The organism is Leifsonia sp. EB34 (assembly GCF_041260585.1).
Taxonomy (GTDB): domain Bacteria; phylum Actinomycetota; class Actinomycetes; order Actinomycetales; family Microbacteriaceae; genus Leifsonia.
This window is the reverse complement of record NZ_JBGCCV010000002.1, coordinates 220,769-671,148: the sequence shown is the minus strand read 5'-3', so window position 1 is coordinate 671,148 and position 450,380 is coordinate 220,769. Positions and strand designations below refer to the sequence as shown.

The following is a 450,380-nucleotide window of genomic DNA, read 5'->3' as shown; positions in this document are numbered from 1 at the left end:
GCATCCAGATCGCCAACACGTCGGGCGCGGCGATCGGCCCGGTGCTGGGCGGCGCGCTGGTCACCTTCCTCGGCTGGCAGGCGATCTTCTGGGTCAACGTGCCGCTCGCGCTGCTCGCCTTCGTCGGCGTCCGGTTCTTCGCACCCCGGGACGCGCCGCGCGAGCGCGTGCCGCTGCGCCGGGTGGTGGCGGAGTCGGACGTGCCCGGCATCCTCCTCTTCATCACGACGCTGACCGCACTGCTGGTGTTCCTGCTGGACCTGCGGCCGCAGCCGCTCTGGTGGCTGCTGCCGGTCGTGCCGATCGCGGGTGCCCTGTTCGTCTGGCGGGAACTGCGCACAGCGCACCCCTTCCTCGACCTGCGGCTGCTCGGCGCGAACCACCGGCTGCTGATGGTCTACCTGTGCTTCGCGGTGTTCAACACGGTCTACTACTCGGCGTTCTTCGGCCTCCCGCAGTACCTCCAGGAGCACGGCGGCTACTCGGCGGGCGTAACCGGGCTGCTGATGTTCCCGCTGGCGGCGGTGACGATCGCGGTCACGCCCCTGGCCGCGCGTGCGATCGAGGGCGTGGGGCTGCGGCCGACGCTGCTCACCGGCGCCGCGGCGCTGATCGTCGGGGCGGTGCTGCTCGGCTTCGCGGCCGCGACCACGGCACCGTGGGTGGTGCTGCTGATCACCGCGGCCCTCGGTATCCCGTACTGCGTGGTGAGCATCGGGATGAATCAGGCGCTCTACGCCGCGGCCAGGCCGCAGGACGCGGGCGTGGCCGCGGGCATCTTCCAGACCTCGCGCTACGTCGGCGCGATCGTGGCGACGACGGTGCTCGGGCTGCTGTTCAGCACGGGGACGACCCCGGCGAGCTGGCTGGCGGCCGTGGGGGTGGCGAGCGCGCTGGCGGTCGTGCACCTGTGCCTGCTGGTGTTCGCGCGGCGGTCGCGGCCGGGAGGGGCGCCCGGGGGTGCCCCGGAGGCCGCGACCTCCTAGGCTCGGCTCATCACTGGGCGGGCAGCTCCTCGTCCTCCCCTCCTTCCTCGTGCTGCGCCTTCGGGTAGTTCCCGCTCCGCTGATGGGTGCTTCGCACGAGGGGCGGGGTGCTCTCGCGCTCGGAGCCGACGTAGACTCCGATGACCTCCGTGTCGGGGCCGAGGTGCCCCTCTCCTTCGGTGTACTGACCGTGTACGACGCGCTCTTCGGCCGTCTCGGGCTCGGCCTGGGTGTACCGGCCTTCGACCCCGTCGCGCTCCTTCGCTTCGACCATGACGATCGCCTCCTTGGTTGCGACAACGCAATTATCCCTCGTTCGCCGCGCGCGCGGTAGTGGCCGCGGGGCACTCGGAGCGTGTTCGCGCGTCGGGCTCGGAACCCACGGCGCCCGTCCCGGGACCGGCGCTGGTGCGCGAGCCCGGGGATGCACGGTACAACTGGAGAGTGGACCACGAAGAACAGCACGCCGACGACGTCGACGCCGCCCTCCAGGCGGCCGACGTGATGATGCGGGTCGCCGCCCGCTCGGTGTCCGAAGTCGAGGACATCGTCACCTCGCCTCAGCTCCGGGTGCTCGTGATGGTCGCCACCCGCGGACCGCAGACCCTCGGCGGTGTGGCCGCCGAGCTCGGCGTGCACGCGTCCAACGCCACCCGCACCTGCGAGAAGCTCGTGCGGCTGGGACTGGTCGAGCGGACGGAGGACCCGGCCGACCGCCGCTTCGTCCGCGTCACCCTCACCCCGGAGGGCAGCGCGCTCGTCGAGCGCGTGATCGGCCACCGGCGCTCGGCCCTGGCCGAGGTGCTCGCGGAGATGGAGCCGGCCGAGCGGCACGCGGCCGCGGCGTCGTTCCGTGCGTTCGCTAGCGCGGCGGGCGACCTCCCGAGCGCGGACGGGCGGTTCACCCTGCTGCTTCCCGGGGCTGCAGGGATCTAGGGTCCGCCGGGGAGCTAGGGATCAGTCGGGCGCGTCCGCCCGTCAGCGCGGGCACGGACCATCGCGGTCGCGCGGCTCAGCGTGCGTCGTCGGGAACCCCGGCGGCGAGCTCGGCGAAGACGTCCGCGGCATCCTCGATCCGGGAGAGCCCGGCGCTCTGCCCCATCCACAGCGACAGCAGCTCGGGCTGCCCTGCGGCCGACGCGGCACGGCGGAAGACGCCGGTGAGGATGTTCTGCAGCGGGAAGGTCGCCCCGGCCCCGCTGCTCTCGATCGCGCGGACGGCGTGGTTCGGCAGGCCGCGCGCGAGCCGGCCGCTCATCGCCCGCGTCAGCACGGTGTCGCTCGCGAGCGCCCCGCGGATCCGCTGGCGGTGGATCGCGGGGGCCGCGGACTGCGCGGTCGCGAGGAACGCCGTCCCCACCTGCACACCCGACGCGCCGAGCGCGAACGCGGCCGCGACGCCGCGCCGGTCGGCGATGCCGCCTGCAGCGATCACGGGCACGCTGACCGCGTCCACCACCTGCGGGATCAGCGACAGGCCGCCGACGAGGCTGCGTTCGGACTGCAGGAGGAACGACGGCCGGTGCCCCGCGGCCTCGGCGCCGGACGCGACGATCGCGTCGACGCCGCCGGCCTCCAGTGCCCGGGCCTCGGCGACGGTGGTTGCCGCACCGATCACGCGGATGCCACGCGCGTGCGCCGCCTCGATCACGTCGGGCGCCGGCACGCCGAACACGAAGCTCAGGGCGGCGGGGCGCGCGTCGAGCGCGGCCTCGAGCTGCTCCTCGAAGTCCGGCAGCGGCGCGACCGGCCACTCGGGAGGCCGCACACCGGCCTGCGCGAAGAGCCCGGCCATCCCCTCCACGGCGCGATCGAACTCGGCGCGGTCGAAGTCGGCCGGGGCTGACTCGCCGGGCTCTCGGTGCGGCAACCACAGATTGAGGGCGACCGGACGGCCGGTGGCCTCCCGCAACTCGGCGGCGACCGCGCGGATGCGGTCACCGTCGTACCCGTACAGTCCGTACGAGCCGAGGCCTCCCGCGTCGCTCACCGCCGCCGTCAGCGCGACGGATGACATCCCGCCGAACGGGCCGAGGACGACCGGCACCTCGACGCCCATCATGCTGGTCAGACTCATCCGCGGACTCCAGTCTCAGAAGTGACGACACAGCCGAATACATTTGCGTACTCGCAAGTGTCGACCCAAGACTGATTATATCGACGCGCGACGCCGCCCCGCCGGGCAGCGCCGGTTCGAGGATGCGGCGGACCACCGCACCCGCTAGCGTTCGAGTCGTGGATGTGGACGTTCCGACCGCCGCCGGACCAGGCCGGCTCGTCGTCGCGCCCGCGGAGCATCCCCGCGCCCTGCTCTGGCTCGGCCACGGCGCAGGCGGCGGCATCGGCGCCGCCGACCTCGCTGCACTCGCGGCCGAGCTGCCCGCGCTCGGCGTCACCGTCGCGCGCTTCGAGCAGCCGTGGCGGGTCGCCGGCATGAAGGTCGCCTCCCGGCCGCCCGCGCTGGACGCCGCCTGGCTGGAGGCCGCACCCGTCGTCGCGGAGCTCGCGGCCGGCGTTCCTGTGATCGCCGGCGGCCGGAGCGCCGGAGCGCGCGTCGCGTGCCGCACCGCCGCCGAGACGGGGGCCGCCGCGGTGGTGTGCCTCGCCTTCCCGCTCCATCCGCCGGGCCGTCCCGACGTCACGCGGCTGGACGAGCTGCTGACGCCGACGGTCCCCGTGCTCGTGCTCCAAGGCGACCGCGACACCTTCGGCGGCGCGGAGCTGCTGCGCACCGAGCTGGCCGCCATGCCCGGCGACCACGGGAACGTGCGGATCGTCCCCGTCGCGGGCGCCGACCACGGGATGAAGACCCTGAAGGCGTCCCCCCTCACCGCGCACGACGTGCGCGAGCTGGTGGTGGCGACGACGGCGGCCTTCGTGGATGAGGTGCTCGGCTCCTCGGGGCGCTGACCATCCACAGGAGTTCTGCTCCAAATCTCCTTTCCAATGGCACTGGGAAGGAGATTCCGCCCGTGTCGGCGCGCTTTCTCCCCTGCGAAAGAAAATCACTATTCAGTGTTGCTATCTACCGGTACTCGGCGTTACTATCTAGTGGTAGTCAACAGCACTGAGTAGTTAGGAGGGCGTCGTGGGAAAACAGACCACGGAGATGCTCAAGGGCACGCTCGAGGGCATCGTCCTCGCCATCCTGTCGAGCCGGGCCGCGTACGGGTACGAGATCACCTCGTGGCTGCGCGACCAGGGCTTCGAGGACATCGCCGAGGGCACCGTGTACGCCCTGCTCGTCCGGGTGGAGCAGCGGGGCCTCGTGGATGTCGAGAAGGTCCCGTCGGAGAAGGGGCCGCCGCGCAAGGTGTACTCGCTCAACGCAGCGGGACGCGAATACCTGGACGAGTTCTGGAGGACGTGGAGCTTCCTCGCAGAACGACTGGAACAGCTCCGAGACGGAGGAAACTGACATGGCACCGAAGTGGATCGAGCTGGTCACCGGATCGCTCGAGCAGAAGAAGCAGTACCGGCAGATCAAGAGCCGGCTGGACGCCCTCCCCGACCCGTACAACGGCGTCGCGAAAGCGCTCAACCGCTACCTCATGTACAACGGCGGGATCGTCGACGGCGACACCATCCTCACGATGATGACCGACTTCGTCGAGCTGTGGGAGCGCGCCGCCGCCGACGGCAGCCCGGTCCGCGACATCGTCGGGGACGACCCGGTCGAGTTCGCCGAGGCCTTCGCCGCGGCGTACGTCGGCACCCGCTGGATCGACAAGGAGCGCGCTCGCCTCACCGAAGCGGTCGAGGCGGCCGAACGCGAGCAGGAGGAGAACTCATGAGCACGACCACGGCCCCCGCCATCCAGGTGCGCGGCCTCGAGAAGTCCTACAAGGACGTGCATGTGCTGCGCGGCGTCGACTTCGACGTCCAGCCCGGCAGCATCTTCGCCCTCCTCGGCTCGAATGGGGCAGGCAAGACCACGGCGGTGAAGATCCTCTCCACCCTGCTGCAGAGCGACAAGGGTACGGCGACGGTGAACGGTTTCGACGTGGCCCGCAAGCCGGATGACGTGCGCGACTCGATCAGCCTCACCGGTCAGTTCGCCGCTGTGGACGAGATCCTGAGCGGCCGGGAGAACCTCATCCTGGTCGCCCGGCTCCGCCACCTGAAGAACCCGGGCGGCATCGCGGACGAGCTCCTGGCGCGCTTCTCGCTCACCGACGCGGGAGGCCGCAAGGTCGGCACCTACTCGGGCGGCATGCGCCGCCGGCTCGACATCGCGATGAGCCTCATCGGCAACCCACCGGTGGTCTTCCTCGACGAGCCGACCACCGGCCTCGACCCCCAGGCCCGCCTGGAGGTGTGGGACACGGTCAAGCGCCTCGCCGGCCGCGGCACCACGGTGCTGCTCACCACGCAGTACCTGGACGAGGCGGAGCAGCTCGCCGACCGCATCGCGATCCTCCACGAGGGCCGCATCATCGCCAACGGCACGCTCGCCGAACTCAAGCAGCTCCTCCCGCCAACGCAGGTCGAGTACGTGGAGAAGCAGCCCAGCCTCGAGGACGTGTTCCTCGCAATCGTCGGACCGCCGGCCTCGGCCGCCGCGCCCTCCTCATCCTCCACCGAACCCGCGGCCGCGGAGACGCAGCCGTCGAAGGAGTCCTGATGTCCACCGCGAACTTCGTCTCGGACACCACCGTCCTCACCGGGCGGTCCATGAAGCACATCACGCGCAGCCTGGACACGATCATCACGGTGACCATCGTGCCGATCGCCCTCATGCTGCTGTTCGTGTTCGTCCTCGGCGGGGCCATCAACACCGGCCCCGACTCGGGCTCGTATGTGAACTACCTGCTCCCCGGGATCATGCTGATCACGATCGCGTCGGGCATCTCGTACACCTCGTACCGGCTGTTCATGGACCTCCAGGGCGGCATCTTCGAGCGCTTCCAGTCCATGCCGATCGCCCGGTCGAGCGTGCTCTGGGCGCATGTGCTCACCTCGCTGGTCGCCAACATGATCTCGGTCGTGCTGGTGGTGCTGGTGGCGCTGCTGATCGGTTTCCGCACCGGAGCGAGCGTGCTCGCCTGGCTGGGAGTCGCGGGCATCCTGGTGCTGTTCACCCTGGCGCTGACCTGGGTGGCGGTGATCGCCGGACTGTCGGCGAAGAGCGTGGACGGCGCGGGCGCGTTCGCCTACCCGCTGATCTTCCTCCCGTTCATCAGCTCGGCGTTCGTCCCCACCAGCACCATGCCGGCCCCGGTCGCCTGGTTCGCCGAGCACCAGCCGGTGACACCCATCGTGGACACCATCCGGGCGCTGTTCGCCCAGCAGCCGGTCACCGGCGACATCTGGATCGCCCTCGCCTGGTGCGTCGGCATCCTGGTGGTCGCGTACGGGTTCGCCACCGCGATCTACCGGCGGCGGATCAGCCGGGGGTGACGCCTCCGTCCTCTCTCGGCGCACACGGCCGCCGGCCCCTCCGGGTCGGCGGCCGTCGCGCGTGTTGCGGGGGTTCACCCCACCTCCCGCCGCATCACCCACCGCACAGCCCCGCCCGAGTGCGCATCCGTCTCCCGCACCCGCGCGAACCCGTGCTTCTCGAACAGCTCGACCGTGCCGACATACCCGCTGATCACGTCCACCCGCTCGCCGCGCGTCTCGACCGGATACCCCTCCACCAGCCGCGCCCCCGACGCCCGTGCGTGCTCGACCGCCCCGTCGAGGAGGTCGTGCATCAGCCCGCGTTTGCGGAACCCGCCGCGCACCACGAAGCAGACGATCGACCACGGGTCGAGCTCCTCGTCCAGATGCGGGATGGTGCGCGAGTTCATCAGCCGCCGGTACGTGGACTTCGGCGCGACCGAGCACCAGCCGGCGACCTCCCCGTCCGCGTAGACCAGCACCCCCGGTCCGGGCTCGGTCGAGCACTCGTGGCGCATGTAGTCGACGCGCTCCGGCATGGACAGGCGGGCGTCCCGGTACGACATGCACACGCAGCCGCCGGCGCCGGCCTTCCGCGGCACCATGAACGCGGCGAAATCGTCCCAGCGGCCCGTCGCGGGGAGCACCTCGATGGCCATGCGGGCAGCGTACCGTCCGGCGCCGACATCGCGGGCGTGTCCGGCCCGCCCCGCGCGGGATGCGGAGGGAGGATCGTGGGATGCCGAGCGACCTCCTGATGCGCATCCACTCCCCCGAGTTCCAGGCCATGTCGGAGCGCGTGCTGCGGGCGACCGAGCTGACCTCCCGGCTGAACGTCCTGCCGTTCGACGACGAGGCGGGCAAGGCGGCGCTGTTCGCGGAGATCCTGGGCCGCCCGCTGCCGGAGAGGGTGACGATCTACCCGCCGTTCTTCACCGACCACGGGTTGAACCTCGAACTGTCGGAGCGGGTGTTCATCAACCAGAACTGCACGTTCCTCGACTACGCCGGCATCCGCCTCGCGCCGCGCGTCATGGTGGCGCCGCGGGTCACCTTCATCACCGTCGGCCATCCGGTGGATGTGGAGGACCGCCGCGTCTGGCTGACCGGAGGCCCGATCGACGTCGCCGAGAACGTGTGGATCGGGGCGGGGGCGACCATCCTCCCCGGCGTCAGCATCGGCCGGGACGCGGTGATCGCGGCGGGGGCGGTCGTCGCGGAGGATGTGCCCGCGGGGACGCTGGTGGCGGGGCCGAAGGCGACGGTGCTTCGGGAGTTCTGAGCGCCGCGTTTTTGGTCCCGCCCGCCTATCCCCGCGGGCGCCGCGGCGGCGTATGGTGCGGCACCATGAACAGCATCCCTTCCTCATCGGGCGCGACCCGGCGCCCCGGCCGCGCCGAACTGGCCGACTTCGCCGACCGCCTCCGCGGCCAGCTCGGCGGGCTCCCCGGCTTCGGCCACTACCCCGGCACGATCGCCGCCCTCGACGCCGGCCATGCCGCCCGCACCCTCGGCACGGGCGTCGACCTCACCCTGCCGTCGGCCGTCGCGACCGGCGACGTCCTCTTCGCGCCGGACCTGAACCCGGCCTTCTTCTACTCGTGGGATGTGCACCCCAGCCAGTCGCCGGACTGGTTCCGCGTCTCGGTGCGCTTCACACCGGCCGACTTCGGGATCACGGAGACGCGCTCCTACGACCTCGCCTGGGCGGTGACGCCGTTCTTCCTCGACCTTGATGCCGTGCTGACCGTGGAGGCGTCGGCGAACGCGGGGGTCGTGGCGCAGACGTGGACGCTGGACACACCGCAGGCGCGGGCGTTGCACGTCGGGGTGGGGCCGATCGCCCCGGACGAGACGGTGCACGTCGACCTGGTGCGCGGAAGCGCGAACGGGAGCTGGATCTGGCTGCACACGGTGATCGGGGATCCGCCACTGACGACGGAGCCGTAGCCGACGCCGGAAGGAAAGTCGGCCGCGGATCTCCTTCCCGAGGGTGTTTGGAAGGAGGTCTGCGCCGTGTCGCACCCGGATCTCCTTCGGGCGGGGCGCGCGGTGCCGCCCTAGAGCTCCGGCCGCTGGCTGCGCAGGATCCTCCAGAGAGTCCCGAGGACACCGAACAACACTGCCATGAGAAGCGGGAACGCGAACGATCGACCGCCGACGACGTCGTAGATGGCCGACGCAAGCCAGAGCGCCGCCACCACATAGAGCAGCCATGACAAGGCCGTCGACCAGTCGCGTTTCACTCGCGCCACTCTCTACTCATCATCAGCGCCCGCTGTCCGGTTCGAGGCCCGACGTCGCACGAGCGCCAACACGATCGTGGCCACGCCGACGAGGAAGAACACGACGAACGCCGCACCGAGCACCCAATCGAGGACCTGCCTCCCTCCGGTGTGCGACCGCAGCGACAGCACGCTCGCTACGATCTCCATGGCCCCGATCACGCAATAGAGGATGCCGAAGGTGAGCAGGGTCCGCCACGACCGGCTCGGCACGCGCACCTTCATGGCCCGAACTGTACGCCCGAAGCCTCAGAGGGCGTCGCCCGTCACATCGGGTCGTTGACGTGCAGGTGGTTGCAGGTGTCGTAGAAGTCCTGGAAGTGGCGCAGTCCCGGTTCGTCGCCGGCGTTCTGGCGGCACTGCCGCTGCCCCAGCCCTGAGCCGTACGGCATGAAGTTGTCGAGCGTCCGGATGAGGGCGAGCGCGTTGCTGTCGGCCCCGTCGGTGCCTTGGCCGCCGAGGCTGTAGAAGTCGACGGCGTGGCCGCCGCCGTTCATGTAGTGCTGGGAGTAGATCCCGGCTCCCTCGATCTGGCCGGTGCAGCGCCGGTTGATGTCGCTGACGCCGACGCTCGAGAACATGTGCTCGGCGATCACCATCGCCTGGAGCACCGAGGTGTCGATGCCGCAGTTCGGAACGGAGCGCCCCTCGGCGATCCAGCGGATCTCGAAGATGTGGTCGGGATAGGAACCCACGAGCTGTCCCGAGTCGACGTAGCCCATCAGCTCCTGCGCGAGGGCCTGGGCGTCGGACGAGATCGGCCCCGCGTCGCCGGACCGGGCGCGCGCGCGGGCTGCCGCGGCTGCTGCGGCGGCGGCAGCAGCCCGGGCGGCGACCCCCGCCTGATACTGCTGCTCGGTGATCGCCGTGGCGCTCGTGAGCGACGTGAGCTGCGCCTGGAGCTCGCCCTCGTGAGCGGTCTCCGCCTGCAGCGCCGCGATCATCTGCTTCTGGGCCGCGGCGGCCTTCTCGGCCTCCGCCTGGGCCTTGGCCGCGAGCACGGTGAGCTCGTTCTTGGCGGCGGTGGCCTGGTCGCTCGCGGCCTTCGCCAGGTTGTCGTCCTGCGCCGCCTTGGAGTAGATGCCGTTGATGGTGGCGGTCAGCTTGCCCATGCTGCTGAGGCGGGAGAGCAGCGCACTCGCATCCCTGGAGTTGCTGGTGAGCAGCGTCCCCGTGAGGTCCGTAGTACCGGAGCGGGCCAGCTTCGCGGCGACCACCGCGGCTTCGTGGTGCGACGCCTGCGCCGTGGCCTTCAGTGCCGTCGACCGGGCGGCGAGGCGGTCGGCCTTGTCCTTGCCGACGGCGAGCGCGGCCTGCGCGGCCTCGTTCTCCTTCCCGCGCTGGATGGCGAGATCCTCGGCCGCCTTGACCTGCGTCTTGAGGGTCTGGACCAGGTTCGTGATCGCCGTGACCTCGGCCTGCTTGGCCGCTTCGTTGGAGCGGGCCGCCTGCACGTCGGCCCAGGACGGATAGTTGTCCGCGTACGCCCTCGGGGCGGCCAGCCCGCCCCAGGCGGCGATGACAGCGACGACGACGCAGATCGCGACCAGCCTCCAGCCGCGAACGGCGGAGGGCGACAGTGCCGGGCGGCCTGGAAGCATTCGGTATCCGAATCGTGGTCGAGCGGGGGTGTGCGGAGGCGCCGACGGCGACCCCGTTCATCGACGCTAACCTGCGAGACGACGGCCCACGCCGCAACACGCCGCTGCCACCGGCGCGACCTGTCGTCGCTCTCATGGGGGTGGGGCGGGAACACCGAAGAATCCCGGAGAACGTCTCAATCACTTGACGTCGAGCACGGACAGGTTGATTCTTGAGCGTACGCATGAGCTCTCGCGAGGACACTCACATGAATTTCATGATCAACCTGCGACGAAGTGCAGCACTCGCCGGAGCGACCTCACTCCTGGCGGCCCTGGTCGGGTGCAGTGTCGTAGCGACCACCCCGAAACCGACGCCGAAACACACATCGGTTCCGGTGGCTGCCGCACCACTCCCGGTCGCGGTATCCATCGCCCTCCCGGCGCAGCCTCCTGCCCCGGCAGTCTCTCCGGCCTGCGCGGGAAACCAGCCCGGAGTCAAGCACATCATCGTCAGCATCAGCCAGCAGCACCTGTATGCGTGCGACGGTCAAGCGCTGTTCACAGACGGGCCCGTCACCACCGGCGCATCAGCGATCGCGAACGTGGACGACTCGACTCCGACCGGCACCTTCCACATCCTGGACAAGGCCCAGAACACGGTGCTCTCCGGCGGCGATGTGAACGGCCAGTGGAATGACCCGGTCCAGTATTGGATGCCCTTCACCGTCGGCGGTTGCGGCTTCCACGACGCGTCATGGCAGACCTTCCCCCTCGGCAGCCCGCTCTACACGACGCAGGGCTCCCACTGTTGTGTCCACGTCGGCCTCGACGTGGTCTCAACGATGTTCTATTGGGCACAGGTAGACACCCTCGTCACCGTCGAAAACTAAGAGCTGACGCTCCAGAAGTGGCCGCCGGCGCCGGGGTGACCACCTTGAGCTGCGTCTTGAGCTGTCCGCGGACGCCCTCGGTGCAACCAGCCCGGCCAGGCAGCGACGACCGCGACCACGACGCAGACCTCACCCAGCAGCCCAGAGCTCCTCGGCCTCCAGCGTCAGATCGATCAGCTGACGCAGGAGACCGCCCATCGATGTCGACCTCAACAGGGTGTACCTGTCGTACTCGCCCAGCGGGGCGATCGCCGCCAGTTGCCAGACGGCTGCGACGGGATCGTCCGCAAGCTCGACGCCGGCATCCGACTCCGGCTCCGCGACGCGGGCGATCACGCGGCGGACGACCGCTTCGGCCTCGGTCCGCAGGGGTGCGAGCGCCTCGGACCACTCCAGCTCCGGCAGAATCGAGAGCTCGGCCCGGGGATACGGGTCCTCGTCGACCCAGCGCTCGACCGTGAACCGCCGGGTCCCCACGCCGACGATGAGCAGGTCCTCGGCACCCGCGGCAGCGCTCACAAGCCGCGCCATCGTCCCGACCGAAGCGCGCTGGTCGCCACCCCCGGCTTCGGATCCCCGCTCGATGAGGACGACGCCGAACTCGAACCCCGGTTCGACCTCGTCGAGCAAACGCCCGACCAACGTGAGATACCGCGGCTCGAACACCCGCAGCGGGACGAGCACGCTCGGGAACAGCACTGATCCGAGCGGGAACATCGGCGATGCGGCCATACTCCAGTGAAGCACCGCGGACGTAGAGTGAACAGGTGCCCCGACCGCGCCCCGAGATCCCCGGACCCGGACAGGAGTCCGTGTGGGACTACCCGAGGCCGCCGCGCATCGAGCGCGTCGCCGCGCCTGTCACGATCCGTCTGGGCGGCCAGCTCATCGTCGAAACCCGAGACGTCGTCCGGGTGCTGGAGACCAGCCATCCGCCGGTCTACTACCTCCCGATAGCGGACTTCGCAGCCGGCGCGCTGGCCGACGCCGACGGTTCGTCGTTCTGCGAGTTCAAGGGCACCGCACGATATCTCGACGTGCGCGGCGGAGGCGAGGTGCGGTCCGCGAGCGCGTGGAACTACCCCCATCCCTCGCCCGGGTTCGAGCCGCTCCGAGACCGCGTCGCCGTCTACGCGCAACAGATGGACGAGTGCACGGTCGACGGCGAGGTCGTGAGGCCGCAGCCGGGAGGGTTTTACGGGGGCTGGATCACGAGTGGCGTCGTCGGGCCGTTCAAGGGGGTGCCTGGGTCACTGGGGTGGTGAGCGGCGGGGATGCCTAGACGTCGACGCCGAGTTCCGCCACGCCGCTCAATGGGCCCCACTGTGACGGAACTGCACCGCGTCGCGATTGGAGGTCCCTATGGCCTCGATCGCAATTCCGCCAAAGCATGTGACCTACCCGATGATATGTTGCAGGGACGCCCCGCCGGTCAGCGACGCAGGAGACTTTATGAAGAGTATCGCCATGTTCAACAACAAAGGCGGGGTTTCTAAGACCACCACCGCGTTCAACCTGGGGTGGATTCTCGCAGAACGCGGACGCCGCGTGCTGCTGGTGGACGCTGATCCACAATGCAACCTGACGGGAATGGTGATGGGCTTCAACAGCCACACCGATCTCGAGGAGTTCTACAGCGCAGAGCCGACACGAAACCTCAAGGCCGCATTGAGGCCCGCGTTCGAGTCCCAACCTGTGCCCCTGGCTCCCGTTGACTGTGTCGAGGTCGACGGCAGGGACGGCCTGTTCCTTCTCCCGGGACACGTTGGACTAGCAGAGTACGAGGTTCAGATGGGACTCGCTCAGGAGTTGAGCGGCAGCATCCAAGCCCTTCAAAACCTCCCTGGTTCCATTCGCAAACTGTATGAGATCACTGCGGCGAAGCTTGATGTCGAGTATGTGATCCTTGATCTAAGTCCAGGGCTCGGGGCGATCAACCAGAACATCGTGATGACGGCGGACTACCTCATCATCCCGACAACGCCCGACGTTTTCAGTGTGATGGCGTTGGACTCGCTTTCACGAGTCTTGCCACGCTGGCACAGCTGGCTCACTCGCGCCTCAGCCATGGAAATTTTCCAGGAGGCTGCTTATCCGCTCGACCCGCCCAAGCTGAAGTTTCTGGGGACGATCGTGCAGAGGTATCGCACGCGTGCGGGCACGCCAGCTAGGGCCTTCCGCGCATATTTTGAAAAGATCGACGCCATAATGAGTGACGCGCTCATTCCTCAGCTCGAGAAGATGAACGCGCTTCTCGAAAAGGATCAGTATGCGCAGAATTCCGACGAAGACGCACTGTACCGAATCGCTAGCATCTCTGACTTCAACGCCCTGATTGCCAGTAGCCAGGCAACGCAGACTCCCGTCTTCTCGCTAACGCAGGAACAAGTGCAACGCGGTGGGGCGGCGTGGGATATCACTGAAGAGAATATCGAGAGCTTTCGCGTCGTTTTCGAAGAACTAGCCGAGCGAATCGTCGCGCTAACAAGCGAAGATGCGGCCTGAATTCGCGCAAGTCTCGGCCGTTTTCGTGTCCGAGATTGCCGGTTGTCGGGACATGGTCGGCATCGCCGATAGCCTCGCGCCTCGGGCACCCGCCCTCGACTTGCGGGACCTATATCGTCACAGCCTCTTAGCGGCTGTGTCGGCGCTCGATACTTGCGTTCACTCAGTCGTTCGTACTGGCATTCTCTTGCACTTACAGGGGCTGGGCCCGACAGTCGAGGCGCAGCTACCTGTCTCGGCCGACCTCTATCGCCGGTGGTACGGCGGCGACATATCAGCGCTCAACGAGATCGAACTGGCGCTGCGACTGGCGCATGGCCGGTGGACAATGCAATTTTCGAAGGACATTGCCGACGCTGTGCGACTGATATCAGCACGCCCGTTATGGCTATCAGCTGCCGCGGGCGACACCGGCCAGGCGGCACATCTGAAGACATCGCTGGACGTGATTGTTCGTCGCCGCAACCAAATCGCGCATGAATCGGATTTCGATCCGTCGACGGGAACAAAATGGCCGATCGATTCCGCTCTTGCAGTCGCCGCGATATCGCTGCTCGAGGAGCGCGGCAAGGCAGTCGTGGCCCACGTCGCTGCCGAGTATTAGGACCCAGGGGTCCGCGCTTCGACTCAAAAATCTAACCGTTGTCGAGCGCACACGGTCAACTGCCAATCCGCCGCGGCTTCGGCGCTTCGCCGAGACATCAACTGCGTCGGCTCTCCATGCCATTCGACCGCCGATAGGCTTCAGCTTCGACGCCGCGGAAAGCGGCTCTCTGCCTGCCCACTCACCCTAGTCAGTCGCGAATTCGCTCCTCGGGAACGGGCGAAACCCTCAGCGCATGCTGGCAGTATCTGGTCGCCGCCGGGACGACGCCAGATAGCGCCCCATTTGGTTGCCGACAGCGCGAGTGGCGCGAGGGTCCTTCGCAAGCTTGTCGAAGAGAATTTCCCTGGTCTCTCTCGCGGTGATCGCGAAAGCTTGTTTAACGAGTTCCATCAGCTCGGCAAGCAGCTCATGGGAGGGCACCTCATCAATCGAGGCGAGGTCCCGAGCACTAGGCTCTCGCTTTCGAGTTATCGCAATGGTGGCCGCCATCGAGAGGTGGAAAACGTAATCATCCACCTGACCCTGAGTGTTCCGGTTCTCTCTCAGGAATCGTTCGCATGCCCGCACGATAGAGATCGACGAGTAGTACGCCGCCATTGGGTTGAAGCCGCCAAAAACTACGTTATATATTTCATCCTGAAAAATTCTCGAGATCTCGCCTCGAGAAACATGCGGCGCCTGAACTAGCGTCGAGAGAACCGCCTGCCCCATCTGATCAATCGAAACTAGGTCTTTCAGCGGAATCTGGCGGTTGTAGTAGTAATTCTTTCGCCGTTCGTAATACAGCCCCTTGATCCTGAGGTATTCCTCAATCTCTCTCTGCACGCGATCAGTCGCGCGCAAAGAGCTCAGACCCAGAATGGTCTGGCTATTCGTTGCACGAATAATCCGATCCTTGACAAGGTCGTCATCCGCTTGAATTACCTTGACCAATACGCCGCGATCTTCCGGATACTCACGAGACGAACCTTGCTTGTAGATCTCATGGGATGTCTGGAGCCCATTCACAATTTGCGGCGAGTCCAGGTGCAAGAGCTTCCCTGCGGGCTGGACCCGATCGGCAACTATGGTGACACCATTGTTCAGCCACCAAAAGTCGACATCGCGATCCTGCGTGCTCAGAGTCTCTTGGATGCTCTTATTCACGCCGGATTCACTGTCGTAGTCGCGTACATTCGCATCAAAGAGCGAAGCGTCGAGCTTCCCCGTCTCATCCGTAATGAATTTCTGGTAGTCGTAGAGTTTTACGAGCCCAACATAGCCACCGGACATATCCGTGGAGATGGGATTTTCGGCCAGTGTTAGCTCCGCCGTCACAGGCGGCTTCTCGCGAGCAAGGTTCGCAATGCTCGCTGCGTCAAGTAGATGGACAGCCGGCTCGCAATTTCCAAAGCAGGTTTTAAGCGTCTCTTCGAGTTGTTGAGCCTTCAACTCGACGTTTGCATGAATTTGCTCCGCCTTCAGAGCTGCGAACGCTACTGAGATCCGGAGTCTTGGCATGTCCATTGCACGATAGGTGTCAAGAAAGCGACGCGTAATCTCAATGATCCGTGGATTGAATTGTCTCGCCAGGGCCTGCTCGTCGCGCGCGAAATCGAGGAGTTTCGGCAGGTGAACGATCAACTTATCGACCGCGCCCTCCCCGAAGCCGCGCGTATTCTTCACTTGTATTAGCACCAGATCCAATTGAGGATTTCTCCCAAGTGCACCAACATTTACGCCGTCACGAAGGTAATAGCCGTTGGCGAATAGGTGAATTGAGTCCACGCCACCATCACGTGTGCCGTCAACAATTCCAGACAGGACGTCGTCGTGACTGGGCCGATATTTGCTCAAGTAGTGCCAGGAAACAAAGTACGCCTCCTGTTCGGCAGCATTGAAACCCTCGGTCTCCCGGCGCGATCGTTCGACCATGTCTTCCAGCAAGACAACGTCGTTTGCTCCCATTACAGCCCTCTCTGCCCGGAATGCAATTCGGCGAACCCGCCTCGGCGGTCGCCATCGGGATCGCTAGGTTTAGATGCTCTTCACGTAACGGCCACGCTCGGCAACCCTACAAGCAGCCAGACTCGAGCGAAGAATCACCTTCGCGAAACACCCGAAAGAACGACGTTGTCCAAGGTTCAAAAACCCGAATGTCCGGCACGGAGAGCGGCTGGCCCCACGAGTTGCCCCATCGCCGGACGCCAGTGCGCTTCGCACCTCCGCCCCCGAGACTCGCAAGGAAGTCCTATTCTCGGTCGGACATCGAGCTACACGTTGAACCGGAACTCCACCACATCCCCGTCCTGCATCACATACTCTTTCCCCTCCATGCGCGCCTTCCCGCGCGCCCGCGCCTCGGCGACGCTGCCCGCGTCGACGAGGTCGTCGAAGGAGATGACTTCGGCCTTGATGAAGCCCTTCTCGAAGTCGGTGTGGATGACGCCGGCCGCCTGGGGGGCCTTCCAGCCCTTGTGGATGGTCCAGGCGCGGGACTCTTTCGGGCCGGCCGTCAGGTAGGTCTGCAGGCCCAGGGTGTCGAAGCCGATGCGGGCGAGCTGGTCGAGGCCGCTCTCGGTCTGGCCGGTGGAGGCCAGCAGCTCGGCGGCGTCGGCGGCGTCGAGGTCGATCAGCTCGGACTCCAGTTTGGCGTCGAGGAACACCGCCTGGGCGGGAGCGACGAGGGCGGCCAGTTCGGCGCGGCGGGCGTCGTCGGTGAGCACGTCCTCGTCCACGTTGAACACGTAGATGAACGGCTTCGCGGTGAGCAGTCCGAGCTCGCGGATGGGCTCCAGGTCGATGGTGGAGGCCGACAGCGGCTTGCCCTCGTTCAGGAAGGCCATCGCCTCGCGGGCGGTCTCGAGCACGAACGGCTCCAGCTTGCGGCCCTTGACCTCCTTCTCGTAGCGCTGCTCCGCCTTCTCGAGGGTCTGCAGGTCGGCGAGGATGAGCTCGGTGTTGATGGTCTCCATGTCGCCGGCGGCGTCTACCTTGCCGGCGACGTGCACGACGTCGGGGTCGGAGAAACCACGGACGACCTGGGCGATGGCGTCGGCCTCGCGGATGTTCGCGAGGAACTTGTTGCCGAGGCCCTCGCCCTCGCTCGCGCCCTTCACAATGCCGGCGATGTCGAGGAACGACACGGGCGCCGGGAGGATGCGCTCGCTGCCGAAGAGCTCGGCCAGCTTGTCCAGACGCGGGTCGGGGAGGTTGACGACACCGACGTTCGGCTCGATGGTCGCGAACGGGTAGTTCGCCGCGAGGGCGTCGTTCTTGGTCAGCGCGTTGAAGAGGGTCGACTTGCCGACGTTCGGGAGTCCGACGATACCGATAGTGAGAGCCACGGTCGTCCATTCTACGGGCGGGAACGGCGACCGGCCGCCGGAGCTCAGCCGAGGGTCGCCCGGTAGCAGCGCGTGACGTACGGCAGCTCGATGCGCTCGGCCCCCGCCAGCTCCGGATGCTCGCGGTGGAGGCGGCGCAGCGACGCGATGACCGCGGCCTGGGCGTCCGGGTCCTCGGTGATGAAGTAGCTGCGCGAGCGCGCCAGGTCCAGGAGGCCGTCCAGCGTGAGCGCCTGCACCCAGTGCACGTCGTGCCGCTCCAGGTCGCCGAACGGTGCGCCCACCTCCGGTTCCTCCTCCTCGCCGAAGGTCGCCTCCCCTGCGCCCATCAGCTCGCCGAGCTCGCGCACCCAGTCGACGCTCTCGTCCCGGTCGTTCCAGACCAGGCCGATCCTGCCGCCGGGCCGCAGCACGCGCGCCACCTCCGGCACGGCGCGCTCGCGGTCCACCCAGTGCCACGCCTGCGCGGCGACGACGAGGCCGGCGCTCGCGTCGGGGACGGGGATGCTCTCGCCCGACCCGATGCGGGCGTCCGCCTCCGGAACACGCGAGGTCAGCACGCCGAGCATCTGCGGCGACGGGTCCACGGCGATCACATCGAAACCGCTCCCGATCAGGGCTTGCGTCAGCTTGCCTGTGCCCGCGCCCAGGTCGATGACCGGGCCGGTCACGCCCTCCGTCAGCCAGGCGACCGCGTCCGCCGGATAGTCCGGCCGCGCCAGATCGTACAGTTCCGCCGCCCGGTCGAACGCCCGCGCGTGCGCCTCCCGCTCCCGTCGCTCCCGCATGCCAGCGACCCTACCCCGCACGTCACGCCTGACGCCGCCGAGTACGCAGAGAGTTCGCGTAGTCGGCGGTTTTCGGTCGATTTCGCGCGTACTCGGCGGTGCGCAGCGGGTGACGTCGGTGGGCCGTGCGAGAGTTCGGGCGTGCCACTGGACTTCACCGCCATCGACTTCGAGACCGCGAACTCCTCTGCGGCGTCCGCCTGTTCGGTCGGGCTGGTGAAGGTGCGAGACGGCCGGGTGGTCGACCGCGCGAGCTGGTTCATCCGGCCGCCGCTCGGGCACGACGTGTTCCAGGAGTGGAACGTCCGCATCCACGGCATCCGGCCGGAGGAGGTCGCCGACGCCGCGGGCTGGGTCGACCAGCTCGCCGACCTGGTGGAGTTCGCGGAGGACGACCACCTGGTCGCCCACAACGCCGGCTTCGACATGGGCGTCATCCGTGCCGCGTGCGCCGCGACGCTCGTCGCCTGCCCCGAGTACCGCTACCTGTGCAGCCTCCAGGTCGCCCGCCGCACCTACCACCTGGAGTCGTACCGGCTGCCGGTCGCGGCGATGGCGGCCGGGTTCGAGGACTTCCGCCACCACGACGCCCTCGCCGACGCGGAGGCCTGCGCGGCGATCGTCGTGCACGCGGCGCGCCGCCACGACGCGGCGACGATCGACGACCTCGCCGCGCTCACCGGCGCCCGCGTCGGGCGCATCGGCGTCCCCGTCGCGGCGTAGCCCGGCCGCGCCCCGCGCATCCACCTGACAGGACACGCCGCGTGCCCGCGCGTCGGGACGGCATGTCCTGCCAGGTGGATGCGGACGCCTCGATCAGGCATAAACACCTCAAGAATGAAAGCATTGCAACTTCTCGCGTCACGTTCTAATGTCCAGACATAGCAACAAGACGCGAAGGAGCGACCATGACTGCATCCCCCCACCCGGAGGCCGCCGCGGCGGCGGCCGGAACCCGCGCCCCCGCGGGCGCGACACCACCGCTCCCCGACGACCCCCGCGCGCGCCGCTTCCTGCGGCGGGTCGCCGTGCTCGCCACCTTCGGCGGCCTCCTCTTCGGCTATGACACCGGCGTCATCAGCGGAGCGCTGCCCTTCATGCAGTTCGACCAGCGGCCGCTCACCCCGCTCGAGGAGGGCACGATCGTCTCGTCGCTCCTCTTCGGCGCGGCGCTCGGCTCGTTCCTCGGCGGTCGGATCGCCGACCGCCGCGGACGCCGCGGCCTCATCGGGGCCCTCGCGGTCGTGTTCTTCATCGCGGCCGTCGCGTGCGCGTTCGCTCCGACGATCGGCGTCATGATCGCCGCCCGCTTCGTGCTCGGCCTCGCGGTCGGCGGCGCGTCCGTCGTGGTCCCGATGTACCTGGCGGAGCTGTCCCCCGCCGCGCGCCGCGGCCGCATCGTCACCCAGAACGAGTTGATGATCGTCTCCGGCCAGCTCGCCGCCTTCGTCGTGAACGCGGTGCTCGCCTCCGTCGTCCCCGAGCAGGCCGCGGTTTGGCGCTGGATGCTCGTCGTCGCCTCCCTGCCGGCTGTCGTCCTGTTCTTCGGGATGCTCGTTGTGCCGGAGAGCCCGCGCTGGCTCATCCTGCACGGGCGCTTCGCGGAGGGCCTCGCGGTGCTGCGCCGCATCCGCACCGAGCAGCAGGCCGAGCGGGAGGCCGAGGAGATCCGCCGCCACGAGGAGCGCGCCGTGCGCACGCCCCTGCTGAAGGAGCTGGGCGTGCCGTGGATCCGCCGCGTCTTCGTCATCGGCCTCGGGATCGCGATGGTGCAGCAGCTCACCGGGGTGAACTCGATCATGTACTACGGCGTCCAGATCCTCCAGAAGTCGGGCTTCGACCAGCAGGGCGCGCTCGTCGGCCAGATCGCCAACGGCGTCATCTCGGTGCTCGCCACGTTCGTCGGCATCGCGCTGCTCGGCAAGGTCGGCCGGCGACCGCTGCTGATCACCGGCCTGATCGGGACGACGACCTCGCTGCTGCTGGTCGGCGGCGCCTCCGCCCTCCTCGCCGGCACGCCCGCGCTGCCGTTCGTGGTGCTGTCGCTGACGGTGACGTTCCTCGCGTTCCAGCAGGGCGCGGTCTCGCCGGTGACCTGGCTGATGCTCGCGGAGATCTTCCCGGCCCGCATCCGCGGCGCCGCCTTCGGGCTCGCGGCGCTCATCCTGTGGCTGACGAACTTCCTGGTCGGGTTCCTGTTCCCGCAGCTCGTGGACGGGCTCGGGATCTCGCCCACGTTCTTCCTGTTCGCCATCGTGGGCGTCGGCGCGGTCGTGTTCGTCGCGCGCAGCCTCCCCGAGACGCGCGGCCGCAGCCTGGAGTCGTTGGAGGCCGAGCTGCGCGAGCGGTTCACCCGCTGAGCCATCGCACAGCGGCACGCCACGCGGGCGGGGCGGGAACGATTTCCCGCCCCGCCCTCCGTCGTTCGCGGCGGTTGTCGGCGGCCCCTGCGACACTGAGCCCATGGACTTCCCTGCTCTGCTCCTCGGCCTCCTGCTCGGTCTCCTCGTCGGCGCGGCCGGGGCCGGTTTCGCCGTCGCGCGGCTGCTCCGGCGCCGCGACGCCGCGGCGCCCGCGGTGGAGGACCCGGCGATCGTCGCCGCCCGCCACGAGAAGGAGCTCCTCCAGGTGCGGGCGGAGGAGGCCGCCGCCCAGGCGGCCCTCCGCGCCGAGCTCGCCGCCGCCGACACCCGGGTCGACGCGCTGCAGGAGCAGCTCCGTGGAGCGCACGAGCAGTTCCGCGAGGCCGAGGAGCGGCACCGCGCCGAAGCCCTCGCCCAGACCGAGCGCGAGCGCGCCGAGAGCAAGGTGCTGCAGGCGCTGGCGCCGGTGCGCGAGAGCCTCAGCGACATGCAGCGCAAGGTGATCGAGCTGGAGACCCAGCGCAACCAGCAGCACGGCCAGCTCGCCCAGCAGCTCCGGTCCGCGGCCGAGTCGGAGGAACGCCTGCGGAGCACCGCCGAGTCCCTGGCCTCCGCCCTGCGCTCCAACAGCACGCGCGGGGTCTGGGGCGAGACCCAGCTCCGCAGCGTCGTGGAGGCCGCCGGGCTGATCGAGCGGGTGGACTTCGACGTGCAGTCCAGCATCCACTCGGAGTCCGGCGCCGGCCGTCCCGACATGATCATCCGGCTCCCCGGCGGCAAGAGCATCGCGCTCGACGCCAAGGTGCCGTTCAACGCCTACCTCGAGGCCAGCCAGATCCCCGCGACGGCGACCGGCGTCGAGGGCGCCCAGCGCGAGGCCCTGCTCAAGCAGCACGTGAAGGCCGTGCGCGACCACATCACCACGCTCGGCAGCAAGGCGTACTGGACGGGGCTGGAGGCCTCCCCCGAGCTGGTCATCGCGTTCATCCCCAGCGAGTCACTGGTGTCGTCGGCGATGGAGGCGGACCCGTCGATCATGGAGTTCGCCTTCGGCAAGCGCGTGGCGCTGGCCTCACCGGTGACGCTGTGGTCGGTGCTGAAGACGGTCGCGTTCAGTTGGCAGCAGGACGTGCTGACCCAGGAGGCCAAGCAGCTCTTCGACCTCAGCCGCACGCTCTACAGCCGCCTCGGCACCACCGCGGGCCACATCGAGAAGCTGGGCCGCTCCATCGAGCGCACGGTCAAGGACTACAACGGCTTCGTCGGCTCCTTCGAGCGCCAGGTGTTCCCAGCCGCCCGCAAGCTCGGCGCCCTCGACGAGTCCAAGGTGATCGGCGTCCTGGAGGGCATCGAGGAAGCGCCGCGAGAGCTCACGGCGTTCGAGCTCGTGGACGAGTTGGACGCCCTGGCCGAGGCCCGCCTCCGTGTGGAGGCGCCGGCCGCCGACGAGGTCCGCGACATGCACGGCATCGACAAGCTCGCCCTTGAGGAGCGGGCCCGCGCCGCCGACCGCGACGAGTCCTCCGGCGCCGCCTGACCCCCACACGAAGGTCGGCCGTGGCTCCTACAACTCGTCGGCCGACAGCCACTTCTCCGCGAGGTGGTCGGCGACCACGCGGCGGATGGTGCCCGACTTGGAGCGCAGCACGATCGACTCGGTGCGGATGATCGGGCCCTTGCGGCGCACGCCCTCCACCAGCCCGCCGTCGGTGACGCCGGTCGCGACGAAGAAGGTGTTGTCGCCCTTCACGAGGTCGTCGGCGCCGTAGATGCGATCCATGTCGAGGCCCGCCGCGATCCCCTGCGCGCGCTCGGCGTCGTCCTTCGGCGCCAGCTTGCCCTGCATGAAGCCGCCGATCGCCTTGATCGCGCACGCGGTGGTGATGCCCTCCGGGCTGCCACCGATGCCGACGCACAGGTCGATCCGCGATTCGTAGCGGGCCGCGTTGATGCCGCCCGCGACGTCGCCGTCGAGCATCAGACGGGTGCCTGCGCCCGCCGCGCGGATCTCCTCGATCAGGCCCTCGTGGCGCGGCCGGTCCAGCACGGCCACGCGGATCTCGCCCACCGGCTTGCCCTTGGCCTTCGCCAGCTCGCGGATGTTGTCGCCGATCGGCTGCGACAGGTCGACGACCCCGCGGCCCTCCGGCCCGGTGACGATCTTGTCCATGTAGAACACGCTGGAGGCGTCCAGCATCGTGCCGCGGTCGGACACCGCGATCACCGACAGCGCGTTCTGGCGTCCGGCGGCGGTCAGCGAGGTGCCGTCGATCGGGTCGACCGCGATGTCGCAGGCGGGGCCGCGGCCGTTGCCGACGTGCTCGCCGTTGAACAGCATCGGGGCGTTGTCCTTCTCGCCCTCGCCGATCACGATCAGTCCGTCGAAGTTCACCGTGCCGAGGAACTTGCGCATCGCGTCCACGGCCGCGCCGTCCGCCGCGTTCTTGTCGCCGCGGCCGATCCACGGGGTGGCCCGGATCGCCGCCGCTTCGGTGGCCCGCACCAACTCCATGGCCAGGTTCCGGTCGGGGTGAAGGAAGAGGGACGCGGTGTCGGTGCTGGTCATGATGGGTCCTCCCGGACGAATCGATCGAGCCGCCTGAACCATCGGCGGTTCTCGGCCGCCGGACGACGGCGAAGCCAGTGTATCGAGGGGAGGTCGCCACGCGCCCGCGCGTCGGCGAACGTTCGGCTCCGGCGGCGGGCCGCCACGCCCGCGTCGGTATGATGAGTCCCGTTCGACACCCCGATTCCCAAGGAGCCGCAATGCCCATCGCCACGCCGGACCAGTACGCAGAGATGCTCGACAAGGCGAAGGCGGGCGGCTTCGCGTATCCCGCGTTCAACGTCTCGTCGTCGCAGACGATCAACGCGGTGCTCCAGGGGCTCACCGAGGCGGGCAGCGACGGCATCATCCAGGTGACCACCGGCGGCGCCGACTACTTCGCCGGCCAGACCGTGAAGGCCCGCGCCACCGGCGCGCTCGCGTTCGCGAAGTTCGCCACCGAGGTCGCCAAGAACTACCCCATCACGGTCGCGCTGCACACCGACCACTGCCCGAAGGGCGCCCTCGACGACTTCGTGCTGCCGCTGATCGCCGCCTCCGAAGAGGAGGTCCGAGCGGGCCGCAACCCGATCTTCCAGTCGCACATGTGGGACGGCTCGGCCATCCCGCTGGACGAGAACCTGGAGATCGCGCAGGAGATGCTCAAGCGCACCAAGGCCATCAACGCCATCCTCGAGGTCGAGATCGGCGTCGTCGGCGGCGAGGAGGACGGCGTGCGTCACGAGGGCTCCAACGAGGCCCTCTACACGACCCTCGCCGACGTCGAGAAGGCCGTGGAGGCCCTGGGCCTCGGCGAGAACGGCCGCTACATGGCCGCCCTCACCTTCGGCAACGTCCACGGCGTCTACAAGCCGGGCAACGTCAAGCTGCGCCCGGAGCTCCTCAAGGAGATCCAGGACGGCCTCGCCGCCAAGTACGGCACCGGCCCGAAGCCGCTCGACCTCGTCTTCCACGGCGGCTCCGGCTCGACCGACGAGGAGATCGCGGAGGCGGTCCGCAACGGCGTCGTGAAGATGAACATCGACACCGACACCCAGTACGCGTTCACCCGCACGATCGCCGGCTACATGTTCGAGAACTACGACGGCGTGCTCAAGATCGACGGCGAGGTGGGCAACAAGAAGGTCTACGACCCGCGCGCCTGGGGCAAGGTCGCCGAGACCGGGATGGCCGCCCGCGTCGTGGAGGCCACGCAGCAGCTCGGCAGCGCCGGTCACTCCGGCAAGTAGGCGCCGCACGCAGGCGCGGACACGTAGGCTGGGGGGATGAGCGAGCACGACCCGAAGAAGGCGCAGGACGAACGTCCGCGCCCGAAATACGGCGAGCTCGCCCCTCCCGGCTGGGTGTGGAAGCCCCCGCAGGACGCGGACCGGCTGGAGACCGCGCACCACAGCCCGGCGGCGTCGGAGGTCGAGCATCCTCCCGCGGCTCCGTCCCGTCCGGGGTACGACGACGTGCAGCACGAGGGTCGGCACGTCGGCGAACAGCACGGCGATCAGCACGCCGACGGCCGTCCGTACCCGCCCGGCCCCCAGCTCCGCGCCGAAGCGCCCCGCTGGAACGTCACGACCACGATCGTGCTGCTGGTCGTCGGCTTCTTCGGGATGTCCTACACGATCGGCACGCTGCAGAGCTGGCCCTCCGCGATGAAGCTCATGCACACCTCGCTGAACCTCGGCCCGTACGTCCAGGATCCGTCCGTCGCCCCGCTGATCACCGCCGGCACGATCGCGATGGCCGGTATCTGGGCGATCTCGCTCGGGCTGTCGGTGTGGCTGCTCGTGCAGAAACGGCTGGCGTTCTACGTGCCGCTCATCGCCGGGATCGTGGCGTTCATCACGCTCTTCGTCATCCTGGGCCTGATGATCTCGACGGACGCAGTGCTGCTCAACTACTACAACGGGGTCGGCCCGGCGACCCCCGCCCCTGGCACCCCGGGCCCGAGCGCGCCGCCCCCGACGCGGCCGCTGTCCACACCGGGGGCGTCCACCTCCGCCTGAGCGGTCAGGCCGCGCGCGACTCCGCGAGTCCGGCGGCGAGCGGCGTCGTCGGCCGGCCGATCAGCTCGCTGAGCGTCCCGGTCGCGTCGGCGAGCGCGCCGTCGCGGATGTTGCCGTCGAGCGCGACCACGAAGCCCGCGGTCCCCTCGTCCAGGCCCGCCTCGCGCAGTGCGGCGCCGTGCTCCTCCGGCGTCACCGACCGGTAGGCGACCGGGCGGCCGACCAGCTCGCCGATGGCCGCGGCGAGGTCGTCGAACGTCCACGCGACGTCCCCGGCCAGCTCGTACACTGCGCCGTCGTGGCCGTCGGTCGTGAGCACGACGGCGGCGGCCTCCGCGTAGTCCTTGCGGGAGGCGCTGGCGACGCGTCCGGTCGCGGCGCTGCCGACGAGCTCGCCGGTCGCGGCTGCGATGTCGACCTGGCCGACGTAGTTCTCGGTGTACCAGTTGTTGCGCAGCACCGTCACCGGGAGGCCGGACGCCGCGAGCAGCCGCTCGGTCTCGGCGTGCTCCGGCGCGAGCACCAGATCGGTGTCGTCGGCGTGCGGCGCGCTGGTGTAGACGAGCCGGCCCACGCCCGCGCGCACGGCGGCGTCGATGGCGTTGCGGTGCTGCGGGATGCGCTGACCGACCTCCGAGCCCGACACGAGCAGGAGGGCGTCGGCGCCGGCGAACGCCGCGTCCAGGGTCTCCGGCTTCTCGAAGTCGATCACGGCGGTCTGCACGCCGCGGGCCGCGAGCGGGGCGAGCCGCTCGGCGCTGCGTCCGAGTGCGCGGATGTCGGCGGCGGGCACGCCGCGGTCGAGGAGGGCGTCCACGGTGAGGCGTCCGAGGTGTCCGGTGGCTCCGGTGACGACGATGGTCATGGTGTTTCCTTTCGGTCGGTCGTGGTTCGCAACCGCGGTCCCGCGCGAAAACTTCCCTGTCGGAGGTACCCACTTTTCGGTAAGTTACTGACGTGGACACCAGATTCGAGTCGTTCGAGGCCCTCGGCTTCACCGACGGGGTACTGCCCTCGGAGTGCCCGTCGCGCATCGTGCTCAACCACGTCACCAGCACCTGGGGCGTGCTCGTGCTGGTTGCGCTCGCGCGCAGCGACCTGCGTTGGGGCGAACTGCGCCGCACCGTCCAGGGCATCAGCGAGAAGATGCTCGCCCAGACCCTCCGCACCCTGGAGAAGGACGGCTTCGTCCTGCGCACCGCCCAGCCCACGGTCCCGCCGCGCGTCGACTACAGCCTCACCACGCGCGGCCGGGAGGTCACCGGGCACCTGCTGCCGCTCATGGGCTGGATCGCCGACAACGCCGACGACATCCTGTCGGGAGCACCGCCCGTCACTCCCCCGCCGCTCGGCTTCGAGACCGGGCACGGCTCGGTCAGCGGCGACTACCGCGAGGGCAACGAGGACTCGCTCTACGCGTCGGCCTGGTCGGCGTTCGTCGCGGACGGGGTGGGAGGCCACGCGGCCGGCGAGATCGCGTCCGCGACGGTGGCGATCCGGTTGGCCTCGATGCTGGACGCGACGGAGGGCCGCGTGCCCGGCGAGGAGCGGCTGCGCGAGCTGGTCTCGATCGCGAACTCCGACCTCGCCCTCCGCGTCCGCATGGACCCGGAGCTCGCGGGGATGGCGACGACCCTGGTGGGAGTCTTCTCCGACGGCGAGCGCATCGCCGTCGCGCACACCGGCGACTCCCGCGCCTACCGGTTGCGGGACGGCGCCCTCGTGCAGGTCACCGAGGACGACTCCCTGGTGCGCGAACTGGTCGCCACCGGCGCGATCGGAGAGGGCGACGTCGCCTCGCATCCGCTGCGCTCGGTGGTCACGCACGTGCTCGGCGGCGACGCGGAGGACGCGGCGGCCCTGCACGTGGCGTCGGAGCCGGCCCGCCGCGGCGACCGCTGGCTGCTCACCAGCGACGGGCTGACCGACTACGTGCCGATCCTCGACGTGACCGAAACGCTGGCGGCCGCGGCGACTCCCCAGGAGGCTGCGGACGCCCTCGTCACGCTGGCGCTGCTGCACCAGGCGCGCGACAACATCTCGGTCGTGGTGGCGGACGTGGTGGAGCTCGCCGAGGCGCCAGCGTACCGGCCGATGTTCGGCGGATCGGCCGCGGCCGACCCGGCCTCGGCGCGGACGCTCTAGCGAACGGAGCGGGTGAGCGTCAGCTCCCCGGCCGGCTCAGCTCCCCGTCCGGCCGCCCAGCGCCCGGGCGTCCTGCTTGCCGCTGATGTCCTTGCGGAGCTCCTTCGGCAGCGAGAACATCAGGTCCTCCTCCGCCGTCTTGACCTCCTGCACCTCAGCGTAGCCCGCGCCGGAGAGGTCGGCGAGGACCTCCTGCACCAGCACCTCCGGCACCGACGCGCCGCTCGTGACGCCCACCGTCGCCACGCCCTCGAGCCACTCCTGGCGGATCTCGCTGGCGTAGTCGACGCGGTAGGCGGCCTTCGCGCCGTACTCGAGCGCGACCTCCACGAGGCGCACCGAGTTGGAGGAGTTGGCCGAGCCGACCACGATCACCAGGTCGGCGTCCTCCGCGACCTTCTTGATCGCGACCTGGCGGTTCTGCGTCGCGTAGCAGATGTCGTCGCTCGGCGGATCCTGGAGGTTCGGGAAGCGCTCGCGGAGGCGGCGGACCGTCTCCATCGTCTCGTCCACGGACAGCGTGGTCTGCGACAGCCACACCACCTTGTCCGGGTCCTTGACCTCGATGCGGTCGACGTCCTCCGGGCCGTTCACGAGCGTGACATGCTCGGGAGCCTCGCCGGCGGTGCCCTCGACCTCCTCGTGGCCCTCGTGGCCGATCAGCAGGATCTCGAAGTCGTCGCGGGCGAAGCGCACGGCCTCGCGGTGCACCTTGGTGACCAGCGGGCAGGTGGCGTCGATCGCGAGCAGGCCGCGATCCGCCGCCGCGTTCACGACCGCGGGCGAGACGCCGTGCGCCGAGAACACGACGTGGGCGCCCGTGGGCACCTCGTCGACCTCGTCCACGAAGATCGCGCCCTGCTGCTCCAGCTCGGACACCACGTGCACGTTGTGCACGATCTGCTTGCGCACGTAGACCGGCGCGCCGTAGTGCTCCAGTGCCTTCTCGACCGCGATCACGGCGCGGTCGACGCCGGCGCAGTAGCCGCGCGGGGCGGCCAGCAGCACACGCTTGTGTCCCTGGACCGGGATATCCTGAAGCCGCCCGCGCTCGCCGGTGTCCCGTCTGACGGGGATCCGGGGCATGGGGAGGCTGATGGTCGCATCGCTCACCCCTCGATCGTACGCGGTGGGCGCTGATCAACGGATGGGAGGCCGGGTGGCACAGGTCGCTGGCGGTACGTCGAGCAGTTCAGTTGCGACTGGCACGCCGACGATGAACGCAGGACCGCCGACCCTCGACTCCCCGTGGCCGGTGGCGCTGCTCGCCGACCGCATCCGCGGCTGGATCGACCGGCTCGGCACCGCCTGGGTCGAAGGCGAGATCACCCAGTGGGGGGTCTCCGGCGGCAACGTCTACGGCAAGCTGAAGGATCTCCGCGAGGACGCGACGATCAGCTTCAGCATCTGGTCGTCGGTGAAGGCGCGCATCCCCGCCGACCTCAAGCAGGGCGACCGGGTGATCGCGGCGGTGAAGCCCAACTACTGGGTCAAGGGCGGCAGCCTCACCATGCAGGTGAGCGACATGCGCCATGTCGGCCTCGGCGACCTCCTGGAGCGGCTGGAGCGGCTGCGCGCCCAGCTCACGGCGGAGGGACTGTTCGCGGCGGAGCGGAAGAAGCGGCTGCCGTTCCTCCCGCACACCATCGGGCTGGTCACCGGCAAGGACTCGGACGCCGAGAAGGACGTCCTCCGCAACGCGCAGCTCCGCTGGCCGCAGGTGCGGTTCCGCGTCGTGCACGCGGCCGTGCAGGGCGACCGGACGGTGCCGGAGGTCGTCTCGGCCATCCGCACGCTCGACGCCGACCCCGAGGTGGAGGTCATCATCGTGGCGCGCGGCGGCGGCGACTTCCAGAACCTGCTCGGCTTCAGCGACGAGCGCGTGGTGCGCGCCGCCGCGGAGGCCGCCACCCCGATCGTGAGCGCCATCGGCCACGAGGCCGACCGGCCGCTGCTCGACGATGTCGCGGACCTCCGCGCCTCGACGCCGACCGACGCCGCCAAGCGCGTCGTGCCCGACGTCGCGGAGGAGCTGACACGCGTGCAGCAGGCCCGTTTGCGCATCGGCGCCCGGCTCACGCACATGATCACCCACGAGATCGACCGGATCGGCCACCTCCGCACCCGCCCGGCGCTGGCCTCCTCGACCTGGATCGTCGACTCCCGGGCGCAGGAGCTCACCCGCTACGTCGCCCGCGGCGTGGAGCTGGTGGAGCGCCGCGCCGACCGCGAGCGGACGCGCATCGCGGAGCTGCGCGGCCAGCTCCGCGCGCTCTCGCCGCAGGCGACACTCGACCGGGGCTACGCGATCGTGCAGAACGACGCGGGGCACGTCGTGACGTCGCCCTCGGAGGCGCCCGCGGGATCGGTCGTGCGGGTGACCGTGGCGGGAGGCGCGTTCGCGGCCACGGCGGGCGATCCGCTGCCCTCCCCCGCGGGCGACGGCCCCGACCGCGATCCAGCGGCCGCCCAGCGAGACAAATAGAATGGACACCATGCCCACCTCGGAGATCAGCGCACTCAGCTACGAGGAGGCGCGCGACGAGCTCGTCCGCGTCGTCACCGAGCTCGAGCAGGGCTCCGCCACGCTGGAGGAGTCCATCGCACTGTGGGAGCGCGGCGAGGCGCTCGCCGGCCACTGCGAGGAATGGCTGATCGGCGCGAAGGCCCGGCTCGACGCCGCCCGCGCCGGGGCCGCGGCAGGCGCACGGAGCGTGTCAGAAACCGAATGAGCCCCAAGTCCCGCACCAGCGCTGCGAAGCCGCCTGCCGTCGTCGCCGAGCTCGGCCGCCCGGAGACGCCGGAGGAGACGGCCGCGCGCAAGGCGCAGAACTCCGCGAACCACCGCAACCGGCAGACGGTCAACAATCTCGTCTACTCGCTGATCGCGACGGTCGCACTGGTCGCCGTCATCGTGCTGATCGTCCCGCGCGGAAACCCGACCTCCTCGGCGCCGGCCGTCGACTACGCCGCCGTCGCCCAGCAGGCGCAGGGCAGCGAGCCCGACCGGCTCGTCGTTCCCACGCTCCCTTCTGGCTGGTCCTCCAACAGCGCCGAGCTGCGCACCAAGACCTCCGACGGCGTGGACGCCTGGTACATCGGGCTGCTGACCCCGAAAGGCCAGTACATCGGCATCACGCAGGGCTTCAACGCCAACGACAGCTGGGTCGCCGACCAGGTGAACCGCACCCGGATCGCCGGCACCCGCGAGATCGGCGGCGTGAAGTGGGACGTCTACGACAACCGCGCCTCCTCCGACGCCGGCAACGTGAAGTACGCCCTCGTGACGAGCGCCGGCAAGAGCACCGTCGTCGTGTTCGGCACCGCCGACGACGCGGAGTTCACGACCGTCGCCTCGTCCCTCACCGACCAGCTCCACTCCCTCGGCTCACCCACCCCAGGAGGCAAGTAGATGCCCACGACCCGTCCCGGCCGCGTCTGGAAAGAACTGCTGGCAGGCAACGAGCGCTTCGTCAGCGGAACGCCGCAGCACCCCCGTCAGGACGTCGAGCGCCGGGAGTCGGTCGCGCAGGGCCAGCACCCGGTCGCCGCGATCTTCGGCTGCGCCGACTCGCGCCTCGCGGCCGAGATCATCTTCGACCTGGGCCTCGGCGACGCGTTCGTCGTCCGCAACGCCGGGCAGGTCGCCTCGGACTCCGCGATCGCCTCGCTGGAGTACGCGGTCGCCGTGCTGAACGTGCCGCTCATCCTCGTGCTCGGCCACGACGCGTGCGGGGCGGTCGCGTCCGCCATCGACTCCCAGGCCGCCGACGCCGACCCGCTGCCGCCGCACATCGCGCAGCTCATCGCGCCGATCGTGCCCGCGGTGCACCGGGTCGCCGGCACCGCCCCCGGCCAGGCCGTCGCGCCGGCCGAGGTCGACGCGGCCGAGGTCGGCCGCCTGCACCTGCGCGACACCGTCGCAGAGATTCTCGCGCGATCGGAGATCATCAGCGACGCCGTCGCCGCCAATCTCCTCGCCATCGTCGGAGCGAACTACGTGCTCCAGGAAGGTCGGGTCGTCCCCGACGCCGTCGTCGGTCTGGCCGAACCGGCCGCCGAACCAACACCCGGACGCTGACGCGGCCGGGCCCAGAAAGGAAGAACACACCGTGGTGGACACGCAGGCGGGCACCGAGTACCGCATCGAGCACGACACGATGGGCGAGGTGCGGGTTCCCGCAGCCGCCCTGTACGGCGCGCAGACGCAGCGCGCGGTCGAGAACTTCCCGATCTCGGGATCGGTTCTCGAGCCGGCTCAGATCGCCGCGCTCGCCCGCATCAAGAAGTCGGCGGCGCTCGCGAACGCGCGCCTCGGCGTCCTGGACGCGGACGTGGCCGAGGCCATCGCCGCCGCCGCGGACGAAGTGGTCTCCGGCGCGCACAACGCGGACTTCCCGATCGACGTCTACCAGACGGGCTCGGGCACCTCCTCGAACATGAACATGAACGAGGTGCTGGCGACGCTCGCCTCCCGCCGCCTCGGCCGCGCGGTGCACCCGAACGACCACGTCAACGCGTCGCAGTCGTCCAACGACGTCTTCCCGACCTCGGTGCACATCGCCGTCACCGGCGCGCTCATCGACGACCTCATCCCCGCGCTCGACCACCTCGCAGTGGCGCTGGAGGAGAAGGCGGAGCTGTGGGCGACCGCGGTCAAGTCCGGCCGCACGCACCTCATGGACGCCACCCCGGTCACGCTCGGCCAGGAGTTCGGCGGCTACGCCGCGCAGATCCGCTACGGCATCGAGCGCGTCCAGGCCGCGCTGACGCGCGTCGCGGAGGTCCCGCTCGGCGGCACCGCCGTCGGCACCGGCATCAACACCCCGCTCGGCTTCCCGCAGCTCGTGATCGAGCTGCTCACCGCCGAGACCGAGCTGCCGATCACCGAGGCACGCAACCACTTCGAGGCCCAGGCCAACCGCGACGGCCTGGTGGAGGCCTCCGGCGCGCTCCGCACCATCGCCGTCAGCCTCACCAAGATCTGCAACGACCTGCGCTGGATGGGCTCCGGCCCGAACACCGGCCTCGGCGAGCTGCACATCCCCGACCTGCAGCCGGGCTCCTCGATCATGCCGGGCAAGGTGAACCCGGTCATCCCGGAGGCCGTGCTCATGGTCGCCGCCCGGGTCATCGGCAACGACGCCACCATCGCGTGGAGCGGCGCGTCCGGCCTGTTCGAGCTGAACGTCGCCATCCCGGTGATGGGCACCGCGCTGCTGGAGTCGATCCGCCTGCTCACCCAGGCCAGCCGCGTCCTCGCGGACAAGACCATCACGGGCCTCGAGGCCAACCTGGAGCGCGCCCGCGCGTTCGCCGAGTCGAGCCCGTCGATCGTGACGCCGCTCAACCGCGTGATCGGCTACGAGGCCGCCGCCAAGGTCGCCAAGCACGCCGTCGCCCAGGGCATGACCGTGCGGGAGGCCGTGATCGACCTCGGCTTCGTCGAGCGCGGCGAGGTCACCGAGGAGCAGCTCGACACGGCACTCGACGTCCTGAGCATGACCCACCCGGGCTGACCCGCCCCCGGACCGCTCGCGAGCCGTTCGATCGAGGCGCCCCTCCTGTACCGCTGGGAGGGGCGCCTCGCCGTTTTCCTGGCGTCACCCCAGCAGCGGGTCACCACAGCGGCGGCGTCCCCACTGCAGCGCGAACCGTCCAGCGGCGGCATCACCCTGCAGCGGCGTCCCCACAGCAGCGGCGTCCCCACAGCAGCGGCGTCACCCCAGCAGCGGAGTCACCCCAGCAGCGGAGTCACCCCAGCGGCGACGTCACCCCAGCAACACGAACCCCCAGAACGTCCCCAGCAGCACCGGACCGAACGGCAGCTCCGCGCGCAGCACCCCCGTCCGCACCCGGCGCGGGTACCCCAGCGTCGCCACCACCGCTCCCGCCACCAGCGACCCGACCGCCCAGCACCCGACGACCGCGACGACCTCCCCCAGCGGCGGCCCGCGCTCGGCCACCACCGCCGCGAGCGCGCCGGCGAGCACCGCCGCCAGTTTCACGTCGCCCATCCCAAGCCCGCCGCCGGACGCCAGCACAGCAAATCCGACGAGGGCAGCGACCCCGCACCCGATGGCCGCGACCACCACCGGCCAGCCTCCGGGACCGAGCGCGCTCCACACCGCACCCACGACCACGAACACCGCCCCGGGCAGCACCAACGCGTCCGGCAGCCGCAGGTCGCGCACGTCCTGCTGCACGAGCGCCGCCGTCACGGCCGCGACATAGAGCGCGCCGACCGCGGCCGGCCCGGCGCCGCCCGCCCCCAGCAGGGCGACGCTCAGACCGGCCGCGACAGCGATCCGGATCGTCTTCTCAACCATGCCCTCACGCTAGGTGCGACGGCACGGCCTCCTCACGATTCCACAGTGAATGCAGAAATCCCGGCGCTATCCCCAGGCCGCCGGCTCACCTCAGGCCAGCTCGTTGCCCTCCAGCATCTCGGTGACGAGCGCCGCGATGGCCGACCGCTCCGAGCGCGTCAGCGTCACATGCGCGAACAGCGGGTGCCCCTTCAGCGTCTCGATCACCGACGCGACGCCGTCGTGACGGCCGACCCGCAGGTTGTCGCGCTGCGCCACGTCGTGGGTGAGCACCACCCGCGAGTTCTGCCCGACGCGGCTGAGCACGGTCAGCAGCACGTTCCGCTCCAGCGACTGCGCCTCGTCCACGATCACGAACGCGTCGTGCAGGGAACGGCCGCGGATGTGGGTGAGCGGCAACACCTCGAGGATCCCGCGGTCCAGCACCTCGTCCAGCACGTTCTGCGACACCAGCGCGCCGAGGGTGTCGAACACCGCCTGGCCCCAGGGGTTCATCTTCTCGCCCTGGTCGCCGGGCAGGTAGCCGAGCTCCTGGCCCCCGACCGCGTACAGCGGGCGGAACACCATGATCTTCTTGTGCTGCCGGCGCTCCAGCACGGCCTCCAGGCCCGCGCAGAGCGCGAGCGCCGACTTGCCGGTGCCGGCCCGTCCGCCGAGCGACAGGATGCCGACCTCCGGGTCGAGCAGGAGGTCGATCGCCAGTCGCTGCTCCGCCGAGCGCCCGTGCAGCCCGAAGACGTCGCGGTCGCCGCGCACCAGCTTGACCTCGCCGTCGGCGACCACGCGCCCGAGCGCCGAGCCGCGGTCGGAGTGCACGATGAGGCCGGTGTTGACCGGGAGGCCGTCGACCAGCGGCGTGCGCATCCACTCCTCCTCGTAGAGCGCGCTCATCTGGTCGCTGCCGAGCGATATCTCCGCGAGGCCCGTCCAGCCGCTGTCGACGACCTGCTCGTGCCGGTACTCCTCCGCCGCCAGACCGATCGAGGACGCCTTGACGCGCATCGGGAGGTCCTTGGAGACGACCGTGACCGCCAGGCCGTCGTTGGCGAGGTTCATCGCCACAGCGAGGATGCGCGAGTCGTTGTCGCCGAGCTGCATGCCGCTCGGCAGCACCGACATGTTTGAGTGGTTCAGCTCCACGCGCAGCGAGCCGCCCTCCCCGACCGGGATCGGGAAGTCGAGCCGTTCGTGCTTCACCCGCAGGTCGTCCAGATTGCGCAGCGCCTGCCGCGCGAAGTACCCGATCTCGGGATCGTTGCGTTTCCCCTCCAACTCGCTCACGACGACGACAGGGATGACGACAGCGTGTTCGGCGAACCGGAAGATCGCCTTGGGGTCGGACAGCAGCACCGAAGTGTCGAGCACGTACGTCCGCTCGCTCTGCCGGATGGTGCTGGATGCCGACTCGAACTGCCGGGTTCCTGATTCAGCCACGACCACTCCCACCCCGCCGCTCCGCTTGCGCTGGAGCCGGCGGATCAATGGCGAGCCGGCCAGTTGGGTCTCGAAACGAACTTATGTGGCCGTCTCGATCGGGCGCCGTGCCCGATGAGTCGAAAGTACGCCGAGCCGCCGACACCGCGCGCTCAGACGGGGGCGTGTCGTGTTTCGTTCAGCCGATCTTCACCCCCAGTTATGGGAGGCGCGGGATCAGGCGGCCGAGGCGTAGGAGGTGAACGCGGCGCGCAGCATGTCCAACGTCTCTTCCGTGGTGCCGGCGTGCACGCTCAGGCGGACGTTCGTGCTCCGCACCTTGGCCGACACCCCGTGGTTGAACAGGGAGGCCGCCAGCACGGTGAGCTGCTCGGGCAGCGGCTCCAGCACGACGATCCCGGCCCGCTCCGCGGGGTTGCGCGACGACACCACCGGCACCGCGAACTCGTCCGCGAGGTCGATCACGCGATCCACGAGGTCGGAGATCGCCGCGGAGATCTCCGCGACGCCCACGGCGGCGACCTCCTCCAGCGCCGCGGCGAAACGCGCCTCGGCGACGAGGTCGGGGTTGGAGACGGTGAAGGCCGCCGCGCCCTTCACCGGTTCGAGCACCTCGTCCCACTGCTCGCCCGCGCCGGCACCGACCCAGCCGCTGAACACGGGCGTCAGGTGCTCGATCGCCCGCTCGCTGAGCGCGACGAAGCCGGTCCCCCAGCCCGCCCTGGTCCATTTCTGGCCACCCGAGACGACGACGTCCGCGACCTCGTAGGGGGCGTCGACCACGCCGAAGCCCTGGATGGCGTCGACGATGAGGAGGCGGTCCCCGATCACCTGACGGATTCCGTCGATGTCCGCGAGGTAGCCGGTGCGCGAGTCGACCAGGCTGACCATCACCGCGCTGGTGGAATCGGTGAGCTGCTCCTTGAGCTGAGCGGGCGTGACCCGGCCGTGGTCGGTCTCCAGCCACACCGGCGTCACCACGCGCATCGCCTGCGCGGCACGCACGGCCGCGTAGGTCACGCTCGGGAACTCCGCCCGCGACAGCAGCACATCGCCGCCGGTGAGCCCGAACGCGGCGTGCATCAGCCCGGTGGAGGCGTTCGGCTGGAACGCGAGCTGCTCGGCCGGGAAGCCGGTCAGCGCGGAGATCGCATCGTGGACGCGGTCGGTCTCGACGTTCATCCGGTCGACGGTTCCGAAGCGCGCCTTGGCGAGCGCCGCGTACTGTCCCAGCGCCTCGGCGTGCACCGTCGCCGACAGCGGCCCCACCCGCCCGTAGTCCAGGTACCCGGGCTCCTCGCCGAACCCCGCCGCGAACTCCTCGATCGTCGTCATCGTGACCTCCGGGGACCATCCTGCCGTCGCACCCGCCGACTACGCGAATTATCTGCGTACTCGGGGGTTTTCAGCGGATTTCGCGCGTACTCGACGGCCTTGGACGGCGGCGGTCAGGAGCCGTAGCGACGGTGGCGGCGCGAGAAGTCGCGCATCGCGCGCAGGAAGTCGACCTCGCGCAGGTCCGGGCCGAGCGCCTCCACGAAGTAGAACTCGCTGTGGGCGCTCTGCCAGAGCATGAAGTCGCTCAGCCGCTGCTCGCCAGAGGTGCGGATGACCAGGTCGGGATCGGGCTGGCCTCCCGTGTAGAGGTGCTCGCCGATGAGGTCGGGCGTGAGGAGGTCGGCCAGCGTCTCCAGGCTGCCGCCCTCGGCGGAGTGCGCGGCGACGATGCTGCGCATGGCGTCCGTGATCTCCTTGCGGCCGCCGTAGCCGACCGCGAGGTTGATGTGCAGCCCGGTGTTGCCCGCCGTGCGCTTCTCGGCGTCGGCCAGCGCGGCGACCAGGGGTTCCGGGAGGCCGGTCGAGGAGCCGACGTGCTTGACCCGCCAGTCGCGGTAGCGGGAGAGGTCGTCGGCGAGCTCGGCGATGATCTCGATCAGGTCGGAGAGCTCGGAGCTCGGCCGGTTGGTGAGGTTGTCCGACGACAGCAGGTAGAGCGTCACCACTTCGATGCCGAGGTCGTCGCACCACTCCAGGAACTCGCGCATCTTCGCCGCGCCGGCGCGGTGGCCGTGCGCGACCGTCGTCATCCCCACCTGACGCGCCCAGCGCCGGTTGCCGTCGATGATCATCGCGACGTGCCGTGGCAGCGACTCCGGGCCGAGGCCGGCGATGTCCCGGCGCAGCCGCTTCTGGTACAGGCCGTAGAGCAACCCGTTGGCCGTCTCGGAACTGCGTCTGCTCACGCAGCTACGTTAGCGCCCCCGGCCCGCGCGGTTCTCAGCATCCGACCACCCGTCTCCCCTACTCTTGCTCCATGACTGCGCGAAACGCCCCCGAACCCGAGGACGTCGCTGAGATGCTCGCCGAGCCGGTCGCCGACCTCCCGGCCGCCGACGCCGCCGTCAAGGAGGACGAGTCGCGCGGGCCGCTCCTGCCGAACATCCCGCTCCTGGACGCCTCCCCCGCCAACCCGGCCGAGGTCAAGCCCACCTGGCGCGGCTGGATCCACGCCGGCACGTTCCCGGTGACCATCGCCGCGGGCATCGTGCTGATCTCCCTCGCGCACGGCGGCCCCGCCAAGTGGGCGTCGGCCGTGTTCATGCTGACCTCGATGCTGCTGTTCGGGAACTCGGCGCTCTACCACCGCTTCAACTGGCGGCCGCGCACCAAGATCGTGCTCAAGCGCATCGACCACACCAACATCTTCCTGCTGATCGCCGGCACTTACACGCCGCTCGCCGTGCTCGCCCTCCCATCGCAGAAAGGCATCCTGCTGCTCTGCATCGTGTGGGGCGGCGCGCTGCTCGGCATCGGCTTCCGGGTGTTCTGGATCAACGCGCCGCGCTGGCTGTACGTGCCGATCTACCTGCTGCTCGGCTGGGCGGCGATGATGTACATCGTCGACCTGCTGAACGCCAACGTGGCGATGATGGTGCTGGTCTGCGTCGGCGGGGTGTTCTACACGATCGGCGCGGTCATCTACGGCATGAAGAAGCCGAACCCGTTCCCCGGGGTGTTCGGGTTCCACGAGATCTTCCACACGCTGACGGTGCTGGCGTTCCTCTGCCACTGGACCGCGACGCTGCTGATCGCGATGCACCCCGCTTACAACGGCTGACGCCGGGGCCTTCAGCGGCTGACGCCGCAGCCCGCCGCAGCCGGAGGTCAGGGCCGGGAGTCGCCGTCCGCGTCGTCCTGGCGCTCGCCGTTCTCCGCGTCCAGCTTCTCCGCGATCTCCGCGCGGTACCGCACCCGGCGGATGCGCCGCGTCATGTCGAGGATCAGCAGCACCGCCGCGACCGCGATCAGGAAGGTGACGGTGAAGCCGACGACGCCGGGCGTGACGGAGTCGTCGCTCGGGCCGGAGGTCGGCGACGGCGTCGGAGTCGCGGCCAGCCACACGCCCGCCTTCAGCAGCAGCTCCCCCATCACACGGCCTCCGCGGACACGGTGGACAGGTCGTTGTGGCGCATGGCGGACTTCGCTTTCGGATCGCGTTGTTCAGGAGTCGCGAAGCGCGATTCACAGCTTCGTCTCCTAGTCTTGTCCCAGCCTACCGTCGCCCCGACGGCGGGCCTGAACCAAGCCCTCGAGAGGCGGACGGCGAGTACATGGCACGCGTGACCGAGGCGCCGTCCGAGACCCTCGAATCCCGCTACGGCCGCACCCCGAGCCGCCGCCGCCGCGACCGGTGGCTGCTGATCGGCGGCGCCGTCGCCGTCCTCGCGGTGGTGACCGCCTGGGTGTTCTGGGCCGGCTGGGACAACAACCAGGCCGACCTGCAGGCCACGGACACCGCGTACGTGATCCCCGACGCCCACCACGTGCGGATCACCTTCACCATCAACGCCCAGCCCGGCACCGGCGTCACCTGTGCGATCCAGGCCCTCAATGACGACTACGCGATCGTGGGCTGGCGGATCGTGAGCTACCCCGGCTCGGATTCCCGCGTCACGACGCACACCGAGACGATCCGGACCATCACCCAGAGCAACACCGGTTTGATTAACACCTGCTGGCTGACCTAACATTCTCTGGATACGCCCCGGCCGAGGCCGGGGCGTCTACTTTACCCACCGGTACCAGCCGGCCATCAGCCGAAGCGGCGAATGCCGCCCAGGCGCGAAGGAGTTCATCATGTCCCAGGAGTCTCAGGTCACGTTTCTGACCCAGGACGCGTACGACCGTCTCTCGGCCGAACTCGAGGAGCTCAGCGTCAACGGCCGTAACGAGATCGCGAAGCGCATCGAGGCGGCCCGCGAGGAGGGCGACCTCAAGGAGAACGGCGGCTACCACGCCGCCAAGGACGAGCAGGGCAAGATCGAGGCCCGCATCGTGCAGCTCACCAACCTGCTGCGCAGCGCCACGGTCGGCGAGGCGCCGGAGAGCCACGGCGTCGTGGAGCCGGGAACCGTCATCACCGCGACCATCGCCGGCGACGAGAGCGTCTTCCTGATCGGCAACCGCGAGATCGCGGCCGGCACCGACCTCCCCGTCTACAGCGAGCAGAGCCCGCTCGGCGCCGCCATCCTCGGCCTCAAGGTCGGCGACAAGACGGAGTACACCGCCCCGAACGGCCGTCAGATCCCCGTCGCCATCACCAACGTCGAGACCTACACCGGGCACTGAGCGGCCAGTACGCCCGAATTCAGACCCGAACCCCCAGCGAATAACCTGGCCGCCGAGTACGCAGACAATCTGCGTACTCGGCGGTTTTTTCATTCCTCTTCGAGCACCGGGTCGTACCCGGCGGAGCGGAGCACCTGGATGACCTGCTGACGGTGCTCCCTGCCGCGGGTCTCCACGGAGACATCCAGCTCGACCTGGCTGAGCTGGAGCCCGCTGCCGTGCCGCGTGTGCAGCACCTCCACCACGTTGGCGTTGACGCCGGCGAGGATCTCGGCGATGCGCGCCAGCTGCCCGGGCCGGTCGGGGAGCATGATCGAGAGCCGCAGGTAGCGGTCGGAGGCCGCCAGGCCGTGGGCGATGACGCGCTGCATCAGCAGCGGGTCGATGTTGCCGCCGGAGAGGATCGCGACGACCGGCCCGGCCGCGTCGTCCACCGGGACGAGGCCCGCGAGGATCGCGGCCACGCCGACCGCGCCGGCCGGCTCGACCACGAGCTTCGCGCGCTCCAGCAGCACCAGCAGTGCGCGGGCGATGTCGTCCTCGGTGACGGTGACCACGGCGTCCACCGCCTCGCGGATGATCTCGAAGTTCAGGATGCCCGGCTTGCTGACCGCGATGCCGTCGGCGATGGTCGCCACGAGGCCGATCTCGGTCGGCTCGCCCGCGGCGAGCGAGGCCGGGTAGGCGGCGGCGTTGGCCGCCTGCACGCCGATCACCCGGACGGTGCGCCCCTCTCGGGCCGCTCGCTGCTTGACCGCGCTCGCCACACCCGAGATGAGGCCGCCACCGCCGATCGGCACGACGATCGTGTCGACGTCGGGCACCTCGTCGAAAATCTCGAGCCCCAGGGTCCCCTGACCGGCGATCACGTCCGGGTGGTCGAACGGCGGGATGAGCACCGCTCCCGTCTCGGCGGCGAAGTCGGCGGCCGCGCGCAGCGTCTCGTCCACGATGCTGCCGCTGAGCACGACGTCCGCGCCGTACGCGCGGGTCGCCTGGAACTTGGGGATGGCCACGCCCACCGGCATGAAGATCGTGGCGTGGATGCCGAGCTCGCGGGCGGCGAAGGCGACGCCCTGCGCGTGGTTGCCCGCGGAGGCGGCGACGACGCCGCGTGCCCGCTCCGCGGCGGTCAGCTTGGAGAGCCGGTTGTACGCGCCGCGGATCTTGTACGACCCGGTGCGCTGCAGGTTCTCGCACTTGAGGATGACCGGGGCGCCGAGCACATCGGTCAGGTAGCGGGAGGTCTCCAGCGGCGTGGGCTGCGCGACCCGGGCCACGATCGCGCGCGCCGCCTGAATCTCGTCCAGGGCGGGGCCGGCGAACGGGGTGCGCGTCGGATCGGTCGCGGTATCCACTCGCACAGCCTACTCGTGGTCGTATACCGCTGACTGTATGCGACGGCTGCGCCCACGCGTCCGCCGGGGCCGGGGAACGGTCTCCCAGATCGCACCCTCAGGAGCCGCGGTGGCCTCCGGAGGCCGCGACCGCCAGGCTCCCGACGACACGTAGTGCACCATCACGTTGAGCACCGCGACGAACGGGACCGCGAAGAGCGCGCCGGGGATCCCGGCCAGCAGCGAGCCCGCGGCGACCGCCAGGACGACCGCGAGCGGGTGCACCTTCACCGCCGTCCCCATGATCAGCGGCTGGAGGACGTGCCCCTCGACCTGCTGCACGACCAGCACGACGGCGAGCATGATGAGCGCGAAGACCCAGCCCTTGAAGACGAGCGCGACGAACACGGCGATCGCACCGGTGAGCACCGCGCCGACGATCGGGATGAACGACCCGAGGAAGACCAGCACGGCGATCGGCAGCACCAGCGGCAGGCCGAGGAAGAACGCGCCGAGGCCGATGCCGAGCGCGTCGATGGAGGCGACGAGCACCTGCACCTTGGCGAAGTTCCGGAGGGTCAGCCAGCCGGCCTGTCCCGCGCCGTCGACCGCGGCCCGGGCGTTCTTCGGGAAGATCCGCACGATCCAGCCCCAGATGCTGCGGCCGTCGATGAGGATGAACAGCACGCTGAACACCGTCAGCAGAGCGCCGGTCAGCACGTGGCCCAGCGTGGAGCCGATCGAGAGCGCCCCGGAGATGTAGACCTGGCTGTCCTTCTGCAACGACGACCAGAGCGACTGGAACGCCTCGTCGAGCTGGACCGTGGTGAGACCGAGCGGGCCGGTGGTCAGCCAGCTCCGGAACTGGTCGAACGCCGCCACCGATTGGGCCTGGAGGTCGTGGCTCTCGCGCGTGACCTGCCAGATCGCGACGGAGAACAGGCCGCCGACGACCACGATCAGCGTCAGCAGCGTGGTGAGGATCGCCAGCCAGCGCGGCCAGCGGTGACGGACCAGGAGGTCCTTGAACGGGACGAGCAGGGCGCCGAGGAGCACTGCGATCAGGACCGGGACGACGATCAGACTGAGCTGGACGACGAGGAAGACCACGACCGCGATGACGGCGCCGATGACCAGCAGCCGCCACGACCAGGCCCCGGCCAGGCGGACGCCGCGCGGGAGGGAGGCGTCGATCGGGGCGGTGTCGCCGGCCCTCGGCCCGGTGCTCGACGCCACGCTCGACTCCGCGCCCGACTCGATGTCGCGGCGACGCCTCAGAAAGCGCGCCCGGGCCCGCGGGGCGGACGGACTCTGCGGAGCGTCGCTCTCTGCCATGCCCGCCAGTCTAGGTGGGCGTCGGCGCCGTTCCTGTGGAAACGCTCAGGGAATCCGGGAGGCCGGTGCGGCCCGCCCTCCCGCGTCGCCACGCCGCCCTAGTCTGTGGCCGATCCCTCATGACTGCACCACCGCTCCACCCCGCCACGCCTGCCACCACCACCACCGGACGCCGGCTCCTGCTCCGCCTCCCTCCGAACTGGCGGCCGCCGTCGCGGCTCGGGACGGCGCTGATCGCCGTCGTCTTGTTCCTGGTCGTGTTCGGCCTCCTGATGGTGCTCTCGTCGTCGTCGATCGAGTCGCACGCCGACGGCAACGGGTTCTTCGGGCGGTTCTGGTCGCAGTGGGTCTTCTGCGGCGTCGGGATCGGCCTGCTGCTGCTCGTCCCCGCCCTGTCGCGGCGCACCATCCAGCGGGCGGCGACCGTGCTGCTGCTCGTGGCGTGTGTCCTCCAGCTCCTGGCGATCACGACTCCGCTCGGTGTGCAGATCGGCGACAACACGAACTGGATCCGGCTCGGCCCGGTCACCGGTCAGCCGTCGGAGGGGATCAAGCTCGGTCTGGCCGTCTGGCTCGGCACGGCGCTGGGCGCGCGCGGCGTCGACCCCGCGGACGGCCGCACCCTGGCCCGGCGGACGCTGCCCGTCGTCCTCCCCGCGCTGCTCCTGGTGCAGCTCGGCGGCGACCTCGGCACGACCGTCGTCATGGCCGCCTTCACCCTCGGCGCCTGCTACTTCGCGGGCGCGCGCCTGCGGCACATCGGCCTCGCGCTCGGCGTCGTCGCGATCGCCGCGCTGCTCCTGGCACTGTCGAGCGAGACCCGCCGGGGCCGCGTCTTCGCGTTCTTCGGCGGCACGAGCTCGGTCAACCCGGACGTGGACTGGCAGGTGAACAACGCGCACTACGCGCTGGCGACGGGCCGGCTCTGGGGCGTCGGCCTCGGCAACTCGCACGCGAAGTGGTCGTGGCTGCCCTCCGCCGACACCGACTTCATCTTCGCGGTGATCGGCGAGGAGCTGGGCCTGCTCGGCGCCGCCCTCGTCCTCGCGCTGTTCGCGGCGCTCGGCCTGATCATGGTGGCGATCGTGCGCACCACGCCTGACCCGGTGGCCCGCGTCACCACCGGCACCGTGCTGGTCTGGCTCGTCTTCCAGGCGTTCGTGAACATCGCCGTCGTGCTCGGGCTGCTGCCGGTGCTCGGCGTGCCGCTGCCGTTCATCTCGGCCGGCGGCACCGCGATGGTCGCTTCCCTCGCCGCGACGGGGGTGGTGCTCTCGTTCACGCGCGCGGAACGGCCGGAGCGCGCGATCACCGGACCGCGCGCTCCGCTCGTGGGATAGCCGTCAGGGTTCGAACACCAGCGGCGGATACTCGATGGAGGTCGAGAACCACTGCCAGCCCGGCCCCGCGGATGTCTGCTGGATCGAGGCGTAGGTCACCTGGCCCGGCGGGACGTTGCTGAGGCCGACCGAGACCGAGACGTTGCCGTTGACGGTCTTCACGCCCGCGCCGGTCACGGTGCCCGCTCCCGCGTAGCCTCCCACCGAGAGCGACACCGGGCCGCTGGTGGCGATGAGGAACTCGATGACATAGCTCGCGACCGCCGTCGCTCCGTAGGCTCCGGGGTCGAAGTGCACGGAGACGCCCGGTCCGCCGGACGGCACCTGCCGGAAGCTGAACGACGCGTACGGCGTGCCGGTGGTGTCGGTCTGCAGGATGTCGGACGCGATCAGCGTCAGGTTGGTGCGGCCCTTCCCGACCGTGTGGGTCGGACTGATGGTGTCGATGGGGAAGAAGAAGGGCGGCCAGTGCAGGATGTCGCCCGGTCGGATCCGAGTGAGCACGTCGCTCGGCGAGAGGGTCTTCACGAAGGATGAGGGGTCGATGGCGTCTGTGTACTCGGCGTCCGCCCCCGGGACGATGCCAGACATGAGGATTACTCTACTGACGCCGCCCCGGGTGTGCGACCGTGCCTGCACGGACCCCGGAGAGGAGGAGCACCGGACACCCCTCCCCTCCGCCGAGCGGTCAGCGGCTCGTCGGCCGACGCCGGAGAATGGCGACGATGACCACGCCCGCCACCGCGAGGAACCCCGCAGTGCCCGCGAGCACACCGGTCCAGGCGCCGTCCGAACCGGTCGCGGCGAGCCGGCCGCCAGTCGCCTTCACAGTGCTGTCGGTCACCGTCACGGTGGGCTGCTTCACTCCGTCCGATCCGTTCGGCTCGGGGGCGGGAGTCACGATGTCGCCCTCTTCCTCGTCGGGCTCGAGTCCCTCATCCGCCATCGGCACGACGTGCACGATGATCGAGCGCTGGACGGCCTGCAGCCCGCTTTGATCCTGCGCGGTGAGGATCAGGATGTAGTCGCCCAGCGCGGTCGGGGTCCAGTCGAACGTGGCGGTCGCCGGATTGCCCGCTACCGGATTGAGAACCGCGCCCGTCGGCAGCTGAAGGATGGCGAGGGTCACGATGTCGCCGACATCCGGATCCGACGCCTGGATCCCGAAGGAGACGGGGAAGCCGATGGCGACCGAGATCTCGGTGCCGTCCGCCGGTGTGGGGGCGTCGAAGACCGGTGCGGCATTGCTCACATCGTCGGACAGGCGAATGAAGAAGTCGATCGGCAGAGTCGCCACCAGAACCCCACCCACGTACTCTTCGACGACGACCTGCGTGGAGTAGAACGAGAAACCGGTGGCATTCACGCGCGCTCCCGTGGTGTCCCAGGTGTAGACACCGGTGACGGGGTCGATCTCCGCCGCCGACAGCGCGTGGGGAGGGCCCGGCTGCGATACGACGCCCGACTCTGCGGACGTCGCCATCCGATAGCGGAGCTCTGACCCGGGCGTACCACCGATCGCGGGGATGCGGAACGCACACACAGCTCCGATCGGGCAGTCGACGATGGGCGAGATCGCACTGCTGGGACTGGCCTGCGCCTTGACGAGATCGACCGTGGTCGTGAGGATGCTGGAACCGTCGCCGTTGTTGATGTGCGCAGGGACGAAAGTCGACAGCAATCGCTGAATCTCACGGAGAATGGGCCCTCGGTCGCGTACTCATGCGTGAGCGTGGTTTCCGCCGTCAGCACATCGTTGACGCTGTCCAGGGTGCTGACGGTGAATCGGACGAGCCCCACGGTCGCCCCATCGCCGTAGCTGAGGCTTCCCGCGGAGATCGTGGCCCCGGGCGCTGCGGAGATGAAGGCGCTCGCGCGGGTCGAGAGGGTGAGATGGAACATCACAGTGTTCCCGGTCGTGACGTGCCACTCGATCTGGTCGGCTCGGTAGTGCGTGGCCTGGGCCGTTTCGTTCGACGCCGCGAGGCCGCCTGCGGCGAGGAGCAGGCCGGTGAACGTGCCCACGGCGGCGAGGGCGATGGCGCGAAGGCGCCGCCCTCTCGTTTTGGTGCTGGTGATCATGCACCAAATTGTATGGCGTCAGACCGACATTTCAATTTCTATCGTGAGATTCCAGTGTCTTTCGCGACGGTGACCGGGGTACCCGAGAGCACGAGGTGCACGCGCTCTCCGGGTGTGGGCAGGTCGCGCGCGCTGTGCTGGACGGCCAGCTCCGATCCGTCCACCAGCCGAACGCGCGTGCGCCGCAGCGCGCCGAGGAAGCTGGTCGTGAGCACCTCCGCCGGCACCCCCTCCGGAGCGAGCAGCACGTCCTCCGGCCGCACGAAGGCGGTCACCTGGCCGTCGGCGACCGGCGCGGCGAGCGGGACGGTCTGCCCGAGCACCCGCAGCGCACCGCCGGAGACGACACCGGGAACCCGGTTGGTCAGCCCCACGAACTCCGCCACGAACGCGGTCGCCGGCCGGTGGTACAGCTCCTCCGGCGTGCCGATCTGCTCGATCGCGCCCGCGCGCATGACCGCGACCCGGTCGGCGACGGCGAGCGCCTCCTCCTGGTCGTGCGTCACGAAGAAGGTCGTGATCCCGAGCTCGGTCTGGAGGCGGCGGATCTCCTCGCGGAGCTGCACGCGCACCTTCGCGTCCAGTGCCGACAGCGGCTCGTCGAGCAGCAGCACCCGCGGTTCGGTGACCAGTGCGCGGGCGAGCGCCACGCGCTGCTGCTGGCCGCCGGAGAGCTGGTGGGCGTAGCGGTCGGCATGGTGGTCGAGCCCCACGAGCTCCAGCGCCTCCGCCGCGCGACGCCGCCGTTCACCGGCGGCGACCTTGCGCATCCGGAGCCCGAACTCGACGTTCTGGCCGGAGGTCAGGTGCGGGAACAGCGAGTACGACTGGAACACCATCCCCAGGTCGCGCCGGTTGGTCGGCTCGTCGGTGACGTCGCGGCCGTCGATGACGACGCGGCCGGAGTCGACGCGCTCCAGCCCGGCGAGCGCCCGCAACGCGGTGGTCTTGCCGCAGCCGGAGGGCCCAAGCAGGGCGATGAACTCCCCCGGGCGCGCCGCCAGCGAGAACCCGGCGAGGCCGGCGCCGCCGCCGAAGTCGCGCACGACCCCGTCCAGTTCGACGGTAGAGCCGACCCGGGAGCCGGCGACAGTGGATTCGAGGACGGTCATGGGGTGCCTTTCACGGGACGCCGCGCACGGCGGCGGGCGCCGACGACACGGTCGACGACGACGAGGAGGACGAACGCGAACACCAGCGCCAGCAGCGCGAAGATGACCGCGACGAACGGATCGGACTGGGAGACCAGCAGCAGCGAGGTCTGCAGGTTCACCCGGCTGAGCAGGGACGCGATCGTGAATTCGCCGAGAACGACGGCGACGGAGAGCGCGGAGGCGGCGAGGATGCCGCGGCGCAGGTTCGGCGTCAGCACCCGCCAGAACACCGCGCCCCAGCCGGCGCCGAGGGAGCGGGCGGCCTCGCTCAGCGTCACCAGGTCGACCGCCGCGACGTTGCTCTGGATGGCGCGGTAGGCGAACGGGAGCACGGTGATGCCGTAGGCGAACGCCAGCGTCCACGCCCCCGATCCGAAGATCGAGGTCACGACCGCGTAGGTCGGCGCCAGGCCCACCACCATCACGATCGCCGGGATCATGATCGGCAGCAGGCAGACGGCCTCCAGCAGGCGTCGCAGCTGGGGAAAGCGCAGCTCGACCAGCACGATGGTCGGCAGCAGCACCAGCAGGACGATCGCCACCGTGACGACGGCGAGCACGAGCGAGTTGCCGAGCCCCTGGTACACGCGGTCGTAGAGCGTGGTCCCGCCGCTGAACACGCCGGCCCAGCGGTCGAAGCTGTACACCCCGGGCTTCGCCGTGCGCAGCGTGAACTCCAGCATCGAGAACAGCGGGATGAGGAAGAACGCGCCGAGGACCACCCAGATCACCGTGCGCACGACCGGGCCCGGCCCGAGCCGGAGCGGAGCGCCGCCGCTCACCGCTGCCACCGCGCGGTCCGGCGCACGAGCGCCGAGTAGGCGAGCATCACGAGGATCATCACCACGAGCATCCCGAGCGCCATCGAGCCGGCCAGGTTCGCGCGGCCGAGCACGGTCTCGGAGATGAGGGCCTGGCGGATCTGCAGCGACACGATGTTGTTGGCCTGGCCGACGAGGGCGGCGGCCGTCGCGTACGACGAGAAGGCGTTGGCGAACAGCAGGAGCAGGCTGCCGAGGAACGACGGCAGCAGGATCGGGCCGCCGACCCGGGTCCAGTAGGTCCAGCGCGTGCCGCCGAGCGTGGCGGTCGCCTCCAGCCACTGCGGGCGCAGGCCCTCCAGCGCCGGGAGGAAGGTGATGACCATGAGCGGGATCTGGAAGTACAGGTACGGGAGGATGAGGCCAGGCACCGTGTAGAGCCAGACGCCGTTCGCGTAGATGTTCACGTGGAAGGCGTTGCGCAGCAGCACGGTCACCAGGCCCTGCGCGCCGATGGTGGCGATGAAGGCGAACGCCAGCATCACGCCGCCGAACTGGGCGAGCACGCTGCTGGCGGAGTCGACGAGCGAGCGTCCGACGCCGCCCGGCCGGGAGCCCAGCATGGCGAAGCAGAGCGCGGCTCCGGCGACCGCGCCGACGACGGCGGTCACCGCGGAGAGCCAGAAGGCGCCGAAGAACGACCCGGCGATGGCGGGCTCCGCGAGGCCGGTGATGTTGGACCAGGTGAAGCGGCCATCGCCGTCCACGAAGCCGCTCCCCACCGCGACCAGCGTGGGCACGGCGAGGAAGACGACGACGTAGAGGGCGAACGGGGTCAGGCCGAGCGCGGCGGCGAGGCCGCGGCGCCGGCGGCCGGAACCAGGTGCGGGCGCCGACGACGGCTGCCGCCGGGAGTCGCTCGAGACGATCCCGGCGGCAGCGTCGGCCAGCGGTGTGGCGATGGTCTCCGTCATCAACCGACCGCGTTGGCCCACTTGGCGTTGAGGAGCGTGCCGGCGTCGGTGGCCTGCTTGTCCGTCATCACGGCCGTCTTGTCGAGCTTGCCCGGGAAGTCCTTGGTGTCGAGCGTTCCGGCCTTCTCCATGGCGTCGACGCGGACCGGGTAGGCGCCGCCCTTCAGCCAGGCGTTCTGGGCGGCGTCGCTGTAGAGGTACTCCTCCCAGAGGCGCGCGGCCGCGGGGTGCGGCGCGTCCTTGTTAATGGCCTGGTTGTAGTAGCCGACGTACGCGGTGCCCGGGAGGACGACGTACTTCCAGTTCACGCCGCCCGACTTGATGGTGGCGGAGGTGGTGTAGCCCTTCTGGTTGAACGACCAGTCGAGCAGCACAGGGGTCTCGCCGGAGGCGATGGTGTTCGGCTTGCCGTCGGCGGCGTTCCAGTTGCCCGCGGCCTTCAGCTTGGTGAACCAGTCGATGCCCGGGGTCAGGTCGTCCAGCGTTCCGCCGTTCTGGAGGTCGGCGTAGGCGACCGCGCCGGCCGCGGCTGCGGCCTGGGTCGGGTTGCCGTTGAGCGCGACGGCGCCCTTGAACTCGGGCTTCAGCAGGTCGGAGAACTTCTTCGGCGCGGTCTTGATCTTGTTCGCGTCGTAGCCGACGGACATGACGCCGTAGTAGCCGACCTTCCAGAGGCCGTCCTTGTCCTTCTGCGCGGCCGGGATGTCATCGAAGCCGGTCGGCTTGTAGGGGGCGAAGTACTGCGTGTTCGCCAGCGCCACCGACGAGCCGATGTCGAAGGTGTCCGGAGCGGTGTCCTGGCCCTTCAGCTTCTTGGCGGCGTCGATCTCCTCCTGGCTGGAGGCGCTGTCCTGGCTCGGGTTGATCGTGATGCCGTACTTCTTGGTGAAGCCGTCGAAGATCTCCTGGTAGTTGGCCCAGTCGCCGGGCGTGGCGATGATGTTGAGGCTGCCCTCCTTCTTCGCGGCGGCGACCAGGGCCGACATGCCGCCGGCGGAGGCGACGTCGGTGGCCGAGGCGGCCGAGGTGGCGGCGGCGGTGGTGCTGGCGCCGGCGCCGCCGGAGCAGGCGGCGAGCGAGAGGGCGACGACGGTCGCCGCTGCGGCGAGTCCGGCGACGCGGGCGCGCGTGGTGATCACGGAATGTCCTCCAGGTCGGGTTGAGGGCCGGGCTGTGCGACCCGGCTCCTCGCCACGGTATGGAGGCTGGGATACGAGTGGCCCAGCGGGGAGTGACCATCGGGTGAACGAGGGGTGTCGGACGTTGCCGCTAAGGTCGATCCGTGGTCGAACAGCTCTCCCCCGCCCTCGCGCGCCGCATCGCGCTCGCCGCCCAGGGCTTCGGGCGCCCGCGCCCGGCCTTGGTGGGAACGCGGCAGCTCAACGGGCTGATCGACCGGCTCAACCTGCTGCAGATCGACTCGGTCAACGTGTTCGAGCGCAGCCACTACCTCCCGGCGTTCGCGCGGCTGGGAGCGTATGACCGCAGCCTGCTCGACCGGCTGACGTTCGACGCGCGCGGCCCGCACACCGAGTACTGGGCGCACGAGGCCGCCTTCGTGCGCAAGGAGGACTGGTCGCTGTTCGGGTGGCGCATGCGCCGGTACCGGGAGCGCTACGCCACGGGCAACGCCTGGTTCGCCGCCCACGAGACCACCCTGTCCTGGCTGCGCAGCGAGCTCGCCGCCAAGGGCCCGCTCGCCGCGAGCGAGATCGAGCACGACGCCAACCGGCGTTCCGGGCCGTGGTGGGGCTGGTCGGAGGTCAAGCGCGCCCTGGAGCGGATGTTCCTGTTCGGGGAGGTCGCCATCGCCGGCCGCACGCGCTTCCAGCGCCGCTACGGACTGGTGGAGGACGTCCTCCCGGCGAGCGTGCTCGACCGCACGGTGGACGACGCCGACGCCATCCGCGAGCTGCTGCGCCGTTCGGTCGTCGCCCACGGCATCGGCACGCTCCGCGACTTCGCGGACTACTACCGGCTGAAAGGCCCGGCCGTCGCGGTGGCGATGGAGGAGCTGGCCGACGCCGGCGAGGTCATCCCGGTGCAGGTGAAGGGCTGGACCGGGGCGGGCGACCGGCCCGTGAAGGCCTGGATCCACCGCGACGCCCGGAAACCCCGGAGCATCGACGCCACCGCGCTGCTGTCGCCGTTCGACCCGGTGGTCTGGTTCCGCGACCGGGCGCTGCGGATGTTCGGCTTCCACTACCGCATCGAGATCTATACGCCCGCCCCGCAGCGGGTCTACGGCTATTACTCGCTGCCCATTCTGCTGGACGACGAGCTGGTCGGCCGCATCGACCTGAAGAGCGACCGGCAGGCCGGGGTGCTGCGGGTGCAGTCCGCGTGGACGGAGGCCGGCGACGGCGGCCGGGTGGCCGAGCGCCTGGTCCCCCTGCTCGGAGAGACGGCGGCCTGGCAGGGCCTCGGCGGTGTGGAGGTCGCAGCCGGCGCGCGCGGCGACCTCGCGCCCATGGTCGCCGCGGAGCTGCCCCGGCTCGGGCGCGCCGGCATCTGAGGACCGTCTCTCGCGGGGAGACCCGGTGCGGGGGTAAGGTGCGGGGCATGAGTTCACCGCTGGAGTACCTGGACGCCGACGACGCCGACGAGGCCGACTTCGAACAGCCCATGCGCGAGCTCTTCGCCTACCGCGACGGCGAACGCTGGCTCGACGGCATCGTGACCGGGGTCAAACGGGGCGCGGACGGCCGCGCGCACGTCCAGTTCGACAACCGGATGTGGGTGACGACCGACGACGTGCGCGAGTCCAGCCACTACATCGCGGTGCTGCTGAACCCCGACTCCTCGGTCTACGCGGAGGTCATCGCCGGCTACCGCGACGGTGCCCCCGCCGAGCTCATCCGCGACATCGACGTGATCGACGGCGCGAACAACGCCGGCACCGAGTGGCGCCCCCTCGACGAGCCCGCCGTCGGCACCCGCGTCCGCTACCGTTACACCGGCACAGCCGAACTCGAGGCCGCCGAGGCCTGACCCCGCGCGCCCACGCACGCAGCCAGCCAGCTCTTCCTCACTTTCTCCCGCAACACGCCGTGCGCGGGCGGGAGAAAGTGAGGAAGCGATGGCTGCTTAGAAGGTGGAGCCCATCTTCTCGAGGCGGTCGACGCGCTCGGGGATGGGCGGGTGCGTCGAGAACAGCCGGCTCGTCAGGCTGGGCTTGAGCGGCTCCGCGATCCACAGGTGCGCCATGCTGCTGTTCTGGCGGCGCATCGGCCGGCCGTAGTCCTGCAGCTTCAGCAGCGCGCTGGCGAGCGCGTCCGGGTGGCGCGTCGTCATCGCCCCGGTGGCGTCGGCGAGGTACTCGCGCTGGCGGGAGACCGCGAGCTGCACGAGCGTCGCCACCAGCGGCGCGATGATCGCCGCGACCAGCCCGAACACCAGCACGATCGGGTTGCCGCCCCCGCCGTTGTTGTTGTTGCGGTTGTTGCCGCCGAAGAAGGCCATCCGCAGGAAGATGTCGGCGATGAGGCCGATCGCGACCGTGAGGCCGAAGACGATCATCGACAGCCGGATGTCGTAGTTGCGCACGTGCCCGAGCTCGTGGGCCATGACGCCCTCCAGCTCGGCGTCGTTCATGATGTCGAGCAGGCCGGTGGTCGCGGCGACCGACGCGTGCTGCGGGTCACGGCCGGTGGCGAAGGCGTTCGGCGCCGGGTCGTCGATGATGTAGACCGCCGGCATGGGCGTCCCGGTCGTGATCGAGAGGTTCTCGACCACGTTCCAGAGCCGCGGATTGTCGGCCTTGGTGATCGGAACCGCTCCGGACATGCTGAGCGCCTGGCTGGAGGCCATGAAGTACTGGAACACGGCGTAGACGACGGCGCCGATCCCGACCCAGGCCAGGATCGCCCAGCTGTTGTAGATGACCGAGAACAGCCAGCCGAGCGCACCGATGAGGATCAGGAACAGCAGGATGATGAAGACGGTGTTGCGCTTGTTCCTGGCGATAGCCCTGTACATCGACGCCCTAGAACTGAACGCGCGGCGGCTCGGCGATCGCCGCCAGGTTGTCGACCTCGAAGAAGTCGCGCTCGCTGAAGCCGAGACGGCGCGCGAACAGGCTGTTCGGGAAGACCTTGATCTTGGTGTTGAACTCGCGCACGCCACCGTTGTAGAACCGGCGCGAGGCCTGGATCTTGTCCTCGGTGTCGACCAGGTCGGCCTGCAGGCGCAGGAAGTTCTGGCTCGCCTGGAGCTGCGGGTAGGCCTCCGCCACGGCGAAGATGCTCTTCAGCGCGGTCTGCATGTGCCCCTCGGCCGCGGACGCCTCACCCGGCGTCTGCGCCGACAGCGTCTCTGCGCGCGCCTTGGTCACCGACTCGAAGACCCCGCGCTCGTGCGCGGCATAGCCCTTGACCGTCTCGATCAGGTTCGGGATGAGGTCGGCACGACGCTTGAGCTGCACCGTGATGTCGCTCCACGCCTCGTCGACCCGCACCTTGAGCGTGACGAGCGAGTTGTACGTGGCCCAGAAGTAGATTCCGATGATCGCGACGAGCACGACGACGATGATGACCGGAATGAGCCATTCCATTGCGGGAACTCCTAAGCGTGTATGCGCCGATCGACTGCGCTGAACAGCATCCTAACCGGGACCGATGCGGCTCCCACGGGCTTCCCATCACACTCGAAGCAACCGCAATGCGGATGGACAGGGCACCCGGTCCGGGGTGCACAATGGCACACGTGAGTGAGCTCGCCGAACGCCGCAGGCGGGGCCGGCCGCGCAAGGAGCGCGGGGCGGCCTCCACCCGTTCGGCCATCGTGCGGGCGGCCGCCGAGGAGTTCACCGAGCGCGGCTACGAGGCGGCCTCGCTGCGCGCCGTCGCCCGGCGGGCGGGTGTCGACTCCGCGCTCGTCCACCACTACTTCGAGGACAAAGCCGACCTGTTCGCCGCCACGCTGGAGGCGCCGATCCGCCCGGACCGGGTGCTGACCGTCCTGCTCGCCGCCCCGCGGCAGCAGGTCGGCGAGACACTGGTGCGCTACCTGCTCACCCAGCTGGAGGACGAACGCGCCGCCGGGCGGATCGTGCTCATCCTGCGCACGGCGCTCAGCAGCGGCCCGGGCACGCGGATGCTGCGCGAGTTCCTGACCCGCGAGGTGTTCGCGCGGCTCGCGGCGCTGACGCACACCGACGACGCCGAGCTGCGCGCCGACCTGGCCGCCGCGCAGATCGCCGGGCTGCTGATGACCCGTTACGTGCTGAAGCTGGAGCCGATCGCGAGCGCCGGGCCCGACGAGCTCGCCAGGCGGGTGGGGCCGGTGATCCAGTGGCATCTGTTCGGGGATGTTGACGGCGGGGATATTGACGGCGGGCACGGTCCGGGCGAATAATTCATCACATGATGAATTCATCGTCGGGCGCCGGGGACGGCCTCGTCGCGGACTCCGCCGTCGTCATCGACGGCCTGCGCGTCAAGCGCGGCCGGACGACCGTGCTGGACGGCCTCGACCTGCACATCCCGCGCGGCCAGGTCGTGGGCCTGCTCGGGCCGAGCGGCTGCGGCAAGACGACGCTGATGCGCTCGATCGTCGGCGTGCAGCGCGTGGCGGGCGGCCGCGTGGAGGTCCTCGGCCAGCCGGCCGGCTCGGCCGTCCTCCGGCACCGCGTCGGCTACGTGACGCAGGCCGCGAGCGTCTACGACGACCTGACGGTGCGACAGAACCTGGCCTACTTCCGCAGCGTGCTCGGCGCCGGCAAGGAGGACGTCGAGCGCGCCATCGAGGCCACCGACCTCGGTCCGAACGCCGGGCAGCTCGTCTCGACGCTTTCGGGTGGCCAGCGCAGCCGGGTGTCGCTCGCCGCGGCGCTCCTCGGCTCCCCCGACCTCCTGGTGCTGGACGAGCCGACGGTCGGCCTCGACCCGCTCCTGCGCGTGGAGCTGTGGGGCCTGTTCCACCGGCTGGCGGACGGCGGCACCAGCCTCCTGATCTCCAGCCACGTCATGGACGAGGCGACCCGCTGCGACCGGCTGCTGCTGATGCGGGAGGGCGCCATCCTCGCCGACACGACCCCCGAGGAGCTGCTGACGGAGACCGGCGCGGCGGACGCGGAGGGCGCGTTCCTGACGCTGCTGCGGCGGCGCCATCCACGCCACGCGCTGGGCGAGGGCGCGGAAGACGCCGATCCCGAGGAGACCGAGCCCGAAGAGACCGAACACGGGGAGGCCGCGCGATGAACCCCACCCGCACCCTCGCCACGGCCGGCCGCGTGCTCACGCAGATCCGGCACGACCCGCGCACGATCGGTCTGCTGATCGTCGTCCCGAGCCTCCTGATCGGCCTGGTGGCCTGGATCTTCACGAACACGCCGGTGTTCGCCACGATCGGTCCGGCCATCGTGGCGCTGTTCCCGTTCATCGTCATGTTCCTGGTGACCAGCATCACGACGCTGCGGGAGCGCCGCACCGGCACGCTCGAACGGCTGCTGTCGATGCCGCTCGGCCGGGGCGACTTCATCCTCGGCTACACCCTCGCCTTCGGGCTGCTCGCGATCGTCCAGTCGCTGGTCGCGGTCGGCTACGCCGTCTGGGTGTGCGGTCTGGAGATCAAGGGCGACCCGTGGCTGATGGTGGCGGTCGCCGTCACCGACGCCGTGCTCGGCAGCACCCTCGGCCTGTTCGCGAGCGCGTTCGCGCGCACCGAGTTCCAGGTCGTGCAGTTCATGCCGGTGATCGTGTTCCCGCAGATCCTGCTCGGCGGCATCTTCATCCCGCGCGACCAGCTCCCGGACGGCCTCCGCCAGATCAGCGACTGGCTGCCGCTCTCGCACGCCGTCGACGCGCTGAACGCCGTCTCCACGAACTCGCACGACGCCGCCTACATCGGAGGCCAGCTCCTCATCATCGGCGCGTTCGCCGTCGCCGCCGTCATCGTCGGCGCCCTCACCCTCCAGCGCCGCACCCCCTGAGCAATCCGTTCCGGAGTTGTGCACGCCGGAGCACGGCGTGTCGCGTACAGAAGTCCGGAATGGATCGCTGGGGTCAGGGGCCGAGGACGCGGCGGAGGTAGGCGTTCTCGAAGCGGCGGTCGGGGTCGAGGCGGTCGCGTGCGGCGAGGAAGTCGTCGAAGCGCGGGTACGACTCATGCAGCGAGTCGGCGTCCCGGTTGTGGAGCTTGCCCCAGTGCGGGCGGCCCGCGTACGCCGTCATGATGTCCTCGACGGCGGTGAAGTACTCGGTCGGGTCCTCCCGGTAGTAACGGTGCACCGCGATGTAGCCGCTCTCGCGTCCGTACGCCGTCGACAGCCAGTTGTCGTCGGCCGCGGCCGAGCGCACCTCCACCGGGAAGGAGATGCGCCAGCCTTTCCGCTCGATGAGCGCCTTCACCTCGGCGAGCGCGCCCGGCACGGCCTCCCGCGGGAGCGCGTACTCCATCTCCCGGAAGCGCACGGTGCGGTTGGTGACGAACACCCGCGGGGAGTGGTCGGTGAAGTCGCGGTTGCCGGTGAGCTTCTGGGCCAGCCGGCTGAACGGCGGGATGATGCCCGGCGCTAACGTCCCGACCGCGCAGACGCCGCGGTAGACCCCGTTGGCGAGCAGTTCGTCGTCCACCCAGCGGCCGGCGACAGACAGCGGGGCGCGCGGCTCGGTGAGGGGCAGCCGGGTGTTGGTCTTGGTCAGGCCGGTCTCGGTGTGCGGGAACCAGTAGAACTCGAAGTGGTCCTCCCGGGCCGAGCGCTCCAGGTAGCTGTCGAGCACCTGCTGCAGCGGCTCGGGACGCTCGACCGCGTGGAGCAGGTAGCCCGGCACACACTGGATCGTCACGTCCACGATCACCGCGAGCGCGCCGAGTCCGAGGCGGACGGCCGGCAGCAGCTCGGCGTTCTCGTCCTCGCTGACCGTGAGCAGCTCGCCGGTGCCGGTGACGAGGGTGACCGCGACGATCTGGGTCGCCAGGCCGCCGAAGGAGCCTCCGGTGCCGTGGGTGCCGGTGGACGTCGCGCCCGCGATGGTCTGCCGGTCGATGTCGCCCATGTTCTGCAACGCCAGCCCGTACGGGCGCAGCAGACGCGGGAGCTGGTGGAGGTGCGTGCCCGCGGCGAGGCGCACCCGGCCGCGTTCGAGGTCGACGTCGAGGACGCCGCTGACGTCCTCCAGGTCGAGCAGCACGCCGGGCGCCGCCGCGATCCCGGTGAAGCTGTGCCCGGCGCCGACGGCTTTGACGCGCATCCCCTGTCTCGCCGCCGCCACGACCGCGCGCTGCACGGCCTCGGCGTCGCGCGGCCGCTCGACGCGCTGCGGTCGGATGGACTCGGTGCGACCCCAATTGCGCCACACGCCGCCGTTGGCCGTCACAGGAAGACCTTCCCCTCGCCGCGGTAGCTCGGCACGGCTCCGACGACGGCGGCCCGACCCTTCACCGTGTCGACCAGGTGGAAGTCGTTCACATGCTCGCTCAACTCCCCCGACTTGGTGTGCCGCAGCCACACCCGGTCCCCGACGCGGAGGATGCCCGCCGCCGCGCCCGTGACCGGAGTCTGCACCTCCCCCGCCATCTCGCGGTCGACCATCGACAGCCCCGTCGGCCATTCGATCGTCGGGAGCCGATCGGGTCCGGGAGGGCCGGAGGCGATCCAGCCGCCGCCGAGCAGGGTCGCAGTGCGCTCGTCGGGCCGGCGCACCACCGAGAGGGCGAACGACGCCGCGGGGGCGGGCCGGAAGCCACGGTAGGTGTCGAACAGGTGGCCGCCGAACAGGCCGCTGCCCGCGGCGATCTCCGTCACCGCGGGGTCGGAGGCCGTGAACTCCAGCGAGCCGGTGCCGCCGCCGTTCACGAACGCCAGGTCCGCGAGCGCGCGCACCGCGGCCACGGCCTCCCCGCGGCGGGCGATCAGCTCCTCGCGCGAGTTCTTCTGCATCCAGCGCAGGGTCGCGCCCCACGCCGGGCGCCCGGTCGGGTTGTCGCCCTGGCCGGCGATCTGCGCCTCGTAGCCCATCATCCCGACCAGCGCGAAGCCGGGACGCCGCACGACCGCCTCCGCCACCGCGCGCACCGCCTCGACCGAATGCAGCGGCGAGCGGTAGACGCCGACATGGCCGAGCACCGGGGCGTCCCAGGACGAGTCCAGCTCCAGGCAGAGCCGGATGGTCTCCCGCTCCGCCGGCGGCACGACCGCGTCGATGAGGTCGAGCTGCGCGACGGAGTCGACCATGAGCGCGACCCGGGAGGCCAGCTCGGGCGAGGCGCCCAGGCGGGCGATCGCGGCCCGGTCGGCGGTCGGATAGCCCACGACCACATCCTCGATCGGCGCGTGCTCGGCGTCGCCCGCGGCCAGCCACAGCGCCTCGGGCAGCGTGTAGGCGAGCACCCCGGCGTAGCCCGGGAGGGCGAGGACGGCGTCCAGCACGGCGCGCACGCGCACCGATTTGGAGGCCACCCGGATCGGCTTTCCCGCGGCGCGCCGGAGCATGTCGTGGGCGTTGTGCCGCAACGCCGGCAGGTGCAGCACACCGAACGCGGGGTCGAGGCGGGCGGTCGCGGCGCTCAGCGCCGGCCAGAACACGTCGGGCGTGGTCCAGGTGCGTTCGGCCGCGGCCGGCTTGCCGGTCAGGTCGATCGTGGTCATCAGCGCACCGCCTTCACCCGGGCGACCGCCAGCGCACCGGCGAACGCGAACACTCCCGAGAGCACGAACAACCCGACGAAGCCGCCCAGCGCCGCGACGATCGCCGCTCCGAACAAGGGCGCCATCGCCTGCGGCACCGCCGTCGCGATGTTCATGATGCCGAGGTCCTTCCCGCGGTTCTCGGGGTCCGGCAGCACCTGGGTCGCGAGCGCCTGGTCCACCGACAGGAAGCAGCCGTAGCCGAGGCCGAGCAGTCCCGCCGCGACCATCGCCACCGACAGCTCCGGCACGAACGCCAGCAGGAGGGCCGCGACGCCCTGGAGCGCGGAGGACACGAAGACGAAGGCCTTCCGCCTCCCGAGCCGGTCGGAGAGCCGACCGAGCGCGAGCGACGCGATGATGACGAACATCATGTAGATGAGGATCAGCACCAGGAGGTCGTCGTCGGCGTGCCGGTCGTGCAGCCCGAACTCCAGGAAGTACAGCAGAAGCGACGTCCCGAACGCGTTGCCGAAGTTCACCAGCACGCGGCTCAGCAGCGTCCAGCCGAAGTCCGGATGCTCGCGCGGGCTGATCCAGAGCCCCTCGATCACCCCGCGGAACGTCATCCGCTCGCGCAGGTGCGGCGGCAGCACCGTGTCGGGGAGGAACAGGAACGGCAGCACGAGCAGCACCAGCAGTACCGCCATCGCGGTGTAGCCGAGCAGGGCGCCGACGAACACGTAGGTGACCAGCGCGACGCCGAGGATGATGCCGATGGCCTGCGGCGCGCTGATCCAGCCGGAGACGTAGCCGCGCTGGCCGACCGGCACCTGGTCGGAGATCGTCGCGGTCAGCGCCGCGGTGAGGACGCAGAAGCCGGTGAGCGCGAGCGACCAGAACACGCCGATCCCGACCATCGTGGTCTGCAGGCCGAGCAGCACGAGGGACACCGCGAACAGCGCGGCGCCGCCGGCGATCCACGGGCGACGCCGGCCGTACCGGCTCGTCGTGCGGTCGGAGAGGGCGCCGGTCAGCGGGTAGGCGACGATCGCGCAGACGCCGGAGATGCCGGAGATGATGCCGAAGGCGACGACGTTGTCGACCCAGTAGGTGGTGTGGAGCTGCGCCTGCACCTGGTCGGGCAGCAGCTTCTGGATGGGCGCGAGCTGCGCCATCCAGACGCCCAGCCAGGCGACGGCGAAGGCGGCGATCCAGCGGCCGGGGACCCGGCGGGTGGGTTCGGCGAAGACGGCCGGCGTCGAGGTGTGGGTCATCGGGCACCTGCGTTCGGGTCGAGGGCGGAGGGGACGGGGTGGGCGAGGATGGGGTGCTGAGCGACGGGGTCCGTGGCGATGGGGTCCGGAGTGACGGCGAGCGCCGCGAGCGCGTCCGCCGCGAAGTCCAGCGCGCGTCCGGCTGCGGCGTCGTCGCGGGTCACCAGCCAGGCGATGGTGAGCCCGTCGGTGAGCGTCACCAGCAGCCGGGCGACCTCGGCGACGGGCAGTCGCCAGGCACGGCCGGTGAGCTCCGCGGCGTCGCGCGCGGCACGTTCGGCGAGCTCGTAGTACCGGTCGTACTGGCGGCGGGCGAGCGGCGCGAACCCGGGCTCGCGGAGCGCCCACTGGGTCAGCTCGAACATCGCCTTCTCGCGGTCGGGGTCGGCGCGCACGCCGTCGAAGTAGTGCTGGAGGCCGGAGCGGATCGCGGCGCGCAGGTCCAGCGGCGCCGTCGCCGGGTCGAGCGCGGGCTCCAGATCGGTCTGCTCCTCCGCCACGACGGTGTTCACCAGCTCGGCCATCAGCTCGTCGCGGGAGTCGAAGACGTAGTGGAAGCTGGCCAGCGGCATCCCGGCCTCGGCGACGATGCGCCGGGTGGTGGCGGCGGCCACACCGTCCCTTGCGATCACCCGCAGGGCCGCCTGCACCAGCGCGGCGCGCCGTTCGGCAGGGGCGATGCGCGTCATCGAAGCTCCTCACGGTGCCGTCGCGCGTCGTCGCGCGAAGTGGGACAGTTGACCCACTTGTCAGTATGCCGCAAATCCGGCCCGGCGGTTTGACAGGAAGCGTGTCCTGCCCCTCAAATGGGGTGGAATGCGGGTTTTTGCGTCAGACGTGTCTCCACCAGTCCGGCCCCGGGGGGCGACCAGGCCGGTCGTCGCCGTGCTGTCCGGATTCGTGCTCGCCGCGCTCGCGTTCGCCGCCGGCTCCGTCGCCGGGCTCGCGCCGCCGGCGTCCGCACAGGCCGCCTCCGGTTCCGCCTCGTCCGCACCCGCGTCGTCCCGCACCATCCCGACTCGCACAGCACTCGCAGACACTTCCGGTCCGTCGCTCGCAGACGAGACCGCACCCGCCGACAACTCGGCGCCGCCCGACACCTCGACCCCGACACCGACGCCGGGGCCGCCGACACTAGACCCGCTGCCGAGCGGCCTGGTAACGGCCTTCCCGCTGACCGTCTCCGGTACCGCCGACCCCGGCGACGTCCTCGACGTCTCCGGCGGGTCCTCGACGAGCGCGGCCACCTCCTGCACCGCGACCGCCGCGGCCGACGGGACGTTCCGCTGCGCCCTCCAGCGTCTCCCGGACGGCCCGGGCGTGCCGGTCCGCGCGGTCTCGCGCTCGAGCGGTCTCGCGGACAGCGGACGCGTCGATGTCCTCTCCCCGCCGATCATCGCCTCCGCGCCGGGCGGCCCCACCGGTGGCGGCATCGGGGGCACCGCCTATCCGGGCGCCTCGGTGACCGTGACCGCGGAGACCGGCGCCTCCTGCACGTTCCCGGCGGACAGCGCAGGCAACTGGGGCTGCGTCCTGCCGGGGCTCGGCGACGGCCGGCACACGGTCACCGCAACTCAGGTGGCCCCGTTCTCGTCCACGCGCTCGGCGCCGAGCCCGGCGGTGACCGTCGTGGTCGACACCGTCGCGCCGCCCGCGCCGACCATCAGCTCGCCCGCGCCCGGCACCACGGTCGCCGCGGGCGCGTCGATCGGGTTCGGCGGCGCCGGGGAGACCGGGGGCGCGGTCACCGTCTACGCGAGCACCCCGAAGGGCACGACCGTCGCCTGCACCGCGACGGTGTCCGGCGGCGCCTGGTCGTGCAGCGCGACGCTCCCTGCGGGCGACTACGTGGCCTCCGCTCTGCAGCGGGATGCCGCGGGGAACGTGAGCGCGGGCAGCAACCCCGTCGCGGTCTCCGTGCAGGCCGCCGCCGGCGCGACGTCGCCGCCGCAGAACCGGCGCACTCCCAGCGCGACTCCGGCCCCGGCGCCCGCGGTGCCGCCGACGACCACGGCCCCGGCCCTCCCGGCCGGACCGACGCATCCCGACACCAGAGGCTGGACGTCCACCCCGTTCACGACCGCCTCGGCGCCGGTCGTCAGCGCCGCCTCCGTGCCCGGCTGGCTGCGCTCGGTCGGGCTGGCGGTCGCCGCGCTGCTGCTCCTCGTGCTCCCGGGACGGCTGCTGGTCGCGTCGCTGACCGGCCCGCGGGAGTCGCGGCCGGAGCGGACAGCGCGCACCACGATCTTCGGCCGCAACCGGGCCCTCGCCGAGCTCGGCGAAGCGGACGCGCTGCTCGGCGGGCGCTCCCACGGCGACGCGCTGGAGCCCGGCGGGGCCCCCGAAGCCCCGGACGGGCACGCGGTCGGCGCCCAGCCGGTGTGGCTCGCGCCGCTCGTCGGCGTCTCCGCCGCGGCCCTCGTGACCCTGTCCACCTCCGTGCACGACGCCTCCGCATACGTCCGCCTGCTCGTCGCGCTGGCTCTCGCGATCATCGGGGTCAACGCGATCTGGGTGCTCGCGGCCCGCGGCATGACCCGGCACCTCGGGGTGGCGACGGCGCGGACGGTGGTCCGGCCCGCCCTCCTCGCGATCGTCGCAGCAGCCGCGATCGGCTCACGGCTCTTCGGCCTGGAGCCCGCCCTCCTGTTCGGCCTGGTGCTGGGGGCGGTGCTCCCCGAGGGGCTGGGGCGCGTCGAGCGCGGCCGGACCGCCGCCGTCCAGCTCTCGGCGGTCGCCGCCTTCGGCGTGCTCGCGTGGCTCGCCGTCGGCGTCCTCCCGACGCCGTCCGGCGCGCCGTCGGCGTTCCTGATGGAACTGGTGAACGCCGTCGCCCTCGTCGCGATCGGCTCCGCCGCCATCGCGCTGCTCCCGTTCGGCGGACTCGCCGGGCGCGCGGTGCTGCAGTGGTCGCGACCGCTCTGGCTGGGGATGGCGCTCGTCGTCTACACCGTGCTCTTCGCGCTGCTGCTGCCGGTGGCGTCGCTGGCGGAGACCGGGGCCGGCGTCGTCGTCATCGTCATCGCCGCCGTCGTGTTCGCGGTGGTCGGGCTGTCGGTGTGGCTGTGGGAGCGGTACGTGGAGCCCGCGCGCTGACGCGCTGCCCGCCCGTCGCCGGTCAGAGCGCGTCGACGTAGAACCAGTCGCCGCCCTCCCGGACGAACCGGGACACCTCGTGCACGCTGCCGCGCTCGGCGCCCTTGTAGTACGCCGTGAACGCCACGACGCCGTCCCGGTCGAATGGGCCGCCCCGCTCGGTGGACTCGACGTCGAGCCGGTACCAGCGCATCCCGTCGTCCAGGTCGAGCGCCTCCGGCCGTGTCGAACGGTGCCAGCTCCGCAGCAGGTAGGCGGCGTCCCCGAGCGCGAACGCGCTGAACCGCGACCGCATCAACCGCTCGGCCGTCGGGGCCGGGGCTCCGTCGTGCAGCGGCCCGCAGCAGTTCGCGTACGTCTCACCGCTCCCGCAGGGGCATCGTGTGTCGCTCACCCGGCGAGCCTAGCCGACGCGCTCCGGCCAAAAAGGACCCGCACAAAAGGACCCGGACAGAAGGGGACCCGGCTGGAGCCTTACGTCGGGGGATCTCGGGCTCCAGCCGGGTCGGAGGACACCTCACCAGAAAGGGTGTCGGGCCCCAGTCTGCACGGCCCGGGTGGGTGCCTCCTTGGGGAGACCTGAAGGACCTCTCAGTGCGGCCGGTCTCCGGAGGGCCCACTTACGACGCGGGCGACGCCGCGGCCTCCCCCGCGGCGACGACGCAGAAGCGGTTGCCGTCCGGGTCGGCGAGCACCACGTAGTCGGCGCCCTCCTCGTACTGCCACTCGACGTCGGCCGCCCCCAGCCCCCGCAGCCGCGTCGCCTCGGCTTCCGCGTCGTCGGCGTACAGGTCGAGGTGGTGCCGCGGTGACGCGTTCGCCTCGCTGCCGACGAGCTTGAGGGCGAGTTGCGGCCCCGCACCGGCGACGGGGACGAGGATCGCCCAATCGACGTCCGGCTCGCGCGGCGGCCGATAGCCGAGCGCCGCCGACCAGAACCCGACGGCGCGCGGCAGGTCGCGCACACCCCACACGATGGAACCGATCCGGATCATGCTCCCACCCTCCGCCGTGGCGGGAAGCGCGACAAGGGGCCACGGCGGCCCGGTCACCGTATAGTGTGGGACGCATGGAAGGCGTGCTCATCGGACTCATCTGGACGGTCATCATCGTCGGCGGCGCACTCGCGTTAGGCGCCATGATCCAGATGGTGAAGTCGCCCTACCGCGACCGCTGACGTCGAGCCGCCCCACGGACGGATCGCCCCTATAGCCCAATTGGCAGAGGCAGGCGACTTAAAATCGCCCGAGTGTGGGTTCGAGTCCCACTGGGGGCACGAGCGAGCGATCGTCGGGCGACGCGCTTCCGCAGGAAGACACGTCTGAATCTCCTGTGGGAGGACCTTCGGAAGGAGTTTGCGCGGCGCGTCGGGGCGGATCTCCTGAGTGGAGGAACGCGGAAGGCCCGGTCCCCGCGGGACCGGGCCTTCGGCGTTCGGCTACTTGGCCGCTGCGGGCTCCTTGGCGCGGACAGCCTTCTTCGGCGCCTCCGTCGGCGCGGCCTCGACGGCCGGCTTCGGGCGGGCGGCGAACTCCTCGAACGCGGCGCGCGGGGCCCGGAGGGCCTCCAGCGACACGATGTCGCGGCCGAGCCAGAAGTTGTTCCACCAGCCCCACAGCACGCGCCACTTGCGCTCCCAGCTCGGCATCGCCAGGCCGTGGTAGCCGCGGTGCGCGAACCAGCCGAGGAGGCCCTTGATCGCGATCTTGCCGGACTGCAGCACACCGATGCCGAGGCCGAGGCCCGCGACGGCGCCGAGGCTCTTGTGGTAGTACTGGCGCGGCAGCTCGCCGCGCAGGTCCGCGATGATGTTCTTCGCGAGCAGCTTGCCCTGGCGGACAGCGTGCTGGGCGTTCGGCACGCAGTAGCCGCCGACGCCCGCGCCGGTCAGGTCGGGGACGGCCGAGACGTCGCCGGCGCCCCAGGCGCCCTCGATGATCTCCTCGTCGGTGCCCACGCGGAGGTCGGCGCGCACGCGCAGCCGGCCGCGCTCCTCGATCGGGAGGTCGGTGTGGCGGACCACGGTCGGGTTGGCCATGACGCCGGCCGTCCAGACGATGAGGTCGGTCTCGAAGCTCTCGCCGGTGGACAGCTCGATGCGGCCGTCGACGGCGCTGGTGAGCTGGGTCTCCAGGTGGATCTCCGCGCCGCGCTCGGCGAGGTTCTTGATGACCCAGTGGCTGGTCGGGAGGGAGACCTCCGGCATGATCCGGCCCATGGCCTCGATCAGGTGGAAGTGCGTGTCCTCGAACGACAGCTCCGGGTACTTCTTGAGCAGCGCGCTCGCGAAGGAGCGGAGCTCGGCGAAGATCTCGATGCCCGCGAAGCCGCCGCCGATCACGGTGACGGTCAGGAGGCGGTCGCGCTCCGGGCCGGGCGGGAGGGTCGCGGCCTTGTCGAAGTTGGTGAGCAGGGTGTCGCGGATGTACACGGCCTCCTCGATCGTCTTGAGGCCGACGGCCTGGTCGGCGACGCCCGGGATCGGGAAGGTGCGCGACACGGCGCCCGCGGTGACCACGACGATGTCGTACTCGAACTCGTACGGCTCGCCCGCGGCCGGCGCGATGGTCGCCGTCTTGTTGGCGTGGTCGATGTAGGTGACCTTGCCGCTGACGATGTTCGTGGTCTTGAGGTGGCGGCGGTGCGAGACGACCGCGTGCCGGGGCTCGATGGAGCCGACGGCCACCTCGGGGAGGAACGGCTGGTACGTCATGTACGGCAGCGGGTCGACCATGGTGACCTCGGCTTCGCCCGAGCGGAGCTGCTTCTCGAGCTTCCACGCGGTGTAGAAACCGGCGTAGCCTCCGCCGACGATCAGGATTTTGGGCACAGTAATGCGTCTCCTCAACACGAAAGTATGGGTGTTAATCTACCCCCTGCCGTGCGCTCGTCTGAAATGCAGCCACGCACCGACCCCGCCGAGGGCGAGGAGTGTGACGAAACCGGAGATCAGGCCGAACGGTAGCCAGAAGGTGGTGAGGACGCTCCATTGCGGCCAGAAGAACGATCTCCATGCTACAGGTCGTTCGGGGCTGAGCTTCGCGGGCGCGGGCGCGGCCTGGGCGTCCGGCGCTTTCGGGACGGCCGTCGCCGCCGTGTCGGCCCGGCGGTGGATGTGGACCCATTGCGTCAGGTCTCCCATCGGGTTCGCGCTCACGTGCGGCACGGTCGCGGTCACCGCGGCCGCCGCGTCCAGCAGCCCGTACCCGTAGACCGGGCTCGGGACGGCCGTCACACCGGCGGGCTTGCGCGCGGTGCGGATGATCCGGTTGATGACGTCCGGCGCCTTCAGTTCGGGATGCGCGGCCCGCACCAGCGCGACCGCCCCGGCGACCAGCGGGGCCGCCCCGCTGGTCCCCGCCCACTGCACGTAGCCTCCGCCCGGGTTGGCGCCGACCAGCTCCTCGCTCGGCGCGGACACGCCGATCGTGATGCCCTGCGACGACGCGTCGAACGAGGCCTGCCCGGCCCGGTCCACGCCGGCGACCGTGAGGACGCCGGGGATGGTCGCTGGAGCGCCGACCTCGGTCGTCCCGCTCCCCCGGTTGCCGGCCGCCGCGACCACGACCACGTCGTGCGAGAACGCGTACTGGAACGCGTCGTCCCAGCTCGGCGGCCAGTCGAGGGTGTTCCGGGTGAGCGAGATGTTGATGACGGAGGCGCCACTGTCGACCGCCCAGCGCACCGCCTTCGCGATCTGGTCGTCGTTGTCGACGCTCCCCGTCGCCTTGCCGAGTGCCACGGAGGCGCTGAGGATGCTCGCCTTCGGGGCCGCGCCGAGGACTCCCGTGCCGGGGCCGGTGCCGCGCCCGGCGAGCAGGGAGGCCACCCAGGTGGCGTGGTCGGCTGCGGCGCCGTCGCCCAGCGGCTTCTCGCCGTTCGGCGCCCCGACGCCGGAGACGTCCGTGCCTCCGGTCACCGCGCCGGCCAGGTCCGGGACCGTCCCGTCCACGCCGGTGTCGATCACCGCGACCTTCACCCCCGCGCCCTCGGTGGTCTGCCAAGCCTGGGCGAAGCCGTACTCGGTGAGCCAGTACTCCAGGTCGCGCACCTGGTCGGCGTGCGCGACGGTCGCAGGCGCGATCCCGACGGCGGGCGCGAGGACGAGGGCCGCGGCGAGCGCGGTCGCGGCCGCCGCCAGGGCGCGGCGAAACCGGGTCAGCCGGCCTGGATGCGGCACTCGCACACCTCGGGCGACCACCCGCCCCGCGCGAGCGCCAGGTCACCGATCGGGTTGACGCCGGGGCCGGCGGCGAGCGCGTGCGCGGCGAGGGCGTGCAGGCACTTGACCCGGGTCGGCATCCCACCGGCCGAGACGCCGGCGAGCTCCGGCACCACGCCGATCGACTCGCGGTCGGCGAGGTACTGCTCGTGGGCGGCGCGGTACTGGTCGCGCAGGTCTTCGTCCTCGGCCAGGAGGTCGTTGTACTCGTTCATCACCTGGGTGGCCTCGAGCTGCGACATCGCGGCCGTGGCGGCGGGGTGGGACAGGTAGTAGAACGTCGGGAACGGCGTGCCGTCGTCCAGCCGCGGGGCGGTGGACACGACCGTCGGGCGGCCGCACACGCAGCGCGCGGCGATCCCGACGACGTTGCGCGCGGGGCGGCCGAGCTGCTCGCTCACGGCGGCGATGTCGGCGTCGGTCACGGGGTCGAACGGGGGTCTGGTCATGGCGTGCCTTGCGTTTGCGGGACTACTTGCTGGGTGCGGGAGTCGGAGTCGGGGTGGGCGCCGGCGTGCTGCCGAGCTGCGCCGGGGTGGCGTCGGTGAGCCCGGCCCCCATCAGCGAGCCGAACAGGGAGCCGACCCAGTCGGTGCGGGTCTTCTGGAGCTTGGAGCTCACCGGGGTGGTGTCGCCCTTCGCAGCGGGCGGACGGTCGTCGATGACGAGGTAGCTGGTCTCCCCCGGCATGACGTAGTACAGCCGGTCCCTGGCCTGGGCGCGGATGTAGCTGGGGTCGTTCCAGCGGGCGCGCTGCTCCTTGAGCGCGTCCACCTGCGCCGAGAGCTCCTGGACGGCCTTCTGCTGGTCGGCGATCTGCTGCCGCTGCGCGAGGTAGCCCTGCAGCGACGGCGCCAGGATGAGGACGGCGAGCACGACGGCCCCCATCATCACGAGCGAGAAGGCGGAGAAGTGCAGGCCGCGCAGCCAGCGCCCGGTGGCGGACGGCTGCTCGAAGGAGGCGGCGACGCGCTGCGTGCGCGGCTTCGGCATGGCCCCTCCTGCGGTATTCGGCGGACGTGGAGGACCGGGCGTCCCCGTTCTCAATCGTAGGCGATCCGCCCTGAGCGGCGGCCGCGCGGCCGGGGTGTCGGAGCCTGCGGAGCCGCCGCTCAGCGCGCTGTCAGCAGAACGACGAGCCGGACGGCGCCGACGACCACCAGCCCGAGGCCGCCGAGCGTGAACACCAGCCCGATCGCGCGGGCGTCGCGCGGCCGGAAGCGCTCCCGCGCGTCCCGGTCGGCGAACAGCGCCGCCGCCCGCTCGGGCCGCCGCAGCAGGTACCCGCCGAACACGACGAACAGGGCGGCGAGCAGTAGGAACACTCCGAGCGGGACGAGCTCGGCCGGGACCCCCGCTGCGGTGCGCATGGGTGCGATTCTCGCAGAGTCGCCTCACGCGCGCCGAGGGGCACGTCGTGGCCCCTCTTCACACGGAATACGGGCGTCGACGTGCCCCTCGACGAGAGAGCGGAGTCCGCTCAGCCCTGGAAGCGCGGGAAGGCGCTGCGGCCGGCGTACACCGCCGCGTCGCCCAGCTCCTCCTCGATGCGGAGCAGCTGGTTGTACTTGGCGACGCGCTCGGAGCGGGCCGGGGCGCCGGTCTTGATCTGGCCGGCGTCGGTCGCGACGGCGAGGTCGGCGATCGTGGTGTCCTCGGTCTCGCCGGAGCGGTGCGAGAGCACGGCGGTCATGCCGCTGCGCTGGGCGAGCGACACGGCGTCGAGCGTCTCGGTGAGGGTGCCGATCTGGTTGACCTTCACGAGGATGCTGTTCGCGGCCTTGACCTGGATGCCCTTGGCGAGGCGCTTCGGGTTGGTGACGAACAGGTCGTCGCCGACGAGCTGCAGCTTGCCGCCGAGCTCGGAGTTCAGGTGGGCCCAGCCCTCCCAGTCGTCCTCGGCCAGCGGGTCCTCGATCGAGACCAGCGGGTAGTTGGCGGCGAGCTCGGCGTAGTAGGCGCTCATCTCGGCCGCGCTGCGGTCCTGGCCCTCGAAGCGGTAGACGCCGTTCTCGAAGAACTCGGTGGAGGCCACGTCGAGGCCGAGGGCGATCTGCGAGCCGACCGCGTAGCCGGCCTTCTCGATGGCCTCGGAGATGAGGTCGAGCGCCGCGCGGTTGTGCTCCAGCTCGGGGGCGAAGCCGCCCTCGTCGCCCAGGCCCGTGTTGAGGCCCTTCGACTTCAGCAGCGCCTTGAGCGCGTGGTAGGTCTCCACGCCCCAGCGCAGGCCCTCGGAGAAGGTCTCGGCGCCGATCGGCAGGATCATGAACTCCTGGATGTCGACGCCGGTGTCGGCGTGCGCGCCGCCGTTGATGATGTTCATCATCGGCACCGGGAGGACGTGCGCGTTCGGGCCGCCGACGTAGCGGAACAGCGGCAGGTCGGCGGAGTCGGCCGCGGCCTTGGCGACGGCGAGGCTGACGCCGAGGATCGCGTTGGCGCCCAGGCGCTTCTTGTTGTCGGTGCCGTCGAGCTCGATCATGGCCTCGTCCACGAGGCGCTGGTCGCTGGCCTCGAAGCCCTCGATCGCCGGGCCGATCTCGTCCAGGACCGCGTCGACGGCCTTCTCGACGCCCTTGCCCAGGTAGCGGTCGGTGTCGCCGTCGCGAAGCTCGTAGGCCTCGAAAGCACCGGTGGACGCACCGGACGGGACGGCGGCACGGCTGACCGTGCCGTCCTCGAGGAGCACCTCGACCTCGACGGTCGGGTTGCCGCGGGAGTCGAGAATCTCGCGAGCGCCTACAGCTTCGATCTGAGCCACAACAGTCTCCTTGGTGGTTTTTCGTGGGTGTGAGGTCAGTCTAGTGACGCCGCGCAAACGGCCGGAACGGTGTGGCTCGATGCTTGCGGTGAATGGCGCGACTGCCCGCCGGGCCGCCAGCGCGGAGGTGCGCTCCGGCGTCGCCGCCCGTTCACCTCGTGGCCACCGGACGGCCGCCTCCCGGTCGCCGGGCCTCCGTAGCTTGCCAGTCATTATGGCAAACGCTTCATTTCACACTCGTCATTTGTTCAGCTCCATCGTCGCCGCCGCCGCCCTCGCCGGCGCCGTTGCGACCACGGGGTGCACCGCCGCCGGGACCGCGGCCGGCGACTCCACGCCGGTCGCGCACGTCCAGCCCGCGACGACTCCCCGACTGGAGGGCGCCGACAACTTCCGCGACCTCGGCGGCCTCGGGGAGGGCTACCCGACGACGGACGGCGGCCACGTCGCCCGCGGCGTCGTCTACCGCTCCAATGCGCTCGCGCTGACCGGCGCCGACCTGGCCGCGCTGGCGAAACTCGACGTCTCCGACGTCATCGACCTGCGCACCACGGCCGAGATCGAGGCCAAGCCGGACACCGAGATCCCCGGTGCGACCTGGGTGCACGACGATGTGCTCGGCAGCGTCGCCTCGCTGTCGGCCCCGACGTTCACGACCGCGGCAGAGGCCGAGGCGCTGATGGACGGCGCCTACGAGGCCATGGTCACCTCGCCCGACGCCCGGAAGGCCATCGGCGCCGCCCTGACCACCATCGCCGACGCGAAGGGCGCCGTCATCGTCCACTGCACGCGGGCAAGGACCGCACGGGCTGGACCAGCGCCCTCCTGCTGCACATCGCGAGGGCCGACCAGGAGACGATCGACCAGAACTACCTGCTGAGCAACCAATACTCGCGGGCGAGCATCTCGGCCTCACTGAGGGGGATGGCGGAGCACAGCGGAGAGGCCGCAGCCGCCGCGTACGCTCCCCTGCTGGGCGTGCAGCGGTCGTTCCTCGACGCGTCGTACTCCGCGGTGGCCGAACACTACGGCTCGGTCGACGCGTACCTGACGGAGGGCCTGGGACTCTCCGCGCAGACGATCGCGACGCTCCGGACCAAGCTCACCGCCTGATCGCCGGCGGCGCCGTGTCACGGATGCCTTAGCACGGCGCCGCAGGCCCCCGCATCGGCGGGACGAATGAGCCGGCCGGTTCGGAAACCGGAGACCGGAGCAGTCCGGAGAGGGATTCGCGCCGAGACCCGCCGGGCAAGGATAGAAATGCAATATTTGCACGCATTCCGTCATCCGAGCCCGCTCAAGGAGCCATCCAGTGATCGAACCCTCCAGCCCCTCCCGCACGACCGTCCCCACCGCGACCAGGCCCTCGCGCCGCGCGGTGGCGGCGACCGCGGCCTGGTCCCTTCCGGCGATCGTCCTCACCGTCGCGTCGCCGTCCCACGCCGCGAGCCCGTCCCCCGTGCTCGACATCGCGGGGATCCCGGCGTCCGTCGCGTCGGGCTCGGTGGTGACCGGGGCCCAGGTGGTCGCGCACGGCAACGACAGAGCCACCGTCACGGTGGAGCTCTCGGCGGGCTTCACGTGGTCCGACGGCACGGCGTCGCCCGGCCGCGTCATCGGGATCGGGCCGGGCGTCCACCCGATCCCGCCGTTCGTCGCGACGGCGGCCGATCCGGGGACGCCGAGCGGTGTGCGCGCGGAGAGCGCCGGGGTCCACGCCTGGGCGCCGATCGGGATCGGCGCGGGACTCTACGAGCTGACCGTGCTGGGCGCGATGGGCATCATCTGCCGTGGGCCGGACGAGTTCCGGGCGGACCTCGCCGTCACGGTTCCGCGCGGGGTGCGACCGGCCAGGCTGGAGTACCGCTTCTATCCGACGTCGGAGGAGAGGATCGGCATGGCCATGAGCCTGGTCTCCGACGACATCCGCAGATACATCGATCAGAACTACGCGATCGTCCACGTTCAGGACCTCGGGGCCGGCCTGGAGCGTCTGTATCTGAGCTGCCGGGGCAACGCGAACACCCAGAACGTCGCCACCGCCCGGTACGACTGGCCGATCCGCGCGACCTGGCCGGATGGCACGCAGACGGTCGTCGCGTTCCCGATCCTTCAGCAGCACCGCGGCAGCGACGGACGGCCTGTCGCCATCAACGCGTGGGATCGGATGACGATGACGCTGCCCGGTTACGACGCCACGCTTTCGTCGCAGGCGGCCTGGGGGAATGTCGTGGCCGAGAACACACCGGGGACGCTCGACGGCAACCACTTCCACGTCGACGCGCTCGCCTCGGGACGGAGCGCCGCGGAGGGCAACGACGAGACGACCGCGCTCTACTTCCAGTTCCGGCACGAGGACGGCACTCCGGCGTCCGTCACCCCGACGCCGCGGCACGTCGTCATCCCCAGCCACTCGGGCACGCTGAGCGTTCAGGGTCTGCTCCTCGGGGCTCCCGAGCAGTTGGGACGCTCCTTCACCCTCGACAAGCCGGGGTACTGGAGGCTGCTGATCTGGCCGCAGTCGAGCAACTCGAGAGCCGGCCTCGACGTCTCCCCGGACGGTGTCGCCTGGGATCCCGAGACCGACCCGGGGCACCAGGTCGGCTCGGTGTTCTGGAAGCTGCCGGCGACGGCGCAGGGGGATGCGGGTCTGGGCGAGCCGACTACGCCAGCGGCTTGAACTCCAGTGCGGCAGCGTTCGCGGTCTCCGGGCCGACGAACGCGAACGACCGGTAGCCGGCCGCCGCCGCGCGGTCCAGCACGGCCTTGAGGTTCTTCGCCCGCCGGTCGAGGCGCACCCGGCGCCCGGAGGCGACCAGCTCGGACTTGATCGCCATCAGCCGGTCGAGCGGGACGCTCGGGTCGTGCACGAGCACCACGGTGTCGGCCGCAGAGTCCTCCGGCACCTCGATCAGGTCGACCACGCGCTCGAAGCCGATCGAGAACCCGCACGCCGGCACGTCGGTGCCGAGGAAGCGCCCGATCATCCCGTCGTAGCGGCCGCCGCCGCCGACCGAGCTGCCCGAGCCGGGGTGCGCGATCTCGAAGATCGTGCCGGTGTAGTAGCCCATGCCGCGCACCAGGGTGGGGTCGAACCGGAGCGCGACGCCCTCGGGGAGGGTGTCGAGCGCGTGCGCGAGCGCCTCCAGGTCGGCGACGGCGTCGGTGTCGATGCCCTCGGGGAGGATGCCGGTGATCGCCTCGACGGTGAGCTCGACGCCGCCGTCGGCGAGGTGCGGCTCCAGCGCGGCGAGGATGCCGCCGAGCACGGCCGCGGAGTCCGCCCCGCCCTCGCTCAGCTCGGCCACGACACCCTCGGCGCCGATCTTGTCGAGCTTGTCGATCGAGATCAGCACCTGCGGCCAGCGCGACTCGGCGAAGCCGCAGTACTCGAGCAGGCCGTTCAGGATGCGGCGGTCGTTGATCCGGATGGTGCAGCCGGCCAGGCCCAGGGCCTCCAGCGCCGCGGCTGTCGCGGTGATGAGCTCGACCTCCGCGAGCTGCGAGCCCTCGCCGATGATGTCGATGTCGCACTGCACGAACTGGCGGTAGCGGCCCTTCTGCGGCCGCTCGGCCCGCCAGACCGGTGCGATCTGGATGCTGCGGAACACAGGGGGCAGCTCGGCGCGGTGGGTGGCGTAGAAGCGGGCCAGCGGCACGGTGAGGTCGAAGCGGAGGCCGAGGTCGCAGAGCGCGAGGGTGTCCCCCGACTCGATCGCGGCGCGCAGGTCGTCGCCGCCGAGGCCGCGCTTGAGCACGCTGAAGGCGAGCTTCTCGTTGTCGCCGCCGAGGCCCGAGTGCAGGCGAGCGACGTCCTCGACGACCGGGGTCTCGATCTCGTCGAAGCCGTGCGCGGCGAAGCTCCGCCGGATCACACCCAGCGCATGCTCGCGGCGAGCCTTCTCGGCGGGGAGGAAGTCGCGCATGCCGCGGGGCGGGGTGATCGGGGAAGCCATGCGACGATTCTTCCAGATGGTGGGCTATCAATGCCGCCCCGGGGGATCGCGGTCACCGTGGTGGGAGTCGTAAACTGCTGCCGTTGCCACCCTGATGTCGTGCCGACCCCGCGCGATGCGGTGGTGTCCCAGTGAGGACCTGGCATGAGCCGCAACCGTCCGACCACGTCGGCTGCGTTGCCAGACACACGACAACGCGTCCGCCCAGGGCCGGGATGATTGCGCCGCCGCAGGCGCCCGTCACCCGTTCGGCGGCCCGGGTCCCCCGGCGGGCGCGCTGCCGGCCTCTCGATTGCGCTACGCGCGCCGCCGCCCCCGCAGGACATTCCGCGCGGCGCGCCGCCCGGCCTCCTTCCGAACACCGCCCGGCAGGAGATCCAGACGTGTCCTCCTTACCGCGGGCGGGAACGCTCGTGGTGCCGCCCCAGCGGCACCACGAGCGGGGTCCCGGCGACCGGGTCGGGCGCGATCACCGACTCGACGCCGAAGACGTCGCGGACGAGATCCGCGGTGACGACCTCCGCGGGCGCGCCGGCGGCGACGACGGCGCCCGCCCGCATCGCCACCAGGTGGTCGGCGTAGCGCGCCGCCAGGTTGAGGTCGTGCAGGACCATGACCACCGTCGTGCCGCGCGCGGCGTTCAGGTCGAGCAGCACGTCGAGCACGTCGAGTTGGTGGCTGATGTCGAGGAAGGTCGTCGGCTCGTCCAGGAGCAGGATGCCGGTCTGCTGCGCGAGCGCCATCGCGATCCAGACGCGCTGGCGCTGGCCGCCGGAGAGCTCGTCGATCGCTCGGTCGGACAGCTCGGCGACGCCGGTCGCCATCATCGCCTCCTGCACGGCGGCGTCGTCCTCCCCTGTCCAGCGCCGGAACCAGCCCTGGTGCGGGTAGCGGCCGCGCGAGACGAGGTCGGCCACGGTGATCCCGTCGGGCGCGGTCGGCGTCTGCGGCAGCAGGCCGAGCCGGGTGGCGACCTCCTTGGTCGGCAGCGAGCGGAGGTCCGCGCCGTCGAGCAGCACGCTGCCGGAGGCGGGGGCGAGCAGCCGGGACAGGCCGCGCAGCAGGGTGGACTTGCCGCAGGCGTTGGGACCGACGATCGCGGTCACGCGACCCGGCGGGATGTCCAGGTCGAGGCCGTCGACCACGACCCTGCCGTCGTAGGCGAGGGTCAGGTCGCGGGCGGTCAGGGTGGGCTCGGTCACGCGGGCCTGCACTTTCTGCGTCTTCATGGCTTTCTCTGTCGTCATGGCTCAGCCTCCCCGGCCGACGCGGTTGGTCCGGGTGAGCTGCCAGAGCAGGTAGGGCGCCCCGACGATCCCGGTGACGACGCCGACCGGGAAGACGACGCCGGGCACGGCGAACTGGGCGACGATGTCGGAGACCACGAGGACGAGCGCGCCGCCGAGCGCCGCGGGCACGAGCGCGAGCGAGCCGCGACCGACGAGCCGGCGCGCGACCGGTGCGGCCAGCAGCGCGACGAACGCGATCGGCCCGGCCACGGACACGGCGACCGCGGCGAGCGCCACCCCCACGCCGACGCTGAGGATGCGGGTCTGTTCGGGCCGTACGCCGATGCCCGCGGCCAGGTCGTCGCCGAGTCCGAGCGCGGCGAGCGGCCTCCCGACCAGCAGCGCAGCGGGCACGAGCACGACCGCGGAGACGGCCAGCACGGCCAGGGATGTGCCGTCCACACTGTTCAGGCTGCCGGTGATCCAGACCAACGCCTGCTGCACGTCGCGCAGGTCGGCCCGGGTGAGCACGTACGAGACGATTCCGGCGCAGATCGCGGCGAACCCGATCCCGACCAGGACGAAGCGGTAGCCGCTGACGCCGTTCCGCCAGGCGAGCAGGTAGATGAGCACCGCGGCGACCAGCGTGCCCACGAGCTCGATGCCCGAGAGCGCGAGGCCGGTGATCCCGAACCAGACCAGGGCGATGGCGCCGGTGGCGCTGGCGCTGGTCGTGATCCCGATGATGTCCGGGCTCGCGAGCGGGTTGCGGGCGACCGACTGGAAGAGCGCGCCGGACAGGCCGAGGCACCCGCCGACCAGCACGGCGGCGAGGAGGCGTGGCAGCCGGAGGTCGAGGATGACGAACGAGGTGAGCCGGTCGGCGCGTCCCACCAGGGCGGCGAGCACGTCCGAGGGTGCGACGCCCGCGTCCCCGAGGGTGAGCGACACCGCCGACACCACCGCGACGAGCACGGCGAGCACCAGGGAGACCCGGATCGCCCGGGCGTTGCGGCGGCGCCGGTCGACGGCGACGCTCGACGCCTCCCGGGCGGCCGCAGCCGCGGCGGTCTGCGGGCTCACAGCCCCACCGGCTTCCTGCGCCGCACGAGCGCGATGAACAGCGGCGCCCCGACGAACGCCATGACGATCCCGACCTGTAACTCCCCCGGCGGCGCCACGACACGGCCGATCACGTCGCAGGCGATGAGCAGCGCGGGCGCGATCACTGCGGAGAACGCCAGGATGCGGCGGTAGTCCGCGCCGACCACCCAGCGGGCGGCGTGCGGCACGACCAGCCCGACGAACGCGATCGGGCCGACCGCGGCTGTGGCCGAGCCGCACAGCAGCACGACGGCGACAGCCGACAGCGCCCGCGCGAGCCCGACCCGCTGACCGAGGCCGCGGGCGACGTTGTCGCCCAGCGCGAGACCGTTGAGCAGCCTCCCGAGTGCCAGGGCGAGGACCGCACCGACAGCGAGGGTGGGCAGCACCTGCCAGAGCACGTCGAAGCCGCGCCCGGCCAGCGAGCCGACCTGCCAGAACCGCATCTGGTCGAGCGAGACCCGGCTGGTCAGCATCACCGCGGTGATGACGGAGCCGAGCGCGGCGGAGACCGCGGCTCCGGCGAGCGCCAGCTTGACCGGCGTCGCGCCCTCCCGGCCCACCGCGGAGACCGCGTAGACCAGGCCCGCGGCGAGCGCTGCCCCGGCGAAGGCAAACCACACGTAGCCCGAGGCGGTCGTCACCCCGAGGAACGCGATGGCGACCACGACGGCGAGCGACGCGCCGAAGTTGACACCGAGGATGCCGGGATCGGCCAGCGGGTTACGCGACAGCCCCTGCATCACGGTGCCGGCCAGTCCCAGCGCGAGCCCGGCGGAGAGGCCGAGCAGGGTGCGCGGGAGGCGGCTGCCGACGACCACCAGGGAGTCGGGGTCGCTCGCCGCGTAGTGCGTGAGCGCGTGGAGGACGTCGGCCGGCGCGATCGTCCGCGCCCCGACCATGAGGCTGAGCACGCACACCGCCAGCAGCACGGCGACCGCGACCAGGAAGCCCGTGAGCGTACGCCGGCGCCGCCGGACGTGCGCGAGGACCTCCCCGGCACGCCCGGCGGGCGCGGCGACGACACCGGTGGGCACGGCGCGCTACTTGACCTTCTCGGCCGCGGCGGCGAGCTGCGGCACGTAGCGGTCGAGCATCCACGGGATGCTGAGCACGCTGGGCGCGCTGGTGGCGATCACGAAGGACTCGCCGACGATCGGAGCGAACCGGCCCTCCTTGATCGTCGGCATCGCGGCGACCAGAGGGTCGGCCGTGAACGCGTCGACCGACGACTGCTTGTCGAAGTACATGACGAGCAGGTCGGTGTCGATCTTCGACAGGTTCTCGTAGCTGAGCTGGTAGAAGAAGCTGCCGTCGCCCTTCGAGGAGTCGAGGGAGGCGATGCTCGGCGCGTTCTTCATCCCGAGGTCGTTCAGGAGCTGCACCCGCGGGTCCTCCGCCCGGTAGACGTTGAGCACGCCGGGCTGGTTGGCGGCGGCGTAGAAGAACGTCTTGCCCGTGATCGACGGGTAGTTGTCGGCCAGCGCGGCGACGGACGACTCGGTCTTCTTCACGAGCGCATCCGCCTGCGAGGACATCCCGAGCGCCTTCCCGACGATCGCGGTCTGGTCGCGCCAGCTCGTCGCCCACGGCTTCTCCGGGTACGCGACGACGGGCGCGATCTTGCTGAGCGTGGTGAACCCGGTCTTCGTGAGGCCGGAGTACGGGGCCAGGATGACGTCCGGCTTGGCCTTCACGAACTGCTCGAACGGCACCTCGCCCGAGTCGGCGTCGAGGAGCTGCGGGGTGCTGCCCTTGAGCTGCGTGATCCTGTCGGCGTCCCAGGGGAGGATGCCCTTCGCGTCGCCGCCGTACGTGAACTTCGGCATGGCGACCGGGACGATCCCCAGCGCGAGCGCGATGTCCTGCGCGCCCCAGCCCCAGGTGGCGACGCGCTTGGGCGCGGAGTCGACGGTGGTCTTTCCGAGCGCGCTGTCGATCGTCACCGGGAAGCTGCCGGCCGCCGGCGAGGACGCGGGTTCTTCGGCCTGGCTGCCGGCGGAACAGCCGGTGAGGACCAGAGCGGCCGCGGAGGCGACGGCGGCGAACGACAGGACCAGGCGTGAACGAGCGGAGCGCGACCGGCGGGCGCCGGGGCGTGCGGAAACAGGCATGACTCTCCTCGGGAGGGTGCCACGGGCACGGTGTGGGAAGCGTGCCGACGTGGCACGTTAGGTAAGCCTAACCTAAACCGATGCTTCCTGCTCGCGGATCTCGCCCTGCAGCTCGCGCAGCGTCGAGCGCAGCGCGCGCTCGGCGTCCAGGCCCTGCGCCTTCGCCGACGCGACGATGGCCAGCAGCAGCGGCCCCAGCTCGTCCTCGCTCTCCACCTGCACGCCGCCCGACTCGCTCAGGTCGATGAGCCCGACCTTCTCGGCCCTCCCGAGCAGCTTGTCGGCGAGCGCGAGGGAGGGCATGGCCTGCGGGATGCCGTCCAGCACGCTGGTGCGACCCGGCTTCTCCGCCTTCTTGAGGTCGTCCCAGAACCCGACCACGTCATCCGCGGTCTCGGCGGTGCGGTCGCCGCCGAAGACGTGCGGGTGCCGGCCGACCATCTTGCGGGTCATCTGCTCGGCGACGTCCTGGATGTCGAAGTCCTCGCCCGGGGTGTGCGCTGCGATGTCGGCGTGGAACAGCACCTGGTAGAGCACGTCGCCGAGCTCCTCCAGCATCTCGTCGCGGTTGCCCGTCTCGATCGCCTCGATCAGCTCGTAAGTCTCCTCGATGAGGTACTGAACCAGCGACTCGTGCGTCTGGGCGGCGTCCCACGGACAGCCGCCGGGAGCGCGAAGCTGCGCCATCACGGCGACGAGCTCGTCGAGTCTGGTGGGCGCCGCGTCGGTCATGGGATGCTCCTCCCGTCGGGATGCCCTCATCCTCTCACCGAAGGCGCCCGGTAGACTGAAGCACTGGTGTGCCGGGAAGTCTGGTCGGCGAATTCGTTCTGCGTCTCCCGTTTCCCGTGCGCGCGTCCGCGCGAGATTGGCCACCGATGAGCATCATCCGCTCCGAGCGCACCGCCGCCGGACTCCTGGTGGGCGCCGCCGCACTCGGCCTCCTCCTGGCGAACACCGCGGTCGGGCCCGCGCTGCTCGACCTCCAGCATGCCCACCTCGGCGGCGGCCTCGTGGACCTGAGCGTCGGGCACTGGATCGGCGACGGGCTGCTCGCGGTGTTCTTCTTCATCGTGGCGGTCGAGCTGAAGCACGAGCTGGTCGCCGGCGAGCTGAACTCCTTCGCGAAGGCCGTGCATCCGGCGATCGCGGCGGCGTGCGGGGTGGCGGTGCCGGCACTCATCTACCTCGCCGTCTCGGCCGGCTCCGGCCTGTCGGACGGCTGGCCGATCCCGACCGCGACCGACATCGCCTTCGCGCTCGGCGTGCTCGCGGTGTTCGGGCGCGGGCTGCCGAACCGGCTCCGGGTGTTCCTGCTGGCGCTCGCGGTGCTGGACGACCTGGTCGCCATCCTCATCATCGCCGTGTTCTTCACGTCCAACCCGAACCTGCTGGAGCTCGGCGCGGCAGCGGTCGTGGTCGTCGCGTTCGGCCTGCTCAGCCGGATGCTGCGCGGCAGGCTGCGCTGGCCCATCGGGATTCTCATGGCGCTGCTCGCGGTGCTGACCTGGTGGCTCGTCTACGACTCGGGCGTGCACGCCACCATCGCCGGAGTGGCGCTCGGGCTGGTGATGTCGCGCGCGCCCGGCCGCCGCACCGCCCACGCCCTGGAGCCGTGGTCGAACGGGCTGATCCTGCCGCTGTTCGCGTTCTCGGCCGCGCTGGTCGTCATCCCGTCGGTGTCCCCCGCCGAGCTGTCGCCGGCGTTCTGGGGCGTCCTCGTCGCCCTCCCGGTCGGCAAGCTCGTCGGGATCACGCTCGGCGGCTGGCTCGGGTCGTTCACCCGGCCCAGGGCCGAGCGCTCGCGCATCTCCGTGCTCGGTCTCGTGACGGTCGGAGCGCTGGGGGGCATCGGCTTCACGGTGTCGCTGCTGATGAACGAGCTGGCCTTCGCCGGCTCGGCCACCGTGCGTGCGGAGGGCACGCTCGCGGTGCTGCTGGGCTCGGCGGTGTCGATCGTGCTCTCCGGCGTGCTCGTGACGACGCTCGCGCGCCGCAACCGCCGCCAGCACCCGCGCGCGCTTCGTGCCGAATCGTGACGACCCGCCGCGGGCGACATTCGTGATGAATCGCGCGAGAGCGAGCCGCATTCCCGCGATTCGTGACGAATCGCCGGCGCGATTCGCCGCGGGCGGCGCGGGCGACATTCGTGACGAATCGCGCTAAAGCGCGCCGCATTCGCAACATTCGGCACGAATCGCGGTGGACGCTGGTGTCGGCATTCGTCACGAATCGCGTCAAAGCGCGCGCCATTCGCGACATTCGGGGCGAATGACCGCTGGCGCGAAGCGCGACATTCGGCGCGAACGCGTGGGCGCGTCAGCGCAGCAGCGCGGGGAGCGCGATCGCGGCGACCAGGAGCAGCAGCGTGACGACTCCGATCGCCATGCCTCCCGGGTGGCCGAGGTTGATCGTCACGCCCACGCCGAACCGTTTCGGGACGAAGAGGGCCGGGTCGGCGGAGTTGACGTAGATCAGTCCGCCCTTCCAGTGCCGGTCGTCGTCGCGCGGATCGACGGCGTCGCGGGCTGCGGCCGGGACGGTCGCCGCCCCTCCCCCGGCAGGTACGGCGGATCGGGCGGCGCGCGTGCCGCTGACGAGGCGCGCGGCGTAGACGCCGATCACCACGAAGATCACCACGAGCAGCGCCACGGTGACGATGCCGATCCCGGCGCTCGGCTGGTCCGAGCCGTCGTGCAGCCAGCCGATCACGGACAGCGCGGCGATCGCGGCCGACACGACGAACGCCATCCAGCCGAGCAGCGACTGGGTCAGCTCGGCCTGCAGGGCGGCGATCCGCTCGGCGACTTCCGGAGCGTCTCCGCCGCCGCGCCGCCACGGGACGGTGCGGACGGCGAACGCGATCCCGATCATCAGGGCGAGCACGCCGAACGCGATCAGGAGCGGGCCGAACACGGAGAAGACCGCCTTGTCCTCGAAACGGTTCGGCTGCCCGCTCGCGTCCCAGTGCACCGCGATGGAGGCCGGGAGGCTGTCGTACAGCGCGATGCCGACCGCGGCGGCCGCGAGCAGCAGCACGAGGGCGGCGGCGAACCAGCCGAAGGCGGGCTGCGACCGGGCGCCGGAGTCCGGCGTGACGCTGCCCGAGATCCGCACCGGTACCTCGTCCAGCCAGCCTCCCGCACGCTTGGCCGCCTGGATGCTGCGGCGCGTCAGCACGTAACCGGCGATGGAGCCGACCAGCAGGACCAGCGTCGCCACGAGAGCGGGCGCGGCGGGACCGACCGGGACGACGAGCGCGGCCGCGACCAGCGCGACGACGTACGACACCACGACGACGACGCGGAAGCGCCGGACCGCCGTGACCACGACCGGATCGGTCACCCGGCTGCGCGGCACCAGCACCCCGAGCGGCAGGGTGGTGCGGCTCATCGCCGGCAGCATCAGGAGGATCGCGGCGGTCAGCGTCGTCACGGCGAAGGTGCTCAACAGGACGGCGGTCATGGGGTGTTTCCTTTCTGGTCCCCGGCGGGAGGGGCAGCGGCGGGAGGGGCAGCGGCGGGAGGCGCAGCCGCCTCCTGCTGCTCGCGGGCCTGGTCGAACAACCAGGCGATGGCGGCCGTGCGGGCCTCCAGCTCGGACCGCTCGACCCCGTGCGCGATGCCTTCGGCGATCAGCGAGCTCAGCCGCGCCGACCAGTCCGCGAGGAACCGCTCGTCGGGCGGCCCGCTCCCGGCGTCGCGCGCGATCACCGACCCGGAACGGCGGCTGGTGCGCACGATGCCCTCGTTGCGGAGCGCGTCGTAGGCCTTCACGACCGTGGCGGCGTTGATCCCGAACCGCACGGCGAGCTGCCGCACGGAGACGAGCGCGTCGCCCTCCCGCAGTTCACCGCGGGCCACGGCGTCGATCACGCGGTCGTGGAGTTGCTGGTAGAGCGGCGTCTCCGCCGTGGGATCGAGCTCGATGCGCACGCGACGCCCTCCCATCTGTATCGGTACCCATAGTACAGCCGATACAGCGCTCGGTCCCCACCCCGGACGCCGGACGAGCGGCGACCGTACATCCGGACATGCGGCGCGATCGGGCGCGGGTCTCCGGAGTTACGGACGTCCGCGCGGCGTGTCGGGGGAAGGCTCCGGAGTTGGCGACGACGTCGGCAACTCCGGAGAACCACCCGCGAAACGCCGGAAATCGACCGTAACTCCGGAGATCGCGGCCCGAAGGGACGGGATCTCCGGAGTTACGGTCGAGCAGGATCGACGGGCCGAGTCTCCGGAGTTACGGTCGAGCAGGATCGACGGGCCGAGTCTCCGGAGTTACGGGGGGGGCGGCCCGGCCGGTCAGGCCGCCGGTTCCGAGGCCGGCTCCGGCGCCGGGAACAGGGCGCCGAGCAGCGTCCCCACCCACTCGATCAGGCCGGCGTCGTCGAGCGCCTCCCCGTTCACCCGCGGCAGCGGGACGGTCGCGACCTTGGGCGCCGCGTGGTACTTCGACCCCGGGTACATCCGCTGCAGGCGCACCTGCTTGGAGTCCGGGAGCAGCGCGGGCGCCAGCCGGAGGTTGGAGCCCATCGCGACGACCTCCCCCAGCCCGGCCTTCTGAGCCGCCCGGCGCAGGCGCGAGACCGCGATCAGGTTCACCACCGGCTGCGGAGGCTCGCCGTAGCGGTCGGCCAGCTCCTCCAGCACCAGGTCGATCTGGCCGTCCTTCGCGGCCGGCGAGCTCGCGGTGGACAGCTTCTGGTAGGCCTCCAGCCGGAGCCGCTCACTGTCGACGTACTCCTCGGGGATGTGCGCGTCGACCGGCAGCTCCAGTCGCAGCTCGGTCTGACCTTCGGCGACCTCCCCGCGGAAGGTCGAGACGGCCTCGCCGATCATCCGGAGGTAGAGGTCGAAGCCGACGCCGGCGATGTGGCCGGACTGCTCGCCACCGAGGAGGTTGCCCGCTCCGCGGATCTCCAGGTCCTTGAGCGCGACCTGCATGCCGCTGCCGAGGTCGTTGTTCGCCGCGATCGTGGACAGCCGGTCGTGCGCGGTCTCGCTGAGCGGCTTGTCCTCGTCCCAGAGGAAGTAGGCGTACGCGCGCTCGCGGCCACGTCCGACCCGGCCGCGGAGCTGGTGGAGCTGGCTGAGCCCGTACTTGTCCGCCCGGTCGATGATGATCGTGTTGGCGTTGGAGATGTCGAGGCCCGTCTCGATGATCGTGGTGGAGACCAGCACGTCGAACTTGCGCTCCCAGAAGTCGACCACGACCTGCTCCAGGGCGTGCTCGTTCATCCGGCCGTGCGCGACGGCGATGCGGGCCTCCGGCACGAGCTCGGCCAGCTTGGCCGCGGTCGCGGAGATGGAGCCGACGCGGTTGTGCACGAAGAACACCTGGCCCTCGCGCAGCAGCTCGCGGCGGATCGCCGCGGCGACCTGCCGCTCGGAGTACGGCCCCACAAAGGTGAGGATCGGGTGCCGGTCCTCCGGCGGCGTGGCGAGCGTCGACATCTCGCGGATGCCGGTGACCGCCATCTCCAGCGTGCGCGGGATCGGCGTGGCGCTCATCGCGAGGATGTCGACGTTGGTCTTCAGCTTCTTGAGCTGGTCCTTGTGCTCGACACCGAAGCGCTGCTCCTCGTCGATGATCACCAGGCCGAGGTCTTTGAAGACGACGCCGTCGGCGAGGATGCGGTGGGTGCCGATGACGATGTCCACGGTGCCGTCGGCGAGGCCGCGCAGGGTCTCGCGCGCCTCCTTGTCGGTCTGGAACCGGCTGAGCTGGCGCAGGTGGATGGGGAACCCGGCGAACCGCTCCTGGAACGTCTCGGCGTGCTGCTTCACCAGCAGCGTCGTCGGCACCAGCATGGCGACCTGCTTGCCGTCCTGGATGGCCTTGAACGCCGCGCGGACGGCGATCTCGGTCTTGCCGAAGCCGACGTCGCCCGAGATGAGCCGGTCCATCGGGATCGGCCGCTCCATGTCGGCCTTCACCTCGTCGATGGTCTGGAGCTGGTCGTGCGTCTCCGCGAACGGGAACGCCTCCTCCAGCTCGCGCTGCCACGGAGTGTCGGGCCCGAACGCGTGGCCCTTGCTGGCCATGCGCGCCGAGTAGAGCTTGACCAGCTCCACCGCGATGTCGCGCACCGCCCGGCGGGCACGCCCCTTGGCCGCCGACCAGTCGCTGCCGCCCATCTTGGAGAGCTGCGGAGCCTCGCCGCCGACGTATCGGGTGAGGAGGTCGAGTTGGTCGGTCGGGACGAACAGCTTGTCGCCGGGGTAGCCGCGCTTGGCCGGCGCGTACTCCAGCACCAGGTACTCGCGCTTGGACTTCACCGCGTTGCGGCCGCCGCTGGAGACCTCCCGCTGGGTGAGCTCCACGAACCTCCCGATGCCGTGCGTCTCGTGCACGACGTAGTCGCCGGGCTTCAGCGCCAGCGGGTCGACCACGTTCTTGCGCCGGGTGGCCAGCTTCTTGACCTGGCGCGACTCGTAGCCGACCGAGCGACCGTAGAACTCGCTCTCGCCGATCAGCGCGAGCTTCTCCCCCGGGAACTCGAAGCCGTGCTCGACGTTCGCCCGCAGCAGGTAGGCGATGCCGGGCTCCGGGTCCTCCGGGTACGCGTCGACATGACGCGCGGGGAGCTCCGCGTCGGAGAGCACCTGCGCGGCGCGCTCGACCAGGCCGGCGCCCTCGGCGACGATGGCGACCCGCCAGCCCTCGCGCAGGCGCTGGGCCACGTGCTCGACGGCGCCGGTGACGTTGCCCGCGAAGCTCGGCACGGCCTCCGCGTCGATCCGCACCTGGAGGTACTCCTCGACCTCGCGCTCCAGCACCGGCTCATCGGCCACGTCGGACTGGAAGCCGGAGAACGTCCACCAGGGATGGTCGGGGGCGGTCTGCCCTGGACGGCTGAACTTCACCGAGTCCTTGAGCCGCTGCAGGGTGAGGAAGTCGCCGGCGGCGAGGTCGATCGGGGCGGCGGCGCCCACGGTGGCGGCGCTCCACGCCGCCGAGAGGAACTCGCGGTTCGTCTCGGCGAGGCTGACCGCGCGGGAGGCGACGCGCTCGGGCGAGAGCACGGCGACGGCCGCGCCGGCCGGGAGGTAGTGGGTGAGCGGCACCAGCCGGTCCACGAGGGCGGGAGCGAGCGACTCCATGCCCTCCACCGGGATGCCCTCGGCGATCTTCGCGAGCATCGCGGACAGGCTCGGGAACTCGTGCTCCATCTCGCGCGCGCGCTGTCGCACCGGCTCGCTGAGCAGCAGCTCGCGGCTCGGCGGGAGGGTCACCGCGGGGATCGGTTCGGGCAGCGAGCGCTGGTCGGCGACCGAGAACGCACGGATCTGCTCGACCTCGTCGCCGAAGAAGTCGACGCGGTACGGGTGCTCGGCCGTGGGCGGGAAGACGTCGAGGATGCCGCCGCGCACGGCGAACTCGCCACGCCGGGTGACCATGTCGACGCGGGCGTAGGCCAGGTCCACGAGCTGGAGGGCGAGGCCGCCGAGGTCGAAGCCGCGGCCTCCCGCGTTCAGGTCGATGGTGGCGTAGTCGGTGAGGTTGTCGGCCAGCGGTTGCAGGGCGGCGCGCACCGAGGCGACGAGCACGAACGGATGCGTGGCCTCCCCCGCCTCCTTCGCCGCCGCCCAGTCGGCGAGCCGGCGGAGGGCGAGGAGCCGCTTGCCGACGATCTCGGGGCTGGGGCTGAGCCGTTCGTGCGGCAGCGTCTCCCAGGCCGGGAACTCGACGATCTCCGCGTCCGGGAGAACGCACGGGAGCGCGGCGCGCACCGATTCGGACTCACGACCGGTCGCCGTGATGACGAGCACCGCGTCCGAGGCGCCCGCAGCGGCGCGCTTGCCCACGAGGCCGGCGAGGAGCGGCACCCGGAGGCCGTCGGTGAGGGAGAAATCGGCGTCACGACCCGCATAGGCCAGAGCGTCGGCGAACGTGGAGGCGCGCTGAAGCGCCGCGATCAAGCCCTGCAGTATCACTCGCCAAAGTCTACGCGGGGGTACCGACAGGTCTACGCGCGGCCGCCGACAGCCCGGCGGGGGTCGGGGGCGGAGGCTGCGACGGGGACGAGCTCGCCGCCGTCGCCGAGGGCCGACCAGCGCGCCGGCTCGACGGTCGCGGCGGCCGCCGTCGCGCCGCGGAGGACGCGACTGCTCAGCAGGAAACCGCCGTGCGACGGGCGCAGCGCATCCGACGCCGCGAGGACGTCCAGTTCGGCGAAGTCCCCCAGCCGAGCGACCCCCGCCTTCACGCACGCCTCCTTGGCCGTCCATGCCAGCCGGAATGCGCACGCAGGGTCCTCCGCCGAGGCCAGCAGCGCGCGCTCGGCGCCGGTGAGCACCCCGGGCAGGTTCACCTCGCGCTCCGCCTCGACGTCCACACCGAGGCGCGCCTGCGACACCGCCGCCGCGACCCAGCCGTGCGCGTGCGACCAGCTCACGTGCAGGCCGCCGACCGGCCGCGGGAGGCCGTGCGCGCCGCCGCAGACCTCGCAGCGCTGCCGGAGGTCGGCGGCCACGACCTCCTCCGCGCCCGCGGCACGGAGCACGTGCGCGGCGAGCAGGCGCGCGGCTGTGAAGTCGTCCCGGTCCGCGGGCCGCCGCAGCGCGTCCCGCCGAGACTCGGCGGAACGACCCAGTGGGCCGGGCGGCAGAACGGCCAGCGCGTGCCGCGTCGTGGCGACGACGACGATGCTCTGCTCCATCCGCTCAGGCTAGCGGCGTCAGATCCAGCCTTCGAGGGCCTCCATGAAGCCGTCGTGGTCGTCGCGGTTGATGACGTGGCCGCTGCCCTTCACCACGCGCACGTCGAACCCGGTGTCGCGCAGACGCTCGGCGATCTCCGGCTTCACCAGGTAGGAGTTGTCGGCGAGCATGACCATCGACGGCACCGACATGCGCTCGGGCGCGCGCATCACGCTCGGCGCCAGCACCGCGGGGATGGCCGCGCGGTCGAACGACTTGAACGTCTCGACCTCGATCGCGACGTCCGCCGGGTCCCAGCGCGGGTTCCGCTTGGCGATGCGCGCGGCGGACTGCCGCGCCAGCGTCTTCAGGAAGGCCGGCGCGAGCATGAGCTGGAACCAGTTGGCCGCCGGGCAGGAGAACGCCGGGTCGACGTAGACGGCGCGCTCGGGGTGCAGCCGGTCGACGGCGAGGCTCACGGTGAGGCCGCCGAGCGAGTGGCCCATCACGAGCTCGGGGGCGTACGGGACGGTGTCGACGATGTCCTCCGCCATCAGCTCGGCGGTGTACTCCTCGGTGCGCGGGCTGTGGCCGTGGCCGCGGAGGTCGACGGCGACCACGTGGTAACCGCGCTCGGCGAGCACGGGGCCGACGCGTCGCCAATTGCGCGAGTCCGACATGACGCCGTGGACGAGGACCGCGTACCGGTCTCCTGCGCCCCACTCGCGCGTAAACAACTTCATGATCCGGGACGGTACCGTGTCGCCCTGGGGCGGCGCCGCACGTCAGCTACGCTCTGGCTGAACGTCCGGCGTGAGTCGCCGGAGAGGGGACACCAGATGAGCTTCCAGCCGCAGCCGGTCTACGGGCCGCCTCCTGGCTACTACGCCGCGCCGCCCGCCGAGCCCCGTCCGCGCACGCTCGGCGCCTTCTCGATGGGGATCGCACTCGGCGTCTTCGTGCTGTCGGTGGTCGCCTCGACCTACGTCGGCATGAGCGCGGGGTCGCTGACGCACGGCATGGCGAGCTCCTCCGCGAGCGGCTCGCACCTCTCGTCCGCGCAGCTCGCGGCGTTCGGGCCGGTCGGCATCGTGACGGCGGCGCAGGTGATCTTCGGGACGATTCTCGGCATCCTCGCGCTCGTGCTGGGGATCGTGGCGGTCGCGACCAAGCGCGGTCGCGCGTTCGGCGTCGTCGGGATCGCCGCGGCGGCCGCGGCGCCGGTCGTGTCGTTCATCGTCTACACCACCACGCTGGCCGCGTCCGTCCCGCACGCCTGACACCACCGCCGGGTGCGGGGCGCTCAGCGCTCGGTGTGGAAGCGGTTCTGCGCGGCTGTGAGGCCCTCCGCGGCGATCTTCTCGACGGCGTCGGCCGCGTCGGAGACCAGGATCGGGAGGTTCTTGCGCTCCTCCGCGCTGAACCCGGCCAGCACGTGGTCGGCCGCGGCGCGCGATCCGGGCGGCCGGCCGACGCCGACGCGCACCCGGGTGAAGTCGCCGGTGCCGGTGGCGGCGATGACGTCGCGGACGCCGTTGTGGCCGCCGTGACCGCCGCCGAACTTCAGCTTGAGGGTGTCGAACGGGATGTCGAGCTCGTCCTGCACCACGATCAGGTGCGACGGGTCGAGCGAGTAGAAGCGCAGGAGCTGCGACACCGGGCCACCGGACACGTTCATGAACGTGTTCGGCTTGGCCAGGATGAACCGCGGGCCGCCGGGGGCGAGGCGCCCCTCGGCGACCGTGGCGTTCGTCTTGTGGGTCTTGAAGGTGAGACGGCCGCGCGAGGCGAGCTCGTCCAGCACCATCTGGCCCACGTTGTGACGCGTGGCGGCGTAGCCGGGCCCGGGGTTACCGAGCCCGACCACGAGCCAGGGGCCCTCTGAAGAGAGAGGACTGGGCATCGGGAGTGATTACTCCGCGGACTCTTCGGCGGCCTCTTCTGCAGCGGCGGCCTCCTCGGCGGCGGCCTCCTCGGCCTCCACCTCCTCGTCCGAGCGCACGGCGGCCGGGACGACGATGTTGAGGATCAGCAGGTCCTCGTCCTCGGCGAGCACGGCGCCCGTCGGGAGGGCGAAGTCCTTGGCGTGGTACTGGGTACCCTCCTCGGCGTCGGTCACGTCGATGACGATGCGCTCCGGGATGTGGGTGGCCTCGACCTCGAGCTTGATGGTCGGGATGTCGAGCACCGCGATGGTGCCGGAGAACGGCTCGCCCTCGACGTGCACGGGGACCTCGACCTGGACCTTCTCGCCACGGCGGACGATGAGGAGGTCGAGGTGCTCGATGATCTGCAGCACCGGGTCCTTCTGGACGTCCTTCACGAGGGTGAGCTGGCTCTTCCCGTCGATGTCGAGGTCGAGCACCGCGTTGGCCTTGCGCAGCAGCAGGCCGACCTGGTGGGCCGGGACGGTGATGTGCACGGGCTCGGTGCCGTGGCCGTAGATGACCGCGGGGATCTTGCCCGCGGCGCGGATCTTGCGGGCAGCGCCCTTGCCGAAGCTGTCGCGGACCTCCGCGACGACCTTGTTGGACTCGTCAGCCATGATGTCTCCTTGCCGGCGGTGCCGGCTGTCAGGCGAGCCGGGGGCTCGCAGTATGGGGTGTTCGACTCGAGCGCATCGAAGTGCGCGAGGAAAGACTGCGTAGCCTGCTCCACCGCGTCGATTACGGACGCATGACGCGTCCCTCGCCGAAGTTCAGTGACCCATACTACCGGACGGCGGCGCGCACGTCCTCTACGATGGCCGCCACGAGCTCGGCGGGCGGCGCGGCGACGTCGAGCCGCACGCCCTCCTCGTCCAGCTGGAGGGGCTCCAGCGTCGCGAGCTGCGAGTCGAGCAGGGAGGCCGGCATGAAGTGGCCGGGGCGGATCATCCGCTCGGCGAGCAGGTCGTGGCCGCCGTCCAGCTCGGCGAAGAACACGCCGGGCGCCTCCGCCCGGATCAGGTCGCGGTACGCCCGCTTCAGCGCCGAGCACGCCACGACCATCCCGGCCGGCCCCGCCTCGGCGAGGGTGCGCCCGACCGCACGGAGCCAGGGCTCGCGGTCGTCGTCGGTGAGCGGGATGCCCTGTCGCATCTTCTCGACGTTCGCGGCCGGATGGAGGTCGTCGCCGTCCACGAACCCGGCCCCGAGCGCCTCGGCGACGAGCGCGCCCACGGTCGACTTGCCCGAGCCGGACACGCCCATCACGACGACCCTGACTGCCAATGCCACTCCCCTGTTCTTCCTCTCCCATTCTCCAGCCGCTGCGCTCACCAGTCGTGCATGGAGCCGTCGAGGAGGCGGTTCACCGGGAGATAGGCGGCCTCGTAGGGGAAGGACTGCGCGACGACGTCGTCGTAGTCGACGCCGAGGCCGGGCTGGTCGCCGGGCTTCAGCATGCCCTCCTCGAACGTGTACGTCGTCCGGAACACCTCGTGGGTGTCCGGGCTGTGCTTCATGTACTCCTGGATGCCGAAGTTCGGGATGGCGATGCCGAGGTGGATGGCCGCCGCGAGCCCGACCGGGGAGACGTCCGTCGGGCCGTGCACACCGGACTTGATCTGATAGACGGCCGCGTAGTCGAAGATTCGGCGCAGGCCGGTGATCCCGCCGGCGTGCGTGACGGGGCTGCGGACGTAGTCGATGAGCTGCTCCTCGAACAGCTCGCGGTAGTCCCAGATCGTGTTGAACACCTCGCCGATCGCCAACGGCGTGGTCGTGTGCTCACGCACCCGCCGCAGCACCGCCTGGTTCTCGGCCGGGGTCACGTCCTCCAGCCAGAACAGGTCGTACGGCTCCAGCGACTTGCCCAGCTTCGCCGCCTGGATCGGCGTCAGCCGGTGGTGCGCGTCGTGCAACAGCGGCAGCTCCGGACCGAACTCGTTCCGCACCGCCTCGAACACCGTGGGCGCGTGCCGGAGGTAGGCGCGGGTGTCCCAGCTCTCCTCCACCGGCACGGCGCTGCGGCGGGCGGGCTCGTAGTCGTAACGGGCGTCGGAACCGGTGCCGGCTCCCGCGGCGGCGTTCTTGCTCGACGCGACGCCGTACACCGACGGCAGGCCCGGGATGCCGGTCTGCACGCGCACGGCGCGGTAGCCCTCCTCCAGGTGCTCGTTGATCGAGTCGAACAGCTCGGGGAGCTCCGCGCCCGAGGCGTGGCCGTAGACCAGGAGGCCGTCGCGGCTGCGCCCGCCGAGGAGCTGGTAGAGCGGCAGGCCCGCGACCTTGGCCTTGATGTCCCAGAGCGCGGTGTCCACGGCGGCGATGGAGGCCATCGTCACCGGCCCACGTCGCCAGTAGGCGCCGCGGTACAGGTACTGCCAGGTGTCCTCGATGCGGTGCGCGTCCCGGCCGATCAGCAGCGGGACGACGTGCTCGCTCAGGTAGGCGGCGACCGCGAGCTCCCGGCCGTTCAGGGTCGCGTCGCCGAGGCCGGTCACGCCGTCCTCCGTCGTGATCCGCAGGGTCACGAAGTTGCGACCCGGGCTGGAGACCAGGACCTCTGCTGCGGTGATTCTCATGCGTGTGCTCCTTGGTGCGTGGCGGGCTCGCTCGCGGCGATGCGTTCGGCGAGCGGGTCGATCAGGTCGGTGAGGTCGGGGGCGAGCGCGGCCAGCACGGCGGCGGCCCGCTCGCGCGGGGTGTGCGCGTCGCGCAGCGCCGCGACGACGGCCTCGGCGCCCGGGTCGCGGACGTCGGGCCCGGCGAGGTGACGGCTCCAGGCCGCGAGCACGCCGAGCTGCGCGGCGCCGGGCTCCCGCCCCGAGGCGAGCCGTGCCCGCAGCGGGTCGAGGATGCGCGGGCCGAGCTTCTGCGAGCCGTCCGACGCGATCTGCGCCAGGCGGTGCTCGATGCGCGCGTTGCCGAAGCGCGAGCGCAGGGCGGCGAGCGCGTCGTCCACGGTGGCGGCGTCGAAGGGCAGCTCGGTGCGCTGCTCGCTCCAGAGCCGCTCCAGCTCGGCCGACAGCGCCGGGTCGGCGACGGCGTCCGCGACCGTGCGGTGGCCCGCGGCGAGGCCGTGATAGGCGAGCAGGGAGTGTCCGGCGTTGAGGAGCCAGAGCTTGCGGCGCTCGTACGGGGCGATGTCGTCCACGAACTGCGCACCCGCGGCCTCCCAGGCCGGCCGGCCCGCGGGGAAGTTGCCCGCGAGCACCCACTCCGCGAACGGCTCGGTCACCACCGGGGCCGCATCCGCGAGGCCGGTGAGACGCAGGGCGGCCTCCCGGTCGGCGTCGGTCGTCGCCGGCGTGATGCGGTCGACCATCGAGGAGACGAAGGAGACCTCGCTGCGGATCCACGCGTCCAGCTCCGAACCGGGCTCGGTGAGCGCCAGCACGGCGTCGCGGATCACGGCGCCGTTGTCCGGGAGGTTGTCGCAGCTGACGACGGCGATGCCGCCCGCGCCCCCCTCGAACCGCGCCCGCAGGCCGTCGAGCACGCGCGCCGGGGCGGCCGACCCCGGCCGGTAGCCGGCCTCCGTCACGGTGAGCGTCAGCACGCCCACCTCCGGATCGGCGAGCACTCGCCGCCAGGCGGCCGTGTCGGCGCCGTCGTGGACGCTGCTCAGCGCCTCCACCACGGTCGCACTGTCGCCGTTCGGCCCGCGCTCGATGAGGGTGTAGACCGCGTCCTGTGCGGCGAGCACGCGCGCGGCGTCGGGACTCCGGCCGGTGAAGGCCGCGATCCCCCAGCCGGCGGCGTCGATGTCCGTGGCGTGAGTCGCCTCGTTGGCCCGCTGCGTGTACCAGGCCTGGTGCGCGCGGTGGAACGCGCCCAGCCCCAGGTGCGCCACCCGGACGGGGTGGCGCACCTGACGGGCCGAGGCGATGGAGGGGGCGTCGGTCATGCCGGCACCGCGTCGCGCGTGCGCGCCGCCACGTCGCGGAGGTAGGCCAGGTTCTCGCGGGTGCGCTGCTCCAGCGGAACCGCGGTGGAGAAGTCCTCGCAGGTCACCCACCCGTCATAGCCGAACTCGTGCAGCGCGCGGAAGTAGGCGTCCACGTCTCCGGAGCCCTCGCGCAGCGGCGCCCAGTCGTGCCGCCAGCGCACCGTGCCGTCGGCCTCCGGCTCGCCCGGCAGCCACGCGACGTTCTTGACGTGCACGTGCGCGAGGTAGGGGCCGAGGAGCTGGAGGGCGGAGAGCGTGCGCTCCTGGCCCTCGATCAGCAGGTTGCCGAGGTCGTGGATGACGCCGACCGCCTCCGGGTCGAGGCCGTCGAGCAGCCGGAACGCGGCGGAGGCCGACGGCGTGATGGTCTCGTGGTGCAGCTCCACCAGCGCCTTCACGCCGAGCGAGGCGGCGACGGAGGCGGCACGCTCCATGTCGGCGCGGGCTGCGGTGAACAGCTCGCGGTAGTCGCCGAGGTCGGAGCGCGGCATCGTGACGCGCACCTGGCGCGCGCCGAGCTCAGCGGTGGCCGCGAGCATCCGGTCGACGTTCGCGTGGTCGCCGCAACCGGCGTAGCCGCCGATGCCGGAGAACTCCAGCCCGGCCTCCCGGGTCAGCCGGGCGATCTCGGGGAGGGACTCCTCGAGCCCGGTCAGCGGCCAGGTCGCGCGGTTTCCCGCCCAGAAGCCCGGCTCGTCCGCCGGCTGCTGGTCGACCACGCGCCACTCGATGCCGTCCCAGCCCTGGGCCGCGATGGTGCGCGCGGCCTCCTCGGGCGTCCAGTCCGGGGTGGAGGCGGTGAACACGGAGAACTTCATGCGCGCACCCCCGTCGTGACCTCGACGTCGTCGAGCGAGCCGTCGAGCACGTCGTCCAGCAGCACCGGGCGGCCGAGCGTGGCCGACAGGTACACGGCGCGGACGACCGCGAGGGAGAGGAACGCGTCCGCGACGGTCACGCCGGGGGCACGGTGCTCGCGGATGGCGTCCACGATGTCCTCGTACTGCCGGAAGTGCCCGATGACGAACTGCTCCGGGCCGCGGTCCCCGCCGCGCAGGTCGCTCGCCGGCACCAGGTCGGCGGCGCGGTTGCCCTCGGCGTCGGCCGTGCCGAAGTACTCGAGCTGGTCGTCGTCGATGATCGCCGAGCCGCGGTCGCCGTGCACCTGCAGGCGCACGGACAGGCCGGGGTAGGCGGCGGTCGTCGCGTGCAGCACGGCGAGCGCGCCGGACTCGAAGCGGATGGTCGCCACGGCGATGTCCTCGACCTCCACGCGCTCGTGGGCGAGCAGGGCGGTGCGGGCGTCGATCTCGACGGGACGGCCGAGGAACCAGACCAGCAGGTCGACGGTGTGGACGCCCTGGTTCATCACCGCTCCCCCGCCGTCGAGCTCCCAGGTGCCGCGCCACTGCCCGGAGTCGTAGTACTCCTGGCTGCGCCACCAGGCGACGGAGGCGAGCCCGCTGGTCAGCCGGCCGAAGGCGCCGGAGTGCGCGGCGTCGGCGACGACGACGGACGCCGGGTCGAAGCGGTGCTGGCTGATCACCGAGACGACGAGACCGTTCTGCTCGGCACGACGCGAGAGCTCGAGGATCTCCCGGGCGCGGGGCAGCGAGACGTCGAGCGGCTTCTCGATGACGACGTGCTTCCCGGCGGCCAGGGCCTCCTCGGCGAGCACGACGTGGAGGCCGCTCGGCGTGCAGATGACGACGACGTCGATGTCGGCTCCGGCGAGCGCCGCGTTCAGCGACGCGAACTCCGGGATGCGGGCGGCGCCGTACTCGGAGACGAGCTGGTCGGCGAGCGCCGTCGCGGCCGCCGGGATCGCGTCGACCAGCGCCGACAGCGCCAGTCCGGGATGCCGGAGGATCGCGCGGGCGTGGTTGAGGCCGATGATGCCGCAGCCGACGATGGCGACGTTCAGGGTGGTGGGTTCGGTGTTCATGCGAGGGTGACTCCGATCTGGTCGGTGAGGCGGCGGAGGGCGCGGCCGGCGACGCCGAACGCCGCTGGCCCCGAGAAGCCGCCGAGGGCGTTGACGTCGGTGAGGTGGGGTTCGAGGGAGGCGAAGCCGGTGTAGCCGTCGTCGCGGAGCGCGGTGAGGGTCTCCAGCAGCTGGCCGTTGCCCTCCCCCGCCGGCGTGACCTCGGAGGTCGCCGCGCGGGCGTCCTTCACCTGCAGGTACTCCAGGTGCGGCCGCAGCAGGGCGTAGCCGTCGTCGAACGGCTGCGCGACGCCGACCTGGACGAAGTTGGCGCTGTCCCAGGCGAGCTTCAGCGCCGGCGACCCGACCGACTCCACGATGTCGAGGCAGCGCTCGGGGGTGTCGCCGTAGATGTCTTTCTCGTTCTCGTGCAGCAGCACGACCCCGGCGGCCTCCGCGGCGTCGGCGAGGGCGCGCATGCGCTCCAGCACGTCGTCGCGGATGTCCTCCGCCGGCACGCCCTCGGCGCGATAGAACGAGAACAGCCGGATGTAGCCGGCGTCGAGGCGCTTCGCCGCGGCGATCGCACGCCCCAGCCGCTCCACCTCGTGCTCCACCGGCAGCGAGATGTCGACCTTGCCGATCGGCGAGGCGATCGCCGACACGCGCATCCCGCGCTCGGCGAGGATGCCGGCGAGCCGGTCGAGCTGTTCGTCGTCGAGGTCCACGATGTTGACGCCCCACGCGCTGCGCACCTCGATGTGGTTGGCGCCCAGCGCTTGCAGGACCGCGATCTGCACGACCGGGTCGGGGTCGATCTCGTCGCCGAACCCGGACAGCGCCCAGGTGGGTTGCGTGGAATCAGTCACTCTCAGTCACTCTCTCTCGCTTCTTCTTTTTGTCACTTAACGCCGCCGGCGGTCAGCCCGCCGACGAGGTAGCGCTGGAACACCAGGTAGAGGGCCACGACCGGCACGGCGCAGATCAGCGACGCCGCCATCATCTGCCCGTAGAGCGGCAACGCTCCACCCTCCTGCGCCACGGTGAACACCTGGAGCGCGACCGCGGCGGTGCGCGTGTCGGGGTTCGTCATCACCGAAGCGAACAGCACGTCGTTCCAGCCGAGCAGGAAGGCGAAGATGCCGGCGACGACCACGCCGGGCCAGCTCAGCGGGAGGACGATCCTGGTCAGGATGCGCCACGACGAGGCTCCGTCGATGCGGGCCGCCTCCTCCAGCTCGCGCGGGAGTCCGCGCAGATAGGTGACCATGACCCAGGTCGAGAACGGCAGCGCGAACGTCAGATAGGTGACGAACAGCGACCACCGGGTGCCGATGATCGGGATGCCGAGGGCGCTGGAGGCCGACGAGAACAGCACGAACACCGGCAGCAGCATGAGCGTCCCCGGGATCGACTGCAGTCCCAGCAGCCCGCGCAGGAACGTGAGCCGCCCGCGGAACGCGAACCGCACCAGCACGTACGCGGTGGCCACCGAGAGGAAGGCGCAGACGATCGCGACGCCGCCGGCGACGATCACGCTGTTCATCAGGCCGTTGCCGAGCGCGACCGTCGACCATACCTTGACGTAGTTGTCGAGGTTGAACGAGCTCGGGAAGAACTCGCCGCTCGCGACGCCGATGTCGGAGTTCACCGACGCCAGCAGCACGTACACGATGGGCAGCAGCGCGACGCAGAGCAGGAGGGCGATGATGACCGCCTGCAGCGGACGCGGCAGCAGCCGGTAGACATCTCCCGTGCCGCGGCGGCCTACGGGGCGGACGGTGGGGGCGGAGGCGGTCATGCCGTCTTCTCCTTCCGGTCGTCGCCGGTGTCGAGCCGGACGGCACGCAGGTAGACGAACAGCGGGATCGCGATGAGGATCAGCGAGAACACCGCCATCGCGGCGCTCAGCCCGAAGCGGAAGCTCTGGAAGCTGGTCACGTACGTCAGCACCGGCAGCACGTTGACCGCCTGCGGCGCCGGAACCCCGAAGAGCACGAACGGCAGTGTGAAGCCGTTGATGTTGTGCAGCAGCGAGATGATGAGCGCCAGCGCGATCGGCCCGCGCAGGTGCGGCAGGATGACGTAGCGCAGCTTCGCCCACCAGCCCGCACCGTCGATGGCGGCGGCCTCGTGGACCTCGTTCTCGATCGACTGGAGGCCGGCGAGCACCAGCAGGTAGAAGAACGGCCAGGACGACCAGATCTGCACGCCGACGAGCGTCCAGTAGCTGAGCGGCCCGTTGAGCCAGAGCCCGGTGTGGATGCCGAGGTTGGTGAGGACGGTGTCCACGATCCCGTGCGGCTGCAGCATGGTGTGCCAGAAGGTGCCGACGACGAAGCCGGGGAGCACGTACGGCACGAGGAACAGCGAGCGCACCAGTGCGCGGCCGCGGAAGGCGTTCTGCGTCGCGAGTGCGGCCGCGACGCCGATCGGCAGGGTCACGACGGCCGCGATCACGGCGAACGAGACGCTGATCCAGATCGACTGCAGCAGCGAGGAGGAGGTGATCGCCTCGATGTAGTTCCCGAGGCCGATGAACGGCGCCGAGACCCAGTCGCGCAGCGTGTACATGTCGAGGTCGAGCGTCGAGATGACGAGCGCGAACACGAACGGGACGATGATGACCAGCAGCATGAGGATGCCGCCGGGTAGCAGCAGCCAGAGCGGCCGGTTGCGCTGTTGCACGGTGCGGCGGCCTCGGCGGGGCGCCCCGCCCGTCCGCGGAGGGGTCGCCTCCGCGGACGGGCGGGCGCTCGCGGGCGGAGCCGCGGTGTCGGTGGACATGACGATCGGCCCGCTACTTCTTGGCCTTGTCCAGCGAGCTCTGAGCCGTCGACTGCGCGGTCTTCAGCAACTGCGACAGCTCGGAGCTGCTGACCGACCCGTTCGACAGGTTCGGGATCGACTGCACGACCACGTTGGTCAGGGCGAGCTGGGTGTCTCCCCAGGCGCCGCTGAACGGAGTGGCCACCGACTTGTTGATCGCGTCGACGACCGGGGCGATGATCGGCTTCGACTTCTGCAGGTCGGCCGCGGCCTGGGCGTTCGACGGCAGATCGCCCAGGAGCGAGAACTCCTTGGTCTGCATGTCGGCGCGGGTGACCATGTTGATGTAGGCGAAGGCCAGGTCCTGGTTCTTCGAGTACGAGGCGACCACGAGGTTGTCACCGGAAACGATGCTCGCCGCGGGCTTGCCGCTGGACGGGTTGGACGTCTTGCCCGGCGCCACGGTCGGCATCAGCGCGTAGGCGTACTTGCCGGCCACGGCGGACTTGTCCAGTGTCTCCATCGAGCTGGCCGACACCATCGGCAGGTACGCGGCCTTGCCCGCCGCGAACGCGGCGACGGCCTGCGGGTTCTTCCAGCCGACCGCGGCCGGGTCGACCGCCTTCTGCTCGGTGAGCCAGCCGAAGTAGGTCTGGTAGGCCTTCTCGGTGGTGGGGTCGTCGAGCCGCGCCTTGCCGGACTTCAGGTCGAGGATCGGGTTGCCCGCCTGGACGGACATCGCCCAGATGAACTTCCACGGGTCGTAGTTGTCGGCGTAGCCGGCCGCGACGCCGTAGACGCCTCCAGTCGTGAGCTTCTTGGCCTGGCTGGCGAAGTCGTCCCAGGTGGTGGCGGGCTTGTCGATGCCGGCGGCCTTCAGCAGGTCCTTGTTGTACGCCATCACGAACGGGCGCTGCGCGAGCGGCACCGCGATCTGGTTCTTCGCGTCCGGACCGGACATGCCGAGTGCCGCGGGGACGAAGCGGTCGCGGCCGCCGACCTTGGTCCAGTCGGCGTCGGTGAGCTTGACGAACGCGCCGGTGGCGTAAGCGGTCGGCGTGAACGTGGTGCCGAGGGCGTAGACGTCCGGGCCCTGCCCGGAGACGACCGAGGTCTGGATCTTGGTGAGCTCGTCGTTGCTGCTGGCGAAGGTGTCGAACGCCAGGGTCGCCCCGGTCTCCTTCTTGAACTGGGCGCTGAGCTCCGAGAACCACTCCTTCTGCTGCTGCGGATAGAGCCCGCTGGTCCCGGTGTAGACGGTGAGGGTACGGCCCTTGCCGTCGACGGCCGTGGACGTGGAACTGGCGTTCGAACCGCTGCCGGAGGACGAGCATCCGGTCAGGGCGAGGCCGAGGGCGGCCAGGCCGGCGATCGCGCCGAGCGCGAAACGTGATCTCATTCGTGACTCTCCTTTGAGGACGGGATCCGGTGGATCGTGTCCCCCGAACACGGTGCGAGCCGGAGGACTGCCGCCGAGCCTAGGCACTCCGGCAACACGACTGCAACCGATTGCCAAAAATTGCCATCGTGTGCTGTGATGGGCGCATGAGCCCTCAGCTTCGCGGGTATCCCGACGGTACGGACCGCCCGGCCACCCTCGCCGACGTGGCCGCCGCCAGCGGCGTCGCCACCTCCACGGCCTCCCGTGCCCTCGCCAACCCCGGCCGCGTGAACGCGATCACGCGCGAGCGCATCGAGCGGGCCGCCCGCGAGCTCAACTACATCCCCAACTCCCAGGCCAGGGCGCTCACCAGCGGCCGGACCCGGTGCATCGCGGTGCTGGTCTCCGACGTCACGAACCCGTTCTACTTCGGCATCATCCGGGGCACGCAGCAGCAGCTCAAAGCCGCCGGCTACACGCAGCTCCTGGTCGACACCGAGGAGTCCGACGAGCTGGAGGACGGGATGCTGCACAAGCTCCGGCCCTCGTTCGACGGCGCCATCCTGGCCGCCTCCCGCCTCACCGACCGGCGGCTGACGGCGCTCGCCGCGGACGTGCCGCTCGTCGCGATCAACCGGCAGACCCGCGGGGTCGCCAACGTCTTCATCGACACCCCCAACGGTGTCGAGCAGGCGGTCGGGCACCTGGCCTCGCTCGGGCACCGTTCGATCGTCTACGCCTCGGGACCGGAGACCTCCTGGTCGAACGAGCGCCGCTGGCGCGCCCTGGTCCGCACCGCGGAGCGCTACGACGTCCAAGCCCTCCGGCTCGGCCCGTTCTCCCCGCGCCAGTACGCGGGCGCGGCCGCCGCCGACGCCGTGCTGCACGCGGGCGCGACCGCGTGCATCGCGTTCAACGACCTCCTCGCGATCGGGATGCTGGCCCGGTTCCGCGAGCGCGGCGTCGACGTCCCCGGCGACGTCTCGCTGGTCGGCTGCGACGACATCTTCGGCGCCGACTTCTGCAACCCGCCCCTGACCACGCTCACCGCGCCGATCGAGCAGGCCGGCCGCACCGCGGTCGCCATGCTGCTCGCCCGGCTGGACGACAGCGGCGCGCCGGTCAGCCGCCAGGGGGCGACGCTCCCCACGCACCTGACGGTCAGGGCCTCCACGGGGCCCGCGGCCGTCGCTTCGCACCCCACCGCACCGAACGCACCGACGAAAGGACGCGGATGACCGCGCTCGCCCCGCACCCCGACCGGCTGTTCCCCGCCGACCCCGCCGAGCGCGACCTGGCCAGGCGGCTGCACGCCGCCGTGGCCGACGCGCCCATCTACTCTCCGCACGGCCACGTGCCGGCGGCGATGCTGGCCGAAGACCAGCCGTTCCCCGACCCGGCGGCGCTGCTGATCACGCCGGACCACTACGTGACACGGATGCTGCACGCGGTGGGCGTACCGCTCGGCGAGCTCGGCCTCGCCCGCGACGGCGTGCCCTCCCCTGCCACCGGTCGCTCGATCTGGCGCCGGCTGTGCGAGCACTGGGACGTCTTCCTCGGCACGCCGGTGCGGTTCTGGTTCGAGTCGGAGTTCAGCGAGGTGTTCGGGCTGACCGAGCAGCCGTCGGCGCAGAACGCCGACGCGCTCTATGACCAGCTCTCCGCCACCCTCGCGTCGCCGGAGTTCCGTCCGCGCGCGTTGTTCGACCGGTTCCGCATCGCGGTCCTTGCGACCACCGACGACCCGGCCGACGATCTGGAGGCGCACGCCCGCCTGGCGGCGGACCCGACCTTCACCGGCCGGGTAGTCCCGACCTTCCGCGCCGACCGGTACATGCACCCCGACGAGGCGGGCTGGACCGGCCGGCTCGACCGCCTGGCCGCCCGCGCCGACGTCGACACGACGAGCTACGCGGGGCTCCTGGAGGCCCTCCGCGTCCGCCGCGCCGCGTTCGCCGCGGCCGGTGGCACCGCGACCGACACGGGCGTGATCGACACGGGCAGCGAGCCGCTGGAGGAGGCGGAGGCCTCCCGCATCCACCGCGCCGCGCTCAACGGCTCGGTGACCGCCGCCGAGGCAGTCGCCTACCGGCGCAACATGCTCTACCGGCTGGCGGAGATGGCGGCCGACGACGGCCTGGTCATGCAGCTCCACCCCGGCGTGCACCGCAACCACCACCGGCCGACCTTCGAGGCTTACGGCCCCGACACCGGACACGACCTGCCCGCCGTCGGGTCGTTCACCGAGCCGCTCACACCGATCCTGCGCGACTTCGGTACGAACCCGACCTTCCGGATCGTGCTCTTCACCGTGGACGAGACCACCTTCTCGCGTGAGATCGCCCCGCTCGCCGGCTTCTACCCATCGGTCTACGCGGGCGCGCCGTGGTGGTTCCTCGACACCCCAGCGGCGATCCTCCGCTACCGCCGGGCGATCACGGACAGCGCCGGCTTCACCAAGACCAGCGGCTTCATCGACGACACCCGAGCGTTCTGCTCGATCCCGGCCCGGCACGACATGTCGCGCCGCGTGGACGCGTCGTTCCTGGCCTCCCTCGTCGTCACGCACCAGCTCGCCGAGGAGGACGCGTTCGCCGTCGCGCACCGGCTGGTGGACGAGATCCCCCGCACCACGTTCCGGCTCGGCTGAGCGGAACGTCACACAACCGATCACAGCGCGGCCGTGCGGCTACGCTGGACGCAAACCGTCTCAACGAAGGAGTCCTCCGTGCCCGAGAACCACGCAACGGCCAACATCGGAGTCGTCGGTCTGGCTGTGATGGGGTCGAACCTGGCCCGCAACCTCGCCTCGCGCGAGGGCAACACCGTCGCCGTCTACAACCGGACCTACGCACGCACGGAGGAACTGGTGAAGGCCCACCCGGAGGCCGGCTTCGTCGCCGCGTCCGACATCGACGACTTCGTGGCCTCGCTGGCGAAGCCGCGCACCGCGATCATCATGGTCCAGGCCGGCAAGGGCACCGACGCCGTGATCGAGCAGCTCGCCGAGCGCTTCGAGCCGGGCGACATCATCGTGGACGGCGGCAACGCCAACTTCCTCGACACGATCGAGCGCGAGAAGCGTGTCTCGGCATCCGGCATCCACTTCGTCGGCACCGGCATCTCCGGCGGCGAGGAGGGCGCGCTCAAGGGCCCGTCGATCATGCCGGGCGGCACCGAGGAGTCGTACAAGACCCTCGGCCCGATCCTGGCCTCCATCGCCGCGGTCGCCGAGGGCGAGCCCTGCGTGACCCACGTCGGCACCGACGGCGCAGGCCACTTCGTGAAGATGATCCACAACGGCATCGAGTACGCCGACATGCAGCTCATCGCCGAGGCCTACGACCTGCTCCGCACGGTCGGCGGCCTCGAGCCGGCCGCGATCGCAGACGTGTTCACCGAGTGGAACAAGGGCTACCTGGAGTCGTACCTGATCGAGATCACCGCCGAGGTGCTGCGCCACGTGGACGCGGAGACCGGCAAGCCGTTCGTGGACATCGTCCTCGACCAGGCCGGCTCGAAGGGCACCGGCGTCTGGACCGTGCAGAACGCGCTCGACCTGGGCATCCCGGTCGGCGGCATCGCGGAGGCCGTCTTCGCCCGCGCCGTGTCGTCCAAGCCGGCGCAGCGTGCGGCCGTGCAGGCGACCGTGACGTCGCGTCCCGAGGTGCAGAAGGCCGCCGATGTCGCCGCGTTCGCCGACGACGTCTCGAAGGCGCTCTACGCCTCCAAGGTCGTCGCCTACGCCCAGGGCTTCGACGCGATCGTCGCGGGTGCCGAGAAGTACGGCTGGGACATCCACAAGGACAAGATCGCCAAGATCTGGCGCGGCGGCTGCATCATCCGCGCCCAGTTCCTCAACCGCATCGCCGACGCCTACGACGAGAACCCGGACATCGCGACCCTGCTGGAGGCGCCGTACTTCGCCGACGCCGTCCGCGAGGGCGAGGCCGCCTGGCGCCGCATCGTCGCCACCGCCGCCCTCTCGGGTGTGCCGGTCCCCGGCTTCGGCTCGGCGCTGTCGTACTACGACTCGCTGGCGTCCAAGCGCCTCCCCGCCGCGCTCGTGCAGGGCCAGCGCGACTTCTTCGGCGCGCACACCTACAAGCGCGTCGACAAGGAGGGCACCTTCCACACGCTGTGGTCGGGCGACCGCACCGAGATCGAGACCGAGGGCTCCTCGCACTAGCCCGCCGACCGCGCTCAGGAAGTGCTCCGAATCATCACGATTCGGAGCACTTTTCTGTACTCGGCGGCTGCGGCGATGCAGACTCGTAGGCGTGACGTTCGAGGACCACCCGGAGCTGACGGAGTACGACCCGTCGGACCGTCCGCTGCGCGGGCGGAGGCGGACCATCGCTGCGCGCGTGTTCGTGGTCGTGGCCCTCACGGCGCTGCTGCTGCCCGGGATCATGCTGACGATCAGCATCCAGACCGACACCGCGAACTACACCTGCCAGGTCTACGCCCGGCACTACCAGCCCGACTCGGTGGGCTCGTCCGCCCGCTTCGAGCTGTTCGCGCCGGCGGGCCCCGGATGGCAGTGCTACGCGCTGAACACGGAGGGCGACCCGACGTTCGTCGCGCCGCTGGGGCTCATCCCCTCAGCGCCGCACAGCCTCCCGTAAAGGATCGTCCGCGGGGTCAGGCGGCGCCGTCGAACATGGAGGTCACCGAGCCGTCGGTGAAGACCTCGCGGATCGCGTTCGCCAGCAGCGGCGCGATCGACAGCACGGTGAGACCGTCCCAGCGCTTGTGCGCCGGCAGCGGGAGCGTGTCGGTGACGACGACCGAGTCGATGGCCTCCGACTGCAGCAGCTCGACGGCCGGGTCGCTGAACACGGCGTGCGTCGCGGCCACGACGACGCCGATCGCGCCGGCGGCCTTCAGCGCCTCCGCGGCCTTCACGATCGTGCGGCCGGTGTCGATCAGGTCGTCGACCAGGAGGCAGACGCGGCCGTTCACCTCGCCGACGATCTCGTGCACCGAGACCTGGTTGGGCACCAGCGGGTCGCGGCGCTTGTGGATGATCGCCAGCGGCGCGCCGAGCTTGTCGCTCCAGATGTCGGCGACGCGCACCCGGCCCATGTCGGGCGAGACGACGGTCAGCGTCGAGGGGTCGAGCTCGCGCTGCATGTGCTCCAGGAGCACCGGCATGGCGAAGAGGTGGTCGACCGGGCCGTCGAAGAAGCCCTGGATCTGCGCGGCGTGCAGGTCGACCGACATGATGCGGTCGGCGCCGGCGGCCTTGAACAGGTCGGCGACCAGGCGGGCCGAGATCGGCTCGCGGCCGCGGCCCTTCTTGTCCTGCCGCGCGTACGGGTAGAACGGCGCGACGACGGTGATGCGCTTGGCGGAGGCACGCTTGAGGGCGTCCACCATGATGAGCTGCTCCATGAGCCACTCGTTGATCGGGGAGGTGTGCGACTGGATCACGAACGCGTCCGACCCGCGCACGCTCTCGTCGAACCGGGCGTAGATCTCACCGTTCGCGAAGGTGCGGGAGTCGGTGGGCACCAGCTCGCTGCCGAGGTGCTCGGCGATCTGCTCGGCGAGCGCGGGATGGGCCCGCCCCGAGATCAGAACGAGTCGTTTCTGGCCGGTGGCAGTGATCCCTGACACTTACTCTCCGCTCTCTTGCGCCGCCCCGCTCTGTTCGGCGGCGCGCGCGGCTTCGGTGCCCGGCCGCTTCTCGGCGACCCAGCCTTCGATGTTGCGCTGCGGCGCGACGGTGATGGCGAGCGCCCCAGGTGGAACGTCCTTCCGGACGACCGTTCCCGCCCCGGTGTACGCTCCGTCACCCATCCTAACGGGCGCGACGAGCACCGTGTTCGTGCTGATCCGCACGTGCGAGCCGATGACGGTGCGGTGCTTGTTCACCCCGTCGTAGTTGGCGGTGATGACGCCCGCGCCGAGGTTGCCCTTCTCGCCCACCTCGGCGTCGCCGACGTAGTTGAAGTGGGCGAGCTTGGTGCCGGCGCCGATGACCGCGTTCTTGGTCTCGGAGAACGTGCCGATCTTGCCGTTCGCGCCGAGGACGGTGCCGGGGCGCAGGTAGGAGAACGGGCCGACCGTCGCGCCGTCGCCGATCACGGCGAGGGTCGCGTCGGTGCGCTTGACGGTCGCGCCGGCGCCGACCTCGGTGTCGACCAGCGTGGTGTCCGGGCCGATCTCTGCGCCGGTGCGCACGACGGTCGCCCCGCGGAGCTGGGTGCCGGGGAGGATCGTGACATCGGGCTCGAGGACGACCTTCACGTCGATCCAGGTGGTCGCCGGGTCCTGCACGGTGACGCCGGCGAGCTGCCAGGTGCGCACGACGAGCGCGTTCAGCCGGGCCGCGGCCTCGCTGAGCTGGGCGCGGTCGTTGATGCCCTCCACGAGCCACGACTCGGACACCGGGAGGGCGTCGACGTCGAAGCCGGCCTCCCGCAGCAGCCCGATGACGTCGGTGAGGTACTTCTCGCCCTGGGCGTTGTCGGTGGTCACGTTGGCGAGCATGTCGCGCAGCGCCGCGGCGCCGAAGACGTAGATGCCGGCGTTGATCTCGCCGATCGCGCGCTCGGCCTCGGTGGCGTCCTTGTGCTCCACGATGCGGTCGAGGTGGCCCTCCGGGGTGCGCACGATGCGGCCGTAGCCGGTGGCGTCGGCCGGGAACGACGACAGGATGGTGGCGGCGGCCCCGCCCGCGCGGTGCGCCGCGACCAGCTCGCGCAGCGTCGCCGCGTCGAGCAGCGGCACGTCGCCGTTGACCACGAGCACGTCGCCCGCGAAGCCCTCCGGGAGCGCCGCGACGGCCTGCTCGACCGCGCGGCCGGTCCCCGGCACCTCGTCCTGGTCGACGATGACCGCCTCCGGCAGGTCCGCCTCGATCACCTCGGCGAGCCGGTCGCGCTCGTGCCGCACGACCGCGATCACGCGGGCCGCGTCCAGCTCGCGGGCGGTCGCCAGCACGTGGCCGACGATCGGAATGCCGCCGAGCGGGTGCAGCAGCTTGGGGGTGGCGGACTTCATCCGGGTGCCCTGGCCCGCCGCGAGGACGACGATGGCGAGATTCTGATCGGTCATGATGCTCCCGGCAGGTTGGCGACGGAGGTCGGGTCGGAGACGGAGTCGGGTCGGAGACGTCGCTCCGCCTCCAGGACTCGAACCTAGACCTAACAGCTCCAAAGGCTGTCGTGCTGCCATTACACCAAGGCGGACCGCGCAACGCGCACACACAGTCTGCCAGACCCGGCCGGTGCTGCCGCCGAGCGCAGGCCGCAGCCCAATAGCATGGAGGGATGGCGGAGGCACAGGACCCGGGAGTCCGCACCGGCGCGCGCGACGAGGTCGACCGCATCGTCGGCGCCTGGCTGCGCGAGCGCCCCGACCTCGACTTCGCACCACTGCAGGTGCTCTCCCGCGTCGACCGGCTCTCCCGGCACCTCGACCGCGCCCGCCGCGGCGCGTTCGAGCGCTCCGACCTGGATTCGTGGGAGTTCGACGTGCTCTCGGCGCTGCGCCGGGCCGGGTCGCCGTTCCAGCTCAGCCCCAAGTCGCTCCTCCAGCAGACCCTGGTGTCGTCGGGCACGATGACCAACCGCATCGACCGCCTCGTCGCCCGCGGCCTGGTGGAGCGCCGCACCGACCCGAACGACGGCCGCGGCATCCTCGTGCAGATGACAACCCAGGGACTGGCCCGCGTGGACGCGGCGATCACCCGCCTGGTGGACGCGGAGGCCGACCTGCTGGAGGCCCTCTCCCCCGTGGAGCAGGAGCGGCTGGCCGCCCTGCTGCGCAAGCTCAGCCTCGGGTTCGACGCCGGGGCGTGACCGCCCGCGATCCCGGCGCAGGCTTCGCACCCTCTCAGGTGTCTGTTATCCCGCTCTCATAAACTCGTCGGCGATGAGACTTTCCCTGAAGCGCCTCCCCTCGCGAGTGAAGCGCGCCGCACGCTTCGAGATCCACGCGCACTGGCGTCGGCAGCCGCTCGTCCTCGGCTCCGTGTTCTACGAGTCGTTCTCGGGCAACGGGATGCTCGACAACCCGGAGGCGCTGTTCCGTCAGCTCCTGGCCGCGCCCGACCTGAAGCACCTCACCCACGTCTGGGCACTGTCCGACCTCCACCGGTACCGCGCGGCGGTCGAGGAGTTCGCCGACGACCCCCGCGTCAGCTTCGTCCGCTACGGGTCGGCCGCCTACTACCGCGCGCTCGCGACCAGCCAGTACCTGGTCAACAACGCGACCTTCCCGTACGACTTCTCCAAGCGGCCGGGGCAGGTCTACCTCAACACCTGGCACGGCACCCCGCTGAAGCGGATGGGCTACGACATCGACGGCGGAGCGCTCGCGACGGCGAACATCGTGCGCAACTTCGTCCAGGCCGACTACCTGCTGGCGGCCAACGAGTTCATGACCGACCAGATGTACCGCACCGGGTACAAGCTCGACGGCATCTACCGCGGCAGCATCATCGAGGAGGGCTACCCGCGCCTCGACCGGCAGTTCCTGGACGAGGCCCAGCGCGAGGAGGTGCGCCGCCGGCTGATCGCGTCCGGCATCCCGCTCGGCGACCGCAAGGTCATCCTGTACGCGCCGACCTGGAAGGGGCAGGTCTTCGGCCGCCCGGAGGACGACCTCGACGCCCTGCTCGCCCACATCGCCCAGGTGGAGGAGCGCATCGACACCAGCCGGTACGCCGTGCTGGTGAAGACGCACCAGAGCGTGCACGCGCTGGCCGCCGACCGGCCGGAGCTGGCGCGAATGCTCGTCCCCAACGAGATCCCGACCAACCTCGTGCTCGGCGCCACCGACATCCTGGTGTCCGACTACTCGAGCATCTTCTTCGACTTCCTCCGCACCGGGCGGCCGATCCTGTTCTTCACCCCCGACCTCGCCGACTACGCCGGCACCCGCGGCCTCTACTTCGAGCCGGAGGAGTGGCCCGGTCCGGTGCTGATGTCGGCGGCCGAGCTCGGCGACGCCCTCGCGGCGGTGGCCGAGGATGGCGACCGGGTGCCCGCCGACTCGCGGGAGAAGTACCTGGCGATGCAGCGCCGGTTCACCCCGTACGACGACGGCTCGGCCGCCGAGCGCGTCGTCGACATCGTGTTCCGCGGCGTGCGCGAGGGCTACCGGCTGCGCACCTCGCTGGACGACGACGGCCGCGAGAAGATCCTGCTGTACCTCGGCGGGATGCGCCCGAACGGGATCACGACCTCCGCGCTCAACCTGCTCAACAACCTCGACCACGACCGCTTCGACGTGTCCGCGTTCTTCGCCCAGAGCGGCTCGCAGGCGGCGATCGGCAAGCAGCAGCAGATCCACCCGGCGGTCCGCCAGTTCCCGCGCGTCGGCGGGATGAACGGCGCGAAGCTGCGGCACCTGGCCCGACACCTGGAGTTCCGCCGCGGCCGCACCGCGCAGCACGCCGAGACCGCGGCCCAGAACCAGCTCTGGGACGACGAGTGGTACCGCTGCTTCGGCGACAGCCGCTTCGACTACGTGGTCGACTTCTCCGGCTACGGGCCGTTCTGGGCGATCCTGCTGCTGCACTCACCCGACGCGCAGCGCGCGATCTGGCTGCACAACGACCTGGCCTCCGACGCGCACCGCGAGGTCAACGGCGAGAAGCGGATGCTGCACTCGCTCACCCAGCTCTTCACCCTGTACGCGCAGTATGACCACCTGGTGTCGGTCTCCCCCACCCTGTCGGAGGTGAACCGCCGGTCCCTGGCGGAATTCGCTCCGCCGGAGAAGTTCCTTTCGGCCCTGAACACCGTGGACGCCGAGCACATCCTGAAGAACGCGCAGGACGACCTCCGCCGGGTGGCCTTCGACGAGGAGGCCGGCAGCGTCCCCGACTGGGCGGAGGCGCTCCTCGCGCCCGCTGACGGCGTCACCACATTCGTCACGGTGGGACGGCTGTCGCCGGAGAAGAACCAGGAACGGCTCATCCGCGCGTTCGCGCAGGTGCACGCCGACAACCCGAAGACCCGGCTGGTCATCGTCGGCGCCGGCCCGCTGCAGGAGCACCTGGAGGGTGTCATCGCCCGGCTCGGCCTGCAGGGCTCGGTGTACCTGACCGGCATGCAGCGCAACCCGCACGCGATCATGGCCAAGGCGGACTGTTTCGTGCTGTCGAGCGACTACGAGGGCCAGCCGATGGTCATCCTGGAGGCGCTCGTCCTGGACCTCCCGATCGTGACGGTGGAGTTCGCGTCGGCGAAGAACGCCCTCCCCGCGGGCAGCGGCCTGGTCGTCCCGCAGTCGGTCGATGGCGTCGCGGACGGCATGCGTGCGTTCCTGCGCGGCGAGGTGCCGGCCAGCGTGTTCGACTGGGCGGCGTACAACCGCAAGGCCGTCGGCGAGTTCTACCGGGCGATCGGGGCGGAGCCGGTCGTGGCGGCGGCGCCCGAGGTGCAGGCGGCTGCGGCCTCGGCTGTGCCGCTGGACGCGCCGGGGCCGGCGGGTTCGGGTGCTCACCCGCCCGCGTCGGATGCGCCCGCTCGCGTGTCGGATGCCACGTCGGGCCCCGATGCGTCGCCGACCGAGGCCGCGCCCGCGGAGGCTGTGGCGTCGGAGGCCGCAGCCGAGTAGCCGCTCAGGCCCGCGCGACGATCCCCGCCGCGTCCACCCCGGGCGGCAGCTCCCCGTAGAGCGACCCGCGGTCCGCTCCGAGCCGGGCCGCGACGAACGCGTCAGCGACGGCCGGCGGCGCGTGCCGGATGAGCAGCGACGCCTGCAGCGCCACCGCCAGCGCGGCGACCAGGCTGCGCGCCGAGGACTCGTACGCCGCTGCGTCCGCCTCCGACGCGTCCGCCTCCGCCGCGTCCGCCTCCGCCACCGCGCGGCGCAGCCGGTCGTGGTGCGCGTCGTACGCGGCGTGCACGCCCCGGGCCGCGGCGAGCTCGGCGTCGAACGCCGCCACGCTGGCCGGCTCGCGGCGGAGGGCGCGCAGCACGTCCAGCGCGATGACGTTGCCGGAGCCCTCCCAGATCGCCATCACCGGCTGCTCCCGGTAGCGCCGGGCCAGCGGGAACGCCTCGGTGTAGCCGTTGCCGCCCAGGCACTCCATCGCCTCGTAGGCGTGGCCGGGCCCGCGCTTGCAGACCCAGTACTTGCTCACCGCGGTGGCCAGCCGGCGGAACGCGACCTCGCCCTCCGTGGCGTCGTCGTCGTGCGCGCGGGCCAGCCGGAGCGCCACCGCCGTCGCCGCCTCCGACTCCAGCGCCAGATCGGCGAGCACCGCCGTCATCGCGGGCTGCTCGACCAGCCGACGGCCGAACGCCGCGCGATGCCGGGCGTGCCACGCCGCCTCCGCGACCGCCTGCCGCATCCCCGCCGCGCTGCCGAGCACGCAGTCCAGCCGGGTGCGGTTCACCATCTCCAGGATGGTGCGCACCCCGCGACCCTCCTCGCCCAGGAGGTAGCCGACCGTGTCGGCGAACTCGACCTCGCTGGAGGCGTTGGACCGGTTGCCGAGCTTGTTCTTCAGCCGCTGGATGAGGAAGACGTTGCGCGCGCCGTCCTCCAGCACCCGCGGCACGACGAAGCAGCTCAGCCCGCCGGCGGTCTGCGCGAGCACGAGGAACGCGTCCGACATCGGCGCCGAGCAGAACCACTTGTGGCCGGTCAGCAGCCAGCGCCCGTCGCCGTCGGCGAGCGCGCGCGTGGTGTTGGCGCGGACGTCCGAGCCGCCCTGCTTCTCGGTCATCGCCATCCCGAACAGCGCCGAGGTCTTGCTCTGCCCGAGCCGCCCGTCGTAGTCGCGCGACAGCAGCCGCGGCACCCACTCGGCCGCGAGCTCCGGGGAGGCGGCGAGCGCCGCAACGGCCGCGTGCGACATGGAGATCGGGCAGGCGTGCCCCGGCTCCACCTGCGCGAACAGCATGAACGTCGCGGCGCGCGCGACGTTCGCCCCCGCGCGCGGCTCGGCCCAGGCGGAGGTGTGCGCCCCCGCGGCGACGGCCTGCCGGATCACCCGGTGGTAGCTCTCGTCGTAGTCGACCTCGTCGATGCGCGCACCCCACCGGTCGAAGGCCCGAAGCTGCGGCTCGCGCACGTTCGCCCGCTCAGCGTCGGCCTGGAATCCGGCCGACCCGACCAGCCGCCCGACCGCGCCGAGGTCGGAGACAGCCCAGTCGGCGTCGTAACGCTCGACGGCCTCCCGCAGCGGAAGGTTCGCAGCGAACTCGTCCAGGTCGACGCGCGGGGGCGCCTGGTTGAGGACGGGGTCGGCGTGCTGAGTCACAACGGTGTGCGTCGGCATGGGGGGAGTCTAATCCGGGGTGGGGTGGCGTGGGCTGGTCGCTCGGTGGAGGGCCGGTGAGATCGGGACTCCCTCAGAGCATCCATTCGACGATGGCGCGCGCGAGTCCGTCGTCGCCGCGGACCCAGGAGAAGTGGGGATCCTTCCCGCCGAGCGGCCGCGGTCGGCGGAGGGCGGTCGCGCGCGCGCGTGGCATCTTCTTCCGCAACTCGTGGATGGCGCCTTCCGGAGCGAGCGTGTCCCCATCCACGCCGACCAGGAGGAGCGGCTGCTCCCAACGGTGCAGGTCGTCGTCGTACTCCCGTCCCGTGTCGCCCGAACGATAGCGGCCGGTGCGCACCAGGTACGCCCAATCGAGAAGAAGCCGACGAGGCTGGCGCCCGCCGAAGCCCACCCGGTCGCCCGGCCAATACCCGAGGACGATGGTCATGGCCGCGAAACACGGCGCAAGGAGCCGATTGCGGAGTCCGCGCCACGACGGGAAACCGCGATGGTGCGCTGATCCGGCGGCGATGAGAACCAGACCCTCGACCGGCAGCGCATTGTGCGCGGCGCTGACCGCGGAGAGCTGGCCGCCGAGACTGTGCCCCATCAGCCACACCGGATGACCGGGCCAGCGCGACCGTGCCTCGGCCACGATCGCCGGGATGTCGACCTCGACGATTTCGCGGAACCCGGAGTCGGAGCCGCGTCCCCGAACGTCGTGACCTCGAAGATCGTGGGCGACGACGATCGCACCAAGACCGCGCAGCCGGTCGAACAGCGGACGGTAGTACGACCAGCCGACGCCCATCGCCGGATGGAACACGATCACCGGGGTCCCGGGATTCACGACATCGGGAATCGCAGCATGGCCCGAGGTGTGGGAGTGAGGTGTTGCGGTGGAGATGTCGAGGAGCCCTTTCCCTTTCCGGTCGCTCCACTCTATGTGCCCCGATCCGCGTCAGGGGCTTGTCCCGATTACGCTGAACCGGGTGCGCATCCCCACCACCCTCACCACCGACCGGCTCGCCCTGCGCCCGTGGCGCGACGACGACGCCGCCTTCGCCTTCGACCTCTACTCCCGGTGGGAGGTCGCGCGGTTCCTCGGCCGCACCCCCACGGTCATGACCGAGCCGGTGGAGGCCGAGCGTCGCATCGCGCGCTTACGGGCGCTCGAAGACGACCTGCGCGTGTTCCGCGTAGTGGAGCTCGCGGATGGGACGCCGGTCGGCACGGTGATGCTGCAGCCCATCCCGGCCTCCGGACCCGAACCGCTGCGGCCGTCCGGCGACACCGAGATCGGCTGGCACTTCCACCCGGGGCACTGGGGGCACGGCTACGCGGCGGAGGCGGCGCGCGCCCTCCTCGTGGCGGCGCTCGCGGACCTCCCGCGGGTGGTCGCGGTAACCTACCCCGACAACGCCGCGTCGCAGCGCGTCTGCGAGCGGATCGGGATGCGGCGGATCGGCTCCAGCGACGCGTACTACAACGTGCCGATGGAGCTGTTCGAGGCGTTGCGCTCCTAGCCCTCGAGCTGCTCCGAGAGCTCCAACCAGCGGGTCTCCTGGTCGGCGATCTCGCCCTCCAGGGCGCGCAACTCCTCGGTGAGGCGACCGAGGCCGACGTAGTCGCTCTGGTCGTGGCGGGCGATGGACTCGTGGTGGGCGGCGACCTGGGCGGCCAGCTTCGCCAGGCGGCGGTCGATGGAGGTCAGCTCCTTCTCGGCCGTGCGCAGCGCCGCACCCGACAGGGCCGGGGTCGCCGGGCCGGGGGCCGTAGCCGCCACCGACGTACCGGCCGGCGCCGCGCTCCGCTCCCGCCGCAACCGCAGGTATTCGTCCACCCCGCCCGGCAGGTGCCGGAACGCCCCGTCTAGCACCGCATACTGCTGGTCGGTCACCCGCTCCACGAGATACCGGTCGTGCGACACCACCAGCAGCGTGCCGGGCCAGCCGTCGAGGAGGTCCTCCATCGCGGCCAGCATGTCGGTGTCGAGGTCGTTGGTCGGCTCGTCCAGGATGAGCACGTTCGGCTCGTCCAGCAGGATCAGCAGGAGCTGGAGGCGGCGCTTCTGGCCGCCGGAGAGGTCCTTGACCGGCGTGGAGAGCTGCGCGTTGGTGAAACCGAGCCGCTCCAGCATCTGGCCGGGCGAGACCTCCTTGCCGCCGGCCAGATACGTCGTGCGCTTGTCGGCGACGACGGCGCTCACCCGGAGGTCGAGCACGTCCTCCAGCTCGTCGAGCTGCTGGGTGAGGGTCGCGATCTTGACGGTCTTGCCGCGCTTGACCCGGCCGGCGGTCGGCTGGACGGTGCCGGCGACGAGACCCAGCAGCGTGGACTTGCCCGCGCCGTTGACGCCGAGGATGCCGGTGCGCTCGCCGGGGGCGATCCGCCATTCGACATCGCGCAGCACGGTCTTCGGCGGGAACTCGACGGTAACGTCGATGAGGTCGACCACGTCCTTGCCGAGCCGGGAGGTGGCGAGCTTGGTCAGCTCGACGGTGTCGCGCGGCGCCGGCTCGTCGGCGATGAGGGTCGCGGCGGCGTCCATCCGGAACTTCGGCTTGGAGGTGCGCGCGGGAGCGCCGCGCCGCAGCCAGGCGAGCTCCTTGCGCATCAGGTTCTGCCGTTTGGTCTCGGCGACCGCCGACATCCGGTCGCGTTCGACGCGCTGCAGGATGTAGGCCGCGTAGCCGCCCTCGAACGGTTCCACGATGCCGTCGTGGACCTCCCAGGTCGCGGTCGACACCTCGTCCAGGAACCAGCGGTCGTGCGTCACGACCACGAGCGCGCCCGAACCGGACGGCCAGCGCCGCTTCAGGTGGGCGGCGAGCCAGGCGACGCCCTCGATGTCGAGGTGGTTGGTCGGCTCGTCGAGGAAGACGATGTCGTGGTCGTGCACGAGGAGGGCGGCGAGCGCCACGCGCCGGCGCTGGCCTCCCGAGAGCTCGCCGATCGTGGCGTCCCACGGCACGTCGGCGACCAGCCCGGCCAGGACGTCCCGCACCTTCGGGTCGCCCGCCCAGGTGTGCTCGTCGCGGTCTCCGACGATGGCGCGGCCGACAGTGAGCGCGTCGGGCAGCTCGTCGCGCTGGTCGAGCATCCCGACCGTGACGTCGCGGCGCCGGGTGACGCGGCCGGAGTCGGGTTCGAGCCGGCCGGCGAGCAGCGCGAGGAGGGTGGACTTGCCGTCGCCGTTGCGGCCGACGACGCCGATGCGGTCGCCTTCGGAGACGCCGAGGGTCACCGAGTCGAGGACGACCCGCGTCGGGTATTCGAGGTGCAGCGATTCGGCGCCGAGGAGATGAGCCATACGGTCCCCCAGCCTACCGTCGCGGGCGGTGCGGCCCCTGCGGGATGACGCCAGCTCCCCCACCTTGGGGGAAACCGACCGGATGCCCCGGTGTGCGATGATCGGGAAACCGGACCGCGCGTCTCCCGACCCGTGCGGTCGATGGGGGCTGACCGTGACCGACGCTCTGGCGACCGTACGCCCACTCTTCGGGCGCGACCGGGCCCGCGAGACCATCCTCCTGGTCGCCCACCGCGCGATCGACCGCGGGGGCGCCGTGCTCGTCACCGGGGAGGCGGGGCTCGGCAAGACCTCCCTGCTGGCCGACATCGCCGAGCGGCTGGGCGACTGGACCGTCCTGCGGGTGAGCGCCGACTCGTTCGAATCCGACCTCGCCTACGCGACGGTCGAGACCCTCGTGCGCGCGCTGACCGCGCTGCGCGGCGCGGACGGCGGGGCCCGCTCGCCCATCCGCTCGCCCGCTCCGGAGGACGACGCCCTCACGGTCGGGAGGCTGCTGCTCGACGCGATCGACGGCCTGGCGGGCCCGGTGTGCCTCATCGTCGACGACGCGCAGTGGGTGGACGAGCCCTCGGCGCGCGCGCTGCGGTTCGTGGTGCGGCGGCTGTCCGAGCGCGGCTTCCTGTTCACCGCGGCCTCGCGCCCGCAGCCGAACAGTCTCACCACCCTGTTCGACGACCTCGCCGCGACCTCCGTCAACCACGCCCGAATCGCGCTCACCCCGCTGACCGTCCCCGACACGCAGGAGCTCGCCGAGCACCTCCTCGGCCACGCCATCTCGCGCCGCACGGCGACCCGCCTCACCGAGGCGACCCAGGGCTCCCCGCTGCTGCTGAGCGTGCTGCTGGGCCGCCTCCGCGACACCTTCGAGCAGGCGCTGCACCCCGCGGGCTGGGACCTCCCCGACACCGCGATCCTGCCGCTCGCGTCCGCCGTCTCGGCTGCGCTGGAGGGCGCCGACCCGTCCGTCCGCACCGCCGCCGAGTTCGTGGCCGTGCTGCGCGACCCGCTGCCCGCGCCCGTCGTCGGCAGCATCGCCGCCCGGCTCGACGCCACGCTCGACCTTCCCGGCGCCGTGACCCGCGGGCTTGTCCTCGGCCGCGCCCGCGACGGCGTGCTCTGGGTGGAGCCGGCGCACGCGCTGCTCGCCGACGCGCTCGCCGCCGAGTTGAGCGTGGAGCGCCGGGTCGCCATCCACCGGGTCGCCGCCGAGGTGCTCGACGGGCACCGCGCGCTCCGCCACCGGGTGGAGGCCGCCGACACCGCCGACCCGCTGCTGGTCGACGAGCTGCTCGCCGCCGCACGGGCCGCCGCCGACCAGGGTCACGCCGAGCAGGCGATGAGCTACGCGCGCTCGGCTGTGCACCTGGCCACCGACGGCGAGCGGGAGCGCGCGCTGATCGAGCTGGGGCTGGTCGCGATGCGGTTCCGGCTGCACGAGCAGATCCTGGAACTGCGCCCCGCGATCGAGGCCCTGGCGCCGTCGCCCGCACGCGACGCCGTGCTGCTGGAGCTGCGCACCCTCTCCCGCGACGTTCCGGGCGCCCTGGAGCTCGCGCTGAAGCTGGAGGCCGCGCCCGCGGTCACCCCCGACGAGCGGGCCATCCGCACCCACGTCGCCGAGGCCATCCCGAAGGTGCTGATGGCGATGGGCGACTTCGCCGGCGTCCTCGACCACCTGGAGACCGCCCGCGCGCACATCGCGGAGTGCCCGCGCCCGGAGGAGGTCGCCGACCCGGCGCTCCGCTGGCTGGCGGAGCCCGACGAGCACCTGGTCCGGCTGCTCGGCTGGGCGCTCAACTCGGCCGCGCACGCGCGCCGACCCGACCTGTTCGAGCCGCTCACCGCCGAGCTGGACGAGCTGCTCGCGCAGCACGAGTCGCCGGCGGCCGTGGACGCGCTGGTGGCACGATCCCGGGTGTTCATCCTCGGCGGCGACGTCGAGCGCGCCCGCGCCGACCTGGCCCGCGCCAACGAGCTCGTCCGCCGTTTCCCGTCGAGCTGGACCGCCGGTTTCGTCCGCACCATCTACGCGCACATCCTCTTCCTCGTCGGCGAGTGGGAGGAGTCCGTCACGCTCGCCGACACGGCCGTGGCGCTCGCCCTGGACGAGACCGACCTGTCCTGCTGGCCGATCGCCCTGTGGACCTCCGCCCTGGTGCGCGCCGGCCGCGGCGAGGCCGACTCGGTGGGCGAGCGGCTGCGCTCGGCCGCGCGCGCCGACCCGCGGTTCACCGGCTCCTACGACGGCGACCTGCCGTTCCTCGCCCGGGCCGAGCTCGCCCGCGCGCTCGGCCGGCCGGAGGAGCAGCTCCAGGCGACACTCGACGCGGAGGCCGCCGCGACGCGCGCCTCCACCCTCGGCTGGCTCAGCTACCGCGTCGACGCGCTCGCGACACTCGGCCGTGCGGCCGAGGCGCGCGCCGCGTACGAGCGCTGCACGGCTCCCGGCCTCTGGCGTCCCTACTACGGCTCGCTGCGCTGGCTCGAAGGCCGGGTGCTGGAGGCCGAGGGCAGAATCGCGGACGCGATGACCGCCTACCGGGAGGCGGCACAGGAGCCCCGCTTCGCCTTCGCCCAGGCGGTCGCGGCGCTGGACGCCGGCCGCCTGCTCGCCACGGACGGCGCCGGCGGGCCGCGCGACGCGGAGGCCCTCCTCGAGGCCGCCGCCACGACCTTCCGCCGCCTCGGCGCCGCCGGTTACCTCGCCCGGACCGTGCAGCACCTCGACGCACTGCGCTCGGCCGAGTGCGCCGCGGCCGACGGCGAGCGCGTGGAGGACCCCCTCGCGTCGCTCACGACGCGCGAGCGGCAGGTGGCCCACGCCCTGGCCGCTGGCATGACCAACAAGGAGATCGCGGAGCGGCTGTACGTCTCCGTGACGACCGTCAACTTCCACGTGCGCAACATCCTCGCCAAGCTCGGGATGCGCTCCCGCCGGGAGCTGCGCTCGCTCGCGCTCCCCCGCCGCCGGCCCGTCAGAAGCGACCGACCCGTCAAGAGTTGACGGTTTTCCTGTCCCCCACTAGGAGGACACGCCGCACCGTAGCTAACGTGGTGATCACCCGGGATGCCCGACCCGCACCCGCACGGAAACGACTTGCGAATCTGACGAATCGTCTCAACCCGACGTGCGCTGCGGATCGGGCGTCCTCGGGCTCAGGCGTCCGCCCGCACGCACGCCTGGCGCACCTCACCAGCGCCGAGTGCACCGGGAGCGCCGGGATGTGGCCCGACACGGCCCGGTTCCCGGGGCACTCGGCGGGCAGCCCTCGCGGCGCCTCAGTCGCCGACGACGCGCGCCCCGTGCACCGGCCCGGTCGCCCGCACCGCGCGGATCCGGGAGGCGCTGAGCGCGATCTGCAGGTCGAGCGCGTTGTCGAGGTCCGCCGTCAGGAACGCCACGGTCGGACCGGAGCCCGACACGATGCCCGCGAGCGCGCCGTTCAGCTCGCCCAGCTCCAGCACCTCCGCGATGCTCGGGGCCAGGTGGATGGCCGGCGCCTGGAGGTCGTTCGTGAGCGCCTCGGCCAGCATCGCGGGGTCGCCCGCGCGCAGGGCGTGCAGGATCGCCGCGTCCACGCTCGGGCTGCGCTCGGCCGGCGCGATCTCGCCGATGTGCCGCTGGCGGTGCCGGTCGAGCTCGCTGTAGACGGCGGGCGTGCTGAGCTCGCCCTCCGGCAGCGCCAGCACCCACTGGAACTGCCCGGTCGCCAGCGCCGGGCTGAGCCGGTCGCCGCGGCCGGTGCCGATCGCGGTGCCGCCGATCAGCGCGAACGGCACGTCCGCACCGAGCCGGGCGGCCAGCGCGAGCAGCTCTTCGCGGCCGAGCTCGGTGCCCCACAGCGCGTCGCAGGCGACCAAGGTCGCCGCGGCGTCGGCCGAGCCTCCGCCCATACCGCCCGCGATGGGGACGCGCTTGTCGATCTCCAGCCGGACGCCGCCGGTGTGGCCGGTCTTCTTGGCCAGCAGCTTGGCGGCCTTGATGGCCAGGTTCGTGCCGTCGGTCGGGAGGGCGCTCGTGTCGACGCTGCCCGTGAAGCTGACCGAGAAGTCGTCGGCCCGGTACGCCCGGACGTCCTCGTAGAGCGAGACGGCCTGGTAGGCGGTCGCGACGTCGTGGTAGCCGTCGTCGCGGACGGCGCCGACGCGCATGAACACGTTGATCTTGCCCGGCGCACGCACATGCACAGCATCCACGTCCCACCCCGTACCAGCCTCGACCATGCCTCAAACCTACACACCGCGGGGCCGCCGCGAGGACCACCCGATCAGGCGCAGGCGGCGAGTCTCACGAAGTCGTCGAGCTGGAGCTGCTCGCCCCGCAGCGACGGGCTGATCCCGGCGGCCTCCAGCGCGGTCGCGGCGGAGGTGGGGTCGCCGAAGACGACGGACAGCGCCTGCCGGAGAGTCTTCCTGCGCTGCTGGAAGGCGGCGTCGACCAGCGCGAACGTGCGGCGGCGGAGGGCCTCGTCGCCGCGCGGCTCATCGCGGCGTTCGAAGGCGACGAGCACCGAGTCCACGTTGGGCACCGGCCAGAAGATCTGCCGGCTGACGTTGCCCGCCGTGCGCCAGTCGCCGTACCACGCGGCCTTCACGCTGGGGGCGCCGTAGACCTTGGAGCCGGGGCCGGCCGCGATGCGGTGACCGACCTCCGCCTGCACCATCACCACGCCGGAGCGGAGGGTCGGGAAGGTCTCCAGGAAGTGCAGCAGCACCGGCACCGAGACGTTGTACGGGAGGTTGGCGACCAGCCTCGTCGGCTGCTCGGGCAGCTCCGTCACCGTGAGCGCGTCCTGGTGGACGACGGTCAGCCGCTCCGCCGCGGACGGCGCGAGCTGGCCGACCGTGACCGGGAGCTGCGCGGCGAGCCTGCGGTCGATCTCGACGGCGACGACACGCGCCCCGGTCTCCAGGAGGCCGAGCGTGAGGGAGCCGAGACCGGGTCCGACTTCCACCACCACGTCACCCGCCGCCACCTCCGCGACCCGCACGATGCGGCGCACGGTGTTGCCGTCGATCACGAAGTTCTGACCGAGCTTCTTGGTCGGGGTGACGTCGAGCAGCTCCGCGAGGTCGCGGATCTCGGCCGGCCCGAGCAGGCGCAGCTCGCTCACGCGATCGTCCCGATCGGGCCCGACGGCGGCGGCCCGACGGGCTCGCTGTCCCAGCGGCCGTAGACCAGCTCGGTGTTGGAGTTGACCTGCGCCGCGAGCGTGGAGGCATCGGTGCCGAGGTACTCGGCCATCGCCCGGAGGGTGTGCGGGATGAGGTACGGCGCGTTCGGCCGGCCGCGGAACGGCGCCGGGGTGAGGAACGGCGCGTCGGTCTCGACCATGATCAGGTGGCGCGGCGCGGACTGGAGCGCGGCCCGCAGGTTCGGCGCGTTCTTGAACGTGACGTTGCCCGCGAACGACATGTACCAGCCGTTGTCCGCGCAGATCTCCGCCAGCTCGACGTCGCCGGAGAAGCAGTGGAAGACCGTCCGCTCGGGAGCGCCGACGCGCTTCAGCGTCGCGACGACGGCGGCGTGCGCGTCCCGGTCGTGGATCTGCAGCGCGATCCCGTTCTGCTTCGCGATCTCGATGTGCGCCTCGAAGGAGGCGAACTGCGCGTCGCGCCGCGGCCCGGCCTCGGTGCGGAAGAAGTCGAGCCCGGTCTCCCCCACGGCCCGCACCCGGGGCCGCCCGGCCAGCTCGGCGATCACCGCGAGGGCGTCTTCCAGCTCGCCGCGCTCGGCGTAGTCCGGTGCGTCGTTGGGGTGGAGGGCGACGGCGGCCAGCATCCGCGGCTCGATCGCCGCCATCTGGGCCGACCAGCGCGAGGTCTCCACGTCGTTGCCGACCTGGACCACCCCGCGCACGCCCACGCTGGACGCCCGGTCGAGCTGCTCGCGGTAGTCGAGCGGGTCGTGCCCGTCGGCAATCTCCAGGTGGGTGTGGTTGTCGTAGACAGGGACGACGAGCGCCTCCGGCAGCGGCGGGTACGCGAGGTCGCGACCGTCGGTGACGTGTCGCTGCCGGATGAACGCGGGGTCGGTCATGCCCCCTGCACCACGTCCGCCTCGATGCGCGGGAACAGCGCCTCGAGCCCGTTCACCTCGGTGCCCGCCGGGAGCTGCCCCCAGTCGCCGGCCTTCCGGAGCGGCTGCGCGTCCAGCGGACCGAGCTCCGCGGTCACGCCGAGCGCCGTCCACAGCTTCGCCGTCGCCTTCGGGACGACCGGGGAGAGCAGCACGGCGAGCGCGCGCAGCCCCTCGGCCGCCGTGTAGAGCACGGTCTGCAGGCGCTCGCGCTTGGCGTCGTCCTTCGCCAGCGACCACGGCTCCTGGATCGTGATGTAGCCGTTGAGCTCGTCCACGATCGTCCACACCGCGGCGAGCGCGTCGTGGATGGCGAGCGTGCTCATCGCGGCGTCCGCGTCGGCCGTGGCCTTCGCGACGACCTGCTGCACGTGGAGGTCGGCCTCCTCGTACGCACCGGCCGGCGGCACGACGCCCTCGAAGTAGCGGGTGACCATCGCGATCACGCGCGACGCCAGGTTGCCGAAACCGTTGGCCAGCTCCGCCTGGTAGCGCGCGGCGAGGTCCTCCCAGCTGAACGAGCCGTCCTGGCCGAAGTTGATCGCGCGCAGGAAGTAGTAGCGGAACGCGTCGGAGCCGAACGTGTCGGTGATCTGCGTCGGCGCGATGCCGGTCAGCTTGGACTTGGACATCTTCTCGCCGCCGACCAGCAGCCAGCCGTGCCCGAACACCCGGTGAGGCACCTCGAGCCCGGCGGCCATCAGCATGGCGGGCCAGATCACGGCGTGGAAGCGCAGGATGTCCTTGCCGACCAGGTGCGTCGCCGGCCAGCGCCGCTCGAAGGTCTCCTCGTCCTGCCCGTAACCGACCGCGGTCACATAGTTGAGCAGCGCGTCGAACCAGACATAGACGACGTGCGACTCGTCCCACGGCACCTTGATGCCCCAGTCAAAGCTGGACCGCGAGATGGACAGGTCGCTGAGCCCTTGACGCACGAAGGAGACGACCTCGTTGCGCGCCGACTCCGGCTGCACGAACTCCGGCCGCTCCTCGTAGAGCGCCAGCAGCCGGTCGGCGAAGTCGCTCATCCGGAAGAAGTAGTTCTTCTCCTGCAGCAGCTCCAGCGGCTTGGAGTGGATGGCGCAGACCTTCTGCCCCTCGTACTCCCCCGTGCCGTCGACGATCTCGCTCTGCGGCTTGAACTCCTCGCAGCCGACGCAGTACAGCGCCTCGTACTCACCCGCGTAGATGAAGCCGTCGTCGTACAGCTTCTGCAGGAACTTCTGCACGTTCTTCTCGTGCCGCTCGTCGGTGGTGCGGATGAAGTCGTCGTTGGCGATGTCGATGGTCTTCAGCAGCGGCAGCCACTCATTCGTCACCAGCCGGTCGGCCCACTCCTTCGGGGTGGTGCCGTTGGCGGTCGCGGTGCGCAGGATCTTCTGCCCGTGCTCGTCGGTGCCGGTCAGCAGCCAGGTGTCGTCCCCGGCCTGACGGTGCCAGCGCGCGAGCACGTCCGCGGCGACCTCCGTATAGGCGTGCCCGATGTGCGGGACGTCGTTGACGTAGAAGATCGGCGTGGTGATGTAGAACGCGGAGCCGTCGGACATGGTGACTATCCTACGGGCGCGCGCGGGGGTGGACGGGCGTGTTACCGACGGTCGGAGGCCGGCGCGGCGGCCGCAGAGTCGACGCCACGTTCGCGCTCGGTGAGGACTCTCCCCAGGAGCTCTAGCTCGCGCGGCGAATGGCTGGGCGAAAAAGATAGCCGACACCCGCCAGTGCTGCGAACACGCCAGACAGGATCATCGCCCATCCGAAGAGATCTCGCGCAATGAGTGCGCCGTAGGCCAACGAGCCAAGTGCACTTCCGAGGTAGATTCCCATCCGCTGCGTGCCATTGAAGATCGTTCGCCCGGTTGCCGGCGTGTCGAGATTGGCGGCGTGGTCGAGCACGGGCATCTGCGAATAGTGAAGTCCCTGTCGACTCAGGTACCAGATGGCGTAAACGGCCGCGATGGAAGCGCCGGCGCTCAGAATCTGCAGGATGAGAGCGACAATCATGACAACTCCCGCTACCCGGAAGGGGTCGCGTCGTTTCATGAGGGGCGCCAGCACGAAAAGGCCGAAGAAGCTGGCGATCCGATCTCCGACGAGTAGCCAGCCGAGGCCTTCCTCGTCCATACCGAAGTACTCGACCGCGACGATACTCAGGAACCGTATCGCCAGGACACCGGCGCCACCGACGAACAGAGCGACCATCATCAGATGCCCAAGCCGCACACGATTCTCACGCACAAGTCGCGGCCACCCCCGGCCGCCGCGCACATCGTCTGCGAGGCCCCCAGGCTCGTCGGGCCTATCGCGCATCAGCACACGTGAGGCACCGACGCCGAGCGCCAAAAGGCCCGCAGCAACGAGCGCTGTACGCTCGAGAGCTCCGCCACCGCCCCAACGCGCGAGTGCGACACCCAGCAGGTTGCCCACAGCGGAGGCCGCCAGGAATGCGAGAAAGCCGGCGGTGAAAGTGGAGAATCGCTGCCCGTCATCCCGAATCGCTCGGCCGACGACAGAGTTGACCGCGACAAGCATGACCGCTGCACACACGCTGTTGACCGCGAAAACCACGAGGTGCGACGTAAGGCCGACCAGAAAGGGGACCAGCAGCATGGTGAGACCGAAGCCGAAGCTGCTCACCAGCATAAAACGCTGGACCCCGACTCTCGCCGCCGCCAAGCTCATGGGCATTACAGCCAAGGCCATGACGGCGAAACCGACAGAGAAGACTAGGCCTGCCCCTTCCGCGTTAACGCCCACGGAGCCGAGATACAACGGATAGAACATGTCGAACAAGCTCGTGGCCAAACCAAAGAACACCTGGCTGAGAACAAATCCGACGCGAACGCGGCGGTGGGCGAACGTCTCGGCCGGCCGCGCCGACTTGTCACGGTGCGGCATGAGCCTTCGTCGCCAGTGGCCGGTGTGACGGGTGCTCGTCGGGGAGCGCTCTGTCCACCTTCGACACCAGCACACCGTCCAACCAGAGATAGTCCAGCTCGGTTCGAACGAACGTGCACAGCGCGTCCCACGGTGTCTCGACGATCGGCTCTCCAGCGTCGTTGTATGACGTATTCAGCACAATCGGCACCCCAGTGAGGGCGCGAAAGGCCGATATCAGGGAGTGATACTCCGGGGAATCGTCGGCATTCACCGTCTGAAGACGAGCCGTTCCATCGACGTGCGTAATGCTGGGGACCGTTTCCCGGCGCTCCTGTCGCACCGAAGGGACGAGGAGCATGAACGGACTCTCACCCGAGAACTCGAACCACGCGGAGGCCTCTTCAGCCAAGGCTGACGGCGCGAAGGGCCGGAACGGTTCACGGTGCTTGACGACGTTGTTCAGATAGTCGCGCATTTCAGGGTGGCGCGCATCCGCGACAAGACTACGGTGACCAAGGGCGCGCGGGCCCATTTCAGAGCCCCCGCTGAACCAGCCGACCACGAAGTGGTCAGCCACCAAGGCTGCGACCTCCGCCGGCGCCGCCGGCCGATGGGCCAGAACGACGTCCGTGTGATCGGCGACTGCGCGGAGGGCTTCGAGCACACTGTCTCGGCTGTACGAACGTCCGAAATCGGCACCTCTCATCGGTATGGGACGGTCCTCGCCTAGGACCTCGACACTGCCGTACAGAGCGCAGCCGATCGCGACGCCCGAGTCTCCTGCCGGGCCCGGGATGAAGACATCGGTAAACGCCGACTCCTCACGAATCCGTTGGTTCGTGACGGAGTTGAGCGTGACACCGCCCGCCAGGCACAGCTTGGACAATCCAGTGACATCGTGGGCATGCGCTGCGAGATGCAGCATCGCGGATTCAAGCTCGTCCTGGACTTTTCGGGCGACATCCCGAGCGAACTGAGTCTGCCACCGAAGAGGATCCCGAACGTCGAAGTCTCGTCCTTCCGCTTCGACGATTTCCTGCCACCGACTCTCGAGCTCACGCTGAGACGATCGGATATCGAAGCCGTCGTAAGTGAGCCAGCTTCCCCATTCATCGCGCGGACTGCCGTACGGGGCCAGGCCCATCGTCTTGCCCGCCTCTGGATATCCGCCGCAGTTGAAGATGCCCCAGTCGGGTGTGCCGTATCGGGTGACAAAGCCGAGCTTGGTGGTGAAGAAGTCGTAGAACAGGCCGAGGCTGAGGTCGGAGTAGTCGCGCGGGTACGTGGTCTCTGCGACTCGCGTGAGCGAGCGGCCATTGCCGCGAAACAGGGTGTGCTTCTCGATTCGACCCGAGGCCTTGTCGCGCGCACCGGCCTGATCGACGACGAGTACGGCGGCCTCCTCGAATCCTGACGGGTAGTAGGCGACGCTGGCATGTCCCAGGTGGTGGCCAGGATGAGGCAGCGCCCGCACCTTGCCTTTGTCACGAATCGGCAGCTCACGCAGAATCCTTCCGACGGCTCCATCACCGAGGGGACGGTTGCCGATGACCAAATCGAGCTCGTCGATGCTTGCACCCGCAGCGTCGAGACAATATGCGATCGACTTCATCGGAATGGTCTTCGTGATCTTCTCGAAGTGCCCCTGCACGAGGAATCCCTCGGAATGCTTGATCCGGTCGAGGCGCTCCTCTTCGATAGCGACGACGATCTTCCCATCGCGCACCAGAGCGGCGGAACGGTCGTGGCTCAGATTGAGCCCGAGAACTAGAGACATCGGATTCGGCCTTTCTTCAATCAATGTGTTTATCAAGGGCAAGCGACCTTCTCGCTGCCTTCATGAGCGACTCTTCCAACCCGTCGAGGATCCGATAGCAGTCGTCCCGCAGGGTGAGTGCGTCCGCAGCCCGCACGAACAGGAGGCCGCCATAACCGAGGACGCCGGAGTTCGGGTGATATAGCGGCATTGGAACTCCGTGATCGAGGGACTGACCCTCGACGACCTCGACCGTGGTGCCGGGTGAGACCAGCTCGGACCAGTCGACATCCCGCGGAACGAAGGGCGGGCTGGTCTTCCACGGGTTGCCGTACGCGTCAGCGGCGATGACAGACAGGGACGCGGCCGCCCCGTTGGCGTCCGAGGACGTGAGCATCTTCTCCGCGAGGATCACCGGTCGGCGAAGCGCTGCATCCTGTTGCAAACGGATGATGTCCACCCCGTACACTTCGAGAATCTCTCGAGCCACCATGGCGCCGCCGGCTCGAGCGGCGGATTCCAGTAGGCAGACGGTACCGTCGGCTTTGAGCTTCAGTTCGGTGTGCGTAGCACAGGTGTCGAGGCCCAAGGCGTCGACGGCTCGGCGAGCGACCTCGAGGATCAGGTGTTGCTTGTGCACTGGCAGGACCGTGGGTGCGTGGTTGCTCAGCTCGACAAACACGGGGATCGTCGGCAGCCTCGCCGTGATCGCGATCGGATGGTAGATCCCTCCGACGACGAGGCCCTCGACGCTCAGGTAGTCGCCGTACCCGGGTTCGTCGTACCAGCCATCCGTCGAAGACGTGATGAGCTCTTCGAGGATGAACGCTGGGCCGCTCCATTGCCCGCTGTCAACCATCCCTGCCGATAAGGCGCTCGATTGAGCTTCGATTAGTTGGGCCCAGGCTTCCTCGACATCATCGGTGATGTCCACGACCACCTGGCTGATCGAGCCGGCGCCAAGCGCCGACTTCACGATCACGGGCCCGGGCACATCAGATCGCGCGGCTTGCAAGTCGTAGAGCGAATCGACCGCGCGGAACAAGGGATTCGGCACACCTGCGGCTTCCCAAGCCTCTCGCATGAGGAGCTTGTTGCGGGAGCGGGCCGCGCCGTCGCCTGGACCCGGCAAACCGAGCGCGGTGCACGCCTGCGCCGTGGGTACGACGCAGAACTCAGAAAAGGTGAGCACACCGTCGCTTCCGAGTCGACGGGCGACCGCGATGATCTCGTCCACGAGCGGGACGTCCTCCGCTGCGGTGTGTACGGTGCGGCACAGGCGCTGGAGGAGTTCACGCTGCCACGGCCGGGGCTCGCCGACGAGCAGAACGTCCACCAAGCTGCCGGTGACGAGTCTCGGCAGCATGTATTCGAGCGCGGATCCGCCCTTGCCATAAACCAGCAGGATCGCTTGTTGCATCACACCCTCCCTTACTTTGTGTCCGGTCGGCCACGCCGGGGCGCCCAGCGGTCCTCGAGCACCGCGATAGCGCTGTTCAACTTCATGAGGGCTTGTGACCACACGAGACTCCGATCACCGTCCAAGACGTCGCCCGCGACCTCTTCTCCTCGATTAGCGGGCAGATCATGCAGGAATACCGCGTCGTCCCATCGCGCCATGAAGTCCGCGTCGATGTGGAAGGGCCGAAAAGTCTCGCGCCAATACGGGTCCGCCTTCGTCGTGCCCGTCGTCTGCCAACGCGTCGTGTAGACAGCGTGCAGGTCGTCAGGCAATTCATCCGCCGCGGACGTCTCCCGAACGTTCGCCCCGTACTTCGAGGCCGCGTTGGAGGCCGCCTCCAGCCAGGCCGGGAGCACCCCGTAGCCCGGCGGAACGTAGAGAGTCAGTTCCGCCCCCGGCACGCGCGCCAACGCTAACGCCAACGCCGAGGCTGTGTTGTTGCCCTCACCGACATACAGCACTCGGATTCCGCGTAGTTCACCGAAGTGTGCGCGCAGTGTCGCGAGATCGCACACCGCCTGCGTCGGGTGCTCCTCAACGGCCATGGCGTTGATCACGGGAAGCCCGCTCTCGGTGGCAATGCCGCGGATCTCGCCCACGGTCCGAGTGGAGCGGATGATGATCCCGTCGAGCATCTGCCCCAGCACGCGGCCGGTGTCCGCGAAAGACTCGCCCGTGTTCGTCTGGAGGGCATCGGGCCCATACTGAAGGACGGATGCGCCCAATCGCTGAGCGGCGACACTGAATGCAGTGCGGGTACGGGTCGATGTACGCTCGAACAGCGTCGCGACACACTGCCCAGCCAAGAGCGGCGACACCGAGGCCGGTTGTCCGTCAACCTCGACCGCGCGATCTACGATCGTAGTCAGCTCGGCGGACGTCAGATCCGAGATGCTGACCAAGCTCTTCTTGAGAGCGTCCGTTCCGGCCACTAGAGAGTCACCCACTCGCCCATTCCTTTCTCGCGCGCCACGCGGCGGACCGCATCGAATAGTCCGACATCGAGGATGCTCATGCCGAATGGATTCAAAACCGCATAGTCACCGACATCGCGATACCGATCGCGCCCCGAGAGCAGCCCTCCGAGCGTCATCATGCGCGGGCCATCCGTCGACTCGTCCACGGGGTGGACCCGGCCGTCTGCGAGTAGGCGGCCAAGCGGGCGGCGGGGGTTCTCCCGGATTAGGTCGAGGTCATCGCAGACGATCGTGCCAGCCTCGAGAAGGGCTTCATCCGTCAAGTCCCCGAGCGACACGTTGGCGATGAGACTTCCCCGTGGAAGCCACGATCGAGCCACATATCCCTCGTCCGCTGTGGTCAGAAGCAGCGTGACCGTACCTTCCTCGATCGCCTCCCGCGCAGAGGCAGCGGCAGCTACAGAGAGCGCTGGACGCCAACCTCGAACCACTGACGCGAGCGAATTCGCTCGCGAAGGGTCCGCGTCGTACAGTGTTACGCCCGAGATGGAGGGGTGCCGGTCGAGCAACAACGCAAGATGCATGCGCGCTTGGGAGCCGCACCCGACGACGCTGAGCCGTTTGAACTCGCTCCGATTCATCGCCAGAATGCCCAACGCCGTCACCGAGGCCGTCCGCACTCCGCTGAGCACCGCTGCTTCCATGACCGTGTCGACACGGGCTGTCAGAGGGTCAAAGGTGAAGCCGATGCCGGCGGCGCGTGCCAGCCCTCTGCTGGGATTGCTGATGCTGGCGTTTATCAGCTTCATCCCATGTACGGTGCTGCCGTCGAAGCGAGTCACCGAGCCAGGCATGGCGATCGATCGCGAGTACGCACCCAGCGTGTTAGTCCACGCGAGGTAGCCCTCGCCTGGCAGGGTGCACTGCCCAGCGTCGTGTTGCTCGAGTACCTCGCGCACCACCCCGACCGGGTCGATGAACCCGAGGCTGGTGATCACGTCCGCGCGGCGCAGAAGCAGGACTCGGGAGTCGTGAGTGTCCGCAGGTACTGCGTTCGCCAGCCAATCGTCCGCCGAGTTCCGTACGGCAATCGGAGACCCGGTCACAGGATCAGTCCCTCGGCTTGAAAGGCATCGCGACCTTCCACCAGGTCCACCACACCCACTTCTCGGAACAACCGCACGGACGCACGAGCTTGCTGTCGAGCCAGTTCTCGCATCGAATCGGGGCGATACACATCCGCTATCACGTCTTCCACCTGGTCGCGGGAGAGGCCGGCAGCGTGAAGATTCCTTCGGACAGGATCGAGATCAGGTATCAGGCTCTGGGTGATGAGTCGCGGGAGAGCCGATGCGGTGGCCACGCGGTCCGCCGACGACAGACCTGACCAGAGTTGCTTGAAGTAGCCCGCGAAGAAAGCGTGGTGTCGCCCCTCGTCACGCGCATGATCGGCCACCGTCTCCCGCACCAGTCGCACGACATCACGGTCCCTCGGCACATCGTTGAGGATTGCTGTCACCAACGTCTCGAACACCACGACCTGGAGCATCTGCGAGAGCGGACGACGATCGCCCATCGCATCGCCCGCGATTCGGTCGAGTTGATCGAGGAACGGCTGGAAGTCGTAATCGATGGACTGCGTACCGGACGCGGCCTCCAGTTGGCGGATCACGTCGTAGGAGTAGAGCGAGTGGTAAGCCTCGTCGCAGTAGATCTTGTACGCGTCGAACCGCGTCTGCGGCGTAACCGGGATACCCATGCGATCGTTCGCAAGGCGTTCGGTGGCCCTGTTGACCACCCGCGTCTCGAATTGCGCTGTGAATGCGAAGTACTGGAAAGTGTGCCGTGCGACCAACTGCGCCCTCGCCTGCGGGCCCAGAGACACGACGAGCGGATGGTCAAGATACGGAATAAGACGAAGCGGGAAAAGCGTGCTGCCATCTTCCAACTCATCGTGAAGCACGCGCCGCGGATCCCGCCGCACGCCCGCCTTCTCGTGCCACCCTTCGAGCGGCGTCATCTCTCGTCCTCCCAATCGACTCGGAGAACCTCCGCGTGAGGCAGAACGAGATCGATCCCTTCGCGTGCTCGCCACGTTTCGGAGTACACGGTGTCGAGGTAGTTCGATGCTCCGTCCGGACAGACACAGGTCACTTCGTCCGCCTCACCCTGAGCAAGCATGTCCAGCGCTGCCACGATCAAGGCACCCGAGCTCGCGCCAACACCGATCCCGGAGCGTTCGACAAGCCAGAGGCACGCCGACAATGCGGCGATGGAATCGACAAGCCGAGTAGGGCCGTCTTCGGCAGAGATGAAACTCGAGGCGCGGCTTGATCCGATCCCAGGGAGGATTCTGCGTCCGGACTCGTGTCGAAGCGCTCGCGAGCCGAACACGTCCACCCCGACGACCGACCACGAGGTTTCACGCGCTGCATACGCTCGGAGACCGGCCAACGTTCCTCCCGTCGACACGGGCACGGCGACGAATCCATCACGGCCGATCTGCTCGGCGAGTTCTGGGCCCGTGCTGCGCTCGTGTGCGAGCGGGTTCGCAGGGTTCTCGTATTGATTCGTCCAGACGAGCCTGGGATCAGCCTCTACTGCAGCTCGAACCGCTTGCAGCCTCGAGAGCAGATATCCACCCTCCCCATCGGGCTCTCTGACCAGGTGAATTCGGGCACCGAACCTCCTCATTGCATGGATGGCGGGTCGCGGAGTACGCGGGTCGATGACCGCCGTGAAGGGAACCCTGTGAGCTTCCGCGATCGCTGCGAGTGCGACCCCGAGATTGCCAGAGGTCGACTCTATGAACCCGACGTCCGTGTCCAGGGACTCTTTCACCGAGTCGAAGAGACTTTCCGCGGCACGATCTTTGATGGATCCGCACGGGTTGAACGACTCGAGCTTGAGCCGCAACCGGACCTCGCGCCCCCGCAGGGCCAACGTCAGCGTGACAACAGGCGTGGCACCGAGGAGCAAACGGGAGTAGCGAACAGGGCGAGCAAGCTGAACGGGATTATCCGAGGCCATGAACTTCCCCACTTCGTCTATCGGTTGGGCGTTCGACCATCATAGCCACAATGCTCAGGTTTAAGCACTTACATTTGGAACCTATACATGCATTTTTTACTTTACGTCGCGACCGCCTTCTTTTCGGGAGGGAGGCCGTCGCTGGGCACACGACGGCATGGCCCTGTAGCGACCACGACGCAGTCGCCCCCGGGTCGCAGCAACCGAAACCGGCGTGAGAACCAAGGCGCGAGCGGATCAACGGGCTCTTCGCTGAAATCTCCAGGCGGTGGATCTGCAAAAAGGCGATGGACACATACCCGATCAGACGGGCGTGTTCGCATGGTCCAGAGGACGGCGTACCGCGCAGCAGCGCTAACCCCGCCGCGCCTCCAGCGCCGCCTGGTACAGCTCCCGCCGCGACAGCCCGGTCGCCTCCGCGACCTCCGCCGCCGCGTCCTTCAGCCGCGCCCCGTCGCCGACGAGCGCGAGCACCTGCTCGAGCGCGGTGGCCGGGTCGGCCTCCCGGGCGGGCGCCCCGGCGACCACCACGACGATCTCGCCGCGGACGCCCTCCGCCGCCCACTCGGCCAGCTCTTGCAGCGTCCCGCGCCGGGTCTCCTCGTGCAGCTTCGTCAGCTCCCGGCACACCACCGCGCGGCGGTCCGCCCCGAACACCGACGCCAGGTCGGCGAGGGAGGTCGCGAGCCGGTTCGGCGACTCGAAGAAGACCATCGTGCGCTGTTCGGCGCCGAGCGCCCGCAGAGAGGACGTGCGCTCGCCGTGCTTGCGCGGCAGGAAGCCCTCGAACGTGAACCGGTCGGTCGGCAGGCCGGACACGGCGAGCGCCGACAGCACCGCGCTCGGGCCGGGCACCACCGTCACGCCGACACCCGCGGCTGCGGCGGCCTCCACGAGCGGGAAGCCGGGGTCGGAGACCGTGGGCATCCCGGCGTCGGAGAGCACCACCACGTCCTGGTCGCGGGCGAGCTCCACCAGCTCGGCGGCGCGGTCGCGCTCGTTGTGCTCGTGCAGGGCGATCAGTCGCGGCCGGTTCTGGACGCCGAGGCCCGCGAGGAGCCGCTGTGTGACGCGGGTGTCCTCGGCGGCGACGACGGTCGCCGAGCCGAGCAGCTCGACCAGTCGGGCGGAGGCGTCGCCCAGGTTTCCGATCGGCGTCGCGGCGAGGATGATCATGGGTCCAGTCTGTCAGGATGTCCTGGTGACCTCCCCCTCACCCCTCGCGGGCGACACTGCGGCAGCAGCCGCGGACGCCCACCCGGCCGCGCACGTCGCGTCGCCGCGCACCGGCAGCCGGCTGGACGACTGGTGGGCGCGCGTGCTGCGGACGCCGCTGCGGCAGACGCTCTGGTACTGGGGCGCGCCGATCGGGGTCACGCTGCTCGCCGCGATCCTGCGACTGTGGGACCTCGGCTCCCCGCACGTGCTCGTCTTCGACGAGACCTTCTACGTCAAGGACGCCTGGAGCCTGTTCCACCTCGGCTACGAGGGGAGCTGGCCCGACAAGGCCGACCAGTCGTTCGCGGCGGGGAACACGAACATCTTCGAGTCCTCCCCGTCGTTCGTCGCGCATCCGCCGCTCGGGAAGTGGATCATCGCGCTCGGGATGGCGGCGACCGGCGCAGGCAACTCGTTCGGCTGGCGGCTGTCGACCGCGGTCGTCGGCATCCTGGCCGTGCTGATCGTGTTCCTCATCGCCCGTGCACTGTTCTCCTCCACGATCGTCGCCACGATCGCGGGCTTCCTGTTCGCGATCGACGGGCACGCCATCGTGATGAGCCGCGTCGCGCTGCTGGACGACATCGTGATGTTCTTCGCTCTGCTCGCGTTCGGCTGCATCCTGCTGGACCGTCGCTGGCACGCCAACCGGCTCGCCGCGAAGCTCCTCGCCGCGCGGAGGGCGGGACGCGACCCCTCCTGGGGGCCGGTGCTCTGGTGGCGGCCGTGGCTGATCGCCGCGGGCGTCCTCACCGGCCTGTGCGCGGGCGTGAAGTGGAGCGGCTTCTACTTCCTCGCGTTCTTCGCCGTGTACGTCGTCATCGTGGACATCGTCGCCCGGCGCCGGGAGGGCGTCCCCTTCTACGTCACCGGCGGCCTGCTCAAGCAGGCGCCCGCGACCTTCGTGCTGATGGTCCCGGTCGCGCTCCTCTCCTACATCGCCACCTGGACCGGCTGGCTGGTGACGAGCGGCGGCTACTACCGCCACTGGGCGCAGTCGCTGCACATGCAGTGGACCGGCGGGCTCTCCTGGGTGCCGCTCTGGTTCCAGAACCTCTGGCACTACCAGACGGAGATGTACAACTACAGCATCAACCTGCACGTGCCGCACCCGTACCAGTCCAACCCGCTGACCTGGCTGTTCATGATCCGGCCGACGAGCATGTACTACACCGGCGACCCGTACGGGCAGGCCGGCTGCACGGCGCCGGGAGGCTGCTCGGCGGCGATCACCTCCCTCGGCAACCCGATCATCTGGTGGGCGGCCGCCGCCGCGGTCTTCTACCTGGTCTACCGGCTCGCCCGCTACCGCGAGTGGCAGGTCGGCCTCATCCTCACCGGACTCGCGGCCGGCTACCTGCCGTGGCTGCTCTACATCAACCGCACGATCTTCCAGTTCTACGCGATCGCCTTCGAGCCGTACCTGATCCTCGCGCTCACGGCCGTCATCGCGCTCGTGCTCGGCAAACGCACCGACCCGGAGCGGCGCCGCCGCCGCGGGATCGCTTGGACGGCGGTGTTCCTCGGCCTCGCGACGGTCGTCTCGGCGTTCTTCTGGCCGATCTGGACGGCGCAGCAGGTGCCGTTCTGGTTCTGGCAGATCCACATGTGGCTGCCGAGCTGGGTCTGAGCCGCGCCGTCCACCGCCGCCGAAGAGACCTCTTCCCCTGTCGGCCCCGGGTGGTAGACCGTGGAGTATGGATGCCGAACAGCCGCTGAACCTCGTCCCCCTCCCCGGAAGCGAACGCCCCGAACGCGCGGGCTTCCAGGCCCACGGAGCCCTCCCCGCCGACACGCCCGTCGAGGCGACGCTGGTCCTGCGCCGCCGGGCACCGCTCCCCGACGACGCCTTCACGTCGCACCTGACGACGCAGGAGCTCGGCGAGCGCTACGGCGCCTCGCCGGAGGACCTCCAGCTCGTCACATCCACCCTCAAACGCCTCGGCGTGACCATCGACGAGGAGAACGCCGCCGAGCGCCGCGTGCGGGTGTCCGGTCCGGTCGCGGTCCTCGCGCGCGTGTTCGGCACCGACCTCGCCGCGTCCCGGCCGGCCGACGCCGCGGAGGACGCCCCGAGCTACCGGCAGCGCTCCGGCGGCCTGAGCATCCCGGCGGAGCTCGACGGGGTCGTGACCGCGGTGCTCGGCCTCGACGACCGCCCGCAGGCGCGCGCCCAGTTCCGGTTCACCCCGGCCGCAGCGGTGAGCACCAGCTACACCCCGCCCCAGCTCGGCAAGGTCTACGACTTCCCCGCGGGCACGGACGGCAGCGGCCAGACCATCGCCATCATCGAGCTCGGCGGCGGCTACGTGCAGTCCGACCTCGACGCCTACTTCGCCGGCCTCGGCATCCCGTCGCCGTCGGTGACCGCCGTGGGCGTGGACGGCGCCTCGAACGTCCCGGGCCAGGATCCCAATGGAGCGGACGGGGAGGTCATGCTCGACATCGAGGTGGCCGGGGCCCTCGCCCCCGGCGCGGCGTTGCTCGTCTACTTCGCGCCCAACACCGACGCGGGCTTCCTGGACGCCGTGAACACCGCCGCGCACGCCACGCCCACCCCCGCCGTGATCAGCATCAGTTGGGGCCAGTCGGAGGACCAGTGGACCGCGCAGGCGCGCAACGCCTTCGACCAGGCCCTCCAGGACGCCGCCGCCCTCGGCGTGACCACGACCGTGGCGGCCGGCGACGACGGCAGCACCGACCGGGTCAGCGACGGCAAGGCGCACGTCGACTTCCCGGCCTCCTCCCCGCACGCCCTCGCCTGCGGCGGCACCCGCCTCGAGGCGAACACCACCACCGGCGCCGTGCAGTCGGAGACGGTCTGGAACAATGGCGCCGGCAACGGCGCGACCGGCGGCGGCGTCAGCGCAGTGTTCGCACTGCCGACGTGGCAGAAGAACGTCGGAGTGCCGTCGGGCCCCGGCGGGACGGACGCGGGAGGCGCCGCCAACGGCCCCGGGGGCCGCGGAGTCCCCGACGTCTCGGCCGTCGCCGACCCCCAGACCGGCTACCAGGTGCGCGTCGACGGCAAGGACATGGTCATCGGCGGCACCAGCGCGGTCGCGCCGCTGTGGGCCGCGCTCATCGCCCGACTGGCGCAGTCCGCCGGGTCGCGCTTCGGGCTGGTGCAGCCGAAACTGTACGACTCCATCCGCGCGGGCCAGGTCGCCGCGGGATTCCGGGACATCACGTCGGGGAACAACGGGGCGTACGCCGCTGGGAGCGGCTGGGACGCGTGCACCGGCCTCGGCGTGCCGGACGGGACGCAGCTGAAGTCGGTGCTCTGAGCACGCCGCCCGGACCGGGGTCGCGACTCGCCGTTATGCGACCGCGGCCCCGGCCGCCGGCACGACGACGAGGGTTCGCAACACGCCGTTATGCGCGCGGGGTAACGGCGTGTTGCGACCCCTGAGGGCACCGCGCGCGCACCGCGACCATGGCGCCGAGAGCCACTGCAGCGACGCGGGGACACAACACGCCGCCATGCGCGTCGGATAGCAGCGTGTTGCGACCCGTGGAGCGTCAGCCGGGCGCACCGGGGGCGGCGCAGCCCGGCCGGCGTCGGGGCGCAGTGTGCGTTGACGCAAGAATGGGTGGGTGACCTCACCCGCGACTCCGCCCCCACCGTCACGCGCCCGCTCGTCCCTCGCGTGGCTGCCGGGCGTGGCCGTCGCCGCCCTCGCCGCGGCCGCTGCCTGGGGCATCCACTGGCTCGTGCCGGCGGTGCCGTTGCTCACGGCGGCGGTCGTGCTCGGCATCGTCGTCGGGCAGCTCACGGCCGCGCGCGGCGCACTCGGCGGGGTGCTGGCACCGGGGCTCACGGTGAGCGCGAAGCGGCTGATGCGGATCGGCGTCGTGCTGCTCGGCCTCAAGCTCAGCCTCGGCGACATCGCCGGGCTCGGCTGGGTCGCCATCCTGACCACCGTCGGGATCGTGGCGTTCAGTTTCGCCGGGACCTTCCTGATCGGCCGGCTCTTCCGCCTCCCCGGCCATCAGCCGTTGCTGATCGCGACCGGTTTCTCGATCTGCGGGGCGTCCGCGATCGGTGCGATGAGCGGTGTGGTGAAGCCGAAGGACGAGGAGGCCGCCACCCCGGTCGCGCTGGTGACTCTCTGCGGGACCCTCGCGATCTTCGTGCTCCCGCTGCTCTGGCATCCGCTCGGCCTCTCGAACGTGCAGTTCGGCCACTGGGTCGGCGGCGGCGTCCACGACGTCGGCCAGGTGGTCGCGACCGCGCAGATCGCCGGCCCGGCCGCGCTGGCGGTGGCGATCGTCGTCAAGCTCACCCGCGTGCTCATGCTCGCACCGACCGTCGCGATCGCGGCGATCGTCGAGCGCCGCCGGCAGGTGGAGGGCGACCCGAGCGTGAAGCGCCCGCCGGTCATCCCGCTGTTCGTCGCGGGCTTCATCCTGGCTGTGCTGATCCGCTCGTTCGTGCCCCTCCCGGCCGCCGTGACCGACGGCGCCGACACACTGCAGACGATCCTGCTCGCGATGGCCCTCTTCGGTCTCGGAACCGCAGTCCGGCTGCGCACCCTCGTCGGCACGGGCTGGCGGGCGCTCGCCACCGGGCTGCTCTCGTGGGCGCTGATCGCCGTGCTGGCACTCGGGGCGGTGTGGGTGTCGGCCGCCTGAGCGGCGAGAATCGCCCGGTTTGCGGTCGCCACGACGATGACGTCTCGCCCTAGTGCACGAGTTTCAGCCCCACGACGCAGCCGACCAGGCCGAGGATGAGCAGGAGCTTCACGGCCGAGAAGCCGTCGCCCCCGAAGGCCATTCCGTAGAGCACGGTGAGGGCCGCGCCGATCCCGACCCAGACCGCATAGGCCGTGCCGGTGGGGATCTCGCGCATCGCGTACGCGAGTCCGCCCATCGAGGCGAGCAGGGCGGCGACGAACACGACGGTCGGCCAGGGGCGGGTGAATCCGGCCGACTTTCCGAGGGCCGTCGCCCAGACGGCTTCGAGCACGCCGGAGAGGATGAGGACAAGCCACGACACGATGACGACTCCTTGGCCAGTCTTGTCGCGTGCCGGGTACTGAACCGTCGTCCGGGATCGCGGTCAGGCGATCTCCGTCCAGCCTAAGGGCGCGGGCTGTGCAGGCGCCGTGCACGCGCAGCGGGGTGTGCAGCCGCCGTGCACGCGCAGCGGGCCGTGCAGCCGCCGTGCACGCGCAGACAGGGCAGCCCGCGTGCACGCGGGAACAGCCCGGCCGACCGCAGCGCACGCCGACCGGGCAGCCCCGTGCACGCGAGTGCAGACCGGCTGCCGCCCGCGCACCGGGCGTCTAGCTCGGTGGCGGCAGCGGATGACCGCGTGTTACGGTTCCCGCCCGCGTGGCTCTTGGGGGCTCGGGTAGCGTGGCCGCATGGCTGATCGCGAATATGGCTTCCGGACGCGTGCGATCCACGCGGGCAACATCCCCGACCCCGTGACCGGAGCGCGCGCACTTCCCATCTACCAGACCAGCGCTTTCGTCTTCGACGACACCGCGGACGCCGCCGCGCGGTTCGCCCTGCAGAAGTACGGCAACATCTACTCGCGGCTGGAGAACCCCACGGTCGCCGCGTTCGAGGAGCGCGTCGCGAGCCTCGAGGGCGGCATCGGCGCCGTCGCGACCGCGAGCGGGCTGAGCGCGCAGTACATCACCTTCGCGTCGCTCGCCGGCGCGGGCGACCACATCGTGGCGTCCGCGAACCTCTACGGCGGCTCGATCACGCAGCTCGACGTGACGTTGCGCCGCTTCGGCGTGGACACGACGTTCGTGCAGAGCTCCGACCCGGCCGACTACGCGGCGGCGATCACCGACCGCACCAAGCTCGTGTTCGCCGAGACGATCGCCAACCCGTCCGGCGAGATCGCCGACATCGAGGGCCTGGCCGAGGTCGCCCACGCCGCCGGCGTCCCGCTGATCATCGACTCGACCATCGCCACGCCCTACCTGAACCGCCCGATCGAGTGGGGCGCCGACATCGTCATCCACTCGGCCACGAAGTTCCTCGGCGGCCACGGCACGACCCTCGGCGGCGTCGTCGTGGAGAGCGGCCGCTTTGACTGGCACACGGAGAAGTTCCCGCTGTTCGGCCAGCCGGTGCCGTCGTACGGCGGGCTGCAGTGGTCCGGCAACTTCGGCGAGTACGCCTTCCTCACCCGGCTCCGCGCCGAGCAGCTCCGCGACATCGGCCCCTCGCTCGCCCCGCACTCGGCGTTCCTGCTGGCTCAAGGCGTCGAGACGCTGCCCTACCGGATCCAGGCGCACGTCGACAACGCCCGCGCGGTCGCCCAGTGGCTCGACGCGGACCCCCGGATCGAGAAGGTGTTCTGGGCCGGCCTGCCCGAGCACCCGCACCACGACCGGGCGCAGAAGTACCTCCCGAAGGGACCCGGCAGCGTGTTCTCGTTCGTCGTCGCGGGCGGCCGCGAGGTCGGCCAGCGCTTCATCGAATCGCTGAACCTCGCCAGCCACCTGGCGAACATCGGCGACGCGAAGACGCTCGTCATCCACCCCGCCTCCACGACGCACGCTCAGCTCACCGAGCAGCAGCTCCTCGACGCCGGCGTGCTCCCCGGTGTCGTGCGCATCAGCGTCGGCATCGAGGATGTCGACGACATCATCTACGATCTGGACCAGGCACTCAGTGCAGCGGTGAAGGAGGCGGCAGCATGACGATCGCGAACGCGACCACCGACGACGCGACCACCCACGACTCGACCACGACCGAGGTCCAGCTCGTCAACGGCCTGAGCTGCTCCCTTCCCGCCGACTCGCCCCTGGCCAAGCTCCTGAAGTCGCAGCGCACCTGGACCGGACCGGACGCCAAGGAGCGTCTCCGCATCCTGCGCGCCGCGAAGTCGGTCGCGATCGTCGGCGCGTCCGCCAACCCGGCCCGCTCCAGCTACTTCGTCGGCACGTACCTGCAGCAGTCGAGCGACTTCCGCGTGTACTTCGTCAACCCGAACGCCGACACCATCCTGGGTCAGAAGGCCTACCCGGATCTTGCCTCCCTTCCCGAGGTGCCGGACATCGTGGACGTGTTCCGCCGGGCGAGCGACATCCCGAGCGTGATCGATGAAGCCGTCGCCGTCGGCGCGCCGACCGTGTGGGTGCAGCTCGGCATCTGGAACCAGGAGGCCGCCGAGTACGGCGAGTCCCTCGGCCTCACGGTCGTGATGGACCGTTGCATCAAGATCGAGCACGCTCGCTTCCATGGCGGACTCCATCTGCTCGGCTTCGACACCGGCCAGATCACCGCCCGCAAGACGCTTCGCTGACCTAGTTCTCGACAGCCTCCAGCCCGCGCCTCTTCACCGCGGGCAGCGACTCCATCGCCCGCGCGAGCCGTTTGTCGGTCGTCACGAGCGGGGCGGTGAGCAGCTCGGACAGCGCCACGAACGTCGCGTCGAACCCGCTCATGCTGCCCCGCAGATCCCACACGCGCTGCTCGACCGCCTCGAACGGCCACGGCTCGATCGGGAGCTCCAGGAGCTCGGCGTAGGCCATCGAGGCCTCGGCGTCGCTCAGCTTTCCGCGCCCGTGAAGCTTGCGCAGGACATTGGCCGCCTCCGCGAACATCAGATCGGGCGCGGCCAGGTCGCGGCCGCGCAGACGCTCGGCCACGGCCCGGCCGTTCTCGCCGGGGTCGACGAGGAGGTCGATGACGGCGCACGTGTCGATGATGACCGTCTCCGGCAGGCCGACATCGTGCGGGAACGGGTCGGCGGACGCCGCCGAGGGATGCCCGGAGTGGACCGCCGTGCGACGCACGGCGGCCCCCACCACGCTCATTCGCGGCTCCGGGCGATCATGTCGGACACGGCCTCCCGGTCGAGGGGCGGAAAGTGCTCGGCGCGGCGCCGGATGCTGTCGAGGACGTCATCGACCGTGCGCTTTCCGGCGAGACGGGTGAGTTCATGCACGAGGTACTCCTGAAGTGATCGGCCCGAACGCGCCGCACGCGCCGCGAGCTCGTCGCGCACCTCGTCCGGAACGGAACGGATTGTGATTGAAATGGGCATGCTTGCAGTTTAGCAGCGGTGGATGCATTTTGCAGCTTTCTGTTGGTGTGGAGAACCCCGCGGGGCGGGATCGGCTGATGGATCCATCCTGGATGGGGCGACGGGGCCCGGATCGGCTCGGCCGAGATCAGTGGAGAACTCGCTATCGTCCGGGGCTGTGGAGGAACACCGTCCGCGCCGCCCCGGAGGTCACGCCCGCGCCACGATGTGGAACACGTGCCAGTGCTTCGGCCCCTCGAACGACATCCCGCGCCGGTCGTCCTCGACCAGTCGCAGCACCTCCAGCCCGGTGAGCATGGCCTCCACCCCCGCGCGGTCGTGGAAGTTCATCCCCGGCCGCCCGAACCACTCGTCGTGCGGCCCGAACAGCTCCCCCGCGAACAGCCCGCCCGGCTCGATCGCGTCCCGGATGTCCGCCCACAGGTAGGGGAACCGCGTCGGCTCGCAGAACGGAAGCGCGAACCCGGCGTAGACGAACTCGGCGCGCGGCAGCTCACCGAGCGCCTCGAAGGTGGCGCAGCGCGTCGAAACCCGCTCGGACAGCGACGGGTCCAGCCCGGCACGCACCCGATCGTCGACCGCGGGGTCGGAGTCGATCGCGAGCACCTGCCAGCCGCGTTCGGCGAGGTCGCGCGTCTCCACCCCGTCGCCGCAGCCGAGGTCGATAGCCGTCCCGGCCGGTCCGTCCCACGCCGCGAGCGCCGACTCGTACGTCGGCCGGACGCCGCGTCCGCCCTGCTTCTCGTAGAAGTGCGACCAGTCGAACGCCATGCCCAGAGCCTACGCGCGGCGCCGCACGCACGTCCCGACCCTGGCTAAAATCGGCGAGTGGAATCCACGCCCTCCGGCCCCCGCGTCGCTGTGCTCGGCCCGGTGCTCGTCGAGGACCGCACCGGTGCGCTCGCCGAGCCGTCCGGCACCCGCGGCAAGAGCCTCATCGTCGCGCTGGCGCTCGCCCGGGGCGGCCGCTCGGTCCCGGCCCTCGTCGAGGACCTCTGGGACGACGCACCCCCGCGGCAGGAGCGCGCGGCCCTGCAGACGCTGGTCTCGCGCGTGCGCACGTCCAGCGCCGACGGCATCTTGGAGTCCACGCCGAGCGGCTATGCGCTGACCGTCGGCGCGCACGGCACGGACCTGGACCTCGCCGCGCACCGCCTGGAGCTGGCCCGGAGCGCCCTGGCTGCCGGCGCCCCCGCCGACGCGCTCCGCGAGGCGGCCTCCGGCCTCGCGCTCTGGCGGGGTGAGCCAGGGCTGGAGCTCGCGGGCTCCCGCCTCGGCGAGGAGCTCGCGCGCACCGCCGCCGAATTGCGGACGGAGCTGCTCGTCGTCCGCGCCCGCGCCGCCCGCGAGAGCGGAGACACCGCGACCGCACTCGCCGACCTCCGGGAGCTGCTGCGTCTGCGACCGTTGGACGAGTCCCTGCACGCCGAACAGATCCGCGCGCTCGCCGACGCCGGCCGCCGCAGCGACGCCCTGCTCGCGTTCGCCGACCTCAAGGACGCCCTCCGGGACCGGCTGGGCACGCGTCCCGGCGCGGAACTGGTCGCCCTGAACGCCCGCCTGCTCGCCGAGGAAGACCAGCGCGAGGAGGACCAGCGCGACAACGAGCGCGAGACGGCCGACCAGGAGCCCGCCTCCCCGCGCAGGGTCCGGATCGGGCTCCGCACCGCACCGAACGCCTGCTCGGCCGCGAGTACGACCTGGAGGCCGTGGAGGACCTGGTGGCCACCTCCCGCCTGACGACCATCCTCGGCGGCGGCGGCCTCGGCAAGACGCGGTTGGCGCACGAGGTCGGCCATCGCGCCATCCACACGCCCGCCGTCGTCCTGGTGGAGCTCGCCGGCGTGCGCACCGGCGCCGACGTCGAGCTGGCCTTCGCCACCACCCTCGGCATCCGGGAGGCCAGGACCGCCCGCCTGCCGGAGCCGGGAGCCCAGCTCGACCTGCGCTCGCGCATCCTCGGCCTGCTCTCCGAGCGCGAAACGCTGCTGATCGTCGACAACTGCGAGCACATCATCGACGCGGCCGCCGCCTACGTCGAAGACATCCTCGCGGCCACCCCGACGGTGCGGGTGCTGGCGACGAGCCGTGCGCCGCTGGCCATCGGCGCCGAGCGCGTCTACGCACTCGGCCCGCTGCCCTCCGACGACGACGGCCCGGCGGTCGAACTGTTCGCCGAGCGCGCGAAGGCCGCCCGTCCGGGCGTGGTGCTGCCGCCGGAGGCCGTGGCCCGGCTCTGCGCGAGGCTCGACGGCCTCCCGCTCGCGATCGAGCTCGCCGCCGCTCGAACGCGTTCCCTCTCGGTGGAGGAGATCGAGCGGCGCCTCGGCAACCGCTTCGCACTGCTGACCGGCGGCGAGCGCACGGCGCCGGAGCGGCACCGCACGCTGTTCGCGGTGATCGACTGGAGCTGGAACCTGCTGGCGGCGTCGGAGCAGGCCCTGATGCGCCGGCTCTCGACCTTCCCCGACGGGTTCAGCGCCGAGGCGGCGGAGGCTGTTGCGGGCGCCGGAGCGGCCTCCGTGCTGGACGACCTCGACGCGCTCGTCACTCAGTCGCTCGTGACCGTCTCGGAGGACCCGGAGACCGGCATCCTGCGCTACCGGATGCTGGAGACGGTCCGCGAGTTCGGCGACCTGGAGCTGACCGCGGCCGGGGAGGCCGCCGAGGTGCAGGCCGGCGTGGACGCCTGGGCGGTCGCGTTCGCGCGCGAGGCGTTGGCCCACCTGCACGGCCCGGATCAGGTGCCCACCTTCGCGCGCGTGACCGCTGAGCAGGACAACCTGGTCGCCGTGCTGCGCTCGGCGATCGACGGCGACCGGCCGGCGACCACGGCCGCGGTGTTCGCGGCGCTGGCCTACTACTGGTCGCTGCGCAGCACGCACACCGAGGTTCTGGGCTTCGGACAGGCCGTGCTCGACGCGCTGGCCGGCTGGGAGCCGGAGGGCGACGAGCGCGAAGCCGCCGCCGCCTGCTACGCGCTGATCGGCGGCACCTTCCTCTACGCCGGCCTCCGCACCGCGGTCCGCGCGATCTCACGCCTGCGCCGGCTCCGCCGCGCCGCGCCGTTCGCCGACCCGCGGCTCGGCGCGATCGCGAGCCTGGTCCTCGCCGCCGGGCACGTGGAGCCCGGGATGCGGCTGCTCGCCGAGTTCAGCCGCTCGGCCGATCCCGGGCTCGCCGCGATGGGCGGCCTCCTCACCGCGCAACTTCAGGAGAACGCGGGCGAGCTGGACGACGCGCTCGCGACCGCGACCCGGGCGCACGAGAAGGCGATCGAGGCGCAGGACACCTGGTCGCGGGCGTCGGCCGCGCAGACCCTCGCGCAGCTCCACAGCCAGCTCGCGCACCCGCACGAGGCGCTCGCCTGGGCGGCGACCGCCCACGAAGGCCTCGCGACGCTGCGGGCGGCGGGCGACCTCCGCCAGCTCGACTGGCTGATCGCCGTCAACTCGATCTCCGCGGGCGACGTGGACCGCGGTCGCGAACTGCTGGAGGACTACCTGCACGAGGAGGTCGACCGCACCGGCTTCGACTACGTCGACTACGTCGGAATCGGTTTCGCCGGGATGGCGGAGATCGCGCTGGCCGAGGGCGACTACGCGCGCGGCATCCGCCTCTACGACGAGGCGATCGGCGCGTATTCGGACGACACCGCCGCCGAGCGCGACGCGGTCGCCAACCCGTGGCTGACGATCCTCGGGGCCGCGCTCATCGTCGCCCGGCTGCGCGCGCACGAGGTGGAGGCCGCGGCCGTACCTCCCGTCGACGACCCGCTCGGTCGCGAGGAGACGGCGGAGGCTGCCCGTCGGCTGCGTACGCGGGTCCTGGTGAGCGCGCGGCTGAGCCCCGCCTACCTCGACAAGCCGGTGGTCGGCACCGGCCTCCTCGGCGTCGCGATCTGGATGCTCGACCCGGAGGTCGGCGCGTCCCGAGGGGACGCCTGGGTCGACGCGGGGCTCGAGCTGTTCGCGCTGGCGGGGCGGGCGAACTCGCGGCAGGACATCGTGAGCCTCCACCGGCCGGCGCTCGCGGAGCGGGTGCGGCGGGCCTGGGGCGAGGAGCGGCTGGCGGCGGCGCAGGCCGCTGCGGCCGCGATCGGGCGGGACGCTGCGGCGGTGCGGGGGCTCGAGCTGCTGGGGAGCGTTCAGGTCTGAGGCCTGGGCGGCGACACGGGCGCGATACTCGGACGCCTCACGCCATGTGCGAGAATCGTCCACCGTGACCATTTTCGATCCCCGCCGGAACAGCATCGGCTTCATGCGCCTTGCGATGGCGACCACTGTCATCGTGTCGCACGCGTGGCCGCTCGGCGGTTTCGGTCCGGACCCGGGACGCACGTCGAACAACCTCGGGTTCTTGGCGGTCGAGGGCTTCTTCGCGCTCTCCGGCTTCCTCATCACCCGAAGCGGCGAGCGCCTGTCCTCCGGCCGCTTCCTGTGGCACCGCCTGCTTCGGATCATGCCGGCGTATTGGGTTGCCCTCCTGCTCATCGTGCTGGTCTTCGCGCCGATCGTCTGGCACGCGTCCCACGGGCTCACTGAATACCCCTGGGCGACGCCGAATCCGATCGGTTTCGTCGTCAACAACTTCCTGCTGGCGAACAACCAGCAGCAGATCGGCGACACGCTCGCCTCGAACCCCTATGCGACGCTCTGGGACGGCCCGCTCTACACGTTGACGTACGAGTTCGCCTGCTACCTGATCATCCTGGCCCTTGCGGCGATGCGCGTGCTCAACCGGCGGGTCGTGACGGTGCTCTTCGTCGCGGCCTGGGTGTGGCAGCAGATCGTGCTGTTCAACCTCCTCGGGATGACCGAGCCCCGCCAGCCCACGCTCACCGTCTGCTTCCTGCTGGGCTCGCTGATCTACCTCTGGCGCGACGTGCTGCTCTCGCGCCGGCTGTCGTGGTGGCTCTTCGGCGCCTGCCTCCTGGTCGCCGGTGTGACCTACGCGACCGCCGGCTTCCGCCAGATCGGCGTCCTCGCGTTCGCCTATGTCATCATCTGGGCCGGTGCGCGGCTCCCCTTCACCGCTGTCGGCGTCAAGCGGGACCTCTCGTATGGGCTCTACGTCTACGGCTGGCCGGTGCTCCAGCTCGCCTCCTTCTTCGGACTGAACGCCCTCGGCCTCCCGCTGTACCTGTCGATCGTCCTGGTGGTGACGGCGGGCCTGGCCACGGCGTCCTGGTATCTGGTGGAGTCGAGGGCGCTTCGGCTCAAGAACATCTCCGTGCCGTCGTGGCTCCGCAGCCGGTCCACGCCCGAGCCGGCACCCGAGTCCGACGAGGCACGGGTCTAGCCGACGAGGCACCGCGGCCGCAGCGGCGCACGAAGCGGCCGCCGCACCCCTCCACGGGATGCGACGGCCGCTGTCCGGCGACGAAGGCTATGCCTTCCGCATGTACGCCCGCACGGTGAGCGGGGCGAAGATCGCGACGATCACGCCGGCGCCGAGGAGCGCGAGCCACCCGTCGACGCCGAAGGTGCCGTTGTTGGCGAGGTCGCGGACCGCCGTCACCAGATGCGAGACCGGGTTGATGTTGACGAACGTCTGCAGCCAATCCGGCAGCGTCTTCACCGGCACGAACGCGTTCGAGAAGAACGTCAGGGGGAACAGCACCAGGAACGAGATGCCCTGCACCGATCCCGCCGTGCGCGCGATCACCCCGAAGAAGGCGAAGATCCAGCTGATCGCCCACGCGCACACGATGACGAGCAGGCCGGCGAGGACGACGAAGCCCAGGCCCGCCGCCGGCCGGTAGCCCATGAAGAAGCCGGTGACAAAGGTGATGGTGGTCGCGATCGCGTAGCGCAGCGTGTCCGCGAGCAACGCGCCGGACAGTGGAGCGATACGCGCGATCGGCATGGACTTGAAGCGGTCGAAGACGCCCTTGTCCATGTCCTCGCGGAGCTGGACGCCGGTCACGACCGAGGTGGTGATGACCGTCTGGGCGAGGATGCCGGGGATGAGGTAGGGCAGATAGCCGGACACGCTGCCGGTGATCGCGCCGCCGAACAGCAGCGCGAACATGATCGTGAAGATGATCGGCTGCAGGGTCACGTCGAAGAGCTGCTCCGGGGTCCGCTTGATCTTCAGGAGGCCGCGGTGGGCCATCGTGATCGTGTTGGCCAGGGTCTGGCGGAGGCTGACGTGGTTCTTGAGGTTCCGCTCGGACGGCGGGGTGATGGTGGCGATGGCGGTCATGCCCGCACTCCTTCTGCTGTGGCGGCTCCTTCTGAGGTGGCGGCCTCGTCGGTCTCAGCGGACTCCTCGTCCGTGTCCTTCTCCTCCTCGACCCCGTGACCGGTCAGCGTGAGGAACACCTCGTCGAGGGTCGGCTTCTGCACCGACATCTCCTGGAGGTGGATCCCGGCCTCGCGGAACGTGACGAACAGGTCGGTGACGGCGTCGGCGTCGCGCATGGGCGCGGTGAGCCGCGATCCCTCCGGCGAGACGACGGCCTCCACGCCCAGCACGCCGGCGATGGCGCGGCGCGCGTCCTCGATGTCGGCCGGGTCGGCCAGGCGGAGCTGCAGGGAGGACTCCCCCACCGACGCCTTGAGCTCGTCGGCGGTGCCCTCGGCGACGACGCGGCCGTGGTCGATGACGGCGATGCGGTCGGCGAGCTGGTCGGCCTCGTCCAGGTACTGCGTGGTCAGCAGCACGGTGGACCCGGTGGCGACCAGGCGGCGGATGGTGTCCCACATCTGGGCGCGGGTCCGCGGGTCGAGGCCCGTGGTCGGCTCGTCGAGGAAGATCAGCGGCGGCTGCGCGATGAGGCTGGCCGCGAGGTCGAGGCGCCGGCGCATGCCGCCGGAGAACTTCTTCAGGGGGCGCTTGGCCGCGTCGGACAGGCCGAACTCCTCGAGCAGCTCGGTGGTCTTGGCCTTCGCCTCCCGGCCGCTGAGACCGAGCAGGCGGGCGAAGATCATCAGGTTCTCGTTGGCGGAGAGCGTCTCGTCGACGGAGGCGAACTGCGCGGTCACGCCGAGGAGCTGCCGGACGATCTGCTGCTCACTGCGGATGTCGTGGCCGAAGACGAAGGCGTCGCCGCCGTCCGGGCGGAGCAGGGTGGCGAGCATGGAGATGGTGGTGGTCTTCCCGGCGCCGTTGGGGCCGAGGACGCCGTAGACGGTGCCGGCGCGGACGTTCAGGTCGACGCCGTCGACCGCCCGGTTGTCGCCGAAGACCTTGACGAGCCCGTGGGCCTCGACGGCCCACTCGGTGCTGCGAGTCATGGTGGTCCTTTCCAGGTGAGGTGGATGACTCGATGGTCGCGGGAGGCGCTTGCACAGCGCTTACCGCGCGCTTACGCGACGCTTACAGGCGCGTGGAACCGTTGTAAGAGCTCGGGAGAAGCGGGGGTCGGGGAGATGAGAGGGGTGGCGAGTGGGGGTCGTGGGGGCGGGGAAATGAGAGTGGTGGCGAGTGGGAGTCGTGGGGTGGGCCAAATGAGAGTCGTGGCGACTGGGAGTCGTGGGGCGGGGGAAATGAGAGTGGTGGCGAGTGCGAGTCGTGGGGTCGCGACGAGTACGGGAGTTCGGCTCCCGCTCAGGTCGTGCCACGGAGCGCCGCGACGACCGCGGGCCGGTCCACCCCCGCCAGAGTCAGCGCCCGCGGGACGGTGCCGAGCTCGAGACCGAAGATCGCGGTGACGAGGTCGGCCTCGGCGGAGCGCTGGCGGCGGTGCGCGGACGCGACGCGGTGGGCGCGGGTGAGTGCCTCTTTGGCGGATGCGCCCCAGCGGGGGCGGGCGACGCGTGGCGATGCGACCAGCCGCTCCTCCCGGGGAGGCGTGACGCCGGCGACGCGGAGGCTGGCCTCGCGTTCGGCGAGCAGGGCGGCCTCCAGGCCGGCAGGGTCGAGCCCGGCCGAGGCGAGCACGTCGCGGATCGTGCCGCTGCCGTCGCGGGAGAGCGCGAGCAGCAGGTGCTCGGCTTCCACGAGGGTCGCGTTTCGGCGCTGGGCTTCGGTGACCGAGGCCGTCACGACCGAGCGCAGGGCCTTGGAGAGCGGCTGGCCCGGGGCGTTGTTGGCGGTTCCGGGAGGGATGTCAGACATTTCGTCTCCTCAGGGCTACGCCTGCGGCGGCGACGCGGCGCAGGTGCTTCTTGTGCACGGCCTGACGGGTGACGCCGAGCGCGTCGGCGATCTGCGTCCAGCTCCAGCCGTCGCGGAGGGCGTGCTCGACCTCCGCGTCTTCGAGCCGGTCGGCGAGCTCACGGAGGGCGACGACGGCGGCGAGACCGTCGGCGACCCCGCCGAGCGGGTCCGGAGCCGTGGTGGGAGGGTTCATGGGAGCAACTTTAGTTGCTTAATTGAATTTGTCAACTTAAGTTGCTCCGCTCCCGCGCCGGAGCGACGCGAGCGTAGTGTGACCCGCATGGACATCGGCGTCGGAACGACCGTCTGGCTCGGGGACCGCCCGGGCGTCGTGGTGGAGGGACCGGACGAAGGCGGTCAGTTCCTCATCGAGTACAGGTCCCTGGAGGGCGGCCTGGACACCCTCTGGTGTCCACCGGGTGACGCCCGGGTGAAGGTTCGCGAAACCTGAGTTCCGCGCGGGATTTCTGCGCCAATGCGCACGTTCACGCGGGAATACGGCACAATCGGCGACGTACACTGGAGAAGTGACAGCGTACGTCTCCGCCTTCGACCTGTTCTCGATCGGCATCGGTCCCTCGAGCTCGCACACCGTCGGACCCCTGCGGGCGGCCAAGGCGTTCGCCGACCGCCTCGTTGCGGACGGACTCGTCGACCACGTCGACCAGGTCACCTGCACGCTCTACGGCTCCCTCGGCTCGACGGGGATCGGGCACGGCACACCCGATGCCGTCGTCGCAGGCCTCCGCGGCAACGAGCCGGAGAACTGCCACCCCGACGACGTCCGCGGAGCATGGTCCGGGATCGGCGACGGCGCGACGCTGCGGCTCGCGGGCGTGCGCGACATCCCGCTCAGCAAGGACGACATCGACTTCGAGCCGCGCACCCGCCTCCCCGGTCACCCCAACGCGCTCACCCTGCGCGCGTGGGGCAGCAGCGCCGACGGCACGCGCCAGCCGCTCCCCCTGTTGGAGGAGACCTACTACTCGATCGGCGGCGGCTTCATCCGGCGCGACGGCGAAGAGGCGGAGCTCGCCGCGCGTTCGGCCCATCCGCTGCCCTACGACTCGGCCGCGGAGCTGCTCGCGATCTGCGCGCGGCTCGACATCCCGATCTGCGAGGTCGCCCGGCGCAACGAGGTGGCCCTGCACGGCGAGGACGCCACCGACGCACGCCTCGACCTGATCTGGGAGGCCATGGCCGAGTGCGTCGCACGCGGCCTCGCCGGCGACGGCACCCTCCCGGGCGGACTCGGCGTCAAGCGCCGCGCCGCCGCGATGCGCGAGCACCTGGAGAGCGTCCAGGACGACCCGGGACGCGCCACCTCGCTGGAATGGCTGCACGCCTTCGCGCTGGCCGTGAACGAGGAGAACGCCTCGGGAGGCCGCGTCGTCACCGCGCCGACGAATGGCGCCGCCGGGATCGTGCCGGCGGTCGCCCACTACTACCTGCGGTTCGTGCCGGGTGCGACGCTCGACGGTATCCGCAAGTACCTCCTCACCGCGACCGCGATCGGCTCGCTGTTCAAGGCGAACGCGTCCATCTCGGGCGCCGAGGGCGGCTGCCAGGCGGAGGTCGGCTCGGCCTGCGCGATGGCCGCGGGCGCGCTCTGCGCAGTGCTGGGCGGCACCCCGACCCAGGTCGAGAACGCGGCCGAGATCGCGATGGAGCATCACCTCGGTCTCACCTGCGACCCGGTCGGCGGCCTCGTGCAGATCCCCTGCATCGAGCGCAACGCGATCGCCTCCTCCACCGCCGTCTCCGCCGCCCGGCTGGCCCTGCACGGCGACGGCTCGCACCTGGTGTCGCTGGACACGGTGATCGAGACGATGCGCCAGACCGGGCTCGACATGTCGACCAAGTACAAGGAGACCAGCGAGGGCGGCCTCGCCGTCAACGTCATCGAGTGCTGAGGGGATGCGTCGCCGACCCCGCGTTACGCACGGTCGCACGTCCCGTAGGCGACGTCACCGGGAAGCACAGCCCCCGCTCAGCCTGACCCCCCGCATTACGCACGGTTGCGCGTCCTGTAGGCGACGTCGGAGGCCCCCGTTAGCGTGGTGCGCATGACTTTCACGACCGCGCGTTCCGGCGAGCAGACCGTCCCCGATCCCGCGAGCCTCGCCGAGCTCCGCGGTGACCTCGACGACGCGGGAGCGACCGGCGGAGGCGACGTACGGGCCGCGGCGGTCGGTGCCGCGCTCGCCGGGCCACTGGTGTCGACGCAGTGGCTCTGCGATCACCTCGGGTCGGACGGGCTCGTCGTCATCGACGCCTCGGTCGTCGTGGCCAGCGGCGCGGACGGGCGCACAGAGTACGTGAGCGGTGTCGCACGGCACGGCGAGGGCCACATCCCCGGTGCGGTGTTCGCCGACCTGCTCGAGCGGTTCAGCGACCCGGCCGCGCCGTTCCCGTTCACGCGCCCGGACGCCGACGCGTTCGCAGCGGCGGCGACGGAGCTGGGCGTGGACGCCGACACCACGGTGGTCGTCTACGACGGCGCTGTCGGGCAGTGGGCTTCCCGGCTGTGGTGGCTGTTCCGCTCGTTCGGCCACGACCGCGTCGCGGTGCTCGACGGCGGCGTGACGAAGTGGCGGGAGGAGGGCCGACCGCTCGAGTCGGGCACGGTGGCGCCCGGGCCGTCCGGCGGTTTCGTCGCGGGGGAGCTGCCGGGGTTCTGGAGCGACCGCGGCGACGTCGAGGCCCTCCTCGCCGGCGACCGGCCGGGGACGCTCGTCTGCGGCACCCCACCCAAGGACTTCGCCGCCCGGCACATCCCGGGCAGCGTGAGCGCGCCGGCCGTGCGGCTGGTGGACCGGGAGAGCAACGCGTTCCTGCCCGCCGCGGGCCTGCGCGCCCTCTTCTCGGACGTGCTCGCCTCCCCCGACCCGATCGTCGCGTACTGCGGCGGCGGGATCGCGGCGGCGGCCGACGCCCTCGCCCTGGCGCTGCTCGGTCGGGACGACGTGACCGTGTACGACGGGTCGCTGAACGAGTGGGTATCCGATCCGGAGGCGCCGCTGGCGAGCGTGTGACGGGGCCGGCGCCAGCATTCCTGGGTTTTCGCCGCAACCGCGCATACAGCTCCGTATCGGGACGTAGGCTCGAAGGCATGACCCTGATGGATATCCCGTTCCACACCATCGATGGAGCTCCGACCAGCCTCGCCGCCTACTCGGGCAAGGTCATCCTCGTCGTCAACGTCGCCTCCCGCTGCGGCCTCAGCCCCCAGTACGAGAAGCTGGAGAAGCTGCAGGAGACCTACGGCGACCGCGGTTTCACCGTGATCGGCTTCCCGAGCAACCAGTTCCTCCAGGAGCTCAGCTCGACTGAGGCCATCAAGGAGTACTGCTCGACCACCTGGGGCGTCACGTTCCCGATGATGGAGAAGGTGCGGCTTAACGGCCGCAACGCCCACCCGCTCTACGACGAGCTGACCACGCACCCGGACGCCGACGGCAAGGCCGGCAAGGTGAAGTGGAACTTCGAGAAGTTCGTCATCACGCCGGAGGGCGCGGTGCACCGGTTCCGCCCGCAGATGGAGCCGGACGACCCGCGGATCGTCGGACTCATCGAGGCGTCGCTGCCTGCGGCGGTGTGAGCCGCGCGCTCACGCCCTGCGGAACCACCGGCCGCCGACCCGCTCGGTGAGCCGCCAGTCGCCCGCGTCCGCGAGCGAGCCCACGACGGCCACCGCGTGCTCGGCGACGCGCTCCGCGTCGTCGACGCCGTCCGCGGTGAAACGCACGGTGATCCGCGCCTCCCGGCTGACGACGTCGACGCTCGTCGCCTCGACGGTCGTCAGCTCGGCCACCGCCGCCGCGGCCGCCGGCTCGATGTCGGTCGGGGCCACGTCGGGCCGCAGGCGGCCGACCGGAATGATCACACGAAACGAAGGCACGCGCCGAGCCTACGTCGGATACCAGAACCCCGGCGTACGCTGACCGGCGGGGAATCGGAAGGGGGTGCGCGGATGCACACCGAATCACCGGACACACGAGAGCTCAACATCATCCAGGACGTCGGACTGACCGTCGACGAGCTGGAGGGCTTCGACAAGATGCTGGAGGCGCGACGCCAGGGCGACGTCGCGGAAGCACAGCGACTCGCGGAGACACTGGGGTCGCTGCTGTCGTCGCGGTCGGAGTCGACCGCCGACGACGAGCACGACCCGGAGGGCCCGACGCTGAGCTCCGAGTGGAGCAGACTGCATGCCCTCCGCGGCGAGATCGCGGCGGACATCGCGGCCGTCGACGCGGCACGCGAGCGCATCCGGCGGGGACGCTACGGCACCTGTGTGTCGTGCGGGCGGGCGATCGGCGTACCACGGCTGGAGGCCCGGCCGACGACGGAGCTGTGCATCGTCTGCGCGGTGGCGGCCGAGCGGTAGCGCGTCAGCGGGCGGTCCGCGATGCGCGGTAGACCGCCTCCGTGCGGCTGGCGGCGCCGACCTTGCGGAGGATGCTCGAGACGTGGACGCTCGCGGTCTTCGCCGAGATGAAGAGCACCTCGCCGATCTGCTTGTTGCTCAGGCCCTGCTCGATGAGGGCGAGGACCTGCTCCTCGCGTTCCGTGAGCGGGGCGCCGGGACCGAGCGCGGCCGGGCCTCCGCCCGCGCGCACGCCTCGGGACGACATGAGCGCCGCAGCGGCGTCGGCTACGAGTCCGAAGCCTGAACGCTTGGCCTCGTCCCGGCCGGCGGCGGCCAGGCGCTCGGCGGCAGTGCGGTCCCCCGCGGCGCGGGCGACCCGCGCGGCGCGGACGAGGGCATACGGGTGCAGGTGCGCGGGCGCGAGCGGCGACGCGGTGGCCTCGACGGCGGCCTCCCAGGCCGCGCGGGCGTCCTCGAAGCGGTCGGCGGCGGACGCTTCCGATCCCGTCTCTTCGCTCGACGCGGCGAGCGCGGTCGCGAGTTCGGCGCGGATCACCGGACCCCAGACGACAGCGGTCGGCCAGGCCTGGATGGCGGCGAGGGCCGCGTCCAGCCGGGCGGCCTCCACGGCCACATCGACCGGAGTGTCGCGCTCGGCGCGCTCCAGCGCAGACCGGAACGCCACGTCCGCCAGCGCGCGGGCGGCCGCCGCGAGTACGGGGAGGTCGTAGGCGGGCAACGGCCGGTGGGTGGACGCGCGCACCGGAGCGGTGTGCTCCCAGGCGTCGAACGCGTCGCCGCGGGCGATCGCGATCTCCGCGGCCAGCCGGGCGACGCCGAGCTCGGACTGCATCTCCATGTCGCCGAGCGTGCGGAGGCCGGCGTGCCAGCGGCGCAGGAGCGTCTCCGTCGTCTCGACGTCGCCGCGCCACAGCGTGATCCACAGCTTCATCCGCTGCAGGTGCGCACGGAAGGTCGGCGGCGGGTCGAGGGCGAGCGCCGGTTCGAGCAGTGCCTCAGCCCGGTCGAGCTCGCCGAGCGCCAGCAGCGGCTCGACGGTGTTGGAGGAGAGGATGACGCCGGTGGAGCGCTCGATGCCGCGCGCGCGAGCCTCGCGGACGCCGGCCTCGGCGAGCCGCACCGCGTCGGCATAGTGGCCGAGGTTGTTCATCGCGTCGGAGGCGTTGACGGCGTAGCGCAGCTCGGCCGCGGAGTCGTGCTCGGCAAGCCGGCCCGCCTCGTCCAGCTCCGCCAGTCCGCGCTCCACCGAGCCCTGGGACACCAGGGAGCTGCCGAGGATGTTGTGCGCCACCGACCGGAGGGCCGGCCATCCGTCGCCCGCCTCCTCGATGGCCTGCGTCGCGACGGTGACCGCGTCGTCGAACCGGGCCGCGAGCATGTACCGGGCGGCCAGCTCGGCGAGGAGTTGCAGGCGGAGGCCGTCGTCCTCCGCCAGCATGCCGGGCGGGACCTCGGCGAGCGCGCTCTGCAACAGCTCCTGGATACCCGGCCGGTTGAGGTTCTGGACGTACTGCGCCTTGTCGCGCAGCAGTCGCGCACGCCGGGCGGGCGGCAGGGCGTCGGCCGTCTCGAGTGCGATGTTCACCAGGGCAAGAGCGCGCTCGTTGTCGCCCGCGTTGCGCAGCGCCGAGGCGGTGCGCGCCAGCAGCTCCGTGCGGCCCCCGCCCTTCAGCCACGACGCGCTCAGCTCGTCGGCGTCGGGCACGCTGTCCCACAGGTCCAGAGCGCGGTCCCCCATCGCCGCGGCCGTCGCGTAGGCGTACGACATCCGCGCCTCGCTCAGGGCCTCCAGCGACGCGATGAAGGCGCGCCGCAGGTCGTGCGCGGCGAGCCAGTGCGTGGAGAGCTGGGCGGCCGAGCGCTGCGGGCTGGCGTCCAGCGCCTCCGCGAACCGCATGTGGAACCGGCTGCGCTCACCGGGCAGCAGGTCGGCGTGGATGGCCTCGCGCACGAGCGCGTGCCGGAAGGTGTACTCGGTGGAGTCGGCGACCAGGACGTTGGCGACCACGGCCTCCCGCGCCGCCGCGTCGAGCTGGTCGGCCGTGCCGTCGTAGACCGCGCTGAGCAGCTCGTGGTCGACGCAGACCCCGCCGGCCGACACCAGCCGCAGCAGCCGCTGGGCCGGATCGCTGAGCTTCTCGAACCGGGCGAGCAACAGCTCGCGCAGTGTCTCTGGCAGGTCTTCGCCGGTCATGAGGCCGTCGATGCCGATCAGCTCTTCGACGAAGAACGGGACGCCTTCGCTCATCTCGTAGACGCGGTCGACCGTCGCGGCGTCCGGCTCGCAGCCGAGCAGCCGGGCGATCAGCGCCTCCACCTGGGCTCGTCCGAGCCGGGACAGCTCCCAGCGCGTGACGCGGCGGGTGCGCTCCAGTTCGGCGAGGTAGGCCCGCAACGGGTGGCCGCGCGTGATCTCGTCGGTGCGGTAGCTCAGCAGGACGAGGATGTGCCCGCGCTCGGCCATCCGGACGATGAAGCGCAGCAGTTCGAGGGTCGCCATGTCGGCCCAGTGGAGGTCCTCCACGGCCAGGACGAGCGGACGGTCGGCCGAGAGCGTCTCGAAAAGCACCGTGACCAGCTCGTAGAGCCGCTCGGCCCCGGTGCGCGCCGGCACCGCGGAGTCGTCGGCCAGCTCCGGCAGCAGGACGGGAAGCACCCCCGCGCCGTGGCCAGCGGCCTCCAGCACCGCGTCGAGCCCGCGCAGCTCGATGAGCCGGCGCAGGATCGCGGCGAACGGCGCGTACGGAGCGCCCTCGTTGCCGAGGTCGACGCACCGGCCGAGCAACACCGTGGCCGAGTCCTCGGCCTCCGCCAGGAACTCGGCGAGCAGCCGGGACTTGCCGATCCCGGCCTCGCCACCGATCACGACGGCGCGCAGACCGCCCTCGCGACGGACGGCGCCGAGCTCGTCCCGCAGCGCCTCGAGATCGGACTCGCGCCCGATCATCGTGGGGCTGGACGCCGGTGATCGCATGGCCTCATCGTGCCACGGACCACCGACATCCGAACCCCCTGTCCGCCCTGCTTCGCCCAGGGCAGAACCTCGGTCAGCGGCCGGCGTGAGCGAGCTCCTTCCGCTCGTTCCGGGTGGTCTCCCCGACCGGCTCGAGCCCGGCCGCCGGCGTCGCCGCGACCGGCGCCGCGACGGCCTCCGGGGTCGCCTGCGGGATCGCCTCCGGGACCGCCCCCGGCACGCGCCGCACTCGGCGCCCGGCCGCCCGCTCCGCCCGGCGCTCGGCGCGCTCCTCGCGGAGCCGACGCAGCAGCTCCCGCTCGTGCTCGGCCCGCTGGACGTCCCCCGCGTACACCCGCGAGGCCACGAACTCGTCGGACAGCATCATGATTCACACCCTTCGCTCCACTGCTTTTCTTTCGATGACCTCAGATTCGTCGCTAAGGACCCCCTCCCACATCGGGAAGATGCCCTATTCCGGCGTCCGCAGGTCTCAGATGCGGAAGCGGGATGCCTAGACGCGGTACTCGACACCGCGCGAGGCCGGGGGCAAGCTGGCGGCATGGCACAGGTCAATGAGCTCCAACCGCCGTACCGGGTCGGCTACATCGTCGGCAGCATCTCGACAGGCTCCATCAACCGCAGGCTCTCGAAGGCGCTCTTGAAACTGGCGCCGCAGGAGCTGGTCTTCACCGAGGTCGGGATCGGGGACCTCCCCCTCTACAGCCGCGACTACGACGGGGACTTCCCCCAGGTCGCCCGTGACTTCAAGGCGTCCATCGCCGCCCAGCAGGCGCTGCTGTTCATCACGCCCGAGTACAACCGCTCCGTCCCCGGCGCGCTGAAGAACGCGCTCGACTGGGCGAGCCGGCCGTACGGGGAGAACGTGATCGCCCGCAAGGCCACGGCCGTCATCGGCGCCTCCCCCGGGCCGATCGGCACGGCGGTCGCGCAGCAGCAGCTTCGCAGCATGCTGAGCTTCCTGCAGGCGCCGCAGATGAACGCCCCGGAGGCCTACATCCAGCTCACGCCCGGCCTGATCGAGGACGACGGGAGCGTCACGAACGAGTCGACGGAGGCCTTCCTGCGCGGCTTCATGGTGTCGTTCTTCGAGTACATCGAGCGGGTGCTGACGGTCGTGCCGGCCCCGCGGTGACGGGCGTGCTCCTCTCGGACGACGCGGCATCGCGGAGCCTGGCGCTCCGCCCGCTGTCGCGCGACGGCGACCTGCTCATCCTGGAGGCCGTCGCGACCGACGGCGACCGGCGGTGGCTGCTGGCCGGGCCGCTGCTGAGCCTCGACGAGGCCGCGGAACTCGGCGCGTGGCTGGCCGGGCTCCCCGGCGACCTCACGCTGGGAGCGGACGAGTGGACGACGCTGACGTTCGCGTCGCCGGGGCTCTCCCTCGCGGGCCGGCGCGTGCCGGGCGGCGTGGTGGAGTTGCGGGTGTCCCTGCTCGGGATGGCGGCGCTCGGGATGGCGGCGGCGGACGGAGCGCCGCCCGCGACCGGGAGCGAGGGGGCGGCCACCGCCCCGCTCCCCCGCACCACGGATGTCGTGCTCGGCCTCAGCCTCCCGCCGGCCGCGGTGGAGCGGGCGGCCGTGGCGCTCGTGTCCGAGACGGCCCCGCTCCGCGCGTGAGCATCGCAGAGGGGGTCGCAACACGCCGCTACCACGTGGTGGTGACGGCGTGTTGCGACCCCGCTGTGTTACGACCTTGCTGTGCTGCCCGGAGGGGTCAGCGGCCGCCTTCGCGCTTGCGGTGCCGCTGCGCGACGGCCTGCGGACCGTACGGATAGACCTCGGTGCGCGGCGTGCTCACCTCGTCCAGCCGGGAGCGCTGCTCGTCGCTGAGTTCCAGGTCGGCCGCCGCCAGGTTGTCGTCGAGCTGCTCGATCGTGCGGGCGCCGAGGATCACGCTCGACACCGCGGGACGGTCGACCAGCCAGGCGAGCGCCACCTGCGACATGCTCGCGCCGGTCTCCTCCGCGACCGTCTGCACCGCGTCGATGACCTCCCAGGTGCGCGGGTCGGCGTTGCGGGCGTCGAAGGCCTCCATGCCGCGCTTCGGGTTCTCGCCCAGCCGGGTCGCGCCGGTGGGCGCCTCGTCGCGGCGGTACTTGCCGCTCAGCCAGCCGCCGGCCAGCGGCGACCAGGGCAGCAGGCCGATCCCGGAGTCCAGCGCGGCCGGGACGATCTCGTGCTCGATGCCGCGGACCAGGAGGCTGTACTGGGGCTGCAGGGTGACCGGCGCCACGAAGCCGTAGCCGTCCGCGACCGCGACGGCCTTGGTGAGCTGCCAACCGAGGTAGTTGGAGAAGCCGTAGTAGCCGATCTTGCCCGCCGTCACCGCGTCGTCGAGGAAGCGCAAGGTCTCCTCCAGCGGCGTCAGGGCGTCCCAGGCGTGCATCTGGTAGAGGTCGATCTGGTCGACGCCGAGGCGGCGCAGCGAGTCGTCCAGCGCCTTCCGCAGGTGCGTGCGGGACAGGCCGAGGTCGTTGGAGCCCTCCCCCATCGGGAAGCGCGCTTTCGTCGCGACGACCAGCCGGTCGCGCGCGCCGTGGTTGCGGGCCAGCCAGCGTCCGATGATCGACTCCGACGCGCCGGCGCTGTACACGTCGGCCGTGTCGATGAGGGTGCCACCGGCGTCGACGTACCGATCGAGGATGGCGTGGGAGGTCGATTCGTCGGCCTCCGCGCCGAACGTCATCGTGCCGAGGGCGAAGGCGGACACGATAGTGCCGCTGTTTCCGAGGGTCCTGAGGTCCATGCCCTCGACGCTATCCTTGCCGGGCTGGATCGCCTACCGTTTGCCAACGTGAAGCTGCTGATGATCTCCGACACGCACATCCCCGCCCGTGCGAAGGCGCTGCCACCGCAGGTGCTGGCCGAGGTGGAGGCCGCCGACGTCGTCCTGCACGCCGGCGACTGGGTGGACGAGGCGACGCTCGACGTCCTGGAGGAGCGGTCGCGGCGGCTGATCGGGGTGTGGGGCAACAACGACGGCCCCGGGTTGCGCCGCCGGCTGCCGGAGGTCGCGCGGTTCGAGCTGGACGGCCTGCGGTTCGCGATGGTCCACGAGACCGGCCCGGCGAAGGGACGCGAGGAGCGCTGCGAGCGCGACTTCCCCGACACGGACGTGCTGGTGTTCGGGCACTCGCACATCCCCTGGGACACCGTGTCGCCCGGCGGTCTGCGCCTGCTGAACTCGGGCTCCCCCACCGACCGCCGCCGCCAGCCCGCGTGCACGTACCTCACCGCGACCGTCGCGGACGGCGCCCTCACCGACGTCCGCCTCGTCCCCCTCCCCCCGCGCTAGCACCCGTCGAGTACGCGAATAATCTGCGTACTCGACGGTTTCGGCCTGATTATTCGCGTACTCGACGGGTTGTCAGGGGAGGTGAAGGAGGCCGTCGGTGAGGAGGGCGCGGACGGTGGGGAGGAGGTCGGCGCGCAGGGCGTCCTCGTCCACCTCGAAGATCTGGGCGAGGGCCCCGACGATCGCCGCGACGCTCAGGTCGCCGTCGCACGCGCCGACCAGCGCCGCCAGGCCGGTGTCGGCCCCGACCACGCGGCCGAACCCGCCGCCCTGGCGCAGCAGGATGGCCGTGGGCGAGTCGGCGCCCGGCCACAGGTGCCGCTCCTCGGTCACGTCCCCCGCGACGGTGAGCTGCAGTGCACCGAACGCGGCGTCGTCCAGCGCGGACTGCGCGTCATGCGCGGCCAGGCACTCCCCGAGGTGGACGCCGAGTCCGGCCCCGTTGTCGCCGAGCGGCCCGTGGATGCGCTCGAACCGGCGCAGCGTCGGCACGCCCTCCGCCCGGCGCAGCAGCACGTAGCCGAAACCGACCTCCCGGACGCCGCGCGCCTCGAAGTCGTCCAGCCACGCGCCCAGCAGCGTGTCGAACATCGGCGTGCCCGCCCGGGTGCCGCCGTCCCGGATCCAGGTCTCGGCGTACTGCGCGGCGTCTTCGGTGTCGCGCTCGATCACCCACGCGTCGAGCGGCTGGGCCGAGGCGTCCACCCAGCCGCGCACGCGCTCCAGGGCATCCGCTGTGTCGTGGTACTCCCAGTTGCCGAGGAGCTGCGCGACACCGCCGGGGTTCAGGTGCGCGCCGCAGCCGGCGATGAAGGCCGCGACCAGCCCGTCGCCGACCATCCCGCCGTCCCGGTACTCGTAGGCGGGCACGCCCTCCGTCCGTGGCGTGATGACGAACGGCGGGTTGGAGACGATGTGGTCGAAGGCCTCCCCCGCGACGGGCTCGAACATGCTCCCGAGCCGGAACTCGATGCCGTCGACCCCGTTGAGCTCGGCGTTCAGCGCGGCCAGCCGCAGGGCGCGCTCGGAGATGTCGGTCGCGACGACGCGGTCGGCATGCCGGGAGGCGTGCAGGGCCTGGATGCCGCACCCGGTCCCGAGGTCCAGCGCGGAGCGCACGGGCCGCTGGAGCATGAGGCCGCTCAGCGTCATGGAGGCGCCGCCGACGCCGAGCACGTGGTCTTCGGGGAGCGCGCCGCCGAGCGCCAGTTCGCCGAGGTCGGAGACGATCCACCACTCCGCGGGGCCGAGTGCGTCCACGAACGCGTAAGGGCGGAGGTCGACGGCGGGCGCGATGACGTCCGCTTCCGCGTGGACCAGTCCCAGCTCGATCGCACCGTCCAGCCCGAGCGTGGGGAGGGCCGCCGCCGCAGCGTCCCGGCCGACCGGTCGCCCGAGGACGAACAAGGCGGCGAGCGTCCCCAGTGGATCCGCGTCGCGCCGCGCGAGCGCCCGCTCGGCCGGGACCCGCTGCCCGCGGTGCAGGGCCTCGGCGGCCTCCTCGCCCCAGAGGGCGGTCAGGCGGTCGACGGTGAATCCGGCGGCGGCGAGGTCAGTGCGGAGTGCGGCGGTGGAGGTCACGCTGCAATTCAATCAGGAGCACAATGGGCGGCGTGAGCAGCGAGGAGACGACGATCCGCCGCCGAGCGGTCGTGACCGGGATGGTGCAGGGCGTCGGCTTCCGCTGGAGCGCCCGCGAGGAGGCACGCCGGCTCGGCGTGGCCGGCTGGGCTCGCAACCGCTCCGACGGCAGCGTGGAGGTCGAGGTGGAGGGCGCGGCGGCGGACGTCGAGCGCATGATCGACTGGTTGCGCGCCGGGCCGCCCGGGAGCGCGGTCGATGACGTGCGAGTGTCGGACGCGGCGCCCGACGGCGACGACGCATTCCGCATCCGGCAGACGGACTGAGCGCGGCGCCGGCCCGCGAACCCCGGACACCCGCAAGCACTGCCGCCCGCAAGCACTGCCGCCCGCGAGCCCTGACTCCCGCAAGCCCTGACTTCTGGCCCGCGCCCGGGCACAATAGGCACATGACCCGCGCAACGCTGCTGACCATCACCGTGCCCACCGGGGAGCCGGCGTCCGGCGACCCCGGTTTCGCCCTCGCCGACTTCGACGCCGCGCAGGTGCGGATCACCGACCTCGGCATCACCCGCGGCGACGGCGTGTTCGAGACCATCGCCGTCATTGACGGGCACCCGCAGGCGCTCGGCCCGCACCTCCTGAGGCTCGCGCACTCCGCAGAGCTCCTCGACCTCCCGGCGCCGGCCGAGCACGTCTGGCACGAGGCCGTCCTCGCCGGCATCGCGGACTACCGCTCGCGCAACGGCGACGGCGGCGAGCTGTTCGCGAAGCTGATCTACACCCGCGGCGTCGAAGGCGCCGGGTACCCCAGCGGCTGGATCTTCGTCGACGAGGGCGAGGACTTCACCCAGCAGCGCCTCGGCATCAAGGTGGTCGCGCTCGACCGCGGCCTGCGGCACGACGTGGCCGAGACCTCCCCGTGGCTGCTCGCGGGCGCCAAGACCCTCTCGTACGCCGTCAACCGCGCGGCCCAGCGGGAGGCCGCGCGCCGCGGCGCGGACGACGTGATCTTCATCAGCTCCGACGGCTACGCGCTGGAGGGGCCGACCTCCAACGTCATCCTGCTCGCCGACGGCGTCGTCCGCACCCCGCAGACCGACCAGGGCATCCTCGCCGGCACCACGCAGGCCGCGGTCTTCGCGTTCTTCGAGGAGCGCGGCCACGCGACCGAGTACCGGCGGATCACCGCCGCCGAGCTGGAGTCCGCCGACGCCCTCTGGCTGGTCTCCAGCGTCCGGCAGGCCGCCCCGATCACGCACCTCGACGGCCGCGAGTACCCGGTGGACGCCGAGCTGACCGCGGAGCTGAACCGGTATCTGCTGTCGCGGACGCACTGAGCGCGCACTGCGCACGCGGTGCTCAGCCGCCCGTGGACTCTCCGTTACACCCCGATTCGCGGTGCACGCCGGCGCCGCCTAGGCTGTACGCACCGTACCGGCGCCGACGCCGGGACCACCGCCAGGGGATAAGGAGGTCGACGTGGACGAGCAGGTCCCGAGGAGCATCGAAGTGCTGCGCCAGCAGGCGCGCGACGAGCTCGCTGCCCTCATCGAGCACCGCTGCCGCGCCGGCGAGGACCCCTGGCATTTCATCCCCGACCTGCCGAGCGTCGACGAGCAGGTGGTCATCTCGCTGCGCGCAGGAGCCATCGAGGACTTCGACCTCGCCGAGGAGCGGTCCCGCGCGCACCACCCGTCGGCCGGGCGCGACATCTACACGCGCTTCGAGTACGGCGTGCTGCGCCGGATCGCCCTGGAGCACCCCGAACTGAGCGAAGCGGTCTGGGGGATGCTCGACAAGGTCGAGCGCGCGTAGTAAACCAGGCGGCATGGGGATCGTGACCGCCGATATCGCCGTCTCGCTCGACGGGTTCGCCGCCGGGCCCAACCAGTCGCTGGAGAACCCGCTCGGCGAGCGCGGGGTGGAGCGACTGCATACCTGGATGTTCGAGTACGCCGACGCGCACGCGGAGGAGATCGCCGCCATCACCGCGGCGGGCGCCTACGTGATGGGCCGCAACATGTTCGGCCCGGTGCGCGGCGAGTGGCCCGCCGAGGGCGACACGTTCGGCGACTGGCGCGGCTGGTGGGGCGAGGAGCCGCCGTACCACGCGCCGGTCTTCGTGCTGACGCACTACGAGCGCGAGCCGCTGACGATGGCGGGCGGCACCCGGTTCGAGTTCGTGACCGACGGCATCCACTCGGCCACCGACCGGGCGCGAGCGGCAGCCGGGGACGCGGATGTCGCGATCGCGGGCGGTGCCGAGACGCTGAACCAGGCGCTCTGGGCCGGGATCGTGGACGAGCTGCGCCTGCACGTGGCGCCGATCACGCTCGGCGCGGGCGAGCGGGTGTTCGACCGGGTGCCGTCGCTGCAGTTGGAGCTGCTGCGCTCGCGCGTGACGCCGGAGGTCGCCCACCTGACCTACCGGGTGCTGCGCTGACGCGGCTCAGAGCCCGGCGGGCGAGGTGACCGGGAGCCGGCAGACGAAGTCGCGGCAGAGGTAGGCGGTCGGGAGGCCGTCGCGCGTGCCGCGGCCGGCGAACAGCTCGAACCCCGCCGCCGCCAGCGCGTCGCCCCGCGGTGCGTCCACGAGCGCGACCAGGGCGGCCGGATGCCGGCGGGCGGCCGCGATCAGCCCCTCCGGGTCGCCGGCGCCAGCGCCCTCCGCAGGCTCGCTCACGACGACGAGCTGCTGCGGCTCGCCCTCCAGCCGCGACATCAGGGCCAGCGCCGCGCCGAACGCGCTCGGCACGCTCGCCGCCGGGCCTGCGACGAGGCGCATCGCCTCCCGCGCGGCACGCTCGTAGCGCCGGCTCGCCGTCATCAGGAACAGGGTGTGCGCGGCGGAGGCCACTGCGGTGAGGCCGGACGGGTACGCGCCCTCCGACGGGTCGACGCGCACCGCGAGGCCGGTCGACTGCAGCAGCGGGTCGCCGCCGCCCGGCACGCCGAACGGGCAGTCGCCGCCGTCGTGTCCCTGGAGAACTCCGGCCGCCTCCAGGCACAGGTCGACCAGCTCCCGCGCGGTGGTCGCAGCCTCCACGTCGCCGCTCGCGAGCGCCAGCTCCAGCAGGCCGCCGGCGAGTCCGCCATAGTCCTCCAGCGTCGCGACGGCCTCCGACACGGCGCCGTCGACCGACGTGCGCGCGAGCGTTCCGTCGGGCCGGCGGTGCGTCCCGAGCACAGAGCGTGCCGCCTCCCCCGCCGCGACGATCCAGGCCGGCCGGTCCAGGATGCGGCCCGCGCGGGCCAGCGCGCCGATTGCGAACCCGTTCCAGCCGGTGAGCACCTTCTCGTCGATGGCCGGGGGCGCGAGCCGGGCGCGCTCGACCGGATCCGCGCGGTAGTAGCCGCCCTCCACGCGGGCGCCGTCGATCACGCTCTCGGAGTCCTGCGCCGAGGCGAACGCGCCGCCCGGCCGGCGCAGCACCCCGAGCAGGAAGGCGGCGACCCCGTCGGCCGTCCGCGCCGCCCACTCCTCGCCGGTCTGCGCCCACGCCGTGGCGTACGCGTCGAGGAGCTGCGCGTTGTCGTAGAGCATCCGCTCGTAGTGCGGGTCGCTCCAGTCGCGGCGGGTGGCGTAGCGGAAGAAGCCGCCGTCGACCGGGTCGCGCAGCGGGGAGTCCGCCATCCGGCGCAAAGTCCGATGCGCGAGTTCGCGCGCCGCCGGGCGGTCGAGCAGGAAGCCGAGCACCGGCGCGACCGGGAACTTGGGGGCGCCGCCGAACCCGCCGTACTGCGGGTCCTCGGTCTCCGCCAGCGCGCCGACCGCCGCGTCGAGGGCGCGGCCGTCCGGGAGCTCCGACACCGTCGTGGCTCGCGCGGCGGCCGCGGCGAGCGCCTCCCGCACCTTGCCGGCGTCGGCCTCCACCTCGGCACGGCGCTCGGCCCAGGCGTCGGCGACCGCGCCGAGGATCTGCGTGAACGACGGCCGGCCGCCGGTCGCGACGGGCGGGAAGTAGGTGCCTGCGAAGAACGCCCGTCCCGACGAGGTCGCGAAGACGGTCAGCGGCCAGCCCAGGCCCTCCGTGAACGCGCTCGCGGCCGACAGGTAGGCGGCGTCGACGTCCGGATGCTCCTCCCGGTCGACTTTGATGGAGACGAACCGCTCGTTCATCAGCGCCGCGACGGCCGGGTCGCTGAAGCTCTCCCGCGCCATCACATGGCACCAGTGGCAGGTCGCGTAGCCGATGGAGACGATGACCGGCACGTCGCGGCGGCGCGCCTCGGCGAAGGCCTCCGGCCCCCACGGGAACCAGTCGACCGGGTTCTCCGCATGCGCGCGCAGGTAGGGACTGATCGCGCCCGCCAGCCGGTTCGTCATGCGCTCACCCTACGACCGCATTGCTATCGTGGAGGACATGGTTGCACACGCAAATACCCCGCTTCTCACCCTGAACAACGGCACCACCATCCCGCAGCTCGGCTTCGGCGTCTTCAAGGTCGACCCGGCCGAGACGACGCGCATCGTCACCGACGCGCTCGAGGTCGGCTACCGCCACATCGACACCGCCGCCATCTACGGCAACGAGGAGGGCGTGGGCGCCGCGATCGCCTCCTCCGGCATCCCGCGCGACGAGCTGTTCGTTACGACCAAGCTCTGGAACGACCGCCAGACCGACGCGGAGGCCGCTTTCGACGAGTCCCTCGCCAAGCTCGGCCTCGACTACGTGGACCTCTACCTCATCCACTGGCCGACCCCGCAGAAGGACACCTTCGTCGAGGCATGGCGCTCGCTGGAGAAGATCTACGCCACGGGCCGCACCAAGGCCATCGGCGTCTCCAACTTCCTCGTCCCGCACCTGGAGAAGCTGCACGCGAACACCGACATCGTGCCGGCCGTCAACCAGATCGAGCTGCACCCGGCGCACCAGCAGCCGGAGGTGACCGCGTACTCCCGCGAGCACGGCATCCAGATCGAGGCCTGGGGACCGCTCGGCCAGGGCAAGTACCCGCTGTTCGAGGCTCCGGAGGTCGCCGGCCCGGCGGCGGCGCACGGCAAGACCCCCGCGCAGGTCGTCATCCGCTGGCACCTGCAGACCGGCAACATCGTCTTCCCCAAGTCGAACCGCCGTGAGCGCATGGCGGAGAACTTCGACGTCTTCGACTTCGAGCTGACCGACGCCGAGGTCGCCGCGATCACGGCGATGGAGCGCGAAGGGCGTGTGAGCGCGCACCCGGACGAGGTCAACTGAACCTGGAGTACCCCTGGCGCCGTGGCGGCGGGGGCGGAGGCCGGTCCTCCACCCCCGCCCCTTCCCGGCTAGGCTCGCAGGGTGAGAATCACCACGATCACGGGGAAGGTCATCTACATCGTCGGCGTCTTCGGACTGGTCCTGGCGCTGAACTTCTTCGTGATCGACCGGCTCGTCAACGCGTCGCTGGATGTGCTGATCGTCGCCATCCTCAATGTCGCGTACGTCATCGTCGGCACCCGCACGTTCCGCGGCGCGGGCGAGAACCGCGAGGACCCGCGGCCCTGGTGGCGGGCGACCGGCCGACCGGCCGCCGGGTTCTGGCTGGGCGGCGCGCTCGCGATCCTGGCGTTCATCTCGTGCGTCGGCGCGCTGGCGAGCAAGCCGGAGAACTCGTTCGTCCCCGCGGTCGCCTGCATCAGCTACGCGCTGCTGGCCGCGTACTACCTCAACTCCTCCTACCGCCTGCGCACCCTCGACACCGCCCCGTAACCCCCGCCGAGGGATGCGCGCGGCAACGGCCTACGCGACCGGGGTCTGCGACTCGAAGCGGGCGACCAGTTCGCGCTTGAGCACCTTGCCGCTCGGGCCGAGCGGGAGGACCTCCAGGATCTCCACCCGCCGCGGGTACTTGTAGGCCGCCACGCGCTCCTGCGCGAATACGATCAGCTCCTCGCCCGTCGCCTCGGCGCCCGGCATCAGCGTGACAGCCGCCATGATCTCCTGGCCGTGCGTGTCGTGTGCGACGCCGAACACCGCGACCAGGGCGACGGCGGGATGCGTCGACAGCGCCTCCTCAACCTCGCGCGGGTACACGTTGTAGCCGTTGCGCACGATCATGTCCTTCTTGCGGTCCACGATTGTGATGTAGTCGTCGTCGCTCTTCGTGCCGAGGTCGCCGGTGCGGAACCAGCCGTCCACGACCGCCTCCGCGTTCGCCTCCGGGAGGTTGAGGTAGCCCTTCATCAGGTTGTGGCCGCGGACGACGATCTCACCGAGCTCGCCGCGCGGCAGCAGGTGGATGGCGTCGTCCACCTCGGGGTCGGCGATCTCGACGTCCACGCCCCAGATCGGCTGGCCGACGGTGCCGACCCTGGTCGGCTTGCCGCGGTGGTTGAAGGAGGCGACCGGCGACGTCTCGGTGAGGCCGTAGCCCTCGTGGATGTCGATGCCGTAGACCTCCTTCATCCGCTCGATGACGGCCACGGGGAGGGCGGCCCCGCCGCTCAGGCCGTAGCGCAGCGGCGGCCGTTCCGGGTTGGTCTTGGCGGCCTCCAGCAGCGCGATGTACATGGTCGGCACGCCGGTCATGATCGTGCAGGCGTGCGCGTTGAGGAGCTGCAGTGCGGTCGCGCCGTCGAACTTCGGCACGAGCACGATGGCCGCCCCGGCGCGGAAGCCCATGTTCATCACGCAGGTCTGGCCGAAGGTGTGGAAGAGCGGGAGGCAGCCGAGCACGCGGTCAGTCGGCAAGAAGTCGAAAGTACCGGAGAGCAGGACGTTCACCTGCTCCACGAGGGCGAAGTGGCAGCCCTCCGCGCCCTTCGGCTTGCCGGTCGTTCCGCTCGTGTAGAGGATGGTCGCGGTGTCCACCGGGTCGCGCGGCACGAACGTGTCGATCGGCTCGGCGTCGGCCGCAGCGTCCTCCAGCCGCGGGAACGGGAGCTGCTCGACCATCTCATCCGGCACCAGCACCGAGAGGGTGCCGACCCCGGCGAGCGCCGCGCCCTTCGCCCCCTCCGCCAGGAGCGGCGCCGCGCAGATCAGCAGCGTCGACCCGGAGTCGCGCAGGACGTACTCGATCTCGGCCGCCTTGAGCAGCGCGTGGATGGGGACGACCACCGCGCCGAGGGCAAGCACCGCGTAGTAGGCGCGCGGGAAGTCCGGCACGTTCGGGATCATCAGCGCCACCCGGTCCCCCGGCCCGACGCCGAGGTCGCGCAGCGCTCCCGCGTAGCGGCGGGTCTGGTTCCACAGGTCGCGGTAGGCGATCTCCTGGCCGTTGAAGATCAGCGCCACGTTGTCGGGCATCCGGTGCGCGGTCTCGGCCAGGATGCTGGCGACGGACATGGTGGCGTAGCCGTGAGGCATGGCGGGGCTCCTTCGTCGACGGTGACGTGACCCGATCGGGTTGAGGGAAACCTACGTCACGGTGCGGATTGTCACAATGCCCCGTTTGCGGTGGGGCTCGCGGGCGAGGGAGGTGCGGGACCCTGGGTGCGCACCGGCCGGATAGACTGGAGGGCTCATGTCCGCACCGGTCGCCCTCCCCCGCATCGTCTTCCCGCCCGAGCTGCCCGTCAGCCAGAAGCGGGACGACATCGCGCGCGCCATCCGCGACAACCAGGTCGTGATCGTGGCGGGCGAGACCGGCTCGGGCAAGACCACGCAGCTCCCCAAGATCTGCCTGGAGCTCGGCCGGGAGAGCATCGGCCACACCCAGCCGCGGCGGCTCGCCGCCCGGACGATCGCCGAGCGGATCGCGGAGGAGCTGGGCCAGAGCGTCGGCGAGCTGGTCGGCTACCAGGTGCGCTTCACCGATCGCGTCTCGGCGGAGACCCGCATCAAGCTGATGACCGACGGCATCCTGCTCAACGAGATGCACCGCGACCGGCTGCTGCGCAAGTACGACACGATCATCATCGACGAGGCGCACGAGCGCAGCCTCAACATCGACTTCCTGCTCGGCTACCTCCGCGAGCTGCTTCCGAAGCGGCCCGACCTCAAGGTGATCATCACCTCCGCCACCATCGACCCGGAGAGCTTCGCCGCGCACTTCGCCGCCGCGGACGGCACTCCCGCGCCCATCGTGGAGGTCTCCGGCCGCACCTACCCGGTCGAGCTGCGCTACCGTCCCCTGGTCGCCGAGGCGCTGGAGGCCGACGAGGACGACCCGGATCCGCTCCCCGCCGTCGACCGCGACTACGTCCAGGGCATCAACGATGCCCTGGACGAGCTCGCCCGCGAGGCGCCCGGCGACGTGCTGGTCTTCCTCTCCGGCGAGAACGAGATCCGCGACGCCGCCGACGCGATCCGGGGCCGCAACCTCCCCGGCACCGAGGTGCTGCCGCTGTACGGGCGGCTGTCATCGGCCGAGCAGCACCGCGTCTTCCAGCCGTCCACGATGCCGGGCGTCCGGCGGCGGGTCGTGCTCGCCACCAACGTGGCCGAGACCAGCCTCACCGTGCCGGGCATCAAGTACGTCATCGACGCCGGAACCGCCCGTATCAGCCGCTACTCGACCCGCGCGAAGGTGCAGCGGCTCCCGATCGAGGCGATCTCGCAGGCGAGCGCCAACCAGCGCTCCGGACGCTCGGGCCGCACCAGCGACGGCATCGCGATCCGGCTGTACTCGCAGGAGGACTTCGAGAAGCGGCCGGAGTTCACCGAGCCGGAGATCCTGCGCACCAACCTCGCGGCCGTCATCCTGCAGATGATCTCGCTCGGGCTCGGCGACATCGCCGCGTTCCCGTTCCTGACGCCGCCGGACTCGCGCGGCATCAAGGACGGGCTGGACCTGTTGGCCGAGCTGGGAGCGACCAAGGCGTCCACGCGCTCCGGCGGCATCGAGCTCACCCGGATCGGCAGCCAGCTCTCCCGGCTCCCCATCGACCCGCGATTCGCCCGCATGGTCGTGGAGTCCAAGCGGCACAACACCTCCCGGGAGGTCATGGCGATCGTCGCCGGCCTCACCATCCAGGACGTGCGAGAGCGCCCGGTCGAGAAGCGCGGGAGCGCCGACGAGAAGCACGCCAGGTTCATCGACCCGACCAGCGACTTCCTCACCCTGCTGAACCTCTGGAACTACCTGGAGGAGCAGCAGCGCGAGCTGTCGTCCAGTGCGTTCCGGAGGCTGTGCAAGGCCGAGTACCTGAACTTCCTGCGGGTGCGCGAGTGGCAGGACGTCTACCGGCAGCTCCGCCAGCTCGCCCGGCCGCTGGAGCTCACCATCGGCGAGCCGAGCGTGAACCCGGACGGCATCCACCGCTCGCTGCTGGCGGGCCTGCTGTCGCACATCGGGCTCAAGGACGCACGCGAGTCGGGCAACAAGGGTTCGGCGCGCGGCCAGCGGCAGTCCGAGTACCTCGGCGCACGCCAGACCCGATTCGTGATCTTCCCCGGCTCTGCGCTCGCCAAGAAGCAGCCGAACGCGATCATGTCCGCCGAGCTCGTGGAGACCTCCCGGCTGTTCGCGCGGATGAACGCCGCGATCGACCCGGCCTGGGCGGAGCCGATCGCCGGCGATCTGTGCAAGCGGCAGTACAGCGAGCCGCACTGGGAGAAGAGCCAGGGCGCGGTCGTCGCCTACGAGCGGGTCACCCTGTTCGGCGTCCCGATCATCCCGCGCCGCCGCGTGCAGTTCGCCCGGATCGACCCCGAGCTCGCGCGGGAGCTGTTCATCCGGCACGCGCTGGTGGACGGGGAGTGGGACTCCCGACAGGCGTTCGACCGGGCTAACCGAAAGCTGCTGGCCGAGCTGCGCGAGCTGGAGGAGCGCACCCGCCGCCGCGACATCCTCAACGACGACGAGGCGGTGTTCGAGTTCTACGACGCGCGCATTCCGGCGGACGTGTTCTCCACGCGCTCGTTCGAGGGCTGGTGGAAGAAGGCGCGGAACGAGACGCCCGACCTCCTGACGATGACCCCGGAGGCGCTGCTCGAGGACGACGCGGCCGGCATCGACGAGGAGGCCTTCCCGCCGGTGTGGCGGCAGGGCGACCAGCGGCTCACCCTCCGCTACCGCTTCGAGCCGGGGGCGGAGGACGACGGCGTCACCGTGCAGGTGCCGCTTCCGCTGCTCGCCGGGCTGGTGCCGGACGGCTTCGACTGGCAGGTGCCGGGCCTCCGCCAGGACCTCGTGACGGCCATGATCAAGTCGCTGCCGAAGGCGATCCGCCGGCAGGTCGTCCCCGCGGCCGACTGGGCGAAGCGGCTGCTCGGCGAGCTGTCCAGCGCCGCCGGGATGGGCGCGCACGACGGCCGCCGCCCCGCGGCCTCCCTCGCAGAGACGCTCGCCGCGACCATTTCTCGGCAGACCGGCTCGCGGGTCACCGGCGCGGACTTCGACCTGGAGCGGCTGCCCGCCCACCTGCGGCCGACGTTCCAGGTGATCGGCGAGCGCGGCCGGCCGCTCGCGAGCGGCAAGGACCTGATGGCGCTGCAGGAGCGGCTGCGCTCGCGCGCCCGCGACTCGGTCGCCCGCGTCGCGGAAGCGCGCCAGCCCGACGCGATCGAGCGCTCGGGGCTGACGACCTGGGACCTGGACGAGCTGCCTCGCCACCTCGACACCACCCAGAAGGGTCCGGGCGGCACGGTCAACACCATCCGCGCGTACCCCGCGCTGGTGGACGACGGCGCGAGCGTCAGCATCCGGCTCATGTCGACGCCCGCCGAGCAGGCACGCGCGCTGCCCGGCGGCGTCCGGAGGCTGCTGCTGCTGAGCATCCCGTCGCCCGTGGCGTACGTGCAGCAGCACCTGACGTCGAACGAGAAGCTGACGCTGGCCGCGAGCCCGTACCCGAACACGAAGGCGCTGTTCGACGACAGCCTGCTCGCGGTGATCGACTCGGTGCTGTACCGGATGAAGCCGGACGGCCAGCTCTTCATGCGCGCCGAATTCGAAGCCGTGCGGGACCGGGTGTCCGGCGTGGTGATGGACTCGATGTTCGAAACCGTCGCGCTGGTCACGCGCATCCTGACCGCGGCGCGGGCGGCCGAGAAGGCGATCGGCGCCGTGACATCACTGACCTACCTGTCGGCGCTCAACGACGCGAAGACGCAGCTCGGCGGTCTGGTCTACCCCGGATTCGTCTCGGCGACCGGGCTCGAACAGCTCAAGCACCTCCCCCGCTACCTCAACGGGATCACCCAGCGCATGCAAGCGCTCCCGACGAACCCCGGCCGCGACCGCGCCTGGCAGACCCAGGTGGAGACGGCGGTCGCGCTCTACACGGAGGCCGGCGGCCGCATCCCGCCCGCGCCGCACGCGCCGGAGAACCTGGTGCACGCCCGCTGGATGCTGGAGGAGTTCCGCGTCTCCCTCTTCGCCCAGTCCCTCGGCACCGCTGAAACCGTCTCCCTCCAGCGCATCCGCAAAGTCCTCACCGGCTGACCCGCCATCGCTTCCTCACTTTCTCCCGCAACACGCCGGTCGAGAGCGGGAGAAAGTGAGGAACTGATGGCTGCGGGCGGGCGACGTTCAGACGCGGAGGTGGAAGCCGCCGTTGGAGTGCAGGAGCTGGCCGTTGATCCAGCCGCCGGACGGGGAGAGCAGGAAGGCGACGAGGTCGGCGGTGTCCTGGGGGCGGCCGAGGCGGCCGAGGGCGGTTTCGGCCGCGAGCGCTTCGGCGAGGTCGGGCGTCATCCAGCCGGTGTCGATCGGGCCGGGGTTGATGAGGTTGGCGGTGATGCCGAGGTGGGCCAGCTCGACGGCGGCAGCGATGACGATGCGGTCGAGCGCGCCCTTGCTGGCGCCGTAGGGCAGGTTGTGCGCGGTGTGGTCGCTGGTCAAGGCGACGATTCGGCCGGTGGCTGGGCCGTCGGGCGAGGGCGCCGCCTCGAACTGCTCGGCGAACGCCTTGATGAGGAGCCACGTGCCGCGGGTGTTCACCGCGAAGTGCCGGTCGAAGGCCTCCAGGCTCGTGTCGAGGAGCCCGCTGTCGACGGAGTACGCGTGGCTGGCGACCAGCGCGTGGATCGGGCCGAGCGCAGCACGGACGCGGGCGACGAGGTCCGCCGCACCGGTGTCCGTCGACAGGTCCGCCTCGAACCCGGAGACCCGCGCACCTGACGCCGACGTCTCCGCGGCGAGCGCCTCCGGGAAGCCCGGCGCGGGGCGCAGGTCCGCGAACGCGACGTCCCAGCCGTCGGCCGCCAGACGCCGCACGATGCCGGCGCCGATCGCGTTCGGCCGGCCCACGCCGGTCACCAGGACAAGGGGACGACTGCTCTCGGTCATCCCCCCATCCTGGCAGACGGGCTACGCGGCCGAGGTCACAGCACCTTCGACAGGAACGCCTGCGTGCGCTGGTGCTGCGGGTTGGAGAGCACCTCGCGCGGGTCGCCGGACTCCACCACGACGCCGCCGTCCATGAAGACCAGCTCGTCCGCGACCTCGCGGGCGAAGCCCATCTCGTGGGTGACGACGACCATCGTCATGCCGGAGGCCGCCAGGCCCTTCATGACGTCGAGCACCTCGCCGACCAGCTCCGGGTCGAGCGCGGAGGTCGGCTCGTCGAAGAGCATCAGCTTCGGGTCCATCGCGAGCGCGCGGGCGATCGCCACGCGCTGCTGCTGGCCGCCGGAGAGCTGCGACGGGTAGTGGTCGCCCTTGTCGGCCAGGCCGACGCGCACGAGCAGCTCGTTCGCCCGCTCGACGGCGCGCGCCTTCGACAGGCCCTTGACCCGGATCGGCGCCTCGATGATGTTCTCGAGGGCCGTCATGTGCGGGAACAGGTTGAAGCGCTGGAACACCATGCCGATCTCGCGGCGCTGGCGGGAGGCCTCCTTCGGCTTCAGCTCGTAGAGCTTGTCGCCGTGCTGGCGGTAGCCGACCACCTGTCCGTCGACCGACAGCCGGCCGGCGTCCACGCGCTCCAGGTGGTTGATGCAGCGCAGGAAGGTGGACTTGCCCGAGCCGGACGGCCCGATGATGCAGAGCACCTCGCCCGGGCGGACGGACAGCGAGATGGACTTGAGCACCTCGTTGGAGCCGAAGCTCTTGGAGACGCCCTCGGCCAGGACCATCGGCGTCACGCCGGCCCGTGCGGCCGAGTCGCGTGCGGTGGTGTCGGTCATCCCTTGCCTCCCAGGTTGTTGCCGTCGGGAGCGCCCGCGGCGGGAAGGGCGCCCGTGGCGAGCGCCGGCTCCTTGTTGTCCGGGCGGCGCATGTTGACGCCGCGCGAGAACCGCTTCTCCAGGAAGTACTGGCCCACCATCAGGATCGAGGTGAACAACAGGTACCAGAGCGACGCGACGATCAGCAGCGGGATCGGCGTGTACGTGACCGCGGAGATGTCGCGCGCGACACCGTAGAGGTCGGTGGTGAGCGGGATCGCCGCGACCAGCGAAGTGGTCTTCAGCATCGAGATGACCTCGTTGCCGGTCGGCGGGATGATCACGCGCATGGCCTGCGGGATGACGATGCGGGTCATCGTCTGCCACCACGACATGCCGAGCGCGGTCGCCGCCTCCTCCTGGCCGCTGTCGACGGAGAGGAGGCCGGCGCGCACGATCTCCGCCATGTACGCGGCCTCGTTGAGCGCCAGGCCGACGATCGCGATGATGAACGCGTTCTGCATGAAGCCGAGGTCGAAGTTGACGCCGAAGTGCGTCCACGGCACGCCGAGGAAGACGTGCGGGTAGATCAGCGAGAACAGGCCCCAGAACACGAGCTGCACGTACACCGGGGTGCCGCGGAAGACCCAGAGGTAGAGCCACGCGACGGACTTGACGACCGGGTTGGGCGAGAGCCGCATGACGGCCAGGACCAGGCCCAGGATGACGCCGATGACCATCGAGTAGACCGTGAGCTGGAGGGTCACGAGCGCAGCAGCACTGATGCGCCGGTCGAAGACGTACTTGCCGACGTACTGCCAGCCGTAGGCGGAGCGCTGCGAGGCGTCGATGACGAACCAGGCGAACAGCAGGATGAGCACGACCGCGAACACGATCCGCCACGGGTGGCGGAGCTTGACCGCCTTGATCGGCTCGGACGGCGGGGCGCCGGCCGGCGACGGGGCTGCCCCCGTCGCCGGACCGGCCGGATTGCCCTGGGACATGGTCAGCTCTTCGACGCGGCGTTGAGGTCGGCCTTGGTCACGCCGCCGTCGGCGACGCCCCACTTGTCGAGGATCTTCTTGTACGTGCCGTCGTCGATCAGCGCCTGGACGGTCTTCTGCAGCACCGGGGTCAGGCTGGAGTTCTTGGCGACCGGGATGCCGTAGGGCGCGACATCGAAGGTCTTGCCCGCGGCCTGGAGCTTGCCACTGGACTTGGACACCGCGTACAGGGTGACCGGCGAGTCGGCGCTGAGGGCGTCGGCCTTGCCGAGGATGACCGCGTTGGTGGCGTCGTCCTGGTTGTCGTAGCGGAGGGCCTGGATGGCCGGCTTGCCCTTGTCGGTGCAGGCCTTCGACTTGGCGGGAACCTCGTCGGTGTCCTCGTACGTGGTCGACTGGACGGCGACCTTCATTCCGCAGGCGTTGTCCGGGTCGACGTTCTTGCCCTTGGCGGACGCCCACAGGATGCCGGCGTTGTAGTAGTTGACGAAGTCGACCTGCTTCTCGCGCTCGACGGTGTCGGTGAACGAGGACATCCCGAAGTCGTCCTTGCCTCCGGTGATGCTGGGGATGATGTTGTCGAACTTGGCGATCGCGTAGTTGATCTTGAGGCCGAGCTTCTGCCCGATGGCGTTGGTGAAGTCGACTTCCCAGCCGGCGGGGTTGCCGTTGTCGTCCTTGTACTCGTTGGGCGGGTACGTGTCGTCCATGCCGACGGTGAGAACACCCGCCGACTTGATCTTCGAGGGGAGGCTGTTGGCGAGCGAGTCGTCCTTCTTCACGTCGAACGCGGCGCTCGACGCTGAGCCGCTCGACGAGGGGGTGGAGTTGTCGACACAGCCGGACAGCGCGAGCGCTGCCACGGCGGCGAGGGCGGCCACGGGGGCCACGGAACGGATGCGCATGATGGTAGTTGTCCTTCTTCCTGGTGCAGGGTGTGCAGGAGGGGTAAGGGGAGAATACCCTAGGCCCCAGGCATTACATGCATACTAAATCGCGCGCGAAACGCCAGTTTTCCTGCAAGTTTCGCGGAGATTTCGTGTTTCCTTGCGCGGAATCCGTCGTCTGGGCCGTGTGACGTCATCGAATGCGCGCGCCGCGCCGTGCCGCGCTAGGGTCGGGTCGTGATCCAACCGCAATCCGGCCTCGCCGCGACGGCCCGCGTGGTCGTCACCCGCCCCGACGACGCGCTCGCCGCACCGCTGGTCGAGGAGCTCTCCCGCGAGTACGACGAACGCTACGGATTCAACGACGGCATCCCCTCGTCGGCGGAGCTGTCGCGCTACCCCGCAGAGCGGTTCACGGCCGAGGAGGGCGGTACCTTCCTGCTCCTCGTGGACCAGGACGGCACCCCGGTCGCGGGCGGCGCCTTCATGCGGGAGGACGACTCCACGGTCGAGGTCAAGCGGGTCTGGACGCACTCCGGGTTCCGCCGCCAGGGCCTCGCCCGCCGGGTGATGGCCGAGCTGGAGGCCGAGGCCGCCCGCCGCGGGGTGCGCACGATCGTGCTCACCACCGGCGCGCGCCAGCCCGAGGCGGTCGCGCTGTACATCTCGCTCGGCTACTCGCCGCTGTTCGACCTCGACGACGACTGGGAGCGCGTCTCGTACCTCGGCTTCCGCAAAGACCTCTAGGGCGGTTCGGCGCGGCGTGATTCGGCGGGAGTTCAGCCGAGGAGGAGGTGCCGGGTCTCGGCGACGAGGACGTCGGCGGGAGCCGCATCCGCTGCCGGCTCAGCGGTGAGCGCGGACGCGAGCGGCCGGGTCCCCGCGCCGGTCGGCGTCGTGTCCAGGACACCGAGGAGGTCGGCGGCGTGCAGGGCCTCGATCGCGAGCACGTCCGCGGTCAGCGCGATTGAGCGCTGCACCAGGCGGAGCGCCAGGGGCGCGTAGGTCGCGTGGTCCTCCACGCCGGACAGCGTCGAGCTGCCGAGCGTCGCCGGCGCGGCGAGCTGGCGCACCTCGGCCACAGCGTCGGCCGCGGCGTACAGCAGGAGGCCGGGGACGCGGGTGCGGCCGTCCCGGCGCGCGGGCGCGAGCGCGAGCGAGAGGGCTGCGCTGCGGCGCTCGGAGGCCTCCGCGACGTGGGCCAGAGCGACGCGCAGGTTCTCCAGCGCGAGGGCCAGCGGGAGGGCCTGGAAGTTGCCGCCCGAGATCAAGCGGCCGCTCGGGAGGTCGACCACCGGGTTCTCCGAGCGCGCGGCGAGCTCCACCTCCAGCTCGAAGCGGAGGCGGGCCACGGCCTCCCGCAGCGCGCCGTGAAGCTGCGGCGCCGTGCGGAACGCGAGCGGGTCCTGGACGGTGACGGCTCGCTCCGGCGATTCCAGGTCGCTTCCGGCCAAGGCGGTACGGATCGCGTGCGCGGACGCGCGCTGGCCCTCGCCTCCGCGCGCCTCGGCCACGGCCGCCGAGTACGGGCTGAGGTTGCCCGCGGGCCCGTGGGCGCCGACCGCCTCCAGCGACAGCGCGACGACCAGGTCGGCGGCCTCGGCGACCTGACGGGCGGCGAAGGAGGCGAGCGAACCCACGCCGACGCTCAGCGCGTTGGCGCTCAGGGCGGCGAGCGCCTCGTGCGGTGCGAGTTCGATCGGGTGGAGGCCGGCGTCGGCCAGCGCGACGTCGGCCGGCACGTCCTCGCCGTCGCGCAGCACCGTCCCGGCGCCCATGACGACGGCGGCGACCTCCGCGAGCGCGGTCAGGTCCGCCGCACCCACCGAACCGCGCGACGGGATGCGCGGCGTCACGCGCGCGTTCAGCAGCGCCGCGTAGGCGTCGGCGAGCTCGGGCCGGACGCCCGCTCCCCCGCGCGTGAAGCCGGCGAGGCGGGCGGCGACGACAGCGCGCGCCTCCGGCTCGGTGAGCGGTTCGCCGATGCCGCCGCGGTGGTTCGCGATGGTGCGACGCTGGAAGGCGGCCAGCTCGTCCGCCTCCACCGCGTCGTCGCGCCCGGCGCCGAGGCGGCGGTTCAGGCCGTAGACCGGCTCCCCCGACTCGATGGCGCGGTCGACCACCGCGCGGGAGGCCGCGATCGTCGCCCGCGCGTCGTCGTCGAGCTGGACGGGAGCGCCCTCCGCGACCGCCACGATGTCGGAGACCGACGGCGCCGCCGCGCCGAACCGGACGGCACGCATGTCAGAAGTCGGCCAGGTTCTGCCGGAGGCCCCGGTCGCCGAGCTCGGTGCGCAGCAGGCCGCGCCTGCGCAGGGCGGGGACCAGCGGGTCGAGCGTGCGGTGCACATTGGCCGGGTGCACCTGGCCGGTGAAGAGGAACCCGTCGCCGCCGACGGCCTCCCCCAGCTCGCCCAGGTGATCGGCGACCTCGTCGGCGGTGCCGATGATCGCCAGGCCGTCCTTCTTCGCGCGGGTCTGCAGGATCTCGCGCAGCGTGGCGCCCGCGGGCGCGGAGGAGACGAAGTTGTCGAGCGTTCCGCGGTTGCTGTTGGTGGTGACCTCCGGCAGCGGCGCGTCGAGGTCGAAGGTCTTGAAGTCGACCCCGGTCAGGTAGCTGATCGACTGGAGCTGCTCGTCGATCGCGGCCTGGGTCAGCTCGGCACGCGCCGCCCGCACGCTCGCGGTCTCCTCGGCGTTCGCGGTCAGGATCGGCTGCACGACGAACAGCACCTTCACGGCGTCGGCGGGCCGGCCGTGCTGCACGGCGACCTCGCGGATGCTCTCGCGGTACTCGCGCATCCGCTCGGGGGTGGAGGCCAGCGCCAGCACCACGTCCGAGTTCTTGCCGGCGAAGTCGCGCCCGCGGCCGGAGGCGCCCGCCTGCACCATCACCGGGTCCTCGGGCGCCGGCGCGGTGTTGAGCGGCCCGCGGACCCGGAAGAACCGGCCCTCGTGGTCGATGGTGTGCACCTTGCGGTAGTCGGCGAAGACGCCGCCCTCGACGTCCTCGACGATCGCGTCGGGCTCCCAGCTCCGCCAGAGCTTGCGGACGACCTCCACCCACTCGTCGGCGCGGTCGTAGCGGAGGTCGTGCTCGACCTGCTTGTCGAGGCCGTAGTTCTGCGCGGCGAGGTCGGAGCCGCTGGTCACCACGTTGAAGCCGAGCCGGCCGCCGGCGAAGTGCTGCAGCGTGCTGAGCAGGCGGGCGGCGGTGAACGGCTCGTAGAAGCTCGCGCTGAGCGTCGGCACGATGCCGAGCCGGGAGGTCGCGCCGAGCAGGTACGGCACCAGCGGCAGCGGGTCGTGCTTCGGGACGAAGCGCGCCGCGGCCAGGTTCACTTCGGCCGAGCCGCCATAGGTGTCGGGCACGGCCACGCCGTCCTCGATGATGAAGAGGTCGAAGCCGGCGCCCTCGAAGGCACGGGCGGCGTCCTGGTAGATCTGCGGCTGCTTCCAGTCGTAGCCGACGCCGTAGGTCGGGTCGCCCCAGCCCTGCACGCCGAAGCCCGCGCCGAGGAACCAGCCGAAGTGGAGGAGTGCCATGCGTTCCCTGCTGTCCGTGGCCGCATGAGCGGCCGTCGTGTCGTGTCGAGTCGTACTGCGGTGCGTGCCGCGGTGTCAGTCGACGCTGACGCCCGTGGCGCTCAGCCAGTCCGCGTCGTACGCCTTCGTCAGGTAGTTGGTGCCGCCGTCCGGGGCGATCGCCACGATGACCGACCCGGGCCGCGCCTCCCGCGCCACCCGCAGAGCCGCCGCGACGGCCAGAGCCGACGACGGTCCGAGCAGCAGCGCCTCCTCGGCGGCGAGCCGGCGGAGCGTGCGGTAGACCACCCCATCCTCGACCGTGTGCACCTCGTCCACCACCCCCGGGTCGAAGGTCTGCGGCCAGAAGGCGCGCGGCCACGCGGTCCCGACGCCGTCGACCAGGATGCGGCCGGCTGCGCCGCCGTCGTAGGTCGAGCCGGCCGGGTTGGCGCCGTGCACCTCGACCGCGCCGCCGCTGACCTCTTTGAGGTACCGGCCGGTGCCGCTCACGGTGCCGCCGGTGCCGATGGCGGCGACGAAGTGGGTGACCTTTCCGGCGGTCTGCCGCCAGATCTCCGGGCCGGTGCCGCGGTAGTGGGCCTCCGGGTTCGCGGTGTTCGCGAACTGGGCGGGGCGCCAGGAGTTCGGGGTCTCGGCGGCGATCCGGTCGGCGACCGCGCGCGGGTTGGCTGGGTCGTCGGGCCCGGCCTCCCAGTCGGCCTCCACGAGGCGGGCGCCGTAGGCCGCGAGGACCTTGCGCTTCTCGTCGGAGATGTCGGAGGCGTGGACGATCACGACCGGGTGGCCGGTGAGCCGGCCGATCAGGGCAAGGCCGATGCCCGTGTTGCCGCTGGTGGCCTCCACGATGGTGCCGCCGGGGGCGAGCACACCGGCCGCCTCCGCGGTGCGGATCATGTTGAGGGCGATGCGGTCCTTCGACGAGCCGCCGGGGTTGCGGCCCTCCAGCTTGACCAGGACCCGCACGTCGAGCCCGGACGGGAGCGAGTGCAGCTCGACGATGGGGGTGTTGCCGATGAGCGCCGCCGCCGAGTCGCACACCTCGCCCAGCGGGAGGTTCCCGGGGGCGGAGGCGGGGATGAGATCGAGCGCGGTCATGCAGGAACGATAGGCCCGTGCGCTGGGAAGCGCACGGGCTGTTTCGACGTGTTACACGGGCCGGAGAGCGCCCGCGGTCCATGATGGAACCTTTCGAGCCGATCGGACAGTAAGGGATATGAACAACGCTGGATCGGACGAGGCCGATGCCTGGTCCCGGGCGCGGGATGGGGATCCTGACGCGTTCACGTCCCTCTTCGACACGCATCGCGACCGTGTGTTCGGGCACGCGTTGCGACTCGTCCGCCAGCCGCATGACGCCGAGGACATCACCGCCATCGTCTTCCTGGAAGCCTGGCGCCGTCGCGACGCCGTGCGCGTAGTCGACGGCTCGATCATCGCCTGGCTACTGGTCACGGCGAACAACACCGTCCACAATCTCGAACGCGGTAAACGCCGCTACCGCCGGGCGCTCGCCCGGATGTCCGAGCCCGATCACGAGCCCGACCACGCCGACCATGTCGCCGACGACCTCGACAACCGGGAACGGGACCGTCGCGTCCGCGACGCGTTCGCCACCCTGTCGACCGCCGATCAGAACGTGATCACGCTCTGCGTGCTCGAGGAGCTTCCACTCGCCGAAGCGGCACGCACGCTCGGTGTCCCCGTCGGGACGGTCAAGTCCCGGCTCTCCCGCGCCAAGCGCCGATTGGGCGATCTCGCGCTCGTCTCCGAACCGCCCCACCCCGCCTTCGAAGGAGGTGCAGAATGACCGCCACCGGCCCCGCTTTCGACCCGGCGCGCAGCGCCATCCTCCGCGACATCCTGCACGAGACCGTCGCCCACGCTCCAACGAAACCCTCACGCACGCGCTTCGCCATCGTGGGCGCCCTCGTCGGAGCCGCCGTCCTCCTCGCTGGGGGAACCGCCGCCCTCGCGCTCAGCGGGGCGCTGCACTTCGGGTCTCAGGAGCCTGCGCCGCTACCGGCTCCGACACCGAGCACGACATCCACGCCGACGCCCACACCGACACCGACACCGACGTCGTCCACTCGCCCCATCGCCGTCCAGACCACGCCGATCGAGTGGCACGACGTCGCCGAGCCCGCGGCAGCTCCCTGGTCGCTGGACCTCCCGGGGACGGGACGGAAATGCGAGCAGCACCACGTCTACGACATCGCCGACGGCCTCGCACTCGTTCAGCTAGGCGCACATGTCGTGGGCGACGGCAGCCCCGATTGCGTGGACGACCTGCAGCACGTGTCGCTGTCCCTCGTAGACACCCAACGGGGACGGGCGCTCTGGACGCGGGAGTGGACGTGGCACGCTCAGCCGGAGTACGACGTCGACGTCATCGTGCTCGGCACCTCGGGGCGGGTCCTCGTCGCGGACCAGGTACTCGGGGGCGGACCTCACGACGTCCTCGACCTGGCGACCGGCCGGACCCTGGCCGATTTCGCCGGCCAGAAGAACGACGTGACGCTCAACGCTGTGGCGGTCCCGGGTGATTCGGGCGATGTCATCATGACCACACCGAACGCGATCGTCCGAGCCGACCCCCGCGACATGCGCTCGCCGCGCTGGTCGACGACCATTCCCGGCAAGAGTGCGTGGGTGTATCCGCTCTCAGGAGCCACCGACTTCCTTCCGGTCAGCATCCTGCTGAACACGCCTGGCCCCGACGGTGGGCCGTACGGGGCCGACCGCGTCGACCTCCAGACCGGTCGGTTGGATCCCGGATGGAGCAACAATGCCCTCGTCCGCACGGCGCCCCACCTGGCGGTCGTGACCGCCTACGACTCGGGACGACCCACCGTGCTCAGCGGACTCGACGCCTCTGGTGGGACGACCTGGACTCGGCAGCTCCCGCCCGACGCCGATGTCCGCGCCGTCCATTCACTGGCCGGGGTCCCCGGCGGTGACGTGAACAATCCCGCTGTCACCGACCTCATCGCTGTCATAACCTCGTCCGAACTGACCCTCCTCGACGCCGGCTCGGGCGAGGCCCGCTGGTCAGCACCCGCGACTCGATGCGGTCTGACCGGGAGCCCGGGTCTCGGCTGGGTCGTCACCGATGCCTTCCTGGACCCCGCTCACGACACATTCACCCTCGTGCACGACAGCGCCAAAACCTGCACCTTCGCGGCGTCGACGGGCGCACCTCATCCCGTTCCTGATGTGCCGAGTGGGACGATCATGTTCTTCGGACCCGCGAACACGTACGTGACCTCGCTCCTCCCCCCGAATCTCGTGCTCACCGCGTACGACCGCCAGTCAGGCTCGAAGCTGTGGAGCACGACCACCAGGGACTCCGGTCGATTCGCCGTGTGGAGCTTCGCAGGTGGCTACCTGGTGCGGCTGGACGGCGACCGGTTGGAGGGGCTGGGCTGATGCGCGCGGTTCACGCGCCGACGGCGACAGGGCGTGCGGGGTCGTTCGACCAGGCGGAGAACGAGCCAGGGTACAGCGCGGGCACGGGCAGCCCGGCGGCCTCCATCGCGAGGGCGGCGTGCGCGGCGGTCACCCCGGAGCCGCAGTAGACGCCCGTGGGGGTGTCCGCGGTCACGCCGAGCTCGGCGAACCGGGCGGCGAGCCGCTCGGGGCTCAGCATCCGGCCGTCCGGCCCGATGGTGTCGGCGGTCGGAGCGCTGACCGCGCCCGGGATGTGCCCGGCGCGCGGGTCGACCGGCTCCACCTCGCCGCGGAACCGCTCACCGGCCCGCGCGTCGAGCAGCACGCCGCTCGCCGCGAGCGCTGCGGCGGCGTCCGCGTCGAGCGTCGGGAGCGAACCGTAGGCGAGGTGCACCGTCCCGGGAACGGGAGCGGAGCTCTCCGTGTCGAGACCGCCGCCGAACGCGATCCAGGCGGCGAGGCCGCCGTCGAGCACGCGCACGTCCTCGAAGCCGGCATAGCGCAGCAGCCACCAGAGCCGGGCCGCGGACGTGCCGGAGACGTCGTCGTAGACGACCACGCTGTCCCCGTCGTTCACGCCCCAGCGACGGGCGGACGCCTGGAACGCCTCGATGGCCGGCAGCGGGTGGCGGCCGTCCGTCGGCAGGCCATGCCCGGCGAGCTCGGTGTCCAAGTCGACGTATACCGCCCCAGGAATGTGCCCCTTCGCGAACTCCTCGACCCCGGGAGGGCCGCCGAGCTTCCAGCGCACATCGAGCACCCGCAGCGTCGACGGCCGCCGGCCGGCGCTGCTCCACAGGGACTCGGTCCCGGAAGCGGCGTCCAGCGCGGCGGCCGTGATCAGCGGAGAGTTCCGCATCGTCATGTCAGTGACCGCTCGACGCCTTCGCGTTCGACTCGTACGAGGTGTTGGTCGACTCGAAGAAGTTGACCAGCTCGAGCGTGTCGTTGGCGGTCGCCATCCACTTGGCCGGGTTGGAGACCTTGTACTCGGCCTCGAAGCCCAGCTCCTCCAGCCGGCGGTCGGCCAGGTAGCGGACGTACTGGTTGATGTAGTTGGCGTTCAGGCCCAGGATGCCGCCGGGCAGGAGGTCGCGGTTGTACTGCTCCTCCATCTCCACGGCGTCCAGGATCATCTGACGGATCTCGTTCGCGAACTCCGGCGTCTGCAGGTCGGGGTTCTCCTCCAGCACCGTCAGGATGAGGTTGATGCCGAACTTGAGGTGCAGCGACTCGTCGCGCACCACCCAGTCGATCAGCGAGCCGAAGTTGCGCAGCAGGTTCCGCTGACGGAACGACAGCGCCACCATGAAGCCCGAGTAGAACCAGATGCCCTCGAGGATCACGTTGTAGGCCACGAGGTTGCGGATGAAGTCCTGCTTGCCCTCGGTCGTCGTGATGTCGAGCGTCTGCTCGGTCATCCGCTTGATGAAGCCGACCTCGAACTCCTCCTTGCGCGCCATCGACGGGATGTCGACGTGCGAGTTGTAGGCCTGCTCGCGGTCGATCGGGAACGTCTCCAGGACGTACTCGAACGACATGCAGTGGTTGGCCTCCTCCCACATCTGCTTGGCGAGGTAGAGGTGCGCCTCGGCCGCGTTGATGTAGGGGTAGACGCCGAAGGCCAGCGCCTTGTTCACCAGGAGCTCGTTCGGGTTGAAGTAGCTCATCAGGAAGGTGACCGCGTGACGCTCCTCGTCGGTCATCCGCTTGAAGTCGGCGATGTCCTCGCCGAGCTGGATCTCGTTGGGGAACCAGGTGTTCGCGACGGCCTGGTCGTAGAGGTCCATCGCCCACTGGTACTTCACCGGCTTGAGGAGGAGGCCTTCCTCGATTCCCGTTCCCAGGATGCCCATGTGTGTCTCTCTTCTTCTTCTTCTACGCGGCTACGGGCTTACTGGCAGGACTCGCACTGCAGGTCGTCCATGGGGTCGACCGGCACGTAGTACTCCTCGATCTTGGTGCTGTTCATTACTTGTCACCCCCAGCGGTGCTGTTGGAGGCCGGAGCGTTGGAGGTCAGGCCGCCGAAGCCGAACCCGCGGCGGGCGGGAGCGGCCGCCGGAGCGGTCTCGGTGACGGCCGGAGCCGCTGCCGGAGCGCCGGCGCCCACCGTGGCGAAGCCGGCACGGCCTCCCGAGATCTCCTCGGCCTTGTTGACCTTGACGGTCGACTGCTCGGCCTGGTGACGCGGCTTCATGTGCAGGTAGTAGGTCGTCTTGACGCCCTTCTCCCATGCGGCGTAGTAGATGTCCATCATGTCGCCGAGGTCGCGCGTCTCGAGGTACATGTTGCGGCTGATCGCCTGGTCGATCCACTTCTGGGCGCGGGCCGCCACCTCGATGAAGGCGTACGGCGAGAGCTGGAAGCTGGTCTTGAACGTGGCCTTGACCTCGTCCGGGATCGCCGCGATGCCCTGGATGTCGCCCTGCGAGCGCAGGATCGCCTCGCGGACGTCCTGCCAGATGCCGCGCTCCTGCAGCGTCTCGACCAGGTTGCGGTTGACCTCGAGGAACTTGCCCGAGGAGGTCGACCGGCTGAAGATCTGCGAGAACTGCGGGTCGAAGCCCGGCGTGGTGCCGGCGACGAGGCCGATGGAGGCCGTGGGCGCGATGGCCATCAGGGTGGCGTTGCGCATGCCGCCCTTGACCTTCTCGCGCAGGCGGTCCCAGTCGAGGCGGATGGTGCGGTCGACCGTGATCGGGAGGCCGCGGTCGGCCTCCGTCAGCGCGATCGAGTCGTAGGGCACCAGGCCCTTCGACCAGCGCGAGCCCTCGAAGTTCGGGTACGCGCCGCGCTCCTGCGCCAGGTCGGCGCTCTCGTCGATGGCCGCGTACGAGACGTGCTCCATGATCTCGTCGATCAGGGCGTACGCCTCTTCGCTCTCGTAGCTGAAGCCGAGGCGCTCGACGATGTCGGTGAAGCCCATGACGCCGAGGCCGATCGCGCGGTTCTGCTGGTTGGAGAAGTCGGCCTCGTCGACACTGGAGACCGTGATGTCGATCAGGTTGTCGAGCTGGCGGACGGCCTGGCGGGCGCTCGCCTCGATGCGCTCCCAGTCCATCTTGCCGTCGATCAGGTGACGCGACAGGTTGATGGAGGCCAGGTTGCAGACCGACACGTTGTCGCGGTCCTGCGGCAGCGTGATCTCGGTGCAGAGGTTGGAGAGGTGGATCGTGCCCGTGTTGTTGTTGAGGGCGCGGTTGTTGATGGTGTCCTTCCAGGTCAGCCACGGGTGGCTGGTGGTCTGGAGGCTCATCAGGATGTCCTTGAACTGCGAGCGGGCGCTGATCTTCTTGAACATGCGCAGCTCGCCGCGCTCGGCCATCGCGACGTACTCGGCGTAGCGCTCGGAGAACGCCTTGCCGTACAGCTCGTTGAGGTCGGCGACCTCCAGCGGGTCGAAGAGGTACCAGTCCTCGTCGTTCTGGACGCGCTTCATGAACTCGTCGCTGATCCACACCGCGGTGTTGGCGGTGCGGGTGCGGCGGTAGGGGTCGCCCGAGTTCTGGCGGAGGTCCAGGAACTCCGGGAAGTCCATGTGCCAGTTCTCCATGTAGAAGCAGAGGGCGCCGAACTTCTTGCCGCCCCGGCTGACCGCGCGCAGCACCGAGTCGATCGTGTGCATGAACGGGATCGGGCCGGTGGAGGTGGTGTTGTTGGAGCGGATGGGCGAGCCCTGGGCGCGGAGCTTGGTGACGGCGAGGCCGATGCCGCCGGTGCCCTTGGTGAGCCACATGACGTCGCGGACCGACTTGGCGATGTGCTCGATGTCGTCCTGCATCTCCATGACGAAGCAGTTGGAGAGCTGCGGGTAGGCGGTGCCGGCGTTGACGAGGGTGGAGCCCGCCGCCAGGTACTCCAGGCGCGACATCTTGTCGTAGAACGCGAGCGCGTGCGCGGTCGGGTCGGCCTCGTTGAGCGAGAGGCCCATCGCGATGCGCATCCAGAAGTACTGCGGCACCTCGAGGGAGTCGCCGTTGCGCGCCTTGATGCCGTAGCGGTTGTTGAGGGTGACGACGCCGATGTACTTGAGCAGCTCGTCGCGCGAGGGGTCGAGGTGGGCGGCCAGGCGGTCGAGGTCGAAGAGGGTGGTGAAGCGGGAGTCGAGGAGGGTCTCGGCGACGCCGCGCTCGACGTAGCCGCGGAAGTGGGAGGTGTGCAGCTCGGTGAGCTCGTCGAGGGTCTCGTAGTCGCCGAGGACGCGCTTGTAGATCGTCTTGAGGAGGAGGCGTGCGGCGACGGTGTCGAACGCCGGGTCGTCCTTGACGTTCTGGAGGGCGACCTGGATGACCGCCTCGTCGAGCTGCTGGGTCGTGATGCCGTCGAACAGGGTCAGCTCCAGCTCGCTCGCGATCTGGGTCACCCACGTGATGTTCTCGTCCAGACCGGCGGCCGCGTGCTCGATGGCCAGATTGATCTTGTTCGCGTCGTACGGCTCGCGCTCGCCGTTCCGCTTCACAACCGTGATAGCCACTGTCTCTCCCTCATTGTTTACCTCAACGGTGCCGCTCCGGTGAGCGGCGAAGTCCCATGCGGCCGGGCCTCGTGAACACCCGGGGAACGGCTTCCGGCCGCCCTCGGGAGCAGCTCGGCCCCCTGTCGCGTGAACCACTATATAGCCGGGTACCGACATTTCCATGCCCCCATATCTAGTGGGCGTGTCATCCACAGATGTGCAGAAGTTATGCACATTTCCACACCCCCTCGAATGGGTTTCATCGCCCTTTCGCGGCCGCCTCGGACCGATAGAGTGAGAAGACTGTGAGCAGCTACTCGAGCCTTCTGAAGACGCCCGGCGTCGCGCGGATCATCGCCGCGCAGCTCACCGCGCGCTTCCCGTTCGGGATGCTCTCTCTGGCGTTCCTGCTGCACATCGAACGCATCCACCACTCCTACGGCGCGGCCGGTCTCGTGCTCGGCGCGATGAGCATCGGGCAGGCCATCGCCGGTCCGATGACCAGCCGGCTGATGGGCGTGCTCGGGATGCGCACGGTGCTCTGGACGACCCTGGCGCTGTGCTCGGCCGCGGTGGCCGCGATCGGCCTGTTCGTGATGCCCATCCCGCTCACCATGACCGTCGCGTTCGTCGCCGGGCTCTGCATGCCGCCCATCCAGCCCGCCGTGCGCACGATCTACCCGAAGATGGTCAACTCCCGGCAGCTCACGCCCCTGTTCTCGCTCGACGCGTCGGCCCAGGAGATCATCTGGATCGCCGGCCCGGTCGCGATCACCTTCGTCTCCACCCAGATCGGCACCGTCGAGGGCATCCTGATGTCGGTGGCGATCATGCTGCTGGGCGGCGCCTGGTTCATCTCGTCGCCGGAAGTCGGCCGGGTGCGCATCCCGCGCAGCAAGCGCCGGTTCGGGGTGGTGCTGACGCGGCCGCCCGTGCTGCTGGCGACCGTGGTCGGCTTCCTGCTGATCGGCTCGTGCGCCGCGGTGGAGGCCGGTGTCGTCGCGAACTTCGGCGACGGCTCGCCGTTCGCCGGCATCGTCTTGGCGATCTGGTCGCTCGGCTCGCTGGTCGGCGGTCTCGCGTTCGGGCACATCCCGATCGGGCCGTGGGCGACCGCGCGCCGGATGCTGATCGTGTTCGTCGGCGTCGTGATCTCCAGCTTCATGCTGTGGTCGTGGTGGGGGCTCTCGCTGGCGCTGATCGTCGCGGGCCTCGGCATCGCACCGGCCCTGGCCGTGCTGTTCGCGATCGTGTCGGCGAGCGTCAAGTTCTCCGACACCGCCGAAGCCTACGGCTGGGTCGGCACCGGCCAGCTCATCGGCGCCGCGCTGGGCTCCGCTCTCGCCGGCTTCCTGATCGACTCCCAGGGCGCCGTGGGCGCGTTCTGGGTGGCGGCCGCTTTCGCGCTCGTCGGCTTCCTCGTCCCCGCGCTGGCCTGGCGCGTGCACCCCGACCTCCGCGGCCGCGACGCCTCCCCCATCCCCGACACCGAGCCCGTCCCCGTCCAGCCCTCTTAGCCGCCGAAACGTGACTAATCGCGGAAATCGTCCACAGCTTTTCCGCGTTTAGTCACGTCTCGGTCGCCGGCTGTGGAGAACGGGAGCGGGGATCGGGACAGTCCGGCAGGGTGGCGGGATGGGGAGACGGGCAGCGGAGTTAGGACGGGATTTCAGTTCGGGCACGTTCCGGACACGGGATGCCTTGGAGAGCGGCGTGTCGGCGGGACGGCTCCGGGCGAGCGACCTGCATACCCCGATCAGGGGCGTGCGGGTCGCCGGCGGGGACGCGGGACTGGAGACGCGCTGCCGCGCCTTCCTCCTGCACAGGCAGGAGCGGGTCGCGTTCAGCCACACGACAGCGGCGGAGCTGTTGGGAGCGCCCCTCCCGGCGGCAGCCCGCGCAGATGACCGGCTCCACGTGAGCGTCCCCGCCGGTGGGCGCGCCGTGCAGGCGGCATCCGTCGTCGGCCACACGCTCTCCGCCTGGAGGACGACCTCTTTTCGCGGCCTGCCGCTGACCACTCCCGAACAGATGTGGCTGGACCTGGCCGCCGTCCTCGGCCGCGACGCCCTCGTCGCCGTCGGGGACTGGCTGCTGAGCTACCGACACCCGCTGACGACGGCCGAAGCGCTGACGGAGATCGTCGGTACCGCATCCGGGAGGCGCGGTATCGCGACCGCGCGGGCTGCGCTGCCGCTCGTCCGAACGAGGTCGGAGTCGCCCGCCGAGACGCGGCTGCGGTTGATCCTCGTCGATGCGGGACTCGCGGAGCCGTGGCTGAACTATCTGATCCACCGTCCCGATGGGAGCTTCCTCGCGCGCGTCGATATGGCGTACCCGTTGGAGCGCGTGATCCTCGAATACGAGGGTGACGGCCACCGTGTCGACAGAGAGGTCTGGTTCCGCGACATCCACCGGCGCGAGCACCTCGAGGACCTCGGCTGGCGCGTCGTCCGCGTCACCGCCGCCGACCTCCGCACCCCGCTCCTTCTCCTCACCCGCCTCACCCGCCTCCTGGCGACGAGACGTGAATAGTCGCGGAAACCCGACGACGGATATCCGCGACTACTCACGTTTCACCAGCGGGGGTGCGTGGTGGCGCGGAAGGTGCGGTCGTAGAGGTCGCGGATTGCGTCGGCGAAGCCGGGCGGCAGCGCGACGTCCGCGGCGGCGGCGTTCGCGCGCGCCTGCTCGGGCGAGCGGGCGCCGGGGATGACGCTGCTCACGCCCTCCTGGGCGACGATCCACGCCAGGGCCGCCTGTGCTGGGGTCGCGCCCTCCGGCGCGAGGGCCGCGAACTCGCGTGCCGCGCGGACGCCCTCCGCGTAGTCGACGCCCGAGAAGGTCTCCCCCACGTCGAACGCCTCGCCGTGCCGGTTGTAGTTGCGGTGGTCGTCGGCGGCGAACTCCGTCGTCTCCGAGTAGCGCCCGCTGAGCAGCCCGGACGCCAGCGGCACCCGCGCGATGATGCCGACCCCGGCCTCCCGCGCCGCCGGCAGCACCTCGTCGAGCGGCTTCAGCCGGAATGCGTTGAGGATGATCTGCACGGTCGCCGTCCCCGGGCGCGCGATGGCCTCCAGCGCCTCGGCGCAGGTCTCGACGCTGACGCCGTAGTTGGCGATCGCGCCCTCCTCCACCAGGGTGTCGAGCGCGTCGTAGACGGCCGCGTTCGAGAACACCGGGGTGGGCGGACAGTGGAGCTGGACGAGGTCGAGCGTGTCCATCCCGAGGTTGCGGCGGGAGCGGTCCGTCCACTCCCGGAATTTCGCGAGCGTGAAGTTGGCCGGGTCCTGCGCCTCGCGGCGGCCCATCTTGGTCGCGACCGTCAGCGGCAGATCCGGGCGGGAGGCGCGGTACCGCCCGATGAGCTGCTCGCTGCGGCCGTCGCCGTAGACGTCGGCGGTGTCGAAGAAGGTGACCCCGGCCTCGGTCGCCGCGTCGAGGACGGCGAGCGCGTCGGCCTCGGTGACGTCGCCCCAGTCGGCGCCGAGCTGCCAGGTGCCGAGACCGATGACCGACACGTCGCGTCCGGTCCGTCCGAGTGTGCGATTCTGCATGCGGCCCAGCCTACGTGGACGGGCCTAGGCCGCGGCGACCGTGACCTCCTGGTCGCGGAAGTGCCCGGCCAGCATCCCCACCACTCCCACGGCGGCCCAGCCGACCAGCACCAGCCACGGGAACAGCGCGTCCGCCGACGGGAAGTACGACAGGTCGCGCAGCAGCGTGACGGACGCTCCGGGCACGAACCACTGCCCGATCGCGCCCCACGGCCCGACCAGGAACTGCAGCGGCTGCGCCGCGGCCGACAGCGGGTTGCCGACCAGCACAGTCAGCACCGCGCCGATGGCGATGCCGACGCGCCCGAACAGGGCGTTCATCCCGACCACGAAGGCCGCGGTCGCGAACATCGCCAGCCCGACGGCGAGCGCGTTCAGCCAGTAGTCGCCCTGCAGGATGCCGAACCAGCCCTGCAGGATGCCGGTGACCGCCAGCCCGCCGGCCACCCCGTAGAGCGCGACCGCACCCAGGCGCCGCCAGCTCCCGGCGACCAGCAGCGAGATGAGCACGCCGCCGAGCATCCCGCCGAGCACCAGCGGGAACGACGACGCCGCCAGCCCGAGCCCACGGGAGTCGGTGGAGGCGAGCGCAACGACATCGGTCACCCTCACCGTGATGGTCGGCGCCTTCGTGCCGGAGGGCGCGTGCCCCGAGGCGATCGCCTGCTGCACGGCCGCCTGCGCCTGCGCGTTCGCCGCGGTCTGGAGGGTGCCCGCGACCTGGTTCATGATCTGCGTGACCGCGGCGCCGTCGGCGGAGGCGGTCAGCACCTCCGGGTGGTCGCCCAGGACGATCGCCCCGTAGACATCCCGCTTCTCGATCGCGTCGACGGCCGCCTGCCGGTCGCTCAGGCTCGTGACCGCGAACGCGCCGCTCGCCGCTTTGTCGAGCTGTTTCTCCACGGCGCTCACCTGCGCAGTCGGGCCGGCGATCCCGATCGGGAGGTCCTTGACCGTGGAGGTGACGGTCGGCCAGAGGAAGGCGAGCAGGATGACGACGACGATGGCCGCCGCTCCCACGGCGAGCGCGAGGGCGCGCGCCCAGGGCGTGTGGACGACGGGACCCGCGGCGCGCTCCGGCCGCGCCGCGACGTGCTCGTGGTGCGCGGCGCCGTGCCGTTCTGCGTCGGGACGGCCCACGTCCCGGTCGGTGCTGGTGCTCATGACGGCCTCCACTCAAGAAAAACGAATGCTCGTTCTTTATAATCGACACCGCGGACGCTATTGTCAAGAACGAACGTTCTTTTTCCCGTCGCCAGGAGGGCCGGATGCCGAAGGTCACCGAGGAGTACCGCAGCGCTCGGCGTCACGAGATCGCCCAGGCCGCCCTCCGCTGCTTCGCACGCAACGGCTTCGCCGCCACCTCGATGGCCGACATCATCGCCGAGTCCGGGCTCTCCGCCGGGGCGATCTACGGGCACTTCAGCAGCAAGGACGAGCTGATGGAGTTGACCGCGTCGGAGATCCTCGACGCCCGGTTCCAGGAGGTCGAGGAGGCCCGCGCCCAACAGCCCCTCCCCACGCCCGGCGAGATCGTCCGCCTGCTCGTCACCGGCCTGATGACGCACCTGCCGGACATCCAGCTCCTCGTGCAGGTCTGGGGGCAGGTGCCGATCAATCCGCGGCTGAAGCAGATCTCGTCCGAGATCGGCAGCCGGATCCGCGCCATGTTCGCCGGCTACCTCACGGACTGGCACACCCAGACGCTGCCCGTCGAGGAGGCGCGCGCCCTCGCCGAGCGGCAGGCGCCCGTCTACATGGGGTTGGTGCAGGGCTACGTCACCCAGACCGTCCTGTTCGACGGCTTCGACGGGGAGGCCTACCTCGCGGTGGTCGCCTCGATGTCCCTGGCCGACTGACCGGCGTCGCAGGCCGCCGCGACCACCCGCGCGAGCCGCTTGCGGATGAGGTGGTCGTTGGCCTCCACCCGGTGCATCGTCACGTGCCGCATGGCCTCGATCACCGCGAGGCTGCCGGGCGCGATGAAGGCGTCCATCGTGCCGTAGACGACCTCCACTGGACAGCTCTTGCCATCAAGACCGCGCACCCGCGCCAGGTCCCCGATCACGGTCTGTCGTTCGACGCAGTTCTCGAGTGACAGCACGAACGGGCGCCAGCTCTTCTCGGTGATCTCGAAGACGTTCTTGATCGGCAGCAGCTTGCCCAGGACGGCGGCGTTGCGGAGCGTGAACTCCTTGTTGGTGCGCAGGAACTCGTACGCGCGCAGGTAGGCACTGACCCGGGTGCGCACGCGGCGGTCGCCGATCTCGGAGGGCGTCCCGTACACGGGAGGCCCGACCAGCACGAGCCGGCTGAGGGCTCCGGGATGCTCGGCGGCGTACCGCGTGACGATGAGGCTGCCGAGCGAGTGGCCGACGAGCACGAAGGGCGCCCGCAGTCGCAGTGAGCGCAGTGTCCGGTCGAGCGCGGCCACGTGCTCCTCGATGGTGTACTGCGCGTCCTCGGGCGCCGGCGAGCGCCCGAAGCCGAGGATGTCGATCGAGATGGCGCGATGCCGCGGCTCGAGCAACGGCACCAGGTTCTGGAACGTCACCGACGACGACGCGATGCCGTGCACGAGCACGACGACCGGCCCCTCCCCCACATCCGAGGCGACGTGCAGCAGCGGAGCGCGGCGGCGGCCGAGCCGGCGGCGCCACCGGTCGAGGAGGCCGCGAAGACCGCCTCCCGACGGGTCCGCGCCGATGCCCGCGCCGCCGCCCGCGTCGCCGCCCGTCACGCCGGCCACCACGACGGGGTGAGCCGGTCGAGCAGCGCGAGCAGCGCCTCCACATCCCGCGGCCGCGGCCGGCCGAGCCAGACCTCAATCGCGCCGATGATGCCGTCGGCGAGGTAGCGCTCGATCGTGCGCCGCTGCAGGTCGTCGTCCGCGGGCACGCTGACGCTGTGCTGGTCGAGCAGCAGTTCGATGGAGGCCTGGAAGTGCTCGCTGAGCATCGCGTGGAGGCCGGCCTCCGAGCCCTCGGCGCCGAGGCCGCGCCGGTACACGGCGTCGTGCTCGTCCACGTGCTGGAGGACGGCCCGGGTGACGCCACGGATCGCCGCCGCGGCGTCGTCGGGCGCGACGTCCACGAGGTACGCGGCGCGCAGCTCGTCGAGCTCGGCGCGCAGCACGCGCTGCAGCAGGGCGGCGGGCGAGGCCGCGTACTCGTAGACGGTCGACCTGTGAACGCCCGCGGCGGCGGCGAGGCCGGAGACCGTCACCTCGCCGATCGGCTGCTCGCCGGCGAGCGCGAGCACGGCGGTGCTCAGCCGCGCCAGCGTCTTCTCCTGGCGGGCGTCGAGGTGCGCCCGGTCGGGCGCAGGCGACGGGCCGGCGCCGGTGTTCGCTCGGAGCGCAGCCGGCCGCGGGCCGTTCGGCCTCCCTGTGTTCACCTTCCGATCGTACAATGGACTTATCCGACAGGTGTCGGATATCTGGAAGGAGAACATTCATGGCTCAGTACGATGTCGCCGGCCGGTCCGCGATCGTCACCGGAGGCGGCTCGGGCATCGGACGCGCAGTGGCGCTGACCCTCGCGGCCAGCGGTGCCGCCGTCCTGGTCACCGACCTGAACGCGGAGCACGCCCAGGCCGTCGTCGCCGAGATCGAGGCCGCGGGCGGAACCGCCGCAGCCCTCGCCGGCGACGTGACCGACCCCGCGTTCGCCACGGCGAGCGTCGAGGCCGCCAACGCCCTCGCGCCCCTGAAGATCGCGGTCAACAACGCCGGCATCGGCGGGGAGGCCGCCCCGGTCGCCGACTATTCGCTGGAGAGCTGGCGGAAGGTCATCGAGGTCAACCTCAACGCGGTGCTGTACTCGATGCAGCCGCAGCTCACCGCGATGGCGGAGAACGGCGGCGGTGCGATCGTCAACATGGCGTCCATCCTCGGCAGCGTGGGCTTCGCCAACTCGTCCGCCTACGTCACCGCCAAGCACGGCCTCCTCGGTCTCACCCAGAACGCGGCTTTGGAGTACGCCGACAAGGGCGTGCGCGTCGTCGCCGTCGGCCCCGGCTTCATCAAGACGCCCCTGGTGGAGGCCAACCTGAGCCCCGAGGCGCTGCAGTTCCTAGCGGGCAAGCACGCGCTCGGCCGGCTGGGCGAGCCGGAGGAGGTGGCGTCCCTCGTCGCCTTCCTCGCCTCCGACGCCGCATCGTTCATCACCGGCAGCTACCACCTGGTGGACGGCGGCTACACCGCCTCCTGAGTCGCTCGAGGGGCACGGAGACGTTTTGCAGGCGTTAACGTGCCCCTCGGCGGTGGGAGACCTAGGGTGGGGAGCGTGAGCGTCGAGAGCGAGCTGTTGAGCGATGAGCGACTGGAGCGGTTCCGCTCCCGGGCCGCCGAGTACGACGCGGAGAACCGGTTCTTCACCGAGGACTTCGCCGAACTGGCCGACGCCGGCTACCTGAAAGCCCTGGTGCCGGCCGAGTTCGGCGGCCTGGGACTCTCGCTGGAGCAGACCGCGCGCCTGCAGGTCCGGCTCGCGGGCGCGGCACCCGCCACGGCCCTCGCGGTGAACATGCACCTGGTCTGGACCGGCGTCGCCAAGACGCTTCGCGACCGCGGCGACGACTCCCTGGAGTTCCTGCTCCGGGAGGCCGGCGCCGGCGAAGTCTTCGCGTTCGGGCTGAGCGAGGCGGGCAACGACCTCGTGCTGTTCGGGTCGACCACCGAGGCCCGGCCGGAACCCGACGGCTCCTACCGCTACTACGGCACCAAGATCTTCACCTCCCTCTCCCCGGCATGGACCCGGCTCGGCACGATGGGCCTCGACACGACGAGCGCCGACGCCCCGAAGATCGTCTACGGCTTCGTGGAGCGCACCGGCGGCGGCTTCGAGATCCGCCAGGACTGGGACACCCTCGGGATGCGCGCGACCCAGAGCAACACGACCGTGCTCGACGGCGCGCCGGCTCGCGCGGACCGCGTGGTGCGCCGCCTCGACCCCGGACCCAACCCGGACCCGCTCGTGTTCGCGATCTTCGCGAACTTCGAGCTGCTGCTCGCCGCGGTCTACACCGGGATCGGCGCCCGGGCACTGGAACTCGCCGTCGGCTCCGCCCACCGCAGGAAGAGCCTCAAGAACGACGGCCGCAGCTACGCCAACGACCCGGACATCCGCTGGCGCGTCGCCTCGGCGGCGATCGACCAGGACGCCCTCCTCCCCCAGCTCGACGCGATCACCCGCGATATCGACACCCTCGCCGACCACGGAGCGCAGTGGTTCCCCAAGCTGGTGGGGATGAAGATCCGTGCCACCGAGACCGCCCGCCGGGTCGTGGACCAGGCCATCCGAGTCTCGGGAGGATCGACCTTCTTCACCGGCAACGAGCTCGGGAGGCTGTACCGCGACGTCCTGGCGGGCCTCTTCCACCCGTCCGACGCCGAGTCCGCGCACGGCACCGTCGCGAACGCCTGGCTCGGCCCGATCGAGGAGTGACCGCCATGCAGCAGCTCACCGCCCAGCACTTCGCCGACCGGCTGGCCCGCGGGGCCGCGCAGGCGAAGGAGGCCGGACTGGACGCCCTCCTGGTCGCCCCGGGGCCCGACCTGGCCTACTTCGCCGACTACCTCCCGCCGGCGACCGAGCGGCTGACAATGCTGGTGATCCCGACCGAGGGCGAGCCGACGATGGTGGTGCCCGTCCTGGAGCACGACAGCGCCGCCGCCACCCGTGCCGCCGGCGCGATCCGCCTGGTCACCTGGGCGGACGGCGAGGACGAGCACGCGCCCCTGGTCGACCAGCTCTGGTCGGGCGGCCGGTACGCCGTCTCGGACTCGGCCTGGGCGCTGCACCTGCTGGCGCTCCAGCACGAACTCCCGGATGTGCGGTTCGCCCCGTTCTCGGCCGCACTGCCGATGCTGCGCGCGGTGAAGGGGCCGGACGAGATCGACCGGCTGGCCGCCGCCGGGGCCGCCGCCGACGCGACCTTCGAGGACATCCTGACCGTCGCCTTCGCCGGCCGCCGGGAGAACGAGGTCGCCGCCGACCTCGACCGGCTGCTGCGCGAGCACGGCCACTCCCAGGTGGACTTCACCATCGTCGGCTCCGGCCCGAACGGCGCCAACCCGCACCACGAGGCCGGCGACCGCGTCATCCAGCAGGGCGACATGGTGGTGCTCGACTTCGGCGGCCTGATGGACGGCTACGGATCCGACACCACCCGCACCGTCCACGTGGGCGAGCCCACCGACGAGGAGCACGAGGTCTTCGAGGTGGTCAAGCGCGCCCAGCAGGCCGCGTTCGAGGCGGTCGCGGTCGGCGTGCCGCTGCAGGAGATCGACCGCACCGCCCGCGCCGTCATCCGGGATGCCGGCTACGGCGACTACTTCGTCCACCGGGTCGGCCACGGCATCGGCACCACCACGCACGAGCCGCCCTACCTGGTGGAGGGCGAGGAGCAGCCGATCGTCGCCGGGATGTGCTTCTCCATCGAGCCGGGAATCTACCTGCCGGGGAGGTTCGGCGTGCGCATCGAGGACATCGTGGTCGCCGACGACGACGGCGGCCACCGGCTGAACAACACCAGCCACGAGCTCCACCTCGTGCAGTGACCGCGTCGACGGCCCGCACGGGCGACCCGCAGAGCGCCGACGGGGGGCGCCCCGAAGCTGACCGCGCGCAGGCCGAGCGCGACCGGACCGAGCGAGTCCGGGCCGAGCGCGCCCAGGCCGAGCGCCGCGACGCCGAGCGCCGCCGGGCGCTCCGCAGCATGAAGGCGCTGGCGACCAGCCTGCTCGCCGTCGCGGCCGTGATCTTCGCCGTCTCGTTCGCGCTGCAGGACCGCTACCCGTGGCTCGGCTTCGTGCGCGCCGCCGCGGAGGGTGCGATGGTCGGCGCGCTCGCGGACTGGTTCGCCGTGACGGCGCTGTTCAAGCACCCGCTGGGCCTGCGCATCCCGCACACCGCGATCATCCCGACCCGCAAGGACGAGATCGGCGAGACGCTGGGCGAGTTCGTGGAGACGGAGTTCCTGTCCGACGACGTGGTCGCGACCCGGCTGGCCGCCTACGACGTGGCCGGCGCCGCCGCGCGCTGGCTGACCGAGCCGGGCAACGCGCGCCGGGTCGTGGACGAGGCCTCCGGCGCCGTGGTCGGCTTCTTCGGGCTGCTGGACGACGACCGGATGCGGGAGGCCGTGGAGGCGGTCGTGCGCACCCACGTGATCGAGCCGGAGTGGGCGCCCCCGATCGGGCGCCTCGGCGTGCGCGTCCTCAGCTCCGGTGGCCATCACGCCGCCGTCGACCTGCTGCTGGACCGTTTCGACGACTGGCTGGTAATCCATCCCGACGCCCTGAGCAACCTGGTCTCCGGCCGCCTGCCGTCCTGGCTGCCCTCCTTCGTGGACCGGCTGGTGGACGAGCGCGTGTACCAGGAGCTGCGCCACTTCATCGCCGACGTGCGCCGCGACCCCGCGCACCGCGCCCGCCGGGCGTTCGACGGCTACCTCGCCGAGCTCGCCGACCGCCTCCAGCACGACCCGGAGACGATCGCGGGGCTGGAGGCCGCGAAGGAGCGCGCGTTCGACGACCCGCGCATCCGCGAGCTCGCCGGGCAGGCCTGGGCGGCCGCGCGCACGGCTGCTGTGGACGCTCTCAGCGACCCGGACAGCGAGTTCCGCAACCGGGTGTCCGCCGCCCTCGCCGACGCCGCCGGACGGGTCGCCGCGGACCCGGAGCTGCGGGCCTCCCTCAACCAGCGCATCTCCGGCGCGGCCGGCCACCTGGTGTCGACGTACCGGCACGACATCGCGAGCGTCATCACGGAGACCGTGCGGGCGTGGGACCCGGCGGAGACCACCGACAAGATCGAGGTGCAGGTCGGGCGAGACCTGCAGTTCATCCGGATCAACGGGACGGTGGTCGGTGCTTTGGCGGGCCTGGCGATCTACACGATCGCGACGCTGATCGCGGCCGCGTTCTGACTCCGACGGGAAACGCTAGGCGCGGCGGAGTGCGCGGCGGCGCGCGAACGGGATGGCGGCGACGCGCCAGCCGACCAGGAACACCCCGAGCACCACGAACGCCACGGCGATGAACGCGGGCTCCACGCCCTGCCCCGCGGAGGTGCGGATGAGCATCCCCAGCGCGACCGTCATCAGCCAGACCGGGATGCCCGCCCAGAGCAGCGCGAGCGGGCGGCGCCAGGCCCAGGTGACCAGCCAGCCGGCGATCAGGCCGATGAAGAACGGCCAGTAGGTGGTGAGCACCCCGGAGGCGCTCGCCGCCTCGCCGTGACTGCGGCGGCCGACGAGGACGAACACGAGGATCAGGGCGGCGTCGATCACGAACGCCACGGTCGCTGTCCTCCAGGATTTCACGCGTTGATGTTATGTTGCCGCGCCCGTGCGTTCGCTGGGTGCGACCCGGGCGAGAGCTTCAATAGACTGGCCGCGTCCCGCCCCGCGCCCGAGGAGCAGCCGTGCCCAATTCCGACTTCCTGGCCCAGCCGTCCCTGCCCCGCCCGGAGGTCGGGGCCGACGACGCCGCGGCCGTGGCCGAGAGCGCGTTCGGGCTCACCGGGCGGGTCACCGAGCTGGGCAGCAACCAGGACCGCAACTTCCTCATCGACACCGGAACGCGGCGCTACGTGCTCAAGATCGCCAACCCGGTCTTCGCGGTCGAGGAGCTGCACGCCCAGAACGCCGCGCTCGCGCTGCTCGCCGGTGGCGACGCGCGTATCCCGGCTGTCGTGGCGGCCCGCGACGGGGGCGACGTCGTCGCCGTGGACGTGCGCGGAAGGACGCTTCACGCCCGCGTCCTGAGCTTCCTCGACGGGGAGCCGCTGACCGAGGTCGCGCGGCTGAGCACCGAGCAGCTCCGCACCCTCGGCCGGCTCTCCGGGAGCATCGCCGCGGGCCTCGCCGGGCTGCGGCATCCCGGGCTCGCCCACACCACCCAGTGGGACGCGCGGGTCGGCGGCGACGTCGTCGCGCTGCTCGCCGGGCACGTCCCCCAGCCGGCCAAGCGGCAGGCCGTGGTGGCGGCAGCGGAGGCGGCGCTCGCCGCCCTGGAGCCGCTGCGGCGGCGGCTGCGGGTGCAGGCCATCCACGGCGACGTGACCGACGACAACATCGTGCTGGGCGACGACGGCCCCGGCGTGATCGACTTCGGCGACGTCGCGGACGGCTGGCTGGTCGCCGAGCTCGCGGCCACCGTGACCAGCGCCCTGCACCACCAGCCGGAGGACCCGCTGGCGGTGCTGGAGGTCATCGACGCGTTCCACGCGGAGGCGCCGCTCGACGACGCCGACCTCGCGGCGCTCTGGCCGCTGGTCGTCCTGCGCGGCGCGGTGCTCGTGGTCAGCGGCGAGCAGCAGGTCGCCCTCGACGGGGACAACGCCTACGCCGACGAGAACCGGGCGCACGAGTGGGTCGCGCTCGACGCGGCGCGGCGGCTGCCGTTCGCGGAGGTGGAGGCGGCGATCCGGGCGCGGCTGGCGGCGAGCGACGGCACGCCGGACGCGCCGGCGCTCGGCCGGCTCATCGCGCTCGAGAGCGCCGACGCCCACCTCGCCGACTTCTCCGTCACCGGCCACGACCTGGACGAGGGCCGCTGGCAGCGCGCCGACGCCGAGGACGCCGTGCTCGGACGGATCTGCCGCGAGCACGGCCACGCGCTCACCCGCTACGCCGAGGCCCGGCTCACCCGCGCACGGCTCGATCGCACCGAGCCGTCGCCGACGATCGCGCTCGGCGTCACGCTCGACGCCCCGGCCGGGACCGTCGTCCACGCACCGTTCGCCGGCGAGCTGCGGCTGGTGGAGGGCGCCTGGCTGCTGCAGGGCGACACAGTCGGCCTCTGGCTGGACGGACTGTCCCGCCCGCTGACCACGGCCTCCGTCGAGCGCGGGGAGGCCATCGGCAGCGCCGTGCGGCTCACGGCGCAGCTCAGCCGGGTGCCCGGCTGGCGGCCTCCCGCGTTCGTGACTCCCGCGCTGCCGCCGGCGATGTGGAGCACGGTCTCCCCCGACCCGTCCGACCTCTTCGGCCTCGACCTGGCAGCGCCCTCCGCCGATCCGGCCGGGGTGCTGTCGCGCCGGGACTCGTCGTTCGCGCGCGTGCAGGAGCACTACTTCGCCGAGCCTCCGCTGATCGAGCGCGGCTGGCGGCACCACCTGTTCGACACCGGCGCGCAGAGCTACCTGGACATGGTCAACAACGTGACCCAGATCGGGCACGCGCACCCGCGGCTCGTGCGTGCCGTCCACGACCAGTGGGCGCTGCTCAACACGAACTCCCGCTTCCACTACGAGGAGCTCTCCCGGTTCACCGAGCGGCTGGCGGACGTCGCGCCCGACGGGCTGGACACCGTCTTCCTCGTCAACAGCGGCAGCGAGGCGGTCGACCTCGCCCTCCGGCTCGCGCAGGTGCACACCGGCCGGCGGACCATCCTGGCGGTGACGGAGGCCTACCACGGCTGGACAGTCGGCGCCGACGCCGTCTCGTCGTCGCTGGGCGACAACCCGCGCGCGCTGGAGACCCGGCCGGACTGGGTGGAGCTGATCGCCTCGCCGAACGTCTTCCACGGCCGGCACCGCGGGCTCGGCTCCGGGCCTGCTTACCTTGAGGAACTGGACGAGCAGCTCGCCGCCCTCGACGCTGCCGGTAGCGGCCTCGCGGGCTTCATCGCGGAGCCGGTCTTCGGCAACGCCGGCGGCCTGATGCTGCCCGACGGCTACCTCGCCGGAGTGTACGAGCGGGTGCGCGCCCGCGGCGGCGTCTGCATCGCCGACGAGGTGCAGGTCGGCTACGGCCGGCTCGGGCATTACTTCTGGGGCTCCGCGCAGCAGGGCGTCGTCCCGGACGTGATCACGGTGGCGAAGGCGATGGGCAACGGGCATCCGCTCGGCGCGGTCATCACCCGCCGGGAGATCGCCGAGTCGTTCGCGGCGGAGGGGTCGTTCTTCTCCTCCGCCGGCGGCAGCCCGGTCAGCTCGGTCGTCGGGCTGACGGTGCTCGACGTGATGCGCGACGAGCGGCTGCAGGAGAACGCGGCCGAGGTGGGCGACCACCTGGCCGCGCGGCTGCGGGCGCTCGGGGAGCCGCATCCGCTCGTCGGCGCGGTGCATGGGATGGGCCTGTACCTCGGCGTGGAGCTGGTGCGCGACCGGGAGACGCTGGAGCCGGCGACGGCCGAGGCCGCGCTGGTGTGCGAGCGGATGCTGCGGGAGGGCGCGATCGTGCAGCCCACCGGCGACGGCAAGAACGTGCTGAAGATCAAGCCGCCGCTCTGCATCACGCGCGAGAGCGCCGACCGGTTCGTGGACGCACTGGACCTGGTGCTGGCGACGATCTAGGCGCGCTCCGCTGCCTTCACGCTCGCCTTGACTGGTACCCCTAGTGGGTATAAAGTCGTCTTTATCGCCATACCCCCTCTGGGTATGCTCGCGGCGGAAGGATGAGACATGACGACCACGACGTTCCAGGTGACCGGGATGACCTGCGAGCACTGCGAGCGCGCGGTGACCGAAGAGGTGACCGCGATCGCCGCGGTGACCGGCGTCGACGTCTCGGCCGCGACGGGAGTCCTCACGGTCGAGTCCGCCTCCGCTGTCGACGACGCCGCCGTGCTCGCGGCCGTCGAGGAGGCCGGGTACAGCGCGGTCCGCTCCTGATGTCCTCCCCCGACGCCGCACACGCCCAGCCGCGGCTGGAGCTGCTGATCGGCGGAATGACCTGTGCGTCCTGCGCGGCCCGGGTGGAGAAGAAGCTCAACAAGCTGGACGGCGTGGAGGCGAGCGTCAACTACGCGACCGAGAAGGCGACGGTGTTCGCGCCCGCGGGATACGACACCGCGGCGCTGGTCGCGCAGGTGGAGAGCGCCGGGTACACGGCGGCTCTTCCGGCGCCTCCCGCAGCGGCCGACGGGGCGGACGGCGCACGCCCGGGCGATCCCGAACTCGCGTCGCTCCGCCGCCGCCTGATCGCGAGCACGGTCCTCGCCCTCCCCGTCGTGCTGCTCTCGATGATCCCGGCGCTGCAGTTCCCGGGGTGGCAGTGGGTCGCGCTCACGCTGGCGACGCCCGTGGTCGTGTGGGGCGCGTGGCCGTTCCACCGCGCCGCCGCCGTCAACCTGCGGCACGGGGCGGCGACGATGGACACGCTGGTCTCGCTCGGCGTCACCGCGGCGTTCGTGTGGTCGGTGTACGCGCTGCTCTTCGGCGGCGCGGGCGCGCCCGGCATGGCCGGCGCGGACCTGTACCTGGAGGTCGCCGCGGGCGTCACGGTCTTCGTGCTCGCCGGGCGATACCTCGAGAAACGCTCGAAGCGGCAGGCGGGGGCGGCGCTGCGCGCGCTGCTGGAGTCGGGCGCCAAGGAGGCGTCGGTGCTGCGCGACGGCGACGGTGCGGACGCGCCCCGCGAGGAGCGCATTCCGGTCGAGCGTCTGGTCGTCGGCGACGTCTTCGTCGTCCGCCCCGGCGAGCGGATCGCCACCGACGGCGTCGTGACCGACGGCTCCGGCGCGGTCGACGCGTCCATGCTGACCGGAGAGTCGGTCCCGGTGGAGGTCGGCCCCGGCGACGGCGTCGCGGGCGGCACGGTCAACGCCGGCGGCCGCCTGGTCGTGCGGGCGACGACGGTCGGCGCGGACACGAAGCTCGCGCAGATCGCACACCTGGTCGAGGACGCGCAGTCCGGCAAGGCCGCCGCGCAGCGCCTGGCCGACCGGATCAGCGGCGTCTTCGTCCCCGTGGTGATCGGGATCGCGCTCGTCACGCTGGTGGCGTGGCTGCTGCTCGGCGCGCCCGTGGAGGCCGCGTTCACCGCGGCGGTGGCCGTCCTCATCATCGCGTGCCCGTGCGCGCTGGGGCTTGCGACGCCCACAGCGCTGCTGGTCGGCACCGGGCGCGGGGCGCAGCTCGGCATCCTGATCACCGGGCCGGAGGTGCTGGAGGCGACGCGGCGCGTGGACACGGTGCTGCTGGACAAGACCGGGACGGTGACCACCGGTCGGATGACGCTGCTGGAGGTCACGGTGGCGGACACGGCGGCGGACGGCGACCGTGCCGAGGTGCTCCGCCGCGCGGGCGCCGTCGAGGACGCCTCCGAGCACCCGATCGCCCGTGCGATCGCCGACGCCGCCCGCGAAGCCGGTCCGGTGCCCGCCGCGACGGCCTTCCGCACCGACGGCGGCCTCGGCGTCTCGGGAACGGTCGAAGGTGAGCGCGTCGTGGTCGGGCGCGCGTCGTTCGTGGCGGCGGCCGGGATGCCGCTCGGCCCCGGCCTCCAGCGTGCGGTCGCCGACGCGGAGGCCTCCGGCGCGACCGCAGTGCTGGTCGGCTGGGGCGACCGCGCCCGGGCCGTGCTCGCGGTGGCCGACGCCGTGGCGCCGCACAGCGCGGAGGCCGTCCGCCGGCTGGCGCGGCTCGGGCTCTCGCCGGTGCTGCTGACCGGCGACAACGAGACCGTCGCGCGCCGGGTCGCTCAGGAGGTCGGGATCCGCGAAGTGATCGCGGGCGTCCTCCCGGCGGAGAAGGCGGAGGTGGTCCGGCGCCTCCAGTCCGAGGGGCGGCGCGTGGCGATGGTCGGCGACGGCGTCAACGACGCGGCGGCGCTCGCCGCGGCCGACCTGGGACTGGCGATGGGCACCGGCACGGACGCCGCCATCCAGGCCGCCGACCTCACGCTGGTGCGCGGCGACCTGAGAGCCGCGGCCGACGCCGTGCGGCTCTCCCGGCGTACGCTGGCAACCATCCGCGGGAACCTCTTCTGGGCGTTCGCGTACAACCTCGCGGCGCTGCCGCTGGCGGCGTTCGGCCTGCTGAACCCGATGATCGCCGGCGCCGCGATGGCGTTCTCGAGCGTCTTCGTCGTGACCAACAGCCTGCGGCTGCGCACCTTCCAGCCGGAGGGCGGCGCCGGGGAGCGGAGGAGCTCGTGAGCCACACCGAACACGGCTCGATGTCGCACGACCACGCCGCCTCGGCAGGCCAGGCCGACCACTCCGGGCACGACCATTCGGCCCACGAGCACGCCGCCCACGAGCACGCCGCCCACGACCACTCCGCTCACGACCACTCCGGCCACGTCGCCGCCTTCCGCCGGCTCTTCTGGATCAACCTGGTCCTCGCGATCCCCGTCGTCGCCTTCTCGCCGATGTTCGCCATGATCCTCGGCTACCCCCTCCCCGACACCGCCTGGCTGTCCTGGGTCTCGCCCGTGCTCGGCACCGTCATGTTCGTCTGGGGCGGGCGGCCGTTCCTGACCGGCGCCGTGTCCGAGCTGCGTGCACGGCAGCCCGGGATGATGCTGCTCATCGCCCTCGCCATCACCGTCGCGTTCGCCGCGTCGTGGGGCGCGACCCTCGGCCTCCTGGATCACCGGCTCGACTTCTGGTGGGAGCTCGCCCTCCTCATCGTCATCATGCTGCTCGGTCACTGGATCGAGATGCGCTCGCTCGCCCAGACCACCTCCGCCCTCGACTCGCTCGCCGCCCTCCTGCCCGACGAGGCGGAGAGGCTGGAGGGCGAGAGCGCCGTCGTCGTCTCCCCCGCCGACCTCGCCGTGGGCGACGTCGTACTGGTGCGGCCGGGTGGCCGTGTCCCGGCCGACGGGCGCGTGGTGTCCGGCGCCGCACAGGTGGACGAGTCCATGATCACCGGCGAGTCGCGTCCCGTCTCCCGGGCCGAGGGCGACCCGGTCGTCGCGGGGACGGTCGCGACCGACTCCGCCCTCCGCGTGCGGGTGACCGCCGTGGGGGACGACACCGCGCTGGCGGGGATCCGGCGGCTCGTCGCCGACGCCCAGAACTCGTCCTCGCGCGCCCAGCGGATCGCCGACCGCGCCGCCGGCTGGCTGTTCTGGTTCGCTCTCGGCTCCGCGGCGATCACCGCGGTGGTCTGGACCGCGATCGGCCTCCCCGACGACGCGGTCGTGCGCGCCATCACGGTGCTCGTGATCGCCTGCCCGCACGCGCTCGGCCTCGCCATTCCGCTCGTCGTCTCGATCGCGACGGAACGGGCGGCGCGCGGCGGCGTCCTGGTGAAGGACCGCCTGGCGCTGGAGACCATGCGCACGGTCGACACGGTGCTGTACGACAAGACCGGAACGCTGACGAAGGGCGAGCCGGCCGTCACGGGCGTGGACGCGGACGGCGACGACGACCGCGTGCTCGCCCTCGCTGCCGCCGCGGAGTCGGACTCCGAGCACCCGCTCGCCCGGGCGATCGTGGCCGCCGCGTCGGCCCGCGGCCTGGTGGTGCCCGCGGCGAGCGATTTCCTGTCCTCCCCCGCGGTCGGCGTGGCGGCCACGGTCGACGGGCAGCGGGTGGAGGTCGGCGGGCCGGCGTTGCTGGAGGTGCGCGGCGCCGCCGAGCGGCCGATCGCCGCGACCTGGCGGAGCGAAGGCGCGATCATCCTGCACGTGCTGGTCGACGGGCGCACGGCCGGGGCGCTGCGGCTCGCCGACGAGGTCCGGCCGGAGTCGCGGCAGGCCGTGGCGGCGCTTCGGGAGCGGGGCATCCAGGTCGTCATGATCACCGGCGACGCGGAGGCCGTGGCCGCGTCGGTCGCCGGCGAGCTGGGGATCGACCGCTGGTTCGCGGGCGTCCGGCCGGAGGACAAGGAATCGACCGTCGCCGCCCTCCAGGCCGAGGGCCGCACCGTCGCGATGGTCGGCGACGGCGTGAACGACGCCCCCGCGCTGGCGCGAGCGGACGTCGGCATCGCGATCGGCGCCGGCACGGACGTCGCCATCGCCTCGGCCGGGGTCATCCTGGCCAGCGACGACCCGCGCTCGGTGCTGTCGGTGATCCGGCTGTCGCAGGCGAGCTACCGCAAGATGCGACAGAACCTGTGGTGGGCAGCGGGCTACAACCTGCTCTCGGTCCCGCTCGCGGCCGGCGTGCTGGCGGCGATCGGGTTCGTGCTGCCGATGTCGGTTGGCGCGATCCTGATGTCGCTGTCGACCATCGTCGTGGCGCTCAACGCGCAGCTCCTCCGCCGACTCGACCTCCGCCCCGAGTCCCTCTGAGAGCACCCGCGCCGACGCTCAGGGGCGGCGGAGCGCGTTGGCCGCGGCGCGCGCGATCGCGGCGGCGACCGCGTCGAGCGCCGCCGAGTGCAGCGACCACTGCTGCCAGTAGAGCGGGACATCCACCGCACCGGCCGGATCCAGCACCACGAGCCGGCCGTCGGCCACGAGCGGGTCGGCCTGGAGGTCGGGCACCATCCCCCACCCCAGCCCGAGCACCGCGGCTCCGGCGAACTCCGTGGACGCCGGGACGAAGTGCTGCGGAGGCCGCGCTCCCGGCGCGAGCGCGTCGAGGTACCGGTCCTGGAGGGCGTCCTTGCGGTTGTAGATCAGCATCGGCGCGAGCGCCGCGTGCTCGGCCGTCCAGCCGTCCGGGCACCACCGCGCGACGAACCCCGGGCTCGCCAGCGGGCGGTAGCGCATCGTCCCCAGGGCGGTGACCGTGCAGCCCTGCACCGGCTCCGCGTCGGAGCCGATCGCCGCCATCGCCGTCCCGTCGCGCAGGCGGTCGATGGTGTGCTCCTGGTCGTCGAGCGTGATGTCGAAGACCGCACCGGGGACCGTCGCCAGCGCGGGCAGCACCCAGGTCGCGAGGGAGTCCGCGTTGACCACCAGCGGGATCGCGGTCGCGGCCGCACCGTCGCCGCCCTCCAACTCTGCCGCCGCCTCCGCCTCCAGCAGCGCCACCTGGCGGGCGAGCCGTAGCAGCACGGCGCCGGCCTCCGTCGCCTGGACGGGCTTGCTGCGCCGCACCAGCACGCGGCCGCTCTGCTCTTCCAGCGCCTTGATCCGCTGGCTCACGGCCGAGGGCGTGATGTGGAGGGCCGCGGCGGCACGGTCGAACGTGCCGTGGTCGATCACCGCGGCCAGGGTGCGGAGCTGGTCGGTCGAAGCATCCATCGACAGCAATGCTAATGGTCCATAAGAAAATCAAGCTGTACTGAATGGCCGCTGGTGCCTATCGTCGAATGGTGCTCTCCGTCTACCTCACCGGCCTCGGCTCCGCCGCCGCCCTCATCGTCGCCATCGGCGCGCAGAACGCGTTCGTCCTCCGCCAGGGGCTCCGCCGCGAGCACGTCCCGGCGGTCGTCGCGATCTGCGTCGCGAGCGACGCGATCCTGATCGCGGCGGGCGTCGCCGGCATCGGCACGCTGGTGAAGGCGGCCCCGCTCGCGCTCACCATCGTGCGCTGGGCCGGGTTCGCGTTCCTGGTCGGCTACGCGGTGTTCGCCGCCGTGCGCGCTGTCCGGCCGAGCACGCTGACGGCCGCGACCTCGGGAGGCGGTACGCTCGCCGCCGCGATCGGCACCTGCCTGGCGATCACCTGGCTCAACCCGCACGTGTACCTCGACACGGTGCTCCTGCTGGGCTCGCTGTCGGCGACGCACGGCGACCCCGGGCGCTGGGTTTTCGGCGCGGGGGCGGCGACGGCGAGCCTGCTCTGGTTCGTGCTGCTCGGGTTCGGCGCGCGGGTGGCCGCTCCGGTGTTCGCCCGGCCGGCGGCGTGGCGCGTGCTGGACGCGGGGATCGCGGTGCTGATGCTGGTGCTCGCGGTGATGCTGGTGGTGTGAGTGCCCGACAACGAAAAAGGACCGCCATTCCTGGCGGTCCTTTTTCCGTGTGGTGGAGCTAAGGAGATTCGAACTCCTGACCTCTTCGATGCGAACGAAGCGCGCTACCAACTGCGCCATAGCCCCGGGGGATTGCTTAGAAACAATAGCACCCTCGCCGTGCCGAGTCGAAATCGAGCCGGGCTCAGCTCGCGGCGCGGCGGCGGCGGAGGACGGCGTCCAAGTCGAGCGCGCCGTCGTCGACCGAGCCGACGATCCCCATGCTCGAGTACACGCTCGGGACGGCCTCCACGACCGCAGCCGGGCGCGACGCGACGGAGGCCGCCACGGTCTCCTGCGCCACCGCCACCGGGCGCAGCAGGACCGGCGCGGGCACCGCGGGAGCGGCCTCGGCGACGGCGGTCGCCTTCCGCTCGAACTCGGCTCGGGCGGACGCGCGGCGCAGCTCGGCGGCGGCGTCCACCGACGCCATCGCCGCGGCGGCGACGGTTCCGGGCGACAGGTGCAGCGGCTTCGGCAGCGGCTGCGGGGTCCAGCTCTGGCGCAGGGCCTCCTGCACCGGGAGGTCGTGCTTGGCGTCGTCGTACAGCGCGGGCGACGCCGGCGCTGCCGGGATGAACGGCACGGGCGCGGGCATGGCGTTAGCCGCGCGGGACAGCCGGCTCAGCATCCCGAGGGCGGCCACCGTGACGGCGGCGGACGCGGCGGGCAGCAGCCAGGCGCCGGTCGCGACCAGGAGTGCGGCGCCGGAGGCGACACCCACCAGCCCGGCGACCAGCGCAAGGGTGCAGATGGCGCGGGAACGGCGCAGCCGGCGGCGGCGCTGCGGCGAGAGCACCGGGCGGGCGTTCCGCGCCGAGAGGACGCTGGCCCGCTGGGCCGCTGCCGCGCGGGAGGCGCGCTCCAGGGCGATGGCCTCGGCGGCGGCGCGCTCGGCCTCCTCCGCGGCCTGCCGGCGCTCCTCGGCGACGGCCAGCTCGCGACGGGCGTGCGCCGCGGCCTCCGCGCGCGCGGTGGCCAGCCGTCTCTCCTCCGCCTTGCGGAGGATCCGCTGCTGCTCCGCGACCGTCTTGGCGGTCGCCTCCATGCGGACCTCGTCCGGAAGCTCACTCGTCTCGGCGAGGATGCGGAGCGTCTGCTGCAGCCGCACCGCGTTGCGCTCCGTCGCCAGGTACTCGCGGCGACGCAGCCACACCGGGACGAGGTAGGCCAGCCAGAGGGCGGCCGCGATGGCGACGACGACCCCTCCGCCCATCACATCCCCAGTCATGCCTCTACGGTAGGGGTCGGCAGGGCGGCGCCCCGGTCAGCGCCGGGGTGTGTCTTCGATGGAGAGGACTCTCAGCGGGCTTACGACCGGCGTGCAGCGCGCTCAGGAGCAGGCAGCGCTCAGTGCCGCCGGGCCACCGGCAGCGGGATGGCCGCCGCCGCCCGATCCTCCGCGGTCACCGTGGCGGCCTCCTCCGGCGCCTCGCCGTCCATCCAGCGCCGCAGCACGCCCTGCTGCAGTTCCTCGGACACCAGCCCGAAGCAGTAGTGGTCGCGCCAGTCGCCGTTGATGTGGATGTAGCGCCGGCGCAGCCCCTCATAGCGGAAGCCGAGCTTCTCGACCACGCGGAGGCTCGGGGCGTTCTCCGGGCGGATGCAGATCTCCATGCGGTGCAGGCCGAGCTGGAAGAAGCAGTAGTCGGTCGCCAGTGCCACCGCGGTCGGCGTGATGTTGCGGCCGGCGAACTCCTCCGCGATCCAGTATCCGATCGTGGCGCTGGAGAGCGAGCCGTAGGTGACCGACGAGACGTTGAGCTGCCCGGCGAGCCGGCCGTCGTACTCCACGACGAACGGGAGGCCGTGCCCGGCCCTGGCGTTCGCGAGCAGGGAGCGGATGCTCGCGCGGGTGTCGAACGCGCCGGGCGCGTACGGGCTGGTGGCCTCCCACTGCCGCAGCCAGGACCGGTTGTCGAGCAGCGAGCGCTCCAGGTTGCGGGCGTCCCGCAGGCGGATCGGTCGCAGCACGATGCGTCCCTCGCTCAGCGTGGGGATGACGAACGCCACGGCGTCCTCCTTCTGCGGCGACCTCGCGCCGCAGATACGACGTTAGCGGTTGACGTCCTCCGGCGCGTCAGCCGCGTCGGTCGGCATCTCCTCGATGATCTCGCGCGGCGCGTCGTGGAGGCCGTCGGCGAACTCCTTCAGCCACGGCCGCAGCTCCGGGCCGAGGTCCTCGCGGTCGACCGCGAGCTGCACGATCGCCTTGATGTAGTCGAGCCGGTCGCCGGTGTCGTAGCGGCGGCCGCGGAACACGACGCCGTACACGCCGCCCGTCCAGTCCGGCGCCTCGGCCATCGACTGGAGGGCGTCGGTGAGCTGGATCTCGCCGCCGCGGCCCGGCTCGGTGCGCTCGAGCACGTCGAAGACCTCCGGGCGCAGCACGTAGCGGCCGATGATCGCGTAGTTGGAGGGTGCCTTGTCGGCGTCGGGCTTCTCGACCAGGCCGGTGATGCGCACCACGTCGTCGTCGCCGGTCTCCTCGATCGCGGCAGCGCCGTAGAGGTGGATGGACTCGCTCGGCACCTCCATCAGCGCGATGACGGTGGCGTTGTAGCGCTGCTGGACCTCCAGCATGTGCTGCAGGAGGTCGTCGCGGGAGTCGATGATGTCGTCGCCGAGCAGCACCGCGAACGGCTCGCGCCCCACGTGCATCTTGGCCCGCAGCACCGCGTGGCCGAGGCCCTTCGGGTCGCCCTGGCGGACGTAGTGGAGGTCGGCGAGCGAGGTCGAGTAGTTGACCTTCTCGAGCCGGTCGGTGTCGCCCTTCTTCTCGAGCGTGTCCTCCAGCTCGGCGTTGCGGTCGAAGTGGTTCTCGAGCGCGTTCTTGTTGCGCCCGGTCACCATCAGCACGTCGTGCAGCCCGGCGGCGACGGCCTCCTCGACCACGTACTGGATGGCCGGCTTGTCGACGACCGGCAGCATCTCTTTCGGCATCGCCTTGGTGGCCGGGAGGAACCGGGTGCCGAGGCCTGCTGCTGGGATCACTGCTTTCGTCACGTGAGTAGCCATACCGAGCACACTATCCGCATTTCGATCGGGCTCCCGGGGGGATCTTCTAGGATTGCGCTATGGAGACCGACACCGCAGCCCATCGCAAGCGCGCACTGCGCGCCGAGCTGCGCGAGCGCCGGCAGAACCTCACGAGCACCGAAAGACAGGCCGCGACGGCCGGAATCACCCGGAACTTGGTCGACCTGACGACGGACCTCTCGGCCCGTTCCGTGGCCTGCTACCTGTCGACCACGATCGAGCCGGACACCCGCCCGTTCGTCAACTGGGCGGTCGCGCAAGGGCTGCGCGTGCTGCTCCCGATCTCCCGCGAGGACGGCCTCCTCGACTGGACCACCGGCGACGGTGAGACCGAGACCGAGGGCCTCTACGGGATGCCGGAAGCCGTCGGCGAGCTGCTCGGGCCGATCGCGATCAACGACGTCGACCTCATCCTCGTCCCCGCGGCCGCGGTGGACGCGACCGGGATGCGGATGGGCTGGGGTCGCGGCTATTTCGACAAGACGCTCGGCAGCATGGAAAAATGTCCCCCGGTGTACGCCGTCGTCTTCGACGGCGAGCTCGTGGACGAAGTCCCGCGCGAGCGGCACGACCAGCCGGTCGACGGCGCTGTCACCCCGACCCGCATCGTCCAGTTCTCCTGACAACACGACACGGAAGCTCATGCCCACCTACTCCTACTCGTGCCGCGACTGCGGCCACGCCTTCGACATCCACCAGGCGTTCACCGACGACGCGCTCACGGTCTGCCCGAATTGCGGCGGAACGCTGCGCAAGGTGTTCGGCACGGTCGGAGTGACGTTCAACGGGTCCGGGTTCTACCGGACGGACTCGCGCGGTGGGACGAAGACGGCGGGAGGGTCGTCGACGTCGTCCTCGTCGGGCGCGTCGTCCTCGTCAGCCTCGGGGTCGTCGTCCTCGTCGTCGGGTTCGTCGGGTTCGTCGGGCTCTTCCTCCGGTTCGTCGGGCTCCGGCTCGTCGGCCGCCTCGGGCTCCGCTGCCTGATCCCGCGCCCACCCGGGCGCACAGCACCACCAGTTCCATCCACCTGGCGAAAGGACCGGTCTTGCTCAAAGGCTTCCGAGAGTTCATCCTCCGTGGGAACGTGCTCGACCTGGCGGTCGCGGTCGTCATCGGCGCCGCGTTCACCGCGGTCGTCACTGCGATCGTGACGAACCTGATCAACCCCGTGATCAGCGCGTTCTTCAAGCAGAGCGACCTCAGCCACGCGATGGTGGTGACCATCAACGGGTCGAGCATCAAGTTCGGCGCGATCCTCGGCGCGCTCATCAACTTCCTGATCGTCGCCGTGGTGGTCTACTTCGTCTTCGTCTTCCCGATCAACAAGATCAAGGAACGGGCGGACCGCCTGCGCAAGAAGGGCGTCGTGCAGCCGGACGCCCCGGTCACCGACCTCGACCTGCTCACCGAGATCCGCGACCTCCTGAAGGCGCAGCAGGCGCCGCCGTCGGCGAACACGGGCCGGCACGCCGACCCGCTGCCCTAAGGCGCGCCCGGTCAGTAGTGCGGCGGCACGTCCCGCCGGAGCTGCTCGTCGTTCGGCGACCACGAGCCCTCCTCGCGGTCCCGCTCCGGGACGCGCGGCTCAGGGTCGGCGCCGGGCGCGCCGGCGCGCTGCACGCGGCGGGAGCGGCGCGCGGGGCGTTCGGGGTCGGGCTTGTCGCTCACCCCTCCAGCGTAACCGCGCCTACCCCGGGCATTCCCCAACGCCACATTCGTGACGAATGTCGCGTATCGCGCCGTCATTCCCGACATTCATCACAAATGTCTCGAAGTTATGAAACGCACATTCAGCGCAAATGGCGCGAATGAGGGCGCCAAACGCGACATTCGGCGCGAATCGGGGCGGCGCTGGGCGACGGTCAGAGCGACGGCAGCACGATCGGCGCCGTCTCCGTGCTCGCCTCGTCGTCGGCACCGATGAGGCGGGCGATGCGGGAGGAGACGGCCTCCGGGTCGGCGAAGAGCTCGAAGCTGTGCACGCGGAGGTAGTGCCAGCCGAGGCGGCGCAGCACGTCCGGGCGCAGCCGGAGCGACTCGCGGAGGCTGCCGCGGTTCACGTCGTCGTCCGTCTCGACCACGACGGCGCGGCCCTCGTTCGACGCCACCAGCGTGAGCTTGCCGCGGTAGCCGATCTGCACGTCCAGGCCACGGCGCGCCAGGCGCTTGGCGAGGTCCACGACCATCGGGTCGGCGTCCGGGCTCAGGTACTCGGGCGCGGCGGCCTGGAGCTGGTCGGCCTCCCCCAGCACCTGGGCGAGCGCGGCGATGCCGTGGCGCATACGGGACTCGTCGATGTCGTCGGGGCGGAAGCAGGAGACGATGTCCATGCCGCGGCGGGCGCGGGTCATCCCCACCGCGAGCAGGCGGTCGCCGCCCGGCTCGGCGAGGGCGCCGAAGTTGGACAGCAGGCGGCCGTGCGGGGTGCGGCCGTAGCCGATCGAGAAGATCACCCGGTCACGGCTCTGGGCGACCGACTGTTCCAGCGTGACGACCGAGAACGGCTCCGGCCGGTCGCCGAGGATGAAGTCGGCCAGCTCGGTCCGCTTGGCGAACGCGGACAGCACGGCCTGGTTGACGCGGACCGCGTGGCGTTCGCTCGCGGTGATGACCATGAGGGACTCGCGCGGCCGCTCGGTCGCGTGCCGAAGCACGAGCTCGACCACCTTCGCCACCTCGGCGTCGGTGCTCTCCACGGCTCCGGTGTCGGTGTCGGGCATGCCCTGACCGCCGGTGACGTAGTGGAGGGCGAGGCTGCCGTGCCCGAGGTAGGTGCCGGCCCACGGCAGGGAGTCGATGTTGCCGCCGTAGAACCGGCGGTTGACCAGTTCGGCCAGGTCTTCGCCGCCGGCCCGGTAGCTGCGCGCCAGCGTGTAGACGGGCAGCAGCTCGGAGAGCCGGGCGAGGGCGGAGTCTGCGTGCAGGGAGTCCACGTCGGCGGCCTCCACCGTCGTGCCGTACTCGTGCACGCCCACATCGAAGCGCGAGGGCGTCTGAGTCACGGGGTCGCCGAAGGCGACCACCTGGCGGGCCCGGCGGAGCGCGGGGATGTTCTCGGCGAGGGTGGAGGCGCCGGCGTCGATGAGCACGACGGTGTCGAACGCGACCTCCTTGTCGATGGCGGGGACCTCGTACGGCGAGACCAGCCAGACCGGGGCGAGCGGGCGGGCGAGGTGCGGTGCGGCCGCGTTGAGCGTCGCCGCGGTGGGCGCGCTCGTGGTCAGCAGCTTCTTGAGCGCCTTGGCCTCCTCGGGCCAGTCGACGATGCCGATCTTCCAGGTCTCGGCGAGCATCCACGCGAGCTGCTTGCCGGTGGCGGAGGCGTGGGCCTCGTCCACCAGGCGGAAGTCGGCCTCCAGCCGGTCGAGCACGCTCGTGTTGCCGCTGAGCAGGGCGCGGTCGGCGGAGAGCAGCGCCTCCAGCACCGACTGCCACCAGGCGAGTTCGAGTTCGGCGCTGACCTGCGACTCCGGCACGTGCCGGACCGACAGGTCGGACAGCAGCGGGTCCAGCCCGCGGTCGCGGAGCTGGCCGAGCAGCGCGGTGCGCTCCTGCAGGTTGGCGAGCACCTCGGACTCGGCCGCGAGGCCGGCGACCTGGCGGGTGAGCTCCTCGATCGGCAGCACCGAGAGGGACTGCGGGGTGCCGGTGCGGCGCAACGGGATGTCGAGGCGCGCCAGGTCCTCCGCGACGCGCTGGTAGGCGACCTGCACGTCCGCGATGCCGACCGGCACCTCGGGCACGACGCCGGCGACGGCGAAGCGGTTCCAGAGGATGCGCTGCTGCTGGATGCGCCGCAGGGCCTCGTTCAGGTCGGTGACGTGCACGCCGGGGCGCACGTACTCCAGGGCGAGCTTGCGCAGCCGGCGGCGGTTCGCGCCGGACATCGCGGGCGCCTCGCGGCGGGAGGAGGTGGCGGCGATCAGCTCGGCGATCGACCGGTCGAACACGTTCGGCGTGAAGCGGTCGAGGGTCTCCCGGATATCGAGCAGCAGGCGCAGGTAGACGCCGAGCTCGGAGATCGACTCGAACGGCCGCATCCGGGTCTGCCCGATCAGCGCCTTGGCGCGGTCGAGCAGGCGGGGCAGCTCGGCGCGGCTGAGCTTCTTGGCGAGGTCGTGGGCGGCCTTGCCCTCCTCGGTGGTGCCGAAGGAGGCGCCGTACCAGGGCGAGTCGTTGGGGCCGTAGCGGAACTCCCCGAGCCGGGCGGCGCGGATCAGCGCGTCTGCCGCGGCGTCGCGTCCGGTGGCGAGCGCTTCGATGGAGGCCCGGCTGAGGCGCGCGGTCGTGGCCGGCGGCGTGGGCAGCAGGGCGAGCCGGGACAGCTCGCGCAGCGCGTCGAGCACCGAGACGTGCAGCACCGGGTCGCGGCGGGCGAGCGCCGCGCGGTAGTCCAACAGCACCTTGCGCAGGCGCACGAGCGCGTCGTCCACGTCGGTGACGCGCGGCTGCTCGGCCTTCTCGTTGCGGCCGATGGACTGGATGAGGTCGCGGCGGAGGCTCCGCGGCGTGACCGCGACGCCGGGCAGGCCGACCTTCGCGAAGCGCTGGGCGATGTCCTCCAGGCTGGAGCGCCGAGGTCCGACGACCAGGACGCGCTTGTGCTGGGCGACCAGGGCGCCGACCGCGTTCACGACCGTCTGGGTGCCGCCGGTGCCCGGCAGGGTCTTCACGACGAGGGAGTTGCCCGCGGCGATCTGCGCGACGACGTTCTCCTGCGCCTCGTCGGCGTCGAGCAGGAGGGAGTCGGTGGCCGGCGGTCGCTCGTCCTGGCGGACGGGCTGGGCCGGGCTGAAGGCGCTCTCGATCGTGCTGCGCGCGGTCGGGTTGCCGGCCAGGGCGTCCAGCAGCGTGGTGTCCAGGTCGTCGGCCTCGGCGCGGAGCGCGGGCGCGACGTCCACGAACGACGACACCACCAGGCGCGGCTGGACGTTGAACCAGGGCAGGTGCGAGGTGAGGCCGCGCAGGCGGTCGATCACCGGCTGCGGCTTGAACGCTCCGTTGTCGAGGGCGAGGGCCACGAACGCGCTCGCGTCGAGCGTGATCTGGAACTGCTCGGCCAGGGCACGGGACAGCTCGGGGTTGAGGAACGGCTGGCCCTTGAGCTTCAGCTCGAAGTCCCGGCCGTAGCGGCGGATGGCCATCGGGCGCAGCAGGATCGGCGCCATGAACTCGTCGGTGCCGTGCCGCCACTGGGCGAGCCCGATCGCAAGATGTACGGATTCGATTCCGCGCACCGAGCGCAGCTCGATCCCTTTCGCCGTGATCGCGTTGGCCGCCGCCCGCGCGGTGCGCAGGGCGAGCTCGTCGCGGATCAGGCTGGAGAGCAGCGTGGACTGCCCGGTGATGAACTGCGGGAGGCCGCCCGGATGCGTGGTGCTCAACTCGATGCGCGTCCGCGGGCTGTCCTCGAAGTGCAGCAACGGCGAGTCGCCGCCGATCGCAGCGATCTCCTCGCGCCAGCGCGCCCACACGTGGTCGGCGATGTTGCCGGCCGTGAGACCGGCCTCGCCGAGGCTGAGCGAGTGCGGCGACGTGGCGTTGGCGGCCGGGCGCAGGGCATCGCCCTCGGGCACGTCGGACGTCATGTCGTCGTCGTCCTCGCTTTTCCTATCCAGTCGCCACACACGGACACCCTACGTGCCGATCCGCGAAACGTCTGGCATTCGGCCGGGTTTCGCGTCAAGTCGCAGGTCGGGAGGAGGTTGCCTGAGAGGTTGCACGGGAGGCGGCGCCCTCGGGCACGGCCTCCCGCCCACCGCGGCCGCCGCCGAGGAACACCAGCCCGATCACGCCGCAGAGGAGATAGAGGGAGGCCTGCGCGTCGAGCACGTGCACCGCCCCGACCGACGACGCGATGAGGCCGGCCACCAGCAGCCCGACCCCCTGCGCGGCGCCGGAGATCGTCCGCACGGCCGCGATCACCCGGCCGAGCGCGGCCCGTGGCGTCACCGTCTGCACGAGCGTGATCTCGCCGGTCTCGGTCGCGACGGCCGGCAGCCCCATCGCGATGAACAGGCCCGCGTAGACCCAGACGGCGGTGGTGACGGGCGCCAGGTTCCAGGTCAGCAGCGAGAGCGCGCCGAACACCAGGTAGCCGACGCCGATCAGCCACCGGGGCGCGACCCGGCGCACGAGGAGCCCGGTGAGCAGACCTCCGAGCACGCCGCCGATCGCCTGCACGCCGCGCAGGATGCCGACCTCGGTGTCACCGGCGTGCAGGTTCCCTGTCACATAGACGATGAAGAGGACGAGGAAGACACCTTGGGCGACGCTGCCGATCACGGCGATCACGGCGACGGTCGCCAGCTCGCGGCTGCGGACGATGGTGGCCATCCCCTCCACCCACTCCCGCAGCAGCCGCCGCTCGACCGCGGGGGCGGACTCCTCCCCCGGCTCCGGGACCCGCGGCGCCAGCGGACGTGTGAGGGCGACGAGCAGGGCGGTCACGCCGAACGACACCGCGTCCACGATCACGACGCCCGGGAGGCCGGACACGGCGAACGCGAGACCGCCGAGCGGCGAGCCGACCAGCCGGGCCAGGTTGTCGCTGATCGCCAGCAGCGCGTTGCCGCGGCCGAGCTCGTTCGGTTGCAGCAGGCGCGGCACCATCGACTGGCGCGCCGGGTTCATCACGGCCCCGAGGCAGGCCTGAACCGCCGCGACGGCGTAGACGATGCCCATCCGGTCGGGCCCGGCGGCGAGCAGCGGCAGCAGTGCGAGCCCCTGGATCAACGCGATGACGATCATGGTGCGCCGCGGGTCCCAGCGGTCGACCAGCACGCCGAGGAAGGTGCCGGCGAGCAGCATCGGGATCAGCTCGGCCAGGAACACGGTGGAGGCGCCGAGCGCCGAGCCGGTCGCCGAGAATGCGAACAGCGGCAGGGCGATCATCAGCAGCCAGTCGCCGGTGTCGGAAACGAGGCCGGCCGACCAGATCAGGCCGTAGTCGCGGCGGAGGAGCGGCGAGCGGGTCATGACTCGTCCTTCCCGGGTGAGGCGAGCGGTTCGTCCGGGTGCCGGAAGGCGTTGAGGCCCAGCACGACCACCGCACTGTCGTCGGGCGCGTCCGAGCGGGTGAGCGCGATGAACGGGCGGATGAGCGCGTCCAGCCGCTCCCCCAGCTCGCGGAGCTCGTCGGGCGCGATCCGCAGCGCGTAGCCGGAGAGGATGCTCGCCTCCCGCCACTCGGGCGGCACGCTGTCGCGCTGCGCGATCGAGCGGTGCAGGCGGGCGGCGTCCTCGTCGATCTGATGGTCGGCGAAGAACCGCTCGACGGTGTCGACGCCGAACTGCATGGCCGGGTCCTCGGTGCGGCCGAGCGTAAGGCCGGTGGCGGTCGACTGCCACGGGCGCTCGCGGCCGTCCTCGGCCTCCACGCGCTCCACGAGCCCGAACTTGGCGAGGGCGCGCAGGTGATAGCTGCAGTTGGAGGGCGTGGAGCCGACCGCCTCGGCGCACTCGCTCGCCGTGCTCGCGCCGAACGACATCAGGTGGTCGAGCAGCGCGAGCCGCAGCGGGTGCGCGAGCGCCCGGAGCGCCCGCGGATCGGTGACCGTGCGGCGATCCTCGCGCCGGCCTCCGCCGGTTCGTCCGTCCGATGTGAAAGACATGTTTCAGATTGTGCGCGCTCGGTTCTTTCACGTCAAGTCGGGTCGATCGGCGTGGCGCGGGAATGATGGCGGTGACCGGCTGTTGTTCACAGGGATGAACGAAATCTCCCGGGCAAGCGTCGGCTTCCGTTCCGAGCGCGGACCGATCCTGATCGCACTCATGCTCACGACCGGACTGGTCGCCATCGACGCGACCATCCTCGCCACCGCTGTCCCCTCGATCGTCCGCGACCTGGGCGGCTTCGCTTCGTTCCCGTGGCTGTTCTCCATCTACCTGCTGGCGCAGGCGGTCTCGGTGCCGGTCTACGCCAAGCTGTCCGACACGCTCGGGCGCAAGCCGATCGTCCTGGCCGGCATCGGCCTGTTCTTCCTCGGCTCGGTGCTCTGCGGATTCGCGTGGAGCATGCCGGCGCTCATCGCCTTCCGCGCGCTGCAGGGCCTCGGCGCCGGCGCCATCCAGCCGATGTCGATGACCATCGCCGGAGACATCTACACGGTGGCCGAGCGCGCCAAGACGCAGGGCTACCTCGCGAGCGTGTGGGCGATCTCCTCGGTCGTCGGCCCGACCCTCGGCGGCCTGTTCTCGCAGTTCTTGTCGTGGCGGTGGATCTTCTTCGTCAACGTGCCGCTCTGCATCCTGGCGGCGTGGATGCTGATCCGCAGCTTCCACGAGAGCATCGAGCCGAAGAAGCACCGCATCGACTACGCGGGCTCCGTGCTGCTGACCGCCGGGATGTCGCTGCTCATCCTCGCCGTACTGGAGGGCGGCCAGGCCTGGGCGTGGGACTCGGTGTGGAGCATCGGCGCCTTCGCCCTCGGCGCCCTGCTGCTGGTCGCGTTCGCCCTCGCGGAGCGCCGCGCGGCCGAGCCCGTGATGCCGCTCTGGGTGCTGTCCCGGCGGCTGCTGCTCACGACCACGCTCATCTCGCTGGGCATCGGTGCCATCCTGATCGGCCTCACCTCCTACGTGCCGACGTACCTGGAGTCCACGGTCGGCGCGCCGCCGTTGGTGGCCGGTCTCGCGGTCGCGGCGCTGACGCTCGGCTGGCCGATCGCGGCGAGCATCTCCGGACGGTTCTACCTCCGGATCGGTTTCCGCAGCACCGCCCTGCTCGGCACGAGCATCGCGATTGTGGGGACCATCATCCTGGCGGCGACGAGCGTGCACCCGAGCGTGCTGTTCGTGGCGGTGAGCTGCTTCGTCGTGGGGCTCGGGATGGGCCTGGTCGCGACACCGACGCTGATCGCGGCGCAGTCCAGCGTCGCCTGGAGCGAGCGCGGCGTGGTCACCGGCACCAATATGTTCGCGCGGTCGATCGGCAGCGCGGTGGGCGTGGCGGTCTTCGGCGCGATCGCGAACGCGATCATCCTCTCGAGCGCGGGCGGGGCGCACTCGCCCGTGGCCGTGCAGGGGGCGTCGACCGCGGTGTTCACGGCCGTGGCCGTGGTCGCCGCGCTGACCATCGTGGCGGGCATCGCGATGCCGCGCTCGCGCGTCGAGGACGTGGAGCTCGGCCGGACGCCGGCCGCCGCCGACTGAGAGCGCCATCCAGAGGGGTCGCAACATGCCGTCATCCCCGTGACGTGACGGCGTGTTGCGACCCCTGTTGTGTGCGGTGGTACTGTGTGGTCTGACCATATGGTCTGACCACAGGAGGGGCCGACGCGATGACGACCGAGCCGAAGGCGTGGGAGAGCGTCCTCTCCCGCATCGAGGAGCGCCTCGTCGACGGCCGGCTCCGGCCCGGCGACCACCTGCCTCCCGAGCGCGCGCTGGCCGCGGAGTTCGGAGTCGCCCGCTCGAGCGTGCGCGAGGCGGTCCGCGTGCTGGAGGCCATGGGGCTGATCCGCACGCAGACCGGCTCCGGGCCGACCTCCGGGGCGATCATCGTCGCGCGGCCGCTCGGCGGGATGCAGGCGCTCATGCGCCTCCAGGTCGCCGCGAGCGGCTTCCCCGTTGCCGACGTGGTGAGCACGCGACTGCTGCTGGAGTCGGCGGTCGCGGGCGAGCTCGCCGAGCGCTCCCCCGGCAGCGCACCCGACCTCGCCGACGCGCGCCAGCTCCTCGACGCGATGGACGACGACGCCCTCACCGCGCCGGAGTTCCTCGCGCTCGACGCGCAGTTCCACCTCGCCCTCGCGGAGGCCGCGGGCAACACCGTCGTCGCCACCACCATGGCGGGCCTCCGCAGCTCGATCGAGGGCTACGTCCTCGCCGGCGCCGAGCGCATCCCCGACTGGGAGGCGATGGCCGCGCGGCTCCGCGCCGAGCACCGCGGCGTGATCGACGCCATCGACGCCGGCGATCCGGCGGCCGCCCGCATCCGCATCCACGACCACATCAGCGGCTACTACCACGACGCGACGCCCTCGCGCACCCTGTCCCCGTCCACCGACGCACGTTAGGCACACGAACATGGTCACCCGCCAACTCCCTAAGCCCGCCGAGCTGCTCGAGCTGATGTCGTTCAAGAAGCCGGAGTTCGACGCGAAGAAGCGCCGGCTGAGCGCCGCGCTCACGATCGAGGACCTCCGCGCGATCGCGAAGCGCCGCACGCCGAAGGCCGCCTTCGACTACACCGAGGGCGCCGCGGAGGGCGAGTTGTCGCTGGCCCGGGCGCGGCAGGCGTTCCAGGACATCGAGTTCCACCCGTCGATCCTGCGCGACGTGGCCACGGTCGACACCTCCTGCGAGATCTGGGGCGGACCGTCGGCGATGCCGTTCGGGATCGCGCCGACCGGCTTCACCCGCCTGATGCAGACGGAGGGCGAGGTCGCCGGAGCCGGGGCGGCGGGCGCCGCGGGCATCCCGTTCACCCTCTCGACGCTCGGCACGACCTCCATCGAGGGTGTGAAGGCCGCCAACCCGGCCGGGCGCAATTGGTTCCAGCTCTACGTGATGCGTAACAGGGAGATCTCCTACGAGCTCGTCCGCCGTGCCGCCGCCAACGGTTTCGACACCCTGTTCTTCACCGTCGACACCCCGGTCGCCGGTGCGCGGCTGCGCGACAAGCGCAACGGGTTCTCCATCCCGCCGCAGCTCACCCTCGGCACCATCGTCAACGCCATCCCGCGGCCGTGGTGGTGGTACGACTTCCTGACCACGCCGAAGCTGGAGTTCGCGTCGCTGTCGTCCACCGGCGGCACCGTCGGCGAACTGCTCGACTCAGCGATGGACCCGTCCATCAGCTTCGCCGACCTCGACATCATCCGCAGCATGTGGCCGGGCAAGATCGTCGTCAAGGGCGTCCAGAATGTGGAGGACTCGGTCAAGCTCGTCGACCTCGGCGTGGACGGGATCGTGCTCTCCAACCACGGCGGCCGCCAGCTCGACCGCGCGCCGATCCCCTTCCACCTGCTGCCGAAGGTGGTGGCGGCCGTCGGCGACCGAACCGAGGTCGCCATCGACACCGGAATCATGAACGGCGCCGACATCGTCGCCGCCTACGCGCTCGGCGCGAAGTTCACGCTGATCGGCCGCGCCTACCTGTACGGACTGATGGCGGGCGGCCGCGCGGGCGTCGACCGCACCATCCAGATCCTCGGCGACCAGGTCGTGCGCACCATGAAGCTGCTGGAGGTGCCGACGCTGGCGGACCTCACTCCCGCGCACGTGACGCAGCTTCAGCGGCTGCTGCCGATCCCATCGCCCGGCGCGACGGCGCGCGTCTGACCCGGACTCCAGCGGGTGCTCGGCGCATCCAAAGCTTTTGCCCATACGCTTGCTTCTCGGATACCGTCCCACTTTCTCGAATGGAATGACCTGAATGGCTGCTACGGGCAGAGGCGCGACGACCCCGACGAAGAACGATCGCCGAGCCGAGGCACGCGAGACCGCTCGCCGGATGCGCGAGGAGGCCGCGAAGAAGGCCAAGCGGCGCAAGGTCGTCGTGCAGAGCTCGGTGATCGTCGGCATCATCGCGGTGCTCGCGATCATCGGCGTGGTCATCTTCACGAGCGTCGGGGGGACCAGCAGCGTCGCGAACCCGAAGAACATGCTCAGCGGCGGCATCCTGCTGACCCAGGCCGACAAGGCGGTCACGACGCCGGCTATCGCGCCGGGCGCCAAGCCCACGCCGACGACTCAGACCCTCGACGGCAAGACCGCGCACATCCAGATCTGGCTCGACTACCAGTGCCCCTATTGCGACCAGTTCGAGACCACGAACTCCCCGCAGATGAAGCAGATGATGGCGGACGGCTCTGCGACGCTCGAGATCCATCCGATCGCGATCCTCGACTCCAGCACGAACAACCAGTACTCGACGCGCGCCGCGGCAGCGATGTCGTGCGTGGCGAACTACGAGCCCGACAAGTACTTCGCCCTCAACAGCGTGCTGTTCGCCAACCAGCCGGACGAACAGACCGGCTCGGGCCTGACGAACGCCAAGATGCTGTCCCTCTTCAAGAGCAACGGGGTCAGCTCGTCGGACATCACGAAGTGCGTGAACCAGCAGACGTTCTCGAAGTTCGTCACCGACCGCACGAACGAGGCGGTCGCGAACTCGCAGCTCAAGAACCCGTCGACCGGCAGCTTCGGCACCCCGACCGTGTTCGTGAACGGCGAGCGCTACCAGGGCGGCTTCACCGACGCGTCCCAGTTCGCGGCGTTCGTCAAGGCGGCGGTCAAGGACGCCGGCTCGAGCGGCACGTACAGCTTCCCGAAGTCCTGACCTTCCCCCTCCTGCGGCGCCCGTCGGCGGGTGTACGTTCGGCGCGAACAGGCACGACAGCCGCCGTGCGACGGCCGCCGCAGGAGAGGAGCCGATCATGGACGACCGCATTCCGGAGGACGGCGCCGACGAGCCGGAGATCGGCGACTCCGACGCCGGTGACACCGCGGGCTGGGTGGACCCCCGCGACGGCGAGGTCGACTACGCGCTGGACGACCCGATCGCCGAGGCGGACTTCGCCGACGAGCTGGTCACCAACGACGGCAGCGCCGGCGAGACGGTGTGGCCCGGCCCGGGTGGCGAGCACTTCGGACCGACCGGCGGACAGCCGCGGGAGGCCGAGCCCTACTACGACGAGCACGACCCCGAAAGAAACCCCGACGACGGTGTGCTGACCCAGGAGGACGTGGACGAGGAGGGCATCTAGCCCGGAACGGCCTCCACCACCCCGTTCGCGCTGCGCTCCAGGAAGGCGACGATGTCGCCGGAGGGCAGTTCGGTGCCGATCGCGCTGGCGACCAACACATCCTCCGCGAACGCGATCCAGGAGCGCAGTCCGATCCGCAGCAGCGGGGTGTCCGTCGCGCCGAGCTCCAGGAACACGGCGAGGACGCGTTCGGCCTGCTCGGCCCTGGCCTCCTCGATCACGACGCGCACCTCCTCGTCGCCGCTGGCGACACCGCGGACCAGCGAGTAGAACGTGCCGCTGTACTCCCGCACGAACGCGACGATGCGCGTCAGGGTGTCGTGCAGGCGCTCGCGCGGCGGCAGCGCCGGGACGGGCTCCGTGGCGTGCAGCATGCTGTCGCGTGCGGTGCGGACGACCTCCCGGTGCAGGCCCTGCTTCGACCCGAAGTAGTGGAACAGGAGCGCACGCGACACCCCCGCCCGCGCCGAGAGCTCCTCGATGGTGAGGGTGTCGAGCGGGTGGTCGGCGAGGTGCGCGACCCCGAGGGCGACGAGCTGCGCACGCCGCTCGTCCGGGGTCAGCCGGGTGCGCCGATCGGTGTCCATGCGTCGAGCCTAGGCGCTGCGGAGCCGGTCGAGACATACGCCACGAGGACCGGAACGGTCTTTCGGTCCTCCATTCGGCCGACTATTGACAACCGGTCAATAGCGTCTATTCTCGTCCTGGGAACGACCGCACAGTCGCTGTCAAGCCCCCGAACAGGAGGATCGATGAAGTTCCGCAAGCTCGCCGGCTCCCACGCCGGACGCATCGTGCTCGCCGCCGTGCCCGTCGCGCTGGTCTCCACCGTGCTGATGACCGGCGTCGCCCAGGGGGCCGTCCCCGTCTCGTTCGCCGTCTCCGGCAGCCAGTTCCAGATCAGCGCCTCGAAGCTCGACGGCACCGGCTTCTCGCAGTACGCCGGCGTCGCAGCCGACACCGCGGGCAAGCAGCACCAGGTCGCGATCGCCAACATCAAGTCGGCCACGCTCGCCGACCTGTGCCAGTCGGTCGTCACCGACACCCCGCTCGGCAAGGCGGGCATCCTGATCACCGCGGGCGGCGGCGGGAACCCCGCCAGCGCGTCCGACCTGCAGATCGGGATGACGGACCTCGCCGGCGACGCCGAGTTCCACAACATCCGCATCGGCGTCGACGCCTCGACGGTCAACACGGCCGCCAAGGGCTCCGCCGGCGACTTCGCCCAGGACTCCGACACGGTCACCATCTCGCACCTGCAGCAGACCGCGTGGAGCACGCAGGCCTCGGTCTTCACGCTCACGGGCATGCACGTGCAGCTCACGGACGGGTCGAAGGGATGCTTCTGAGCCCCCACGGGACGAGGCACGCGATGGTCGAGCAGGAGACGGGGATGCCCGAGGACGAGTCCGCCACGTCGGAGGTGTCGGCACTGTTGACGCCGCACGACGATGACGTGGAGCCGGCCGAGTCCGACGACCGCACCGTCCGGCAGCGCTTCCGCGCCTGGCGCCGCCAGCGCCCGTTCGTCGGCGGGGTCCTGACGGCACTCGGCGGGATCGAGATGTTCTTCTCCGGACAGCTCGACATCGGCCGCATCCACATCCAGCTCGGCATCGAGGGGCTGCAGGCGACGATCATCCCGGTCCTGCTCCTGCTGCTCGGCATCCTCGCCATCGCGATGCCCGCGCACCGGATCTTCTACGGCGTGATCGCGCTCGCCATCGCGGTGTACTCGCTCGTCGGCGTCAACCTCGGCGGCTTCTTCATCGGGATGCTGCTGAGCACCGTCGGCGGCGTCCTCACCGTGGCGTGGATGCCGCCGGAGCAGCGCGGCGAGCGCCGTCGCCGTGGCGGTCGTCGCCGGGCGAGCGCAGCCGACGCCGACGAGACCACCCAGGAGAGCACGGAGGAGACCGCGTGAGGGCGCGCAGAGGCCCCGCCGGCAGCCTGCTGGCGGCCGGTCTGGCGCTGGCCGGCGCGCTGGCCGGGATCGGCGCGGCCCCGCTGCCCGCCGACTCGGCGCGGACGGCTGCGCCGGCCTCGCTCTGCATTCCGATCTTCACCTCGTGCGACTCGCCGTCCCCCGCGCCGTCGCCGTCCTCCGGAGCCCCCTCCCCCGTGTCGCCGCTGCCCGGCCTCCCCGGCGCGCCCGGAACGCCCGGCACGCCGTTGACCGGGAGCCCGACACCGACCCCCGCGCCGACGCCTGCTTCGCCGGACGGCGCCGCACCGGTCTTCACCGAGCCTCCGGCGCAGCTCGGCAGCAACTCGCTGTCGTTCACCGGCCTCAAGGGCGTCACCGTCGTGACCGTCCCGCTCGCGGACGGCAGCCATGTGCCGGTGCTCAAGATCTCGGCGGACTCCATCACCATCCAGGGCTTCAGCCTCAACGTCCGCAAGCAGACCGGCCCGGTCCTGCTGACGACCGCGGACACCATGACGCTGAGCGGCAACGTGCAGGTCTACCTCGACTCCGCGACCGCGACCCTCCCGGACGGCACGCCGCTCACGCTCGGCGCCTCGACGCCGCCGCCGAACAACGCCATGCCGGGGCAGCTCCTGCGTGCGACGCTCGGCCTCGTCGGGGCCACCGCCGACTCGATCGTCTACACGAACACCAAGCAGCACCTTTCGGAGTAGGCCCTCAGCGCGCTCTGCGCAGGCGGCGGCGTTCGCGCCGGCTGAGCGCCGCCAGCGCCTCCGCCTCCGCACGCCGGTTCGCCTCGGCCTCGCGCAGGCGGGCGTTGCGGCGCTCGGCCCAGCGCGCGACCGCCTCGTCCGCGTCCCTGGTCGGCGTGACGACGGGAGGGCCGCCCTGGAGCTGCCGCCGGGCGTTCACCACCCGGCGGTTGAAGTCGGCAACGTGCTCGCGCACGGCCCGCTCGGATCCGAGCCGGTCGAGCGTGGCGTCGAACTCGGCGTGCTCGGTGCGCAGCGTGAGCGCGGGCGGCCCGAGCCCGGTGAGCTGCTCGCGCTCGATCTTGCGGCGGATCCACCAGTCGGGGTCATGGGTGCCGGTGAGCCCGGGCAGCGGCTTGCCCGCGCCGGGGAGGTCGTCGAAGTCGCCGCGGCGGATCGCCTGCTGGATCGCGTTCTCGATGACGTGCGCGCGCTGATCCATCGTCGGCTGGCCGACGTTGGCCTCCTCGACCTCCTCGCCGCGCGCCTCGGCCTCGCGACGCAGGCGGTAGCGCGCGGCTTCCACCCGGGCGTCGGGCTCGGAGCGCGGGCTGTCGTCGGCCATGTCGCCAGCCTACGCCGCAGGCCGTGGTCGGACCGCGCCGGGTCGGGTGGCCGGGATCCGCGGCAATCTGCGCAACCCGGTTGACAATCGATAGGGCCCGCATAGTGTGTGCACTAAGCAACCGGATGGCAGGCCGAACCGCATGGGGACGGGCGGCAGTACTGCATTCCCGGTGGGCGATGGCCCGGCCTGTGGCAGGCCGGGCCATCTCCCCGCTTCCCACTCTCGGCGGGAATCCGCTGTTTCAGTGAGGGGTGTCAGAGCGGGCGGATGTTGGAGGCCTGCATCCCCTTCGGACCCTGGGTCAGGTCGTACTCGACCTTCTGGTTCTCCTCGAGCGTCCGGTAGCCCTGCGAGGAGATCTCGCTGAAGTGGGCGAAGACGTCGGCACTGCCGTCATCCGGGGCGATGAACCCGTACCCCTTCTCCGCGTTGAACCATTTGACGGTGCCTGTAGCCATCGTTTCTTCCTTCGTCGTCTTCTCCGAACGCACGAGCGAGCGCACGGCACTGCCAGGCTACTCTCCGACGGCTTGTTAGCATTCATCGCGTGCACTCGGAAATCAACGCTGTCGGCAGCCGGATCGGCGAGAACATCCGTGGACGGCGGGAGGGGCTGCTGTTCACGCTGGAGGAACTGTCCCGGCTGGCGGACCTCCAGGAGCACACGCTCTGGCGGATCGAACGGGGCACGACGATGCCCACGGTGCTGAATCTCGTGCACCTGGCGGCTGTGCTGAAGTGCCGGCCGGGCGACCTGCTGGACGGGGTGTCCGCGGTGCTGGGCGACGAAGCGCGGTAGGCGGTCCGCTCAGTCGTAGCCGAGGATGACGACGTCGGCGTCGCGGCTGCCCGCGCCGAACCCGCCGGTGCCGAACCCACCGGTGCCGAGGGCGCCGCCGAGCCCGAGGGGCGCCCCGGTGTGCGCTCCCTCAGCGGGGTGTACCCGGGCCCGGTCTTCCTCGACGATGGCGGTCATGTCAAGGATGGTAGGCGGGCGGCGGCCCCGCCAGAATCGACACCGCGTCCAATGTTCGGGCGCGGATCGACACGACGTCCATCCGGCCCGGGCTTTCCCACGGGCAGCCTGGAGACCTCGCAGACAGCGACTGTTCCTCCAGAATTTGCCGAAATCGGGTGTTTGCCCCCTTCCTGGGGGTGGTCCCGGCGTGCCACAATCACGGGACCCGCCGCCCGTCGGCGGTGCACCACGGCCCGATCACGTTGACAACGACGCCACGAAGGAGAGCCTCATGACGGATATCATCGCCCCCGCGGCCGTGCGCGCCGCCCTCGACCACGCGGTCGCCGCCGCCGGCGAACGGCATCGCTACGCCTTTCCCGCGGACGGGCTCGTGCGGTTCACCTGGGACGCCGAGGGCACCGAGCGCGGCGACCTGATCGGCGAGGCGCTGCGGGAACTGGCGCCGGACGTCTACCAGCACCTCGCCACCGTCGAGACGGACGACCCCGGCCAGCCGGTCGAGTCGGTGCTCGACCTGGCCGAGCACGGTCTGGCCGTCCCGCTCGCCACCGTGGCCGCGCTCGACGAGGCGCGGGCCATCGAGGACGCGGGTGGCACCTGGGGCGAGGCGCTCGCGTGCTTCCACGAGAGCTACTTCGACTCGGAGGCGCTGGCGGGCTGAGACGCGCCCGCGCCTAGACCCCCGCGCCTACACGAGCGGGTCGTACTGGAACTCGCGGACCTCCTGAGGGCAGCGGCACGCGGTCGCGATCTTCGCCGCCCACTCCAGCGCGGCGTCGCGGGTCGGGAGGTCGAGGATCGTGAAGCCGCCGTCCATCAGCCGGGTCTCGGGGTAGGTCCCGGTCGTCACCGTGCCGTCGGCCGACACCATCACGGTGCCGACGCCCTCGTCGATGCCGCCGCCGAAGACGAACACGCCCGCCTCCTGCGCATCGCGGATGACCGAGTGCGCGGCGTCGGCCACCGCCGGCAACTCCTCCTCGGTGACGTGCATGGCGCCGCTGGGGAACGAGATCATGAATTTCGTCATCGCGGGACTCCCTCGCGGTCGGGGCTACGGCCGCGACTCTACTCGGGGCGCTGTCAGGCGCGCGACTCCCGGGACGCGCGGCGCAGGGTGGTGAAGCAGCCGAGCACGGCGAACAGCAGGGCCAGCAGCACCGAGGGCAGGTAGGACTGCCACATGTCGCCGTTGGTGAAGAGGTTGTCCCCGAACAGTCCCCACACCCGGTCGTCGGTGAGGGCGTCGCCGAGCGGGACCTTCAGGGCGTCCACGAGGTCGATGAAGATGCCGGCGAGCAGCGACAGCACGACGGTCACGGCGACGATCGCGATGATGCCCCAGAAGGCGCCGCGGGTGACGCGCGCCTTCGATCCCGCCCGGTAGAGCCAGACTGCGCCGACCGCCACACCCCAGGTGACGATCGAGGCGATGAAGCCGATGTTCCAGAGCACGGTCCAGACGATGACGCCGGCCGGGATGATGAGGAGCGCGAGTGCGAGGCCGCGGCCGACGCGCTCCGATTGGGTGAACGGTCCCGGTACGGCAACGCCGTCGGGCCAGGCGAAGCCCTCGGGCGTGGTGTAGCCCTCGGGCGCCGTGACGGGCGGGGGTCCGGCCGGAGCGGTCGCGGACGGGTCGGCGCCCTCCGGCGCGGGCTGGATTCGGTCGTCGGTCGCGTCGGTCACGCTGGTCTCCCCCTTCGCACGCCACCGTGGCGCGCGCTGGACAGCCTGGCACAGCGGGCCCGCGGAAGACGATCGCGGGGCGTCCCCCACTTCGGGGTGCGGGACCTCACATCGTCGGCCGCATCCCGCCGTCGATCACCACGTCCGCCCCGGTCAGGTTGCCGAGCACCGGGCTGGCGAGCATCGCCACCAGCGCGCCGACCTCCTCCGGCGTGGTGAACCGGCCGGTGACCATCGCCTGCTCGGCGCCGTGCCGCACCTCCTCCGGGGTGCCACCGCCGGCCGCCGAGACGGTCTGGGCGACGCCGCCGGCGCCCAGCCAGAGCGCGGTGGCGACGGGACCCGGGCTGACGGAGTTCACGCGGATGCCGCGCGGACCGAGCTCCTTCGAGAGCGACTTGGTGAAGCTCAGCAGCGCCGCCTTCGCCGCGCTGTAGTCCATCACCAGCGGGTCGGCGAGGATCGCGTTCTCGCTCACGACGTTGACGACCGCTCCGCCGTCCGGGATCAGGCCGAGCAGCGCCCGGGTGACGCGCACGGCGGCGAGCGCGTTGAGCTCGTAGGTGCGCAGCCAGTCGTCGTCCGTGATGGAGGCGAACCCGCCCGGCCGCGGCGGCGCGGAGCCGACGTTGTTGACCAGGACGTCGATCCGCCCTCCCGGGCTGTCCGCGAGCTGTTCGCTGAAGCGGGCGATCCCGTCCGGGTCGGAGAGGTCGGCGGGGTGGAAGCGGAAGCCGGCCGACGTCTCCAGCGCCCGCGACTCGTCGGTAGGGGTGCGCGCCACGCCGATCACGGTGGCGCCCTCGTCGAGGAGGGCGCGGGCGGCCGCCAGGCCGATGCCGCGACTGGCGCCGGTACGACGGCGAGGGTGTCGTTCAGTCGGAGGTCCACGAGCGAAACGTAGTGGGTTGATGGCGAGCTCGGCCAGGGGTGATGGGAGCAGGGGTGATGAGAGCGGTCACGCTCGACCCGTCGCTCAGCTCGGCGGCATCTCCAGCGTCACCGAGGTGGTCTTCGTCGCGCCGCCGCGCACGTAGGTGACGTCGACCTTCTGCCCGGCCTTCGTCGTCATCACCGTCTGGACGAGGGTGTCCGCGTCGGTGGCCGGCTTGCCGTCGATCTCGGTGATGACGTCGCCCTCCTGCAACCCCGCGGCCGCGGACGGGCCGCCCGGGACGACGGAGATCACGTACAGCCCGTCGCTGACCTTCAGCTTCTCGGCGGCCGCCGGCGGGATCGGCGCGACCGAGATGCCGAAGTACGGGTAGGTCACGTGCCCGGTCGCGATGAGCTGGTCGACGATGCTGTGCGCGAAGTCGGACGGGATGGCGAAGCCGATGCCGACGCTTCCGCCTCCGGACTGGCCCGCCGAGTTGGGGACGGTCGCGATGGCCGAGTTGATGCCGATCAGGTCGCCGGTGCAATCCACCAGGGCGCCCCCGGAGTTGCCGGGGTTGATCGACGCGTCCGTCTGGATGGAGTTCGCCAGGATGGCGGTCTGGCCGTTGTCGCCCGGGACCGGGACGGTGCGCCCGAGCGCGCTGACGATGCCGGAGGTCACCGTCCCGGACAGCCCGAGCGGCGCGCCGAGGGCGACCACCGGCTGGCCGACGACCACCTTCGCCGAGTCTCCCCACGGCACGGTCGGCAGCGACGAGGAGGCGGTGACCTTCAGCACGGCGAGGTCCGACCGCGGATCGCGGCCGACGAGCTGGGCCGGGGAGTCCACCCCGCCGGAGGTGAGGACGGCGATCTTCCCGCCGTTCGCCGCGGCCGCGATCACGTGGTTGTTGGTGACGATGTAGCCGTCGGAGCTGATGATCTCGCCGGTGCCCGTTCCGCCGCCCGCCGAGCCGGCCGCGGAGACCGTGACGACGGCCGGGAGCACCTCGTTGGACACGGTGACGGCGTCGCAGGCACCGGCCTCCTGGGTGCCGGCGCCCGTGCTGTTCGGGGTGGAGGCGGTCGTCGTCGCGGACGAACGCCCGAAGCCCCAGCCCAGGAAGACGCCGGCGGCGAGGGCGACCACGACGGCCAGCACCGCCCACACCCAGCCGAGCCGGCGGCGCGGCCGGGGCGTGCCCGGCGCCGGAGCCGGGGAGGGCGCCGACGGCGCCGGAACGTTCTCAGTCATGTCCTACCCCCAGGTGACGAGGAGCGAGCAGCCCCGTTCTGAGGGTCGGTCTACCACCGGCCGCGCCGGGGTGGCAACACCGCCTGGGAGCTCGGTCAGCGGTCCGGTGACGGCCGCCGGCCGCGCTCTCCCCAGAACTCCGCGAGCCGTTCGGCCGCCGCCGTGCCCTGGTCGTAGCCGGCCTGCGCCGACGCCGGACGACGCGAGAGGTCCATCATGCTGTCGCCGAAGGCGTCGAGGGACGCCTGGTCGGGCACGATCGTCTCGACCGCGCTGCCGGCGGCGCGCAGCTCCTCGATCTGAGCCGAGAGCTGCATCCTCCACTCCAGCGGGTGCCGGGTGCGGCCGCCGAAGGGCGACAGCACCAGGACGCGGTCGAAGCCGGCCGCGAGGTCGGCGTTCTCGTTGCGCCGGTAGCCACCGTCGATGTAGTGCTCGTCGCCGAGGGCGTAGGCGAAGCCGCTGGAGCAGCTCGCCGCCACGGCGTCGGCCAGGGCGACGCCGCTGTCCCGGTCGAAGGTCGCGCCCTCGCCGGTGCGCGCGTCCACGGCGGTGATCACGATGCGCTGCGCCGGCCAGTCCTGGCTGGGCAGGCGGGAGGCCACGGTCGCGCGCCACTGCGCCTGACGCCCGGGGTCGGCGCCGTCGGCGAGCTCGATGGCCCAGGCGCCCATCCGGCGGCGCATGTCGGCGGCGTCGGAGGACTCGGCGATGATGCGGCCCGTGACCTCCAGCTGACCGCCGACGGAGCCGGCGACGCCGCGGGAGACGCCGACGCCGGGCCCAGCGGGAGCGCCGGGTGCGCCGCCGCCGGGCCGCTGCGCAGGCGGCACATCGAGGATGGCGGCGAACAGCTCGCCGGGCGGCGCGCCCGTGATCTGGGCGGCGGCCGTCGATCCGGCCGAGGTGCCGACGATCAGGTCGGCGCGGGTGACGTCCACCCCGCCGTCGAGGAGGCCGGCGATCACGCCGAGCTCCCAGGCGTTGCCGGAGGATCCGCCGCCGTGCAGGACGAGCGCGCGGGAGGGAGAAGTGTGTGCGTCCATGGGAGTCGCCTTTCGCGAAGATGCCTTCGGGCGCTCCCGGCGCCGGCTACCGGCGGCGCGCGATCGTGTACTGCAGGGGAGCACCCACTACGGATACTGCGTTCATGGGTCTCACCTCCTGCGTCCGGATCACGATCGGGAGAACGTTAGCACGAGGGTGGTACTCCCCGGGCCTGGTTCCGCGGCGGCGGCCGACGCAGGATGGAGGGCGTGAACGCCACCACTGCCAGCACCCCACTCGTCCCGGCCACCGCTCTCGTGACGGGAGCCACCAGCGGAATCGGGAAGGAGATCGCCCGCCGGCTCGCCGCGCAGGGCTGGAACGTCCTGCTCGGCGCCCGCGACCGCGAGCGCGGCGAGCAGGCCGCCGCCGAGGTCGGCGGCGCCGTCCTCCCCCTCGACGTCACCGACGCCGACAGCGTCGCCGCGGCCGCCGCGGCCGTGCCGACCCTGGACGGGCTGATCAACAACGCCGGCATCTCACTCGACATCGCGGACGTCGTCACCGAGGTGGACGTGGACGTCTTCCGGCGCACCTACGAGACGAACGTGTTCGGCGTGGTCGCCGTCACGAACGCGTTCCTCCCCGCGCTGCGGACCTCCGCGCATCCCCGGATCGTCAACATCTCCAGCGGCACCGGCTCGCTCACCTGGAGCACCGGGCCGAACCCGCAGTTCGACCACGTCGCCGCCTCGTCCGGCCGCGGCGCCGCCTACCGGTCCTCGAAAGCCGCGCTCGACGGTCTGACCATCTTCTACGCGCACGCCCTGGCGGAGGACGGCGTGAAGGTCAACGCGCTGGCGCCGGGCCTGCGCGCCACCAACCTGAATCCGCGCGCCGCCGCCGCGGGCGGGGATCCGGCCGAGGCGGCCGAGGCCGCCGTCCGGCTCGCGACGCTGCCCGACGACGGGCCGAGCGGTCTGCTGTTCTCGTGGGACGGCACCGTCGCGCCCTGGTGAGAGCGCCTCGCGCCCGCGTCCTCAGCGCACGTCGTACTGGGACCGCCCGAACAGCGCCACCCATTCCGCGTACGTGTGGTCGTGGCCGATCGGGCACCAGCACCGGACGCTGATCGTGCGGCTGTCGCCGGAGCCTTCGATCGTCTCGACGTGCGCGACGGGCGCGGGCCTCCTGATGGGGGTAATCGTTGCACCCATGATCGTTTTCCTGTCTCGTTCGGCTTCCCCCACCTCACGAAAAAGCGTAGGTCGGCGACCTGTGACGGACGCCCGGGATCAGCGAACTCGAAGCCTGACCGCCGCCCCAATTCTCGGGTAGACGGAGGGGCATAGCCTCGGGCGGGCGACGTCCCGTAGCATCCACACCATCACCCGTCCGCCGACCGAGACGAGTCCGTCATGGAAACGCGCACCATCCGCACACCCGGAGCCGAGATCGTCTACGACGTCGCCGACGCGGAGGCCGGCGAGGGAGGGCATCCGCCGCTCGTCATGATCGGCCAGCCGATGGACGCGAGCGGATTCCGCGCCCTGGCGTCCCACCTCCCCGACCGCGTCGTGGTCACCTACGACCCGCGCGGCCTCGGCCGGAGCACCCGCAGCGACGGCGAGGTGACCAACACGCCCACCACCCAGGCCGAGGACGTCCACGCGGTCATCGAGGCGCTCGGCGCCGGGCCGGTCGACCTGTTCGCGAGCAGCGGGGGTGCCGTGACCGCACTCGCACTGGTGGCCGCCCATCCGGAGGACGTGCGCACCCTCGTCGCCCACGAGCCGCCGCTGCCGGGCGTGCTGCCGGACGCGGAGGCCGCCGAGCGCGGTCTCGACGCGGTGCACGCCGCCTACGACGCCCACGGCTTCGGGGCGGGCATGGCCGCGTTCATCATGATGACGTCGTGGCGCGGGGAGTTCACCGACGACTACTTCGCCCTCCCCGCACCGGACCCCGCGATGTTCGGGATGCCCGCCGCCGACGACGGCTCCCGCGACGACCCCCTCCTCTCGCAACGCTCGGTGGCGATCACCGGCTACCGCCCCGACATCGAGGCGCTGAAGGCCGCGCCCACCCGCATCGTCGTCGCCGTCGGCGAGGAGTCGGAGGGCATCTTCACCGGCCGCACCTCCGCCGCCGTCGCATCGCTGCTGGGCACGGAGCCGGTCGTCTTCCCGAGCCACCACGGCGGCTTCGCGGCCGAGGACTCCGGCTACCCGGGCAAGCCCCGGGAGTTCGCCGCTCGGCTCCGCGAGGTCCTCGACGCGTCCTGAGGAGGCAGATCGGCATGAGCACCCTCATCCTGTTGCGCCACGCCAAGTCGGACTGGTCGGGGACCGTCCCGGACATCGACCGCCCGCTGGCCGACCGCGGACGGAGGCAGGCTCCCCTCGCCGGACGCTGGCTCGCCGCCCACGCCGATCCGATCGGGCTGGCCCTGGTCTCCCCCGCGCGACGCGCACGCGAGACCTGGGAACTCGTCTCCGCCCAGCTCGCGGCGGCGCCTCCCGCGCGGTTCGACGACCGGGTGTACGCGGCGTCCGCCGACGCGCTCCTCGATGTCGTGCGCGACGTGCCGGACGACGTCGGCACGGTGATCCTGGTCGGCCACAATCCCGGGATGGAGGAGCTGGCCTCGCTTCTCGCCGAGACGACCTGGTGATGGGGACCGCCGGCCTGGCCGTGCTGGGCGTGCAGGGACCGTGGTCCGAGCTCGACGCGACTTCCGCGACCCTCCGCGACGCGGGGCGCTCGGACGGCCGCCACCTGAAATGAGGCGCCCCTGGACTGATCAGCATTGACCGGGCGGTCAATCAATTCTAAAATCGAACATGACCCCCAGATCGGGAGCCGACTGACGAAAGGATGTTGGTGTCGATGAAGAAGTGGACTCGCTGGCAGGACTGGGTGGCCGTCGCCGCCGGTCTCTACGTCGCACTGTCGACGATCTGGACCGCCCACACGGGCGCGTCCCTGCCGATCATGCTCGTCCTGGGTGTGCTGCTGGTCGCGGCCGGAGTGTGGAGCCTGGCGATGCCGGGCCTCGTCTCCATGGAGTGGATCCACGTCGCTCTCGGCGCCCTGCTCATCATCTCGCCGTGGGTGGGGAACTACGCCACCAACGCCGCAGCGGCCTGGACCTCCTGGATCGCGGGGATCGTCGCGCTGGCCGTCGGCCTCCTGGCCGTCCAGCCGGCGATGAAGATGCACCACCCGCAGGCGACGCACTAGAACGAACCACCCGCGAGGGGCCGGTCACCGGCCCCTCGCACCGTATCGAAAGGGCATGGAATGGTGGAAGAGGCGACGGAGGCTCGGACCCGAATCCTCGACGCGGCCGAGACCCTCTTCGCCGAACGCGGTTTCGACGCGACCCCGACCTCCGCCATCGCCGCGGCGGCGGCCGTCCCCAAGGGCCTGCTGTTCTACTACTTCCCCACCAAGAAGGACATCCTCGGCTCGCTGGTCGACGAACGCCTCGGGCCGGGCACCATCGACCCGGACCCGCTGATCGTGCCGGGCAACCCGGTCCGCTCCCTGTTGAATCTGAGCCAGAAGCTGTTCCGGGTGCAGGCGGACTCCGCCGTGCTGCGCGTGATCGTCTGGCGCGAGCAGCACTCGCACCCGGAGGTGAAGGCCAACCTGGCCGAGCACCGGCGCGCGCTGTACGCGACGATCGAGAAGGTTCTCGCCGGGAGCCTGCACATCCCCGTCGGCGGCAGGCGACTCCGCGCCGCGGCGCTCGCGTGGGGTGCGATCGTCACGACGCCCCCGCTCACGGACGGGCCGGGAGAGGGCGGGGCGGCCGAGGGCGATACCGCGGACCTCGTCGTGGACCCTCGTCAAGACCTCGCCGCCCTCGCCGAGCTGGTGTGCGCGGGGTTGCAGCACGGGTCCGACTGAGATGAGACCGCTTCGCTACGCCATCAACGTCACGCTCGACGGCTGTGTCCACCACGAGGCGGGCCTCCCTCCCGACGAGGAGTCGATGCGGTTCTGGACCGCCGAGCTGGAGCGGGCCGACGCCCTCCTCTTCGGCCGGGTCACCTACGGGATGATGGAGGCCGCGTGGCGCCGGCCTGCCACCGGCGTCTGGCCCGAGTGGATGGACGCTTCTCAGCTCCCGTTCGCGGAAGCCATCGACACCGCGAAGAAGCACGTCGTGTCGAGCACCCTGAGCGGGGTCGACTGGAACGCCGAGCTGCTGCGCGGAGACCTCCGCCAGGCGGTCGAACGGCTCAGGAAGGAGCCGGGCGAGGGCCTGTTCGTCGGCGGGGTGACGCTCCCGCTCGCCCTGGCGGACCTGGGCCTGATCGACGAATACGTCTTCGTGGTGCAGCCGGTGCTCGCCGGACACGGCCCGACGCTGCTCGCCGGGCTGCGCGAGCGGATCCGGCTCGAGCTCGTGGAACGCGCGGAGTTCCGGTCGGGGGTGATGGCGCTACGATTCCGGCCGACGGCTGAGCATCATGCTGTCGTGGGCGGGGCGTCTCCCTCCTGATCGGGATCGGGCTGGAAGCGGTACCCCATCCCCGGCTCGGTGAGGATGAACCGCGGCCGAGCCGGATCCGGTTCGAGCTTCTTCCGGAGCTGGGCGATGTAGAAGCGGATGTAGCCGGAGTCGCTGATGTGCTGCGGGCCGCGGATCTCGGTCAGGATCGTGCGCTGGGTGACCAGCTTGCGCGGGTTGCGCAGCAGCAGCTCCAGCACCTGCCACTCCGTGGGAGTCAGTCGCACCGGTCTGTCCTGGTCGCCGTCGCGGGTGAGGACGATCTTGTTGCCGAGATCGACGGTGACCCTCCCGAACTGCACCACCGGGGTCTCGACCGCACCGGCCACCCGGCGGGTGAGCGCCCGGATCCGCGCCAGCAGCTCGTCGGCCGAGAACGGCTTCGCGACGTAGTCGTCGGCGCCGGCGTCCAGCGCGCCCACCTTGTCCGCCGCGTCGGTCCGCCCGGACACGACGAGGATGGGCACGGTGTTCCAGCCGCGGATCGCCTTGATGACCTCAACGCCGCTGAGTTGGGGCATGCCGAGGTCGAGGATCAGCAGGTCGGGGTGCTCGTTGACGACGAGGCTCAGGGCCGCCTTGCCGTTCGGGGCCAGGGCGACCTCGTACCCGTGGGCTCCCAGCATGATCCGGAGCGCTCCGAGCATCTGCGGGTCGTCGTCCGCCACGACGATCTTCATCGTCACACGTCCTTCACGGGCTCAGCCGCCGAGCCGTCGTCGGCGGGACTCTGCGAGCGGTCCACCAGGTTCTCCTGGTCGACGGGGAGGGCGAGCACCATGGTGAGGCCGCCGGCCGGCGTGTCATCCGCGACGAGCGTTCCGCCCATTCCTTCGACGAACCCTTTCGTCAGAGCGAGGCCGAGACCGATGCCGGCGCTGTTGTCCGTGTCCCCCATCCGCTGGAACGGGTGGAAGATCTCCTCCTTGCGGTCGTCCGGCACGCCGGGACCGTGGTCGGCGATGCGCACTTCGACCTGTCCGCCGAACGTGCTCGCGCTGAGCCGCGGCGGCTGCCCGACGGGGGAATAGCGCAGCGCGTTGCTGAGCAGGTTGACGATGGCACGGCGCAGCAGCACGGGATCGGCGGTGACCGACGGCAGGTCCTCCGGCAGGTCGATCGTGACCTCGCCCGGCCCGACCAGCAGTTCGTCGAGGACCGGCGGCAGCAGGTCCTCGAGGTCGACCGGTTGCAACGAGACGGCGAGGACGCCGGCCTGCACGCGGCTGACATCGAGGAGGTTGGTCAGCAGGTCGGCGAGGTTGCGCAGGCTGACCTCCGCGGTGTCCAGGAGCTCGACTTTGTCCCGGCTGGAGAGCCGGCTGCCGGCCGTCCGCAGGCTCGTCACCGCGGCCGTCGCGGCCGCCAGCGGGCGCCGCAGGTCATGGCCGACGGCGGCGAGCAGCGCGGTGCGGACGCGGTCGGTGGCCTCCAGAGGCCCGACCTCCTGGGCCGCGGTGCTGAGGTCGGCGTGTTCCAGTGCCGCGTCGAGCTGAGCCACGATGACCGAGAGCAGCCGCCGGTCACCGGCCTGCAGGTCGTCGCCGAACAGCTCCAGGCTTCCGCGCTCCCCCACCGGGACACGGGTCGGGACGGCGTCGGCGGGGATCTCGCCGTCGACGTTCATGACGGTGCCGTCGTCCGCGATGAACCGGACCGCCTTCAGCCCGAACGCTTCGCGCGTCCGCGAGACCAGGGACTGCACGGCGTCTCCCCCGCGGATGACGCTGCCCGCGATGGTGACGAGCAACTCGGACTCCGCCGACGCTCGGGCGGCGCTGCGGGTTCGTCGCGCCGACTGATCCACGACCACGCTCACCAGCACCGCGATGACGATGTAGAGGGCGAGTGCGAGCAGGTGGGTCGGCTGGCCGATCGTCAGCGTGTTGTAGGGGCTGACGAAGACGAAGTCGAGAGTGAGCCCGGACAGCACGGCGGCGAACAGGGCCGGCCAGATGCCACCGACCAGGGCGACGACGACCACCAGCAGCTGGTAACTCAGCGTCTCGGCGGTGAGCGAGTCGGGGCTGCGGATCGGCAGCAGAGCCAGGGTCAGCAGGGGGCCGGCGATCAATGCCAGCGCGAACCCGTAGACCCGCCGCCGGATGCTGAGGGCACCCGTGCGCCGGAACTTGGGCAGGTTGCGCCCGCCGGCGGCGGCATGCGAGACGATGTGCACATCGATGTCACCGGACGCCCGGATCACCGTGGAGCCCACTCCCGAACCGGTCAGGAACGCGGTGAGCCGGTTGCGCCGGGAGACGCCGATCACGAGCTGCGTCGCGTTGCTGGCCTTCGCGAAGGCGACGAGCGCCTCCGGGATGTCGGTGCCGACGACCTGGTGATACGTGCCGCCGAGCTCTTCGACCAGTTTGCGCTGGGCGGCCAGGGCGGCCGGGTCGGTCTCGCGGAGGCCGTCCTGGCTCGCGACGTGCACGGCCAGCAGCTCGCCGCTCCCCGAGCGCGCCGCCACCCGGGCGCCGCGACGGAGGAGAGTTTCGCCCTCGGGGCCGCCCGTGAGGGCGACGACGACGCGCTCGCGCGCCTCCCACTTCTCCTGGATGCCGTGCTCGGCGCGGTACCGCTGCAGCGCCTGGTCGACCTCGTCGGCCAGCCAGACCAGCGTCAGCTCGCGCAGCGCGGTGAGGTTGCCGAGCCGGAAGTAGTTGGAGAGCGCGGCGTCGATGCGGGCGGCCGGATACACCTGGCCCTCGGCGAGGCGGTCGCGCAGGGACTGCGGGGTGAGGTCGACCACCTCGATCTGGTCGGCGCTGCGGACGATGGAGTCCGGGATCGTCTCGCGTTGCGGGACGCCGGTGATCTGCTCCACCACATCGTTGAGCGACTCGATGTGCTGGACGTTGACCGTCGAGATGACGTCGATCCCGGCCGCGAGGAGCTGCTCGACGTCCTGCCATCGTTTCGCGTTCGCGGAGCCGGGGGCGTTGGTGTGCGCGAGCTCGTCGACCAGAGCGAGGGCCGGCTTGCGGGCGATGACGGCGTCCACATCCATCTCGGTCAGGGTGATGCCGCGATGCTCTACCGTGCGGCGCGGCACCACCTCGAGGCCGTCCAGCAGCGCGGCCGTCGCCTCGCGTTCGTGGGTCTCCACCACGGCGACGACGACATCCTTGCCCAGATCGTGCAGGCGATGCCCTTCCTCGAGCATCATGTAGGTCTTGCCGACCCCGGGTGCTGCGCCGAGCAGCACCCGGAGCCGGCCTCGAACTGCCATCCGTCTGACCCTCTACTTGTTGCCGCTGGGGTCCATCGCCGTCAGAGCGATGTTCAGCTGCAGGACGTTGACGGTGGGCTCGCCGAGATAGCCGAGGTCGCGCTGCTGGGTGTGGCTGTCCACCAGTTTGCGAACCGCGTCGGCGCTGATCCCGCGAGCCTTCGCCACCGCGTCCACCTGCAGCAGGGCGTAGGCGGGCGAGATGTGCGGGTCCAGGCCCGACCCGGACGCCGTGACCGCGTCAGCCGGGACCTGGCTCGCGCTCACACCGTCGGTCTTCTCGATGGTCTGCTTGCGCTGCTGCACTGCCTTCAGCAGGTCGGGGCTGTTCGGGCCGTAGTTGCTGCCGCTGGAGGAGCCTCCGTCGTAGCCGTTCCCGGCCGCGGAGGGCCGGGACTGGAACCACTGCGGAAGCGGGTTGCCCTTCTTGTCGGTGAAGGACTGCCCGATCAGGGCCGACCCGGTGACCTTCCCTCCGGAGCTGATGGTCGAGCCGTTGGACTGGTTCGGGAAGGCGAGCTGGCCGATCCCCGTGATGACCAGGGGGTAGGCGATCCCCACCACCACGGTGATGATGAGCAGTGCCCGCAGGCCGACCCAGTACTGGCGCCCGGTTCCGCGTGCCGAAGCATTCATGATGAGTTCCGTTCTGGTTTCTTAGAATCCGGGGATCAGGGCGATCACGAGATCGATGAGTTTGATGCCGATGAAGGGGGCGATGATGCCGCCGAGGCCGTAGATCAGCAGGTTGCTGCGCAGCAACAGCGAGGCCGAAGTGGCGCGGTAGCGAACGCCGCGCAGCGCGAGCGGGATCAGGATGACGATGATGATCGCGTTGAAGATCACCGCCGACAGGATCGCCGAGGACGGCGAGTGCAGCTGCATGATGTTGATCGCCTGCAGGCCGGGGAACACCCCGACGAACATCGCGGGGATGATCGCGAAGTACTTCGCGACGTCGTTGGCGATCGAGAACGTCGTCAGTGCGCCGCGGGTGATCAGGAGCTGCTTGCCGATCCGGACGATGTCGATCAGCTTGGTCGGATCGGAGTCGAGGTCGACCATGTTGCCGGCCTCCTTCGCCGCCGACGTGCCGGTGTTCATCGCCACCCCGACGTCCGCCTGCGCGAGCGCGGGAGCGTCGTTGGTGCCGTCACCGGTCATCGCGACCAGGTTGCCGCCCTGCTGCTCCTTGCGGATCAGCGCGAGCTTGTCCTCGGGTGTCGCCTCTGCCAGGAAGTCGTCGACACCCGCCTCGGCGGCGATCGCCCGCGCCGTCACCGGGTTGTCGCCGGTGATCATCACCGTACGGATCCCCATCCGGCGCATGTCGGCGAACCGCTCGGTCAGGCCGGTCTTGACGATGTCCTTCAAGTAGATGACACCGAGGATCGTCGCCTCGCCCGTCGCCGACTTGGTCGCGACCGCGAGCGGGGTGCCGCCGGCCTCGGAGATGCGCAGCACCTTCTCGTCCAGGTCGCTGAGGATCGAGGACGGCACCGGGGCCGACTCCTGCGCCCACGCCACCACCATGGACGCGGCGCCCTTGCGGACCTGCGACCCGTCGGCGAAGTCGACGCCGCTCATCCGGGTCTGCGCCGTGAACGGCACGACCTCGCCGGCCAGGTCTCCCTCGTGCGTGTAGCCGAGCTCCGAGGCGAGGGTCACCACGGAGGAGCCCTCGGGAGTGGGGTCGCTCAGGGACGCCAGCGCGGCGGCCTTCACCAGGTCGGCCTGCTGCACGCCAGCCACCGCGGTGAACTCCGCAGCCTGCCGGTTGCCGTAGGTGATGGTGCCGGTCTTGTCCAGCAGCAGGGTCGTCACGTCGCCGGCCGCCTCGACCGCGCGTCCAGACATCGCCAGGACGTTGTGCTGCACCAGCCGGTCCATGCCGGCGATGCCGATCGCGGAGAGCAGGGCGCCGATCGTGGTCGGGATCAGACACACGAGCAGCGCGACGAGGACGGTGACGCTCGGCGCGGCGTTCGCGAACCCGGCGGTGGGGCCGAGGACGAGCACGACGACGACGAAGATGATCGTCAGCGCGGCCAGGAGGATGTTCAGGGCGATCTCGTTGGGCGTCTTCTGCCGGGCCGCGCCCTCCACGAGCTTGATCATCCGGTCGACGAAGGTCTCGCCGGGCTTGCTCGTGATGCGCACGACGATGCGGTCGGAGAGCACCCGGGTGCCTCCGGTGACGGCGCTGCGGTCGCCTCCGGACTCGCGGACCACCGGCGCGGACTCGCCCGTGATGGCCGACTCGTCGACCGAGGCGATCCCCCAGATGATGTCCCCGTCGCCGGGGATGAGCTCCCCGGCGGTGACGATGACGACATCGCCGAGCGTGAGATCGCCCGAGGCGACCTGCGTGACCGCGGCAGCCGTCGCGGCGGCGTCGTTCTTCTCGTCGTAACCGGTCACCCGGTTCGCCACAGTGGTGGTCCGCGTCTTGCGCAGGCTGGCCGCCTGCGCCTTCCCGCGCCCCTCTGCCACCGACTCGGCCAGCGTGGCGAAGAGCACGGTCAGCCACAGCCAGACGGCGATCGCCCAGGTGAAGGCGATGGTCGTCACCGTCCCTCCGGACTTCTGCTGGCCGAGGAACGGCTCGGCGATCGCCAGGATCGTCGTCAGGGCCGCGCCGATCTCCACGATGAACATGACCGGGTTGTGCCACATGTCGCGCGGGTCGAGCTTGCGGAACGCGCCGGGGAGGCCGGCGATGAGCTGCCGGGCGTTGAAGGCGCCCTGCGGCGCCCTCTCGCCGTGCTCCTGGTGGTGCTGTCCGCGAGGGTCAGCGGTGTTGGTGAGTGTCGACATGATCAGTGCAGCCCTTCCGCCAGGGGACCCAGCGCGAGAACGGGGAAGTAGGTGAGTGCGGCGACGATGATGACCACGCCGACGACGAAGGTGACGAACAGGGGCCGGTGCGTGGGCAGCGTGCCCGACGTCGCCGGGACCTTGTCCTGCATCGCCAGCGACCCGGCGAGCGCCAGGACGAACACGATCGGCAGGAACCGGCCGAGGAACATCGTGGTGCCGAGTGCGGCGTTCAGCCACGGCGTGTTCGCGGTGAGGCCGGCGAACGCGGAGCCGTTGTTGTTGGCCGCCGACGTGAACGCGTAGAGCACCTCGGAGAAGCCGTGCTGGCCGGGGTTGAAGATCGAGACCTTCTCGACGTTGTCCTTGATCGCGGGGATCGCGAAGCTCAGGCCCGTGCCGAGCAGCACCAGGGCCGGTGTCATCAGGATGTAGAGGCTGGCGAGCTTGATCTCCCGCGAGCCGATCTTCTTCCCGAGGTACTCGGGGGTGCGGCCGACCATCAGCCCGGCGAGGAACACGGAGATCACCGCGACCATGAGGATGCCGTAGAGGCCGGCGCCGATACCACCGGGAGCGACCTCGCCGGTCATCATGTTCAGCATCGCCATCATCCCGCCCAGCGGCGTGAAGCTGTCGTGCACGGAGTCCACCGCACCGGTCGAGGTCAGCGTGCTGGAGGTCCCGAACAGCGTGGAGCTGAGAATGCCGAACCGCTGCTCCTTGCCTTCGAGCGCGGCGCCGGCCGCCTGGGTCGCGGTCCCGGCTCCCTGCAGTTCGAACAGGGTCATAGCGACCAGGGAGACGACGAAGATGGACGCCATCGCGGCGAGGATCGCGTAACCCTGCCGGTTGTCGCCCACCATCTTCCCGAACGTGCGCGGGAGGGAGAACGGGATCAGCAGCATCAGGTAGATCTCGATGAGGTTCGTCCAGGCGGTGGGGTTCTCGAACGGATGAGCGGAGTTCGCGTTGAAGAATCCGCCGCCGTTGTTGCCCAGCAGCTTGATCGCCTCCTGCGACGCGACCGGACCGCCCGGGATCGTCGCCGTGCCCCCGGTGAGCGTGCTCACGGTCGTGAACCCGTTGAAGTTCTGCACCACGCCGCCCACGATGAGGATGACGGCGAAGACGATCGAGAGCGGCAGCAGGATGCGCAGGGTCGCCCGGGTCATATCCACCCAGAAGTTGCCGATTGTGCCGGAGCGGTGGGAGGCGAACCCGCGCACCAGCGTGATCGCGACAGCGATGCCGACGGCGGCGGACAGGAAGTTCTGCACGGCAAGACCGGCGATCTGGACCGTGTAGCCCATGGTCACCTCGGGCGAGTACGACTGCCAGTTCGTGTTCGTCACGAACGAGATCGCCGTGTTGAACGACAGCCCCTCCGGCACGGCGGGCAGGCCGAGGGAGTACGGAAGCACCGCCTGCGCCCGCTGGAGCGCGTACACGAGCAGCACACCGAGCACGGAGAACGCCAGCACGCTGCGCAGGTAGACCGGCCAGCTCTGATCGACCCGCGAGTCGACGCCGATGATCCGGTAGAAGCCGCGCTCCACCCGGAGGTCTTTCTTCGACGTGAAGGTCGCGGCCATGTAGTCGCCCAGCGGGCGATACGACAACCCGAGCAGGAGGACGAGCGTGGCGAGCAGCGCCACGAAAAGCCAGGCGGTCATCTCTAGAACTTCTCCGGCTTCAGCAGGGCGTACACCAGGTACGCGATCGAGGCGACGGCCAGTGCCGCCGCGAGCAGGTTGAAGAAGATCACAGCTTCTCCACCCCTCGGCCGACCAGGGCGACGATCGCGCCCAGCGCGATGATCCCCACGACGCAAATCAGGTCCAACACGGGAATGTCTCCATCCGGGTTTCCGCGTCCCGGCCAGTCGGCGGCACGCGGGGATCCGGCGCTCTGCCGGAATCAATCACCTATACAAGTCGACGGAGACGGCCCGGAACGGCGTCCTAACGCGATCCATACGCCGGGCGCGGAAGTCCTAACGCTTTCCCCCCGGCAGGGCCCGATCGCGCTGGGCCGCGAGCCGCTCCGCCCGGGTGAACGGACCCGGCAAGGGGGACATTCGCGAACCGTTAGTTTCGGCCGACCGCCCGTAGGGGTTCCGTGAGGAGGGCACCGACGCCTCCATGCCCAACCCCCTCGGCCGCGACCTCTGGCCCGAGTTCACCACCACATCGCTGTCGGACGTCACGGTCGCCGGCGTCTCCCTGACCCACCTGGCCGAATGGTGCGGCACACCCTGCGTCCACACCGCCGCCGCGGTGATCCCCGGCACCGGGGGCATGCCGTCGGCCACCGAGGTCGCCGCCGTCATCGTCACCCGGGTGAGCCAGGTCACCCGAGCCGCGGATGGCTCGATCGACGTCTGGATCGACGCCCGCCTCGCGGACGCGCCCGTCGTCATCGACGAGCTGCGGATGATCGGACGGGTGTCCACCGCCTGCGACTCCCGGGCGCGCATCCACCCGGCGCGGGAAGCCGCAGCGCCCGTGCGCGTGGACGAGCTGGTCTCCGACCTTCGCGTCGGCGACCTGCTCGCCCTGCCGTGTCGCGGCGCGGCCCTCCTGCGCCAGGTCGACCCCGATCGCCGCCACCTCCACGACAACGGAACGCCGGACCCGTGGACGCCGGCCCGGTGCGGCCGATGAGCTCTCTCAGAGTTCGATCTGCGACCCCATCACGATCACGCGGTTGCGGGGCAGCCCGAAGTAGTTGCTGGCATCGCTGGTGATGTGGGCGGCAGCGAGGAACAGGCGCTTGCGCCAGTGGGCCATTCCCCGGTCCCGGCCTTCACGCAGCTCGATCTTGGAGAGGAAGTAGCTGGCTCCTTCGACATCGAGGGCTCCCTCGGGCGGTTCCGGCTGCAGCAGTCGCAGCGCCCGCGGAACGTCCGGCGTCTCCGTGTAGCCGAATCGGGTGGTGACGTGGACGATCCCGTCCGCGGGGTCGCCCAGATCGATCACCTGAACGCGCGCGGAATCGTCGACCCGGGGAACCGTGTCGACGGTGACCGTGAGAATGACGATCCGATCGTGTCGGACGTGGTTGTGCTCCACATTCGCCCGCAGTGCCAGTGGTGTGGTCTCGCTGCCGGGGTTGAGGAACACGGCCGTCCCCGGCACCCGGTAGACGAGGTCGGGATCGAAGCGCATATCTCGCACGAACTCGGTCAACGACCCTTCCGCACGCGTTCGCCGGTCGGTGATCAGCTCCCGCCCGCGCTGCCAGGTCGTCATGACGGTGAAGGCAGCCAACCCGATCGCCAGCGGCAGCCACGCGCCGTGGGTGAACTTCGTGAGGTTGACCGCGACGAACAGCAGGTCGACCGAGACCAGCACGACGGCGCCGCCCCAGAGCACCCATCCCGGCGTCGACCAGCGCTGCCGGGCGAGGAAGAAGAACAGGATCGTGGTGATCGTGATCGTCCCCGTCACCGCCATCCCGTAGGCGAACGCGAGCGAGGCGGAGCTGCGGAAGGCGAACACGAGCGTGATCACCGACACCATCAGGAGCCAGTTCATCCACGGCACATAGATCTGCCCATGCGTCGAGGACGAGGTGTGCGCAACCCGGAGTCTCGGCAGATACCCGAGGCCGGACGCTTGCGCGGCGACCGAGAACGCGCCGGAGATGACCGCCTGCGAGGCGATCACCGTCGCCGCGGTCGCGAGGAGAACCAGAGCGAGTTGCGCCCACGACGGCGCGAGGAGGAAGAACGGGGCGGACAGGTTCGCACGCTTCTGCAGGAGCAACGCCCCCTGCCCCAGGTAGCTCAACGCGCACGCCGGGAAGACGAGGAACAGCCAGGCGACGGAGATCGGCCAGCGCCCGAAGTGGCCCATGTCCGCGTACAACGCCTCGGCGCCCGTGACCGCGAGGACGACGGCCGCCAGAGCGAAGAACGCGATCTGGAAGTGTCCGACGAGGAACCCGATCGCGTACGTGGGGAGGAGCGCGAGCAGGATGCCGGGGTCTCTCATGATCCCGGAGATCCCGCACACCGCGATGACGACGAACCAGACCACCATGACCGGCCCGAACAGGCGGCCCACCGCGGCGCTGCCGAACCGCTGCACGAGGAACAGGACCAGCAGGATCACGGCGGTGAGCGGGACCACCCATTCTGCCAGTCCCGGGTTGATCACCTTCAGACCTTCGACGGCGGAGAGCACCGAGATCGCCGGTGTGATCATGCTGTCCCCGAGGAACAGGGCTGCGCCGAGAACGGCCAACCCCGAGAGAAACGCGACCGTGCGGGCTCGGCCCCGAGGAGCCCAGCGGCGCAGCAGGGTGAGCAACGCCATGATCCCGCCCTCGCCATGGTTGTCCATCCGCATCGCCAGCAGCACGTAGGTGACGGTCACGATCAGCACGATCGACCACACGATCAGCGACACGACGCCGTACAGGTTGTCCACCGTCAACGCCACCGGGTGCGGGTCCCCGGGGTTGAAGACAGTCTGCAACGTGTAGATCGGACTGGTCCCGATGTCCCCGAACACGACCCCGAGAGCGCCGACGATCAACACGAGCCGCGTTGGGCTCGCCGACGAGCGTGCTGGGCTGATCACGAGACGTAGCGTAGGACGCGACTCACTGGCGTGGGCGAGGTCCTAACGAGATCCTTACACCGGCGTCGCGAGACGGGAGGCCGGCCGTGCCGCCTCGCCACACGTCTGCTTGTAGCACGACTGCGGCCGGTGAGCCCGAGAGCCGCCTACGCTACCCTCGATTTGCACAAGGAAGGCAGTGAATGGACAAGCGCGAACCGGGTCGCACGTGGACGATCAGGCTGTGGGTGTCGCGCATCGGCGAGGTGTTCGTGGCAATCGCCGACAGCATCCTAGACTTTCGGCGATAGGGCGGAGGGAGCACTGCACCTTGAGGACCGTGGCGAGGTCGTTGTACCGGTCGGCGAGATCGTCACCCAGGTCCGCGTCTGCGGTTTCCACCCAGCGCAACCGGACCGGTTCGAGAGGGGCGGGCTACAACTCGGGCTGTGGCGGCCGCATCTCGTCGTCACCGACGGCGAGGAGCTTCCGAACGGTCGCCTTCAGCTGTTCGCCGATCGGCTCATCCGACGTGCTGCCGTCGTGCATGGTCTTGCTGAGGGCCGACATCACCAGGATGACGGCGAGTTCCGCCTGCTCCGCACTGCTTGCGCGCTGAGCTGCGAGGTCGACGTAGGTCTGCCTCACCTCCATCATCATCTGGGTCGCCGGGGTGAAAAGTTCGGGATGACGGCTCAGGAGGTGTTTTATGCGGACCAGGCTCAGGCCTCGCTCCGAGCTGTTGCCGATCACGTCGCACAGTGCCGTGACGAGGCTGCCCTGTGCGGACCGGAACGCTTCCTCCACCTCTGGATGGATGGACGGGCCCTGGAATTCGAGCGCCGCTGCCGCTTTGGAGGGAAAGTAGTTGAAGAAGGTGCGGCCCGAAACGTCCGCCTGATGGCAGATCTGCTCGACCGTCGTGGCCTCCAGCCCTTGCGAGTCGATGAGGCGGAAGGCTGCTTCGTGGATGGCGTTGCGGGTCTGGAGTTTCTTGCGCTCGCGCAGGCCGACTGCCTCGGAGCTGGTCTCGAGAATGGTCATGATCGTTGTGCCTGCCGGCGGAGACGGGCGGCGACGCTGGGCCGCCGCCCGCTCCCGCGGTTCAGGAGACCGCCACCGCCCGGATGCTTCCGGTCTCGGTGGATCCGGCTGCGTCCGCCTGCTCCTGCAGTGCAGACGTCTTGCGCAGCGGCGGCACCTTGAAGAACAGGGTGAGCACGAACGCGAGCAGGATGACACCGAGGCCGATCGTGTAGACCAGGACGACGGAATCGTTGAAGCCCACCATGAACGGCTTGCTCAGACGCGTGTCAGCACCGTTGAGGAACGAGGTGTCGCTCGTCGCGCTGTTGCTGGAGTTGTTCGCCTTCGAGTCGCCCTTCTTCAATTCCTTCACGAGGGTCGGCGTGAGCTTGTCGACGTAGAAGCTCCGCTGGCTCGCGTTCGCCCAGTCGACCTCGACGGCGCCGTTGTCGACGTTCGCATGCGCAGCCTTGGCGACCGCAGCGAGGGCTGCCGCCTCCGCAGCCGGCGTCGCCGTCGCGACCTGCTGGGCGATGATCGAGGCCGCCGCCTCCTGCGGGATGACCCCTGCCGCGACCTGTGCGTTGACGGCGCCCGTGACGTGCTGTGTCACTGCAGCGTCCGCTGCGGCCTTCGCTTTGGCGGTCGCCGCGGTGAGCTGGTCCTGGACCTGCGTCTGGATCGGGGTCACGATCGGCGTCCACAGCTGCTTCATGATCGCCTTGTTGTCCGGAGCCTGGGCAACGGAGGGGGTCAGAGCGGCGTCCAGTGCGGAGCTGAGCGTCGCCTTGTCGGCCGTCGCGTTGACGATGTTGGCCGGCAGCGCGGCGAACAGCACCGACAGCAGGACCGCGACACCGAGAGTTCCACCGATCTGGCGGAAGAAGGTCGACGCGCCCGTGGCGACACCCATCTGGTTCGCCTCGACGGCGTTCTGGCTGGCCAGCGTGAGGGTCTGCATCATCTGGCCGAGGCCGAGACCGATCAGGAACATCGCGATCATCAGGAACCAGAGCGGCTTGTCGATCGTGAGGAACGTCAGCACGAAGAAGCCGCCCGCGGTGAACAGCGTCCCCGTGACCGGGAAGATGCGGTACTTGCCCGTGCGCGCGATGATCTGGCCGGATGCGATGGATGCGATCATCAGACCGGCCATCATCGGCAGCGTGGCGAAACCGGATGCCGTCGGGCTCAGCCCGAACACGATCTGCAGGTAGAGCGGAAGAGTCAGCATCGCGCCGAACATCCCGAAACCGACGAGCACACCGAGGACGGTGGCCATCGAGAACACCTTCGAGCGGAACAGGCGCAGCGGGATGATCGCGTCCGCACCCATGTACCGCTCGACCAGGATGAAGGTCACCAGTCCGACTGCAGCGATCACGTAGCAGGCGATCGAGCCGACCGAACCCCATCCCCACTCGCGCCCCTGCTCGGCGACGAGCAGGACGGGGACGAGCGTCACGATGACCGCGGTCGCGCCCCACCAGTCGATCCGCGGCTTGGCGGACTTCTGGAACTTCGGAAGGTGCAGGAAGAGCAGCACCATCACGAGCGCGACGATGCCGATCGGAACGTTGATGAGGAAGACCCAGCGCCATCCGTCGACGAAGAGGATCGAGTTGGCGCCCGCGAACAAGCCGCCGACGAGCGGACCGACGACCGAGGAGATGCCGAACACGGCGAGGAAGTAACCCTGGTACTTGGCGCGCTCGCGCGGGGCGAGGATGTCGCCCATGATCGCGAGCGGCAGCGACATCAGCGCCCCGGCTCCGATGCCCTGGAAGGCGCGGAAAGCGGCCAGCATGAGCATCGAGGTCGAGAACGCAGAAAGCAGCGACCCGAGGAGGAACACCACGATTCCGAAGATGTACAGCGGGCGGCGGCCGAAGATGTCGGACAGCTTGCCGTAGATCGGGACGGCGATGGTCGAGGTGATCAGGTAGGCCGTGGTCACCCACGCCTGGTCGTTGAGTCCGTGCAGGTCATCGCCGATCGTCCGGATCGCCGTGCCGACGATCGTCTGATCGAGCGAAGAAAGGAACATACCGGCCATGAGGCCGTAGATGACGAGCAGGATCTGCCGATGCGACATGATCGGCTTCGATCCCTGCGGAAGGGAGGCGGGTTGCACCCTCGTGGGCGCGGTGGCAGTAGACAAGACGGAATCCTTCGGCGAAAGCTGTTTTTGCAGGCAATGCAACAATACACGAATGCATACCTGCATTTGCTGCAAGAAGACTGGGCAAATCGGTCAGAGAACGCCTAGACGTCGACCACCAGGCGCAAGCGCCGTCGTCCGCAGTTCCCGCCTCGTCGTCACGCCGAGCTTCGTGAAGACCTTCCCCAGGTGCCACTCGACGGTGCGCGGGCTGATGAAGAGCTGTGCGCCGATCTCCGGGTTGCTTCGGCCTTCCGCCGCGAGGCGCGCGATGAGTGCCTCCTGCTCGGTCAGATCGTTGACGGTGGCGACGGTTCGCGTTCGCGCCGTTTCGCCCGTCGCCGCCAGCTCGTGACGGGTTCGCTCCGCGAAGCCCTCCATGCCCGCCTCGCGGAAGAACTCGTGGGCGGCGCGGAGCTGCTCGCGCGCGTCGACGCGTCGACCCTGCCGGCGGAGCCATTCTCCGTAGACCAGCCGGGTGCGCGCCGACCCCACTCGGATGCGCGTGCGGGCGAGACGTTCGATCGACTCGAGGTAGTCCGGCTCCGGGTCGTCCTCACCGGCGAGGAGGGCGCGGCATCGGGCGAGCGTCCCGAGCGCCCAATCGGCGCCGGAGGCGGTCGCGATCTCGGTGAGGCGGGCGAGGGCGTCCGCTCCCCGTGCCGGCTCGCCGTGGCGGGCAGCCGCCTCGATCAGTTCCGGGTACACCCAGGTCGAGAGTCCCAGCTCGTACGGATGGGTCGCGGCGCGCTCGGCGACGGCGAGGGCCTCCTCGTACCGCCCGAACGCGTTCAGGAAGACTGCCCTGGTCAACTCCGTGCCCGCGAACCACAGCCCCTCACCGCGGGAGACGACATCCCGCCGACTCGCCTCCAGCAGCGATTGCGCTTCCGCCTCGCCACCGCCCCAGGCGGCGCGCAGGAAGGCGATGTGCGGGCTCAGACCGTTCCCGGTCGCCGTCGTCACCGCATCGGCCTCCGCGGCGACGGCCAGCGCTGCGGCGAGGTCGCCGGCGAAGAGCTCCACGGTGAACCGCTCGGTGAGCGCGATCGACAGCATGGTGAGCGCCCCCGTCCTCCTGGCGAGCGCTACGTGCCGCGCTGTCAGCTCCATCCAGCTGACGTCGTCGCCCACGGCGCGAGCGGCTCGGGAGGCCGGCCACAGCCAGCGAAGCGCCTCCTCATCGGCGAGAGGGTCGGTTCGCATCGCGTCGAGCGACCGGCGCAGCACTGGCACCCCTGACGCATACCCGCGGGTGACGAGCAGCGCGAGCCCGTCGAGGAGCAGCGCGCACGCCGTCGACCGCGAGGCCTCGGCGTCGCTCCACCTGGCCGTCGCAACAGCATGTGCCACATCGTCCAGCGCGGCTCCTCCGTCGGCGAGGCGGCCGGCGAAGAGCGCAGCCGTGAACGCCTCGAGGTACGTGTCCCGCGCGACGGCCGGATCGATGGCCTCGAACCGTTTGGCTGCGTCCAGCAGCAGTGCCGGCGCCTCACGCCCGCGAGTGGAGGCGAACGACAGCCGTGCGTCGAGGAGTTGCGCGCGCGCACGCTCGAGGTCGTCCAACGGTCCTGCCAGCGCGTTCCCGAGCAGGGCACGCGCCGCGTCGACGGCGCCGACCTGCGTCCGCGCGTCCGCGGCGGCGAGGGCGCGGCGCGCGCGCAACGCCGGGTCGGGGGTGAGTTCCATCGACCGGGTGAGGAAGGACGCCGTCGCCGCCCAGCCGCCGCGAGCCCGTGCGCGGTCGGCCGACGCCGCGAGCTCGGCCGCGACCTCCTCGTCCAGACCGGCTGCCGCCTCACCCCGATGCCAGGCCCGATAGTCGGCGTCGACCTCGCCGGTGATCGCCTCCGCGAGGGCACGATGCGCCGCACGCCGCTCGGCGGCGCTCGCAGCGCGGTAGACCGCCGACCGCATCAGCGGATGCCGGAAGCGCACCTGCGCTCCGAGTTCCAGCAGCCCAGCGTCCTGCGCTGGGCCGGCCGCAGCCAGGGGGATCCCGAGCAGCTCGGCCGCGCGTCGCAGCAGTGCGACGTCGCCGGCCGGGTCTGCGGCGGCGATCAGCAGCAGCCGGCGGGTGCCGTCGGGCAGCCGGCCCACGCGGAGGGCGAAGCCGCGCTCGATCCTGCTCGTGAGCGCACCGACATCGCCAGGGCCGAGCCCGAACGCCAGCCCGGCCGCATCGAAATCACGCGGCAGCTCCAGGAGTGCGAGAGGGTTGCCGCGCGCCTCCGCGATGATCCGTCGTCGCACCCGGTCGTCGAGCGGGCCGGCGGTGGCCGCATCGAGCAGCGCCTGCGCATCCGGATCCGCGAGCCCGTGCAGCCGAAGGGTCGGCAGGCCCTCCAGCACGTCGTCTTCGCCGGTCGCGGCCTCCCCCTCTCCCGGCGGCGTCTCCCGGACCGCGAACACCATCACGACACGCTCCGCAGCGAGCCGGCGAGCCACGAACGAGAGGGTCAACACCGACGCGGAATCCGCCCACTGCGCGTCATCGACGACACACAGCACCGGCCTGGCCTCCGCCACCTCGGCGAGGAGACCCAGAACCGCCAGCCCGACGAGGAACCGGTCGGGAGGCGGCCCGATCCGTGTGCCGCTCGCCGTGCCGAGCGCCAACTGCTGCGGCTCGGGAAGGTGGGCGACCAGGTCGGGGAAGCGGGCCCCGATCTGCTGGACCACGCTGTAGGCGAGCTGCACCTCGGACTCCACACCGCACGCGCGCACGACCGCGAACCCTGTCGCCCGGCGAACCACGTCGTCGAGGAGGGCCGACTTGCCGACGCCGGCCTCGCCGCGGAGCACCAGCACGCCACTCCGACCGGCGATCGCTTCGTCGAGCAACCGCTCCAGCTGTCCCGTCTCGCCGCGTCGTCCCCGCAGCCCGCCGCGTTCGTCGTCGATCGTCATGGCGCATCCGACCCTAGGGACCGCGGCAGCCAGTGGCAAGGGATCGGCGGCAAGGGATCGGCGGCAAGGGATCGGCCCGGGTGCGCACCCGGGTGACTCCCGGGCGCGATGGGCGTTCCCGGAGACGAGCATTGCTGCCATCGAAACGAGATCCCGAGCAGACGAGATCTCAGAACACAGGGAGAACCATCATGAACACCACACCCACCACCACCGCACGTTCGGCCTTCGGCATCGGAGTCGGCCTCCGCGACGGCTTCGCCGAGGTCGCCGACGGCGTGACGCTGCACTACGTGGAGGCCGGCACCGGCCCGCTCGTGCTGCTGCTGCACGGCTTCCCGGAGTTCTGGTACGGCTGGCGCGACCAGATCGCACCGCTCGTCCAGGCCGGCTACCGGGTCGTCGCGCCCGACCTCCGCGGCTACAACCTGTCGTCGAAGCCTGCGGAGTTCGAGGACTACACCGCGGACAAGCCGGCCGCCGACATCGCCGCCCTCATCCGCGCACTCGGCAGCGAGACCGCGACGGTCGTCGGCCACGACTGGGGCGGCTCGATCGCCTGGACCCTGGCGATGAACAGCCCGGAGGTCGTCGAGCGGCTCGTCATCCTGAACGCGGCGCACCCCCGCAAGCTGAACGAGGGCCTGAAGAGCCCGCGCCAACTCGAACGGAGCTGGTACTTCTTCTACTTCCAGCTGATGGGCACGCCCGAGCGTCACGCGGCCAAAGACGACTGGAAGTTCTTCGCCCGGTTCTTCCGCGACGCCCAGCCCGCCTACACCGAGGACGAGCTCGACCTCTACCGGGAGGCCTGGTCGCAGGAGGGCGCGGCCACGGGGATGATCGACTACTACCGCGCGGCCGTCCGCCTCGGCTCGAAGCAGAAGGTGCTCACCGTCACCGCTCCGACACTCGTGATCTGGGGCCAGCAGGACCGCTTCCTCGGAGCGGGCCTCGCCGAACCCCACGCCGAGGACGTGCCGAACCTCGTCGCCGTGGAGCGCCTGGAAGGCGCCTCGCACTGGGTGCACCACGATGAGGCGGAGCGGGTCAACGAGCTGCTCATCGAGTTCCTCGCCACCGGGAGCGTCGACTCGACTCGCTGATGCGGTACAGCGTCGGGGTTTCACGTCCGCGAGCGTGAAACACCGATGCGTGTGCCCCTGGAGGGACTCGAAAACTGCGACCACCCTTTAAGCACCGTCCGCGTAATGTCAAAAACCGCGGAATTCCGCGCTTTTCGACCCCGTGGAGATGACTGCGATCACATAGGAACTCACTCGATTGTGGGCAAATTGTGGGCAAATTTGACCGCCAGTCAAATCCGAAATCTGACTTGCGACTCGGGAGGAAGCACGACTCCCCCGCCAGCAAGCCTCCTTCGCAAAGCGACGGTTACCAGTGAGTCTTCAACAAAGACAGCCCGAACAAATCTTTGCACCCGCTGGTCGGTCATAGTAACCGGCGGTCACCCACCGATTTCGGACGTCAGTCGGGGTCTTTTCAACCTTCGCGAACGAATGCGAGAAGGCCTTCGCGATCACCCCCGTCGGCGCCGATCAGCCCCACGCGATCAAGATAGATGTTTCGATGCTCACAACTAGTCTCCGGCAGCAGAAGGCACGCATGACATGCGGCAAGATTCAGGCCATCCGTCCCTGAAGGTCCGGATTCCGCACACACAGGATCGTTCGAGCACCACGAGCAGCGGCTCGTGGCGCCAATGAGGCTGCTGGCTAGCGCCCCCGCGTCGGCCAGCGCCGCCAGTCCTCCGAGACTTCCTGCAGCGTCCGACGAGGCCGTGTAGATGAGCATTCCGGCCTGTCCAGGACCCGCGTAGATGCGCTCGCGCAGCGAGCCGACGGGATATCCGGCATCCAGGCTGAGCTCTACCAGCAGGGCGTGCGCAAGCGCGTGGATCCCCAGGAACCGAGCCGAAGGGGCACCATCCGGGTCATCCCCGTACTCCACTGCCCGCAGCGCGAACGCTTCGGCTATCTTCGACTGCCGTTCGGTGGCGAGCTGGGAGACTTCCCATGCCGCGATCGCCGACTCCTGGAACTGAATGAAGATGCCTTCGCCGATGACCTCGGTGGCAGGTAGCCAATCCATCGGCTCCTGGCTCAGCCTCGCCATCTGGGGTGAGGCAGTCTCCGTTGCCGCAGCCGTCACGCGAGTGAAACCCTCCAGAGCCCGCACCTCGCGCAATCGCGTCACTTTTGACACCTGCGCCACGAGCGGACGCACTCGAACGTCCACGTCTACCCGTTCTGCACGGAATGAATCGAGTGGGCCCCCTTCGTGCCCATCGACCAGCGCGCGATACTCCTCATGTCGCAACTCCTCGTCTGTGGCCTCGGCCCGTTGCGAGAGTCCCGATCGCTGCCCTATTACTCGCAGTAACCCATCCAGCGACAGGCCCGCCGCCGGGGACGCGGCGGCCAACAGGGACTCAAGGACTTGCGATAGAGCCGGCTCGGCGAGGTGCTGCAACACATCCCAGTGCTTGGTCACAAATTTGGCGTCCGGGCTGGACCATGGGGGGATTGAGATGGCGGAACGCACCCGGCTGAACCAAACGTTGGACGAGCCTCGTTGAAGCACTCGGAGAGGCTTGTCGCACATCTCGTCGGGGGCACCCGGAAGCCAAGGGCGCTTTCCAGCGCATCGTTTGATCTCCCTCAACGCGAATCGTGCGAACGACCCGTCCATGTTGTACGGTGGCACGCCACACGAACATTCGATTACGACGTCCGCGAGCGATGACGATGCCCCGCTGGAGCGAAGTCGTAGGATGTGCTCCCCTCCGGCACCTGTTGCTGATCCCCTGTGTACCCAATTGAAGTATGGGAAATCCTCGATATGCCCGTTCTCACAGCACGCGACGAATCTCGAGGGCGTCAGATCGCGCTCACACGCCGCACAGCGCATCCTGGTCGAGTCGAACTGCCAGAACGGTGCGAGACGCCGACACTCTGGACAGTAGTGGTAGGTGGGGAAACGGACGACCGGAACATCACCGCTGCGGCGGCCGGTGGGAGGAGATCGAAATACCCGCACGCCGAGCGAGCCCGCGAGACGGGGCTCCTCGATGGGGGCGGACCACTTCGGATCCCATTCGTCGATCCCGCAAACCATGAAGCTCTGGTCCCCAGCCGGAAAGAGCGCCCCCACCCCGTAGGTCGTTACGAGCTGGCTCTGTCGGGCCTTGGGCTTGTCAGTCAGCATTTCGTCTCGCTCCGCTGTCGCGTCTTCCATTGATGATGCGCAATGTGCTCTCGCGATCGACATTCCGCAAACTCGTCAAAGTGGGCCATGGAGTGCCTGAGGGAGGAAACGCCGACGCAAGCGACTCGTCCTCGCCGTTGAACACCCCCTCCGAACCAGCAGGAATCATGAGCGAATCCGGTCTCCCCACCTGGGGGTCCCATTTGGCGTAACGCTTGATCTCATTTGATTCCACCCCGTCGCTCCAATCCTCGACGAGACGACCGAGAGCCTCCCGCACTTGCGACTCGACCGCTTCGATGTCCTCGTCACCCGTCGAGCTCGAGCGAACTCGCGAGACGATCACATCGGCGATCCGTTCGATAGCTTCGGACGATACCGGGACGGCCACGTCGATATCTCCACTCGCTCCCGCGACCGAATGCCGCGCCAAAGCGACCAGGAGACCGTGAAGTCCCCGGTCTAGAGCCCGTGCGGCAAACGGGGTCGCTCCCGTCGCCTCGACATGTTTGTACAGAGCCCGATGATATGAAGTGAAGTTCTCATAGTGGGAGAGATCACGCGACCGGGCGGAGTTGTACATGGTGAACACCAGGCCCGGATGCCTTCGCCCTACGCGGCTGGTGGCCTGAATGTACTCAGACGTCGTCTGCGGCTGTCCCATGACCGCCATCAGGGCGAGCCTGTCGATGTCGACGCCAACGGAAATCATGTTTGTGGCGAGGACGACGTCGGGGCTGTCCACGTCTGGAAAGGACTTTGCGAGATACATCAGTTGTCGGGGGATGTCGCTCGATTTGACACGCGAGGTCAGTTCGCTGGGGGATGTCGTCGACCGAGGGCTTGTGCCGTTTCGGCTCGCCACGACGACGATCCGATCCTTTACGTCGTCGATGGACTGAATGAATGCTGCTCCGAGAACCCTGAGGCTGTTGAAGTAACCCAGCAGTGTCCAGTACGCGTCCCGAACCTCAGGCGGGACATCGAGGTCGAGTGCAGCTTGCAGTGCAGCCGCGTAGGTCCGGACGAGGAGGGTCGAGTGGCTGGCAGAACCCGACATCAAACCCACGTAGCGTCGTGTCCCCTTCTCAGTCGCCTTTGCGTCGACTGCGAAGAAGGAGTCGCCAGCATCGATTCCTGGCGGTGGGAACTGACGCGCTTCGCGCGCGAAGACCGACCTGACCTGGTGGCTGGCGCGCCTGATGGTCGCGGTCGATGCAATCAACTTAGGCCGAGACCCGTCGAGCGCGTCCGTAGCGAGATGGTCGACCGCCGTCTCATATAGACCGACCAGTGTGCCCAACGGGCCGCTGATCAGATGCAGCTCGTCCTGGATGATCAGATCCGGCGCTGCATCGTGGCCCAGCCCGAAGAGCGCGCCGCTCCTCCCGTTCCACGCCAGCATCGCGAACTTATCGACTGTACCGATCACCAGCGAGGGCCGCGCCGAGTACACATCCGTGTCGACTAAGTGGACAGGGAGGCCAGTTGCGAACTCGCACGACCGATTCGGGCACGTGATCGTCAACTGGTCCTTGATCTGGTCGGCGGCATAGTCATCGGCTCCGAGTCCTGAGCCGCACCACGGGCAGCGAAGCAGCTGCATCGGGTCTCCGAGGTCCCCGGGGTCCTCCCCCGACCGAATCTTGCGCAGCGCCTTCGCTGCGTTCTTCACGTTGTTCGGTGTCGCCCCCTGCCCAACCCAGAGGCCGATCGAGAACGGCGCCGCAGCGAGCAAGTCCGGATTAGATCTCCGCAGGCTTTCAAGCGAGCAGATCAACCCGGAGGCCCGCTCAAACTGCTGAAGCGTCAGGAGTCGCAGCGTATAGCGCATTAGGACGCCCACCCCTGCACCGTCTCCGTCGACTCCGTCCCCGCGAAGTCTCCGCAACGCAAGCGTGAACGCGATCAGCCCGAGGTAAGCCTCCGTCTTTCCGCCGCCCGTGGGGAACCAGAGCAGGTCCGCCAAGTCCCTCTCGGCACTCGTTGGATTTGCGATCCCCTCAATGCTGATCAAGATGAACGCGATCTGAAACGGGCGCCACTCAGGCGTCATCGTCTGAGGAGGCTCTTCCAATCCGTTACGGATCATCTCCTGCCGCAGACGCTGGGTACGCATAGCAGCGTTCATGACTCGAAACGCTTGTTCTGGGAGTCTCTCAGTCCGAAGGATCTCAATTCCGCGGCGCATTCGAGCGACCGCGGCATCGGCATTGTCGAGATTCTGGAGAGCTGACTGGAACAGTCCTTCGTTGAGGCTTTCCGTCTCTAGCTGCAGCCGGCGCTTTACGACCCACGCCTCGTACTCGTCAACAAGGGATGACAATGGCGCAAGTTGGAGAGGCTGATCGATGTCATCCATCAGCAACGGACCCACGGCATCGATGTCAGCCTTGGCTAGAGGCAAGTCATGGGATGGGAAGAACGTGGTCTCGACTCTCGTAACGTGGGCCGACTCGTTCCAGATCACCCCAACGCCGTGCCCGACCGCTAGGTTTCGCTCGCTCCGGTACAGAAGCTCGCCACTCCGCTCGTCAAGGTCCATGTGCGCGAGTACCGCATCTGGGCGGCGATCCGCGAACTGACCTCCCTCAGTCGTGACGCCGATGAACGGCCGAAACCAGCACCACTCGTCAGAAGTTCCTCGTTCAGGCTTGACGAACCGGTTCACAAGCGTGGCGGTGACGCTATGAACTCCGTCTCGAGCCGCGCGCACCACAATGTTCAGTTCCAGCCCGTCCTCGAGCCCGATAGTCCTTGTTCCGGTTTCGAGATCCAGCACCACAGCATCACGTCGAAACGGGAAGATTCTCCAAGCGCTCGGTCGCTTCTTCGACGACCGGGTCTGCACGTCCGACTCTTGGAGCGATTCTCGTGAGCTATCAGGAAGATACCGATCGGCGCGGATCTCGAACGAAAGACGTGAGGTCCCCGCACTGACGCCAACGGTCAGACCAGCTGAAGACGGGTAGCGCACGTTGGCGATCGACACGCCGGGGTCGTCGGGAGCGTCCTGGGCTGAACCGCTAGCGTCGTCGGGGTCTTCGTCGGCGAACAGCGCCGCCTCCTGCTGCTTGTTGCGGCTCCGCGGATGCAAGATGCCGACAATGTACCGGTCCAGAGGGGGCTCGGTCAGGGTTGCGTCCTCCTCCGACCCCATCAGGTCCGCAATAACCGCCTCGACCATTCGGTCGCGCGCTTCATACCATTCATCCATCGCTTCAGCTCCCTGAATCCCATCGGACTTGCACCATTCCAGCGGCCACCGGAGCAAGCCATAAGCCGTGCCGCCCGACCTCTCCCGCCTTCGCCGACGAGGCGACCGTGCCTATCGATTCGAGTCGAGCGTCGCCTAGGGCCGGCCAAGGGCTTCGACCGGTCTGACGGTCTCCGATTCGCCGAGCGAGATCCTCCCCGAACTCTTGGGAGGTGTGGGCAACGACCGCGTCATCGACCGATGCTGCATATACCGGCACCTTGAGCGACGACCTCCGCGGATCGAGACGGAACTGCAGTCTCACGCCGCGCAGCGCGACCAAGTCGTTGAGGACGGCCTGTGCCGAAGCCGCATCGTCACCTGGCGGCTCCGACCGTTCAAAATCATTGGGACGTAGTTCAACTCCGAACGTCATCCAACTCTTTGGACCGGACACGAACCAACGAGTGTGTCCCTTCGGTCCCACTCGCCGCAGCATTCGATCGTCCGGCCCGTCAGCCGAGGCGAGCAGCCTGCGTGCGCGGGTCACGGCCACGAAGGATGTGCGTGCAACATCTTGGTCAGGCCCAGGAGCTAGCCAATGCTTCTCTAGGAAGTTAACAAGGACGACATTGTCGAACTCGAGTCCCTTGGCGCGGTGAATCGTCGACACACGAACCCGGAGCTCTGAACGGTCTTGCAGCGCAGGCAGAAGCGGTCGGCGACGCGTCAAGCTGCGCGCAAGCACCTCGACGTCCAAGTCCGAAGCGGTCGCACCACTTATTGCGCGCACTGCTCGCCACAGCTCCGAAGGGTCCTCATTCGGCGCCACGTTGGATGCGGCATCCATGAATTTCTCTCGACTCACGAACCTGCTGCCGCATGCGTTCATGACTCGGGCCACCCATGCCGCAACCACCGCGTGCCTTGGACCTCGTTCAACGACCGCGTCCACGCCGTTCATTTCCAGCGTATCCGCTACCAGAAGCGCTTGCCCGTTGTTGGACGTCAAAAAGCACGTCGACCCTTGCCACTGATTCACCTGTGGGGCGAGTGCTGCCACGTCCCCCGCGCGCGCGATGCTCGACATGAAGCGGTCGAGGTCCGACCCTCCGGCTAGAACAGAGCCGCGCAACGCAGCGGCCGACTTCGCTTCCCGGCTCTGGGCTCGGTGCTGCCCGGTGAGTTCTCGAACGGAGACGCCCCTGAAACGGCGAACGGCCTCCAATAGATCGGAGCTCGTGGTCGCGGATCCCTCGCTTGAACCTGCCGACTCACGAAGCTGAAAATCATAGATCCCCTGTGCAGGGTCGCCAAGCACTGTGAATCCAGCGTCTGGCGAGAGCGATTTCAACAGGCGGAGTAGGAAATCTGCACGATCTCCGACGATGTCCTGGAACTCATCGACAATCACGTGATCGAGCATTTGCAGTCGCTGCCAACCGGACTTTCGCAGGAGCGAATCCGCCAGTCGGATGCGCTCATCGAAGGACAGCACGCCTACGTCCGCATCCGATTCCTCGCGTACAAAATCCGCGGCAAGCGAATCCAGCGTCTGGACCTGCGCGGGCGGAATGCCCTGAGCCCTTAGTCGCGCATCCACGGCATGAACGGCCGCGTTCGAGAAGCTGATGACGAGGACGCCATAGGTCGGATCGGCACCTTCTTCGCCAACGAGATGCTCGACGAGTGCGCTTACTACCTGCGTCTTCCCAGAGCCGGGGCCTGCGATAACGATCTGGCGCTCATCGATGGGCACGTTGCTCGCAAGCTGCTGGCTCGGGTCGAGGGTTGCAACCGTCATCGACGCGTCCATAGGTATTCGAATTCGTTGAACGCGAGCAATTCGCCGAACTGTTCGAAGGTATCGCGGACGTTGACGATCAAGACCTCCTCCGAACCGCCGTTCTCCGGTCCTCTGAGCCCGCGCCCGACCATCTGCTGATAGACGTTTGGGCTGAAAGTAGGCCGCGCGACGTAGACAGCTCTGACGCGAGGGGCGTCAAAGCCCTGGGCGAGCACCCCGTAGTTCGCGATGACCCTGATCCGACCTGCCTTGAACTCGTCGATGTAGTGACGACGTGTACCCGCCTCCGTATCGGCCGAGATCGAGACAGCTCGAACGCCCCGATGTGACAAAAGGGCTGCTAGGACTCGTGAGTTCTCAACTGAAGGGGCGAAGACGAGCACCGTCCAGTCTTCTGGCAGTTCAGCGATCGACTCGATGACTCGAAGAGTTCGATCAAGGTCCGAGCCAAGGCGGTCGTTCACAGCTGCCGGCAATTGGCGGCGGGACTCGATCGCCGCGACATCGGAATCGGAAAGGCGCACATCGGTTCCGTCGATGAGGGTCTGGCTCACACGCGCCAAAACCTTCTTCTCCTGAAGTTCGCCATATGGGTCGTCAGCATTGCGAAATGATCCGCGGTCGAGACGATTCCCGTCGTACCTCTTCACAAGCCGCTCGGTCTCGACTTCCGACGTTCCCCGGAAGGGAGTAGCCGTTAGACCGATCAAGGGCCGGCGGATGGTCCGATCGCGAGAGCGTCCCCCTCGGCCCAGCCACTCGAGGACGGCAGTGTAAAGGGTTCCGATCGAGACATGTGCCTCGTCCACAACGACCACTGAGGGCTCTCGTATCCAGTCGTAGTCGTCGGAACCACGTCGCCGGATGGATTCGAGCTTGTCGATGGTGGCGACAACGAGCTGAAATGCTCCGGTCTCTTCTGCCAGCTCGTTTGATGCCCAGAGCCTTCCGAGCCGAAGCGGAACCTGCGGCCCCATCGCGCGCCACACATACGACCAGCTTTCGGCCGCCTGCTCGCAGAGTTCGTCCGTCTGCGCGATCCACACCACTGGACGGTCGGTCGAGATGTCGCCGTTCGCAACTGCCTCCACCAAAGCTTGAACCGTGACTCTGGTCTTCCCTGCGCCGGTTGGGAGCGACACCAGACCGCGATCACTCCCGACTCCTCTGAGCAGCGATGTGATCCGTTCAGTGACCTCGACCTGGTAGTCGTGAAGTCCGCTGAGCATAGCTGGGCCATCGATCATCTCGACCGCCGGCCGCGGTGAATCAGCAAAGCCAGCCCATTCGGTGGGGAAGCCGAGGGATTCGACCCATCGCCGGGTCAGCCGCCTGCCAGCCCACTCGCGCGGCGGCTGGAGCCCTCGCTCGTCGAGAACTAGCCGAAGCTGCTTCAAGATGCTGACGCCATGGACAGCGCGTGCAAGAGACGCAATCTCGTCGGGGCGGACACCGTCGGGTCGCGTCTCCAGCGCCGTCAAGGCCAGCGCAGGAACGATCCGACGAAGCGCCTCTACGCCGACGGCTTCAATGAGTCGTGCGTCATCGTCCGCCGATTCCCTGATCCGGCTAGTGAGCTCCCCTACTGCCTGATTCATCATCTCTTGGATGATGCGCGCGATGTCTTCCTCGCTCAGGTCAAGTGCCAGGCACGACGAGATCTGGCCAAGAAGTTCGTGTTGCCCTTCCCCTGTCACGAAGAGTGTCTCGCCTTCACGACGGAAGGGGATCGAGCGGCCGACCTGGCCTCTGGAAGTTGCAATCAGGCGCTCGAGTCTTCTGACGGGCTGAAGAAGGAGATCGAAGTCTGCAGGTTTGAGCCAGAGCTTTATCGGAGGGAACACATCGGTGAGGTAGCTGGACTCTCCCGCTGGCTCGACGATCACCTCTTCTTGGAGCAGATCGCTGGCGCTCGGCATGCTCCAGAGGTTCGTGAACCGATTGACGTCCTCGGGCTCGCGCACGAGTAGTGCCGGGATGAGAGCCTCAATCAGCGACTCGTAGACGTTCCGGTCGGCGGTTACGCCGATATTGCCCACGTCGACGGACTGCCGAGCTGCGCCCACCCTAACCACGAGCGAGTCGACGTCAAGCCGTCCGGGCAGCCACGCGTAGAAATCGCTTCGCCGTTGGTCGTCTGCATCCGAACCAGTCCACCTATCGGCAGCCTGTTTGAGCGCAAGCCACTCATCGTGTGCGTAATCAGACGGATCCGCACGCATATTCATGGCGTTCGCCTCGCGCTCCGCGATCTGAACCGCGGGTAGGGAATCCGGATCGATCCCCTCGCCGACTACGAGGACACGCGGCGGGGGCAGGAGCCCGAACGAAGTGCGGAGCCGACCATGTCGACGTAGGAACCATGCTTCCGCGGCTGGAAGCCTGAGCTGTCCGTAGCCCGCATTGCTAACGTGTCGAACCGTCCATTGCGCATCGAGACCTTGGGCCACGAGCAGATCCGTGGCCGCTGCCTTGGCCTGATCGCTCATCCCGATCAAAGGCTCCATCGGCCAGGGCGGCGGAGGCCCCTCGATCAGAAGTTTCGAACGGTCCGGCTTTGCGCCATTCTGCTTTGCGATGAACCTCTGCGCGGCGTAGTCCTTGAACTCGTACAACCACGACTCCGAGGGCGAATTGTGTCGTCGTGTCGGGGCGTCGACGGCACCCATCTCGCGTAGAGCGTCGACGTCCTCCCTGTGGTAGCCAGGGTCGATCAACGCCTGTCTGTCGCGACTGCCATCGGCCGGGACTATAGCTCCGGCGAGATAGCAGGATCCGATCGCCACCCAGTGGCCCGCGGCCGAGCGCACCCGCACGCGTGACTCGAGACTTGGGCCTAGTGCCTCACGAAGGATGAGCAACGACGTTTCGAGCGGGATAGTCCGCAAGACTGTCCAGATCTGACCCCAGAGGTCGGAAGTGGAGTTGGCCTCAGCTGCTGCGACGCGGGCGAGGAGCGCATGAAGCTCGCCAGTCCTGTCCATCACGACGACGCCCAGGTCGGCAAGGTGTTGCCGTACCCCAGGAAGTTCCGCGAGTTCGCGGTCGACAAACGCGACGTCATGACTGTCTTGACCGACTACCCGGACGAATACCTTGCCCTTCTGCGGTGCCCTGAACTCGCCATCCTCGAGGCGGATGATGCGCGCTTGCCGTACTTCGCTCTCCGCGCGCGACCGCTTCGCAGGGTCTACAAGAGTTTGGGCGTCGCGGATGATTCGTGCAGCCAGCTCGATCGCGTGCGCCGACGATTCGATGGACCCGTCCGAGGTCAGCGCTTCGAGCCATTGATCGAGGCCAGAGGAGGTACCCGCCACGCCGGGGGTCAGCATGAGCCGCTCCACTTTGAGCCGTCGCTCCGGGGTCCGGTAAGCGTCAGGATGGACCCAGTCCTGCAGCGGCGCACCTGGGACCGCAGCCCACGCCGACAACCAATCCTGCTCGATCTCACCTACCCAGCGGAGTTCTGACGGCAGCCGCAACGCTCCGATGCCATCTGGCAACGAACGGAACCCCCGCATGAAATCGAAGATCGGTTCATTTAGGAACTGGTCCGCCCAGTTGCGGGCCTCTCGTCCGCGCGCAGGCAACGCATCGAGAGCTCCAGCAGGGAAGTCGCCTTGATCGAACCGGCTGATGGCACCGCCGACGAGAGGTGGGAGCAGCTGCAGCAACTCAGTGTTCAACGGGCTCGCGAGCAAACCTGTTCGATCGTCGCTGAGTTTCCACGGGGCGTTGATCAGTCCAGACAACGTCGTCTCGAATGCAGTCGGGAAGTAAGCCCAGAATGACCCGAGGCCGGTTCCTGGCGGCAGCGGCAGGGCGAACTGCAACTCGATCTCTCTGCGCGCCGCGACGTGGCCCGCTTCCTTGAACGCCGCCCTACTTGGAGTATGGGTCGTTCGAGTCACGGCCCAGTGGCTGGCGGCCCTTCCCGAGCGCAGGAGGACAGTTCCATCCTCTTGGATCTCCTGGCTGATCAACCGCTCGCTTGGTCGACCTTCTCGTCCCGCCCGCGCCTCAGGATCAGGTTCCGCCAGATTTCGGAGTTCGGCCCTGCGGATGTGCGGCGAGAAGAGGACGAATTCCGCGGGGAACTCGTAAAGCTGTTTCGATAGTTCGAAGTGCGGAACCGCAAGAGGGATGAGGATAACGGTGCTCGCCCATTCCATCAGTCGCGCTAGCTCTGTGTCTCGTGACGCCTCTACCCGCGCGTCGAGGGTCTTCGCCAATCGCATCGCCGGGTAATAGGGGAATGCGTATCCGGCGTCCTTGAGGGTCGCCTCAGACCATGACCGGTTGAACTCGAACGAAACGGTGCGGCTGAGGATCTTGGGGCTATCGGAAACCGCTAGTACTGACTTGAATCCGATGCCGAATTTCCCGATGCGCTCATCATCCTTCGTCGAGATATCCGAAGCCATCAGCGAACGGACCCCGGCCTCGTCGAATGGCTCGCCGTCGTTCGCCACATACAAGGCTTGACGTGTGAGCACCACTTCGACGCGGTGACCGCCATCTCGCGCAGCGTCGACCGCGTTTTGCAGGAGTTCCTCTAGCTGCCTGCGAGAGTAGCCGCCTTGTGAGATGCGTCGCTCGTTGTTCGCATCTTGCAAAACACGTGTCGGATCCTCGGCATACACGTTCATGCACATATCCGTCTGTTCCCAGACGACGGCAGCCAACGCCGAACTACTGCGGTCCCACCCCGACACTCAAGACTCCATCAACACCATCGAACGACCTAGACCCGCTCAATCAGGCTCAGGTAACTCGAATCTAGTTGATCGGGCCAACCGGCGGTTCGAGCGCATGACCCCAGATGGGGGGCTCGTTCGCATCGCTCGGAGCTGGGCCTCGCGCGCCACGTCTTCGACGGACAGCGGAGGGAAGTAGCATTCATTCAATGACCGAGAAGCCCATCCGCGTACTCGACCTCTTCGCCGGGGCCGGGGGTATGACAGCTGGACTACACGCGGCTTCTCAACGCTTCGAGACTGTCCGCGCAGTCGAGATGGACCTAAGCGCTGCAGCGACTTTCGCGGCGACGTTCGGCCGGGACAGGATCTTCCACGGGCCTATACAGGAGTGGGTCGACAGCGAACGCGTCCCCTCAGTGGACGTCATTATCGGCGGCCCTCCTTGCCAAGGATTCTCGACACTCGGCAAGCAGGACGAGGAGGATGAACGAAACTCGCTGTGGCGGTACTACGCCGAGACAATCCGGCTTGCACAGCCGAAGTACTTCGTAGTTGAGAACGTCGCGGCCTTCGCGAAATCGAAACAGTTCGGAGAGTTTCAGGAGGCGACAGCTCCGGGCGGCCTCCTGAACGATTACGCGTTTCAGCACCGCGTTCTCAATGCGGCCGATTTCGGCGCTCCGCAGGCTCGTCGTCGTGCGGTGCTGATCGGGCATCGCAAGGACGTTCCGCACCCGGGCTTTCCCGTTGAAAGCCATGAGGGCCGCCATGTGACGGTTCGAGAGGCCTTCGCGGGAATTCCCCACTCGGTCTCCCACGTCGACCTACCAGGCGACTCAGTTTTTAGGTTTGGCGGTCATTCACTTCCGGGCAGCTATTCGCGGTCTGAGCTCCACGTAGGACGCAATTACGCGCAACTCTCTTTGGACCGCTTCGCGAGGATCCCCGCCGGTGGCAACAGATTCGATCTTCCCGATGAACTCAAAGCACGCTGCTGGCTCGGCCACACCAGCGGCTCGGCAGACGTCATGGGACGCATGCACTGGGACAAGCCTTCGGTGACGATACGCACGGAGTTCTTCAAACCCGAAAAGGGACGGTATATCCACCCTGTTGCGGACCGCGCGATCACGCATTTCGAGGCCGCCGTCCTGCAGGGCTTCCCCGAGGAGCACCGCTTCGTCGGATCAAAGACCGCGATCGCTCGACAGATCGGCAACGCCGTACCGATTCCGCTCGGAAAGGCGATCGGCATTCAGCTCCTGAAATCGCTATAAGGGGCGATCTTCCCCGGCATGTAACCACGCACGCAAGACACTTTCAGCGATCGTTGCGGGATCCTCGTGTTCCCAGAAACGCAGCACCGTCCACCCAGCGGACTCAAGTCGTTCGGTCGACTCTAAGTCCCGCTCCTTGTTTCGTTTGAGCTTCGGGAGCCAGTACTCTGAGTTCTTCTGCGGACTAGTGCCATGCAATGGGCAGCTATGCCAGAAACAGCCGTCGATGAAGACGGCGATTCGTCGTCGTGTGAAGACAATGTCGGCACACGTTCGCGATGGAGGCGCCAGCCGGAAGTCCACCCTGTAACGGACCCCGGCCGCATGTAAGAGCCGGCGAACAGCCAACTCCGGCCCGGTGTCCCTTCTTCGATTGCCGAGCATGGACCGCCGTACTGCTGGTGACGAAGCCCAAGACATAGCCGAAGCTTAATCGCGTTGTTGATGTCAGAGAGACCGTAGACCTACGCTCGCTGACAAACCGCAGCCCTTTCTGACCGGGCGCGACCATGCGGACTGTGGTGATCCCGATTGTGTCGGTGCGCCTTTGTAGGATGAGATCACGTTCAACGCCCTAGGAGCAATACATGGAATCCGACCCCAGACTGCCAGTTATCAGTCTCTTCTCGGGAGCGGGCGGCCTGGACCTTGCAGTCGAACGTGTAGCCGATCCGCCGCTGCTTCGCCCCGATGAGGCGAGCCGCGGCCCTTTCAGGGTCGCGATCGCGACCGACTACGAGCCTCAGGCGCTCGACACACTTGCGCTGAACCTTCCGGGCGCGTCCACGCTACCTGGCGATATTCGCGAGACCCCGACTTCTGAGCTTCTCTCGGTCGGCGGACTGTCTCAAGGTGACGCCGCCCTGGTGGTCGGGGGCCCTCCGTGCACACCATTTTCGAAGTCGGGCTTTTGGCTCGCGGAAAAGCGAGAGTCTCGTGACCCGAATGCGTCGCTCTTGGAGGAGTATGTCCGAGTCGTGGCTCAAGCGCGCCCCGAAGCGTTCGTGCTCGAGAACGTTCAGGCGCTGACCTACAAGACGCATGAGGCGCATTTCCGGCAGCTCCTTCAAGCACTCGCTGAACTTGGCTACAACCCGCAGTGGAAGACGCTGTTGGCAGCCGATTTCGGAGTTCCCCAGCTTCGAAAGAGGGTGTTCATCGTGGGCCGCCGTGACGGCAAAGCCTTCAGATTCCCAGAGCCAACGCACGCGGGACCTAGCGAGACGACCCGGACCTGGGACATGTCAAAGCTTCCCCACGTCACGGCCGCACAGGCCTTCGACGGACTTGCAACGTCAGCCGAGGCTGGCGAGCTGGTCGAGGGAAAATATGGTGAACTCGCGGCAGAGGTGCCAGGCGGCCAGAACTATCTGTGGCACACCCCACGCTATGGCGGCCGCGACGCCTTTGAGTGGCGCTCCCGCTACTGGACGTTCCTTCTTCGCCTGGCGCCGGACAAGCCCAGTTCGACACTGCAAGCACAACCTGGGCCGTATGTGGGGCCTTTTCATTGGGAGAACGTTCGGAACTCTGACGGAGATCTGCGGGCGCGCAGACTGCGTGTCCCTGAGCTGCTGAGGCTGATGACCTTCCCGGACAACTTCCGTCTGATGGGGACTCGAGCAGATATCCAACGCCAGCTTGGAAATGCCGTGCCCCTCGAATTGGGCAAGGCAGTGCTACACGCCTTGAGCATTCAGCTGGGTTATGTTGATGCGGAAACAGAAGCGGACGACCAGCTGGTGCGGTTGTCGAACGATTCGGTTCTGATCAGCTGATTCGTGCAGACGGGCCGAGAAAGGCCCCTCTTGCCGATCAATATTGACTACGCAAAAGCCAGTCAGATCCTTCTCGACGCGCTCGAACTCGCGAAGAGCGACGATCGCCTGCCGGTCGAGTGGACCAGCCATGCTCGATCGGTGTTCGAACTGGAGTCAAAGACATGGACGCCGGCCTTTGCGACGCTGCTCCTCGCCAAAGCGACTGACGAGCGCGTTGACACGATGAGTCTCAAAGCCGAGCCGAACGTCCCGAATGCATACAGTGCACGTGGGCTCTGCCACAAAGTCATCGTTCCTGCCGCCGTCGACCACGGCTTTTCGATTCGCAACACAGGCAGAGAGCCGCTTAACAACCAGCCCTTCTTCCGCTACGACCGAATCGACAAGATCGAACGAGTCCGTAAGCCGAAGGACCGCGAGTACTTCTTCGACGTAACCGAGCGAGCGAACAGCCTGAGTGCACCGCAAGCACTGCTAGCGCTGGCCTCATTCCTCCGCGTGGCTCTAGGGTTCGCCGCGGCAGCCCGCAACGTCTCGGTGAGAACGGACGGTTTGACACCGAATGGCGCTCGCATCGCGGCGGAGAACTTCATGCGTTCGGATGCGCCCGACCGCCCTCAGCGGCTGCAGGCCTTTGCGGCCTCTTGCCTTGATCTCGTCTTTCCAACAGTAAAAACGCGACGAATCAACGATCCGTCGCGGGATCTACCCGGCGACGTACATGGTCTCTTCAACGGTTCGAGCGTCATGGCCGTCGAAGTTCGAGGCAAGGCGGTCACCGGTTCAGATCTCGGGAGCTTTGCCCGCGCCTGCGAGAGCGCTGGCATCTTCCGTGCGGTGATGTTCGTGGACGCCCCTCAACAATCTCCCTTGGACGCTCGAGGGGTCGTTCGCGACGCAGGTCTCGAGTGGACCCAGCTCGTCGTTTTCGATTCGGCGCCAGCCCTACTCGCCCAGGCGTTGCTCTGGGCGAACCGTCCGCTAGAAGAATCGGTCGCGGACTTTTCCAAGGGCTTGCTCGAAAGACTCCGCGAGATCGAGGTTAAGACCGCGACGCTGCTCGAGTGGAGTCAGGCGGTAGCTGTGGCACGAAGCCGCTGATCCAGTCACTCGCAGACGCCCAAAACGACGCCCAAACAATCGTCCACGTGATCACCCAGAGCCAGAGTGCGCCCCGTTGTCGAGGCATCAGCCAATCACGTCTGCATTCGTATGGTGTGCCCCACGTTGAGCTCGGGTAACACGTCCTCGGCGCAAATTGCAGCTCCTCGTGGCCTACGTTGACCGTGACTCCGCGCAACCCGCGCACCCTGGCAGGCCCGCCAACCTGGCACGCATTTCTGAGACAGGTCGCGACTGCCCCGGCGCAACTTTGCCCAATTCACATATGGCTCAATGCGACAGTGAAAAAGCTTGGCGCTCTACTCACGGCCTCCGTGACCAGGTATCGGTGGGTCGTCAGCGCGTCTGTGAAGTGGTCTCCTCGAAACCCTCCACCCTCCAGGTGCGCAACGAGGAAGATGCTGAGCGCCCGGTCCGCCAGGCCGGACTCGTAGATAGAAATTGGAAGCTTAGCTGGAAGACCATATTTGAGCGACTTTAGGAAGGTGGAAATTGGAGCATCCCCATCAGATACACCCATCGCCATTGCTACCGCCGCGACGACCAATGAGCATTCAAAAGAGAGAGTCTGTTGGCAGAAGGAAATGACATCCTCCTCAGCAAGCCTCTGTCGGCCCTTTCCGCGCGGCTTGGTCGCGGCGAGCGCAGCGCTCAAGGCGACTAGAGCTTCGTAGCTATCACCTGCAATCCAGCTCAGTGCGAGCCGATATGAGACGTCCGCCGGCTCGACGCTTCGAAAGAGCTTGCTGTCGCAGAGTTCAACGAACAGAGGCCAAACGGCCGCGAGCCATTCCTCGGGACTTGAGAGGTCAGCGAGCGCTGCCCCCGAAGCATCGACCCATTCAAAGATTCGCTTCGCCTTAACCGCGCTTAGTAGCGTACGGGCATACATAGCCTGCCGGTCCACCCGGGGGTCGACTGCATTTACTCGTCCCGCGATACGCTCGAATAGGTCTGCAAGCACCGAGCGCTCGCTTTCACTAGCAAGCGCGAAAGCCAGTGTCTTTTCGGACAGCAATCGTGCGCGCTCCCGAAAGCTCTCGTAGTCGTCGCTGCCGCGCATCGCCATCAGATGGCTCTCAACGGTCTCGAGTACCTTCAAACGACTGGACATTGCGTCAATGATGGCTTTGGCGGCAACCGAAGATTTCCGTGAAAGCAGGGCAACCTGCTCCGCCCACTGCACTTGCGCCGCCTCATCGGCGAAAAGGAACTCGAGGATCAACCGCGGCGGAATGTCGATCGATTCCATCGTGGCCGAGATCTTCAGCGGAGAGATCGTTTCCAGGAGAGAACTCCCAATATCTTCCATGTTGCTGCTGGATAGCAGATCGGTTGCGGCATCGAATGCGTCCGATTTCATGAATCGCTGGTCGTACAGACTCGGATTACCGAACACAACCATGCCCTCGGTGTGCATGCCAGCCCGTCCAGCTCGCCCGAGCAAGTTCTGGAAATCTCTCGTTCGTATGTCCTCGCCAGCTTGTTTGGTGCTCGAAACCACGAGATATCGGATCGGAAGATTCACTCCCTGAGCGAGGGTAGACGTGCAGACAACGAAACGAATCATGTTGTGCTGCATTGCGTGCTCAATGGACACTCGAAGCCCATGCGGGGTCGAGCCGTGATGTGCAAAGACCCCCAGCCCAGCCGCAACAGCCTTGTCGCTGTCCGCCCCGAAGTGCAGTCCAGTTAGCCACTTGAGCCTTTCGACTTCAGCCCCATCTGAGTAGTCCGCCGGGACGGACAGGCCGAAACCTCGTCTATAGACGTCGACGGCGCGCCGAACCATCCCGTTCGCAGTGTCCTTTCGGCCGCAGAAGATCGCGACCCCGCCACTAGCTACCAAACGCAAACCTAGATAGAGGGACACATCCTTCCACGCGTCATCACCACGAGCAGGGAAGGATCTCACTTTCCGCTCTCTGCCCACCTTCTCCAATTGAGCCACCTCGATAGCGCGCGGGACGAAGTAGTCGGGAGACTTCGCTATTTCCGAATCGAACACTTCCAAGCGTCCTTGTCGCCCCGTCCACGACGAGAATGCGACGGCCCTCTCCGTGGGCAGCAGCGTGGACCCGTCCACAATCTCGGCATCATCCGGAAGCGCCCAATTGGCGAGCGTTGCAACGTTTGGCATCACGGCGGAGATGAGCACGGATTGCGTGGCCTCGGGTACTAGGTCGGCGATCTCGGTCAGCAGCAGTTCGTAGGTGGCACCTCGAGGCCCGTTATCGAACTGGTGGCACTCGTCGTAAACCAACAACCCGATTTGACCAGCAAGGTCGGGCATCTGACGGAGTACGAAGTGCAGCTTCTCGGGGGTAACTACAAGCACCAACGGCGCCGGATCGGCGCTTCCGAGAATGCGTTCAAGGACTTCATCGAAGTCCAGCTGTAGCGCGTCCGAAAGCTCGTTAACTCGGACAGCCTCGTTCCGGAACGCTCGGCGCAGGTTGACACTGATCTCGTGGACAAGCGCCCGGAACGGCGCCACCACCACGGCCAGCTTGACTCGTTTCGAAATGAAGCCGCTGCGGACAAGGATCTCTACGGACTTTGTCTTGCCTGCACTTGTGGGCATGAGTACCGCGCCGGACCTGCCCCGTAGAAGACCAGCTTGCCCGATAACTCGCTGGGCCGGCCAAAGCTCTGTCGGAAAATCTGGCTTGCTCAAGACGTCTTGCCACACGTCTACCGGCTGATCAGAGAATTTGGGAATTGTCGACCATACCGATACAGCCAGCCTGCACCTCAAAACTGCCGCGATCAGATCTGCGAGCAATACGTCCCGCGAATTCCGCTCTTTGTACGCGCGGTGTTGGATTTCGCTGAGGAGGCCTTCCAATTGCTCGGATACAGTTCCGTCAATGAAGTGCTTGTTTACGTGACGGGCAATCTCGGAAAGCGCGGGTCCGTGGCCCTCGTCACCGAATTCCGGGGGCCTCCGCCTGAACCTGCCCTTGAGGATCCAATCGAGCATGCGTTCCAGGGGGTCCGAATCGCTGAGCTCAGGAACTCGCTCGGCGAGGACACGGCTACTTCCCGGTCTTCCGGCCAGGTAATAGGCCGCGCCCGCAAGCAGAAGTAGGTCGCCGGTTAGCCGTTCTGCATACCTTGACTCGAGCAATGCATCAAAGTATCGCGCCGCCAATTCAAGTTGTTTCTGCAAGTGGCCGGGCAGAGAATCGACCCCCGCTACCGAAAGGTGGGCGGCCGAGTCGCCAAGCGTAGCGACGGCGGACAGAAGGAGAGAACTCGGCTCGTCGCCCTCCGGAAGCTTGAGGTGGTGCTCATCGGGCACGCGGAACTCATGCATCTTGCCTTTCGCACGCGTTATGCCCAGCAACCTGCGACTGTTTGCCTCAAGCTCCACTTGCGGCCTCGGCGTAAAGCGAGTGAACAAGCTTCATAAGCTCAGGACCCTTCACCACCAATAGATTGAGATGTTCCTTGTTGTTGTGCCCAGCCGTCGATGCCGCGACAAGCGCAGTCGCATCGAATGCTTCGTCGCTCAGTACTGCGGCCGCAGTTGACCGAAGAACATACGGATTATCAGCGATGTTCTGAAACCTCTCGACCATCTTGGCCCGCTCCCGATTGCCCATCGCAAGCAGTCGGCGTTTGGTAGCGTTGAGAGTGTACGCAACGCGGAGGTAGTCCTTCGAAGAGTCGTCGATGGCCTTCTGGAGTTGATCCGCGTAGGGTGCCGTGGAGAGTCCCGCCTTCACTTCGCAAACAAGCAAGACATCATCTATCGACCCCGCACTTGGATCCACCTCGCTCATACCTAAGACATCGACGCCTTGGATTGATTGGTCCGGGTTACTCTTGTGCATGTATTTTTGACGAGGTACCCACAGCCCGAGTTCGTGCTCGACATAGTCCGACACCAGAAGTTCGGTGAAGTCGCCCGCGCGAGTCGCCGGGCCTAGGCCGCTCGAAGCGCTGGGGAACACCAAGTCGGTCAAATACTCCGCTCGTGATTTACCCGTGCCGCTCCGAAGCTCGTCAATCTCGTCGTCGAGACAATAGAGTTGGCGAAACGATCGGGCCCATTCAGCTAGTGAAGCCAAATCGATCGGATTCGCGAGTTCCCACAGGGCGATCTCTACGCCTTCATTTGTATTGAGTGCCGGATCCGCTTGAGTGAGATGGTCGAGGTACCCCGGACGCGACCCTTGTTTGTTCATGCGCGAGGGTCACGACCATGAGTCTGCACAGATGCAAATTTAGTCGGCCGGACAACGTTAGCGGGAACACCATCTGCCGTGTCGCAACCTAGTGCGCCGAAACTGCGGCAATCTCGAGGACGTTTGTTTTGGTAGCCAGTGTTCCTAACACCATTACTCGGATGACCGAACGGTGTGTGATAAAGCGTCGTGAGGGACTAGGGCCCGAAGGGTAGAAGCCACGCAGGACCGAAACAAGAAATGGAGAGCCAGAGACAGAAACCACCGAAGAGAGACAGAAGAGAGACAGAAGAGACGAAGCCAACGAGAGATACAAGCCAAGAGCAATGCACGTAGGCACTTAAGTGGAGCGACCCGCGCAGGCCCGGTTCCGAAGGGTCCCTTGTCAACCTGGTTGCAGCGGACCGCGCGATGCTCGGAGCTCGATCTTCCGCCTTACAGTGCCACCTGCACGAGGACGAAAGCGTCTACTTGGGCTGCAGACTCACGCCGGACAGCGGTCACCAACCTCCGTGCCGACCCCGGTGCCATATCCGTTTCGGCCCCCTGGATTCCGATCGAAGACGCCGCCCACGGCGCTGCCTTGCTGAGGTTTGAGGGCCTTTCCGTCGCCCGATCGTAGCTCGTGTCCGGTGCTCCGTGCCGGGCTTTCGCGGCGTAGCCTCCTCCGCTGCGCTCCCCCGTTACTCCACGGTCCCGGCACTACACGCCTCCCACTCGCTCTCGATCACTCGCCGGAAAGGCGCTCAAAAACGATCGACCTTTGGGAGTGAGTGGGATGCGGGTATTCATCATCGACACCAGCAACATGGCACCAGAGCTGGAGGGCGGACTCCTCGGCGTCGAAGGGTCCTCCAACCCGACCGCAGCGGAGAAGCAGCAATGCGTTGAGACAGTCAGCACTTACGTGATGGACGGGTGGGCGATCGCGGCCGACCCGCACACTGCTATCGGTTGGCTCGCCGCCCTCATCGCGGAGACGGCATGCGTGCCCTTCGTCAACCTCACCCGCCTCGTTAGGGCGGAGCCCGCACTCCAGTCCGCATCCGTCTGATTCATCGACCATCGAATCGGTCGCGGTGCCGCGCAGTTAGCGTGTTGGGAAGTCCAAATGCTCGGCAGCGGGATGTGGTCGCTAATGAGCGATTACTGCGAATTTCGAATTTGCGCGTCAAATCCGCCTTCGACACACAACGTGTAGGTATGAGGGCGTTGGTTTCGGAGACAGCGCCGAGGTGCATGCCGCCGATCGTGTTTCCTGACGGCTCGCCGCACTGCCCGGTCTAAGCGGCGCGTGCGCCCGGAGCCAACCCTGCCGTCCTGCTATCGAAGAAGCTGACTCCCAGCACGCTCGAGTTTGCGTCGGTGGGTAGACGGACGATGGCACTGCGGGCTGCGGCACTGCTCAAACCGAAGATTTGGCGCAATTCCTATGAATTTCTAGCGGGTTTCGGACATTCGGGCTGTTTGCGCGCCAAAACGACCTTGGAACCGGAAGTTCTAAGTAGAGGGACTATTTCGAACAAAGGACAAGACTGCCCAATTTCAGAAGCCGATGGAGGTGAGTGCGGGTGCGAGGTGGAGTAGCCAGATGGAAGCGGGGACAGCAGTCCCACGGGGTCAAGCAAGCCGTCAACTACGCCTTCTCCGGCGTCTGCGACGCCACCCTCACCGCCAAGAACGCCGACGGGGTGATCGCCGCCGCCGGCTACGCCGACGCGCTCATGACCCGGTACATCGTCGAGAACGGTGCGATCCGTGACGACCTGCTCACCAGGGTGCAGCTCAAGGACTGGGTCGACGGCCTTGACCCGCTCACCGGGGAGCGGCGGGGCCGTGATCTCGAGTCCCCGGTCGCGGACCTGATTCTGGATGCGACGATCAACGCACCGAAGTCGTTCTCGATCGCCGCCATGCTCGACCCCGATCTTGCCGCCGCCTACGAAGACCTCCAAGACCGACTTCGCGACCGGATTGTGAAGCTGTGGCAGTCCGAGCTGAACGCTCGCCGTGGCAAAGGTGGCGCCACCCGCGAAAACCTCGCCCGAATCGAGGTCGTCGAACTCCGCCACGAACGCTCCCGCTCCCTGGACCCGCACAAGCACCGCCACCTCTGGCTCAACGTCAAAGTCCAAGGCCAAGACGGCAAATGGTCCAACATCGACACCCGCGTCGCACTCCGGTTCCAAAACGTCATTAACGCCGAAGGCGACCTCGCTTCCCGCACTGACCCCACCTGGATCTCCGCTCTCGCTGCGAAAGGCTTCACCCTCGATGAGGACGGCGAGATCACCCAGCTCCAGCATCTGGTGCGGCCGCTTTCGAAGCGGTCCGCGCAGATCGAAGCCAACCGGGCGACGCGGATCGCCTGGTGGAAGGCGCAGAACCCCGGGCAGGAGCCCTCCCACGATGTGCTCAGTCAGATCGACCACTGGGCGTGGGCTGTCGGCCGGCCCAACAAGCCGGGCGAGCTGGACGAAGACGGATGGGCCTCGCTCGTCCGCGAAGAACTCTTTGCCGCCGACCCCACAATCGGCATGCAACGATCTCCTGCCCGGAAACCTAGCGTTGCCGCTCAGGATCTCGACCTCGAGTTGCTAGCCGCGAAGGCCGTTGTCGACGCTGACGCCCGCTCGACCGGTAGCGGCGGCCGCTTCAGCATCATGGACGTCCGGGCCGGCGCGCTCCGTGCGATCGCCGCGACCGGCGTTGTCGCTGACCGAGACGAACTCGCCAAGCTCGCTGAGGACGTCGTGACGCACTCACATACGGTGACGCTCATCTCCGAACCAGACGCCCCGAACCACGTCAAACACCTCATGGCGGTCTCCACCGCCACACTGAAGGCCACCGTCGCCCAAAAGATCGAGGCGTTCTCCGCGCCCGGACAGGTGCTCGACATCGAAAAGGTCGCCGCGATCGCGCGGGCAATCGAGCCTGATCGGACACTCGATAAGGGACAGTTCGCTGGCGCAGCCGCAATCGCTGGCACGTCCGGCAACGTCGTCATCTCCGGCCCTGCCGGCACCGGCAAGACCACCATGCTCAAGGTCGCCGGCGCCGCTCTGCGGCGACGTGGCCAGAGGATGATCATCGTCGCGCCGACTAGGAAGGCGTCCGCCGTAGCGGGACGCGAAACAATGAGTTCCTCGTCGTCGCTGCACCAACTTCTGTACGACTACGGATGGCGCTGGGCGACCGTTGCATCGGGAGCAACTGCATGGCGGCGGCTGTTGGTCGGTGAAGGTGACCCGGACACAGGGACCAGCTACCGCGGCCCACGGATCAGCATCAATCCTGGCGATCGCATCGTCGTGGATGAGGCCGGAATGCTGGATCTTGAGGCCGCGTCGGCACTCCTTGATGTCGCGCATGCCACCGGAGCCGGGTTGGCTCTCGTTGGCGACCAGCGCCAAGCACTGCCAGTCGGACACTCCGGAGCCATGGCACTCTTCTGGCGCCGGTCACCCGATCGCGTCGAACTCACAACTACCCACCGCTTTGACGACCAAGCGTGGGCGCAACTCGCGCTTCGTCTCCGCGACCCACACGGCCCAGACGAAATTCACGAGATCGCAAACGAGCTCATCCGGACAGACCATGTCGTATTGGCAGATAACGACGTGTCCGCCCGCGAAGCTATGGTCGAAGGATGGCTCGACGCCGCACAGCGTCGTCAAACGATTGCTCTAGTCACGTCGACGCACGCCGAAGCACAGCAGATCAGCGAAGCAATCCAACGCCGCCGACTCGAATCCGGGGCGATCCGTCCTGGGCGTGCACTCGCCGGGCAGTACGGGCAGCCAATCTTCGTGGGTGACGTCGTCCAGACACGACGTAACGACAGCGCCGCGGACGTGCAGAACCGTCAAAACTGGATAGTGAAGGCGATCGGCGACGACCATCTGATCCTTGCCGCCAGCGCCGACACGACGGACCTTCGGAAAGTCAGTCTGACTTACGCCGAAGAGCACATTCACCTTGCCTACGCGACAACCGTCTACGGAGTCCAAGGCGAGACCACCGACCGCGCCCTAGTTGGACCCGGTGTCGATGCCGCGGGCCTCTATGTCGGGCTCACTCGCGGGAAGCAGCACAATGCCGCAGTTCTGGTGGCCTCGACCGCGGACTCAGCAAAGTCGCAACTGGTCGAGATGATGCAACGAAGCGCACTCGAAGAGACAATGGCGAAGTCCCGAGCTGCGGCGCAGGCCGAACTTCGGCGAACTCCTCGAACGCCTGCACCACAGATCGCCACGGCGCCTGATCGTCAAGCGTCCTCGGTCGGCATCCGATGACCCGAGCGCTAGTTCGGCGAAGCTGTAGCCTTCGCAAGCAAATCACGGCCAAGCATGTTCACACCATCCAGCGTGCCGCCCTGAACGTCGAACCAGAAAATAGCGATCGCGAGTTCGTCGGCTCTTACTCGAGCAAACGGACTAACGCCATGGCGCGCGAAGACCAACCCCTGACGACCGTCCGCCGCGACAACTGCCGCCGCACGCTCAACGAGCTCGACTTCCAGGTTGCCTCGCTTGTTCTCGACCCATCCGAGATAGCGAGATCCATACAAGTCACAGACCCGGCGGGATTCACCCGCAGCGACGACCGCATCTGTGGCGCCGAGGTAACGCATCCACTCCCGACAAAGCTCAACTGCCTCTTCGTCCGATGCTCCCAAGTGCTTTGGTTCCGGCGGCTCTCTCACAGGTCCAGAGTGCACCCATCCTCAGAGAGCCGGCGAGCTCGCTTGCTCTCATCAATGCCAGCGGGCCCCGTCGGCGGCGAGCGTTAGGTTCGGCAAGTGGGAAGCATCGACGCGTATGAGTCTGCCAAAGGCCGGCGCTATCGCGTGCGCTGGCGCGACCCCGAACACCAGCAACGCGAGAAGCGTGGGTTCCGCACCAAGCGCGAAGCGGAGCTGTACAACGCAACCGTCGAAGTAGCGATGATGAAGGGGACCTATTTCGAGGCATCTCAATCCAGGATCACAGTCGGTGAGCTCGCCGACGAGTGGCTCGCCAACAAGGAGCAAGCCCTAAAACCCTCCAGCTTCTCCCCCATCCGCATCGCCTGGCGCGTCTACGTCGAGCCGCGCTGGGCGGCAACACCGATTGGCGCGATTCGCCCCTCCGCGGTCGAGAAGTGGATCCGAGAACTGAGCCAGGGCAAAGCCGTCACGGTGCGGGTCCGCATGGGCAACGCCGGTAAGCCACGATCGGCGGGCGTCGTCCTGCGCGCGGTGGGGATCCTCGCCGGGGTCCTCGATGTTGCGGTACGTGATGGCAGGATTCCGGCGAACCCGGCTCGGGGTGCGAGCAACCTTCCACGCAAGGGAACCAAGAAGCGCCGCCGGTATCTCACCAACGAGGAGGTCTTCCGCTTCGCTCGAGCGGTGCCCGATGACAAGCGAAGCGTCCTCGTGTTGACACTGGCCTACACCGGCATCCGGTGGGGTGAAGCCGTCGCCCTCACCGTGAACGACATCGACCTTGACCGTTGCCGTCTGGCCATCCACCAGACCGCGACAGAAGTCGACGGGCTCATCCACGTCGGGCCTCCGAAGAGCTGGGAAGCTCGTTCGGTACCGTTTCCTGCATTCCTCGCCCCACGCCTCGAGCAACTCATCGCAGGAAAGAAGCGTGACGACCTCGTCTTCCCCGCACGAGCGGGCGGCTATCTCGCGCGACCCGACACTGCCTGGAACCGGCAGTCCTGGTGGCTGACGGCGCTGCGCGATGCCGGACTCGACCACATGACCCCGCACGATCTCAAACACACCGCCGCCAGCTTGGCTGTGAGTGCCGGCGCCAACGTCAAGGCCCTCCAGCGCATGCTGGGGCACAAGTCTGCTGCGATGACGCTGGACACGTATGCCGACCTCTTCGAGGACGATCTCGGGTCGGTTGCCGATCGGCTCAACGAGCGGGTCCTGTCGGAGAGCGGAGGAAGCTTATGGAGCAACTGACGCACCGCTATCTGATCACGGCAAGGGTTATACTCAATTGAGTATAACGACGGGAGGTGAGTGGGATGGCATTCGCGGATCTGATTCGGGCCGCACGCAAGGCCTCAGGATTCAGTCAGGCAGAAATCGCAGACCGCGCGGACACGTACCAACCGATCGTCTCTGGCGTGGAACGCGGCAAGCGAGACACCGGGGTCGCGTCCGCAGCGCACCTCGCGCGCGCCGCCCGGCATCGACTCCTCCTCATTCCAACTACCCATCCGAGCGCCGTCGAAACGGCAGCGCGTATCGCCACCGCCGTCCACGAGGGCAGCCGGGACGGGGCGTTCCGCGCGCTCCTCGACCTCTCGGATGGGCTCGCCAAGGAAGACCCACTGGTCGTTGCGGCGCTCGTCGTCGCCCAGCCAGAAAGTACCGGCAGCCGAGATTGGGACGCCGCATTGTCCGGCACCGTCGCGTATCGGCTGCGCCAGGCGGGTCTACCCGCGGCGTTGTGGACGAATCAAGCGATCACCGAAGACGCTGAGCTGCGGGCCCCGCACCTGCACCCGCTCGACGACGCACCGGATGCGTCCAAGGTGCCGCCAGAGTTCCTCGAACGGGGCATCCTGATTGAAGAGGGAACGCTCGCCAGTGTCTGATCAACTACCTGGTCTTGACCGCGACTCACTCATCGATGGGCTAAACGATCTCATCGAACGAGTCCAAGCCGCAGGGATCGGCCCTGTCCGGATCAGCATCGTGGGAGGTGCCGCTCTGGCGCTCTCCCACGTCGACCGCCGCCGAACGGTCGATGTCGACGCACGCTTGGACCCGCATGACGCTCTCATTCGCATCGCCGAGCGGATCGCTGTCGAACGCGATTGGCCGTCCGACTGGCTGAACTCCAATGCCTCACAGTTCTTCCCCGACTGGGGCAGGTCCGTCGACTGGAGACCGCTTTACGACCGCGACGGCATCCGAGTCGAGGTGGCGCCGGCTGATGCGCTTCTCGCCATGAAGCTCCGCGCCGCGATGGGCCGACCCGGGCGTGACACCGCAGACATCGTCAGCCTCGTCGCCGAGCTCGACGTCGAAAGCGCCGACGACGCCGAATCGATCTTCTCCGCCTACTACCCAGGCGACGCACTGAACGACCGGGTCTACGCGCTTGTGGAACGCGCTGTGGCGCACCGCGCCGAGTTCCGGACCACGGCGTTCCCTGACGTCGAGCTGAAGCCAAAGGCGCACTGACGGTACTGAACCCAAGATCGTGACCGCTCGTTCACTGCCAACGGGGCCACGGCTCTGCGACAATGGCGAGCGTGAACGGGGACCGACTCCAACGCTAGTTCGCGTTGTACCGAAGTGGAGACACCTCATGTCCAAGGTCCCTGCCGGCTACAAGCTCGCCGCAACAACCGATCGCCACATTCTCGAATCCGACGAGTACATGCACTGGACGGTCGCCGATCTCATGGCGATGCTCGCGGATTTTCCGCCCGAAGCTCGCCTCTGGGTGATGGACGACGAAGAGACCGTGCATCCTCTGGAGGGCTTCGGCGGCGACAGGTCTGACCTCTTCATTCACTGAGCCCAGTGAAGTCTTGGGGGCCGATTGGCCCCCAAGACTTCCTCGTAGGGTGCACCTTCCGTCGGGTTGAACGGACACTGCGGACGGTCGGCCAACCTTTGGTCGCAACTCGTACTCGAACGATCGTATGCGAGTCATTTAGACCACCGGAGACCTCGTAGAGTTTCTTAGAGTTTTTCGGCGTCCCTGTGGGCAAATTGTGGGCAAAAACGAAAATCGGCGATTTCCGCGCCCTCGGAAATCGCCTCTGACCAGCTATTTCAATCCACTCTTAAGGTGCCCCTGGAGGGACTCGAACCCCCAACCTTCTCCTTAGGACGGAGCAGCTCTTCCATTGAGCTACAGAGGCCAGTCCTTCCAGACTACCGGAGCGCGCAGCGGCGTCAGGCCGCCACCCCCAGGTAGTCCTGCCACTCCGCCTGGCCGCCTTCCACGCCGCGCACCACCCACGAGCTGTCGTGCGGGGCGCGCGGGGTGAGCCTCAGCGACCAGCCCATCTCCCCCGGCGTCCTGTCGCCTTTCACGTTGTTGCAGCGCAGGCAGCAGGCGACCAGGTTCTCCCAGCTGTCCGCGCCGCCGCGGGAGCGTGGGAGGACGTGGTCGATCGTCGTCGCCGTCTTGCCGCAGTAGCCGCAGCGGTGGCTGTCGCGGCGCAGCACCCCGCGGCGGGAGACCGGCACCGCGCGGCCGTGCGGGATGCGCACGTAGCGGGTGAGCAGGATCACCGAGGGGCGGTCGTAGCGGCCGGAGATGCTCCAGACCGGGTGGGCCGCGTCGCTCGCCAGGACCGTGGCCTTCTGATTCATCACCAGGACGATGGCGCGTTTGAAGGAGACGACCGCGAGGGGCTCGTAGCCGGCGTTGAGGACCAGGGTCTTCATCTGCGTCCTTTCGGGTCCGCGGGGCGAAGGGGAACCGGGGAAACAAAAAGGGCACTGTCCGAACGGACAGCGCCCTGGAAGACGGCGGCATGGTGGCGGCACACCACATGGTGGCGGTGGCAGGCCTCGACGTGGTGGCGGCAGGCGAGGAAGTCGCGGTGGCGCGGGAGCAGCTCACGCTCGGCCCGGAGGCCGCGACCCGCCCCGGTGGTCACCCTCGGTGACCGCACGGTGGTCGACTCGGCCATCGGAGACTCCGATCTGCGCGGCTGCCTGGCAGTGCGCCAGGGCAACAGAGTAACGCAGAAATGGCGCGCCGCCTATTCGGGGCGCGCCATCGCTGGTGCATGACCCGCAGAGTTCACCGCGGGTTCGGCTGTCAGATACCGAGCCGGACGACGTAGTAGTCGCTGGTCCAGATCGGGCGGATGGAGATGGAACGGCCCGAGTCGGGGGCGTCCATGATGTTGCCGTTGCCCGCGTAGAAGCCGATGTGGCCCGGCATCACGATCAGGTCGCCCGGCTGGGCGTCGGCGATCGAGATCTTGGTGCCGCGCGCGGCCTCCCCCGACACGGAGTGCGGGAGGGAGATGCCGAACTGGGCGTAGACGTACATGACGTAGCCGGAGCAGTCGAAGCCGGCGGGGGTCGAGCCGCCGTAGACGTACGGGGTGCCGACGTACTGCTTGGCCACCGAGAACACCTGCGCGAGGCTGAAGCTCGGGTACGGCGGGTTGGCCAGGAAGTCGGAGACCGAGGGGCCGGAGTAGCTGGTGGCGTAGCTGGCGAGGGACACGGCGGCGCGCTGGCGGGCGGCCTCGGCGGCGGCGGTCGCGGCGGCGGCGGCCTTCGCGGAGTCGAGCTGCTGCTGGCTGGTCGCGGTGGCGACATCGCGGCTGACGGTGGAGGCGGTCACGCCCTGGCCGACGGCCACGGACTGCGCCTGCGCCTTCTTCATGGTGTCGGCCGCGCTCGGGCCGAAGCCGGCGGACTCCGCGCCGTTCGGGTTGTACGCGAACGCCGGCAGCGTCATGGTCGCGATCATGCCGGCGGCCACCGTGATGACGCCGACGTTGAGGATCCAGCCGCCCTTACGCTTCGCGGCGGGCTTGCCGGGCTTCGATGCGGCCGGTGCGGACGCCTTCGCGACGGCCGCGGGGGCTGCTGCGACCGGCGCCTTCGCCGGGCGGAGCGACCGCCGAGAGACGAGATGCGACCCGGGGGTGGACGTCGACGACGACGTCGAAGCGTCGGAATCCGGGTCCTGAGGGGTCCGGTCCTGGGCGGGACCGGGCGTACCAGAGTGTGCCAAAGTGCAACCTCCTGCGCTCCGGCAGCACTAGGGAGCTGCCCCCGTCCGATGCGATCGGCATTCGGCGTCACCGACTGGGAGACGGGTCTCAGGGGGGTTGGAGCGTCCCGGTCGGGGTCCTGTGGGCCGGCTTCTGACCCGTTCGGACTCGTTAGAGACTACGGGACGACCGGCCGTTTGTCACTTTGTTTGATGCCCTTTTTAACGAATCGGTAACGGAGATCAAGCGTCGACGAAGATGTGCGCAGCGAGCTCGTTCGGGAGTTCGAGGCCGGCCTCGAAGCCGTCGATCTGCACGGTGACGTACGAGCCGGCCGCAGCGAAAGTGCCGGTCGAGCCGGGAAACACTCCGGCCTGCTTGAGCTGGAGGAGCAGCTCGGGGTCGACCTGCGCCGGCTCGCCGAGACGACGGATCCTGGCAGTCACCTCAGAATCGCCGCCCCGCACGACCTCGACGAGGTTGACCAGGTTCGCGGTGGAGGCGGCGTCGGGTGCACCCAGCTCGCCGAGCCCCGGGATCGGGTTGCCGTAGGGCGACTCCGTGGGGTGGCCGAGCATGGTGATGAGCTTGCGCTCGACCTGCTCGCTCATGACGTGCTCCCAGCGGCACGCCTCCTCGTGCACGTACTCCCACTCGAGCTCGATCACGTCGCTGAGCAGGCGCTCGGCGAGGCGGTGCTTGCGCATGACGTGCACGGCCTTGCGGCGGCCGTCGTCGGTGAGCTCCAGGTGGCGGTCGCCGGAGACGACGACGAGCCCGTCGCGCTCCATCCGGCCGACGGTCTGCGAGACGGTCGGGCCCGAGTGCCCGAGACGCTCGGAGATGCGCGCACGCAGCGGGACGATGTTGTCCTCCTCCAGCTCCAGGATGGTGCGGAGGTACATCTCTGTCGTGTCGATCAGGTCGGTCATGGGCCCCTCCCGTGCGGGCGCGCGAATCTGCGGATACGAGCCTACTTGCTGCAAGCGACTGCGAGGTGACGGCACCCCGGCGTCGGGCGCCCGTCATCCAGCCGCCGCACGGTTCAACAGCCAATACACTTCAGTTATGCCGGACGTGACGATCCCCACCGACCTCCTGCCCGCAGACGGACGATTCGGCTGCGGCCCGTCCAAGGTCCGTCCGGAACAGGTCGCCTACCTGGCCGGGCCCGGCGCTGAGCTGCTCGGCACCTCCCACCGCCAGGCGCCGGTGAAGGACCTGGTCGGCCGGGTGCGCTCAGGGCTCGGCGAGCTGTTCCGCCTGCCGGACGGCTACGAGGTCGTCCTCGGCAACGGCGGCTCCAGCGCGTTCTGGGACGCCGCGGCGTTCTCGCTCATCCAGGAGCGCAGCCAGAACCTGGTCTTCGGCGAGTTCGGCGGCAAGTTCGCCAAGGCAGCGAAGACTCCGTGGCTCCAGGCTCCGCACGTCATCGAGGCCCCGGCGGGCTCCCGCGCGGAGGCCGAGGCGGTGGAGGGCGTGGACGTCTACGCCTGGACGCACAACGAGACCTCGACGGGCGTGATGGCGCCGGTGAAGCGCGTGCACGGCGACGCCGGCGCGCTGACCGTGATCGACGCGACCAGCGCGGCGGGAGGCGCCGACTTCGACGTGACCGAGACGGACGTCTACTACTTCGCGCCGCAGAAGAACTTCGCCTCCGACGGCGGCCTCTGGCTCGCGCTGTTCTCCCCCGCCGCCATCGAGCGGGTCGAGCGGATCGCCGCGAGCGACCGTTACATCCCCGAGTTCCTCAGCATCAAGAACGCGATCGACAACTCGCGCCTCAACCAGACGCTGAACACCCCGGCGGTCGCGACGCTCGCGCTGCTGGAGAACCAGATCGCGTGGATGAACGGCAACGGCGGTCTGGCCTGGGCAGACGCCCGCACGAAGGAGTCGTCCAGCGCGCTCTACACGTGGGCGGAGGGCGTCGACTACGCGACCCCGTTCGTCGCGGACCCGGCGCACCGATCCCAGGTGGTCGTCACGATCGACTTCGACGACCGGATTGACGCGGCGGCGGTCGCCAAGACCCTCCGCGCCAACGGTGTGGTCGACACCGAGCCGTACCGCAAGCTCGGCCGCAACCAGCTCCGCGTCGCGACGTTCACGGCCATCGAGCCGGACGACGTGCGCGCGCTGATCGGCTGCGTCGAGTACGTGGTCGAGCGGCTGGGCTGACCCGGGACGCAAGACCGGAGAAGGAAGAAGGGACGGGCGATCGTGCGACTGTGGCTGCGCGACGACGAGCGCCGTCCCGACCCGGTGCCCGTGCCGACGGACGACCGCCGGGCGGTGCTCGTCGGCATCGGGCTCTGGGTGCTCGCGCTGATCCCGACGCTCATCCTCGCCGGCCCGATCACGGCCGCCGGGGGCGGCTGGTGGATCTGGACGGTGGTCGTCGGGATCGCGCTAGGACTGCTCGGGTTCGCCTACCTCAGCGTCAGCCGCGCGCGCCGGCGCCGCTGAGTCGCTGACGGGCTCCAGCTCGTCGTCTTCGGCGTCGTCGTCTTCGTCCTCGTCGGACTCGGCACTGTCGTCCGCGAGCGCGGCGGCCTCCTCGGACGCGAGGTCGAGTTCCGTGTCGACGTCGGTGGCCTCGTCGAACGCGACGTCGACCGAGTCGATGTCGACGCCGTCGAGGTCGTCTTCGGCGTGGAGGTCGTGGACGTCGCGGTCGTCGTCCGCGTCGTCGTCGGTCTCGGACTCGTCGGACTCCTCGTAGTCGTCCTCGTCGTCGTAGTCGTCGGCGTCGTCCTCCGGCTGGGCGTAGTCGCCTTCGGCCCCAGCCGCCTCGGCCTCGGCGGCCAGCGCCTCCTGGGCGGCCTGGTACTCGGCGAGCCGCTCCGACCACGGCACCCAGTCGGGCGCGAGGAGAGCGTGCTCGCCGGGCATCAGCTCGGCCTCCAGCACGGTCGGCTCGGTGTCGCCGTCGGCCCGGCCGACGGTGACGGTCCAGTGCCAGCCCGGGTAGCCCGCGAGCTCCGCGGCGAACAGCAGGGAGACAGCGCCGCCGGGCTCCACGACGTGCCCGAGGGGCTCGCCGATCGTGTTCTCGGGGGTGATCTCGGCCAGCGCGGTGCGCGCGAGCGGCAGCGCGGCCACGAGGTCGGCGACCTCGGCCTCGCTCAGCTCGACGACCGTGGACCGGGAGTCGTCCGTCTCGGCGTCGTCCGTCTCGGCATCGTCCGCCTCGGCGCCATCCGTCTCGGCGTCCTTGGGCTCCGCGTCGTCCGACCCGGCTTCGGCCGGCTCGACGTCGGTCGCAGCATCGGTCGCCTCGACCGCGAACGGATCGCGGACGGCAGCCCGCTCCTCCGCGGCAGCCGACTCCTCGCCCGCCGTCGGCTCCGGCGCGCTGGGCTGCTCAGGCATCCAGGTCGTCCGCAACCCGGCGCAGCACGGCCGCGATCTTGGCGCCGTGCGCCTTGTCCGGGTACTTGCCGCGGCGCAGGTTGGCGCCGATGCCGTCGAGCAGCTTCACGAGGTCCTCGACGATGATCGCCATGTCGTCGGCCGACTTGCGTTTCATCTTCACCAGGCTCGGAGGGGCCTCCAGCACGCGCACCGAGAGAGCCTGCGCGCCGCGCTTGCCGTCGGCGATGCCGAACTCGAGACGCGAACCGGCTTTCACCACCGCGCCGGCGGGCAGCGCGGAGGCGTGCAGGAAGACCTCCTGGCCGTCATCGGTGCTGATGAAGCCGAAGCCTTTCTCCTCGTCGTAGAACTTGACCTTGCCGGTTGGCATGGGAACCTCACTTCTGGGGGATCGAATGACCAACCTCAATTATCCTTGATTTCGTGACCTCGCAGACCCCGCCGCCCGCATCCCGCCTCCAGCGCATCCTCTCGTACATCGTGGCGGCGCTCGTCGTCGCGTCGCTGGTCTGCATCGCGGCCATCCTGATCGGGTCCGCGGTCGGTGCGATGCCCGCTCAGGGCGAGGGTCAGGGGCTGTGGCCGGCGGTGTTCCTCTTCATGCTCATCGCTCTCCCGATCGCCTTCATCCTGCTCATCGTCCTCATCGTCCTCACCGGACGGCAGCGCAGCCGGGCTGCGAAGGCCGCGGCTGGACCGAAGAACCGACGCTGACCTCCCTCCGGCGGACCGGCGCGATGACGACGACGCTCGCCCTGGCGGCGTGGCTCCGTGCGCTGCCGGACGACGAGCTCGCGGCCGTGCTGCGGGCCCGTCCGGTGCGCCGTGCCGGCGTCTCCGACTTCTTCGACTTGGCCGAGGCACTGCTCGACCCGGAGTCCGTGCAGCGGGCGCTCGCGCCGCTCGACCGCCTGCGGCTGGCGACCCTCGCGCTGCTCGGCGTGGCCGGCGGCGCCCGGAGCACCGAGTGGATCACCGCCCGGCTCGGCGAGCACCCGGCGACTGCCGGCACGACGGCCGCGGCCGTCCGCGACGCGGTCGACGCGCTCGCCCGGCTCGCCCTCGTGAATCCCGACGAGGACGGCACCGCCGTCTACGACGCCGTCACCGCGCGGCTCACGGCCTGGCCCGCGCTCGGCCTCCCCCGGCCGGCCGCGCTGCTCGACACCTCCCCTCCCACCCTCCCGGAGCCGCTCACGCCCGACGGGCTGTCCGCGTCGGACCGGCTCGCCGCCGAGCGTGCCTTCGAGGCCGTCGCCGGGGTCTCCGAACTGCTGAACGAGCTCGGCCGGGAGGGCGCGCGCGAACTGCAGAAGGGCGGCCTCGCCCTGCCGGCCGCCAAACGCCTCGCCGACGCGCTGGCGGTGGAGGCCGCCGTCGTCCCCGTCGCGCTCTCGGTCGCGGCCCGGGCGGGGCTGGTCGCGGTCGCGGACGGGCTCTGGCTGCCGACCGCCGAGGCCACCGCCTGGCAGCACGGCACGACGGCGGACCGCTGGCGCGCCCTGGCCGGCGCGTGGCGCGACGGCCTCCCCCGCGATGTCCGGGCGCTGTTCACCGCGCGCAGCCGGTCGCCGTGGGGCGAGTCCCTGCGCGCCCACGTCGCCTGGCTGTACCCGGCCGCGGTCGAAGAGACCGAGCAGCGCGTCGAGGAGCACGTCCGGGAGGCCGAATGGCTCGGCGTCACAGCCGGCCGCTCACCGGGCAGCGCGGGCGCCCTGCTCCTGGAGGTCGGGGCCGCCGAGGCGACCGCCGCTATGGCGGCGCGCTTCCCCGCCGAGGTGTCCCAGGTCTACCTGCAGCACGACCTGACCGTCATCTCCCCCGGCCCGCTCGCGCCCGACGTGGAGGCCCGGCTGCGCACGATGGCCGACCTGGAGAGCCGGGCGCTGGCCTCCACCTTCCGGTTCTCGGCCGCCAGCGTCGACCGCGCGGTGACGGCGGGCGAGACGGCGGCGAGCATCCACGACTTCCTGGCCGCGGTCTCCCTCACCGGCGTGCCGCAGCCGCTCGACTACCTGATCGCCGACGCCGTCGAGCGTCACGGCCGAGTGCGCGTGCGCGACGCCGAGGAGGGGCAGGAGGGCCGGGCGGTGGTGCGCTCCGACGACCCGACGCTGCTCGGCACGATCGCGGTCGACCAGTCGCTGTCGTCGTTGCGGCTGCTGCGGGTGGACGAGCGGACGCTGGTCAGCCGGTTCCCGCGCGACGTCGTGTACTGGGCGCTCAGCGACGCCCGGTACCCGGTGGTCGCCGAGGACGCCTCCGGCGCGCTCGTCACCCCGCAGCGCCGGCGGATCGCGGAGCGGACCGCGGCCGCGGCGACCCGCGATAACGCGGCCGAGCTCGTCGCCCGGCTGCGTGAGGCGGACGCCACCGAGTCCGACACCGGCGAGCAGTGGCTCGCCCGCCAGCTCGACCAGGCGGTCCGCGCGCGGCAGACGGTGGTGGTGCAGGTCGCGATGCCCGACGGCCGGCTGGTGGACTACCTCCTGGAGCCGACCGGCATCGGCGGAGGCCGACTGCGGGGCCGCGACCGGGCGGCCGACATCGAGCGCACCCTGCCGCTCTCCAGCGTCAAGGGTCTGCGCAGCGTAGACTGAGCGGTCATGTCCGATGGCCCCCTGATCGTCCAGAGCGACCGCACCGTCCTCCTCGAAGTCGCGCATCCCGCGGCCGAGGACGCCCGGCACGACCTCGCCGTCTTCGCCGAGCTGGAGCGCGCGCCCGAGCACATCCACACCTACCGCATCACGCGGCTGGGCCTGTGGAACGCCCGCGCGGCCGGTCACACCGCCGAGGACATGCTCGGGACGCTGGAGCGGTACTCCAAGTTCCCGATCCCGCAGACGGTGACCGTGGACGTCTCGGAGACCGTCGCCCGCTACGGCCGGCTGGTCATCGAGCGCGACGACGAGGGCACGCTGCTGCTGCGCTCCTCCGACCGCCCGGTGCTGCTGGAGGTCGCCACCGCCAAGCGCATCGCCCCGCTGCTGCTGGAGCGCCGCGACGAGACGACCTTCACGGTGGAGGCCTGGGCGCGCGGGCAGCTCAAGCAGGAGCTGGTCAAGCTCGGCTGGCCGGCGGAGGACCTCGCCGGCTACACCCCCGGCACCCCGCACCCGATCGACCTGGACGAGAGCGGCTGGGCGCTGCGCGACTATCAGCGCAAGGCCGTCAGCAACTTCTTCGACGGCGGCTCGGGCGTCGTCGTGCTCCCCTGCGGCGCGGGCAAGACACTGGTCGGCGCCGGAGCGATGGCGACCGCCAAGACGACGACGCTCATCCTGGTGACCAACACCGTCTCGGCACGACAGTGGCGCGACGAGCTGATCAAGCGCACCTCCCTCACCGCGGAGGAGATCGGCGAGTACTCAGGCCAGGTCAAGGAGGTCAAGCCGGTCACGATCGCGACCTATCAGATCCTCACGGCGAAGCGGAAGGGCGAGTACGCCCACCTCGCGCTGCTGGACGCGCTGGACTGGGGCCTGGTCGTGTACGACGAGGTGCACCTGCTGCCCGCTCCGGTGTTCAAGCTGACGGCCGAGCTGCAGGCGCGGCGCCGGCTCGGCCTGACCGCGACGCTCGTGCGCGAGGACGGCCGGGAGGGCGACGTGTTCAGCCTGATCGGCCCGAAGCGCTTCGACGCACCGTGGAAGGAGATCGAGTCGCAGGGCTTCATCTCCCCGGCCTCCTGCTTCGAGGTGCGGATCGACCTGCCCGCCTCCGACCGGCTGAGCTACGCCGCCGCCGCGGACGACGAGCGCTACCGGCTCGCGGCGACCGCGCCGGCGAAGCTGGACGTGGTCCAGCAGCTGGTCGACCGGCACGCCGGCGAGCGCATCCTGGTGATCGGGCAGTACCTCGACCAGATCGACGAGCTCGCGGAGGCCCTCGGCGCGCCGCAGCTCACCGGCGCGACGCCGGTGGACGAGCGGGAGCGGCTGTACCAGGAGTTCCGGGACGGCACGACGCCGGTGCTCGTGGTCAGCAAGGTCGCGAACTTCTCGGTCGACCTCCCGGAGGCGACGGTCGCCATCCAGGTCTCCGGATCGTACGGGTCGCGCCAGGAGGAGGCGCAGCGCCTCGGCCGGCTGCTGCGGCCGAAGCAGTCGGGGCTGTCGGCGAACTTCTACACGCTGGTGTCGCGCGACACCGTCGACCAGGACTTCGCGCAGAACCGCCAGCGCTTCCTCGCCGAGCAGGGGTACTCGTACACGATCCTCGACGCGCACGCGCTCGCCGCGGCGTAGCCCGAGGCGCCGAGGAGGTCAGAGCTCAGGAGGTCAGACGCCGGGGTCGGCGGCGAGGCGCGCCAAGGTGCGGCGGGACGGCGCGTCGTCGGGGCGGTCGCGCACGGTGATGAGCGCCTTCCACAGCGCCCAGGCGCGCGCCCGCTGCGCAGTAGCCGCGTCCAGGCCGACCGCGTCGAGGAACGTGCGGCGCGCGGCGCCCTCGAACATCGTCCAGGCCGGCACCAGGTCGCACGCCGGGTCGCCCACGCCGGACGTGCCGAAGTCGATCACGGCGGAGAGCCGCCCGTCCCGGATGAGGAGGTTGCCGGGGGCCGCGTCGCCGTGCAGCCACACGCCGGGCCGCTCCCACGCCGATGCCTCGGCGGCGTCCCAGATCCGTCGCGCCAGCGCCGGGTCGAGGTCCCGGAAGCCGGCGGACATCGCCGCCAGCGCCTCCTCCCGGTAGACGCCGGGCGGCGCACCGCGGGAGAAGTTGTGGCTTCCGGGCGCCGGGCCGTCGGTCGCGTCCACCGCCCGCAGCGCTGTCAGGAAGCCGGCGAGGTCCGCCGCCAGCGCGACGGCGTCCACGTCCTCCACCAGCCCGAGGGGCGTGCCGGGCAGCCAGCGGTACACCGACCACGCGAACGGGTACCCCTCTCCTGGCTCCCCGAGCGCGACCGGCTGCGGGATCGGCAGCGGGAGCTGCGGCGCGAGGCGCGGCAACCACTCGTGCTCCTTGGCGACCTGCTCGACGTAGCCGCGGGCGCTCGGGAGGCGCACACTGAACTCCTCGCCGAGCCGGAAGGTCCGGTTGTCCCAGCCGCTCAGCTCGACGTCTCGCACCGGCAGCGAGCGGTATCCCGGGAACTGGGCGTCGACCAGCCGCCGGACCAGCGCTGCGTCGACCGACACCCGGTCCGTCATGCGCGCCGGACGTACCGCAGCAGCAGTGTGTCGCCCGACCGCAGCACGTGGGCCAGCCGCATCCCCACCGGGAGGATCGGCGCCGCCCCCGCCGAGATGCGGGAGGCCACCCCGGCTTCCAGCGTCGGGCTGACGGTCAGGCAGAGCTCATCCACGACCCCGGCGGCGATGAGGTCGCCGAACAAGTGCGGGCCGCCCTCGCAGTGGATGCGGGTCAGCCCGCGTTCGGCCAGGACCGCGACCAGCCGGGACGGCTCCACGCGCTCCGCGCCGCAGACCACGACGTCGGCCACGTCGGCGAGCGCCTCCCGGGTGTCGCGCCGGGACAGCTCGGTCGTGACGATGATCGGCCGTTCGGGCGCCTCCCGGAAGATCGGGCTCGCCGGGTCGAGGTCGAGGCTCGCTGAGACGATGGCGAAGACCGGGTGCGCGGTCATCCCGGCGTCGCGGCGCGCCCGCTGGGAGGCCTCGTCCACGCGCATCGCACCGTAGCCTTCCGCGCGCACGGTGCCCGCGCCGACGAGCACGACGTCGGAGAGCCGGCGCAGGAGGTCGAACACCCGGTGGTCGGCGTCGCCGGAGAGCCCGCCGGAGAGGCCCTGCCGGGTGGCCGCACCGTCGATGCTGGAGACGAAGTTCACGCGCAGCCACGGGTCCCCCGCGCCCTCGGAGTACAGCTCGGCGATCCGCCCATCGCCGACGCCCTCCTCGGCCGGGAGCGGGAGGATGCGGTCGATGGCGACCTCACTCATTCACGTCGCCCATGTTGTGCTTGAGGTAGGCCGGCTCGCGCAGCCCGAGGATAGCCTCCGTCATCCGCGCCGCGGCTACCGAGCCGGCCACGTCGTGCATCCGGATGATCCGCGCGCCGTTGACGATCGCGACCACCGCGGCCGCGAGCGAGCCGTCCCGGCGCTCCGCGCGCGGCGCGTCCAGGGTCTCGCCGATGAAGTCCTTGTTCGAGACCGCCGCGAGGGTGGGATAGCCGAGGTCGGCGATCTCGGAGAGGCGGCGGGTGAGCTCCAGCGACTGCAGGGTGTTCTTGTTGAGGTCGTGGCCCGGGTCGAGGATGATGCGCTCCTCCGGCACCCCGGCGGCCGCCGCGCGGTCGACCCGCTCGAGGAGGAAGTCGGCGACCTCCCGCGCGATGTCGTCATACACCGGCCGCGCGTAGAAGGCGCGCGGCGCGGCCAGGCTGTGGGTGAGCACGAGCGTCGCCTCGCTGTCCGCGACCACGCGGGCCAGCTCAGGGTCGCTGAGCCCGGTGGTGTCGTTGATGACGGTCGCGCCCGCCGCGATCGCCCGGGCCGCCACCGACGCGTGGAAGGTGTCGACGGAGATCACGACGTCCGACCCGCCACGCAGCTCCGCGACGACGGGCACGACCCGGTCGGCCTCCTCGTCGGGCGGGATGGGCGCGCCCGGCGCGAACGGGGCGCCGCCGATGTCCACCCAGTCGGCGCCGGCCGCGACCGCGCCGAAAGAGGCGGCGACCGCGGCATCGAGCGCGAAGGTGCGGCCCTGGTCGAAGAAGGAGTCCGGCGTCCGGTTCACGACCGCCATCACCGCGACCCGGCGGGAGAAGTCGAAGGTGCGCGCGCCGATGACGCGGACGGGGACGCGGAGGGGGGGCAGGTACATCGCGACGCCGGTCTCAGAGCTCTGCAAGGTCCACGCTCTCGTCGGTGAGCCGCGCCGGGTCGACGGCCTCCCGGCCGCGGATCAGGCGCTGGATGTGCTCCTGCACGTCCCAGACGTTCACGTTCATGCCGGCGACCACCCGGTCGTCGCGCAGCCAGAAGGCGATGAACTCGCGCGCGGCGACGTCGCCGCGGAAGACGACGCGGGCGCCGGAGGCCAGGGGTGCGTAGCCGGAGTACTCCATGCCCAGATCGTATTGGTCGGAGTAGAAGTACGGGATGTCGTCGTAGCTTGCGTCCTCCCCCACGATCGCGCGCGCCGCGACCGTGCCGCCCGCGATGGCGTTCGCCCAGTGCTCGTTGCGGAGGTGCTGCCCGATCGCCGGCAGTAGCGGGTTCGCCAGGTCGCCGACAGCGTAGACGTCCTCCATCGCGGTGCGCATCGCCTCGTCGGTGGGGACGCCGTTGTCGAGCGCGAGGCCGGACTGCTCCGCCAGGTGCGTGTTGGGCGCGGCGCCGACGCCCGCGACCACCACGTCGGCCGGGAGGCGCTCGCCCGTCGCCAGCACGACGACCTGCTCGTCGCCGCCCTCCACCGCCGACACCTGCGCCGCGTTGCGGAAGACCACGCCGTTGTCGCGGTGCAGCCGCTCGAACACGGCGCCGAGCTCCGGGCCGATCGCGGGAGACAGCGGCACGTGCGACCGCCCGGCCACCGTCACCTCATTGCCGTAGCCGCGCGCCGCGGCGGCGACCTCCATGCCGATCCAGCCCGAGCCCACGACGACGACCCGCCGCGACCCGACCTCCAGCGCGGCCCGGAGCCACTGCGAGTCCTCGATGGTTCTCAGAGAGAAGACGGCGCCGTGGCCGCTGCCCGGGACGCCGAGCGGGCGGGCGTGCGCGCCGGTCGCCAGCACCAGGCTGTCGTAGGTGATCCGGGCTCCGCCGGCCAGGAACAGCTCGTGCGCGGCGGGGTCGAACGAGCCGGCCTCCGACCCGGGCAGGAACTCCACGTCGTTGTCCGCGTACCAGTCCGCTGGCTTCACGTACGCGTCGTCGAGGTCCGCTTCGCCTTTCAGATACTCCTTGGACAGCGGCGGCCGGATGTAGGGGTGGTGCTCTTCGGCGCCGAGCAGCAGGATGCGGCCGCCGAAGCCGCGCTCACGCAGCTCGACGGCTGTCGTCGCCCCGGCGAGCCCTGCTCCGACGATGACCACGGTGGGATTCGACATTGCTGCTCCGATTCGCTGGTCCCCTCAGCATCCACTGTTCACACGGCCCGCGCCAGTACCTCGCACGCTCGGCGCACTGCGCACATGGTCGGGCCGCACGGCCCGCACCGGCTCCCCGCACTCACCGCGCACCGTCCACTCACAGGCATAACTCAGCAGACGCGCAGATACTGTTTCGCATGAACGCAGGACCCCGCATTCTCATCGTCGACGACGAGCCGAACATCCGCGATCTCCTCACCACCAGCCTCCGCTTCGCCGGGTTCGCCGTGCGCGCGGTCGGCAACGGCGCCCAGGCGATCTCCGCGGTCCTCGAAGAGGAGCCAGACCTCATCATCCTCGACGTCATGCTCCCGGACATGAACGGGTTCGGCGTCACCAAGCGGCTCCGCGGCGCCGGCTACACCGCGCCCATCCTCTTCCTCACGGCCAAGGACGACACCGAGGACAAGATCACCGGCCTCACCGTCGGCGGCGACGACTACGTCACCAAGCCGTTCAGCCTGGACGAGATCGTCGCCCGCATCAAGGCCATCCTGCGCCGCACGATGCAGGCCGACGAGGACGCCGTGATCCGCGCCGGCGAGCTCACGATGGACCAGGACACCCACGAGGTCTACGTCGGCGACACCCCCATCGAGCTCAGCCCGACCGAGTTCAAGCTGCTGCGGTACCTGATGCTCAACCCCAACCGCGTGCTGTCGAAGGCGCAGATCCTCGACCACGTCTGGGAGTACGACTTCAACGGCGACGCCGGCATCGTGGAGTCGTACATCTCCTACCTGCGCCGCAAGGTGGACGCGCACTCCAGCGAGCCGCTCATCCAGACCAAGCGCGGGTTCGGCTACATGCTCAAGGCCGCGAAGGCGTGACCCGCGCTCACATCCTCGGCTCAGCACCGTCTGCTTAGACTGGCGGCCTGATGCACTCACGCCTGCTCGACCGCTGGAACGCGATCTCCCTCCGGACCAAGATCACCGGGGTGACCGTGCTCATGCTGACGCTCGGGCTGCTGGTGACCGGCATCGGGACGATGGCGATGCTGAAGCCGGTGCTGATCGACCAGCTCGACGCGCAGCTCTCCGCGGCCTCCGGGGCGACCTACGTCAACACGTACCTGTTCGGCTCGTCGTCGGACAAGGACAAGATCGCCACCGACTCCAGCCCGTCGGACTACTTCGCGGCGCTGTACGACGCCAGCGGCAACCTGGTCAAGACGAACTGGAGCAACATCCCGTTCGCCCACCGGCCCGCCATCCCCGAGAAGCTCAGCCTGACCGATGCCAAGGCCCTGCCGTCAGGCGGCTTCCCTCTGGCGAGCAACGACGGCCACACCGCGTACCGGGCGCTCGTCACGACGCAGACGTTCGCCCAGACCGGTGAGCTCGCGACCGCGATCGTCGCCACGACGACGAGCCAGATCGACACGGTGATGGCGAGCTTCTTGGCGATCTTCCTCGGCTTCGGCGTCATCGTGATCATCGTCGGCGCCGGGCTGACCCGGATGCTGGTGACCACGACGTTCTCGCCGCTCCGGGAGGTCGAGCAGACCGCCGCGGCCATCGCCGACGGCGACTTCAGCCAGCGCCTCGGCGGCGCGACCCCCAACACCGAGGTCGGACGGCTCAACCGCTCGCTCAACACGATGCTGAACCGCATCGACCGCGCCTTCAACGACCGCGCGCGCACGATCGACCAGATGCGACGATTCGTCGGCGACGCGTCCCACGAGCTGCGCACGCCGCTCGTCTCGGTGCGCGGGTACGCCGAGCTCTACCGGATGGGCGCACTCCAGACGCCGGAGGACGTCGCCCAGGCGATGGACCGGATCGAGAAAGAGGCGATCCGGATGGGCCTCCTCGTCGAGGACCTGCTGGAGCTGGCGCGCCTGGACGAGACGAAGCCGCTCGACCTCCACCCCGTCGACCTGGTGCGCATCGCACAGGACGCCGCGATGGACGCGATGGCCGGAGCCCCTGGCCGCCGGGTGACCGTGCTGACGCCCGCCCCGGTGCCGGCCGCGGTGCACGCCGACCCGGCAGAGCCCGGTCTCGACACCGTGCCGATGACCCTCCCGGAGGACCTGTCCCGGCCGCCGGGCGCGACCGGCCCGATCGCGTTCGCCGGCTCGGCGCTGGCGCGGCTGCGCCGCAGCAACCGCGCCCGTCGGGCCACCACGGGCCCGATCGCGGTCTCGACCGCCGAGAAGGTCGTCCTCGCAGCACCGCCGGCGGAGCCCGCGATCGTGATGGCGGAGGAGAACAAGCTCCGCCAGGTCGTCACCAACCTGATGGGCAACGCCCTCCGCTACACGCCGGAGGACAGCCCGATCGAGATCGTGGTGCAGATCGACCACCGCGCCGACCGAGCCGTGATCGAGGTGCGCGACCACGGCGAGGGCATCCCGCCGCAGATCCGCGACAAGATCTTCCAGCGCTTCTGGCGCGCCGACACCTCCCGCGCCCGCGAGACCGGCGGCAGCGGCCTGGGCCTCGCGATCGTCTCCTCGATCATCTCGGCCCACCACGGCACCGTGGAGGTCGTGGAGACCGACGGCGGCGGCGCGACCTTCCGGGTGTCGCTGCCGCTGGCCGGACAGGGCCTGCAGGCTCAGCCGGGAGCCTGACCCGCCGGGCCGCCGGCGAACCGCCGGACGGTACGCCGCCTCAGAGCCGGCCGGCCACCCACTGCAGCAGAGCGAGAGATCGGTCCGTTCCCAGGTCCGCCGAGCGGAACTCGAGCCAGGTGCGCCCGATGAGCGCATCCACCGACGAGAACGACACGCCCTCGTCCTGTCCGCCCCAGACGAGCGCAGGCACGGACGCGCCGTGGACGGTGAGGGTGTCACTGTGCGCCGTCGGGTCCGCGGCGAGGGCCGCCTGCCGGAACGTCTCGAAGACGGCCGAGCCCAGCGGGAGGATGGACAGGCTGCCCAGGTACGCGCTGCGGTCATCGGCGCCCACGCGGAACTGGCAGAGCGCCGCGCCGGCTGAGAGCGGGACGGCGGACGCGATGGCGAACATCCCGCCCGTGTTCGTCTCGGTGGCGTCCGGGCGCGCGAACGTCTGCTGCACCTCGGCGCGGAGCTCGTCGGCGGCGCAGTCGAACGCCGCGCCCGCCTGCGCGGCCGGCGCCGTGGACACCGCTGCGAGGACCGCGGGGATCATCCGCTGCACCACGCCGTGGAAGCCGGCCTCGGTGAGTCCGGAGCCGGGCACGCCGCGCAGCACGACGGAGAGCCAGGCCCCGTCTACGAGGATGTTCGTGTGGCAGCTCGCCGAGGTCGTGGTGATCGCGCAGTCGCCACCGAGAGACACCCCGCCGTCGTAATCGGCTCCCGGGGTGGCCGTCTGCGGATACTCCCGAGCGAGCGTGGCCCAGCTTTCCGCGGCGTGCGGCAGGAGCTCGACGTCGAGCGAGGCGTTTCCGTCGACCCAGTCGCAGGTCGCGCCTCCGGCCGCGGGAACGCTCAGCGGGCCGACGGCAGCCACCAGGAAGACTCCGGGCGACGCGGACGTGGCCTTGGCACCGGCGCCGAGCAGTGCTGCGAGGTCGGCCTCGCTCACCACGCTCGCGCAATCGACGGCCAGGGCCGGCGTCGATGTCGGCACAGGGGTGGCGGCGGGCGAGGAACGTGGGCCGGCGATGCCCAGCGCGGAGCAGCCGGACAACACTCCCGCGAGCACCATCAGGACGGCCGCGCGGGCGAGGCGGCTGCTCCTGCTACGGTTCCCTGCTCTCACACCGAGAGACTATCGACACGAGAGGGCGCCTCCCGCGAACGGGAGACGCCCTCTACTTCGTGTCGGACGGACTCAGAAGTCCATGCCCGCGCCCGGGTCGCCGACCGGCGCCGGGTTCTTCTCGGGCTTGTCGGCGACGACGGCCTCGGTGGTGAGGAACAGGCCCGCGATCGACGCGGCGTTCTGCAGCGCCGAGCGGGTGACCTTCACCGGGTCGTTGATGCCGGAGGCCAGCATGTCGACGTACTCGCCGGTCGCGGCGTTGAGGCCGTGGCCCACCGGGAGCTCGCGGACCTTGGCGACCACGACGCCGGCCTCGAGGCCCGCGTTGATGGCGATCTGCTTCAGCGGAGCCTCGATGGCGACGCGGACGATGTTCGCGCCGGTCGCCTCGTCGCCCGTGAGCTCGAGCTTCTCGAACGCGGTCTTGCCGGCCTGGATGAGGGCCACGCCACCACCGGCGACGATGCCCTCCTCGACGGCGGCCTTCGCGTTGCGGACGGCGTCCTCGATGCGGTGCTTGCGCTCCTTGAGCTCGACCTCGGTGGCCGCGCCCGCCTTGATGACGGCGACGCCGCCGGCGAGCTTCGCGAGACGCTCCTGGAGCTTCTCACGGTCGTAGTCCGAGTCGGTGTTCTCGATCTCCTGGCGGATCTGCGCCACGCGACCGGCGATGGCCTCAGGGTCGCCCGCGCCCTCGACGATGGTGGTCTCGTCCTTGGTGATGACGACCTTGCGGGCCTGGCCGAGCAGGTCGAGGGTGACGTTCTCGAGCTTGAGGCCGACCTCCTCGGAGATGACCTGGCCGCCGGTGAGGATCGCGATGTCCTGCAGCATGGCCTTGCGGCGGTCGCCGAAGCCCGGGGCCTTGACGGCGACGGACTTGAAGATGCCGCGGATCTTGTTGACGATCAGGGTGGCCAGGGCCTCCCCGTCGACGTCCTCGGCGATGATGAGGAGCTGCTTGTTGGCCTGGATCACCTTGTCGACGATCGGGAGCAGGTCCTTGATCGAGGAGATCTTCTGGTTGGCGATGAGGATGTACGGGTCCTCGAACACCGCCTCCTGGCGGTCCTGGTCGGTGACGAAGTACTGCGACAGGAAGCCCTTGTCGAAGCGCATGCCCTCGGTCAGCTCGAGCTCGGTGCCGAAGGTGTTCGACTCCTCGACGGTGACGACGCCCTCCTTGCCGACCTTGTCGATCGCCTCGGCGATGATCTCGCCGATGGTGGTGTCGCCGGCGGAGATGGACGCGGTGGCCGCGATCTCAGCCTTGGTCTCGACCTCCTTGGCGCTGGCGACGAGCTCGGCGGTGACGGCCGCGACGGCCTTCTCGATGCCGCGCTTCAGCGTGATGGGGTCGGCGCCGGCGGCCACGTTGCGGAGGCCCTCCTTGACGAGCGCCTGAGCCAGGACGGTCGCGGTGGTGGTTCCGTCGCCCGCGACGTCGTCGGTCTTCTTCGCGACCTCCTTGACGAGCTCCGCGCCGATCTTCTCGTACGGGTCGTCGAGCTCGATCTCCTTCGCGATGGAGACGCCGTCGTTCGTGATGGTGGGGGCGCCCCACTTCTTCTCGAGGACGACGTTGCGACCGCGCGGGCCCAGCGTCACCTTGACCGTGTCGGCCAGGATGTTGAGGCCGCGCTCGAGGCCGCGACGGGCGTCCTCGTCGAAAGCAATGATCTTTGCCATGTGTTTCTCGTCCCTCCCGGACGTCTGCGAAAGATTCCGATTGTTAGCACTCGATCAGATGGAGTGCTAAAGCGATTCTGGCACTCGCGCCCGGGGAGTGCAAGCGCGGTGGAGCTAGGGGCAGCGCGGAGCGATGCCGCGACCCCAGCGCCGAGGGAGCCTGCGACCGAGGTTGCCACTGGCGCCCGCACAGAGAAAGGAGCGCCGCCCCGAAGGGCGACGCTCCTCTTATTGGTCTTGCCGATCGCTGCGTACTACAGCGGACGCACCGACTCGGCCTGCGGGCCTTTGTTGCCCGTGCCGACCTCGAACTGCACCTGCTGGCCCTCTTCGAGAACCTTGTAGCCGTTCATGTCGATTGCGGAGTAGTGAACGAAAACGTCCTGTCCCCCACCATCGACGGTGATGAATCCGTAGCCCTTTTCAGCGTTGAACCACTTCACGGTCCCGTTCGCCATGCATTACTCCCATTGCTGTGTCGCTCGCCCGGTCCAGCGCCGCGCGTTGACTCCCGATCCTAATGCTTGCAATAGCTGTTCACGCCAGTGTTTTCGCCAATCCGTTACGAAATCGGTCGGAAGTTAAACACGCCTGAAACACAGGGATGACGGCGCATCCACACGCGGAACGACGCGGTGTCAGCCCTTGTAGTCGCTTCCGACCACGACGGTCAGGTCGGCGCCGCTGGCTGCGAAGTCCTGCGTGAGGGCGGTGGTGGCGCCGGGCAGCGACTGCGCCACCCCGAGGGCGGCCGCCTGGTTCTTGGCGTCGGAGTAGTAGACGATCGTCTGCGTGAGGTTCTGCTTGTCGGCGTTCGCGACGGCGCCGACCTTCCAGCCGGCCGTCTTGAGGGTGTCGGCGACCTTGCTGCCGAGGCCCGAAGTCGTCGTGCCGTTCAGGACGTTCACCGTCAGCGACGGGTCGACGGTCGGGACGATCGTCGGGGTGGGCGTCGCCGTCGGGGTCGGGGTGCCGCTCGAGTGACTCGGCGAGGCCGCCGAACCGTGGAAGGAGATGGAGCCGCTCACCAGCGAAAGCCCGAAGATGCCCGCTGCCACGAGCACGACGACGGCGAGCGCGGCCCAGCCGACCGCGATCCAGCCGCGGCCCTTCGGGCGGGGAGCCCTGTGCGCACCGACGCGCTGCAGACCGTCGGGGATGTCGTCGAACCGGTCCCTGGGGTACTTCTCAGCCATCTACAGGTATTTCCTCGCGGTGTCAGTCACCGGACGGGAGTGTCCGGGATCGCCGTGCAGCCAGCCTGGTCTCGCGCAGCCGGAGCAGACGCTTGACGAGCATGGGGTCGTGCTTGAGCGCCTCCGGTCGGTCGATCAGCGCTCCGAGGAGTTGATAGTACCGGGCGGCGGAGAGACCGAACTCCTCGCGGATGGCCTGCTCCTTGGCGCCGGCATGCCGCCACCACTGACGCTCGAACGCGAGGATGGCCGCCTCACGGTCGGTCAGGCCGCCCGCGTCCGGCGCAGGGATCCGGTGGTCCGCAGCCTCCGCCACGTGCACCGCCTCCCCTCACCGTCTTCGAGTCAGCCCTTCCCCGCGCTCGCGCCTCATCCTAGGGGCGCTGTCCTGTGCGTTCCCCGTTTGGCCCCGGCACGTCGCGGGCCGAAACAGGGAACAGTGGCACAGGCGCCGCCGTTTAGGCTGGGGACGGACGACGAAAGGAACGCACGATGAGCGCATCGCACGACGAGGCCGCGCAGGGCACCTACGGGGTCGAGAAGACCGACGAGGAGTGGCGCCGCGAGCTCAGCCCGGAGCAGTACGCGGTGCTGCGCGAAGCAGGCACGGAGCGGCCGTGGACGGGTGAGCTGCTCGACGAGGGCCGCGCGGGCCTCTACACCTGTGCCGCCTGCGGGTCGGAGCTGTTCAAGTCGGGCACGAAGTTCGACAGCGGCTGCGGCTGGCCCAGCTTCTACGAGTCGATCCGCCCGGACGCCGTGCAGCTCCTCGAGGACGACAGCCTGGGCATGGTGCGCACCGAGGTGCGCTGCGCGAACTGCGGCTCGCACCTGGGCCACGTGTTCCCCGACGGCTTCGGCACCCCGACCGGCGACCGCTACTGCATGAACTCGATCTCCCTGAACTTCGCGCCTGAGGCCTGATGTCCGAACTCGTCGAGCGGGTCGCCGCGCGCCGGTCGCACTCGCGTGTGACGCCGGCGGCGCCGACCCACGAGGAGCTGCTGCCGCTCGTGGCCGCCGCGGGCCGGGTCGCCGACCACTCGGCGCTGCACCCGTGGCGCGTGATCGAGCTGCGCGGCGACGCGCGGGTCCGGCTGGGCCGGGCGTTCGTGAAGGACGCGAAGGCGACCGGCGAGGAGGCCGATAAGCTGGCGGCCAAGCCCCTGCGCTCCTCTTTACTGCTCGCGATCGTCGCGGTGCGCACGAAGAGCGAGAAGGTGACCGGCTGGGAGCAGGACGCCGTCGCCGCCGGCGTCGCGCACCTCCTGAGCCTGCTCCTCCACGACGCGGGCTGGGGCGTCATGTGGCGCACCGGGCACCACACCCGCTCGAAGGCCGTGCACCGGATGCACGGCCTGGGCAGGAACGAGCGCCTGCTCGGCTGGCTCTACGTGGGCGGCATCCCCGAGGACGGCAGGGACGGCCACCGGACCTCCATCGACCCCGAACGCTTCCTCAGCACGCTCGACTGACCAATCCATCTGACAGGACACGCCGCGTCGCTTCGGCGCCTGACGGCATGTCCTGTCAGGCGGTTCGTCGTCCCCAGCGGATGCTGGCGACGGCGACGGCGACCAGAGTGAGCAGCGTGCCGGCGACGGTGGAGAAGGCGACCGGTGCGGTCGAGCTCGGCGCGAGCAGGTCGAGCAGGAGGGCGGTCACCAGCTGACCGGCGACGGTCGCGAGGCCGAGCAGCAGCACGCCCGTGATCCGGACGAGCAGCGCGGCGGCCGCGATGAACACGCAGCCGATCGCGCCGCCGAGGTAGAGCCACGGCTCGCTCGGCAGCGGCTTCGGGAGTCCGCGCAGGCTCCAGTCCACGGCCATGATCACCAGGAGCACGGTCGTGCCGACGACGAAGTTGATGAAGGTCGCGGTCAGGGCGCTCTCGGCGACCACCCGCACCTGACCGTTGACGGCCTGCTGCCAGCCGAGGCCGAGGCCCGCGATCAGCGGCAGCAGCATCAGCCACACCGGCACCGGACCGCCGAGCTGCGCGGACACCGCCCAGCTCACCGAGCCGAGGGCGATCAGAGCGCCGGCGAGCCGGGCGGGCGTGATCGGGCGGCGGCCTCCCGGGCCGAGGCCGATGCGGTCGAGGACCAGACCGCTGATGGTCTGGCCGGCCACGACCGCGACCGTGAACAGTGCGACGCCGAGCACCGCGGCGGCGACGCCCTGCGACAGCACCAGGAACGCGCCGGCGGCGCCACCGGCGACGTACCACCAGGGCAGCTCACGCGCGCGGAGTGCGGTCACGACCCGGCCGAAGCCGCGCCGGCCGACGGGCGCGACGGCCATCGCCACGATGAGGATCAGCAGGCCCGAGCCGAATGAGATGACCGCGGCGGTGACCCCGTCGCCCAGTCGCTGGCCCAGCTCGCCGTTGATGCGGGACTGGAGGGCGACGCCCGCTCCGCAGACGATGGCGCAGATCAGCGCGAGCCAGACGGGGAAGGAGCGGGAGTTCACTTCCCCAAGCCTAGGGGCCGCCCGTCCGGTCAGGGCGCGGGGGCCTCGCCGTCGCTGGGCGACGGGTGAGGGAGCCAGGGGATGTTCTCCTCGGGCGCGACGTCCTTCTCGAAGTCGAGGTCGTAGTCGTCGCCCTGCTCCACCACATCGGGCTTGTCGGCGTCGTCAGGCTGTTGTGCGTCCTGTGGCTTGTCGGTCATGCGTTCACCGTACCCGGCGCCTCGACGGCGAGGAAGGCGATCGGCGACTCGATGGCGTCGGCGATCTCGCGCAGGAACCGCGCCGCCACGCCGCCGTCGGTGACGCGGTGGTCGAAGACCAGGCTGAGCTGCACGATCCGGCGCACGACGACCGCGCCGTCGACCACCCAGGGCCGCTCGATGACCCGGCCGATGCCGAGGATCGCGACCTCGGGGTGGTTGATGATCGCGGCGCTGCCGTCGACCCCGAGGCTCCCGTAATTGTTCACGGTGAAGGTCGAGCCGGTCAGGTCCGCGGGCGGGAGCACTCCGTCGCGCGCCGCGGCGGACAGGCGACCGAGCTCGGCGTCGAGCTCGCGGATGCTCGCCCGGTCGGCGCGGCGGATCACCGGCACCAGCAGGCCGCGCGGGGTGTCGGCGGCGAAGCCGAGGTTCACCCCGCTGAACACCTCGATCCCGTCGCCGTCGGAGGTGACCCGGCCGCCGAGCTCGGGATGCCGCGCCAGCGCGCTGAGCGCGAAGCGCGAGACGAACGCCAGCATCGACGGGGGCTTGCCCGACCTGCCGAGTGCCTTCCTGGCCTCCCACAGCTCGGTGGCGTCGACGTCCACCCAGACGGTCGCCTCCGGGATCTCGGAGCGGCTGCGGGTCATGGTCTCGGCGACCGTGCGGCGCAGGCGGGAGAACGGGATGACGGAGGCGATGTCGAGGCCGGTGCGGGGGTCGGCGCCCGGCTCGCGCTGGGCTGCGGTGGGAGCGGGAGGGGCGGCGGGCGCGGCCGGCACTGCGGGAGCGCTCGGTGCGGTGGCCTTGGCCGCGGCGAGCGCGGCCTCCACGTCGCGGCGGGTGACGACGCCGCCCACGCCGCTCGGGGTCAGGGAGGCGAGGTCGATGCCGTGGGTGTGGGCGAGCGCGCGGACCACGGGCGACACGACCGGGACGATGCGGCTCGGCGCGCCGGCGGTCACGCCCGCGGCGCGCTGCGTGGTGCGGCCGCGGCGGCGGGCGGTGGCGTGGTCGGTGGTGCCGTAGCCGACGAGGACCGCGCCGGAGCCGGCGGCGACGGGCTCGGGCTCGGGCTCGGGCGCCTCGACCGTCTCCGCTGCGGGCGCGGCGGCCGGCGCCGCCGCAGCGACGTCCGCGTCGGCGTCCTCCCGCACCTCCAGCAGCGGCGAGCCGACCAGGATGGTCTCGCCCTCCTCGCCGTGGCAGACGGCGACGACACCCGCGTACGGGGACGGCACCTCCACGACCGACTTGGCGGTCTCCACCTCGGCGATCGGCTGGTCGACCGTCACGGTGTCGCCGACCGCGACCAGCCAGCGGACCAGTTCGGCGTCGGCGAGTCCCTCGCCCAGGTCGGGCAGCGCGAAGACCTTCATGCGTCCTCCCACTGCAGGCTGTCGACGGCGTCGAGCACCCGGTCGACGCCGGGCAGGTAGAAGCGCTCCAGCTTCGGCGGGGCGAACGGGGTGTCGAAGCCGGTCACCCGGCGCACCGGCGCCTCCAGGTAGTGGAAGCAGCGCTCGGAGACGCGGGCGGCGATCTCGGCGGCGACGCTGGCGAAGCCCGGCGCCTCGGCCACGACCACGGCGCGGCCGGTCGCGCGCACGGCGGCGCACACGGTCTCGTCGTCGAAGGGGGTCAGTGTCCGCACGTCCACCACCGCGAGGCTGCGACCCTCCTCGGCGGCCGCCTCCGCCGCGGCGAGCGCCACCGGAACGGTCGGACCGTACGCGATCAGGGTGGCGTCGGTGCCCTCCCGGGCGACCCGGGCGCGGCCCAGCTCGGGCAGCGGCGCGGTCGTGTCGACCTCGCCGGTCGACCAGTACAGCTTCTTCGGCTCCAGGAAGACCACCGGGTCGGGCGACGCGATCGCGGCGCGGAGCAGGCCGTAGGCGTCCTGCGGTGTTGCCGGCGACACGACGGTCAGGCCGGGAGTGTGCGCGTAGTAGGCCTCGGAGGAGTCGGAGTGGTGCTCCACGCCGCCGATGCCGCCCGCGAACGGGATGCGGATGACCATCGGCAGCCGGACCTTCCCGCGCGTGCGGTTGCCCATCTTCGCCACGTGGTCCACGATCTGCTCGAAGGCCGGGTACGCGAACGCGTCGAACTGCATCTCGACCACCGGGCGCATCCCGTTCATCGCCATCCCGACCGCGGTGCCGACGATGCCGGACTCGGCCAGCGGGGTGTCGAAGCAGCGCTGCTCGCCGAAACGCTTGGTCAGGCCGTCGGTGATGCGGAAGACGCCGCCGAGCGTGCCGACATCCTCGCCGAAGACGAGGACCGCGGGGTCCTCCGCGAGGGAGTCGGCGAGGGCGCGGTTCAGGGCCTGCGCCATCGTCATGGTGGCGACCGCGGGGGCTGCCGGCTGCTCGGGCTGCCGGTCCACGGGCTGCCGGTCGTCGGGCTGCCGGTCGTCAGCCTGCTCGGGCTCGGGCTGCCGGTCGGCGGGGGCGTCGTGCATGAGCGTCATCGGGCGACCTCCTCGGTGCGGGACGGTGCGGGGCGGGACTGTGCGGCGCGGGACTCCGCGGCCAGCTCGGCCGCGAGCAGCTCGGCCTGCTCCCGGAGCTGCGGCGTCTGCTCGGCGTAGACGTACTCGAACAGGTCGAGCGGCTCCGGCTCGGCGTCGGCCATGATCCGGGTGCGGAGGTCGACGGCGACGCGCTCGGCGTGCGCGCGGAACTCGGCGTCGTCGGCGTCCGTCAGGGCGCCCTCCGCCGTCAGCCAGGTGCGCAGGCGCAGCAGCGGGTCGCGGGCGATCCACGGCTCCACCTCGGCGGAGGTGCGGTAACGGGTGGCGTCGTCGGCGTTGGTGTGCGACTTCATCCGGTAGGTGAGCGCCTCCACGAGGGTCGGTCCGCCGCCGTCGCGGGCTTCCGTGACGGCCTCTCCCAGCACCGCGAGCAGCGCGGCGAGGTCGTTGCCGTCCACCAGGCGTCCGCGCATCCCATAGCCGACGCCCTTGTGCGCCAGGCTCGGCGCGGCGGTCTGCCGGCTGAGCGGCACGGAGATCGCGTAGCCGTTGTTCTGGACCAGGAAGACGACCGGGAGGTGGAACACGGCCGCGAAGTTGAGGGCCTCGTGGAAGTCGCCCTCGCTGGTGGCGCCGTCGCCGCACAGCGCGAGGACCACGGTGTCCTCGCCGCGGAGCCGCGCCGCGTGCGCGAAGCCGACCGCGTGCAGGAGCTGGGTGGCGAGCGGCGTCGCCTGCGGGGCCACCCGGTACTCGTTCGGGTCGTAGCCGGAGTGCCAGTCGCCGCGCAGCAGCAGGAACGCCTCGAACGGGTCGACGCCGCGGGAGACCACGGCGACCGAGTCGCGGTAGGTGGGGAACAGCCAGTCCCGCTCGCCGAGCACCATCGCCGCGGCGACCTCGCAGGCCTCCTGGCCGTGCGAGGACGGGTACACGGCCAGCTTGCCCTGGCGCACGAGGGCGTCGGCCTGGTCGTTGAGCCGTCTGCCCAGCACGAGACGGCCGTAGCCGTCGCGCAGCCGCATGGTGGACGGGAACGTGTAGTGCTCGTGCGGGTGGCCCGAGCCCTGCTCGTCGATGAGCCGCAACGGGGTGTCGCCCGGCATCAGATCGTCGGCGTGCATCTGTTCTCCTTCGAAAGACGTCGCTGATCATCAGGATGACTTCGCTGGACCCGCTTCGCCAGACGTGTGAGAGTTTCGAGACGAATGGGTGCGCAAGCGTGGGATCGATGCCAAACTGTCTCCCACCATGGACGACATCGACACCCGCATCCTGGACGCACTGCGCGCCGACGGCCGGGCCTCCATCACCGCCGTCGCCGAGGCTGCTCACGTCTCGCGCGCCAACGCCTACGCCCGGGTCTCCCGCTTGGTCGAGGAGGGCGTCATCACGGGGTTCACGGCGAAGGTCGACCCGCGCCGCTCCGGGCGCGCGTCGTCGGCGTACGTGACGATGCGCGTGGAGCAGGCGGCCTGGCACGACCTCCGCGAGCGGCTGCGCGCCATCCCGGAGGTGGAGCACTTCGCGCTGGTCGGCGGCGACTTCGACGTCATCCTGCTGGTGCGGGCGCGCGACAACGAGGACCTCCGGCGGGTGGTCCTGGAGGAGCTGACCACGATGCCGTCGGTGCGGGACACGAAGACGTCGCTGGTGTTCGAGGATCACGACCTGCGCTGACGCCGCCACGTTCGTGCCGAATCGCACAGGTGGCGCTACGCTCACGCTATGGCGAACCCTGCGGTGGGCGCGCTCACGTCGGAGCTCACGGTCGGGGACCTGTCGGCCCTCGCCCGCCTGGACGACCGCGCGGCCGTCGACGGGCTGACCGTCGCACTCACCTGGCGGTACGAGCACACGATGACGCTCGCGAAAGCGCTCGCGGCGGCCGGCTCCGGGGTCATCGTCTCGCTCGCGGTGCCGGTGCTGCAGTCGAATCCCGGCGTGAACCCGGTGCCGGTGGCCGCGTGGCTCTGGGTGCTGATCGCCGGGACGGTCACCATGCTCAGCGGTGGCGTGTTCTACGTGCTGGCTCGCCGCGCCCAGCGCACGTTCGTGCTGGCGCAGGGGCTGCTCGCCGAGCTGCTCGCCCTGCGGCAGCCGCCGGGACCGGGAGCGCAGCCGTGAGCACCACCATCGTCGTGGTCCTGGCCTCCTTCATCGTCGTGCTGGCCGTCGCCCTCACGGTCACCGCGCTGATCGTGCGGGCGTCCCGGCTGCGGTCGGATCACGACAGGGCAGCGGCGCTCGCCGGTCCGGCCGCGTGGAGTGCGCTCGACGGCATCTCGCTGTCCGGGTATGCCGACGACGCGCGGGTGCGCGCCGCGGTGGACGGTTTCCTCAACGCCGGTCGGCGCGGATGAGCATCCCGTCCGTCCCCCGGCTTCCCGTCGCCGGCGACCGGGACCCGTCGCGGGCGCACTGGATGGAGCTGTTCTTCGACCTCGTGTTCGTCGCGCTGGTCGGGCAGCTCGCGCACGGCCTGCACACCGCCCCGTCGTTCGGCACGCTCGCTGTGTTCGTCGCCCTGTTCGCCTCGGTGTGGTGGTCGTGGGTGAACCTGACCTTCGTCGTGGACGTGTCTCCGCAGCTCAGCGCGCGGCGGCTGTCGATCGTGATGCTGATCGCGATGTTCGCCGTGGGGGCACTGGCGGTGGCGGCGCCGGAGGCGATCGGCGACCGGGCGTGGCTGTTCGCGGCCGGCAACGCGCTGCTGCGCGTGCTGCTGCTGGTGGTGTGGATCCGGTTCTCCTGGTCGCACGGGATGGCCTCCCGCGTCCGCATCCTCGCCTACAACGGGCTGACCGCGGTGATCTGGCTGGTCTCGATCGCGCTCCCGGCCCCGGCGGACTACGTGCTGTGGGCGGTCGCGATCGTGCTGGAGGTCGTGCTGCTGACCGCGACCTCCGGGAGCTGGGCGGCGATCGCCCTGGACCGGCTGAACGTCGAGCACCTGTCCGAGCGGTTCGGCCTGCTCGTCATCATCGTGTTGGGCGAGTCGGTGCTGAGCATCGTGGATGCGGTGAGCGCCGCCTGGACGCTCGCCGCCGGCCTCGTCGGCGTGCTCGGCCTGCTGGTGACCTCCGGGCTCGCCTGGTCGTTCTTCCTCTACGGAGTGGACGCGATGACAAGCGGGCTGGAGCGGCTGCTGGCGGCCGGCGACGCGCGCACCATCCGCGACACGGTGGCGTTCCTGCCGTTCCTGCTGCTGGCCGGGGTCACCGCGCTGTCCGGCGCGCTCGCCGAGGGGATCGCGCACCCGGGCGAGCCGCTGCCGCCGGCGCTGGCGGTGTCGCTCGGCGGCGGGATCGCGCTCTTCTACCTGACCAATGCGGTCATCGCGCGGCGCTACGGCGACCCGTGGCGGGTGGTGCTGCGCTGGGCGACGCCGGCGGTCGGGCTGTCCGCCGCGCTCGCGGTCGCGGCGCTCTGGCTGCCGGCCGCGGCCGCGATCGGCGGCGCGGTGGTGATTCTCGGGGTGGTGGTGGCGTCGGCGGAGCGCGCCTCGCGGTCGCGCCGGTTGCTCGCCGGTCGGGGTTCTGCGACTATTTACTAGCTGAACGTTCGTTCGGTAATTCGCATTCGAAGGAGCTGCGATGGCGGAGGCCTACCTCGTCGGCGGTGTCCGCACCGCGGTCGGACGCTACGGCGGAGCTTTGGCGGGCGTCCGCCCCGACGACCTCGCCGCCCTCGTGGTGGGCGAGGCGGTGCGACGCGCGGGAGTCGACGGCGCGGCCCTCGATGACGTCATGCTGGGAGCGGCCAACCAGGCGGGCGAGGACAACCGCAACGTGGCCCGGATGGCCGCGCTGCTGGCCGGCCTCCCGGACAGCGTTCCCGGTGTCACCGTCAACCGGCTCTGCGCGTCCGGCCTCAGCGCCGTCACCCTCGCCGGTCAGGCGATCCGCGCGGGCGACGCCGACCTGATCGTCGCAGGCGGCGTGGAGTCGATGACACGGGCGCCCTGGGTGCAGGCCAAGCCGGCGCGGCCGTGGGCCAAGCCCGGCCCGCAGTTCGACACCTCCATCGGCTGGCGCTTCACCAACCCGCGGTTCCTGGAGCGGGACAAGGCCACCTACTCGATGCCGGAGACCGCGGAGGAGGTTGCGCGCCTCGACGGGATCACCCGTCAGGAGGCCGACGCGTTCGCGCTGGAGAGCCACCGGCGGGCTGCCGCGGCGACCGACGCGGGGCGGTTCGCCGACGAGATCGTCCCGGTCACGACCGCCGCCGGGGAGGTCACGGCCGACGAGAGCATCCGCCGCGACACCGACGCGGCCGCCCTCGCGGCGCTGCGGCCCGTGGTCGCGGGAGGCGGCGTGGTGACCGCGGGGAACTCCTCGCCGCTGAACGACGGCGCGTCCGCCATCGTGGTCGCCAGCGGCGACGCCGTGCAGCGCTACGGCCTGCGCCCGCGCGCCCGGATCGTCTCCTCGGCGAGCGCCGGCGTCGCGCCGGAGGTGATGGGGCTCGGCCCGGTCCCCGCCACGCACCGTGCGCTCGAGCGGTCCGGCCTGGAGCTCGACGACATCGGCAGCATCGAGCTCAACGAGGCCTTCGCCGCGCAGGCCATCGCGTGCCTGCGCCGGCTCGGACTGGACGACGACGGCGGCCGCGCCCGCGTGAACGCCGACGGCGGCGCGATCGCGCTCGGGCACGCGCTGGGGTCGAGCGGCGCGCGCATCCTGGTGACCCTGCTCGGGCGGATGGAGCGCGAACGGTCCCGCTACGGCCTGGCGACGATGTGCGTCGGCGTCGGTCAGGGCGCGGCCATGATCGTGGAGGCCCTGTGATGGCCGAGCCGACGACTCTGCTGGTCACCGAGAGCGCCGACCGCGTGGTCGCGACGCTCAACCGCCCCGAGCGCCGCAACGCGATCGACCAGCGGATGGTGGACGAGCTGCACGAGCTCTGCGACGGGCTGGAGCGCGACCCGCGCATCCTCATCGTCACCGGCTCGGAGGGCGTCTTCGCGTCCGGCGCAGACATCGCCGAGCTGCGCGAGCGCACCGCCGACGACGCCCGCCGCGCGATCAACGCGACGATCTTCCTCCGCATCGCGGCGCTGCCCATGCCGGTGATCGCTGCGCTGGACGGCTACGCGCTGGGCGGCGGGGCCGAACTCGCCTACGCGGCCGACTTCCGCCTCGGCACGCCGCGACTGCGGATCGGCAACCCGGAGACCTCGCTCGGCATCATCGCCGCGGCCGGCGCGCTCTGGCGGCTGCCGCAGCTCGTCGGCGAGCCGCTCGCGGCCGAGATCGCGATGGCCGGGCGCGTGCTGAACGGCGAGGAGGCGCTGGCCGCGGGCCTCGTGAGCGACCTGTTCGAGCCGGGCGAGCTGCTCGCCGGGGCGGACGCCCTCGCCGACCGGATCGCGAAGAACGATCCGCTCGCGACCCAGTACACAAAGCGCGTCCTCCACGCGCCGCTGAGCGCGCATCCGGAGGTCGAGCGGGAGGCGCAGGCCGTGCTGTTCGAGTCGCCGGAGAAGCACAGGCGGATGACGGAGTTCCTGGAGCGGAGGCGGCGATGAGCGACCAGCGGGCGGGCGTCCCCGAGAACGTCGGCGTGATCGGCGGCGGCCGGATGGGCGCGGGCATCGCCCACGCGTTCCTGATGGCGGGCGCGCGCGTCGCGGTCGTCGAGCGCGACGCCGCCTCGGCCGCTGTCGCCCGCGAGCGCGTGGAGACCGCCGTCGACGGCAGCGTGCGCCGCGGCGCCACCGCCCCGGCCCCCGACCGGCTGATCGCCACGACCTCCTGGGACGCCCTGCGCGGCGCCGCCCTCGTCGTGGAGGCCGTGCCCGAGCTCCCCGAGCTGAAGCATGACGCGCTCCGTCGCGCCGAGGAGCTCCTGGAGCCCGACGCCGTGCTCGCGAGCAACACTTCGTCCCTGTCGATCGACGGCCTCGCCGAGGTGCTGCGCCGGCCCGGCGGCTTCCTCGGCATGCACTTCTTCAACCCGGTGCCCGCGTCGGCCCTGGTGGAGGTCGTGGCCGGGCAGGCGACCGCGCCGAGCGCCGTCGACCTCGCGACCGGCTGGGTGGCGGCGCTCGGCAAGACGCCGATCGTGGTCCGCGACTCCCCCGGCTTCGCGTCCTCCCGGCTCGGCGTGCTGCTCGGGCTGGAGGCCGTGCGGATGGTCGAGGAGGGCGTCGCGTCCCCCGAGGCCATCGACACGGCGATGACGCTCGGCTACAAGCATCCGGTCGGGCCGCTCCGGCTCACCGACATCGTCGGGCTCGACGTCCGGCTCGACATCGCGGAGTACCTCGCGAGCGAGCTGGGGCCTCGGTTCGAGCCGCCCGCGCTGCTGCGCAGGATGGTCGCGGACGGCCTGCTCGGGCGCAAGTCCGGGCGCGGGTTCTACGTGTGGGACGGCGACGCCGCGGGCGGGGCACCGCTCACGCGCGCTCCGGAGCCTCCACGATGAGGTTCGTGATGCGCACGGTGCAGAGCCGGTTGCCGTCCTCGTCGGTCAGGACGACCTCGTGCGAGGTGACCTTCCTGCCGAGCCGGATCGCGGTCGCGACCCCGGTCACCAGGCCGCTGCGCGCCGACCGGTGGTGCGTCGCGTTGATGTCGAGCCCGACCGCACTGCGGCCGGGTCCCGCGTGGATGACGGCCGCCCACGAGCCGAGCGCCTCCGCGAACGCCACAGAGGCGCCGCCGTGCAGCAGCCCGAACGACTGGCGGTTGCCCGCCACCGGCATCGTCGCGACGACACGCTCCGCGGATTGCTCCAGGATGCGCACGCCCATCTTCTCGTCGAGCTCGCCGAGCTCGATCGTCCAGTCTCCATCGGCCACGGCACCAGCCTATGTCCGATCCCCGCATGTCCCATCCAGTGGAGCGCCGACGCTCCAGACCCTCCCGGGAGGAACCGAATCATGAGTCTGCCCAGCTACCTGCGCGATCAGTGGTGGAGCCCGGCGTCCGACGAGGGCGCCGCGGAGGTGCGCGACGCGTCCACCGGCGAGCTGGTCGCCCGCGTCAGCGCGGAGGGCGCCGACCTGGCCGGAGCGCTCGACTATGCCCGCACCGTCGGTCAGGCCTCCCTCGGCGAGCTGACCTTCCACCAGCGCGCTGTCCTGCTCAAGCAGATGGCGCAGGTGCTGACCGAGCGCAAGCAGGAGCTGTACGACCTGTCGGCCCGGGCGGGCGCGACGCGGACGGATGCCTGGATCGACGTGGACGGCGGCATCGGCGCGCTGTTCACCTATTCGTCCAAGGGTCGCCGCGAGCTCCCGAACGCGCACGTCGTCGTGGACGGCCCCGCGGAGTCGCTCGCGAAGGACGGCTCGTTCCTCGGCCAGCACATCTTCACCCGGCTGCCCGGGGTGGCCGTGCAGATCAACGCGTTCAACTTCCCGGTCTGGGGGCTGCTGGAGAAGTTCGCGCCGTCGTTCCTCGCCGGGATGCCGACGCTCGCGAAGCCCGCGACGCCGACCGCGTACGTGGCCGAGGCGATGGTGCGCATCCTGGTCGAGTCCGGCCTGCTGCCCGCCGGGTCGCTCCAGCTCGTGAGCGGCAGCGTCCCCGGGATCTTCGACCACCTGCGGCTGGGCGACCTGGTGGCGTTCACCGGGTCGGCCTCCACCGCCGAGCGGCTGCGCGCGCACGACAGCGTGCAGACGGGCGGGGTGCGGTTCACGAGCGAGACGGACTCCATCAACGCGTCGGTGCTCGGGCCGGACGCGCTGCCCGGGACCCCGGAGTTCGACGCCTACGTGAAGCAGCTCGTGGTGGAGCTGACCGCCAAGGCGGGCCAGAAGTGCACGGCGATCCGCCGCGCGATCGTCCCCGCCGAGGCCGTCGACGACCTGCTCGCGGCGGTGCGCTCGCGCATCGAGGAGCGCGTCGTGGTCGGCGACCCGCGTGCGGAGGGCGTCACGATGGGCCCGCTCGCCTCGCGCGAGCAGCGCGCGGAGGTGCTGCGCCAGGTGGCGCGGCTGGTGGCGGCCGGCGGCGAGCTCGCCATCGGCGGCCTCGACCAGCCGAGCGTCCGCCACGCCGACGGCACTCTCGGCGTCGAATTGGAGGGCGCGTTCGTCGCGCCGATCGTGCTGCGGTTCGCCGACGCCCGGACCCCCGAGGCCCACTCCGTGGAGGCCTTCGGCCCGGTCGCGGCGGTGCTCCCCTACTCGACCGCGACCGAGGCGGCGGAGCTCGTGGCGCTCGGCGGCGGCTCGCTCGTGACCAGCGCGGCCACCCACGACCCGGCGTTCGCACGCGAGCTCGTGCTGGCGACGGCGGCGTACAACGGCCGCATCCTCCTGCTCGACCGCGACGACGCGCGCACCTCCACCGGGCACGGCTCGCCGATGCCGCACCTCGTCCACGGCGGCCCCGGCCGCGCGGGCGGCGGCGAAGAGCTGGGCGGCATCCGCGCGGTGCTGCACCACATGCAGCGGACGGCCATCCAGGGCTCCCCCGACCTCCTCACGGCTGTCACGGGCGTGTGGCACGAGGGCGCCGCCGCCGAGACCGACGGCCCGCACCCGTTCCGCAAGTCGCTCGCGACGCTGCGGATCGGCGACCAGGTGCAGTCCGAGTCCCGCCGGGTGACGCTGGACGACATCGAGACGTTCGCGACCTTCACCGGCGACACCTTCTACGCGCACATGGACGAGGAGGCCGCGGCCGCGAACCCGTTCTTCCCGGGCCGCGTCGCGCACGGCTACCTGCTCGTGTCCTGGGCGGCCGGGCTGTTCGTGGACCCGGCACCGGGACCCGTGCTCGCCAACTCCGGGCTGGAGAACCTTCGGTTCATCACGCCGGTCTCCCCCGGCGACAGCATCCGGGTGGCGCTGACGGCCAAGCAGATCACGCCGCGCGAGACCGACGAGTACGGCGAGGTGCGCTGGGACGCGCGCATCCTCAACCAGAAGGACGAACTGGTCGCCTCCTACGACGTGCTGACGCTCGTCGCGAAGGAGTAGGCGCGGTCAGGCGGGGGTGCGCAGGGCGAGGGCGAGGATGGTGTCGGCGAGCGCCTCGGGCGCGACGGGGCCGGCGGGGTCATACCACTCGGTGAGCGAGTTGATCATGCCGAACAGCAGTCGGGCCACGACGGCCGGGTCGGCGTCCACCCGCAGCGAGCCCTCGTCGCGCGCCTCCGCCACCAGTGCCGCGACCGCGTGGTCGAAGGCCCGCCGGCGCTGCAGCGCGGCCCGCTCCACCTCGGTGTTGCCGCGCACGCGCAGCAGCAGCGTGACGTACGGGAGGCGGTCGGCCAGCACGAGCACGGCCTCGCGGAGCACCTGCGCGAGGCGTTCGGCGGCGGTTCCCGTGGGGTCCTCGGCCGAGCGCAGCGCGCCTTCCAGGCCGTCGAGCGCCTCGTCGAGCGCCAGCGCGAGCAGTTCGTCCTTGGAGGAGACGTGGTGGTAGATCGCCGACTTGGACAGCCCGAGCCGCTCGGCCAGCATCCCGATCGAGGTCGCGTCGTAGCCGTGCTCGTTGAAGGCGGCCACAGCGACCTCGAGGATGCCGCGCTGGTCGTAGCCGGGCCGGCCCCGGCGCAGGGGCTCGGCCGTCCGGGTGTCGGTCACCTGGCAAGTGTGGCACGAACGCACCCGGCTCGCATATACTGAACGAACGATCAGTAAGTAATGATGGGAGCTGGTTCAATGGCGAACACGACGGACACAACCGTCCCCACCGATGACGACGCCGCCGGCGAGGCGCTCTTCGAGCAGCTCATCGCCGCGGACTCCCGGATCGAGCCGCGCGACTGGATGCCGGACGCCTACCGGCGCACCCTGATCCGGCAGATGTCGCAGCACGCGCACTCCGAGATCATCGGCATGCAGCCGGAGGCCAACTGGATCAGCCGGGCCCCGAGCCTCAAGCGCAAGGCCATCCTGATGGCCAAGGTGCAGGACGAGGCCGGTCACGGGCTGTACCTCTACTCCGCGACGCAGACGCTCGGCATCACGCGCGACGAGATGACCGAGCAGCTCATCTCAGGGGCCGCCAAGTACTCCTCGATCTTCAACTACCCCACGCTGAGCTGGGCCGACATCGGGGCGATCGGTTGGCTGGTCGACGGCGCCGCGATCTGCAACCAGGTGCCGCTCTGCCGCTGCTCGTACGCTCCCTACGGCCGCGCGATGGTGCGGATCTGCAAGGAGGAGTCCTTCCACCAGCGCCAGGGCTTCGAGATCCTGCTCACGCTGATGCGCGGCACTCCCGAGCAGCAGCGGATGGCGCAGGACGCGGTGAACCGCTGGTACTGGCCGTCGCTGATGATGTTCGGGCCGCCGGACGCCGACTCCCCCAACTCCGCCCGCTCGATGGCGTGGAAGATCAAGCGGTTCTCCAACGACGAGCTGCGCCAGCGGTTCGTCGGGATGCTCGTCCCGCAGGCCGAGGCGCTCGGCGTGACCTTCCCCGACCCGGACCTGAAGTGGAACGAGGAGCGCCAGGCGTACGACCTCGGCGAGATCGACTGGAGCGAGCTGCAGCGCGTGATCGCCGGCGAGGGCCCCTGCAACGCGCAGCGGCTGCAGCGCCGCCGCGAGGCGCACGAGGACGGCGCCTGGGTGCGCGAGGCGGCGGCCGCCTATGCGGAGAAGAAGGCGATGAAGGCCCGGACTCAGGAGGTGGCGGCATGACCGGCGACAAGACTCCCGTCGACAAGCCCGCCGCCCACGAGGTCTGGCCCCTGTGGGAGGTCTTCGTGCGCGCGTCCCGCGGCCTCAGCCACGTGCACGTCGGCTCGCTGCACGCGCCCGACGAGGAGCTCGCCGTTCGCAACGCCCGTGACCTCTACACCCGGCGCGGCGAGGGCGTCTCGATCTGGGTGGTCCGCTCCGACGCGATCACCACCAGCGACCCCGACGCCAAGGCCGCGTTCTTCACCTCGCCGGAGGGCAAGAACTACCGGCACGCGACCTATTACACGGAGAGCGAAGGGGTGAAGCACCTGTGACGGACGCGCACACGCACGACGACGACCTCCACGGTCACGTCGAGCTCAGCACCGTGACCCTGTCCGCCGAGTTCGTCGCCGACGAGGCCACCGCCTCCCCCGACGTCGCCGAGTACGCGCTCTGGCTCGGCGACGACTCCCTCGTGCTCGCGCAGCGACTCGGCTGGTGGATCGCCCGCGCACCCGAGCTGGAGGAGGACGTCGCCCTGGCGAACATCGCCCTCGACCTCCTCGGTCACGCCCGTGCGCTGCTGCGCTACGCCGGCAGCGCCACCGAGCGGTCGGAGGACGACCTCGCCTACTGGCGCGACGAGCAGGACTTCCGCTCCGCGCACCTCGTCGAGCAGCCGAACGGCGACTTCGCGCACACGATCGTGCGGCAGTTCGCCATCTCCCACTATCTCTTCGAGCTCTACGAGCGGCTGCGCGCCTCCGAGGACCCGGTGCTCGCCGCCATCGCGGGCAAGGCGGTCAAGGAGGTCGCCTACCACTGCGACCACGCCGACCAGTGGGTGCTGCGCCTGGCGCTCGGCACGGAGGAGTCCCGCCGCCGAACGCTCACCGCGTTCGCGGACCTGTGGCCGTACGTGGCGGAGTTGTTCCGCGACGAGCCGCTGATGGACCGGCTGGAGGGCGTTGCCCCGCGGCCGTCGACGCTGCGGGAGGCGTTCGACGCCGCTGTCGCGCCGATCCTGGCGGAGGCCGAGCTGGAGCTCCCGACCACGTTCACCGCCGCCGGCGGCGGGCGCCAGGGCCGGCACTCCGAGCACCTCGCGCCGCTGCTGGCCGAGATGCAGGTGCTCACCCGCTCGCACCCCGGAGCGACCTGGTGACCGGGCACGCGGCCGAAGCCGGCCGAGCCTGGGCGGCCGCCGCCTCCGTGCTCGACCCCGAGGTGCCGGTGCTCAACATCGACGACCTGGGCGTGCTGCGCGCCGTGACCGTGACCGACACCGGGGTGGAGGTCGTGCTCACGCCGACCTACTCCGGCTGCCCGGCCATGGACGCCATCCGCGAGGACGTCGTGCGGGCTCTCGCCGCCGAGGGCTTCGCCGACGTGCGGGTCAGCCTGGCGCTCGCGCCGGCCTGGACGACCGACTGGATCACCGAACACGGCCGCGCCGCGCTCCGCGATTACGGCATCGCGCCGCCCTCCGGCGCCGGCCCGGTGCGGCTCACGCTCGCGATCAAGTGCCCGCATTGCGGCTCGCTGAAGACCCACGAGGTCTCCCACTTCGGCTCCACCGCATGCAAGGCGCTGTTCGTCTGCGACGAGTGCGGCGAGCCGTTCGACCACTTCAAGGCACTGTGAGGGCCCGCTGATGGCGCGTGCGCGATTCCACACGCTCGCGGTCGCCGAGGTGCGCCCGCTGACCGCCGCGAGCGTCGAGGTGACGTTCGCGGTCCCCGACGCCCTGCACGGCGAGTACGACTACCTGCCCGGGCAGCACGTCGCCCTCCGCGCGACGGTCGGCGGCGAGGAGCTGCGGCGCAGCTACTCGATCTGCCGGCCGCCGACACGCGGCCGGATCAGCGTCGCGATCAAGCGCGACCTGGGCGGCGCGTTCTCCACCTGGGCGACCAGCGAACTGCGGGCGGGCGACCGGATCGACGTGATGAGCCCGCAGGGCACGTTCACGATCGATCTGGGGGCGCTGGACGGCGTGCACGTCGCCGGCATCGCGGCCGGGTCGGGCATCACCCCGCTGATGGCGCTGGCCTCCAGCGTGCTGGCGGCCTCGGACACCAGCACGTTCACGCTCGTCTACACGAACCGCACGGCGATCGACGTGATGTTCCTGGAGGAGCTCGCCGACCTCAAGGACCGCTACCCGTCGCGCCTGGCCCTGCACCACGTGCTCTCCCGCGAGCAGCGCTCGGCACCCCTGCTGTCCGGCCGGATCGACGAGGAGCGGCTGCGCACCATCCTGGACGCCCTGCTGCCGCCGGACACCGTCGATCAGTGGTTCCTCTGCGGGCCGTTCGAACTCGTGCAGCTCTGCCGCGACGTGCTGGAGACCTACGACGTGCCGCGGCAGAACATCCATTTCGAGCTGTTCACGACCGGCGAGCCGGGCGAGGTGCGCGGCGACGTCGGCCACCCGGTCGTCGTGCACGAGGGCGAGAAGACGGCGGAGATCGAGTTCACGCTCGACGGCCAGACCTCCACCGTGACGACGCCGGTCGACGCCAACGAGTCGGTGCTCAACGCCGCGCTGCGGGTGCGGCCGGACGTGCCGTTCGCCTGCACCGGCGGTGTCTGCGGCACCTGCCGGGCGCGGCTGCTGTCCGGCGACGTGCGGATGACCGAGAACTACGCGCTCGAACCGGAGGAGCTGGAGGCCGGGTACGTGCTCACCTGCCAGTCGCACCCGCTCACGGAGAAGGTCACGGTGGACTATGACGTCTGAGGCGGCGCAGTGATCGAGGAGGCGCAGTGATCGAACTCACCATCCAGGACGACGTCGCGCACGTCACGCTGAACGCGCCAGAGCGGCTGAACGCGCTCGGGCCCGACGACCTCCGCGCCCTCGACGCCGCCTACGCCGAGGCGGAGGCCGCCGGGGTGCGCGCTCTCGTGCTGCGCGGCGAGGGCCGGTCCTTCTGCGCCGGCCGCGACATCGCCGGCGTCGACCCGGCGACGGACGACGTGGCCGGGTTCCTCGACGACCTGGTGACGCCGCTGCTGCGCCGGATGAGCGCCTTCCCCGCCCCGACGTTCGCGGCGGCCCGCGGCGCCGCGCTCGGGGTCGGCCTCGGCCTCCTGGTCGCCACGGACGTGGTGTACGTCGCCGAGGACGCCAAGGTCGGCTCGCCGTTCGCCGCCCTGGGCGCCGCGCTCGACTCGGGAGGCCACTGGCTGCTGGTCTCGCGCCTCGGCCCGCACCGCGCCCTCGACCTCATCTACTCCGGCCGGCTGATCTCCGGCGCCGAGGCCGTCGCGGGCGGCCTGTTCAGCCGCGCGCTGGCCGCCGACGAGGTGGAGGCCGCCGCGACCGAGGCCGCGACCGCCGCCGCCCGAGGCGCGACGCAGGCCTTCCTCGCCAGCAAGCGCATCGTCGCCGGCCTCCGGGACGGCTCGCTCGACCTCTGGTCGTCCGTCGCCGCCGAGAATGCCGCCCAGGCCGCCCTCCGCGACACCGCCGACTACCACGAAGGCTTCGCCGCCTTCCAGCAGAAGCGCCGCCCCACCTTCCGCGGCCACTGACCCCAGCCATCCATTCCGGACTTGTGCTCGCAACACGCCGTGGCAATGCGTACACAACTCCGGAATCGATTGCCGGGTTACGGAATGTGGCGGGCGGCGTGCGGGGCGTTCGGAACGCATGCATTCTTGACCGCATGACCCGGCAGATCCGATTCAACGCTTTCGACATGAACTGCGTCGCCCACCAGTCCTCCGGAATGTGGCGTCATCCCGACGACCAGGCCTGGCGGTACAAGGACCTCACCTACTGGACCGAGCTCGCGAAGCTCCTCGAGCGCGGCACCTTCGACGGCATCTTCATCGCCGACGTGCTCGGCACCTACGACGTCTACGGCGGCAGCAACGAGGCCGCCATCCGCCACGGCGCGCAGGTCCCGGTCAACGACCCGCTGCTCCTGGTCTCCGCGATGGCGCTGGTGACCGAGAACCTCGGCTTCGGCGTCACGGCCGGCACCGCCTACGAGCACCCCTATCCGTTCGCTCGGCGGATGTCGACGCTCGACCACCTGACGAACGGCCGGGTCGGCTGGAACGTCGTCACCGGCTACCTGCCGTCCGCCGCGCGCAACATGGGCCACGACGACCAGCTCCAGCACGACGACCGCTACGACCACGCCGACGAGTACCTGGAGGTGCTCTACAAGCTGTGGGAGGGCTCCTGGGAGGACGACGCCGTCATCCGCGACCGCGAGTCCGGCGTCTTCACCGACCCGGCGAAGGTGCACGAGATCGGCCACCAGGGCAAGCACTTCACCGTTCCTGGCATCCACCTCTCCGAGCCGAGCCCGCAGCGCACGCCGGTGATCTACCAGGCCGGCGCGTCCAAGCGGGGCATCTCGTTCGCGGCGGAGAACGCCGAGGCGATCTTCGTCGCGGCCTCCACCAAGGAGGGCCTGAAGGAGACCGTCGGCAAGCTCCGCGACGCTCTGGAGGCCGCGGGCCGCGACCGCTACTCGGCCCGCATCTACACGCTGCTCACGATCATCACCGACGAGACCGACGAGAAGGCGCAGGCGAAGTTCGAGGACTTCCTGCAGTACACGAACGACGAGGGCGCCCTGGTGTTCATGTCCGGCTGGATGGGCGTCGACCTGTCGCAGTACGACCTGGACGAGCCGATCGGCAACGTCAAGAGCAACGCCATCCAGTCGGCGGTCGCGAACTTCCAGCGGCCGAACGCCGACGGCGGCGAGTGGACCGTCCGCGACATCGGCCGCAACGGCGTCATCGGCGGCCTCGGCCCGTTCATCGTGGGCGGCGCGGTCAGCATCGCCGACCAGCTCCAGGAGTGGGTCGAGGAGACCGACGTGGACGGGTTCAACCTGGCCTACGCGATCACGCCCGGCACGTTCGAGGACATCGTCGAGTTCGTCATCCCCGAGCTGCGGAAGCGCGGCGCGTACCCGGAGGCCTACGTCGAGGGCACGCTGCGCAACAAGCTGCACGGCGCCGGCGACCGCCTCCCGGAGGGCCACCGCGGCGCGCAGTACCGGATCGGCGCCAGGGCCGCCACGGCCTGACGCCCGCCGCGAAACAGCGCATCGCGCGCCGCGCACCGGCGGGGTAGACCACCCCGTCTGTCTGCCCGCGATCCCGCGCGCGCAGCACAATGCGCTCACGGCGGGCATGGGCTTCGAAAGTGTCCGCCTACGCGGCGCCCGGCGTGCGGGTAACACGCGCGGGCGCCGCGGCTTCACGGTCGGCCGGTTCATTCCGGGCCGGAGGCCTCAGTGCGCGATGCCCGCCGCGTCCCGCAGCAGCCGGTCGACCGCCGCGCGTGGGATGGGGATCCAGCTCGGCCGGTGCCGCGCCTCGTAGGTGATCTCGTAGACCGCCTTGTCGAGCTCGAACGCCGTCAGCAGCTCGGCGAACTCGTCCAGGATGTCCCCGGCGACGCTCGCGTAGCCCTCCAGGTACGCCTTCCGCGCGTCCGCCGCCCACCGGGAGGCGTCGATCGGCTGCTCACGCCGGGCGAGCGAGCCGGCGACGTAGTCGAAGGAGCGCAGCATCCCGGCCACGTCGCGCATGGTCGCGTCGGGCAGGGAGCGCTCGGCGAGCGGCCGCAGCGGCTCGCCCTCGAAATCGATGAACTGCCAGCCGCGCTCGGGCGAGTGCAGCACCTGGCCGAGGTGCAGGTCGCCGTGGATGCGCTGCAGCAGCGGCAACGGACCCGACGCGGCCGCCTCGTACACCGACGCGATCTCCCGGCGCAGCGCCTCGACCTCCGGCACTTCGGTGGTCGTGACGGTGAGCCGCTGGAACATCCCGTCGAGCGCTGCGCGCACGTCCTCGGTCTCGGCACGTTTCGTGGGCAGGGCGTTCGCGAGCTGGCTGTGCAGCTCTGCTGTCCCCGCTCCGAGGGCGAGGGCGCGGTCGGTGAAGTCCTCGCCGGCCTCGGCCGCCCCGACCGCCAGCTCCCAGCCGTCAGCTGCACCGGGCACGAAGTCCTGGATCAGCGCCAGCTCCCCGGTCGCCCGTCCGCCGTCCGGCCGGGGCCAGGACCCGGTCAGCCAGCCGAGCAGCGCCGGCGTGCGCTGCGAACCCGCAGCCGTCAGCGCGGCGAGCGTGGAGATGTCCGGATTCTCGCCGTCCTGCACCACCCGGAAGACCTTCACGAGCGCGAGCCGGTCGCCGAGCTGCGCGACGATGGAGGTGTTCGACTGCTCCGCTGAGAGCCGCCGCGAGGACAGCACGGGCACACGGTCGCCGAGCGTGTGGCCGCCGGCGCGCGCGTGCTCGCCGTCGGCCGACCCCGCCCCGGTCATCAGCGCAGCGAGTGCAGCCACATACGACTCCTCGACCGGCGCGTCGTAGAGGCACCGTCCGCCGGCCTCCCCCACGAACGCGTCCGGGTCGCCGTCCTGCCGCACGCGCGCGACCAGCGGCACCTGGTACACGCGGGGCGTGCGGGGCGCGTCGTCGCAGAAGAAGTGCGTCACGATCCGGGATCCGTCGTCCGCGCTCTCGGGCGCGCGCTCCAGTTCGAAGGAGCCCAGGAGCCGCAGCTTCGGTTCGAACGCTTTGGTCGAATACCAGCGCTGGCGGCGCATCCATGAGCCCACCAGCTCCGTCAGTTCCGTCATGTCCTGAACCGTACGCCTCTCAGAGGGTTCCGACGATGACCCCCCTGGCCGCGAGGAAAGGGTACGGGTCGATCTGCACGCCGTTCACCCTGACCTCGAGGTGGAGGTGGCAGCCGGTGGAGAGCCCCGTCGTGCCGACCTGTGCGATCGGCTGCCCGGCCGCGACGTGCTCGCCCACCGTCACGCCGATCCCGCCGTCTCGGATGTGACCGTAGGCGGTCTCGACGCCGCCGCCGTGGTCGATCAGGATGAAGTTCCCGTATCCCCCGTTCGGACCGGCCGCGAGGATGGTGCCCGCCGCCGCGGCGTCGATCGTGGTTCCGCAGGCCGCGCCGATGTCGTCGCCCGGGTGGAAGAGCGCCGTCCCGGCCGGGCGCGACGGCCGCGGGCCGAACGGGTCGGTCATCGGCCCGTGGACCGGCAGCGCCCATCCGGCCGCGATGGCGGACGGATCGACGGTGAGCGCCTGCCACCCCGTCCCGGCGGTCAGCACGGTGGGGAGCTGGGCGAGGGCGGCGGAGTCGGAGTCGACCTGCGCCTGCGCGTCCGTGACCGCCTGCCGACTGGCGTCGACGTCGATCCCGGCGAGCGTGTCGGCCGCCTGCCTCGCCTGACCGGTCAGGGAGGTCGCGGCCTTGGCGTCGGCCGCCGCGTCGCGGAGGGCGGCGACCCGGTCGGCGGAGAGCGTGCGGAGTCGGTCGACGGCGCCGAGCTTCGTGAGGAGGTCGCCGTTCGTCCCGAGCACCGCCGCAAGCGGGTCGGAGCCCAGCCCCTTCCAGCCGGCGGCGCGGATCAGCGCGCTCGCGAAGGCCGCGGAGGCGGCGGCCTTCTTCTTCGCCGCCTTCGCCTGCGCGGCGAGCGCGTCGGCCGCGGCTTGCGCCTGGGCGTGCTCACGCTGCACGCCGAGGTCGGTGTTGGTGGCGTCGGCGAGCGCCTGTTGCGCGGTGGCCAGTTCGCTGGCGAGCTGCGCCGCCTGCTCGACCTGCACGGTGTCGGACTGGATGGTGCCGCCGAGGTCCGGCGGGATGAGAAGCGGGATGTTGTCGGTCGGCGCAGGGGTCGTGGTCGGGCTGGGCGTCGGAGCCGGCGTCGGCGTGGAGGTCGGCTTCGGCGTCGGAGTGGGAGTCGGCGTCGGAGTGGGCGTCGGCGTCGGTGTAGGAGTCGGCGTGGGCGTCGGCGTCGGCGTCCGGGTGGGAGTCGGCGTCGGCGAAGGTGTAGGAGCGGGTGAATCGTCCGGATCGGGCGTCGGCGTCGGCGTCGGTGTCGGCGTCGGTGTCGGTGTCGAGCTGGAGCAGTCCTGGTCACTGCAGACCGCCGCCGACGCGGGCAGCGGCGCGAGCACCAGTCCCGAAGCGAGGAGCAGCGCCGCCGCATGGGCCAGCGCTCTCAGGACCGCCGGATCGCTGCGGGCGCGGCCTCGATCGCCGCGGCGCGGAGGTTCGCGTCGTGTCAGCAGTTCGAAGCGCGCCAACGCATCCCGCATGATCACGCGGGCCCCCGACGGGCGTCGGGTCGGCCCGTGCACCGATCCTGTCACCGGGCGGCCCTGCGGGACAATCCCTCGTGCGAGGGTCGGATGCGTCTCCCAGCCTCGGCACGCTAGCGTGAAGGACTGTGACCGACAGCACCGAGACTCTGCGACCCCGTCGTGCCACCCGCAAGTCCGGCTGGAAGGTCCTCCTCCGCGATGTCGTGGTGATCTTCGTCATCGCCGTGCTGGTCTCGTTCCTGATCAAGACGTTCGTCGCCCGCTCGTTCTACATCCCCTCGGGGTCGATGGAGAACACCCTGCAGATCAACGACCGGATCATCGTCAACGAGCTGCAGCCGTCGGTCTTCGGCCTCTCCCGCGGCGACGTCGTCGTGTTCAAGGACCCGGGCGGCTGGCTCCCCGCCGCGGCGCCGCAGACCGGCAACCCCGTCCAGCAGGGCGTCGGAGCCGTGCTCGACTTCGTCGGTCTGGGCGCCTCGGACAGCGACCAGCACCTCGTGAAGCGCCTGATCGGCCTCCCGGGCGACCACATCACCTGCTGCAACGCGCTCGGCCAGATGAGCGTGAACGGCGTGCCGCTCAAGGAGCCGTACGTACTGCTCCCGGCCGGGCAAGAGTCGGTCTCAGCAATGTCATTCAAGGTAACCGTGCCCGCCGGCAAGATCTGGGTGATGGGCGACAACCGCTACAACTCGGCTGATTCTCGGTACCACATGGACGACCCGACCAAGGGCTTCGTGCCGCTCAGCGATGTGGTCGGCCGGGCGTTCGTGGTGAGCTGGCCGGTCAGCCATTGGACCTGGCTGAGCAACTACCCCGAGACATTCCGGGGTACCGAAACGAAAGCGCAGTAAGTCCAGGGGCAGATTCACTCGCTGGACATACACGAAATGAGGGGCGGCGAGAATTCGCCGCCCCTCACTTCGTGACCGTCGCGTTACAAGATATTCACGTAGTATCCGTCCGAGTAAGAGCCCTTGTTCCAGGTCGCTGCCTGTCCCGGTGCAACCGTGAAGGTCGCAGTCCCTGTGGTCTGGTTCTTAGCGTTGAATGCGACGATCTGATACCGCCCGGCGAGGTTCCCGCACGGGTTCTTCACGGTGGCGCTCGTACGTGCACTGTTCACCGAAAGGGAGACCGAGCCGCATGTACCGGCGGCCTCCGCAGGTACTGCGACGACCAGCCCCGCTCCTGTCAACGCAATAGCCGTCGCCGCGGTTGCTGCGATCTTGGCGAATCGATTCATGATGTGTCCTCCTTGACTCGACGTGCAAACCTGAACGCGGTTCGTTCGAGATGCCGTCTGTCGTCGTATCAGACGATATGAGCTCGATATTTTGCACGCCAGTGGTTACACGCTTGGTAATGCATGTGATTTGGCCGGCAGAGCCTCGCCTAGACCTGCTCGGCGCGCCCCAGTCGCCAGTACCCCATGAAGGCGACCCGCCCGCGATCGATCCCGTGCCCGCGCACGAGGAGCCTCCGGAGCGTCTTGACGACGCCCGACTCCCCGGCGATCCAGGCGTAGAAGCCACCGGCGCCCTGCTCGGGACTGTCCCACAGGAGCTGCGCGTCCACGTCGACGTCCTCCAGCCGCTGCGTGCGTCCCGCCGCAGCCGCCGCGACCACGTCGGGATGCGCGGCCAGCCACCCGGTCACGGCCGGGAGGAGGCCGCAGCCGTGCTCGCCGCCGTCCCGCGCCACCCAGGTGACCTCGACGTTGCCGCCGAGCCGGAGCGGGAGCGCGTCGGCCGCCGTCGGCACCTCGATGAAGGCGTGCGCCCGGCGCGTCGGTGGCAGCGTCTCCAGGATGGACGCGATCGCCGGCGCCGCGGTCTCATCGCCCGCCAGGAGCAGGTCGGTCGCCTCCCCCGGGCGCCAGTCGATGCCGACGCCGGAGTGCGGGCTGAGCCCGTCCGGCCCGATCACCACCAGCTCGTCGCCCGGGACGGCCGCCGCGAGCCACCGAGCGGCGGGGCCGCCGTCGCCGTGCACCACGAAGTCGACGTCGACGCGTCGCCCGTCCGGGTCGACGTCGCGCACCGTGTAAGTGCGGAACGGGTTGCGCCGATGTTCGGGCAGCCCGCGCCACCGGCCGTACCAGTCGACGCCGTCGAGCGGACTGAAGCTGCCGTCGGGCAGCGGGAAGACCAGCTTGATCCGCTGGTCCAGGCGCTCGGTGCCGAAGGTCTCGAAGTCGTCGCAACCAAGGCTCACACGCGTGAATCCTGGGCTCAGCCTCCGGATCGCCACCACGGCCGCGCGGTACGGCCGGTACGCCGGGCGTTCGGTCAGCGGAGGGGCGAGCAGGGGCACGGCGGTTCCCTTCTGGCCGGGGATGGGGGCGGGGCAGCGAGTAAGGTAAGGCTACACTAACCAGCTCCCACGAACCCGCGACGGGGACGCTGGACTCCCCCGCGGCCGCACAGTATCGTCGGCCCCGTGACGACCGCGCACCAGCACCCGCTGCTCGGGAAGGACGCGCGCCTGGTCATCCTCATCTCCGGGGTGCTCGCGGGCGCCGTCGTCGGTTTCCTGCACATCGTCGACTACGAGCTGGGCGGTGACACCGAGCGCGAGCTGCTCAGCCCGCAGCTCTTCCTCTACGGTCCGGCCGCCGCCGTCGTCGGCTTCGTCAGCGCGGCCGTGCACTACGCGTGGTTCGCCCGCGCCCGCCCGGGCGGCGTCCACTGGTGGCGGCACGTGTGCGCCACGGCGAGCGCGTTCGGGCTCGCCTACGCCGGTTACACGCTGCTCTGGCTGACCACCCCTGCCACCTACCTCGGCTGGTTCAGCGAGCCGCTCGGCGCGGGGATCGTGGCGGCGACGGTCGAGTTCGTCGTGTACCGGCTGATCCGGGAGAGCCGAAATGTCGAGCGGCGGCCGCTCCGTTCGACGTCCCAGTGAACCGACCACCGACTCCGAAAGGATCCACCGCGATGAAGTACATGATGTTCGTGATCACCGACTCCCAGCCGGACACCGAGACCGACGAGTCCGATGTCGACCTCTGGGTGGACCCGCTCGACGCCAGTGGCAAGCGCATCATCGGGGAGGTGCTCCAGCCGCCGTCCGAGTCGCGCGTCGTGCGCGTGCGCGACGGCAAGCGCTACGTGACCGACGGACCCTTCACCGAGACGACGGAGGTGATCTGCGGCTTCGACATCCTGGAGGTCGAGGACCTGGACGAGGCCGTCGAGATCGCCTCCCGGCACCCGATGGCCCGCAACGGCCAGCTCGAGCTGCGGCCGTTCATGGTCTGGGAGTGAGCGGGCCTCCCCCTAGACTCTGCTCATGGCCGTCGTCCCGCTGCTGATCCTGGTCTTCTTCGTCGTCGCGCTGGTCGACATCATCCTGCGCGACAGCAGCCAGGTGAAGCACCTGCCCAAGGTGGCGTGGATCTTCATCGTGATCCTGCTGCCCTTGATCGGCGGCGTCCTGTGGTTCGCCGTCGGGCGCGAGTACGCCGGCGCACGCTACCGCCGGCCGCGCGGCACGTTCGTCGTGCGCGAGGAGCCGGCGGCGGCGCCGCGCCCGTCGTCGACGGAGGAGCAGCTCGCCGCGCTCGAGCGCGAGATCGCGGACGACCGCATCCGGCGGCTGGAGGCCGAGCTGCGCGAGCGCCGCGACCTCGACCCCGACCCGTCCTGACCCTGCTGATTACGCGACGCTGAGGGGCTCGGTGCGGAGGAACTCCTCCCACGTGAGGTGCCCGCGCCGGGCGTCGGGACCGGCCAGGTTGGCGTCGGCGCGATAAGCCGCGCCCACTTTCCCGGGCAGGCCGAACCGCACAAACCGCCGCCGGAGGCCACGCACCTCGGCGTAGCGGCGCAGCAGCTCCTCCGCCTCCAGCACCTCCGCGCCGGCCAGCTCACAGGCGAGGCCCGCCGGCGACCCCAGCGCCAGCTCGGCGAGCCGTTCAGCCACCTCCCCGGCGTCCACCGGCTCGAGGCGGATGCGCGGTGCGGGGGCGACGGGCGGCCTCGTCATCCCGGCCGCCATCCGCAGCACGAGCTGGTGCACCTGCGCCGCCCGCAGCACGGTCGACGGCACCGTCGCCGCCGCGAAGATCGCCTCCACCTGCTCCTTGGCGCGGAAGTAGCCGATCGGCATCCGGCCGGCCCCGACCACCGAGAGCGTCAGGACGTGCCGCACGCCCGCGCGCTCCGCCGCGGCAATGACGTTCGCCGCGGCCACCTCGTCGCCCTTCGCGGCGCCCGCGAGGTGCACCACCACCGCGGCTCCCGCCATCGCGACGTCGAGCCCGGCCCCGGTCATCACGTCGCCCGCGACGTGGTCCGCGGCGCCCTCCGGCGCGTGCCGGGTCAGCACGCGCACCGCCGCGCCGCGCTCCTCAAGCAGCGGCACCAGCCGCCGTCCGATCGTTCCCGTCCCGCCGGTCACCAGGATCCGTCCGTCCATGTCGTCCTCCTGTCACATCGAGGCGCACCGCCTCGTCGATAGGGTGACGAGCAGGTGACGGAGGATGTGACATGGCCGAGGACGACGAGCGGCTGGCGGCGCGCTTCGAGGCCGCCCGGCCGCGGCTGCGGGCGATCGCGACCCAGCTCCTGGGCTCGGCCGCCGACGCCGACGACGCCGTGCAGGAGGCCTGGCTGCGCCTCCGGAGAACCGACGTCGCCGCGATCGGGAACCTCGACGCCTGGCTGACCACCGTCGTCTCCCGGGTCTGCCTCGACCAGCTCAAGAGCGCACGCCGCACCCGCGAGCGCTCCTGGGAGATCCTCCCCTGGCAGGACGAGCCGGTCTCCGACCTCGGCGACCCGGCCGAGCTCGCCGCACTCGGCGACCGGGTGAGCGTCGCGCTCCTGGTCGTCCTGGAGACACTGTCGCCCGCCGAACGCCTCGCCTTCGTGCTGCACGACGTGTTCGGCCTCCCGTTCGAGGAGGTCGCCGGTGTGCTCGACCGCTCGCCCGACGCTGCCCGTCAGCTCGCGTCCCGTGCCCGCCGCCGGCTCCGGGACGCGCCGCCGCCCGCACGCCCGCCCCGTCGCGAGCAGCGCGGCGTGCTCGACGCGTGGCTGCGCGCGGTGCAGGACGGCGACCTGTCGGCGCTGCTGTCCCTCCTGGACGACGGCGCCGTGCTGCACGCCGACTACGGACGCGGGAGACTGCAGACCCTCGTCGGCGCGGCCGCGATCGCCGAGCAGGCGACCCTCGCGGCCCGGCTCGCACAGACCTCCGTCCCCGTGCTCATCGACGGCCGGCCGGGCGTTGCCGCGGTGGTCGACGGGCGCGTGGTGTCGGCGATGGCGTTCGACATCGCCGACGGCCACATCGTCGGGCTCGATGTGCTGTTCGACCCGGCGCGCCTGGCTGGCACGCGGGTCTGAGCACGACGGCTACCCCCGCTCGACCACCTCGAACCGGTTCCCGTCCGGGTCCGTCGCCTGGAACATCGCCGGCACGCCCGGCCAGCGCAGCAACTCCCCCACCGCCACCCCGCGCCGGGTCAGCTCCGCGTGGGTGCTCCCCGCGTCCGCGCTCTCGAACCGGATGCCGGTCTCGACCCCCGCCGGGACGTCCGCGCTCGCGACGACCAGCGACACCGACACCGCCGACCCGGGCGGCGCCAGCATGATCCAGCGGCCTCCCGTCGGCAGCGGCGCGTCCACGCGCACGTCGAAACCGAGCACGTCCCGGTAGAAGGCCAGCGCGACGTCCTGGTCCGCCACGGGGATGCCGATCGTGTTCACCCCGATGATCCCTGCATCCGTCATGAGCGCATCCTCCTCCAGCGGCTGCTGAGCCGGCAAGATCGCTCAGCCGCGGCCGACGAGCGGCCGGACCTCGATCCCGCCGTGCCCCTGCCGCGCCTCCGCAAGCGAGGCCGCCAACGCGACCGCCGCTTCCTGGCTCTCGGCCTCGATCAGGTAGAAGCCGCCGACGACCTCTTTCGACTCCGAGAACGGCCCGTCGGTGGGCCGTGGCTCACCGTCCGGGCCGGTGCGCAGCGTCGTCGCGGTGGACGACGCCTGCAGTTCCCCCGCTGCGCGCACCCCCTCGCCCGCCTTCTCGTTGAACGCTCGATGGGCGTCGTCGACCGCGGCGCGGGCGTCTTCGTCGAGGGCGTCCCAGCGGCTCTCGTCGCCGTAGATGAGGATCAGGTAGCCGGTCATGTCTCTGCCTTTCGTGGATGCCGAACACCTGGACGTCGAACGGGGGGAGCGCCTTTCGACCTCCGGCTGCACTGGCGACGTCCGGCTGCACTGTCGACGTCCGGCTGCACTGGCGACGCCCGGCTATACTGCTGACGTCCGGCCGTCCCACGGCCCGGTGCTCGAAAAAAGGGCACGAAGCCGCGCTCGGCGCAGCGCGCGAGACACATACGGATCATCGCACCTCCGTTCCCGTCTCGAAAGGCACTGTCATGCCGTCCGTCTCCGCGCACGTCGCCACCACCCTCGCCCGCCACGTCGACCAGGTCTTCGGGGTGATGGGCAACGGCAACGCCCACTTCCTCGACGCCCTGGAGCGCGAGGGACGGGTGCCATACACCGCCATGCGCCACGAGGCCGGCGCCGTCGTCGCGGCCGACGCCTACCACCGCGCCTCCGGCAGGCTGGCCGCCGCCACCGCCACCTACGGCGCCGGGTTCACCAACACGCTGACCGCCCTCGCGGAGGCCCGGCAGGCGCACATCCCGCTGGTGCTGGTGGTCGGCGACGAGCCCACCTCCGGCCCGCGCCCCTGGGGCGTCGACCAGATCGCGCTGGCCAGCGCGGTCGGGGCGCGCACCTACACGGTCGGCCGCACCGACGCGGCCGCGACCACGGCCATCGCGGTCGAGCACGCCCTCACCTATCGGGTGCCCACCGTGCTCGCCATCCCCTATGACGTCGCCACCCGGGAGGCCGGCCCGGTCCCCGCAGCGCCCGCCCCCGCCCTCCCCGCTCCCCTCGCCCCCGCCGGGCCGTTCGCGCGGGGCGCGATCGCGGATGCCGCGGCAGCGTTGGCCGCCGCCGAGCGCCCGTTCCTGCTCGCCGGACGCGGCGCCTGGATCGCCGGCGCGGGCGCCGCGCTCGGCGCCCTCGCCGACGCGACCGGCGCCCTCACCGCGGGCACCGCGCTCGGCCGCGGCGTCTTCCCCGACGCCCGCTACGACCTCGGCGTCACCGGAGGCTTCGGCGCGGAGGGCGCGATGGACGCCGTCCGCTCGGCCGACGTCGCGGTGGTCTTCGGCGCCTCCCTCAACCAGTTCACGATGCGCTTCGGCGAGTTGTTCGCACCGGGCACCCGCGTCATCCAGGTGGATGTCGCCCCCGCGGCGACGCACCCGAACGTCGGAGCCTACCTGCGCGGCGACGCTCGCCTGATCGCCGAGGCGCTGGTGGAGGAGCTGCGCACGCTCGGCGCCGCACCCTCCGGCTGGCGCGAGTCGGCCGACCTCGCGGCACTCCGTTCGCGCCCGGCCGGCGACGGCCTGGCCGCGGACGGCCGCCTCGACCCGCGCACGGCCGCGGCGCGCATCGCCGAGGTGCTGCCCGCCGACCGTGTCGTCGTCTCCGACGGCGGCCACTTCATCGGCTGGGCGAACATGTACTGGCCGGTCGCCTCCCCGGACCGGATGATCATGGTCGGCACCGCCTACCAGTCGATCGGCCTCGGCTTCCCGAGTGTCCCCGGCGCCGCGCTCGCGCACCCCGAGTCCACGATCGTGCTCACGACCGGCGACGGCGGCGGCCTGATGGCGCTGGCCGACCTGGAGTCCGCCGTGCGTGTCGCCGGAGGCCGCGGCCTCTGCGTGGTCTGGAACGATGCCGCCTACGGCGCGGAGGTCAACCTCTACGGCGTGAAGGGCCTCGCCCAAGGCCCGATGCGCATCCCGGAGGTCGACTTCGCCGGGCTCGGCGCCGCGGTCGGGGCCGAGGGCGTCGTGGTCCGCACGCCAGACGACCTGGAGGCGCTGGCCCGCTGGGCGGCGCGACCGGCGGCCGAGCGGCCGTTCCTGGTGCTGGACCTGCGGGTCTCCGGCGACGTGATCGCGCCCTACCAGGAGGAGATCATCCGCGTGAACTCGTGAGCGAGGCGGTGACTCCTTCCGTCGCCGCCGCGCCGTCCGGATACGAAAGAATGGGCGCATGGCGAGCACACCTGACGACCCGGGCGCAACGGAGGCGCCCGACGCCGGCGAGCGCGCCCCGCACTCCCAGACGCTCTCGCGCGGCATCCGCGTGCTTGAGGCGCTGGCCGACGCCGACCGCCCCCTCACCATCGCCGAGCTCGCCGCCGCTCTCGGCGTGCACCGCTCGATCGTCTACCGCATCCTCCGCACACTGGAGGACCACGGCCTCGTCGTCCGCAACCCTGCGGGAGCCGCGCTGCTCGGGCCGCGCATGGCGACCCTCGCCCGCGCCGTGTCGCGCGACCTGCAGTCCGCGGCCGTCCCGGAGCTCGGCGCCGTCGCCAACGAGCTCGGGATGACCGCCTTCCTCGCCGTGCTGGACCGCGGCGAGGTCGTCACCCTGGTCAGCATCGAGCCCTCGCACGCGCACGCCGCCGTGGCCCAGCGGCCCGGCAGCCGGCACCCGATCACCACCGGAGCGCCGGGCATCGCCCTGCAGTCGGTGCTCACCGAGGCGCAGTGGGGCGACCTGCCCGACGGCCACCCGCGCGACGAGGCGCTTCAGGCGCGCGGACGCGGCTTCGCGACCAGCCACGACGAGGTCATCCCGGGCCTCGCGTCGGTGGCGGTGCCGCTCGTCGTGCACGGCCAGCCGCTGGCCGCGCTGGCGGTGGTGTACGTGGCGAACGGACGCGATGTGGCCGCGATCGGCGCGCGGCTCGGCCGGGCGGCGGCCACCGTCGCCGGCGAGCTGCGCTGAGCCGACCGGCGACGGCGCGTCAGACCGTCGCCGCCTCCTGCTTCGCCCCAGCCTCCCGCTTCGCCCCAGCCTCCTGCTTCGCCTGGGCGTCCTGCTCCTCCGCGGCCTCCCCCACCGCCAGGATCGGCGCGAAGAACTCCCCCAGCTCCGCATACCCCGCCAGCGGCAGCACCTGCGCGACGTACTGGTCCGGCCGCACCACCACGATCGCGCCGCCCCGGTCGATCCCGCGGGCGTCGAAGACGTCGTCGCCCGGGGCCGTCGCGTACACCTTCTCGTAGTCGATCAGCCCGAACGGCCCGGTCCGGGGCAGGAACGCCTCCGGCACCTTCCCGAGGTCGACGCCGGTGTGGTCCTGCTGGTAGACGACCTTCACGTCGAACCACGCGTCGATGTCCGCGTCGCGCGGGGTCGCGGCGAGCGGCGACTCCGGGGAGGTCGTCAGCCAGTCCGCGAACGCCGGCACCAGCACTCCGTCGCCGGCCGCCGCCGCGTCCGCGAACACGTAGATGCGCCAGCGCCCATCGGCCGTGGCGTGGTGGCCGAGGTGCACCGGGTTCGTGTCGCAGACGCGCTCCACGATGGGCGACTTGAACCGCTTGCCGATCGGGAAGCCGGTCGCGAGCTCCTGGTGCTCCGGCTCGCCGACGATCAGCGACGGCGCGTACTCGGTCAGGAACCCGGCGGGGAACTCCGCCGTGCGCACGTAGAAGTCCTCCAGCTCGGACGGGTCCTTCAGGTCCTCCGGCTTCGTGGCCATCAGCGTCGACCACTCCTTGTCGAAGTCGATCAGGTTCTGGGCGACCACGTGCCGCTCCGCCGAGTACGTCGCCAGCAGCGACTCCGGGCTCCGGCCCTGCAGCACGTGGCCGAGCTTCCAGCCGAGGTTGAAGCCGTCCTGGATCGAGACGTTCATCCCCTGGCCGGCCTTGGCGCTGTGCGTGTGGCAGGCGTCGCCGGCGATGAACACGCGCGGGGTCCGCGACCCGAGCGCGTCGACGGGGATGTCGTCGAACCGGTCGGTCAGCCGGTGGCCGACCTCGTAGACGCTGTGCCAGGCGACGTTGCGCACATCGAGCGTGTACGGGTGCAGGATCTCGTTCGCCTTCGCGATGATCTGCTCGATGCTCGTCGCCCGCACCGCGCCGTGGTCGTCGTCGGCGACCGCGCCGAGGTCCACGTACATCCGGAACAGATAGCCGCCCTCGCGCGGGATGAGCAGGATGTTGCCGTACTCCGACTGGATCGAGCACTTGGTGCGGATGTCCGGGAAGTCGGTGACGGCCAGCACGTCCATCACGCCCCAGGCGTGGTTGGCCTGGTCCCCGGCGAGCGTGCAGCCGATCGACTCGCGCACCTTGCTGCGCGCGCCGTCGGCGCCGACCACATACTTGGCGCGCACAACCCGCTCCTCGCCCACGTTCTCACCCACGCTGCGCGCGAGCGTCACGACGACCGGGTACTCGCCCTCGTCCTCGACGCGGAGGCCGCGGAACTCCCAGCCGTAGTCCGGCCGCATCCGCGTCGGACCGTTCGTCATGAACTCGCTGAAGTAGTCGAGCACGCGCGCCTGGTTCACGAGCAGGTGCGGGAACTCGCTGATGCCGGTCGGGTCGTCCGCCGCGCGCGCGGCGCGGACGATCCGGGTGGGGTCGGCCGGGTCCGGCTTCCAGAACGCCATCTCGGTGATCCGGTACGCCTCGGCGGTGATCCGCTCCGCGAACCCGAACGCCTGGAAGGTCTCCACGCTGCGGGCCTGGATGCCGTCCGCCTGCCCGATCTCCAGCCGGCCGCCGCGGCGCTCCACCAGCCGGGCGCTGACCCCAGGGAACTGCGCGAGCTGTGCCGCGGTGACCATCCCCGCCGGCCCGGAGCCGACGACGAGCACGTCCATGACCTCCGGCAGCTCGGGCGACCAGGCCGGCCCGACCGCGGGCAGCACATGGGGGTCGCCGGACACGTAGCCGTGGTGGTGGAACTGCATGGGGAGGCTCCTCACATCGTCGTGATCGCGTGTTCTCTATTCGAACGACTGATTCGAATTCCGCACAGCAAGGATAGAGCGCGCGCCGACGACCGGCAAGCGCGACGACCGGCAAGCGCGGCGAACAGCACGCGGCCACGGAGTCGTTCGAGAGGAGAAGACGGAGCCGACTGCGAGGTTCGAACTCGCGACCGCTCGCTTACAAGGCGAGTGCTCTACCAGCTGAGCTAAGTCGGCGGAATGACGGACGCCCGTCGCGAACCATCCTAGAGGATGGGCGACGGGCGTCCTGATGGCGGAAGGAGCCGGACTCAGCTCCGCGCGCTGGGCGACGGCGTCGGCGTCGAGGTCGACGAGTACTCGTCCCCCTGCGCCTGGAGGATGAACGCCTTGAAGTCGTCGGCGTTGGTCAGGGGGCCGGTGTAGGGCTTGCCGTTGACGAGCACGAGCAGGGCGTTCGTCATCTTCTTCACGCTGGAGTTCGGGATCGGACCGCTGAGCGCGCGGTCGCTGGCTGAGCCGACCCAGCTCTTGAACCGGCCGTCGTCCACGCACGAGTCGATGTCCGACGGGGAGGCGCCGGCCGCCGCCGCGAGCTTCTTGAGCTGGTCGTCGGTGAGCCCGGGGCCCCCGTCGGCGGGCTGGTTCTCGAACAGCGACTGGTTGAAGGCCCAGAACGACTGCGGTGAGTAGTTCGCCACGCACGCCGCCGCGTTGGCGGCGCGCAGCGAGTACCGGGTGCCGGCGGAGTGGCTGGTGTAGATGGCGACGGGATGCATCTCGACCGTGACCGCGCCGTCCTTCACCAGCGGCTGCAGCTGCTTCAGGTTCGTGCGCTGGAAGTCGCCGCAGAGCTTGCAGAGGTAGTCGGCGTAGATGCGGATGTCGACGGAACTGCCGCTCGGGTCGGGCGTGCTGGCGATCGGCTTCGCGTCCGCCGCGAGCGCCGGGGTCGTCTTGACCTTGAGGCCGGAGCCGACGACCACGCCGTCGCTGGCCATGTTCTTCGGGCCGGGGACGGTGGGCCTGATCGCGCCCATGATGACCACCGCGACGATGGCCAGGACCGCGATGACGGCGATCACGATGCCGCCGGACAGCAGGGCCTTGTTCCTGCGGTCCCTGCGCTGCTGGCTCGTGCGGAGCTGACGGGCTTTCTCCCGGGCGGCAGCGCGGACGTCGCCGCTGCGGCTCTCGTCGGGATCGTTCATGGAACTCATATCTCGGGGGAATCGGCTCTCGGGTGTAGTCGGTGCGGCGCGCGGGGGGACGTGCCGGGCGGGTGCGGCGTGAGCAGACGCAACCAGACGACCATATTGCGGCAGTCTGGGAATAGACCAGACATACCCCGCTCACGCCCCGAGCGCCACCTGGGGGTTGGCCCCCGAGTGCGGGACGTCCACCCCTGGCGGCCTCTCGAATACACGTGGTAAGTGCAGCGGTTCCGATGCCTTACTATGGGGGTCGTGGCATCGACGCCCTCGGACGTCGACGCCACGTCTATTCCATTCACAACGGATCGTCCGGCACGTACCTGCCGGTGAAGGAGACAAAAGAAAAATGGCGACTGTCACCTATGACAAGGCGACCCGGCTCTACCCGGGTTCCAACCGCCCCGCGGTCGACGCTCTCGACCTCGACATCGCAGACGGCGAGTTCCTCGTCCTGGTCGGCCCGTCCGGCTGCGGCAAGTCCACCTCGCTCCGCATGCTCGCGGGTCTCGAAGAGGTCAACGACGGCAACATCTTCATCGGCGAGCGCAACGTCACCGACGTCCCGCCGAAGGACCGCGACATCGCGATGGTGTTCCAGAACTACGCGCTGTACCCGCACATGACCGTCGCCGAGAACATGGGCTTCGCGCTCAAGATCGCCGGCGTCGGCAAGGACGAGCGCGCCTCCCGCGTCCTCGAGGCCGCCAAGCTGCTCGACCTGGAGCCCTACCTCGGCCGCAAGCCGAAGGCGCTCTCCGGTGGTCAGCGTCAGCGCGTCGCGATGGGCCGCGCGATCGTCCGCTCCCCCCAGGTGTTCCTCATGGACGAGCCGCTGTCGAACCTCGACGCCAAGCTCCGCGTACAGACCCGCACCCAGATCGCGTCCCTCACGCGCCGCCTCGGCGTCACCACGGTCTACGTCACCCACGACCAGACCGAGGCGCTCACCATGGGCGACCGCATCGCGGTCCTCAAGGACGGCGTGCTCCAGCAGGTCGGCACTCCGCGCGACCTGTACGCCCAGCCGAAGAACGTCTTCGTCGCCGGCTTCATCGGCTCGCCGGCCATGAACCTGTTCACCGCGGACGTCACCGACGGCGGCATCAAGTTCGGCACGACGGTCGTCCCGGTCGAGCGCGACGTGATCGCGGGCGCCGGCAACACCGTCACCATCGGTGTCCGCCCGGAGGACGTGGTCGTCTCGTCCGCCGAGAGCGGCGGCCTGAAGGTCGCGGTCGACCTGGTCGAGGAGCTCGGCGCCGACGGCTACCTCTACGGTCACTCCGAGCTCGACGGCAAGCGCACCGACATCGTCGGCCGTGTCGACGGGCGCGTGCACCCGAACGCCGGGGACACCGTGTTCATCACCCCGAAGCCGGGCCACGTCCACCTCTTCCACTCGGAGACGGGCGAGCGTCTCGGCGGCGCCGTCGTCGACTGAGGTCGTCGAAGCTGATCCTCACTCTGCCGCAGTCCGGGCCCGGGCTGCGGCAGAGTGCTTTCCGCCCCCACCCGCTCCTGGAAGGCGCCTTATGGCCGGCTCTGTCAACATCACCGCGGCGACCGTCGATCCCGCACTGCTCGATCTGCCCTGGAACATCCCGCTGGAGCAGTGGTCGAACGAGCACATCGCCCTGCTGCCGAAGGGCATCAGCCGCCACCTGGTGCGGTTCGCCAACATGTCCGGCTACGTCATCGCCATCAAGGAGACGACCGCGGAGATGGCGCAGCGCGAGTACGAGATGCTGCGCACCCTCCAGCGGCTGGACGTCCCGTGCGTCGAGCCGGTCGCCGTCATCAAGAACCGCACCGACGACGACGGGGACGCGCTGAACGCCGCGCTGGTCACCCGTCACCTCAAGTTCTCGCTCCCCTACCGCGCGCTGTTCTCCCAGACCCTGCGCCCCGACACCGCGACCCGTCTGGTGGACGCGCTGGCCGTGCTGCTGGTGCGGCTGCACATCGTCGGCTTCTTCTGGGGCGACGTCTCGCTCTCGAACACGCTGTTCCGCCGCGACGCGGGCGCCTTCGCGGCCTACCTGGTCGATGCCGAGACCGGTCAGCTCTACGACGGCGGCCTCTCCAACGGCCAGCGCGAGAACGACCTGGAGATCGCCCGCGTCAACATCGCTGGCGAGCTGATGGACCTGGAGGCCGGCGGCCGGGTGGACGAGGAGCTCGACCCGATCAAGGTGTCGAACGGCATCGTCGCCGCCTACCGGTCGCTGTGGAAGGAGCTCACCGGCAGCGAGTCGTTCTCGTCCTCGGAGCGCTGGCGGATCAGCCAGCGCGTCGAGCGGCTGAACGAGCTCGGCTTCGACATCGAGGAGCTGGCGATCAAGACCTCCGACGAGGGCACGACCGTTCGCATCCAGCCCAAGGTCGTGGATGCCGGCCACCACTCCCGCCGCCTGCTGCGCCTGACCGGCCTCGACACCGGCGAGAACCAGGCCCGCCGCCTGCTCAACGACCTGGACTCGTACTCGGCGACCCTGGGCAAGCGCGGACTGGATGAGGAGGCGATGGCCCACGAGTGGCTGATGCGCGTCTTCGAGCCGGTCATCCGCTCCATCCCCGCCGACCTGAAGGGCAAACTGGAGCCGGCGGAGGTCTTCCACCAGCTCCTGGAGCACCGCTGGTTCATGTCGCAGGCGGAGGGCCGTGACGTCCCGCTGGCCGAGGCGCTGACCTCCTACATCAACGACATCCTCCGCCACCGCCGCGACGAGGCCACCGTCGTCGGGCCGCCCACGGAGACGATGAGCATCCCGGTGATCGGCGGCGCGACGGCCGGCGAGCCGGACGACGACGAGGACGACTGGCGCTCGAAGGTGTGAGCAGCCGGAGCATTCCGGCGCACAGACGAAACCGCCGAGCCACGGATGATCCGTGGCTCGGCGGTTTCGTTCGGCCGTGGGGCCCGGGTCAGCGCTTCCCTTCGGCCCGCAGCTTCGAGATCTCGTAGAGCGTCACGCTGGCCGCGATGCCCGCGTTGAGCGACTCGGTCGAGGCGGAGATCGGGATGGAGACCACCGCGTCGCAGGTCTCGGTCACCAGGCGGGACAGGCCCTTGCCCTCGCTGCCGACCACGATCACAACCGGGCGGTCCGCGAACGAGAGGCCCGGGAGGCTGGTGTCGCCGTCGCCGTCGAGGCCGAGCACGAACACACCCGCCTTCTTGAACTCCTTGAGCGTCGCCGTGAGATTGGACGCCATCGCAACGGGGGTGCGTGCCGCGGCGCCCGCCGACGTCTTCCAGGCCGAAGCCGTCATGCCGACCGAGCGGCGCTGCGGGATGATGACGCCCTGGCCGCCGAACGCGGCGGTCGAGCGGATGATCGCGCCCAGGTTGCGCGGGTCGGTGATGCCGTCGAGCGCGACGAAGAGCGGAGTCTGACCCTTGCGCAGGGTGAGGTCGAGCAGCTCGGCCGGGTGGGCGTACTCGTACGGCGGCACCTTGAGCGCGACGCCCTGGTGCACGGCGTCGCGGCCGGCGAGACGGTCGAGCTCTGGGCGCATGACCTCCAGCACCGGGATGCCGCGGCCGGTGGCGATGGAGAGGATCTCCTTCGTGCGGTCGTCCATCTCGATGCGCGACGCGATGTAGAGCGTGGACGCCGGGATCGCCGCGCGCAGGGCCTCCAGCACGGAGTTGCGGCCGGTGACGATCTCGCTCTCGTCGCCGCTCTTCGCCCGGCGGGCGGCGCCGGAGGCTCCGCGCGGGGCGCCGTCGCGGCCGCCGCGCAGCTCGGCCTTGGCGGCCGCACGCTCCCGGAGCTGCTTGTTCTTGTAGGCGACGTGGTACTCCCGGTCCTCGGCCTTCGGGGTCGGGCCACGACCCTCGAGAGCCTTGCGGCCGTGGCCGCCGGTGCCGACCTGGGCGCCCTTCTTGCTCTTCCTTACGGCCCCGGCGCGGGGCTTGCCACCTGAGTTCTTCATGCTTCGATACTCCAATGCGACCCCGACGGGGTGTCTTCGATACTGATTCCCGCGGCGGTCAATTCGTCGCGGATGCGGTCTGCGGCGGCGAAGTCGCGTGCTTGACGCGCCTCCTGCCGATCGTCGAGCAGGCGGCCGATCAGCGTGCTGAGCGCGTGCTCGGCGGCGCTGGAACCGGCGGTGCGCCAGTGCGGCGAGAGCGGGTTGATGCCGAGCACCTCGGTCATCGCCAGGACGTGACCGCGAGCGGCCGCGGCCGCCTCCAAGTCTTCCGCATCCAGCGCCGCGTTTCCTGAGCGCACCGTGTCGTGCAGCACAGCGAGCGCCTGCGGCACGGCGAGGTCGTCGTCCATCGCCTCGGCGAACGCCCCGGGAACGACCTCCACGCCGCTGCCGGCGAACCGTGTGCCCGCGAGCCGGCGGTCGACGCGCTCGAAGAAGCCGGCGATGCGGTCGAGCGCCGCCTCCGCCTCGCTGAGCGAGCCGTCGTGGTAGTCGATGGTCGAGCGGTAGTGCGCAGAACCGAGGTAGTAGCGCACCACCAGCGGACGGGCGGCGCCGAGCAGGTCGGCGGCGTAGACCGAGTTGCCGAGCGATTTGCTCATCTTCTGCCCGTTGACGTGGACGAGGCCGTTGTGCACCCAGTACGACGCGAACCCATCGCCCGCTGCGGTGGACTGGGCGAGCTCGTTCTCGTGGTGCGGGAAGCGCAGGTCGAGGCCGCCGCCGTGGATGTCGAACTGCGGACCGAGGTAGCGGCGCGACATCGCGGAGCACTCGATGTGCCAGCCGGGCCGCCCCTCCCCCCAGGGCGACGCGAAGGCGGCCGAGGCCGGCTCGTCGCTCTTGCGCCCCTTCCACAGGGCGAAGTCGCGCGGATCGCGCTTGGCCCGCGGGTCGGCGTCGGCCGCGGCCTCCATCTTGTCGATGCTCTGCCGGGTCAGCTCCCCGTAGGCCGGCCAGCTCTTCACGTCGAAGTAGACGTCGCCGGTGCCGTCCTCGGCCACGTAGGCGTGTCCGCGCTCGATCAGTCGGGCGATCAGCTCCTGCATCTGCGGGATGCTGGCGGTCGCTCGCGGCTCGTAGGTGGGCGGCTGGACGCCGAGCGCCGTGTAGCCGGCGGTGAACTCCAGCTCGAAGCGGTAGGCGAGCGCCCACCACTCCTCCGAACCGCCCTGCGACTGCGCGGCGAGCGCGTTGACGAGGATCTTGTCGTCGATGTCGGTGACGTTGCGCACGAGCGTCACGTCCAGCCCGCGGTAGGCGAGCCAGCGGCGCAACTGGTCGTAGACCAGCGCCGACCGGAGGTGTCCGATGTGCGGCGACGACTGCACCGTGGGCCCGCAGACGTACATGCCCACCGCGCCGGGGCGCAGGGGGACGAAGTCGCGCAGGGCGCCGGCCTTCGTGTCGAAGAGTCGCAGAGTCACGGCACAAGCCTACGGGTCGGGCGAACGGTCACGCGATCCGTGGCCGAAGAGGTGGGGAAGTCGCCCCGACCCGGGACCTGTGGAGGACTACCGAGCGGCAGCGCGCGCGGCGAGCTCCTCGTTGACGGGCGCGAACGCCACCCGGTCGAAGATCAGCTCGATCGCGGTGATCCTGCCGTCCCGCACCGTCACCAGCTCGACGCACGGTACCGCGCCCGCCGCGGTGTCCGTCACGAAGTCGTAGACGACGCACGCACGCTCGCCGTCGGCGAACACCTCCCGCACATCGTTGCGCACCAGCGCGGCCAGCAGCCGGTCGAGAGCTGCCATCCACTCCCGCTTTCCCAGCGTCCCTCCCGCGAACCGCGCGGCGAGCTCCTCGTGCAGCAGTTCGTCGACCCGCTCCAGATCGTGCGCGCCGACCGCCTCGATGTACTCGCGGGCGACGGCCGCGGTGTCTGTCTCCGTCATGTCGATCTCCCTTCCACAAGCAAGGGTAAGTACAAACGTTCATTTGTGCTAGGGTGAATCGGACAGGAGAGCCATGCCGCAGACCGCCGCCACCAGCCCCACCGCCCCGTCGCTCGACGCCGCGCTCACCGCCCTCGCCGACGCGAACAGGCGTGCCATCCTCGCGGCGCTCCGCGACGGCCCGACCCCGGTCGGCCGGCTCGCCTCCGAGCTCGGCCTCTCGCAGCAGACGACCTCGCACCATCTCGGCGTCCTCCGCCGCGCCGGGCTGGTCTCCGGAAGCCGCGACGGCACCCGGCACCTCTTCGTCGTGGACGACGACGGCCTCGCCGCCGTTCGCTCCTACCTCGACGACTTCTGGCCGAGCCGGCTGGGGGCGCTGAAGGCGGCCGTCGAGAGCCGACAGGAGGACACCGATGGCTGAGCACCGCTCGGTGGTCGACATCGCTGCGCCGCCCGGCACGGTGTTCGCCTACCTCGTCACCGCGGACGGCCTCACCGCCTGGATGGGCCAGCACGCCGTCCTCGATCCACGCCCGGGCGGCGAGTTCACCGCCGACATTGCGGGCAGCCCGATCCGCGGCGAGTTCCTGGAGGTGGACGAGCCGCACCGGGTGGTGGTGAGCTGGGGCGTGGCCGGCAGCGCCGACCTCCCGCCAGGAGCGTCCACCGTCACGTTCACGCTGACCCCGATCGCGACGGGGACGCGCGTGGAGGTCCAGCACACCGGCCTCCCCGAGGCGCGCGTCGCCGGTCACCGCGCCGGCTGGGCGCACTTCCTCCCCCGCCTGGCTCTCGCGGCGGCCGGCCAGGACCCGGGCCAGGACCACTGGCGACCGCTCACGCCCGGCCCGTGACAACGGACCGCTGACGCCGGGCCGCTGACACCCGGCCGCTGAGCCTGCGGCCTCCGGTCAGCGGGCGAACAGCATCGCCGTCGCGAAGGCGGCGATCCCCTCCCCGCGCCCGGTGAAGCCCAGTCCATCCGTGGTCGTCGCCGCGAGCGAGACGGGAGCCCCGAGGATCCCCGACAGGAGCTGCTCGGCCTCCACCCGTCGCGGCGCGAACTTGGGTCGCTGACCGATGATCTGAACGGAGACGTTGCCGATCCGGAAGCCCGCCTCCTCCAATAGGCGGCGGGTCTCCGCGAGGAACACCTCGCCGTGCGCCCCCGCCAACCGTGGGTCGCCCGTCCCGAACACGCCGCCGATGTCGCCGAGGCCCGCGGCCCCGAGCAGCGCGTCGACGATCGCGTGGCACGCCGCGTCCCCGTCACTGTGCCCCGACAGGCCTGGTTCGTCAGGCCAGTGCAGGCCGGCCAGCCAGAGCTCGGCGGACGGATCGAACGCGTGCGTGTCCGTCCCGAGCCCGATCCGCGGCGCCCCGGTGGGGCCGACGAGGTCGCGTGCGCGCTGCAGGTCCCACGGCGTGGTGATCTTGAACGCCTCCGTCGCGCCTGGCAGCACCGTCACCCGGTACCCGGCCGCGGCGACCAGGCCTGCGTCGTCGGTCTCGTCGGTCGTCGCGGCGGCGTAGGCGGCGAGCAACTGCTCGCGCGGGAAGCCCTGGGGAGTCTGCACGGCGGCCAACGTCGACCGGTCCACGGTCTCGTGCACCGAGCCGTCGGCGTGGACGCGCTTGATCGTGTCGCTGACCGGGAGGCCGGGGATGACTCCGTGGCCCGTCTCGGCCACGGCGTCCACCACGGCGTCGAACAACGTAGAGGGCGTGAGCGCGCGAGCCGCGTCGTGGACGAGGACCACCTCCACGTCGTCGCCGATCACCGCGAGCCCGGCAGCGACGGACTGCTGGCGCGTGACGCCGCCCCCGACCACCTCCACGGGACGCCCGAACACGCGCTGCCCGACCTCGGCGGCCTCGCGGACGCGGTCGGCCGGCACGACGAGCACCGGTTCGGCCCCTGACCGCATGCCGCGCACGGCATGCAGCGATCGCTCCAGGAGGGTGCTGCCGTCGAGCTCCACGAACGCCTTCGGCACCTCGGCTCCCAGGCGCGTGCCCGAGCCGGCGGCGACGACGACGACCGCGACGCGCGGTCCAGGGTTGCTGCTCACCCGACGAGCGTACCAACGGGCATCGCCGCGCCGCCTGCCGGACCCGGGACGCCGAAAGGCCCGCGACCGAAGTCGCGGGCCTTTCGAAAGCAGGTGAGTCGCGGGTTAGGAGGCGAGCACCTCGTCGAGGAGGCTGGAGGCCTTCTCGTCGTCGGTCTTCTCCGCCAGGGCGAGCTCCGAGATGAGGATCTGCCGGGCCTTGGCCAGCATGCGCTTCTCGCCGGCGGACAGGCCGCGGTCCTGGTCGCGGCGCCACAGGTCGCGGACGACCTCGGAGACCTTGATGACGTCGCCCGACGCCAGCTTTTCCAGGTTGGCCTTGTACCGGCGGGACCAGTTCGTCGGCTCCTCGGTGAACGGGGCGCGCAGCACCTCGAACACGCGGTCGAGGCCCTCCTTGCCGATGACGTCGCGCACGCCCACGAGATCCACGTTCTCAGCGGGGACCTCGATGGTCAGATCGCCCTGAGTCACGTTGAGCTTGAGGTACAGCTTCTCTTCACCCTTGATGATTCGTTTCTTGACCTCGGTGATTGTTGCAGCACCGTGATGGGGGTAAACGACGGTTTCGCCGACCTCGAAAAGCATAGATATGTTGTCCCTTCAGCAACGAATAGGATACCACACGAGGCACATGCTAAGGTTCGCCCCCGCACCTCCCCGGGGGCCGGGGAGCCCCGTCGGCATACGGTAAACTCGTGCTCACAACCGCTTCGTAACAGGGCATCAGCGCGCCGTCGAGCGGAACGATTCGGAGGATCATCCAGTGAAAGCTCGCGTCGCGGCGTCCATCGTCCTCGCCCTGGCGGTCGCAGCCGGCACAGCCGGGTGCGGTTTCGTCGCACCGCAGGCCACCACGAAGCACTACGACGCGAGCGACGGCGTGAGCGGCAACGTCGGCCAGATCGACGTGCGCAACGCCTTCATCGTCACCGACGGCGCCGACGGCAAGGTCGGCAACCTCGTGGTCAGCCTCGTCAACACGGACAGCAAGAGCCACCGCGTGGCCATCACGTCCGGCTCCTCCGGCAGCGCGGCCTACGTCACGGTGGAGCCCGGCCAGGTCAAGAAGATCGGCGCGCAGCCCGACAAGACCTCCTCCAGCAACGTCTTCCTCACCCCGTTCGACGCACTGCCCGGCAGCAACTACGACGTGTACTTCCAGTACGGCGACGCGACCGGCGTGAAGTTGCAGGTCCCGGTCCTCGACGGCGGCCTCCCGGACTACAAGCAGCTCGTGCCGCCGACCATCCTGCCGGCCCAGGGCTGACAGACCGGCACCGAGCCCCAGACATACCGAAGCCGCCCTCGCGAATCGCGAGGGCGGCTTCGTCGTATCCGGCTCCGGCCGGGTCAGGCGTTGAAGCGGTAGCCGAGCCCACGCACCGTGACCAGCATCTGCGGGTCGGAGGGGCTCTCCTCGATGCGCGAGCGGATGCGCTTGATGTGCACGTCGAGCGTCTTGGTGTCGCCGAAATAGTCGCTCCCCCACACCCGGTCGATGAGCTGGCCACGGGTGAGCACGCGTCCGGCGTTGCGGAGCAGCAGCTCCAGCAGCTCGAATTCCTTCAGCGGCATGGAGATCTCCGCGCCTTTGACCGCGACCGTGTGTCGGTCGACGTCCATGCGGACCGTTCCGGCCTCCAGGATGCCGTCGTCCTCCAGCTCGGCCTCGTCCACGCGGCGACGGAGGACCGCGCGGATGCGGGCCAGCAGCTCCCGCGACGAGTACGGCTTGGTGACGTAGTCGTCCGCACCGAGCTCCAGCCCGACCACGATGTCCACCTCGGAGTCCTTGGCGGTCAGCATGATGATCGGGACGTTGGAGCGCGTGCGGATCTCGCGGCACACCTCCGTGCCCGGGATGCCGGGGAGCATGAGGTCGAGCAGCACCAGGTCGGCGCTGCCGCGGTCGAACTCCGCGAGCGCGGTCGGGCCGTCTTCCGCCACGGTCACCTCGTAGCCCTCACGCTTGAGCAGGTACGCGAGCGGCTCGCTGAGCGCGGCCTCATCCTCGACGAGCAGGATGACTGTCACAGGTTCTCTCCAATCGGGGGACGGACGGTGGCGGCCTCAGGCAGCCGGATGGTGAAGGTGGAGCCGCGGCCGGGCTGCGACCAGACCCGGACCTCGCCGCCGTGGTTCTGCACGGCGTGCTTGACGATCGAGAGTCCGAGCCCGGTCCCCCCGGTGTTGCGGGAGCGGGCCTGGTCCACCCGGAAGAAGCGCTCGAAGACGCGGTCGAGGTCCTCCTCGGGGATGCCCTCGCCCTGGTCGGTGACGGCGATCTCGACCACGCCGTCGACCGTGCGCACCCCGATGCCGATGCGGGAGTCCTCCGGCGAGTACTGGATCGCGTTCGAGATGAGGTTGTGCACGGCCGTGACGAGCAGCGCCTCGTTGCCGATCACGGTGGCGTCCTTCTCGCCGCGCATCGCGATCTCGATCTGGCGCGCCTCCGCCGCCACCTTGTTCTGGTCGATGGCGGCCCGGACGACCTTCTTGGCCGAGAGCGGCTCGGCGTTGCCGAGGGCGTCGGCGGCCTGGAGGCGGCTCAGCTCGATGATGTCCTGGGTGATCCTGGCGAGCCGGGAGGCCTCCTCGCTGAGCCGCAGCGCGAACCGGCGCACCTGTTCCGGATCGTCGGAGGCGTCGTCGAGCGCCTCGGCGAGGAGGGTGACGGCGCCGATCGGGGTCTTCAGCTCGTGGCTGATGTTCGCCACGAAGTCGCGGCGCACGGACTCCAGCCGGAACGACTCGGTGCGGTCCTCCGCCAGCAGCAGGATGTACCGGGAGCCCAGCCGCGCCACCCGCACACTCAGGTGGATGTTGGCGTCGCCGAACGGCCCGCGCGCGATCTCGCACTCCTCCGTGATCGGCTCGCCCGTGCGGCGCACGCGGTCGACGAGCTCCACGAGGTGCGGGTGGACGAGCGCGCCGTTCCAGACCAGGCCGATCGCATGCGCGCCAGGGGATGCCTTGATGACGTTGTTCGACGGGTCGATGACGACGCCGGCGGACTCCATCGCGTCGAGCACCTGGTCGACACCGTCCGGCACGGCCGGGTTGGACACCGCGGCCGCGTGGTCCCCGCGCCGCGCCGCGATGTGGAGGATCCAGACGAACCCCGCGCCGACGACCAGCCCCAGGCCGAGCGAGAGCAGCACCAACCAGGCGGAGTCCATACCTGAAGCGTATGTGATGCAGGCGGACGCGCCGTGACCGATGAGGCTCTGCGCCGCGTCTTTTCGCGGGTACGTTAGACAGTGTTCAGCCTGAGGGCACCGTCCGTTAACCTCCCGAAGCGACCATGCTGAACGGGGTCAGCCGACCCCTGTATTCCGCGTGCGCGCGCACGCGGCAGGAAGGACCTCATCCCATGCGCGAAGTTTTCCAGCAGGAGCTGGCCGACGTTCAGGACCGGCTGGTCGAGATCGCCGAGCTGGTCGTCCGCTCGATCCGCAGCGCCACGGAGGCGTTCAACGAGTCGGACGTGTCCCTCGCCGAAGAGGTGATCGCCAACGACCACCGCATCGACGAGCTGACCGTGCTCCTGGACGAGCTCTCGATCCAGATCCTCGCCCGCCAGCAGCCGGTCGCCCGCGACCTCCGCATCGTCGTCAGCGCGCTGCGCATCAGCGCCTCGCTGGAGCGGATGGGCGACATGGCCGAGCACATCGCCCAGCTCGCCCGCTACCGCTTCCCGGACAAGGTCGTGCCGAAGAGCCTCCGCGGGACGTTCGCGGAGATGGGCCGCCTCGACGTGCAGATCGCCGAGAAGCTCGCCGAGCTGCTGCGCACCCAGGACATGCGCATCGCCGACGAGATCCGCAACGACGACGACGACATCGACGAGCTGCATGCCAGCGTCTTCGACAAGGTGCTCGGCGAGACCTGGAAGGGCCAGGCCGTGGACACCGTGGACGCGACCCTCGCGAGCCGCTACCACGAGCGCTTCGCCGACCACGCCGTCTCCATCGCCAAGAAGGTGCAGTACCTCGCCACCGGCGACTGGGCCCCCGAACTGGCCGGCTGACCTCCCTTCTCGACGCACACCGCCGAGTACGCGACTTCGATCGCGTGCTCGGCGGTTGTGCTTTCTGCACCTTTTGGGTTGGATATCTGTCCTCAGATTTCAGACGCGTTAGGATGGACGAGGCAGACAGCGAGTTCGTGGGGAGAGGTATACATGGCGGGGGCGTCACGGGGAAAACGCAGAGCGAAGCTCGTACGGCTCTTGTCGGTGCCCGTGCTACTGGCGGCGCTGGTCGCCGGCTTCCTGGTCCTGAACGACGACGCCGCCCATCGTGTCGGCGACTTCCGGCCGACGGTGGGGCTCGTGAACGAGGACCTCGCCGCCCCGTTCGACAACGAGGAGTACGCGTTCGGGGCCTCCTTCGTCGACCGGATCTCCAAGGACTCCGAGTACAACTGGACGGTGGTCTCCCGGCCGGTCGCGGAGAAGGCGTACAAGGACGGCTCCGTCGACGCCCTCCTCTACATCCCGCAGTCGTTCACGCACGACATCTTGACGCTGCAGGAGACCAGTCCGACCAAGGCGACGGTGGAGTTCCGGCTCCGGCATCAGCCCGACGTCAGCGCGGACCGGCTGCTGGAGAGCAGGATCCGCGGCATCGTCCACGACTTCAACCAGAGCGTCGTCACGATGTACTACGCCTCGCTCGCCGACAACATCGCCCAGGCCGACGGACAGATGAGCGCCACGCTGGGCATCCAGAAGGCGCTCATCGCAGCGCTCGCGTCGGACGTGCAGGAGCCGTTCTCGTCCACGATGCCGAACTTCCAGAGCCTCATCGCGACCGCGACCGGGCTGAAGGACGTCGACGCCGCGACCGCCGAGGCGTACAGCTCCTACGCGAAGTCGATCATGGACCTGCTCGCCGGCAACAGCGAGGCCCTCACCGGCAAACTGCCCGGCATCGAGGCCTACGCCGAACGCCAACGGGACATCGCGCAGCTCAACGCGGACAACAGCAACCGGGGCATCGCCGACCAGGCCGAGTCCGACCACGGCTTCTACGGGACGCAGTTCGACGCCTTCCGGACCGGCATGCTGTGCAAGCTCAACGGTCTCGACGTGGCCGACGCACCGGAGCCGTGCGTGGATGCGGGAGGCGCCGTTCCCCCGCACTTCCAAAGCCGACTCGCGGAGCTCCGCCAGGCCATCGCACAGTTCTCCGCGGGTCACGCGCTCTCCCTCGCCGGCATCGCCGACAGCCTCGACCAGAGGATCACCAATCTGCGCGTCATCGAGTATCTGCTGAACCCGTCGGCGGCGCCGATCACTCCGCCCGTTCCCGGCAATGGGCCTCCACCCGCGGGCCCGCCTGGCCCAGGCGTCCCCTCGGTGCCCGCGGTGCCCCTCGACCCGGCCGTGCCGACCCATCCCGTCCACCCGGTGATCCTCCAGTTCCTGCACGACGAGATCGAGGCACTGCAGGCCCTCCGGGACTCCCTCGACCCGAGCAGTGCGCCGGCTCCGCTGTTCGACCCCGAGCTGACGAACCTGGACCTCTGGTACGCGGACATGCTGAACGCCGTCAAGGACGCCGCCCTGGCACCGAGCACCGTCAACAGCCTCGAGGTCCAGGACTGGAGCACGTACACCCCCGACGCCCCCGGGGTGTTCGTCGACACCAGCGACCAACTGACCGACGACATCACCGCGTTCATCACGCAATCGGCGGAGACCAGCAGCAGGCTCACCAGCGGTGCCACGGCTGTGCCCGACAACGCCAGCCAGTTCGAGGCGCTCCTCCAGAACTCGACCAGCACGTCCACGGGCGCCGAGAGAGTCTTCACCGGCGTCAACAAGCTGCTGTCCTCGGGAAACACCAGCCTCATCGAGAACGAGGCGTACTACGCCAACTTCGCCACCGTCCTCGCGAACACGCGGACACCGGGCGTCGACACCGGGAGCATCTACGCGTTCTTCTCCGCCCCGATCGACGCGAAGGATGTGACGCCGGAGCGGGCGAGCGTGGCGTCGGTCGCGTCTGATCGCACGGGCGCCCTCGACCCGAAATGGCTGATCGTGTTCGCCGACGGATTGCTCGTGGGAGGCTTCGCGATGGCGGTCGTCGGCGCGATCCGCAGGAGGAAGGTCCGGACCCTTGCGCGCCGCGGCTAAGGGAGGACAGGCGTTGAGTAGGAAGTTCGGGGAGAGCTTCACGCGAAAGATGATTCGGGCTGATCACCGGCTGGACGAGCCACTTTTCGGAGCCCTTCCTCGAATCAGCGACGACAAGCGCAAGGCACAGTATTTACCTCGAACTCGGCAAGGACAGACGCAGCCAGCTCGTCAACAATAGGGTGTTCCGTTCAGGCCCAGTCGCGGTCATTCGGAGTGGCGCTGTGCATCCGGGTGCGCCTCAAGCCATTCACGCTTCTCCTCATAGATAAGCTCGTAAGCCTCGCTCAGCGTTCCAAGGAACTCCCGGTCATCCTTGCTAACGCGAAAAAAGTTGTCTCTTTCGTCTGTGATCCAGATCTCGTAGAGACCGTCACCTCGTGGAACGAAGTTGTTTGTTCGTAAGACCACATCCGTGGCGTCCTTGGACAGCCAAATGAGGTCTTCGGCACCAGCCCGCGAGTACCCGAGCGCGGACATGGCTGCAATGTACTGCCTGTGGTTCATGGAATCTCCTCACCGCTGGCGATCGTCAGCGAGCTCGAACCCGGTCGCGGTCATTCGGAGTTGCGTCGTGCATCCGGGTGCGCATCGAGCCATTCCCGCTTCGCCTCATAAATGAGCTCGTAAGCCTCGCTCAGCGTCCCAAGAAACTCCCGGCCACCCTTTCGAACGCGAAAAAAGTTGCCTCTTTCGTCTGTGATTCAGATCTCGTAGAGACCGTCACCCCTCGGAACGAAGTTGTTTCTTCGCAAGACCACATCGGTGGCGTCCTTGGACAGCCAAATGAGGCGCTCAGCTACCTCACGGGTAGCCGAGCGCTGACATGGCTGCAATGTACTGCTCACGGTTCATGGAATCTCCTTCAGACATTTCCGTCGACAAGTTCTTGGACGCCGTCAGACACGTTCCGAGAGGCGGTCAGGGAGAATTCCCCCGGGAGTTCCTCAATGGCGCGCCGCCTCCGGTTGGCGGCCGCGGCTCCAAGTGCCACACAGGCGCGCGCCCGCGCCGGCAGGCGCCTTCTCAGTCCCCCGCTTCGCTCGGGTCGACGTAGCCGACATACACCGACGCGTACTTCGAGCCGTCTTCGGGGAGGACGTGGAAGAAGGGAGCGTTGATCTCCAAGCCGTTGCTGTCCAACGCTGCGAGGAGTTGTGCGTAGACCCGCTCGGTCTGGTGCTCGAAGTCGCCGGTGACGATCCCCTTTGCCAGTGGGCGGATCTCGAAATAGGAATGGAACCGCGTGCCCTCTTCAGCCGTGAAGGTGTTCTCTCGGATCGGGAGGAGGAACTCGATGTCGGTGATTTCATCCAGCGGCACGTTGTTCAGGCTGTACACATACGGACCCTTCGGGGTACCACCCCGCCGGACGACGTCCGAGACGAACGCTGCGAGCTGTTCGCCGAGCTTGCTGTAGTGGAACGTCGCGCGGCGACTGACCACGTTCTGGTATGCCAGCTTCTCGTCGAAAGTGACGCCTTGGGGAAGAGTATCCATCAGCGAGCCACCGCGTCGACGTACAGATCAAGCATGACCTCGCCATAGAACTTGAGGACCACGTGGTAGATGGTCTTGATCTCCAGTCCAGCCGCCGCCACCGCCCCCTCGATGTCCTCATATGGCACCGGCTCGTCCAGGTCGTAGTGTCGGTAGAAGAAGTCGGTCTCCATTTCGAGATGCTCCTCGAAACGGAAACTTTCAGCGCTGTCCTCGACGATGTTGATCCGGTTGCCGAGAGTGGTCATGATCGTGAATTCGTTTCCCCCGGGAACACTGGAGAAGACGAGCGGACCGCTGGTGTAGTAGCCGTTGTGCATCAACACTTGCTTGAAGTATTCACCGACGGGGTCGACGACCTCGAAGAGGTCGTCGACCGGTCGAAGCTCTGCTGTGTGACTCACAACGTTGTGCATGCTCAACGTCCGCTGCTTAAACCGCATGAAGTGGTCCTTCCAATCGTGTACTCAGTACTTCGCTCGCACGCTGGTTCGTCACCGTGAATCTGACATCCCTAGCTTGGTCAGGACCAGCAGAACCACGCAGAACGCGAATACTATGCCCACCCAGAGTGTGACCTTCTTGACAATTGCGCGTACCTCACGCTTCGTACGAACACGCCTGCCAGGCCGATGCTCCCAATACCGCTTATCTTGCGATTTCAGATACGCAAGGTAGGTGAACTCCACCGGCAAACTCGGCACTACCGATGCGAAAAGCAAGAAGAGGATCACACCGAGGGTGTTGGACACGTACTGGCCTTGCGTAAGCACATTCGGGACGATCATCACCGCCCCGAAAATGATCCACAGACTTTTCGAGTTGTACACACTCGACGCAGCCGTAAGGTTCCCCATCGTCCGCGCCTCCGAATGCCCCTCACGCAGACGCTTCCGCAACAGCAACACATGCACCACAATCGCACCACAGACATACAACAGCCCCATCACGCCGGCGACGGGGAATACGGCGAGATCGAACATCGTGTAGCCTCCCCGGGTCACATTGGTGATCATCCCCAGCCCCATAAGGCACAGCGTGTAGACCAGAAGGGTTGCAAAGACTGCCAGGAGGCTGGAGAAGAACACCTGAAACCGGAAAGTCAACGGCCTGACCAACGAGACCAGGAACACAACAGCGCTGAACCCCAGCACAGCCAGATGCGCGTAGTAAAGGAACAGGAACGACCGGGAGCCGACATAGAAAGCCATTGAGGCCACAATGGTGAACGTCAGCAGGCTCATGAGAGCCGCGTTGACGAACGCCAACATCGGCAAGTTGACCAGCGACGCCCTGCTCTCTGCAAGAGTAATGAAGTACGTCTGGTTTGCTGCATCGCGCTCACGCTCAGACTTACTCAATTGGTTGCTCATCGCGTCACCAGAACTTCGCCGCAATGCTGTCCCACGCACTCTTCACACCCTCTTTGGCCCACTCCACGGCCGACTTGTCACCAAACTTGAACTCGTTCAGGAACCAATTGGCGCCGATCCCCAGGCCGGCTCCGACGACCGTTCCCAAAGGTGGCAGGATGAGCGAACCGACTGCTGCGCCAAATCCCGCCGCCGCAGCGCCGCTGCCGATGTCGACGGCCGTCTCGACGGCGAAGTCACGCCAATCATCGAGCGTCGCATCCCCATCGCCGAAGTATTTGTTGGCGTTGGCCCCAACGGACATCGCCGTGCCCACTAACCCCAGGCCTTTACTGACCTTGGTGAGCTTCGACGCGCCCTTCCATCCCTTGAAGTCATCGACAACATCAGCGGCAAAGCCGCTCGCACCGGCTTTGACCCACTTCTGGTAGTGATCGATCCGGGTTTTGGTGGCCTTATTGAAGTCCGCTCCCCCGGCGTAGAGGCGCCCGTTGGCGGGCTTGTAGAGAACGGTTCCACCCGATTTCAGGCGGCCGCCGGCGCCGCGTGTGATCTTGTTGCCGGCGAGTTGATCCAGGATCGCCTGTCTCGTCAAACCAGCACCGAGACCGGTCCCCACAGACCCGAGGACGAGCGAGCCCCGCAACTGCTCCAGAAGGGAAACGGTGTCGCCGGTCGCCGCCGCAAGATTCACGAGCGCTGCGCCGAACAGCCCCGCCGTTCGCGCGGCGAAGTCATGCAACGCCTGCAGCCTGCCCTCCACGTCCCGCACGGTGGCGTCGAGCTGCGACAGCACCAACTCCAATTGCGCGTTCCCCGCCTCCAACGCCGGAGCCAACCCGGGAATCGTCGACGACGCAGCGGCCGCTGTCCGGTTCGCCTCGATCTGACGCTCCGTCGCGTCCCGCTGCGCCCTGGTCGCCTTGAGCTGCGTGTTCAGCTCGTCCTCTTTCAGCACCCCGAACGGGGCCACAAAGGAGTCCGCCTGCGTGTATTTCTCCAGGTCCTCCCGGATGGCACCGATCTCACCCCGCGCATCCACGACGCTCGGCCGGATGATCTGAGCGAAGAGCGTGTCGACCGCCGAGTAGCCCTTACCCGACAACTCACCACCCGCCAAAGCCTCCCCCAGCTTTGCGCAGGCGCTGTCCGTGGCATCCAGCACAGCCGTCGCGGCGGTCAGCTTCGCCGAAAGCGCACCCGCCAACGCAGCCGACTCCCCCGGGTCGTAGCTCAACCCCATGACACGTCCGCCTTCTCTCGCCGCAACCGTTCCAACTCGGTCTCCGACGTCGAGCGGACGTGCCTCTCGGTCTCATCCAGAAGTTCAGCGTGATCGCCTGCCAGCCGGCTCACGTACGAATCGATCTCTCTGTTCGCGGCCAGTCCCTTCTGCACGAAGTAGTTCTTCGCATCCAGGCGAACGCCGGCTTCTTCGAACCGCTCGGAATTCACGCGCATCACCTGGGCATACGACTCCCACTGTTCGCCGAGCATGCGAATGGTTGCAAGGTCTTCCGCGGTCCGGCTCTCGCGATCCCTGATCTGCCGATCGAGTGCCAGACGCTGCTCCACACCAGGCTCGCTCATCGCTTTCCGCCCACGCTCGCCGCATCGCGCTTGTCACGTGCCTCGATCTCCGTCGCAAGAGCAGTAACGCCGGCAGCCTGCCGCTTCACGCCCGAAACCAACTCGGAAATACTGTCCAGAACGCCGTTGGCAACGCTCGCGCCCTCTTGCATGCTCGCGACATTGCTCGACCCCAGACTCACCTGCTGGCCATCGCTCTCAACCTCGATGTTCGCGAAACCCGCCACGGCAGCCTGCGCCGCGGCGGTATTCGATGCGACCTTCATCGTTCATCCCTTCGGTGGTCCTGATCGGTCAATCGACGAAGTTCCGCGAACGGATCGACGCCGAGCTCGGGAGCATCCGAATCCTCCGCGTCCGACACCGAGGCTTCGGGAAGCTCCGTGAGCGGGCCTGTGAACTGCTGCGCTCGACTGATCTGTCGTGGGCCGTTCTCCATCTGGTCGAGAAGGTCGGCCAGGAACGCCTCGTCGGCGGCGTCGCGATACCCCTCGAAGACGATCTCGTGAACATCACCGGCCAGGATGGGGAAGGTCTCTTGATCGGGCGATTCGCCGTACGGGTGCGGAGCGACCAGATAGCGGGGCTTCACCGCGGGCCGTTGCTTGTCCGGGCGGAACGCGCCGCGCGCCAGGACGACGAACAACCCGGACGCCTGCTCATTCTCGAGGCGGACGATGGAGCCGAGGCCCAACAGGTCCCCCTGCAGCTCTAAAGTCATCGTCACCCCTCGCTCTCGTTCGGGGTCGGCACGACGATGTGGTCCAGCTCTCCATCGATGACGGAGTGCAGCACGTTCTTGGCGTGCGCCTCCTTCTTCATGCCAAGCGGCAGGCCCTCGATGAAGCGCTGCCCGTTCAGGTCGCCACCGAAAAGGATCTGGTGCATGTTCTCCTTCAACGGCCCAGCCAATGCGAAGACGCTGTTCACCTTCGACAGGTGATCCAGAACGATGATCTGGACGCGCTCACTGCCCAGGCCGAGGAACTCGGAAATCTGATCCATCGGCAATGTGAGCCTGTCGAACACATCCGTCATGCCATTGATGACTACGCACCGCGGCACCTGCGTGCCATGCTCCACCAACTCGGCGAGCGCGAGATTCACCGTTTCGGCGTGGGCCTTCAGCGCCTTCTTGCCCACGTACAGCGCGGCTCCGGCCGCCAGGTGTGCGGGCAGCGCGTCATGAGCGTCGATCACCACCAGGTGCTCGGCGTCGACGGCATCGGCGATCTGCCGGATCAAGAACGGGTACAGCAGAGCGGCCTGCTTTCCCGACTCCGGGAAGATCGCCACCGATTTGCCCGTGAAGAGGTCCAGCGTCTCGGGCTCGGAAGTGAGCTTGTTCAAACCGAGAAGCAGCCTGTTCGACGCTGCGTCGCGCGTTGCGAAACGGGTGAACACCTCGGTTGTCAACTCCCGCGGCACCATCGGGATCCGGGCCGGCCGCGCACCGTCCCACGCGTCGTTCAGAGCGGTCACCTGCGCTTCGAGCGCCGCGAGGGTTTCGGAGCCGTTCTCGCCCTCCGCAGGCAGGTAGAACTGGATCGCTGTCGGCCCGTCGGCGAGGAGCTGGCCGCGGCCCGGGAGGTCGGTCTGCTGCAGCCGTTCCCGGCCCAGGAGCTGGGCCAGCTCGCTCTCGTCGTTCAGGTAGAGGCAGAGCTTCGTCGAGACGTTGCTGAGCATGTTCATGCGCACGCCGCCCACCCGGCTCGCACTCATCACGAGATACACACCGAGGCCTGCGCCCTCACGGAGCACCTGCAACAGCACGTTGTCGATCGTGTCTTTTCGGGAGTCGTTCGAAGTGAGGTTGTCGTAGCCGTCGAGCACGTTCAGCGTGACGGGGAGCGCTTGCGATGTCTTCGCCTCGTACTGGTCGAGATTCGCGACTCCGGCATCCTTGAACAGCTGCTTGCGGGTGGCCATCGCGTCCGAGACCGCGCTGAGCATCTTGTCGAGCTTCTCGCCCTCCTCCGGAGTGACGATGTCCGCGACGTGGGGCAGATCCTGCAGCGGGAGAAGCCCGTTGTTGCCGAAGTCGAACAGGTACACGTGCAGGTGTTCGGGGGTCCGGGTCTTCGCGAGGTTCACCACGATCGTCTGCAGCACGGTCGACTTCCCGTAATCCGGGCTGCCGAAGACGACGGTGTGCCCGGCGCGCGCAAGGTCGAAGTCGTAGCTCTCCTGCGCCTGCCGGCTCGGGATGTCCAGCAGGCCGAGCGGGATGCCGGACCGGCGCTCACCGGTGGGCTCCGGCGAAGCAATCCTCCCCGCCAGGCTCGGCACCCACGGCTTGTCCGGCTGCGTGAGCGCGTCGTCACTGTCGAAGACGTCGGCGATCGTGTCGATGACCGCTTCGAGCTGCGAGGGCAGGTCGCTCGTGTCTTTCCCCTGCTCGACCTCCTCGTCGGGGTCGAAGAACAGCTCGTACTGGCCGAGCTCGTTGATCTTGTAGATCCGCTCGTCCACCTTCTCGGTGACCTGCGCGTCGGGGTCGTACGGCACGCCGGCGTAGCCGCTCTGGAAGAGCTCGTACACCTCGTTCTGTCCGACCTTCAGGTAACCGCGGCCCGGGTTGGTGATGTGCGCAGCGTCTGTGGTCTTCAGCAGCTCGTTCGAGTCCTGCTCGCCCGCCATCTTCAGGGCGATCTTCGACGTGGAGTTCGCCTCGATCTGGTCGTTCACCACACCGCTCGGCTTCTGCGTCGCGAGGATCAGGTGCACGCCCAGGCTTCGGCCGATACGTGCGACCGAGGTCAGCTCGTCGAGGAATTCCGGGACGTTGGCCTTCAGCTCGGCGAACTCGTCCGACACCAGCACGAGGTGCGGCAGGGGCTTCGTCGGGTACTTCACCTCCGGCTTCGGGTCATGGCGCTGCTTGTACAAGGTCATGTACGCGTTGATGCTGTTCACGCCGTAGATCGCGAACTCACGCTGCCGTTTGTCGAGCTCCGCCTTGATGCTCGCCAGCGCCCTGGCCGTGCCTGCGCCATCGAGGTTAGTGATGGCGCCCATGAAGTGCGGCAGCCGGTCGAGCGTGTTCGCGATGCCGCCGCCCTTCCAGTCGATGATGAGCATGCCCACGTCTTCGGGAGAGAAGTTGATCGCCAGACCGATGAGATACGTCGTCAGGAACTCCGACTTGCCCGAACCCGTCGTGCCGCCGACGAGCGCGTGCGGGCCGTGCGCGCGCTCGTGCAGGTCCCAGAACACGTGATCGGACTTGCCGCGCCAGCCGATCAGCGACGCAATGGACTTGTTCGGTTCGGCGCGCGCCCAGCGGTCAGCGATCCGCAGGTCGTCGACGGTCTTCACTTCGTACTGTTCCAGCAGGCTCAGCGCCTCCGGCACGGCGTTCTTCTCGACCTCAAGGTGGTTCAGATTCGAGAGCTTGCGGAGGGAGTGCTCGAGGTCGGGAGGCAACGGGTAGGGCGTGAACGGTGTGGCCACATACACGTCGTTGTCGGTGACGAGCTCACCCTTCACCTGGTGCGGCGCCTGGATGAGCGCGGTCACCGTCTCGGGCAGCAGCTTCGCGTCCTCGCTGCACCAGACGACGGTCACGCCCAGCTCGCTCATATCCTCGGCGAGCAGCTCGTTGATGCCGTGGCCGGCGAGGTGGCGGTCGTCGGAGATGGTGAACACGTAGTGCGGCGAGAACTGCGGCTTCTGCGTGCCCGCGTCCTTCAGAGCCTGCTTGCGCTTCTGGAGGAGCTGGTAGAAGCCGTTCAGCACCACGTCGCGCAGCTTGTCGTTGTGGATCAGACCGCGCATGTTCAGCTCGTGCAGCTTGAAGTGCGGTAGCAGCCGCCAGGCGGTCCATGTCTTCCCGTACTCTTCGCGAGAGAGCAGGCTGATGAAGTTCACGTCACGGTAGGAGTGGAAGAACGCCGTCTGAAACAGCAGGGATTGGACGTAATCGGTGACGTTTCCGGGAGGTCCGACGAACCCGAGCGTCTGGCCGGCCAGGCCGATCGGAGTCGGCGCGTCACGCTGGGTGCGGAACCCCGAGGCGAGTTCCGACACGTGCTGCGCGTCGACGCTCGAGTCCTTCTCGCTCACGTCGGAGGACACCTTCAACGCCGAAGGTCGATCGGACCACCCCAGCGAGGCGCGCAAGAAGTCCTTGTTGAAACGCTGACGCTCGTAGATCCTCGGGTCGTATGCCTCGACCATGACCGCGAGCTCGTGCGGGCTCGGGAGCTGGTACCGGAGCACATCGCGCTCTTCTTCGTACGCCTGGGAGATGGCGCCGACCGTCCTCACGAGGTAGCGGGTGTAGTCCTCCTCGGCCGCGACGGCGGAGGCTTTGGCCTCCCTCTTCTCCGTGACGTACTGCGACACCGTGAACGACGCCGTCAGCAGGGTCGCCAGACCCATACCGAGCATCATCGCCGGATTGCTCCCGATGATCATCGTCGTCACGCCGGACGCCGCGATCATGAAGAACGGCGGCGCCACCATGCGCAGGAGCCGGTTCTTCGGCTTCGCGCCCGGCTTGTCCGGCCCCTGCAGCGCGAATTCGGCGTCCTCGACCTCCAAGTTCAGCTTCGGAGACCGTCGATAGTCGGGAAAATCCGGCGGGAACTCCCTCTCGGGCGGCTGCACCAGCACCTTCGTGTGGTCGAACTCCACGTCCGAGGCGAAGGCGGTGATCTTGAACTGCGTCGGCCGCATCTCGAGGATGAATCCTGCGGTCAGCACCACCGTGCCGACGACGAGCTCGCAGAGCTGCCGATCGGTGACCGCGACATCGTCCACATACACGAGTTGCCCCTGAGGCTCGACGATCAGCGAGTCCCCCTGGACGATCAGCAGTGGCGAGCCCGCTGCTCTGACGCTTGCGTAGGGCACATCGCCGATCACGAGATCACTGGTCGTCGCGGCGACGAAACACTCGGTGCGAGCGAGCGCGGCGGGTACGACCACGCACTGCAGCGCGACGACGGTTCCCGGTCCGGCGCCGATCAGATCCCCGTCGACATACAGTGCATCGTTGATGACGCTGAACTTGTGGCCCTCGTGCTCGACGAACGGGTGCTCTTCGGTGAGGGCCAGCCTGACGGCTCTCTGCCCGTCGACGGCGTACACGAGGAACAGCAGCTCGCCCGGGTCGAGCCGGGAGTCGAGGGCCGCTGTCTGGACGCCGGCGGCCTGCTCGGTCTCGAACACGCTCATTTCGCGGCCGCCGTGTCGTTCGCGCCCTCCAGCGTGGCCGTCAGCTCATCGATGGCCTTCGCGTACTCGTCCAGAAGTTTCTGCTTCTCACCACCGGGCATCTGGGAGTTCAGCTTGGTCGACTGGTACAGGTCGGTGTAGGCGAGCAGCGTGAGCTGCTCGTCGCCGAGGTTCTGCGCGTAGTCGAGGGCCTGCTCGAACTCACCGCGGCCGATGGCGATCCAGTAGTTCAGGGTGACGTCGTCGGACTTCTGGGAGATGGTGTTCAGAATCGCTTGCTTCTGCGTGGCGGTGAGGTCGTCGAGGTTGACGCTCGACACCGCCAGCACGTACTTCGCGGACGCGGGCAGGGAGGTGGCCGCGAAGCCCTCCAGCTCGGTCAACGTGCCGCCGTAGTCGTTCGCGAGGAAGCGTGCTTGAGCTGCGACCACCGCGTCCTGCAGCCGGTTGTGGCTCGCGGTCTGCCACGCGAACACTCCCGCCACCACCGCGGCGGCGAGGCCGAGCGCGCCAACAGCCCGATACCCCGAATACCGGCGCTTCGACACGCTGACCTTGCGAGCCGCGACGTGCGCCTGCTCGGTCTTCAACTGCGCATCGATATATGCGAACAACTCGTCGGTCGTCGTCGTCTCCCGCACCGCAGTGGAGAAGGTGTCCCGCAGCGCCGCTGCCCCGCCGAGGAGCTGCTCGAAGGCGAGCTTGGGGCGGAAGATGTGCAGCACCATCGCCTGCAGCGAGGCGAAGAAGCGGGCTTCATCGAACGTCATCGGAGCGAGCATGCCCTGGAGGCCGCAGTGCACCACCCGAAGCAGGCCGCCGTTGAGATAGACGTTGTCCGGATGGATCACCGGCACTCGGAAGCCGTCGCGGTAGCCGACGCAGGCCACGAGTTTCTGAGCCAGCGACAGCCGTTCCAGCCGGGTCTCGGCCCGAGCGACCGCATCCCGAAACTGACCTCGCCGTCGGCGAGAGCGTAGACGACCACGAGCCCGGCATCGGTCTCGTGGGCGTCGACGTACCGGGCGATCACGTCGAGACTCGCCCCGTCGTAACCGTTCTTGTCCACGCTCGCGCGGAGCTCGCCGGAGCTCGCTTCGAGTTCGAGAACCGTTCCGTCTATCTCACTGTGCATTGCTCGCTGAAGTCACAATCTGGAGGCGATCGCCGTTGCCGATCCCATAGGAGGAAATGAAGTCGTGTCCGCTCACCACGAGGGCCTTGTCGTCGAGCGTGAACGAGAAGCCGTCAGGCAGCAGGGTGCCCTTCGCGGCGAACGCGTCCCGGATCAGCTGCCGCAGCCGGTCGAACCGGACGGCGGACGGCACGAGGAGGTCGATCTGCCGGTGGGCATGGACGAGGGTGATCTCGATCACGACGTCACCCGACTCCTTCTCGCCCAGCGTCTTCCCAAAACGATGCCGGCCACGAGCACCAGCGGCACCGCGACAACCGCCACCACCCACTGAAGGACAGGCGACTCCGTGCGATCATCCGACGACGAAGCGATCACGTCGGAGGTGTAGTTCTCGAACAACAGCGCTTTCACCGACTCGTACTGCTCACCGGACGAGTGGGCGCCGCCGAAGGTCAAGGCGTCGACGACGCTCAGCCGTTCCGCTGACCTCTCCCGCTGCTGGTCGACGCGCGCGGTGAGGCGGTCGGAGAACAGGCGGCTGCGAATCGCGAACTCGCCGGAGGAGCCTGTCCCGGCCGACTCATTGACGAGGACGGTCGTGTTGAGGCTCAGCCTGCCCGCATCGTCCGAGTCGTCGGCCGCGGCCGAGACGGAAGACGCGCTTGTCGCCAAACCGACCGCCAGCGCGGCCACGGCCGAAGCCCCGACGATGAGCCGACTAGAAGCCGAAGCTCTGCGCATCCTGCGCGTCACGCTCGGCGATGGTGTCGGCGTACTTGTTCAGCTGCTCGTTGATGTTGACGAGCAGCTCCTCGAACTTCTTCACGCTCTCGTGCAGCTGGTTGTACTGCTCGAGGTAGGCCTGGAACGCCTGGCCCTTCCACTGGTCGGCGATCGTCGAGTTCATCTGGTTGACCTTCTGAATCGCCTGCTCGATCTCTTCCTTCGAGCGCGTGTAGACCTGAGCCTGCTGCTTCAGTTCTTCCGGTGTGACGCTGATCTGGCCCATGAGAAACCCCCTGCTTCGAAACAAAACGTGCTACCGCGTAGAGCGCGGTATTTCGCCTTCGAAGCTATAAGCTCACGCGCTCTCTGTCAAATCTCGAACCTGACATGCGAGCACACACATCCCGGTCGCGGTCAGGCGAGCGGGATGCGCGCGGCGATCCTTCGGGAGCCGGCGGCGCGCTCGACGAGCGCGAGCTCCACCACGGAGGAATGGTCGCCGGGGGCGAGGGCGCCGGAGCGCTGGTCGCTCGCGTGCGGCCGGTAGCCGGCGCGGATGTGGCGCGGGTCGGCGATCACGGCGCCCGCGGCCTCCAGTGCGTCGACGCATGCCGTGTGCAGCGCGAGCAACGCCGGCGACGGCCGGACCAGCGTCACGGGAACCGCGCGCCGGTGACCGAACGACGCCCGCGCACCCGCGACGACGGGGATGCGCGGGCCGTGCGGCAGCAGCGCGGCGACGGCCTCTGCCTCCAGCTCGATCTGGAACGGAGGGACCACAGTGATGTGCAGCGGCCAGTCTCCCGACGCGAACTCCCCCGGAACGACGACGTCGCCGCCGCGTCCCGGCAGGAACGCGACGACGACGAACGACGGACTGGCCGTCTGGCCTACTTCTTGCCCTGGGCCGCGACGGCCGCGGCGCCGGCGGCGGCGGCCTCCGGGTCGAGGTACACGGCCGGCTCGATCGGCGCGAAGGTCTCGTCGAGCTTGTAGACCAGCGGGATGCCGGTGGGGATGTTGAGCTCGGCGATCTCCTCGTCGGAGATGCCGTCGAGGTGCTTGACGAGCGCGCGCAGCGAGTTGCCGTGCGCGGTGACCAGAACGGTCTTGCCCTCGGCGAGGCTCACGGTGATGTCGGACTCCCAGTACGGCAGCATGCGGGCGATGACGTCCTTGAGGCACTCGGTGCGCGGCAGGTCGTCGCCGAGGCCGGCGTAACGCGGGTCGTTCGCCTGCGACCATTCGCTGTCGTCGGCGAGCGGCGGCGGCGGGACGTCGAACGAGCGGCGCCAGACCTGGAACTGCTCCGGGCCGTACTTCTCCAGTGTCTCCGCCTTGTCGAGGCCCTGGAGTGCGCCGTAGTGGCGCTCGTTCAGGCGCCAGGAGCGCTCGACCGGGATCCACAGCCGGTCGGCGACGTCGAGCGCGATGTTCGCGGTCTGGATGGCGCGGGTGAGCACCGACGTGTAGAGGATGTCGGGCGCGAGACCGGACTCGGCCAGCAGCTCGCCCGCGCGGGTGGCCTCGGCGACGCCCTGCTCGCTGAGCCGGACGTCGACCCAGCCGGTGAACAGGTTCTGCTGGTTCCACACACTGTTGCCGTGGCGGAGGAGGATCAAAGTGTAGGGGGCCATGCGATTAATCTTGTCACATGCCCTCCACGTCCTCCCGCGCTCCCGGCGTGGTCGGCTCGGTGACGCGCGGCACCACGAACACGAACCGGCTGCGTCGGGTGGACCGCTGGATCGCCGCACTCCCCGAACTGCGCCGCACGGGCGATCCGCTGGTCGTTGACCTCGGCTACGGCGCGAGCGGCGTGACGGCGTTCGAGCTCCAGCACCGGCTGGCCAAGGTGCGCCCGGATGTCGAGGTGCTCGGGCTGGAGATCGACCCGGGCCGAGTCGCGACCGCCGTGGCCCAGCTCGAGTCGGTGCGCGCCGGCGGCACCGGCTTCGATCCACGGGCGCGGGTGGGCTTCGCGGTCGGCGGTTTCGAGGTGCCGCTGCCGGCGGGCCGGCATGCCGCGGTGATCCGGGCGTTCAACGTGCTGCGCCAGTACGACGAGTCGGAGGTCGCGGCCGCCTGGGAGCGGATGCTCGGCCGGCTGCAGCTCGGTGGTGCGCTCGTCGAGGGGACCTGCGACGAGATCGGACGGATCGCGAGCTGGGTCACGCTCGACCGGACGGGGCCGCAGACGTTCTCCATCTCGCTGCGGCTGCGCGGGCTCGACGCGCCGAGCATCGTGGCCGAGCGGCTGCCGAAGGCGCTCATCCACCGGAACGTCCCCGGCGAGCGCGTGCACGCCTACCTCGCGGACCTCGACCGGCTCTGGCGCGTCCACTCGCCGCTGGCCGCCTACGGGCCGAAGCAGCGCTGGATGGCGGCGGCGCAGGGGATGCGCGGCGCCGGCTGGCCGGTCGTCGGCGGGCGGTCGCGGTGGCGGCTGGGCGAGCTCACCGTGGCGTGGGAGGCTGTCGCGCCGGCGTAGGCGACTGCGGTCAGCTCTGCGGCGCGCGGGGCGTCCGCGTGACCGCGCCCAGGCGCGGAAGGTGCGGGACGTGCGCCTCGGCTCCGGCCTCGGGGGGCACCACCACCTCCTGAGCGGCAGCGACCGGCGTGCCGTCGGCGTCCACCGTCAGCGTGGCCGTCGCGTCGGTGCCGCGCTTGACGATCGCGAGCGCGATCGGGCCGAGCTCGTAGTGCAACGCGGAGGAGGTCACCGTGCCGACCACGCGGCCGTCGAGCGTGACCTCGGCGCCCCGCACCGGGTGGACTCCCTCCGACCCGTCCAGGTGCAGCATCACCAGACGGCGCGGAGGATGGCCGAGGTTGTGCACCTTGGCGACCGTCTCCTGGCCGCGGTAGCAGCCCTTGGTGAGGTGGACGGCCGTGCGCAGCCAGTCCAGCTCGTGCGGGATGGTGCGCTCGTCCACCTCGGTGGCGAAGCGTGGGCGCCAGGCGGCGATCCGCAGGGCGTCCGCGGCGAGGGTGCCGGCGGCGGTCAGCTCCCCGGACTCGACCCTGGCGACGATCGACGGGAGCGCATCGCGCGGCACGACCCGCTCGCTCCAGCTCCAGTTCGCGCCGGGATGCTCGCCACGGGCGTACTGGTGGCCTCCCGGCGTCACCGCGTGCCACGGGTCGTGCCAGATCAGCGGGACGCCGTTCGGCGCGGCGATCGGCAGCGGGGGCTCGCCGAGCGTCCCGATCGTCGCGAGTGTCTCGGAGTGGTCGGCGAGCTCGACCCGCAGCATGAAGCGCATCGAGTCGAGCCAGGCGAGCAGGCCGGCGGCCTCCGGGCTGTCCACCAGCAGCCACAGCGTCGACCCGTCCTCGATCAGCCGCACCGCGTGCTCCACGCGGCCGGTGACGTCGAGCAGGAGGGTCTCGGACGACTCCCCCGGCTGCAGGCCGAGCAGGGACTGGCTGGTCAGCGAGTTGAGCCAGCTCAGCCGGTCCGGGCCGGTGATCGAAAGCACAGCACGGTCGGACAGGTCGACGATGGCGCCGCCGTCGACGAGGGCGCGCTGCTCCGCGAGCGGGTTGCCGTAGTGCGAGGGGACGCCGGCGTCGGCGATGTCCACCGCGCCAGGGAGGGAAAGGAAGGGGGAGGCGTCCACGTCAGTCGACCTTGGCGAGGCGTGCGGAGGCGTGCGTGCGCAGCTCCTGGCCGAGCGCCGCGATGTCCCAGGCCCACAGCAGGTGGCCCTCCACGAGCCCGTAGAGGCGGGTCGCCGCGCTGTACTCCTTGGCTCCGGCGGTGCGCACGACGGCGTCCGTCGCCAGGTCGATGCGCGGGCCGTTCACCTGACCGATGTAGAGCTCGCTCACCCCGTCGGGGTGGATGATCGCCACGTCGATGTCGAAGCCGCCGCTGGACGCACGCAGCGTCTCCACCGACTGCGCGGTGCCGAACGGTCGCGTGCCCAGGCCGGGCAGCATCGCCGGGCCGGGATCGCCCTCGACCAGGGTGCGGCTCAGCCGCCAGTAGCCGGTCTCCGCCGCGAGCGGGGTGCGGTCGTCATCGAGCACCCACGAGGTCGCGGAGTAGTTGAGGTAGGCCTCGCCGTCGTGGCTGAAGCTCACCCGCTGGCCGAACTCGAGCTGGGTGTGCTCCTCGCCGACGGCGTAGTCGACCACGCCGGTCCCCTCCCAGACCCCGATCAGCCAGGAGAGCGGGACGAGTTCGGCCGGAAGGTCGGTGGGGAGCTCGATCATGCCTAGCGCTGGCCGCGGAAGAGGTTGTAGACCACCACGCCGGAGACACCGAGGATCGCGAGCGTGGCCAGACCCAGCAGGCCGATGAAGAAGAGTTCGAGAGCGACGAGCATACGGCCAGTCTACTCAGTGCCCGAGCGTGACGAGGCCGAGAATGCCCCCGATGACGCCGAGGATGACGAAGCTCCCGGTCAGCGTGGTCGCCAGCCGGTTGACGAAGCCGTCCTTGCGCTGGGTGGCGAGCTGGGCTCCGAACGACGCGATCACGCTGACGCCGAGCGCGAGCGACAGCCAGGACGCGTACTGGATGGGATGGGAGAGGAACGCGATGAGCACGCCCAGCACCAGCGCGAGCGCCCACACCCCGCCGACGCTCAGCGCGACCATCGAGCGCGGCATCGGCTCGGGAGGCGGTCCAGCGGCGGCGGCGGGACCGAGAAGGCCCGGATCGGACGGCGTCTCGCTCATCCTCCTATTGTGCCGTGCGCGGGGCAGACCGTCTCCCCCTGTGACGTCCGCGATCTGGCGCCGTAAGCGTTTCCGGTAGCATTGCCGCACAAAGACGGGCGAGGAGGATACTGGGTGGCGCAGCTTCTGATCCTCACGTCCGCTCCCGACGCGGAGGTCCTCCCGGCTCTCGGACTCCTCAGCCACCGCGTCCGGCAGATCCCCGCCGAGCCCGCCTCCCTGGTCAACGCCCCCGCCTGCGATCTGATCTTCGTCGACGCGCGGCGCGACCTGGCGAGCGCGAAGTCGCTGTGCAAGATCCTCACGACGACCGGTATCACCGTCCCGCTGCTGCTGGTGCTCACCGAGGGCGGCCTCACCGCGGTGAGCGCCGACTGGGGCGTCAACGACGTGGTGCTCGACAGCGCAGGCCCGGCGGAAGTGGACGCCCGCATCCGGCTCGCGATCGGCCGGCAGACGCAGGAGCACTCGCAGACGAAGATCCAGGCATCGGGCATCACCATCGACGAGGCGAGCTACTCGGCCAAGGCGCACGGGAAGGCCCTCGACCTCACCTTCAAGGAGTTCGAGCTGCTGCGGTTCTTCGCCACGCACCCCTCGCGGGTCTTCACCCGCGAGCAGCTCCTGAGCGAGGTGTGGGGCTACGACTACTTCGGCGGCACGCGCACGGTCGACGTCCACGTGCGGAGGCTGCGGGCCAAGCTCGGCGACCTGGAGTCGCTGATCGGGACGGTGCGCAACGTGGGCTACCGCTTCAATGTGTACGAGGACGAGAACGACCGGCTGCCGTCGTCGGTGCGGCCCTAGGGCGTTGGTCCAGGGCGTTGGTCCAGGGCCTTGGTCTGCGGCGTCGGTCCGCGGCGTTCTCCTCCACCGTTCGCAGTGCGAGGTCGTTTCTTCACAGTTAACCGAACCCGTGCCGCCAGCCGGGCGCGCGGTGCCATGATGGGGGCATGGACGGCGAGCGCACTGCACTGGAGAACGGCTTACTCGACAACGGGCTGAGCGGCAGCCTGGGCAGCGACTTCGACGACGACTTCGCCCCCTTCATCTACGAGCCGGACCCGACGCTGCCCGAGAACCGCTACCTCGATCGCGAGCTGAGCTGGCTGGCGTTCAACCAGCGGGTGCTCGAGCTCGCGGAGGACCCGCTCCTGCCGGTGCTGGAGCGCGCCAACTTCCTCGCGATCTTCGCCAGCAACCTCGACGAGTTCTTCATGGTCCGCGTCGCCGGGCTCAAGCGCCGCATCGCCACCGGCCTCGCGGTTCCAACGAACATCGGCCGCGCACCGCAGGACGTGCTGGCCGACATCTCCGAGAAGGCCCACGAGCTGCAGGTGCGGCACGCCAAGGCGTACCGCGAGCTCGTGCTGCCCGCCCTCGAAGCCGCCGGCATCACGGTCTCGTCGTGGGACGAGCTCGACGAGGCCGACCGAGCGCAGATGCGCGAGGTGTTCTCGCAGCAGATCTTCCCCGTGCTGATGCCGCTCGCGGTCGACCCGGCGCACCCGTTCCCCTATATCTCCGGGCTCTCGCTGAACCTCTCCATCCGAGTGCGCAACTCTCGCACGGGCAAGGAACAGTTCGCGCGCCTCAAGGTGCCGCAGATGCTGCCGCGGTTCGTCCGCATCGACCAACGCGAAGGGCTCGGCCAGGTGCGCTTCCTCCGCCTGGAGGATCTGATCGCCAACCACCTCGGCGACCTCTTCCCCGGCATGGAGATCCTCGATCACCACGTCTTCCGCGTCACGCGCAACGAGGACGTGGAGATCGACGAGGACGAGACCGAGAACCTCATCCAGGCGCTGGAACGCGAGCTGCTGCGCCGGCGGTTCGGCCCGCCCATCCGGCTCGAGGTCACCGACGACATGGACGACGTGACCCTCGGGCTGCTGGTGCGCGAGCTGGACGTCACCGAGCAGGAGGTCTACCGCCTCCCCGCTCCACTCGACCTCGGCGGGCTCTTCGACCTGGCCCGCATCGACCGGCCCGACCTGCACTACCCCAACCACGTGCCCACCACGGCGCCGCAGCTCATGCCGAGCGAGCCGAACGCGAAGCCCGACGTCTTCGCCGCCGTCGCGCGCCAGGACATCCTGCTGCACCACCCGTACGAGTCGTTCGCGACGAGCGTCCAGGCGTTCCTGGAGCAGGCGGCCGCCGACCCGCACGTCCTCGCCATCAAGCAGACGCTCTACCGCACCTCGGGGGACAGCCCGATCGTCGAGGCCCTCATCGACGCGGCGGAGGCGGGCAAGCAGGTGCTGGCGCTGGTCGAGATCAAGGCGCGGTTCGACGAGCAGAACAACATCTCCTGGGCGCGCAAGCTCGAGAAGTCCGGCGTGCACGTCGTCTACGGCCTGGTCGGGCTCAAGACGCACTGCAAGCTCGCGCTGGTCATCCGCGAGGAGAAGGGCGTCCTCAAGCACTACAGCCACATCGGCACGGGCAACTACAACCCCAAGACCTCCCGGATCTACGAAGACCTCGGCCTGCTGACGGCCGACGACCAGGTAGGCAAGGACCTCACCCGGCTCTTCAACGAGCTGTCGGGTTACGCGATCGAGAAGAAGTTCAAGCGGCTCCTGGTCGCCCCGCTGCACCTGCGCAAGGGCCTGCTCAAGCGCATCGACACGGAGGCGGCGAACGCGGCGGCGGGCCGGCCCTCCGGCATCCGCATCAAGCTTAACTCCATCGTCGACGAGGCGATCATCGACGCCCTCTACCGCGCCAGCCAGGCCGGCGTGCCGGTGGAGCTGTGGGTGCGCGGCATCTGCGGGCTCGTCCCCGGGCGCGAGGGGCTCTCCGAGAACATCCGGGTCCGCTCGGTGCTGGGCCGGTACCTCGAGCACTCCCGAGTGTTCTCCTTCGTCAACGACGGCGACCCGCACGTCTACATCGGCAGCGCGGACATGATGCACCGCAACCTCGACCGCCGGGTGGAGGCACTGGTGCGGCTGGCCGCCCCCGAGCACCTCGCCGAGCTCGACCGCCTGTTCGATCTGGCGTTCGACGAGCGCACCGCGGCGTGGACGCTCGCGGAGGACGGCGTGTGGACCCGGCACCACGTGGACGAGAACGGTGCGCCGCTCACCGACCTCCAGACCAAGCTGATGCAACAGGCCGCCCACCGTCCGCGTTCGGCCCGCACGGGAACCAGGCGGTGAGCCTCGCCGTCTACGCCGCGGGCGCCCTCTGCTGGCGCGTCGTGGACGACAAGATCGTCGTGCTCGTCGTGCACCGCACCAAGTACGGCGATGTGACCATCCCGAAGGGCAAGGTCGACCCGGGAGAGACACTGCCGCAGACGGCCGTGCGGGAGATCCTCGAGGAGACCGGCCTCGCCATCACGCTCGGCGTGCCGCTCGGCACCTCCGCGTACCCGCTCAGCTCGGGACGGGAGAAGATCGTCCACTACTGGGCGGCGGAGGTGGCCGATCACGCGATCGAGCGCTCGACCTTCGTGCCGAACACCGAGATCGCGGCGATCGAGTGGGTGTCGCTGAAGAAGGCGCGCAGCTACCTCACCTACGAGCGCGACGTGGAGATCGTGGAGGCGTTCGAGGCGCTGGTGCGCCAGGGCGTCACGTCGACGTTCGCGCTCATCGCGCTGCGCCACGGCAAGGCGGTGCCCCGCGGCGACTGGTCGGGGCCCGACGCCTCCCGCCCGCTCACCGAGCGCGGTGTCCGCCAGGCGGCCGGCGACGTGCCGACGCTGCTCGCCTGGAGCCCCAAGCGCATCCTCACGAGCGACGCGGTGCGCTGCGTCGCCACCGTCGCGCCGCTCGCCGCCGCGACCGGGATCAAGCCGCACCGCGAGCCCGGCCTCAGCCAGGACGCCTACGAGGCCGGCGACGGCGAGGTGCGCACGATCATCGGCAAGCGGGTGCGCTCCCGCAGGACCGCCGTGCTCTGCAGCCACGGACCGGTCCTGCCCGAGATCCTGCGCGAGATCGCGCTGGCCACCGGCACGATGCCGGGCGGCTACCTCACCGACGCCGCCGACCTCGACACCGGCGGATTCTCGGTCGTGCACCTCTCGGCGACGAACCCGTCGTCCGGGATCGTCTCCATCGAGACGTATGCACCGCCGGTCGAGTGAGCCTCAGTGAAATACTGATGTTTATTTGAGGTTCTTCCGGTTAGCACGCTAGATTGGCACGGTCGTCCCACTCGGGATGGATGTACCAACCAAGGGGAAGCATGCTCTCTACCACTCGCACACGCCTGACGCTCGGCGCCGCAGCGGCCGCCGCCGTCATCGGCGGGCTCTTCGTCGCCGCACCGGCGAACGCCGCCACCGGCGAGCTCACGCTCGCGAACTCGACCTTCACCGCCGGCGACTGGGGCTCGGGCCTCGACGTCTCGGGCTCCGGCTTCACGGCCGACACCACCGTCACCATCACCGTGAGCTACCCCGACAACGGCACCGTCCTCGGCCAGCAGGACGTCACGGCGGACGCCACGGGCGCCTTCGCGAACGAGGTCTTCACTCCGACGTCGAACCTGCCGCTCCCCGCGGTCGGCGAGGACGTCGTCGTGCAGGCCACGTCGACCGACGGCGACACCTCCAACACGGTCACCCTCGACGTGCTCGCGCCGAAGGGCATCTCCGCGAACACCACGACCATCTCGACGGAGGACCTGACCGACTCGAACGTCGGGGTGGAGATCACCGCCTCGGGATACACCCCGGGCGAGACCGTCACGCTGACGACCGTCTACAACGGGGACACGCTCCCGGCCATGACGTACACCGCCGACCGTAGCGGGAGCATCTTCGCGGGCGTCTACCTCGCGAAGGGCACCGCCGTCGCCGGCCAGCTCGAGTTCACCTTCACCGGTGAGACCTCGGCCGTGGCCAACTCCATCACCATCACCGTCACCGGTGACGACATCGAGGCTCCCGGCGGCCCCGGCCTGCCTGCCCCGGCGCCGATTGTGGACGCCCCCACCACCTCGGGCTCGAAGCTGCCCGTCGTGAGCGGCTGACCCCAGGATCGACCGCACAGCGGGGTGGACGCGTTCAGCGTCCACCCCGCTTCTCGTCGGAGCATCAGATGAAACGCCTTCCCCTCGCGGCGACCGCCGCCCTCCTCGCCCTCCTCGCCCTGTCGGGCTGCGCCCCAGGCACGCCCGCGGCCACGACCACCCCGAGCACCTCCCGGACGCCGGAGGCCGCCGGCCCCGCCCTTCCACCCGCCATGACGCCGTCGGCGATCGCCGCGCTCCCCGCGGCGGTCTACGATGCGGTGATCCCGGGCCTCCTCGCCGCCCCAGGGGAACTCCGCACCGCGAACGCGTCCTCCGTGGCGTTCGACACCCCGGTGTACGGTGCGGACTTCGCCACGCCCGTTGCGCGCGTCCCCGCCAAAGACTTCCTCGGCAAGCCGACCGTCGTCGTCGCCGTCGCGACCGAGGGTGCCTGGTCGATGGTGCTGACGGCCAGCCGTCAGCACCTCCCCTCGCAGGCCGGCGACGGTACGACCGCGCCCGCCCAGACGGCCGCGTGGGTCCCCACCTCGGCGCTCGGGACGCCCGTTTCACTCCCCCGTCGCATCGTCGTGTCCGTCTCCGCGCAGACGCTCGCCATCACCGACGCCGACGGGAAGGCGGAGCAGACCTTCCCCGTCGGCGTGGGCACCGCGGAGACCCCGACGCCCACCGGAGCGACCGGATACCTGCAGGCCCGCTACCTGGACCCGGCCCAGGGCCAATCCGTGCACCGCATCCAGCTCACCTCGCTGCACGCGACCGCCGCCGACGAGCCCTACGGCGGTGCGGACGGCGGCCTCATCGGCATCCACTACCAGGATGTGGCGTCCGGAGCCGTGTCCCACGGCTGCGTCCGGCTGGGCGCCGACGCGATCGCCGCCGTCGACCGGCTGCCGCTCGGAACGCCGATCACGGTTCAGGACTGACGGCGCGAACGGCCGCCGAACCCATGCGTGCGCATCAAGAGGTCGCTGGTCGTTAACCTTCCGTTTACCAGTGCGGGGGACTCTGGTCAGACACCGGGAATAGCGTCTCACGAGGGTCGCACCGACCCCGTCCTGTTGTTACTGATCCCCGGAAGGGACAACTGTGAAACTGAAGCGTCTTGGCGTTCCCGTGGCACTTCTCGCCGCCGCCGCCATTTCCCTCACCGCCTGTGCGTCGAACGAGGGCAGCACCCCGGCGACCACCACGGCCAAGCCGTCGAACCTCTCCGGCACGCTGAACGGCATCGGCTCGTCCGCCCAGGGCGCCGCGCAGACCGTCTGGGCCGCCGGCTTCCAGCAGGCCAACCCGAAGGTCACCGTCAACTACGACCCGCAGGGCTCCGGCGCCGGTCGCAAGAGCTTCATCTCGGGTGCGGCGGACTTCGCCGGCTCCGACGCCGCCCTCAAGCCGGAGGAGCTCGCCGGTACGTTCGCGGGCTGCGCCGCCGGCGCCAAGGGCATCGACCTCCCGGTCTACATCTCCCCGATCGCCATCGCGTACAACGTCGACGGCGTGAAGGACCTCAAGCTGGACGCCGACACGATCGCCGGCATCTTCTCGGGCAAGATCACCACGTGGGACGACGCGAAGATCAAGTCGCAGAACTCGGGCGCCACGCTCCCGTCCGCGCCGATCACCGTCGTGCACCGCTCGGACGACTCGGGCACCACGCAGAACTTCACCGACTACCTCTCGGCGAACGCTCCCACCGTGTGGACCGCTCCGGCCTCGCAGACCTTCCCGTTCCAGGTCGGTGACGCCGCCAAGGGCACCTCCGGTGTCGCGGACGCCACCAAGAACGCGAAGAACTCGATCACCTACATCGACGAGTCGGGCTCGGCCGGTCTCTCGATCGCGCAGCTGAAGGTCGGCGACACCTACACCAAGATCAGCGCCGACGGTGCTGCCAAGGTCGTGGCCGCCTCCCCGATCGCCTCGGGTCGCGGCACCAACGACCTGGCCATCCAGATCAACCGCAAGGACACCTCCAAGGGTGCCTGGCCGCTGGTCCTGGTCTCGTACGTGATCGCCTGCCAGCAGTACAAGGACGCCGCCAAGGCGGACCTGGTCAAGGGCTACGTCGACTACATCATCTCCAGCGACGCGCAGAAGGCCGCCGCGGACCAGGCCGGCTCGGCTCCGCTGTCGAGCGACCTGTCCTCCAAGGTCAGCAAGGCTGTCGCCAGCATCAAGTAACACCCCGGCCGCTCGGCCTGGACCGCACCCCGGTCCAGGCCGAGCGGCGCATCACACTCACCCCACCGGGGACCCGATGAGAGAAAGCAACGAATGACCGCCGGAACCGCAGGAGCCATCAGGCCGAAGGCGAAAGTCCGCCTCGGCGACCGCGTCTTCTCCACCTCGACTGTCGTGGCCGGGTCGCTGATTCTCGCCACCCTCGCCGCCGTGGCGCTCTTCCTCATCATCCAGAGCATCCCCGCTCTGGGAGCCGGCGCCGGCCAGCTCCCCAACAACGCCACCAACTTCTGGGCATGGGTCTGGCCGCTGGTCTTCGGCACTATCTGGGCGGCGCTCATCGCCCTGATCATCGCGACGCCGCTGTCGATCGGGATCGCCCTCTTCATCTCGCACTACGCGCCCCGCCGCGTCGCTCAGACCCTCGGCTACATCATCGACCTCCTGGCAGCGGTCCCGTCGGTGGTCTTCGGCCTCTGGGGCATCGCGGCCCTCTCGTCATTCGTCCAGCCCTTCTACGCCTGGCTCGGCCAGTACGTCGGCTGGTTCCCGCTCTTCGCCCCGCCGGTCTCCGGCACCGGCCGCACCATCCTCACCGCCGCCATCGTGCTCGCCGTGATGGTCATCCCGATCATGACGGCGATCTGCCGCGAGATCTTCCTGCAGACCCCGCGCCTGCACGAGGAGGCGGCGCTCGCGCTCGGCGCGACCAAGTGGGAGATGGTCCGCATGGCGGTCCTCCCCTTCGCCCGCAGCGGCATCGTCTCCGCGATCATGCTCGGCCTCGGCCGCGCGCTCGGCGAGACCCTGGCGATCGCGATGGTCCTCTCGCCCGCGCTGATCGTGAAGTTCGCCGTGCTGCAGGCGCAGAGCCCGAACACCATCGCCGCGAACATCGCGCTGCAGTTCCCGGAGGCCACCGGCCTCGGCGTCAACGCGCTCATCGCGTCCGGCCTGGTGCTGTTCGTCGTGACCCTGCTGATCAACATGCTCGCCCGTTACATCGTCAGCCGCCGTGCGGCCTTCTCTGGAGCGAACTGATGGCCGCCACCACGACCGCGACCGCGGCGCCCCGCCCGCTGACCAACTCCTACACCGCCGGAAAGCTGCCGCGCTGGGCCCCGTGGGCGATGCTCGTCGGCTCCTGGGCCGTCCTGATCGCCGTCTTCGCGATGCTCGCGGCCAGCGGCGCCACCAAGGGCTTCAACCCCGTCGGCGCGATCTTCTTCGGCACCGTGCTCTTCGACATCGCGATCTACACGACGTCGCTGCTGGTCGAAGGCAACCGCAAGGCGAAGGACCGGCTGGTCACCTCGCTCGTCGCCACCGCCTTCATCATCGCGCTGCTGCCGCTGATCTCGCTCGGCTGGACGGTCGTCGCCCAGGGCCTGGCACGGTTCGACATCACCTTCTTCTCCGAGTCGATGCGAAACGTCATCGGCGAGGGCGGCGGCGCGCTGCACGCCATCGTCGGCACGCTGATCATCACGGCGCTGACGGCGATCATCTCCGTTCCGATCGGCCTGCTCACCTCGATCTATCTCGTGGAGTACGGCCGTGGGCCGCTCGCGCGGGCCATCACCTTCCTCGTGGATGTGATGACCGGCATCCCGTCGATCGTCGCCGGTCTGTTCGCTTACGCCCTGTTCGCGCTGATCTTCGGCCCGGCCATCCGCAACGGCTTCATGGCCGCCATCGCGCTGTCCGTGCTGATGATCCCGGTGGTCGTCCGCTCCAGCGAGGAGATCCTGCGGATCGTGCCCAACGAGCTCCGGGAGGCGTCCCTCGCCCTCGGCGTTCCCAAGTGGCTGACTGTGGTCAAGATCGTCCTGCCGACGTCGCTCGCAGGCCTCGTGACCGGTGTCATGCTCGCGATCGCCCGCGTGATCGGCGAGACCGCGCCGCTGCTGATCGTCGCCGGCTTCACGACGAGCATGAACTACAACCCGTTCCAGGACCGCATGATGACGCTGCCCGTGTTCGTGTACACGCAGTACACCCAGGCGGCCGGCCTGCACGCGCAGGCCTCCATCGACCGCGCCTGGACCGGTGCGCTGGCGCTGATCATCATCGTCATGCTCCTGAACCTGGTCGGCCGGATCGTCGCGAAGGTCTTCGCCCCCAAGTACGGCCGCTGACCGCGGACTCCACAGCTTCAGCCCGAAGAACGCAGACAAGGAAAAACGTGTCCAAGCGCATCGAAGTCAACGACCTCAACGTGTACTACAGCAAGTTCCTCGCCGTGGAGGGCGTGTCGCTCACCATCGAGCCCCGGACGGTGACCGCGTTCATCGGCCCGTCGGGCTGCGGCAAGTCGACGTTCCTCCGCACGCTGAACCGCATGCACGAGGTCATCCCCGGCGCATACGTCGACGGCGAAGTGCTGATCGACGGCAACAACCTCTATGGCGCGGGCGTCGACCCGGTGCTCGTGCGGCGTCAGGTGGGCATGGTCTTCCAGCGCCCGAACCCGTTCCCGACCATGAGCATCCGCGACAACGTGCTCGCCGGCGTCAAGCTCAACAACCGCCGGATGTCGAAGAGCGAGTCCGACGACCTCGTCGAGAAGTCGCTGCAGGGCGCGAACCTGTGGAACGAGGTGAAGGACCGGCTGAGCCTCCCCGGCTCCGGTCTGTCCGGCGGCCAGCAGCAGCGCTTGTGCATCGCGCGAGCCATCGCGGTCTCCCCCGATGTGCTCCTGATGGACGAGCCGTGCTCGGCCCTCGACCCGATCTCCACCCTCGCGATCGAGGACCTGATCGAGGAGCTCAAGAACGACTACACGATCGTGATCGTCACCCACAACATGCAGCAGGCCTCGCGCGTCTCCGACCGCACCGCGTTCTTCAACATCGCGGGCACCGGCAAGCCGGGCAAGCTCATCGAGTACGCCGACACCAACATGATCTTCTCGAACCCGACCCAGCAGGCCACCGAGGACTACGTCTCCGGCCGCTTCGGTTGAGCCGCCGCACCGCATGAGCGAGGCCCACGGGATGTCCCGTGGGCCTCGCTTCGTTCGGTCGGGCGAGCGGCGCCCGGCTCAGGAGTTGATCGCGACGATCGGCTTCGTCGTCGGCTGCTTCGAGCCGCCGCTCGGCTCGACGGTCACTCCGACCGTGTCGCCGGGCGTCATCGTGCCGGCGAGGACGCGCCAGGTCGCGACGTGGCCGCTGGAGTCCATCGTGCCGGCGGGGATGGCGGCGCCGCCGCGGATGTACCAGAGCTCGTAGGTCTTGCCGCCGGCGAGCGGCGGGAGGTCGGTGGCGACGAGCGCGGACTGGCCGAGCTTGGCCGACCACACGAGCGTCGCCGTGCCTCCCCCGGCGATGGGGGCGCTGCTCCGCTGCGCGTCCGGGGCCGCGTTGAGGGCGGCCAGGGCGGTGGACTGCTGCTGCTGGTAGGAGTCGGTGCCGGCGAGGCTGACGCCGACGAAAGCGCCGGCGATGAAGAGGATGACGGCGGCGGCGGCGGAGGCGAGGATGGCGCCGGGGCGCTGGAACCAGCGGCGGGCTGCGCGCTGCTCGGCGGGCGTCGCGTGCTGTGTGACCGCGGGGGCTGCCGGGGCGGGGGCTGCCGGGGCGGGCGCTGCCGTCGTCTGGGCAGGCTCCTCCTCCGGGGCGAGCTGCGGCGTCTCCGCGATCCGCGCGAACAGAGCGGCCTTCAGCGCAGGCGACGGCTCGACCGGGTCCGCCGCGAGGGCGAGCTGGGCGGCGGTGTCCTCGAAGTCCTGCGCCTCCCGGGCGTTCTCCGCACCGAGGCGGCCGCCGAGGCTCGTGGGGTCCACGGAGTCGCGGTTCTCGTCGGTCATCGGGTCACCCCCAGTTCGTCGCGCAGGCGTATCATCGCATCCCGCAACCGGGTTTTGGCTGTGCCGAGGGGGATGCCGAGCTCGGCCGCGAGCTCGCTCTGGGTGAGCCCGCCGTAGTAGGCGAGCGCGACGGCTTGCCGCTGCGCCTCACTCAGCTTCGCCATCGCCACCTCCACTCGCTCGTGCTCTACCCGGACCTCCACCGTCTCCGCCACCACGTCGAACGCGGTGGGCAGGTCGCGGATGCCCACCGCGGTGTCCCGGTCGTGCGAGGCCTGGGACGCGCGGATGCGGTCGATCGCCCTCCTGTGTGCCATCGTCAGGACCCAGGTGAGCGCTCTGCCCTTATTCGGATCGAAACGCGGAGCGGATTGCCACGCCTCCAGAAAGACCTCCTGGGCGACCTCCTCGGACTGCGCGGCGTCGATCAGGACGCGCCGGATCAGGCCGAGCACGCGGGGCGCCGTGCGGTCGTAGAAGTCGGAGAACGCGCGCTGGTCGCCCTGCGCGGTGCGCAGGAGGAGGCCGTCGAGTTCGGCCGCCGGGGCGTCGTCCACCGTTTTGTTCTCCACTCTTCGCCGGCCGCTGTCGTCCTTGAGCGTAAACCACCGTGCGACGACCGCGATCGCAACAGGCGGACGGGCATGAAAGAGCCGGACCGCAGAACGCCTCTCGGCGCGAGGCCGCTCGAAGCGGCAAGTATTGGAGCCCGGGGTTACTGCGGTCCGGCTTCGTCAAGCATACAGGAGGCCGCCGCCGGCTTCACGGCGTGGCGTTCGCAGGGAGAGAACGGCGAACGGGAATACGCGCCGGGCTGCGGTCGGCCTGCGGTCGCTCTGCGCTCGGATGCACTCAGTCGAGCGAGTCGGTGCGCCACAGCCGTGCGCAGGTCGTGAGCTCCTCCGCCGTGCGGGTGAAACGCAGCGCGCGCGTGGTCAGCTCGCTCGCCCGCTCGGGGTCGAGCGCCTCCCGATCGTCGGCCAGGGACACGCACCCCGCCGCCGTCACCCGGCAGAACGCGGCCGCCCGATCGAGCGCGACGGCGAAGTCACCCTCGAACACCCCGCGCAAGATTCGGTCGGCGAGCTCGGTCACCTCCCCCGGCCCGGCCGGCGTCGGCGCCCCCGCGACAACGGGGTCGATCGAGGAGAGGACCTCCGTGCCACGCTGGTAGAGCAGCGCGGTGCCCTCGGCATCCTGCCGGATCAGCAGCCGCAACAGGTAGATGCGCCACAAGGCCCCTGGCAGGCTCTTGGGGTTGGACCGCGCCCACAGCTCGGCGATCGCGTCGATGCCGTGCTCGTCGGTGTACGCGACCAGCCGGTCCACGATCTCCGGATCGGGGTCCTCACGAACGCGCGCGAGCAGCGCCTGCGCGGTCTCGTGGGCGACTTTGCTGATCTGCGCGGGATCATCCCCACCGAGAAACGCCTCGAACATCCCCCCGGGAAACAGCGTGGGCTTGTGATAACGATCGGGCATCCCCCCATTCTGCCCCGGCACGGGGAGCGACGGAATCCACGCTAGATTAGAGGACGAGGGCCTCTAGCTCAGTCGGTAGAGCATCGGACTTTTAATCCGCGGGTCGTGGGTTCGAGCCCCACGGGGCCCACCTAGTAGATCAAAGGGATCCAAGCCCAGCGGCTGGAGAACTCCGACGACCAGTTTCGCGAGCCCACTCGACCACCGCAAGCACGTCCGGCGCTTCCGAAACCTGCCATTCGTCAACAAACCACGCAGTGTGTTCCACGGCCGGAGGCGCCCACAACCGGACCCAGTAATTGGCGGCGTCTCCGCTGATCTGAGGAACGTCGCCGTTAGTGACGAATATGGCCTCCATCGGGCGAGCGTATCTTGCAACGCAGTTCTTGAGCAGTGCCCAGGGTACAGTCGCTTGGCTGGGCGTGGTCGCGACGCAGCGATGAAGCCAATCGGCTCGTGTACCTGGTCGACGACACTTACGCGATCATTCTTCAGGCCCGTTATCACTACTGGCCGAGCCACTCTGGGGCCCGTTTCATGGCGCCCCGCGAGACGTCAGCCCTATGCGAGCCCATCCGACTCGTTGCGCATTGCCCAAACTCGGCGGGCGATCGACTCGTAGTGCTCGATCGACCCCGCCAGACAACTGCCAGACTGGCTGTGTGATCGCGGAACTCGATTTGCCGGTGAGCGTGGGCTCGACCGAGGCCATCCGTCTCCGACGAGCGATGCCGGCCGATCTGGACCGGATCATCGAGCTACTCGCCGACGATCCCGTCAGCGCGACGCGCGGCGATGTGGCGGCGGAAAACGACCGCCCCGCGTACGAGGCCGCGTTTGCAGCCGTCCAGGGCGACGCCGCCAACGAGATCATCGTTGCTACGGATCGAACCGGCCGAATCGTCGGCACTCTGCAGCTCACCAGGATTCCCGGCATGACGCGTCGAGGATCGACCACGCTCCTCGTGGAGTCGGTCCGTGTCTCGAGTTCGACGCGCTCCACCGGGATCGGTACAACGATGATGGGCTGGGTGCTCCGTGGCGCAGCGCCCAGCGTCGGCGCCGGTGTGGTGCAACTCACCTCGGACGCGCAGCGGGCTGACGCTCACCGCTTCTACGAACGACTCGGCTTCGTCGGTTCGCACATCGGCTTCAAGTACCGCGTGGCCGACTGATCGCCCCCCAGGGGCTGCGCGCTCCGTCCCCTACCGGCCCACCGAGTTCGCCGGTCCTGTCTGCGCGCCACCAGCCGAAGCGCACTTGGCGCCTGTGGGCACGACGATGACGTCGACCCGGATGGTGACGGTGTCGCCTTCTGGCACGAATTCGAACTCGATCGAGTCATCAGGCTTCTGCGGGGCGTGCTCGACGATCGCGGAGTTCTCGCCCGGGCCGGTCATAGTGCCGTCGGCGGCGAGACCTTGGACGGGGTGCTGGGTGAGCCAGGTGGAGGCCTCGGTGAGGTGTGCGCGGTCGGTCGACCACCACTTCGTGGCCTCCACCAGCCAGTCGCAGGCCGGGGTCGTGGCCGGGGCACTGGGGCTGGACGGCGGCGGGGCGCCGAGGGTTCGCACACCGGGCGGTGGGACGGCCGAGGCGACCCAGTCGCGCGCGAGGGTGACGGCGTTCGGATCGTTCGGTGGCGTCCCGCTGACAGGGCCGGCCAGGCCGGAGACGAACGCGGGAACACCCGTCGACGGGGATGTCTGATTCTGCGCCGGGTCTCCGGACGCCGGGTGGGTGGGCGTTCGACCACAGGCGGTGAGCGCGAGGGTCACCGAGACCGCGACGACGGCGAGCGCCACGCTACGTCGTCTCATCGCACCCCCCGGGCAACGTATCCACACCGGAGGCGGAGGCCGCCGGCAGATGATTTCGGATGTTACCACCCGCGTCGACGCGGATATCGCCCGCGCGCGACACGACGAAGGCCCCGGGCACGAAGCCCGGGGCCCGCGAGACGGAACCTACGCCACCGGCCCCTGCGCCAGCGTCACCTGAGCCATGTGTGACGTTCCCGAAGCGTCGGTCCAGGCGATGGTCGCACTGTCGCCCGGGCGGAGGGCGGCGAGGGCGGCCGTGAGGGCCTGGGCCGAGTCGACCGTCGTGCCGTTCACCGCGGTGATGGTGTCGCCGGCGGTGAGGCCTGCGGAGTCGGCGGGGCCTCCGGAGACGACGCCGGAGATGGTGGCGCCGGCGTCCGAGCCGCTCGCGGTCCCCGATGACCCGAAGGAGCCGTCACCGGTGCCCGAGCCCGTGCTGTCGGTGGGTGCGACCTCCACGCCCAGGAAGGCGGGGTAGCCGATCGTGACCGTGGATGACGCCTGGCCCGACGTGATCTCGTCTGCGATGGTGAGCGCGTTCTGGATCGGGATGGCGTAGCCGGCGGTCGTGGTGCCGCCCTGCTCGGCGGCGGTGTCGATGCCGATCACCTGGTCCGCGGCATTGAAGAGGGGGCCGCCGGAGTCGCCGGCCTGGATGTCGGCGTCGGTCTGGATGAGGCCGTTCAGGGTCTCCGAGACGGCGGTCTGCTCGGCCTGGGTGGTGATGGTCTGGTCGAGCGCGGTCACGGTCCCGGGCGAGGCCGATGGGGTGCCGCCCGTGCCGCCGGCGTTGCCGACGCCGGTGACCGCGTCGCCGACGGCCGCGTCGCCCGAGGTGTCGAGGTGTGCGGTGCTGAGGCCGGAGGCGTTGCTGAGCTTGAGCACGGCGATGTCGTCGGTGGCGTCGGTGCCGACGACGGTCGCGGTGTACTGAGCGCCGGTGGAGACGACGGTGACGCTGATGCTGGTCGCGTCCTCCACGACGTGGTTGTTGGTCAGGATCTCGCCGTCGGAGGTCAGCACCAGGCCGGTGCCGGCGCTCTCCGCCTGAGCGTAGGTGAGTTGGGACGTGATGTCGACGACGCCGACCTGCTCGGCGGCGGTGGCGCTCGCGAGGACGGAGGAGCCGGCGGAGGACGACGAGCCCGAGGAAGACCCCGAACCCGAGCCGCCGTAGCCTCCGCTGCTCCCGTAGCCGTACCCGTACCCTCCCGAGCCGAACCCGTTGCGGCTCAGCGTGTTGTGGACGCTGCTGGAGGCGGAGGCGGTCGTGGAGGCAGACCCGGCGTAGGCCAGCGCCCCGAGCCCAAACGCTGATCCCACGGCGACGGTCGCGGCGACCGCGGTGCACACCACGACCACGGGCCGGCGTCGGCTCCGCGGCGCCCGCTCCGGTACGGCAGCGGTGGGCTGCGCCGCACCCTGCTCTGCTGCTACGGAGGGAACTCCCTCGACCTCGTCCATGGCTGTGGTCCTCTCGACTTCAGGCTCGATGTCGACAGCACACCGCATCCGCGTGGGAGGCGATGATGCACAGGTTTTGACGACGCCGGGAGAAGACTAGAGATTCCTATGAATCGGGTTACGGCGGGGTCACGCCACCCCGGTGACCCGCCCCCGCTCGACCACGTACCCCACCGCCACAGCACCCGCGATGCACAGCATGATCGGCGCCAGCATGTCCGGGCCTTGGTTGGTGAACTCCATCACGAGGAGCAGCGCGGTCAGCGGCGCCCGCATCGTCACTGCGAGGAACGCGGCCGCGCCGAGCAGGGCGAACGCGGCGAGCGGCTCGCCGGGCCAGAGCAGTTCCCACACGGCGCCGAGCGTCAGACCGAGGCCCGCGCCGATCGCGAACGACGGGGTCAGGGTGCCGCCGGCGGCGCCCGCGCCGATGGTGCCGACCGTCGCGGCGGTCTTGACCACGGTCGTCAGCAGGATGATCAGCACCGGCAGGGTCGCGGACAGCGCGAGCTGGCCGAGCGAGCGGCCGTTGCCGAGGATCGCGGGCAACCAGAGCGACACCACGCCGACGGCGGCGAACACCAGCGGCATCACGATGAGGATGCCCCACGACTTCGGGCGGTGGTTCTGGGCGAAGCGGGTCAGCCGCACAAAGCCGACGGCAGCGAAGCCGATGATCGGGCCCGCCAGGATCGCCCACACCACGATCTGCGGGCGCAGCGGGATCTGGTGCACGAGGTACAGCGGGTTGGCCGGCACCACCAGCCGGGCGACGAGCGCGGCGATCGCCGAGGTGGCGAGGGCGGGCAGCACCGTCGCGAAGCTGATCTCCGCCAGGAGGATCTCGACGGCGAACACCGCGCCGCCGAACGGGACGTTGTAGACGGCGGCGAGGCCTGCGCCGGCGCCGCACGCGACCAGGATGCGGCGCTCGCGCGCGCTCACTCCGGCCCGCTCGGTCAGCCACGACGCCCACCAGGCCGCGATCTCGCGCGGGGCGACCTCGCGGCCGATGGAGGCGCCGAGGCCCACGATGATCACCTGGAGGGCGGCGTTGAGGAGCGTGACGACGGCGGGCATCCTGCGGCCGCCGACCGCGGCCTCCACCGACACGATGGCGTGCACGGGGCTCCGGCGTCCCCAGCGGCGCAGGAAGAACCAGCCGACACCGCCGAGGACGCCGGCGAGGACCAGCGCGACGACGCGGCTCACCGGCGGGGCGTCGAGCAGCCCCTCCAGGAAGGTGCCCTCCGAGTAGCCGAACGCCAGGTGCTGGATGGTGTGCAGGCCGAGGTAGACCAGCCCGCCGCCCACCCCGGCGCCGACTCCCACGAGCGCGGTGACGACGACGAGCCTGGTCAGCCAGGCGGGCGTCGCGCCCGCGGGAACGCGTCGGGAGGTGGCCACGCTCCCAGGCTACTGCCAGCCGCGTCGCGTCCCGGTTATGCCGCTCACGGGGCCGCGAGCGCTCCGACGGTGAGGAGGTTGACCGTCGTGGTCGTGCACGCCGTGTAGCTGCCGGCCTTCACGAACAGCGAGTCGGTCGCCCCTGGCGGGTAGACGCGGAAGCCATCGGCCGGCTTCGGCTTGCAGTCCGCGTCGGAGTAGTTGAGAGCCTGGGTGATCTTGAGCGGCGCCTGCGCGGTGCCGCCCGGCTGCAGGACGACCGTGTCGTGCGGGGTGCTGCGGTCGAACTGGGCCGGGTTGCCGAGCTGGGTGCCGTTGCCGTCCCCCACGAACGAGACGCCGGGCCAGCCCTGCAGCGAGCACTGCGACGAGCCGGTGTTGGTGAGGACGAGGGTGACCTCCACACTGCCCGCGGCGCCGCCTCCCCCCTGGCCGATGCTCCCCGAGAGGTTCGAGGTGGCGCACTGGCCCTGGACCGGCTGGGAGGTGCTGGTCGCGGTCGGGCGCGGCGAGCCGGAGCCCGTGCCGGACGTCGAGTCCGACGCGGCGGGGGAAGAGGACTGACTCGCGCCTGAGGAGCAGCCGGCGAGGCCGCAGGCGAACGCCGCGGCGAGCGCGAGGGCGAGGGCGGGCCTGGCGATGACGGAGGCGCGAGTCGAGACGGACATGGACTATTTTCAGCACGCCGGGGCGTTGCGGGCGCAAGGACTCGCCGCCCCGTTCCGAGTCGCACTGGCAGTATGAGGGCATGAGAGCGCTCGGGACCTGGCTGGCACGCTACTGGGCGCTCGTCGTCCCCGTCATCGGGGTGGTCGTGCTGGTGGCCTTCTGGACGGTGGAGCTCGAGCCGGTGGCCGTCGGGCTGATCGCCGTCGTGCTGGCCGGGACGGTGCTGGCCGCCGTGCAGCACGCGGAGGTCGTCGCGCACCGCGTCGGTGAGCCGTTCGGGTCGCTCGTGCTCGCCGTGGCCGTGACGGTCATCGAGGTGGCGCTGATCGTGACGCTGATGACCACGGGCAAGGACACCGCGACGCTCGCCCGGGACACCGTGTTCTCCGCGGTGATGATCACCATGAACGGCATCGTCGGGCTCAGCCTCCTGCTCAGCGCCAGCCGCAAGGAGACCACCACCTTCAACGCGCAGGGCAGCGGCGCCGCGCTCGGCACCGTGGCGGCGATGGCGACGCTCACGATGGTACTGCCGACGTTCACGGTGGCCACGCCCGGCCCGGAGTTCTCGCCCGGACAGCTCATGTTCGCCGCGATCGCGTCGGTCGCGCTGTACGGGATGTTCGTCTTCACGCAGACGTTCGCGCACCGCGACTTCTTCCTCCCGGTCTCCCCCAAGGGAACGCCGCTCACCGAGGACAGCCACGCCGACGCGCCGACGACCCGCACCGCGCTGATCAGCGTCGGCCTCCTGCTCGTCGCTCTCGTCGCGGTCGTCGGGCTGGCGAAGCTGGAGTCCACCCCGATCGAGCGCGCGGTGACCGGGATCGGCCTCCCGCAGTCGTTCGTCGGCGTGATCATCGCGCTGCTGGTGCTGCTCCCGGAGGGCATCGCCGCGTCGAAGGCCGCCCGCCTCAACCGGATGCAGACCAGCCTCAACCTGGCGCTCGGCTCGGCGATCGCGAGCATCGGGCTCACCATCCCGGCGATCGCGATCGCGTCGATCTGGCTGCCGGGGCCGCTGCACCTGGGGCTCGGGTCGAGTCAGATCGTGCTGCTGATGCTGACGGTGGTCATCAGCATCCTGACGATCATGCCGGGGCAGGCGGCGCGCATCAAGGGCGGCATCCACCTGATCGTCTTCGCGGCGTTCATCTTCCTGTCGATCGTGCCCTGACCGGGCGGTCACTCACCGAGCGGCGCTGACCGCCGCGTCGCCCACCGCTGCGTCCCAGAGCGTCTCGGCGGCGAGCCGTGCCGCGAGGGGCGTTCCCCCGCACAGCGCCGCGCTCGCGGAGGCGCCGTCGAACAGGAGCGTGAGCTGCACGGCGAGCACGTGCGCCGACGCGGCTCCTGCGGCCTCGGCCTGCCGCTGGAAGTACGCGGTCAGCTCCCCCTTGAAGTGCTGCGCCACCTGGGCGGCGGGATGCTCCCGGTCGCGCAGCTCGGTGGCGACGTTGACGAACGGGCAGCCGAAGTAGTCGCCGGCCTCCGCGGCGCGATGGAGGGCGTCGTAGACGTGCAGGACCCGCTCGCGCGGGGTGCGCCCGTCGTCGCCGTCGCTGAAGTAGCCCGCGACCACGCGCGGGCCGTACTCCGTCAGCATGTCGGCGACGATCGCGTCTTTGCTCTCGAAGTGCTGGTAGATGGAGCGCTTGGAGACCTGTGCCTCCTGCGCGAGCCGGTCGACGCCGACCGCGTGCACGCCTTCGCGGATGAAGAGCCGGGCTGCGGCGTCCAGCACGCGCTCCCGGGGCTTCGGGCGGGCGGGGGTCGTCGTGGTCATGGGTCGATTCTAGAGGCCGGATTGCGCAAAGTAAACCGATCTGTGTACATTGTCGGAAACTGATCGGTTTACTTTTGGAGGATTCACATGACCGACATCACCGGACGCGTCGCACTCGTCACCGGAGCCAACCGCGGACTGGGCGCGGCGTTCGTCGCCGAGCTCCTGGAGCGGGGAGCATCGAAGGTCTACGCGGCCGCCCGCCGCCCCGAGTCGGTCGCCGTCACCGACCCGCGCGTCGTCCCGCTGGAGCTCGACGTGACCGACGCCGAGAGCATCCGCCGCGCCGCAGAGACCGCCACGGACGTCACCGTGCTCGTCAACAACGCGGGCATCGGCGTGAACCAGTCGCTCGTGAGCGGCGACCTGGCCGACATCCACCGCGAGTTCGACACCAACTTCTGGGGTCCGGTGCTAGTTACCCGCGCCTTCGCCCCCATCCTCGCCGGGAACGGCGGCGGCGCGATCGTGAACATGCACTCGGCGCTGAGCTGGTACGCCATCGGCTCCTACAGCGCGGGCAAGGCCGCGCTCTGGTCGGCGAGCAACTCTGCCCGCGTCGAGCTGGCCCCGCAGGGCATCCAGGTCGTCGGCGTGCACGTCGGCTACGTCGACACCGAGATGGCGGCACACGCGGACGGCTACAAGGTGCCGCCGGCGCAGGTCGTCGCCGAGGCGCTCGACGCCGTGGCGGCGGGAGACGCGGAGGCGATCGTCGGGGAGACGGCACAGCAGGTGAAGGCGGTCCTCCACCAGGACGTGCGCGTCCTCTACCCCCAGCTCGCCAGGTAGGAGTCGGAGGCGAAGCCGCGCGGCCGGATGCCCCACTGCGCGGACCAGGTCTCGCCGGGCTCCACCCAGCGCAGGCCCTGGCCGGTGTTGAGCGCGTTCGCCGGGGCCGTCATGGGCTCCAAGGCGAGCGCGACCTCACCGGCTTCCTTCGTCGCGAACGCCCGGTGGGTGAACACCTGGACGTACCCGAACGACGCGTCGCCCCAGAGCGTGACCGTGCGGCCGTCCGCCGCGGCGAGCACATGCTCGGCCGGCTGCCGGAGGTCGCCGAAGCCGTCGTTGAGATCGAGGTCGGCCACGACGCCGCCCGCGGAGAGGTCGTAGGCCGTGCCTGCGACCGGGGTCTCGCCGGTGACGTTCAGCCGGTCGTCGGTCTCGAACCGGGTGCCGGCGTGGACGGTCAGCGTGAGCTGGGTCGCCGGCACGTCGCCGATGCGCAGGTACGGGTGCGCGCCGATGGCGACGGGCGCGCTCCGCTCGCTCTGGTTCGTCACGGTGTGGGTGACGGTCAGGCCCTCCGTGTCGAGCTCGTGCGTGACCGTGGTGTCGAGGATGAACGGGTAGCCGGCCTCCGGGTAGATCGTCGCCGCCTGGGTGACGGCGGAGTCGGAGCGTTCGACCAGCGTGTAGGGGCGGTAGCGGAGCAGGCCGTGCGACGCATTGCCGAGCGCCGGCTCGGTGAGGGCGAGTCGCTGGGGCACGCCATCCAGCTCCCAGACGCCGTCCTTCACCCGGTTCGGCCACGGCATGAGCACAATGCCGTCGGCGGAGGGCGGTGTCGAGCCCTCCGGGAAGGGTTCGAGGATGTCCACTCCCCCGTACCGCAGAGTGCGGAGGCCGGCCGCGACCTGGGTGACCGTGGCGGTCAGGTCGCCGAACTCGAGGTCGTACTGTTCTCCCGTCGGTGCGCGCATGGGGACAGCGTATTCCTAGGCGATGGTCACGGGCAGGCCTGCGGCCCGCAGGGCGCGGACCGCGTCCGGGTCGGCGGACTCGCCGGTGAGGAGGCCCGCCACGTCCGCCAGCGCGGCGATGCGCCCGACGTGCGTGCGGCCGAGCTTGGAGCCGTCCGCGACGACCAGCGCGCGGCCGGACGACGCCACCATGACGCGCTTGAGGTCGGCCTCCGGGAGGTTCACGTTCGTGATGCCGCCGGCGGGGTCGACGCCCGTGCAGCCGATGAAGGCCAGATCGGCGTGCACCCGCTCCAGGAGCACGGCGGCCAGCGGCTCGACCAGGGAGTGCTGCAGCGGGCGCAGCGTGCCTCCGGTGACGACCACCTGGAAACGCGGGATGGCGCGCTCCAGTTCGAGGGCGATGGTGAGGCCGTTGGTGATGACGGTCACGTCCTCCAGGTCGTCGCGGTCGGCGAGGGACCGCGCGATGGCGGCGGTGGTGGTGCCGACGTCGAGCAGGACACTGCTGCCGGACTCGACGAGCGCCGCCGCGGCCACGCCGATGCGCCGCTTCTCCTCGGCGGACGACTCCAGCGCCTCCTCGAAGCTCGCCTCGCGGGTGCCCGCGCCGCGCAGCACGGCCCCGCCGTGGACGCGGCGGATGCTCTGCTGGGCGTCGAGCGCGTCGAGGTCGGTGCGCACGGTGACGTCCGAGACCTGGAACGCCTCGCTCAGTTCGGCGACGCGCACGAACCCGGTCCGGCCGATGAGGTCGAGCATCCTCTCGCGACGGAGGGCGGCGGGCAGCGGTTCGCTCATACCGGCAATGCTCCAGCGCTTGCGTTTACTTGTCAATCCGCAAGTCAATCGCTACATTTGCTTTCGGAAACGAAAGGTAAGCATGGCTGCCATCACGAAGCGCCCGCACCGCCTGTCCGACGGTCGCGACCTCATCTACTACGACGACCCGGACTCCGCGCTCGCCCCGGAGCGTGCGCCCGACCTCCGCGAGCCCGCGCCGCGCCCGGCCAAGGCCACCATGCGCCAGGATCCGCTGACGGGTGAGTGGGTGTCGATCGCCGCCGCCCGGCAGAATCGGGTCATGCTCCCGCCGGCCGAGCTCGACCCGCTGGCGCCGGCCACGCCGGGCAACCCGTCCGAGATCCCGAGCGTGTACGACGTCGCGGTCTTCGAGAACAAGTCGCCGTCGTTCGGCCCCCTGCTGGAGGACCCGGACCAGCCTGCCTCGCTGGAGGACCTGACGACGGTCGGCCTGGAGCGCACCCGCACCTCCGTCGGCCGCTGCGAGGTCGTGTGCTTCAGCCCGGCGACGACCGGCTCGTTCGGGAGCCTGACGCCGACGCGTGCGCGCACGGTCATCGAGGCGTGGGCCGACCGCACCGCCGCGCTCTCCGCCCTCCCGAACGTGCGCCAGGTGTTCCCGTTCGAGAACCGCGGGGAGGCCATCGGCGTCACCCTGCACCACCCGCACGGACAGATCTACGCCTACCCGTACATCACCCCGCGCACCAGCTCGCTCATCCGGTCGCTGGAGAGCTACGGCCCGACGCTGTTCGCGGACATCCTGGAGCGCGAGCGCGCGTCCGAGCGGGTCATTCTCGCCGGTGAGCACTGGACGGCGTTCGTGCCGTTCGCGGCGCGCTGGCCCATCGAGATCCACGTGCTGCCGCACCGCCACATCCCCGACCTCGCCGCCACCTCGGACGCCGAACGCGACGAGCTCGCCACCCTCTACCTGCGCGTGCTGCGCGGCGTCGACGCGCTCTACGAATCCCCCACGCCGTACATCGCGGCGTGGCACCAGGCGCCCGTGGGCGCACACCGCGACGACATCCGGCTCATGCTCCAGCTCACCTCCCCTCGCCGCGGCGCGGATAAGCTGAAGTTCCTGGCCGGTTCCGAGTCCGCGATGGGCGCGTGGATCGGCGACATCCCGCCCGAGCAGGCCGCGGCCGCGCTCCGGGAGGCCGTCGCCCGCGCCGACCGGGACGACCCGGTGGGCGAGCTGCCCGCCGGAATCTCGGGGCTGGTGACCATGCCCGCCCCCGACCCCGCCTCCGCCCCCGAAGGAAAGATCCCCGCATGACCGACCTGCGCACCGGCGTCCGCGACGACTTCGTCTCGATCTTCGGCCGCGAGCCCGACGGCGTCTGGTCGAGCCCCGGCCGGGTCAACCTCATCGGCGAGCACACCGACTACAACCTCGGCTTCGTGCTTCCGTTCGCGATCAACCGGCGCACCGTCGCCGCGCTGGGGCTGCGCGACGACCGCACCGTCCGGGTCGGGAGCACCTTCGCCGACGAGCTGGTGGAGATCGACCTCGACCGGCTCTCGCCCGAGGCGCTCGACGGCTGGTCGGCCTACCCGCTCGGCGTGGCCTGGGCGCTCGGCGAGTTCGGCGCCGACCTCGCCGCCGTGCCGGGCTTCGACCTCCTGATCGACTCCAACGTCCCGGTCGGGGCCGGGCTGTCGTCGTCCGCGGCGATCGAGGGCGCGACCGCGCTCGCGCTCAACGACGTGTGGCGGCTCGGGCTCGACCGGCAGACGCTCGCCCGGGTCGGGCAGCGCAGCGAGAACATCGTCGTCGGCGCGCCGACCGGCATCATGGACCAGTCCGCGTCACTGCTCGGGCAGCGGGACGCCGCCGTGTTCCTCGACTGCCGGTCGCTGGAGTCGCAGATCGTGCCGCTCGGACTCGAGGAGGCCGGCCTCGTCATCCTGATCGTGGACACCGGCGTCACCCACGCGCACGCGACCGGCGGCTACGCCGAGCGGCGGGCGTCGTGCGAGGCCGGAGCCGCGGCGCTCGGCGTCGCGTCGCTGCGCGAACTGAGCGTGGACGACCTCCCGCGCGCCCGCGGGCTCCTGGACGACGTGACCTTCCGCCGCGTGCGGCACGTCGTGACCGAGGACCAGCGGGTCCTCGACACCGTCCGCCTCCTCCGCGAGAGCGGTCCCGCCGCGATCGGCGAGCTGCTCGACGCCTCCCACGCCTCCATGCGCGACGACTTCGAGATCTCCGTCCCGGAACTCGACCTCGCGGTCGAGACGGCCCAGGCCAACGGCGCGATCGGCGCGCGGATGACCGGCGGCGGCTTCGGCGGCTCGGCGCTCGCACTGGTGCCGGTCGACGCGCTCAGCCGCGTGCAGGTCGCCCTCGACGGGGCCTTCGCCGAGCACGGCTTCGGCCAGCCGGAGCTGTTCACGGTGAACGCGTCGGAGGGCTCCCGCCGGGAGAGCTGAGCGCGTTCATCCCCCGGCCACGTCCGTTCGCCAGAATAGGACGATGACCGCACCGGAGATCACCTGGCTGAGTGCTGACACCGTCCAGCTCCGCCAGCCGAAGTCGTCGCACTGGGAGGCGCCGTTCCTGTTCCTGCTCTTCGGGCGGGAACGCTCCCTGCTCATCGACACCGGGGCGACGACCGACGAACGGGTGTTCCCGCTCCGGGCGACGGTGGACGCGCTCACCGAGGACTGGCTGCGCCGCACTCCCGCCGTCTTCACGCGGCCGTATCCGCTCGTCGTCGCGCACAGTCACGCGCACGGGGACCACATCGCGGGCGACCCGCTGCTGGCCGGGCGGCCGGGGACGACGTTGGTCGGGACCACGCCCGCGCAGGTGATCGCGTTCTTCGGCTTCCGGTCCTGGCCGGACGAGACGGTGGAGTTCTCGCTCGGGCGGCGCACCATCGATGTCATCGGCGGCCCGGGGCACGAGCCCTCGGCGGTGGCGTTCTTCGACCGTGAGACGGGCATCCTGTTCACCGGCGACACCGTGCTTCCCGGCCACCTCTACGTGCGCGACCGGGCGCAGTACCGGGCGACGATCGAGCGGCTGATCCGCTTCCGGGACGCCCCCACGGCGCCGGTGCGCGAACTGCGCGGCGCGCACGTCGAGATGTCGGATACCCCCGGCGTGATCTACCCGCCCGGGACCGTCGACCAGCCGCACGAGCTGCCGCTCGCGCTCCCGCCGCGCATCCTCGACCGGGTGCTGTCGGCGCTGGACGACGCCGGCGACGCGCCCGACGCCCGGATCGTGCGCCGACGGTTCGTGCTCGTCGACGAGTGACGCCGCGCCTTCGGTCGTCGCGGCCCCGTAAGGTGTGGGCATGACCATCATCACGCTCACCGACGGCTCCACCCCCGAGGTCGCGGACGACGCCTTCGTGGCGGCCGGCGCCGTCCTCGCCGGGCGGGTGCGGCTGCTCGCCGGCTCCAGCGTCTGGTACAACGCGGTGCTGCGGGCGGAGGCGGAGGACATCGTCCTCGGCGAGCGCAGCAACCTCCAGGACAACGTGTCCTGCCACGTCGACCACGGCTACCCGCTGACCATCGGCGCGGATGTGTCGGTCGGCCACAACGCGGTGCTGCACGGCTGCACGATCGAGGACGGGGTGCTCGTCGGGATGCACGCGACGGTGCTGAACGGCGCGGTCGTGGGCGCGGGCTCGCTGCTCGCGGCCGGGACGGTCGTCCTCGAAGGCGCCGTCATCCCACCCGGCTCACTCGTCGCCGGCGTCCCCGGCAAGGTGCGCCGCGAGCTCACCGACGAGGAGCGCGCCGGCATCCTCCGCAACGCCGCCGCCTACCTCACCCACGTCACCGAGCACCCCGCCCGCTGACACGCCCAGCCATCGCTTCCTCACTTTCTCTCCCCTGAACCCGGCGTGTCGCGGGAGGGAGTGAGGAACCGATTGCTGGGGTCAGGAGGTGGGCTCGACGGGGCCGGGCTCGCCGCCCGTGATGCGGACGAGTTCGGCGAACGTCGTCGGGAAGACCGTGTGCGCGTGGCCGGCGGCGGCCCACACCTCGGGGTAGCCGGCGAGCGCGACGTCCACGACGGTGCGGAGGCGTTCCGGGTGGCCGAGCGGGGCGACGCCGCCGATGGTCTGGCCGGTCGCCGCCTTCACGGTCTCCGGGTCCGCGCGGCGGATGCGGCCGCCGAGCCGCTCGCCGAGGAAGGCCGTGTCGACGCGGTGCGCGCCGGAGGTCATCACCAGCAGCGGCTCGCCGTCGATCGTGAAGACCAGGGAGTTGGCGATCGCGCCGACCTCCACGCCCAGCTCCGCCGCGGCCGAGACCGCGGTCGGGGTCGCGGACTCGAACCAGCGCACGCGCGGCTCGATCCCGGCCTCCAGCAGGGCGGCCTCCACCCGCTCGACGGCCGGATGCGTGCGCTCGGCGTCGGTCATGCCAGCGCCCGCTCCGCGGACTCGACGACGTTCTGCAGAAGCAGCGCGCGCGTCATCGGGCCGACGCCGCCCGGGTTCGGCGAGACCCACGCGGCCACCTCGGCCACGTCGGCCGCGACGTCGCCGGCGACCTTGCTCTTGCCGGTCACCGGGTCCTCCACGCGGCTGACGCCCACGTCGAGCACGATCGCGCCCGGCTTCACGTTGTCGGCGGTGACCAGGCCGGCGACACCGGCGGCGGCGACGATCACGTCGGCGCTGCGCAGGATGCCGTCGAGGTCGACCGTACCGGTGTGGGTGAGGGTCACCGTGGCGTTGTACTCGCGGCGGGTGAGCAGCGAGCCGATCGCGCGGCCCACGGTCACCCCGCGGCCGACGACCACGACGTGCTTGCCGTTCAGCTCGATCCCGTGCCGCAGCATCAGCTCGATGACGCCGCGCGGCGTGCACGGCAGCGGGGTCGTGATCGGCCGGTTGACGTTCAGGACCAGGCGGCCCAGGTTCGTCGGGTGGAGGCCGTCGGCGTCCTTGGCGGGGTCGACCAGCTCCAGGATCGCGTCGGTGTCGATGTGCGACGGCAGCGGGAGCTGGACGATGAAGCCGGTGCAGTCCGGGTCGTCGTTCAGGTCCTCGATCACGGCCTCGAGCTCCGCCTGCGAGATGTCCGCGGGCAGGTCGCGGCGGATCGAGGCGATGCCCACCTCCGCGCAGTCGCGGTGCTTGCCCGCGACGTACCACTGCGAGCCCGGGTCGTCGCCGACCAGGATCGTGCCGAGGCCGGGCACGACGCCCTGCTCGCGCAGCGCCGTCACCCGCTCCTTCAGCTCTGCCTTGATCGCGCCGGCCGTAGCCTTGCCGTCCAGAATCTTCGCCGTCACGCGGCCCTCCACACTCGTTACGAACCGTCGAGTACGCGAAAAGTCCGCGTACTCGACGGTTTCTGGCTGATTATTCGCGTACTCGGCGGTTGCCTGCGAGGGGTTAGATCGAGGACGGGAGCTCGACGGGGAAGCCCTCCTGGCCGGAGGGGGTCAGGCCCGGGTAGAGCGGGAACGCGGCGGTGAGCGCGTCGACGCGGGCGCGGAGCGCCTTCGTGTCGGCGCCGGGACGCAGCGCGAGCGCGATGATGTCGGCCACCTCGGTGAACTCGGCGTCGCCGAAGCCGCGGGTCGCGAGCGCCGGCGTGCCGATCCGGAGGCCGGAGGTCACCATCGGCGGGCGCGGGTCGAACGGCACTGCGTTGCGGTTGACGGTGATGCCGACCTCGTGGAGGACGTCCTCCGCCTGCTGGCCGTCGAGCTCGGAGTGGCGCAGGTCGGCGAGCACGAGGTGCACGTCGGTGCCGCCGGTGAGCACGTCGACGCCGACGGCGCGCGAGTCGTCGGCGGTGAGGCGCTCGGCGAGGAGCTTGGCGCCGCGGATGGTGCGCTCCTGACGGTCCTTGAACTCCTCGGTCGCGGCGAGCTTGAACGCGGTCGCCTTCGCGGCGATCACGTGCATGAGCGGGCCGCCCTGCTGGCCGGGGAAGACGTTCGAGTTGAGCTTCTTGGCGAGCTCCATGTCGCGGCTGAGGATGAAGCCGGAGCGCGGGCCGCCGATGGTCTTGTGCACGGTCGAGCTGACCACGTCGGCGTAGGGCACCGGCGACGGGTGCAGCCCGGCGGCGACCAGGCCGGCGAAGTGCGCCATGTCCACCCAGAGCTTGGCGCCCACCTCGTCCGCGATCTCGCGGAACGCGGCGAAGTCGAGCTGGCGCGGGTAGGCCGACCAACCGGCGATGATGACCTGCGGCTTGTGCTCGATGGCCTTGTCGCGCACGACGTTCATGTCGACGCGGAAGGACTCGGGGTCGACGCCGTAGGCGACCGCGTTGTAGAGCTTGCCGGAGAAGTTGAGCTTCATGCCGTGGGTCAGGTGACCGCCGTGGGCGAGCTCCAGACCGAGGATGGTGTCGCCGGGGGTGGCGATCGCCGAGAGGACGGCCGCGTTCGCGGACGCGCCCGAGTGCGGCTGGACGTTGGCGTACTCGGCGCCGAACAGGCTCTTCGCGCGGTCGATCGCGAGCTGCTCGGCGATGTCGACGTACTCGCAGCCGCCGTAGTAGCGGCGGCCCGGGTAGCCTTCGGCGTACTTGTTCGTCAGCACGGAGCCGACGGCCTCGAGCACGGCGCGCGGGACGAAGTTCTCCGAGGCGATCATCTCGAGGTAGTCGCGCTGCCGGCCGAGCTCGAGCTGCAGCACCTCCGCGATCTCGGGATCGACCTCCGCCAGAGGGGCGGTGAAGGTGGAGGGAAGGGTGTCGGTCACAATCGGCTCCTTGAAAGCAGGGATGGACAATCGTCGTGCATCGACCCAGGCGCGCGGCCGAATCCATCCGTCCGTTCGAGGTAACCGTTGTCGCTCCCCGATGGTGACCATCTGAGCGCCAGTCGCGACGTGAGCAAGCATAGCAAAGGGGCGCCGAACCGGCCCGTGCTCATCTGCGGGAGGCCTTGCTGATTAGTTAGGACGCCTGCGATACTCGCACTTGGCCGTCCCGCGGGTGGGCAGCGTCGGCCGAATCCCGAGCATCCCCCAGACATCGTTGAGGAGCCCCCGTGGTCGTGCCTCGCCCCGCCCAGCTCGAGAGCACGGGCGACGCGCCCTTCACGCTCCTCCCGGGAGCCCGGATCATCGTCGCGGGCCCGGGCGCCGAGGCGGTCGGCCGGCTGCTGCGCTCCGAGCTCGCCGTGGATTGCCGGCGCGAGCTGGCCGTCGTCCACGAACCTCCCGCGTTCGGTGACATCGCCATCGTGATCGCGGACGACGAGGGGCCGGCCGGGCACCCGGCCGAGGGCTACACGCTGGAGGTCGCCGCCGAGGGCGTGCGGATCGGCGCCGCCACCGCCGCGGGCGCCTTCTGGGGCGTGCAGACGCTCCGCCAGCTCGTGCCGGCCGAGTGCGAAGGCGACCCGCTGACGGTCGAGGCGGTCCGGATCGGCGATCACCCGCGGTTCGCCTACCGGGGCGCCATGCTGGACGTCGCGCGGCACTTCTTCCCGGTCGCGGACGTCAAGCGGTTCATCGACGCGATCGTCCTGCTCAAGGTCAACCACCTCCACCTGCACCTCACCGACGACCAGGGCTGGCGCATCGAGATCGCCGGATGGCCGGAGCTGACGCGCGTCGGCGGGTCCACGGGCAGCGACGGCAGCGGAGGCGGCTTCTACACCGCGGACGACTACCGCGACCTGGTCGCCTACGCCGCGGAACGGCACGTGACGATCGTCCCGGAGATCGATATGCCGGGGCACACGAACGCTGCGCTCGCCTCCTACCCGGAGCTGAACCCGGACGGTATCGCGCCCGCGCTCTACACCGGGTCGGAGGTGGGCTTCAGCACCCTGCGCACCGGCGACCCGGTCACCGACGGCTTGGTGCGCGATGTGATCCACGAGGTCGCGGCCCTCACGCCCGGCCCGTACCTCCACATCGGCGGCGACGAGAGCCTCAGCACGCCGGAGGCGGACTTCCAGGCGTTCGTGCGCCGGGCGGCCGAGCTCGTCGCGGAGGCCGGCAAAGTCCCCGTCGGCTGGCACGAGATGGGCCGGGCAGCCGGGCTCCCCGAGGGGACGATCGGTCAGTACTGGTCGTTCCGCACGCCGCGCGACGACGCGGCCGAGGAGACGCTGGCGTTCGTCCGCGGCGGCGGAGCGGTGATCATGTCCCCGGCCGATGTGGCCTACCTCGACATCGTGTACGAGGAGGGCGACCCGGTCGGTCAGGACTGGGCCGACGGGCCGACGGACCTCCGCAGCGCCTACGAGTGGGACCCGGCGCGGATCGTGCCGGGACTGGGCGACGCGCACATCCTCGGCGTGGAGGCTCCCGTCTGGACGGAGACCATCGCGACGATCGAGGAGGTCGAGCGGATGGTGTTCCCCCGGCTCGCGGCCGTCGCCGAGATCGGCTGGTCCCCGGGGCCCCCGGACACGGCCGAGGTCGTCTCGACGCGCGACTTCGACGAGTTCGCGACCCGGGTCGGCCGGCTGGCCGAGCACTGGGACGCGTCGGGGACGTCGTATCGCCGGGTCGCCGAGGTTCCGTGGCCAGAGGACGCGACGCCCTGAGTCGCCAGAATGCTCGGCACAGAACGCGAAAGGAGCCGGTGACCCCGACGGGCCACCGGCTCCTCTCCTCCGGCGAGTGAGATTCTCACCGGGTCGCGATCATCACGCGGCAGCGGACTCCACGCTGCGACGGCGACGACGGACGACCAGCAGGACGACGCCCGCGCCGACCAGCAGCACGGCCGAGCCGGCGATGCCCGCGACCGCGATGTCCGAACCGGTCATCGCGAGGCCGCCGTTACCGCCCGCGTTACCGCCGCTGTTGCCCGCGCCCCCGCCGGCGCCGCCGTTGCCGTTGCCGTTGTCCGTCGGGGGAACGACCGGGTTCGCCACCGAGATGTCGAACGTGTCCCAAACCGTGCCGTCGGCGCGGAGGACCTCGAAGGTGTAGTTCGCGCCCGCCTGCGACGGGATGACGAAGGCGAACGAGTGCGAGCCGTCGGCCTGCGCCGTCGCGGTGAATGTGCCGACCGTCGGCGCGACCGGGGCAGTCCGGAAGGACGCGCGCGTCGCGGTGTGCCCGTTCACGCCGGTGAGCTGATGCGTCAGGGCCTCGCCCGCCAGGTAGGTGCTGGTCGGAGCGGTGTACGTGACCGTCTCGCCCGGGTCGACCGTGTACGTGTCGAGGACGCCGTGGAGCTCACCCGGCGGGTAGTCCGCGTGGGCTGCCGCCGCGGGGGCGAGCGCCAGCGCCAGGGCGACGAGGCCGCCGAACAGTTTCTTCTTCATGGGTTCTCCTTCGTAGGGGATGGGTGTCACTGGCCGACCGGAGCGGTTCGGTCAGCCACAGGTCCCGCGCTCGGCGTAGTGCTCGAACTCGGTGGCGGTGGGGGTCGCGACGACGCGGTCGACGGTCGGCGACCGGGTGGGCAGGGCGGTGAACTCGGCGACGACGACCGAGACGGCTCCCGGGGCGAGGTCGACCGAGACGACGGCCACCGGATGGCCGTCGATCATCCGCCAGAGGAGCGGGACCTCCGTGCCGTCGACCATCATCCGTTGCGGGCGGAGGCTGTCGGTCGCCGCGAACTGCACCATGGTGCGGATGTGCCCCGTTGGCAGATTCGGCACGCCGTACCCGATCACGACCCAGGGAAACGAAGCGATGTCCTGCGGCGCCGTGGAGACGAGGGTCGCGGTGGCCGTGACCGTCCGGCCACGCGTTCCCGCGCCCTTCGCCGGGCTCTTCTCCGCCGGGCCATTCGCCTTTGGGGCATGGCAGGTGGCCGTCATGGAGCCCTCGAGGTAGGCGTCCATCTTGCCCGCGGTCCCATCGGCCAGGAACACGCCGACCGGCGTCCCGTCGTCGGCGAGCTGGGCGAGCGGTCCGGCGAGCGGGCCGCCCGCGATCTCGCGCTGCAGCGCGCTGTCGGCGAACCAGATCGAGATCCTGCCCTGGTCCACTGCGGTGCCCAGTGCTTTCAGCACCGGGACGGTTCCGGTACCCGCGCCGAAGAGCTTGTCGAACATGACGCGGGTGAGTTCGCCGAAGAACACGTCCTGCGCGTCGCGGTCGGGGATCTCGAGGTAGACGTCCCTCAGCAGAACCGTCGATGCGTTCTCGCTGTTCAGCACGCGCCCGTCGACCGTGATCGGGCCGGTCGCCGCCAGCAGCAGGCCGATCGTCGCCGTGTCGATGGACACCACCCCGTCGAGCTCCTGCCCGAGCGCCGCGCGCCAGTGGGCGGCTGTGAGCTCGCCGCTGCGGACGAAGTCGGGCGTGAGGTTGACGTCCTGGACATACTCGCCGAGCTGGGGTCCGTACAGCCCCCGCTCCTGCGGGCTCACCTCGAGCCCCGCCCCTGCAGCGGGGTTGAGCTGGTCGGGGACGAGCTGCTCTCCCAGCTCGATGCGCCCGCCGTCGGCGGTGAGCTCCGAGAGGGCTCCCGCGATGCCGCCCGTGGTCCGCAGTTCGGCATTGTTATTGAACAGCAGCGCATAGTTCTTCGCGCCGCTCGCGCCGATCGCGTCCGGGAGCACGCGTGCAGCGACCGCGAGAGAGGAGACGGTCTTGTGGAGGCTGTCGACCAGGTCCTCCGCCTGCCGGACACCGGAGGCGAGGGGCGGCACGAGCGGGCCCGCTGAGGCCTCGCGCAGCGTCGTGCGCCCGCGTTCGAGCGCGCGTTCCGCCGAGCGGAGGCCTGCTGCGGTCGCCGCGACGGCCTTCGTGTCGACCGTGCGATCGGCGAGCGACACTGCGGTGTCCAACCGGGCGAGGTCGGCGACGACGGGCGTCAGTCCCCCGTCGACGGTCTCGTGGAGCGCCTCGACGGTGAGCCGGTAGGAGCGGAGGTTGGCCCCGGCGAACGGGAGGTACTCGGACGCTCGCCAGACGATGTCGCCCGTGAGTCCCGTGGCGTCGTCCAGGCGCTCGCCCACCGCGCGCAGCCGGTCGGCGCGGGAGGCGGCCGACACCGGGTCCGCCGCGACGGCGGCCACGGTCGCGCTCGCCTCCGCGCGCGCGGCCGAGACGTGGCCGTAGGAGAGGGCCGCCCTCACCCCCACCCAGGCGGCGCAGGCCACGAGGACGACGGCGACGGCGCAGAGCGAAAGGAGCACGACACGCGTGACGCGTGCGCGCTCGGCCGCTCTTGCACGGCGGCGCGATCGACCGCTCATAGACCCTGACTCCCTTTCGACATCGGGACCCATGCTGTCGTCGGTCGCGGGGCAAGCCATTGCCGATCCGCGGATTTACGTGCGGATGGGTCGATGTTCCGTGCAGTTTGAGAGACCTTACGTGGAGCGCCTTACATCTTGCGTATTACCGTAGAGCGCACTAGTCCACTCCCTGTCCCTTGGAGCCCGCCGATGATCGATCCCCGCGCCGCGGGCTCCGCTCCGCTCGGCGGCAGGGACCGAACGCTGACGCTCGTCCGCGACCTCCTGTTCTCCAGCGACGCCGACGTCGACCTCGTCGGTCCGCGCCTGAGCGGGCGTTCGACCCTGGTCGCCGAGGTGGCGGCAACCGCGGCCGACGCGCGCCGAACCGTCCTGCGGGTGAACGGGGTCCGGTCGCTGCGCGAGAGCCCGCTCGCCGCCCTTCACGCGGCGGGGATCGGCGTCCTGCCACCGCCCGAGCGCCGCACGGCGTCGGCTCTGCAGCAGGCGATCGACGCGCTCACCGCCGCCATCGTGTCCGGCCCGTCCGCGCTCCTGGTGGACGACGCCGACCTCCTCGACGAGGCGTCGACCGGGGCGATCGACGCCGCCTGCCGTGCGACGCGCACGCCGCTGCTGCGCACCCGCGCGCGCCTGGACGAAGGACCGTCGAAGGCGTACGTGGTGGAGCTCGAGCCGCTCGGCTACGAGGAGCTGCGGTCGGTCGTGGCCGACCGCCTCGGCGCCCCGATCGACGCGGGCGCGATGAGCCGCGTGTACGCGCTCTGCGGCGGCAATGTCGGTCTCGCGCTCGCCGTCGCAGAGCTCGCCGCGCTGGAGGGCCGGCTGGTCCGGGCCTCGGGCGCGTGGTGTGCGGCAGGCGAGCTGTGGAGCAGATCCCTCCGCGGCGCCCTCGAGGCGCAGCTCTCCGGGCTCGGGCCGGCCGAGCGCGTCGCGCTCGAGAGGATCGCCGCGACAGGCGCCTGCGATGTGGGATCGGTGCGCGGGCTGGTCGACCCCGCAGCCTTGGACGGGCTCGCCACAGCGGGCGTCGTTCGGATCGTGCCGCACGGCGGTCGCAGGCTCATCGTCCTCGATCCCCCGGTCCTCGCCGATCATCTCCGCGACAGTGCCCGGCTCGACGGCCCGCCGACCGACGCCGCCTTCGTGCAACTCGTGCACACGGCGGCCGACTCCCGCTGTGAGGAGGCGCGGCGGGCGTGGCGCGACGCACCCTCGCCGGGGTCGGCTCTCGCTCTCGCGCGCGCCCTGATGGCCGACACCGGGATGGCGCCGGGCTCGGCCGCGGAACTCGACCGCTTGCTGGCCGCCGCGGCCGGTCTGCCCGGGCCCCCGCTCGAAGTGGCGGAGCTCGCCGTGCTCCGCGCCCGCCGGTCGTTGGCCCGAGGTGACGGGCTCGCCAGGGCGGTCGCGGCGCTGAGGGCGGAGACCGCCGGCCTGGGCCCGCTCGCCCGGCTCGCGGACGCCGCCGCGGTGCTGCTCGCCGTCGAGGTCGGAGCCGACCCCGCCGTCCCCGACGAGCGCCTGCGCGACGACCGCGACCTCCCGCCTCCCGTGCGGTCACGACTGCTGGAGGCCGCCCGGGCCGTCGCCCTCCGCCGCGGGCGGTTCGAGGACGCCGCGCGCCTCCTGGACGAGCTCGCTGCCGTGCCCGGCGCGCCGGCGGCCGCCCACGAGTCGGCGGCGCACGCCTATGCGCTCCTCGGCTCCGGGCGGCACGCCGCCGCGGTCGCCTGGGCCGAACGCGGCGCAGCGGCGGCGCGCGACCGGCTCGACGCCGGAGCGCTCCGCGCCCACAGCGTCGCGCTCGGACTCTGCCACCTCCTCGCCGACCGCCCGGAGCACGCGGCCGAAACGCTCTCGACGGCGTCGGCGCTCGGCACGCCTCCCGTGCCCGGCGCCGCCGTGCAGGTCGCACTCCAGGTCCTTACCGCCGTCATCGCGGTGCGCCGGGGGGACACGGCGCTCGCCGAGCGCATCCGCGACGAACTCGCCGCCGGGCTGCCGGCCTCCTCGGACAGGCACCCGCCGTCGGCGGTCGGCACGGGCGTGCGCTGGATCGACGGTCAGCTCGCGGCGGGCAGGGGGCGGCCGGACGAGGCCGCCGGACTGCTCCGCCGCCTCTCCTCGACGCTGGCGGAGCACGGCGAGCTGCCGACGGCCGCCCTCGCTCTGCTGACGTCGCTCGAGCACGCGGTCGACGACGCCGGGCTGGAGGAGGCGCGCGCCCTCCTCGAACCTCAGCAGTCCGAGCTCCACGACGCGCACCTCGCCTTCCTGGCGGCGCGCGCCGAATCCGGGGACGTGGACAGGGGCGCCCTCGCGGAACGGCTCATCGCGACGGGGAGGGCGGGTCCGGCCGCCGCGCTTCGGCACCCGGCGGGCGACGGGACCGGCGGCGGGTTCTTCTCGACGCCGATCGCGCTGACGGATCGCGAGCGCGAGATCACGCGGCTGGTGGCCGCGGGCCTGAGCAACCCGGAGATCGCCTCCCGGCTCGTCCTCAGCGTCCGCACCGTCGAGAGCCACGTCAGCAGGGTGATGCGCAAGACCTCGGCGGCCAACCGCGGCGAGCTCGTGGCCCGTGCGCTCCGCCTCGCCCCGTGAGCGCGGTCAGGTCACGGATAGCCCAGGAACCACAACAGCACGAGCGCCACGGGTTGCAGCGCGATCCCGACCGCCAGCGTGACGGTGCGCGCGCGCCGGTTGCGGGTCAGCCCGGGCGCCCCGGCGAGGGGAGCCAGCGGCATGAGCAGCCGGAAGAGGCTCTGCTGCGGGAGGAAGACGGCGAAGAGGTAGAGCGCGTAGCTGGCCGCATAGGCCACCACCTCCGTGCCGAGAGCGCGGATGCCCGGACGGTTCAGCAGCCACACGTAGCCGGCGATCGCGGCCAGGACGAGGAGGGCGCCCGCGACACTCGCGTACCGCCAGGTGAAGAGGAACCACGGGGTCAGCGGGACGAACGCGACCCGGCCGATGAAGCCCGTCCACCAGGACAGTTCCGTCTCCACGTAGGCCCCCGGCGTCCCGGTGACGGTCGCCGCGATCAGCGGCCAGGCGAGCCCGGCCACGGCGGTCGCCGCACCGGCGACGACCATCGCGACGCGTTCCCGGGCGCCGAAGGGCTCGGTTCCGCGGCGCGCCCTCCACGCGCGGATCAGGAACACGATCCCGAGGGTGAGCGGAAGGGCGAGCTCCCCCGGCCGGGTGAACGCGGCCGCGACTCCGAACGGGATGACCAGCCAGTACCGCCGCGTCATGGTGGCCAGCAGCGCCGCGAACAGCAGCAGGAAGAACAGGCTCTCGGCGTACGCGATCTGCAGCACGAACGAGAGCGGGCCGAAGCAGAAGAAGACGGCCGCCCAGAGCCCGCTGACCGGGCCGACGCGCGATGCCACGAGCCGGAACAGCACCAGGGCGGCGCCCGCCCCGAAGAGCACCGCGATCAGCACCCCCGCCGCCGGGAAGCCGAGGCCGGTCGCCGCCATGAGCGCGCGCACGATCAGCGGGTACAGCGGCAGGAACGCCCACTCGTTCTGCTGCACGTCGCCGTCGGCGTCGACGGGCAGCGTCGCCGGGTAGCCGTGCTCGACGATGCGGCGGTAATAGGAGGCGTCCCACGTGCCGGCGAAGCCGAGGAAGGTCGGGTGCGCCTGCGGGCTGCCGCCCTCCCAGTGCAGCGCGCTCGTCACCAGGTAGAGCACGAGCAGGAGGAGCGTGGTCAGCACGCGGGAGGCGGCGTACACGCCGAGCACGCCGGCCCACCAGGGCATCTCCCAGCGGAAGAGCCGCACACGGGCGGACTCGGTCACGGGCCCGGCGGGATCCGCCGGGTGCAGCGAACTCGTGATACCGGCCGTCATCGTCTTCGATGCTACCCCGCCCCGATGCAGTGGTGCATCGGGTGCATCCGCCGCGTCATCGTCGGGTGAGCCGGGCTGCTTTCGCGTAGGTTTGTGAGGATGTCCGCGCACGTTATCCACTCCGCCCGCCTCGTCGGCGAGGGCCGCACCACCCACAACGCCTGGGTGCTGTTCGACGGCGAGGTCGTCGCCGCGACGGGCGTCGGAGACGACTGGCGCGCGACGGTCGCCGGCGACCCGTCCGCCGTCGTCACGGACGCCGACGGTGGCTGGCTGACGCCGGGCTTCATCGACCTCCACGGCCACGGCGGCGGCGGGGCGGCGTTCGACGACGGCGCGGACGCGATCCGTACGGCGATGGCGCTGCACCAGCGGCACGGCACGACGCGCTTCGTGGTCTCGCTGGTGACCGCGACGGTGCCCCAGCTCGCCGAGCGGGTGCGCGGGGTGGCGGCGCTGGCGGCGCACGACCCGCGCGTGCTCGGCTCGCACCTGGAGGGGCCGTTCCTCGACGTCGCCCACAAGGGTGCGCACGACCCGGCCCTGCTGCGGTCGGCGACACCCGCCGACATCGAGCTGCTGCTGGAGGCCGCGGGCGGCACCCTGCGCCAGATCACCCTCGCGCCCGAACTGCCCGGCGGCCTGGCCGCGTTGCGCGCCTTCGCCGCCGCCGGCGTCGCGGTCGCGGTCGGCCACACCGGAGCGGACTACGACCAGACCCGCGCCGCATTCGACGCGGGGGCCACGATCCTGACGCATGCCTTCAACGGCATGGACGGCATCCACCACCGCGCACCCGGCCCCGTGGCGGCCGCGACGCGCACGGCGGGGGTCACGGTCGAGGTCATCAACGACGGCATCCACGTGCACCCCGAGGTGGTCCGGATGGCGTTCGCCTCCGCCCCCGGGCGGGTCGCGCTGATCACCGATGCCATGGCGGCGGCGGGCGAGTCCGACGGCGACTATCTGCTCGGCTCCCTCCGCGTCCAGGTGCGCGATGGCGTCGCCCGCCTGGCCGAGGGCGGCGCGATCGCGGGCTCCACGCTGACCCAGGACGCCGCGCTGCGTCGCGCGGTGCAAGATGTCGGCGTGACGGTAGAGGAGGCCGTCCGCGCGCTCACCGAGACACCGGCCGCGGCGATCGGCCGCGGCAGCGACCTGGGCCGGCTCGCGCCGGGATACGCGGCCGACGCGGTGCTGCTCGACGACGACTTCCGGGTGCTGCAGGTGTGGACGGCGGGGGTGCCGGTCGCGCGGTGGGTGCCGTCGCGCGGTGAGTAACGCGGAATCGCCGCACCGGCGCGCCCGCTACCCTGGACGGATGGACTCCGCTCCCGCGACCTCCGCCAACCACTGGGTGCTGACCTTCAGCTGCGCCGACCGTCCCGGGATCGTCCACGCCGTCTCCGGCGCCATCGTCGCCGCGCGCGGGAACATCACCGAGAGCCAGCAGTTCGCGAGCACCGACACCGGGCGCTTCTTCATGCGCCTGCAGGTGGAGTCCGCCGCCGACCGCGCCGAGTTCGAGCGCGCGCTCGCGCCCGTGGTCGAACGGTTCGGGATGACGCACCGCGTCGACAACGTCGGCCGGCCGCTGCGGACGCTCGTGCTGGTCTCCACCGCCGCGCACTGCCTCAACGACCTGCTGTTCCGCCAGCGCGCCGGGCAGCTCCCGGTCGAGATCCCGCTCGTGCTGTCCAACCACGCCGCGCTCGGCGACCTCGCCGGCTTCTACGGCGTCCCGTTCGAGTCGCGTCCGGTCACGGACACCGAGTCGAAGGCCGCGTTCGAGGCCCGCGTGCTGGAGGCCGTCGAGGAGCACGATATCGAGCTGGTCGTGCTCGCGCGCTACATGCAGATCCTCTCCCCCGAGCTGTGCGAGAAGCTCGCCGGCCGGGCGATCAACATCCACCACTCCTTCCTGCCCGGATTCAAGGGCGCCAACCCGTACCGTCAGGCCCACGCCCGCGGCGTCAAGCTGATCGGCGCGACGGCGCACTTCGTCACCAGCGACCTGGACGAGGGCCCGATCATCGAGCAGAACGTCGTGCGCGTCGACCACACCCGCAGCGTCCCCGAGCTGGTCGCGATCGGCCAGGACGAGGAGTCGCGGACGCTGACGCAGGCGGTCAAGTGGTTCGCGGAGGACCGCGTGCTGCTCGACGGGGCCCGGACGATCATCTTCCGGTGAGCCGGGCCGGCAGGCGCTCAGCCACGACGGACCCGGATCGGTAGAATGGCGCGGTGACCACGCACGACCAGCAGACCCCGATCAAGGTCGGACCCAACGACATCCTCCGCTTCGTGCTGGAGCTGTTCGCCGTCGTCTCGCTGGGCATCTGGGGTTTCGCCGTGTGGCCGCTGCCGTGGAACATCGTCGTCGGCATCGGCGCCCCGGTGCTCGCGATCCTGCTGTGGGCGCTGTTCCGCTCCCCCAAGGCCGTGCTGCACGTCGACGCGTTCGTGAAGGCGATCGTGGAGCTCGTCGTGATGGGGTCCGCCGCCTTCGCCTGGTGGAGTCTGGGGCAGCCGATCGTCGCGCTGGTGTTCGCGGTCGTGGCGACCGTGAGCGGCGTGATCAACGGGCGGCGCGAGTTCGCATGACCGGCGTCGTCATCCATGACGCCCGCAAAGTGGATGCGAGCGGACGGGTCGACGAGTTCTGGCTGGTCGCCGACGGCGGCGTGATCGTCGCGACCGGCTCCGGCACGGGCTGGCACGAGGCGGCCCGCACCCCGGGCCGCGAGGTGGTCGACGCCGGCGGGCACTGGCTGACACCCGGCTTCATCGACCTGCACTGTCACGGCGGCGGCGGCCACCCGTACGACGACGGTCCGGAGGAGATGCTCGCGGCCCTCGCGACCCACCGCGCCCACGGGACCACGCGCGCGCTCGTCTCGCACGTCGCGAACCCGCTGGCGTCCCTGCGCGAGAGTCTGGGCGTGGTGGCGGAGCTGACGAAGGTCGAGCCGATGGTGCTCGGCTCGCACCTGGAGGGGCCGTTCCTGGCCCGCGAGCGGCGCGGCGCGCACGATGACGCCTTCCTCCGCGATCCGGGGCCCGAGATGGTGGAGGAGCTGATCGGCGCCGCCCGTGGAACCCTGCGCACCGCGACCATCGCACCCGAGCTGCCGAACGCGCTGGAGGCCATCGGCGTGCTCATCGAGGCCGGCGTCGTCGTCGGCATCGGGCACACCGCGGCCGACTACGAGCAGGCGAAGCTGGCCTTCGAGGTCGGGGCGCGTCTCCTGGTGCACGCGTTCAACGCGATGAACGGCATCCACCACCGCGCCCCCGGCCCCGTCATGGCGGCGATCGAGAACCCGGAGGTGACGCTCGAGCTCATCCTCGACGGCCTCCACGTGCACCCCTCGGTGGCGGGCCTGCTGTTCCGGGAGGCGCCGGGACGGGTCGCCCTGGTCACCGACGCCATGGCCGCCGCTGGCGCAACGGACGGCGACTACCGGCTGGGCGGCCTGAACGTCAGCGTCCGCGACGGGCTCGCTGTGCTCTCCGGAACCAGCACGATCGCCGGCTCGACCCTCACCCAGGACGCCGCCCTCCGCAACGCGATCACCCGGGTTGGGCTGGACCCGGTCACCGCGGTGACCGCGCTCACGGCGACCCCGGCGAAGGCGCTGGGCGAATCCCACCGCCTCGGCCGCCTGCGCGCCGGCTTCGCGGCGGATGCGGTGCTGCTCGACCACGACTGGCACGTCCGCCACGTCCTGGCCGACGGCCGCCTCCTGTAGCTCGGCGCCCCGCGCGCCGCTACAGCTTCTGCCAGGCGGGCTTGTGGTTATAGGCGTAGCGGTAGTAGTCGATGTTGCGCAGCTTGGAGGCCGCGGCCTCGTCGACGAGCACGGTCACGTGCGGGTGCAGTTGGATGGCCGAGCCCGGGTTGGAGGCCGACACCGGCCCCTCCACCGCGCCGGCCAGAGCCTCCGCCTTGCCCTCCCCGAACGCCAGCAGCATCAGGTGCCGCGCCCGCAGGATGGTCGACAGCCCCTGGGTGATGCAGTGCATGGGCACGTCGTCCTCGCTGGCGAAGAAGCGCGCGTTGTCCTTCCGGGTCTGCTCGGTCAGCGTCTTCACCCGCGTGACCGACGCGAACGACGAGCCGGGCTCGTTGAAGCCGATGTGACCGTCCGTCCCGATGCCGAGCAACTGCACGTCCACTCCACCGGACTCCGCGATCGCCTTCTCGTAGTCCGCCCCGGCGTGCTCGATCGTCGCGAGGGCACCGTTGGGCACGTGGATGAGCGACGGGGTGAGGCCGAGGGGTTCCACGACCTCCCGGGTGATCACCGCGCGGTACGACTCCGGGTGTCCGGCCGGGAGGCCGACGTACTCGTCCAGCGCGTATCCGCGCACGTGGGACACATCGGTGCCGGACGCGGCGATCCGCCGGGCCAGCGCCCGGTACACCGGCAGCGGAGTTGACCCGGTCGCGAGCCCCAGCACCGCGTCGGGCTTGGCTGCGATCAGCGCCTGGATGGACTCCGCCGCGAGCTCGCCCGCCGCGTCCTTGTCCGCCACCACCACGACTTCAGCCATCTGTTCCTCCAACGAGCGCCGCACCGAGGGCGGCAACGGGGGTTCCTTCGGGGACGAGGCGCACCCGCCGGGACAGCGCGAGCGACGCCAGGAACGGGGATTTCTCCGCCCAGCCGTCGAGCACCTCGTGGACGTCGCAGAGCAGCCGGTCCCCGAGGTGGCTGAGGCCGCCGCCGATCACCACGGTGTCGACGTCGACGGTCAGCACGAGGATCCGAACCGCTGCGGCGATGCCCTCCGCCAGCCTAGCTTTGATCGCGCGGGCCTCGAGGTCGCCGTCCGCCGCCGCCGCGAAGAGCGAGCGCGCCGGGAACGGGTCGTCGGTGCGCCACTGCCGGGCGATGCCGGAGCCGCTCGCGACCGTCTCCAGGCAGCCGCGCTGACCGCAGCCGCAGGGCGCGCCGGCGGGGTCGACCGGAATGTGCCCGATCTCGCCCGCGACGCCGCTGGCCCCGCGCCAGAGCCGGCCGTCCACGACGATCCCGGCGGCCATTCCGGTGCCGAGGTTCAGGTACGCCATCGTGCCGCCGAGGCCGAGGACGTGGAACGCGCCGAGCGCCGCGGCCTTCACGTCGTTCTCGATCCGCACCCCGACGCCCAGCCGGCCGGCCAGCTCGCCGCCGAGCGCGAGGCGCTCCACACCGAGGTTGACCGCGTGCGCGACGTGTCCGGAGGCGCTGTCCACCATCCCGGGGATACCGATGCCGATGGACGTGAATCCAGCGGCCGCCAGCCCGGTCAACTCTCCGATCCTGGCGACCGCGGCGACGGCGGTCTCCACGACCGCCGCGTGGCCGAAGCCCGTCACCAGCCGGATCCGCTGCGCGAGACCGCCCGCGTCGTCGACGGCGACGGCGTCGGTCTTGGTTCCTCCGATGTCGATGCCGAGCCTCACGAGGTGCGCTCCCCGTCGAGCAGCTCGATCAGCCCGTCGAGCAGCTCGATCAGCGCGCGCCCGACGAGCCGGGAGGCGCCGAACGTCGCGATGTCCGCATACCGGCGGTCGTCGCTCGGCCAGCCCATGTCCACCACGAGCACGCTGTCCCGCTCGGCGCGCAGCCGGTCGATCGCCGCTCGGGCGAAGGCGTGCCGGTGGTTGTCCTTGCCGACCACGAGCACCGGCGACTGCGCGGCGAGCGCGAGGTCGGGCCGGTCGCCCTCGGTGAGCACGAGCAGCGGGTTGGCCGCGAACGCCGACGCGGCGCCGTCCGCTCCGGCGGCGACCTCCGCGAACGGGCCCCACGGAGCCTCGCCGATCGCGATGTTCGCGACGGTGTCGACGCGCACGACCGAGTACCGGCCGTGCTGCGCCCGCAGCCAGGCGGCCGCGTGCTCGGAGATGTCGAACGCCTCCAGCGCGCGACGCACGTCCGCGGGATCGACGGCCCCGGCGCCGCCCGGCGCGGCGACCGCGTGTGCGGCGCCGTCCGCCCGGACGGCTTCGGCCAGCGCGAGCACGCGTCCGGCCGCCTCCGCGATCCGGGTCCCGGCCACACGCCCGTCCGCCACTGCCGTGACGATCGTGTCCTCGATCTCCGCGAGCTGCGCGTCGGTGTTCTCGGTGCCGATGCAGAGCAGGTCGCAGCCCGCCGCCAGCGCCAGCACAGCGGCCTCCGGGATGCCGCGCTCCCCGCTCGCGCCGTGCATGTCGAGTGCGTCGGTGACGACGACGCCGCCGAAGCCCAGCTCGCCGCGGAGCAGACCCTCCACGATGGTGCGGCTGAAGGTCGCCGGCAGGTCCGGATCGATGCGCGGCAGCAGGATGTGGGAGGTCATCACCGTGCGGGCGCCCGCGTCGATGACGGCGCGGAACGGCTGCAGCTCGCGTTCGCGCAGCTCCTCCGGCGTCAGGTCGACGACCGGGAGCTCCAGGTGCGAGTCGGCCGCCGTGTCGCCGTGCCCCGGGAAGTGCTTGGCACACGCCGCGACGCCGGCGGACTGGAGGCCGCGCGTCCACGCGGCGCCCTGCTCGGCCACCACAGCGGGCAGCGAGCCGAAGCTGCGCACCCCGATGACCGGGTTGTCCGCGTTGGAGTTGATGTCGACGTCCGGAGCGAAGTCGAGGTTCACCCCGGCCGCGCGCAGCTCCTCGCCGACCCGACGGGCGATGCCCTCGGTGTAGGCGACGTCGCCGAGGCGGCCGAGCACGGCGTTGCCGGGGTACGGCGATCCCGTCTCGTAGTAGAGCCGGGTGACGTCGCCGCCCTCCTCGTCGATCGCCACGATGGCGTCCGGGTTGGCGGCGTAGATCGCGTCCGTCAGCGCCCGGAGCTGGGCGACGGACTCCACGTTCTGACCGAACACGCACACCCCGCCGAGGCCGTTCCGCAGGCGCTCCTCCAGCCACGCCGGAAGCGTGGTCCCCACGAAGCCGGGGAGGAGGGTCGCCGCGATGCTGCGACGGAGGTCGGTGTCGGTCGGGCTGGCCTGGGTGACCGACATCCCGCTCACCCCTTGACCGCCCCGCTGACCAGCCCGCTGGTCATGCGTCCCTGGACGATGAGGAAGAAGACGATGACCGGCACCGCCACGAGCATGGAGGCCGCCATCACCTGTCCCCAGTCGGTCGCCCGCGAGGCGGACTGCTGGATGAAGCCGCGCAGCCACAGCGGGAGGGTCTGGCTGCTGTTGTCCTGCAGGATGACCAGCGCCACCGTGAACTCGTTCCAGGCCTGCAGGAAGGCGTAGACGCCCGAGGCCACGAGGCCCGGCGCCAGCAGCGGGAAGGTGATGCGCAGGAACGCCTGCGTGCGGCTCAGCCCGTCCACCATCGCCGCCTCCTCGAGGTCGGCGGGGATGCCGGCGACGAAGCCGCGCAGCATCCAGATCGTGAACGGCACGACGGCCGCGATGTAGATGATGCTGACGCCGATGACGGTGTTCAGGAGGCCGAGCGAGCCCATCAGCTTGTACTGCGCGATGAAGAGGCCCTCAGCGGGCAGCATCTGGATGAGCAGCACGGCGAGCACGAACGACGTGCGGCCCCGGAACTTGAATCGGCTGATGGCGAGCGCCGCGAGGAACGCGAAGGCCAGGCAGAACACCACCGTGACCAGCGCGATGACCACGCTCATCCCGAGCGCCGGGAAGAACGTCCCGCCGTTGATGACGGCCGTGAAGTTGTCGAGCGAGCCGCCGAACGGCAGCCAGGTCGGGGTGGTGCTCTGCAGCACGACGTTCGGCAGCAGCGAGGAGTTGAGCATCCAGTAGACCGGGAACACCCAGATCAGGCCGAGGACCACGGCGAGCGCGCCGAGGAGGATGCGACCGGGGCGGACCTTCTGCTTCAGCTTGCGGTCGCCGGCGACGGTGGTCATGACTGGTCCTCCTTGAGCAGGTGGCGGACGTAGAACCAGCTCAGGGCGATGGTCAGGATGAGGACGAACACCGAGACGGCGCTGGCCATCGCGAAGTCGCTCGACCCGACGCCGAGCTGGTAGATGTAGGTGCCGAGCAGGTTGGTCTCGCTGGCGATGGAGCCCTTGTCCTGCAGCAGCTTGATCTGGGTGAACACCCGCAGGTCCCAGATGATCTGGAGGAGCAGCACGATCCCGAGCACCGGACGGATCATCGGGAGGATGATGTACCGCAGCCGCTGGAAGCCTTTCGCGCCGTCCATCTGGGCGGCCTCCAGCACCTCGCCGGAGACCTGGGTCAGCCCGGCGTAGACCGAGAAGGCCACGAACGGCACGCTCATCCAGGTGACGATGATGCCGGCGACGAAGAAGAACGACAGCGGGTTCTGCAGCCAGTTGTGGTTCTGGAAGTCCAGGCCCCAGGAGGTCAGGACGTTGTTGATCACGCCGCGGCGCCAGTCGAACAGCCAGTTCCACACGGTCATGGCGGCGACCACGGGCATCGCCCAGGCGAGCAGGAGGGTGATCTGCAGGAAGATCCGCGGGAAGCGCGAGATGCCCGACATCAGCAGGGCGAGTCCGACTCCGATCACGACGGTGACGCCCGCGGTGACGAGGCAGAAGACCAGGGAGCGCCCGACCACGGTCCACATGTAGGGGTCGGAGAACAGCGTGACGTAGTTGCCGAACCAGACGAACGGCGCGGGCTGGCCGAACTGCTGGGCGAGCCCGAAGTGCTGCATCGAGGTGACGAGCTGCCAGACGATCGGGTAGCCGAGCGCCAGCAGCAGGATGAGGATGGCCGGCAGCAGCAGGGCGTAGGGCGTGAGTCGGCCTCGGCGCTTGCGCGGCGCGGACGGAGCGGTTGCGCTCGTGGTCGGCGGGGCGGTCACGGGTTCGCGGGTCGCGGTCACTGCGGTCCTCCTTCCGGGTGGTGTTGGGAAAAGTCTGTGCGTCGAGAAAATTCTGGGGGCAGGAGCGAGGGCGCGGAAGGGGTGGTGCTGCTTCCGCGCCCTCGCCTGCCGGTTGGTGCTAGGTGGAGCCGATCAGCCGTTCTTCACGTTGAGGAGGGCGTTGATCTTGGTGTCGTACTGCTGGGCGAGGCCCTTCAGGTCGGACGAGTCGCGGATCTTGGAGAAGAACTCCTCCATCACGTTGGCCGCCTCGACCGAAGCCCAGCCCGGCGCAGCCGGGGTCAGCTTGGAGTGGGAGGCCGACTCGATGAGCGCCTTCGCGAACTGGTCGTTGCCGAGCGAGGACATGTAGTCCGAGTTCGCCGGGCCCAGGCCGTTCTTGCCGAGCATCTCCTGGTACTGCTTGCTGAAGATGATCTTCAGCAGCGTCTTGGACAGGCCCGGGTTCTTGGACTTGGCCGAGATGCCGATGTTGGAGCCGCCGGCGAAGACCGGGGCCGGCTTGCCGTCGTTGCCCGGCAGCACGAAGGTGCCGAAGGTGTTGTCGTTCCAGGTGCGGACGGCCTTGCCGTTCTGCGTGGACAGGTCGCCGATCGACCAGTGCGCCCAGCCCGGAGCCATGATGGTGGCGGCGGCCAGCGAGGTGCTACCGGTCTTGTTGCCGTTGGCGTCCACCGTCTGGTCGGTGTCGTTCAGGTAGATGTACTGGTTCGAGTCCTTGGCGTCGTTCGGGGCCTTGGACGCGTTCTTGTAGATGTCCTGAAGCTGCTGGAGGCCCTTCAGCGCACCGGGCTGGTCCAGCGTGGCGACCCACTTGGAGCCTTCCTTCTTGGCGATGTCACCGCCGTTGGCGAAGATCCAGGAGATGCCGTCGCGCCAGTCCTGGCCGCCGAGGAAGAATCCGGAGAAGTTCGGGATCCCCTTCGGGTTCTTGGCCGTGATGTCGGCGACGGTGCTGTTGAACTGGTCGAGCGTGGTCGGCACCTGGGCGCCGGCCGCGCTGTAGACGTCCTTGCGGTAGAACATGTAGCGCGAGCCGAAGTAGTACGGCAGCGTGTAGTTCTTGCCGTCGACCTTGCCCGCGTCGACGAAGGACTGCAGCAGCTTGCTTCCGCCGAGCTCCTGGTACATGTCGGAGACGTCGAGGAACGCGCCGACGTTGGTGAAGGTCGGGGACTGGGTGTTGCCCATCTCCGTCACGTCCGGCGTGTTGTTCGCGTCGGGCAGCGACGTGGTGAGCTTGGTGACGATGTCTCCCCAGTCCTGCTGCTCGATCTTGAGCGTGGCTCCGGTCTCCTTGTTGAACTCGGTCTTCAGGTAGTTGCGCAGCGCGTCCGGGGTGTCGGAGCCGACGAGCCACAGGGTGACCGTCTTGCCCTTCCCATCGGTGCTCGGAGCCTGGGCTCCGCCAGAGGCGCATCCGGCGAGCACGAGAGCGGAAGCCGTAGCCACAGCGGCGAGGCCGACGAGCTTTCTCTTCATTGCTGTTCCCTTCATTCGTTCGGGCTTTCTTGGGTAGTCAGTGTCTGCGGTCGCAGCGCACTGTCGGTGCAGGGGTCGTAGATCGGGCGGTGCTGTGTCACGAGACCCCGAGTTGTCCGGAGAGGACGAGTACGGCCGCGCCGCGCAGGACGATGTCCTGCCCCTGCGTGGTCATCCGGACCGCGAGGTCGGCGTGGTTCTCCGCCATCGTCCGGTTCCGGAGTGTGAGGATGGTCGCCTCGGCGAGGGGGCCATCGAGAAGGTCGGTCGGGCCGCTCAGCACGAGCTCCGACAGGTTGAGGGCGCCGACGACGGGCGCCAGGGAGATGCCGAGCCGCTGGCCGGCCTCGCGGAGGACCGGGGTGGCGTCCCGCCCGGCGGCCTCGGCTTCCCGGATGCCGCGCCGGAGCTGCGGCACGCTGAGCCAGTGCTCGAGCACCTGCTCGCGGGTGTAGGTCGCGTCCAGGCCCAGGTCGGTGCCGACCATGACCTGGCCGATCTCGCCCGCGGCGAAGTGGCTGCCGTAGACGAGCGTTCCGGCGATGATGAGGCCCGCGCCGATGCCGTGGCCGACGCGGATCAGCATCATGTCGCCGGTCGCGCCGCCGTAGCTGTGCTCGGCGAGCACGGCCGCGTTGGCGTCGTTCGCGACGACGACCGGAAGGCCGGTCAGCGCGTGGAGGTCGTCCTGCAGCCGCACACCGCTCCAGCCGAGGTTGGCCGCGGTCAGGATGGTGCCGCTGAGGTCGACGACACCGGGCGAGCCGACGCCGATCCCGAGGATCGGGGCGGTCGCGGCGGCGACGAGCTGCGACACCAGCGCGCGCACTTTGGCGAGGGCCGCCTCTCCCGTCGCCGGCTGCCCGTCGCCGTCTTCGAGCGGCACCTCCGCCGAGGCGAGCAGTTCGCCGTCGAGGTCCATCACCGCGCCGCGGAAGCGGTCGTGGTCGCTGAGGTCGACGCCGACGATCTGGTGCGCAGTCCGGTTGATGTCGAGGAGGACGGCGGGCTTGCCCGGGCGGGCGGACTCCCGCTGCCCGAGCTCGACCACGAGTCCCTCCGCGAGGAGGTCGGCGACGAGGTCGGAGACCGTGACGCGGGTCAGTCCGGTGTCCCGGGCGAGGTCGGCCCGGCTGCGCTGCCCGAAGCGGTAGAGGGTCTGGAGCACCAGCGAGCGGTTGTGGCTGCGTGCGTGCTCCGGGAGGACCTTGGAGCGCGGACGGAGCGCCTTGCCGGGGCCGAGGCTTCCGGTGCTGCCGAGCACATCCGTCGTGGTCATGTTTGTTAGTAAAGCTTACGAACAAAAGAAACGCAAGCTTCGATTCCAAGTCGTTACCTTTCGTGGCGAATGCCGCCCTTCGCGACGCAAAGGGCGGCATCCGGTACGAAACGCGCGGGTCAGACCTTCACGACCGCCCAGTTCTGCAGGCGCGAGCTCGTGATGTCCGTGACGTCCTTCAGGTACAGGGCCTTCCGCGGGAAGTAGTCGTACGCAGTTCCGTTGCGGAAGTAGTTCGTGGTCCCGTTCGCGAGCTGGCCGTAGCCGGGGCGACCCCAGGTGACCACGCTCCCGTCCATCAGCAGGGCCATCGACGAGTTGTCGCCGAACGCGAGCTTGCTCACTCCGTCGAGCTGCTTGCCGTCCGCATACGTCGGGCTCACCGGTGCGTAGACGGTCCCTGTCGAGCCGTTCCCCAGAGCACGGTTGGACGGGCGGCCCCACGTGCGGACCGTCGTGTCCGCGAGCACGGCGCCGAGCTGGTATCGGTTGGCGGCGATGGACACCGCGCTGTCGATGCCGGAGACCCGCACCGGGAAGGCTGCGCGGCCCGTGCCGGTGCGCCCGTCGCCGAGCGAGTGGTACGCGCCGGTCCCCCACGTGAAGACGAGACCGGACTCGGCCAGCGCGACGCCGCCGTAGGTCTTGCCCGCGACCTGGATCCACTTCTCCGACGGGGGCAGCACCACCTGCACGGGCACGCCGCCTCCGGCAGCGTTCGTGGTGCCGTCCCCGCGAGCGCCGTACCCGCCGTAGCCCCAGGCCCAGACGGTGTTGTCGCCCCGGACCGCGTACATCGTGTTGTACCCGCCCGAGATCTGGATGACATCGTCGATGCGCACCTTGCTCGGAACGGACTGCTGCACGCCGCTGATGCGGCCGTCGCCGTTCAGGCCGTTACGGCCGTCGCCCCAGCTGAACACCTCGCCGGTCGCGGTCAGGACGGACGTGTTGAAGTAGGTGCCCTCGACCTGGACCGGACTCGCCGCTGCGACCTCGGCACCGAGCTCGAGGAGCACCGGGGTGCTGCGATTGAGCCTCCCCTGCGGCTCGAGCGCGTAGTAGGTGCCGCGCCCCCAGCCCCAGACCTGGTGGTCGCGGTCGACGATGAAGCCGCGGTCGCCGTGCGAGTGACCGAGGTGCTCGGTGGCGACGTGCGGAGCGAGAATGAGTGCCACGGGCAGGGTGGTGTTGGTTCTGACGACGCCGATGCCGGTCGCTCCCGGCGCGCCGTTGTAGCCCCAGCCCTGCAGGGCCAGCGGCTGGGAGATGCGCAGAATGGCCTCCGCCGTGGCCGTGTTGCTGTCCCGCGTGACGATCGCGGTGACCGCCAGCAGACCCGACGGGTGGCCGACGGTGACGACGGACGGCACCGCGAGCCCGGACGCGTCGGTCACGACCGTCTCCGTCAGAACGCCGCCCGCGAAGGTGGCAGACGGCTCGCTGCCGCCCCCGCCCGTGGTGGTGTCGTCCTCACCGGTCGACGTGTCGTCGTCCTCGAGGCCGTTCTCGTCGCCCGCGTCCGTCTCCTGCGGGCCGATGGTGAAGATGACCGTCGCACCGGCGGCCGGGAGGCCGTTCGAGGTGACCAGGAGCGCGACGCGGCCACTGGTGCTCTCGTCGTACGCGCCGTCCGGGACGGTCGAGTAGACGGGGCTCGTGAACTCCGCCGCGAGGGGCGGCCCGGAGGGCGCTGGGGACGTGGCCGCGGCGGGCGACGCGACGGACAGCGCGATCGCCGGGGCAACCCAGGCGGCGGTCTTCGCGACCGTCCGTCGTGAGATCCCTGACACCTCGGCGGGCGGGGTCGGGGAAGAGGGCAGCGCGTCGTTCGCGTGCGTGCCTTCGTCGTCGGTGGTGCGCTTGCGTGTAGTCATGGGCCCTCCAGCGATATCGATCGGAAAATATCTATGGTGATATTTCTACCGGATGAATCGCCGCGGTAACGTGCGAGAACCGCTCACACGGCACCCGGATCCGCGCGAGCTCGCGCGCCGAGCTGAATCAGGTGACGCCGGGGCTCACCTGCGAAATAACCCGCACGCCCGCGCGCTGCGGGCACGAAAAACCGCCCAGGCGCGAGACGATGCTCGCGGCCTGGGCGGTTCAGCGGACGCCGGGCACTCAGGCCATGCGCGCCTTCAGGTTCTCGCTGATCGCGTCGAGGAACTCCTCGGTGGTCAGGAACTTCTGCTCCGGGCCAACGAGGAGCGCGAGGTCCTTGGTCATCTTGCCCTCCTCGACCGTCTTCACCACGACATCCTCGAGGGTGTGGGTGAAGTCGATCAGCTCCTGGTTGCCGTCGAGCTTGCCGCGGTGCGCGAGGCCGCGCGTCCAGGCGAAGATCGAGGCGATCGGGTTGGTGGAGGTCGGCTTGCCCTGCTGGTACTGGCGGTAGTGGCGGGTGACCGTGCCGTGCGCGGCCTCCGCCTCGACGACCGAGCCGTCCGGGGTGGTCAGCACCGAGGTCATCAGGCCGAGAGAGCCGAAGCCCTGCGCGACGGTGTCGGACTGCACGTCGCCGTCGTAGTTCTTGCAGGCCCAGACGTAGCCGCCCTCCCACTTCAGGCTGGAGGCGACCATGTCGTCGATCAGGCGGTGCTCGTAGGTGAGGCCGGCCGCGTCGAACTTCTCCTTGTACTCGGTGTCGAAGACCTCCTGGAAGAGGTCCTTGAACCGGCCGTCGTAGGCCTTGAGGATGGTGTTCTTGGTCGACAGGTAGACCGGGTACTGACGGTCGAGGCCGTAGTTGAACGACGCGCGGGCGAAGTCGCGGATGGAGTCGTCCTGGTTGTACATGCCCATCGCGACGCCGGCGCCCGGGGCCTGGTAGATCTCGAAGGACTGCGCCTCGCCGCCGTCGGCCGGCTGGAAGCTCATGGTCAGCGTGCCAGGGCCGTCGAAGGTGAAGTCGGTGGCGCGGTACTGGTCGCCGAAGGCGTGACGGCCGATGACGATGGGCTTGTTCCAGCCCGGGACCAGCCGCGGGATGTTGGAGATGATGATCGGCTCGCGGAAGACGACCCCGCCGAGGATGTTGCGGATGGTGCCGTTCGGGCTCCGCCACATCTTCTTGAGGCCGAACTCCTCGACACGGGCCTCGTCCGGGGTGATGGTCGCGCACTTGACGCCGACGCCGTGCTTCTGGATGGCGTGCGCGGCGTCGATCGTGATCTGGTCGTCCGTCTCGTCGCGCTTCTGGATTCCGAGGTCGTAGTACTCGAGGTTCACATCGAGGTACGGGTGGATGAGGGAGTCCTTGATCGCCTTCCAGATGATCCGCGTCATCTCGTCGCCGTCGAGCTCGACGACCGTTCCATCAACCTTGATCTTGTCCACTGGTTCTCCTGAGGTCTGTGCCGTTTTTCAGCCGGAGACAGCTTACCCGAGTCCGGCAACTATCTTGACATCGAGACAGTTTTGCCAGCGCACGGTCAGGCCTCCCCCCGACTATGCGGGAATCGCCTCGCACGTTACCCTTTCGTTATGGCTGAGTTGAGACTGGAAGAGTTGAGCGCGAAGACCGTCGTGGCGGCGAACGCGCTGTCCCTGAAGCCCGGCCAGGAGCAGTTCATCGCTCCGGTGTCCTACTCGGCCGCGGCCGCAGTGGCCGACCCGTCGACGTCGTGGCAGCGCGTCGTTCTCGACGGCGACGACGTGGTCGGCTTCATCATGGGCGACTTCAACCCGCACGCCGAGCACGACGAGTTCAAGGCGATCCTCTGGCGCATCAACGTCGACGCAGACGACCAGGGCCGCGGCATCGGCACCTTCGCCGTCAAGGCCCTCGCCGACGAGGCGCGCGACCGCGGCGTCAGCCGCCTCCACGTGATCTGGGAGTCCGGCGAGCTCGGACCCGAGCAGTTCTTCCTGCGCACCGGCTTCCAGCCGATCGGAGAGACCCAGTACGGCGAGACCATCGGTGCCCTCGACCTCTGAGCCGACGCCCGACCACGCCGGCGACGACTTCGCCTCGCGCGTGCTCGCGGTCGTGGACAGCATCCCGCCCGGCCGGGTCATGACCTACGGGGACGTCGCGGCCACGCTCGGATCGCGCGCGGCGCGCATGGTCGGCCAGGTGATGGCCTACTCCGGCGGCGAGGTGCCCTGGTGGCGCGTCGTCCGCGCGAGCGGCCACCCTCCGGCGAACCACGAGCACCTCGCGCTGGAGCACTACCGCGCCGAGGGGACGCCGCTGCTCGGCGGTGGAACGGCGCCGTACCGGGTGGATCTGAGGACGGCGCGGCACGACACACACTGAGGTCATCCTCCCGATCGATGCGAGTCCTCAGCTTCATGGTGTTGACTGGACGGGTCTGTCCATGTGAACCCGTCCAGGAGCGTCCGTGCCCCGTACCCGTCGTCTCGGCTTCGCCGTCGCCGCCGTCCCCCTCGTCGCCGCCCTCTCCGGGTGCTCGGTCGTGGCGGCGTTCACCCCGCACGTCGATCCCGCGATCTACGACACGGCCAAGGAGTTCAACGCGGCGAACACGTCGCGGATCGGCTCGCCCTCGTTCGTGCCCGACGACGCGACCGTGATCCGGGTCGACTACGACACGCAGACCGGCGAGGCGATCATGACGTTCACTTCGCCGACGCTGCTCAAGAAGGACGTCTGCAAGCTGACGAACGTCGCGCCGCCCAAGCCGACCATCCAGGACAGCTGGTGGCCCATCTCCGGGATCCCGGCGAACGCCTCCTACTCCTGCCCCGGAGGGTGGAGCGGCTTCACCATCGCCCAGCAGGTGTACGCCATCCGGCCCGCCACCGCCGCTACGCACAAGTGACCGCTCGCGCCCGCTGACGGGTCGCGTTCAGGGCCTGCTGCCCTCCGCCACCTGAGCGGGCAGGACGAGTTCCACGATCGTCCCGAGTCCGGCCACCGACCGCACCTCGACGTGGCCGCCGACGGTCTCGACCCGGTCGCGCAGGCCCTCCAGGCCGCCGCCTGGCTCGATGCGCGCTCCCCCGTTGCCGTCGTCCTTCACGGTCACGGTCACCGCGTCGCCGTCGCGGGCGACGACCACCGCGCAGGTGCGGGCGCCGGCGTGCTTGGCGGCGTTCGCGAGGCACTCCGAGACGCAGTAGTAGATCGTCTCCTCCACCACGTCCGGCAGGCGACCGGCCGGCTCCACGCGCACCTCGACCGGCGTCGGGCTGCGCTGGGCGAGCTCCTCCAGCGCCGAGCGCAGGTCCCCGTCGGTCAGCACGGTCGGGTGGATGCCGCGGGCGAGCTCGCGGAGCTCCCTGAGCGCGTCGGCGAGCTGCGCCGACGCCTTCTCCAGGTCGCGGACCAGCTCCTGCTGCCCGGCGGCAGCGGCCTTCGTCGTCGCGATGCGGAGGCCGATGGCCAGCGAGACGAGCTGCTGCTGCGAGCCGTCGTGCAGGTCGCGCTCCAACCGCCGCCGGGCGAGGTACCCCTCCTCCACGATGCGCAGCCGGGACTCCCGCAGCTCCTGGATGGTCTGCTCCAGCCGCCCGCGCAGCCGGTCGTTGTCGACCGAGAGCAGCAGGGCGGATGAGACGGCGTCGAGCAGCCGGTCGTCCTGGCTGAGCGCCACGTCGTGCTCGATCAGGGCGATCGGGCCCTGATCCGAGTCGATCGCCATCGTCGACCGGCCGGGTCGCTCGGGCCGGCCGCCGTCGGGCACCGCGTCCCCGGCGCTCGTGCGGTACGCACGCCGATGCTCGTCCCACCAGTACACGCGGAGCGAGTGGTCGTGCAGGGTGCGCGCGAGGCTGGACTCCCAGAGTGCCCTGTCCACCTTGTCGCGCGCGACGATGACCAGGTCGGCCACCCGTGACCGCAGCCCGCGCGCGTAGAAGACGCCGCCGACGTAGGCCGGCGGGATGAGCCCGATGGCGATCGGCGGGACGAACTGCAGCCAGCCGCTGTCCCAGCCGAGGGCGAAGCTCACCGAGTCCTGCACCGTGCCGTAGCACCACAGCAGCAGAGCGAGCGGCATCACGAACGACACCCGCCTGGCCGGGAGCGAGCTCGTGACCCAGCGCACGGCCAGCCTCCCCGCGACCGTCAGCAGCAGCACGACGCCGACGACGCGCCACGCGACGCCGAGCCAGTAGTCGGCGTCGGGGCTCGGCAGGATGGCGTACGGGTTCGCCACGCAGCCGCAGTCGGCCGGCGCCGGCGAGGAGAACAGCAGGATGCCGAAGAACCGCACCAGGAACGCGCCGCTCAGGGTGTACGCCACGACGCGGTCGAAGCGCGACACCAGGTGGCCGCCCGGATAGGTCAGCACCAGGATGCCGACCAGCACCGCCCACAGGTCGGTCACGCCCTCCACCAGCGGCCACAGCCAGCCGAGGTCCCGGGTGAGCGGGTACCAGGCGCCCGCCGCCCAGAAGAACGCCGCGCCCACCATCAGCCAGCCGGGCGCCGGGCTGCGGATCGCCCGCCACGCGATGACGGCGCAGACGACATAGTCCAGCGCGACCGCGACGAACACGATGGCCCAGCCGAGGCCCTGCGGCCGCGGACCGTAGTCGTCGGTCAGCGCGCTGAACACCTGCGCGAGCACGTTCGCGGCGATCGTCGCCGTGACGGCTGCGGCCCGCAGCCAGAGGCGCCCGCCCTCCATGACCGCCTCAGGCGTCCCGGCCGAGGAAGCGCAGCACCGCGAGCACGCGCCGATGGCCTTCGGTGGTCTCCTCGATGTCCAGCTTGGCCATGATGTGGCCGATGTGCGACTCGACGGTGCGGAGGCTGAGGTGCAGGGCCGCGGCGATCCCCGCATTGGAGAGGCCCTCCGCCATCAGCCGGAGGACATCGACCTCCCGCGACGACAGCGACTCCACCGCGGCCTGCGTCGACCGCGCGGACACGAGCACCTGCACGACCTCCGGGTCCACGACCGACCCGCCGGCTGCGACGGTGCGCACCGCGTTCACCAGCGCGTCTGCGTCCGCGACGCGGTCCTTCAGCAGGTAGCCGGTGCCGCTTCCCGCGCTCATGGCGCGGATCGCGTACGCCGCCGTCGTGTACATCGAGAGCAGGAGGACGCCGACCTGCGAGCCGGACGCGCGCAACGTCTCGAGCGCGCGGAGGCCTTCGTCGGTGTGCGTCGGGGGCATCTTGATGTCGAGCACCACGGCGTCGACGGCGCCAGGGCCGGCCGCGGCGAGCGCGTCGAGAAGCTGCTCGGCGGTGTCCACCGACACCACGACCTCCACGCCGCCCGCGCGCAGGATCTGCCCGATCCCCTCGCGGAGCAGCACAGCGTCATCGGCGACCGCCACCCGGAGCGGACGGGAACCCGAGTTGTCTCCCCCGACCACGCGCTCACCTTAGCAGGACGGGATTCGCCTCACGGGCCTGTTCCGTCTGGACACGCGGTCACCTGAGCAGGCTGCGAATCGCCTCACCGGTCAGTTCCGCCTTGGTGATGAAGCCGTCCGCCCCGCTGTCGGTCACGCGCGTCCCGTAGTCGCGCAGCGAGCGGCTGGACGTGAGCACGACGGCCGCTCCGGTCTCGTGCATCGCGGTCACCAGGTCGAAGCCGACTGCGTCGGGGAGGCCGACATCCAGCAGCACCACGTCGGGGGCGAGGGTACGGCTGAGCTCGACACCGCCGGCGCCGGTCTCGGCGTCCCCGACGACGCTGAAGCGCTCCAGCGTGAGGAGTTCGGCCGCCTGGGCCCGGAACCGTGCGTGGTCGTCGACGATCACAACACGGAGGCACATGCGTCGATTCTCTCCGGCGCCCTCTCCCCTCACATCCGTGCCAGCACGCATCGGCAAACCGGTGACCCCCCGGATGCGGGTCGCCGACCGCCGGCGAGACGATATGAGTCAAGCTCAGCAAAGCCGGAAAGCCCGCCGGCCGGCCAAAGGAACGTGAGCCTGAGGAACACGAGCCACAGGAAACCCGAGGAGAAACGCGATGTCCGCCGCAACCCGAACCGCCTTCCCGAACGGCGCCGCCCGAACGGCAGCCGGGGCGGTGGCGGCGGACCTCGACCCCCTCCCGGTGGTCGTCCTCGACCTCGACCGCGCTCGGCGCCGGTACGCCGCGCTGCGGGAGGCCTTCCCCTGGGTGGACGTGCTCTACGACGTCAGTGCGCTCGCGCACCCCCGGCTGCTCGCCGCGGTGGCGGAGGCGGGCGGCGGCTTCGCGGTGACCCACGATCAGGCGCTCCCCGCGCTGCTCGCCGCCGGCGTCGGCGGCGCGCGGACCCTGCACGCCACGCCGGTCGCCCATCCGCACGAGTCGCGCGCGGCCTACGACGCCGGCGTCCGGCACTTCGTCGCCGACGGACCCCGTGCCGTGGAGACGTTCGCGGGCGCGCCCGACGACCTGCGCGTCCTCCTGCGGCTGCGGCCGCACCTCGCGCCGCGGCCCGCACACCGCGCCGCGGGCGGGATGACACCGGCGGAGGCGCTGTCCGCCGCCGCGACGGCACGCGGCCTCGGCGTCCGGATAGCCGGGCTCTCCATCGCCCTCCCGGACAACGGCGGCCCCGCCGAATACGTGGCCGAGATCGTCCGCGCGGCCGGCGTCGCGGCCGACATCCAGGCGGCGACCGGCCTCCGGCTGCGCATCCTCGACCTCGGCGGCGGCTTCCCGGGAGGCTGCGGCGACCGCACCGCGGAGCGTGCGGAGCTGGCCCGCGCGATCCGCGGCATCGTCGCCCCCGCGACCTCCGGGGTGACGGTGACCGCCGCGGCCGGGGACACCGTCACGGCAGGGTGCGTGACCGTCGTCGCGGGTGAGAACCGGAGCGAGATCGATCCAGGGACCGCGGGCGAGCTGATCGACGCGGGCGCGGAGGTCGTGGTGCTCGACACCGACTCCTCACGTGCGCACCGCCTCCCGCTGTTGCACCTCCCGCTGGTCCGCCCGCTGGCCGCCGGCGTCCCCGAGCACCGGAGCATCCGAAGGGCACCACGCGGCTGAACCGCACAGATCTGGCCGGCGGCGGGCCGTCACCCAACCCGTATCCAACCCCTTGGCCCGCCCCCGACCACGACGACAAGCCCCGGCTCCCTCGCGGAGGGCCGGGGCTTGCCTGTCGTGCCGTGTATCGTGTGGGATGTGAAATTTGCATCGATCCTCATGGCAAGCGCCGCGCTGAGCGTCTCGGCCGTCGGAGCCGCGGCACCGGCGACCGCCGCCCCGGCCGTCTACACCGTCACCGGAACCGTCTTCCACGACGCCGACCGCGACGGCGTCCTCTCGCCCGGCGACCTTCCGCTCGCGAAGGCCGCCGTCGCGCTCTACGCCAGCGCGGAGGCCGCCGCCGCGCACACCGGCGCCCTGCGCACGATGACCACCAACGCGCTCGGCGTCTATTCGGCGACCAAGCTCCCCGCCGGCACGTACTACGCCGCGGCGAGCGCCGACGGCTACCGGCCCGGCGCCGCGGCCGCGGCCACCGTCCAAGGCCTGTCCCTGGTCGGCGTCGCGGACCTCGCAGCGACGAAGCAGACCGACCTCACCGCGACGGTCTTCGCCGACAGCAACGGCAACGGCGTCAAGGACGCCGGCGAGAGCAACCTCAACGGCAAGACGCTGATCCTCATCGACGTCCTCGCGACCCAGAAGGCTATCGAGGACGGCTCGCTCGCGTCCGTCGACGTCGGCTCTGCCGTCGCCGGCGCCCTCGGCGGCTCGCTCGACCTGGGCGACGCCGTCCGATTCCGCACGACCGCGAACGGGCAGCCGCTCACCTTCGCCGACGTGCCGGAGGGCGCGTATGTCGTGATGCGCTCGCCGTTCAACCTGACGGTCGGCGACCTGCTCGCGAACACCTCGCGCGTCACGGCCCTTCTCGACCTGATCGGCTCGGGCAGCGCGGACGCCCTCCTCGCGATGGACCCGGCCCTCCTCAGCACCGGCGACATCAGCACGACGCCGCGCAACGAGTACCTGACGACGCTCGCCTCCGGGCTCTCGCGCGCGGTCGGCGTCATCGACCGCGCCGACACCGAGCGCCTCCTCGGTGCGGAGGCGTCCGGGCAACTCGGCTCGATCACCGCCACGGTCGCGCAGGCGGCCGGCCTGCTCGCCGGCATCCCCGCGACGCACTTCGCTGTGGTGGACCACTGGGGCACGAGCTACCAGCTCACCGACCTGAAGGTGAAGAAGACCACGGACTTCCTGTTCGGCGCCCGCCAGCACGTCAGCATCGCCGGCACGGTGTTCAACGACTCCAACGCCAACGGCAAGAAGGACGGCCTCGAGACCTCCGAGTCCGTCACACTGACCGCATACCGGGCGGACGGCACAGTGCTCGGCTCGACCAAGACGCCGTCGCTGGTCGGCTCCTACAAGCTGGGTGGCCTCCCCTACGACACCGACATCTACCTGGGGCTGAGCGGGACCGCCAAGACACCGTCGGTGCGCTTCACGGGCGAGGCGCCCGCCGCGCTCGCGGACGTGACACTGATCGGCTCGTACCGGCTCTCCGGCGCTGACACCGCCGATTCGGTGACGCAGGATGTCGGCCTTGCGACGCTGACCGCGCCGGCCGCGACGGTGGGCGCCGTCTCGGCGTCGGGCACGGCGACGCTCACGCTGACGAACACCACGTCCGCGGTCGTGAGCGTCGGTTACCGCGTCAACGGCGGCGCGAGCACCGCGTCGACGGTTCCCGCGAAGCCGCTTCTGGGCTCGGCCGGGACGCGCACCCTCACCCTCACCGGCCTCCTTCCCGGCGAGAACACGGTGACGATCGATTGGTCCGCCGGTGTCTACGACGGCGGCACTGTGACCCTCTCGGTCGTCCGCTGACACGGGCGGACAGTCCGAAGGCCCCGGAACGCGAGAACGTTCCGGGGCCTTCGTCGTCGGCGCCGATGGATCAGACCAGCGAGTCCCGCCACGCGGCGTGCAGCTGGGCGAACCGGCCGGTGCCCGCGATGAGCTCGGCCGGCGAGCCGTCCTCGACCACGCGGCCGTGCTCCATGACGAGCACCCGGTCCGCGATCGCGACCGTCGACAGCCGGTGCGCGATGATCACGGCGGTGCGGTCGGCGAGCAGGGTCTGTAGCGCCTCCTGCACCAGGCGCTCGCTCGGGATGTCGAGCGAGCTGGTCGCCTCGTCCAGGATGAGCACCGCCGGGTTCGCCAGGAACGCCCGGGCGAACGAGATGAGCTGCCGCTGGCCGGCGGAGACTCGGCCGCCGCGCTTGTTCACGTCGGTGTCGTACCCGTTCGGCAGGCCCGCGATGAACTCGTGGGCGCCGACCGCCATCGCGGCCTCCTCGATCTCCTCGCGCGTCGCGTCCGGCTTGCCGAGCGCGATGTTCTCGGCGACCGAGCCGCTGAACAGGTAGGCCTCCTGGGTGACCATGACGATCGCGCGGCGCAGGTCCTTCGGGTGCATGTCCCGAAGGTCCACCCCGTCCAGGGTCACCGAGCCCTCGCTCGGGTCGTAGAACCGCGAGATCAGCTTGGCCAGCGTCGACTTGCCCGCGCCGGTCGAGCCGACCAGTGCGACCGTCTGCCCGGCCGGGATGTCCAGGCTGAACTCCGGCAGGATGACACGGTCGCGCTTGTAGGCGAAGGTCACGTCGTCGAAGCGCACGTGGCCCTCCGCCGTCCACAGGTCGGTCGGCTTCACCGGGTCGGGGACGCTCGGCTCCTCCTCCAGGACGCCGGAGATCTTCTCCAGCGCCGCGGCGGCCGACTGGTAGGAGTTGTAGAACATCGCCATCTCCTCCATCGGGTCGAAGAACCGGCGCGTGTAGAGCAGCGTCGCCAGCAGCACACCGATGGCGAGCTGACCGTCCGCGACCCGGAAGCCGCCGACCAGGAGCACCACGCCGACCGTCAGGTTGCCGATCATCACGAGGCCCGGGTCGAAGATCCCGAAGAGCTGGATGACCCGCGCGTTGACGTCGCGGTAGTCCTCCACGAGGCCGCCGAACTCCTTCTCGTTGCGCTTCTCCTTGCGGAACGCCTTGACCGCGCGGATGCCGGTCATCGTCTCCACGAAGTGCACGATCAGCTTCGCCGACGCCACCCGCGAGATGCGGAACAGCACCTGCGAGCGCTTCTGGAACCACCGGGTCAAGAAGTACAGCGGCACCAGCGAGCAGAGCAGAACGACGCCGCTCACCCAGTCGAGCCAGAACAGCGCGATCGCGATGAACAGCATGTAGAGGAAGCCCTGCACGAGCTGGTTGATGCCCGAGTCCAGCAGCTCCCGGATGGAGTCCAGGTCGCTGGTCTGCCGCGAGATGATGCGACCGGACGTGTACGACTCGTGGAACTCCAGCGAGAGCTTCTGGGTGTGCAGGAACACCCGCTTGCGCAGGTCGATCAGGATCGCCTGGCTGATCCGTGCGCTCAGCACCGTGTACCACGCGATCAGGACGGCGCCGATGACGCCGGTGATCAGGTATGCGACGCCGGCCGCGGCCACCGGGAGCCAGTTCTGGCTCTTCAGCGCCGTGATGCCGTTGTCGATGCCGAACGCGATGATCGCCGGCCCGGCCACCTGACCGGCGGTGCTGATCACGACCACGATCGCGGTCAGCACCAGCCGCGTGCGCAGCGGGTGCAGCAGCGAGCCGAGCAGGCGGAGCGAGCGCCGGCGGATCTGCCGGCTCTCCTCCTTGTTGAGGTCGTTGCGCTCTTCGCCTTCGACGCCCAGGACGGTCGCGGTGCTCACAGGTTCACCTCCTGAAGGATCTCCTCGTCGCGCTCCTCTTCGAGGGAGGAGAGGACGAAACGGTAGTGCTCGTTGCTCACGAGCAGGTCGTGGTGGGTGCCGACGGCGGTGATGCGGCCGTCCTCCAGCAGCGCCACCCGGTCGGCCAGCATCACCGTCGACGGACGGTGCGCGACGACCAGGGCCGTCGTGGCGGCGAGGACCCGGCGGAGGGCGGCCTCGACCAGCGCCTCGGTGTCGACGTCGAGCGCGGACAGCGGGTCGTCCAGCACCAGGATGCTGGGCGCTGCGGCCACGGCCCGGGCGAGCGCCAATCGCTGGCGCTGGCCTCCCGACAGGCTGAGACCCTCCTCGCCGACCTTCGTCTCCACGCCCTCCGGGAGCTCGTAGACGAAGCCGGCCTGGGCGATCTCCAGCGCTTCGGTCAGGATGCGCTCGGCCTCGGTCGAGGCCGGGTCGAGCCCGTCGCGGCCGAGCAGCACGTTGTCGCGCACGGAGGCCGAGAACAGGGTCGCGTCCTCGAACGCCATCGCGATGGCCTTGCGCAGGTCGTAGCGGGTGAGGTCCCGCACGTCCACGCCGTCCACCTTCACCGCGCCGCCGGTCACGTCGTAGAGGCGGGTGGTGAGCGCGGTCAGCGTCGACTTGCCGCTGCCGGTCAGACCGACGAGCGCCATCGTCTCCCCCGGCCGGACCGTGAGGTCGATGCCGTTCAGCAGGTCGGGGAAGCGCTCGGGCGAGTCCTGGTAGCGGAAGTGCACGTCGTCGAAGACGAGCTCGCCGCGCGGCTCGGCGATGCGCTTCGGCTCCGCCGGGTCGGTGATCGTGTTGACCTCGTCCATGACCTCGAAGAAGCGGTCGGCCGCGGTACGCGTGTCGAACGTCATCGAGAGCAGGAAGCCGATCGACTCGATCGGGAACCGCAGCACCGTCGCGGTCGCGAAGAACGCGACCAGCTCACCGACGGTCAGCTGCCCCTGCGAGGCCAGCCACACGCCGACCACCAGGCAGATGCCGAACGCGACGTCCGGGATGAGCAGCAGCCACAGCCAGATCCCCGCGACGGCCTTGGCCTTCTCGATCTCCGTGCCGCGCAGCGCCTCCGCCTGCGACTCGAACTTCTTGAGCGCGTGCTTGCCGCGGCCGAACGCCTTGAGGACGCGGATGCCGTGCACCGACTCCTCGACGGCGGTCGCCAGGTCGCCGGCCTGGTCCTGACTGCGGCGTGCCACGATCGAGTACTTCTTCTCGAAGACGAAGCCGTAGACCCAGAGCGGCGCGGACAGGACAAGGAAGATCAGGCCGAGGATCCAGTTCCAGCCGATCAGGATGGCGAAGCCGACGATGATCGTGACGACGTTGACCACGAGCAGCACGATGCCGAACGACAGCCAGCGCCGGATCAGGCTCAGGTCGCTGACGGCGCGCGAGAGGAGCTGGCCGCTCGGCCACTTGTCGTGGAACGACACTGGCAGGTCCTGCAGCTTCTCGTAGAGGGCGTTGCGCATCCGCGCCTCGACGTGGGTGCCCGGGGTGAGCACGAACCAGCGCCGGAGCGAGATGAACACGGCCTCGGCCGCGCCCAGCCCGACGACGAGCAGCGCCGCCGGCCAGACGGCCGTCGGGTCGCCGGTGGAGAGCGGGCCGTCGACCAGCCAGCGCAGCACCTGCGGGATGCTCAGCGCCACGAGGCTCGCCAGCAGCGCGGCGACCATGCCGAGCAGGATGCGGGGCGCCGCCGACTTCGCGAACGGCAGGACGCGCAGGAGCGTGCGGACGGTTCCCGCGCGCTTCTTCTGTTCTGTTTGCGGAGGGTGCTGATGGGTTTCAGCGATAGCCATGAGTTCCGTTTTCTCTTCGTGCGTTTCTTGTCTTCGTGGTGGGGTGCGGGGTCGGCTCCGACCCGATGGGCATGCCGAGAGGTCGCCAAAGGACGCGTCCATGAGGGCGTGACGTGCCAGGGCGAGGGATGCCCTGTGCAGGGTGCCGGCGGCAGTCGGCCGGAAGCGCGTACCTGGCTGGGATCTACCCGGCGGGGGTCGGCTCCGGGGACGCGTACGCGACGGCGACGAGCCCGAACACGGTCACGGTTCGTGTGTTCTCAGTCGTTGTCATGGCGTCCTCCCGTAGCCCGATGCGTCTTCCGAATGCTGCGACAAGGCAGCCCTACAGGATATTCCCAGCATCGCGGAGAACGCAAGAGCGAGTTTCGGATCGGGCGTCGATAGGCTGCGGGGATGGCCTGGCGCTCGACCCCGTTCTGGACCGTCCTCGCGGCGTTCGCCGTGTTCGCGGCGGTGGTCGGCGGCATGTTCGCGGCCGTCGCCGCGGCCGGGAGACTCGCCTACCAGGCCCACGAGACCCCGATCGAGCTGCGCGTTTCCGGTTCCTCCCCGCGCACCGTCGACCTGTACCACGCGACCTGCATCCTGCGGGCGCACGGCCGCATCGTGGTGCGCAACGACCCGACCGATCGGGTTCCCGCCCAGATCGTCGCCGACCGTCAGAACGGCGCGTTCAGCACCAGCATCTCGACGGGCGACGGCGGGACGTTCGTCTCCACCGCACCGTTCGTGCTCGACGGGGACACCGTCCGCTTCGCCGCGACGGGCGGCAGCTTCACCGACACCCGCCTCTCCGGCGAGCGGGTCGACGCCGAGGTGGCCGGATCCATCCCCTGCACGACGGACGTGTCAGGCGACTGAGAGCCGCCCGGCTCAGCGGATGCGGATGGAGAGGCAGGTTACGCACCCCTCGAGCTTCTCGAACTCCGAGATGTCCACCTGGATCACCGTGTAGCCGAGGTCCTCGACCAGCGCGACCGAAGCGGGCGCGGACGACGACATCAGCACGGTCTCGTCGTCCAGGACGACGACAGCGGTGCCGTGCGCCTCCGGGACGGGCAGGAAGCGCTGGAAGATCCGCGGGTCGTCCACGAGCGGCTCGTAACCGATGACGGTGCCGTCCGGGAGGGCGGTGACGGCGGTCTTGAGGTGCAGCGCCTTGGTGATCGGCACCGCCACGACGGTGTAGCCGAGCGGCGCGACGAGCGCGCGGAGCTGGCGGATGCCCTCCGCGTTGGTGCGGCCGCCGCGGCCGACGTAGACGGTGTCGCCCACCTTGAGGACGTCGCCGCCGTCGAGGGTGCCGGGCTCCTCGATGCGGAGCAGGCGGAGGCCCTGGGCGCGCAGTGCGGCCTCGGTGCCGGCTACCTCGGGCTTGCGCTCGTCGGCGCCGGGACGGGTGATGACGGCGGTGTCGCCGAAGACCACGGCCGTGTCCTCGACGAACACGGAGTCGGCGAGCTGGTCGGCGCTGGCGACCTCCACGGTCTGCCAGCCGGCGGCGGAGAGCGCCGCGACGTAGGCGTCCCACTGCGTGTCGGCGAGCTCGCTGTCGACGGCCTCGCGCTCGATGTGGGTGACGAGGCCCTCGGCGAGGTTGCCCGCGGGGATGCGCACCAGGGCGATCTTGCGGGAGGTGGGGGCGCCCTGCGACTCGATGGCGCCGAACACGGCGAAGCCGGCGGTCGGGAACGCGATGGCGACCGCGAGCCAGAACGGGAGGTTGATCCCGATGAACGACGACGCGATCTGTCCCCAGGCCGCCCCGGTGAGGGTGACGTTCAGCGTCGAGAACAGCACGAGCGTGCCGATCGCCGCGCTGATGAGGCCGACCAGAATGCCCGCGACCACCGCGATCCAGCGGCGGTCGTATGCGCCCAGCAGGGCCGCGATCGCCGCCAGGACGAACGCCGCGAGCGCGTTCCACCCCACGTAGGGCGTGATGCTCCCCAGCACCGCCGAGTTGAGCTGGTTCGCCACCAGCAGCACGAGCGTCGCGGCCACCAGGCCGATGGCGGCCACGGCGACGGCGGACACGAGGGAGGCGATGAGCCGGCGGGCCCAGGAGGAAGTCATGCGAACGAGCCTATCCGACCCGTCCCTATGGGAATGCTGGCATCCGGCGGCGCCGGCCGGTGGTCCCGCCATCGTCCGGAGCGGACGATGGCGGGACGCGGGAACGGTTCAGGCGTGCGCGGGCTCGCGCAGACGCGCCAGTGCGATCTCGTCGGCGGCGGCCAGCGTGGTGATCCCGCGCTCAGCGGCCACGTCGAAGACGTGCGCCACGATGTCGCCGATGCCCTCGACGCGCTCGCGGGTGGCCTCCGCCGACGGCTCGTCCTCGTTCATCATGGCGAGGAAGATGACGCCGCCGGCGTTGACGACGAAGTCGGGCGCCCACAGGATGCCGCGGGCGGCGAGGCGCTCGGCGCCGGAGCGCTCCGCGAGCTGGTTGTTCGCCGGTCCGACGACCGCCTTGACGCGCAGCTCGTCGATCACGGTGTCGGTCAGGACGCCGCCGACGCCGGCGGGGACGAACAGGTCGCCCTCCACGCGGTGCGCCTCGTCGGGCTCCACCCAGGTGGCGCCGAGGGCGTCCGCGAGCGCGCGCTTGGCCGGGTTGACGTCGGTGACGGTGAGCACCGCGCCCTCGCTGGCGAGGCGCATGGCGATGATCGAGCCGACGTGGCCGAGGCCGAGCACGGTGACGCGGCGGCCGGCCACGTCGCGGCTGCCGGTGGCGCGCTCCAGGGTCGCGAGCAGCCCGGCGTAGACGCCGGCTGCGGTCGCGTCGCTCGGCTCGCCGACACCGCCCTCCGCGGGCGGGAGGCCGCACACGTGCTCAGTGCGGGTGGCGACGACGGACATGTCCTCGGCGCTGGTGCCGACGTCCTCCGCGGTCATGTAGCTGCCGCCAAGACTCTCGACCGCGTCGCCGAGGTCGAGCATGGCCTCGTAGCGCTCGGTCGGGCTGAGCTGCTTGCCGCGCGGCAGGTAGACGACGGCCTTGCCGCCGCCGCGGTTGAGGCCGGCGGCGGCGTTCTTGAACGTCATCCCCTCGGCCAGGCGCAGGGAGTCGGCGACGGCCTCCTGCCAGGAGTCGTAGTTCCACACGCGGCAGCCGCCGAGGGCGGGGCCAAGGACGGTGGAGTGCACCGCGATGCTGATGGTGAGGCCGCTCCGCCTCCCCTTCACCACGTGCAGCGTTTCGTGCGGAAGGTCGGTGGGCAGGACGGACATCGGTGTCTCCTCGTGGGATCGCGGTGAATGCTGAGGGTCTTGTGGACCGTCGTCTATTCTCCGCGACCCCGCGAGGTGACGCAATCCGGCGAGCCGGCAGAACGCGGGCTCAGTGGAAGAAGTGGCGCTCTCCCGTGAAGTACATCGTCACCCCGGCCGCCTTCGCTGCGGCGATGACGTCCTCGTCGCGGATCGAGCCGCCCGGCTGCACGATCGCGGACACGCCCGCGGCGATCAGGATCTCCGGGCCGTCGGCGAACGGGAAGAACGCGTCCGACGCCGCGACGGAGCCGGCGGCGCGGTCGCCCGCGCGGCTGACGGCGAGGTTGCAGGAGTCCACCCGGTTGACCTGGCCCATGCCGACGCCGACGGAGGCGCCGTCCTTGGCGAGCAGGATCGCGTTCGACTTGACGGCGCGGCACGCCTTCCAGGCGAACTCGAGGTCGGCGCGCGTGGCGGCGTCGGCCTCCTCGCCGGAGACCAGCGTCCAGCCGCTTGAATCGAAGGAGTCGAACCGGTCGGCGTCCTGGACCAGAACGCCGCCGGAGAGCTGGCGGAACTCCGTCACCGACCGGGCGTAGCCCTCGGGCAGGCGGAGGATGCGGAGGTTCTTCTTGGTCTGCAGCAGCTCCAGGGCCTCCGGCTCGAAGTCCGGGGCGATGAGCACCTCGGTGAAGATGCCCTTGACCGTCTCGGCCATCGCGAGCGTCACCGTGCGATTGGCCGCGATGACGCCGCCGTAGGCGGAGACCGGGTCGCACTCGTGCGCCTTGCGGTGCGCGTCGGCGATGTCGTCGGAGACGGCGATGCCGCACGGGTTGGCGTGCTTGATGATCGCGACGGCCGGCTCGGTGAAGTCGTAGGCGCTGCGCAGCGCGGCGTCGGCGTCCACGTAGTTGTTGTACGACATCTCCTTGCCGCCGAGCTGCGTCGCCTGGGCGATGCCGCGGCCGGCCGGGTCGGCGTAGAGCGCCGCGGCCTGGTGGGAGTTCTCGCCGTAGCGGAGGGTCTGCTTCAGCTCGGCGCGCACCTCGAAGCGCTCGGCGAAGTCCGCCGTGGAGGGCGCCTCCCCCGCGAACCACGCCGCGACGGCGCCGTCGTAGGAGGCCGTGTGCGCGAACGCCTTCGCGGCGAGCGCCCGGCGCTGGTCGAAGCTCGTGCCGCCCGCCGCGACCGCTGCCGCGACCTCGGCGTAGTCGTCCGGCGAGACGACGATCGCGACGTTCGCGTGGTTCTTGGCGGACGCGCGCACCATCGCCGGGCCGCCGATGTCGATCTGCTCGACCACGTCGTTGCCGACCGCGCCCGAGGCGACGGTCTCCACGAACGGGTAGAGGTTGACGACGACGAGCTCGAACGGCTCGATGCCGAGATCGTTGAGCTGCTCCTCGTGCGAGGCGAGCCGCAGGTCGGCCAGCAGGCCGGAGTGGATGGCCGGGTGCAGCGTCTTGACCCGGCCGTCCAGCGACTCGGGGAAGCCGGTGACGCTCGCGACGTCGGTCACGGCGTGGCCCGCGTCGCGGATGGTCTGCGCGGTGGAGCCCGTCGACACGATCTCGACCCCGGCCTCCGCCAGCGTCGCTGCGAGGTCGAGCAGGCCCGTCTTGTCGCTGACCGAGATCAGTGCGCGGCGGATCGGGACGACGTCCCGTTCGCGGTAGAGGCTGGCGTCGTGGCGGGGTCCGCTCATACTCGGGAGAGCTCCTTGAGGTCGATGTGTCCGTTGGCGATGTCGAGGACGGCGTCGATCAGCAGCCGTCGCTCCACGGGTTTGATGCGTTCGTGCAGGCTGGCCTCGGTGTCGCCCGGCTCGATCGGCACGCGCTCCTGGCTGATCACCGGGCCGGCGTCGACGCCGTTGTCCACCACGATCAGGCTGGCGCCGGTCTGCGTGACTCCGGCGGCGAGCGCGTCGCGGACGCCGTGCGCGCCGGGGAACTCGGGCAGGAACGCCGGATGGGTGTTGATCAAGTGCGGCGAGAGAGCGTCGACCACGCGCGGCGGCAGCAGGCGCATGAAACCCGACAGGATGACGAGGTCGGGCTCCCAGAGCCGGATCTGCTCCAGCAGGGCGTCACCCCACTCCTCACGGCTGTCGTAGGAGGTGAAGGGCACGGTGAACGACGGGATGCCGAACTCCTCGGCGTGGTCGAGCCCGTCGGCCTCGCGGTCGGCTCCCACCGCGACGACGCGGGCCGGGAACTCGGCGTCGGAGGCGGCCTCGAGCAGCGCACGCAGGTTGGAGCCACCACCGGAGATCAGCACGACGATCGAGAGCACGCGACCAGCCTACCCACCCGGCGGGGCGCGCTCCGACCAGCACGGAAGCGGGCAGCGCTGGAGGGGCCGGTGCTGCAGCGGTCATCCACTCAGCGCCGCGCGCGGGCTCCCGCCACCAGCCCGATGACGGCGGCGACCGCCACCTCCTCCGCCGCGAGCGCGCCGACGAGCCACGGGTTCGGTCCGACGTCGTGCAGCCGGCCGGGGCCGAGCGCGCCGGAGGACCACCAGGCCAGGAGGCCGAGCTCCACACCCGCGACGACGCCGATGCCGAGCGCGGTGAGGACGAGCGCCACCACGCCGTCGGGCTGCGCTCTGCGGGTGCCGCGCAGCAGGGCGGCGGCGAGGAACCCCGCGAGCAGCGGCACGATCACGCCCGCCAGCCCGAAGGTGTAGCCGTGGGCCGGGATGACGCCGAAGAGCGGGACGCCCGGCAGCGGTCCGAGCGCGGTCCCGATCGGGCTGACCGTGGAGCCGGCGCCGATGGCGAAGCCCGGGCCGACGAGCCACGACATCAGCCAGATGACGAGGTTGGGGAGGAACGCGAGCTGGGCGACGGTCAGCGCGATTCCGCCGACGACCCCGGTCTGGAGCTGCTCGTACAGGCCGATGATCGCGCCGTAGTTGCCGAAGATGAGCAGCGTCAGGAGCAGCGCAGACAGGCCGACCACGATGGCGGCGGCCGCGCTGCCGGCGCGGAGGGCGCCGAGGACCGCGGTGCGGACCGGGGCGGGCACGGCGGCGACCCGGGAGCGGACCGCGACGGCGACCGGTGTGGCGGCGCCCCGGCCCGGCGCCGCTGTCGCAGCGCTGTCCGCCCGGTCGCCGCCGGCCTCCGGAGCCTGCTCGCGCACGCCGCGGAGCGCAGCGAACACGAAGCCGACGCCGATGCCGAGCGCGTAGACGACGGTCGGCAGCACGAAGCCCTGCCAGATCGAGGGCTGCACGATCGCGCTGCCGGCGGTCGCCGTGACCACGATGGAGATCAGGAGGAACACCGCGAGCGCGGAGACGGCCGCGGTCGAGCGGTAGGGCGTCTCGGCCGCACGCAGTCCCGTGCGCACTCCGAGGCCGGCGGTCAGCGCGGCGAACCCCAGCAGCGCGATCGTCACCGGGAACGGCGTCGCGGCGGCGGGGAGTCCGAGGGATCCGACGAGCTGCGGGTCCAGCGTCACGGTGAGGTCGACGCCGTGCCCGACCAGCCAGATGTCCGCCGTCGCGCGCCAGACGATCGCGAAATCCCCGGCGAGGTGGTACTGGGCCGCCCACAGCACGGTGAGGGGGACGAGGCAGATCGCGAGCCCGATCGCCGCGGCGATGACCGCCTCGAGCGCGGCGAGCAGGGCGACGGTTGTGCGATTCATGACCGGATGGAGCCTACCCGCCGTGCGGGCGCGAGCCCGGCAGACACTTCGCCGGCTCAGGAGACGGTCATCACCTCGGTGTCGTCGTCGGCGTCCTCCGGCACCGTGATGACGGGTCGCTGGACGAGCTCGAGGATCGCGATGACGACCGCCGCGATCACGAGGGTCCAGATGATGAGCGACGGCGTGAGCGGCCGGACGAAGAGGACGATCGCCGCGGCGATGACCGCGATCGCGGCCCGCAGCAGCACCCGTTGGGTGTAGAGCCACTCCCCCACCCGGCCGGTGGTGATCCCGTGCCGCTCCGCGGACTCCCGCACCCACGTCACCCCCGAGCCGAAGAATCCGCGCAGCTTGCGTGGCACCGCGAACGGCCCCGCGTACCAGCCGACCAGGGCGACGACGATCGCCAGCACGAGCACGGCGACACCGGTGTCCTTCATCGCCGTCGAGACCGTCGTGTAGAGCGTCGTCGCCACCCCCGCCGGCACGAGCTTCGGGGAGGCCGAGGCGATGAACACGATCTGGCCGATCGCGATGGCGGAGATCACGACGATCATCGCGATGGCCAGGGCCGACGCCGCCCCGATCAGGGCGACGGCGCGGCGGCGCGCGACGATCACGCCGAGCGCGAGCAGGCCGATCGAGACCCACGGCAGCCAGGCACCCGCGACGACCGCGAGGTTGTAGAAGACCTGGAGGGTCGGGATGGACGAGTTCTGCGCGACCGTGATCGTCTTGTCGATCGTCGGGATGCGCGACGCGAAGCTGATGCCCTGGTCCACGAGCTGCTGCTTCACTTTGTCGATGATCGGCCCGAGCTGGATGCCGACCGATCCGTCCTTGCCGATCGCGATCGCCGCCTGCGGGTTGCCTTGCATCGTCGCGACGAGCTGGTTGTGACTGACCCGCAGGGCGTCCTGCCACACCTGGGCGAAGGCGTCGGAGGCCACGAACCGGCCGACGGTGGTCTGGATCAGCGACACGATGCCCTGCGCGAGCGGCGCCTTCAGGGCCTCGAGCGCCCTCGTCGCCACGGGCCCGGTGCCGAGGCCGGTGATGCCGTCGATCACCTGCGAGGTGAGCTGCGGGATGTCGACATGCTGCTGGATGACCTTGACGGTCTCGTCGGTCACGTACGCCTGGACGCCCGGGTCGTTCGCGAGCGGCGCGTAGGTGGCGACGAACGCGTCCGTGTCGGTGAGCTGCACCTTCGCCCAGGAGGCCACAACGGCCACGGGCGCGAGGATCGCGCCGATCACGATCAGCACGACGGCGAGCAGGGTCCAGCCCCAGCCGCGCTTGTGCTTCGCCTCCGGTGCGGGCGCCAGGCCCGGCAGCGGCTCGGTCGAGTTCGGGTCCAGCCGGCTCCTGAGCGTCGCATTCTCGGCTTCGAGCGCCGCGACACGACGCTCGAGCTCCGCGTTCGTCAGACGTGGCATCGCATCCCCCTCCCGGAAGGTTGCGCTCACTGTAGCGCCGCCGCTGCGGCCGCGGGCAGGCCCCGATCGCGGCTGTGGAGAGACGGATCGGGGCCGGTCTCCGTGGAGGAGTCCGGCCCCGATCGGCGGAGTGGTGCGGTGCTGTTACAGCGCCGCGTAGACCTCGCGGAGCAGCGCGGCGGTCTCGGACGGGGTCTTGCCGACCTTCACGCCCGCGGCCTCCAACGCCTCCTTTTTCGCCTGCGCCGTGCCGGCCGAGCCGGAGACGATCGCACCGGCGTGGCCCATGGTCTTGCCCTCGGGAGCGGTGAAGCCGGCCACGTAGCCGACGACCGGCTTGGTCACGTTGGCCTTGATGAAGTCGGCAGCGCGCTCCTCGGCGTCGCCGCCGATCTCGCCGATCATCACGATCGCCTTGGTCTCCGGGTCGGCTTCGAACGCGGCGAGCGCGTCGATGTGCGTGGTGCCGATAACCGGGTCGCCGCCGATGCCGATGGCGGTCGAGAAGCCCAGGTCGCGCAGCTCGTACATCATCTGGTAGGTCAGCGTGCCGGACTTGGAGACCAGGCCGATCGGGCCCTTGCCGGTGATCGTCGCCGGGGTGATGCCGACGAGCGACTCACCGGGGGTGATGATGCCGGGGCAGTTCGGGCCGATGATCCGGGTCTTGTTGCCCTTCTCCTTGGCGTAGGCCCAGGCCTCTGCGGAGTCCTGCACCGGGATGCCCTCGGTGATGACGACGAGCAGCGGGATCTCGGCGTCGATGGCCTCCACCATCGCGTCCTTGGCGAACGCCGGCGGCACGAAGATGATCGACACGTCGGCGCCGGTCTTCTCGATGGCCTCCACGACGGTGCCGAAGACGGGGAGCTCGACGTCGCCGTGGGTCACGGTGGTGCCGGCCTTGCGGGCGTTGACGCCGCCGACGACCTGGGTGCCGGCCTTCAGCATCAGCGCGGTGTGCTTGGTGCCCTCGCCGCCGGTGATGCCCTGGACGATGACCTTGGAGTCCTTGTTGAGGAAGATAGACATTCTCTGATTCGTCCTTACTTCGCGGCGAGCTCGGCGGCCTTGTCGGCGCCTTCGTCCATGGTGAGTGCGAGGGTGACCAGCGGGTGGTTCGCCTCGGCGAGGATGCGGCGGCCCTCCTCGACCTTGTTGCCGTCGAGACGCACGACCAGGGGCTTGTTCGCCTCGTCGCCGAGGATCTGCAGCGCCGTGACGATGCCGTTCGCGACCGCGTCGCACGCGGTGATGCCGCCGAAGACGTTGACGAACACGCTCTCGACCTGCGGGTCGTTGAGGATGACGTCGAGGCCCGCCGCCATCACCTCGGCGGACGCGCCGCCACCGATGTCGAGGAAGTTCGCCGGCTTGACGCCCTTGTGCTTCTCGCCCGCGTAGGCGACGACGTCGAGGGTGGACATGACCAGGCCCGCGCCGTTGCCGATGATGCCGACCTGGCCGTCGAGCTTGACGTAGTTGAGGCCGGCCTTCTTGGCCTTGGCCTCCAGCGGGTCGGCGGCCTCGGCGTCCTCGAGCGCCTCGTGCTCGGGGTGACGGAAGTCGGCGTTCTCGTCGAGGGTGACCTTGCCGTCGAGGGCGATGATGTCGCCCTCCTCGGTGAGGACCAGCGGGTTGACCTCGACCAGCGTCGCGTCCTCGCCGGTGTAGACGTCGTAGAGCTTGACGAAGACGTCGGCGACCTTCGCGACCAGCTCGTCCGGGAACCCGGCGGCCTTGGCGATCTCGGTGGCCTTCGCGGTGTCCAGGCCGCCGCGGGGGTCGACCTCGATGCGGGCGAGCGCCTCGGGCTTCTCGACCGCGAGCTGCTCGATCTCCATGCCGCCCTCGACGCTGGTCAGCGACAGGTAGGAGCGGTTGGCCCGGTCGAGGAGGACCGAGAAGTAGAACTCGCGGGCGATGCGGGCGCCGCCGGCGACCATGACCCGGCGGACCACGTGGCCCTTGATGTCGAGGCCCAGGATGGCCTTGGCCGCCTCTTCGGCGTCCTCCGGCGTCTTGGCGACCTTCACGCCGCCCGCCTTGCCACGGCCTCCGACCTTGACCTGCGCCTTGACGACGGTGACGCCGCCCAGCTTCTCGGCGGCCGCACGAACCTCCTCCGGAGTGTCCGCGACGATGCCCGGAAGGACCGGGACGCCGTACTTCTCAAACAGGTCTCTGGCCTGGTACTCGAATAGATCCACGGTTATCCAATCCGCTGATGTCCGGCGCGCTCGTGGCGCTCCGGCGGTTATCTGCTGGGCGGTCCGGCGGGAGAATAGCTCGACGCCGAGATAAATTCGCCAGTGAGAACTTTAGCGCGTCCGACTGAACAGCCCGAATCCGGTTCTCCTCCACAGTTCGACGGGCAGGACGACCTCTCCACGGATTCGGTCGGAGCCGCCCGCGGACGGTCCGTCGCCGCGACCGTTGAGGGCATGACACATCGCATCTCGAACCTCGTGACCGTCTTCGTCCTCGCCGGCCTCGCCGTCTTCCTCGGCATGCTGAACGCGCTCGTCCCCTCCCCCGACGCCCGGGCGCTCTCCGGCGCCGGCCACGGTCCCGGCTACCTCTCCCAGGACGGCTGGTGGCTCGGCACCTACCGCCTCGACGACGGCGCGCAGGGCTTCTGCCTCAACGCCGGCAAGCCGAGCCCCACCGGCAACGGCTACGACTACGCGGACGCGGCGGCGCTCGGCTGGTACACGCCGGAGCAGTCCGCCTCCCTCGCGTACATCTCCCGCACCTGGGCGGGCACCGACGAGCGGCTGACCGCCGCCGCCGGGCAGATCGCGACCTGGCTGGTCGCGGGCCTCGGCGGTCACACACCGGAGGAGCTCGCCGGCCGGGCTGGGGCGGACGCCGGCCGGGTCCTCGCCCGGGCGCACGAGATGGTGGACGAGGCCGTGCGCCTCGGCTCGACCTCCGTGCGGGCGGACGCCGTGCTCGAACTGGCGGAGACCGGGCCAGGCCGGGTCCGTGTCGAGCTCGCCGTCGTCCGGCCCACCGGCACCGAGCTCCTGGCTCCGGGCGCGCACCGGGCGCGGGTGGCGCTCGACGGCGCCACCTTCGCGGACGGCGCGGGCGACGCCGACGTCCCGACCGGGACCGATGTGTCGATCGTCCCCTCCGGCGACGCGGTGAGCGTGACGGTGAGCGCTGCGGCCTCCCTCGACACGCTGCCCTACGGCGACCGGCTGCTGGTCGCCGCGCCCCACGGGGACGCGCAGGCCGTGCTCGTGGCGGTCCCCGCGACGGCGGAGGCGCGCGCGGCCGCGTCCACGACGGGGCCGTCCCCGCTGCCGTTCCAGCCGGTCGTCGCCACCGTGACCAGCGCTCCGGAGGCGCTGCCCGGCGCGCTGATCCACGACCGGCTCACCGTCTCGGTCGACACCGCGGACGGGCTCCTGCCGTCCTGGGGCGTTCGCGCGGTCGATGGCGGCTTCGAGCCGGTGGAGGCCGTGGTCGAGAGCACGCTGTACGGGCCCTTCGGCGCACCGCTGTCGGAGTCGCCCGAGGTGCCGGCGGACGCGCCCGTGGTCTGCACGGTGGAGACGACGGTGGCCGGCACGGGCGAGTACGACACCCCGGAGTGCGCCCTCCCGGCCGCGGGGCACTACGTCTGGGTGGAGCGGATCGCCCCGGAACGCCTGCCCGCGGGCGGCGGCGGGGAGCGGATGCGTGCCTGGCGGTCCCCGTTCGGCGTGGCCACGGAGATCACGCTGGCATCGGCCCCGGTGGTCCCCACGCCCGAGGAGCCCGCACCTGCGCCCGCGCCGATGGCGCCGGCCGCGCTGGCCGACACGGGCGGCTCCTGGGCGGCGGAGGCGTGGCCGGCGGCCGCGGCCATGGGGGCGGCCGGCGCCGCGGTGCTGACCGGCACCCTCGGCTGGCGGCTGCGTCGCCGGAACGCGGGCTCCCGATGCAGGATGGAGGTATGACCACCGTCCGTGGCGTCCGTGGAGTTCGTGGCCCCGAGGGAACCCGGGAGCTCACGTTCCGGCAGCTCACCGGCGAGGCGCTCTGCCTCGCCGGTGGCGGTCGGGCCCTCCTGCTGCAGATCGCGCATCCCGCGGTCGGGCGGGGCGTCGTCGAGCACAGCGACTTCGCCGACCGGATGGTGGACCGCTTCCACGCCACGATGACCTTCGTCTACGCCGCGACCTTCGCGACGCCCGCGGAGTTCGAGGTGGTCCGCCGACGGGTCAATCGCGCGCACGCGCCGGTGCGCGGCGCGGCGACCGGCACCGAGCCGGCGTACAGCGCGTTCGACCATGAGCTGCAGCTCTGGGTGGCGGCGACCCTCTACGCGACGATGACCGACCTCGCCGACCGCGTCCTCGGGCCGCAGAGCGCCACCGCGCGGGAGCAGCTGTATCGCGAGGCGACCCGTTCGGGAGTCGGGCTTCAGGTCCGTCCCGAAGAATGGCCGCCCACCGAGGCCGACTTCCGCGACTACTGGGACGACATGGTCGGCCAGCTCCGCGTGACGGACGCCACCCGCGCGGTCGCCGAGCAGATCCTGCACCCGCGGGGTGTGCCGCTGTGGCTGCGGGCGACGCTCCCTGACGCGCGGATCGTCACAGCCGGGCTGCTGCCGCCCGACGTGCGGGACCAGTTCCGACTGCCGTGGAGTCCGTCGATCGAACGGGGCTTCGAACGCCGGATGCGGGTTGCGGCGGCGGTCTACCCGCGGCTCCCGGAGCGACTCCGCCACCAGCCGCGCGACCTGTACCTACGCCGGCTGCGACGGTCGATCGCGGAAGGGAGCGGCTGACTCGCAGGGCGCCGCGAGCGCTCGATCGCCGGCCGCAGGGCGGGCGTCAGCGTCGGGGTCGCCGGCCGGAGGGCATGGCTTGGTCGCCGGCTACGGGGCCAACCCCCGCGACCGCTCCACCCAGCGCGCCGCGAGCACCAGCCCGATCCCGATCGCGGCGCCCAGCACGGTCTCGAGCACGCGGTCGATGAGCAGCGTGTCGAGCGGCGTCGGGGAGGCCAGGTGCGACACCGCGAGCGCCATCGGGGTGATGAAGAGCAGGGCGGTGCCGTAGTGGCTGCCGACCAGCATCTCTGCGAAGAATTGGCAGACGACGACCACCACGATCACCACCAGCGCCGGCGGCCCCCACACCAGCACGAGGCCTGTCACGATGACGCCCCCGATGGTGCCGAAGATCCGATGCACCGAACGGGAGATCGAGTGCGCGGCGCGGGCGGGAGGGATGACGGCGACCACGCTCACCACCGCCCAATAGGCGTGGCCCAGCCCGAAGCTGAGGGCGATGCTTCCTGCGAGGAGGACGCCCACGGCGTTCTGGGTCGCGGTCAGCCAGACGCGGCCGTCGCGGAGCACGCTCGTATCCACGCCGGGGCGACGGTGCAGCTTCTTCAAGAGCACCGAACCCGTGCGCGCGGCGCGGTCGCCGGCCGCGCGGCGCAGCAGCCATCCCGACATCGTGAGCAGCCACGAGAACGCGGCGACGGCGGCCGCGAGGCCGATCCGGCCCCAGGCCTCCGCGGCGGGGGTCGGGATCGCCGCGCACACCAGCAGCGCGAACACGAAGAACAGCGTCTGCGCGGGCAGGAGCTGGAAGGCCGCCGCGAGGGAGGTCCCGACCACGACCACGGCTACCAGGAGCACCGTGGTCAACCACAGCGGCTCGCCCAGCACGGCGACCAGGACGCCGAGCGCGATGCACACCAACAGCGCGACCCCGGCCACCGAGACGCTGCGGAGGCGCAGCCGGTAGGGCTCGTTGCGGCCGTACAGGGCGGTGAACGCGCCGAACGTCGCATACGCCGCGAGGTCGAGGCGACCGACGGCGAAAAGCAGGAGAAGTGGCACCGCGACCGCCGCAGCGGCCCGGAAGCCGACCTCGACGCTCATCGAGGCGAGCTGGCGCCTCACAGCTTGTCGATCGGGGCGATCTTGATGAGGAGCTTCTTCGCGCCCACCTTCTCGAACTGGACGTGCGCGACGCGTTTGGCGCCCTCTCCGGTGACGTTGGTCACCCGGCCCTCGCCGAAGTCCGCGTGCCGGATCCGGTCGCCGGGGGCGAGCTCCAGGTCGCCGTTGTCGCGCACCTTGCCGGTCACCCGGTTCGGCCACTCCGCCTTGGGGCGCTCGGCCGGGGCGCTGCCGCCGACCGGGTAGCTCTCGTTCCAGCGGCCGGCGGTCCCGCTGCCGATGCCGGGCCGGCGCGCGTTCAGCGCGCGCGACTGCGAGCCGCCGCGACCGTTCGCCGCCCCCGGCGACTGGCGCCAGTCGATGAGGTCGGCAGGGATCTCCTGCAGGTACCGGCTCGGCATCGCGACAGCGGTCTCGCCGAACTGCGCGCGTGTCATCGCCAGCGACAGGAACAGGCGTTTCTTGGCGCGCGTGATCCCGACATAGAACAGCCGCCGCTCCTCGGCCGGGCCGCCCGGCTCGTTGGCCGACATCCGGTGCGGCAGGAGGTCCTCCTCGATGCCCGTCAGGAACACCGCGTCGTACTCCAGCCCCTTGGCCGTGTGCAGCGTCATCAGCGACACGGAGCCGCTGGAGTCGTCGATCTCGTCCGCCGCCGCCACCAGCGACACCTCGGTGAGGAAGTCGACCAGCGTGCCGTCCGGGTTGTTGCGCGCGAACTCCTTCGTCACCGCGACGAGCTCGTCCACGTTCTCGGCGCGCGCCTCGTCCTGCGGGTCGCGGCTGTTGCGCAGCACGTCGAGGTACCCGCTGCCGTCGAGCAGGAAGGTGAGCACGTCGGCGACCGCCGCGACGCCCGCGGGGTTGGCCGGGTCGATCTTCGCCGCGGCCTCGTCCAGCAGCCCCGAGAGCTGCAGGATCGCGCCGGTCACCTTGGGTCCGAGACCCAGCGACCCGGCGTCGCGCATGGCGTCGCGGAAGGTGAAGCCGTTGTCCTCCGCATAGCTGGCGAGCTGCGTCTCGGTCGCCGGGCCGATGCCGCGCTTCGGGGTGTTCAGAATGCGGCGGAGCGCCAGGGTGTCGTCCGGGTTGGCGACCGTCACCAGGTACGCCATCGCGTCCTTGATCTCGGCGCGCTCGTAGAACTTGGTGCCGCCCATCACCTTGTAGGGCAGGGCCGAGCGGATGAAGATCTCCTCCAGTGCACGGGTCTGCGCGTTGGTGCGGTAGAAGACCGCCATGTCCTTGTAGTCCATGCCCGCGGCGTGCAGCTTCTCGATCTCGTCCGCGACGAACTGCGCCTCGTCGTGACCCGAGTAGCCGGTATAGCCGACGATCTTGTCGCCGTCGCCGACCGCGGTCCACAGCTTCTTGTCCTTGCGGTCGAAGTTGTTGGAGATGACGGCGTTGGCCGCGCTCAGGATGTTCTGCGTCGACCGGTAGTTCTGCTCCAGCAGCACCACCTTGGCGCCGGGGAAGTCGCGCTCGAACTCCACGATGTTGCGGATGTCCGCGCCGCGGAACGCGTAGATCGACTGGTCCGAGTCGCCGACGACGGTCAGCGACGCGCCGGGGATGGCGCCGACGACGTCGCGCAGCTTGGCGACGTTGCGGCCGTGCTGCTCCATGTCCTCCGCGATGTCGGGCGCGACGGGCATGGTCAGCTCGCGGATCAGCGAGTACTGCGCGTGGTTGGTGTCCTGGTACTCGTCCACCAGGATGTGCCGGAACCGCGTCTGGTACAGCGCCGCGACCTTCGGGAAGGCGCGGAACAGGAACACCGTCTCGGCGATGAGGTCGTCGAAGTCGAAGGCGTTCGCACGGCGGAGGGCGCGGGTGTACTGCCGGAAGATCTCGAGGAACATCACCTCCTGCGGGTCGCTCAGGTTGGCCGAGCGCGCGTAGGTCTCGATGTCGGTGAGCTCGTTCTTGAGCTTGGAGATGCGCCCGGAGGTCCCGGCGACGGTGAAGCCGAGCGTGTCGGCGTCCAGCTCCTTGATGATGCGCTTGAGCAGCGCGCGGGTGTCGCCGGAGTCGTAGATCGAGAAGCTCTGCGTCTTGCCGATCGTCTCGGCCTCCCTGCGCAGAATCCGGACGCACGCCGAGTGGAACGTCGAGATCCACATGCCCTGCGCCCGGCCGCCGAGGAGCTGCTCGACGCGCTCGCGCATCTCGTTCGCGGCCTTGTTGGTGAAGGTGATCGCGAGGATCTCGCTCGGCCAGGCCTCCCGGCTCTCGATGAGCCCGGCGATGCGGCGGGTCAGCACGCTCGTCTTGCCCGACCCGGCGCCGGCCACGATGAGCAGGGCCGGGCCGCGGTACTCGGCGGCCTCGCGCTGCTGCGGGTTGAGTCCGGCGAACAGGCGCTCGTTCGGGCCGCGGCGGCCGCCGCCGGGGCCGTCGCCGCCGCCGGGGCCGCCGTGCGCGGAGCCGTCGCCGGGGCGCACGTCGCCCTCCCAGCCGTCGAGGATGATCGGCACGGAGGAGGGCACCGCTGAAGAGGAGGAGGGGGCGTCGGGGAGGCTCGTCATGTCTCCACTCATTTTAGCCGCCGCCACCGTCATCGCGGCCGGGAGCCGGGATGTCGGCCGGGAGCCAGGATGACGGCCGGGAGCCAGGATGACGGCCGGGAGCCAGGATGACGGCCGGGAGCCAGGATGACAGTCAGGCGGCCCGCGCCGGTCAGCGTCCGTCGCGCACGGCCACCGCGAGGTCCGGGTGGTCGGCGAACACCCCGTCGACGCCCGAGTGCAGCAGGATCGCGTAGAGCCGCCGCCAGTCGCCCCACTCGTCGTCGCGGCCGGCCCGGCGGAAGTCGGCCGGCAGCATCCCGTTCTCCGGCCGCAGCGTCCAGCAGTAGACGAACAGCCCGGCCGAGTGCGCGAGGTCGACCAGGTCGGAGGTGACCGCGCCGATGTCGACGCCGCCCTCGTCCTCGCCGAACAGCCCGACCGACACCGATCCCGACTGCAGGATCTGGGAGACGTCCACGCTGATCCCGTCGACTCGCTCGGCCGGCGCCGCCGCGGAGCCGAGCGCGTACAGCCCGCGGAGCGTCAGGTCGGAGGCGTACCCGGGCGCCGCAGCACCCAGCGACGCGACACGATCGGCCGGCGCACCCTCCCGCTCGAGGAGGTAGACGCGCTTGCCCCGGAACCCGCCGTCGTGCAGGCGGCCGAGCACGGTCTTCTCGAAGCTCTCGGCGACGAGCCCGGGGTGGTCGGACCAGCCCGCCTCCGCAAGCTCGGCCAGGAACAGCTCGTGCAGCGGGAGTCCCGCCGCGTCGAAGTAGGTGGCGTGCTTCAGCTCGGCGACCAGGCCGAGCGCTCTGCCCGCCGCGTCGGAGGCCGCGTCCACGACCTCCAGCACGTCCGCGAGCCGGAGGATCGGGTAGCGGTCGTCGAACGTGGCGCTCGCCTGGCGCAGATGCGGCACCCGCTCCCGCGCGCGCAGCGTGGCCAGCTCCGCCCACGTGAAGTCCTCCGTGAACCAGCCGGTCAACGGCATCCCGTCGACCTCCTTGGTCGTGCGCCGGCCGGCGAACTCGGGATGCTCGGCCACGTTCGTCGTGCCGGAGATCTCGTTCTCGTGCCGCACGACCAGCACGCCGTCCTTCGTCGCGGCGATGTCGGGCTCCACCGAGTCGGCGCCGAGGGCGAACGCCAGCTCGTAGGCGCCCCGGGTGTGCTCCGGCCGGTAGCCGGGCGCGCCGCGATGACCGATCACGGACGGTCTCGAGCGGGCACGCATGTGGCGATCCTAGCCGGGCGTTCGGGGCGTTCCGGTGCGCACTCCCGGGTGAAACAATCAGAGGGTGCCCGACCTCGATGGTCCCCCCGCCCCGGCTCCCGCGCCCTCCGCACTCGATGCGGAGGCGCCGGGGACGACCCGCGCCTGGCGCGAGCCGTCGCGCTCGCTCGACCTGCACTGGGGCACGTACCGCACCCGCTGGACCGCCGGACTGGCGATGATCGTGGTCGGGACGGCCTGCGTCCTGGTCACCACCGCGTACAGCCTGCCGTTCCTGCTGGTCGGCTCGATCCTGCAGCCGGCGGGCTGGGCGGTCATGCCCTCCACGATCGGCCGGAGGGTCGCCGTCGTCGTGCCCGTGCTCGGCTTCACGTGGCTCATGCTCGGGGGCGCCGGGTTCGCCTGGTGCTACGCCGTCGTCCTCGCGGCGTGGCTGCTGGTGCGGCTGCGGCCGCTCCCGGCCTTCGCCGTGCTC

427 protein-coding genes, 6 tRNA genes, 2 pseudogenes and 1 riboswitch (2 of these 436 running past the window's edge) are annotated in these 450,380 nt (G+C 70.4%); of the genes and pseudogenes, 189 read left to right on the top strand and 246 right to left on the bottom strand.

The window, feature by feature from the left end; translation table 11 throughout:
• On the top strand, positions 1-986 hold the 3' portion of the coding sequence (locus tag ABIA36_RS12700; protein WP_369962769.1) for an MFS transporter. Its footprint begins 427 nt before the window's first position; 986 of the gene's 1,413 nt are visible here — the last part of the coding sequence; its start codon lies beyond the left edge, outside the window; it ends in the stop codon at positions 984-986.
• Between the two features lie 10 nt (positions 987-996).
• Here the strand turns inward: ABIA36_RS12700 and ABIA36_RS12695 are convergent, their stop codons facing one another.
• Positions 997-1,260 carry a hypothetical protein gene (locus ABIA36_RS12695; RefSeq protein WP_369962767.1) on the bottom strand — a complete coding sequence of 88 codons (264 nt, stop codon included), beginning with the start codon at positions 1,258-1,260 and terminating at the stop codon, positions 997-999.
• A gap of 170 nt (positions 1,261-1,430) precedes the next feature.
• Here ABIA36_RS12695 and ABIA36_RS12690 point away from each other — a divergent pair, with 170 nt between their 5' ends.
• Positions 1,431-1,922: a MarR family winged helix-turn-helix transcriptional regulator gene (locus ABIA36_RS12690; RefSeq protein ID WP_369962766.1), complete on the top strand. Its 492-nt coding sequence runs from the start codon at positions 1,431-1,433 to the stop codon at positions 1,920-1,922.
• Positions 1,923-1,998: 76 nt separating this feature from the next.
• Here ABIA36_RS12690 and ABIA36_RS12685 read toward each other — a convergent pair whose 3' ends face one another.
• Positions 1,999-3,063, bottom strand: a complete 1,065-nt coding sequence (locus ABIA36_RS12685) for an NAD(P)H-dependent flavin oxidoreductase (protein ID WP_369962765.1) — start codon at positions 3,061-3,063, stop codon at positions 1,999-2,001.
• 158 nt (positions 3,064-3,221) lie between these two features.
• On the opposite strand from ABIA36_RS12685, the gene ABIA36_RS12680 reads away from it, so the two are divergent.
• The 5 genes from ABIA36_RS12680 (at position 3,222) to ABIA36_RS12660 (ending at position 6,386) form a co-directional block, all read left to right on the top strand.
• A complete protein-coding gene (locus ABIA36_RS12680; RefSeq protein WP_369962764.1) occupies positions 3,222-3,896 on the top strand; it encodes an alpha/beta family hydrolase in 675 nt (224 codons plus the stop codon).
• Positions 3,897-4,074: 178 nt separating this feature from the next.
• Entirely contained in the window at positions 4,075-4,404 is a 330-nt protein-coding gene (locus ABIA36_RS12675; RefSeq protein WP_369962763.1) for a PadR family transcriptional regulator, read from the top strand.
• Between the two features lies 1 nt (position 4,405).
• Positions 4,406-4,780, top strand: a complete 375-nt coding sequence (locus ABIA36_RS12670) for a DUF1048 domain-containing protein (protein WP_369962762.1) — start codon at positions 4,406-4,408, stop codon at positions 4,778-4,780.
• Positions 4,777-5,610, top strand: a complete 834-nt coding sequence (locus ABIA36_RS12665; protein WP_369962761.1) for an ABC transporter ATP-binding protein — start codon at positions 4,777-4,779, stop codon at positions 5,608-5,610. The genes ABIA36_RS12670 and ABIA36_RS12665 overlap by 4 nt, the downstream gene beginning before the upstream one ends.
• Positions 5,610-6,386, top strand: coding sequence for an ABC transporter permease (locus ABIA36_RS12660; RefSeq protein WP_369962760.1), 777 nt, complete (start codon positions 5,610-5,612; stop codon positions 6,384-6,386). The genes ABIA36_RS12665 and ABIA36_RS12660 overlap by 1 nt, the downstream gene beginning before the upstream one ends.
• Before the next feature lie 74 nt (positions 6,387-6,460).
• On the opposite strand, the gene ABIA36_RS12655 is transcribed toward ABIA36_RS12660, so the two are convergent.
• Positions 6,461-7,027 (bottom strand): GNAT family N-acetyltransferase, encoded by a 567-nt coding sequence (locus tag ABIA36_RS12655; protein WP_369962759.1) that lies wholly within the window; start codon positions 7,025-7,027, stop codon positions 6,461-6,463.
• Between the two features lie 80 nt (positions 7,028-7,107).
• Here ABIA36_RS12655 and ABIA36_RS12650 point away from each other — a divergent pair, with 80 nt between their 5' ends.
• Together ABIA36_RS12650 and ABIA36_RS12645 are read left to right on the top strand one after the other, a co-directional pair.
• On the top strand, positions 7,108-7,650 hold the full coding sequence (locus tag ABIA36_RS12650; protein WP_369962758.1) for a DapH/DapD/GlmU-related protein: 543 nt from the start codon (positions 7,108-7,110) through the stop codon (positions 7,648-7,650).
• A 65-nt stretch (positions 7,651-7,715) separates the two neighbouring features.
• Positions 7,716-8,318, top strand: a complete 603-nt coding sequence (locus ABIA36_RS12645) for a hypothetical protein (protein ID WP_369962757.1) — start codon at positions 7,716-7,718, stop codon at positions 8,316-8,318.
• A 110-nt stretch (positions 8,319-8,428) separates the two neighbouring features.
• Here the strand turns inward: ABIA36_RS12645 and ABIA36_RS12640 are convergent, their stop codons facing one another.
• The 3 genes from ABIA36_RS12640 to ABIA36_RS12630 are packed head-to-tail and all read right to left on the bottom strand — an operon-like array spanning position 8,429 to position 10,254.
• A complete protein-coding gene (locus tag ABIA36_RS12640) occupies positions 8,429-8,614 on the bottom strand; it encodes a hypothetical protein (protein WP_369962756.1) in 186 nt (61 codons plus the stop codon).
• A 12-nt stretch (positions 8,615-8,626) separates the two neighbouring features.
• Positions 8,627-8,878, bottom strand: coding sequence for a hypothetical protein (locus tag ABIA36_RS12635; RefSeq protein ID WP_369962754.1), 252 nt, complete (start codon positions 8,876-8,878; stop codon positions 8,627-8,629).
• A 41-nt stretch (positions 8,879-8,919) separates the two neighbouring features.
• Positions 8,920-10,254 (bottom strand): coiled-coil domain-containing protein, encoded by a 1,335-nt coding sequence (locus ABIA36_RS12630; protein ID WP_369962753.1) that lies wholly within the window; start codon positions 10,252-10,254, stop codon positions 8,920-8,922.
• Between the two features lie 377 nt (positions 10,255-10,631).
• Here ABIA36_RS12630 and ABIA36_RS12625 point away from each other — a divergent pair, with 377 nt between their 5' ends.
• Positions 10,632-11,126, top strand: a complete 495-nt coding sequence (locus ABIA36_RS12625; protein WP_369962752.1) for a L,D-transpeptidase — start codon at positions 10,632-10,634, stop codon at positions 11,124-11,126.
• 129 nt (positions 11,127-11,255) lie between these two features.
• On the opposite strand, the gene ABIA36_RS12620 is transcribed toward ABIA36_RS12625, so the two are convergent.
• Positions 11,256-11,858, bottom strand: coding sequence for an LON peptidase substrate-binding domain-containing protein (locus ABIA36_RS12620; protein WP_369962751.1), 603 nt, complete (start codon positions 11,856-11,858; stop codon positions 11,256-11,258).
• Positions 11,859-11,893: 35 nt separating this feature from the next.
• On the opposite strand from ABIA36_RS12620, the gene ABIA36_RS12615 reads away from it, so the two are divergent.
• The 3 genes from ABIA36_RS12615 to ABIA36_RS12605 all read left to right on the top strand — a co-directional run bounded on the left by ABIA36_RS12615 (position 11,894) and on the right by ABIA36_RS12605 (position 14,235).
• A complete protein-coding gene (locus ABIA36_RS12615) occupies positions 11,894-12,391 on the top strand; it encodes a DUF427 domain-containing protein (RefSeq protein ID WP_369962750.1) in 498 nt (165 codons plus the stop codon).
• A gap of 187 nt (positions 12,392-12,578) precedes the next feature.
• Complete coding sequence (locus ABIA36_RS12610; protein WP_369962749.1) at positions 12,579-13,631, top strand: ParA family protein; 1,053 nt, start codon at positions 12,579-12,581, stop codon at positions 13,629-13,631.
• A 136-nt stretch (positions 13,632-13,767) separates the two neighbouring features.
• Positions 13,768-14,235, top strand: coding sequence for a hypothetical protein (locus tag ABIA36_RS12605; RefSeq protein WP_369962748.1), 468 nt, complete (start codon positions 13,768-13,770; stop codon positions 14,233-14,235).
• Positions 14,236-14,463: 228 nt separating this feature from the next.
• Here the strand turns inward: ABIA36_RS12605 and ABIA36_RS12600 are convergent, their stop codons facing one another.
• The 3 genes from ABIA36_RS12600 to ABIA36_RS12590 all read right to left on the bottom strand — a co-directional run bounded on the left by ABIA36_RS12600 (position 14,464) and on the right by ABIA36_RS12590 (position 18,352).
• Positions 14,464-16,185, bottom strand: a complete 1,722-nt coding sequence (locus ABIA36_RS12600) for an AIPR family protein (RefSeq protein ID WP_369962746.1) — start codon at positions 16,183-16,185, stop codon at positions 14,464-14,466.
• A gap of 305 nt (positions 16,186-16,490) precedes the next feature.
• Positions 16,491-17,564 carry a redox-regulated ATPase YchF gene (gene ychF / locus ABIA36_RS12595; RefSeq protein WP_369962745.1) on the bottom strand — a complete coding sequence of 358 codons (1,074 nt, stop codon included), beginning with the start codon at positions 17,562-17,564 and terminating at the stop codon, positions 16,491-16,493.
• A gap of 44 nt (positions 17,565-17,608) precedes the next feature.
• Positions 17,609-18,352: a class I SAM-dependent methyltransferase gene (locus ABIA36_RS12590; RefSeq protein WP_369962744.1), complete on the bottom strand. Its 744-nt coding sequence runs from the start codon at positions 18,350-18,352 to the stop codon at positions 17,609-17,611.
• Between the two features lie 141 nt (positions 18,353-18,493).
• Here ABIA36_RS12590 and ABIA36_RS12585 point away from each other — a divergent pair, with 141 nt between their 5' ends.
• From ABIA36_RS12585 to rmuC, 3 genes are all read left to right on the top strand, one after another.
• Positions 18,494-19,075 carry an exonuclease domain-containing protein gene (locus tag ABIA36_RS12585; protein WP_369962743.1) on the top strand — a complete coding sequence of 194 codons (582 nt, stop codon included), beginning with the start codon at positions 18,494-18,496 and terminating at the stop codon, positions 19,073-19,075.
• Positions 19,076-19,260: 185 nt separating this feature from the next.
• A complete protein-coding gene (locus ABIA36_RS12580) occupies positions 19,261-20,712 on the top strand; it encodes a sugar porter family MFS transporter (protein ID WP_369962742.1) in 1,452 nt (483 codons plus the stop codon).
• Between the two features lie 103 nt (positions 20,713-20,815).
• Entirely contained in the window at positions 20,816-22,252 is a 1,437-nt protein-coding gene (gene rmuC, locus ABIA36_RS12575; protein WP_369962741.1) for a DNA recombination protein RmuC, read from the top strand.
• 27 nt (positions 22,253-22,279) lie between these two features.
• Here rmuC and glpX read toward each other — a convergent pair whose 3' ends face one another.
• A complete protein-coding gene (gene glpX / locus ABIA36_RS12570; RefSeq protein WP_369962739.1) occupies positions 22,280-23,281 on the bottom strand; it encodes a class II fructose-bisphosphatase in 1,002 nt (333 codons plus the stop codon).
• Positions 23,282-23,481: 200 nt separating this feature from the next.
• Between glpX and fbaA the strand changes: the two genes are divergently transcribed.
• Positions 23,482-24,510 carry a class II fructose-bisphosphate aldolase gene (gene fbaA / locus ABIA36_RS12565; RefSeq protein WP_369962737.1) on the top strand — a complete coding sequence of 343 codons (1,029 nt, stop codon included), beginning with the start codon at positions 23,482-23,484 and terminating at the stop codon, positions 24,508-24,510.
• Positions 24,511-24,546: 36 nt separating this feature from the next.
• A complete protein-coding gene (locus tag ABIA36_RS12560; protein ID WP_369962735.1) occupies positions 24,547-25,281 on the top strand; it encodes a DUF6264 family protein in 735 nt (244 codons plus the stop codon).
• A 4-nt stretch (positions 25,282-25,285) separates the two neighbouring features.
• On the opposite strand, the gene ABIA36_RS12555 is transcribed toward ABIA36_RS12560, so the two are convergent.
• Positions 25,286-26,146: an SDR family oxidoreductase gene (locus ABIA36_RS12555; protein ID WP_369962734.1), complete on the bottom strand. Its 861-nt coding sequence runs from the start codon at positions 26,144-26,146 to the stop codon at positions 25,286-25,288.
• A 92-nt stretch (positions 26,147-26,238) separates the two neighbouring features.
• Here ABIA36_RS12555 and ABIA36_RS12550 point away from each other — a divergent pair.
• A pseudogene (locus tag ABIA36_RS12550) lies at positions 26,239-26,601 on the top strand (winged helix-turn-helix transcriptional regulator); the annotation flags it as partial.
• On the top strand, positions 26,593-27,426 hold the full coding sequence (locus ABIA36_RS12545; protein WP_369963745.1) for a PP2C family serine/threonine-protein phosphatase: 834 nt from the start codon (positions 26,593-26,595) through the stop codon (positions 27,424-27,426). The pseudogene ABIA36_RS12550 and the gene ABIA36_RS12545, both read left to right, overlap by 9 nt.
• 36 nt (positions 27,427-27,462) lie before the next feature.
• On the opposite strand, the gene ABIA36_RS12540 is transcribed toward ABIA36_RS12545, so the two are convergent.
• Complete coding sequence (locus ABIA36_RS12540) at positions 27,463-28,512, bottom strand: 4-hydroxy-3-methylbut-2-enyl diphosphate reductase (protein WP_369963744.1); 1,050 nt, start codon at positions 28,510-28,512, stop codon at positions 27,463-27,465.
• Positions 28,513-28,642: 130 nt separating this feature from the next.
• Between ABIA36_RS12540 and xseA the strand changes: the two genes are divergently transcribed.
• From xseA to ABIA36_RS12515, 5 genes are read left to right on the top strand one after another with little or no spacing between them, the layout of a single operon-like run.
• A complete protein-coding gene (xseA, locus tag ABIA36_RS12535) occupies positions 28,643-29,911 on the top strand; it encodes an exodeoxyribonuclease VII large subunit (RefSeq protein WP_369962733.1) in 1,269 nt (422 codons plus the stop codon).
• A 10-nt stretch (positions 29,912-29,921) separates the two neighbouring features.
• The gene (locus tag ABIA36_RS12530) at positions 29,922-30,158 is read left to right on the top strand and encodes an exodeoxyribonuclease VII small subunit (RefSeq protein WP_369962732.1); all 237 of its coding nucleotides are present in this window, start codon (positions 29,922-29,924) and stop codon (positions 30,156-30,158) included.
• A complete protein-coding gene (locus ABIA36_RS12525; protein WP_369962731.1) occupies positions 30,155-30,838 on the top strand; it encodes a DUF4245 domain-containing protein in 684 nt (227 codons plus the stop codon). The genes ABIA36_RS12530 and ABIA36_RS12525 overlap by 4 nt, the downstream gene beginning before the upstream one ends.
• Complete coding sequence (locus tag ABIA36_RS12520) at positions 30,839-31,507, top strand: carbonic anhydrase (RefSeq protein ID WP_369962730.1); 669 nt, start codon at positions 30,839-30,841, stop codon at positions 31,505-31,507.
• A gap of 31 nt (positions 31,508-31,538) precedes the next feature.
• Positions 31,539-32,945 (top strand): class II fumarate hydratase, encoded by a 1,407-nt coding sequence (locus tag ABIA36_RS12515; RefSeq protein ID WP_369962729.1) that lies wholly within the window; start codon positions 31,539-31,541, stop codon positions 32,943-32,945.
• Positions 32,946-33,197: 252 nt separating this feature from the next.
• Here ABIA36_RS12515 and ABIA36_RS12510 read toward each other — a convergent pair whose 3' ends face one another.
• The 4 genes from ABIA36_RS12510 to ABIA36_RS12495 all read right to left on the bottom strand — a co-directional run bounded on the left by ABIA36_RS12510 (position 33,198) and on the right by ABIA36_RS12495 (position 37,432).
• Positions 33,198-33,755: a prepilin peptidase gene (locus tag ABIA36_RS12510; protein ID WP_369962727.1), complete on the bottom strand. Its 558-nt coding sequence runs from the start codon at positions 33,753-33,755 to the stop codon at positions 33,198-33,200.
• Between the two features lie 90 nt (positions 33,756-33,845).
• The gene (locus ABIA36_RS12505) at positions 33,846-35,189 is read right to left on the bottom strand and encodes a PhoH family protein (RefSeq protein WP_369962726.1); all 1,344 of its coding nucleotides are present in this window, start codon (positions 35,187-35,189) and stop codon (positions 33,846-33,848) included.
• 216 nt (positions 35,190-35,405) lie between these two features.
• On the bottom strand, positions 35,406-36,524 hold the full coding sequence (locus tag ABIA36_RS12500) for an aminotransferase class V-fold PLP-dependent enzyme (RefSeq protein WP_369962725.1): 1,119 nt from the start codon (positions 36,522-36,524) through the stop codon (positions 35,406-35,408).
• Between the two features lie 113 nt (positions 36,525-36,637).
• Positions 36,638-37,432 carry an isoprenyl transferase gene (locus ABIA36_RS12495; RefSeq protein ID WP_369962724.1) on the bottom strand — a complete coding sequence of 265 codons (795 nt, stop codon included), beginning with the start codon at positions 37,430-37,432 and terminating at the stop codon, positions 36,638-36,640.
• Positions 37,433-37,503: 71 nt separating this feature from the next.
• On the opposite strand from ABIA36_RS12495, the gene ABIA36_RS12490 reads away from it, so the two are divergent.
• Positions 37,504-38,307: a hemolysin III family protein gene (locus ABIA36_RS12490; RefSeq protein ID WP_369962722.1), complete on the top strand. Its 804-nt coding sequence runs from the start codon at positions 37,504-37,506 to the stop codon at positions 38,305-38,307.
• Positions 38,308-38,354: 47 nt separating this feature from the next.
• On the opposite strand, the gene ABIA36_RS12485 is transcribed toward ABIA36_RS12490, so the two are convergent.
• A complete protein-coding gene (locus ABIA36_RS12485) occupies positions 38,355-38,618 on the bottom strand; it encodes a hypothetical protein (RefSeq protein WP_369962721.1) in 264 nt (87 codons plus the stop codon).
• A 182-nt stretch (positions 38,619-38,800) separates the two neighbouring features.
• Between ABIA36_RS12485 and ABIA36_RS12480 the strand changes: the two genes are divergently transcribed.
• The gene (locus ABIA36_RS12480; protein WP_369962720.1) at positions 38,801-39,217 is read left to right on the top strand and encodes a DUF4307 domain-containing protein; all 417 of its coding nucleotides are present in this window, start codon (positions 38,801-38,803) and stop codon (positions 39,215-39,217) included.
• A gap of 109 nt (positions 39,218-39,326) precedes the next feature.
• Positions 39,327-39,818 (top strand): transcription elongation factor GreA, encoded by a 492-nt coding sequence (gene greA, locus ABIA36_RS12475; RefSeq protein WP_369962719.1) that lies wholly within the window; start codon positions 39,327-39,329, stop codon positions 39,816-39,818.
• An 89-nt stretch (positions 39,819-39,907) separates the two neighbouring features.
• Here greA and ilvA read toward each other — a convergent pair whose 3' ends face one another.
• Together ilvA and ABIA36_RS12465 are read right to left on the bottom strand one after the other, a co-directional pair.
• Entirely contained in the window at positions 39,908-41,176 is a 1,269-nt protein-coding gene (ilvA, locus tag ABIA36_RS12470; protein WP_369962718.1) for a threonine ammonia-lyase, read from the bottom strand.
• A 9-nt stretch (positions 41,177-41,185) separates the two neighbouring features.
• Positions 41,186-42,490: an AI-2E family transporter gene (locus ABIA36_RS12465; RefSeq protein ID WP_369962717.1), complete on the bottom strand. Its 1,305-nt coding sequence runs from the start codon at positions 42,488-42,490 to the stop codon at positions 41,186-41,188.
• 119 nt (positions 42,491-42,609) lie between these two features.
• Here ABIA36_RS12465 and ABIA36_RS12460 point away from each other — a divergent pair, with 119 nt between their 5' ends.
• On the top strand, positions 42,610-43,830 hold the full coding sequence (locus ABIA36_RS12460; RefSeq protein ID WP_369962716.1) for a putative peptidoglycan glycosyltransferase FtsW: 1,221 nt from the start codon (positions 42,610-42,612) through the stop codon (positions 43,828-43,830).
• 3 nt (positions 43,831-43,833) lie between these two features.
• Here the strand turns inward: ABIA36_RS12460 and ABIA36_RS12455 are convergent, their stop codons facing one another.
• The 6 genes from ABIA36_RS12455 to ABIA36_RS12430 form a co-directional block, all read right to left on the bottom strand.
• Positions 43,834-44,421, bottom strand: a complete 588-nt coding sequence (locus tag ABIA36_RS12455) for a hypothetical protein (protein ID WP_369962715.1) — start codon at positions 44,419-44,421, stop codon at positions 43,834-43,836.
• 97 nt (positions 44,422-44,518) lie between these two features.
• A complete protein-coding gene (locus ABIA36_RS12450) occupies positions 44,519-45,511 on the bottom strand; it encodes a hypothetical protein (RefSeq protein WP_369962714.1) in 993 nt (330 codons plus the stop codon).
• A gap of 439 nt (positions 45,512-45,950) precedes the next feature.
• Positions 45,951-47,024: an ABC transporter ATP-binding protein gene (locus ABIA36_RS12445; RefSeq protein WP_369962712.1), complete on the bottom strand. Its 1,074-nt coding sequence runs from the start codon at positions 47,022-47,024 to the stop codon at positions 45,951-45,953.
• On the bottom strand, positions 47,021-47,857 hold the full coding sequence (locus ABIA36_RS12440; protein WP_369962711.1) for an ABC transporter permease: 837 nt from the start codon (positions 47,855-47,857) through the stop codon (positions 47,021-47,023). Before ABIA36_RS12440 ends, ABIA36_RS12445 begins: the two co-directional genes overlap by 4 nt.
• On the bottom strand, positions 47,845-48,822 hold the full coding sequence (locus tag ABIA36_RS12435; protein WP_369962710.1) for an ABC transporter permease: 978 nt from the start codon (positions 48,820-48,822) through the stop codon (positions 47,845-47,847). Before ABIA36_RS12435 ends, ABIA36_RS12440 begins: the two co-directional genes overlap by 13 nt.
• Positions 48,801-49,940: an ABC transporter substrate-binding protein gene (locus tag ABIA36_RS12430; RefSeq protein ID WP_369962708.1), complete on the bottom strand. Its 1,140-nt coding sequence runs from the start codon at positions 49,938-49,940 to the stop codon at positions 48,801-48,803. Before ABIA36_RS12430 ends, ABIA36_RS12435 begins: the two co-directional genes overlap by 22 nt.
• Before the next feature lie 143 nt (positions 49,941-50,083).
• Between ABIA36_RS12430 and ABIA36_RS12425 the strand changes: the two genes are divergently transcribed.
• Together ABIA36_RS12425 and ABIA36_RS12420 are read left to right on the top strand one after the other, a co-directional pair.
• Complete coding sequence (locus ABIA36_RS12425; RefSeq protein ID WP_369962707.1) at positions 50,084-51,316, top strand: winged helix-turn-helix domain-containing protein; 1,233 nt, start codon at positions 50,084-50,086, stop codon at positions 51,314-51,316.
• A gap of 47 nt (positions 51,317-51,363) precedes the next feature.
• Positions 51,364-51,792: a hypothetical protein gene (locus ABIA36_RS12420; RefSeq protein ID WP_369962706.1), complete on the top strand. Its 429-nt coding sequence runs from the start codon at positions 51,364-51,366 to the stop codon at positions 51,790-51,792.
• Between the two features lie 96 nt (positions 51,793-51,888).
• Here the strand turns inward: ABIA36_RS12420 and ABIA36_RS12415 are convergent, their stop codons facing one another.
• Together ABIA36_RS12415 and ABIA36_RS12410 are read right to left on the bottom strand one after the other, a co-directional pair.
• The gene (locus ABIA36_RS12415) at positions 51,889-52,779 is read right to left on the bottom strand and encodes a M48 family metalloprotease (RefSeq protein ID WP_369962705.1); all 891 of its coding nucleotides are present in this window, start codon (positions 52,777-52,779) and stop codon (positions 51,889-51,891) included.
• Positions 52,780-52,786: 7 nt separating this feature from the next.
• The gene (locus ABIA36_RS12410; RefSeq protein ID WP_369962704.1) at positions 52,787-53,353 is read right to left on the bottom strand and encodes a LemA family protein; all 567 of its coding nucleotides are present in this window, start codon (positions 53,351-53,353) and stop codon (positions 52,787-52,789) included.
• Positions 53,354-53,505: 152 nt separating this feature from the next.
• Between ABIA36_RS12410 and ABIA36_RS12405 the strand changes: the two genes are divergently transcribed.
• Genes ABIA36_RS12405 through ABIA36_RS12395 form a run of 3 tightly spaced genes read left to right on the top strand, consistent with a single transcriptional unit; the run spans position 53,506 to position 55,732 of the window.
• The gene (locus ABIA36_RS12405) at positions 53,506-54,156 is read left to right on the top strand and encodes a TetR family transcriptional regulator (protein WP_369962703.1); all 651 of its coding nucleotides are present in this window, start codon (positions 53,506-53,508) and stop codon (positions 54,154-54,156) included.
• Between the two features lie 8 nt (positions 54,157-54,164).
• On the top strand, positions 54,165-55,001 hold the full coding sequence (locus tag ABIA36_RS12400; protein WP_369962702.1) for an ABC transporter ATP-binding protein: 837 nt from the start codon (positions 54,165-54,167) through the stop codon (positions 54,999-55,001).
• Positions 54,998-55,732, top strand: coding sequence for an ABC transporter permease (locus tag ABIA36_RS12395; RefSeq protein WP_369962700.1), 735 nt, complete (start codon positions 54,998-55,000; stop codon positions 55,730-55,732). The genes ABIA36_RS12400 and ABIA36_RS12395 overlap by 4 nt, the downstream gene beginning before the upstream one ends.
• Positions 55,733-55,805: 73 nt before the next feature.
• On the opposite strand, the gene ABIA36_RS12390 is transcribed toward ABIA36_RS12395, so the two are convergent.
• The 4 genes from ABIA36_RS12390 to ABIA36_RS12375 are packed head-to-tail and all read right to left on the bottom strand — an operon-like array spanning position 55,806 to position 60,335.
• Positions 55,806-57,119, bottom strand: coding sequence for a D-arabinono-1,4-lactone oxidase (locus ABIA36_RS12390; RefSeq protein WP_369962699.1), 1,314 nt, complete (start codon positions 57,117-57,119; stop codon positions 55,806-55,808).
• On the bottom strand, positions 57,116-58,390 hold the full coding sequence (locus tag ABIA36_RS12385) for an alanine racemase (RefSeq protein ID WP_369962698.1): 1,275 nt from the start codon (positions 58,388-58,390) through the stop codon (positions 57,116-57,118). The genes ABIA36_RS12390 and ABIA36_RS12385 overlap by 4 nt, the downstream gene beginning before the upstream one ends.
• A complete protein-coding gene (locus ABIA36_RS12380) occupies positions 58,390-59,646 on the bottom strand; it encodes an MFS transporter (protein ID WP_369962697.1) in 1,257 nt (418 codons plus the stop codon). Before ABIA36_RS12380 ends, ABIA36_RS12385 begins: the two co-directional genes overlap by 1 nt.
• Positions 59,643-60,335 (bottom strand): TetR/AcrR family transcriptional regulator, encoded by a 693-nt coding sequence (locus ABIA36_RS12375; protein WP_369962696.1) that lies wholly within the window; start codon positions 60,333-60,335, stop codon positions 59,643-59,645. The genes ABIA36_RS12380 and ABIA36_RS12375 overlap by 4 nt, the downstream gene beginning before the upstream one ends.
• A 148-nt stretch (positions 60,336-60,483) precedes the next feature.
• On the opposite strand from ABIA36_RS12375, the gene ABIA36_RS12370 reads away from it, so the two are divergent.
• Positions 60,484-62,742, top strand: a complete 2,259-nt coding sequence (locus ABIA36_RS12370; RefSeq protein ID WP_369962695.1) for a hypothetical protein — start codon at positions 60,484-60,486, stop codon at positions 62,740-62,742.
• A 22-nt stretch (positions 62,743-62,764) separates the two neighbouring features.
• On the opposite strand, the gene ABIA36_RS12365 is transcribed toward ABIA36_RS12370, so the two are convergent.
• Positions 62,765-63,136, bottom strand: a complete 372-nt coding sequence (locus ABIA36_RS12365) for a YchJ family protein (RefSeq protein WP_369962694.1) — start codon at positions 63,134-63,136, stop codon at positions 62,765-62,767.
• A 226-nt stretch (positions 63,137-63,362) separates the two neighbouring features.
• Complete coding sequence (locus tag ABIA36_RS12360; protein ID WP_369962693.1) at positions 63,363-63,737, bottom strand: VOC family protein; 375 nt, start codon at positions 63,735-63,737, stop codon at positions 63,363-63,365.
• 207 nt (positions 63,738-63,944) lie between these two features.
• Between ABIA36_RS12360 and ABIA36_RS12355 the strand changes: the two genes are divergently transcribed.
• Positions 63,945-64,018: transfer RNA gene (locus ABIA36_RS12355), tRNA-Leu, on the top strand.
• Between the two features lie 162 nt (positions 64,019-64,180).
• On the opposite strand, the gene ABIA36_RS12350 is transcribed toward ABIA36_RS12355, so the two are convergent.
• From ABIA36_RS12350 to eno, 6 genes are all read right to left on the bottom strand, one after another.
• Complete coding sequence (locus tag ABIA36_RS12350) at positions 64,181-65,572, bottom strand: NAD(P)/FAD-dependent oxidoreductase (RefSeq protein ID WP_369962692.1); 1,392 nt, start codon at positions 65,570-65,572, stop codon at positions 64,181-64,183.
• A gap of 39 nt (positions 65,573-65,611) precedes the next feature.
• Entirely contained in the window at positions 65,612-66,922 is a 1,311-nt protein-coding gene (locus ABIA36_RS12345; RefSeq protein WP_369962691.1) for a S8 family serine peptidase, read from the bottom strand.
• Complete coding sequence (locus ABIA36_RS12340) at positions 66,901-67,413, bottom strand: DUF501 domain-containing protein (RefSeq protein ID WP_369962690.1); 513 nt, start codon at positions 67,411-67,413, stop codon at positions 66,901-66,903. Before ABIA36_RS12340 ends, ABIA36_RS12345 begins: the two co-directional genes overlap by 22 nt.
• Before the next feature lie 22 nt (positions 67,414-67,435).
• Positions 67,436-67,957: a septum formation initiator family protein gene (locus ABIA36_RS12335; RefSeq protein WP_369962689.1), complete on the bottom strand. Its 522-nt coding sequence runs from the start codon at positions 67,955-67,957 to the stop codon at positions 67,436-67,438.
• A 119-nt stretch (positions 67,958-68,076) separates the two neighbouring features.
• Positions 68,077-68,334, bottom strand: a complete 258-nt coding sequence (locus ABIA36_RS12330; RefSeq protein ID WP_369962688.1) for a hypothetical protein — start codon at positions 68,332-68,334, stop codon at positions 68,077-68,079.
• A gap of 110 nt (positions 68,335-68,444) precedes the next feature.
• Positions 68,445-69,725, bottom strand: coding sequence for a phosphopyruvate hydratase (eno, locus tag ABIA36_RS12325; protein WP_369962687.1), 1,281 nt, complete (start codon positions 69,723-69,725; stop codon positions 68,445-68,447).
• A 79-nt stretch (positions 69,726-69,804) separates the two neighbouring features.
• Between eno and ABIA36_RS12320 the strand changes: the two are divergent.
• Positions 69,805-70,838 (top strand): annotated as a pseudogene (locus tag ABIA36_RS12320) (tyrosine-protein phosphatase).
• A 199-nt stretch (positions 70,839-71,037) separates the two neighbouring features.
• Positions 71,038-72,405: a hypothetical protein gene (locus tag ABIA36_RS12315; protein ID WP_369962686.1), complete on the top strand. Its 1,368-nt coding sequence runs from the start codon at positions 71,038-71,040 to the stop codon at positions 72,403-72,405.
• On the opposite strand, the gene hisS is transcribed toward ABIA36_RS12315, so the two are convergent.
• From hisS to ABIA36_RS12285, 6 genes are all read right to left on the bottom strand, one after another.
• Positions 72,389-73,681 carry a histidine--tRNA ligase gene (gene hisS, locus ABIA36_RS12310; RefSeq protein ID WP_369962685.1) on the bottom strand — a complete coding sequence of 431 codons (1,293 nt, stop codon included), beginning with the start codon at positions 73,679-73,681 and terminating at the stop codon, positions 72,389-72,391. The genes ABIA36_RS12315 and hisS overlap by 17 nt on opposite strands.
• 392 nt (positions 73,682-74,073) lie before the next feature.
• Positions 74,074-74,928: an ABC transporter ATP-binding protein gene (locus ABIA36_RS12305; protein ID WP_369962684.1), complete on the bottom strand. Its 855-nt coding sequence runs from the start codon at positions 74,926-74,928 to the stop codon at positions 74,074-74,076.
• Positions 74,929-74,931: 3 nt separating this feature from the next.
• Entirely contained in the window at positions 74,932-75,993 is a 1,062-nt protein-coding gene (locus ABIA36_RS12300) for a FecCD family ABC transporter permease (protein WP_369962683.1), read from the bottom strand.
• Positions 75,990-77,051 (bottom strand): FecCD family ABC transporter permease, encoded by a 1,062-nt coding sequence (locus ABIA36_RS12295; RefSeq protein ID WP_369962682.1) that lies wholly within the window; start codon positions 77,049-77,051, stop codon positions 75,990-75,992. Before ABIA36_RS12295 ends, ABIA36_RS12300 begins: the two co-directional genes overlap by 4 nt.
• A gap of 6 nt (positions 77,052-77,057) precedes the next feature.
• Positions 77,058-78,128, bottom strand: coding sequence for an iron-siderophore ABC transporter substrate-binding protein (locus ABIA36_RS12290; RefSeq protein ID WP_369962681.1), 1,071 nt, complete (start codon positions 78,126-78,128; stop codon positions 77,058-77,060).
• Positions 78,129-78,200: 72 nt separating this feature from the next.
• On the bottom strand, positions 78,201-78,860 hold the full coding sequence (locus ABIA36_RS12285; protein WP_369962680.1) for a MazG family protein: 660 nt from the start codon (positions 78,858-78,860) through the stop codon (positions 78,201-78,203).
• Between the two features lie 146 nt (positions 78,861-79,006).
• Here ABIA36_RS12285 and ABIA36_RS12280 point away from each other — a divergent pair, with 146 nt between their 5' ends.
• Positions 79,007-80,167 (top strand): Na+/H+ antiporter NhaA, encoded by a 1,161-nt coding sequence (locus ABIA36_RS12280; protein ID WP_369962679.1) that lies wholly within the window; start codon positions 79,007-79,009, stop codon positions 80,165-80,167.
• Positions 80,168-80,447: 280 nt separating this feature from the next.
• Here the strand turns inward: ABIA36_RS12280 and ABIA36_RS12275 are convergent, their stop codons facing one another.
• From ABIA36_RS12275 to ABIA36_RS12255, 5 genes are all read right to left on the bottom strand, one after another.
• On the bottom strand, positions 80,448-81,593 hold the full coding sequence (locus tag ABIA36_RS12275) for a DUF1648 domain-containing protein (protein ID WP_369962677.1): 1,146 nt from the start codon (positions 81,591-81,593) through the stop codon (positions 80,448-80,450).
• Positions 81,590-82,063, bottom strand: coding sequence for a GntR family transcriptional regulator (locus tag ABIA36_RS12270; RefSeq protein WP_369962676.1), 474 nt, complete (start codon positions 82,061-82,063; stop codon positions 81,590-81,592). Before ABIA36_RS12270 ends, ABIA36_RS12275 begins: the two co-directional genes overlap by 4 nt.
• Positions 82,064-82,432: 369 nt before the next feature.
• Complete coding sequence (mfd, locus tag ABIA36_RS12265) at positions 82,433-86,068, bottom strand: transcription-repair coupling factor (protein ID WP_369962675.1); 3,636 nt, start codon at positions 86,066-86,068, stop codon at positions 82,433-82,435.
• A 32-nt stretch (positions 86,069-86,100) separates the two neighbouring features.
• Positions 86,101-86,793, bottom strand: a complete 693-nt coding sequence (locus ABIA36_RS12260; RefSeq protein WP_369962674.1) for a 4'-phosphopantetheinyl transferase superfamily protein — start codon at positions 86,791-86,793, stop codon at positions 86,101-86,103.
• Between the two features lie 18 nt (positions 86,794-86,811).
• Complete coding sequence (locus ABIA36_RS12255; RefSeq protein WP_369962673.1) at positions 86,812-87,516, bottom strand: alpha/beta fold hydrolase; 705 nt, start codon at positions 87,514-87,516, stop codon at positions 86,812-86,814.
• Between the two features lie 96 nt (positions 87,517-87,612).
• On the opposite strand from ABIA36_RS12255, the gene ABIA36_RS12250 reads away from it, so the two are divergent.
• A complete protein-coding gene (locus tag ABIA36_RS12250) occupies positions 87,613-88,053 on the top strand; it encodes a hypothetical protein (protein WP_369962672.1) in 441 nt (146 codons plus the stop codon).
• Between the two features lie 23 nt (positions 88,054-88,076).
• Here the strand turns inward: ABIA36_RS12250 and pth are convergent, their stop codons facing one another.
• The 11 genes from pth to ABIA36_RS12195 form a co-directional block, all read right to left on the bottom strand.
• Positions 88,077-88,676 (bottom strand): aminoacyl-tRNA hydrolase, encoded by a 600-nt coding sequence (pth, locus tag ABIA36_RS12245; protein ID WP_369962671.1) that lies wholly within the window; start codon positions 88,674-88,676, stop codon positions 88,077-88,079.
• 9 nt (positions 88,677-88,685) lie between these two features.
• On the bottom strand, positions 88,686-89,318 hold the full coding sequence (locus ABIA36_RS12240) for a 50S ribosomal protein L25/general stress protein Ctc (protein ID WP_369962670.1): 633 nt from the start codon (positions 89,316-89,318) through the stop codon (positions 88,686-88,688).
• A 166-nt stretch (positions 89,319-89,484) separates the two neighbouring features.
• Positions 89,485-89,991, bottom strand: a complete 507-nt coding sequence (locus ABIA36_RS12235) for a gluconokinase (RefSeq protein ID WP_369962669.1) — start codon at positions 89,989-89,991, stop codon at positions 89,485-89,487.
• Positions 89,992-90,029: 38 nt separating this feature from the next.
• Positions 90,030-91,280: a D-mannonate dehydratase ManD gene (manD, locus tag ABIA36_RS12230; RefSeq protein WP_369962668.1), complete on the bottom strand. Its 1,251-nt coding sequence runs from the start codon at positions 91,278-91,280 to the stop codon at positions 90,030-90,032.
• Positions 91,277-92,605 carry a mannitol dehydrogenase family protein gene (locus ABIA36_RS12225; protein WP_369962667.1) on the bottom strand — a complete coding sequence of 443 codons (1,329 nt, stop codon included), beginning with the start codon at positions 92,603-92,605 and terminating at the stop codon, positions 91,277-91,279. Before ABIA36_RS12225 ends, manD begins: the two co-directional genes overlap by 4 nt.
• A complete protein-coding gene (locus ABIA36_RS12220) occupies positions 92,602-93,465 on the bottom strand; it encodes a sugar phosphate isomerase/epimerase family protein (RefSeq protein WP_369962666.1) in 864 nt (287 codons plus the stop codon). Before ABIA36_RS12220 ends, ABIA36_RS12225 begins: the two co-directional genes overlap by 4 nt.
• On the bottom strand, positions 93,462-94,592 hold the full coding sequence (locus tag ABIA36_RS12215; protein ID WP_369962665.1) for a Gfo/Idh/MocA family protein: 1,131 nt from the start codon (positions 94,590-94,592) through the stop codon (positions 93,462-93,464). Before ABIA36_RS12215 ends, ABIA36_RS12220 begins: the two co-directional genes overlap by 4 nt.
• Positions 94,589-95,440 (bottom strand): sugar phosphate isomerase/epimerase family protein, encoded by an 852-nt coding sequence (locus ABIA36_RS12210; protein ID WP_369962664.1) that lies wholly within the window; start codon positions 95,438-95,440, stop codon positions 94,589-94,591. The genes ABIA36_RS12215 and ABIA36_RS12210 overlap by 4 nt, the downstream gene beginning before the upstream one ends.
• 32 nt (positions 95,441-95,472) lie before the next feature.
• A complete protein-coding gene (locus ABIA36_RS12205; protein ID WP_369962663.1) occupies positions 95,473-96,372 on the bottom strand; it encodes a carbohydrate ABC transporter permease in 900 nt (299 codons plus the stop codon).
• On the bottom strand, positions 96,369-97,358 hold the full coding sequence (locus tag ABIA36_RS12200; RefSeq protein WP_369962662.1) for a carbohydrate ABC transporter permease: 990 nt from the start codon (positions 97,356-97,358) through the stop codon (positions 96,369-96,371). Before ABIA36_RS12200 ends, ABIA36_RS12205 begins: the two co-directional genes overlap by 4 nt.
• Positions 97,359-97,371: 13 nt before the next feature.
• Positions 97,372-98,739, bottom strand: a complete 1,368-nt coding sequence (locus tag ABIA36_RS12195; RefSeq protein WP_369962661.1) for an ABC transporter substrate-binding protein — start codon at positions 98,737-98,739, stop codon at positions 97,372-97,374.
• A 146-nt stretch (positions 98,740-98,885) separates the two neighbouring features.
• Between ABIA36_RS12195 and ABIA36_RS12190 the strand changes: the two genes are divergently transcribed.
• The 4 genes from ABIA36_RS12190 (at position 98,886) to ABIA36_RS12175 (ending at position 103,349) form a co-directional block, all read left to right on the top strand.
• The gene (locus tag ABIA36_RS12190) at positions 98,886-99,959 is read left to right on the top strand and encodes a LacI family DNA-binding transcriptional regulator (protein ID WP_369962660.1); all 1,074 of its coding nucleotides are present in this window, start codon (positions 98,886-98,888) and stop codon (positions 99,957-99,959) included.
• Complete coding sequence (gene uxaC / locus ABIA36_RS12185; protein ID WP_369962659.1) at positions 99,956-101,371, top strand: glucuronate isomerase; 1,416 nt, start codon at positions 99,956-99,958, stop codon at positions 101,369-101,371. Before ABIA36_RS12190 ends, uxaC begins: the two co-directional genes overlap by 4 nt.
• 78 nt (positions 101,372-101,449) lie before the next feature.
• A complete protein-coding gene (gndA, locus tag ABIA36_RS12180; RefSeq protein ID WP_369962658.1) occupies positions 101,450-102,910 on the top strand; it encodes an NADP-dependent phosphogluconate dehydrogenase in 1,461 nt (486 codons plus the stop codon).
• A 91-nt stretch (positions 102,911-103,001) separates the two neighbouring features.
• A complete protein-coding gene (locus tag ABIA36_RS12175; protein ID WP_369962657.1) occupies positions 103,002-103,349 on the top strand; it encodes a hypothetical protein in 348 nt (115 codons plus the stop codon).
• A gap of 16 nt (positions 103,350-103,365) precedes the next feature.
• Here ABIA36_RS12175 and ABIA36_RS12170 read toward each other — a convergent pair whose 3' ends face one another.
• From ABIA36_RS12170 to ABIA36_RS12160, 3 genes are all read right to left on the bottom strand, one after another.
• On the bottom strand, positions 103,366-104,343 hold the full coding sequence (locus ABIA36_RS12170) for a ribose-phosphate diphosphokinase (RefSeq protein WP_369962656.1): 978 nt from the start codon (positions 104,341-104,343) through the stop codon (positions 103,366-103,368).
• Positions 104,344-105,786 (bottom strand): bifunctional UDP-N-acetylglucosamine diphosphorylase/glucosamine-1-phosphate N-acetyltransferase GlmU, encoded by a 1,443-nt coding sequence (gene glmU / locus ABIA36_RS12165; protein WP_369962655.1) that lies wholly within the window; start codon positions 105,784-105,786, stop codon positions 104,344-104,346.
• 62 nt (positions 105,787-105,848) lie between these two features.
• Positions 105,849-105,920 (bottom strand) — tRNA-Gln (locus ABIA36_RS12160).
• 81 nt (positions 105,921-106,001) lie between these two features.
• Here ABIA36_RS12160 and ABIA36_RS12155 point away from each other — a divergent pair.
• Both ABIA36_RS12155 and ABIA36_RS12150 read left to right on the top strand, forming a co-directional pair.
• On the top strand, positions 106,002-106,532 hold the full coding sequence (locus tag ABIA36_RS12155) for a MarR family winged helix-turn-helix transcriptional regulator (protein ID WP_369962654.1): 531 nt from the start codon (positions 106,002-106,004) through the stop codon (positions 106,530-106,532).
• A 73-nt stretch (positions 106,533-106,605) separates the two neighbouring features.
• Complete coding sequence (locus ABIA36_RS12150; RefSeq protein ID WP_369962653.1) at positions 106,606-109,299, top strand: CDP-glycerol glycerophosphotransferase family protein; 2,694 nt, start codon at positions 106,606-106,608, stop codon at positions 109,297-109,299.
• Between the two features lie 4 nt (positions 109,300-109,303).
• Here ABIA36_RS12150 and ABIA36_RS12145 read toward each other — a convergent pair whose 3' ends face one another.
• Positions 109,304-110,971, bottom strand: a complete 1,668-nt coding sequence (locus ABIA36_RS12145) for an acyl-CoA dehydrogenase family protein (RefSeq protein ID WP_369962652.1) — start codon at positions 110,969-110,971, stop codon at positions 109,304-109,306.
• 73 nt (positions 110,972-111,044) lie between these two features.
• Complete coding sequence (locus ABIA36_RS12140) at positions 111,045-111,779, bottom strand: alpha/beta fold hydrolase (protein WP_369963743.1); 735 nt, start codon at positions 111,777-111,779, stop codon at positions 111,045-111,047.
• Between the two features lie 166 nt (positions 111,780-111,945).
• On the opposite strand from ABIA36_RS12140, the gene ABIA36_RS12135 reads away from it, so the two are divergent.
• The gene (locus tag ABIA36_RS12135; RefSeq protein WP_369962651.1) at positions 111,946-112,479 is read left to right on the top strand and encodes a GNAT family N-acetyltransferase; all 534 of its coding nucleotides are present in this window, start codon (positions 111,946-111,948) and stop codon (positions 112,477-112,479) included.
• On the opposite strand, the gene ABIA36_RS12130 is transcribed toward ABIA36_RS12135, so the two are convergent.
• Entirely contained in the window at positions 112,476-114,266 is a 1,791-nt protein-coding gene (locus ABIA36_RS12130) for an ABC-F family ATP-binding cassette domain-containing protein (RefSeq protein ID WP_369962650.1), read from the bottom strand. The genes ABIA36_RS12135 and ABIA36_RS12130 overlap by 4 nt on opposite strands.
• 154 nt (positions 114,267-114,420) lie before the next feature.
• On the opposite strand from ABIA36_RS12130, the gene ABIA36_RS12125 reads away from it, so the two are divergent.
• Entirely contained in the window at positions 114,421-117,273 is a 2,853-nt protein-coding gene (locus ABIA36_RS12125) for a LuxR C-terminal-related transcriptional regulator (protein WP_369962648.1), read from the top strand.
• A 275-nt stretch (positions 117,274-117,548) separates the two neighbouring features.
• Here ABIA36_RS12125 and ABIA36_RS12120 read toward each other — a convergent pair whose 3' ends face one another.
• The 12 genes from ABIA36_RS12120 to rsmI all read right to left on the bottom strand — a co-directional run bounded on the left by ABIA36_RS12120 (position 117,549) and on the right by rsmI (position 131,566).
• Positions 117,549-118,493 carry a 4-(cytidine 5'-diphospho)-2-C-methyl-D-erythritol kinase gene (locus tag ABIA36_RS12120; protein ID WP_369962647.1) on the bottom strand — a complete coding sequence of 315 codons (945 nt, stop codon included), beginning with the start codon at positions 118,491-118,493 and terminating at the stop codon, positions 117,549-117,551.
• 44 nt (positions 118,494-118,537) lie between these two features.
• Positions 118,538-119,383 carry a 16S rRNA (adenine(1518)-N(6)/adenine(1519)-N(6))-dimethyltransferase RsmA gene (gene rsmA, locus ABIA36_RS12115; protein ID WP_369962646.1) on the bottom strand — a complete coding sequence of 282 codons (846 nt, stop codon included), beginning with the start codon at positions 119,381-119,383 and terminating at the stop codon, positions 118,538-118,540.
• On the bottom strand, positions 119,380-120,309 hold the full coding sequence (locus ABIA36_RS12110) for a TatD family hydrolase (RefSeq protein WP_369962645.1): 930 nt from the start codon (positions 120,307-120,309) through the stop codon (positions 119,380-119,382). Before ABIA36_RS12110 ends, rsmA begins: the two co-directional genes overlap by 4 nt.
• On the bottom strand, positions 120,306-121,895 hold the full coding sequence (gene metG, locus ABIA36_RS12105) for a methionine--tRNA ligase (protein WP_369962644.1): 1,590 nt from the start codon (positions 121,893-121,895) through the stop codon (positions 120,306-120,308). The genes ABIA36_RS12110 and metG overlap by 4 nt, the downstream gene beginning before the upstream one ends.
• Before the next feature lie 121 nt (positions 121,896-122,016).
• Positions 122,017-123,243, bottom strand: coding sequence for a sugar MFS transporter (locus tag ABIA36_RS12100; protein WP_369962643.1), 1,227 nt, complete (start codon positions 123,241-123,243; stop codon positions 122,017-122,019).
• A complete protein-coding gene (locus ABIA36_RS12095; RefSeq protein WP_369962642.1) occupies positions 123,230-125,002 on the bottom strand; it encodes a carbamoyltransferase in 1,773 nt (590 codons plus the stop codon). Before ABIA36_RS12095 ends, ABIA36_RS12100 begins: the two co-directional genes overlap by 14 nt.
• A gap of 16 nt (positions 125,003-125,018) precedes the next feature.
• On the bottom strand, positions 125,019-126,401 hold the full coding sequence (locus ABIA36_RS12090) for an acetyl-CoA carboxylase biotin carboxylase subunit family protein (protein WP_369962641.1): 1,383 nt from the start codon (positions 126,399-126,401) through the stop codon (positions 125,019-125,021).
• 11 nt (positions 126,402-126,412) lie between these two features.
• Positions 126,413-127,375: an ornithine carbamoyltransferase gene (locus ABIA36_RS12085; RefSeq protein ID WP_369962639.1), complete on the bottom strand. Its 963-nt coding sequence runs from the start codon at positions 127,373-127,375 to the stop codon at positions 126,413-126,415.
• A complete protein-coding gene (locus ABIA36_RS12080; RefSeq protein WP_369962638.1) occupies positions 127,375-128,358 on the bottom strand; it encodes a hypothetical protein in 984 nt (327 codons plus the stop codon). Before ABIA36_RS12080 ends, ABIA36_RS12085 begins: the two co-directional genes overlap by 1 nt.
• Before the next feature lie 104 nt (positions 128,359-128,462).
• Positions 128,463-129,380 (bottom strand): diiron oxygenase, encoded by a 918-nt coding sequence (locus tag ABIA36_RS12075; RefSeq protein WP_369962637.1) that lies wholly within the window; start codon positions 129,378-129,380, stop codon positions 128,463-128,465.
• The gene (locus tag ABIA36_RS12070; RefSeq protein ID WP_369962635.1) at positions 129,377-130,402 is read right to left on the bottom strand and encodes a pyridoxal-phosphate dependent enzyme; all 1,026 of its coding nucleotides are present in this window, start codon (positions 130,400-130,402) and stop codon (positions 129,377-129,379) included. The genes ABIA36_RS12075 and ABIA36_RS12070 overlap by 4 nt, the downstream gene beginning before the upstream one ends.
• A 342-nt stretch (positions 130,403-130,744) precedes the next feature.
• Positions 130,745-131,566: a 16S rRNA (cytidine(1402)-2'-O)-methyltransferase gene (gene rsmI, locus ABIA36_RS12065; RefSeq protein WP_369962634.1), complete on the bottom strand. Its 822-nt coding sequence runs from the start codon at positions 131,564-131,566 to the stop codon at positions 130,745-130,747.
• A 25-nt stretch (positions 131,567-131,591) separates the two neighbouring features.
• Here rsmI and ABIA36_RS12060 point away from each other — a divergent pair, with 25 nt between their 5' ends.
• From ABIA36_RS12060 to ABIA36_RS12050, 3 genes are all read left to right on the top strand, one after another.
• Complete coding sequence (locus ABIA36_RS12060) at positions 131,592-133,238, top strand: dolichyl-phosphate-mannose--protein mannosyltransferase (RefSeq protein WP_369962633.1); 1,647 nt, start codon at positions 131,592-131,594, stop codon at positions 133,236-133,238.
• A 67-nt stretch (positions 133,239-133,305) separates the two neighbouring features.
• Entirely contained in the window at positions 133,306-134,895 is a 1,590-nt protein-coding gene (locus ABIA36_RS12055; RefSeq protein WP_369962632.1) for a protease pro-enzyme activation domain-containing protein, read from the top strand.
• Between the two features lie 310 nt (positions 134,896-135,205).
• Positions 135,206-136,243 carry a YeiH family protein gene (locus ABIA36_RS12050; protein WP_369962631.1) on the top strand — a complete coding sequence of 346 codons (1,038 nt, stop codon included), beginning with the start codon at positions 135,206-135,208 and terminating at the stop codon, positions 136,241-136,243.
• 49 nt (positions 136,244-136,292) lie between these two features.
• On the opposite strand, the gene ABIA36_RS12045 is transcribed toward ABIA36_RS12050, so the two are convergent.
• Positions 136,293-136,607 carry a multidrug efflux SMR transporter gene (locus tag ABIA36_RS12045; RefSeq protein WP_369962630.1) on the bottom strand — a complete coding sequence of 105 codons (315 nt, stop codon included), beginning with the start codon at positions 136,605-136,607 and terminating at the stop codon, positions 136,293-136,295.
• Between the two features lie 11 nt (positions 136,608-136,618).
• A riboswitch (guanidine-III (ykkC-III) riboswitch) is annotated at positions 136,619-136,683 on the bottom strand.
• A 294-nt stretch (positions 136,684-136,977) separates the two neighbouring features.
• Here ABIA36_RS12045 and ABIA36_RS12040 point away from each other — a divergent pair.
• Positions 136,978-138,276 carry an O-acetylhomoserine aminocarboxypropyltransferase/cysteine synthase family protein gene (locus tag ABIA36_RS12040; RefSeq protein WP_369962629.1) on the top strand — a complete coding sequence of 433 codons (1,299 nt, stop codon included), beginning with the start codon at positions 136,978-136,980 and terminating at the stop codon, positions 138,274-138,276.
• Positions 138,273-138,881, top strand: coding sequence for a CoA-binding protein (locus ABIA36_RS12035; RefSeq protein WP_369962628.1), 609 nt, complete (start codon positions 138,273-138,275; stop codon positions 138,879-138,881). Before ABIA36_RS12040 ends, ABIA36_RS12035 begins: the two co-directional genes overlap by 4 nt.
• Position 138,882: 1 nt before the next feature.
• Here the strand turns inward: ABIA36_RS12035 and ABIA36_RS12030 are convergent, their stop codons facing one another.
• The 3 genes from ABIA36_RS12030 to ABIA36_RS12020 all read right to left on the bottom strand — a co-directional run bounded on the left by ABIA36_RS12030 (position 138,883) and on the right by ABIA36_RS12020 (position 140,396).
• The gene (locus ABIA36_RS12030; RefSeq protein ID WP_369962627.1) at positions 138,883-139,395 is read right to left on the bottom strand and encodes a type II toxin-antitoxin system VapC family toxin; all 513 of its coding nucleotides are present in this window, start codon (positions 139,393-139,395) and stop codon (positions 138,883-138,885) included.
• A complete protein-coding gene (locus tag ABIA36_RS12025; RefSeq protein ID WP_369962626.1) occupies positions 139,392-139,586 on the bottom strand; it encodes a hypothetical protein in 195 nt (64 codons plus the stop codon). Before ABIA36_RS12025 ends, ABIA36_RS12030 begins: the two co-directional genes overlap by 4 nt.
• 228 nt (positions 139,587-139,814) lie before the next feature.
• Positions 139,815-140,396: a trans-aconitate 2-methyltransferase gene (locus tag ABIA36_RS12020; RefSeq protein WP_369962625.1), complete on the bottom strand. Its 582-nt coding sequence runs from the start codon at positions 140,394-140,396 to the stop codon at positions 139,815-139,817.
• A gap of 57 nt (positions 140,397-140,453) precedes the next feature.
• Between ABIA36_RS12020 and ABIA36_RS12015 the strand changes: the two genes are divergently transcribed.
• The 3 genes from ABIA36_RS12015 to ABIA36_RS12005 all read left to right on the top strand — a co-directional run bounded on the left by ABIA36_RS12015 (position 140,454) and on the right by ABIA36_RS12005 (position 144,926).
• Positions 140,454-141,365, top strand: a complete 912-nt coding sequence (locus ABIA36_RS12015) for a BTAD domain-containing putative transcriptional regulator (protein ID WP_369962624.1) — start codon at positions 140,454-140,456, stop codon at positions 141,363-141,365.
• Positions 141,347-143,782: a hypothetical protein gene (locus ABIA36_RS12010; protein ID WP_369962623.1), complete on the top strand. Its 2,436-nt coding sequence runs from the start codon at positions 141,347-141,349 to the stop codon at positions 143,780-143,782. Before ABIA36_RS12015 ends, ABIA36_RS12010 begins: the two co-directional genes overlap by 19 nt.
• Positions 143,783-143,846: 64 nt before the next feature.
• On the top strand, positions 143,847-144,926 hold the full coding sequence (locus tag ABIA36_RS12005) for an acyltransferase family protein (protein WP_369962622.1): 1,080 nt from the start codon (positions 143,847-143,849) through the stop codon (positions 144,924-144,926).
• An 87-nt stretch (positions 144,927-145,013) separates the two neighbouring features.
• Here the strand turns inward: ABIA36_RS12005 and ABIA36_RS12000 are convergent, their stop codons facing one another.
• The 4 genes from ABIA36_RS12000 to ABIA36_RS11985 form a co-directional block, all read right to left on the bottom strand.
• Positions 145,014-145,832: an ABC transporter permease gene (locus ABIA36_RS12000; protein ID WP_369962621.1), complete on the bottom strand. Its 819-nt coding sequence runs from the start codon at positions 145,830-145,832 to the stop codon at positions 145,014-145,016.
• Complete coding sequence (locus tag ABIA36_RS11995; RefSeq protein ID WP_369962620.1) at positions 145,829-146,866, bottom strand: ATP-binding cassette domain-containing protein; 1,038 nt, start codon at positions 146,864-146,866, stop codon at positions 145,829-145,831. Before ABIA36_RS11995 ends, ABIA36_RS12000 begins: the two co-directional genes overlap by 4 nt.
• 313 nt (positions 146,867-147,179) lie before the next feature.
• Positions 147,180-147,689, bottom strand: coding sequence for a Clp protease N-terminal domain-containing protein (locus tag ABIA36_RS11990; RefSeq protein ID WP_369962619.1), 510 nt, complete (start codon positions 147,687-147,689; stop codon positions 147,180-147,182).
• A complete protein-coding gene (locus ABIA36_RS11985; RefSeq protein ID WP_369962618.1) occupies positions 147,682-147,924 on the bottom strand; it encodes a helix-turn-helix domain-containing protein in 243 nt (80 codons plus the stop codon). Before ABIA36_RS11985 ends, ABIA36_RS11990 begins: the two co-directional genes overlap by 8 nt.
• Before the next feature lie 87 nt (positions 147,925-148,011).
• Between ABIA36_RS11985 and ABIA36_RS11980 the strand changes: the two genes are divergently transcribed.
• The 4 genes from ABIA36_RS11980 to ABIA36_RS11965 all read left to right on the top strand — a co-directional run bounded on the left by ABIA36_RS11980 (position 148,012) and on the right by ABIA36_RS11965 (position 151,332).
• A complete protein-coding gene (locus tag ABIA36_RS11980) occupies positions 148,012-148,182 on the top strand; it encodes a hypothetical protein (protein WP_369962617.1) in 171 nt (56 codons plus the stop codon).
• A gap of 76 nt (positions 148,183-148,258) precedes the next feature.
• Complete coding sequence (locus tag ABIA36_RS11975) at positions 148,259-149,644, top strand: L-serine ammonia-lyase (protein ID WP_369962616.1); 1,386 nt, start codon at positions 148,259-148,261, stop codon at positions 149,642-149,644.
• Positions 149,645-149,797: 153 nt separating this feature from the next.
• Entirely contained in the window at positions 149,798-150,766 is a 969-nt protein-coding gene (locus tag ABIA36_RS11970; protein ID WP_369962615.1) for a sulfurtransferase, read from the top strand.
• A 77-nt stretch (positions 150,767-150,843) separates the two neighbouring features.
• Positions 150,844-151,332, top strand: coding sequence for a glutathione peroxidase (locus ABIA36_RS11965; RefSeq protein ID WP_369962614.1), 489 nt, complete (start codon positions 150,844-150,846; stop codon positions 151,330-151,332).
• A 9-nt stretch (positions 151,333-151,341) separates the two neighbouring features.
• Here the strand turns inward: ABIA36_RS11965 and ABIA36_RS11960 are convergent, their stop codons facing one another.
• Positions 151,342-151,632 (bottom strand): hypothetical protein, encoded by a 291-nt coding sequence (locus tag ABIA36_RS11960; protein WP_369962612.1) that lies wholly within the window; start codon positions 151,630-151,632, stop codon positions 151,342-151,344.
• A 72-nt stretch (positions 151,633-151,704) separates the two neighbouring features.
• Here ABIA36_RS11960 and ABIA36_RS11955 point away from each other — a divergent pair, with 72 nt between their 5' ends.
• Positions 151,705-152,121: a TraR/DksA family transcriptional regulator gene (locus tag ABIA36_RS11955; RefSeq protein ID WP_369962611.1), complete on the top strand. Its 417-nt coding sequence runs from the start codon at positions 151,705-151,707 to the stop codon at positions 152,119-152,121.
• 4 nt (positions 152,122-152,125) lie between these two features.
• Here ABIA36_RS11955 and ABIA36_RS11950 read toward each other — a convergent pair whose 3' ends face one another.
• A complete protein-coding gene (locus tag ABIA36_RS11950; RefSeq protein ID WP_369962610.1) occupies positions 152,126-155,098 on the bottom strand; it encodes an AAA family ATPase in 2,973 nt (990 codons plus the stop codon).
• Between the two features lie 73 nt (positions 155,099-155,171).
• Entirely contained in the window at positions 155,172-155,465 is a 294-nt protein-coding gene (locus tag ABIA36_RS11945) for a hypothetical protein (RefSeq protein WP_369962609.1), read from the bottom strand.
• 174 nt (positions 155,466-155,639) lie between these two features.
• Here ABIA36_RS11945 and ABIA36_RS11940 point away from each other — a divergent pair, with 174 nt between their 5' ends.
• Both ABIA36_RS11940 and ABIA36_RS11935 read left to right on the top strand, forming a co-directional pair.
• Positions 155,640-156,233, top strand: a complete 594-nt coding sequence (locus ABIA36_RS11940) for an NADPH-dependent FMN reductase (protein ID WP_369962608.1) — start codon at positions 155,640-155,642, stop codon at positions 156,231-156,233.
• 5 nt (positions 156,234-156,238) lie between these two features.
• Entirely contained in the window at positions 156,239-156,718 is a 480-nt protein-coding gene (locus ABIA36_RS11935) for a hypothetical protein (protein WP_369962607.1), read from the top strand.
• A 97-nt stretch (positions 156,719-156,815) separates the two neighbouring features.
• Here the strand turns inward: ABIA36_RS11935 and ABIA36_RS11930 are convergent, their stop codons facing one another.
• The gene (locus ABIA36_RS11930) at positions 156,816-157,847 is read right to left on the bottom strand and encodes an aldo/keto reductase (RefSeq protein WP_369962606.1); all 1,032 of its coding nucleotides are present in this window, start codon (positions 157,845-157,847) and stop codon (positions 156,816-156,818) included.
• A 60-nt stretch (positions 157,848-157,907) separates the two neighbouring features.
• On the opposite strand from ABIA36_RS11930, the gene ABIA36_RS11925 reads away from it, so the two are divergent.
• The gene (locus ABIA36_RS11925) at positions 157,908-158,396 is read left to right on the top strand and encodes a metallophosphoesterase (protein ID WP_369963742.1); all 489 of its coding nucleotides are present in this window, start codon (positions 157,908-157,910) and stop codon (positions 158,394-158,396) included.
• Positions 158,397-158,468: 72 nt separating this feature from the next.
• Here the strand turns inward: ABIA36_RS11925 and ABIA36_RS11920 are convergent, their stop codons facing one another.
• A complete protein-coding gene (locus tag ABIA36_RS11920) occupies positions 158,469-159,977 on the bottom strand; it encodes a PqqD family peptide modification chaperone (RefSeq protein WP_369962604.1) in 1,509 nt (502 codons plus the stop codon).
• Positions 159,978-160,009: 32 nt separating this feature from the next.
• Here ABIA36_RS11920 and ABIA36_RS11915 point away from each other — a divergent pair, with 32 nt between their 5' ends.
• The 4 genes from ABIA36_RS11915 (at position 160,010) to ABIA36_RS11900 (ending at position 162,422) form a co-directional block, all read left to right on the top strand.
• The gene (locus ABIA36_RS11915; protein WP_369962603.1) at positions 160,010-160,303 is read left to right on the top strand and encodes an acylphosphatase; all 294 of its coding nucleotides are present in this window, start codon (positions 160,010-160,012) and stop codon (positions 160,301-160,303) included.
• 122 nt (positions 160,304-160,425) lie between these two features.
• Entirely contained in the window at positions 160,426-161,316 is an 891-nt protein-coding gene (locus tag ABIA36_RS11910; protein ID WP_369962602.1) for an aminodeoxychorismate lyase, read from the top strand.
• A gap of 142 nt (positions 161,317-161,458) precedes the next feature.
• Complete coding sequence (locus ABIA36_RS11905) at positions 161,459-161,794, top strand: hypothetical protein (protein ID WP_369962600.1); 336 nt, start codon at positions 161,459-161,461, stop codon at positions 161,792-161,794.
• 13 nt (positions 161,795-161,807) lie between these two features.
• Positions 161,808-162,422, top strand: a complete 615-nt coding sequence (locus tag ABIA36_RS11900; RefSeq protein WP_369962599.1) for a dihydrofolate reductase family protein — start codon at positions 161,808-161,810, stop codon at positions 162,420-162,422.
• Between the two features lie 6 nt (positions 162,423-162,428).
• On the opposite strand, the gene ABIA36_RS11895 is transcribed toward ABIA36_RS11900, so the two are convergent.
• On the bottom strand, positions 162,429-164,306 hold the full coding sequence (locus tag ABIA36_RS11895) for a thioredoxin domain-containing protein (RefSeq protein ID WP_369962598.1): 1,878 nt from the start codon (positions 164,304-164,306) through the stop codon (positions 162,429-162,431).
• A 37-nt stretch (positions 164,307-164,343) separates the two neighbouring features.
• On the opposite strand from ABIA36_RS11895, the gene ABIA36_RS11890 reads away from it, so the two are divergent.
• Together ABIA36_RS11890 and ABIA36_RS11885 are read left to right on the top strand one after the other, a co-directional pair.
• Complete coding sequence (locus ABIA36_RS11890; protein ID WP_369962597.1) at positions 164,344-165,177, top strand: aldo/keto reductase; 834 nt, start codon at positions 164,344-164,346, stop codon at positions 165,175-165,177.
• Positions 165,178-165,258: 81 nt separating this feature from the next.
• Positions 165,259-165,669, top strand: a complete 411-nt coding sequence (locus ABIA36_RS11885; protein WP_369962596.1) for a hypothetical protein — start codon at positions 165,259-165,261, stop codon at positions 165,667-165,669.
• 30 nt (positions 165,670-165,699) lie between these two features.
• Here ABIA36_RS11885 and ABIA36_RS11880 read toward each other — a convergent pair whose 3' ends face one another.
• The gene (locus ABIA36_RS11880; protein ID WP_369962595.1) at positions 165,700-167,268 is read right to left on the bottom strand and encodes a long-chain fatty acid--CoA ligase; all 1,569 of its coding nucleotides are present in this window, start codon (positions 167,266-167,268) and stop codon (positions 165,700-165,702) included.
• A 157-nt stretch (positions 167,269-167,425) separates the two neighbouring features.
• Between ABIA36_RS11880 and hrpA the strand changes: the two genes are divergently transcribed.
• The gene (gene hrpA / locus ABIA36_RS11875; RefSeq protein ID WP_369962594.1) at positions 167,426-171,289 is read left to right on the top strand and encodes an ATP-dependent RNA helicase HrpA; all 3,864 of its coding nucleotides are present in this window, start codon (positions 167,426-167,428) and stop codon (positions 171,287-171,289) included.
• Between the two features lie 87 nt (positions 171,290-171,376).
• Here the strand turns inward: hrpA and ABIA36_RS11870 are convergent, their stop codons facing one another.
• From ABIA36_RS11870 to ABIA36_RS11855, 4 genes are read right to left on the bottom strand one after another with little or no spacing between them, the layout of a single operon-like run.
• Positions 171,377-172,135 (bottom strand): SDR family oxidoreductase, encoded by a 759-nt coding sequence (locus ABIA36_RS11870; RefSeq protein WP_369962593.1) that lies wholly within the window; start codon positions 172,133-172,135, stop codon positions 171,377-171,379.
• 35 nt (positions 172,136-172,170) lie between these two features.
• The gene (locus ABIA36_RS11865; RefSeq protein WP_369963741.1) at positions 172,171-172,923 is read right to left on the bottom strand and encodes an amino acid ABC transporter ATP-binding protein; all 753 of its coding nucleotides are present in this window, start codon (positions 172,921-172,923) and stop codon (positions 172,171-172,173) included.
• Between the two features lie 47 nt (positions 172,924-172,970).
• A complete protein-coding gene (locus tag ABIA36_RS11860; RefSeq protein WP_369962592.1) occupies positions 172,971-173,957 on the bottom strand; it encodes an amino acid ABC transporter permease in 987 nt (328 codons plus the stop codon).
• Positions 173,958-173,959: 2 nt separating this feature from the next.
• A complete protein-coding gene (locus ABIA36_RS11855; RefSeq protein ID WP_369962591.1) occupies positions 173,960-174,862 on the bottom strand; it encodes an ABC transporter substrate-binding protein in 903 nt (300 codons plus the stop codon).
• 219 nt (positions 174,863-175,081) lie between these two features.
• On the opposite strand from ABIA36_RS11855, the gene ABIA36_RS11850 reads away from it, so the two are divergent.
• Entirely contained in the window at positions 175,082-175,591 is a 510-nt protein-coding gene (locus ABIA36_RS11850; RefSeq protein ID WP_369962589.1) for a GNAT family N-acetyltransferase, read from the top strand.
• A 32-nt stretch (positions 175,592-175,623) separates the two neighbouring features.
• On the opposite strand, the gene ABIA36_RS11845 is transcribed toward ABIA36_RS11850, so the two are convergent.
• From ABIA36_RS11845 to ABIA36_RS11835, 3 genes are all read right to left on the bottom strand, one after another.
• Positions 175,624-177,087, bottom strand: a complete 1,464-nt coding sequence (locus tag ABIA36_RS11845) for an aromatic amino acid ammonia-lyase (RefSeq protein WP_369962588.1) — start codon at positions 177,085-177,087, stop codon at positions 175,624-175,626.
• 1 nt (position 177,088) lies between these two features.
• The gene (locus ABIA36_RS11840) at positions 177,089-178,390 is read right to left on the bottom strand and encodes an NtaA/DmoA family FMN-dependent monooxygenase (protein ID WP_369962586.1); all 1,302 of its coding nucleotides are present in this window, start codon (positions 178,388-178,390) and stop codon (positions 177,089-177,091) included.
• Positions 178,391-178,465: 75 nt separating this feature from the next.
• On the bottom strand, positions 178,466-179,488 hold the full coding sequence (locus tag ABIA36_RS11835; RefSeq protein WP_369962584.1) for a PLP-dependent cysteine synthase family protein: 1,023 nt from the start codon (positions 179,486-179,488) through the stop codon (positions 178,466-178,468).
• Positions 179,489-179,606: 118 nt separating this feature from the next.
• Here ABIA36_RS11835 and ABIA36_RS11830 point away from each other — a divergent pair, with 118 nt between their 5' ends.
• Both ABIA36_RS11830 and ABIA36_RS11825 read left to right on the top strand, forming a co-directional pair.
• The gene (locus tag ABIA36_RS11830; RefSeq protein WP_369962583.1) at positions 179,607-180,200 is read left to right on the top strand and encodes an RNA polymerase sigma factor; all 594 of its coding nucleotides are present in this window, start codon (positions 179,607-179,609) and stop codon (positions 180,198-180,200) included.
• On the top strand, positions 180,197-181,819 hold the full coding sequence (locus ABIA36_RS11825) for a PQQ-binding-like beta-propeller repeat protein (protein WP_369962581.1): 1,623 nt from the start codon (positions 180,197-180,199) through the stop codon (positions 181,817-181,819). Before ABIA36_RS11830 ends, ABIA36_RS11825 begins: the two co-directional genes overlap by 4 nt.
• 10 nt (positions 181,820-181,829) lie before the next feature.
• On the opposite strand, the gene ABIA36_RS11820 is transcribed toward ABIA36_RS11825, so the two are convergent.
• From ABIA36_RS11820 to ABIA36_RS11810, 3 genes are all read right to left on the bottom strand, one after another.
• Complete coding sequence (locus ABIA36_RS11820; protein ID WP_369962580.1) at positions 181,830-182,705, bottom strand: sulfurtransferase; 876 nt, start codon at positions 182,703-182,705, stop codon at positions 181,830-181,832.
• A 1-nt stretch (position 182,706) separates the two neighbouring features.
• On the bottom strand, positions 182,707-183,696 hold the full coding sequence (locus ABIA36_RS11815; RefSeq protein ID WP_345834361.1) for a ribonucleotide-diphosphate reductase subunit beta: 990 nt from the start codon (positions 183,694-183,696) through the stop codon (positions 182,707-182,709).
• A 115-nt stretch (positions 183,697-183,811) separates the two neighbouring features.
• The gene (locus ABIA36_RS11810) at positions 183,812-186,316 is read right to left on the bottom strand and encodes a ribonucleoside-diphosphate reductase subunit alpha (RefSeq protein WP_369962578.1); all 2,505 of its coding nucleotides are present in this window, start codon (positions 186,314-186,316) and stop codon (positions 183,812-183,814) included.
• A gap of 287 nt (positions 186,317-186,603) precedes the next feature.
• Between ABIA36_RS11810 and ABIA36_RS11805 the strand changes: the two genes are divergently transcribed.
• Positions 186,604-187,815: an MFS transporter gene (locus ABIA36_RS11805; protein WP_369962576.1), complete on the top strand. Its 1,212-nt coding sequence runs from the start codon at positions 186,604-186,606 to the stop codon at positions 187,813-187,815.
• 196 nt (positions 187,816-188,011) lie between these two features.
• A complete protein-coding gene (locus ABIA36_RS11800) occupies positions 188,012-188,833 on the top strand; it encodes a hypothetical protein (RefSeq protein ID WP_369962575.1) in 822 nt (273 codons plus the stop codon).
• A gap of 41 nt (positions 188,834-188,874) precedes the next feature.
• Here ABIA36_RS11800 and ABIA36_RS11795 read toward each other — a convergent pair whose 3' ends face one another.
• Entirely contained in the window at positions 188,875-189,855 is a 981-nt protein-coding gene (locus tag ABIA36_RS11795) for an aldo/keto reductase (protein ID WP_369962573.1), read from the bottom strand.
• 24 nt (positions 189,856-189,879) lie between these two features.
• Complete coding sequence (locus ABIA36_RS11790; protein WP_369962572.1) at positions 189,880-191,019, bottom strand: ABC transporter permease; 1,140 nt, start codon at positions 191,017-191,019, stop codon at positions 189,880-189,882.
• A gap of 104 nt (positions 191,020-191,123) precedes the next feature.
• Here ABIA36_RS11790 and ABIA36_RS11785 point away from each other — a divergent pair, with 104 nt between their 5' ends.
• A complete protein-coding gene (locus ABIA36_RS11785; RefSeq protein ID WP_369962571.1) occupies positions 191,124-191,714 on the top strand; it encodes a TetR/AcrR family transcriptional regulator in 591 nt (196 codons plus the stop codon).
• Here the strand turns inward: ABIA36_RS11785 and ABIA36_RS11780 are convergent.
• Together ABIA36_RS11780 and ABIA36_RS11775 are read right to left on the bottom strand one after the other, a co-directional pair.
• A complete protein-coding gene (locus ABIA36_RS11780; protein WP_369962570.1) occupies positions 191,675-192,604 on the bottom strand; it encodes an alpha/beta hydrolase in 930 nt (309 codons plus the stop codon). The two genes, ABIA36_RS11785 and ABIA36_RS11780, sit on opposite strands and share 40 nt — an antisense overlap.
• Positions 192,592-193,251, bottom strand: a complete 660-nt coding sequence (locus tag ABIA36_RS11775; RefSeq protein ID WP_369962569.1) for a TetR/AcrR family transcriptional regulator — start codon at positions 193,249-193,251, stop codon at positions 192,592-192,594. Before ABIA36_RS11775 ends, ABIA36_RS11780 begins: the two co-directional genes overlap by 13 nt.
• Before the next feature lie 59 nt (positions 193,252-193,310).
• On the opposite strand from ABIA36_RS11775, the gene ABIA36_RS11770 reads away from it, so the two are divergent.
• The 4 genes from ABIA36_RS11770 (at position 193,311) to ABIA36_RS11755 (ending at position 197,787) form a co-directional block, all read left to right on the top strand.
• Positions 193,311-194,066, top strand: coding sequence for an SDR family NAD(P)-dependent oxidoreductase (locus ABIA36_RS11770; RefSeq protein WP_369962568.1), 756 nt, complete (start codon positions 193,311-193,313; stop codon positions 194,064-194,066).
• A gap of 75 nt (positions 194,067-194,141) precedes the next feature.
• Positions 194,142-195,302: an acyl-CoA dehydrogenase family protein gene (locus ABIA36_RS11765; RefSeq protein WP_369962566.1), complete on the top strand. Its 1,161-nt coding sequence runs from the start codon at positions 194,142-194,144 to the stop codon at positions 195,300-195,302.
• 5 nt (positions 195,303-195,307) lie between these two features.
• Positions 195,308-196,417 carry an aminopeptidase P family protein gene (locus ABIA36_RS11760; protein ID WP_369962565.1) on the top strand — a complete coding sequence of 370 codons (1,110 nt, stop codon included), beginning with the start codon at positions 195,308-195,310 and terminating at the stop codon, positions 196,415-196,417.
• Positions 196,414-197,787, top strand: a complete 1,374-nt coding sequence (locus ABIA36_RS11755) for a DUF445 domain-containing protein (RefSeq protein ID WP_369962563.1) — start codon at positions 196,414-196,416, stop codon at positions 197,785-197,787. Before ABIA36_RS11760 ends, ABIA36_RS11755 begins: the two co-directional genes overlap by 4 nt.
• A 15-nt stretch (positions 197,788-197,802) precedes the next feature.
• Here ABIA36_RS11755 and ABIA36_RS11750 read toward each other — a convergent pair whose 3' ends face one another.
• Positions 197,803-198,183 carry a DUF3054 domain-containing protein gene (locus ABIA36_RS11750; RefSeq protein WP_369962561.1) on the bottom strand — a complete coding sequence of 127 codons (381 nt, stop codon included), beginning with the start codon at positions 198,181-198,183 and terminating at the stop codon, positions 197,803-197,805.
• A 101-nt stretch (positions 198,184-198,284) separates the two neighbouring features.
• Between ABIA36_RS11750 and ABIA36_RS11745 the strand changes: the two genes are divergently transcribed.
• The 4 genes from ABIA36_RS11745 (at position 198,285) to ABIA36_RS11730 (ending at position 205,836) form a co-directional block, all read left to right on the top strand.
• Positions 198,285-201,161, top strand: a complete 2,877-nt coding sequence (locus ABIA36_RS11745; protein ID WP_369962560.1) for an aminotransferase — start codon at positions 198,285-198,287, stop codon at positions 201,159-201,161.
• Positions 201,162-201,269: 108 nt separating this feature from the next.
• A complete protein-coding gene (locus tag ABIA36_RS11740) occupies positions 201,270-201,479 on the top strand; it encodes a heavy-metal-associated domain-containing protein (RefSeq protein WP_369962558.1) in 210 nt (69 codons plus the stop codon).
• On the top strand, positions 201,479-203,746 hold the full coding sequence (locus tag ABIA36_RS11735) for a heavy metal translocating P-type ATPase (RefSeq protein WP_369962556.1): 2,268 nt from the start codon (positions 201,479-201,481) through the stop codon (positions 203,744-203,746). Before ABIA36_RS11740 ends, ABIA36_RS11735 begins: the two co-directional genes overlap by 1 nt.
• Positions 203,747-203,766: 20 nt before the next feature.
• Positions 203,767-205,836 carry a heavy metal translocating P-type ATPase gene (locus ABIA36_RS11730; protein ID WP_369963740.1) on the top strand — a complete coding sequence of 690 codons (2,070 nt, stop codon included), beginning with the start codon at positions 203,767-203,769 and terminating at the stop codon, positions 205,834-205,836.
• Between the two features lie 18 nt (positions 205,837-205,854).
• Here ABIA36_RS11730 and ABIA36_RS11725 read toward each other — a convergent pair whose 3' ends face one another.
• The gene (locus ABIA36_RS11725; RefSeq protein ID WP_369962555.1) at positions 205,855-206,736 is read right to left on the bottom strand and encodes a LysR family transcriptional regulator ArgP; all 882 of its coding nucleotides are present in this window, start codon (positions 206,734-206,736) and stop codon (positions 205,855-205,857) included.
• Positions 206,737-206,780: 44 nt separating this feature from the next.
• Between ABIA36_RS11725 and ABIA36_RS11720 the strand changes: the two genes are divergently transcribed.
• The gene (locus tag ABIA36_RS11720; RefSeq protein WP_369962554.1) at positions 206,781-207,407 is read left to right on the top strand and encodes a LysE/ArgO family amino acid transporter; all 627 of its coding nucleotides are present in this window, start codon (positions 206,781-206,783) and stop codon (positions 207,405-207,407) included.
• A 50-nt stretch (positions 207,408-207,457) separates the two neighbouring features.
• On the opposite strand, the gene ABIA36_RS11715 is transcribed toward ABIA36_RS11720, so the two are convergent.
• The 4 genes from ABIA36_RS11715 to galU all read right to left on the bottom strand — a co-directional run bounded on the left by ABIA36_RS11715 (position 207,458) and on the right by galU (position 210,464).
• Positions 207,458-207,533, bottom strand: a tRNA-Ala gene (locus ABIA36_RS11715).
• Between the two features lie 58 nt (positions 207,534-207,591).
• On the bottom strand, positions 207,592-208,677 hold the full coding sequence (locus ABIA36_RS11710) for a hypothetical protein (protein WP_369962553.1): 1,086 nt from the start codon (positions 208,675-208,677) through the stop codon (positions 207,592-207,594).
• 119 nt (positions 208,678-208,796) lie between these two features.
• Complete coding sequence (locus tag ABIA36_RS11705; protein WP_369962552.1) at positions 208,797-209,459, bottom strand: GNAT family N-acetyltransferase; 663 nt, start codon at positions 209,457-209,459, stop codon at positions 208,797-208,799.
• A gap of 42 nt (positions 209,460-209,501) precedes the next feature.
• On the bottom strand, positions 209,502-210,464 hold the full coding sequence (galU, locus tag ABIA36_RS11700) for a UTP--glucose-1-phosphate uridylyltransferase GalU (RefSeq protein ID WP_369962550.1): 963 nt from the start codon (positions 210,462-210,464) through the stop codon (positions 209,502-209,504).
• Positions 210,465-210,523: 59 nt separating this feature from the next.
• Here galU and ABIA36_RS11695 point away from each other — a divergent pair, with 59 nt between their 5' ends.
• The 3 genes from ABIA36_RS11695 to mscL all read left to right on the top strand — a co-directional run bounded on the left by ABIA36_RS11695 (position 210,524) and on the right by mscL (position 211,971).
• Complete coding sequence (locus tag ABIA36_RS11695) at positions 210,524-211,108, top strand: 5-formyltetrahydrofolate cyclo-ligase (protein ID WP_369962549.1); 585 nt, start codon at positions 210,524-210,526, stop codon at positions 211,106-211,108.
• A 19-nt stretch (positions 211,109-211,127) separates the two neighbouring features.
• The gene (locus ABIA36_RS11690) at positions 211,128-211,469 is read left to right on the top strand and encodes an FmdB family zinc ribbon protein (protein ID WP_369962548.1); all 342 of its coding nucleotides are present in this window, start codon (positions 211,128-211,130) and stop codon (positions 211,467-211,469) included.
• A 61-nt stretch (positions 211,470-211,530) separates the two neighbouring features.
• Positions 211,531-211,971, top strand: coding sequence for a large conductance mechanosensitive channel protein MscL (gene mscL, locus ABIA36_RS11685; protein WP_369962547.1), 441 nt, complete (start codon positions 211,531-211,533; stop codon positions 211,969-211,971).
• 11 nt (positions 211,972-211,982) lie between these two features.
• On the opposite strand, the gene ABIA36_RS11680 is transcribed toward mscL, so the two are convergent.
• The 4 genes from ABIA36_RS11680 to ABIA36_RS11665 form a co-directional block, all read right to left on the bottom strand.
• Entirely contained in the window at positions 211,983-212,153 is a 171-nt protein-coding gene (locus ABIA36_RS11680) for a hypothetical protein (protein ID WP_369962546.1), read from the bottom strand.
• 194 nt (positions 212,154-212,347) lie between these two features.
• Complete coding sequence (locus ABIA36_RS11675; protein WP_369962545.1) at positions 212,348-216,073, bottom strand: AAA family ATPase; 3,726 nt, start codon at positions 216,071-216,073, stop codon at positions 212,348-212,350.
• A 94-nt stretch (positions 216,074-216,167) separates the two neighbouring features.
• On the bottom strand, positions 216,168-217,463 hold the full coding sequence (locus ABIA36_RS11670; protein WP_369962544.1) for an MFS transporter: 1,296 nt from the start codon (positions 217,461-217,463) through the stop codon (positions 216,168-216,170).
• Positions 217,460-218,098 (bottom strand): ArsR/SmtB family transcription factor, encoded by a 639-nt coding sequence (locus ABIA36_RS11665; RefSeq protein WP_369962543.1) that lies wholly within the window; start codon positions 218,096-218,098, stop codon positions 217,460-217,462. Before ABIA36_RS11665 ends, ABIA36_RS11670 begins: the two co-directional genes overlap by 4 nt.
• A gap of 94 nt (positions 218,099-218,192) precedes the next feature.
• On the opposite strand from ABIA36_RS11665, the gene ABIA36_RS11660 reads away from it, so the two are divergent.
• From ABIA36_RS11660 to ABIA36_RS11640, 5 genes are all read left to right on the top strand, one after another.
• Positions 218,193-219,638 (top strand): MDR family MFS transporter, encoded by a 1,446-nt coding sequence (locus ABIA36_RS11660; protein WP_369962541.1) that lies wholly within the window; start codon positions 218,193-218,195, stop codon positions 219,636-219,638.
• 128 nt (positions 219,639-219,766) lie between these two features.
• Positions 219,767-220,504, top strand: a complete 738-nt coding sequence (locus ABIA36_RS11655) for a FadR/GntR family transcriptional regulator (protein WP_369962540.1) — start codon at positions 219,767-219,769, stop codon at positions 220,502-220,504.
• Positions 220,505-220,514: 10 nt separating this feature from the next.
• Positions 220,515-221,771, top strand: a complete 1,257-nt coding sequence (locus tag ABIA36_RS11650) for an alpha-hydroxy-acid oxidizing protein (protein ID WP_369962539.1) — start codon at positions 220,515-220,517, stop codon at positions 221,769-221,771.
• Positions 221,772-221,865: 94 nt separating this feature from the next.
• Positions 221,866-222,771: a DsbA family protein gene (locus ABIA36_RS11645; RefSeq protein WP_369962537.1), complete on the top strand. Its 906-nt coding sequence runs from the start codon at positions 221,866-221,868 to the stop codon at positions 222,769-222,771.
• 97 nt (positions 222,772-222,868) lie between these two features.
• Positions 222,869-223,198: a hypothetical protein gene (locus tag ABIA36_RS11640; protein WP_369962536.1), complete on the top strand. Its 330-nt coding sequence runs from the start codon at positions 222,869-222,871 to the stop codon at positions 223,196-223,198.
• On the opposite strand, the gene ABIA36_RS11635 is transcribed toward ABIA36_RS11640, so the two are convergent.
• Positions 223,195-223,785: a TetR/AcrR family transcriptional regulator gene (locus ABIA36_RS11635; RefSeq protein ID WP_369962534.1), complete on the bottom strand. Its 591-nt coding sequence runs from the start codon at positions 223,783-223,785 to the stop codon at positions 223,195-223,197. The genes ABIA36_RS11640 and ABIA36_RS11635 overlap by 4 nt on opposite strands.
• A 165-nt stretch (positions 223,786-223,950) precedes the next feature.
• Between ABIA36_RS11635 and ABIA36_RS11630 the strand changes: the two genes are divergently transcribed.
• Genes ABIA36_RS11630 through ABIA36_RS11620 form a run of 3 tightly spaced genes read left to right on the top strand, consistent with a single transcriptional unit; the run spans position 223,951 to position 225,841 of the window.
• Positions 223,951-224,547: a DUF6230 family protein gene (locus tag ABIA36_RS11630; RefSeq protein WP_369962532.1), complete on the top strand. Its 597-nt coding sequence runs from the start codon at positions 223,951-223,953 to the stop codon at positions 224,545-224,547.
• A gap of 23 nt (positions 224,548-224,570) precedes the next feature.
• Entirely contained in the window at positions 224,571-225,122 is a 552-nt protein-coding gene (locus tag ABIA36_RS11625; RefSeq protein WP_369962531.1) for a DUF6114 domain-containing protein, read from the top strand.
• Positions 225,119-225,841, top strand: a complete 723-nt coding sequence (locus tag ABIA36_RS11620) for a hypothetical protein (RefSeq protein WP_369962530.1) — start codon at positions 225,119-225,121, stop codon at positions 225,839-225,841. Before ABIA36_RS11625 ends, ABIA36_RS11620 begins: the two co-directional genes overlap by 4 nt.
• A 4-nt stretch (positions 225,842-225,845) precedes the next feature.
• On the opposite strand, the gene ABIA36_RS11615 is transcribed toward ABIA36_RS11620, so the two are convergent.
• Positions 225,846-226,445, bottom strand: coding sequence for a DUF1992 domain-containing protein (locus ABIA36_RS11615; protein WP_369962529.1), 600 nt, complete (start codon positions 226,443-226,445; stop codon positions 225,846-225,848).
• A 257-nt stretch (positions 226,446-226,702) separates the two neighbouring features.
• The gene (locus ABIA36_RS11610) at positions 226,703-226,906 is read right to left on the bottom strand and encodes a cold-shock protein (protein ID WP_179605267.1); all 204 of its coding nucleotides are present in this window, start codon (positions 226,904-226,906) and stop codon (positions 226,703-226,705) included.
• 89 nt (positions 226,907-226,995) lie between these two features.
• Between ABIA36_RS11610 and ABIA36_RS11605 the strand changes: the two genes are divergently transcribed.
• Positions 226,996-227,247, top strand: a complete 252-nt coding sequence (locus tag ABIA36_RS11605) for a helix-turn-helix domain-containing protein (protein WP_369962527.1) — start codon at positions 226,996-226,998, stop codon at positions 227,245-227,247.
• Positions 227,248-227,256: 9 nt separating this feature from the next.
• Here the strand turns inward: ABIA36_RS11605 and ABIA36_RS11600 are convergent, their stop codons facing one another.
• A complete protein-coding gene (locus ABIA36_RS11600) occupies positions 227,257-227,424 on the bottom strand; it encodes a hypothetical protein (RefSeq protein WP_369962526.1) in 168 nt (55 codons plus the stop codon).
• Between the two features lie 274 nt (positions 227,425-227,698).
• Here ABIA36_RS11600 and ABIA36_RS11595 point away from each other — a divergent pair, with 274 nt between their 5' ends.
• Complete coding sequence (locus ABIA36_RS11595; RefSeq protein WP_369962525.1) at positions 227,699-228,091, top strand: hypothetical protein; 393 nt, start codon at positions 227,699-227,701, stop codon at positions 228,089-228,091.
• A gap of 27 nt (positions 228,092-228,118) precedes the next feature.
• Here the strand turns inward: ABIA36_RS11595 and ABIA36_RS11590 are convergent, their stop codons facing one another.
• The 5 genes from ABIA36_RS11590 to ABIA36_RS11570 form a co-directional block, all read right to left on the bottom strand.
• Complete coding sequence (locus ABIA36_RS11590) at positions 228,119-228,460, bottom strand: YciI family protein (protein ID WP_369962524.1); 342 nt, start codon at positions 228,458-228,460, stop codon at positions 228,119-228,121.
• A 53-nt stretch (positions 228,461-228,513) separates the two neighbouring features.
• A complete protein-coding gene (locus ABIA36_RS11585; protein WP_369962523.1) occupies positions 228,514-229,119 on the bottom strand; it encodes a hypothetical protein in 606 nt (201 codons plus the stop codon).
• A 106-nt stretch (positions 229,120-229,225) separates the two neighbouring features.
• Positions 229,226-229,951 (bottom strand): SDR family NAD(P)-dependent oxidoreductase, encoded by a 726-nt coding sequence (locus ABIA36_RS11580; RefSeq protein WP_369963739.1) that lies wholly within the window; start codon positions 229,949-229,951, stop codon positions 229,226-229,228.
• A 144-nt stretch (positions 229,952-230,095) separates the two neighbouring features.
• Complete coding sequence (locus ABIA36_RS11575) at positions 230,096-231,253, bottom strand: S1C family serine protease (protein ID WP_369962522.1); 1,158 nt, start codon at positions 231,251-231,253, stop codon at positions 230,096-230,098.
• A 95-nt stretch (positions 231,254-231,348) separates the two neighbouring features.
• Positions 231,349-232,299 (bottom strand): patatin-like phospholipase family protein, encoded by a 951-nt coding sequence (locus tag ABIA36_RS11570; RefSeq protein WP_369962521.1) that lies wholly within the window; start codon positions 232,297-232,299, stop codon positions 231,349-231,351.
• 210 nt (positions 232,300-232,509) lie between these two features.
• On the opposite strand from ABIA36_RS11570, the gene ABIA36_RS11565 reads away from it, so the two are divergent.
• Positions 232,510-233,259, top strand: coding sequence for an SDR family NAD(P)-dependent oxidoreductase (locus ABIA36_RS11565; RefSeq protein WP_369962520.1), 750 nt, complete (start codon positions 232,510-232,512; stop codon positions 233,257-233,259).
• Between the two features lie 21 nt (positions 233,260-233,280).
• Here ABIA36_RS11565 and ABIA36_RS11560 read toward each other — a convergent pair whose 3' ends face one another.
• On the bottom strand, positions 233,281-233,457 hold the full coding sequence (locus ABIA36_RS11560; protein WP_369962519.1) for a hypothetical protein: 177 nt from the start codon (positions 233,455-233,457) through the stop codon (positions 233,281-233,283).
• A 201-nt stretch (positions 233,458-233,658) separates the two neighbouring features.
• Here ABIA36_RS11560 and ABIA36_RS11555 point away from each other — a divergent pair, with 201 nt between their 5' ends.
• The 5 genes from ABIA36_RS11555 (at position 233,659) to ABIA36_RS11535 (ending at position 236,753) form a co-directional block, all read left to right on the top strand.
• Positions 233,659-234,525, top strand: a complete 867-nt coding sequence (locus tag ABIA36_RS11555) for an alpha/beta fold hydrolase (RefSeq protein WP_369962517.1) — start codon at positions 233,659-233,661, stop codon at positions 234,523-234,525.
• A gap of 14 nt (positions 234,526-234,539) precedes the next feature.
• On the top strand, positions 234,540-234,914 hold the full coding sequence (locus ABIA36_RS11550; RefSeq protein WP_369962516.1) for a histidine phosphatase family protein: 375 nt from the start codon (positions 234,540-234,542) through the stop codon (positions 234,912-234,914).
• Positions 234,915-235,129: 215 nt separating this feature from the next.
• The gene (locus ABIA36_RS11545; RefSeq protein WP_369962515.1) at positions 235,130-235,483 is read left to right on the top strand and encodes an SPW repeat protein; all 354 of its coding nucleotides are present in this window, start codon (positions 235,130-235,132) and stop codon (positions 235,481-235,483) included.
• A 60-nt stretch (positions 235,484-235,543) separates the two neighbouring features.
• Positions 235,544-236,155: a TetR/AcrR family transcriptional regulator gene (locus ABIA36_RS11540; RefSeq protein ID WP_369962514.1), complete on the top strand. Its 612-nt coding sequence runs from the start codon at positions 235,544-235,546 to the stop codon at positions 236,153-236,155.
• 1 nt (position 236,156) lies between these two features.
• Complete coding sequence (locus ABIA36_RS11535; protein WP_369962513.1) at positions 236,157-236,753, top strand: dihydrofolate reductase family protein; 597 nt, start codon at positions 236,157-236,159, stop codon at positions 236,751-236,753.
• Here the strand turns inward: ABIA36_RS11535 and ABIA36_RS11530 are convergent.
• Genes ABIA36_RS11530 through kdpF form a run of 6 tightly spaced genes read right to left on the bottom strand, consistent with a single transcriptional unit; the run spans position 236,720 to position 244,582 of the window.
• Positions 236,720-237,442 carry a response regulator gene (locus tag ABIA36_RS11530; RefSeq protein WP_369962512.1) on the bottom strand — a complete coding sequence of 241 codons (723 nt, stop codon included), beginning with the start codon at positions 237,440-237,442 and terminating at the stop codon, positions 236,720-236,722. The genes ABIA36_RS11535 and ABIA36_RS11530 overlap by 34 nt on opposite strands.
• A gap of 2 nt (positions 237,443-237,444) precedes the next feature.
• Positions 237,445-239,997, bottom strand: a complete 2,553-nt coding sequence (locus ABIA36_RS11525) for a DUF4118 domain-containing protein (RefSeq protein ID WP_369962511.1) — start codon at positions 239,995-239,997, stop codon at positions 237,445-237,447.
• A 12-nt stretch (positions 239,998-240,009) separates the two neighbouring features.
• A complete protein-coding gene (kdpC, locus tag ABIA36_RS11520; protein ID WP_369962510.1) occupies positions 240,010-240,633 on the bottom strand; it encodes a potassium-transporting ATPase subunit KdpC in 624 nt (207 codons plus the stop codon).
• 21 nt (positions 240,634-240,654) lie between these two features.
• The gene (gene kdpB, locus ABIA36_RS11515; protein ID WP_369962509.1) at positions 240,655-242,814 is read right to left on the bottom strand and encodes a potassium-transporting ATPase subunit KdpB; all 2,160 of its coding nucleotides are present in this window, start codon (positions 242,812-242,814) and stop codon (positions 240,655-240,657) included.
• A gap of 2 nt (positions 242,815-242,816) precedes the next feature.
• The gene (gene kdpA / locus ABIA36_RS11510) at positions 242,817-244,490 is read right to left on the bottom strand and encodes a potassium-transporting ATPase subunit KdpA (protein ID WP_369962508.1); all 1,674 of its coding nucleotides are present in this window, start codon (positions 244,488-244,490) and stop codon (positions 242,817-242,819) included.
• Positions 244,491-244,492: 2 nt separating this feature from the next.
• Positions 244,493-244,582 (bottom strand): K(+)-transporting ATPase subunit F, encoded by a 90-nt coding sequence (gene kdpF, locus ABIA36_RS11505; RefSeq protein WP_081815236.1) that lies wholly within the window; start codon positions 244,580-244,582, stop codon positions 244,493-244,495.
• A 376-nt stretch (positions 244,583-244,958) separates the two neighbouring features.
• Between kdpF and ABIA36_RS11500 the strand changes: the two genes are divergently transcribed.
• A complete protein-coding gene (locus ABIA36_RS11500; protein ID WP_369962507.1) occupies positions 244,959-245,480 on the top strand; it encodes a hypothetical protein in 522 nt (173 codons plus the stop codon).
• A gap of 6 nt (positions 245,481-245,486) precedes the next feature.
• Here ABIA36_RS11500 and ABIA36_RS11495 read toward each other — a convergent pair whose 3' ends face one another.
• The 4 genes from ABIA36_RS11495 to ABIA36_RS11480 form a co-directional block, all read right to left on the bottom strand.
• Positions 245,487-247,403, bottom strand: coding sequence for a potassium transporter Kup (locus ABIA36_RS11495; RefSeq protein ID WP_369962506.1), 1,917 nt, complete (start codon positions 247,401-247,403; stop codon positions 245,487-245,489).
• A 414-nt stretch (positions 247,404-247,817) separates the two neighbouring features.
• Positions 247,818-248,426: a TetR/AcrR family transcriptional regulator gene (locus ABIA36_RS11490; RefSeq protein ID WP_369962504.1), complete on the bottom strand. Its 609-nt coding sequence runs from the start codon at positions 248,424-248,426 to the stop codon at positions 247,818-247,820.
• A 61-nt stretch (positions 248,427-248,487) separates the two neighbouring features.
• Positions 248,488-250,503 carry an MDR family MFS transporter gene (locus ABIA36_RS11485; protein ID WP_369962503.1) on the bottom strand — a complete coding sequence of 672 codons (2,016 nt, stop codon included), beginning with the start codon at positions 250,501-250,503 and terminating at the stop codon, positions 248,488-248,490.
• A gap of 159 nt (positions 250,504-250,662) precedes the next feature.
• The gene (locus ABIA36_RS11480) at positions 250,663-253,479 is read right to left on the bottom strand and encodes an AAA family ATPase (protein WP_369962502.1); all 2,817 of its coding nucleotides are present in this window, start codon (positions 253,477-253,479) and stop codon (positions 250,663-250,665) included.
• A 191-nt stretch (positions 253,480-253,670) separates the two neighbouring features.
• Between ABIA36_RS11480 and ABIA36_RS11475 the strand changes: the two genes are divergently transcribed.
• A complete protein-coding gene (locus ABIA36_RS11475) occupies positions 253,671-254,585 on the top strand; it encodes an alpha/beta fold hydrolase (RefSeq protein ID WP_369962501.1) in 915 nt (304 codons plus the stop codon).
• A gap of 397 nt (positions 254,586-254,982) precedes the next feature.
• On the opposite strand, the gene drmB is transcribed toward ABIA36_RS11475, so the two are convergent.
• Genes drmB through ABIA36_RS11455 form a run of 4 tightly spaced genes read right to left on the bottom strand, consistent with a single transcriptional unit; the run spans position 254,983 to position 266,359 of the window.
• Positions 254,983-256,707, bottom strand: a complete 1,725-nt coding sequence (gene drmB, locus ABIA36_RS11470) for a DrmB family protein (protein ID WP_369962500.1) — start codon at positions 256,705-256,707, stop codon at positions 254,983-254,985.
• Entirely contained in the window at positions 256,697-259,924 is a 3,228-nt protein-coding gene (locus ABIA36_RS11465; RefSeq protein ID WP_369962499.1) for a helicase-related protein, read from the bottom strand. Before ABIA36_RS11465 ends, drmB begins: the two co-directional genes overlap by 11 nt.
• Before the next feature lie 4 nt (positions 259,925-259,928).
• Positions 259,929-261,707: a UvrD-helicase domain-containing protein gene (locus tag ABIA36_RS11460; RefSeq protein ID WP_369962497.1), complete on the bottom strand. Its 1,779-nt coding sequence runs from the start codon at positions 261,705-261,707 to the stop codon at positions 259,929-259,931.
• Complete coding sequence (locus ABIA36_RS11455; protein ID WP_369962496.1) at positions 261,704-266,359, bottom strand: sacsin N-terminal ATP-binding-like domain-containing protein; 4,656 nt, start codon at positions 266,357-266,359, stop codon at positions 261,704-261,706. Before ABIA36_RS11455 ends, ABIA36_RS11460 begins: the two co-directional genes overlap by 4 nt.
• 257 nt (positions 266,360-266,616) lie before the next feature.
• Here ABIA36_RS11455 and ABIA36_RS11450 point away from each other — a divergent pair, with 257 nt between their 5' ends.
• Positions 266,617-267,687 (top strand): DNA cytosine methyltransferase, encoded by a 1,071-nt coding sequence (locus ABIA36_RS11450; protein ID WP_369962495.1) that lies wholly within the window; start codon positions 266,617-266,619, stop codon positions 267,685-267,687.
• On the opposite strand, the gene ABIA36_RS11445 is transcribed toward ABIA36_RS11450, so the two are convergent.
• A complete protein-coding gene (locus ABIA36_RS11445; protein ID WP_369962494.1) occupies positions 267,682-268,107 on the bottom strand; it encodes a very short patch repair endonuclease in 426 nt (141 codons plus the stop codon). The two genes, ABIA36_RS11450 and ABIA36_RS11445, sit on opposite strands and share 6 nt — an antisense overlap.
• A gap of 167 nt (positions 268,108-268,274) precedes the next feature.
• Here ABIA36_RS11445 and ABIA36_RS11440 point away from each other — a divergent pair, with 167 nt between their 5' ends.
• Together ABIA36_RS11440 and ABIA36_RS11435 are read left to right on the top strand one after the other, a co-directional pair.
• The gene (locus ABIA36_RS11440; protein WP_369962493.1) at positions 268,275-269,465 is read left to right on the top strand and encodes a DNA cytosine methyltransferase; all 1,191 of its coding nucleotides are present in this window, start codon (positions 268,275-268,277) and stop codon (positions 269,463-269,465) included.
• A gap of 30 nt (positions 269,466-269,495) precedes the next feature.
• Entirely contained in the window at positions 269,496-270,569 is a 1,074-nt protein-coding gene (locus ABIA36_RS11435; protein ID WP_369962492.1) for a restriction endonuclease, SacI family, read from the top strand.
• 280 nt (positions 270,570-270,849) lie between these two features.
• Here the strand turns inward: ABIA36_RS11435 and ABIA36_RS11430 are convergent, their stop codons facing one another.
• Together ABIA36_RS11430 and ABIA36_RS11425 are read right to left on the bottom strand one after the other, a co-directional pair.
• On the bottom strand, positions 270,850-273,894 hold the full coding sequence (locus ABIA36_RS11430) for a DEAD/DEAH box helicase (RefSeq protein ID WP_369962491.1): 3,045 nt from the start codon (positions 273,892-273,894) through the stop codon (positions 270,850-270,852).
• 61 nt (positions 273,895-273,955) lie between these two features.
• Positions 273,956-274,783 carry a Hachiman antiphage defense system protein HamA gene (locus tag ABIA36_RS11425; protein ID WP_369962490.1) on the bottom strand — a complete coding sequence of 276 codons (828 nt, stop codon included), beginning with the start codon at positions 274,781-274,783 and terminating at the stop codon, positions 273,956-273,958.
• A 778-nt stretch (positions 274,784-275,561) separates the two neighbouring features.
• Here ABIA36_RS11425 and ABIA36_RS11420 point away from each other — a divergent pair.
• Both ABIA36_RS11420 and ABIA36_RS11415 read left to right on the top strand, forming a co-directional pair.
• The gene (locus ABIA36_RS11420) at positions 275,562-275,837 is read left to right on the top strand and encodes a hypothetical protein (protein WP_369962488.1); all 276 of its coding nucleotides are present in this window, start codon (positions 275,562-275,564) and stop codon (positions 275,835-275,837) included.
• A gap of 511 nt (positions 275,838-276,348) precedes the next feature.
• On the top strand, positions 276,349-279,081 hold the full coding sequence (locus tag ABIA36_RS11415) for an AAA family ATPase (RefSeq protein ID WP_369962487.1): 2,733 nt from the start codon (positions 276,349-276,351) through the stop codon (positions 279,079-279,081).
• A gap of 8 nt (positions 279,082-279,089) precedes the next feature.
• Here the strand turns inward: ABIA36_RS11415 and ABIA36_RS11410 are convergent, their stop codons facing one another.
• Entirely contained in the window at positions 279,090-279,491 is a 402-nt protein-coding gene (locus tag ABIA36_RS11410; protein ID WP_369962486.1) for a hypothetical protein, read from the bottom strand.
• 96 nt (positions 279,492-279,587) lie between these two features.
• Here ABIA36_RS11410 and ABIA36_RS11405 point away from each other — a divergent pair, with 96 nt between their 5' ends.
• The 4 genes from ABIA36_RS11405 (at position 279,588) to ABIA36_RS11390 (ending at position 282,324) form a co-directional block, all read left to right on the top strand.
• Positions 279,588-280,751, top strand: a complete 1,164-nt coding sequence (locus ABIA36_RS11405; protein ID WP_369962485.1) for a tyrosine-type recombinase/integrase — start codon at positions 279,588-279,590, stop codon at positions 280,749-280,751.
• 65 nt (positions 280,752-280,816) lie between these two features.
• A complete protein-coding gene (locus ABIA36_RS11400) occupies positions 280,817-281,392 on the top strand; it encodes a helix-turn-helix domain-containing protein (protein ID WP_369962484.1) in 576 nt (191 codons plus the stop codon).
• Positions 281,385-281,984: a hypothetical protein gene (locus ABIA36_RS11395; protein ID WP_369962483.1), complete on the top strand. Its 600-nt coding sequence runs from the start codon at positions 281,385-281,387 to the stop codon at positions 281,982-281,984. The genes ABIA36_RS11400 and ABIA36_RS11395 overlap by 8 nt, the downstream gene beginning before the upstream one ends.
• A gap of 127 nt (positions 281,985-282,111) precedes the next feature.
• Positions 282,112-282,324 (top strand): hypothetical protein, encoded by a 213-nt coding sequence (locus ABIA36_RS11390; protein ID WP_369962482.1) that lies wholly within the window; start codon positions 282,112-282,114, stop codon positions 282,322-282,324.
• 277 nt (positions 282,325-282,601) lie between these two features.
• Here ABIA36_RS11390 and ABIA36_RS11385 read toward each other — a convergent pair.
• Positions 282,602-282,673, bottom strand: a tRNA-Arg gene (locus tag ABIA36_RS11385).
• Between the two features lie 34 nt (positions 282,674-282,707).
• Positions 282,708-283,205: an HNH endonuclease gene (locus ABIA36_RS11380; RefSeq protein WP_369962481.1), complete on the bottom strand. Its 498-nt coding sequence runs from the start codon at positions 283,203-283,205 to the stop codon at positions 282,708-282,710.
• Between the two features lie 89 nt (positions 283,206-283,294).
• Here ABIA36_RS11380 and ABIA36_RS11375 point away from each other — a divergent pair, with 89 nt between their 5' ends.
• Positions 283,295-283,429 carry a hypothetical protein gene (locus ABIA36_RS11375; protein ID WP_369962480.1) on the top strand — a complete coding sequence of 45 codons (135 nt, stop codon included), beginning with the start codon at positions 283,295-283,297 and terminating at the stop codon, positions 283,427-283,429.
• Positions 283,430-283,584: 155 nt separating this feature from the next.
• On the opposite strand, the gene ABIA36_RS11370 is transcribed toward ABIA36_RS11375, so the two are convergent.
• Both ABIA36_RS11370 and ABIA36_RS11365 read right to left on the bottom strand, forming a co-directional pair.
• On the bottom strand, positions 283,585-284,517 hold the full coding sequence (locus ABIA36_RS11370; protein WP_369962479.1) for a C40 family peptidase: 933 nt from the start codon (positions 284,515-284,517) through the stop codon (positions 283,585-283,587).
• A gap of 222 nt (positions 284,518-284,739) precedes the next feature.
• On the bottom strand, positions 284,740-285,429 hold the full coding sequence (locus ABIA36_RS11365) for a metal-dependent transcriptional regulator (protein ID WP_369962478.1): 690 nt from the start codon (positions 285,427-285,429) through the stop codon (positions 284,740-284,742).
• A 136-nt stretch (positions 285,430-285,565) separates the two neighbouring features.
• Here ABIA36_RS11365 and serC point away from each other — a divergent pair, with 136 nt between their 5' ends.
• Together serC and ABIA36_RS11355 are read left to right on the top strand one after the other, a co-directional pair.
• Positions 285,566-286,681, top strand: coding sequence for a phosphoserine transaminase (gene serC / locus ABIA36_RS11360; RefSeq protein WP_369962477.1), 1,116 nt, complete (start codon positions 285,566-285,568; stop codon positions 286,679-286,681).
• 42 nt (positions 286,682-286,723) lie between these two features.
• Entirely contained in the window at positions 286,724-286,969 is a 246-nt protein-coding gene (locus ABIA36_RS11355; RefSeq protein ID WP_369962476.1) for a DUF2530 domain-containing protein, read from the top strand.
• Here the strand turns inward: ABIA36_RS11355 and ABIA36_RS11350 are convergent.
• Positions 286,913-287,875 carry a DUF3027 domain-containing protein gene (locus ABIA36_RS11350; RefSeq protein WP_369962474.1) on the bottom strand — a complete coding sequence of 321 codons (963 nt, stop codon included), beginning with the start codon at positions 287,873-287,875 and terminating at the stop codon, positions 286,913-286,915. The two genes, ABIA36_RS11355 and ABIA36_RS11350, sit on opposite strands and share 57 nt — an antisense overlap.
• Complete coding sequence (locus ABIA36_RS11345) at positions 287,868-288,248, bottom strand: cold-shock protein (protein WP_179605217.1); 381 nt, start codon at positions 288,246-288,248, stop codon at positions 287,868-287,870. The genes ABIA36_RS11350 and ABIA36_RS11345 overlap by 8 nt, the downstream gene beginning before the upstream one ends.
• A 53-nt stretch (positions 288,249-288,301) precedes the next feature.
• On the opposite strand from ABIA36_RS11345, the gene ABIA36_RS11340 reads away from it, so the two are divergent.
• From ABIA36_RS11340 to ABIA36_RS11330, 3 genes are read left to right on the top strand one after another with little or no spacing between them, the layout of a single operon-like run.
• On the top strand, positions 288,302-288,592 hold the full coding sequence (locus ABIA36_RS11340; RefSeq protein ID WP_369962473.1) for a hypothetical protein: 291 nt from the start codon (positions 288,302-288,304) through the stop codon (positions 288,590-288,592).
• Between the two features lie 23 nt (positions 288,593-288,615).
• Positions 288,616-290,478: a helicase-associated domain-containing protein gene (locus ABIA36_RS11335; protein WP_369962472.1), complete on the top strand. Its 1,863-nt coding sequence runs from the start codon at positions 288,616-288,618 to the stop codon at positions 290,476-290,478.
• Positions 290,479-290,484: 6 nt separating this feature from the next.
• On the top strand, positions 290,485-292,128 hold the full coding sequence (locus ABIA36_RS11330) for a DNA repair helicase XPB (protein WP_369962470.1): 1,644 nt from the start codon (positions 290,485-290,487) through the stop codon (positions 292,126-292,128).
• 33 nt (positions 292,129-292,161) lie between these two features.
• Here ABIA36_RS11330 and ABIA36_RS11325 read toward each other — a convergent pair whose 3' ends face one another.
• Genes ABIA36_RS11325 through ABIA36_RS11310 form a run of 4 tightly spaced genes read right to left on the bottom strand, consistent with a single transcriptional unit; the run spans position 292,162 to position 295,909 of the window.
• The gene (locus ABIA36_RS11325; RefSeq protein ID WP_369962469.1) at positions 292,162-293,034 is read right to left on the bottom strand and encodes an aminoglycoside phosphotransferase family protein; all 873 of its coding nucleotides are present in this window, start codon (positions 293,032-293,034) and stop codon (positions 292,162-292,164) included.
• Positions 293,031-293,786 (bottom strand): pyrimidine reductase family protein, encoded by a 756-nt coding sequence (locus ABIA36_RS11320; RefSeq protein WP_369962468.1) that lies wholly within the window; start codon positions 293,784-293,786, stop codon positions 293,031-293,033. Before ABIA36_RS11320 ends, ABIA36_RS11325 begins: the two co-directional genes overlap by 4 nt.
• On the bottom strand, positions 293,779-294,675 hold the full coding sequence (gene folP, locus ABIA36_RS11315) for a dihydropteroate synthase (RefSeq protein WP_369963738.1): 897 nt from the start codon (positions 294,673-294,675) through the stop codon (positions 293,779-293,781). Before folP ends, ABIA36_RS11320 begins: the two co-directional genes overlap by 8 nt.
• A 13-nt stretch (positions 294,676-294,688) precedes the next feature.
• Positions 294,689-295,909, bottom strand: a complete 1,221-nt coding sequence (locus ABIA36_RS11310; protein WP_369962467.1) for an NAD(P)/FAD-dependent oxidoreductase — start codon at positions 295,907-295,909, stop codon at positions 294,689-294,691.
• 179 nt (positions 295,910-296,088) lie between these two features.
• On the opposite strand from ABIA36_RS11310, the gene ABIA36_RS11305 reads away from it, so the two are divergent.
• Together ABIA36_RS11305 and ABIA36_RS11300 are read left to right on the top strand one after the other, a co-directional pair.
• Positions 296,089-296,781: a response regulator transcription factor gene (locus tag ABIA36_RS11305; RefSeq protein WP_179605211.1), complete on the top strand. Its 693-nt coding sequence runs from the start codon at positions 296,089-296,091 to the stop codon at positions 296,779-296,781.
• A 50-nt stretch (positions 296,782-296,831) separates the two neighbouring features.
• Positions 296,832-298,535: an ATP-binding protein gene (locus ABIA36_RS11300; RefSeq protein WP_369962465.1), complete on the top strand. Its 1,704-nt coding sequence runs from the start codon at positions 296,832-296,834 to the stop codon at positions 298,533-298,535.
• Between the two features lie 40 nt (positions 298,536-298,575).
• On the opposite strand, the gene ABIA36_RS11295 is transcribed toward ABIA36_RS11300, so the two are convergent.
• From ABIA36_RS11295 to ABIA36_RS11275, 5 genes are all read right to left on the bottom strand, one after another.
• Positions 298,576-299,652 (bottom strand): hypothetical protein, encoded by a 1,077-nt coding sequence (locus tag ABIA36_RS11295; protein ID WP_369962464.1) that lies wholly within the window; start codon positions 299,650-299,652, stop codon positions 298,576-298,578.
• Positions 299,653-299,724: 72 nt separating this feature from the next.
• On the bottom strand, positions 299,725-301,344 hold the full coding sequence (groL, locus tag ABIA36_RS11290; protein ID WP_369962463.1) for a chaperonin GroEL: 1,620 nt from the start codon (positions 301,342-301,344) through the stop codon (positions 299,725-299,727).
• A gap of 254 nt (positions 301,345-301,598) precedes the next feature.
• Positions 301,599-301,802 carry a cold-shock protein gene (locus ABIA36_RS11285; protein WP_301211979.1) on the bottom strand — a complete coding sequence of 68 codons (204 nt, stop codon included), beginning with the start codon at positions 301,800-301,802 and terminating at the stop codon, positions 301,599-301,601.
• Between the two features lie 180 nt (positions 301,803-301,982).
• On the bottom strand, positions 301,983-302,540 hold the full coding sequence (locus ABIA36_RS11280) for a LytR C-terminal domain-containing protein (protein ID WP_369962462.1): 558 nt from the start codon (positions 302,538-302,540) through the stop codon (positions 301,983-301,985).
• 22 nt (positions 302,541-302,562) lie between these two features.
• A complete protein-coding gene (locus tag ABIA36_RS11275) occupies positions 302,563-302,862 on the bottom strand; it encodes a DUF3263 domain-containing protein (RefSeq protein ID WP_369962461.1) in 300 nt (99 codons plus the stop codon).
• A gap of 170 nt (positions 302,863-303,032) precedes the next feature.
• On the opposite strand from ABIA36_RS11275, the gene msrB reads away from it, so the two are divergent.
• Entirely contained in the window at positions 303,033-303,464 is a 432-nt protein-coding gene (msrB, locus tag ABIA36_RS11270; RefSeq protein WP_369962460.1) for a peptide-methionine (R)-S-oxide reductase MsrB, read from the top strand.
• Positions 303,464-304,015 carry a nitroreductase family protein gene (locus tag ABIA36_RS11265; RefSeq protein WP_369962459.1) on the top strand — a complete coding sequence of 184 codons (552 nt, stop codon included), beginning with the start codon at positions 303,464-303,466 and terminating at the stop codon, positions 304,013-304,015. Before msrB ends, ABIA36_RS11265 begins: the two co-directional genes overlap by 1 nt.
• A 55-nt stretch (positions 304,016-304,070) precedes the next feature.
• Here ABIA36_RS11265 and ABIA36_RS11260 read toward each other — a convergent pair whose 3' ends face one another.
• Genes ABIA36_RS11260 through ABIA36_RS11240 form a run of 5 tightly spaced genes read right to left on the bottom strand, consistent with a single transcriptional unit; the run spans position 304,071 to position 308,821 of the window.
• Positions 304,071-305,015 carry a DMT family transporter gene (locus tag ABIA36_RS11260; protein WP_369962457.1) on the bottom strand — a complete coding sequence of 315 codons (945 nt, stop codon included), beginning with the start codon at positions 305,013-305,015 and terminating at the stop codon, positions 304,071-304,073.
• Between the two features lie 29 nt (positions 305,016-305,044).
• Positions 305,045-305,215 (bottom strand): hypothetical protein, encoded by a 171-nt coding sequence (locus tag ABIA36_RS11255; protein ID WP_369962456.1) that lies wholly within the window; start codon positions 305,213-305,215, stop codon positions 305,045-305,047.
• A complete protein-coding gene (locus tag ABIA36_RS11250) occupies positions 305,212-306,597 on the bottom strand; it encodes a dihydrolipoamide acetyltransferase family protein (RefSeq protein WP_369962455.1) in 1,386 nt (461 codons plus the stop codon). The genes ABIA36_RS11255 and ABIA36_RS11250 overlap by 4 nt, the downstream gene beginning before the upstream one ends.
• A complete protein-coding gene (locus ABIA36_RS11245) occupies positions 306,594-307,694 on the bottom strand; it encodes an alpha-ketoacid dehydrogenase subunit beta (RefSeq protein ID WP_369962454.1) in 1,101 nt (366 codons plus the stop codon). The genes ABIA36_RS11250 and ABIA36_RS11245 overlap by 4 nt, the downstream gene beginning before the upstream one ends.
• Positions 307,691-308,821, bottom strand: coding sequence for a thiamine pyrophosphate-dependent dehydrogenase E1 component subunit alpha (locus ABIA36_RS11240; protein WP_369962453.1), 1,131 nt, complete (start codon positions 308,819-308,821; stop codon positions 307,691-307,693). Before ABIA36_RS11240 ends, ABIA36_RS11245 begins: the two co-directional genes overlap by 4 nt.
• A gap of 127 nt (positions 308,822-308,948) precedes the next feature.
• Here ABIA36_RS11240 and ABIA36_RS11235 point away from each other — a divergent pair, with 127 nt between their 5' ends.
• Genes ABIA36_RS11235 through ABIA36_RS11205 form a run of 7 tightly spaced genes read left to right on the top strand, consistent with a single transcriptional unit; the run spans position 308,949 to position 314,132 of the window.
• Positions 308,949-309,377: an Lrp/AsnC family transcriptional regulator gene (locus ABIA36_RS11235; protein WP_369962451.1), complete on the top strand. Its 429-nt coding sequence runs from the start codon at positions 308,949-308,951 to the stop codon at positions 309,375-309,377.
• 48 nt (positions 309,378-309,425) lie between these two features.
• A complete protein-coding gene (locus ABIA36_RS11230) occupies positions 309,426-309,824 on the top strand; it encodes a hypothetical protein (protein ID WP_369962450.1) in 399 nt (132 codons plus the stop codon).
• Entirely contained in the window at positions 309,821-310,060 is a 240-nt protein-coding gene (locus ABIA36_RS11225) for a hypothetical protein (protein ID WP_369962449.1), read from the top strand. Before ABIA36_RS11230 ends, ABIA36_RS11225 begins: the two co-directional genes overlap by 4 nt.
• Positions 310,057-311,253 carry a low temperature requirement protein A gene (locus ABIA36_RS11220; RefSeq protein ID WP_369962448.1) on the top strand — a complete coding sequence of 399 codons (1,197 nt, stop codon included), beginning with the start codon at positions 310,057-310,059 and terminating at the stop codon, positions 311,251-311,253. Before ABIA36_RS11225 ends, ABIA36_RS11220 begins: the two co-directional genes overlap by 4 nt.
• A gap of 40 nt (positions 311,254-311,293) precedes the next feature.
• Positions 311,294-312,490, top strand: a complete 1,197-nt coding sequence (locus ABIA36_RS11215; protein WP_369962447.1) for an acetyl-CoA C-acyltransferase — start codon at positions 311,294-311,296, stop codon at positions 312,488-312,490.
• Positions 312,490-313,233, top strand: a complete 744-nt coding sequence (locus ABIA36_RS11210; protein WP_369962446.1) for an enoyl-CoA hydratase/isomerase family protein — start codon at positions 312,490-312,492, stop codon at positions 313,231-313,233. Before ABIA36_RS11215 ends, ABIA36_RS11210 begins: the two co-directional genes overlap by 1 nt.
• Positions 313,230-314,132, top strand: a complete 903-nt coding sequence (locus ABIA36_RS11205; RefSeq protein ID WP_369962444.1) for a 3-hydroxyacyl-CoA dehydrogenase family protein — start codon at positions 313,230-313,232, stop codon at positions 314,130-314,132. Before ABIA36_RS11210 ends, ABIA36_RS11205 begins: the two co-directional genes overlap by 4 nt.
• Here ABIA36_RS11205 and ABIA36_RS11200 read toward each other — a convergent pair.
• Positions 314,104-314,508 (bottom strand): PaaI family thioesterase, encoded by a 405-nt coding sequence (locus ABIA36_RS11200; protein WP_369962442.1) that lies wholly within the window; start codon positions 314,506-314,508, stop codon positions 314,104-314,106. The genes ABIA36_RS11205 and ABIA36_RS11200 overlap by 29 nt on opposite strands.
• An 81-nt stretch (positions 314,509-314,589) precedes the next feature.
• On the opposite strand from ABIA36_RS11200, the gene paaZ reads away from it, so the two are divergent.
• Positions 314,590-316,641 carry a phenylacetic acid degradation bifunctional protein PaaZ gene (gene paaZ, locus ABIA36_RS11195; protein WP_369962441.1) on the top strand — a complete coding sequence of 684 codons (2,052 nt, stop codon included), beginning with the start codon at positions 314,590-314,592 and terminating at the stop codon, positions 316,639-316,641.
• Positions 316,642-316,647: 6 nt separating this feature from the next.
• On the opposite strand, the gene ABIA36_RS11190 is transcribed toward paaZ, so the two are convergent.
• Positions 316,648-317,250: a TetR/AcrR family transcriptional regulator gene (locus ABIA36_RS11190; protein WP_369962440.1), complete on the bottom strand. Its 603-nt coding sequence runs from the start codon at positions 317,248-317,250 to the stop codon at positions 316,648-316,650.
• Positions 317,251-317,328: 78 nt separating this feature from the next.
• Between ABIA36_RS11190 and paaA the strand changes: the two genes are divergently transcribed.
• The 7 genes from paaA (at position 317,329) to ABIA36_RS11155 (ending at position 323,360) form a co-directional block, all read left to right on the top strand.
• Positions 317,329-318,315: a 1,2-phenylacetyl-CoA epoxidase subunit PaaA gene (gene paaA / locus ABIA36_RS11185; protein WP_369962439.1), complete on the top strand. Its 987-nt coding sequence runs from the start codon at positions 317,329-317,331 to the stop codon at positions 318,313-318,315.
• A complete protein-coding gene (gene paaB / locus ABIA36_RS11180) occupies positions 318,312-318,632 on the top strand; it encodes a 1,2-phenylacetyl-CoA epoxidase subunit PaaB (RefSeq protein WP_369962438.1) in 321 nt (106 codons plus the stop codon). Before paaA ends, paaB begins: the two co-directional genes overlap by 4 nt.
• Positions 318,629-319,465 carry a 1,2-phenylacetyl-CoA epoxidase subunit PaaC gene (paaC, locus tag ABIA36_RS11175; RefSeq protein ID WP_369962437.1) on the top strand — a complete coding sequence of 279 codons (837 nt, stop codon included), beginning with the start codon at positions 318,629-318,631 and terminating at the stop codon, positions 319,463-319,465. Before paaB ends, paaC begins: the two co-directional genes overlap by 4 nt.
• The gene (paaD, locus tag ABIA36_RS11170; RefSeq protein ID WP_369962436.1) at positions 319,462-319,944 is read left to right on the top strand and encodes a 1,2-phenylacetyl-CoA epoxidase subunit PaaD; all 483 of its coding nucleotides are present in this window, start codon (positions 319,462-319,464) and stop codon (positions 319,942-319,944) included. The genes paaC and paaD overlap by 4 nt, the downstream gene beginning before the upstream one ends.
• A gap of 10 nt (positions 319,945-319,954) precedes the next feature.
• The gene (gene paaE, locus ABIA36_RS11165) at positions 319,955-321,043 is read left to right on the top strand and encodes a 1,2-phenylacetyl-CoA epoxidase subunit PaaE (protein ID WP_369962435.1); all 1,089 of its coding nucleotides are present in this window, start codon (positions 319,955-319,957) and stop codon (positions 321,041-321,043) included.
• A 26-nt stretch (positions 321,044-321,069) separates the two neighbouring features.
• The gene (locus ABIA36_RS11160) at positions 321,070-321,840 is read left to right on the top strand and encodes an enoyl-CoA hydratase/isomerase family protein (protein ID WP_369962433.1); all 771 of its coding nucleotides are present in this window, start codon (positions 321,070-321,072) and stop codon (positions 321,838-321,840) included.
• Between the two features lie 134 nt (positions 321,841-321,974).
• A complete protein-coding gene (locus ABIA36_RS11155) occupies positions 321,975-323,360 on the top strand; it encodes an LLM class flavin-dependent oxidoreductase (protein WP_369962432.1) in 1,386 nt (461 codons plus the stop codon).
• A 207-nt stretch (positions 323,361-323,567) separates the two neighbouring features.
• Here ABIA36_RS11155 and ABIA36_RS11150 read toward each other — a convergent pair whose 3' ends face one another.
• On the bottom strand, positions 323,568-324,923 hold the full coding sequence (locus ABIA36_RS11150; protein ID WP_369962431.1) for a hypothetical protein: 1,356 nt from the start codon (positions 324,921-324,923) through the stop codon (positions 323,568-323,570).
• A gap of 19 nt (positions 324,924-324,942) precedes the next feature.
• Positions 324,943-326,406: a M23 family metallopeptidase gene (locus tag ABIA36_RS11145; protein WP_369963737.1), complete on the bottom strand. Its 1,464-nt coding sequence runs from the start codon at positions 326,404-326,406 to the stop codon at positions 324,943-324,945.
• A gap of 131 nt (positions 326,407-326,537) precedes the next feature.
• Here ABIA36_RS11145 and lepB point away from each other — a divergent pair, with 131 nt between their 5' ends.
• Positions 326,538-327,269: a signal peptidase I gene (gene lepB, locus ABIA36_RS11140; protein ID WP_369962430.1), complete on the top strand. Its 732-nt coding sequence runs from the start codon at positions 326,538-326,540 to the stop codon at positions 327,267-327,269.
• An 83-nt stretch (positions 327,270-327,352) separates the two neighbouring features.
• On the opposite strand, the gene ABIA36_RS11135 is transcribed toward lepB, so the two are convergent.
• Positions 327,353-327,661, bottom strand: coding sequence for a hypothetical protein (locus tag ABIA36_RS11135; protein ID WP_369962429.1), 309 nt, complete (start codon positions 327,659-327,661; stop codon positions 327,353-327,355).
• 149 nt (positions 327,662-327,810) lie between these two features.
• Positions 327,811-328,731 carry a siderophore-interacting protein gene (locus tag ABIA36_RS11130; RefSeq protein WP_369962428.1) on the bottom strand — a complete coding sequence of 307 codons (921 nt, stop codon included), beginning with the start codon at positions 328,729-328,731 and terminating at the stop codon, positions 327,811-327,813.
• Between the two features lie 126 nt (positions 328,732-328,857).
• On the opposite strand from ABIA36_RS11130, the gene ABIA36_RS11125 reads away from it, so the two are divergent.
• Genes ABIA36_RS11125 through ABIA36_RS11115 form a run of 3 tightly spaced genes read left to right on the top strand, consistent with a single transcriptional unit; the run spans position 328,858 to position 330,066 of the window.
• Positions 328,858-329,322, top strand: a complete 465-nt coding sequence (locus ABIA36_RS11125; RefSeq protein ID WP_369962427.1) for a hypothetical protein — start codon at positions 328,858-328,860, stop codon at positions 329,320-329,322.
• A gap of 32 nt (positions 329,323-329,354) precedes the next feature.
• A complete protein-coding gene (locus ABIA36_RS11120) occupies positions 329,355-329,684 on the top strand; it encodes a YciI family protein (protein ID WP_369962426.1) in 330 nt (109 codons plus the stop codon).
• A gap of 25 nt (positions 329,685-329,709) precedes the next feature.
• The gene (locus ABIA36_RS11115; RefSeq protein ID WP_369962425.1) at positions 329,710-330,066 is read left to right on the top strand and encodes a PLD nuclease N-terminal domain-containing protein; all 357 of its coding nucleotides are present in this window, start codon (positions 329,710-329,712) and stop codon (positions 330,064-330,066) included.
• A 9-nt stretch (positions 330,067-330,075) separates the two neighbouring features.
• Here the strand turns inward: ABIA36_RS11115 and ABIA36_RS11110 are convergent, their stop codons facing one another.
• The gene (locus ABIA36_RS11110; protein ID WP_369962424.1) at positions 330,076-330,837 is read right to left on the bottom strand and encodes an SDR family oxidoreductase; all 762 of its coding nucleotides are present in this window, start codon (positions 330,835-330,837) and stop codon (positions 330,076-330,078) included.
• A gap of 71 nt (positions 330,838-330,908) precedes the next feature.
• On the opposite strand from ABIA36_RS11110, the gene ABIA36_RS11105 reads away from it, so the two are divergent.
• Positions 330,909-331,769 carry a sigma-70 family RNA polymerase sigma factor gene (locus ABIA36_RS11105; protein WP_369962423.1) on the top strand — a complete coding sequence of 287 codons (861 nt, stop codon included), beginning with the start codon at positions 330,909-330,911 and terminating at the stop codon, positions 331,767-331,769.
• Positions 331,770-331,778: 9 nt separating this feature from the next.
• Here ABIA36_RS11105 and ABIA36_RS11100 read toward each other — a convergent pair whose 3' ends face one another.
• Positions 331,779-332,156, bottom strand: coding sequence for a VOC family protein (locus tag ABIA36_RS11100; protein WP_369962421.1), 378 nt, complete (start codon positions 332,154-332,156; stop codon positions 331,779-331,781).
• 42 nt (positions 332,157-332,198) lie between these two features.
• Positions 332,199-332,555: a YciI family protein gene (locus ABIA36_RS11095; RefSeq protein ID WP_369962420.1), complete on the bottom strand. Its 357-nt coding sequence runs from the start codon at positions 332,553-332,555 to the stop codon at positions 332,199-332,201.
• A gap of 251 nt (positions 332,556-332,806) precedes the next feature.
• On the opposite strand from ABIA36_RS11095, the gene ABIA36_RS11090 reads away from it, so the two are divergent.
• Both ABIA36_RS11090 and ABIA36_RS11085 read left to right on the top strand, forming a co-directional pair.
• Positions 332,807-334,459, top strand: a complete 1,653-nt coding sequence (locus ABIA36_RS11090; RefSeq protein ID WP_369962419.1) for a thiamine pyrophosphate-binding protein — start codon at positions 332,807-332,809, stop codon at positions 334,457-334,459.
• Between the two features lie 58 nt (positions 334,460-334,517).
• Positions 334,518-335,261, top strand: a complete 744-nt coding sequence (locus tag ABIA36_RS11085) for an IclR family transcriptional regulator (RefSeq protein WP_369962418.1) — start codon at positions 334,518-334,520, stop codon at positions 335,259-335,261.
• 19 nt (positions 335,262-335,280) lie between these two features.
• On the opposite strand, the gene ABIA36_RS11080 is transcribed toward ABIA36_RS11085, so the two are convergent.
• The 3 genes from ABIA36_RS11080 to ABIA36_RS11070 form a co-directional block, all read right to left on the bottom strand.
• Positions 335,281-337,245, bottom strand: coding sequence for an FAD-binding monooxygenase (locus ABIA36_RS11080; RefSeq protein ID WP_369962417.1), 1,965 nt, complete (start codon positions 337,243-337,245; stop codon positions 335,281-335,283).
• Positions 337,246-337,409: 164 nt separating this feature from the next.
• Positions 337,410-337,482, bottom strand: a tRNA-Thr gene (locus ABIA36_RS11075).
• 74 nt (positions 337,483-337,556) lie between these two features.
• Positions 337,557-338,456 (bottom strand): DsbA family protein, encoded by a 900-nt coding sequence (locus tag ABIA36_RS11070; protein ID WP_369962416.1) that lies wholly within the window; start codon positions 338,454-338,456, stop codon positions 337,557-337,559.
• A 349-nt stretch (positions 338,457-338,805) separates the two neighbouring features.
• On the opposite strand from ABIA36_RS11070, the gene ABIA36_RS11065 reads away from it, so the two are divergent.
• Both ABIA36_RS11065 and ABIA36_RS11060 read left to right on the top strand, forming a co-directional pair.
• The gene (locus tag ABIA36_RS11065; RefSeq protein ID WP_369962415.1) at positions 338,806-339,900 is read left to right on the top strand and encodes an ABC transporter ATP-binding protein; all 1,095 of its coding nucleotides are present in this window, start codon (positions 338,806-338,808) and stop codon (positions 339,898-339,900) included.
• A 91-nt stretch (positions 339,901-339,991) separates the two neighbouring features.
• Entirely contained in the window at positions 339,992-341,296 is a 1,305-nt protein-coding gene (locus tag ABIA36_RS11060; protein WP_369962414.1) for a DUF4032 domain-containing protein, read from the top strand.
• Between the two features lie 88 nt (positions 341,297-341,384).
• Here ABIA36_RS11060 and rlmB read toward each other — a convergent pair whose 3' ends face one another.
• The 3 genes from rlmB to ABIA36_RS11045 all read right to left on the bottom strand — a co-directional run bounded on the left by rlmB (position 341,385) and on the right by ABIA36_RS11045 (position 344,299).
• On the bottom strand, positions 341,385-342,398 hold the full coding sequence (gene rlmB / locus ABIA36_RS11055; RefSeq protein ID WP_369962413.1) for a 23S rRNA (guanosine(2251)-2'-O)-methyltransferase RlmB: 1,014 nt from the start codon (positions 342,396-342,398) through the stop codon (positions 341,385-341,387).
• Positions 342,395-343,828 (bottom strand): cysteine--tRNA ligase, encoded by a 1,434-nt coding sequence (gene cysS / locus ABIA36_RS11050; RefSeq protein ID WP_369962412.1) that lies wholly within the window; start codon positions 343,826-343,828, stop codon positions 342,395-342,397. The genes rlmB and cysS overlap by 4 nt, the downstream gene beginning before the upstream one ends.
• Before the next feature lie 87 nt (positions 343,829-343,915).
• On the bottom strand, positions 343,916-344,299 hold the full coding sequence (locus ABIA36_RS11045; protein ID WP_369962411.1) for a nuclear transport factor 2 family protein: 384 nt from the start codon (positions 344,297-344,299) through the stop codon (positions 343,916-343,918).
• A gap of 73 nt (positions 344,300-344,372) precedes the next feature.
• Here ABIA36_RS11045 and ABIA36_RS11040 point away from each other — a divergent pair, with 73 nt between their 5' ends.
• Together ABIA36_RS11040 and ABIA36_RS11035 are read left to right on the top strand one after the other, a co-directional pair.
• Complete coding sequence (locus ABIA36_RS11040) at positions 344,373-344,723, top strand: ArsR/SmtB family transcription factor (protein WP_369962410.1); 351 nt, start codon at positions 344,373-344,375, stop codon at positions 344,721-344,723.
• On the top strand, positions 344,716-345,156 hold the full coding sequence (locus ABIA36_RS11035) for an SRPBCC domain-containing protein (protein WP_369962409.1): 441 nt from the start codon (positions 344,716-344,718) through the stop codon (positions 345,154-345,156). Before ABIA36_RS11040 ends, ABIA36_RS11035 begins: the two co-directional genes overlap by 8 nt.
• Positions 345,157-345,213: 57 nt before the next feature.
• Here ABIA36_RS11035 and ispD read toward each other — a convergent pair whose 3' ends face one another.
• Together ispD and ABIA36_RS11025 are read right to left on the bottom strand one after the other, a co-directional pair.
• Positions 345,214-346,374 (bottom strand): 2-C-methyl-D-erythritol 4-phosphate cytidylyltransferase, encoded by a 1,161-nt coding sequence (gene ispD / locus ABIA36_RS11030; protein ID WP_369962408.1) that lies wholly within the window; start codon positions 346,372-346,374, stop codon positions 345,214-345,216.
• Positions 346,375-346,479: 105 nt separating this feature from the next.
• Positions 346,480-346,962: a CarD family transcriptional regulator gene (locus tag ABIA36_RS11025; protein ID WP_021763858.1), complete on the bottom strand. Its 483-nt coding sequence runs from the start codon at positions 346,960-346,962 to the stop codon at positions 346,480-346,482.
• 178 nt (positions 346,963-347,140) lie between these two features.
• Here ABIA36_RS11025 and ABIA36_RS11020 point away from each other — a divergent pair, with 178 nt between their 5' ends.
• The gene (locus tag ABIA36_RS11020; RefSeq protein WP_369962407.1) at positions 347,141-347,644 is read left to right on the top strand and encodes a hypothetical protein; all 504 of its coding nucleotides are present in this window, start codon (positions 347,141-347,143) and stop codon (positions 347,642-347,644) included.
• A gap of 83 nt (positions 347,645-347,727) precedes the next feature.
• Here ABIA36_RS11020 and ABIA36_RS11015 read toward each other — a convergent pair whose 3' ends face one another.
• Both ABIA36_RS11015 and ABIA36_RS11010 read right to left on the bottom strand, forming a co-directional pair.
• Positions 347,728-348,411, bottom strand: coding sequence for a response regulator (locus ABIA36_RS11015; protein WP_369962406.1), 684 nt, complete (start codon positions 348,409-348,411; stop codon positions 347,728-347,730).
• Positions 348,408-349,559 carry a sensor histidine kinase gene (locus ABIA36_RS11010; protein WP_369962405.1) on the bottom strand — a complete coding sequence of 384 codons (1,152 nt, stop codon included), beginning with the start codon at positions 349,557-349,559 and terminating at the stop codon, positions 348,408-348,410. The genes ABIA36_RS11015 and ABIA36_RS11010 overlap by 4 nt, the downstream gene beginning before the upstream one ends.
• Before the next feature lie 194 nt (positions 349,560-349,753).
• Here ABIA36_RS11010 and phoU point away from each other — a divergent pair, with 194 nt between their 5' ends.
• The gene (phoU, locus tag ABIA36_RS11005) at positions 349,754-350,410 is read left to right on the top strand and encodes a phosphate signaling complex protein PhoU (RefSeq protein WP_369962404.1); all 657 of its coding nucleotides are present in this window, start codon (positions 349,754-349,756) and stop codon (positions 350,408-350,410) included.
• A 207-nt stretch (positions 350,411-350,617) separates the two neighbouring features.
• On the top strand, positions 350,618-352,525 hold the full coding sequence (locus ABIA36_RS11000) for a hypothetical protein (protein WP_369962403.1): 1,908 nt from the start codon (positions 350,618-350,620) through the stop codon (positions 352,523-352,525).
• Positions 352,526-352,732: 207 nt separating this feature from the next.
• On the opposite strand, the gene ABIA36_RS10995 is transcribed toward ABIA36_RS11000, so the two are convergent.
• The 16 genes from ABIA36_RS10995 to ABIA36_RS10920 all read right to left on the bottom strand — a co-directional run bounded on the left by ABIA36_RS10995 (position 352,733) and on the right by ABIA36_RS10920 (position 365,670).
• A complete protein-coding gene (locus tag ABIA36_RS10995; protein WP_369962402.1) occupies positions 352,733-353,032 on the bottom strand; it encodes a hypothetical protein in 300 nt (99 codons plus the stop codon).
• Positions 353,033-353,551: 519 nt separating this feature from the next.
• Positions 353,552-354,025 (bottom strand): DUF5085 family protein, encoded by a 474-nt coding sequence (locus tag ABIA36_RS10990; RefSeq protein WP_369962401.1) that lies wholly within the window; start codon positions 354,023-354,025, stop codon positions 353,552-353,554.
• On the bottom strand, positions 354,025-354,468 hold the full coding sequence (locus tag ABIA36_RS10985) for a hypothetical protein (RefSeq protein WP_369962400.1): 444 nt from the start codon (positions 354,466-354,468) through the stop codon (positions 354,025-354,027). Before ABIA36_RS10985 ends, ABIA36_RS10990 begins: the two co-directional genes overlap by 1 nt.
• Positions 354,469-354,519: 51 nt before the next feature.
• Positions 354,520-355,398, bottom strand: a complete 879-nt coding sequence (locus tag ABIA36_RS10980) for a hypothetical protein (RefSeq protein WP_369962399.1) — start codon at positions 355,396-355,398, stop codon at positions 354,520-354,522.
• Between the two features lie 4 nt (positions 355,399-355,402).
• On the bottom strand, positions 355,403-356,641 hold the full coding sequence (locus tag ABIA36_RS10975; RefSeq protein WP_369962398.1) for a hypothetical protein: 1,239 nt from the start codon (positions 356,639-356,641) through the stop codon (positions 355,403-355,405).
• Positions 356,632-356,988 (bottom strand): hypothetical protein, encoded by a 357-nt coding sequence (locus ABIA36_RS10970; protein WP_369962397.1) that lies wholly within the window; start codon positions 356,986-356,988, stop codon positions 356,632-356,634. Before ABIA36_RS10970 ends, ABIA36_RS10975 begins: the two co-directional genes overlap by 10 nt.
• Complete coding sequence (locus ABIA36_RS10965) at positions 356,985-357,254, bottom strand: hypothetical protein (protein WP_369962396.1); 270 nt, start codon at positions 357,252-357,254, stop codon at positions 356,985-356,987. The genes ABIA36_RS10970 and ABIA36_RS10965 overlap by 4 nt, the downstream gene beginning before the upstream one ends.
• Positions 357,251-357,709, bottom strand: a complete 459-nt coding sequence (locus tag ABIA36_RS10960) for a DUF4176 domain-containing protein (protein ID WP_369962395.1) — start codon at positions 357,707-357,709, stop codon at positions 357,251-357,253. The genes ABIA36_RS10965 and ABIA36_RS10960 overlap by 4 nt, the downstream gene beginning before the upstream one ends.
• Before the next feature lie 2 nt (positions 357,710-357,711).
• Entirely contained in the window at positions 357,712-362,169 is a 4,458-nt protein-coding gene (essC, locus tag ABIA36_RS10955) for a type VII secretion protein EssC (protein WP_369962394.1), read from the bottom strand.
• A complete protein-coding gene (gene essB, locus ABIA36_RS10950) occupies positions 362,166-363,059 on the bottom strand; it encodes a type VII secretion protein EssB (protein ID WP_369962393.1) in 894 nt (297 codons plus the stop codon). The genes essC and essB overlap by 4 nt, the downstream gene beginning before the upstream one ends.
• A complete protein-coding gene (locus ABIA36_RS10945; RefSeq protein WP_369962392.1) occupies positions 363,017-363,304 on the bottom strand; it encodes a hypothetical protein in 288 nt (95 codons plus the stop codon). Before ABIA36_RS10945 ends, essB begins: the two co-directional genes overlap by 43 nt.
• Entirely contained in the window at positions 363,294-363,545 is a 252-nt protein-coding gene (locus ABIA36_RS10940; RefSeq protein ID WP_369962391.1) for an EsaB/YukD family protein, read from the bottom strand. Before ABIA36_RS10940 ends, ABIA36_RS10945 begins: the two co-directional genes overlap by 11 nt.
• Positions 363,542-364,000: a hypothetical protein gene (locus ABIA36_RS10935; RefSeq protein WP_369962390.1), complete on the bottom strand. Its 459-nt coding sequence runs from the start codon at positions 363,998-364,000 to the stop codon at positions 363,542-363,544. Before ABIA36_RS10935 ends, ABIA36_RS10940 begins: the two co-directional genes overlap by 4 nt.
• Before the next feature lie 25 nt (positions 364,001-364,025).
• Complete coding sequence (locus ABIA36_RS10930) at positions 364,026-364,316, bottom strand: WXG100 family type VII secretion target (RefSeq protein WP_369962389.1); 291 nt, start codon at positions 364,314-364,316, stop codon at positions 364,026-364,028.
• Positions 364,317-364,447: 131 nt separating this feature from the next.
• Positions 364,448-364,825 carry a hypothetical protein gene (locus tag ABIA36_RS10925; RefSeq protein ID WP_369963736.1) on the bottom strand — a complete coding sequence of 126 codons (378 nt, stop codon included), beginning with the start codon at positions 364,823-364,825 and terminating at the stop codon, positions 364,448-364,450.
• A 98-nt stretch (positions 364,826-364,923) separates the two neighbouring features.
• Positions 364,924-365,670 carry a phosphoglyceromutase gene (locus ABIA36_RS10920; protein ID WP_369962388.1) on the bottom strand — a complete coding sequence of 249 codons (747 nt, stop codon included), beginning with the start codon at positions 365,668-365,670 and terminating at the stop codon, positions 364,924-364,926.
• Between the two features lie 17 nt (positions 365,671-365,687).
• On the opposite strand from ABIA36_RS10920, the gene ABIA36_RS10915 reads away from it, so the two are divergent.
• Positions 365,688-366,524: a class I SAM-dependent methyltransferase gene (locus ABIA36_RS10915; protein ID WP_369962387.1), complete on the top strand. Its 837-nt coding sequence runs from the start codon at positions 365,688-365,690 to the stop codon at positions 366,522-366,524.
• A 10-nt stretch (positions 366,525-366,534) separates the two neighbouring features.
• Here the strand turns inward: ABIA36_RS10915 and ABIA36_RS10910 are convergent, their stop codons facing one another.
• From ABIA36_RS10910 to ABIA36_RS10900, 3 genes are all read right to left on the bottom strand, one after another.
• Positions 366,535-367,656 (bottom strand): folate-binding protein YgfZ, encoded by a 1,122-nt coding sequence (locus ABIA36_RS10910; protein WP_369962386.1) that lies wholly within the window; start codon positions 367,654-367,656, stop codon positions 366,535-366,537.
• Position 367,657: 1 nt separating this feature from the next.
• Positions 367,658-368,254: an FABP family protein gene (locus ABIA36_RS10905; RefSeq protein WP_369962385.1), complete on the bottom strand. Its 597-nt coding sequence runs from the start codon at positions 368,252-368,254 to the stop codon at positions 367,658-367,660.
• A gap of 126 nt (positions 368,255-368,380) precedes the next feature.
• On the bottom strand, positions 368,381-368,722 hold the full coding sequence (locus ABIA36_RS10900) for a hypothetical protein (RefSeq protein WP_369962384.1): 342 nt from the start codon (positions 368,720-368,722) through the stop codon (positions 368,381-368,383).
• 114 nt (positions 368,723-368,836) lie between these two features.
• Between ABIA36_RS10900 and ABIA36_RS10895 the strand changes: the two genes are divergently transcribed.
• The 9 genes from ABIA36_RS10895 to pstB all read left to right on the top strand — a co-directional run bounded on the left by ABIA36_RS10895 (position 368,837) and on the right by pstB (position 378,866).
• Positions 368,837-369,529: a DNA-binding response regulator gene (locus ABIA36_RS10895; protein WP_369962383.1), complete on the top strand. Its 693-nt coding sequence runs from the start codon at positions 368,837-368,839 to the stop codon at positions 369,527-369,529.
• A gap of 146 nt (positions 369,530-369,675) precedes the next feature.
• Positions 369,676-371,889 (top strand): RNA degradosome polyphosphate kinase, encoded by a 2,214-nt coding sequence (locus ABIA36_RS10890; RefSeq protein ID WP_369962382.1) that lies wholly within the window; start codon positions 369,676-369,678, stop codon positions 371,887-371,889.
• The gene (locus ABIA36_RS10885; protein ID WP_369962381.1) at positions 371,886-372,824 is read left to right on the top strand and encodes an NUDIX domain-containing protein; all 939 of its coding nucleotides are present in this window, start codon (positions 371,886-371,888) and stop codon (positions 372,822-372,824) included. Before ABIA36_RS10890 ends, ABIA36_RS10885 begins: the two co-directional genes overlap by 4 nt.
• Positions 372,825-372,925: 101 nt before the next feature.
• Complete coding sequence (locus tag ABIA36_RS10880; RefSeq protein WP_369962380.1) at positions 372,926-373,714, top strand: hypothetical protein; 789 nt, start codon at positions 372,926-372,928, stop codon at positions 373,712-373,714.
• A 68-nt stretch (positions 373,715-373,782) separates the two neighbouring features.
• Entirely contained in the window at positions 373,783-374,643 is an 861-nt protein-coding gene (locus ABIA36_RS10875; RefSeq protein ID WP_369962379.1) for a L,D-transpeptidase, read from the top strand.
• Positions 374,644-374,806: 163 nt separating this feature from the next.
• Complete coding sequence (gene pstS / locus ABIA36_RS10870) at positions 374,807-375,901, top strand: phosphate ABC transporter substrate-binding protein PstS (RefSeq protein WP_369962378.1); 1,095 nt, start codon at positions 374,807-374,809, stop codon at positions 375,899-375,901.
• A 93-nt stretch (positions 375,902-375,994) separates the two neighbouring features.
• Positions 375,995-376,942 (top strand): phosphate ABC transporter permease subunit PstC, encoded by a 948-nt coding sequence (pstC, locus tag ABIA36_RS10865; protein ID WP_369962377.1) that lies wholly within the window; start codon positions 375,995-375,997, stop codon positions 376,940-376,942.
• Entirely contained in the window at positions 376,942-378,039 is a 1,098-nt protein-coding gene (gene pstA, locus ABIA36_RS10860) for a phosphate ABC transporter permease PstA (protein ID WP_369962376.1), read from the top strand. Before pstC ends, pstA begins: the two co-directional genes overlap by 1 nt.
• Positions 378,040-378,086: 47 nt before the next feature.
• Positions 378,087-378,866 (top strand): phosphate ABC transporter ATP-binding protein PstB, encoded by a 780-nt coding sequence (gene pstB / locus ABIA36_RS10855; RefSeq protein ID WP_369962375.1) that lies wholly within the window; start codon positions 378,087-378,089, stop codon positions 378,864-378,866.
• Between the two features lie 78 nt (positions 378,867-378,944).
• Here pstB and ABIA36_RS10850 read toward each other — a convergent pair whose 3' ends face one another.
• From ABIA36_RS10850 to ABIA36_RS10840, 3 genes are all read right to left on the bottom strand, one after another.
• Entirely contained in the window at positions 378,945-379,712 is a 768-nt protein-coding gene (locus ABIA36_RS10850) for an anti-sigma factor domain-containing protein (RefSeq protein ID WP_369962374.1), read from the bottom strand.
• Positions 379,709-380,269, bottom strand: a complete 561-nt coding sequence (sigK, locus tag ABIA36_RS10845) for an ECF RNA polymerase sigma factor SigK (RefSeq protein WP_369962373.1) — start codon at positions 380,267-380,269, stop codon at positions 379,709-379,711. Before sigK ends, ABIA36_RS10850 begins: the two co-directional genes overlap by 4 nt.
• A gap of 295 nt (positions 380,270-380,564) precedes the next feature.
• Positions 380,565-381,194, bottom strand: a complete 630-nt coding sequence (locus ABIA36_RS10840; protein WP_369962372.1) for a DNA-directed RNA polymerase subunit beta — start codon at positions 381,192-381,194, stop codon at positions 380,565-380,567.
• Between the two features lie 57 nt (positions 381,195-381,251).
• On the opposite strand from ABIA36_RS10840, the gene ABIA36_RS10835 reads away from it, so the two are divergent.
• The 3 genes from ABIA36_RS10835 (at position 381,252) to ABIA36_RS10825 (ending at position 382,369) form a co-directional block, all read left to right on the top strand.
• Positions 381,252-381,324, top strand: a tRNA-Lys gene (locus ABIA36_RS10835).
• Between the two features lie 263 nt (positions 381,325-381,587).
• Positions 381,588-381,860, top strand: a complete 273-nt coding sequence (locus tag ABIA36_RS10830; protein ID WP_369962371.1) for a type II toxin-antitoxin system YoeB family toxin — start codon at positions 381,588-381,590, stop codon at positions 381,858-381,860.
• Positions 381,857-382,369 (top strand): N-acetyltransferase family protein, encoded by a 513-nt coding sequence (locus tag ABIA36_RS10825; protein WP_369962370.1) that lies wholly within the window; start codon positions 381,857-381,859, stop codon positions 382,367-382,369. Before ABIA36_RS10830 ends, ABIA36_RS10825 begins: the two co-directional genes overlap by 4 nt.
• Before the next feature lie 30 nt (positions 382,370-382,399).
• On the opposite strand, the gene ABIA36_RS10820 is transcribed toward ABIA36_RS10825, so the two are convergent.
• The 4 genes from ABIA36_RS10820 to ABIA36_RS10805 form a co-directional block, all read right to left on the bottom strand.
• Positions 382,400-383,014 carry a hypothetical protein gene (locus ABIA36_RS10820; RefSeq protein ID WP_369962369.1) on the bottom strand — a complete coding sequence of 205 codons (615 nt, stop codon included), beginning with the start codon at positions 383,012-383,014 and terminating at the stop codon, positions 382,400-382,402.
• Between the two features lie 147 nt (positions 383,015-383,161).
• Entirely contained in the window at positions 383,162-384,481 is a 1,320-nt protein-coding gene (locus ABIA36_RS10815) for a S1C family serine protease (RefSeq protein ID WP_369962368.1), read from the bottom strand.
• Between the two features lie 129 nt (positions 384,482-384,610).
• Positions 384,611-385,888, bottom strand: coding sequence for a chloride channel protein (locus ABIA36_RS10810; RefSeq protein ID WP_369962367.1), 1,278 nt, complete (start codon positions 385,886-385,888; stop codon positions 384,611-384,613).
• Between the two features lie 44 nt (positions 385,889-385,932).
• Positions 385,933-386,556 carry a DUF4232 domain-containing protein gene (locus ABIA36_RS10805; protein WP_369962366.1) on the bottom strand — a complete coding sequence of 208 codons (624 nt, stop codon included), beginning with the start codon at positions 386,554-386,556 and terminating at the stop codon, positions 385,933-385,935.
• An 80-nt stretch (positions 386,557-386,636) separates the two neighbouring features.
• Between ABIA36_RS10805 and ABIA36_RS10800 the strand changes: the two genes are divergently transcribed.
• On the top strand, positions 386,637-387,734 hold the full coding sequence (locus tag ABIA36_RS10800) for a calcium:proton antiporter (protein ID WP_369962365.1): 1,098 nt from the start codon (positions 386,637-386,639) through the stop codon (positions 387,732-387,734).
• Between the two features lie 12 nt (positions 387,735-387,746).
• Here ABIA36_RS10800 and ABIA36_RS10795 read toward each other — a convergent pair whose 3' ends face one another.
• Entirely contained in the window at positions 387,747-388,343 is a 597-nt protein-coding gene (locus tag ABIA36_RS10795; protein WP_369962364.1) for a TetR/AcrR family transcriptional regulator, read from the bottom strand.
• Positions 388,344-388,430: 87 nt separating this feature from the next.
• Here ABIA36_RS10795 and ABIA36_RS10790 point away from each other — a divergent pair, with 87 nt between their 5' ends.
• The gene (locus tag ABIA36_RS10790) at positions 388,431-389,135 is read left to right on the top strand and encodes an SDR family oxidoreductase (RefSeq protein ID WP_369962363.1); all 705 of its coding nucleotides are present in this window, start codon (positions 388,431-388,433) and stop codon (positions 389,133-389,135) included.
• Here the strand turns inward: ABIA36_RS10790 and ABIA36_RS10785 are convergent.
• Positions 389,114-390,049: an aldose 1-epimerase family protein gene (locus tag ABIA36_RS10785; protein WP_369962362.1), complete on the bottom strand. Its 936-nt coding sequence runs from the start codon at positions 390,047-390,049 to the stop codon at positions 389,114-389,116. The two genes, ABIA36_RS10790 and ABIA36_RS10785, sit on opposite strands and share 22 nt — an antisense overlap.
• A gap of 15 nt (positions 390,050-390,064) precedes the next feature.
• Positions 390,065-390,850, bottom strand: a complete 786-nt coding sequence (locus ABIA36_RS10780; RefSeq protein ID WP_369962361.1) for a DeoR/GlpR family DNA-binding transcription regulator — start codon at positions 390,848-390,850, stop codon at positions 390,065-390,067.
• 82 nt (positions 390,851-390,932) lie between these two features.
• Between ABIA36_RS10780 and galT the strand changes: the two genes are divergently transcribed.
• Genes galT through ABIA36_RS10760 form a run of 4 tightly spaced genes read left to right on the top strand, consistent with a single transcriptional unit; the run spans position 390,933 to position 394,680 of the window.
• Positions 390,933-392,138 (top strand): galactose-1-phosphate uridylyltransferase, encoded by a 1,206-nt coding sequence (gene galT / locus ABIA36_RS10775; RefSeq protein ID WP_369962360.1) that lies wholly within the window; start codon positions 390,933-390,935, stop codon positions 392,136-392,138.
• Complete coding sequence (galK, locus tag ABIA36_RS10770) at positions 392,135-393,295, top strand: galactokinase (RefSeq protein ID WP_369962359.1); 1,161 nt, start codon at positions 392,135-392,137, stop codon at positions 393,293-393,295. Before galT ends, galK begins: the two co-directional genes overlap by 4 nt.
• Before the next feature lie 43 nt (positions 393,296-393,338).
• Positions 393,339-394,127, top strand: coding sequence for an MBL fold metallo-hydrolase (locus ABIA36_RS10765; protein WP_369962358.1), 789 nt, complete (start codon positions 393,339-393,341; stop codon positions 394,125-394,127).
• Positions 394,128-394,167: 40 nt separating this feature from the next.
• Complete coding sequence (locus tag ABIA36_RS10760; RefSeq protein ID WP_369962357.1) at positions 394,168-394,680, top strand: gamma carbonic anhydrase family protein; 513 nt, start codon at positions 394,168-394,170, stop codon at positions 394,678-394,680.
• 81 nt (positions 394,681-394,761) lie between these two features.
• Here ABIA36_RS10760 and ABIA36_RS10755 read toward each other — a convergent pair whose 3' ends face one another.
• The 3 genes from ABIA36_RS10755 to glyA form a co-directional block, all read right to left on the bottom strand.
• Positions 394,762-395,250 (bottom strand): YbaK/EbsC family protein, encoded by a 489-nt coding sequence (locus ABIA36_RS10755; RefSeq protein ID WP_369962356.1) that lies wholly within the window; start codon positions 395,248-395,250, stop codon positions 394,762-394,764.
• Positions 395,247-396,128: a bifunctional methylenetetrahydrofolate dehydrogenase/methenyltetrahydrofolate cyclohydrolase gene (locus tag ABIA36_RS10750; RefSeq protein WP_369962355.1), complete on the bottom strand. Its 882-nt coding sequence runs from the start codon at positions 396,126-396,128 to the stop codon at positions 395,247-395,249. The genes ABIA36_RS10755 and ABIA36_RS10750 overlap by 4 nt, the downstream gene beginning before the upstream one ends.
• 103 nt (positions 396,129-396,231) lie before the next feature.
• A complete protein-coding gene (gene glyA / locus ABIA36_RS10745; RefSeq protein WP_369962354.1) occupies positions 396,232-397,557 on the bottom strand; it encodes a serine hydroxymethyltransferase in 1,326 nt (441 codons plus the stop codon).
• Between the two features lie 290 nt (positions 397,558-397,847).
• On the opposite strand from glyA, the gene ABIA36_RS10740 reads away from it, so the two are divergent.
• The gene (locus tag ABIA36_RS10740; RefSeq protein ID WP_369962353.1) at positions 397,848-399,359 is read left to right on the top strand and encodes a beta-N-acetylhexosaminidase; all 1,512 of its coding nucleotides are present in this window, start codon (positions 397,848-397,850) and stop codon (positions 399,357-399,359) included.
• A 102-nt stretch (positions 399,360-399,461) separates the two neighbouring features.
• Here the strand turns inward: ABIA36_RS10740 and ABIA36_RS10735 are convergent, their stop codons facing one another.
• Together ABIA36_RS10735 and ABIA36_RS10730 are read right to left on the bottom strand one after the other, a co-directional pair.
• Complete coding sequence (locus ABIA36_RS10735) at positions 399,462-400,088, bottom strand: hypothetical protein (protein WP_369962352.1); 627 nt, start codon at positions 400,086-400,088, stop codon at positions 399,462-399,464.
• Positions 400,089-400,139: 51 nt separating this feature from the next.
• Positions 400,140-401,978, bottom strand: a complete 1,839-nt coding sequence (locus ABIA36_RS10730; protein ID WP_369962351.1) for a DUF4012 domain-containing protein — start codon at positions 401,976-401,978, stop codon at positions 400,140-400,142.
• Between the two features lie 192 nt (positions 401,979-402,170).
• Here ABIA36_RS10730 and ABIA36_RS10725 point away from each other — a divergent pair, with 192 nt between their 5' ends.
• The gene (locus tag ABIA36_RS10725; RefSeq protein WP_369962350.1) at positions 402,171-404,588 is read left to right on the top strand and encodes a LuxR C-terminal-related transcriptional regulator; all 2,418 of its coding nucleotides are present in this window, start codon (positions 402,171-402,173) and stop codon (positions 404,586-404,588) included.
• An 11-nt stretch (positions 404,589-404,599) separates the two neighbouring features.
• Here ABIA36_RS10725 and ABIA36_RS10720 read toward each other — a convergent pair whose 3' ends face one another.
• Positions 404,600-405,844, bottom strand: coding sequence for a hypothetical protein (locus ABIA36_RS10720; RefSeq protein ID WP_369962349.1), 1,245 nt, complete (start codon positions 405,842-405,844; stop codon positions 404,600-404,602).
• A gap of 99 nt (positions 405,845-405,943) precedes the next feature.
• Between ABIA36_RS10720 and nagA (ABIA36_RS10715) the strand changes: the two genes are divergently transcribed.
• From nagA (ABIA36_RS10715) to nagA (ABIA36_RS10700), 4 genes are read left to right on the top strand one after another with little or no spacing between them, the layout of a single operon-like run.
• On the top strand, positions 405,944-407,125 hold the full coding sequence (gene nagA, locus ABIA36_RS10715) for an N-acetylglucosamine-6-phosphate deacetylase (RefSeq protein WP_369962348.1): 1,182 nt from the start codon (positions 405,944-405,946) through the stop codon (positions 407,123-407,125).
• Positions 407,126-407,165: 40 nt separating this feature from the next.
• Complete coding sequence (gene purU / locus ABIA36_RS10710; protein ID WP_369962347.1) at positions 407,166-408,035, top strand: formyltetrahydrofolate deformylase; 870 nt, start codon at positions 407,166-407,168, stop codon at positions 408,033-408,035.
• Between the two features lie 53 nt (positions 408,036-408,088).
• On the top strand, positions 408,089-408,448 hold the full coding sequence (locus ABIA36_RS10705) for a YrdB family protein (protein ID WP_369962346.1): 360 nt from the start codon (positions 408,089-408,091) through the stop codon (positions 408,446-408,448).
• A complete protein-coding gene (gene nagA / locus ABIA36_RS10700) occupies positions 408,445-409,596 on the top strand; it encodes an N-acetylglucosamine-6-phosphate deacetylase (RefSeq protein ID WP_369962345.1) in 1,152 nt (383 codons plus the stop codon). The genes ABIA36_RS10705 and nagA (ABIA36_RS10700) overlap by 4 nt, the downstream gene beginning before the upstream one ends.
• Positions 409,597-409,615: 19 nt before the next feature.
• Here the strand turns inward: nagA (ABIA36_RS10700) and ABIA36_RS10695 are convergent, their stop codons facing one another.
• The 9 genes from ABIA36_RS10695 to ABIA36_RS10655 all read right to left on the bottom strand — a co-directional run bounded on the left by ABIA36_RS10695 (position 409,616) and on the right by ABIA36_RS10655 (position 420,771).
• Positions 409,616-410,401, bottom strand: coding sequence for a glucosamine-6-phosphate deaminase (locus ABIA36_RS10695; protein ID WP_369962344.1), 786 nt, complete (start codon positions 410,399-410,401; stop codon positions 409,616-409,618).
• Positions 410,394-411,296 carry an ROK family protein gene (locus tag ABIA36_RS10690; protein WP_369962343.1) on the bottom strand — a complete coding sequence of 301 codons (903 nt, stop codon included), beginning with the start codon at positions 411,294-411,296 and terminating at the stop codon, positions 410,394-410,396. The genes ABIA36_RS10695 and ABIA36_RS10690 overlap by 8 nt, the downstream gene beginning before the upstream one ends.
• On the bottom strand, positions 411,293-412,843 hold the full coding sequence (nagZ, locus tag ABIA36_RS10685) for a beta-N-acetylhexosaminidase (RefSeq protein WP_369962342.1): 1,551 nt from the start codon (positions 412,841-412,843) through the stop codon (positions 411,293-411,295). Before nagZ ends, ABIA36_RS10690 begins: the two co-directional genes overlap by 4 nt.
• Positions 412,844-412,848: 5 nt before the next feature.
• Positions 412,849-413,718 carry a carbohydrate ABC transporter permease gene (locus tag ABIA36_RS10680; protein ID WP_369962341.1) on the bottom strand — a complete coding sequence of 290 codons (870 nt, stop codon included), beginning with the start codon at positions 413,716-413,718 and terminating at the stop codon, positions 412,849-412,851.
• A complete protein-coding gene (locus ABIA36_RS10675; RefSeq protein WP_369962340.1) occupies positions 413,715-414,671 on the bottom strand; it encodes a carbohydrate ABC transporter permease in 957 nt (318 codons plus the stop codon). The genes ABIA36_RS10680 and ABIA36_RS10675 overlap by 4 nt, the downstream gene beginning before the upstream one ends.
• Positions 414,672-414,803: 132 nt before the next feature.
• Positions 414,804-416,153 (bottom strand): extracellular solute-binding protein, encoded by a 1,350-nt coding sequence (locus ABIA36_RS10670; RefSeq protein ID WP_369962339.1) that lies wholly within the window; start codon positions 416,151-416,153, stop codon positions 414,804-414,806.
• A 97-nt stretch (positions 416,154-416,250) separates the two neighbouring features.
• Positions 416,251-417,432 (bottom strand): ROK family protein, encoded by a 1,182-nt coding sequence (locus ABIA36_RS10665; RefSeq protein ID WP_369962338.1) that lies wholly within the window; start codon positions 417,430-417,432, stop codon positions 416,251-416,253.
• 119 nt (positions 417,433-417,551) lie between these two features.
• Complete coding sequence (locus tag ABIA36_RS10660) at positions 417,552-419,309, bottom strand: RCC1 domain-containing protein (RefSeq protein ID WP_369962337.1); 1,758 nt, start codon at positions 419,307-419,309, stop codon at positions 417,552-417,554.
• 247 nt (positions 419,310-419,556) lie between these two features.
• Positions 419,557-420,771: an NADP-dependent isocitrate dehydrogenase gene (locus tag ABIA36_RS10655; RefSeq protein ID WP_369962336.1), complete on the bottom strand. Its 1,215-nt coding sequence runs from the start codon at positions 420,769-420,771 to the stop codon at positions 419,557-419,559.
• A gap of 147 nt (positions 420,772-420,918) precedes the next feature.
• Between ABIA36_RS10655 and ABIA36_RS10650 the strand changes: the two genes are divergently transcribed.
• From ABIA36_RS10650 to ABIA36_RS10640, 3 genes are all read left to right on the top strand, one after another.
• Positions 420,919-421,371 carry a GNAT family N-acetyltransferase gene (locus ABIA36_RS10650; protein ID WP_369962335.1) on the top strand — a complete coding sequence of 151 codons (453 nt, stop codon included), beginning with the start codon at positions 420,919-420,921 and terminating at the stop codon, positions 421,369-421,371.
• The gene (locus tag ABIA36_RS10645) at positions 421,355-421,693 is read left to right on the top strand and encodes an MGMT family protein (RefSeq protein ID WP_369962334.1); all 339 of its coding nucleotides are present in this window, start codon (positions 421,355-421,357) and stop codon (positions 421,691-421,693) included. Before ABIA36_RS10650 ends, ABIA36_RS10645 begins: the two co-directional genes overlap by 17 nt.
• Positions 421,694-421,778: 85 nt before the next feature.
• Positions 421,779-422,219 carry a hypothetical protein gene (locus ABIA36_RS10640; protein WP_369962333.1) on the top strand — a complete coding sequence of 147 codons (441 nt, stop codon included), beginning with the start codon at positions 421,779-421,781 and terminating at the stop codon, positions 422,217-422,219.
• A gap of 27 nt (positions 422,220-422,246) precedes the next feature.
• On the opposite strand, the gene ABIA36_RS10635 is transcribed toward ABIA36_RS10640, so the two are convergent.
• The 3 genes from ABIA36_RS10635 to ABIA36_RS10625 are packed head-to-tail and all read right to left on the bottom strand — an operon-like array spanning position 422,247 to position 425,134.
• Positions 422,247-424,031: a sensor histidine kinase gene (locus tag ABIA36_RS10635; protein ID WP_369962332.1), complete on the bottom strand. Its 1,785-nt coding sequence runs from the start codon at positions 424,029-424,031 to the stop codon at positions 422,247-422,249.
• 7 nt (positions 424,032-424,038) lie between these two features.
• Positions 424,039-424,728 carry a response regulator transcription factor gene (locus ABIA36_RS10630; protein WP_369962331.1) on the bottom strand — a complete coding sequence of 230 codons (690 nt, stop codon included), beginning with the start codon at positions 424,726-424,728 and terminating at the stop codon, positions 424,039-424,041.
• A 58-nt stretch (positions 424,729-424,786) separates the two neighbouring features.
• Positions 424,787-425,134, bottom strand: a complete 348-nt coding sequence (locus tag ABIA36_RS10625; RefSeq protein WP_369962330.1) for a response regulator — start codon at positions 425,132-425,134, stop codon at positions 424,787-424,789.
• Positions 425,135-425,333: 199 nt separating this feature from the next.
• Here ABIA36_RS10625 and ABIA36_RS10620 point away from each other — a divergent pair, with 199 nt between their 5' ends.
• Positions 425,334-426,347 carry a hypothetical protein gene (locus ABIA36_RS10620; protein WP_369962329.1) on the top strand — a complete coding sequence of 338 codons (1,014 nt, stop codon included), beginning with the start codon at positions 425,334-425,336 and terminating at the stop codon, positions 426,345-426,347.
• Positions 426,348-426,506: 159 nt separating this feature from the next.
• A complete protein-coding gene (locus ABIA36_RS10615; RefSeq protein ID WP_369962328.1) occupies positions 426,507-428,183 on the top strand; it encodes a hypothetical protein in 1,677 nt (558 codons plus the stop codon).
• Positions 428,184-428,253: 70 nt separating this feature from the next.
• Here ABIA36_RS10615 and ABIA36_RS10610 read toward each other — a convergent pair whose 3' ends face one another.
• Both ABIA36_RS10610 and ABIA36_RS10605 read right to left on the bottom strand, forming a co-directional pair.
• Complete coding sequence (locus ABIA36_RS10610) at positions 428,254-430,068, bottom strand: ABC transporter ATP-binding protein (protein WP_369962327.1); 1,815 nt, start codon at positions 430,066-430,068, stop codon at positions 428,254-428,256.
• On the bottom strand, positions 430,065-431,909 hold the full coding sequence (locus ABIA36_RS10605) for an ABC transporter ATP-binding protein (RefSeq protein ID WP_369962326.1): 1,845 nt from the start codon (positions 431,907-431,909) through the stop codon (positions 430,065-430,067). Before ABIA36_RS10605 ends, ABIA36_RS10610 begins: the two co-directional genes overlap by 4 nt.
• Before the next feature lie 396 nt (positions 431,910-432,305).
• On the opposite strand from ABIA36_RS10605, the gene ABIA36_RS10600 reads away from it, so the two are divergent.
• Positions 432,306-432,773, top strand: a complete 468-nt coding sequence (locus ABIA36_RS10600; protein WP_369962325.1) for a hypothetical protein — start codon at positions 432,306-432,308, stop codon at positions 432,771-432,773.
• Positions 432,774-432,785: 12 nt separating this feature from the next.
• Here ABIA36_RS10600 and ddaH read toward each other — a convergent pair whose 3' ends face one another.
• From ddaH to sucC, 8 genes are all read right to left on the bottom strand, one after another.
• Complete coding sequence (gene ddaH, locus ABIA36_RS10595; RefSeq protein WP_369962324.1) at positions 432,786-433,988, bottom strand: dimethylargininase; 1,203 nt, start codon at positions 433,986-433,988, stop codon at positions 432,786-432,788.
• 108 nt (positions 433,989-434,096) lie between these two features.
• Positions 434,097-435,152 carry a Glu/Leu/Phe/Val dehydrogenase dimerization domain-containing protein gene (locus ABIA36_RS10590; protein WP_369962323.1) on the bottom strand — a complete coding sequence of 352 codons (1,056 nt, stop codon included), beginning with the start codon at positions 435,150-435,152 and terminating at the stop codon, positions 434,097-434,099.
• A gap of 109 nt (positions 435,153-435,261) precedes the next feature.
• Entirely contained in the window at positions 435,262-436,842 is a 1,581-nt protein-coding gene (gene purH, locus ABIA36_RS10585; RefSeq protein WP_369962322.1) for a bifunctional phosphoribosylaminoimidazolecarboxamide formyltransferase/IMP cyclohydrolase, read from the bottom strand.
• Complete coding sequence (gene purN / locus ABIA36_RS10580; protein ID WP_369962321.1) at positions 436,839-437,432, bottom strand: phosphoribosylglycinamide formyltransferase; 594 nt, start codon at positions 437,430-437,432, stop codon at positions 436,839-436,841. The genes purH and purN overlap by 4 nt, the downstream gene beginning before the upstream one ends.
• 89 nt (positions 437,433-437,521) lie before the next feature.
• Positions 437,522-438,796 (bottom strand): DUF6350 family protein, encoded by a 1,275-nt coding sequence (locus tag ABIA36_RS10575; protein WP_369962320.1) that lies wholly within the window; start codon positions 438,794-438,796, stop codon positions 437,522-437,524.
• Positions 438,797-438,852: 56 nt separating this feature from the next.
• Positions 438,853-440,238 carry a hypothetical protein gene (locus tag ABIA36_RS10570; RefSeq protein ID WP_369962319.1) on the bottom strand — a complete coding sequence of 462 codons (1,386 nt, stop codon included), beginning with the start codon at positions 440,236-440,238 and terminating at the stop codon, positions 438,853-438,855.
• A 144-nt stretch (positions 440,239-440,382) separates the two neighbouring features.
• Entirely contained in the window at positions 440,383-441,270 is an 888-nt protein-coding gene (sucD, locus tag ABIA36_RS10565; protein ID WP_115697861.1) for a succinate--CoA ligase subunit alpha, read from the bottom strand.
• 14 nt (positions 441,271-441,284) lie between these two features.
• Entirely contained in the window at positions 441,285-442,448 is a 1,164-nt protein-coding gene (sucC, locus tag ABIA36_RS10560; protein ID WP_369962318.1) for an ADP-forming succinate--CoA ligase subunit beta, read from the bottom strand.
• 234 nt (positions 442,449-442,682) lie between these two features.
• On the opposite strand from sucC, the gene ABIA36_RS10555 reads away from it, so the two are divergent.
• Both ABIA36_RS10555 and ABIA36_RS10550 read left to right on the top strand, forming a co-directional pair.
• The gene (locus tag ABIA36_RS10555; RefSeq protein WP_369962317.1) at positions 442,683-444,188 is read left to right on the top strand and encodes a hypothetical protein; all 1,506 of its coding nucleotides are present in this window, start codon (positions 442,683-442,685) and stop codon (positions 444,186-444,188) included.
• Complete coding sequence (locus tag ABIA36_RS10550; protein WP_369962316.1) at positions 444,185-445,024, top strand: oxygenase MpaB family protein; 840 nt, start codon at positions 444,185-444,187, stop codon at positions 445,022-445,024. Before ABIA36_RS10555 ends, ABIA36_RS10550 begins: the two co-directional genes overlap by 4 nt.
• A gap of 90 nt (positions 445,025-445,114) precedes the next feature.
• Here ABIA36_RS10550 and ABIA36_RS10545 read toward each other — a convergent pair whose 3' ends face one another.
• The 3 genes from ABIA36_RS10545 to ABIA36_RS10535 all read right to left on the bottom strand — a co-directional run bounded on the left by ABIA36_RS10545 (position 445,115) and on the right by ABIA36_RS10535 (position 449,905).
• Positions 445,115-446,134, bottom strand: a complete 1,020-nt coding sequence (locus ABIA36_RS10545) for an FUSC family protein (protein ID WP_369962315.1) — start codon at positions 446,132-446,134, stop codon at positions 445,115-445,117.
• A 17-nt stretch (positions 446,135-446,151) separates the two neighbouring features.
• Complete coding sequence (locus ABIA36_RS10540) at positions 446,152-448,686, bottom strand: ATP-dependent helicase (protein ID WP_369962314.1); 2,535 nt, start codon at positions 448,684-448,686, stop codon at positions 446,152-446,154.
• Positions 448,687-448,837: 151 nt separating this feature from the next.
• A complete protein-coding gene (locus tag ABIA36_RS10535; protein ID WP_369962313.1) occupies positions 448,838-449,905 on the bottom strand; it encodes a glycerophosphodiester phosphodiesterase family protein in 1,068 nt (355 codons plus the stop codon).
• Between the two features lie 64 nt (positions 449,906-449,969).
• On the opposite strand from ABIA36_RS10535, the gene ABIA36_RS10530 reads away from it, so the two are divergent.
• On the top strand, positions 449,970-450,380 hold the 5' portion of the coding sequence (locus tag ABIA36_RS10530; RefSeq protein ID WP_369962312.1) for a hypothetical protein. Its footprint extends 201 nt past the window's final position; 411 of the gene's 612 nt are visible here — the first part of the coding sequence; the start codon lies at positions 449,970-449,972; its stop codon lies off the right edge, out of view.

Coding starts and splice junctions, on each gene's coding strand:
- drmB (WP_369962500.1), bottom strand. CDS start 256,707: ATGCTGACTGACAAGCCCAAGGCCCGACAGAGCCAGCTCGTAACGACC.
- ABIA36_RS11325 (WP_369962469.1), bottom strand. CDS start 293,034: ATGACGGACCGGGTGTCGGTCGACGCAGCGCTGGTCCGGCGGCTGGTC.
- ABIA36_RS12460 (WP_369962716.1), top strand. CDS start 42,610: ATGACTGCACCACCGCTCCACCCCGCCACGCCTGCCACCACCACCACC.
- ABIA36_RS10625 (WP_369962330.1), bottom strand. CDS start 425,134: ATGTGCCTCCGTGTTGTGATCGTCGACGACCACGCACGGTTCCGGGCC.
- ABIA36_RS10980 (WP_369962399.1), bottom strand. CDS start 355,398: ATGAGCAACCAATTGAGTAAGTCTGAGCGTGAGCGCGATGCAGCAAAC.
- ABIA36_RS12220 (WP_369962666.1), bottom strand. CDS start 93,465: ATGAAGTTCTCCGTGTTCACCGCCTCCACCCCGGACTGGACGCCCGAG.
- ABIA36_RS12380 (WP_369962697.1), bottom strand. CDS start 59,646: ATGACCCACACCTCGACGCCGGCCGTCTTCGCCGAACCCACCCGCCGG.
- ABIA36_RS10780 (WP_369962361.1), bottom strand. CDS start 390,850: ATGAGCGAACCGCTGCCCGCCGCCCTCCGTCGCGAGAGGATGCTCGAC.
- ABIA36_RS12590 (WP_369962744.1), bottom strand. CDS start 18,352: ATGCGGGAGCGACGGGAGCGGGAGGCGCACGCGCGGGCGTTCGACCGG.
- ABIA36_RS10590 (WP_369962323.1), bottom strand. CDS start 435,152: ATGTCCGTCCTGCCCACCGACCTTCCGCACGAAACGCTGCACGTGGTG.
- ABIA36_RS11980 (WP_369962617.1), top strand. CDS start 148,012: ATGGACATCGGCGTCGGAACGACCGTCTGGCTCGGGGACCGCCCGGGC.
- ABIA36_RS12190 (WP_369962660.1), top strand. CDS start 98,886: ATGAGCCCTCAGCTTCGCGGGTATCCCGACGGTACGGACCGCCCGGCC.
- ABIA36_RS11460 (WP_369962497.1), bottom strand. CDS start 261,707: ATGACGGTTGCAACCCTCGACCCGAGCCAGCAGCTTGCGAGCAACGTG.
- ABIA36_RS12650 (WP_369962758.1), top strand. CDS start 7,108: ATGCCGAGCGACCTCCTGATGCGCATCCACTCCCCCGAGTTCCAGGCC.
- ABIA36_RS12420 (WP_369962706.1), top strand. CDS start 51,364: ATGAGTTCACCGCTGGAGTACCTGGACGCCGACGACGCCGACGAGGCC.
- ABIA36_RS11660 (WP_369962541.1), top strand. CDS start 218,193: ATGAACGAAATCTCCCGGGCAAGCGTCGGCTTCCGTTCCGAGCGCGGA.
- ABIA36_RS12385 (WP_369962698.1), bottom strand. CDS start 58,390: ATGACCACGATCGACCTGACCGGCAAGCCGGCCGCGGCCGAACGCACC.
- ABIA36_RS11675 (WP_369962545.1), bottom strand. CDS start 216,073: ATGACGTCCGACGTGCCCGAGGGCGATGCCCTGCGCCCGGCCGCCAAC.
- ABIA36_RS11645 (WP_369962537.1), top strand. CDS start 221,866: ATGGCTGCTACGGGCAGAGGCGCGACGACCCCGACGAAGAACGATCGC.
- ABIA36_RS11070 (WP_369962416.1), bottom strand. CDS start 338,456: ATGAACGATCCCGACGAGAGCCGCAGCGGCGACGTCCGCGCTGCCGCC.
- ABIA36_RS12580 (WP_369962742.1), top strand. CDS start 19,261: ATGACTGCATCCCCCCACCCGGAGGCCGCCGCGGCGGCGGCCGGAACC.
- ABIA36_RS11100 (WP_369962421.1), bottom strand. CDS start 332,156: ATGACGGATGCAGGGATCATCGGGGTGAACACGATCGGCATCCCCGTG.
- ABIA36_RS11955 (WP_369962611.1), top strand. CDS start 151,705: ATGCACACCGAATCACCGGACACACGAGAGCTCAACATCATCCAGGAC.
- ABIA36_RS11450 (WP_369962495.1), top strand. CDS start 266,617: ATGACCGAGAAGCCCATCCGCGTACTCGACCTCTTCGCCGGGGCCGGG.
- ABIA36_RS10945 (WP_369962392.1), bottom strand. CDS start 363,304: ATGCACAGTGAGATAGACGGAACGGTTCTCGAACTCGAAGCGAGCTCC.
- ABIA36_RS11615 (WP_369962529.1), bottom strand. CDS start 226,445: ATGGCCGACGACAGCCCGCGCTCCGAGCCCGACGCCCGGGTGGAAGCC.
- ABIA36_RS12340 (WP_369962690.1), bottom strand. CDS start 67,413: ATGACCAGACCCCCGTTCGACCCCGTGACCGACGCCGACATCGCCGCC.
- kdpA (WP_369962508.1), bottom strand. CDS start 244,490: ATGACCGCCTGGCTTTTCGTGGCGCTGCTCGCCACGCTCGTCCTCCTG.
- groL (WP_369962463.1), bottom strand. CDS start 301,344: ATGGCAAAGATCATTGCTTTCGACGAGGACGCCCGTCGCGGCCTCGAG.
- ABIA36_RS11120 (WP_369962426.1), top strand. CDS start 329,355: ATGAAGTACATGATGTTCGTGATCACCGACTCCCAGCCGGACACCGAG.
- ABIA36_RS12215 (WP_369962665.1), bottom strand. CDS start 94,592: ATGAACACCGAACCCACCACCCTGAACGTCGCCATCGTCGGCTGCGGC.
- ABIA36_RS11570 (WP_369962521.1), bottom strand. CDS start 232,299: ATGGACGCACACACTTCTCCCTCCCGCGCGCTCGTCCTGCACGGCGGC.
- ABIA36_RS10730 (WP_369962351.1), bottom strand. CDS start 401,978: ATGAGCGGTCGATCGCGCCGCCGTGCAAGAGCGGCCGAGCGCGCACGC.
- ABIA36_RS12240 (WP_369962670.1), bottom strand. CDS start 89,318: ATGGCTGACGAGTCCAACAAGGTCGTCGCGGAGGTCCGCGACAGCTTC.
- ABIA36_RS12500 (WP_369962725.1), bottom strand. CDS start 36,524: ATGACGACGATCGAGGAGTTCGCGGCGGGGTTCGGCGAGGAGCCCGGG.
- ABIA36_RS11150 (WP_369962431.1), bottom strand. CDS start 324,923: ATGACGGAACTGACGGAGCTGGTGGGCTCATGGATGCGCCGCCAGCGC.
- ABIA36_RS10820 (WP_369962369.1), bottom strand. CDS start 383,014: ATGAGACGACGTAGCGTGGCGCTCGCCGTCGTCGCGGTCTCGGTGACC.
- ABIA36_RS11550 (WP_369962516.1), top strand. CDS start 234,540: ATGAGCACCCTCATCCTGTTGCGCCACGCCAAGTCGGACTGGTCGGGG.
- ABIA36_RS10840 (WP_369962372.1), bottom strand. CDS start 381,194: ATGCCCGATCGTTATCACAAGCCCACGCTGTTTCCCGGGGGGATGTTC.
- ABIA36_RS11300 (WP_369962465.1), top strand. CDS start 296,832: ATGCACTCACGCCTGCTCGACCGCTGGAACGCGATCTCCCTCCGGACC.
- ABIA36_RS12490 (WP_369962722.1), top strand. CDS start 37,504: ATGACTGCGCGAAACGCCCCCGAACCCGAGGACGTCGCTGAGATGCTC.
- ABIA36_RS12090 (WP_369962641.1), bottom strand. CDS start 126,401: ATGCAACAAGCGATCCTGCTGGTTTATGGCAAGGGCGGATCCGCGCTC.
- ABIA36_RS11785 (WP_369962571.1), top strand. CDS start 191,124: ATGCCGAAGGTCACCGAGGAGTACCGCAGCGCTCGGCGTCACGAGATC.
- ABIA36_RS10615 (WP_369962328.1), top strand. CDS start 426,507: ATGGCAAGCGCCGCGCTGAGCGTCTCGGCCGTCGGAGCCGCGGCACCG.
- ABIA36_RS11525 (WP_369962511.1), bottom strand. CDS start 239,997: ATGGCAGTTCGAGGCCGGCTCCGGGTGCTGCTCGGCGCAGCACCCGGG.
- ABIA36_RS10995 (WP_369962402.1), bottom strand. CDS start 353,032: ATGAACCACAGGCAGTACATTGCAGCCATGTCCGCGCTCGGGTACTCG.
- ABIA36_RS11590 (WP_369962524.1), bottom strand. CDS start 228,460: ATGACGAAATTCATGATCTCGTTCCCCAGCGGCGCCATGCACGTCACC.
- ABIA36_RS11105 (WP_369962423.1), top strand. CDS start 330,909: ATGGCCGAGGACGACGAGCGGCTGGCGGCGCGCTTCGAGGCCGCCCGG.
- ABIA36_RS11535 (WP_369962513.1), top strand. CDS start 236,157: ATGAGACCGCTTCGCTACGCCATCAACGTCACGCTCGACGGCTGTGTC.
- ABIA36_RS11480 (WP_369962502.1), bottom strand. CDS start 253,479: ATGACGATCGACGACGAACGCGGCGGGCTGCGGGGACGACGCGGCGAG.
- ABIA36_RS11250 (WP_369962455.1), bottom strand. CDS start 306,597: ATGAAGGTCTTCGCGCTGCCCGACCTGGGCGAGGGACTCGCCGACGCC.
- ABIA36_RS11865 (WP_369963741.1), bottom strand. CDS start 172,923: ATGGTCCTGGCCGAGGGCGTCTCCAAGAGCTTCGGCTCCAACGAGGTG.
- ABIA36_RS12000 (WP_369962621.1), bottom strand. CDS start 145,832: ATGACCGCCATCGCCACCATCACCCCGCCGTCCGAGCGGAACCTCAAG.
- ABIA36_RS11930 (WP_369962606.1), bottom strand. CDS start 157,847: ATGGACCTCAGGACCCTCGGAAACAGCGGCACTATCGTGTCCGCCTTC.
- ABIA36_RS11390 (WP_369962482.1), top strand. CDS start 282,112: ATGTCCAAGGTCCCTGCCGGCTACAAGCTCGCCGCAACAACCGATCGC.
- ABIA36_RS10970 (WP_369962397.1), bottom strand. CDS start 356,988: ATGAGCGAGCCTGGTGTGGAGCAGCGTCTGGCACTCGATCGGCAGATC.
- ABIA36_RS11825 (WP_369962581.1), top strand. CDS start 180,197: ATGACCGCCACCGGCCCCGCTTTCGACCCGGCGCGCAGCGCCATCCTC.
- ABIA36_RS10570 (WP_369962319.1), bottom strand. CDS start 440,238: ATGCCACGTCTGACGAACGCGGAGCTCGAGCGTCGTGTCGCGGCGCTC.
- ABIA36_RS11990 (WP_369962619.1), bottom strand. CDS start 147,689: ATGTCTGACATCCCTCCCGGAACCGCCAACAACGCCCCGGGCCAGCCG.
- ABIA36_RS12485 (WP_369962721.1), bottom strand. CDS start 38,618: ATGGGGGAGCTGCTGCTGAAGGCGGGCGTGTGGCTGGCCGCGACTCCG.
- ABIA36_RS11245 (WP_369962454.1), bottom strand. CDS start 307,694: ATGACGCTCATGCACGACGCCCCCGCCGACCGGCAGCCCGAGCCCGAG.
- ABIA36_RS12560 (WP_369962735.1), top strand. CDS start 24,547: ATGAGCGAGCACGACCCGAAGAAGGCGCAGGACGAACGTCCGCGCCCG.
- ABIA36_RS11335 (WP_369962472.1), top strand. CDS start 288,616: ATGACGACGACGCTCGCCCTGGCGGCGTGGCTCCGTGCGCTGCCGGAC.
- ABIA36_RS10635 (WP_369962332.1), bottom strand. CDS start 424,031: ATGGAGGGCGGGCGCCTCTGGCTGCGGGCCGCAGCCGTCACGGCGACG.
- ABIA36_RS11950 (WP_369962610.1), bottom strand. CDS start 155,098: ATGCGATCACCGGCGTCCAGCCCCACGATGATCGGGCGCGAGTCCGAT.
- ABIA36_RS12465 (WP_369962717.1), bottom strand. CDS start 42,490: ATGGCAGAGAGCGACGCTCCGCAGAGTCCGTCCGCCCCGCGGGCCCGG.
- ABIA36_RS10550 (WP_369962316.1), top strand. CDS start 444,185: ATGACCACCGTCCGTGGCGTCCGTGGAGTTCGTGGCCCCGAGGGAACC.
- ABIA36_RS11735 (WP_369962556.1), top strand. CDS start 201,479: ATGTCCTCCCCCGACGCCGCACACGCCCAGCCGCGGCTGGAGCTGCTG.
- nagA (WP_369962345.1), top strand. CDS start 408,445: ATGACCGGCGTCGTCATCCATGACGCCCGCAAAGTGGATGCGAGCGGA.
- ABIA36_RS10665 (WP_369962338.1), bottom strand. CDS start 417,432: ATGACCACGACGGATGTGCTCGGCAGCACCGGAAGCCTCGGCCCCGGC.
- ABIA36_RS11115 (WP_369962425.1), top strand. CDS start 329,710: ATGGCCGTCGTCCCGCTGCTGATCCTGGTCTTCTTCGTCGTCGCGCTG.
- ABIA36_RS12630 (WP_369962753.1), bottom strand. CDS start 10,254: ATGCTTCCAGGCCGCCCGGCACTGTCGCCCTCCGCCGTTCGCGGCTGG.
- ABIA36_RS12055 (WP_369962632.1), top strand. CDS start 133,306: ATGGATGCCGAACAGCCGCTGAACCTCGTCCCCCTCCCCGGAAGCGAA.
- ABIA36_RS10890 (WP_369962382.1), top strand. CDS start 369,676: ATGGACGGCGAGCGCACTGCACTGGAGAACGGCTTACTCGACAACGGG.
- ABIA36_RS11110 (WP_369962424.1), bottom strand. CDS start 330,837: ATGGACGGACGGATCCTGGTGACCGGCGGGACGGGAACGATCGGACGG.
- manD (WP_369962668.1), bottom strand. CDS start 91,280: ATGAGAATCACCGCAGCAGAGGTCCTGGTCTCCAGCCCGGGTCGCAAC.
- ABIA36_RS11135 (WP_369962429.1), bottom strand. CDS start 327,661: ATGAATCGATTCGCCAAGATCGCAGCAACCGCGGCGACGGCTATTGCG.
- ABIA36_RS11265 (WP_369962459.1), top strand. CDS start 303,464: ATGTCCGAACTCGTCGAGCGGGTCGCCGCGCGCCGGTCGCACTCGCGT.
- paaE (WP_369962435.1), top strand. CDS start 319,955: ATGGCGCGTGCGCGATTCCACACGCTCGCGGTCGCCGAGGTGCGCCCG.
- ABIA36_RS11730 (WP_369963740.1), top strand. CDS start 203,767: ATGTCGCACGACCACGCCGCCTCGGCAGGCCAGGCCGACCACTCCGGG.
- ABIA36_RS11445 (WP_369962494.1), bottom strand. CDS start 268,107: ATGTCTTGGGCTTCGTCACCAGCAGTACGGCGGTCCATGCTCGGCAAT.
- ABIA36_RS10905 (WP_369962385.1), bottom strand. CDS start 368,254: ATGATCGAGCTCCCCACCGACCTTCCGGCCGAACTCGTCCCGCTCTCC.
- ABIA36_RS11310 (WP_369962467.1), bottom strand. CDS start 295,909: ATGTCGAATCCCACCGTGGTCATCGTCGGAGCAGGGCTCGCCGGGGCG.
- ABIA36_RS12100 (WP_369962643.1), bottom strand. CDS start 123,243: ATGCCGCACCGTGACAAGTCGGCGCGGCCGGCCGAGACGTTCGCCCAC.
- ABIA36_RS12075 (WP_369962637.1), bottom strand. CDS start 129,380: ATGACGCCGCTCGAAGGGTGGCACGAGAAGGCGGGCGTGCGGCGGGAT.
- ABIA36_RS12665 (WP_369962761.1), top strand. CDS start 4,777: ATGAGCACGACCACGGCCCCCGCCATCCAGGTGCGCGGCCTCGAGAAG.
- ABIA36_RS11095 (WP_369962420.1), bottom strand. CDS start 332,555: ATGACCGGCTACCTGATCCTCATCTACGGCGACGAGAGCCGCTGGGAC.
- ABIA36_RS11060 (WP_369962414.1), top strand. CDS start 339,992: ATGGCCGGCTCTGTCAACATCACCGCGGCGACCGTCGATCCCGCACTG.
- ABIA36_RS12555 (WP_369962734.1), bottom strand. CDS start 26,146: ATGACCATCGTCGTCACCGGAGCCACCGGACACCTCGGACGCCTCACC.
- ABIA36_RS11995 (WP_369962620.1), bottom strand. CDS start 146,866: ATGACTCGCAGCACCGAGTGGGCCGTCGAGGCCCACGGGCTCGTCAAG.
- ABIA36_RS12200 (WP_369962662.1), bottom strand. CDS start 97,358: ATGTCCACCGACACCGCGGCTCCGCCCGCGAGCGCCCGCCCGTCCGCG.
- ABIA36_RS11080 (WP_369962417.1), bottom strand. CDS start 337,245: ATGCAGTTCCACCACCACGGCTACGTGTCCGGCGACCCCCATGTGCTG.
- ABIA36_RS11560 (WP_369962519.1), bottom strand. CDS start 233,457: ATGGGTGCAACGATTACCCCCATCAGGAGGCCCGCGCCCGTCGCGCAC.
- ABIA36_RS12540 (WP_369963744.1), bottom strand. CDS start 28,512: ATGCCCCGGATCCCCGTCAGACGGGACACCGGCGAGCGCGGGCGGCTT.
- ABIA36_RS12205 (WP_369962663.1), bottom strand. CDS start 96,372: ATGACCGCCTCCGCCCCCACCGTCCGCCCCGTAGGCCGCCGCGGCACG.
- ABIA36_RS11900 (WP_369962599.1), top strand. CDS start 161,808: ATGGGGATCGTGACCGCCGATATCGCCGTCTCGCTCGACGGGTTCGCC.
- ABIA36_RS11490 (WP_369962504.1), bottom strand. CDS start 248,426: ATGACCATTCTCGAGACCAGCTCCGAGGCAGTCGGCCTGCGCGAGCGC.
- ABIA36_RS12660 (WP_369962760.1), top strand. CDS start 5,610: ATGTCCACCGCGAACTTCGTCTCGGACACCACCGTCCTCACCGGGCGG.
- ABIA36_RS11255 (WP_369962456.1), bottom strand. CDS start 305,215: ATGACCGACAAGCCACAGGACGCACAACAGCCTGACGACGCCGACAAG.
- ABIA36_RS12480 (WP_369962720.1), top strand. CDS start 38,801: ATGGCACGCGTGACCGAGGCGCCGTCCGAGACCCTCGAATCCCGCTAC.
- xseA (WP_369962733.1), top strand. CDS start 28,643: ATGAACGCAGGACCGCCGACCCTCGACTCCCCGTGGCCGGTGGCGCTG.
- ABIA36_RS10575 (WP_369962320.1), bottom strand. CDS start 438,796: ATGAATCGCACAACCGTCGCCCTGCTCGCCGCGCTCGAGGCGGTCATC.
- ABIA36_RS11475 (WP_369962501.1), top strand. CDS start 253,671: ATGAACACCACACCCACCACCACCGCACGTTCGGCCTTCGGCATCGGA.
- ABIA36_RS12095 (WP_369962642.1), bottom strand. CDS start 125,002: ATGTCTCTAGTTCTCGGGCTCAATCTGAGCCACGACCGTTCCGCCGCT.
- ABIA36_RS12695 (WP_369962767.1), bottom strand. CDS start 1,260: ATGGTCGAAGCGAAGGAGCGCGACGGGGTCGAAGGCCGGTACACCCAG.
- nagZ (WP_369962342.1), bottom strand. CDS start 412,843: ATGTCGGTCACCCAGGCCAGCCCGACCGACACCGACCTCCGTCGCAGC.
- ABIA36_RS11465 (WP_369962499.1), bottom strand. CDS start 259,924: ATGGATGAATGGTATGAAGCGCGCGACCGAATGGTCGAGGCGGTTATT.
- ABIA36_RS12290 (WP_369962681.1), bottom strand. CDS start 78,128: ATGCCTGTTTCCGCACGCCCCGGCGCCCGCCGGTCGCGCTCCGCTCGT.
- ABIA36_RS11530 (WP_369962512.1), bottom strand. CDS start 237,442: ATGAAGATCGTCGTGGCGGACGACGACCCGCAGATGCTCGGAGCGCTC.
- ABIA36_RS11350 (WP_369962474.1), bottom strand. CDS start 287,875: ATGCCTGAGCAGCCCAGCGCGCCGGAGCCGACGGCGGGCGAGGAGTCG.
- ABIA36_RS12120 (WP_369962647.1), bottom strand. CDS start 118,493: ATGGTCGAGGCTGGTACGGGGTGGGACGTGGATGCTGTGCATGTGCGT.
- ABIA36_RS11815 (WP_345834361.1), bottom strand. CDS start 183,696: ATGGGCATCCTGGGAACGGGAATCGAGGAAGGCCTCCTCCTCAAGCCG.
- ABIA36_RS12250 (WP_369962672.1), top strand. CDS start 87,613: ATGAGCTTCCAGCCGCAGCCGGTCTACGGGCCGCCTCCTGGCTACTAC.
- ABIA36_RS12670 (WP_369962762.1), top strand. CDS start 4,406: ATGGCACCGAAGTGGATCGAGCTGGTCACCGGATCGCTCGAGCAGAAG.
- ABIA36_RS10650 (WP_369962335.1), top strand. CDS start 420,919: ATGGCTGAGTTGAGACTGGAAGAGTTGAGCGCGAAGACCGTCGTGGCG.
- ABIA36_RS12530 (WP_369962732.1), top strand. CDS start 29,922: ATGCCCACCTCGGAGATCAGCGCACTCAGCTACGAGGAGGCGCGCGAC.
- pstC (WP_369962377.1), top strand. CDS start 375,995: ATGACCGCCGGAACCGCAGGAGCCATCAGGCCGAAGGCGAAAGTCCGC.
- ABIA36_RS11010 (WP_369962405.1), bottom strand. CDS start 349,559: ATGGACTCCGCCTGGTTGGTGCTGCTCTCGCTCGGCCTGGGGCTGGTC.
- ABIA36_RS10975 (WP_369962398.1), bottom strand. CDS start 356,641: ATGGGGTTGAGCTACGACCCGGGGGAGTCGGCTGCGTTGGCGGGTGCG.
- ABIA36_RS10680 (WP_369962341.1), bottom strand. CDS start 413,718: ATGACCACCGTCGCCGGCGACCGCAAGCTGAAGCAGAAGGTCCGCCCC.
- ABIA36_RS10805 (WP_369962366.1), bottom strand. CDS start 386,556: ATGTCCGTCTCGACTCGCGCCTCCGTCATCGCCAGGCCCGCCCTCGCC.
- ABIA36_RS10765 (WP_369962358.1), top strand. CDS start 393,339: ATGACCGCACCGGAGATCACCTGGCTGAGTGCTGACACCGTCCAGCTC.
- ABIA36_RS11970 (WP_369962615.1), top strand. CDS start 149,798: ATGACTTTCACGACCGCGCGTTCCGGCGAGCAGACCGTCCCCGATCCC.
- ABIA36_RS11890 (WP_369962597.1), top strand. CDS start 164,344: ATGGTTGCACACGCAAATACCCCGCTTCTCACCCTGAACAACGGCACC.
- ABIA36_RS12455 (WP_369962715.1), bottom strand. CDS start 44,421: ATGTCTGGCATCGTCCCGGGGGCGGACGCCGAGTACACAGACGCCATC.
- ABIA36_RS10930 (WP_369962389.1), bottom strand. CDS start 364,316: ATGGGCCAGATCAGCGTCACACCGGAAGAACTGAAGCAGCAGGCTCAG.
- ABIA36_RS12330 (WP_369962688.1), bottom strand. CDS start 68,334: ATGCGCACCGCAGCGGGGGTCCCGGCCGAGCTCGTCCCGCTCGGAGTG.
- ABIA36_RS12395 (WP_369962700.1), top strand. CDS start 54,998: ATGAACCCCACCCGCACCCTCGCCACGGCCGGCCGCGTGCTCACGCAG.
- ABIA36_RS11650 (WP_369962539.1), top strand. CDS start 220,515: ATGGTCACCCGCCAACTCCCTAAGCCCGCCGAGCTGCTCGAGCTGATG.
- ABIA36_RS11845 (WP_369962588.1), bottom strand. CDS start 177,087: ATGCGTGCCGTCCGGTTCGGCGCGGCGGCGCCGTCGGTCTCCGACATC.
- ABIA36_RS11895 (WP_369962598.1), bottom strand. CDS start 164,306: ATGACGAACCGGCTGGCGGGCGCGATCAGTCCCTACCTGCGCGCGCAT.
- ABIA36_RS10795 (WP_369962364.1), bottom strand. CDS start 388,343: ATGACCACGACGACCCCCGCCCGCCCGAAGCCCCGGGAGCGCGTGCTG.
- ABIA36_RS12400 (WP_369962702.1), top strand. CDS start 54,165: ATGATGAATTCATCGTCGGGCGCCGGGGACGGCCTCGTCGCGGACTCC.
- ABIA36_RS10900 (WP_369962384.1), bottom strand. CDS start 368,722: ATGAGCGAGACGCCGTCCGATCCGGGCCTTCTCGGTCCCGCCGCCGCC.
- ABIA36_RS11770 (WP_369962568.1), top strand. CDS start 193,311: ATGGCTCAGTACGATGTCGCCGGCCGGTCCGCGATCGTCACCGGAGGC.
- galK (WP_369962359.1), top strand. CDS start 392,135: ATGACCGACCTGCGCACCGGCGTCCGCGACGACTTCGTCTCGATCTTC.
- folP (WP_369963738.1), bottom strand. CDS start 294,675: ATGTACCTGCCCCCCCTCCGCGTCCCCGTCCGCGTCATCGGCGCGCGC.
- ABIA36_RS11145 (WP_369963737.1), bottom strand. CDS start 326,406: ATGCGGGATGCGTTGGCGCGCTTCGAACTGCTGACACGACGCGAACCT.
- ABIA36_RS11210 (WP_369962446.1), top strand. CDS start 312,490: ATGGCCGAGCCGACGACTCTGCTGGTCACCGAGAGCGCCGACCGCGTG.
- ABIA36_RS11425 (WP_369962490.1), bottom strand. CDS start 274,783: ATGAACAAACAAGGGTCGCGTCCGGGGTACCTCGACCATCTCACTCAA.
- ABIA36_RS12035 (WP_369962628.1), top strand. CDS start 138,273: ATGACGATCGCGAACGCGACCACCGACGACGCGACCACCCACGACTCG.
- ABIA36_RS11065 (WP_369962415.1), top strand. CDS start 338,806: ATGGCGACTGTCACCTATGACAAGGCGACCCGGCTCTACCCGGGTTCC.
- ABIA36_RS11040 (WP_369962410.1), top strand. CDS start 344,373: ATGCCGCAGACCGCCGCCACCAGCCCCACCGCCCCGTCGCTCGACGCC.
- ABIA36_RS11740 (WP_369962558.1), top strand. CDS start 201,270: ATGACGACCACGACGTTCCAGGTGACCGGGATGACCTGCGAGCACTGC.
- ABIA36_RS11345 (WP_179605217.1), bottom strand. CDS start 288,248: ATGCCAACCGGCAAGGTCAAGTTCTACGACGAGGAGAAAGGCTTCGGC.
- ABIA36_RS11945 (WP_369962609.1), bottom strand. CDS start 155,465: ATGATGCTGTCCGACGAGTTCGTGGCCTCGCGGGTGTACGCGGGGGAC.
- ABIA36_RS11500 (WP_369962507.1), top strand. CDS start 244,959: ATGCCCAACCCCCTCGGCCGCGACCTCTGGCCCGAGTTCACCACCACA.
- essC (WP_369962394.1), bottom strand. CDS start 362,169: ATGAGCGTGTTCGAGACCGAGCAGGCCGCCGGCGTCCAGACAGCGGCC.
- ABIA36_RS11380 (WP_369962481.1), bottom strand. CDS start 283,205: ATGAAGACCCTGGTCCTCAACGCCGGCTACGAGCCCCTCGCGGTCGTC.
- ABIA36_RS12110 (WP_369962645.1), bottom strand. CDS start 120,309: ATGACCGACCCCGCGTTCATCCGGCAGCGACACGTCACCGACGGTCGC.
- greA (WP_369962719.1), top strand. CDS start 39,327: ATGTCCCAGGAGTCTCAGGTCACGTTTCTGACCCAGGACGCGTACGAC.
- ABIA36_RS11860 (WP_369962592.1), bottom strand. CDS start 173,957: ATGTCCCAGGGCAATCCGGCCGGTCCGGCGACGGGGGCAGCCCCGTCG.
- ABIA36_RS10605 (WP_369962326.1), bottom strand. CDS start 431,909: ATGGCTATCGCTGAAACCCATCAGCACCCTCCGCAAACAGAACAGAAG.
- ABIA36_RS11365 (WP_369962478.1), bottom strand. CDS start 285,429: ATGACCGACCTGATCGACACGACAGAGATGTACCTCCGCACCATCCTG.
- ABIA36_RS10600 (WP_369962325.1), top strand. CDS start 432,306: ATGGCCTGGCGCTCGACCCCGTTCTGGACCGTCCTCGCGGCGTTCGCC.
- ABIA36_RS11545 (WP_369962515.1), top strand. CDS start 235,130: ATGAAGAAGTGGACTCGCTGGCAGGACTGGGTGGCCGTCGCCGCCGGT.
- ABIA36_RS10990 (WP_369962401.1), bottom strand. CDS start 354,025: ATGGATACTCTTCCCCAAGGCGTCACTTTCGACGAGAAGCTGGCATAC.
- ABIA36_RS11795 (WP_369962573.1), bottom strand. CDS start 189,855: ATGCAGAATCGCACACTCGGACGGACCGGACGCGACGTGTCGGTCATC.
- ABIA36_RS11880 (WP_369962595.1), bottom strand. CDS start 167,268: ATGCCTCACGGCTACGCCACCATGTCCGTCGCCAGCATCCTGGCCGAG.
- ABIA36_RS11320 (WP_369962468.1), bottom strand. CDS start 293,786: ATGAGTGAGGTCGCCATCGACCGCATCCTCCCGCTCCCGGCCGAGGAG.
- ABIA36_RS10815 (WP_369962368.1), bottom strand. CDS start 384,481: ATGGACGAGGTCGAGGGAGTTCCCTCCGTAGCAGCAGAGCAGGGTGCG.
- ABIA36_RS11595 (WP_369962525.1), top strand. CDS start 227,699: ATGACGGATATCATCGCCCCCGCGGCCGTGCGCGCCGCCCTCGACCAC.
- rlmB (WP_369962413.1), bottom strand. CDS start 342,398: ATGAAGAACTCAGGTGGCAAGCCCCGCGCCGGGGCCGTAAGGAAGAGC.
- ABIA36_RS10880 (WP_369962380.1), top strand. CDS start 372,926: ATGCTCTCTACCACTCGCACACGCCTGACGCTCGGCGCCGCAGCGGCC.
- ABIA36_RS11285 (WP_301211979.1), bottom strand. CDS start 301,802: ATGGCGAACGGGACCGTGAAGTGGTTCAACGCTGAAAAGGGCTACGGA.
- rsmI (WP_369962634.1), bottom strand. CDS start 131,566: ATGATCATCCTCGCCGCGACGCCGATCGGAAACCTGGGCGACGCCTCC.
- ABIA36_RS12225 (WP_369962667.1), bottom strand. CDS start 92,605: ATGACCGACGCCCCCTCCATCGCCTCGGCCCGTCAGGTGCGCCACCCC.
- ABIA36_RS10735 (WP_369962352.1), bottom strand. CDS start 400,088: ATGAAGAAGAAACTGTTCGGCGGCCTCGTCGCCCTGGCGCTGGCGCTC.
- ABIA36_RS12280 (WP_369962679.1), top strand. CDS start 79,007: ATGAGCATCATCCGCTCCGAGCGCACCGCCGCCGGACTCCTGGTGGGC.
- ABIA36_RS11670 (WP_369962544.1), bottom strand. CDS start 217,463: ATGACCCGCTCGCCGCTCCTCCGCCGCGACTACGGCCTGATCTGGTCG.
- ABIA36_RS11760 (WP_369962565.1), top strand. CDS start 195,308: ATGCAGCAGCTCACCGCCCAGCACTTCGCCGACCGGCTGGCCCGCGGG.
- ABIA36_RS11025 (WP_021763858.1), bottom strand. CDS start 346,962: ATGCTTTTCGAGGTCGGCGAAACCGTCGTTTACCCCCATCACGGTGCT.
- ABIA36_RS11720 (WP_369962554.1), top strand. CDS start 206,781: ATGGCCGCTGGTGCCTATCGTCGAATGGTGCTCTCCGTCTACCTCACC.
- paaA (WP_369962439.1), top strand. CDS start 317,329: ATGGCGAACACGACGGACACAACCGTCCCCACCGATGACGACGCCGCC.
- kdpC (WP_369962510.1), bottom strand. CDS start 240,633: ATGAATGCTTCGGCACGCGGAACCGGGCGCCAGTACTGGGTCGGCCTG.
- ABIA36_RS12260 (WP_369962674.1), bottom strand. CDS start 86,793: ATGGAGCAGAGCATCGTCGTCGTCGCCACGACGCGGCACGCGCTGGCC.
- ABIA36_RS12255 (WP_369962673.1), bottom strand. CDS start 87,516: ATGAAGTTGTTTACGCGCGAGTGGGGCGCAGGAGACCGGTACGCGGTC.
- ABIA36_RS10660 (WP_369962337.1), bottom strand. CDS start 419,309: ATGACTACACGCAAGCGCACCACCGACGACGAAGGCACGCACGCGAAC.
- ABIA36_RS12030 (WP_369962627.1), bottom strand. CDS start 139,395: ATGAGCGTGGTGGGGGCCGCCGTGCGTCGCACGGCGGTCCACTCCGGG.
- ABIA36_RS11840 (WP_369962586.1), bottom strand. CDS start 178,390: ATGGCACTCCTCCACTTCGGCTGGTTCCTCGGCGCGGGCTTCGGCGTG.
- ABIA36_RS11330 (WP_369962470.1), top strand. CDS start 290,485: ATGTCCGATGGCCCCCTGATCGTCCAGAGCGACCGCACCGTCCTCCTC.
- ABIA36_RS12410 (WP_369962704.1), bottom strand. CDS start 53,353: ATGGAATGGCTCATTCCGGTCATCATCGTCGTCGTGCTCGTCGCGATC.
- ABIA36_RS11630 (WP_369962532.1), top strand. CDS start 223,951: ATGAAGTTCCGCAAGCTCGCCGGCTCCCACGCCGGACGCATCGTGCTC.
- ABIA36_RS12360 (WP_369962693.1), bottom strand. CDS start 63,737: ATGATCCGGATCGGTTCCATCGTGTGGGGTGTGCGCGACCTGCCGCGC.
- ABIA36_RS10985 (WP_369962400.1), bottom strand. CDS start 354,468: ATGCGGTTTAAGCAGCGGACGTTGAGCATGCACAACGTTGTGAGTCAC.
- ABIA36_RS10965 (WP_369962396.1), bottom strand. CDS start 357,254: ATGAAGGTCGCATCGAATACCGCCGCGGCGCAGGCTGCCGTGGCGGGT.
- ABIA36_RS11820 (WP_369962580.1), bottom strand. CDS start 182,705: ATGACGATGCGGAACTCTCCGCTGATCACGGCCGCCGCGCTGGACGCC.
- uxaC (WP_369962659.1), top strand. CDS start 99,956: ATGACCGCGCTCGCCCCGCACCCCGACCGGCTGTTCCCCGCCGACCCC.
- ABIA36_RS10755 (WP_369962356.1), bottom strand. CDS start 395,250: ATGACCGACGCCGAGCGCACGCATCCGGCCGTCGAGCGGGTGGAGGCC.
- ABIA36_RS11655 (WP_369962540.1), top strand. CDS start 219,767: ATGACGACCGAGCCGAAGGCGTGGGAGAGCGTCCTCTCCCGCATCGAG.
- ABIA36_RS12620 (WP_369962751.1), bottom strand. CDS start 11,858: ATGGCCGCATCGCCGATGTTCCCGCTCGGATCAGTGCTGTTCCCGAGC.
- ABIA36_RS10695 (WP_369962344.1), bottom strand. CDS start 410,401: ATGGCTGAAGTCGTGGTGGTGGCGGACAAGGACGCGGCGGGCGAGCTC.
- serC (WP_369962477.1), top strand. CDS start 285,566: ATGCCGGACGTGACGATCCCCACCGACCTCCTGCCCGCAGACGGACGA.
- ABIA36_RS10875 (WP_369962379.1), top strand. CDS start 373,783: ATGAAACGCCTTCCCCTCGCGGCGACCGCCGCCCTCCTCGCCCTCCTC.
- ABIA36_RS11155 (WP_369962432.1), top strand. CDS start 321,975: ATGACCCGGCAGATCCGATTCAACGCTTTCGACATGAACTGCGTCGCC.
- msrB (WP_369962460.1), top strand. CDS start 303,033: ATGAGCGCATCGCACGACGAGGCCGCGCAGGGCACCTACGGGGTCGAG.
- ABIA36_RS12525 (WP_369962731.1), top strand. CDS start 30,155: ATGAGCCCCAAGTCCCGCACCAGCGCTGCGAAGCCGCCTGCCGTCGTC.
- ABIA36_RS11400 (WP_369962484.1), top strand. CDS start 280,817: ATGGCATTCGCGGATCTGATTCGGGCCGCACGCAAGGCCTCAGGATTC.
- ABIA36_RS10620 (WP_369962329.1), top strand. CDS start 425,334: ATGTCCGCCGCAACCCGAACCGCCTTCCCGAACGGCGCCGCCCGAACG.
- ABIA36_RS12445 (WP_369962712.1), bottom strand. CDS start 47,024: ATGACCGTCCTCGAATCCACTGTCGCCGGCTCCCGGGTCGGCTCTACC.
- ABIA36_RS11635 (WP_369962534.1), bottom strand. CDS start 223,785: ATGGACACCGATCGGCGCACCCGGCTGACCCCGGACGAGCGGCGTGCG.
- ABIA36_RS10555 (WP_369962317.1), top strand. CDS start 442,683: ATGACACATCGCATCTCGAACCTCGTGACCGTCTTCGTCCTCGCCGGC.
- ABIA36_RS11855 (WP_369962591.1), bottom strand. CDS start 174,862: ATGCGCATCCGTTCCGTGGCCCCCGTGGCCGCCCTCGCCGCCGTGGCA.
- ABIA36_RS12415 (WP_369962705.1), bottom strand. CDS start 52,779: ATGTACAGGGCTATCGCCAGGAACAAGCGCAACACCGTCTTCATCATC.
- ABIA36_RS11280 (WP_369962462.1), bottom strand. CDS start 302,540: ATGGCTGAGAAGTACCCCAGGGACCGGTTCGACGACATCCCCGACGGT.
- ABIA36_RS12685 (WP_369962765.1), bottom strand. CDS start 3,063: ATGAGTCTGACCAGCATGATGGGCGTCGAGGTGCCGGTCGTCCTCGGC.
- phoU (WP_369962404.1), top strand. CDS start 349,754: ATGCGCGAAGTTTTCCAGCAGGAGCTGGCCGACGTTCAGGACCGGCTG.
- ABIA36_RS11910 (WP_369962602.1), top strand. CDS start 160,426: ATGACCCGCGCAACGCTGCTGACCATCACCGTGCCCACCGGGGAGCCG.
- ABIA36_RS11215 (WP_369962447.1), top strand. CDS start 311,294: ATGGCGGAGGCCTACCTCGTCGGCGGTGTCCGCACCGCGGTCGGACGC.
- ABIA36_RS12130 (WP_369962650.1), bottom strand. CDS start 114,266: ATGGCTCATCTCCTCGGCGCCGAATCGCTGCACCTCGAATACCCGACG.
- ABIA36_RS11985 (WP_369962618.1), bottom strand. CDS start 147,924: ATGAACCCTCCCACCACGGCTCCGGACCCGCTCGGCGGGGTCGCCGAC.
- paaZ (WP_369962441.1), top strand. CDS start 314,590: ATGAGTCTGCCCAGCTACCTGCGCGATCAGTGGTGGAGCCCGGCGTCC.
- ABIA36_RS11695 (WP_369962549.1), top strand. CDS start 210,524: ATGGAGACCGACACCGCAGCCCATCGCAAGCGCGCACTGCGCGCCGAG.
- ABIA36_RS12155 (WP_369962654.1), top strand. CDS start 106,002: ATGGCGGAGGCACAGGACCCGGGAGTCCGCACCGGCGCGCGCGACGAG.
- ABIA36_RS12040 (WP_369962629.1), top strand. CDS start 136,978: ATGGCTGATCGCGAATATGGCTTCCGGACGCGTGCGATCCACGCGGGC.
- galU (WP_369962550.1), bottom strand. CDS start 210,464: ATGGCTACTCACGTGACGAAAGCAGTGATCCCAGCAGCAGGCCTCGGC.
- ABIA36_RS10850 (WP_369962374.1), bottom strand. CDS start 379,712: ATGACCGACGAGAACCGCGACTCCGTGGACCCCACGAGCCTCGGCGGC.
- ABIA36_RS11710 (WP_369962553.1), bottom strand. CDS start 208,677: ATGACTGGGGATGTGATGGGCGGAGGGGTCGTCGTCGCCATCGCGGCC.
- pstA (WP_369962376.1), top strand. CDS start 376,942: ATGGCCGCCACCACGACCGCGACCGCGGCGCCCCGCCCGCTGACCAAC.
- ABIA36_RS10545 (WP_369962315.1), bottom strand. CDS start 446,134: ATGAGCGTCGAGGTCGGCTTCCGGGCCGCTGCGGCGGTCGCGGTGCCA.
- ABIA36_RS11610 (WP_179605267.1), bottom strand. CDS start 226,906: ATGGCTACAGGCACCGTCAAATGGTTCAACGCGGAGAAGGGGTACGGG.
- ABIA36_RS11965 (WP_369962614.1), top strand. CDS start 150,844: ATGACCCTGATGGATATCCCGTTCCACACCATCGATGGAGCTCCGACC.
- ABIA36_RS12655 (WP_369962759.1), bottom strand. CDS start 7,027: ATGGCCATCGAGGTGCTCCCCGCGACGGGCCGCTGGGACGATTTCGCC.
- ABIA36_RS11540 (WP_369962514.1), top strand. CDS start 235,544: ATGGTGGAAGAGGCGACGGAGGCTCGGACCCGAATCCTCGACGCGGCC.
- ABIA36_RS11925 (WP_369963742.1), top strand. CDS start 157,908: ATGATCTCCGACACGCACATCCCCGCCCGTGCGAAGGCGCTGCCACCG.
- glpX (WP_369962739.1), bottom strand. CDS start 23,281: ATGACCAGCACCGACACCGCGTCCCTCTTCCTTCACCCCGACCGGAAC.
- ABIA36_RS10760 (WP_369962357.1), top strand. CDS start 394,168: ATGACCATCATCACGCTCACCGACGGCTCCACCCCCGAGGTCGCGGAC.
- ABIA36_RS11575 (WP_369962522.1), bottom strand. CDS start 231,253: ATGACTGAGAACGTTCCGGCGCCGTCGGCGCCCTCCCCGGCTCCGGCG.
- paaB (WP_369962438.1), top strand. CDS start 318,312: ATGACCGGCGACAAGACTCCCGTCGACAAGCCCGCCGCCCACGAGGTC.
- purH (WP_369962322.1), bottom strand. CDS start 436,842: ATGAGCGGACCCCGCCACGACGCCAGCCTCTACCGCGAACGGGACGTC.
- ABIA36_RS12150 (WP_369962653.1), top strand. CDS start 106,606: ATGAGACTTTCCCTGAAGCGCCTCCCCTCGCGAGTGAAGCGCGCCGCA.
- ABIA36_RS11725 (WP_369962555.1), bottom strand. CDS start 206,736: ATGGATGCTTCGACCGACCAGCTCCGCACCCTGGCCGCGGTGATCGAC.
- ABIA36_RS11600 (WP_369962526.1), bottom strand. CDS start 227,424: ATGACCGCCATCGTCGAGGAAGACCGGGCCCGGGTACACCCCGCTGAG.
- ABIA36_RS11690 (WP_369962548.1), top strand. CDS start 211,128: ATGCCCACCTACTCCTACTCGTGCCGCGACTGCGGCCACGCCTTCGAC.
- ABIA36_RS10720 (WP_369962349.1), bottom strand. CDS start 405,844: ATGACGGCCGGTATCACGAGTTCGCTGCACCCGGCGGATCCCGCCGGG.
- fbaA (WP_369962737.1), top strand. CDS start 23,482: ATGCCCATCGCCACGCCGGACCAGTACGCAGAGATGCTCGACAAGGCG.
- hrpA (WP_369962594.1), top strand. CDS start 167,426: ATGTCCGCACCGGTCGCCCTCCCCCGCATCGTCTTCCCGCCCGAGCTG.
- ABIA36_RS10785 (WP_369962362.1), bottom strand. CDS start 390,049: ATGCGCGCACCGACGGGAGAACAGTACGACCTCGAGTTCGGCGACCTG.
- ABIA36_RS10790 (WP_369962363.1), top strand. CDS start 388,431: ATGACCGACATCACCGGACGCGTCGCACTCGTCACCGGAGCCAACCGC.
- ABIA36_RS12195 (WP_369962661.1), bottom strand. CDS start 98,739: ATGAGATCACGTTTCGCGCTCGGCGCGATCGCCGGCCTGGCCGCCCTC.
- ABIA36_RS11455 (WP_369962496.1), bottom strand. CDS start 266,359: ATGAACGTGTATGCCGAGGATCCGACACGTGTTTTGCAAGATGCGAAC.
- ABIA36_RS11555 (WP_369962517.1), top strand. CDS start 233,659: ATGGAAACGCGCACCATCCGCACACCCGGAGCCGAGATCGTCTACGAC.
- ABIA36_RS12275 (WP_369962677.1), bottom strand. CDS start 81,593: ATGACCGCCGTCCTGTTGAGCACCTTCGCCGTGACGACGCTGACCGCC.
- ABIA36_RS11485 (WP_369962503.1), bottom strand. CDS start 250,503: ATGTCGCATCGGCAGATCCTGCTCGTCATCTACGGCCTCATGGCCGGT.
- ABIA36_RS12600 (WP_369962746.1), bottom strand. CDS start 16,185: ATGGGAGCAAACGACGTTGTCTTGCTGGAAGACATGGTCGAACGATCG.
- ABIA36_RS12285 (WP_369962680.1), bottom strand. CDS start 78,860: ATGACCGACGCGGCGCCCACCAGACTCGACGAGCTCGTCGCCGTGATG.
- ABIA36_RS12520 (WP_369962730.1), top strand. CDS start 30,839: ATGCCCACGACCCGTCCCGGCCGCGTCTGGAAAGAACTGCTGGCAGGC.
- ABIA36_RS11230 (WP_369962450.1), top strand. CDS start 309,426: ATGGCGAACCCTGCGGTGGGCGCGCTCACGTCGGAGCTCACGGTCGGG.
- nagA (WP_369962348.1), top strand. CDS start 405,944: ATGTCCGCGCACGTTATCCACTCCGCCCGCCTCGTCGGCGAGGGCCGC.
- ABIA36_RS10670 (WP_369962339.1), bottom strand. CDS start 416,153: ATGAAGAGAAAGCTCGTCGGCCTCGCCGCTGTGGCTACGGCTTCCGCT.
- ABIA36_RS12145 (WP_369962652.1), bottom strand. CDS start 110,971: ATGCCGACGCACACCGTTGTGACTCAGCACGCCGACCCCGTCCTCAAC.
- ABIA36_RS11835 (WP_369962584.1), bottom strand. CDS start 179,488: ATGACCGCGCTCGATCTCATCCCCGCCTCCGCCCCCGGGAACCTCCCG.
- ABIA36_RS11240 (WP_369962453.1), bottom strand. CDS start 308,821: ATGCACGCCGACGATCTGATGCCGGGCGACACCCCGTTGCGGCTCATC.
- purU (WP_369962347.1), top strand. CDS start 407,166: ATGGACTCCGCTCCCGCGACCTCCGCCAACCACTGGGTGCTGACCTTC.
- ABIA36_RS11085 (WP_369962418.1), top strand. CDS start 334,518: ATGGCGAGCACACCTGACGACCCGGGCGCAACGGAGGCGCCCGACGCC.
- kdpB (WP_369962509.1), bottom strand. CDS start 242,814: ATGTCGACACTCACCAACACCGCTGACCCTCGCGGACAGCACCACCAG.
- metG (WP_369962644.1), bottom strand. CDS start 121,895: ATGTCCGACGGCTCCGCGTTCTACATCACCACGCCGATCTTCTACGTC.
- ABIA36_RS12610 (WP_369962749.1), top strand. CDS start 12,579: ATGAAGAGTATCGCCATGTTCAACAACAAAGGCGGGGTTTCTAAGACC.
- ABIA36_RS12645 (WP_369962757.1), top strand. CDS start 7,716: ATGAACAGCATCCCTTCCTCATCGGGCGCGACCCGGCGCCCCGGCCGC.
- ABIA36_RS11205 (WP_369962444.1), top strand. CDS start 313,230: ATGAGCGACCAGCGGGCGGGCGTCCCCGAGAACGTCGGCGTGATCGGC.
- hisS (WP_369962685.1), bottom strand. CDS start 73,681: ATGGCTTCCCCGATCACCCCGCCCCGCGGCATGCGCGACTTCCTCCCC.
- ABIA36_RS11625 (WP_369962531.1), top strand. CDS start 224,571: ATGGTCGAGCAGGAGACGGGGATGCCCGAGGACGAGTCCGCCACGTCG.
- ABIA36_RS11640 (WP_369962536.1), top strand. CDS start 222,869: ATGGACGACCGCATTCCGGAGGACGGCGCCGACGAGCCGGAGATCGGC.
- ABIA36_RS12335 (WP_369962689.1), bottom strand. CDS start 67,957: ATGCCGAAGCCGCGCACGCAGCGCGTCGCCGCCTCCTTCGAGCAGCCG.
- ABIA36_RS10540 (WP_369962314.1), bottom strand. CDS start 448,686: ATGACGAGCCTCCCCGACGCCCCCTCCTCCTCTTCAGCGGTGCCCTCC.
- ABIA36_RS11665 (WP_369962543.1), bottom strand. CDS start 218,098: ATGTCTTTCACATCGGACGGACGAACCGGCGGAGGCCGGCGCGAGGAT.
- ABIA36_RS11790 (WP_369962572.1), bottom strand. CDS start 191,019: ATGAGCACCAGCACCGACCGGGACGTGGGCCGTCCCGACGCAGAACGG.
- ABIA36_RS10920 (WP_369962388.1), bottom strand. CDS start 365,670: ATGGCCCCCTACACTTTGATCCTCCTCCGCCACGGCAACAGTGTGTGG.
- rmuC (WP_369962741.1), top strand. CDS start 20,816: ATGGACTTCCCTGCTCTGCTCCTCGGCCTCCTGCTCGGTCTCCTCGTC.
- galT (WP_369962360.1), top strand. CDS start 390,933: ATGGCTGCCATCACGAAGCGCCCGCACCGCCTGTCCGACGGTCGCGAC.
- sucD (WP_115697861.1), bottom strand. CDS start 441,270: ATGTCTATCTTCCTCAACAAGGACTCCAAGGTCATCGTCCAGGGCATC.
- ABIA36_RS10915 (WP_369962387.1), top strand. CDS start 365,688: ATGCCCTCCACGTCCTCCCGCGCTCCCGGCGTGGTCGGCTCGGTGACG.
- ABIA36_RS11220 (WP_369962448.1), top strand. CDS start 310,057: ATGAGCATCCCGTCCGTCCCCCGGCTTCCCGTCGCCGGCGACCGGGAC.
- ABIA36_RS11940 (WP_369962608.1), top strand. CDS start 155,640: ATGGCACAGGTCAATGAGCTCCAACCGCCGTACCGGGTCGGCTACATC.
- ABIA36_RS12305 (WP_369962684.1), bottom strand. CDS start 74,928: ATGACGACAGAGAAAGCCATGAAGACGCAGAAAGTGCAGGCCCGCGTG.
- ABIA36_RS10960 (WP_369962395.1), bottom strand. CDS start 357,709: ATGACTTTAGAGCTGCAGGGGGACCTGTTGGGCCTCGGCTCCATCGTC.
- ABIA36_RS12020 (WP_369962625.1), bottom strand. CDS start 140,396: ATGGCGTTCGACTGGTCGCACTTCTACGAGAAGCAGGGCGGACGCGGC.
- pth (WP_369962671.1), bottom strand. CDS start 88,676: ATGCCCAGTCCTCTCTCTTCAGAGGGCCCCTGGCTCGTGGTCGGGCTC.
- ABIA36_RS11035 (WP_369962409.1), top strand. CDS start 344,716: ATGGCTGAGCACCGCTCGGTGGTCGACATCGCTGCGCCGCCCGGCACG.
- ABIA36_RS11830 (WP_369962583.1), top strand. CDS start 179,607: ATGAACAACGCTGGATCGGACGAGGCCGATGCCTGGTCCCGGGCGCGG.
- ABIA36_RS11375 (WP_369962480.1), top strand. CDS start 283,295: ATGGTGGCGGCACACCACATGGTGGCGGTGGCAGGCCTCGACGTGGTG.
- ABIA36_RS12510 (WP_369962727.1), bottom strand. CDS start 33,755: ATGGTTGAGAAGACGATCCGGATCGCTGTCGCGGCCGGTCTGAGCGTC.
- ABIA36_RS11440 (WP_369962493.1), top strand. CDS start 268,275: ATGGAATCCGACCCCAGACTGCCAGTTATCAGTCTCTTCTCGGGAGCG.
- ABIA36_RS11090 (WP_369962419.1), top strand. CDS start 332,807: ATGCCGTCCGTCTCCGCGCACGTCGCCACCACCCTCGCCCGCCACGTC.
- glmU (WP_369962655.1), bottom strand. CDS start 105,786: ATGACCGATCAGAATCTCGCCATCGTCGTCCTCGCGGCGGGCCAGGGC.
- ABIA36_RS10725 (WP_369962350.1), top strand. CDS start 402,171: ATGATCGATCCCCGCGCCGCGGGCTCCGCTCCGCTCGGCGGCAGGGAC.
- ABIA36_RS11305 (WP_179605211.1), top strand. CDS start 296,089: ATGAACGCAGGACCCCGCATTCTCATCGTCGACGACGAGCCGAACATC.
- ABIA36_RS10535 (WP_369962313.1), bottom strand. CDS start 449,905: ATGCGTGCCCGCTCGAGACCGTCCGTGATCGGTCATCGCGGCGCGCCC.
- ABIA36_RS11235 (WP_369962451.1), top strand. CDS start 308,949: ATGGACGACATCGACACCCGCATCCTGGACGCACTGCGCGCCGACGGC.
- ABIA36_RS10800 (WP_369962365.1), top strand. CDS start 386,637: ATGAGAGCGCTCGGGACCTGGCTGGCACGCTACTGGGCGCTCGTCGTC.
- ddaH (WP_369962324.1), bottom strand. CDS start 433,988: ATGACTTCCTCCTGGGCCCGCCGGCTCATCGCCTCCCTCGTGTCCGCC.
- ABIA36_RS12635 (WP_369962754.1), bottom strand. CDS start 8,878: ATGAAGGTGCGCGTGCCGAGCCGGTCGTGGCGGACCCTGCTCACCTTC.
- ABIA36_RS11420 (WP_369962488.1), top strand. CDS start 275,562: ATGCGGGTATTCATCATCGACACCAGCAACATGGCACCAGAGCTGGAG.
- ABIA36_RS12375 (WP_369962696.1), bottom strand. CDS start 60,335: ATGACGCGCATCGCCCCTGCCGAACGGCGCGCCGCGCTGGTGCAGGCG.
- ABIA36_RS11045 (WP_369962411.1), bottom strand. CDS start 344,299: ATGACGGAGACAGACACCGCGGCCGTCGCCCGCGAGTACATCGAGGCG.
- ABIA36_RS11870 (WP_369962593.1), bottom strand. CDS start 172,135: ATGACCGAGAGCAGTCGTCCCCTTGTCCTGGTGACCGGCGTGGGCCGG.